This window comes from Shewanella avicenniae (genome assembly GCF_017354945.1).
In the GTDB taxonomy this organism is placed as follows: Bacteria; Pseudomonadota; Gammaproteobacteria; order Enterobacterales; family Shewanellaceae; genus Shewanella; species Shewanella avicenniae.
In genome coordinates, this window is record NZ_CP071503.1 from 1,267,276 (window position 1) to 1,728,648 (window position 461,373).

Annotated in this window: 394 protein-coding genes, 9 tRNA genes, 2 other RNA genes, 5 pseudogenes and 1 other annotated feature (2 of these 411 cut by a window edge); of the genes and pseudogenes, 258 read left to right on the forward strand and 152 right to left on the reverse strand. The window is 47.9% G+C overall.

Annotated features, from left to right (window positions below):
• The 6 genes from lepB to acpS form a co-directional block, all read left to right on the forward strand.
• On the forward strand, window positions 1-120 hold the end of the coding sequence (gene lepB, locus JYB87_RS05600) for a signal peptidase I (RefSeq protein WP_207355909.1). It extends 798 nt beyond the left edge of the window; only the last 120 of its 918 coding nucleotides appear in the window; its start codon lies beyond the left edge, outside the window; its stop codon occupies window positions 118-120.
• Entirely contained in the window at window positions 120-800 is a 681-nt protein-coding gene (gene rnc / locus JYB87_RS05605) for a ribonuclease III (RefSeq protein WP_207355910.1), read from the forward strand. The genes lepB and rnc overlap by 1 nt, the downstream gene beginning before the upstream one ends.
• The gene (gene era / locus JYB87_RS05610; RefSeq protein ID WP_207355911.1) at window positions 797-1,786 is read left to right on the forward strand and encodes a GTPase Era; all 990 of its coding nucleotides are present in this window, start codon (window positions 797-799) and stop codon (window positions 1,784-1,786) included. The genes rnc and era overlap by 4 nt, the downstream gene beginning before the upstream one ends.
• 6 nt (window positions 1,787-1,792) lie before the next feature.
• Window positions 1,793-2,458, forward strand: a complete 666-nt coding sequence (recO, locus tag JYB87_RS05615; RefSeq protein WP_207355912.1) for a DNA repair protein RecO — start codon at window positions 1,793-1,795, stop codon at window positions 2,456-2,458.
• A gap of 67 nt (window positions 2,459-2,525) precedes the next feature.
• The gene (pdxJ, locus tag JYB87_RS05620; protein ID WP_207355913.1) at window positions 2,526-3,263 is read left to right on the forward strand and encodes a pyridoxine 5'-phosphate synthase; all 738 of its coding nucleotides are present in this window, start codon (window positions 2,526-2,528) and stop codon (window positions 3,261-3,263) included.
• A 2-nt stretch (window positions 3,264-3,265) separates the two neighbouring features.
• Window positions 3,266-3,640: a holo-ACP synthase gene (gene acpS / locus JYB87_RS05625; RefSeq protein ID WP_207355914.1), complete on the forward strand. Its 375-nt coding sequence runs from the start codon at window positions 3,266-3,268 to the stop codon at window positions 3,638-3,640.
• A gap of 78 nt (window positions 3,641-3,718) precedes the next feature.
• On the opposite strand, the gene JYB87_RS05630 is transcribed toward acpS, so the two are convergent.
• Both JYB87_RS05630 and JYB87_RS05635 read right to left on the reverse strand, forming a co-directional pair.
• Window positions 3,719-5,008 carry an HlyC/CorC family transporter gene (locus tag JYB87_RS05630; protein ID WP_207355915.1) on the reverse strand — a complete coding sequence of 430 codons (1,290 nt, stop codon included), beginning with the start codon at window positions 5,006-5,008 and terminating at the stop codon, window positions 3,719-3,721.
• A gap of 96 nt (window positions 5,009-5,104) precedes the next feature.
• On the reverse strand, window positions 5,105-5,893 hold the full coding sequence (locus tag JYB87_RS05635; protein WP_207355916.1) for a cytochrome C assembly family protein: 789 nt from the start codon (window positions 5,891-5,893) through the stop codon (window positions 5,105-5,107).
• 254 nt (window positions 5,894-6,147) lie between these two features.
• Here JYB87_RS05635 and ffh point away from each other — a divergent pair, with 254 nt between their 5' ends.
• From ffh to JYB87_RS05685, 10 genes are all read left to right on the forward strand, one after another.
• On the forward strand, window positions 6,148-7,521 hold the full coding sequence (ffh, locus tag JYB87_RS05640; protein WP_207355917.1) for a signal recognition particle protein: 1,374 nt from the start codon (window positions 6,148-6,150) through the stop codon (window positions 7,519-7,521).
• Between the two features lie 188 nt (window positions 7,522-7,709).
• Entirely contained in the window at window positions 7,710-7,961 is a 252-nt protein-coding gene (rpsP, locus tag JYB87_RS05645) for a 30S ribosomal protein S16 (RefSeq protein WP_207355918.1), read from the forward strand.
• A gap of 19 nt (window positions 7,962-7,980) precedes the next feature.
• Window positions 7,981-8,511 carry a ribosome maturation factor RimM gene (gene rimM, locus JYB87_RS05650; RefSeq protein ID WP_207355919.1) on the forward strand — a complete coding sequence of 177 codons (531 nt, stop codon included), beginning with the start codon at window positions 7,981-7,983 and terminating at the stop codon, window positions 8,509-8,511.
• Window positions 8,512-8,527: 16 nt separating this feature from the next.
• Window positions 8,528-9,265 (forward strand): tRNA (guanosine(37)-N1)-methyltransferase TrmD, encoded by a 738-nt coding sequence (trmD, locus tag JYB87_RS05655; protein ID WP_207355920.1) that lies wholly within the window; start codon window positions 8,528-8,530, stop codon window positions 9,263-9,265.
• Between the two features lie 39 nt (window positions 9,266-9,304).
• On the forward strand, window positions 9,305-9,658 hold the full coding sequence (rplS, locus tag JYB87_RS05660; RefSeq protein ID WP_207355921.1) for a 50S ribosomal protein L19: 354 nt from the start codon (window positions 9,305-9,307) through the stop codon (window positions 9,656-9,658).
• 208 nt (window positions 9,659-9,866) lie between these two features.
• Entirely contained in the window at window positions 9,867-10,955 is a 1,089-nt protein-coding gene (locus JYB87_RS05665; protein WP_207355922.1) for a 3-deoxy-7-phosphoheptulonate synthase, read from the forward strand.
• A 14-nt stretch (window positions 10,956-10,969) separates the two neighbouring features.
• Window positions 10,970-12,109 (forward strand): bifunctional chorismate mutase/prephenate dehydrogenase, encoded by a 1,140-nt coding sequence (tyrA, locus tag JYB87_RS05670; RefSeq protein WP_207355923.1) that lies wholly within the window; start codon window positions 10,970-10,972, stop codon window positions 12,107-12,109.
• 181 nt (window positions 12,110-12,290) lie between these two features.
• The gene (gene hcp, locus JYB87_RS05675; RefSeq protein ID WP_207355924.1) at window positions 12,291-13,952 is read left to right on the forward strand and encodes a hydroxylamine reductase; all 1,662 of its coding nucleotides are present in this window, start codon (window positions 12,291-12,293) and stop codon (window positions 13,950-13,952) included.
• Window positions 13,953-14,030: 78 nt separating this feature from the next.
• Window positions 14,031-15,113 (forward strand): hybrid-cluster NAD(P)-dependent oxidoreductase, encoded by a 1,083-nt coding sequence (locus JYB87_RS05680; RefSeq protein ID WP_207355925.1) that lies wholly within the window; start codon window positions 14,031-14,033, stop codon window positions 15,111-15,113.
• Window positions 15,114-15,354: 241 nt separating this feature from the next.
• On the forward strand, window positions 15,355-15,690 hold the full coding sequence (locus JYB87_RS05685) for a hypothetical protein (protein ID WP_207355926.1): 336 nt from the start codon (window positions 15,355-15,357) through the stop codon (window positions 15,688-15,690).
• Window positions 15,691-15,762: 72 nt separating this feature from the next.
• On the opposite strand, the gene pheA is transcribed toward JYB87_RS05685, so the two are convergent.
• Window positions 15,763-17,709, reverse strand: coding sequence for a prephenate dehydratase (gene pheA, locus JYB87_RS05690; RefSeq protein ID WP_207355927.1), 1,947 nt, complete (start codon window positions 17,707-17,709; stop codon window positions 15,763-15,765).
• Between the two features lie 34 nt (window positions 17,710-17,743).
• Window positions 17,744-17,862: a sequence feature (Phe leader region), on the reverse strand.
• Window positions 17,863-17,956: 94 nt separating this feature from the next.
• The gene (hpf, locus tag JYB87_RS05695; protein ID WP_207355928.1) at window positions 17,957-18,295 is read right to left on the reverse strand and encodes a ribosome hibernation-promoting factor, HPF/YfiA family; all 339 of its coding nucleotides are present in this window, start codon (window positions 18,293-18,295) and stop codon (window positions 17,957-17,959) included.
• A gap of 452 nt (window positions 18,296-18,747) precedes the next feature.
• Here hpf (JYB87_RS05695) and trpR point away from each other — a divergent pair, with 452 nt between their 5' ends.
• Window positions 18,748-19,023, forward strand: coding sequence for a trp operon repressor (trpR, locus tag JYB87_RS05700; RefSeq protein ID WP_207355929.1), 276 nt, complete (start codon window positions 18,748-18,750; stop codon window positions 19,021-19,023).
• Between the two features lie 79 nt (window positions 19,024-19,102).
• Here the strand turns inward: trpR and JYB87_RS05705 are convergent, their stop codons facing one another.
• A complete protein-coding gene (locus JYB87_RS05705) occupies window positions 19,103-19,735 on the reverse strand; it encodes an FKBP-type peptidyl-prolyl cis-trans isomerase (protein ID WP_207356606.1) in 633 nt (210 codons plus the stop codon).
• Between the two features lie 505 nt (window positions 19,736-20,240).
• Here JYB87_RS05705 and thrA point away from each other — a divergent pair.
• From thrA to thrC, 3 genes are read left to right on the forward strand one after another with little or no spacing between them, the layout of a single operon-like run.
• Entirely contained in the window at window positions 20,241-22,709 is a 2,469-nt protein-coding gene (thrA, locus tag JYB87_RS05710) for a bifunctional aspartate kinase/homoserine dehydrogenase I (protein WP_207355930.1), read from the forward strand.
• Entirely contained in the window at window positions 22,706-23,656 is a 951-nt protein-coding gene (thrB, locus tag JYB87_RS05715) for a homoserine kinase (protein ID WP_207355931.1), read from the forward strand. Before thrA ends, thrB begins: the two co-directional genes overlap by 4 nt.
• 33 nt (window positions 23,657-23,689) lie before the next feature.
• Complete coding sequence (gene thrC, locus JYB87_RS05720) at window positions 23,690-24,970, forward strand: threonine synthase (RefSeq protein WP_207355932.1); 1,281 nt, start codon at window positions 23,690-23,692, stop codon at window positions 24,968-24,970.
• 68 nt (window positions 24,971-25,038) lie between these two features.
• On the opposite strand, the gene nfo is transcribed toward thrC, so the two are convergent.
• Window positions 25,039-25,890, reverse strand: a complete 852-nt coding sequence (gene nfo / locus JYB87_RS05725; protein ID WP_207355933.1) for a deoxyribonuclease IV — start codon at window positions 25,888-25,890, stop codon at window positions 25,039-25,041.
• 267 nt (window positions 25,891-26,157) lie between these two features.
• Between nfo and JYB87_RS05730 the strand changes: the two genes are divergently transcribed.
• From JYB87_RS05730 to JYB87_RS05760, 7 genes are all read left to right on the forward strand, one after another.
• Entirely contained in the window at window positions 26,158-26,712 is a 555-nt protein-coding gene (locus JYB87_RS05730) for a hemerythrin domain-containing protein (protein WP_207355934.1), read from the forward strand.
• 329 nt (window positions 26,713-27,041) lie between these two features.
• Entirely contained in the window at window positions 27,042-27,593 is a 552-nt protein-coding gene (gene pilV, locus JYB87_RS05735) for a type IV pilus modification protein PilV (RefSeq protein ID WP_228729954.1), read from the forward strand.
• Window positions 27,590-28,564, forward strand: a complete 975-nt coding sequence (locus JYB87_RS05740) for a PilW family protein (protein ID WP_407695832.1) — start codon at window positions 27,590-27,592, stop codon at window positions 28,562-28,564. Before pilV ends, JYB87_RS05740 begins: the two co-directional genes overlap by 4 nt.
• Window position 28,565: 1 nt before the next feature.
• Window positions 28,566-29,045 (forward strand): pilus assembly PilX family protein, encoded by a 480-nt coding sequence (locus JYB87_RS05745; RefSeq protein ID WP_207355937.1) that lies wholly within the window; start codon window positions 28,566-28,568, stop codon window positions 29,043-29,045.
• A 3-nt stretch (window positions 29,046-29,048) separates the two neighbouring features.
• A complete protein-coding gene (locus JYB87_RS05750; protein ID WP_207355938.1) occupies window positions 29,049-32,639 on the forward strand; it encodes a pilus assembly protein in 3,591 nt (1,196 codons plus the stop codon).
• A gap of 1 nt (window position 32,640) precedes the next feature.
• Window positions 32,641-33,036, forward strand: a complete 396-nt coding sequence (locus tag JYB87_RS05755; RefSeq protein ID WP_324032562.1) for a type IV pilin protein — start codon at window positions 32,641-32,643, stop codon at window positions 33,034-33,036.
• Entirely contained in the window at window positions 33,036-33,332 is a 297-nt protein-coding gene (locus JYB87_RS05760; protein WP_207355939.1) for a TapY2 family type IVa secretion system protein, read from the forward strand. Before JYB87_RS05755 ends, JYB87_RS05760 begins: the two co-directional genes overlap by 1 nt.
• A 177-nt stretch (window positions 33,333-33,509) precedes the next feature.
• Here JYB87_RS05760 and JYB87_RS05765 read toward each other — a convergent pair whose 3' ends face one another.
• Both JYB87_RS05765 and JYB87_RS05770 read right to left on the reverse strand, forming a co-directional pair.
• The gene (locus tag JYB87_RS05765; protein WP_207355940.1) at window positions 33,510-35,222 is read right to left on the reverse strand and encodes a GNAT family N-acyltransferase; all 1,713 of its coding nucleotides are present in this window, start codon (window positions 35,220-35,222) and stop codon (window positions 33,510-33,512) included.
• Window positions 35,223-35,404: 182 nt separating this feature from the next.
• A complete protein-coding gene (locus JYB87_RS05770; protein WP_207356608.1) occupies window positions 35,405-36,685 on the reverse strand; it encodes a YjiH family protein in 1,281 nt (426 codons plus the stop codon).
• A gap of 479 nt (window positions 36,686-37,164) precedes the next feature.
• On the opposite strand from JYB87_RS05770, the gene JYB87_RS05775 reads away from it, so the two are divergent.
• Window positions 37,165-37,848 carry a DUF998 domain-containing protein gene (locus JYB87_RS05775; RefSeq protein ID WP_207355941.1) on the forward strand — a complete coding sequence of 228 codons (684 nt, stop codon included), beginning with the start codon at window positions 37,165-37,167 and terminating at the stop codon, window positions 37,846-37,848.
• Between the two features lie 30 nt (window positions 37,849-37,878).
• On the opposite strand, the gene JYB87_RS05780 is transcribed toward JYB87_RS05775, so the two are convergent.
• Window positions 37,879-38,730, reverse strand: a complete 852-nt coding sequence (locus JYB87_RS05780) for a U32 family peptidase (RefSeq protein ID WP_207355942.1) — start codon at window positions 38,728-38,730, stop codon at window positions 37,879-37,881.
• Between the two features lie 13 nt (window positions 38,731-38,743).
• The gene (gene ubiU / locus JYB87_RS05785; protein ID WP_207355943.1) at window positions 38,744-39,745 is read right to left on the reverse strand and encodes a ubiquinone anaerobic biosynthesis protein UbiU; all 1,002 of its coding nucleotides are present in this window, start codon (window positions 39,743-39,745) and stop codon (window positions 38,744-38,746) included.
• Window positions 39,746-39,878: 133 nt separating this feature from the next.
• Between ubiU and ubiT the strand changes: the two genes are divergently transcribed.
• Entirely contained in the window at window positions 39,879-40,406 is a 528-nt protein-coding gene (gene ubiT, locus JYB87_RS05790) for a ubiquinone anaerobic biosynthesis accessory factor UbiT (RefSeq protein ID WP_207355944.1), read from the forward strand.
• Between the two features lie 1,137 nt (window positions 40,407-41,543).
• Window positions 41,544-42,914 carry a magnesium transporter gene (locus tag JYB87_RS05795; protein WP_207355945.1) on the forward strand — a complete coding sequence of 457 codons (1,371 nt, stop codon included), beginning with the start codon at window positions 41,544-41,546 and terminating at the stop codon, window positions 42,912-42,914.
• A gap of 101 nt (window positions 42,915-43,015) precedes the next feature.
• Here JYB87_RS05795 and dxs read toward each other — a convergent pair whose 3' ends face one another.
• The 3 genes from dxs to xseB are packed head-to-tail and all read right to left on the reverse strand — an operon-like array spanning window position 43,016 to window position 46,020.
• Window positions 43,016-44,881 (reverse strand): 1-deoxy-D-xylulose-5-phosphate synthase, encoded by a 1,866-nt coding sequence (gene dxs, locus JYB87_RS05800; RefSeq protein ID WP_207355946.1) that lies wholly within the window; start codon window positions 44,879-44,881, stop codon window positions 43,016-43,018.
• 20 nt (window positions 44,882-44,901) lie between these two features.
• Window positions 44,902-45,780: a (2E,6E)-farnesyl diphosphate synthase gene (gene ispA, locus JYB87_RS05805; protein ID WP_207355947.1), complete on the reverse strand. Its 879-nt coding sequence runs from the start codon at window positions 45,778-45,780 to the stop codon at window positions 44,902-44,904.
• Window positions 45,781-46,020 carry an exodeoxyribonuclease VII small subunit gene (gene xseB, locus JYB87_RS05810; RefSeq protein WP_207355948.1) on the reverse strand — a complete coding sequence of 80 codons (240 nt, stop codon included), beginning with the start codon at window positions 46,018-46,020 and terminating at the stop codon, window positions 45,781-45,783. It abuts the gene before it with no gap.
• Window positions 46,021-46,386: 366 nt separating this feature from the next.
• On the opposite strand from xseB, the gene pomA reads away from it, so the two are divergent.
• The 7 genes from pomA to rlmM all read left to right on the forward strand — a co-directional run bounded on the left by pomA (window position 46,387) and on the right by rlmM (window position 52,951).
• Window positions 46,387-47,154 (forward strand): flagellar motor protein PomA, encoded by a 768-nt coding sequence (gene pomA, locus JYB87_RS05815; protein WP_207355949.1) that lies wholly within the window; start codon window positions 46,387-46,389, stop codon window positions 47,152-47,154.
• A 3-nt stretch (window positions 47,155-47,157) separates the two neighbouring features.
• Window positions 47,158-48,102 (forward strand): flagellar motor protein MotB, encoded by a 945-nt coding sequence (locus JYB87_RS05820; protein WP_207355950.1) that lies wholly within the window; start codon window positions 47,158-47,160, stop codon window positions 48,100-48,102.
• Between the two features lie 183 nt (window positions 48,103-48,285).
• The gene (thiI, locus tag JYB87_RS05825) at window positions 48,286-49,740 is read left to right on the forward strand and encodes a tRNA uracil 4-sulfurtransferase ThiI (protein WP_207355951.1); all 1,455 of its coding nucleotides are present in this window, start codon (window positions 48,286-48,288) and stop codon (window positions 49,738-49,740) included.
• A gap of 175 nt (window positions 49,741-49,915) precedes the next feature.
• Window positions 49,916-50,827 (forward strand): transcriptional regulator GcvA, encoded by a 912-nt coding sequence (locus JYB87_RS05830; protein ID WP_207355952.1) that lies wholly within the window; start codon window positions 49,916-49,918, stop codon window positions 50,825-50,827.
• Window positions 50,808-51,449 carry an alpha/beta fold hydrolase gene (locus tag JYB87_RS05835; RefSeq protein WP_207355953.1) on the forward strand — a complete coding sequence of 214 codons (642 nt, stop codon included), beginning with the start codon at window positions 50,808-50,810 and terminating at the stop codon, window positions 51,447-51,449. The genes JYB87_RS05830 and JYB87_RS05835 overlap by 20 nt, the downstream gene beginning before the upstream one ends.
• Window positions 51,450-51,451: 2 nt before the next feature.
• Window positions 51,452-51,841, forward strand: coding sequence for a DUF423 domain-containing protein (locus tag JYB87_RS05840; protein WP_207355954.1), 390 nt, complete (start codon window positions 51,452-51,454; stop codon window positions 51,839-51,841).
• 42 nt (window positions 51,842-51,883) lie between these two features.
• Complete coding sequence (gene rlmM / locus JYB87_RS05845; RefSeq protein WP_207355955.1) at window positions 51,884-52,951, forward strand: 23S rRNA (cytidine(2498)-2'-O)-methyltransferase RlmM; 1,068 nt, start codon at window positions 51,884-51,886, stop codon at window positions 52,949-52,951.
• A gap of 154 nt (window positions 52,952-53,105) precedes the next feature.
• Here rlmM and JYB87_RS05850 read toward each other — a convergent pair whose 3' ends face one another.
• Both JYB87_RS05850 and JYB87_RS05855 read right to left on the reverse strand, forming a co-directional pair.
• On the reverse strand, window positions 53,106-53,453 hold the full coding sequence (locus JYB87_RS05850) for a hypothetical protein (RefSeq protein WP_207355956.1): 348 nt from the start codon (window positions 53,451-53,453) through the stop codon (window positions 53,106-53,108).
• Window positions 53,454-53,581: 128 nt separating this feature from the next.
• Entirely contained in the window at window positions 53,582-54,589 is a 1,008-nt protein-coding gene (locus JYB87_RS05855) for an isocitrate dehydrogenase (protein WP_207355957.1), read from the reverse strand.
• Between the two features lie 280 nt (window positions 54,590-54,869).
• Between JYB87_RS05855 and JYB87_RS05860 the strand changes: the two genes are divergently transcribed.
• Window positions 54,870-57,671 (forward strand): prolyl oligopeptidase family serine peptidase, encoded by a 2,802-nt coding sequence (locus JYB87_RS05860; protein ID WP_207356609.1) that lies wholly within the window; start codon window positions 54,870-54,872, stop codon window positions 57,669-57,671.
• A 116-nt stretch (window positions 57,672-57,787) separates the two neighbouring features.
• Here JYB87_RS05860 and JYB87_RS05865 read toward each other — a convergent pair whose 3' ends face one another.
• Together JYB87_RS05865 and barA are read right to left on the reverse strand one after the other, a co-directional pair.
• Window positions 57,788-58,393, reverse strand: a complete 606-nt coding sequence (locus JYB87_RS05865; protein ID WP_207355958.1) for a YjaG family protein — start codon at window positions 58,391-58,393, stop codon at window positions 57,788-57,790.
• Window positions 58,394-58,405: 12 nt separating this feature from the next.
• Window positions 58,406-61,171, reverse strand: a complete 2,766-nt coding sequence (gene barA, locus JYB87_RS05870) for a two-component sensor histidine kinase BarA (protein WP_207355959.1) — start codon at window positions 61,169-61,171, stop codon at window positions 58,406-58,408.
• 94 nt (window positions 61,172-61,265) lie between these two features.
• On the opposite strand from barA, the gene rlmD reads away from it, so the two are divergent.
• From rlmD to rpoS, 13 genes are all read left to right on the forward strand, one after another.
• Entirely contained in the window at window positions 61,266-62,618 is a 1,353-nt protein-coding gene (gene rlmD, locus JYB87_RS05875) for a 23S rRNA (uracil(1939)-C(5))-methyltransferase RlmD (protein ID WP_207355960.1), read from the forward strand.
• Between the two features lie 147 nt (window positions 62,619-62,765).
• Window positions 62,766-64,979 carry a GTP diphosphokinase gene (gene relA, locus JYB87_RS05880; RefSeq protein ID WP_207355961.1) on the forward strand — a complete coding sequence of 738 codons (2,214 nt, stop codon included), beginning with the start codon at window positions 62,766-62,768 and terminating at the stop codon, window positions 64,977-64,979.
• Between the two features lie 15 nt (window positions 64,980-64,994).
• Window positions 64,995-65,801, forward strand: a complete 807-nt coding sequence (mazG, locus tag JYB87_RS05885; RefSeq protein ID WP_207355962.1) for a nucleoside triphosphate pyrophosphohydrolase — start codon at window positions 64,995-64,997, stop codon at window positions 65,799-65,801.
• 138 nt (window positions 65,802-65,939) lie between these two features.
• Window positions 65,940-67,577 (forward strand): CTP synthase, encoded by a 1,638-nt coding sequence (locus JYB87_RS05890; RefSeq protein WP_207355963.1) that lies wholly within the window; start codon window positions 65,940-65,942, stop codon window positions 67,575-67,577.
• A gap of 187 nt (window positions 67,578-67,764) precedes the next feature.
• A complete protein-coding gene (gene eno / locus JYB87_RS05895; protein ID WP_207355964.1) occupies window positions 67,765-69,060 on the forward strand; it encodes a phosphopyruvate hydratase in 1,296 nt (431 codons plus the stop codon).
• A gap of 95 nt (window positions 69,061-69,155) precedes the next feature.
• Entirely contained in the window at window positions 69,156-69,455 is a 300-nt protein-coding gene (gene ftsB, locus JYB87_RS05900) for a cell division protein FtsB (protein ID WP_207355965.1), read from the forward strand.
• A 28-nt stretch (window positions 69,456-69,483) separates the two neighbouring features.
• Window positions 69,484-70,206: a 2-C-methyl-D-erythritol 4-phosphate cytidylyltransferase gene (gene ispD, locus JYB87_RS05905; RefSeq protein WP_207355966.1), complete on the forward strand. Its 723-nt coding sequence runs from the start codon at window positions 69,484-69,486 to the stop codon at window positions 70,204-70,206.
• A gap of 14 nt (window positions 70,207-70,220) precedes the next feature.
• A complete protein-coding gene (gene ispF / locus JYB87_RS05910; protein ID WP_207355967.1) occupies window positions 70,221-70,703 on the forward strand; it encodes a 2-C-methyl-D-erythritol 2,4-cyclodiphosphate synthase in 483 nt (160 codons plus the stop codon).
• Window positions 70,704-71,768, forward strand: coding sequence for a tRNA pseudouridine(13) synthase TruD (gene truD, locus JYB87_RS05915; protein WP_228729955.1), 1,065 nt, complete (start codon window positions 70,704-70,706; stop codon window positions 71,766-71,768).
• Between the two features lie 8 nt (window positions 71,769-71,776).
• Window positions 71,777-72,526, forward strand: coding sequence for a 5'/3'-nucleotidase SurE (gene surE, locus JYB87_RS05920; RefSeq protein ID WP_207355968.1), 750 nt, complete (start codon window positions 71,777-71,779; stop codon window positions 72,524-72,526).
• Window positions 72,523-73,161 (forward strand): protein-L-isoaspartate(D-aspartate) O-methyltransferase, encoded by a 639-nt coding sequence (locus JYB87_RS05925; RefSeq protein WP_207355969.1) that lies wholly within the window; start codon window positions 72,523-72,525, stop codon window positions 73,159-73,161. Before surE ends, JYB87_RS05925 begins: the two co-directional genes overlap by 4 nt.
• Before the next feature lie 115 nt (window positions 73,162-73,276).
• Entirely contained in the window at window positions 73,277-74,134 is an 858-nt protein-coding gene (locus JYB87_RS05930) for a peptidoglycan DD-metalloendopeptidase family protein (protein ID WP_228729995.1), read from the forward strand.
• 74 nt (window positions 74,135-74,208) lie between these two features.
• Entirely contained in the window at window positions 74,209-75,159 is a 951-nt protein-coding gene (gene rpoS / locus JYB87_RS05935; protein WP_207355971.1) for an RNA polymerase sigma factor RpoS, read from the forward strand.
• A 65-nt stretch (window positions 75,160-75,224) separates the two neighbouring features.
• Here the strand turns inward: rpoS and mutS are convergent, their stop codons facing one another.
• The gene (gene mutS / locus JYB87_RS05940) at window positions 75,225-77,822 is read right to left on the reverse strand and encodes a DNA mismatch repair protein MutS (RefSeq protein ID WP_207355972.1); all 2,598 of its coding nucleotides are present in this window, start codon (window positions 77,820-77,822) and stop codon (window positions 75,225-75,227) included.
• Window positions 77,823-78,076: 254 nt separating this feature from the next.
• Between mutS and recA the strand changes: the two genes are divergently transcribed.
• The 10 genes from recA to JYB87_RS05990 all read left to right on the forward strand — a co-directional run bounded on the left by recA (window position 78,077) and on the right by JYB87_RS05990 (window position 83,758).
• A complete protein-coding gene (gene recA, locus JYB87_RS05945; protein ID WP_207355973.1) occupies window positions 78,077-79,144 on the forward strand; it encodes a recombinase RecA in 1,068 nt (355 codons plus the stop codon).
• A 26-nt stretch (window positions 79,145-79,170) separates the two neighbouring features.
• On the forward strand, window positions 79,171-79,623 hold the full coding sequence (locus JYB87_RS05950) for a regulatory protein RecX (RefSeq protein ID WP_207355974.1): 453 nt from the start codon (window positions 79,171-79,173) through the stop codon (window positions 79,621-79,623).
• 161 nt (window positions 79,624-79,784) lie between these two features.
• Window positions 79,785-82,406 (forward strand): alanine--tRNA ligase, encoded by a 2,622-nt coding sequence (gene alaS, locus JYB87_RS05955; RefSeq protein ID WP_207355975.1) that lies wholly within the window; start codon window positions 79,785-79,787, stop codon window positions 82,404-82,406.
• Window positions 82,407-82,744: 338 nt separating this feature from the next.
• Complete coding sequence (gene csrA, locus JYB87_RS05960) at window positions 82,745-82,942, forward strand: carbon storage regulator CsrA (protein WP_207355976.1); 198 nt, start codon at window positions 82,745-82,747, stop codon at window positions 82,940-82,942.
• A 210-nt stretch (window positions 82,943-83,152) separates the two neighbouring features.
• Window positions 83,153-83,244, forward strand: a tRNA-Ser gene (locus JYB87_RS05965).
• Between the two features lie 24 nt (window positions 83,245-83,268).
• Window positions 83,269-83,345, forward strand: a tRNA-Arg gene (locus tag JYB87_RS05970).
• A 31-nt stretch (window positions 83,346-83,376) separates the two neighbouring features.
• A tRNA-Arg gene (locus tag JYB87_RS05975) sits at window positions 83,377-83,453 on the forward strand.
• A 25-nt stretch (window positions 83,454-83,478) separates the two neighbouring features.
• Window positions 83,479-83,555 (forward strand) — tRNA-Arg (locus JYB87_RS05980).
• A gap of 29 nt (window positions 83,556-83,584) precedes the next feature.
• Window positions 83,585-83,661: transfer RNA gene (locus JYB87_RS05985), tRNA-Arg, on the forward strand.
• Between the two features lie 5 nt (window positions 83,662-83,666).
• Window positions 83,667-83,758, forward strand: a tRNA-Ser gene (locus tag JYB87_RS05990).
• 106 nt (window positions 83,759-83,864) lie between these two features.
• On the opposite strand, the gene JYB87_RS05995 is transcribed toward JYB87_RS05990, so the two are convergent.
• Complete coding sequence (locus JYB87_RS05995; RefSeq protein WP_207355977.1) at window positions 83,865-84,032, reverse strand: hypothetical protein; 168 nt, start codon at window positions 84,030-84,032, stop codon at window positions 83,865-83,867.
• A 109-nt stretch (window positions 84,033-84,141) separates the two neighbouring features.
• Entirely contained in the window at window positions 84,142-85,401 is a 1,260-nt protein-coding gene (locus JYB87_RS06000) for a dicarboxylate/amino acid:cation symporter (protein WP_207355978.1), read from the reverse strand.
• 424 nt (window positions 85,402-85,825) lie between these two features.
• Here JYB87_RS06000 and JYB87_RS06005 point away from each other — a divergent pair, with 424 nt between their 5' ends.
• From JYB87_RS06005 to JYB87_RS06020, 4 genes are all read left to right on the forward strand, one after another.
• Entirely contained in the window at window positions 85,826-88,696 is a 2,871-nt protein-coding gene (locus tag JYB87_RS06005; protein WP_207355979.1) for a M16 family metallopeptidase, read from the forward strand.
• Window positions 88,697-88,886: 190 nt separating this feature from the next.
• On the forward strand, window positions 88,887-90,476 hold the full coding sequence (gene gshA, locus JYB87_RS06010) for a glutamate--cysteine ligase (RefSeq protein ID WP_207355980.1): 1,590 nt from the start codon (window positions 88,887-88,889) through the stop codon (window positions 90,474-90,476).
• The gene (locus JYB87_RS06015; RefSeq protein WP_228729956.1) at window positions 90,473-90,895 is read left to right on the forward strand and encodes an META domain-containing protein; all 423 of its coding nucleotides are present in this window, start codon (window positions 90,473-90,475) and stop codon (window positions 90,893-90,895) included. The genes gshA and JYB87_RS06015 overlap by 4 nt, the downstream gene beginning before the upstream one ends.
• A 131-nt stretch (window positions 90,896-91,026) precedes the next feature.
• A complete protein-coding gene (locus JYB87_RS06020) occupies window positions 91,027-91,629 on the forward strand; it encodes a transglycosylase SLT domain-containing protein (protein WP_207356612.1) in 603 nt (200 codons plus the stop codon).
• On the opposite strand, the gene JYB87_RS06025 is transcribed toward JYB87_RS06020, so the two are convergent.
• From JYB87_RS06025 to dauA, 4 genes are all read right to left on the reverse strand, one after another.
• Complete coding sequence (locus JYB87_RS06025; protein ID WP_207355981.1) at window positions 91,615-92,808, reverse strand: sensor domain-containing diguanylate cyclase; 1,194 nt, start codon at window positions 92,806-92,808, stop codon at window positions 91,615-91,617. The genes JYB87_RS06020 and JYB87_RS06025 overlap by 15 nt on opposite strands.
• A 46-nt stretch (window positions 92,809-92,854) precedes the next feature.
• Window positions 92,855-93,934, reverse strand: a complete 1,080-nt coding sequence (purK, locus tag JYB87_RS06030) for a 5-(carboxyamino)imidazole ribonucleotide synthase (protein WP_207355982.1) — start codon at window positions 93,932-93,934, stop codon at window positions 92,855-92,857.
• Window positions 93,934-94,425, reverse strand: coding sequence for a 5-(carboxyamino)imidazole ribonucleotide mutase (purE, locus tag JYB87_RS06035; protein WP_207355983.1), 492 nt, complete (start codon window positions 94,423-94,425; stop codon window positions 93,934-93,936). The genes purK and purE overlap by 1 nt, the downstream gene beginning before the upstream one ends.
• Before the next feature lie 261 nt (window positions 94,426-94,686).
• Window positions 94,687-96,435: a C4-dicarboxylic acid transporter DauA gene (dauA, locus tag JYB87_RS06040; protein WP_207356613.1), complete on the reverse strand. Its 1,749-nt coding sequence runs from the start codon at window positions 96,433-96,435 to the stop codon at window positions 94,687-94,689.
• Between the two features lie 248 nt (window positions 96,436-96,683).
• Here dauA and JYB87_RS06045 point away from each other — a divergent pair, with 248 nt between their 5' ends.
• Window positions 96,684-99,944: a S41 family peptidase gene (locus JYB87_RS06045; protein ID WP_207355984.1), complete on the forward strand. Its 3,261-nt coding sequence runs from the start codon at window positions 96,684-96,686 to the stop codon at window positions 99,942-99,944.
• Window positions 99,945-100,029: 85 nt separating this feature from the next.
• On the opposite strand, the gene JYB87_RS06050 is transcribed toward JYB87_RS06045, so the two are convergent.
• Window positions 100,030-100,473 (reverse strand): OsmC family protein, encoded by a 444-nt coding sequence (locus JYB87_RS06050; RefSeq protein WP_207355985.1) that lies wholly within the window; start codon window positions 100,471-100,473, stop codon window positions 100,030-100,032.
• A gap of 238 nt (window positions 100,474-100,711) precedes the next feature.
• On the opposite strand from JYB87_RS06050, the gene JYB87_RS06055 reads away from it, so the two are divergent.
• The 4 genes from JYB87_RS06055 (at window position 100,712) to JYB87_RS06070 (ending at window position 106,310) form a co-directional block, all read left to right on the forward strand.
• Window positions 100,712-102,265 carry a S8 family serine peptidase gene (locus JYB87_RS06055; RefSeq protein ID WP_207355986.1) on the forward strand — a complete coding sequence of 518 codons (1,554 nt, stop codon included), beginning with the start codon at window positions 100,712-100,714 and terminating at the stop codon, window positions 102,263-102,265.
• Between the two features lie 264 nt (window positions 102,266-102,529).
• Window positions 102,530-104,101, forward strand: a complete 1,572-nt coding sequence (locus JYB87_RS06060; RefSeq protein WP_207355987.1) for a methyl-accepting chemotaxis protein — start codon at window positions 102,530-102,532, stop codon at window positions 104,099-104,101.
• A 127-nt stretch (window positions 104,102-104,228) separates the two neighbouring features.
• The gene (gene hpf, locus JYB87_RS06065) at window positions 104,229-104,588 is read left to right on the forward strand and encodes a ribosome hibernation-promoting factor, HPF/YfiA family (RefSeq protein ID WP_207355988.1); all 360 of its coding nucleotides are present in this window, start codon (window positions 104,229-104,231) and stop codon (window positions 104,586-104,588) included.
• Window positions 104,589-104,729: 141 nt separating this feature from the next.
• Window positions 104,730-106,310, forward strand: a complete 1,581-nt coding sequence (locus JYB87_RS06070) for a methyl-accepting chemotaxis protein (RefSeq protein WP_228729957.1) — start codon at window positions 104,730-104,732, stop codon at window positions 106,308-106,310.
• A 19-nt stretch (window positions 106,311-106,329) separates the two neighbouring features.
• On the opposite strand, the gene JYB87_RS06075 is transcribed toward JYB87_RS06070, so the two are convergent.
• The 3 genes from JYB87_RS06075 to JYB87_RS06085 form a co-directional block, all read right to left on the reverse strand.
• Window positions 106,330-107,193: a substrate-binding periplasmic protein gene (locus tag JYB87_RS06075; RefSeq protein WP_207355989.1), complete on the reverse strand. Its 864-nt coding sequence runs from the start codon at window positions 107,191-107,193 to the stop codon at window positions 106,330-106,332.
• 40 nt (window positions 107,194-107,233) lie between these two features.
• Window positions 107,234-109,618: a Lon protease family protein gene (locus JYB87_RS06080; protein ID WP_207355990.1), complete on the reverse strand. Its 2,385-nt coding sequence runs from the start codon at window positions 109,616-109,618 to the stop codon at window positions 107,234-107,236.
• A gap of 117 nt (window positions 109,619-109,735) precedes the next feature.
• On the reverse strand, window positions 109,736-110,164 hold the full coding sequence (locus JYB87_RS06085) for a winged helix-turn-helix transcriptional regulator (protein WP_207355991.1): 429 nt from the start codon (window positions 110,162-110,164) through the stop codon (window positions 109,736-109,738).
• Between the two features lie 116 nt (window positions 110,165-110,280).
• On the opposite strand from JYB87_RS06085, the gene JYB87_RS06090 reads away from it, so the two are divergent.
• Together JYB87_RS06090 and JYB87_RS06095 are read left to right on the forward strand one after the other, a co-directional pair.
• Window positions 110,281-111,129, forward strand: coding sequence for an SDR family oxidoreductase (locus JYB87_RS06090; protein WP_207355992.1), 849 nt, complete (start codon window positions 110,281-110,283; stop codon window positions 111,127-111,129).
• Between the two features lie 289 nt (window positions 111,130-111,418).
• The gene (locus JYB87_RS06095; protein WP_207355993.1) at window positions 111,419-111,931 is read left to right on the forward strand and encodes a TIGR00645 family protein; all 513 of its coding nucleotides are present in this window, start codon (window positions 111,419-111,421) and stop codon (window positions 111,929-111,931) included.
• 152 nt (window positions 111,932-112,083) lie between these two features.
• Here JYB87_RS06095 and gss read toward each other — a convergent pair whose 3' ends face one another.
• From gss to JYB87_RS06110, 3 genes are all read right to left on the reverse strand, one after another.
• Window positions 112,084-113,961: a bifunctional glutathionylspermidine amidase/synthase gene (gene gss / locus JYB87_RS06100; protein WP_207355994.1), complete on the reverse strand. Its 1,878-nt coding sequence runs from the start codon at window positions 113,959-113,961 to the stop codon at window positions 112,084-112,086.
• A gap of 140 nt (window positions 113,962-114,101) precedes the next feature.
• Window positions 114,102-114,680, reverse strand: coding sequence for a YceI family protein (locus tag JYB87_RS06105; protein WP_228729958.1), 579 nt, complete (start codon window positions 114,678-114,680; stop codon window positions 114,102-114,104).
• A 239-nt stretch (window positions 114,681-114,919) separates the two neighbouring features.
• On the reverse strand, window positions 114,920-116,521 hold the full coding sequence (locus JYB87_RS06110; protein WP_207355995.1) for a sensor domain-containing diguanylate cyclase: 1,602 nt from the start codon (window positions 116,519-116,521) through the stop codon (window positions 114,920-114,922).
• A 489-nt stretch (window positions 116,522-117,010) separates the two neighbouring features.
• Between JYB87_RS06110 and JYB87_RS06115 the strand changes: the two genes are divergently transcribed.
• The 4 genes and pseudogenes from JYB87_RS06115 to JYB87_RS18895 all read left to right on the forward strand — a co-directional run.
• Window positions 117,011-119,983, forward strand: a complete 2,973-nt coding sequence (locus JYB87_RS06115) for a ligand-binding sensor domain-containing diguanylate cyclase (protein WP_207355996.1) — start codon at window positions 117,011-117,013, stop codon at window positions 119,981-119,983.
• A 175-nt stretch (window positions 119,984-120,158) separates the two neighbouring features.
• Window positions 120,159-120,512, forward strand: coding sequence for a cyclophilin-like fold protein (locus JYB87_RS06120; RefSeq protein WP_207355997.1), 354 nt, complete (start codon window positions 120,159-120,161; stop codon window positions 120,510-120,512).
• 231 nt (window positions 120,513-120,743) lie between these two features.
• Window positions 120,744-120,872: pseudogene (locus tag JYB87_RS18890) on the forward strand (sugar O-acetyltransferase); the annotation flags it as partial.
• A 75-nt stretch (window positions 120,873-120,947) separates the two neighbouring features.
• Window positions 120,948-121,097: pseudogene (locus tag JYB87_RS18895) on the forward strand (DapH/DapD/GlmU-related protein); the annotation flags it as partial.
• Window positions 121,098-121,205: 108 nt separating this feature from the next.
• Here JYB87_RS18895 and JYB87_RS06130 read toward each other — a convergent pair.
• The 5 genes from JYB87_RS06130 to JYB87_RS06150 are packed head-to-tail and all read right to left on the reverse strand — an operon-like array spanning window position 121,206 to window position 126,811.
• On the reverse strand, window positions 121,206-122,093 hold the full coding sequence (locus JYB87_RS06130) for an efflux RND transporter periplasmic adaptor subunit (RefSeq protein ID WP_207355998.1): 888 nt from the start codon (window positions 122,091-122,093) through the stop codon (window positions 121,206-121,208).
• Between the two features lie 8 nt (window positions 122,094-122,101).
• The gene (locus tag JYB87_RS06135) at window positions 122,102-122,302 is read right to left on the reverse strand and encodes a DUF1656 domain-containing protein (RefSeq protein WP_207355999.1); all 201 of its coding nucleotides are present in this window, start codon (window positions 122,300-122,302) and stop codon (window positions 122,102-122,104) included.
• On the reverse strand, window positions 122,299-123,846 hold the full coding sequence (locus JYB87_RS06140) for an efflux transporter outer membrane subunit (protein WP_207356000.1): 1,548 nt from the start codon (window positions 123,844-123,846) through the stop codon (window positions 122,299-122,301). Before JYB87_RS06140 ends, JYB87_RS06135 begins: the two co-directional genes overlap by 4 nt.
• A 30-nt stretch (window positions 123,847-123,876) precedes the next feature.
• Window positions 123,877-124,527 carry a TetR/AcrR family transcriptional regulator gene (locus JYB87_RS06145; RefSeq protein ID WP_207356001.1) on the reverse strand — a complete coding sequence of 217 codons (651 nt, stop codon included), beginning with the start codon at window positions 124,525-124,527 and terminating at the stop codon, window positions 123,877-123,879.
• Window positions 124,528-124,546: 19 nt separating this feature from the next.
• The gene (locus JYB87_RS06150; RefSeq protein WP_207356002.1) at window positions 124,547-126,811 is read right to left on the reverse strand and encodes an FUSC family protein; all 2,265 of its coding nucleotides are present in this window, start codon (window positions 126,809-126,811) and stop codon (window positions 124,547-124,549) included.
• 373 nt (window positions 126,812-127,184) lie between these two features.
• Here JYB87_RS06150 and JYB87_RS06155 point away from each other — a divergent pair, with 373 nt between their 5' ends.
• The gene (locus JYB87_RS06155; protein WP_207356003.1) at window positions 127,185-127,628 is read left to right on the forward strand and encodes a MerR family transcriptional regulator; all 444 of its coding nucleotides are present in this window, start codon (window positions 127,185-127,187) and stop codon (window positions 127,626-127,628) included.
• The gene (locus JYB87_RS06160; RefSeq protein WP_207356004.1) at window positions 127,609-129,972 is read left to right on the forward strand and encodes a VIT and vWA domain-containing protein; all 2,364 of its coding nucleotides are present in this window, start codon (window positions 127,609-127,611) and stop codon (window positions 129,970-129,972) included. The genes JYB87_RS06155 and JYB87_RS06160 overlap by 20 nt, the downstream gene beginning before the upstream one ends.
• A gap of 92 nt (window positions 129,973-130,064) precedes the next feature.
• Here JYB87_RS06160 and JYB87_RS06165 read toward each other — a convergent pair whose 3' ends face one another.
• From JYB87_RS06165 to smpB, 4 genes are all read right to left on the reverse strand, one after another.
• Complete coding sequence (locus JYB87_RS06165; RefSeq protein ID WP_207356005.1) at window positions 130,065-133,088, reverse strand: DEAD/DEAH box helicase family protein; 3,024 nt, start codon at window positions 133,086-133,088, stop codon at window positions 130,065-130,067.
• Window positions 133,085-133,675, reverse strand: coding sequence for a class I SAM-dependent methyltransferase (locus tag JYB87_RS06170; protein ID WP_207356006.1), 591 nt, complete (start codon window positions 133,673-133,675; stop codon window positions 133,085-133,087). The genes JYB87_RS06165 and JYB87_RS06170 overlap by 4 nt, the downstream gene beginning before the upstream one ends.
• A gap of 371 nt (window positions 133,676-134,046) precedes the next feature.
• Window positions 134,047-134,401, reverse strand: a transfer-messenger RNA (tmRNA) gene (gene ssrA, locus JYB87_RS06175).
• 104 nt (window positions 134,402-134,505) lie between these two features.
• Window positions 134,506-134,988: an SsrA-binding protein SmpB gene (gene smpB, locus JYB87_RS06180; protein ID WP_207356007.1), complete on the reverse strand. Its 483-nt coding sequence runs from the start codon at window positions 134,986-134,988 to the stop codon at window positions 134,506-134,508.
• Window positions 134,989-135,182: 194 nt separating this feature from the next.
• Here smpB and JYB87_RS06185 point away from each other — a divergent pair, with 194 nt between their 5' ends.
• Together JYB87_RS06185 and JYB87_RS06190 are read left to right on the forward strand one after the other, a co-directional pair.
• Window positions 135,183-135,617: an SRPBCC family protein gene (locus JYB87_RS06185; RefSeq protein ID WP_207356008.1), complete on the forward strand. Its 435-nt coding sequence runs from the start codon at window positions 135,183-135,185 to the stop codon at window positions 135,615-135,617.
• 7 nt (window positions 135,618-135,624) lie between these two features.
• Complete coding sequence (locus tag JYB87_RS06190) at window positions 135,625-135,942, forward strand: RnfH family protein (RefSeq protein ID WP_207356617.1); 318 nt, start codon at window positions 135,625-135,627, stop codon at window positions 135,940-135,942.
• 76 nt (window positions 135,943-136,018) lie between these two features.
• Here JYB87_RS06190 and JYB87_RS06195 read toward each other — a convergent pair whose 3' ends face one another.
• A complete protein-coding gene (locus JYB87_RS06195; RefSeq protein WP_207356009.1) occupies window positions 136,019-136,492 on the reverse strand; it encodes an outer membrane protein assembly factor BamE in 474 nt (157 codons plus the stop codon).
• Window positions 136,493-136,962: 470 nt separating this feature from the next.
• Here JYB87_RS06195 and JYB87_RS06200 point away from each other — a divergent pair, with 470 nt between their 5' ends.
• From JYB87_RS06200 to JYB87_RS06215, 4 genes are all read left to right on the forward strand, one after another.
• Window positions 136,963-138,738: a monovalent cation:proton antiporter-2 (CPA2) family protein gene (locus JYB87_RS06200; protein ID WP_207356010.1), complete on the forward strand. Its 1,776-nt coding sequence runs from the start codon at window positions 136,963-136,965 to the stop codon at window positions 138,736-138,738.
• 812 nt (window positions 138,739-139,550) lie between these two features.
• The gene (aceB, locus tag JYB87_RS06205; RefSeq protein WP_207356011.1) at window positions 139,551-141,176 is read left to right on the forward strand and encodes a malate synthase A; all 1,626 of its coding nucleotides are present in this window, start codon (window positions 139,551-139,553) and stop codon (window positions 141,174-141,176) included.
• A 75-nt stretch (window positions 141,177-141,251) separates the two neighbouring features.
• Window positions 141,252-142,574 carry an isocitrate lyase gene (aceA, locus tag JYB87_RS06210; protein ID WP_207356012.1) on the forward strand — a complete coding sequence of 441 codons (1,323 nt, stop codon included), beginning with the start codon at window positions 141,252-141,254 and terminating at the stop codon, window positions 142,572-142,574.
• A gap of 224 nt (window positions 142,575-142,798) precedes the next feature.
• On the forward strand, window positions 142,799-144,190 hold the full coding sequence (locus JYB87_RS06215; protein ID WP_228729959.1) for an HDOD domain-containing protein: 1,392 nt from the start codon (window positions 142,799-142,801) through the stop codon (window positions 144,188-144,190).
• On the opposite strand, the gene JYB87_RS06220 is transcribed toward JYB87_RS06215, so the two are convergent.
• The 3 genes from JYB87_RS06220 to JYB87_RS06230 all read right to left on the reverse strand — a co-directional run bounded on the left by JYB87_RS06220 (window position 144,170) and on the right by JYB87_RS06230 (window position 145,952).
• Complete coding sequence (locus tag JYB87_RS06220; RefSeq protein ID WP_207356013.1) at window positions 144,170-144,685, reverse strand: nuclear transport factor 2 family protein; 516 nt, start codon at window positions 144,683-144,685, stop codon at window positions 144,170-144,172. The two genes, JYB87_RS06215 and JYB87_RS06220, sit on opposite strands and share 21 nt — an antisense overlap.
• Window positions 144,686-144,874: 189 nt before the next feature.
• Window positions 144,875-145,249: a hypothetical protein gene (locus tag JYB87_RS06225; RefSeq protein WP_207356014.1), complete on the reverse strand. Its 375-nt coding sequence runs from the start codon at window positions 145,247-145,249 to the stop codon at window positions 144,875-144,877.
• Window positions 145,209-145,952 carry an AAA family ATPase gene (locus JYB87_RS06230; RefSeq protein WP_207356015.1) on the reverse strand — a complete coding sequence of 248 codons (744 nt, stop codon included), beginning with the start codon at window positions 145,950-145,952 and terminating at the stop codon, window positions 145,209-145,211. The genes JYB87_RS06225 and JYB87_RS06230 overlap by 41 nt, the downstream gene beginning before the upstream one ends.
• Window positions 145,953-146,422: 470 nt before the next feature.
• On the opposite strand from JYB87_RS06230, the gene JYB87_RS06235 reads away from it, so the two are divergent.
• The 6 genes from JYB87_RS06235 (at window position 146,423) to JYB87_RS06260 (ending at window position 152,143) form a co-directional block, all read left to right on the forward strand.
• Window positions 146,423-146,647, forward strand: a complete 225-nt coding sequence (locus JYB87_RS06235) for a DUF3820 family protein (protein ID WP_207356016.1) — start codon at window positions 146,423-146,425, stop codon at window positions 146,645-146,647.
• 72 nt (window positions 146,648-146,719) lie between these two features.
• Window positions 146,720-147,019 carry an NrfJ gene (locus tag JYB87_RS06240; protein WP_207356017.1) on the forward strand — a complete coding sequence of 100 codons (300 nt, stop codon included), beginning with the start codon at window positions 146,720-146,722 and terminating at the stop codon, window positions 147,017-147,019.
• Window positions 147,020-147,623: 604 nt separating this feature from the next.
• Entirely contained in the window at window positions 147,624-148,325 is a 702-nt protein-coding gene (locus tag JYB87_RS06245; RefSeq protein ID WP_207356018.1) for a gluconate 2-dehydrogenase subunit 3 family protein, read from the forward strand.
• A 3-nt stretch (window positions 148,326-148,328) separates the two neighbouring features.
• Window positions 148,329-150,101, forward strand: coding sequence for a GMC family oxidoreductase (locus tag JYB87_RS06250; protein WP_207356019.1), 1,773 nt, complete (start codon window positions 148,329-148,331; stop codon window positions 150,099-150,101).
• Between the two features lie 9 nt (window positions 150,102-150,110).
• Complete coding sequence (locus JYB87_RS06255; RefSeq protein ID WP_207356020.1) at window positions 150,111-151,406, forward strand: c-type cytochrome; 1,296 nt, start codon at window positions 150,111-150,113, stop codon at window positions 151,404-151,406.
• A 233-nt stretch (window positions 151,407-151,639) separates the two neighbouring features.
• Window positions 151,640-152,143 (forward strand): GNAT family N-acetyltransferase, encoded by a 504-nt coding sequence (locus JYB87_RS06260; protein ID WP_207356021.1) that lies wholly within the window; start codon window positions 151,640-151,642, stop codon window positions 152,141-152,143.
• Here JYB87_RS06260 and JYB87_RS06265 read toward each other — a convergent pair.
• Both JYB87_RS06265 and JYB87_RS06270 read right to left on the reverse strand, forming a co-directional pair.
• A complete protein-coding gene (locus tag JYB87_RS06265) occupies window positions 152,140-152,829 on the reverse strand; it encodes a pirin family protein (protein WP_207356022.1) in 690 nt (229 codons plus the stop codon). The two genes, JYB87_RS06260 and JYB87_RS06265, sit on opposite strands and share 4 nt — an antisense overlap.
• A gap of 11 nt (window positions 152,830-152,840) precedes the next feature.
• On the reverse strand, window positions 152,841-153,281 hold the full coding sequence (locus tag JYB87_RS06270) for a DoxX family protein (protein ID WP_207356023.1): 441 nt from the start codon (window positions 153,279-153,281) through the stop codon (window positions 152,841-152,843).
• Between the two features lie 146 nt (window positions 153,282-153,427).
• On the opposite strand from JYB87_RS06270, the gene JYB87_RS06275 reads away from it, so the two are divergent.
• From JYB87_RS06275 to JYB87_RS06305, 7 genes are all read left to right on the forward strand, one after another.
• The gene (locus JYB87_RS06275; RefSeq protein WP_207356024.1) at window positions 153,428-154,324 is read left to right on the forward strand and encodes a LysR family transcriptional regulator; all 897 of its coding nucleotides are present in this window, start codon (window positions 153,428-153,430) and stop codon (window positions 154,322-154,324) included.
• Window positions 154,325-154,574: 250 nt separating this feature from the next.
• The gene (locus JYB87_RS06280; protein WP_228729960.1) at window positions 154,575-154,865 is read left to right on the forward strand and encodes a DUF3144 domain-containing protein; all 291 of its coding nucleotides are present in this window, start codon (window positions 154,575-154,577) and stop codon (window positions 154,863-154,865) included.
• Between the two features lie 94 nt (window positions 154,866-154,959).
• Entirely contained in the window at window positions 154,960-155,310 is a 351-nt protein-coding gene (locus tag JYB87_RS06285; RefSeq protein WP_207356026.1) for a hypothetical protein, read from the forward strand.
• A gap of 93 nt (window positions 155,311-155,403) precedes the next feature.
• Window positions 155,404-155,790: a hypothetical protein gene (locus JYB87_RS06290; protein WP_207356027.1), complete on the forward strand. Its 387-nt coding sequence runs from the start codon at window positions 155,404-155,406 to the stop codon at window positions 155,788-155,790.
• A 124-nt stretch (window positions 155,791-155,914) separates the two neighbouring features.
• On the forward strand, window positions 155,915-156,424 hold the full coding sequence (locus JYB87_RS06295; RefSeq protein ID WP_207353714.1) for a DMP19 family protein: 510 nt from the start codon (window positions 155,915-155,917) through the stop codon (window positions 156,422-156,424).
• Between the two features lie 139 nt (window positions 156,425-156,563).
• Complete coding sequence (locus JYB87_RS06300) at window positions 156,564-157,178, forward strand: DUF3885 domain-containing protein (protein ID WP_207356028.1); 615 nt, start codon at window positions 156,564-156,566, stop codon at window positions 157,176-157,178.
• Between the two features lie 583 nt (window positions 157,179-157,761).
• On the forward strand, window positions 157,762-158,238 hold the full coding sequence (locus tag JYB87_RS06305) for a DUF695 domain-containing protein (RefSeq protein WP_207356029.1): 477 nt from the start codon (window positions 157,762-157,764) through the stop codon (window positions 158,236-158,238).
• A 203-nt stretch (window positions 158,239-158,441) separates the two neighbouring features.
• On the opposite strand, the gene JYB87_RS06310 is transcribed toward JYB87_RS06305, so the two are convergent.
• Window positions 158,442-160,169, reverse strand: a complete 1,728-nt coding sequence (locus JYB87_RS06310) for a bifunctional metallophosphatase/5'-nucleotidase (protein WP_207356030.1) — start codon at window positions 160,167-160,169, stop codon at window positions 158,442-158,444.
• Between the two features lie 102 nt (window positions 160,170-160,271).
• Window positions 160,272-161,345, reverse strand: coding sequence for a CNNM domain-containing protein (locus JYB87_RS06315; RefSeq protein WP_207356031.1), 1,074 nt, complete (start codon window positions 161,343-161,345; stop codon window positions 160,272-160,274).
• A 212-nt stretch (window positions 161,346-161,557) separates the two neighbouring features.
• On the opposite strand from JYB87_RS06315, the gene JYB87_RS06320 reads away from it, so the two are divergent.
• From JYB87_RS06320 to der, 8 genes are all read left to right on the forward strand, one after another.
• Window positions 161,558-162,679 carry a bifunctional tRNA (adenosine(37)-C2)-methyltransferase TrmG/ribosomal RNA large subunit methyltransferase RlmN gene (locus tag JYB87_RS06320; RefSeq protein ID WP_207356032.1) on the forward strand — a complete coding sequence of 374 codons (1,122 nt, stop codon included), beginning with the start codon at window positions 161,558-161,560 and terminating at the stop codon, window positions 162,677-162,679.
• 31 nt (window positions 162,680-162,710) lie between these two features.
• Complete coding sequence (gene pilW / locus JYB87_RS06325) at window positions 162,711-163,496, forward strand: type IV pilus biogenesis/stability protein PilW (RefSeq protein WP_207356033.1); 786 nt, start codon at window positions 162,711-162,713, stop codon at window positions 163,494-163,496.
• Complete coding sequence (locus JYB87_RS06330; protein ID WP_207356034.1) at window positions 163,496-164,554, forward strand: RodZ domain-containing protein; 1,059 nt, start codon at window positions 163,496-163,498, stop codon at window positions 164,552-164,554. The genes pilW and JYB87_RS06330 overlap by 1 nt, the downstream gene beginning before the upstream one ends.
• Window positions 164,555-164,609: 55 nt before the next feature.
• The gene (gene ispG, locus JYB87_RS06335; RefSeq protein WP_207356035.1) at window positions 164,610-165,722 is read left to right on the forward strand and encodes a flavodoxin-dependent (E)-4-hydroxy-3-methylbut-2-enyl-diphosphate synthase; all 1,113 of its coding nucleotides are present in this window, start codon (window positions 164,610-164,612) and stop codon (window positions 165,720-165,722) included.
• 115 nt (window positions 165,723-165,837) lie between these two features.
• Complete coding sequence (hisS, locus tag JYB87_RS06340; protein ID WP_207356036.1) at window positions 165,838-167,118, forward strand: histidine--tRNA ligase; 1,281 nt, start codon at window positions 165,838-165,840, stop codon at window positions 167,116-167,118.
• An 18-nt stretch (window positions 167,119-167,136) separates the two neighbouring features.
• On the forward strand, window positions 167,137-167,757 hold the full coding sequence (locus tag JYB87_RS06345) for a YfgM family protein (protein WP_207356037.1): 621 nt from the start codon (window positions 167,137-167,139) through the stop codon (window positions 167,755-167,757).
• A 10-nt stretch (window positions 167,758-167,767) separates the two neighbouring features.
• Window positions 167,768-168,952, forward strand: coding sequence for an outer membrane protein assembly factor BamB (bamB, locus tag JYB87_RS06350; protein WP_207356038.1), 1,185 nt, complete (start codon window positions 167,768-167,770; stop codon window positions 168,950-168,952).
• A gap of 79 nt (window positions 168,953-169,031) precedes the next feature.
• Window positions 169,032-170,498: a ribosome biogenesis GTPase Der gene (der, locus tag JYB87_RS06355; RefSeq protein WP_207356039.1), complete on the forward strand. Its 1,467-nt coding sequence runs from the start codon at window positions 169,032-169,034 to the stop codon at window positions 170,496-170,498.
• An 86-nt stretch (window positions 170,499-170,584) separates the two neighbouring features.
• Here der and xseA read toward each other — a convergent pair whose 3' ends face one another.
• Complete coding sequence (gene xseA / locus JYB87_RS06360; RefSeq protein ID WP_207356040.1) at window positions 170,585-171,925, reverse strand: exodeoxyribonuclease VII large subunit; 1,341 nt, start codon at window positions 171,923-171,925, stop codon at window positions 170,585-170,587.
• A gap of 130 nt (window positions 171,926-172,055) precedes the next feature.
• Here xseA and guaB point away from each other — a divergent pair, with 130 nt between their 5' ends.
• The 5 genes from guaB (at window position 172,056) to JYB87_RS06385 (ending at window position 176,920) form a co-directional block, all read left to right on the forward strand.
• The gene (guaB, locus tag JYB87_RS06365; protein ID WP_207356041.1) at window positions 172,056-173,522 is read left to right on the forward strand and encodes an IMP dehydrogenase; all 1,467 of its coding nucleotides are present in this window, start codon (window positions 172,056-172,058) and stop codon (window positions 173,520-173,522) included.
• A gap of 92 nt (window positions 173,523-173,614) precedes the next feature.
• Window positions 173,615-175,192, forward strand: coding sequence for a glutamine-hydrolyzing GMP synthase (gene guaA, locus JYB87_RS06370; RefSeq protein ID WP_207356042.1), 1,578 nt, complete (start codon window positions 173,615-173,617; stop codon window positions 175,190-175,192).
• Between the two features lie 256 nt (window positions 175,193-175,448).
• Window positions 175,449-176,015: a DUF1415 domain-containing protein gene (locus JYB87_RS06375; RefSeq protein ID WP_207356043.1), complete on the forward strand. Its 567-nt coding sequence runs from the start codon at window positions 175,449-175,451 to the stop codon at window positions 176,013-176,015.
• A gap of 151 nt (window positions 176,016-176,166) precedes the next feature.
• Complete coding sequence (gene tadA, locus JYB87_RS06380; protein WP_207356044.1) at window positions 176,167-176,727, forward strand: tRNA adenosine(34) deaminase TadA; 561 nt, start codon at window positions 176,167-176,169, stop codon at window positions 176,725-176,727.
• Window positions 176,711-176,920 (forward strand): hypothetical protein, encoded by a 210-nt coding sequence (locus JYB87_RS06385; RefSeq protein WP_207356045.1) that lies wholly within the window; start codon window positions 176,711-176,713, stop codon window positions 176,918-176,920. The genes tadA and JYB87_RS06385 overlap by 17 nt, the downstream gene beginning before the upstream one ends.
• Window position 176,921: 1 nt before the next feature.
• Here the strand turns inward: JYB87_RS06385 and mltF are convergent, their stop codons facing one another.
• Entirely contained in the window at window positions 176,922-178,361 is a 1,440-nt protein-coding gene (mltF, locus tag JYB87_RS06390; protein ID WP_207356046.1) for a membrane-bound lytic murein transglycosylase MltF, read from the reverse strand.
• Between the two features lie 289 nt (window positions 178,362-178,650).
• Between mltF and purL the strand changes: the two genes are divergently transcribed.
• From purL to ompW, 6 genes are all read left to right on the forward strand, one after another.
• Window positions 178,651-182,532: a phosphoribosylformylglycinamidine synthase gene (purL, locus tag JYB87_RS06395; protein WP_207356619.1), complete on the forward strand. Its 3,882-nt coding sequence runs from the start codon at window positions 178,651-178,653 to the stop codon at window positions 182,530-182,532.
• 1,137 nt (window positions 182,533-183,669) lie between these two features.
• The gene (locus JYB87_RS06400) at window positions 183,670-185,241 is read left to right on the forward strand and encodes a cytochrome ubiquinol oxidase subunit I (protein WP_207356047.1); all 1,572 of its coding nucleotides are present in this window, start codon (window positions 183,670-183,672) and stop codon (window positions 185,239-185,241) included.
• Window positions 185,242-185,257: 16 nt separating this feature from the next.
• A complete protein-coding gene (cydB, locus tag JYB87_RS06405) occupies window positions 185,258-186,415 on the forward strand; it encodes a cytochrome d ubiquinol oxidase subunit II (RefSeq protein WP_207356048.1) in 1,158 nt (385 codons plus the stop codon).
• A 13-nt stretch (window positions 186,416-186,428) separates the two neighbouring features.
• Window positions 186,429-186,539, forward strand: a complete 111-nt coding sequence (gene cydX / locus JYB87_RS06410; protein ID WP_207356049.1) for a cytochrome bd-I oxidase subunit CydX — start codon at window positions 186,429-186,431, stop codon at window positions 186,537-186,539.
• Window positions 186,540-186,696: 157 nt separating this feature from the next.
• A complete protein-coding gene (locus JYB87_RS06415) occupies window positions 186,697-187,293 on the forward strand; it encodes a nucleotidyltransferase family protein (protein WP_207356050.1) in 597 nt (198 codons plus the stop codon).
• 318 nt (window positions 187,294-187,611) lie between these two features.
• Window positions 187,612-188,283 (forward strand): outer membrane protein OmpW, encoded by a 672-nt coding sequence (gene ompW / locus JYB87_RS06420; RefSeq protein WP_207356051.1) that lies wholly within the window; start codon window positions 187,612-187,614, stop codon window positions 188,281-188,283.
• Between the two features lie 48 nt (window positions 188,284-188,331).
• Here ompW and JYB87_RS06425 read toward each other — a convergent pair whose 3' ends face one another.
• Window positions 188,332-189,072 carry an SDR family NAD(P)-dependent oxidoreductase gene (locus JYB87_RS06425; RefSeq protein WP_207356052.1) on the reverse strand — a complete coding sequence of 247 codons (741 nt, stop codon included), beginning with the start codon at window positions 189,070-189,072 and terminating at the stop codon, window positions 188,332-188,334.
• Between the two features lie 218 nt (window positions 189,073-189,290).
• Here JYB87_RS06425 and metA point away from each other — a divergent pair, with 218 nt between their 5' ends.
• Entirely contained in the window at window positions 189,291-190,232 is a 942-nt protein-coding gene (metA, locus tag JYB87_RS06430; RefSeq protein WP_207356053.1) for a homoserine O-acetyltransferase MetA, read from the forward strand.
• A 127-nt stretch (window positions 190,233-190,359) separates the two neighbouring features.
• Here metA and suhB read toward each other — a convergent pair whose 3' ends face one another.
• The gene (gene suhB, locus JYB87_RS06435) at window positions 190,360-191,163 is read right to left on the reverse strand and encodes an inositol-1-monophosphatase (RefSeq protein WP_207356054.1); all 804 of its coding nucleotides are present in this window, start codon (window positions 191,161-191,163) and stop codon (window positions 190,360-190,362) included.
• A 152-nt stretch (window positions 191,164-191,315) separates the two neighbouring features.
• Between suhB and trmJ the strand changes: the two genes are divergently transcribed.
• The 9 genes from trmJ (at window position 191,316) to fdx (ending at window position 198,430) form a co-directional block, all read left to right on the forward strand.
• Window positions 191,316-192,056 (forward strand): tRNA (cytosine(32)/uridine(32)-2'-O)-methyltransferase TrmJ, encoded by a 741-nt coding sequence (gene trmJ, locus JYB87_RS06440; protein WP_207356055.1) that lies wholly within the window; start codon window positions 191,316-191,318, stop codon window positions 192,054-192,056.
• 12 nt (window positions 192,057-192,068) lie between these two features.
• Window positions 192,069-192,890, forward strand: a complete 822-nt coding sequence (gene cysE, locus JYB87_RS06445) for a serine O-acetyltransferase (protein WP_207356056.1) — start codon at window positions 192,069-192,071, stop codon at window positions 192,888-192,890.
• Between the two features lie 192 nt (window positions 192,891-193,082).
• Window positions 193,083-193,547 (forward strand): Fe-S cluster assembly transcriptional regulator IscR, encoded by a 465-nt coding sequence (gene iscR / locus JYB87_RS06450; RefSeq protein WP_207356057.1) that lies wholly within the window; start codon window positions 193,083-193,085, stop codon window positions 193,545-193,547.
• Window positions 193,548-193,620: 73 nt separating this feature from the next.
• A complete protein-coding gene (locus tag JYB87_RS06455) occupies window positions 193,621-194,835 on the forward strand; it encodes an IscS subfamily cysteine desulfurase (protein WP_207356058.1) in 1,215 nt (404 codons plus the stop codon).
• A 34-nt stretch (window positions 194,836-194,869) separates the two neighbouring features.
• Entirely contained in the window at window positions 194,870-195,250 is a 381-nt protein-coding gene (gene iscU, locus JYB87_RS06460; protein ID WP_207356059.1) for a Fe-S cluster assembly scaffold IscU, read from the forward strand.
• 18 nt (window positions 195,251-195,268) lie between these two features.
• A complete protein-coding gene (iscA, locus tag JYB87_RS06465) occupies window positions 195,269-195,592 on the forward strand; it encodes an iron-sulfur cluster assembly protein IscA (protein ID WP_207356060.1) in 324 nt (107 codons plus the stop codon).
• Between the two features lie 27 nt (window positions 195,593-195,619).
• Window positions 195,620-196,141 carry a co-chaperone HscB gene (gene hscB / locus JYB87_RS06470; protein ID WP_207356061.1) on the forward strand — a complete coding sequence of 174 codons (522 nt, stop codon included), beginning with the start codon at window positions 195,620-195,622 and terminating at the stop codon, window positions 196,139-196,141.
• An 84-nt stretch (window positions 196,142-196,225) separates the two neighbouring features.
• Window positions 196,226-198,085: a Fe-S protein assembly chaperone HscA gene (gene hscA, locus JYB87_RS06475; RefSeq protein WP_207356062.1), complete on the forward strand. Its 1,860-nt coding sequence runs from the start codon at window positions 196,226-196,228 to the stop codon at window positions 198,083-198,085.
• A gap of 9 nt (window positions 198,086-198,094) precedes the next feature.
• A complete protein-coding gene (gene fdx, locus JYB87_RS06480; protein WP_207356063.1) occupies window positions 198,095-198,430 on the forward strand; it encodes an ISC system 2Fe-2S type ferredoxin in 336 nt (111 codons plus the stop codon).
• A gap of 412 nt (window positions 198,431-198,842) precedes the next feature.
• On the opposite strand, the gene JYB87_RS06485 is transcribed toward fdx, so the two are convergent.
• The 3 genes from JYB87_RS06485 to JYB87_RS06495 form a co-directional block, all read right to left on the reverse strand.
• The gene (locus tag JYB87_RS06485; RefSeq protein WP_207356064.1) at window positions 198,843-200,279 is read right to left on the reverse strand and encodes a carbon starvation CstA family protein; all 1,437 of its coding nucleotides are present in this window, start codon (window positions 200,277-200,279) and stop codon (window positions 198,843-198,845) included.
• Between the two features lie 327 nt (window positions 200,280-200,606).
• The gene (gene btsR, locus JYB87_RS06490; RefSeq protein WP_207356065.1) at window positions 200,607-201,317 is read right to left on the reverse strand and encodes a two-component system response regulator BtsR; all 711 of its coding nucleotides are present in this window, start codon (window positions 201,315-201,317) and stop codon (window positions 200,607-200,609) included.
• A gap of 1 nt (window position 201,318) precedes the next feature.
• Window positions 201,319-202,989 carry a sensor histidine kinase gene (locus tag JYB87_RS06495; RefSeq protein ID WP_207356620.1) on the reverse strand — a complete coding sequence of 557 codons (1,671 nt, stop codon included), beginning with the start codon at window positions 202,987-202,989 and terminating at the stop codon, window positions 201,319-201,321.
• Window positions 202,990-203,130: 141 nt separating this feature from the next.
• On the opposite strand from JYB87_RS06495, the gene JYB87_RS06500 reads away from it, so the two are divergent.
• The gene (locus JYB87_RS06500) at window positions 203,131-203,373 is read left to right on the forward strand and encodes a YecH family metal-binding protein (RefSeq protein WP_207356066.1); all 243 of its coding nucleotides are present in this window, start codon (window positions 203,131-203,133) and stop codon (window positions 203,371-203,373) included.
• A 9-nt stretch (window positions 203,374-203,382) separates the two neighbouring features.
• Here the strand turns inward: JYB87_RS06500 and JYB87_RS06505 are convergent, their stop codons facing one another.
• From JYB87_RS06505 to JYB87_RS06520, 4 genes are all read right to left on the reverse strand, one after another.
• The gene (locus JYB87_RS06505; RefSeq protein ID WP_207356067.1) at window positions 203,383-203,748 is read right to left on the reverse strand and encodes a replication protein RepA; all 366 of its coding nucleotides are present in this window, start codon (window positions 203,746-203,748) and stop codon (window positions 203,383-203,385) included.
• Entirely contained in the window at window positions 203,735-204,403 is a 669-nt protein-coding gene (locus JYB87_RS06510) for an AAA family ATPase (protein WP_207356068.1), read from the reverse strand. The genes JYB87_RS06505 and JYB87_RS06510 overlap by 14 nt, the downstream gene beginning before the upstream one ends.
• An 84-nt stretch (window positions 204,404-204,487) precedes the next feature.
• Complete coding sequence (locus tag JYB87_RS06515) at window positions 204,488-204,787, reverse strand: PilZ domain-containing protein (RefSeq protein WP_207356069.1); 300 nt, start codon at window positions 204,785-204,787, stop codon at window positions 204,488-204,490.
• Window positions 204,788-204,911: 124 nt separating this feature from the next.
• Window positions 204,912-205,316 carry a phosphate-starvation-inducible protein PsiE gene (locus JYB87_RS06520; RefSeq protein ID WP_207356070.1) on the reverse strand — a complete coding sequence of 135 codons (405 nt, stop codon included), beginning with the start codon at window positions 205,314-205,316 and terminating at the stop codon, window positions 204,912-204,914.
• A 287-nt stretch (window positions 205,317-205,603) separates the two neighbouring features.
• Between JYB87_RS06520 and JYB87_RS06525 the strand changes: the two genes are divergently transcribed.
• The 3 genes from JYB87_RS06525 (at window position 205,604) to JYB87_RS06535 (ending at window position 208,830) form a co-directional block, all read left to right on the forward strand.
• Window positions 205,604-207,316 carry a phospho-sugar mutase gene (locus tag JYB87_RS06525; RefSeq protein ID WP_207356071.1) on the forward strand — a complete coding sequence of 571 codons (1,713 nt, stop codon included), beginning with the start codon at window positions 205,604-205,606 and terminating at the stop codon, window positions 207,314-207,316.
• Window positions 207,317-207,518: 202 nt separating this feature from the next.
• Complete coding sequence (locus tag JYB87_RS06530) at window positions 207,519-208,079, forward strand: cyclin-dependent kinase inhibitor 3 family protein (RefSeq protein WP_207356072.1); 561 nt, start codon at window positions 207,519-207,521, stop codon at window positions 208,077-208,079.
• Window positions 208,069-208,830: a hypothetical protein gene (locus JYB87_RS06535; protein WP_207356073.1), complete on the forward strand. Its 762-nt coding sequence runs from the start codon at window positions 208,069-208,071 to the stop codon at window positions 208,828-208,830. Before JYB87_RS06530 ends, JYB87_RS06535 begins: the two co-directional genes overlap by 11 nt.
• A 91-nt stretch (window positions 208,831-208,921) precedes the next feature.
• Here JYB87_RS06535 and JYB87_RS06540 read toward each other — a convergent pair whose 3' ends face one another.
• The 11 genes from JYB87_RS06540 to JYB87_RS06590 all read right to left on the reverse strand — a co-directional run bounded on the left by JYB87_RS06540 (window position 208,922) and on the right by JYB87_RS06590 (window position 226,119).
• A complete protein-coding gene (locus JYB87_RS06540; protein ID WP_207356074.1) occupies window positions 208,922-210,937 on the reverse strand; it encodes a S9 family peptidase in 2,016 nt (671 codons plus the stop codon).
• 215 nt (window positions 210,938-211,152) lie between these two features.
• Window positions 211,153-212,805, reverse strand: coding sequence for a pyridoxal-dependent aspartate 1-decarboxylase PanP (gene panP / locus JYB87_RS06545; RefSeq protein WP_207356075.1), 1,653 nt, complete (start codon window positions 212,803-212,805; stop codon window positions 211,153-211,155).
• Window positions 212,806-212,981: 176 nt separating this feature from the next.
• Window positions 212,982-214,136 carry a glycerate kinase gene (locus JYB87_RS06550; protein WP_207356076.1) on the reverse strand — a complete coding sequence of 385 codons (1,155 nt, stop codon included), beginning with the start codon at window positions 214,134-214,136 and terminating at the stop codon, window positions 212,982-212,984.
• Window positions 214,137-214,185: 49 nt separating this feature from the next.
• Window positions 214,186-215,544 carry a GntP family permease gene (locus JYB87_RS06555; protein WP_207356077.1) on the reverse strand — a complete coding sequence of 453 codons (1,359 nt, stop codon included), beginning with the start codon at window positions 215,542-215,544 and terminating at the stop codon, window positions 214,186-214,188.
• A 173-nt stretch (window positions 215,545-215,717) separates the two neighbouring features.
• Window positions 215,718-216,863 carry a sugar diacid recognition domain-containing protein gene (locus JYB87_RS06560; protein WP_207356078.1) on the reverse strand — a complete coding sequence of 382 codons (1,146 nt, stop codon included), beginning with the start codon at window positions 216,861-216,863 and terminating at the stop codon, window positions 215,718-215,720.
• Between the two features lie 19 nt (window positions 216,864-216,882).
• Window positions 216,883-217,479 (reverse strand): uracil-DNA glycosylase family protein, encoded by a 597-nt coding sequence (locus JYB87_RS06565; protein ID WP_207356079.1) that lies wholly within the window; start codon window positions 217,477-217,479, stop codon window positions 216,883-216,885.
• A 13-nt stretch (window positions 217,480-217,492) separates the two neighbouring features.
• Window positions 217,493-218,110: a hypothetical protein gene (locus tag JYB87_RS06570; protein WP_207356080.1), complete on the reverse strand. Its 618-nt coding sequence runs from the start codon at window positions 218,108-218,110 to the stop codon at window positions 217,493-217,495.
• Between the two features lie 418 nt (window positions 218,111-218,528).
• Window positions 218,529-220,604, reverse strand: coding sequence for an MtrB/PioB family decaheme-associated outer membrane protein (locus tag JYB87_RS06575; RefSeq protein ID WP_207356081.1), 2,076 nt, complete (start codon window positions 220,602-220,604; stop codon window positions 218,529-218,531).
• 12 nt (window positions 220,605-220,616) lie between these two features.
• Window positions 220,617-221,603 carry a DmsE family decaheme c-type cytochrome gene (locus tag JYB87_RS06580; protein ID WP_207356082.1) on the reverse strand — a complete coding sequence of 329 codons (987 nt, stop codon included), beginning with the start codon at window positions 221,601-221,603 and terminating at the stop codon, window positions 220,617-220,619.
• Between the two features lie 67 nt (window positions 221,604-221,670).
• Complete coding sequence (locus tag JYB87_RS06585) at window positions 221,671-223,662, reverse strand: OmcA/MtrC family decaheme c-type cytochrome (RefSeq protein WP_207356083.1); 1,992 nt, start codon at window positions 223,660-223,662, stop codon at window positions 221,671-221,673.
• A gap of 276 nt (window positions 223,663-223,938) precedes the next feature.
• Entirely contained in the window at window positions 223,939-226,119 is a 2,181-nt protein-coding gene (locus JYB87_RS06590) for an OmcA/MtrC family decaheme c-type cytochrome (protein ID WP_207356084.1), read from the reverse strand.
• 559 nt (window positions 226,120-226,678) lie between these two features.
• Between JYB87_RS06590 and JYB87_RS06595 the strand changes: the two genes are divergently transcribed.
• The 4 genes from JYB87_RS06595 (at window position 226,679) to miaE (ending at window position 231,940) form a co-directional block, all read left to right on the forward strand.
• Window positions 226,679-226,918 (forward strand): FeoA family protein, encoded by a 240-nt coding sequence (locus JYB87_RS06595; protein ID WP_207356085.1) that lies wholly within the window; start codon window positions 226,679-226,681, stop codon window positions 226,916-226,918.
• On the forward strand, window positions 226,911-229,208 hold the full coding sequence (gene feoB / locus JYB87_RS06600; protein WP_207356086.1) for a Fe(2+) transporter permease subunit FeoB: 2,298 nt from the start codon (window positions 226,911-226,913) through the stop codon (window positions 229,206-229,208). The genes JYB87_RS06595 and feoB overlap by 8 nt, the downstream gene beginning before the upstream one ends.
• Window positions 229,209-229,368: 160 nt before the next feature.
• Window positions 229,369-231,039: a glutamine--tRNA ligase gene (gene glnS, locus JYB87_RS06605; protein WP_207356087.1), complete on the forward strand. Its 1,671-nt coding sequence runs from the start codon at window positions 229,369-229,371 to the stop codon at window positions 231,037-231,039.
• A 127-nt stretch (window positions 231,040-231,166) separates the two neighbouring features.
• A complete protein-coding gene (miaE, locus tag JYB87_RS06610; protein WP_207356088.1) occupies window positions 231,167-231,940 on the forward strand; it encodes a tRNA isopentenyl-2-thiomethyl-A-37 hydroxylase MiaE in 774 nt (257 codons plus the stop codon).
• A gap of 36 nt (window positions 231,941-231,976) precedes the next feature.
• Here the strand turns inward: miaE and JYB87_RS06615 are convergent, their stop codons facing one another.
• Window positions 231,977-232,690, reverse strand: coding sequence for a UDP-2,3-diacylglucosamine diphosphatase (locus JYB87_RS06615; protein WP_207356089.1), 714 nt, complete (start codon window positions 232,688-232,690; stop codon window positions 231,977-231,979).
• 6 nt (window positions 232,691-232,696) lie between these two features.
• The gene (locus tag JYB87_RS06620) at window positions 232,697-233,191 is read right to left on the reverse strand and encodes a peptidylprolyl isomerase (RefSeq protein ID WP_207356090.1); all 495 of its coding nucleotides are present in this window, start codon (window positions 233,189-233,191) and stop codon (window positions 232,697-232,699) included.
• Window positions 233,192-233,335: 144 nt separating this feature from the next.
• Here JYB87_RS06620 and cysS point away from each other — a divergent pair, with 144 nt between their 5' ends.
• Entirely contained in the window at window positions 233,336-234,715 is a 1,380-nt protein-coding gene (cysS, locus tag JYB87_RS06625) for a cysteine--tRNA ligase (protein ID WP_207356091.1), read from the forward strand.
• An 81-nt stretch (window positions 234,716-234,796) separates the two neighbouring features.
• On the opposite strand, the gene folD is transcribed toward cysS, so the two are convergent.
• The gene (gene folD, locus JYB87_RS06630; RefSeq protein WP_207356092.1) at window positions 234,797-235,651 is read right to left on the reverse strand and encodes a bifunctional methylenetetrahydrofolate dehydrogenase/methenyltetrahydrofolate cyclohydrolase FolD; all 855 of its coding nucleotides are present in this window, start codon (window positions 235,649-235,651) and stop codon (window positions 234,797-234,799) included.
• A gap of 296 nt (window positions 235,652-235,947) precedes the next feature.
• Here folD and JYB87_RS06635 point away from each other — a divergent pair.
• The 9 genes from JYB87_RS06635 (at window position 235,948) to JYB87_RS06675 (ending at window position 244,924) form a co-directional block, all read left to right on the forward strand.
• A tRNA-Pro gene (locus tag JYB87_RS06635) sits at window positions 235,948-236,024 on the forward strand.
• A 67-nt stretch (window positions 236,025-236,091) separates the two neighbouring features.
• A tRNA-Arg gene (locus JYB87_RS06640) sits at window positions 236,092-236,168 on the forward strand.
• A 7-nt stretch (window positions 236,169-236,175) separates the two neighbouring features.
• A tRNA-His gene (locus JYB87_RS06645) sits at window positions 236,176-236,251 on the forward strand.
• A 249-nt stretch (window positions 236,252-236,500) separates the two neighbouring features.
• The gene (gene tig, locus JYB87_RS06650) at window positions 236,501-237,811 is read left to right on the forward strand and encodes a trigger factor (protein ID WP_207356093.1); all 1,311 of its coding nucleotides are present in this window, start codon (window positions 236,501-236,503) and stop codon (window positions 237,809-237,811) included.
• A 90-nt stretch (window positions 237,812-237,901) separates the two neighbouring features.
• Window positions 237,902-238,510, forward strand: coding sequence for an ATP-dependent Clp endopeptidase proteolytic subunit ClpP (gene clpP, locus JYB87_RS06655; protein WP_207356094.1), 609 nt, complete (start codon window positions 237,902-237,904; stop codon window positions 238,508-238,510).
• Window positions 238,511-238,604: 94 nt separating this feature from the next.
• On the forward strand, window positions 238,605-239,882 hold the full coding sequence (gene clpX / locus JYB87_RS06660; protein ID WP_207356095.1) for an ATP-dependent protease ATP-binding subunit ClpX: 1,278 nt from the start codon (window positions 238,605-238,607) through the stop codon (window positions 239,880-239,882).
• Window positions 239,883-240,013: 131 nt separating this feature from the next.
• Window positions 240,014-242,371, forward strand: a complete 2,358-nt coding sequence (gene lon / locus JYB87_RS06665; protein WP_207356096.1) for an endopeptidase La — start codon at window positions 240,014-240,016, stop codon at window positions 242,369-242,371.
• A gap of 259 nt (window positions 242,372-242,630) precedes the next feature.
• Window positions 242,631-242,903, forward strand: a complete 273-nt coding sequence (gene hupB / locus JYB87_RS06670; RefSeq protein ID WP_207356097.1) for a nucleoid-associated protein HU-beta — start codon at window positions 242,631-242,633, stop codon at window positions 242,901-242,903.
• A gap of 158 nt (window positions 242,904-243,061) precedes the next feature.
• The gene (locus JYB87_RS06675; protein ID WP_207356098.1) at window positions 243,062-244,924 is read left to right on the forward strand and encodes a SurA N-terminal domain-containing protein; all 1,863 of its coding nucleotides are present in this window, start codon (window positions 243,062-243,064) and stop codon (window positions 244,922-244,924) included.
• A 55-nt stretch (window positions 244,925-244,979) separates the two neighbouring features.
• On the opposite strand, the gene ung is transcribed toward JYB87_RS06675, so the two are convergent.
• The 9 genes from ung to pspF form a co-directional block, all read right to left on the reverse strand.
• Window positions 244,980-245,654, reverse strand: coding sequence for a uracil-DNA glycosylase (ung, locus tag JYB87_RS06680; RefSeq protein WP_207356099.1), 675 nt, complete (start codon window positions 245,652-245,654; stop codon window positions 244,980-244,982).
• Between the two features lie 45 nt (window positions 245,655-245,699).
• The gene (locus JYB87_RS06685) at window positions 245,700-245,912 is read right to left on the reverse strand and encodes a TOBE domain-containing protein (protein ID WP_207356100.1); all 213 of its coding nucleotides are present in this window, start codon (window positions 245,910-245,912) and stop codon (window positions 245,700-245,702) included.
• 108 nt (window positions 245,913-246,020) lie between these two features.
• A complete protein-coding gene (fabV, locus tag JYB87_RS06690) occupies window positions 246,021-247,223 on the reverse strand; it encodes an enoyl-ACP reductase FabV (RefSeq protein WP_207356101.1) in 1,203 nt (400 codons plus the stop codon).
• An 89-nt stretch (window positions 247,224-247,312) separates the two neighbouring features.
• On the reverse strand, window positions 247,313-248,101 hold the full coding sequence (locus JYB87_RS06695; RefSeq protein WP_207356621.1) for an ATP-binding cassette domain-containing protein: 789 nt from the start codon (window positions 248,099-248,101) through the stop codon (window positions 247,313-247,315).
• The gene (locus JYB87_RS06700) at window positions 248,082-249,089 is read right to left on the reverse strand and encodes an oligopeptide/dipeptide ABC transporter ATP-binding protein (RefSeq protein ID WP_207356102.1); all 1,008 of its coding nucleotides are present in this window, start codon (window positions 249,087-249,089) and stop codon (window positions 248,082-248,084) included. The genes JYB87_RS06695 and JYB87_RS06700 overlap by 20 nt, the downstream gene beginning before the upstream one ends.
• A 2-nt stretch (window positions 249,090-249,091) precedes the next feature.
• On the reverse strand, window positions 249,092-249,982 hold the full coding sequence (locus JYB87_RS06705) for an ABC transporter permease subunit (RefSeq protein WP_207356103.1): 891 nt from the start codon (window positions 249,980-249,982) through the stop codon (window positions 249,092-249,094).
• Window positions 249,969-251,000 (reverse strand): ABC transporter permease, encoded by a 1,032-nt coding sequence (locus JYB87_RS06710; protein WP_207356104.1) that lies wholly within the window; start codon window positions 250,998-251,000, stop codon window positions 249,969-249,971. Before JYB87_RS06710 ends, JYB87_RS06705 begins: the two co-directional genes overlap by 14 nt.
• Complete coding sequence (sapA, locus tag JYB87_RS06715) at window positions 251,000-252,580, reverse strand: ABC transporter substrate-binding protein SapA (RefSeq protein ID WP_228729961.1); 1,581 nt, start codon at window positions 252,578-252,580, stop codon at window positions 251,000-251,002. The genes JYB87_RS06710 and sapA overlap by 1 nt, the downstream gene beginning before the upstream one ends.
• Before the next feature lie 194 nt (window positions 252,581-252,774).
• Entirely contained in the window at window positions 252,775-253,857 is a 1,083-nt protein-coding gene (gene pspF / locus JYB87_RS06720) for a phage shock protein operon transcriptional activator (protein ID WP_207356106.1), read from the reverse strand.
• A gap of 177 nt (window positions 253,858-254,034) precedes the next feature.
• On the opposite strand from pspF, the gene pspA reads away from it, so the two are divergent.
• The 7 genes from pspA (at window position 254,035) to ffs (ending at window position 258,555) form a co-directional block, all read left to right on the forward strand.
• Window positions 254,035-254,715, forward strand: a complete 681-nt coding sequence (pspA, locus tag JYB87_RS06725) for a phage shock protein PspA (RefSeq protein WP_207356107.1) — start codon at window positions 254,035-254,037, stop codon at window positions 254,713-254,715.
• A gap of 20 nt (window positions 254,716-254,735) precedes the next feature.
• Window positions 254,736-254,972: an envelope stress response membrane protein PspB gene (gene pspB, locus JYB87_RS06730; protein WP_207356108.1), complete on the forward strand. Its 237-nt coding sequence runs from the start codon at window positions 254,736-254,738 to the stop codon at window positions 254,970-254,972.
• Complete coding sequence (gene pspC, locus JYB87_RS06735) at window positions 254,962-255,345, forward strand: envelope stress response membrane protein PspC (protein WP_207356109.1); 384 nt, start codon at window positions 254,962-254,964, stop codon at window positions 255,343-255,345. The genes pspB and pspC overlap by 11 nt, the downstream gene beginning before the upstream one ends.
• A gap of 40 nt (window positions 255,346-255,385) precedes the next feature.
• Window positions 255,386-256,819, forward strand: a complete 1,434-nt coding sequence (locus JYB87_RS06740; RefSeq protein WP_207356110.1) for a YcjX family GTP-binding protein — start codon at window positions 255,386-255,388, stop codon at window positions 256,817-256,819.
• Complete coding sequence (locus tag JYB87_RS06745) at window positions 256,816-257,868, forward strand: TIGR01620 family protein (protein ID WP_207356111.1); 1,053 nt, start codon at window positions 256,816-256,818, stop codon at window positions 257,866-257,868. Before JYB87_RS06740 ends, JYB87_RS06745 begins: the two co-directional genes overlap by 4 nt.
• 103 nt (window positions 257,869-257,971) lie before the next feature.
• Window positions 257,972-258,295, forward strand: a complete 324-nt coding sequence (locus tag JYB87_RS06750) for a ComEA family DNA-binding protein (RefSeq protein WP_228729962.1) — start codon at window positions 257,972-257,974, stop codon at window positions 258,293-258,295.
• Between the two features lie 163 nt (window positions 258,296-258,458).
• An RNA gene (ffs, locus tag JYB87_RS06755) (signal recognition particle sRNA small type) lies at window positions 258,459-258,555 on the forward strand.
• A gap of 30 nt (window positions 258,556-258,585) precedes the next feature.
• Here ffs and JYB87_RS06760 read toward each other — a convergent pair.
• Genes JYB87_RS06760 through dinG form a run of 6 tightly spaced genes read right to left on the reverse strand, consistent with a single transcriptional unit; the run spans window position 258,586 to window position 263,996 of the window.
• Window positions 258,586-258,858: a late competence development ComFB family protein gene (locus JYB87_RS06760; RefSeq protein ID WP_207356113.1), complete on the reverse strand. Its 273-nt coding sequence runs from the start codon at window positions 258,856-258,858 to the stop codon at window positions 258,586-258,588.
• 14 nt (window positions 258,859-258,872) lie between these two features.
• Complete coding sequence (locus JYB87_RS06765; RefSeq protein ID WP_228729963.1) at window positions 258,873-259,781, reverse strand: histone deacetylase family protein; 909 nt, start codon at window positions 259,779-259,781, stop codon at window positions 258,873-258,875.
• 3 nt (window positions 259,782-259,784) lie between these two features.
• Entirely contained in the window at window positions 259,785-260,471 is a 687-nt protein-coding gene (locus JYB87_RS06770; protein ID WP_207356114.1) for a DUF2057 domain-containing protein, read from the reverse strand.
• Window positions 260,472-260,487: 16 nt separating this feature from the next.
• A complete protein-coding gene (locus tag JYB87_RS06775) occupies window positions 260,488-261,144 on the reverse strand; it encodes a primosomal replication protein (RefSeq protein WP_207356115.1) in 657 nt (218 codons plus the stop codon).
• Window positions 261,141-261,911, reverse strand: a complete 771-nt coding sequence (locus JYB87_RS06780) for a sulfite exporter TauE/SafE family protein (protein ID WP_207356116.1) — start codon at window positions 261,909-261,911, stop codon at window positions 261,141-261,143. The genes JYB87_RS06775 and JYB87_RS06780 overlap by 4 nt, the downstream gene beginning before the upstream one ends.
• Window positions 261,912-261,923: 12 nt before the next feature.
• Window positions 261,924-263,996 (reverse strand): ATP-dependent DNA helicase DinG, encoded by a 2,073-nt coding sequence (gene dinG / locus JYB87_RS06785; protein WP_207356117.1) that lies wholly within the window; start codon window positions 263,994-263,996, stop codon window positions 261,924-261,926.
• Between the two features lie 87 nt (window positions 263,997-264,083).
• Here dinG and JYB87_RS06790 point away from each other — a divergent pair, with 87 nt between their 5' ends.
• From JYB87_RS06790 to JYB87_RS06825, 8 genes are all read left to right on the forward strand, one after another.
• A complete protein-coding gene (locus tag JYB87_RS06790) occupies window positions 264,084-266,462 on the forward strand; it encodes a DNA polymerase II (protein ID WP_207356118.1) in 2,379 nt (792 codons plus the stop codon).
• A 436-nt stretch (window positions 266,463-266,898) separates the two neighbouring features.
• Window positions 266,899-269,742 carry a TonB-dependent receptor domain-containing protein gene (locus tag JYB87_RS06795; RefSeq protein ID WP_207356119.1) on the forward strand — a complete coding sequence of 948 codons (2,844 nt, stop codon included), beginning with the start codon at window positions 266,899-266,901 and terminating at the stop codon, window positions 269,740-269,742.
• A gap of 422 nt (window positions 269,743-270,164) precedes the next feature.
• Window positions 270,165-270,947, forward strand: coding sequence for a DUF3450 domain-containing protein (locus JYB87_RS06800; protein ID WP_207356120.1), 783 nt, complete (start codon window positions 270,165-270,167; stop codon window positions 270,945-270,947).
• Window positions 270,947-272,302 (forward strand): MotA/TolQ/ExbB proton channel family protein, encoded by a 1,356-nt coding sequence (locus tag JYB87_RS06805; RefSeq protein ID WP_207356121.1) that lies wholly within the window; start codon window positions 270,947-270,949, stop codon window positions 272,300-272,302. The genes JYB87_RS06800 and JYB87_RS06805 overlap by 1 nt, the downstream gene beginning before the upstream one ends.
• Window positions 272,302-272,829 (forward strand): MotA/TolQ/ExbB proton channel family protein, encoded by a 528-nt coding sequence (locus JYB87_RS06810; protein WP_207356122.1) that lies wholly within the window; start codon window positions 272,302-272,304, stop codon window positions 272,827-272,829. The genes JYB87_RS06805 and JYB87_RS06810 overlap by 1 nt, the downstream gene beginning before the upstream one ends.
• Window positions 272,830-272,842: 13 nt before the next feature.
• A complete protein-coding gene (locus tag JYB87_RS06815) occupies window positions 272,843-273,247 on the forward strand; it encodes an ExbD/TolR family protein (protein ID WP_207356123.1) in 405 nt (134 codons plus the stop codon).
• A gap of 2 nt (window positions 273,248-273,249) precedes the next feature.
• Window positions 273,250-273,864, forward strand: a complete 615-nt coding sequence (locus JYB87_RS06820) for an energy transducer TonB (RefSeq protein ID WP_207356124.1) — start codon at window positions 273,250-273,252, stop codon at window positions 273,862-273,864.
• Window positions 273,865-273,874: 10 nt separating this feature from the next.
• Window positions 273,875-275,110, forward strand: coding sequence for a tetratricopeptide repeat protein (locus tag JYB87_RS06825; RefSeq protein WP_207356125.1), 1,236 nt, complete (start codon window positions 273,875-273,877; stop codon window positions 275,108-275,110).
• 119 nt (window positions 275,111-275,229) lie between these two features.
• Here the strand turns inward: JYB87_RS06825 and JYB87_RS06830 are convergent, their stop codons facing one another.
• Window positions 275,230-275,766, reverse strand: coding sequence for a GGDEF domain-containing protein (locus tag JYB87_RS06830; RefSeq protein WP_207356126.1), 537 nt, complete (start codon window positions 275,764-275,766; stop codon window positions 275,230-275,232).
• Between the two features lie 80 nt (window positions 275,767-275,846).
• Here JYB87_RS06830 and JYB87_RS06835 point away from each other — a divergent pair, with 80 nt between their 5' ends.
• From JYB87_RS06835 to JYB87_RS06890, 12 genes and pseudogenes are all read left to right on the forward strand, one after another.
• Entirely contained in the window at window positions 275,847-277,649 is a 1,803-nt protein-coding gene (locus JYB87_RS06835) for a DUF885 domain-containing protein (protein WP_207356127.1), read from the forward strand.
• Window positions 277,650-277,738: 89 nt separating this feature from the next.
• Entirely contained in the window at window positions 277,739-278,290 is a 552-nt protein-coding gene (locus tag JYB87_RS06840; protein ID WP_207356128.1) for a GNAT family N-acetyltransferase, read from the forward strand.
• 18 nt (window positions 278,291-278,308) lie between these two features.
• A pseudogene (locus tag JYB87_RS06845) lies at window positions 278,309-278,524 on the forward strand (RNA-binding S4 domain-containing protein); the annotation flags it as partial.
• A 60-nt stretch (window positions 278,525-278,584) separates the two neighbouring features.
• Entirely contained in the window at window positions 278,585-278,971 is a 387-nt protein-coding gene (locus JYB87_RS06850) for a ribonuclease E inhibitor RraB (RefSeq protein WP_207356623.1), read from the forward strand.
• Window positions 278,972-279,299: 328 nt separating this feature from the next.
• Complete coding sequence (locus JYB87_RS06855) at window positions 279,300-280,487, forward strand: thiolase family protein (RefSeq protein ID WP_207356129.1); 1,188 nt, start codon at window positions 279,300-279,302, stop codon at window positions 280,485-280,487.
• Between the two features lie 13 nt (window positions 280,488-280,500).
• On the forward strand, window positions 280,501-281,994 hold the full coding sequence (locus JYB87_RS06860) for a CoA-acylating methylmalonate-semialdehyde dehydrogenase (protein ID WP_207356130.1): 1,494 nt from the start codon (window positions 280,501-280,503) through the stop codon (window positions 281,992-281,994).
• Window positions 281,995-282,018: 24 nt separating this feature from the next.
• Window positions 282,019-283,179, forward strand: a complete 1,161-nt coding sequence (locus tag JYB87_RS06865) for an acyl-CoA dehydrogenase family protein (protein WP_207356131.1) — start codon at window positions 282,019-282,021, stop codon at window positions 283,177-283,179.
• A gap of 17 nt (window positions 283,180-283,196) precedes the next feature.
• Window positions 283,197-283,970: an enoyl-CoA hydratase gene (locus JYB87_RS06870; protein WP_207356132.1), complete on the forward strand. Its 774-nt coding sequence runs from the start codon at window positions 283,197-283,199 to the stop codon at window positions 283,968-283,970.
• 94 nt (window positions 283,971-284,064) lie between these two features.
• Complete coding sequence (locus JYB87_RS06875; RefSeq protein ID WP_207356133.1) at window positions 284,065-285,174, forward strand: enoyl-CoA hydratase/isomerase family protein; 1,110 nt, start codon at window positions 284,065-284,067, stop codon at window positions 285,172-285,174.
• 41 nt (window positions 285,175-285,215) lie between these two features.
• Window positions 285,216-286,118, forward strand: coding sequence for a 3-hydroxyisobutyrate dehydrogenase (gene mmsB / locus JYB87_RS06880; protein WP_207356134.1), 903 nt, complete (start codon window positions 285,216-285,218; stop codon window positions 286,116-286,118).
• Between the two features lie 11 nt (window positions 286,119-286,129).
• Complete coding sequence (locus tag JYB87_RS06885; RefSeq protein WP_207356135.1) at window positions 286,130-286,885, forward strand: SDR family oxidoreductase; 756 nt, start codon at window positions 286,130-286,132, stop codon at window positions 286,883-286,885.
• A gap of 449 nt (window positions 286,886-287,334) precedes the next feature.
• Window positions 287,335-289,374: a S9 family peptidase gene (locus tag JYB87_RS06890; RefSeq protein WP_207356136.1), complete on the forward strand. Its 2,040-nt coding sequence runs from the start codon at window positions 287,335-287,337 to the stop codon at window positions 289,372-289,374.
• On the opposite strand, the gene cueR is transcribed toward JYB87_RS06890, so the two are convergent.
• Window positions 289,371-289,772, reverse strand: a complete 402-nt coding sequence (gene cueR / locus JYB87_RS06895; RefSeq protein ID WP_207356137.1) for a Cu(I)-responsive transcriptional regulator — start codon at window positions 289,770-289,772, stop codon at window positions 289,371-289,373. The two genes, JYB87_RS06890 and cueR, sit on opposite strands and share 4 nt — an antisense overlap.
• 146 nt (window positions 289,773-289,918) lie before the next feature.
• On the opposite strand from cueR, the gene JYB87_RS06900 reads away from it, so the two are divergent.
• The 3 genes from JYB87_RS06900 to JYB87_RS06910 all read left to right on the forward strand — a co-directional run bounded on the left by JYB87_RS06900 (window position 289,919) and on the right by JYB87_RS06910 (window position 296,575).
• Window positions 289,919-292,639 (forward strand): heavy metal translocating P-type ATPase, encoded by a 2,721-nt coding sequence (locus JYB87_RS06900; protein WP_207356138.1) that lies wholly within the window; start codon window positions 289,919-289,921, stop codon window positions 292,637-292,639.
• A gap of 248 nt (window positions 292,640-292,887) precedes the next feature.
• Complete coding sequence (locus tag JYB87_RS06905) at window positions 292,888-294,480, forward strand: ABC-F family ATPase (RefSeq protein ID WP_207356139.1); 1,593 nt, start codon at window positions 292,888-292,890, stop codon at window positions 294,478-294,480.
• A gap of 280 nt (window positions 294,481-294,760) precedes the next feature.
• Window positions 294,761-296,575: a sensor domain-containing diguanylate cyclase gene (locus JYB87_RS06910; protein WP_207356140.1), complete on the forward strand. Its 1,815-nt coding sequence runs from the start codon at window positions 294,761-294,763 to the stop codon at window positions 296,573-296,575.
• A 47-nt stretch (window positions 296,576-296,622) separates the two neighbouring features.
• On the opposite strand, the gene JYB87_RS06915 is transcribed toward JYB87_RS06910, so the two are convergent.
• The 5 genes from JYB87_RS06915 to JYB87_RS06935 form a co-directional block, all read right to left on the reverse strand.
• Window positions 296,623-297,630 (reverse strand): ArsA family ATPase, encoded by a 1,008-nt coding sequence (locus JYB87_RS06915; RefSeq protein WP_207356141.1) that lies wholly within the window; start codon window positions 297,628-297,630, stop codon window positions 296,623-296,625.
• A gap of 19 nt (window positions 297,631-297,649) precedes the next feature.
• Complete coding sequence (locus JYB87_RS06920; RefSeq protein ID WP_207356142.1) at window positions 297,650-297,922, reverse strand: cory-CC-star protein; 273 nt, start codon at window positions 297,920-297,922, stop codon at window positions 297,650-297,652.
• A gap of 6 nt (window positions 297,923-297,928) precedes the next feature.
• Window positions 297,929-299,608: a carbon starvation CstA family protein gene (locus JYB87_RS06925; protein ID WP_207356143.1), complete on the reverse strand. Its 1,680-nt coding sequence runs from the start codon at window positions 299,606-299,608 to the stop codon at window positions 297,929-297,931.
• A gap of 283 nt (window positions 299,609-299,891) precedes the next feature.
• Entirely contained in the window at window positions 299,892-300,707 is an 816-nt protein-coding gene (locus tag JYB87_RS06930; RefSeq protein WP_207356144.1) for a DUF2797 domain-containing protein, read from the reverse strand.
• An 89-nt stretch (window positions 300,708-300,796) separates the two neighbouring features.
• The gene (locus JYB87_RS06935; RefSeq protein WP_207356145.1) at window positions 300,797-301,300 is read right to left on the reverse strand and encodes a glycine cleavage system protein R; all 504 of its coding nucleotides are present in this window, start codon (window positions 301,298-301,300) and stop codon (window positions 300,797-300,799) included.
• A gap of 184 nt (window positions 301,301-301,484) precedes the next feature.
• On the opposite strand from JYB87_RS06935, the gene JYB87_RS06940 reads away from it, so the two are divergent.
• The 8 genes from JYB87_RS06940 to JYB87_RS06975 all read left to right on the forward strand — a co-directional run bounded on the left by JYB87_RS06940 (window position 301,485) and on the right by JYB87_RS06975 (window position 312,344).
• Complete coding sequence (locus tag JYB87_RS06940) at window positions 301,485-303,740, forward strand: ABC transporter permease subunit (protein ID WP_207356146.1); 2,256 nt, start codon at window positions 301,485-301,487, stop codon at window positions 303,738-303,740.
• A gap of 52 nt (window positions 303,741-303,792) precedes the next feature.
• Window positions 303,793-305,445, forward strand: a complete 1,653-nt coding sequence (pstA, locus tag JYB87_RS06945) for a phosphate ABC transporter permease PstA (protein ID WP_207356147.1) — start codon at window positions 303,793-303,795, stop codon at window positions 305,443-305,445.
• A gap of 36 nt (window positions 305,446-305,481) precedes the next feature.
• Complete coding sequence (pstB, locus tag JYB87_RS06950) at window positions 305,482-306,300, forward strand: phosphate ABC transporter ATP-binding protein PstB (protein WP_207356148.1); 819 nt, start codon at window positions 305,482-305,484, stop codon at window positions 306,298-306,300.
• A 31-nt stretch (window positions 306,301-306,331) separates the two neighbouring features.
• Entirely contained in the window at window positions 306,332-307,033 is a 702-nt protein-coding gene (gene phoU, locus JYB87_RS06955) for a phosphate signaling complex protein PhoU (RefSeq protein ID WP_207356149.1), read from the forward strand.
• A gap of 145 nt (window positions 307,034-307,178) precedes the next feature.
• Window positions 307,179-307,775, forward strand: a complete 597-nt coding sequence (locus JYB87_RS06960; protein ID WP_207356150.1) for a DUF502 domain-containing protein — start codon at window positions 307,179-307,181, stop codon at window positions 307,773-307,775.
• 447 nt (window positions 307,776-308,222) lie between these two features.
• Entirely contained in the window at window positions 308,223-310,193 is a 1,971-nt protein-coding gene (locus JYB87_RS06965; RefSeq protein WP_207356151.1) for a BCCT family transporter, read from the forward strand.
• Window positions 310,194-310,220: 27 nt separating this feature from the next.
• On the forward strand, window positions 310,221-310,574 hold the full coding sequence (locus JYB87_RS06970; protein WP_207356152.1) for a YajD family HNH nuclease: 354 nt from the start codon (window positions 310,221-310,223) through the stop codon (window positions 310,572-310,574).
• Between the two features lie 225 nt (window positions 310,575-310,799).
• Window positions 310,800-312,344, forward strand: coding sequence for a peptide MFS transporter (locus JYB87_RS06975; RefSeq protein ID WP_207356153.1), 1,545 nt, complete (start codon window positions 310,800-310,802; stop codon window positions 312,342-312,344).
• 227 nt (window positions 312,345-312,571) lie between these two features.
• On the opposite strand, the gene ycaO is transcribed toward JYB87_RS06975, so the two are convergent.
• Window positions 312,572-314,335 (reverse strand): 30S ribosomal protein S12 methylthiotransferase accessory factor YcaO, encoded by a 1,764-nt coding sequence (gene ycaO / locus JYB87_RS06980; protein WP_207356154.1) that lies wholly within the window; start codon window positions 314,333-314,335, stop codon window positions 312,572-312,574.
• 204 nt (window positions 314,336-314,539) lie between these two features.
• Here ycaO and sohB point away from each other — a divergent pair, with 204 nt between their 5' ends.
• Complete coding sequence (gene sohB, locus JYB87_RS06985; protein ID WP_207356155.1) at window positions 314,540-315,562, forward strand: protease SohB; 1,023 nt, start codon at window positions 314,540-314,542, stop codon at window positions 315,560-315,562.
• A gap of 69 nt (window positions 315,563-315,631) precedes the next feature.
• On the opposite strand, the gene JYB87_RS06990 is transcribed toward sohB, so the two are convergent.
• Together JYB87_RS06990 and JYB87_RS06995 are read right to left on the reverse strand one after the other, a co-directional pair.
• Window positions 315,632-316,690 (reverse strand): DUF3083 family protein, encoded by a 1,059-nt coding sequence (locus JYB87_RS06990; RefSeq protein WP_207356156.1) that lies wholly within the window; start codon window positions 316,688-316,690, stop codon window positions 315,632-315,634.
• Between the two features lie 429 nt (window positions 316,691-317,119).
• Window positions 317,120-317,701 (reverse strand): arylesterase, encoded by a 582-nt coding sequence (locus JYB87_RS06995; RefSeq protein ID WP_207356157.1) that lies wholly within the window; start codon window positions 317,699-317,701, stop codon window positions 317,120-317,122.
• Between the two features lie 49 nt (window positions 317,702-317,750).
• On the opposite strand from JYB87_RS06995, the gene JYB87_RS07000 reads away from it, so the two are divergent.
• On the forward strand, window positions 317,751-318,470 hold the full coding sequence (locus JYB87_RS07000) for an ABC transporter ATP-binding protein (RefSeq protein ID WP_228729965.1): 720 nt from the start codon (window positions 317,751-317,753) through the stop codon (window positions 318,468-318,470).
• Window positions 318,470-320,926, forward strand: coding sequence for an ABC transporter permease (locus tag JYB87_RS07005; RefSeq protein ID WP_207356159.1), 2,457 nt, complete (start codon window positions 318,470-318,472; stop codon window positions 320,924-320,926). The genes JYB87_RS07000 and JYB87_RS07005 overlap by 1 nt, the downstream gene beginning before the upstream one ends.
• Window positions 320,927-321,185: 259 nt before the next feature.
• Here JYB87_RS07005 and JYB87_RS07010 read toward each other — a convergent pair whose 3' ends face one another.
• The 3 genes from JYB87_RS07010 to JYB87_RS07020 all read right to left on the reverse strand — a co-directional run bounded on the left by JYB87_RS07010 (window position 321,186) and on the right by JYB87_RS07020 (window position 329,056).
• Window positions 321,186-321,632, reverse strand: coding sequence for a hypothetical protein (locus tag JYB87_RS07010; protein WP_207356160.1), 447 nt, complete (start codon window positions 321,630-321,632; stop codon window positions 321,186-321,188).
• A 118-nt stretch (window positions 321,633-321,750) separates the two neighbouring features.
• Window positions 321,751-326,145 (reverse strand): EAL domain-containing protein, encoded by a 4,395-nt coding sequence (locus JYB87_RS07015; RefSeq protein ID WP_207356161.1) that lies wholly within the window; start codon window positions 326,143-326,145, stop codon window positions 321,751-321,753.
• Between the two features lie 121 nt (window positions 326,146-326,266).
• The gene (locus tag JYB87_RS07020; protein WP_207356162.1) at window positions 326,267-329,056 is read right to left on the reverse strand and encodes an insulinase family protein; all 2,790 of its coding nucleotides are present in this window, start codon (window positions 329,054-329,056) and stop codon (window positions 326,267-326,269) included.
• A 170-nt stretch (window positions 329,057-329,226) separates the two neighbouring features.
• Here JYB87_RS07020 and sixA point away from each other — a divergent pair, with 170 nt between their 5' ends.
• Window positions 329,227-329,697 (forward strand): phosphohistidine phosphatase SixA, encoded by a 471-nt coding sequence (sixA, locus tag JYB87_RS07025; RefSeq protein WP_207356163.1) that lies wholly within the window; start codon window positions 329,227-329,229, stop codon window positions 329,695-329,697.
• Window positions 329,698-329,833: 136 nt separating this feature from the next.
• Here the strand turns inward: sixA and smrB are convergent, their stop codons facing one another.
• On the reverse strand, window positions 329,834-330,364 hold the full coding sequence (gene smrB, locus JYB87_RS07030; protein ID WP_207356164.1) for an endonuclease SmrB: 531 nt from the start codon (window positions 330,362-330,364) through the stop codon (window positions 329,834-329,836).
• Between the two features lie 81 nt (window positions 330,365-330,445).
• Between smrB and prmB the strand changes: the two genes are divergently transcribed.
• Genes prmB through JYB87_RS07055 form a run of 5 tightly spaced genes read left to right on the forward strand, consistent with a single transcriptional unit; the run spans window position 330,446 to window position 335,158 of the window.
• Window positions 330,446-331,390: a 50S ribosomal protein L3 N(5)-glutamine methyltransferase gene (prmB, locus tag JYB87_RS07035; protein WP_207356165.1), complete on the forward strand. Its 945-nt coding sequence runs from the start codon at window positions 330,446-330,448 to the stop codon at window positions 331,388-331,390.
• 50 nt (window positions 331,391-331,440) lie between these two features.
• Window positions 331,441-332,535 carry a chorismate synthase gene (gene aroC / locus JYB87_RS07040; protein WP_207356166.1) on the forward strand — a complete coding sequence of 365 codons (1,095 nt, stop codon included), beginning with the start codon at window positions 331,441-331,443 and terminating at the stop codon, window positions 332,533-332,535.
• Window positions 332,536-332,546: 11 nt separating this feature from the next.
• A complete protein-coding gene (locus JYB87_RS07045; RefSeq protein ID WP_207356624.1) occupies window positions 332,547-333,731 on the forward strand; it encodes an MFS transporter in 1,185 nt (394 codons plus the stop codon).
• Window positions 333,732-333,745: 14 nt separating this feature from the next.
• Window positions 333,746-334,885: an ATP-NAD kinase family protein gene (locus JYB87_RS07050; protein WP_207356625.1), complete on the forward strand. Its 1,140-nt coding sequence runs from the start codon at window positions 333,746-333,748 to the stop codon at window positions 334,883-334,885.
• 3 nt (window positions 334,886-334,888) lie between these two features.
• Window positions 334,889-335,158 (forward strand): YfcL family protein, encoded by a 270-nt coding sequence (locus JYB87_RS07055; protein ID WP_207356167.1) that lies wholly within the window; start codon window positions 334,889-334,891, stop codon window positions 335,156-335,158.
• Window positions 335,159-335,256: 98 nt separating this feature from the next.
• On the opposite strand, the gene mnmC is transcribed toward JYB87_RS07055, so the two are convergent.
• Window positions 335,257-337,167 carry an FAD-dependent 5-carboxymethylaminomethyl-2-thiouridine(34) oxidoreductase MnmC gene (gene mnmC, locus JYB87_RS07060; RefSeq protein ID WP_207356168.1) on the reverse strand — a complete coding sequence of 637 codons (1,911 nt, stop codon included), beginning with the start codon at window positions 337,165-337,167 and terminating at the stop codon, window positions 335,257-335,259.
• 163 nt (window positions 337,168-337,330) lie between these two features.
• Between mnmC and fabB the strand changes: the two genes are divergently transcribed.
• From fabB to purF, 9 genes are all read left to right on the forward strand, one after another.
• Window positions 337,331-338,545 carry a beta-ketoacyl-ACP synthase I gene (gene fabB, locus JYB87_RS07065; RefSeq protein WP_207356169.1) on the forward strand — a complete coding sequence of 405 codons (1,215 nt, stop codon included), beginning with the start codon at window positions 337,331-337,333 and terminating at the stop codon, window positions 338,543-338,545.
• 170 nt (window positions 338,546-338,715) lie between these two features.
• Window positions 338,716-339,843, forward strand: a complete 1,128-nt coding sequence (locus JYB87_RS07070; RefSeq protein ID WP_207356170.1) for a 4-phosphoerythronate dehydrogenase — start codon at window positions 338,716-338,718, stop codon at window positions 339,841-339,843.
• On the forward strand, window positions 339,844-340,860 hold the full coding sequence (locus JYB87_RS07075) for an aspartate-semialdehyde dehydrogenase (RefSeq protein ID WP_207356171.1): 1,017 nt from the start codon (window positions 339,844-339,846) through the stop codon (window positions 340,858-340,860). It abuts the gene before it with no gap.
• A 174-nt stretch (window positions 340,861-341,034) separates the two neighbouring features.
• Window positions 341,035-343,992, forward strand: coding sequence for a FimV/HubP family polar landmark protein (locus JYB87_RS07080; RefSeq protein ID WP_207356172.1), 2,958 nt, complete (start codon window positions 341,035-341,037; stop codon window positions 343,990-343,992).
• Window positions 343,993-344,128: 136 nt separating this feature from the next.
• Complete coding sequence (gene truA / locus JYB87_RS07085) at window positions 344,129-344,911, forward strand: tRNA pseudouridine(38-40) synthase TruA (RefSeq protein WP_207356173.1); 783 nt, start codon at window positions 344,129-344,131, stop codon at window positions 344,909-344,911.
• A 36-nt stretch (window positions 344,912-344,947) separates the two neighbouring features.
• Window positions 344,948-346,231, forward strand: coding sequence for a bifunctional tetrahydrofolate synthase/dihydrofolate synthase (folC, locus tag JYB87_RS07090; protein ID WP_207356174.1), 1,284 nt, complete (start codon window positions 344,948-344,950; stop codon window positions 346,229-346,231).
• A gap of 5 nt (window positions 346,232-346,236) precedes the next feature.
• A complete protein-coding gene (locus tag JYB87_RS07095) occupies window positions 346,237-346,869 on the forward strand; it encodes an SPOR domain-containing protein (protein ID WP_207356175.1) in 633 nt (210 codons plus the stop codon).
• A 106-nt stretch (window positions 346,870-346,975) separates the two neighbouring features.
• Window positions 346,976-347,464, forward strand: a complete 489-nt coding sequence (locus JYB87_RS07100) for a CvpA family protein (RefSeq protein WP_207356176.1) — start codon at window positions 346,976-346,978, stop codon at window positions 347,462-347,464.
• A gap of 39 nt (window positions 347,465-347,503) precedes the next feature.
• Complete coding sequence (gene purF / locus JYB87_RS07105) at window positions 347,504-349,018, forward strand: amidophosphoribosyltransferase (RefSeq protein ID WP_207356177.1); 1,515 nt, start codon at window positions 347,504-347,506, stop codon at window positions 349,016-349,018.
• A gap of 116 nt (window positions 349,019-349,134) precedes the next feature.
• Here the strand turns inward: purF and JYB87_RS07110 are convergent, their stop codons facing one another.
• Window positions 349,135-350,739 (reverse strand): putative bifunctional diguanylate cyclase/phosphodiesterase, encoded by a 1,605-nt coding sequence (locus JYB87_RS07110; protein ID WP_207356178.1) that lies wholly within the window; start codon window positions 350,737-350,739, stop codon window positions 349,135-349,137.
• Window positions 350,740-351,151: 412 nt separating this feature from the next.
• Between JYB87_RS07110 and JYB87_RS07115 the strand changes: the two genes are divergently transcribed.
• From JYB87_RS07115 to JYB87_RS07135, 5 genes are read left to right on the forward strand one after another with little or no spacing between them, the layout of a single operon-like run.
• A complete protein-coding gene (locus JYB87_RS07115) occupies window positions 351,152-351,940 on the forward strand; it encodes a DUF4198 domain-containing protein (RefSeq protein ID WP_228729966.1) in 789 nt (262 codons plus the stop codon).
• An 8-nt stretch (window positions 351,941-351,948) separates the two neighbouring features.
• The gene (cbiM, locus tag JYB87_RS07120) at window positions 351,949-352,638 is read left to right on the forward strand and encodes a cobalt transporter CbiM (RefSeq protein WP_207356179.1); all 690 of its coding nucleotides are present in this window, start codon (window positions 351,949-351,951) and stop codon (window positions 352,636-352,638) included.
• Window positions 352,622-353,356, forward strand: a complete 735-nt coding sequence (locus tag JYB87_RS07125) for a hypothetical protein (protein WP_207356180.1) — start codon at window positions 352,622-352,624, stop codon at window positions 353,354-353,356. Before cbiM ends, JYB87_RS07125 begins: the two co-directional genes overlap by 17 nt.
• Window positions 353,356-354,117 carry a cobalt ECF transporter T component CbiQ gene (gene cbiQ, locus JYB87_RS07130; RefSeq protein WP_207356181.1) on the forward strand — a complete coding sequence of 254 codons (762 nt, stop codon included), beginning with the start codon at window positions 353,356-353,358 and terminating at the stop codon, window positions 354,115-354,117. The genes JYB87_RS07125 and cbiQ overlap by 1 nt, the downstream gene beginning before the upstream one ends.
• Window positions 354,118-354,121: 4 nt before the next feature.
• Window positions 354,122-354,877: an energy-coupling factor ABC transporter ATP-binding protein gene (locus JYB87_RS07135; protein ID WP_228729967.1), complete on the forward strand. Its 756-nt coding sequence runs from the start codon at window positions 354,122-354,124 to the stop codon at window positions 354,875-354,877.
• 101 nt (window positions 354,878-354,978) lie between these two features.
• Here the strand turns inward: JYB87_RS07135 and aguA are convergent, their stop codons facing one another.
• Window positions 354,979-356,070, reverse strand: a complete 1,092-nt coding sequence (gene aguA / locus JYB87_RS07140) for an agmatine deiminase (protein WP_207356182.1) — start codon at window positions 356,068-356,070, stop codon at window positions 354,979-354,981.
• Between the two features lie 12 nt (window positions 356,071-356,082).
• Window positions 356,083-356,967 (reverse strand): N-carbamoylputrescine amidase, encoded by an 885-nt coding sequence (aguB, locus tag JYB87_RS07145; protein ID WP_207356183.1) that lies wholly within the window; start codon window positions 356,965-356,967, stop codon window positions 356,083-356,085.
• Between the two features lie 124 nt (window positions 356,968-357,091).
• Here aguB and JYB87_RS07150 point away from each other — a divergent pair, with 124 nt between their 5' ends.
• The 3 genes from JYB87_RS07150 to JYB87_RS07160 are packed head-to-tail and all read left to right on the forward strand — an operon-like array spanning window position 357,092 to window position 358,860.
• A complete protein-coding gene (locus JYB87_RS07150; RefSeq protein WP_207356184.1) occupies window positions 357,092-358,000 on the forward strand; it encodes a LysR family transcriptional regulator in 909 nt (302 codons plus the stop codon).
• Between the two features lie 32 nt (window positions 358,001-358,032).
• Window positions 358,033-358,527 carry a GNAT family N-acetyltransferase gene (locus JYB87_RS07155; protein ID WP_207356185.1) on the forward strand — a complete coding sequence of 165 codons (495 nt, stop codon included), beginning with the start codon at window positions 358,033-358,035 and terminating at the stop codon, window positions 358,525-358,527.
• A gap of 15 nt (window positions 358,528-358,542) precedes the next feature.
• A complete protein-coding gene (locus JYB87_RS07160) occupies window positions 358,543-358,860 on the forward strand; it encodes a hypothetical protein (protein ID WP_207356186.1) in 318 nt (105 codons plus the stop codon).
• A gap of 179 nt (window positions 358,861-359,039) precedes the next feature.
• On the opposite strand, the gene JYB87_RS07165 is transcribed toward JYB87_RS07160, so the two are convergent.
• From JYB87_RS07165 to JYB87_RS07180, 4 genes are read right to left on the reverse strand one after another with little or no spacing between them, the layout of a single operon-like run.
• A complete protein-coding gene (locus JYB87_RS07165) occupies window positions 359,040-359,360 on the reverse strand; it encodes a YdbL family protein (protein ID WP_207356187.1) in 321 nt (106 codons plus the stop codon).
• A 38-nt stretch (window positions 359,361-359,398) separates the two neighbouring features.
• On the reverse strand, window positions 359,399-359,590 hold the full coding sequence (locus JYB87_RS07170; RefSeq protein ID WP_207356188.1) for a YnbE family lipoprotein: 192 nt from the start codon (window positions 359,588-359,590) through the stop codon (window positions 359,399-359,401).
• A gap of 13 nt (window positions 359,591-359,603) precedes the next feature.
• The gene (locus tag JYB87_RS07175; protein WP_207356189.1) at window positions 359,604-362,633 is read right to left on the reverse strand and encodes an intermembrane phospholipid transport protein YdbH family protein; all 3,030 of its coding nucleotides are present in this window, start codon (window positions 362,631-362,633) and stop codon (window positions 359,604-359,606) included.
• Between the two features lie 27 nt (window positions 362,634-362,660).
• Entirely contained in the window at window positions 362,661-363,512 is an 852-nt protein-coding gene (locus JYB87_RS07180; protein ID WP_207356190.1) for a D-hexose-6-phosphate mutarotase, read from the reverse strand.
• A gap of 143 nt (window positions 363,513-363,655) precedes the next feature.
• Between JYB87_RS07180 and JYB87_RS07185 the strand changes: the two genes are divergently transcribed.
• The 4 genes from JYB87_RS07185 to JYB87_RS07200 all read left to right on the forward strand — a co-directional run bounded on the left by JYB87_RS07185 (window position 363,656) and on the right by JYB87_RS07200 (window position 367,049).
• A complete protein-coding gene (locus tag JYB87_RS07185; protein ID WP_228729968.1) occupies window positions 363,656-364,078 on the forward strand; it encodes an HIT family protein in 423 nt (140 codons plus the stop codon).
• Between the two features lie 122 nt (window positions 364,079-364,200).
• Window positions 364,201-364,452, forward strand: coding sequence for a hypothetical protein (locus JYB87_RS07190; protein WP_207356191.1), 252 nt, complete (start codon window positions 364,201-364,203; stop codon window positions 364,450-364,452).
• Window positions 364,453-364,769: 317 nt separating this feature from the next.
• Complete coding sequence (locus JYB87_RS07195) at window positions 364,770-365,906, forward strand: hypothetical protein (protein WP_207356192.1); 1,137 nt, start codon at window positions 364,770-364,772, stop codon at window positions 365,904-365,906.
• Between the two features lie 138 nt (window positions 365,907-366,044).
• Window positions 366,045-367,049, forward strand: coding sequence for a hypothetical protein (locus JYB87_RS07200; RefSeq protein WP_207356193.1), 1,005 nt, complete (start codon window positions 366,045-366,047; stop codon window positions 367,047-367,049).
• Window positions 367,050-367,247: 198 nt separating this feature from the next.
• Here JYB87_RS07200 and JYB87_RS07205 read toward each other — a convergent pair whose 3' ends face one another.
• Complete coding sequence (locus tag JYB87_RS07205; protein ID WP_207356194.1) at window positions 367,248-369,281, reverse strand: bifunctional 2',3'-cyclic-nucleotide 2'-phosphodiesterase/3'-nucleotidase; 2,034 nt, start codon at window positions 369,279-369,281, stop codon at window positions 367,248-367,250.
• A 486-nt stretch (window positions 369,282-369,767) separates the two neighbouring features.
• Between JYB87_RS07205 and JYB87_RS07210 the strand changes: the two genes are divergently transcribed.
• From JYB87_RS07210 to JYB87_RS07225, 4 genes are all read left to right on the forward strand, one after another.
• A complete protein-coding gene (locus JYB87_RS07210; RefSeq protein WP_207356195.1) occupies window positions 369,768-371,918 on the forward strand; it encodes a M3 family metallopeptidase in 2,151 nt (716 codons plus the stop codon).
• Between the two features lie 588 nt (window positions 371,919-372,506).
• Window positions 372,507-373,397 carry a HamA C-terminal domain-containing protein gene (locus JYB87_RS07215; protein ID WP_207356196.1) on the forward strand — a complete coding sequence of 297 codons (891 nt, stop codon included), beginning with the start codon at window positions 372,507-372,509 and terminating at the stop codon, window positions 373,395-373,397.
• Window positions 373,394-375,937: a DEAD/DEAH box helicase gene (locus JYB87_RS07220; protein WP_207356197.1), complete on the forward strand. Its 2,544-nt coding sequence runs from the start codon at window positions 373,394-373,396 to the stop codon at window positions 375,935-375,937. The genes JYB87_RS07215 and JYB87_RS07220 overlap by 4 nt, the downstream gene beginning before the upstream one ends.
• A 643-nt stretch (window positions 375,938-376,580) precedes the next feature.
• A complete protein-coding gene (locus JYB87_RS07225; protein ID WP_207356198.1) occupies window positions 376,581-378,182 on the forward strand; it encodes a hypothetical protein in 1,602 nt (533 codons plus the stop codon).
• A 185-nt stretch (window positions 378,183-378,367) separates the two neighbouring features.
• Here the strand turns inward: JYB87_RS07225 and JYB87_RS07230 are convergent, their stop codons facing one another.
• Genes JYB87_RS07230 through JYB87_RS07240 form a run of 3 tightly spaced genes read right to left on the reverse strand, consistent with a single transcriptional unit; the run spans window position 378,368 to window position 382,686 of the window.
• Complete coding sequence (locus JYB87_RS07230; protein ID WP_207356199.1) at window positions 378,368-379,858, reverse strand: aldehyde dehydrogenase family protein; 1,491 nt, start codon at window positions 379,856-379,858, stop codon at window positions 378,368-378,370.
• A gap of 27 nt (window positions 379,859-379,885) precedes the next feature.
• Window positions 379,886-381,574 carry a GMC family oxidoreductase gene (locus tag JYB87_RS07235; protein WP_207356200.1) on the reverse strand — a complete coding sequence of 563 codons (1,689 nt, stop codon included), beginning with the start codon at window positions 381,572-381,574 and terminating at the stop codon, window positions 379,886-379,888.
• Between the two features lie 14 nt (window positions 381,575-381,588).
• Window positions 381,589-382,686 carry an ISAs1 family transposase gene (locus JYB87_RS07240; protein ID WP_207355058.1) on the reverse strand — a complete coding sequence of 366 codons (1,098 nt, stop codon included), beginning with the start codon at window positions 382,684-382,686 and terminating at the stop codon, window positions 381,589-381,591.
• A gap of 396 nt (window positions 382,687-383,082) precedes the next feature.
• On the opposite strand from JYB87_RS07240, the gene JYB87_RS07245 reads away from it, so the two are divergent.
• The 4 genes from JYB87_RS07245 to JYB87_RS07260 all read left to right on the forward strand — a co-directional run bounded on the left by JYB87_RS07245 (window position 383,083) and on the right by JYB87_RS07260 (window position 386,820).
• On the forward strand, window positions 383,083-383,310 hold the full coding sequence (locus JYB87_RS07245) for a hypothetical protein (protein ID WP_207356201.1): 228 nt from the start codon (window positions 383,083-383,085) through the stop codon (window positions 383,308-383,310).
• 565 nt (window positions 383,311-383,875) lie between these two features.
• Complete coding sequence (locus tag JYB87_RS07250) at window positions 383,876-384,223, forward strand: hypothetical protein (protein WP_207356202.1); 348 nt, start codon at window positions 383,876-383,878, stop codon at window positions 384,221-384,223.
• Between the two features lie 172 nt (window positions 384,224-384,395).
• The gene (locus JYB87_RS07255) at window positions 384,396-385,397 is read left to right on the forward strand and encodes a family 43 glycosylhydrolase (protein WP_207356203.1); all 1,002 of its coding nucleotides are present in this window, start codon (window positions 384,396-384,398) and stop codon (window positions 385,395-385,397) included.
• A gap of 187 nt (window positions 385,398-385,584) precedes the next feature.
• Complete coding sequence (locus tag JYB87_RS07260; RefSeq protein WP_207356204.1) at window positions 385,585-386,820, forward strand: HIT family protein; 1,236 nt, start codon at window positions 385,585-385,587, stop codon at window positions 386,818-386,820.
• 98 nt (window positions 386,821-386,918) lie between these two features.
• On the opposite strand, the gene JYB87_RS07265 is transcribed toward JYB87_RS07260, so the two are convergent.
• Entirely contained in the window at window positions 386,919-389,075 is a 2,157-nt protein-coding gene (locus JYB87_RS07265; protein ID WP_207356205.1) for a M3 family metallopeptidase, read from the reverse strand.
• A gap of 186 nt (window positions 389,076-389,261) precedes the next feature.
• On the opposite strand from JYB87_RS07265, the gene JYB87_RS07270 reads away from it, so the two are divergent.
• Window positions 389,262-390,827, forward strand: a complete 1,566-nt coding sequence (locus JYB87_RS07270; protein WP_207356206.1) for a dipeptidase — start codon at window positions 389,262-389,264, stop codon at window positions 390,825-390,827.
• Between the two features lie 241 nt (window positions 390,828-391,068).
• A complete protein-coding gene (locus tag JYB87_RS07275; RefSeq protein WP_207356207.1) occupies window positions 391,069-392,724 on the forward strand; it encodes a dipeptidyl-peptidase 3 family protein in 1,656 nt (551 codons plus the stop codon).
• Between the two features lie 146 nt (window positions 392,725-392,870).
• On the opposite strand, the gene JYB87_RS07280 is transcribed toward JYB87_RS07275, so the two are convergent.
• From JYB87_RS07280 to JYB87_RS07295, 4 genes are all read right to left on the reverse strand, one after another.
• Window positions 392,871-393,188 (reverse strand): hypothetical protein, encoded by a 318-nt coding sequence (locus JYB87_RS07280; protein WP_207356208.1) that lies wholly within the window; start codon window positions 393,186-393,188, stop codon window positions 392,871-392,873.
• Window positions 393,185-393,652, reverse strand: coding sequence for an EVE domain-containing protein (locus JYB87_RS07285; protein ID WP_207356209.1), 468 nt, complete (start codon window positions 393,650-393,652; stop codon window positions 393,185-393,187). The genes JYB87_RS07280 and JYB87_RS07285 overlap by 4 nt, the downstream gene beginning before the upstream one ends.
• Window positions 393,653-393,955: 303 nt before the next feature.
• Window positions 393,956-394,291 (reverse strand): hypothetical protein, encoded by a 336-nt coding sequence (locus tag JYB87_RS07290; RefSeq protein WP_207356210.1) that lies wholly within the window; start codon window positions 394,289-394,291, stop codon window positions 393,956-393,958.
• Between the two features lie 443 nt (window positions 394,292-394,734).
• Window positions 394,735-395,151 carry a YccF domain-containing protein gene (locus JYB87_RS07295; protein WP_207356211.1) on the reverse strand — a complete coding sequence of 139 codons (417 nt, stop codon included), beginning with the start codon at window positions 395,149-395,151 and terminating at the stop codon, window positions 394,735-394,737.
• Window positions 395,152-395,357: 206 nt separating this feature from the next.
• On the opposite strand from JYB87_RS07295, the gene JYB87_RS07300 reads away from it, so the two are divergent.
• Window positions 395,358-396,272, forward strand: coding sequence for a pyridoxal-phosphate dependent enzyme (locus JYB87_RS07300; RefSeq protein WP_207356212.1), 915 nt, complete (start codon window positions 395,358-395,360; stop codon window positions 396,270-396,272).
• Between the two features lie 3 nt (window positions 396,273-396,275).
• Here JYB87_RS07300 and JYB87_RS07305 read toward each other — a convergent pair whose 3' ends face one another.
• The 5 genes from JYB87_RS07305 to JYB87_RS07325 form a co-directional block, all read right to left on the reverse strand.
• Complete coding sequence (locus tag JYB87_RS07305; RefSeq protein WP_207356213.1) at window positions 396,276-396,545, reverse strand: hypothetical protein; 270 nt, start codon at window positions 396,543-396,545, stop codon at window positions 396,276-396,278.
• A 299-nt stretch (window positions 396,546-396,844) separates the two neighbouring features.
• Window positions 396,845-397,018 carry a hypothetical protein gene (locus tag JYB87_RS07310; protein WP_207356214.1) on the reverse strand — a complete coding sequence of 58 codons (174 nt, stop codon included), beginning with the start codon at window positions 397,016-397,018 and terminating at the stop codon, window positions 396,845-396,847.
• A gap of 266 nt (window positions 397,019-397,284) precedes the next feature.
• The gene (locus JYB87_RS07315) at window positions 397,285-397,950 is read right to left on the reverse strand and encodes a ChrR family anti-sigma-E factor (protein ID WP_207356215.1); all 666 of its coding nucleotides are present in this window, start codon (window positions 397,948-397,950) and stop codon (window positions 397,285-397,287) included.
• Window positions 397,943-398,530 (reverse strand): sigma-70 family RNA polymerase sigma factor, encoded by a 588-nt coding sequence (locus JYB87_RS07320; protein WP_324032641.1) that lies wholly within the window; start codon window positions 398,528-398,530, stop codon window positions 397,943-397,945. The genes JYB87_RS07315 and JYB87_RS07320 overlap by 8 nt, the downstream gene beginning before the upstream one ends.
• A gap of 178 nt (window positions 398,531-398,708) precedes the next feature.
• Complete coding sequence (locus tag JYB87_RS07325) at window positions 398,709-399,266, reverse strand: LON peptidase substrate-binding domain-containing protein (RefSeq protein WP_207356217.1); 558 nt, start codon at window positions 399,264-399,266, stop codon at window positions 398,709-398,711.
• A gap of 137 nt (window positions 399,267-399,403) precedes the next feature.
• On the opposite strand from JYB87_RS07325, the gene JYB87_RS07330 reads away from it, so the two are divergent.
• Window positions 399,404-400,018, forward strand: coding sequence for a class I SAM-dependent methyltransferase (locus tag JYB87_RS07330; RefSeq protein ID WP_207356218.1), 615 nt, complete (start codon window positions 399,404-399,406; stop codon window positions 400,016-400,018).
• A gap of 18 nt (window positions 400,019-400,036) precedes the next feature.
• Here the strand turns inward: JYB87_RS07330 and JYB87_RS07335 are convergent, their stop codons facing one another.
• Window positions 400,037-400,579 carry a lipocalin family protein gene (locus tag JYB87_RS07335; protein ID WP_207356219.1) on the reverse strand — a complete coding sequence of 181 codons (543 nt, stop codon included), beginning with the start codon at window positions 400,577-400,579 and terminating at the stop codon, window positions 400,037-400,039.
• Window positions 400,580-400,772: 193 nt separating this feature from the next.
• On the opposite strand from JYB87_RS07335, the gene JYB87_RS07340 reads away from it, so the two are divergent.
• On the forward strand, window positions 400,773-401,714 hold the full coding sequence (locus tag JYB87_RS07340) for a chemotaxis protein CheV (RefSeq protein ID WP_207356220.1): 942 nt from the start codon (window positions 400,773-400,775) through the stop codon (window positions 401,712-401,714).
• On the opposite strand, the gene JYB87_RS07345 is transcribed toward JYB87_RS07340, so the two are convergent.
• Both JYB87_RS07345 and JYB87_RS07350 read right to left on the reverse strand, forming a co-directional pair.
• Window positions 401,694-402,326 carry a hypothetical protein gene (locus JYB87_RS07345; RefSeq protein ID WP_207356221.1) on the reverse strand — a complete coding sequence of 211 codons (633 nt, stop codon included), beginning with the start codon at window positions 402,324-402,326 and terminating at the stop codon, window positions 401,694-401,696. The genes JYB87_RS07340 and JYB87_RS07345 overlap by 21 nt on opposite strands.
• A gap of 15 nt (window positions 402,327-402,341) precedes the next feature.
• Entirely contained in the window at window positions 402,342-402,701 is a 360-nt protein-coding gene (locus JYB87_RS07350) for a DUF2750 domain-containing protein (protein ID WP_207356222.1), read from the reverse strand.
• 195 nt (window positions 402,702-402,896) lie between these two features.
• On the opposite strand from JYB87_RS07350, the gene JYB87_RS07355 reads away from it, so the two are divergent.
• The 4 genes from JYB87_RS07355 to JYB87_RS07370 all read left to right on the forward strand — a co-directional run bounded on the left by JYB87_RS07355 (window position 402,897) and on the right by JYB87_RS07370 (window position 406,228).
• A complete protein-coding gene (locus JYB87_RS07355) occupies window positions 402,897-404,114 on the forward strand; it encodes a lytic murein transglycosylase (RefSeq protein ID WP_407695833.1) in 1,218 nt (405 codons plus the stop codon).
• 320 nt (window positions 404,115-404,434) lie between these two features.
• Window positions 404,435-405,307 (forward strand): WYL domain-containing protein, encoded by an 873-nt coding sequence (locus JYB87_RS07360; protein ID WP_207356224.1) that lies wholly within the window; start codon window positions 404,435-404,437, stop codon window positions 405,305-405,307.
• Window positions 405,308-405,381: 74 nt separating this feature from the next.
• A complete protein-coding gene (locus JYB87_RS07365; protein WP_207356225.1) occupies window positions 405,382-405,864 on the forward strand; it encodes an FKBP-type peptidyl-prolyl cis-trans isomerase in 483 nt (160 codons plus the stop codon).
• A gap of 130 nt (window positions 405,865-405,994) precedes the next feature.
• Entirely contained in the window at window positions 405,995-406,228 is a 234-nt protein-coding gene (locus tag JYB87_RS07370; protein ID WP_207356226.1) for a DUF3389 family protein, read from the forward strand.
• A 6-nt stretch (window positions 406,229-406,234) separates the two neighbouring features.
• Here JYB87_RS07370 and JYB87_RS07375 read toward each other — a convergent pair whose 3' ends face one another.
• Window positions 406,235-407,242, reverse strand: coding sequence for a glutathione S-transferase family protein (locus JYB87_RS07375; protein WP_207356227.1), 1,008 nt, complete (start codon window positions 407,240-407,242; stop codon window positions 406,235-406,237).
• Between the two features lie 131 nt (window positions 407,243-407,373).
• The gene (locus tag JYB87_RS07380) at window positions 407,374-407,772 is read right to left on the reverse strand and encodes a GFA family protein (RefSeq protein ID WP_207356228.1); all 399 of its coding nucleotides are present in this window, start codon (window positions 407,770-407,772) and stop codon (window positions 407,374-407,376) included.
• Between the two features lie 250 nt (window positions 407,773-408,022).
• On the opposite strand from JYB87_RS07380, the pseudogene JYB87_RS18700 reads away from it, so the two are divergent.
• A pseudogene (locus JYB87_RS18700) lies at window positions 408,023-408,270 on the forward strand (group II intron reverse transcriptase/maturase); the annotation flags it as partial.
• 409 nt (window positions 408,271-408,679) lie between these two features.
• On the opposite strand, the gene JYB87_RS07385 reads toward JYB87_RS18700, so the two are convergent.
• The 4 genes from JYB87_RS07385 to JYB87_RS07400 form a co-directional block, all read right to left on the reverse strand.
• The gene (locus JYB87_RS07385; protein ID WP_207356229.1) at window positions 408,680-408,958 is read right to left on the reverse strand and encodes a hypothetical protein; all 279 of its coding nucleotides are present in this window, start codon (window positions 408,956-408,958) and stop codon (window positions 408,680-408,682) included.
• Window positions 408,959-409,502: 544 nt separating this feature from the next.
• Window positions 409,503-409,916, reverse strand: coding sequence for a hypothetical protein (locus tag JYB87_RS07390; RefSeq protein ID WP_207356230.1), 414 nt, complete (start codon window positions 409,914-409,916; stop codon window positions 409,503-409,505).
• 563 nt (window positions 409,917-410,479) lie between these two features.
• A complete protein-coding gene (locus JYB87_RS07395) occupies window positions 410,480-410,863 on the reverse strand; it encodes a hypothetical protein (RefSeq protein ID WP_207356231.1) in 384 nt (127 codons plus the stop codon).
• An 85-nt stretch (window positions 410,864-410,948) separates the two neighbouring features.
• Window positions 410,949-411,425: a hypothetical protein gene (locus tag JYB87_RS07400; protein ID WP_207356232.1), complete on the reverse strand. Its 477-nt coding sequence runs from the start codon at window positions 411,423-411,425 to the stop codon at window positions 410,949-410,951.
• A gap of 626 nt (window positions 411,426-412,051) precedes the next feature.
• Between JYB87_RS07400 and ltrA the strand changes: the two genes are divergently transcribed.
• A complete protein-coding gene (gene ltrA, locus JYB87_RS07405; protein ID WP_207353715.1) occupies window positions 412,052-413,401 on the forward strand; it encodes a group II intron reverse transcriptase/maturase in 1,350 nt (449 codons plus the stop codon).
• Between the two features lie 670 nt (window positions 413,402-414,071).
• Here ltrA and JYB87_RS07410 read toward each other — a convergent pair.
• Entirely contained in the window at window positions 414,072-414,320 is a 249-nt protein-coding gene (locus tag JYB87_RS07410) for a hypothetical protein (RefSeq protein WP_207356233.1), read from the reverse strand.
• A gap of 237 nt (window positions 414,321-414,557) precedes the next feature.
• Here JYB87_RS07410 and JYB87_RS18705 point away from each other — a divergent pair.
• A pseudogene (locus JYB87_RS18705) lies at window positions 414,558-415,541 on the forward strand (integron integrase).
• 48 nt (window positions 415,542-415,589) lie between these two features.
• On the opposite strand, the gene JYB87_RS07425 reads toward JYB87_RS18705, so the two are convergent.
• Both JYB87_RS07425 and JYB87_RS07430 read right to left on the reverse strand, forming a co-directional pair.
• The gene (locus JYB87_RS07425; RefSeq protein ID WP_207356236.1) at window positions 415,590-415,859 is read right to left on the reverse strand and encodes a YihD family protein; all 270 of its coding nucleotides are present in this window, start codon (window positions 415,857-415,859) and stop codon (window positions 415,590-415,592) included.
• A gap of 203 nt (window positions 415,860-416,062) precedes the next feature.
• A complete protein-coding gene (locus JYB87_RS07430) occupies window positions 416,063-417,244 on the reverse strand; it encodes a cystathionine beta-lyase (RefSeq protein ID WP_207356237.1) in 1,182 nt (393 codons plus the stop codon).
• A gap of 389 nt (window positions 417,245-417,633) precedes the next feature.
• Here JYB87_RS07430 and JYB87_RS07435 point away from each other — a divergent pair, with 389 nt between their 5' ends.
• Entirely contained in the window at window positions 417,634-418,563 is a 930-nt protein-coding gene (locus JYB87_RS07435; protein WP_207356238.1) for a ZIP family metal transporter, read from the forward strand.
• Between the two features lie 98 nt (window positions 418,564-418,661).
• On the opposite strand, the gene pdsS is transcribed toward JYB87_RS07435, so the two are convergent.
• Both pdsS and pdsR read right to left on the reverse strand, forming a co-directional pair.
• Window positions 418,662-420,818, reverse strand: a complete 2,157-nt coding sequence (gene pdsS, locus JYB87_RS07440; protein ID WP_207356629.1) for a proteobacterial dedicated sortase system histidine kinase — start codon at window positions 420,816-420,818, stop codon at window positions 418,662-418,664.
• Between the two features lie 8 nt (window positions 420,819-420,826).
• Window positions 420,827-421,522: a proteobacterial dedicated sortase system response regulator gene (gene pdsR / locus JYB87_RS07445; protein ID WP_207356239.1), complete on the reverse strand. Its 696-nt coding sequence runs from the start codon at window positions 421,520-421,522 to the stop codon at window positions 420,827-420,829.
• A gap of 216 nt (window positions 421,523-421,738) precedes the next feature.
• On the opposite strand from pdsR, the gene pdsO reads away from it, so the two are divergent.
• From pdsO to JYB87_RS07465, 4 genes are all read left to right on the forward strand, one after another.
• Window positions 421,739-422,482, forward strand: coding sequence for a sortase-associated OmpA-like protein PdsO (gene pdsO / locus JYB87_RS07450; protein ID WP_207356240.1), 744 nt, complete (start codon window positions 421,739-421,741; stop codon window positions 422,480-422,482).
• A 35-nt stretch (window positions 422,483-422,517) separates the two neighbouring features.
• Entirely contained in the window at window positions 422,518-424,791 is a 2,274-nt protein-coding gene (locus JYB87_RS07455; RefSeq protein WP_207356241.1) for a marine proteobacterial sortase target protein, read from the forward strand.
• Entirely contained in the window at window positions 424,788-425,384 is a 597-nt protein-coding gene (locus tag JYB87_RS07460; protein WP_207356242.1) for a class GN sortase, read from the forward strand. Before JYB87_RS07455 ends, JYB87_RS07460 begins: the two co-directional genes overlap by 4 nt.
• A gap of 133 nt (window positions 425,385-425,517) precedes the next feature.
• Entirely contained in the window at window positions 425,518-426,711 is a 1,194-nt protein-coding gene (locus tag JYB87_RS07465; protein WP_207356243.1) for a 1-acyl-sn-glycerol-3-phosphate acyltransferase, read from the forward strand.
• On the opposite strand, the gene JYB87_RS07470 is transcribed toward JYB87_RS07465, so the two are convergent.
• Complete coding sequence (locus JYB87_RS07470) at window positions 426,708-427,733, reverse strand: diguanylate cyclase (RefSeq protein ID WP_207356244.1); 1,026 nt, start codon at window positions 427,731-427,733, stop codon at window positions 426,708-426,710. The genes JYB87_RS07465 and JYB87_RS07470 overlap by 4 nt on opposite strands.
• A gap of 189 nt (window positions 427,734-427,922) precedes the next feature.
• Here JYB87_RS07470 and JYB87_RS07475 point away from each other — a divergent pair, with 189 nt between their 5' ends.
• Window positions 427,923-429,476, forward strand: coding sequence for a M28 family metallopeptidase (locus tag JYB87_RS07475; RefSeq protein WP_228730000.1), 1,554 nt, complete (start codon window positions 427,923-427,925; stop codon window positions 429,474-429,476).
• A 96-nt stretch (window positions 429,477-429,572) separates the two neighbouring features.
• On the opposite strand, the gene JYB87_RS07480 is transcribed toward JYB87_RS07475, so the two are convergent.
• Window positions 429,573-430,022, reverse strand: coding sequence for a DUF413 domain-containing protein (locus JYB87_RS07480; protein ID WP_207356246.1), 450 nt, complete (start codon window positions 430,020-430,022; stop codon window positions 429,573-429,575).
• A gap of 112 nt (window positions 430,023-430,134) precedes the next feature.
• On the opposite strand from JYB87_RS07480, the gene hdfR reads away from it, so the two are divergent.
• On the forward strand, window positions 430,135-430,980 hold the full coding sequence (gene hdfR / locus JYB87_RS07485) for an HTH-type transcriptional regulator HdfR (RefSeq protein ID WP_207356247.1): 846 nt from the start codon (window positions 430,135-430,137) through the stop codon (window positions 430,978-430,980).
• Between the two features lie 74 nt (window positions 430,981-431,054).
• Here hdfR and JYB87_RS07490 read toward each other — a convergent pair whose 3' ends face one another.
• Entirely contained in the window at window positions 431,055-431,432 is a 378-nt protein-coding gene (locus tag JYB87_RS07490) for a diacylglycerol kinase (protein WP_207356248.1), read from the reverse strand.
• A gap of 170 nt (window positions 431,433-431,602) precedes the next feature.
• On the opposite strand from JYB87_RS07490, the gene JYB87_RS07495 reads away from it, so the two are divergent.
• Window positions 431,603-432,481, forward strand: coding sequence for a DNA ligase (locus JYB87_RS07495; RefSeq protein WP_207356249.1), 879 nt, complete (start codon window positions 431,603-431,605; stop codon window positions 432,479-432,481).
• 21 nt (window positions 432,482-432,502) lie between these two features.
• Window positions 432,503-433,015, forward strand: a complete 513-nt coding sequence (locus JYB87_RS07500; RefSeq protein ID WP_407695834.1) for a low molecular weight protein-tyrosine-phosphatase — start codon at window positions 432,503-432,505, stop codon at window positions 433,013-433,015.
• Window positions 433,016-433,075: 60 nt separating this feature from the next.
• Here JYB87_RS07500 and ylqF read toward each other — a convergent pair whose 3' ends face one another.
• The 4 genes from ylqF to JYB87_RS07520 form a co-directional block, all read right to left on the reverse strand.
• Window positions 433,076-434,017, reverse strand: coding sequence for a ribosome biogenesis GTPase YlqF (ylqF, locus tag JYB87_RS07505; protein ID WP_207356250.1), 942 nt, complete (start codon window positions 434,015-434,017; stop codon window positions 433,076-433,078).
• A 126-nt stretch (window positions 434,018-434,143) separates the two neighbouring features.
• Window positions 434,144-435,313 carry a MalY/PatB family protein gene (locus JYB87_RS07510; RefSeq protein WP_207356251.1) on the reverse strand — a complete coding sequence of 390 codons (1,170 nt, stop codon included), beginning with the start codon at window positions 435,311-435,313 and terminating at the stop codon, window positions 434,144-434,146.
• A gap of 14 nt (window positions 435,314-435,327) precedes the next feature.
• Entirely contained in the window at window positions 435,328-436,764 is a 1,437-nt protein-coding gene (gene nhaC, locus JYB87_RS07515; RefSeq protein ID WP_207356252.1) for a Na+/H+ antiporter NhaC, read from the reverse strand.
• A gap of 232 nt (window positions 436,765-436,996) precedes the next feature.
• Entirely contained in the window at window positions 436,997-437,836 is an 840-nt protein-coding gene (locus JYB87_RS07520) for an isopenicillin N synthase family dioxygenase (RefSeq protein ID WP_207356253.1), read from the reverse strand.
• Window positions 437,837-438,053: 217 nt separating this feature from the next.
• On the opposite strand from JYB87_RS07520, the gene JYB87_RS07525 reads away from it, so the two are divergent.
• On the forward strand, window positions 438,054-438,992 hold the full coding sequence (locus JYB87_RS07525; RefSeq protein WP_207356631.1) for a bifunctional methionine sulfoxide reductase B/A protein: 939 nt from the start codon (window positions 438,054-438,056) through the stop codon (window positions 438,990-438,992).
• A gap of 88 nt (window positions 438,993-439,080) precedes the next feature.
• Here the strand turns inward: JYB87_RS07525 and JYB87_RS07530 are convergent, their stop codons facing one another.
• Window positions 439,081-440,634, reverse strand: coding sequence for a SulP family inorganic anion transporter (locus JYB87_RS07530; protein WP_207356254.1), 1,554 nt, complete (start codon window positions 440,632-440,634; stop codon window positions 439,081-439,083).
• Between the two features lie 137 nt (window positions 440,635-440,771).
• Window positions 440,772-444,164 (reverse strand): ribonuclease E, encoded by a 3,393-nt coding sequence (gene rne, locus JYB87_RS07535; protein WP_207356255.1) that lies wholly within the window; start codon window positions 444,162-444,164, stop codon window positions 440,772-440,774.
• A gap of 585 nt (window positions 444,165-444,749) precedes the next feature.
• Here rne and rluC point away from each other — a divergent pair.
• Both rluC and JYB87_RS07545 read left to right on the forward strand, forming a co-directional pair.
• Window positions 444,750-445,712 carry a 23S rRNA pseudouridine(955/2504/2580) synthase RluC gene (gene rluC / locus JYB87_RS07540; RefSeq protein WP_207356256.1) on the forward strand — a complete coding sequence of 321 codons (963 nt, stop codon included), beginning with the start codon at window positions 444,750-444,752 and terminating at the stop codon, window positions 445,710-445,712.
• A 9-nt stretch (window positions 445,713-445,721) separates the two neighbouring features.
• Window positions 445,722-446,387, forward strand: coding sequence for an HAD family hydrolase (locus tag JYB87_RS07545; RefSeq protein ID WP_228729969.1), 666 nt, complete (start codon window positions 445,722-445,724; stop codon window positions 446,385-446,387).
• A gap of 75 nt (window positions 446,388-446,462) precedes the next feature.
• Here JYB87_RS07545 and JYB87_RS07550 read toward each other — a convergent pair whose 3' ends face one another.
• Entirely contained in the window at window positions 446,463-447,095 is a 633-nt protein-coding gene (locus tag JYB87_RS07550; protein WP_207356257.1) for a Maf family protein, read from the reverse strand.
• A gap of 269 nt (window positions 447,096-447,364) precedes the next feature.
• Here JYB87_RS07550 and yceD point away from each other — a divergent pair, with 269 nt between their 5' ends.
• From yceD to JYB87_RS07605, 11 genes are all read left to right on the forward strand, one after another.
• Window positions 447,365-447,889 (forward strand): 23S rRNA accumulation protein YceD, encoded by a 525-nt coding sequence (gene yceD, locus JYB87_RS07555; protein WP_207356258.1) that lies wholly within the window; start codon window positions 447,365-447,367, stop codon window positions 447,887-447,889.
• Between the two features lie 16 nt (window positions 447,890-447,905).
• On the forward strand, window positions 447,906-448,076 hold the full coding sequence (rpmF, locus tag JYB87_RS07560; protein WP_207356259.1) for a 50S ribosomal protein L32: 171 nt from the start codon (window positions 447,906-447,908) through the stop codon (window positions 448,074-448,076).
• Window positions 448,077-448,091: 15 nt separating this feature from the next.
• A complete protein-coding gene (gene plsX, locus JYB87_RS07565) occupies window positions 448,092-449,120 on the forward strand; it encodes a phosphate acyltransferase PlsX (RefSeq protein WP_207356260.1) in 1,029 nt (342 codons plus the stop codon).
• 9 nt (window positions 449,121-449,129) lie between these two features.
• Window positions 449,130-450,086 (forward strand): beta-ketoacyl-ACP synthase III, encoded by a 957-nt coding sequence (locus JYB87_RS07570; protein ID WP_207356261.1) that lies wholly within the window; start codon window positions 449,130-449,132, stop codon window positions 450,084-450,086.
• Window positions 450,087-450,118: 32 nt separating this feature from the next.
• Entirely contained in the window at window positions 450,119-451,045 is a 927-nt protein-coding gene (gene fabD / locus JYB87_RS07575; protein ID WP_207356262.1) for an ACP S-malonyltransferase, read from the forward strand.
• Window positions 451,046-451,056: 11 nt separating this feature from the next.
• Complete coding sequence (fabG, locus tag JYB87_RS07580) at window positions 451,057-451,803, forward strand: 3-oxoacyl-ACP reductase FabG (protein ID WP_207356263.1); 747 nt, start codon at window positions 451,057-451,059, stop codon at window positions 451,801-451,803.
• A 164-nt stretch (window positions 451,804-451,967) separates the two neighbouring features.
• On the forward strand, window positions 451,968-452,201 hold the full coding sequence (acpP, locus tag JYB87_RS07585; protein ID WP_037440015.1) for an acyl carrier protein: 234 nt from the start codon (window positions 451,968-451,970) through the stop codon (window positions 452,199-452,201).
• A gap of 156 nt (window positions 452,202-452,357) precedes the next feature.
• On the forward strand, window positions 452,358-453,596 hold the full coding sequence (fabF, locus tag JYB87_RS07590; protein ID WP_207356264.1) for a beta-ketoacyl-ACP synthase II: 1,239 nt from the start codon (window positions 452,358-452,360) through the stop codon (window positions 453,594-453,596).
• A 152-nt stretch (window positions 453,597-453,748) separates the two neighbouring features.
• Complete coding sequence (locus tag JYB87_RS07595; RefSeq protein WP_207356265.1) at window positions 453,749-454,345, forward strand: HutD/Ves family protein; 597 nt, start codon at window positions 453,749-453,751, stop codon at window positions 454,343-454,345.
• Between the two features lie 215 nt (window positions 454,346-454,560).
• On the forward strand, window positions 454,561-455,040 hold the full coding sequence (locus tag JYB87_RS07600) for an acyl-CoA thioesterase (RefSeq protein ID WP_207356266.1): 480 nt from the start codon (window positions 454,561-454,563) through the stop codon (window positions 455,038-455,040).
• 79 nt (window positions 455,041-455,119) lie between these two features.
• Entirely contained in the window at window positions 455,120-455,998 is an 879-nt protein-coding gene (locus JYB87_RS07605) for an NAD(P)-dependent oxidoreductase (protein WP_207356267.1), read from the forward strand.
• Window positions 455,999-456,053: 55 nt separating this feature from the next.
• Here the strand turns inward: JYB87_RS07605 and cdd are convergent, their stop codons facing one another.
• Window positions 456,054-456,947 (reverse strand): cytidine deaminase, encoded by an 894-nt coding sequence (gene cdd, locus JYB87_RS07610; RefSeq protein ID WP_207356268.1) that lies wholly within the window; start codon window positions 456,945-456,947, stop codon window positions 456,054-456,056.
• A gap of 39 nt (window positions 456,948-456,986) precedes the next feature.
• Window positions 456,987-458,420 carry an exodeoxyribonuclease I gene (gene sbcB / locus JYB87_RS07615; RefSeq protein WP_228729970.1) on the reverse strand — a complete coding sequence of 478 codons (1,434 nt, stop codon included), beginning with the start codon at window positions 458,418-458,420 and terminating at the stop codon, window positions 456,987-456,989.
• 160 nt (window positions 458,421-458,580) lie between these two features.
• On the opposite strand from sbcB, the gene JYB87_RS07620 reads away from it, so the two are divergent.
• From JYB87_RS07620 to JYB87_RS07630, 3 genes are all read left to right on the forward strand, one after another.
• Window positions 458,581-459,387, forward strand: a complete 807-nt coding sequence (locus JYB87_RS07620; RefSeq protein ID WP_207356269.1) for a hypothetical protein — start codon at window positions 458,581-458,583, stop codon at window positions 459,385-459,387.
• A 14-nt stretch (window positions 459,388-459,401) separates the two neighbouring features.
• Window positions 459,402-460,205 carry a 23S rRNA (guanine(745)-N(1))-methyltransferase gene (gene rlmA / locus JYB87_RS07625; protein ID WP_207356270.1) on the forward strand — a complete coding sequence of 268 codons (804 nt, stop codon included), beginning with the start codon at window positions 459,402-459,404 and terminating at the stop codon, window positions 460,203-460,205.
• 241 nt (window positions 460,206-460,446) lie between these two features.
• Complete coding sequence (locus JYB87_RS07630; protein WP_207356271.1) at window positions 460,447-460,656, forward strand: cold-shock protein; 210 nt, start codon at window positions 460,447-460,449, stop codon at window positions 460,654-460,656.
• Window positions 460,657-460,758: 102 nt separating this feature from the next.
• Here the strand turns inward: JYB87_RS07630 and JYB87_RS07635 are convergent, their stop codons facing one another.
• Both JYB87_RS07635 and JYB87_RS07640 read right to left on the reverse strand, forming a co-directional pair.
• Window positions 460,759-461,190 carry a hypothetical protein gene (locus tag JYB87_RS07635; protein ID WP_207356272.1) on the reverse strand — a complete coding sequence of 144 codons (432 nt, stop codon included), beginning with the start codon at window positions 461,188-461,190 and terminating at the stop codon, window positions 460,759-460,761.
• 99 nt (window positions 461,191-461,289) lie between these two features.
• Window positions 461,290-461,373: the 3' end of a VOC family protein gene (locus JYB87_RS07640; protein ID WP_207356273.1), read on the reverse strand. 315 nt of this gene lie beyond the right edge of the window; only the last 84 of its 399 coding nucleotides appear in the window; the start codon falls outside the window, past its right edge; it ends in the stop codon at window positions 461,290-461,292.

Below are 461,373 nucleotides of genomic sequence, written 5' to 3' on the forward strand. Positions count from 1 at the left end.
CTCGTGGGTAAAGCTGTGTGTATCTGGATCAGTTTTGAGTTTAATCGTAAACCGGATGATGTTCTGCCGCATTGGGTTCCAAGTGGCGTGAGATTCAACCGTATAGGTGGTTTGGAGTAATGGAGCCGATTAAAAATATCGGTCGTTTGTGCCGTACGTTAGGTTATAGCTTTAAAGACGAGTCGTTGCTGTTACAAGCGTTGACGCATCGTAGTGCTGCGAATAATCACAATGAGCGCCTAGAGTTTCTGGGTGACTCAATTTTATCTATCATCATCTCAGATGCGCTGTATCACCAATTTCCAAAAGCCACTGAAGGTGATTTAAGCCGTATGCGCGCCAGCCTTGTGCGCGGTGATACGCTGGCCAAAATCGCTAAAGAGTTCAAGTTGGGTGATTACCTGACGCTGGGCCCTGGTGAACTTAAGAGTGGTGGTTTTCGCCGTGAGTCAATTTTGGCCGATGCGGTGGAAGCTATTATCGGTGCCATCTATCTTGATAGTGAGTTAGAAACGGTGCGTGGCTTACTGCTTGGTTGGTATCAGCAGCGGTTAGAAGAAATTAAGCCGGGCGTTAACCAAAAAGATGCTAAAACCCAGCTGCAAGAGTTTTTGCAGGGTGACAAAAAGCCACTTCCTGAATATGAAGTAGTATTGGTAGAAGGCGAAGCCCACAATCAACGTTTTAAGGTTGAGTGTCGAGTGCAAGATCTGAGTGATGTGGTAATTGGCGAGGGCAGTTCTCGCCGAAAAGCGGAACAACAAGCAGCAGCGCAAGCGCTGGAGTTACTGAAGAAATGAGCAAAACCCCACAAATGCCAGAAAATGAACCGTCGTTAGACGATTTGCTGGCCAAGCTGAACCAGAACGATGAAAGCCCACAATACGATGTCACATACTGCGGTATGGTGGCGATTGTTGGCCGTCCAAACGTGGGTAAATCGACCTTATTAAACCGCTTGCTCGGGCAAAAAGTCAGTATCACCTCACGCAAACCACAAACTACCCGTCACCGCATTATGGGCATTCATACTGACGGTGATTCACAAATTGTGTTTATCGATACACCCGGTCTACACATGGAAGAAAAGCGCGCGATTAACCGCTTAATGAACCGCGCTGCGGCGAGTTCGATTGCCGATGTTGCTATGGTGATTTTTGTGGTTGATGGTCTGGCATGGACTGCTGATGACGAAATGGTGCTGAATAAGCTGCGTCGTGGTGCGAGTGAGCGTAAGACGGTACTGGCGGTGAACAAAGTTGACTTTATTAAAGACAAAGAAGCGCTATTCCCACATCTGGAAGCGTTGCAGCAGAAGTTTGCTTTTGATGAAATATTGCCGATATCAGCAAAAACTGGCACTAACGTGGCTAAGTTGCTGCAATTGGCCAAAGAATGTTTGCCAGAAAGTGTTCATTTCTTCCCAGAAGATTACATCACAGATCGTTCACAACGCTTTATGGCGTCGGAGATTGTGCGTGAAAAGCTGATGCGTTTCTTAGGCGATGAATTGCCTTATGATGCCACCGTTGAAATCGAACAGTTCAAGATGATGGAAAACGGTGTGTATCAAATCAACGCGTTGATTTTAGTTGAGCGCGATGGCCAAAAGCGGATGGTGATTGGTAAAAAGGGCGAGCGTATTCGTACCATTGCCACCGAAGCCCGCATGGACATGGAAAAGCTGTTCGACAACAAAGTATTTCTCGAAGTCTGGGTTAAAGTGAAATCTGGCTGGGCTGACGACGAACGTGCGCTGCGCAGCTTGGGTTATGGTGAAGACTAACCCCTGATGCAACGCGGCTATCTGCTTCATTCCAGCGCTTATCGTGAAAACAGCCAACTGGTGCGGCTGTTGGTCGATAATCTTGGCAGAGTTGATGCCGTAGTGAGGGTAGGATCAGGCAAACGTTCGTTAAAGAGCGTCTTGCAGCCGTTCCAACCCTTACTGTTTGAGTTGTCAGGCCACAGCGATTTGCGCAATATGCAACAGGTTGAAAGTGCGTCCCCGGCAGTTCCGCTGTCCGGGGACGCTTTATATGCGGGCATGTATCTTAACGAGTTATTGATGCGTACCTTAAGTGTCCATCAAAGTGGCGAAAATCTATTTCTGCCCTATCATCGTACACTGCTGCAGTTAGCGCATGAATTTGCCGAACCAACCTTGCGCTATTTTGAAGTGACGCTGATGCAAGATCTGGGGTGTATGCCATCGTTAAACCATGATGCAAGTGGCGAACTCATCGCAACAGACACCCAATATCGCTATCTTATAGAATCGGGATTTATCCGCGGCGAAGGTCGCTACAGCGGCGCCATGCTGGCACGGCTTGCCACAGAATCCTTACGGGATGATGACCTAGTAGGCGCCAAGCACTTAACCCGAACCTTGTTGGCCCCCTTGCTAGGTGAAAAACCGTTAGTCAGCAGACAACTTTTTGCAGGTAGAAAGCGTTAAACTACAAGAATTTCTGATACCGCAAAGGCGTGTATCAGCTGAATACCACTACGAGGATAACAATAAGATGGGCAGGATTTTACTCGGGGTAAATATCGATCATATTGCAACACTGCGACAAGCACGGGGCACTAATTACCCAGATCCCGTTCATGCCGCGGCTGTGGCTGAACATGCAGGCGCAGAAGGCATTACCCTGCATCTGCGTGAAGACCGTCGTCATATCACCGACCGTGATGTGTATGTGATGGCCAAGACCTTAAAAACACGCATGAATCTGGAAATGGCGGTCACGGAGGAGATGCTTGACATCGCCTGTGAAGTTAAACCTGTCTATTGCTGTTTAGTGCCCGAAAAACGTGAAGAGCTCACCACTGAAGGTGGCCTTGATGTCGCCGGGCAACTCGACAAAATGACCGCCGCAGTTAAACGTCTGTCTGACGTTGGGATCAAAGTGTCGCTGTTTATCGATGCGGATAAAACCCAAATCGATGCAGCGGTAAAAGTTGGGGCACCAGTGATTGAAATCCATACCGGTCATTATGCTGATGCAACCACCGATGAAGTGGCTGCAAAAGAGTTGGCGCGGATCACTGAAATGGCGGCTTACGCACATCAGCAAGGCCTGGTGGTTAACGCCGGACACGGTTTGCATTATCACAACGTTAAACCGATAGCGGCTATTCCTGAGTTACACGAGCTAAATATTGGGCATGCGATTATCGCCCGTGCAGCGATTGATGGCTTAGCCAAAGCGGTTGCAGATATGAAGCAGTTGATGCTTGAAGGCCGTCGAGGCGAATAACAGTGGCGATTTTGGGGCTAGGTACCGATATCGTTGAGCTTGCACGCTTTGAAAATATGAGTGAGGCCGGATTGCAGCGGTTAGCCAAGCGGGTACTCACGCCAACTGAACTCACAGTGTTTGAACAGCATGCTCGCCCTGCGCGTTATCTGGCGAAGCGTTTTGCCGTCAAAGAGGCGGCATCCAAAGCGCTAGGAACGGGGATCGGTAACGGCATTTCGTTTCAGCATTTTGAGTCAAGTAATAACAGCTTAGGTGCGCCTCAATTGGTATTTTGTGGGGAAGCAAAACAGCGTTTACCACTGCACGCTAACGTGTGGGTCTCTATCAGCGATGAAAAACATTATGCGGTTGCCACCGTAATAATTGACGGCTGATTTTTAGCACGCGCTGAGAATGAAAAAGGCTTGCATTGCGCAAGCCTTTACTATTTTTAAGCCAACAAAGAGTGCAAGCTATCGCTGAGTTGGATCGTAAAACTCCGGCATCACCCGTACGTTTTTGACCATATTATCTGACACTTCAATAATCTCAATTGGGTAGCCAGCTAAGCGTAAACAGGTATTAGCCGACGGAATATCTTCTAGGTACTCCAAAATTAAACCATTGAGGGTTTTGGGACCATCGGTTGGGAAATCCCAGCCCATCTCTTTATTCAAATCACGAATGTTAATTGTGGCGTCAATGACTAACGTACCATCAGTTTGTGGGGTAATGTCGTCGCTTGGCGCATCAATCATCGATGTAGTGAAGTCACCGACAATCTCTTCCAGAATATCTTCCAAGGTGACCAAACCTTGAATGTCACCGTATTCGTCAACCACCAGACCTAAATGCTCTTTATTTTTCTGGAAATTGGCTAACTGCACGTTAAGCGGAGTGCCTTCAGGAATGAAGTAAAGCTCTTTTACTGCACGCAGCAGAGAGGATTTGGTGAATTGCTCTTTTGCTTGTAAGCGCAGCGCATCGCGCATATGCACGAAACCCACTGCATCATCAATGGTATCGCGGTAGAGCAATACACGCGTGTATGGACTGTTGATAATCTGCTTGTTGATGCTTTTGAAGTCATCGTTGACGTTAATCGCATACAACTCGTTGCGTGGCACCATGATGTCTTCTACCGCCACTTTACCTAAGTCGAGAATTGACAGCAGCATCTCTTGGTGGCGACGCGGGATTAGCGCACCGGCTTCATGCACCACAGTGCGTAATTCCTCTTGGCTCAGCGCATCACTGGTTTTAATCGACTTAATCCCAAATAAACGCAGCATCGCTGAGGTAATCCAGTTCATCATTTTGACGACTGGCAACATGGTGATCAGTAACCATTTCAGCGGCAAACTAGCAGGGAACGCTATTGGCTCTGGGTGTAACGCCGCGAGGGTTTTCGGGGTGACTTCGGCGAAAATCAGAATGACAAACGTTAGCACCAAACCTGAAATCGTCAGCGCCGCTTGTTCGCCAACCACACCATTGAGTAAGCGGGCGCCGATAATTGCCGCTAACTGTGCTGCGAAAATGTTGACGAGGTTGTTGCCGATCAGAATGAGCCCGATGAGACGGTCTGGACGATCAAGTAACTGCTGCGCACGTTTAGCTCCGCTATGGCCATCTCCAGCAAGATGCCGCAAACGGTAGCGGTTCAACGTCATCATTGCGGTTTCAGAACCGGAAAAATACGCAGATATAACTAGTAGCAACGCTAGGATGATGAGCAGCGCGCTGGTCGATATGTCGTCCAAAAAGGGGGCTCCGTGGAATTTAGTAGGCTTAGTAATTACCGAGATTATAAGGTTATGTCAAGGCAGTCATATGACTGCCTTGCATGCAGTGAGCAATTAACTCAGGATGAGTTCTTTAACGATACGCGCACCGAAGTAGGAAAGTGACAGCAGGAATGCACCACTGATGGTGTAAATAACCGCAGTTCTGATGCGGACACCTTTGGTGTATTGTTGCCATAGCATAGTGATGTAAACCAACCACGCCATCGATGACAACACGGCTTTATGACCTTGCGGACCTTTAAACAAACCATCCATAAAGATGAAGCCAGTGGCTAACGATAAACTCAGCAAAATCATGCCGATAATCACCAGATGATAGAGCTGACGTTCTACCGTCATCAGCGGCGGCATCACCGGAGATACCTTAAGTTGCTTAGACTTTAAGCGGTTTTGAATAAACCACAGTTGCACCGCATATAGAGCTGCAATCACTAAGGTGCTGTAGGCCATCAATGCCATCACTACATGCACCAACACTTCTGGGTTTTCCCCAAAATGGCGAATGTATTGCGGTGGTACTAACCACAATAGCGCGACCGAAATAATCGCACAGGCGAAAACAACCGGCACCAAAATAATGGCTTTAACATGCTGCAGTACGATGGTGAAGGTGAGGGCAATAATCCAGCACACTAACGAAATCATATTAGTGAGACTTAAATTCTGACCATCTGCAGTAAATACCACGTTGTATAACGCAAGCGCATGACATACGACACCCACAGCGGCGAGCATCGCCACAGCTTTGCGATTGGGTCCATTGGGATGAAACAGTCGGCTTGTCACCAAAATCAGTGCTATGCCGTAGAAGACCATAGCAACGGCGGAAAATATGACCATCAGACGTTAACCTATCCTTATTGTCAGTAAAACTGTAGCGGGCATAGAAAATTGCGGTGATTAGAATAACATGAGGTAACGGTATATGGGCAGTGATGCAGACAACAAAATCGCTTGTCGATGAACGAATTAATGGTAAAAAACCTTAAATATTTGCCGCAAGACGAATCCAGCCTTTGTGAGAGTGGCATATTACTCTCGCCTCTATATAATAGCCCCCAGTACGAATTCTGAATCAATGTGAAGCACGTAGTATGTTTGAAAATCTCTCCGACCGCTTATCGCGCACGCTGAAAAATATCAGTGGTCGCGGCCGTCTTACTGAAGACAACGTCAAAGAAACTCTGCGAGAAGTGCGCATGGCGCTGCTCGAGGCCGATGTCGCACTACCCGTTGTGAGAGAGTTTGTTAACAGCGTCAAAGAGCGCGCTGTTGGCCAGGAAGTCACCAAGAGCCTGACGCCAGGACAAGTCTTTATCAAAATCGTCCAAAGTGAGCTTGAAAAAGCGATGGGCGAGGCCAACGAAGCGTTAAATCTCGCTGCCCAACCGCCAGCCGTGTTGATGATGGCCGGTTTGCAAGGTGCGGGTAAAACCACCAGTGTTGCCAAACTGTCGAAATTTCTGCGTACGCGCCAGAAAAAATCAGTACTGGTCGTAAGTGCTGACGTCTATCGTCCTGCCGCGATCAAACAGTTGGAAACCTTGGCGCAAGAAGTGGAAGTCGAATTCTTCCCATCTGATGTGAGCCAAAAGCCAGTGGATATCGCCACTGCTGCTATCGCCCATGCAAAGCGCAAATTTATTGATGTGGTGATTGTTGATACCGCAGGTCGCTTACATGTTGATGAAGCGATGATGGACGAGATCAAAGCACTGCATGCTGCGGTTAAGCCAGTCGAAACCCTGTTTGTGGTTGACGCCATGACAGGTCAAGACGCCGCTAACACTGCGAAAGCGTTTAACGATGCGTTGCCGCTAACCGGCGTTATTCTGACCAAAGTCGACGGTGATGCGCGCGGTGGTGCTGCGTTGTCCATTCGCCATATCACTGGTAAACCTATCAAGTTCTTGGGTGTGGGTGAAAAGACCGACGCATTGGAGCCTTTCCACCCGGACCGTATCGCTTCGCGAATTCTTGGCATGGGTGACGTGCTGTCGCTGATTGAACAAGTTGAGCGCGGGGTTGACCAGGAGAAAGCACTTAAGCTGGCGTCTAAAGTGAAATCCGGCGGTAGCTTCGATTTAGAAGATTTTCGCGATCAGCTGCAGCAGATGAAAAACATGGGCGGCATGATGAGCATGATCGAGAAGATGCCCGGTGTTGGTAAATTGCCGCCAGATGCGATGGCACAATTACAAGGTGGCAAGATGACTGGCCAATTAGAGGCTATCATTAACTCAATGACACCTGCTGAACGTCGTCAGCCTGATATGATCAAAGGCTCGCGCAAACGCCGTATTGCCGCAGGTTCTGGCACCCAGATCCAAGACGTAAATCGTCTGTTGAAGCAGTTTACCCAGATGCAAAAGATGATGAAGAAAATGTCATCTAAAGGCGGGATCAGTAAGATGATGCGTGGTTTAGGTAGCATGATGCCACCGGGAATGAAATTCCCCGGTCGCTAATCCGCACCCACACAGCCCGCAACGCGGGCTGTTGCTTATTTAAAATACATTGAATTTCCTAGGCTATCGGGTTGCATTCAGCAGAAACTTAGGTAAAATTCTCCGGCTTTCTATCTGGGACTCTTTGCGAACACGGAGTTCCAGTTTTTATTTTGCTAGTAAGCAAATCAATTGAGGAACTAGAACGCATGGTTACCATTCGTTTATCTCGTGGCGGCTCTAAAAAGCGCCCATTTTACAACATCGTTGTTGCTGACAGCCGTAACGCTCGTAACGGTCGTTTCATCGAACGTGTAGGTTTCTTCAACCCACAAGCTCGTGGTCAAGAAGAAGCTCTGCGTGTTGATCTGGATCGTGTACAACACTGGATCGCTACTGGCGCATCTACCAGTGACCGCGTTGCGTCACTGATCAAAGAAGCTAGCAAAGCTGCTGCTTAATTGGTCAAAGGTATAGACGATGAGCAGTAACCCCGAACCAGTCGTACTGGGCAAAATTGGCGCTCCTTATGGTGTCAAAGGCTGGGTGAAAATCACCTCCTATACCGAATCTGTTGAAGGTATTTTTGACTATTCTCCTTGGTTGTTAAACCGTCAGGGAGCATGGACTGAAGTTAAACTACTTAAGTGGCGTTGGCACGGTCAGGCAGTTGTTGCCTTACTCGATGGTGTTGAAAGCCGCGAACAAGCTCAGGTACTGACTCATTGCGAGATAGGTATCGAAGCAGAGCAAATGAAATCGCTGCCAGAAGATGAATTCTATTGGCGTGATTTGATTGGCTGTGAAGTAGTCAATCTGAAGGGTTATAACATGGGCGTTGTGGATCAGGTGCTAGAAACTGGATCGAATGACGTACTACAAGTTAAAGCCAACCCCAGAGATAGCTTCGGCAAAGCGGAACGTTTGATTCCCTTTGTTACTGACCAGTTCATCAAATCGGTGGATGTGTCGGCTAAACAGATATTAGTGGATTGGGATCCGGACTTCTAAGTCGAGGAAACAGCTTATGTGGTTAGGGGTGATTACCCTGTTTCCCGAGATGTTTCGAGCAATTTCAGACTTTGGGGTAACGGGTCGGGCCGTGAAAAATGGCCTGTTGGAATTGAATACCTGGAATCCTCGTGATTTCACCCATGATCGGCATAGCACAGTGGATGATCGCCCATACGGTGGTGGCCCTGGCATGTTGATGATGGTTCAGCCACTTCGTGATGCGATTCATGCAGCGAAAGCTGCCGCAGGCAAGGGGGCAAAAGTGATTTATTTGTCACCTCAGGGACGCAAGCTCACTCAGCAAGGCGTCGCTGAACTGGCAACAAATTCGAAGTTGATTATGGTGTGTGGTCGATACGAGGGTATTGATGAACGCATCATACAGACTGAGATTGACGAAGAGTGGTCGATTGGTGATTACGTCCTATCGGGCGGTGAATTGCCAGCGATGACGCTGATTGATGCGGTATCAAGGTTAGTCCCTGGCGTGCTAGGAAAACAAGCCTCAGCTGAGCAGGATTCCTTCTCAGACGGTTTACTTGATTGTCCGCACTATACTCGTCCTGAATCACTTGATGGTATTGACGTGCCAGCAGTGTTACTTAGCGGTAACCACAAAGACATTGAACACTGGCGTATGCAACAGAGTTTGATAAGAACCCTGCAGCGACGACCAGAATTATTTGAAAATCTAGCTCTGACTGACGAACAAAAGACGTTATTGGCGCGGTTCGTTGTGCAAATGGACTAAGCGCAGTCAAGCTCAGTTATTTCTAGTATGGAGAAATTCATGAACAACATCATCAAAATGCTCAACGACGAGCAAATGAAACAAGATGTACCTGCATTCGGCGCTGGTGACACCGTTGTAGTGCAAGTACGTGTTAAAGAAGGCGATAAAGAGCGTCTGCAGGCTTTTGAAGGCATCGTAATCGCAAAACGTAACCGTGGTCTGCACTCTGCATTCACCGTTCGTAAGATCTCTAACGGCGAAGGTGTAGAGCGTGTATTCCAGACTCATAGTCCTCTGGTTTCTAGCATCGAAGTTAAACGTCGTGGTCGCGTACGTCGTGCTAAGCTGTACTACCTGCGTGATCTGTCAGGTAAAGCTGCACGTATCCGTGAAAAACTGGCTACTAAGTAAGCCAATACCCAATAGACGCAGTGTTCGCACAGGGCCCGCCATTATGGCGGGCTTTTGTTTTTCTTATCGAATAAATTCCGCTTGACCTCACCTCACTATCAGTGCAAACTCATTGTCAATGTAATGGTGTAGCAGTACATCGTTACACTCCGCAAGCGAACATAACAAACACTTCAAATTTAATTGGTGGCGATGATTGGGGCCTATTATGCAAACAAGTCATTTAGAAAATATCCGTATTCACGCAGAAAAGGTGCTAGTTACTCCTGAAGCGCTCAAACAACAATTGCCGTTATCTGAGCGAGGCCACCAGTTTATTCTCAACGCGCGTAATACGATTTCTGACATTGTGCATAAGCGTGACAATCGGTTACTGGTGATTACCGGCCCCTGCTCAATTCACGACATCGCATCAGCAAAAGAATACGCTTTAAAACTGAAGAAGCTGCATGATGAACTGCAAGATCAGTTTTACATCGTGATGCGAGTTTACTTTGAAAAACCAAGAACGACAGTGGGCTGGAAAGGCTTGATTAATGACCCCGATATGGATGAGTCATTCGATTTAGAGAAAGGCTTACGCATGGCGCGTGAACTGATGCTGTTCTTGGCGGAAATCGAGTTGCCTGTTGCCACCGAAGCGCTTGATCCTATCAGTCCACAGTACATTGCCGAGTTGATCAGTTGGTCAGCCATCGGTGCGCGCACCACCGAATCACAAACCCATCGTGAAATGGCGTCTGGTTTGTCTATGCCGGTAGGTTTTAAAAATGGTACTGATGGCAGTATCGATGTGGCGATTAACGCGCTTAAGTCAGCCGCCAGTGAGCATAGATTCATGGGCATTAACGAAGCCGGGCAGGTGGCGTTGTTGCAAACTCGCGGCAACCCAGATGGCCATGTCATCCTCCGTGGTGGCAGTAAGCCTAACTATGATAGAGAAAGTGTCGCTCAGAGTGCCGCATTGCTGCACAAGGCTGGACTCACTGCCCGTTTGGTCATTGACTGCAGTCACGGTAACTCCAGCAAGGACCATCGTCGTCAACCGTTAGTGTGTGATGATGTCTTTGAGCAGATTATTTTAGGCAACACTTCAATAATTGGCATAATGTTGGAAAGTCATCTCTATGAAGGTAGTCAAAGTGTGAATGCGCCTGTTAGCGAATTGCGTTATGGGGTATCGGTAACTGACGCTTGTATTGATTGGCCAACCACAGAACAACTGCTGTGTGATGGTGCCAGAAAATTAGCCGACGTCATCCCTCAACGCTTTGAAAAAAATAACAAAATAGAATGAAGAAGGAACAGCTGATGACGGAAAAGACCACAGAAGAGCTGGAACAGCTACGTGATCTTATTGATGGTGTAGACCAACAATTATTGCACTTATTGCGTAAACGTTTGGACTTGGTTGCCCAAGTAGGTGCGGTCAAACATGGTGCAGGCTTGCCCATTTATGCACCAGAACGAGAAGCCGCCATGCTAGCAAAGCGTCGCGAAGAGGCCGAAGCTATCGGTATTCAACCTCAGTTAATTGAAGACGTGTTACGCCGTTTAATGCGTGAATCGTATTTGAACGAAAAAGATGTTGGCTTTAAACAAGTGCGTGAAGATCTCGGTAAAGTGGTCATTGTCGGTGGTAATGGTCAACTCGGGCGCTTATTTGGTCAGATGCTTAATCTGTCGGGCTACCAAGTTGTGTCACTTGATAAAGATGACTGGCATCAATCTGAAACCTTGTTCGCTGACGCTGGATTAGTACTGGTCACCGTTCCGATTGGTGTGACTTGTGATGTGATCCGGGAAAAACTCAGTAATTTACCGGCAGATTGTATCCTAGCGGATCTCACTTCCATCAAGTCAGCACCATTAGATGCAATGATGACCGTGCATTCTGGCCCCGTGGTTGGCTTGCACCCAATGTTTGGCCCAGATGTCGGCAGTTTTGCGAAACAAGTTGTAGTGGTTTGCCATGGCCGTGGTGAAGGGAAATATCAGTGGCTGTTAGAGCAGATCAAAATTTGGGGCGCCCGCATTGTTGAGGCAGAAGCCGAACGTCATGACAAGGCAATGCAGCTGGTGCAGGCAATGCGCCATTTCTGTACCTTTGTTTACGGGCTAAACCTTTGCCGTGAAGGGGTCGATATGGAAAACTTGCTGCTGTTCAGCTCGCCCATTTATCGTCTCGAGCTGGCAATGGTTGGGCGGCTGTTTGCCCAGAATCCAGAGTTATATGCCGATATCATCTTTGCTCAACGTGATAGTTTTAACGTGATTTCTGACTACTTGGCGAATTTTACTGACGCATTAAAAGTGATTGAAAATCAAGACAGAGACACATTTATTAAGCAATTTAATGAAGTATCTCAATGGTTTGGTGAATTAGCACCGCAGTTCCGCAACGAAAGCCGTTCGATGCTGCAATCAGTGAACGATTTGAAATCCCATTGATACTGTCACCACAAATGTCGAGAGGAGCCAAAAGGCTCCTTTTTTATACCTCTTTAGAAATAAATGCAGTATTAAAGATTGATCCAACTCTCGTTACACTACTTTCACTGTTTCTAAAGCTGAGGATGAGATTACACTGTCTTTAAACATGTAAATTAAAAGCATGATTAAGGAGATTGCTGTGTATTGTATTCAGTGTGAGCAAACCATTAGAACCCCGGCTGGTGCAGGCTGTAGTTATGCCCAAGGTATGTGCGGCAAATTAGCATCTACTTCAGATTTACAAGACTTACTAATCTACGTGCTGCAAGGGGTTTCCTCTTATGCAGCCGAGTTGCGCAAGTTTGGCATTATCGACACAGAGGTCGATACCTTTGTGCCCAAAGCGTTTTTCGCGACGCTAACCAACGTTAACTTTGATGACGAGCGTATTATTGATTACGCGCGTCAGGCGTCAGCTATGCGTGATACTTTACAAGCACAATATCAAGCCGTCTGTGCTGAACGCGGCGTTGTAGCGGTCGAATTCCCTGCGGCTGCGACGCTGGTACTCGCCACATCAAAACCTGAATTACTCCAACAAGCTACCCAAGCTGCGCCAAATCGTGGTGAAAACCTTAATGAAGATATTCTTGGTTTACGCTTGTTGTGTCTTTATGGCCTTAAAGGCGCCGCCGCGTACATGGAACATGCGCGAGTGCTGGATCAAGTAAGCGCGGATGTCGCTGGTCGTTTCCATGAAATCATGGGCTTTTTGGCCACTGACAGTAATGATGCCGACAAGTTGTTTGCAACTGCGATGGAGATTGGCCAGCTGAACTACCAAGTGATGGCGATGCTGGATACGGGCGAGACTGATGCGTTTGGTCATCCAGAGCCGACGCAAGTTAATACTAAGCCAGTTGCGGGCAAAGCCATCTTAGTGTCGGGTCACGACATGAAGGACTTGGAACTTATTCTGCAACAAACTGCTGGCAAGGGGATCAATGTCTACACCCACGGTGAAATGTTGCCAGCGCTTGCTTACCCAAGATTCAAACAGTATCCACATCTCGTCGGCAACTACGGCAGTGCTTGGCAAAACCAACAAAAAGAGTTTGCCAATTTCCCTGGCGCGGTAGTGATGACATCGAACTGCATCATAGATCCTAATGTTGGCAAGTATAGCGAGCGTATCTTTACTCGTAGCATTGTGGGTTGGCCGGGCGTGACCCACATTGAAGGTGACGACTTCAGCGCTGTAGTTGCAAAAGCATTGGCGTTAGATGGCTTCAAGTATGATGAAATCCCACACATGATCACCATTGGTTTTGCCCGCAATGCCTTAATGAATGCGGCGCCAGCAGTGGTGGAAAATGTCAAAAATGGCAGTATCCGTCACTTTTTCTTGGTTGGTGGTTGTGATGGTGATAAGAATGAGCGCAGCTATTTTACTGACTTTGCCAAAGCGGCACCGCAAGATAGCGTGATCCTCACCTTAGGTTGCGGCAAGTACAAATTCAATAAGTTGGAGTTTGGCGATATTAACGGCATTCCGCGGTTATTGGATATTGGTCAGTGCAACGATGCCTATTCGGCGATTCAACTGGCACTGGCGCTGTCAGAAGTCTTTGAATGTGAAGTTAATGAGCTGCCGCTGAGTCTTGTGTTGTCGTGGTTTGAACAAAAAGCCATTGTGATCCTGCTGACCTTGTTATCACTCGGAGTGAAAAACATTCGCACTGGACCTACGCCGCCAGCGTTCTTGACGCCTAATTTACTCAAGGTGTTAGAAGATAAATTCGGCTTGCGCAATGTTAGCAGTGTTGAAGCTGATCTCAGCACCATTCTCGGTGCCGCTTAAGTTACCGACGGCCACTGCTTATTGTTGAACAATGGGTAGTGGCGTTCTTCGACGTTGTGAAGAAGAGGTATTTCATTAATGACATCCAACCCTGATTCTGTCTCTGTCACTGAACATCTGCACGCCCCAACCTGGCAACAAGGTGAGTTGCGGTTGATTTGCGAAGCGCGTTGGCAAGAAACGCATGATGTGGTGAGCTTTCGATTTAGGGCTCCTGAGCCACTAAAGTTTATCTTTAAGCCCGGACAATTCGTGACGTTTCATCTCGAGATTGCTGATGAGATGTTTCATCGTTCGTACACAATTTCGTCGTCGCCTTCGCGACCACACTCGTTGATGGTGACGATTAAACGAGTGGCGGGTGGCCGTGTATCTAACTACCTTATCGACCACCTGAAGCCTGGCCATAGTATTCGAGCGTCAGGGCCCTTCGGTGCGTTTAATATTGGCGATTTGCCCGCTGAACGTTATCTGTTGCTCAGTGCGGGTTGTGGCGTGACGCCCATGTATTCAATGAGCCGTTTCCTCACTGATACCTTGGGTGCCAACGCGGATATCGCGTTTATTCACAGTGCCAGTAGCGTGAATGATGTTATCTTTGCCGATAGCCTCAACGCGATGGCGCAGCGTTATGCTGGTCTAAAGCTTAATTATTTGATTCAACACGTTAGCGATCGGTCTTCATTAGCGGACAATATGCAATCGCGTCGTTTTGATGCTGAATTACTGACCGAGCTGGTACCTGATTATCAGCAACGCACCGTTTTTGTTTGTGGTCCGCAGCGTTTTATGGATGCTGCGCGTGAGGTGTTTGCATTCAGTGGTTTTGACATGTCGCATTATCACAGCGAGGATTTTGCTCAGGCGATTCAAACGACACTGCCGTCTAGCAATGGTAGTTACCAGTTAACGGCGGCATCCGAGAGCACTACGCTATCAGCCGATAAAACGTTATTGGACGGTTTAGTTGCGTTAAAACTGCCAATCATTGCAGCCTGTCGCTCTGGAGTGTGTGGTTCGTGTAAATGCAAAGTTGTTCAGGGCGAAGTTGCGTCTAGCAGCACTCAAACACTGACAGAAGACGAGATAGCCGAGGGCATGGTGCTCGCGTGTTCTAGTTATGCCCAGTCAGATGTTCACATAGCGTTGGCGCCATTTTAGACGCTCGTGGTGATATTCTTACCCGCGAGTTTTATCACTCAATCTGTGTGGTTTGCGATGGTGTGAACCACCGTTTTCATCAAATTTGACCCCAATATCGATATTTGAACTGGGTCACATTTCAAGAACGCTGAAAATGCGCTTTTATTGCAGTTTTATTATTGCAGAACGGTAATTCTCCACGTATGTTTAAGTTATGCCGTAGGTTCTGTTACGTCCTGAAGTTAACTGGAGAATGAATATGACCGGAACTCCTTCCCATGCCATTCATGCCGAAGACCGCTCCATTGGACATTTTCTCTATGCGTTGATGTGCGCATTTCCGCTATTTCTTTTACCTGTGGTGCTGAGCTTAGCCATCAACCTTAATCAAAAGCAATTTACAGCCGTATCCTTGATGGGAAGACATCTTCGTTGGCAGCGCCACAGCATTTTAGGGCTGCTGGCATTATGCGCATTGGGTTACTGGAGTAACATTGGTTGGCTGAGTCTGACTTTTTTCGCGCTCGGTGTTATCTGGTTCAGTTATCGGGTGTTTAAAGGCTGGTTGAGCTTAGCAGACGGTATTGAAGTGTAGCCATGCTTCTTTTTCTAAAACAAAGCCCCATAAATTCATGGGGCTTTGTTGTTTCTGGTCTATGAAATCTACTTAGCTTCTTAACTGATAAAGCTCTGGCAATAGGGTTTGACTGGTTTCAATATCATCCAGTGCATCGAGTACCACACCGCTTGCACACAGCTTGCTGGCAGCAATTGCTAAGGCTTCACGATTTGCTCCAGAATAACTCAGGTTAACAATGACTGGCAGATGACTTTGCTGGCGAATATTCACTAGCGAGGTCAGGTCAACGGCGAGCGCTTCAGGGTGATTGAAATTACGCACACCAGATTCACACAAAATCAGCTGTTGGTTCCCCGCTTGCAAGAATATCTCAGCACTAGCAAGCCACTCGCTTTCGCTGGCCATGGTGTTGCGTTCCAGCAGCACCGGCAGGCTAGATGAACCCAATGTGGTCAGCAATGACTTATTGAACATCTGTTTGCCCGGGATCAGTAATGCGCTGGCATACTCTTGCAGTACCGCAAGCTCTTGTGATTGTTCAATGGCGATAATGGCTTCCAAACCCGCTTGTGATAGCTGCTGGCATAGTTTAGTCAGTTTGCTGTCATCGACTACATTGCTGTCATTGTTAGTGACTATAACGCCTTGAAAACCTGCCTCTTTTAATGCCATAGCATGAGCGCTAAAGCTGTCGTTGAACCATTCAATCGGCATTTGTGCAAACGAAGCAAAGTTATTTTCCCCCACCAGCGTTTGGCCAATACGTACTTCAGTGATGGTTGACTTAAACCGGCGTGAATGGCGGGCGTCAGCTTTCGGGGCGGTTTGTTGTTTTGCGCGCTTAGAACTATCAGGTTCAATCAGCAGTTGGCCTGGTTCGAGCCGTGTAGGTTGCACTGTTTCACTGGCATAACATCCCAGTACCTTAATAAAACGCGCAATCCGTTCTAGCTCTTTTAAAGCGCGTTGCATATTGGTGGAGGCTATGTTGGCATCGACATCAAGATAAAACATCTCTTCCCATGGCGTGCCAGCAATTGGACGAGATTCAAGTTTGCTCATATTGATGTTATGCGCCTTAAGCACTAACAAGGTGTCGACCAGTGCCCCTGGCTTTTGTCCTGTCGCCATAATCAGGGTGGTTTTGGCCGGCACTTGTTCAGGAACATCGATCGCTTTTCTGGCGACAACGATAAAGCGAGTACGATTGACCTTTTGATTGGCTAAGCCTTCTTCCAGCGAATCTAGCCCATAGAGCGCACCACCTTCGGCACTACCAATCGCTGCAACAGTATGATCACCATGTTGGACTTGCTCCATGGCTTCGGCACTTGATGAACAGTATTGCAGTTTGTAGTGGCCATTTTGGGCTAGATACCGGCTACATTGGCTGATCGGTTGTGGATGGGCGTAGAGCGTTTTAATGTCTTCTAATTTGCTATCAGGCTTCGCCAATAAACAATGGCCAACATCGATAGTTGTTTCACCTACGATGGCTAAGTTAGTGTGTTGCAGCAAATCAAACACTTCATTAATTGAGCCTGACGACGTATTTTCGATGGGTAAAAAGCCAAAGTCGGCATGGCCAGACTCTACCGCATTGGCGATTTCATCAAAGCTGGCACAACCGATATCTTGCATTTCAATTTGGCGGCGTTGGCAGTAACGCGTTGCCGCCAAGAATGAGTATGAGCCGCGTGCGCCGAGATAAGCCACTGACGTACGATGTTTTCGATTCTCTGGGTTTGCTTGACCTTGCAGATAGGCTTGTTGGTTGAGAACCGAGTCTTCGATAATGGTGTGGTAAAGGCTTAGCACATAATGCGCGTCTAGGCCTTGGTCACGCCCTTGCTGCACTAATCTTGCAAGCAGTTCTTTTTCGCGCGTAGTGTCGCGAATAGGGCGAATATCCGACTCTTTGCTCCGCGCAACTTCAATACTCAACATACGACGCTTAGACAGTAACGTGAGCAGTTCATTGTCCAAACTGGTGATGAGCTCTCTGAGCTGATTGAGTTGCGGTGCTTTTTTCATGCCTACCTCTTTGTACTACGAATACTGTTCTATATACGAAAAAGCCTCCCAGTTGGGAGGCTTGGTAATTTTCACTTTCGTTTTTACACGTTACCGCCGCCCCTAGGTGTGAGGTGTAAAAAAGAAAGTAAAAAACGAGAAATTTATGTAGTTCATGGTGGTTAAAACTAAAGTGAAGCGATATAGGTGTCAATCAAATTTTATTTAAATAGCCAAAGGGCGCATTAAAATGCGCCCTGATTTCGCCTTAAGCAGCGTATTCCTCTTCTGAATACGCAGGTTCTTCAACAAAATTTATCACAGTGCGTTTTGTTGACTTATGGGTAACTCGGTTGAGTTGCTTTTCCAGCTTTTGCCCTAGTGCGTTAATCGCGGTATACAAGTTTTGATGTTTTGCTTGAGCAAAGAGTTGCCCATTCGTGAGTTTGATTGAAGACTCAATTTTAAACATTGGGCCATCGGTAATGATAATGATGTGGGGATTAATAAGATCTACATCGTGGCGATTAAGCTTCTCCAAACGGCTTTCAATACGGTTGCGGATTGCATCGGTAACATTGAATTCTTTGCTGGTGATTTTAAGCATATTGTTCAACCCTCTTTCGTTTCCACAGTTCCAGACTACCAATTATGCTGAGTATATTTGTGAAGTAAATCACCTTTATTGGGTTCTTAAGAACGATTAGTTCAAAATTTTGAGCTGTTAAACACCTTTTGTTTAAGTATGGTAAAAGTGCTTGCCAGCAGCGAAATAACCCGCCATATTTGAGTGGATAAATCGCTATGAACCCCTCAGAACTTCGCAATTCCTCCTTCATTTTCTTCGCTCGTTTCTTATTCAAGTATTAGCTAACTCGCGGCATTTTGCCGTAACCAAAACATCATTTGCTCAACATTTAAACGCTTATGTGCCATGGCGGCATGACTGCGGTCATAAGCGGATGGGGAGAACTGTTGCCTGTCAAAAATAACAACTTCATATCCATAAAAAAACAGGTAAACTGTCGTCGTGTACTGTTACGTGAATACGGTGTTGTTATGCGTCCAGATTGGCAGCAAGTGCTCAATAAAATTATTGCGATGGAAAGTGAGGAAAACTTAATTTGTTTATTTGAGTTGTTACTTACTGAAGATGAACGTCAAGCCGTGGCTGGAAGGCTCAGAGTGTTTCAGTTGTTGTTGGATGGCGAACTGAGCCAACGTCAAATTGCCGCTGACTATGAAGTCAGTATTGCGACAATTACCCGCTGTTCCAATTACTTGAAGAACATGTCGCCAGAACTGCGTCAGCGCATCAATCAACTATTAAAGTAACGGGCGACGACCACACCAACGATTACCAGAAATAAAAAAGAGCCTATCGAGGCTCTTTTTTATCAGGTTTGCGAAAAGGTTAGCCGTGGCAACCACAGCCGCCGTTACCGTCACAACCTTCTTTCTTTTCACCATGACCATGGCCGCCGCAGCAACCTTCATCACCGTGATCATGTCCGTGACCACCACAGCAACCTTCGTCACCATGATCGTGGCCGCCACAACATCCGCCTTCATGGCTGTGACCATGAGCGTGAATATGACCGTGTGCCAGCTCTTCAGCTGTGGCTTCACGCACGTCCATCACTTCAACACTGAATACCAGTGACTGGCCCGCTAATGGGTGGTTACCATCAACCACTACCGTGTTATCACGCACTTCAGTGACTTGCACTGGACGCTGGCCCATTTCGGTTTCTGCAATAAAGCGCATGCCTGGCACGATATCTTGAATATCGCCAAACGCTTCTAACGGCACTTCTTGACGCAGACCATCGTGGTAAGGACCATATGCTTGTTCACAGTCGATGGTGACGTCTAATTTTTCGCCAGAGGTTTTGCCTTCCAGCGCATTTTCTAAACCAGGAATTAGGTTGCCCATGCCATGCAGGTAAACCATAGGGTCAGCATCGAATGAACTTTCAATTAATTTGCCTTGGGTGTCGGTCAAACGGTAATGAATGGTGACCGCGCTGTTTTGGGTGATTTGCATATCGCCTCCCGTTGAAGATATCGCGGCATCATAACGCGCTTTTTTGAGACTGGCGACAGCCGTTGTGTACATCTGCAAACTACTGCACAGTGTTTATGCGGATTTGTTAAAAAACAGCAGCTAATTGGGGCGGTGATTGTCGAAGTTAACAAAAATGCGCAATTTAGACATAATTGAATAATATTGACTACCGATTGCCACATTTTCACATTAGTCGGTTTTTTCTTATTAAATCCCTTGAAAAACTCCTTGACAACTAACCCTAAAAAAAGCAATTCTTGTTGCCAGCAAAAATGCACACATACTGTTAACAAATTCAGGATTGTATAGGTTTTTATCGATGATGATGTCAGCCGTGGTTATTACCAACATTATTACCACCACAACCATTACAGGTGTGGGGGCGGGCTGATATACCCTGAGTTTAGTGAATAAAGTAAAGCCCGCCTTCCAGTAGAAGCGGGCTTTTTTGTTTTTGGGGCGGCGGTAACGTAGGAGAGAAACGATGAAGGTGATGAAGTTTGGTGGTACATCGTTAGCTAATTGGCAACGATTTGAAATGGCCGCCGACATTGTAGCTGAGTCTGCAAAGGAAGAGAGCATCGCAGTGGTATTGTCTGCGCCAGCTACAGTGACCAATGGCCTTCTGGCAATGGTGGAATGCGCGCTCGAAAAGGGTGATGTTGCCGCAGCGCTTGCTAACGTGGAAGCGGTTTTCTTCAAGCTTTATGGAGACGCGTTTGCACAGATGCAAGACGAAGCCGCACAAGCCGCGCTTGAGAGTAAGTTGGCATCGCAAGTCAAAGAATGGAAATCCAAGCTTGACGGTATCGTGCTGTTAGGTGAATGCCCAGAGACAGTGCGTGCTGAAGTTGTCGTTGCTGGTGAACGTTTATCTTCAGCGCTGATGATCAAGGTGATGGAGTTTAAAGGGCTGACGTCTGGCCTGTTAGATCCGCGTTCTCTGTTTTTGGCGCATGGCACGCCAGCGGAATCCGTCGTTGATATCAATGTCAGTAAACCACGTTTCTCGTTATTGAATTTAGATGATAAGCGTGTATGGGTGATGCCTGGTTTTACTGCGGCAAATGCCGAAGGCAAAGTGGTCACTTTGGGGCGTAATGGCTCCGATTATTCTGCCGCCGTTTTAGCTGCTTGTTTGGATGCAAGCAGTTGCGAAATCTGGACTGATGTGGACGGTGTATATAACACCGATCCTCGGATTGTGAGCGATGCTAAGCTGTTGTCGCAACTGAGTTATCAAGAAGCGATGGAACTGTCCTATTTTGGCGCTAAGGTATTGCATCCCAAAACGATTGCGCCTATCGCTCAGTTCCAAATCCCTTGCTACATCAAAAACAGTTTTAATCCGCAAGCACCCGGCACTTTGGTATCAAGCAGCCCAGATCAAACCGGACTGCAAGTTAAGGCGATTTCAAACCTTGATAACCAAACCATGGTGGATGTCTCTGGCCCAGGCATGAAGGGTATGGTGGGGATGGCTTCGCGGATTTTAGGCGCTATCGCGCGTACTGGTGTTTCTGTCACGCTTATTACTCAGAGTTCAAGTGAATACAGCATCAGTTTCTGTGTGCCATCTGCCGATGCCGCTAAAGCAAAGTGGGCGATGGAGCAAGAGTTTGAATTAGAACTCAAAAGCGAGCTACTTGAGCCGATCGTTATGCGTCATCAACTGTCGATCATCTCGTTGATCGGTGATGGCATGCGCACCTATAAAGGTGCAGCGGCTAAGTTTTTCCAAGCGTTGGCACAGGCTAGCGTCAATATCATCGCAATCGCACAGGGATCGTCTGAGCGTTCTATCTCCGCGGTGATTGAGCAGCGTAAAATCAATAATGCGATCGCGGCCTGCCATCAGGGCTTCTTCGATGTGCAGCAATATCTGGACTTGTTCCTTGTAGGCTCTGGCAATATCGGTGCTGGGTTACTCGAACAGATCGCCAAGCAAACCGAGTTTCTTAAAAAGCAGAACATTACCATCCGTGTTTGTGGCATTGCCAATTCCAACACCATGTTGCTTGATGCGGGCGGTATCGATTTAGCCAATTGGCGTGATGCGTTGGCGGCATGTGACAAGGCGTTTGATTTAGATGCGCTGTTGGCTTGGGGGCGTGAACAGCAGTTGCTCAATCCTGTGTTGGTGGATTGTACCTCATCTGAAAAGGTGGCTGCTGCGTACCCAGACATTATGAATGCCGGCTTCCATGTGGTTACTCCAAATAAAAAGGCCAATACCAGTGATTTGGCGTTTTACCGTAAATTACGTAAGACCGCACTATCGCAGCGCCGACAATTCCTTTATGAAACCAACGTTGGTGCCGGTTTGCCGGTCATCGATAACCTGAAAAAGCTAATGTATGCTGGCGACAAATTGAAGTCATTTAAAGGGATTTTATCGGGTTCGCTGTCCTACATTTTTGGAATGTTGGACGAGGGGATGAGTCTCTCTGAAGCTACAGCGATTGCGCGTGACAAATGTTTTACTGAACCCGATCCGCGTGATGATTTAAGCGGAATGGATGTTGCGCGTAAGGTGTTAATTGTGGCGCGTGAAGCTGGTATGCCTTTGGAGTTGAGTGACATCCATGTTGAGCCTGTATTGCCAGCGGATTTTGATAGCAGTGGCAATGTGAACGATTTTATGGCGCGTCTTGCCGAGGCTGATAGCTGGATGGCGGATAAAGTGAAGCAGGCAAAAGCCGAGGGTAAAACGCTACGTTATGTCGGTGAGATCTCTGATGAAGGCTGCAGCGTTGGCATTCGTGCAGTGGGTGAAGATGACCCATTGTTTAAAGTAAAAGATGGTGAAAACGCCCTAGCGTTTTACAGCCAATATTATCAACCAATTCCATTTGTTCTGCGCGGCTATGGTGCGGGCACCGCTGTTACCGCAGCGGGTGTTTTCGCTGACTTACTGCGTACGTTGAATTGGACTAGAGAGGTAGATCTATGAGTTCCGGTGCGTTGACTGTTTACGCGCCCGCCTCAATGGGGAACGTAGGCGTAGGCTTTGATTTGTTAGGGGCTGCACTTGCACCAGTTGACGGGAGTTTGCTGGGCGACACAGTCACGATTGAAGCGCTAGATGCTGGCGTGGTGTTCGAACAAATGGGTGAGTGGGCACATAAGCTGCCTGCTGACCCAAAAGAGAATATCGTTTACCAATGTGCTGAATTTTTTATGGAAAAATTCGCCATAAACAGCGGTGTTAAACTCAGTCTCAGCAAAAACTTACCAGTGGGTTCAGGTCTCGGCTCTAGCGCCAGCTCGGTAGTTGCAGCATTATTTGCCTTAAATGAGCAATTTGACCGACCTTGTGAGCCGCAGCCGTTGCTGGCACTTATGGGCGAGTTTGAAGGGCGGATCAGTGGCTCAATTCATTATGACAACGTCGCACCGTGTTATCTTGGCGGGATGCAGTTGATGTTAGATCTGCCTGGGCGTATTTGTGAAAGCATTCCCGCGTTTGATGAATGGTATTGGGTAGTCGCTTACCCTGGCATTTCACTGTCAACGGCGAAAATGCGTGCATTGATGCCAGCACAATATGACAAGTCGGTAGCGATTGAGTTTGGTAAGAACTTGAGTGCGTTTGTCCACGCCAGTTATAAGCACGACGCGCCACTTGCGTTAGCTGTGCTCAAAGATGTCCTCGCTGAGCCATATCGTGCCGCCGCTATCCCGGGATTTAACGATGCCAAGCAGGCACTCGCTGATCTGGGGATGCTCACCACAGGGATTTCAGGCAGCGGCCCAACACTGTTCAGTGTGACGGATGATTTAGCGACTGCAACTGCGGCCAATCAATGGCTTCAACAGCATTATTTAACGGAAGCTGGTGGCTTCTCACATATTTGCCGACTGGACGCTCAAGGTACCCGCGTCTTGGCTGTTGATTGATGTATTACAACTTTTTAAAGGCAATGAAGCATTATGGAACTGTATAACTTAAAACATCCTGCCCAACGGGTTAACTTTACTGAAGCAGTAAAACTCGGTTTAGGCATGGACCGTGGCTTGTTCTTTCCTACTAAAATTCCGCGGTTAGATAATGTCGAAGCATTACTCGCCTTGCCATTTGTTGACCGCTGTAAAGTGATTCTCGGCGCATGGTTAGCCGATGAATTAGGTCAACCATTGGTCGATGAACTGGTGGAAAAGGCATTTAACTTTGCCCTGCCTTTGGTGCAAGTGGACGACCGCCGCAGCTGCTTGGAGTTGTTTCACGGTCCAACGTTAGCCTTTAAAGATTTTGGTGCACGTTTTATGGCGCAATGCCTCAATGCACTCGGTGGCGATGACAAAATTACGATTTTGACCGCAACATCGGGTGACACTGGCGCCGCCGTGGCGGATGCATTTTTTGGCTTAGATAAAGTGCAAGTGATGGTGCTTTATCCAAAAGGTAAGATCAGTGAGCTGCAGGAAAAAATGTTCACTACGCTCGGTGATAACATCCATACCGTCGCTGTCCAGTCTGACTTTGATGATTGCCAAACGCTGGTGAAACAAGCGTTTGAAGATCCAGAGGTGCGCGATGGCTTGCATTTGAACTCGGCTAACTCCATCAATATCAGTCGATTGCTTGCACAAGTGTGTTATTACTTTGAAGCGGTAACCCGTTATCGTCAGCAATATCAAGACGATCCAGTAATTTGCGTGCCAAGTGGTAACTTCGGCAACCTAACAGCCGGCTTGTTCGCCAAGGCGATGGGACTGCCGGTTAAGCGCTTTGTCGCTGCCACTAACAGTAACGACACAGTGCCACGTTACTTGAGTTTTGGCGATTGGGCACCACGCCACACGGTTGCCACCATGTCGAATGCGATGGATGTTGCTGAACCATCAAACTGGCCGCGTGTTGAAGCCATTTTTGCTGAAATGAAATGGCCATTAACCGATTTAACTGGTGTTGCCCTGTCTGAATCACAAACCCAACAATCGATGAGTTCGCTGCTCGGGTTGGGCTATCAGTCTGAGCCACACGCGGCGATTGCCGCCGAAGCCTTGAACTTGACGATGAAGGATGATGAGCGCGGTATCTTCCTCGCTACAGCGCATCCTGCCAAGTTTAAAGATGTGGTTGATCGTGAGCTTGGCACGGATTTGCCTTTGCCTCAGGCATTGGCAGATGTAGCAGATAAAGCGATATTATCTGCCGAGTTACCTGCCGATTTTGCCGCATTAAAAGCACATATGCTGGCAACGCTTTGATCGTGTGATGAGTGAATAGTAAAAAGGACTCGGTTGAGTCCTTTTTCATCTGTTCCATGTTTGTGATCTTAACGACTATGACTTTGTAACCAGCGGATCTCATCAGGCCAAATCTCCGGCCTAACGGTTTCAAGAATCAATGGGATGTGCGTGGTTGCAGGGTGCTGCATAATAAATTCAAACGCCGTTTTGCCGATGCTGCCAAAACCCAGCGAATCATGTCGGTCAACACGACTGCCAAATGCGCTTTTGCAATCATTCAGATGCATGCCTTTTAAGAATTGATAACCAACGACTGTATCGAAGAGGTTAAAGCTAGCCTCGCAAGCGTCAGTGGTGCGAATGTCGTAGCCTGCGGCAAACATATGGCAGGTATCAAGGCAGATCCCAACGCGGGCTTTATCTTCTACGTGCTCAATAATCTGTGCTAACTGCTCAAATTGATGGCCTAAATTCGAGCCCTGTCCTGCGGTATTTTCAATAACGGCCGTAACACCTTGCGTTTGGTCGAGCGCAACGTTAATCGAATCAGCGATATTACGTAGACACAATGCCTCAGGAATCTTACGTAAATGGCTGCCGGGATGGAAATTGAGCAAGGTCAGGCCAAGTTGCTCACAGCGCTGCATCTCGTCTACAAATGCCTCACGCGATTTTGCCAATAATTCAGGCTCTGGGTGACCTAAATTAATTAAGTAACTGTCGTGAGGCAAAATTTGTGCAGGGCTGAAGCCATACGCGACACAATTTTGTTTAAAAGTATCGATCTCTTTGGCGGTTAGCGGTGATGCCATCCACCGGCGTTGATTTTTGGTGAAAAGTGCAAAAGCGGTGGCACCGATATTGGCTGCGTTGATGGGGGCATTAGCCACACCTCCCTGCGCACTGACATGGGCGCCAACCCAACGAGATAACGTCATATAGTTTGTGAAATCAGTGAACTAGTGTTTAGGCTATCATTGTCATCGTAACTCAAGCAATCTGCGAGGGTGGCATCATCGACAATTGGCGCTATAGTTAGCTAGATTGAATTAACCTCGAAAAATCTGCTCAATAACGGCGGACGGGTATAAATTTCCTTGATCATCATCATGTATTTATCTTTATTCAATCGCTAACATTGAGCGAAGTCTGCGTGCGTTAACTAAAATTTAACCAGTTAACGGCCCCTTACAATGGAGAGCCCTATGCTGCAAAGGTTGCAAAACGATCATAAGCACATTGCTGTACTGCTCAATCTGCTTAAAGGAAAGTATCAAAAGCTTGCTGATGGGGAGACTGTGAATTTTGCCCTCGTTCGTGACGTTGTCGAATACATGCAAGGCTACACTGAGCATAGCCATCATCCGTTAGAAGATATTGTGTACGAATACTATCTCGAAAGGTTTGCGCGACAAGATTCAGCACAGCGACTCAGTACTGAGCACCAGAAGTTAGTCGATTCCTCTTCAGCGTTGGCTGCGACATTGAATTTGATCTTGAATGATATTGTGGTTGCAAAAGACAAACTGGTCGAAGAGCTTAAAGACTACGTCACCATGCAGGAAGAGCATTTGCGATTTGAAGAGCAAAACGTTTTTCCATTGCTAGAAAAAACCATGACCGCTGAAGATTGGCAAAATGTCTCGGCCATGTGCAGTGAGCGTTTAGTTGATGACCCATTATTCACCGCAGGTGACGACCTCGTTTTTGAGGAATTGCGTCAATATATTCAGACCGTCGACCCTGCATCGCTCAATTAATCTAAATTTTTCTAAAAAAAGACCGGAGAAATCCGGTTTTTTTATTGTTGCGATATAGCTAAATCATCTTTACAAAGTTACTCAAAATGTGATTGAAAAGTATTCAAGATGTTGAATTTAAATAAACAACTGATGAGAACAAGCTAAACGTTTGTCTTCGCCTCTGAATTGATATGGCAAAACAGCATAAATGATATGGGTTTTGCTATACGTTTGTTACTAGCCAATCTGCGGATGTTTATCTATTATACAACTTATACCTTATGGTAACTGGCAGAAATTTAACAACATTTTCTGTCGAGGTTTTGGCAGTCGCCGGAGATTTGACATTGTCTAAAGTAAAGAGAGCAGGATTCTCTCTCATCGAGGTCATGGTAGCGCTGGTTATCTTAGTGATCGGCCTGATCGGTATTTTCAATTTACACATCGTCGCTAAGCGCTCGAGCTTCGAGTCGTTTCAGCAAACCACAGCCGCGTTTCTGGCCAATGACATTCTTCATAGAATGAAACTCAACAAGACCGAGCTTGCTAACTATGCTGGAACTTACGGTCCTCTTGCTTCTGGTGACACCGAGCCAACTGTTTGCGATGTGTCTGGAGCAAGTTGTTCATCTGCAGATATGAGAATTTGGGATATCTATCAGTGGCGCTGGCTTTTCTCTGGTGATGCAGAACTTACATCCTCTAGTACATCTGTGGGCGGGTTAGATTCCACTTCGGCCTGTATTACTGTAGGAACTGACAGGAACGTTACCATCGCAATCGCATGGAAAGGTATTCAAGAAACTGCTGGAACCTCCATTAACGACTCTACATGTGGTACGAGTTTGGGTAAAAAGCGACGTTTGTTTGTACTTACATCAGTAATAGAGCAGGGATGAGCATGAAGTTAATCGGCAAAAATGGCTTTTCTCTTGTCGAACTGATGGTCGCGATGGTTATCAGTTTGTTTTTGACGTTGGGCGTCTTTGCAATGTTCAGTATGTCCGCGACCAATGTAACGACTACAGGACAGTACAATCAATTACAGGAAAATGGACGTCTAGCTTTAGCTATTATTTCTCAAGATATTGAACAACTTGGTTTTTTTGGTGATGTAACAGGAACCGATTTTATCATTGATTCCAACACAACTATTGTTGGAGCCATTTCGGACGATTGTGTAGGTGCCGGTCAAAATAATGCAACATTGCCAAATACAGAGTCAGCTCATTTTCGACGAGTTTGGGGCTATGAGGCCGGCGTAAGTGGTTCCATAACTTGCGGAAGTACAGCGCTAGATGCAATAGATGGTACAGACGTTATACAAATAAAACGACTTGTCGGTCCTGCAGGTGTATCTGCTGGATATAACGTTGCAACGAATTCGAGTCAGATTTGGTTTTATGGGGCTAGTGCGAATGTTCCATCGGATGCTAATTTACTGCTAACTAATAGTCGAGTTTGGGGATATCAGCACCATATTTACTATCTGCAAACTTTAAATGAGATCCCTGTTTTATCGCGAAAAGCTTTGTCTTCGTCAGGAATGAACATCGAAGACCAACTGGTCGAAGGTATAGAAAATATGCGGATTTTGTATGGTTATGATGAGGACGGGGATGATGCCGCTGAAAGTTTTCTTCCTGTTGCCAACGTAACTAATATGATGTGGGACAATCAATCGTTTCAACGAATCGTAGCCGTTAAAATTTTTCTACTTGTCCGCACGATTGAACAAGACCCGAGCTACACAAACGATATTACATATCAATTGGGTGATAAAACGGTTGGGCCATTTGATGACCATTTTCGCCGCAAAGTGTTAGCAACAACAGTAATGTTGGAAAACCCCGTTTTAATTAGGAATTGATATGAAAAATAAAAAACGACAATCAGGTGTAGTGTTATTTTTTGCATTGATTCTTTTAGTCATTATGACTTTCATTGGCGTTGCATTAGCAATGAACGCAGGTCAGTCACTCCGAATGGCTGGAGCTGGTTCCGAAAGAATTGAGGCGAAGGCTATTGCCGATGGTCGAATGATGTTTGTTATAAACAAGAATTCAGGTGCAGCGTTTGCAAATCTTTCGTCGGAATCTACCGCATCTGATGAAACGCCACAGTTGACTATGCCAACGCTTCCCTCTGAAGAGGATTCATTAACAGTCTCTCCTATGCCCAGCGACGCCGTAAGAGACGTAGGGTGCCAACGTACAAGTAACGCGATGTCGACCAATCTTGTAAGTTGCAAGAGGATTGAAATTAGAAGTCGTGCGGCTTATGGCAAAAATGATTTGGGCATTATTGAAGTTGCCACAGGTGTTGAACAGCAAGTGCTAACAGGTAACTAGACTATGAATACAGTAAAATTGTTAACAGTTTCCATATCTGCAATTGCCACGCTGTTAGTGTCGGCTGCGACTTCTTTCGCTGATGATACTGAACTCTATGTGATTGATTCTACAGTTAGAGTCGGAAAGCGTCCGCAAATATTATTCATCTTTGATAACTCAGGCAGTATGTCGACTGAAGATGAAAACGCGATCAGTACCTATTGTTCAGCGGAGGAAAAAGCAGCTGAAGTTTGTAATTATCCTGAAGGATTTGAAACGTATTTAAATAGTTACTCAGGGTATATTAATGAAAAGGGGATCTATTGGAATGCGGGTGGAATCGATAATACAAGCCTAGCACCCACGCCAGATGATCCAAATGATGCTCGTCGTTTTTATTTAAATAATAATAACTGTAATACAGCTAAAAAAACGTTGGAGGAAAAAGGCCGTTACACTGGTTACTTTAGAGAGTTTAATAAAAATCGATGGGAGCCATTAGCAAATAATAATGGTTTTAACGATAATGATATTGTTGATTGTTTTGAAGATATCATAAATAAAGACCCAAAAAATCCTGGCAGTGATAGGCAGGGGAAAACAGCTACCCCATTTGCTGATGGTTATCCAGTAAACACAGCAAAAATGTATACAACTGGTGCTTCAGACACCGATGCAAAATTCAGTTTAGACAACACCGAATTTGGTAAGGAACCGCCCGTAACGCTTTACACTGCGCATTACTTAGTTTGGTATAAGTGGGTGACTACGACAGAAGCAGGTCAGTCAAGTGGTGGCACAGGTACGCGTTTGGATGTCGCGAAAGCCGCATTAACTTCAGCATTAGATACGCTGGCAATACCGATCGATGCCGCGTTAGCTGTTTTCAATCTCAATTATCCAGCAGAAAATGACGCAGACGGTGGTCGAATTATTTATGACATGCATGAAATGACGTCGACCAATAAGACAGCTTTAACCTCTTTAATAAATGGAATGCCTGCTCAGACTAACACGCCATTATGTGAGACTTTGTATGAAGCTTATAAGTATTTTAGCGGCGGGTCAGTAGAGTTTGGCAACGATGATGTAAATCCGAGTGGTACAGGCAATGGACATGTCGAAGGTTATGTAGCGAACAGTCCTCCAAATGTTTTTGGTGATGGACCTTATATTTCTCCATTTAAAACCTGTGAAGATACAGCTTATATTATTTATATCACGGATGGTGCTCCAACCTTAGATAAAGCTGCTGATGGGCAAATTTCAGAACTCATTTCTGGTGCTAAAGTTGATGCCGATTATTCGCCAGTGACCTTTATCAATGATGACGAGGTAGAAGAAGAAAGCTATATGCCGGCTCTTGCTGCATATATGTTCAATAATGACGTTGTAGTCGGGCCTACGGATTCAGAAGGAAATGACAATAAGCAGAATGTAAGGCTTTACACGATTGGATTTTCTGATGGTGCCGATAGGGCTGCAAAAATTCTTAATGAAGCTGCGTTACGCGGTGGAAACGAAACAGTTGACACTAATGGCATCTCCACGGGTTATTACAGGGCACATACGGGTTTAGATCTGGTTGATGCGATAGATAATACGTTGAAGTCAATTTTGAGTGTTGATTTGTCATTTACATCTCCAAGTATTGCAAGTAATAATTTTGACAAAACACAAACCTATAACTCTGCGTATTTTGCCATGTTTTTGCCAGGCAGTGGGCCTCGTTGGAGCGGTAACCTTAAAAAACTCAAAGTTAATTCTAAGGGTGAGTTGGTTGGCCCTGACGGAGAATTAGGAGTAGTTGACTCCGATGGTAACATTGCCACCACAACCTGTACCTTTTGGAACTCCTGTCCTCAAAACAATACAGATGGTAATAAGGTCAAATCTGGTGGTGTGCTACCTGCGCTTCGTGATGCACTTACCGACCGAGTCATCTTCACCAATAGTGGTGACTCACTAATTCCACTAAGTGATGTTTCCGACTCCGACTTAGCAGTGGCATTGGGAGGGGGGATAGATAGTACCGGTGTCACACCTTATAGGAACTGGATTTATGGTGTGGATGTTGATGATGAAGATCGTGACGGTAATATTTCAGACGCACGTGAAGATATTATGGGCGATCCGCTTCATTCCAAACCGTTAGCCATCAATTTCGGCCCATCGACAACGAACTTAGATGTTCGAATTATTCTTGGCACCAACCAAGGGTTGGTACATATGTTTAAAGATTCTGATTCGGGTAGTAAGGACTTTTCCGTAGGATCTGTTTCAGAATCTTGGGCTTTTATTCCATCAGAACTTGTAAGTAACGTACCTACGTTAAGGACTGATGACTCAACCGGTCAACATAGTGTTTACGGTATGGATTTATCTCCAATTTCATATGTTGAGACTTCTACGTCAGGTGCAGTAACTAAGGCTTGGGTATATTTAGGAATGCGTCGAGGTGGGTCATCTTATTACGCACTAGATATTTCAAGCCCTGATGCTCCAAAATTTGGATGGACGATTACTCCTTCTACCACGGGATATGAAGACCTTGGGCAAACTTGGTCGGAACCTGTGGTGACTAAAATTCCTGGTTATGAAGGTACAGTGCTGATTTTCGGCGGAGGCTATCCTTCTGCAACTGCAAACGGTCAAGCAATTTACATCGCCGATGCTTTTACTGGCAACTTAGTAAGGTCTTTCACTACTTCTGGATTGGATAGTGTTCCGAATCGAGTAGCAATCTTGGATAGTAATAACGATGGGATAACTGATCGCGTTTATGCTTCTGATATTTCAGGAAACATATGGCGTATGGACTTAGCCGGAACGGATAATACAAAGTGGACAATATTTAAGTTTGCTTCTGTTGGCGGTACTGATGCTAATGCCAGAATGTTCTTTGCTGAACCAACGGTGGCTCAGACACAGTTTTCTAATATAAGTTCAGAGACAGTAGATGGCGTTACCACTAATAGTTATCAAACCATTCCTTATGATGCTGTGACAATAGGAACTGGCAACAGAACGCATCCTCTCGATGTCACAACAAATGATATGTTCTATGTTTTTCAAGACAGAAATGTTGTTAGTAAAAATTTCGACGGCACAGTAAATTCTATTCCGTCTGCTCTAACAATCGATAATCTGTACAACGTAAGTTCAGCTGCACCTAGTAGTGAAAATGAGTATATTTTGTTTGGTGAAAAACGAGGCTGGTACTTTGATTATTCGGTTGCTGGTGAGAAGACGCTATCAGCCTCCCTCATTTTTAATGGACAAGTTCATTTTACCTCGTTTATTCCTCCAGTGAATGCAACACCAGATTACGACGCTGGTGTATGTGGCTATTCTGCAGGAGAGGGGCGACTCTATGTATTTGATCTTCATCGAGGCACGAGGAGCTATAGTCAAATTTACTATGAACTTGGACAACGTGTTCCTGATACTCCCCAGATTGTTATCCCTGAACCTGATGAGGGAGAGGAAGCTCAAGCTTATCTGATCGGTGTTGGAAAGGGCGAGAGAGAAAATGGTCAATATACAGGGACTATTAGCCTCGGTGGCGGTTTGACAACGAACCGTATCTATTACCACGTGAATGAGAACTAAGATGACTAGGATGGTAAAAAAGGCGAGTGGTTTTACGCTGATTGAAGTGATGATCGTGGTGGTGATTATTGGGATTTTGGCGTCAATCGCTTATCCGTCATACATCGATTTTGTTACGCGTAGTAACCGCGCAGAGGCTCATGCGGCATTGATGAAAGTGGCGAATTTGCAGGAACAATATTATCTCGACAATCGTAAATATACCTCTTCTATGAGTGATATAGGTGTGCCAGTATCTACTGCTAGTAACTATTATGAAATTTCTACCACTGTGGCCAGTGGAGGTTTTACTACTTTTGCTAAAGTTGTTTCTAGTAGCGTTCAGAAGCGTGATACTCAATGCCAAGAAATGTCGATAAATGATAAGGGTGAGAAAAAACCTTCGGAGTGCTGGTAATGAAATTATTGCTAACTCTAGCTATTTTAATGAGCTGTGCTGTATCGCAATCAGCATTTGCGGCAGCCAAAGTGAGCTATAAATGCTATTTGGAAACGACGAAAGGTCACGAAGTGGCATTTTACCGTTGGAGTGATGAGAACATCGTCTCGAAAGTTGCCGGGTTGTCTGCGTCAAAGCGTAAAGATAACAAAGGCAAAACCTACTATGTGAAGCAAGCGGTTGAGTGCGTGCCTCAGAGTGAAGAGTTTAGCTCAAAAGCTGCGCAGAAATTGGATAAAAAGACGCTGAGATAAGCGGTTAAGGTAAAGAAGGTGAAAGCCGTGGAGATATTAACATCACCACGGCTTTAGTATTTTTACAGCGCTTAAAAATTTGTTCCGACACAATTGGGCCAGTTATTTAAGATGTCATCTAAGTGCGGTTAGCCGTTTTGCACCGACATCATCACACGTTGGCTGCTACTCAAAATGTTAGCCATTGCCTTCGAGATAGCGTTTACGCTTTTTCGGCTTCAACTTTTCAATATCCACCAAGACCACGCCATCAATACAATCACCAAAATCGGCATCAATACCAAAATCTAAGAAGCTGACGCCATTGTTTTGGCATAGCTCTGCATATTGCTTATAGAGTGTTGGAACGGCTGCGCCCATGGTGGCAAGTGTCTGTTTAAGCACCTTAAAAGCGTGTTCATAATCCAACCCACTATAGAGCGCATTAAGCTCCTCCCTGCGGTTGGCACTGATTTCATAAGGGTGAAATGAGTTGGCTAAAACGCTATCGGCAGGGAAATGTTTTTGATAGAAATGGACGAGCATCTCTTTAGCTAACGCAGGGAGTTGATTGCTGATGGTTACCGGACCAAATAGATAGCGATACTCCGGATTTTTTGCCAAGAAGGCGCCAATTCCGACCCAAAGATAGTCGAGGCTGCGTTTGCCCCAATATTTAGGTTGAACAAAGCTTCTGCCGAGTTCTAATCCTTGTTCAAAATAGCGCTCAAACTCCTGACTATATTGAAACAAGGATTCGCTATATAAGGTTTGGCTTTGTTGATGCAAAAGCTTGGCGCTCGCGAAGCGGTAGGCGCCAACAATCTCTAATTCATCTCGATCCCATAACACTAAGTGCCAGTAATGTGGGTCATATTGGTCGGTATCTCGGCGTTTGCCCGTACCTTCACCAACAGCGCGAAACGATATTTCACGTAGCCGTCCGATCTCGCGCATAATGGGGCTGGCGTCGTGGTGGCGGTATAGATAAATCTGTTTCTCATCTGGGGTTTCGCCCAGCAATTCGCATTCTGAGAGCGCGCGTTGTAATGCTTGGCGGTCTTCCGGATGCGCAATGGCGCTTTGGGTTTTGAAAATGCCAGGCCGGTTTTTACCGATCCGATAAAGATGGTTTTTCAGCAGGTTTACTTTGGTTTTAATCGTGAAATCATTGCCCGAAATTGCATCTGCAGGGATCAATCCACCGATGCGAACAGGGAAGGTGCGATTACTTTGTTTAAACATCTCCTTGACCAACATCAGCGTCGCCAAAGGCTTATAGATCATTGATGCGCCGTAGAAGGCGGCTGAGTTTTTTGCGTTGACGTACATAGGCAATAAGGGCGCATTACAACTGGTGGCGATTCTAAGAAAGCCTGAATGCCAGCGGGTATCTCTAACGCCATTTGGCCGTAAACGTGATACTTCACCGGCGGGGAAAATCAGCACTGCACCGTCATTGTGTAAGTGCTGATGAATCTTCTCTAGCTGCTGTTTTGGCGTACCACCCGTCATATTTCTCACTGGTAGTAGCAGGCTATGCAGCGGTGGCAGATGCATCAACAATTCATTTGCCACCACTTTTAAGTCGGCACGGACTTCACTAATTAGTTTGATGAGCACTAAGGCATCGAGCGAGCCGATAGGGTGGTTGGCAAAAATCACTACTCGGCCAGATGGGGGCAAATTTTCTAATTCAACGTCTGGCACAGTGTAAGAGATATTAAAGCACTGCAGTACTTGCTCGACAAAATCGACGCCCTGCAGATGGCTAAATTGAGTAGCAATTTCATTGCATTGTTGCTCGTTGAGCATATATCGCAGCATCGCCTTTGTGGGCTTTGCCAACCAAGGTTTGTTATTGATCGTGGGAAGGTTATCTGCGACGACTTTTTCGACAGTGAATATCATGCTCGGCCTTATAGATAGATAAGTGCATGCCGAGCTGGCTGCGCAGCTTACGGCAGTATTGAGCACACTTTAAGCATGATGTTTGACTGAGATATGAAGCCTGAATGGCAAAATTATGACAACGAGTAAGCGCAATGCCCGACCTTTTTAGTGACGTCGGGCATTCATGTGTAGAAGAGGGCTTAGAAAAATAGATGTGCCATGCCTGCAATTACAGGCAAGGTTACCAAGGTCCGCAATAAGAAAATAACAAATAGCTCCCCAACGTTGACCGGAATTTTACTGCCAATCAGCAGTGCGCCCACTTCACTCATGTAGATCAGTTGGGTGACTGAAAGCGCCGCGATCACAAATTTTGTGATGTCAGCGTGGATGGCATTGCTGGCCAGAATCGACGGGATAAACATGTCGGCGAAGCCCACTACAATCGTTTTTGAGGCTTCTGCAGCTTCTGGCAGTTGCAACAATTCGAGTAATGGTTGAAACGGCATGCCAAGATAGTCAAAAACGGGGGTGTGCTCTGCAATTATCAGAGCTGTTGTACCAATCGCCATCACCACCGGAATAATACCAAAAATCATATCGATAACGTTTTTACTTCCTTCAGTAATAATCTGTTTTACGCTACTGACTTTGCTGGCTTTTTCCATGGCGAGATGAAAGCCCCAAGATAACACGTGATGATGATCAGGTACGGTTTCGTCGTTTTCATGGCGTGGCGTGCCGTTGATGTATTCATCCTTTTTCCAGCGCAATGGCGGCAAGCGTGGCACGACGATAGCAGCAACTAAGCCTGCCAAACAGACGGTGAGGTAGAAGGGCACAAACTTGGCTTCTAGGCCGACTTGGGCAATCACCACCAAGCTAAAGGTAATGGATACCGCTGAGAAGGTTGTGCCAATAATTGCGGCTTCTCGTTGAGTGTAAAATTTGTCTTCATATTGTTTACTGGTCAGCAAAATCCCCACGCTGCCGTCTCCTAACCAAGATGCAACACAGTCAATTGCACTGCGACCGGGAAGATTAAATACGGGACGCATTATTGTGGTGAGTAACGTGCCAAACAATTCCAGCAAACCGAAGTTCAGCAGTAACGGCAGTAATAAACCTGCAAAGAAAAATACACAGAATAGCACCGGCAGTAAGTCGCCAAATACCAAACCACCTGTAGCAGCTGAGGTAACGGCGTCTGGGCCAAATCCAAAGTAGGTCATGGCAATAAACACTGCACCCAACAGTCGTACCAGGAGCCAGAATGGATTGACATTGAGCAGGTTATTAAGAAAACCGTTGGTTCTTACAAATTTGGGCTTTAACAGAACTACGGCAAGTGACATCAGCGCCATCGCCAATACAATAACGGTCAGTACGGTACCAATCGCATCGCCAATGGCGGCTTGAAGGGCTTTGGCAAGAATGGCGACTGGAATGGTCACTGCATCTTGGTAGCTGATTGGTGTCATAAACAGAAAAACACCAATGAGTGATGGCACGATAAAGGTTAAAAGCTGCTTGAGCGTATGTTTTTTTATTGTTGTCACTTTTATGTTCCGTTTTAAGCTGGGCGATAAGCAAATTGGGGGGCTTATTGCTGGGATCCGTATCAGCGGAAACTTCCAAGGTTACCTTGTCACTAAAAACTTGTAAATTTGGGATGTCAATTTCGTGCGCTCGCAAGATTAATCAGCCGTCTTGAATTTTTATTCTATCCGTTGGCCGGTTAGATGCTTGCAAACTGCGGTGTTTTAGTGGTGCTGTTAAAGTAACGAATTGATTTGTAAACGCGCATTTTGCGATACAGTGAGCGCAAAGCTAATTATCCCTACTAACATTTGTATGGTAGTTTTATTGTGATGAGCCCAGTTGGCGGTCTCGCGATTGAAGTGACGGGCACGCTATCTACCTTCAACCTAGTACGTGGCGACTGAGAAAAACGTCAACTATGGAAAAACAGCTACGATTTGTCCGATTGGCCGTCATCTTCGGCGGGCTTGGTATTTTGGGGATTAGTATAGGCGTGCTGGTCGCGCTTGTGGGCGCATCGTCTGTTTTAGCCGAGCACATAACACCGTTTAATTTCACTTTAAGCGAACTGGGCAATTACGGTCACTCGCCGTTTGCTGTTGTATTGAATGGCGGTTTGTTTTTCGGCGGTTTATCTTTAGTGTTGTTTTGCCTCTATTCGATGCCATTCTCTAAATCGATTTCCGGTGCGCTATGTTATTTGGCCATGGCGTTAGCCTGTTTTACCTTGGCCGGGATAGGGCTATTTCCAATCAATGTTTATCACTTGCATACCGCCATGTTGAAGTGGTTTTTTATGTTTGGCTCGATGAGCGCCTTGTGTTATCTGATTAACTTAGCCTTGGGCTATCAAAGCATTTTTCGTACCTGGTCATGGCTACCAGCGGGTTTTGCCTTGTTGGGGCAAGCTTCATTTCTTGTGTTACCACTCTTTAAAATGGGGCTTACCGAAGGTAATCGGCCGTTTTATCAGGAGATGGTGCTGGAGGGAAGCAGACCCGAGTTTTGGTGGCCTGCTTGTATCGAGTGGTTTAGCTTTGCAGTCTTTCTAGTGTGGATTATTAGTCTAATTATCGACAAATTTTTGTATTTAAAACGCTAAGTTGACACTTAATTAGCACACTGCAATGCATTACACCAATGTCATGCCGGCAGCTTCATGCCAGTAGCCGTTGCAGCGATTTGTGGCATCAAGCAGAGTGTGCGGCTCACCGTTAATCAATGCAGTTGCCATCGCGATATGCTCAACGCTAAATGGCGAGATGCGAAACCAGTCAATGCCCATATTTGCCATCGTCGGTATATCCTTACGCAAATCACAGCAGGCTGCGGATTGCGTCTGAATACCATTGATCCGCAATAGGTCTTGGTGTTCCATGGTTTGGCTTAGCAATCCTTTAGGATAGCGTTGGCAAATGGTGTCGCAATCATCCTTTTTCAATTGATGATGACGGGCAGTAAAGCAACGGGCGGAATGTGCCAGCGGCAGGTAACCATAACCGAATACCTCGATTTCAAACGATGGTTTGCTGGCGATTATCGGCTCCAGCCATTTGCGCGACAGATCCACTGGCATTACAAAACGCTGCATACCCCAATCTGCCATTTTTTGCAGTGAGGTGAGGTTGTAGTTGTTTATGCCGGGGCCACAAACAAAAGGAAGCTTGAGTTCTACAGCAAGCGCCACCATGCCCATATCGTTGACTTCTAGGGTAAAAGTGCCGTTTTCTAGCTGTTTTTTGCACTCTTTAATTTCAGCATCTGATTGCACTAACGCGAGTGTTGATAGCACAACCGATTTGCCAGCTTGTTGCAGCTTTTGGGCGATGGCGAGGTAATCTTGCCAGCGTAATAGACGCCTTTTACTACATACGGTTTCGCCAAGATAAACCAACGGAATCGGGCTTGCTGCTACCGCATCGTAGAAGCTTTCTACCGCACTTTTTTCCCAGCAATACTGCAAAGGACCTAATGAAAAATTCATCCTCTATTTGCTCCTATTGCCAACTTCTATCATAGGCGCCCAATGTCGTCACTTGGCCTTCAGATACTTTGCGCAATGCTTCATGCCAATGGGCTTCGGTGAAGAATTGCTCAGGCGCTGCCAAATATCGGTCAACCGCTTGGCGCCATACCTTAGTTACTTGACTAACATAGGCCGGACTGCGTTGACGTCCTTCAATTTTCAGTGAATTGACACCAGCGCGAGCCAGTTCTGGCAGGAGTTCAAGCGTGCTTAGACTCGTTGGCGATTCCAGCATAAATTCCGGTTGTTCACCGTGCTCAGCAATATATCGGCCTTTACAAATGACAGGGTATCCGATGGTTTCATGCTCTGCTGTACTGTCAACTAACACGTTGTTAAGCCGTGTTTGATGGTCACCTTGGCACTCTTGCCAGCGTACATATTTTGCCGGTGAGCAAGAGCCGCCGCGATTAGGCGACTCGCCAGTGACGTAAGAAGATAATTGACAACGTCCCTCGGCCATAATGCATAAGCTGCCAAAGGCAAACACTTCCAGCTCCACGTCAGTTTGGCGCGAAATATCTTTGATTTGTTGTAATGAAAGTACTCGGGGCAATACCGCTCGGCGAATATTAAATTGCTGCTGATAGAAATTTAATGCGGTAGCGTTACTGACACTCGCTTGCACTGACAAGTGTAATGGCACCTGTGGATGGTGAGTCGTCGCATAATCAAGCAGCGACAGGTCCGCCATAATCAGTGCATCAGCGCCGTAATCTGCAGCGGCGTCAATGGCATCATGCCAACGTTGTTCCACCCCAGTTTGTGCAAAAGTATTGATGGCGAGATACATCTTTTTGCCTGAGCGGCGTAACAGTTTCGCCGCATCTTTCAGCGTATCTGGGGTGAAGTTTAAGCCCGCAAATGAGCGCGCATTGGTATTGTCTTTTACGCCCAAATAAACAGCATCAGCTCCCGCATTGATGGCTGCTTTGAGCGAAGCCATGTTGCCGGCGGGACACAAGAGTTCCATTAGCGATTCTCTTCCATTTTATGAGTTGGCAGATCTTAACGAGGATTGTTATTCATAGAATTGATTTGAAACAGGTTTCTCCACATAAACAAAGGTTAGACTGACATGTTTTGATGACTTTTAAGGGCTAGTAATGCAGGGATTGTTTGTAAGTAAGATGGCCGCGTCGCTGTTAAAAAATGCGCCACAAGTAGCGGCTAAACCTTTGGCTGTCATTCCATTTACGATTAAGCAGTTAGCGTTAACGCAGCTAACACAAACACTGCTAAAAGAAGCGCTAGAGCAACGCTGTCTCGATTTTATGCAAGGCAAATGGGTTGCGATTGAGATAACCGATGTACAGTTGAAGTTTGAGCTCAGTTACCAAAACGGGCGTCTTATCGTGCGGCCACCGCAATGCCCAGATGTAACATTCAGTGCTCGCAGTGATGAATTGCTTCTGATTGCAGCGGGAAAGGAAGATCCCGATTCATTGTTCTTTAGACGCCAACTGTGGATCGAGGGTGATACCGAACTCGGGCTACAGGTGAAGAATTTGCTATCGTCATTAGACCCTGAAAAGCTGTCACCGATTATTCGTTTTGGATTGGGCTATTCTGCACAATTATTGTTATGGCTTCAGCAACAAGCGGCCACTACTCCTTCACTCTCTACACCATAAAGTTGATGGCACTTTGCCAAAAAAAGAGCGACCCAATGGGTCGCTTAAAAATTTGTATGGTCGCGCTAGAAACCATAAAAAGAGGGAGATAATGATGAACGAGAAACTGTTCATATAATCTGACTTTCTCTTTTCCGAAAAGTTCTCAGTTAAACTTCATTTTTTTTAAAATTTTAATTAAATGGGGATTTTGACGATCCTGGTATTTTCAACCAATTGAATTTAAATATCTTTTCCCTCTTTGCTCGAAAATAGGCAAAAAAAATGGCAGTCAATGACTGCCACGAAAGGAAATTTTGAAGATTCTGTGCGCTAGTCCAGCATCTTCAAGGGAGGGGATGATGAAACATAAATTCGCTTCATAGTGTATGACTGGCTTTACTTTAAAAAGTTCATCGAGAGTGAAATTTTTTTGAAATTTAATTAAAAAAAATGGCAATCAATCGATTGCCATAAACTAAGTAGAGTTGATATTGGCAGTGCGCTAGAACTGGCAATATCATAAGGGAGATGATGAAACAGGTTTAAACAGTCTCAGTAATTAGGACTGACCGTTAGCGGTATTGGTTCCCGGCAATTTAAAATATTTTCCAAAATCAAAAAATTTGCGGCTGACCAATAAGAAAGGCAACCAAAATTGGTTGCCTTTAGGGGAATTTTTTAGGAGTCAAACTCGTCGCCTTTAACCGCTTAGCATTACTCGCTTGCTCACCCTATCTGACTGACTGCTGCACAATTAGTTCCGCAGAAAGCAAATTTTGGGATTAAAAAAAGGCAGCTTATAGGAAGCTGCCTCTCGATCCACTTAGGGATCAATGGGGCCGCGCTAGAAGCCCCTCTAGGGAGAATGATGAACAAAAAAATTCCGTTCACTATGTTGGATGTGTAAATGAGGATGGAGTTCCAACTGAACGTAAAAATTTTCAGATTATTTCAATCTTCAACGCTAACCTTATGAAGCACTGATGCTTTTTTAATAAATCAATTAATGTTCTTCCGTCATTTCGCGGCATTTCATGCTATGGTTCATCATCATCTAACGGCTGAACGTCAACTTTTGTGGTGTGAGCGCGAACCTTGCACTAAGCAACGTCATTCATCTGTTTAGCCAAGTCGAAATAAATTTGGGAGATAACTGTGGCCCAAGAAGTTGAATCCAATAATGACGCATTAACACAGGATGTGGGGCAGGTCATTCAGAGTGTGACTATTGCTGACCGCGAGTCACAAGCCGAAATCTTTGAAGAAGTGCTAGAAGAGTTCGATTCGGGGACTGTGGCACTGCTGCTGGAGTCTTTGCCACTCGAACAACGTTATCAGCGCTGGTTACAAGTTGAAGAGGATGTACGCATCGATGTGCTGAGCGAGATGCGTGCTGATCCGCGTTTTAGCATTCTGAAGCAGCTCCCCGATGAACAGCTTGATGAAATTCTGGCGGGCTTGACGCCAGAAGCTATGGTCGATTGGAGTGACTCCTTACCGGATCGTTATATCGACCGTGCCTTGCAAAAAATGGGTGACCGGCAGCGGCAACGGTTTGAGTTATTTGACCAGTATTCTGAGAACCAAATTGGCCGTTATATTGAGCACCAGCTGTTAGCACTTGATACCTCGGCAAGTGTCGCTCAAGCGCAGCGCTTTTTCCGCCGTACCGATTTGGATTGCTGCACCAGTCTGTTTTTAGTCGATGAACAAGATCACTTTGTGGCAACGGTGACGCGGTATCAAGTGTTTCGCGCTGATGAAACCGCCGTGCTGAGTGATGTTGCCGAAGATGATGCGCGAGTCTTGCGTGCTGATATGTCGTTGCTGGAAGCGGCAGAGGCGATTGAACACAGTGATCTCACTGAGCTACCTGTGGTGGACGCCGAGGGTTTATTGATCGGGCGTTTGACCTTGCGTACTGCTACCGCGTTGGTGCGCGAGCACTATGAGGCGCAGATGATGGCGCATGCGGGGATGGATGAAACCGCTGACTTGTTTGCTCCTGTATTTGCTGGCGCTAAGCGGCGTGGTTTGTGGTTAGGGATAAATTTGCTTACCGCATTTTTAGCCTCCGCCACCATCGGGCTATTTGAAAACGTGCTCGATAAAGTGGTGGCGTTAGCCGTGTTGATGCCCATCGTGGCGTCAATGGGCGGTATCGCTGGCTCGCAGACACTGACCTTGATGATCCGCGGCATGGCGATGGGGCAAATCTCCATCGGTAACCTATTTGCACTGTTTCGTAACGAGTTAGCTATCGGCGCGATTAACGGCGTGGCATGGTCAATCGTGATTGGGGCAATTGCTGGGTGGTGGTTCTCCGATGCGGTGATGGGCATTACCATCGGCATTGCGATTTTGGTCAATCTATTGATGGCGGCCATGGCTGGCGTGTTTATCCCGATGATATTGCAGAAACTCAAGCAGGATGCCGCGTTATCAGGCTCGGTGATTTTAACCACGGTGACTGATGTAGTGGGCTTTTTTGCCTTTTTGGGGATTGCCAGTCTGTTCTATCTTTAGCGGCTGATTTGTCGCTGGTTCAATGCGTGAAAGCAAAAAGCTCTGCCGCGGCAGAGCTTTTTAAATCATGAACAACACCAGTAAAATCGAGGCTTAACGTCTTAGCTCACAAAGTCGCTGATCTGTTTCAAAATGCCTTTGCCGTCTAATCCTAACTCTTCGATGATTTCGACCGGGCTGCCGTGCTTGATAAACTCGTCAGGCAAGCCAATCTGCAGTACTGGTTTGCAGATTTTTTGCTTAGCTAAGTATTCCAAAACACCACTACCTGCACCGCCGACAATCACGTTTTCTTCCACTGTGACTAATACATCATGGCTGCTCGCTAATTGATGCAACAACTCTTCATCTAACGGTTTCACAAAACGCATATCGGCAACCGTCGCATCTAAGGTATCAGCGGCTTCAAGCGCTGCGGCAAGCGTAGTACCGAAGTTAATGATTGCGATCTTGCTACCTTGACGTTTGAGCTGGCCTTTACCGATAGGGAAACAACTCATCTCTTCAACTTGTTTCGCCCCGGTGGCGCTGCCGCGAGGATAACGCACTGCAACAGGCCCATCCTGATAGCAATAGCCGGTATAGAGCATTTGGCGACATTCGTTTTCATCGGATGGTGCCATGATGATCATGTTCGGTACGCAACGCAGGAAGCTTAAATCAAACGCTCCTTGGTGCGTTGGGCCATCAGCGCCCACAATGCCGCCACGGTCGATGGCAAACAACACGGGTAAGCGTTGCAACGCAACGTCATGAATCACTTGATCGTACGCACGTTGCAGGAAGGTCGAGTAAATCGCCACGACCGGCTTATAGCCTTCGGTGGCAAAGCCTGCGCCCAGCGTTACTGCATGTTGCTCAGCGATTGCCGCATCAAAATACTGCTCTGGGAAACGCTGTGAGAACTCCACCATGCCTGAGCCTTCACGCATTGCGGGAGTAATGCCGAGCACTTTTTCATCTTGGCTGGCAATATCACACAGCCACTTACCGAACACTTCTGAGAAGGTAGGTAAGCCAGGTTTAGTGTCCGGCTTGCGGAACTGACTTGGGTCAAACTTAGGCACCGCATGCCAGCTGATCGGATCTTTTTCTGCGGGCTCATAACCTTTGCCTTTCTTGGTCATGATATGCAGCAGTTGTGGTCCTTGCAGCCCGCGCATGTTTTTCAGTGTTTCGACCATAGCATCAACATCATGACCATCGATGGGGCCAATGTAGTTAAAGCCGAGTTCTTCAAACAGCGTGCCTGGCACCATCATGCCTTTCAGGTGTTCTTCAGTGCGGCGCGCCATCTCTTTGATGACAGGCATGCCTTGCAGCACTTTTTTACCGCCTTCACGAATCGTGGTGTAAAAACGGCCGGACATCAGTTGCGCAAGATGTTTATTGAGTGCACCAACGTTTTCAGAGATGGACATCTCGTTGTCGTTTAGCACGATCAACATATCTTTATCCAAATCGCCCGCGTGATTCAGCGCTTCAAACACCATACCGCCGGTCATGGCGCCATCGCCAATCACAGCCACCACTTTACGACCAGCTTGCTCTTTATCTGCGGCAACAGCCATGGCTAGTGCAGCAGAAATCGAGGTGCCAGAGTGGCCAACGCTAAAGGTGTCGTAAGGGCTTTCTTCGCGCCAAGGGAAAGGATGCAACCCGTCTTTTTGGCGAATGGTATGCATTTGATCGCGACGGCCAGTCAAAATCTTGTGCGGATAGGCTTGATGGCCTACGTCCCACACCAGACGATCAAACGGCGTGTTAAACACGTAATGAAGTGCAACGGTTAATTCAACCGTGCCTAAACCTGAAGCGAAATGCCCACTAGAACGGCCGACAGACTGCAGCAAAAAAGCACGCAGTTCGTCGGCTAATTGTGGCAAAACGGCCTGTGGTAACTCGCGGAGTTCTTCCGGGGTATTGGCTTGCGCCAATACTGGAAACTGAGTGGTATCCAGACTCATAAATTTATTCATTATGTTATTTATACTCGCCGCTCAATGATATAGCGGGCGAATTCAGCAATTATTTGGTTATTGTAGGGCAAATCATCCAAGGCTGATAGTGCATCTTGCAGCAGTTGCTGCGCAGTTGATTTGGCGCCATCCAGTCCTAACAGCCGCGGATAGGTGCTTTTATTTGATTTAGTATCAGAGCCTTGCGGTTTGCCTAACTCTTCAGTCGAGCTGGTAACGTCAAGAATGTCGTCTTGGACTTGAAACGCCAATCCAATCGCATCGGCGTAATCGCCTAGGCGCTGCTGGGTGTGGCTGTCGCCACTGGCGGCAATCACCGCGAGTTCTACAGCGCAGTGAATAAGCGCCCCTGTTTTGAGACGATGCAATTGGGTTAATTGGGCTAAATCAATCTGTTTGTCGGTCGCCGCCATATCTAACGCTTGGCCGCCACACATGCCGTGATAGCCCGAGGCTTTCGCCAGTGCTTTCACCATCGCCAGTTGTTGGGTTGCAGTAAAATGATCATCGCTGCTCAGGATTTCAAAGGCCATCGACTGCAACGCATCACCTGCAAGAATGGCTGTTGCCTCATCAAATGCGATATGGACCGTTGGTTGACCACGGCGCAATTCATCATCGTCCATCGCCGGCAAATCATCATGAATGAGCGAATAGGCATGAATGCATTCAATGGCACAGGCACAACTGTCTAGCTTATCTTCGGCAACGCCTAGCATCTCTCCCACGGCATACACCAGAAATGGTCGTACACGTTTACCTCCCAACAATACGCCATGGCTCATCGCGGCTTTTAATGCGGGGTCGGTAACTGGCAGGTTATCTAACACTGATGTGAGATGTTTATTAACACGTTGCTGATAGTGGGCTATGACGTCGGATAACAATTACTGTTCCTCGGATTCAAACGGTGACAATGGAGCTTGAGTATCATTGCTAAGCAGGATGGCGACCTTTTGTTGTGCTTGATCCAGCTTGTCTTGGCTGGCACGCACCAGATGAACACCTCGTTCAAACTGCTTTAATGCATCATCTAATGACACTTCGCCTTGCTCCAATTCGGTGACAATCTGTTCCAGCTCACCGAGTGACTGCTCAAAACTGAGATTTTCCGGTTTTTTAGCCACGTCAAAATCCTGTAATTCAATCTGGGGCAAGAGTATACCAGCCATCAAGGGCAGACTGCGACCATCCTTTTTAACGGTGGTGAAAGCGTGCTCGCAAAAAGTGCTCAAACGTTATATCAGCAGTCACTAAGGGTCAATCTGACGCCTCGTTAATTTGGACTGCCGCACGCTTTAGCTGACAAATTTATTTTGAATATTCTAAATTCACTCTAAACTTGCCTAAGGTCTGACCGATAAAACGATATAGAACCCGTTTAAATTGAGTAAGTTGGTTATATACTTAAACGCATTCAGATAACTGCTCAATGCGAACGGCGACAGCGGGTAACATCTCATCACTTTGACGAAGGCTATTGAGGAGCAACAGTGGATTTAGCAACGGTAATTGGGCTTGTTGGGTCATTTGGCTTCGTTGTCGGAGCGATGGTGACTTCTGGTGGTTTGGGGATCTTTATCGACGTGCCATCAGTACTCATTGTGGTGGCCGGTAGTATGTTTGTGGTGATGATGAAGTTTAACCTCAAGCAATTTCTTGGTGCGGTTAAAATTGCCATTAAAGCGTTTATGTTCAAGTTGGATAAGCCAGAAGAGTTGATTGAACAATCGGTGACGATGGCTGACGCCGCGCGTAAAGGCGGTTTTCTCGCGTTGGAAGAAGCGCAAATCTCTAACTCCTTCATGCAGAAAGCGGTTGATATGCTGGTGGATGGACACGACGGAAGTGTGGTGCGTGAAGCGCTAGAAAAAGATATCGCATTGACCGAAGAGCGCCATAAATCCGGTATTAGTATTTTTAAAGCAATGGGGGATGTTGCGCCAGCGATGGGAATGATCGGTACCTTGGTGGGCTTGGTGGCGATGTTGTCTAACATGGATGACCCTAAATCGATTGGGCCTTCTATGGCGGTAGCGCTGTTAACCACACTTTATGGCGCAATGATAGCCAACATGCTTGCGCTGCCCATTGCGGATAAATTGGCGTTGCGGATGGGCGAAGAGATGTTGAACCGTAATTTGATTATGGACGCCGTACTTGCCATTCAGGATGGTCAAAACCCGCGTGTTATCGAGGGCTTTCTCAAGAATTATCTTGCGGAAGGGCAGCGCAAGGTTGATACCACCGGCGGGGAGTAGCCCATGGCTAAGGCTAAGTGTGAATGTCCACCTCCCGGCGCACCTATGTGGTTGGCAACCTTTGCTGACCTCATGTCACTGCTGATGTGCTTCTTCGTACTGTTATTGGCATTCTCCGAAATGGATGTGCTCAAATTCAAACAGATTGCAGGTTCGATGAAGTACGCCTTTGGTGTGCAAAATAAAGTAGAAGTCAAAGATATTCCAAAAGGGACTTCGGTGATTGCGCTGGAGTTCCGCCCTGGGCGTCCTGATCCCACCCCCATTGAAATCATCAACCAACAAACGAATGATATGACTCAGCCTACCTTGGAATACCAAGCGGGTGAGGATGACAGTGCTGGCGGTACTCAAAAGCAGCGGGGTGATCAGCGTGGTGGTGAAGCTCAAGCCACAGCGCAAGAGCAAGCTGAGGCACGCAAGAATCAAGAAAGCGAAGCCAAGCAACAAGAAATCAACGAGCAAGCGAAGAAAATGGCGCAACAACTCAACAAAGAGATTGTGGATGGCGCCATTGAAATTGAATCTTTAGGGCAACAGATCATTATTCGAATTCGTGAGAAAGGCGCTTTTGCATCTGGTTCTGGTTTTCTCCAGCCACAATTTCGGCCGGTGATTCGGGCCATTGGGGATTTGCTTAAAGATGTCCCCGGGGTGGTGACGGTGTCTGGTAACACCGATGGCGCTAACATCAGTAATGAACTCTATCGGTCAAATTGGGATTTGTCGGCGCAACGAGCAGTTGCGGTAGCGCATGAACTTATTGCGGTAAAAGGCTTTGATCAAAACCGTATGAAAGTGGTGGGAATGGCCTCGACCGCCCCTTTGGTGCCAAACGATACGCCGGAACATAGAGCACAAAACCGCCGAGTAGAAATTGCTATTGAGCAAGGCAAAGCGATGGAGTCAAACGATGAAATTCAAGTGACGCCAGCGACTAATCCTTAATCTTTGTTGCGATAAATGCCGACACTGCTTGATAAGTGGCTGTCGGCATTTTTAGTTTCCAGTCATTGTTTACTTACACAGCCAGCGTCAGCGTTTAAATAGCACGCTTTTATTGGGCGCACTGCAGAGCTTTTGCTATACTGCGCCGATTGCCGATTTATAAGCTGTTGTTCCGGACGTTTCATGAAGTTTATCGTTAAGCTGTACCCCGAAATTATGATGAAGAGCAAGCCGGTGAGAATGCGTTTCACCAAGATGCTCGAATCCAATATCCGTAATGTTCTCAAGAAAGTAGATGAAGAAGCCGCTGTGTTACGCCAGTGGGATCGCATCATGGTGCATGTCCCCACAGGTAAACCTGAATTGGTGGATGTGTTTGCTGAGCGTCTCGCCTGTATTCCGGGCATCTCGACGATTAGTCAGGTTAACGAGTACAGCTTTGAAACGGTACACGACATCTACGAGCATGCATTGAAAGCGTTTGGTGCATCGTTAGCGGGCAAAACTTTCTGTGTTCGGGTTAAGCGTACCGGTCAACACGAGTTCAACTCGATTGATGTGGAAAAGTATGTCGGTGGTGGTTTAAACCAACATACTGATGCTGCTGGTGTTAAGTTGAAGAACCCTGACACCACAGTGAATCTCGAAATCAACAAAGATAAGCTTTACTTGGTTGAGCGAAAAATCCCAGGCTTAGGTGGGTTCCCGATCGCGACGCAAGAAGATGTATTGTCGCTGATTTCCGGTGGCTTTGACTCAGGCGTATCCAGTTTCCAATTTATCAAAAAGGGCGCTCGCACTCACTATTGCTTCTTTAATCTTGGTGGTGCGCAGCACGAGATTGGGGTGAAGCAAGTGGCTCATCATTTGTGGAAGCGCTACGGCGAATCCCACAAGGTGAAGTTTGTTACTGTGCCATTTGAGCCTGTGGTGGCTGAGATCTTAGAACGTATCGACAACGGCATGATGGGCGTGATCCTCAAGCGAATGATGATGCGCGCTGCGACTCGCGTTGCTGAACGTATGGGCATTCAAGCTTTGGTCACTGGTGAAAGTTTGGGACAAGTGTCCAGCCAAACCTTAACCAACCTCAATGTGATTGATCGTTGTACCGACTTGCTGATCTTGCGTCCGCTGATCACCATGGACAAGCAAGACATTATCAACGAAAGCCGCATTATCGGTACTGAAGATTTTGCCAAATCCATGCCGGAGTATTGTGGGGTGATTTCGCAACGCCCAACCGTAAAAGCGGTGTTAGCAAAGATTGAAGAACAAGAAACTAAGTTCTCTGAAGATTTGTTAGACCGAGTGATGGCTGCGGCAGAAGTAATTGATATTCGTGAGATTGCTGAGACTATGGATACGAAAGTAGCGGAAACTGAAACCGTCAGTACAGTTGCTGAACAGCAGATCGTCATCGACATTCGTTCGCCTGAAGAGGAAGAGCGTAAACCGTTGGCTGTCAGTGGCGTTGAAGTAAAACACATTCCGTTCTTCAAACTCGCCACCGCGTTTGCCGATTTAGATAAGAGCAAAACCTATCTGCTCTATTGCGAACGTGGCGTGATGAGTAAACTGCAAGCGCTGTACCTGCTCGAGCAGGGACATAGCAACGTGAAAGTCTTTCGCCCTTAAGCATCATTTCATTGAGAAGCCGCATCTTAGTATGCGGCTTTTTTATTGCGGCTTGCTGCAATCCTCAGCATCTCAAGGCTTTTTAAGTTCAACAGCTCTAAAACGCTGGCATCTAATGATAATTAAATGTCAAAATATGGATTAGAAAATCTAATAACAATAATCAAGGAAAGTTATGAGCAAGCGACTTCCGCCTCTTAATGCCGTTAAGGCATTCGAAGCTGCAGCCAGACACTTAAGTTTCACCCGCGCCGCTGAAGAGTTGTTTGTTACTCAGGCGGCGGTGAGTCACCAGATAAAAGCGCTGGAAGACTTTTTAGGCTTGAAACTCTTTCGCCGCCGCAATCGCTCGCTACTACTCACGGAAGAAGGGCAGAGCTATTTTCTCGAAATCAAAGACATTTTCACCCAGCTCGCTGATGCGACCGATCGCCTGCTTGCGCGCAGTGCCGTGGGTTCGCTCACGGTCAGCATGTCGCCAAGTTTTGCGATTCAGTGGTTGGTGCCGCGCCTTGCCAAATTTAGCGAGAAGAACCCCGATATTGACGTGCGCATCAAAGCGGTGGATGGTGAGTCAGGCTCGCTGACCGATGACGTGGATGTTGCAATCTATTACGGTTTGGGTATTTGGCCAGGGTTGCGTGCCGATAAGCTGCGCAATGAAGTGCTTATTCCTGTGTGTTCACCGATGTTGCTCAAAGGTTCTAAGCCGTTAGCACAGCCGTCTGATCTTAAATTCCATACATTACTGCATGATATGAGCCGCCAAGATTGGCAAGCATGGTTCCGTCAGTGTGGTGTTACCGATGTCAACGTCAATCAAGGGCCAATCTTCAGCCATTCATCGTTGGTGCTGCAAGCCGCGGCGCATGGGCAAGGGGTGGCGTTGGGCTACAGCGTATTGGCGAAACCCGATATTCAAGCGGGTCGACTCGTGTGTCCATTTCAAGAAGTGCTGGTCAGCAAAGACGCCTACTATCTGGTTTGCCAACAAAAACATGCAGAACTAGGCAAAATCGTCGCCTTCCGCGAGTGGATGTTGGAGATGTTTGCCGAGGAATCGCGTAGTGAATTGCTCCCCGGATAATTGGATTTATCAAGCGGCAGACAATGCCGATACGCTGCTAATTTTTGCTCATGGCGCCGGGGCTGATATGCGCAGCGAGTTTATGCAGACCATGGCGGATCTACTGGTTAACGCTGGTTTTGCCGTATTGCGGTTTAACTTTCCGTACATGCAGCTCAGTGCGCTAGATGGTAAACGCCGCCCGCCTGATCGCGCGCCAAAGTTACTGGCCAGTTGGCATGGCACGCTTGACGCCGCTTTAGCACAACACGCGTTCGATAAGTTTTACCTCGTGGGTAAGTCGATGGGCAGTCGTATGGCCACCATGTTGGCCGCTGAACCTTTACCTAATGTGGTAAAAGGCGTCATTTGTTTGGGCTATCCGTTTCTGCCTAAGGGTAAAGCAGCCCCAAGGTTGGAAGCTATCAATCAATGCTTGCTGCCACTGCTGATTGTGCAAGGGGAACGCGACAGTTTCGGCACTCAAGCACAATTAGATGAATGGCCATTACCCGCTGCGGTTGAGACCGTGTTTTTAGCTGACGGCAATCATAGTTTTGAACCCCGCAAAAGTTCTGGGGTCACATTGATGCAAAACTACCAGCAAGCAGTCAGTTCTATTCTTGCTTTTACTCGGAGTTAATAATGAAAAAAGGGTTGTTTATGTTTGCCGCCATTAGCGGCTTTTTTGCGGTGGCATTGGGTGCATTTGGTGCTCACGGATTAAAAAATGTGGCACCACCGCATCTGATTGAAATTTTTAAACTCGGGGTGGAATACCAGTTTTATCATACCTTCGCCTTGATTGCGGTTGCCTTTGCTGGCCATTGGATTCATTCCCGGTTACTGGATTGGGCGGCTGGGTTGTTTATTGCGGGCATCGCGCTGTTTTCTGGCTCACTGTATTTATACGCGCTGATGGGCGTCAAAATGCTGGGCATTATCACTCCTTTTGGTGGCGTTTGCTTCTTGATTGCGTGGATGTTGTTAGCGGCTGCGGTTTATCGTCATCGTATGGATGAATCTGGGCTTTGATTTGCTATACTTGCCGCCGTTTTGGGCTTGACGAAAAAATTCATGAATAACCTGTTTCTATTTTGCCGTGCTGGCTATGAGAAAGACTGTGCCGCAGAGATCCAAGATGCGGCCAATCTGTTTGGGGTGGCTGGCTATGTCAAAGCGGCGAAAGATGCTTATGTTCAGTTTCAATGCTTCACCGCTGAAGATGCCGATAAGCTAGGCAAAGAGCTATCGCTAGAGCGTTTGATTTTCGCGCGACAGATGTTTGTAAGTAGTGACTTACTGACAGATTTACCGGCAGAAGACCGTATCACCCCTATCGTTGAGGCACTGCAAGCAGCACCGAAAGCGGGAGAACTGAGGGTTGAAACGCCTGATACCAACGAAGCGAAAGAGTTGCTGACCTTCTGCCGCAAGTTTACCGTGCCTCTGCGTCAAGCGCTAAAAAACAACGGCTTGTTGCATGCGAAGGAAAATAGCTATCGGCCGATTATTCATGTCTGCTTTCTTGGCTCAGATAAAGCATTCGTGGGTTATTCCTACAGTTTTAACAGCTCACCTTATTTTATGGGCATCCCTCGGCTTAAGTTTCCATCTGCCGCGCCAAGCCGTTCAACACTCAAGTTGGATGAAGCCTTTATTCACTTCATTCCTGAGGATGAAGCGGAACAGCGTTTATCCGGTGGCTTGCAGGCGGTGGATTTAGGGGCGTGTCCTGGCGGTTGGACTTATCAGCTTGTACGGCGTGGCATGTTTGTCTCGGCTATCGACAATGGCCCAATGCAAGATGAACTGATGAAATCAGGGCAGGTGACCCATTTCCGCGAAGATGGATTCCGTTACGAGCCAAAGCGTAAGAATGTTTATTGGCTGGTGTGCGATATGGTTGAGAAGCCATCGCGGGTGGCGGAGTTAATGGAACAATGGGCGATTAAAGGCTGGTTCAAAGAAGCGATCTTTAACTTAAAGTTGCCGATGAAAAGCCGTTACAAAGAGGTAAGTACCATTCTTGGCCGGATGGATACCATACTCAAAGAAAACGATATTCACCACTTTAGCTTGCGTTGTAAGCATCTGTACCACGACCGTGATGAGGTCACAGTGCACCTGAGTTTGGTTAAGTAACCACTGCGCGGCGAGTTAGATAAATGAAAAGAATGGCTTCGGCCATTCTTTTTGCTTTGAACGGTTTTATTTTGTACAGCGTGGCGGCAGCAGCGGCGGCCTACGCCGACTCAGTGTGGCGAACTTTATCAACTGACGACCTCGGTGAGGTAAGTTAGCGACCACTTCGGCCAAGATAACCTGCAGGTTTAGGGATATCTAAGCGTTCGACCACCGCATTGGGTAAGTTGAACTCCTGCACAATCCATTCAAGGTTTTCATACTGAAAACCTAGATATTCCCGTGTCATCATCAATGCCATCGCCGCCTCTGTGAGCTGCGTAATATGCTGCGCTTCCATTAAGCGTACAAAGCCTTGTTGCCGATCATCATTAAACTGTGCAAGTAACTTTTGTAGCGTGCGTCCAGCGCGCCCAAGCGCAGAACATTGCTCTTTGGCTACTTCATACTCAATCAGTTTATGTTTGCCGATGTGGATCTGGCTGACTGGATTACTGCTCATAGGATTTTTGGAATAACGGCTTTGCTATTTATCCTGCAATGGTCGAACGATAATTGCAATGCAATGAAAAAGGATGGCGAGCAGCCATCCTTTTATCTCACTGATGTATGTATCAGACAATAGTCTGCTTACAGACGATCAAGTACCGCTTGAGTGAAGTCTGTGGTGCCGTGAGTACCGCCCAAATCGGCGGTAGTGCGGTCACCTTCAGCAATCACAGCCGATACCGCTTGACGAACTTGAGCCGCTTTATCTTGCATGCCCAAGTATTCCAACATCTGTACCGAAGCCAAAATTACTGACGTTGGGTTGGCGAGGTTTTTACCCGCAATATCTGGCGCGCTGCCATGTACTGCTTCGAAAATTGCGGCATCTTTACCAATATTGGCACCGGGCGCCATGCCCAAACCACCCACCAAACCCGCACACAGATCTGACAGAATGTCACCAAACAGGTTGGTGGTCACAATCACGTCGAAGTTTTCTGGATTCATTACCAGCTTCATACAGGTCGCATCAACGATCATCTCTTCGGTTTTGATATCGGGATAGCGCAAGCTAACTTCGCGAGCTGTTTTCAAAAACAGACCTGAAGTTGACTTCATGATGTTAGCTTTATGAACGATAGTGACTTTTTTACGGCCTTCTTTGCGTGCTAATTCGTAAGCAAATGTGGTGATCTGCTCTGCACCTTGTTTAGTGATAACGCTGGTCGCTTCTGCTGTATTGCCGTCTTCAGAAACTTTTTGGCCGATACCTGAATACATCCCTTCGGTGTTTTCACGGATGGTGATGATATCAATGTTCTCGTAGCGCGCTTGTGTACCTTTGAAAGATAACACTGGGCGCACGTTAGCGTATAAACCGAATTTTTTACGCAGTGACACGTTGATTGAAGTAAAGCCTTCACCGACAGGGGTAGTCAGTGGACCTTTAAGGGTGATTTTATTCTTTTCAATCAGATCCAGCGTACGTTGCGGCAGCAATTCACCGTGTTTTTCTAACGCAGCTAAACCTGCATCAGCAAATTCATATTCAAAGTCACAGCCAGCTTTATCTAAAATTTTCAGGGCAGCATCAATAATGCTCGGACCGATCCCATCGCCAGGGATTACGGTAATCGTTCTTTTGGACATGGAGATTCCTTCCACGGTTGAACATTTAAGCAGGAGTCGCAAGGTGTGGGGGCACAGATTGCGAGTCGGATTATGTGATTTAGATCTCTTTTATTTTAAACACTTTTAAACACTTTTCACAGGAATTAGCAGGCAAATAACTGGCTTTTTATGTAGTCTAAAAGTCGAATAACCGCGCCGTTTGTGGCCATTTTATAAATTTCAGCATGGATTTTAGACATTGAAGGCCAAAATTATAGGAACAGGTCCGTCGCTATTAAGGACATCATTGCTGGCAGTGATGCTGGCATTGCCAAGCTATAGCAATGCCGCCGAGACCAAAGCAAATCTCACTCTGCAAGATATTATGCGCTTTGAGCAAATCACCGAGCAGACGCTCTCGCCCAATGGTCAGGTCTTGGCGTACGCCGTTAAGCCCGATCGCGGTGATAGTCGTGGCGTAGTGAAGCTAGTCGGGCGCAGCACAAGTTATGATGTCGCTGGCGGCAGTAAACCGGCGCTCTCCAATGATGGTGCTTATGCGGCATTTTTGGTAAAGCCATCGTTACTCGATACAGAAAAGGCATCAAAAGCTGAACGAAAGAAGCTTAAAGATAATCTCACCTTGGTGAATAACCAAACCGGAGAGCAGCAACACTTTGAGCGGGTGAAATCCTTTGCCTTCAGTGAGAATGGTCAATACCTGTTGGTGTGGCATGATGCTGATGAGCCCAAAAAAGAGGATAAAGCCGCGGGTAAGACTGCTGAAGCGGAATCCAACAGTGCCGAGAAAGCAGCAGCGAAACCCAAAACCGATAAAGCAGATTTAGGTAGCTCGCTTGAGGTGGTTAATCTTGCCAATAAGCAACAGCAGCGCTTTAGCGATATTACCGAATGGCAGTGGTCCTATGACAGCCGTTATCTGGCCTTGGCACAAAACAACACGGATGCGGAACTGCACAAGCTGCTACTCATTCGCCTCGATAGCTTCAACCAAGCAGAGCTAGTGAACTCAACTACACAGCAGATTGGCGCGTTAGCATTGAGCCGAGATAGTCACTATCTCGCTTATACGGCGGGAGATGCTGCCAGTAAAATAGATGAGCGGCTGTATCAATTGTCACTCTACGACATGCAAGCCGGTAAGTTTCAACGGATTCAGGACGGCGAAGCAGACAAAAACGGTTGGCGGCTGAATCGCTACGCCAGTTTGTCGTTCTCAGCGGATGGCGAGCGTTTGTTCTTCGGTCGCGTACCTGAGTTGAGCGCACAATTTACCCTGCCCAAAGTCAAGCAAGCCGCAGATCTATACGATGAAACGCTGATCACCGAGCAGCGTGGCTTAAATATTTGGCACGGTGATGATCAGCTGATTAAACCCAATGAAATCAATCATTATAAGACAGAAGTTAAACGTACTTATCTGGCGGTATTACATCTGAAGTCGGGCAGTGTGGTGCAACTGGCAGATAAGCAAGTGCCAGACGTCAACATCAGTCATCAGCGCCGATTCCTACTTGCCAGTTCAGATGTGCCTTATCAAAAGATGATTACTTGGGCGGGGTTTTATCGCGACTGGTATTTGGTGGATCTCAATACTGGCCATAGACAACCGATTATTGTGCAGCAGTCAGATGCCAATAAGCCGACCTTGTCACCTAATGGCGGCTATGTTGCTTATTATCAGCAGGGCAATATCTACCTTTACGATGTTGCCAAGCAACATAAAATTCAGCTCAATGCCGAGATTAAAACGCCATTTGCTGATGAAGATCATGACTATCCGTCGCCACCGCCAGGTTATGGCTTTGGTCCTTGGCTAGCCGATGATGACGCAGTGCTGGTGTATGACAAATATGACATTTGGCAGTTTGATACGCGCACGCATCAAGGCTTTATGTTGACCGCCGGAGAAGGGCGTAAACAGGGTGTGAGCTTCCGTGTCGAAGCCTTGGCGCAACCCGATAATGCCTTTGAGTCAACCATTGCGGATAAGCAATCTCTGTTGTTGCAAGGCTACAGTGAGCGCACTAAAGCCGACGGCTTTTATAACGCTAAAGTCGGCACGGCAGGCGTTAAGCCTTTGTTGAATAAAGAGGTGAAGCTGACGGTGTTGGCGCGTGCCAGTAACAGCGAGCAAATCCTCTTTAGCCAGCAGCGCTATGACCTGTTTCCGGATCTCTTCACCGCAAAGGTAAATCAGCCACAGCAGGCGCTACAGCAAACCGATTTGGATAAGCAGCGGCGCGCACTGCCTTGGGGGAAAGCAGAGTTGGTGCATTGGCTCGACGGTGATGGCCGTAACATGGATGGTGTCGTCATTAAGCCGGCTAATTATAAGCCAGGTAAAAAGTATCCAGTGATGGTGTATTACTATCGTTTTATGAGCCAGCGACTGCATGCGTTTCCTGACATGAAGATCAATCATCGCCCTAACTTTGCTTGGTATGCGGCCGATGATTATGTGATTTTCCTGCCAGACATCCGCTTTGAAGTGGGCTATCCCGGCATCAGTTCCGTGAAAGCCTTGACCAGTGCGGTGCAATCGTTAATTGCCAGTGGCATCGCTGAACCGAATGCAATTGGATTACAAGGCCATTCATGGAGTGGCTATCAAACCGCATTTGCTGTCACCCAAACAAATCTGTTTAAGGCCGCAGTCGCGGGAGCGCCAGTGAGCAACATGACCAGTGCGTTCAGTGGTATTCGGTTAGGGTCTGGGTTGGCACGTCAATTCCAGTATGAAACGGGGCAAAGCCGCATTGGTGAAAGTCTGCTGGCAGCACCGCAAAAATATATTGAGAACTCGCCAGTCTTTTACGTTGACCGCGTGCAAACGCCGCTACTGATCATGTTCGGTGATCGTGATGATGCGGTACCGTATGAACAGGGGATTGAACTTTATTTGGCGATGCGCAGAGCGGGGAAAGATGTGATCATGCTGCAATATGAAGATGAGCCGCATCACCTTAAGAAATACCCCAACAAGCTCGATTACACTATCCGTATGAAGCAGTATTTTGACCATTATTTGAAGGGCAAACCGGCTGCGACGTGGATGACTCAAGGCGAAGCTTATCGTGAACCTGCCAAAGCGGATTAATCGCTAAGGGAGGGGTGTTCAATACTTGAAACTAAAAAGCCGAAGCAATTGCTTCGGCTTTGTGTTTTCAATGGATTAAGTACGTTTCGGCAGTGATCATTGCCGCGTTAAATCCACTATTCAGGCAGTACGCTAATGCCGATATTGGATACGCCATCCATCACAATCTCTTTGCGCAGCGCTTTGACAAAGTCAGCGTCTAATTCGGGATTATCTTCAACAATCTCCAGCAGTGACATCTGCAATTCACGCTCCTGTTGCATCACCGGATGAGCAAAAATCGCATCTTCCAGCGCATCTTCGTTGGCAAACTCTTCATCCAATAGCTCCTCTACATAATTGGCCACGGTTGAAGATGAGAGTTTAGAGATGTTGGTGATGTCGTCTTCGATTTTGCTTTGCAGCGCGCCTAAAAATGACGACAACGCCACGACCGCATCTAACGCTGGATAAACGCCGTACATGTCAAAGTCGCTTGGCTCAGGGGTATTTTCTTCCAGCTTCGCCAACTGCGCTTCAATATTGAGTTTCAGTTTAGGGTCGTAGAGTGACTGCCACAATAATTGCAGCAAGGTGTCGAGCACGGCAGCATTGCCAAACTCGCTCACCTCAGCAAATAGCTGATAGTTGGGTAGCATGCGTTGGCATAACGCGATCGCAAATAACTTTTTTTGTTGAAAATTAAGCGTTTTAAGGCGTTTAAAAAAACCGACTTTAGTCATGAAACGTTCCGTCTAGTGGGCGGCGAGGATTTGCTTGGCGGCTGATTCTACCTTAGTTAGCTCATCAAGCAACTCGAGAACTTCGGGTTCGACATCTGCGATACTTTGTTGCTGTTTCAATGCCGTTTCAACGGTTTGACACAGCTTCTGCAACACAGGGACGCCCGAATAACAACAAGCACCATGCAGTTTGTGCACTGATTTTAGCATGCTTTGCTCATCAAATTGCTGCAGTGCTTGCTGGATTGTGTCGCTGACGTTTGGGATGGAGTCATGCAGTAACTGCAGCATTTCAAAGGCGAGCGACTCATTATTATTGGCCTGCACCAAACACATGCCCCAGTTGATGCTGGCGGTTTGCAGCTCCATCATCGGCAGCGCACTGCTGGTGGTCGGGTTCCAACGATTGATCACCCCTTTGAGGGCGATTTCGTCGATCGGTTTGGCCAGGTAGCCATCCATGCCACTGTTGAGGATATGTTCGCGTTCTTCCTGAATAGTATGCGCCGTTACCGCAATAATCGGCGTCGTGGCATTTAGTGCACTCTGGCGTATTTGCGCAGTCGCACTGATGCCATCAATACCGGGCATCTGAATATCCATAAAAATTAGGTCAAAGCTTTGCGCGAGGCACAGCTCAATCGCTTCTTCACCGTTATTGGCGGTGGTGACCTGAGTAACAATTTCACCCAACAAGGTATGAATTAGCTTCAAGTTGGCAAAATTGTCATCTACCGCGAGTACCGACATCGCAATCGGCGATGTCGCCAGTTTTTCATTGGTGACAGGGAGCGGTTGTTCTACCGGTTTTTCCAACAGATATTTTGCCATTAACGATTCGCTGATCGGTGTGGGCATCACGAGATCAACGGCTGGACGAATCGTGGTATTCAGCACCTGTTGGTTATGGCAATCGTACAGCGCAAATAGCACATCAGTGTTTCCCCGTGCTTGCTCCAGTACTTTTTTGATGTGCGATGGCGTGTCAAAGCCATGGCAGCTAATCAACATATAATCGTAGTGTTGCTGCGTTAATGCGGTTTGCAGCTGTTTCAGCGTTGTAGTGGGATACAGCACCATTTTCCAGCGCTGTAGCCTTTTGATCAGCACGCTGCGTGACAGCACGCGCGGCTCATACAGCAATACGGTTTTTTGTTTGAGCAATTCCACCGGTTGCCGTTCTTCCATATGGAATTGGCTTAACGACAGGGTGAGGGTAAACCAAAAAGTTGAGCCTTTACCGGTGCGGGAGGTAAAGCCAATCTGACCGCCCATTTGGTCGACTAAACGTTTGGTAATGACGAGGCCAAGCCCTGTACCGCCGAAACGGCGCGAAATACTCGAATCCGCTTGGCCAAACGCTTGGAACAGCATGTCTTGCTGAGACTCATCAATCCCAACACCTGTGTCTTCCACTTCGCAGTGCAGCTCTACTTCCTCGTCACGCAGTTGGTTGACCGCCATTCTCAACATGACGCTGCCTTGGTCGGTAAATTTAATCGCGTTGCCGATCAGGTTGGTGAGAATTTGGGTGATGCGCTGGCTGTCACCGTTGATGTTGTCCGGTACTTCTGGGGCAATATCGACTACGAGCTCTAACTGTTTGTCTTGTGCCGCGGGCGAGAGAATTTTTAACGTGTCGTCGATGGTTTCGCGCAGGGAAAACGGCATGTTTTCAAAGGTCATGCGCCCGGCTTCTAGCTTAGAAAAATCCAAAATGTCGTTGATGATGTTGAGTAAGTTGCTGGCGCTTTTCTCAATCGTTTGAATGTAGTCTTTTTGGTTGCTTTGCAGCGAAGTTTTCATCAATTGCCGCGCAAAACCAATGACGCCATTAAGCGGCGTGCGTAGCTCGTGCGACATATTGGCCAAGAATTCCGATTTAATCCGGCTGGCTTCCAAGGCCCGCTTTTTGGCGATGTCCAACTCAACGTTTTGAATTTCAATCTGCTCAAGGGTTTCGCGCAGATCTGAAGTGGCTTGGTCGATGTTTTGCTGCATCTCATCGTGATATTCAGACAGCGAGCCCGCCATCGCATTGATGCCGCGTTTAAGAATATCCAGTTCACCAATCAGGTTTTCGTTAAGTCGCGTATCAAGTTTACCTTCACGAATTTTTGCCACCGCGCGCACCATGTCGGTAATCGGTTGGGTGACGTTTTTGACCAACCGGAAGGTGAACAGCAAGTTTAACTGCACCCCAATTAACACAATAATCACCGCTGCCATTGCTGCTCGATGTTGTTCTAGCAGGGCCTTTTCTTTATTTAGCAGCAGCGCGGCATAGCCGATAGGCTTGCCTGTTTGTGGCCCCGAGGCATCGTCTTCTAATGCCAGCAAATTGGCCACGGTATAGATGGGCGTTCGCACAATCAGGCTATCACCCACGGGTTCAAATTCGGTCTGCACTAAGTTGACGATTTCGCCGCTAAAGCGCATCAACTCAAAGTCTTTGTGATAGTGCGAGGTCACGAATAGCCGATTTTCAGCGTCAAAAATGGCGATAGATTTAATCAGGGTAGATTTGTTCAGTTGCGCTGCGGCCAATAAACGTTTGGCGGCTTCGCGGTTATTGCTGGCGAGATCGCTTGCACTGGCGATAGCTAATGGCTCGATAATGTTGCTGCCTTGATCCTGCAACGTATCTTCAAGCTCATAAAAGCGATTTATGGTAAAGTAGCTTCCTAATAACACCCCAACCAAAATTGTCGGCGCCAGCGCCAGCATTAACACCCAGGCGCGCAGACTGTATTTGGTCATATTGCTATTGGTTGTCATGGATATGTTGGGGTCCAAGATTGAAAACTCTCTGCGCATAGACTGCCAGAATAGTTAGGTTAATTGCCAGTAATTTGTCAACATAGAGGCCTGAATGGCGCAGTTTTTTAAAGAAAAACCAACGAGATCGGTAGCGAAGTCACAAAAACTCAGTCTCTCAATTCAATCGCTTGATCACCTCGCACAAGGGGTCGCGCAACATCAGGGCAAAGTCGTGTTTGTTGATGGCGCGTTACCGGGTGAAAACGTTCAGACGCAGTTGACCGAAAACAAAAAGCAATTTGCCAAAGCCAAGTTGCTACGCATCGATACCCCAAGTGAACAGCGTATTGCGCCAGCTTGCCCGCATTATCAACGCTGCGGCGGCTGTAATTTGCAGCACCTAGATCACCAGCAGCAAGCCGCCCATAAACGCCAAGCATTAAAAGCCCTGTTCAGTAAATTGGCGCAGTTGACGCCCGCACAACAGGAGGCGTTGCCTGAGATTGATGAAATCCTTTCTGCGCCGTGGGGCTATCGCCGTAAAGCGCGCCTCAGCAGTTGGTATGACCGTCAGCAAAAGCAATTTACCTTAGGTTTTCGTGGTCGCGAGAGTCATAAGGTGGTTGGCATCGATGCCTGTCCGGTGTTGGCGCCTGAATTAAGTGGGTTGATTAAGCCCGTGGCGGCATGTCTGGCACGCTTGCAAAGCGTTGCTACCATTGGCCATGTTGAACTTATTGCTACTGCGCAACTGCCGATGGTGGTGATTCGGGTAACGCAGAGTTTGTCAGCAAAAGATGAGGCCAAATTAATCGAACTCGCTGAACGGCAAAACTGCGCCATGGTGTTAGAACATGCTGATGAGCAGTGGCAATACCTTCGAGGTGAGCGACCGAGTTATCAACTGCAAACTACCGCTGCACCACTGTCGCTGCGTTTTAATCCGGGCAATTTCATTCAAGTCAATGCTGGTGTGAATCAGCACATGGTGGCGCGCGCGGTTGAATGGCTGGCCGTGTCACCAACCGACAAGGTGTTAGACCTCTTTTGTGGCATGGGCAATTTCAGTTTGGCTATTGCCGCAGGCGGTGCAGAAGTGACGGGCGTTGAAGGGGTGGCAAACCTTGTCGAATTGGCTAAAGCTAATGCTGACGCTGCAGGTTTGGCAAATGCGACATTTTATTGCAGTGATCTCAATGGCGATTTAACTCGTGAACCATGGTTTGGCAAAATCGACAAGTTGCTGCTTGACCCTTCGCGCGCGGGCGCATTTGAAGCCTTGGCCCATCTTGGGAAACTATCGCCTGAGCGGGTAGTCTATGTATCGTGTAATCCGGTGAGTTTAGCGCGCGATAGTCAGCAGCTGTTTAAGCTGGGGTATCAACTCACACAACTCACGGCATTAGATATGTTCCCGCAAACGCATCACATTGAGGCGATGGCATTATTTGTGCGACATAAATAGCTGTGAGTACAGACCAAAGGCGCTGTTATTATGGCCAATACATAAAAATGTCATTAGAAACTCCGCTGAGGGTTTGACATCCTCAGCGCAATACAGAAGATAGAGTCTTCTGTGCCAATTCAACTGGCTCATTTAAGGGATGAAAAAATGGTATCTGTTCGAGAAACACACTTTCAGGACGCTGACTTTAATTTGGATGAGTGGGTTTGCCGCCACATGCCCCAAAAGGAAGATGCGCAGAAACTGAAGGCGTTATTTCAGCAGATGGATTCGCTTCCCTTAGGTAAGTGCGGGCTTACTCAGCCCGAGTTGCAGGCAAAAGCGCGCGAGATGATTGAGATTTTGTCACCGCTGAATATGGATCTCGACACCATGTTAGCCGCGTTGATCTTCGTCTATCTTGATGCTGGCGTGATTAAAGAGTCCACCATCGAGGAAGATTACGGCAAATCATTAGCAACTTTGGTTCACAGCGCTAAAACCATGGAAGCCATCGGCTCGCTCAAGCTTAACTACGAAAGCCGTGAAGAAGCCGAGCCGCAAATCGACAAAATCCGTAAGATGCTGCTCGCCATGGTGGAAGACGTTCGTGCGGTGGTGATTAAGCTGGCAGAACGGGTTTTTTTGCTGCGTGCCGTTAAAAACGCGGATGAAGAAACCCGTGTATTACTGGCGCGAGAGATTTCTGATGTCTACGCGCCGCTGGCTAACCGCTTAGGTATCGGTCAATTGAAATGGGAGTTAGAAGATATCGCGTTTCGTTATCTTCACCCAGAAACCTACAAAGAGATTGCCCATCAGCTCGATGGCAAACGCTTAGATCGCGAAAGCTATATTGAAAACTTTGTCAGTCAACTACAACAGCGGTTAGATGAAGAGCATATCCGGGCCAAAGTCTATGGGCGTCCGAAGCATATCTATTCTATCTGGCGCAAAATGCGTGGCAAACAGCTGAAGTTTGACGAGTTGTTTGACGTGCGTGCGGTGCGTATCGTGACAGAGCGTTTGCAAGATTGCTACGGCGCGTTAGGTGTGGTGCACACCATGTGGCACCACATTCCGCGTGAGTTTGATGACTATATTGCCAACCCTAAACCTAACGGTTATCAATCGATTCATACTATTGTTGTTGGTCCACAAGGCAAGACGGTCGAGATCCAGATCCGTACCCAACAGATGCACGAAGATGCTGAGCTCGGGGTTGCGGCGCACTGGAAATATAAAGAAGGTCATGCCGGCGGCAAACAAAGCGGTTACGAAGAGAAAATCAACTGGCTGCGTAAGATTCTGCAATGGCAGGAAGATGTGGCCGAAAGTGGCAACTTGGTGGAAGAGATCCGCAGCCAAGTATTTGAAGACCGCGTTTACGTATTTACCCCAAGTGGTGAAGTAGTGGATTTGCCTATGGGCTCCACCGTGCTCGATTTTGCCTACTATATTCACTCACAAGTGGGGCACCGCTGTATCGGCGCCAAAGTCGATGGCCGTATCGTGCCGTTTACTTATCAGGTGCAAACCGGTGAACGCATTGAAATCATCACCTCTAAAACGCCAAACCCTAAACGCGATTGGCTTAACCCTAACATGGGGTATATCAAAACTTCGCGTGCACGCAGCAAAATTCTGCATTGGCTGAAGCAGCAAGATCGCGATAAGAACTTGGCAGCAGGACGTGAGATGCTCGATGCCGAGTTATCTCGCATTGGCTTGAATTTGAAAGAAGCCACTATTGCAGTTGATAAGTTCAACATGGGGTCAATGGATGATTTGCTGGTCGCGATTGGCGGCGGCGATGTGCGTCTCAACCAAGTGGTCAATTTTGTGCAGAACAAGTTGCGCCATGATGAGCCGACGGAAGCAGACGCAATTGACGAGTTGGTGAAGAAGGGCAACCAAAAGCCTAGCAGCAATAATAAAGACCGTATTGAAGTGAACGGTGTGGGCAACTTGATGAGCCATCTGGCGCGCTGTTGCCAGCCAGTACCGGGCGATGAAATCTTTGGTTTTATCACCAAAGGCCGTGGTATTTCGGTACATCGTGCCGACTGTGAACAAGTCAAAGAGTTGATGCGTGCTCACCCAGAACGCGCCGTTGATGTGGTGTGGGGCGAAAACTATTCTGGCGGGTATAAAGTACGGCTGCGGGTGTTGGCAAATGATCGCACCGGTCTGCTGCGCGACTTGACCTCAGTGTTGGCGGCTGAAAAATCTAACGTGTTAGCGATGAATACCTCGTCCGATGTGAAGAATCAAACTGCAACTATCGAGCTTGAAATGGAGATGTACAACGTCGAAGGTTTATCGCGTGTCATCGCTAAATTGACCCAAGTTGACGGTGTGGTTGAAGCGCGGCGTTTATAAATTAAGAAATTAGCAATGACAGTTCAGCAATACCAACTCGATGACCTGCTGCGGATTATGACTCAGTTGCGTCATCCTGAGCTTGGCTGCCCGTGGGATAAGCAGCAAACCTTCGCCTCCATTGTGCCTTTTACGCTTGAAGAGGCGTATGAGGTCGCTGATGCCATTGCCAACGAAGATTGGCAAGAGTTGCCTTCAGAGTTAGGGGATTTATTGTTCCAAGTGGTGTTTTATGCAGAATTGGGGCGCGAACAGCAGCGCTTTGATTTTAATGATGTTGTACACCGAATCTGCCACAAACTTATCACTCGTCATCCGCATGTGTTTGGTGAGTTAGCCGACGCCAATCTCTCTGAGCAGCAACTGAAAGACAATTGGGAACAGCAAAAGGCGCAAGAGCGCAATGCCCGAACTCAAACCTCCATTCTGGCGGATATTCCTAAAGCGCTACCATCGCTCGCTCGCGCGGTAAAAATTCAAAAGCGTGTCGCGCGAGTCGGTTTTGATTGGGATGAGTTAGCGCCGGTGGTTGCCAAAGTGCATGAAGAGATTGATGAAGTGCTGGCAGAGGTGCAGCCGCAACAACCCGCATCGGCGGCATTGAAAGAAGAAGTTGGCGATTTGCTGTTTGCCGTCGCTAATTTAGCAAGACACCTCGGCGTGAACCCTGAAGAGGCATTACACGTCGCAAATCGCAAATTTGAGCGACGTTTTCGTGGCGTTGAGCAAAAAGTGGCGCAATCGGGTAAACCCTTTAGCGATCACACTTTGCAGAGTTTGGATCAATTTTGGAATGAAGTAAAAACGACAGAAGTTAAATAGTTAACTAAAAACTCATCAGATCTGTCCTATTTTATGCCGTTTGCGGTTTGGTAAATTGCATCGGCTTTGTTATACTGTCGCCCCGTCCTGGCGCTCATTTCCAGCGCTGAAATCTCACTCGTTTTTCTCAGGCTCAGCATGACAACTAGGTATATTTTCGTAACAGGTGGTGTTGTTTCATCACTTGGTAAAGGTATTGCAGCAGCGTCTTTGGCTGCCATTCTCGAAGCTCGTGGTATCAATGTGACTATCATGAAGCTGGATCCGTACATCAACGTTGATCCAGGCACTATGAGCCCAATTCAACATGGTGAAGTGTTTGTTACCGAGGACGGCGCAGAAACAGACCTTGACCTTGGCCACTATGAGCGTTTTATTCGCACTAAGATGGGGCGTCGCAACAACTTCACTACTGGTCGTATTTACGAAGAAGTACTGCGTAAAGAACGTCGTGGTGATTATCTGGGGGCGACCATTCAGGTGATTCCGCACATCACTAACGCCATCAAAGAGAAAGTCCTTGAAGGCGGCGAAGGCCATGATGTGGCAATCGTTGAAATCGGCGGTACTGTCGGTGATATCGAATCGCTGCCATTCTTGGAATCTATTCGTCAGTTGGCGGTGGAACTGGGGCGCGATCGCAGCCTGTTCATGCACCTGACGTTGGTGCCATTTATTGGCCCTGCGCAAGAAGTTAAAACTAAGCCGACTCAACACTCGGTGAAAGAACTGCGCTCAATCGGTATTGCGCCTGACGTACTGATCTGCCGTGGTGACCGCGCGATCCCTGCGACTGAACGTGCAAAAATTTCGCTGTTCTGTAACGTAGAAGAAAAAGCAGTTATCTCTCTGCGCGACGTGGATTCTATCTACAAAATCCCTGCGTTGTTGCGTTCACAAGGCTTGGATGAACTGATCGTGAAACGTTTCGGTATCGAATGCGGTGACGCGGATCTGTCTGAGTGGGAAAACGTTATTTACCAAGAAGCTAACCCAAATGGCGAAGTCACCATTGGTATGGTTGGTAAATACACTGAGCTGCCAGATGCCTATAAATCAGTGAACGAAGCACTGAAGCACGCGGGTATCAAAACGCGCACTTCGGTACACATCAAGTATATCGATTCTCAAACCGTTGAAGCGAAAGGCGTTGAAGTATTGGAAGGCGTTGATGGCATTCTGGTACCAGGCGGCTTTGGTGAGCGCGGTGTCGAAGGCAAAATCATGGCGGCGCAGTATGCCCGTGAAAACAATCTGCCTTACTTCGGTATCTGTTTAGGTATGCAAGTCGCACTGATCGAATTTGCCCGTCATGTTGCTGGCCTTGAAGGCGCGCACTCAACTGAATTCAAACAAGACACGCCACATCCTGTGGTTGGCTTGATCACTGAATGGATCGACGAAGATGGTCAAGTTGAGAAGCGTACAGCGAAATCAGATTTGGGCGGCACTATGCGTCTTGGTGCGCAGCTGTGTCATCTGAAAGCGGGCACTAAAGCAGCTACCGCTTACGGCAGTGAAAGCTGCATCGAACGTCACCGTCACCGTTATGAAGTGAACAACACTTATGTTGAACGCCTCGAAAAAGCAGGTTTAGTGTTCAGCGGTTTGTCATCTGATCGCAAGCTGGTGGAAATGATTGAACTGCCAAACCACCCTTGGTTTGTTGCGGGTCAGTTCCATCCGGAGTTCACTTCGACTCCGCGCGATGGTCACCCACTGTTTGAAGGTTTTGTGAGCGCAGCTAACAGTTACCAAAAACAGAAATTAGGTTAAGATAACGAAAGCCGGACTGCGAAGCAGCTCCGGCTTTTTTATCAAAAAAGATGTAATTCCGCCTAGGAAAGATATTATCATATAATAACACTTGAAGGTGAGTTAGGCGGAAATGCCAATACCCATGTAATCGCGGTATATGGGTATGGGTTTTTCTTTCAAACTTTAATCTCATATCGAGGATATTATGGCTAAGATTATCAACATCATCGGTCGCGAAATCATGGATTCGCGTGGTAACCCAACTGTAGAAGCCGAAGTTCATCTGGAAGGTGGCATCGTTGGTATGGCTGCTGCACCATCTGGTGCATCTACTGGTAGCCGTGAAGCACTGGAACTGCGTGATGGCGATAAAGCTCGTTACATGGGTAAAGGTGTTCTGACCGCTGTTGCAAACGTTAATGGTCCAATCCGTGATGCATTGTTGGGTAAAGATGCCACGGCTCAAGCTGAACTTGACGCCATCATGATTGACTTAGATGGTACTGAAAACAAAGACAAGTTGGGTGCTAACGCTATCCTAGCAGTGTCTTTAGCTGCTGCTAAAGCGGCTGCTACCGCGAAAGGTATGCCACTGTATCAACACATCGCTGAGCTGAATGGCACTCCTGGCCAATACAGCATGCCAGTGCCTATGATGAACATTCTGAACGGTGGTGAGCACGCTGATAACAACGTCGACATCCAAGAGTTCATGGTGCAGCCAGTTGGCGCGAAAACTTTCCGCGAAGCACTGCGCATGGGCGCTGAAATCTTCCACAACCTGAAAAAAGTGCTGCAAAGCAAAGGCTTGAACACTGCAGTAGGTGATGAAGGTGGTTTCGCACCTAACCTGTCTTCGAACGCAGAAGCGTTGGCGGTGATTAAAGAAGCTGTAGAAGCTGCAGGTTACACTTTGGGTACTGATGTGACCTTGGCGTTGGATTGTGCAGCATCTGAATTCTACAAAGATGGCCAATATGACCTGTCTGGTGAAGGTAAGAAATTCGATTCAAACGGTTTCTCTGACTTCTTGGCCTCTCTGACTGAACAATATCCAATTGTCTCGATTGAAGATGGTTTGGATGAATCAGATTGGGACGGCTGGGCTTACCTGACCAAGATCCTTGGCGACAAAATCCAATTGGTGGGCGATGACCTATTCGTAACCAACACCAAAATTTTGGCGCGCGGTATCGAAAAAGGTATCGGTAACTCTATCCTGATCAAGTTCAACCAAATTGGTTCTCTAACTGAAACGTTGGCCGCTATTCGTATGGCGAAAGAAGCAGGTTACACAGCAGTTATATCTCACCGTAGTGGCGAAACTGAAGATGCAACCATTGCGGATCTGGCAGTCGGTACTGCAGCCGGCCAAATCAAGACCGGTTCACTGTGCCGTTCTGACCGCGTAGCAAAATATAACCAACTGCTGCGTATTGAAGAAGCATTAGCAGAAAAAGCACCTTATGGCGGTCTGGCTGCCATCAAAGGCCAAGCGTAATTTTCGCTGATTTTTAGTAAAAGGCTGCCAACGGGCAGCCTTTTTTGTTGTAATATTCGCTGGCCGCTAACACTGTACCGGTGAGATTTATCATCATGAAACGTTTGCTACTTCTCGGGATTGCCTTACTTGCCTTGCTACAGCACCGCTTATGGATGGGTGATAACAGTTTGACGGAATATTTTCAGCTTGAACGCCAGATTGCCGCACAAACCAGTAGTAACGCCGAGTTAGCGCAACGTAACAATGCGTTAAAGGCGGAAATTGCCGATTTACGCAGTGGCACAGAAGCGATTGAAGAGCGTGCCCGTAACGAGCTGGGCCTAATAAAAAAGGGTGAAACCTTTTATCGTGTTGTGGGCGGTGAACAACGCTCGATGACCAACACCAACTAAACATACTAGAGACAAGTTTCTCATCATCATGAGTCATTCATCTTCTGATTCACCTTCATTGGCGAAGGTTATTGCGGTAGTGCCTGCCGCAGGTATTGGCAGTCGTATGCAAGCCGAACGCCCCAAACAATATCTGCCCTTGGCCGATAGCTGTATTTTGGCCGTCACGCTCGATGTGCTGTTATCTCATCCTGCGATCAGCGAAGTTGTCGTAGCACTTAATCCCGACGACACCTATTTTAGTGCGTTGCCGCAAGCTAAGCATCCCAAGCTGCGTCAAGTCATCGGCGGCGCAGAGCGCGTTGACTCAGTCATTGCCGCGCTACAACTGATAGATACACCAGCGAGTTGGGCATTAGTGCATGATGCTGCACGTCCGTGTTTGACCCATACCGATATCGACAAGTTATTAAGCAGCAGAAGCCAATTTCCTCATGGTGCCATTTTGGCGGCCCCGGTGCGTGATACCATGAAACGTGCCGGCAACAATGGTTGTATTGCTACTACTGTACCGCGTGAAGCCTTATGGCATGCGTTGACCCCACAGCTTTTTCCGACAGCAGAATTGCTGCTAGCGCTTGAACAAGCCGTGCAGGCGGGGGTGAATGTGACCGATGAAGCATCAGCGATGGAATGGAAAGGCGTTTCACCTGGCTTGGTATCGGGGCGGGTAGATAACATTAAGGTGACCCATCCTGATGATTTGCCGTTAGCTGCACTTTATCTCGAATATCACCGTCATCATCACTAGATTTGGAGTTAACCATGGCAATAAGAATTGGCCACGGCTTTGATGTGCATAAATTTGGCGGTGATAAGCCGCTGATGCTCGGAGGTGTTGTTGTACCTTATGAGTGCGGTTTAATCGCCCATTCTGATGGTGACGTGGTATTACACGCTATTTCAGACGCCATCTTAGGCGCGATGGCGCTGGGTGATATTGGCCGTCATTTCCCAGATACTGACGCACAGTTTGCTGGCGCAGATAGCCGAGTCTTATTGCGTCATTGTTTAAGCCTCGCGCATGCCAAAGGCTTTGTTGTGGGGAATCTTGACGTCACAGTGATTGCCCAAGCACCGAAAATGGCACCGCACATCGAGGCAATTCGCGCCGTGTTAGTGCAAGATTTACAGGTAGACATTGATGCAATCAACGTCAAAGCTACTACTACCGAAAAACTCGGCTTTACAGGCCGCAAAGAAGGTATTGCCGTGGAAGCGGTGGTATTGATGGAAGGAATTCGCTAAGTGAACATTGTTGAATCACTCACTTTTTTACATGGTACGCCAAGCGCAACGGCCAACATTCGCAGCGAAAACGCTGATTTTATCGTTCAGGAAATTCTGCCGTTCACTATGACGGGCGAGGGTGAACATCACCTGCTGTATATTCAAAAAAATGGCCTGAATACGGTTGAAGTGGCAGAGCGTCTGTCTAAATTTGCCAAAGTACACCCACGCGATGTTAGCTATGCCGGACAAAAGGACAAGAATGCGATCACTGAACAGTGGTTCTGCGTACGTATTCCCGGTAAGGATACGCCCGAGTGGCAAAGCCTTAATGGCGAATTGCTGACGGTGTTAGAGGCCACTCGTCACAGCAAAAAATTACGCGTAGGTGCGTTGTCGGGTAACCGTTTTAAGCTAACGCTGCGCAATATTAGCGGTATGCAGGCTTTACTGGAGCGTTTGGAGCTCGTCAAAAAAATTGGCGTGCCTAACTACTTTGGTGAGCAACGTTTTGGTCACGAGGGCGCCAATATTCAAAAAGCGCGTGACATGTTCGCAGGTAAAAAAGTCAAAAACAGCAATCAAAAGTCAATGTACCTGTCGGCGGCTCGCTCACTGCTGTTTAACCAAGTGGTTGCCGACCGTTTGGCCAAGCATCAGTTAGCACCTCTGGCGGGTGACTGTGTGATGTTGTCCGGTTCCCGTAGTTTTTTTACCGTTGAGCAATGGGATACTGAATTACTAGAACGTCTTCAGCAAGCCGATATTCAACTTTCAGCGCCACTTTGGGGCGAAGGCGAGTTGGTTGCGGTAGCGGATGCCGCCGAGTTTGAGCTGGCAGCGTTAGCGGAATTTGAAATCGAGCGCGTAGGCTTAACCAAATTCGATTTGAAGCAAGAGCGTCGCCCATTGTTACTCCAACCGGAAGCCTTTAATTGGCAGCAAATTGATGAGCAAACATTAGTGTTGGACTTTATTCTGCCTGCAGGCGCATTTGCGACCTCGGTATTGCGTGAATTAGCACAATATCAGGATATGGCTGAAGTTCGCCGCCAAGCATGGCTAGCCAGCAAAGAAACATAGGAACAAGATTGATGAATATTCTGATCAGTAATGATGATGGTGTTAACGCCCTCGGTATAAAAGTGCTGACTGAAGCATTGAGCCGTATCGGTGACACGCTAACCGTCGCACCTGATCGCAATTGTTCTGGTGCGAGTAACTCGTTAACCTTGACTAATCCTTTAAGGATTAATAAGTTAGAGAACGGCTATATTTCAGTAAATGGCACGCCCACCGATTGTGTGCATCTCGCTATTCGCCAGTTGTGTAAGCAAGAGCCTGATATTGTGGTGTCAGGTATTAATGCTGGTGCAAATCTCGGCGATGATACCTTGTACTCAGGTACGGTTGCGGCAGCGATGGAAGGACGCTTTCTCGGCCTTCCCGCGATTGCCGTGTCATTAGTTGGGCGAGAGTTAGTGCACTATGGCACCGCTGCGGCTTATGCGGTGAAAGTGATTGAAGGCTTACTGCGTCATCCACTGGATGCTGATCAAATATTGAATATCAATGTGCCCGATTTGCCACTGGATCAAATTAAGGGCGTGAAGGTGACCCGCTTGGGCACGCGCCATAAAGCGGAAGACATGATAAAAACACAGGATCCTCACGGACGAGATATCTACTGGCTTGGTCCTGTCGGGCAAGAACTGGATGTTGGCGAGGATACAGATTTTTATACCGTAGCAGCAGGTTATGTGTCGATTACTCCGTTGACTGTTGATTTGACGGCGTACAAGCAGTTATCAAAGCTTAAGGAATGGATTGATATCTTATGAGTCGAATGGCGTCCGCTTCTGCGGCAATGCAACTGGCACAACGTTTGGCGCAATCGGGGATTACAGATCCTGAAGTGCTGCGGGTGATAGCGCAGACGCCGCGAGAGTTATTTCTTGATGGCGCGTTGACGCATAAAGCGTATGAAAATACCGCGTTGCCGATTGGTTCTGGGCAAACGATCTCTCAACCTTACATTGTGGCCAGAATGACCGAACTTGTGTTGGCACATCAACCAACGTCAGTATTGGAGATTGGTACTGGCTCAGGGTATCAAGCCGCGATATTAGCGCAATTAATTCCGCAGCTTTGTACCGTCGAGCGGATTAAAAGCTTGCAGATCCAAGCCCGCCTACGCTTAAAGCGACTTGATTTACATAATGTCTCATTCAAATATGGCGACGGTTGGAAAGGCTGGGCTAATAGAGCACCATTTGACGCCATCATCGTTACCGCGGCGGCCAGTGAAATTCCAAGCGCTCTGCTGCAACAATTAGCAGATTCAGGCGTGTTAATTATTCCGGTGGGTGAAGATAATCAACAACTACTTAAGGTGCAGCGACGTGGCGATCAATATTCCTCGACCGTTATAGAGTCAGTGAAATTTGTACCGCTAATAAATGGTGATTTGGCTTAATAGGCAATGAATGGGGAACGGAGTGCTCATAAATTCAGAAAGAGTAATATTGCCTTATTATATTATTAGTGGCCGTTTAGTTGCGGCGCTAATATTGCTGTTTTTTTTATTTTTGATGAGTGGCTGTAGTTTTCAAGCGGAAAAGTCTGCGCCTGTTTATTCTATTCATCAAAACCATTCTCCACGTTTCGAGAAAGGTTCCATTGATACTCACGCTTACAAAGTCAAAAAAGGTGACACGCTATATTCCATTGCTTGGGGGGCTGATAAAGATTACCGCGCGCTGGCAAAATTAAATAATCTCGATCGTGACTTCACCATATATCCAGGGCAAATTTTACAATTAGTGGCCAAAAAGCCTAAAACACGTCAAAGCAGCCTGAAATCGAGTAAAAACTCAGTTAATACGACTAAAGAAAATGACGACAAAACTGTTAAAAAACAGAGTGATAATGACGAATCGTCCATTAGTCGAATCGCACCTTCCAAAGCTCAAAAAAAGCTTGATTCCGGTCACAATAATTCGTACGCTGTAACGACTGGTAAACAAGTTGTTAACCCAGTTATCCACAATAACAGCGAAACCAATTTGCCTAGCAAAGTTAATCGCTGGATGTGGCCAGCCAACGGACGGCTAGTTGGAAATTTTTCCAATAGTGAACAAGGAAGTAAAGGGATCAAAATCGCTGGTAATCGTGGTGACATGATAAAAGCCGCAGCTGATGGTCGCGTTGTATATGCAGGTAGTGCTCTGCGAGGATACGGGAACCTCGTCATTATCAAGCATAGCGATGATTACTTAAGTGCTTATGCTCACGCCGACAAAATTTTGGTCCAAGAAAAACAGCAAGTGTCCGCGGGGCAAACAGTGGCCCTAATGGGAAGCTCAGGCACAAACCAAGTGATGCTACATTTTGAAATAAGATATCTTGGTAAGTCTGTTAACCCAATAACTTATTTACCCAAACGTTGATTGTTTGGTGCCGTTTTGGCATTGGAGGATGTAAAAAATGTAGGTTGTCTTTTTCGTTTGTGGGAGAGCACATCATGAGCCGCAATAATACCAATGCTTCTTATAAAGAATTCCAAGATTTTTCATCCAACGAATTCGAGGCTATGCAAAATGATAGCCTGGCAGAGATCGTTCAGGATGATCTTCAGAAAAACCTCGATGCAACTCAGCTATACCTCAGTGAAATAGGTTTTTCACCATTACTCACAGCAGAAGAGGAAGTTTATTTTTCTCGCAAAGCGCTTAAAGGATGTGAAAAATCCCGCAATCGCATGATAGAAAGTAACCTTCGTTTAGTGGTCAAAATTTCTCGCCGTTACAATAACCGTGGCTTAGCGTTGCTAGATTTGATTGAAGAAGGCAACTTAGGATTGATCCGCGCGGTTGAAAAGTTTGACCCTGAACGTGGCTTCCGTTTCTCGACTTACGCAACGTGGTGGATCCGTCAAACCATCGAACGCGCCATCATGAATCAAACACGTACCATTCGTTTGCCAATTCATGTGGTTAAAGAATTAAACGTATACTTGCGTACTGCCCGCGAATTGGCGCAAAAGCTTGATCATGAACCCACAGCCGAAGAGATTGCAGCAAAGTTAGATCTGCCAAGCGCTGACGTGAGTCGCATGCTGAAGTTGAATGAAAAAATTACCTCGGTGGATACCCCTATCGGTGGTGACAATGATAAAGCGTTGCTCGATGTGTTGGCTGACGACGACTTCAATACACCTGACTCGCAAGTGCAAGACGAGGACATCTCAAAGTCAGTGGTTAAGTGGCTTAACGAGTTAAACTCTAAGCAGCGTGAAGTGTTGGCGCGTCGCTTTGGTTTGTTGGGGTATGAACCCGCAACACTTGAAGATGTTGGTGCTGAAATCGGCTTGACACGCGAACGCGTGCGTCAAATTCAAGTCGAAGCCCTGAAGCGTTTACGCGATATGCTGTCTTCACAAGGTCTGTCTGTCGAAGCCTTGTTCCGTATGTAACTATGCATTGCATATAGTAAAAAGCGCACTGTTTAGTGCGCTTTTCTGTTTTTAGCTCTCGCCATTTATCGCCCGGAACCCACAAGTGAACTTAGTTGATAGATCAACTCAAGCGCAGCCTTAGGTGTTAGCTCATTTGGATCTATTCGTCGTAATAACTGCTCAACTTCTGATGGTGGAGTATCGAGCGCTAATGAGGTTTGTATCGGAGTCACTTGAAGACTCACATCTTTTCCATCATCACGACTTTCAAGTTGCTGTAATTTCTCTTTTGCGGCACGAATAACCTGTTGTGGTACACCCGCTAATGCTGCGACTTGGAGCCCGTAACTTTTGCTCGCGGCGCCTTCTTGCACCGCATGCATAAACACAATGGTGTCATCATGCTCTATGGCATCTAGATGAACATTGGTAACTTGTGGCAATAGTTCAGCAAGTTGTGTGAGCTCAAAATAGTGGGTCGCAAATAAGGTTAATGCTCCAATCTTTTGCGCTAGATATTCGGCGGCCGACCAAGCAAGTGATAAACCATCATAGGTAGATGTGCCGCGACCAATTTCATCCATTAGCACTAAACTGTTTTCTGTAGCGTTATGCAGAATATTGGCGGTTTCGGTCATCTCCACCATAAAGGTTGAGCGGCCGGAGGCTAAATCATCTGACGCACCAATCCGAGTAAAAATGCGATCAACTGGGCCGACTACGGCGGACTCAGCTGGAACATAACTACCGATATACGCCATGAGGGTGATCAGTGCAATCTGGCGCATATAGGTGGATTTACCGCCCATATTGGGGCCGGTGACAATCAACATCCGTCGCTCAGCAGTAAGCAATACCGGATTGGCAATAAAAGGGGATTGGCTAACCGTTTCTACCACAGGATGGCGACCTTCACTGATCTCTATGCCTGCAGTTTTTACAAGTGTTGGACAATGGTAGTTTAGGCTCTCGGCACGCTCAGCAAAGTTGCTGAGTACATCGAGTTCTGCTGCCGCAAGCGCAAATTGTTGTAGTTCTGCCAACTTAGGCATTAATAGGTCAAATAATTCATCCCACAGCTGTTTTTCTAGCGCTAACGCTTTGCCTTGGCTCGACAGCACTTTTTCTTCGTATTCCTTTAGCTCTGGGATGATATAGCGTTCAGTGTTTTTCAGGGTTTGGCGACGCTGATAACTTAAAGGTACTAGCACAGATTGGCCGCGAGATACTTCAATAAAGTAGCCGTGTACCTTGTTAAAGCCGACCTTTAAAGTGGCAATGCCAGTACGTTCTTTTTCACGGATTTCAAGCTGTTGCAGATAGTCGGTTGCACCTTGACTTAGGCTACGCCATTCATCTAGCTCAGCGTGATACCCTTCGCGAATAACCCCACCATCACGGATAAGTACGGGTGGATTATCAACAATGGCACTTTGTAACAGCGCTAATTCAGCAGGAAATTCATTTAACGCTCGGTAAAGCTGCTGCAAATGCTCAGTTTGGCAGGTTGCAAGATATTGGCGTATATCCGGTAACACCTCTAATGCATCCCGCAGACGCGCAAGGTCACGCGGTCGTGCATTTCTAATCGCTAGCCGCGCAATTATGCGTTCAACATCACCGATAGACTTGAGCAGTTGGTGCAACGGTTCATGGGTAACTTGGTTGAGTACTTCAGTTACCGCTTGGTGGCGCAAACTCACATGAGTCTGATCGCGCAGCGGCTGGTGAATCCAACGTTGCAGCATACGACTGCCCATCGCTGTCGCTGTACGGTCAAGCACTGAAGCGAGGGTGTTCTCTAATCCACCTGACAGATTAACGGTTAGCTCAAGATTGCGCCGGGTAGCAGCATCAAGTACCACAGTGTCACTCGGGCTAAATTGCATGAGGCTATTGATATGTGGCAGGGCGGTGCGCTGCGTGTCTTTAACATATTGAATCAAACAGCCAGCAGCTTGCAGTGATAGCCTTGCTGATTCAACCCCAAACCCACGCAGATCTTTGGTTCCAAATTGCTCCAGCAACATTTTCGTCGCCGTATCAAAGTCGAACTCCCACTCTGGACGTCGACGAGCGCCTTTGACATCGGCGATGAGATACTTGTGGGTAAAGTCTTCGCTGTAGAGCAGTTCAGCTGGACGTGTGCGCTGTAATTCAGCTTCAACGGCTTCTAATGATGGCAATTCAGCGATGACAAACCGGCCGGAGGCAACATCAAGTGTGGCAAATCCAAACCCCTTTTTACCTTCGTAGATTGCCGCTAATAGATTATCGCGTCGCTCTTGAAGTAAGGCTTCGTCGGTGAGTGTTCCCGGCGTTACTATGCGCACCACTTTGCGTTCAACAGGGCCTTTAGCAAGTGCGGGATCGCCAATCTGTTCGCAGATAGCAACAGATTCGCCTTGTTGCACTAGTTTTGCCAGATAGTTATCTACCGCATGGTAGGGAATACCTGCCATCGGAATAGGATCACCACCACTTTTGCCGCGAGCAGTGAGCGAAATTCCTAGTAACTCAGATGCGCGCTTGGCATCGCTATAAAACAGCTCATAGAAGTCGCCCATACGATAAAACAGCAACATATCGTTGTGTTCGGCTTTCATCTGCAAATACTGCCGCATCATCGGCGTATGCTTTTCCAAATCCTCTAAATCCGGCGTTTGGCTATGGCTGTTCATATCGTCCTTTCGAGTATTGATCGCGTGGGGCTAATCACAAGGTAGCCTGCAATATTAACAGGTCTGACGAAGGCATGAATCGCCATAGAAAAGTTTTTTGCAGCGAAATATCAGGCACTTTGTTTAACTGGAGAAGAAATAATCCGATCCAGTACTTGATACTGTATGATTGTACAGTATACTAACCGCAATTAAGTTCATCGCCAGCGGGAGTCGGTCGTACTCCATCAAGGTTCGAGCACAGAGGGACAGATATGAAGATCGATGCAAATAAAGAGAAAGCGTTAAATGCCGTATTAGGCCAGATTGAAAAGCAATTTGGTAAAGGTTCCATCATGAAACTCGGTGAAGACCGTAGTATGGATGTGGCCACTATCTCAACTGGTTCGCTTTCACTTGACGTTGCTTTGGGTGCAGGTGGTTTACCTCTGGGGCGTATCGTTGAAATTTATGGCCCAGAATCTTCGGGTAAAACCACGTTGACCTTGGAAGTCATTGCCGCCGCTCAACGTGAAGGTAAAGTCTGTGCCTTTATCGATGCTGAGCACGCTTTGGACCCAATCTACGCACGTAAGTTGGGTGTAGATATCGACAACTTGCTGTGCTCTCAACCAGATACTGGTGAGCAAGCGTTGGAGATCTGTGATGCGCTTACCCGTAGTGGTGCTGTAGACGTTATCATTGTTGACTCAGTCGCCGCGCTCACGCCAAAAGCTGAAATTGAAGGTGAAATCGGTGACTCTCATATGGGCTTAGCAGCGCGTATGATGAGCCAAGCAATGCGTAAGCTCGCCGGTAACTTGAAGCAATCAAATACTTTGCTGATTTTCATTAACCAAATCCGGATGAAGATTGGGGTGATGTTTGGTAACCCAGAAACCACAACGGGTGGTAACGCGCTAAAGTTCTATGCGTCAGTTCGTTTAGACATCCGTCGCACCGGCTCGATTAAAGAGGGTGATGAGGTTGTTGGTAACGAAACCCGAGTAAAAGTGGTTAAGAACAAAGTTGCAGCACCGTTTAAGCAAGCTGAATTCCAAATCCTTTACGGTAAAGGCATTAACCGCGTGGGTGAGTTGGTGGATTTAGGCGTTGCTCATAAACTGATTGAAAAAGCGGGTGCTTGGTACAGCTATAAAGGCGATAAGATTGGCCAAGGCCGTGCTAATGCCGGTAAGTTCCTGCAAGAAAATCCTGAAATTGCAAAAGAAATTGATGTGACATTACGTGAGTTGTTGCTTCATAAAGGTGGCATGCCAGCAAGCGATGACAGTGATAGCAACGATGGCAATGTTGATCTCGAAACTGGAGAGGTCTTCTGAGCGAACCGTCAGTAAAATCTGTCGTAGTGAGCCTATTGGCTCGCTGCGACAAGAGTTGTGCAACGCTACGACAGCAATTGCTTGAAAAGGATTTCGCTGATCACGAAGTTGATGACGCGATTCAATGGGCGCAAGCCTTAGGCTACCTAGATGATAAACGTCTAGCTGAAGCCATCTTGCGTTCTCAGTTAAACCGACTACATGGGCCTGCCAAGATTGAACAAGCAATGCAGCTCAAAGGCATTAGTAAGTCGCTTGCGAGCGAAGTGCTTACCGCTCACGAAATAGACTGGTTTGAGTTGGCGCTTCAGCGAGCAACGAAGAAATTCCCATCTTTAGATTTTTCCGCACTAGATTTCCAACAATCTCAAAAGCAAAAGGCGAAAGTGATTCGACACTTACTGGGCCAAGGCTTTAATTATGAACAGGCTGGCTACGCGCTTGAAGCAACGCTATCAGCTAACAAACCCGCACTGTGAATTGAGCTTACATTATTGCGGTTGCAGTTCTGTGTTGACACCTTATTCTGATTGGTATTCTGCCGCTGCCCGCTTATAATGCGGGGCAATCTACATTTGTTGCTGAAACTCTCAGGTTTCAGCCTTTTATTTTTAGTGCCAACGCAATTCAGGACGATTTCATGTACAAAACCACCGCCGCCGTTAGAAGCGCCTTCCTGGAGTATTTCAGCAAGCATGGTCATCAAGTTGTTGATAGTAGCTCGCTCGTACCGGGGAATGACCCAACCTTGTTGTTCACCAATGCGGGGATGAACCAGTTTAAAGATGTATTCCTTGGTATGGACAAACGCAGTTACAACCGTGCGACGACTGCACAGCGTTGTGTTCGTGCTGGTGGTAAGCATAACGATTTGGATAATGTGGGTTACACGGCACGTCACCATACGTTCTTTGAAATGTTAGGTAACTTCAGTTTCGGTGATTATTTTAAAGAAGATGCCATCAAATTCGCTTGGGGCTTTTTAACCGAAGTACTGCAACTGCCAAAAGAAAAACTGTGCGTGACTGTGTATCAGAACGATGACGAAGCGTTTGATATTTGGAATAAGCAGATTGGTATTCCAGCAGAAGACATCATCCGTATTGGCGACAATAAAGGTGCACCTTATGCGTCAGATAACTTCTGGCAGATGGGTGACACAGGTCCTTGCGGTCCATGTACTGAGATTTTCTATGATCACGGCGCACATATCTGGGGTGGCCGTCCAGGCACCCCAGAAGAAGACGGTGACCGTTTTATCGAAATTTGGAACATCGTATTTATGCAGTTCAACCGTCAAGCTGACGGTGAAATGTTACCTCTGCCAAAACCATCCGTGGATACAGGCATGGGGATTGAACGCATTTCGGCAATTATGCAGGGCGTTCACTCAAACTATGAAATCGATGTATTCAAAACCTTGATTGCAAAAGCTGCTGAAATCATCGGCGTAACTGATTTAGAAGCGAAATCTCTGCGTGTGATTGCTGACCATATCCGTTCTTGTGCATTCTTAGTGGCTGATGGCGTGATGCCGTCGAACGAAGGCCGTGGTTATGTGCTGCGTCGTATTATTCGTCGCGCTGTGCGCCATGGTTACAAGTTGGGTGCAACCGAAACCTTCTTCTACAAATTAGTGCCGTCATTGATTGAAGTGATGGGCGATGCAGCCAAAGAACTAAACGCACTCCAAACTGTTGTCGAAAAGGCGTTGAAAGCCGAGGAAGAGCAGTTTGCTCGCACACTGGAACGTGGTTTGGGCATTCTTGATAGTGCGCTTGCCGAACTAGATGGCAAGGTGCTCGATGGTGAAACAGCGTTCAAACTTTATGACACTTACGGTTTTCCTGTCGACCTGACCGCTGACGTATGCCGCGAGCGTGATATTACTGTCGATGAAGCCGGCTTTGATGTGGCAATGGAAGCACAGCGTAAACGCGCGCAAGCAGCTGGCCAATTTGGTGCTGACTATAACGCTGGCTTAAAAACTGACGCTGATTCAGAATTCTGTGGTTATCAAGCGACTACCGCTGAAGGTAAAGTCGTAGCGATTTTTGTTGATGGCGCCGAAGTAGAAGGTTTGCTGCCTGATCAGGAAGCGGTTGTCGTGTTGGATAAAACCCCATTCTATGCAGAATCAGGCGGCCAAGTGGGTGACAAAGGCGAACTAACAGCCGGTGACAGCCTGTTTGAAGTCGTGGATACCCAAAAATTCGCCGCTGCGATTGGCCATAAAGGTACCTTAAAATCAGGTAGCTTAAAGGTTGGTCAAACCGTAGCCGCCGTAGTGAATAAAAAGCTACGTCACCGCACCGAACTTAACCACTCAGTGACGCACTTATTGCATGCCGCACTCCGTCAGGTGCTGGGGACCCATGTTGCTCAGAAAGGCTCATTGGTGCAGCCAGAACGTTTGCGTTTTGACTTCTCGCACTTTGAAGCGGTTAAGCCTGAAGAACTGAAACAAGTTGAAGACTTGGTAAACACCCAGATCCGTCGTAACCATCAACTGCAAGTGGCAGAGATGGATATTGAACAAGCCAAAGAACAAGGTGCGATGGCACTGTTTGGTGAAAAATATGACACCACAGTACGCGTTGTTACCATGGGTGACTTCTCTATCGAGCTGTGTGGCGGTACTCACGTCACCCGCACAGGTGATATCGGTGTGTTCAAGATCGTATCAGAAGGCGGTATTGCTGCGGGTATTCGTCGTATTGAAGCAGTCACTGGCGCTGCGGCTATGGCATACATAGCCGAACAACAGCAAGAACTGCATGACGCAGCGGCGTTGTTGAAGAGTGACGCCCACACCGTTGTTGCTAAACTGAAAGCACAATTGGAGCACAGCAAGCTGTTGGAAAAAGAGATTGCTCAGCTGAAATCTAAGTTAGCTGCGGCCGCAAGTGCAGACTTAGTGTCTGAAGCGCAAGATATTAGTGGTGTGAAGGTGCTGATCAAGCAACTTGACGGCGTTGATGCTGGCGCGCTGCGTGGTTTGCAAGATGAAATCAAGCAGAAGTTAGGCTCTGGCATTGTGGTGCTGGGCATTGCTGCTGATGACAAGGTTAACTTGATTGCTGGTGTGACCAAAGACCTCGTGGGTAAAGTGAAAGCCGGTGAGTTGGTTGCGATGGTTGCTGCGCAGGTGGGCGGTAAAGGCGGTGGTCGTCCCGATATGGCACAGGCTGGTGGCTCTGAACCTGAAAACCTCCCTGCGGCATTAGCATCTGTCACTGAGTGGTTAGCTGCTAAGTTATAATCTGTTGAATAATCTTTAAAAGGTCGGCTAAATGCCGACCTTTTTGTTTTGTGATGTGGCTAACGCAAGAAGTGCCTAACATGTATTAATAATTCATGAAGTGGTGTTTGGGGAATGTTAGCTTTTGTGTTAGCGTGGTATTAACAACGAAAAATTGTTCTAACGTGCTTTTTGGGTGGTTTCGCGTTAGAGAATTTTATCGTTTTACTATAAAAAAGTCTAAAAACTGGGGATTTAGTACTCACGACTATTAATTTGTACTAAGCTCACTTTATAATAATTGCGGTTACAGAGAATTACGCCGTATACAGAATATGGAAACATAGAGGAGCAATCTAATGCTGATTTTGACTCGTCGGGTTGGCGAAACACTGATGATTGGTGACGAAGTCACAGTGACAGTGTTGGGAGTAAAAGGAAACCAGGTACGTATTGGGGTTAACGCGCCAAAAGAAGTGTCTGTACACCGCGAAGAAATTTATCAGCGCATTCAGTCTGAGAAAGGTGGTTCCTCTTCAGATGAAGGCAACTACTAATAATAGTGCTGAAGTGCAGAATTGATTCATGATTTAAAGCGCCAGTCCATTCGACTGGCGCTTTAATTTTTGCTGATATTTCAAGCAAATTGTGCACTAATGCAACCACTTGAAAGGCATGTGATTAAAAACAGGGCAAACTGTTTTACCTTTCCTAAAAAGCGTTTGACTTATTTTCTTCAAACAGTAATATGTGCGCCAAGAAACGACGGAGAGGTGGCCGAGTGGCCGAAGGCGCTCCCCTGCTAAGGGAGTATGGGCTTTATCTCCCATCGAGGGTTCGAATCCCTCCTTCTCCGCCATTTTCTTAGTGTTTTATATACGACGCGCATGTAGCTCAGCTGGATAGAGTACCTGGCTACGAACCAGGCGGTCGGAGGTTCGACTCCTTCCATGCGCGCCATATAAAAGAACACTATAATTTGAACAGTTACGCGCATGTAGCTCAGCTGGATAGAGTACCTGGCTACGAACCAGGCGGTCGGAGGTTCGACTCCTTCCATGCGCGCCACTTTCAAATAGTAAAATACAGTAATGCGCATGTAGCTCAGCTGGATAGAGTACCTGGCTACGAACCAGGCGGTCGGAGGTTCGACTCCTTCCATGCGCGCCACTGTATTTTATATAATTTTCTGATGATATGCGCATGTAGCTCAGCTGGATAGAGTACCTGGCTACGAACCAGGCGGTCGGAGGTTCGACTCCTTCCATGCGCGCCATTAGCGGAGAGGTGGCCGAGTGGCCGAAGGCGCTCCCCTGCTAAGGGAGTATGGGCTTTATCTCCCATCGAGGGTTCGAATCCCTCCTTCTCCGCCATTTCTTTAGTGTTAAAATTCCCATTAAATTTTCAGTATTACCCTCATATCCAACAAACCTGTCAACATCAAACACAAGTTATCACTAACGTTTGTGTTGTTGTGCGTTATTGCGTGAGCCACAGGGCAATTGCAAGCAGGAGTATCAATAAGCTGCTAATGCCAATAATCCAGATAAACCCTTGTTTGCCTTTTGCTAACGGTATGCCGTAAAACCGCAGAAATGCAATCCACAGCAAACAGAGAATGATGGGAACAAATAGCAAACGGCCCATGAAGCGTCCTTGTAAGTAGTTGCGTTAGCTTGAGTATAAGGTTGCTGTGCAGTGAATACAAAAAGGGCCGCTTTCGCGACCCTTCGTTATCAATCGATTAGCTGACTAGCTAGCTGGCGTTGGCATGTGCTGGCGCATCAGTCGTGTCTGCATAGAATTGCGTTTCATCGAATTCACCTTCAGACTTACCAACAACCACCGACGTCATCATATCGCCAGTGATATTGGTGCAGGTGCGCGCCATATCAATCACGCGGTCAATTGCTGCAATAAAGCCGATACCTTCCAGTGGTAAACCTACCGCACTCAAGGTGACTGTTAACATCACCATTGCGCTGCCAGGTACGCCAGCCGTACCCACAGAGGCAACGGTCGCAGTAACTAAAATCATGATGTAATCGCTAAGTTCTAGTGGAATGCCATAGATTTGCGCAATAAAGATAGAGGCAACGGCCGGATAGATACCACCACAGCCGTCCATATTCATGGTTGCGCCTAACGGCAACACAAATGCAGAGTATCGTTCAGATACGCCCATGTTTAATGAACAACGAGTAGTGACCGGCAGCGTGCCGTAGCTCGATGAGGTCGTAAACGCCACAATTTGTGCTGGAAGCGCTTTGCGGAAAAACTGCATCAGCGGCAAGCGTGCGACAAACTTAATCATGCCGCCATAAACCAGCAGAATGTGCAGTGCAACACCAATATAGATTGCGACGATAAACCAAGCCAGATGTTCAAGGGTGGCGATACCATATTCACCAATCACACTTGCCATCAAACCAAACACACCAATTGGCGTGAGTTTCAGCACCAGACGCGTCAATTGGAACATCACTTCAGCGCCAGAGTTGATCACGTTTTTGAGTGGCGTGCCTTTTTCGCCGGACATATTAATAGCAATACCAATCAGCGCCGCAAAAACAATGATTTGTAATACCGCACCGTTTGCCAGAGAAGCGAATGGGTTTTGCGGGATCATATTCAACAACACTTGGGCAAAACCGGGAATATCGCGATCGCGTACAGTGGTGGTGGCTAACTGCATGTTGCCACCCATATCGATAGCAGAGCCCACCGCTAGGCCAATGAACGAGGCCAGTAGCCCAGTCAACATAAACATACCGATGGTTTTAAAACTGAGGCGTTTCAGATTGACGCCATCACCCGACATAGCGGTAACACTGGTGACAATGGCACAGAACACCAAAGGTGCAACCAGCATTTTAATTGCGTAGATAAAGAGATCACCGAGCGGAGCGACCAAGGTCGCTTTTTCACCAAAAATCACGCCAACTAAGACGCCAAGTAAAAAGCCGGCAACCACTTTTTGCCAAAAGGGGAGCTTACTAATAGTCTGCCAAATCATGATGTTTCCTAAGCAGCAATCCTGCTTTTATCGTTATCGTTATCACCCAAATCGCTGGGTTAAGTGAAGCTAGGGGGACGATTTTAATCCCGACTAATTTAATCGGATAAATCGTTTTCTTATAGCTTATTGCATATTAGAGATCGTCTTAACGTTTTTAAAGGGCAAATTAATCTCGGTAATGGGCAAATTTAACACACTTGTGCGGTATCTATTGCAGCAACGCCCAGCAAGATGGCGCTGAGCAAGGATGGGTGTCAGTAAGCAGATACGACATCTTAGTCGTTTGGGTATTGGGTCTTTTGGTAAACGTCGTGAGGATGATTAACAACTTTTAACAAGATAGTGGCATATTTCAGGGCAAATTTTCTGATACTCTCGAAAGTTAATTTAATCAGTTGTCTTTCGAGTTAAGGAGTAACCCATGAAAAAATGGTTATTGGCGGCAGCAATTGCCTCGGCATTAGCAGGATGTTCCGCCGACACCCAAGTGGTGGCCAGCCAAAATGCAGCTGTTGCCTCTGCGACATTACCTGCGGGTATTAAGTTGCTAGAATCCTATGCCCCAAAATCGGGTGAAATCGGCATTCCGTTCAACAAATATCAGCTGGCGAATGGCCTAACTGTGGTGTTGCACCAGGATCATTCAGATCCGCTGGTGCATGTGGATGTGACTTACCATGTTGGCTCTGACCGCGAGCGTTACGGCCGCACAGGCTTTGCCCACCTGTTTGAGCACATGATGTTCCAAGGTTCTGCACACGTCGCCGATGAACAACATATCAAAACAGTGACTGCCGCCGGTGGCAGCATGAACGGCACCACCAATACTGATCGCACCAACTATTTTGAATCGGTTCCAAGCAACCAACTGGAAAAAATGCTGTGGCTTGAGTCGGATCGTATGGGCTTCTTGCTGCCTGCGTTGACCGATGAAAAGTTTGAAGTACAACGCGCGACGGTGAAGAACGAGCGCGGTCAGCGAGTAGATAATCAACCCTATGGCAGAATGGGCGAAGTGTTCAACCAAGCCTTTTATCCGCCAGGACATCCGTATTCATGGCCTGTCATTGGTTGGCCAGAAGATTTAGACCGCGCTACCAGTCAAGATGTACGCGACTTCTTTAGCCGCTGGTACGGTCCTAACAATGCCACGTTAACTATTGGTGGCGATTTAGATGAAGCCCAAACACTGGCGTGGGTAAACAAATACTTTGGTGAAATCCCGCGTGGCCCAGAAGTTAAGCCTTTAGCCAAACCTTTGGTAACGCTCGACAGTACACGTTACGTCTCGTTTGAAGATAATGTGCACCTGCCATTGGTGCGTATCGGCTTCCCAACTGTTTATATGCGCCATGCCGATGAAGCGCCGCTCGATGTGTTGGCATCCATTCTCGGTGGTAGCAAAAACTCCATCCTGTATAAGAACCTCGTCAAAGACGGTTATGCAGTGCAAGCCAGTGCCAGCCATGGCTGTTCCGAGTTAGCTTGCCAGATGAGTATTTTTGCACTGACCAATCCAGCCAAAGGTGCGGCGTTAGCACCTATTGAAAAGATCATTCGTGATTCAATCAACGAGTTTGAAACTCGTGGTGTGACTGATGAAGACATTGAAAAGGTCAAAACCGAGATCCGCGCGCAAACCATTTTCGGTTTGCAAAGTGTGCGCGGCAAAGTCACCAGTTTGGCGAGTAATGAAACCTTTACCGGTGAGCCTAATCAGGTGGAGTTTGACCTGAAACGCTATGGCGCGGTTACCAAAGCCGACGTGATGCGCGTTTACAACCAGTACATCAAGGGCAAGCCAAGTGTGGTGTTGAGTGTTGTGCCTAAAGGTGGCAACGCCTTGATTGCTGCCGCTGATAACTTCAAACCCACCAATCCTGCCGTGGCTAAACAAGCGGTAGAAGGTTTAGATGGACATCAGTCTCTGGTAGCAAAAAGCAGTTTTGACCGCAATATCGAACCGGCAGCAGGCGCGCCAGTCTCGTTGCATATGCCAAGCTTGTGGAATGATAAACTGGCCAATAATGTTGAGGTGATGGGGACGCAAAGTACTGAAACTCCAACCACCAATATAGTGCTTTATTTCGATGGTGGTCATAAGCTGGAATCGTTAGCACAGGCCGGACTTGCCAATTTAACAGCGCAAGTGATGAACGAATCGACCCAACTGCATAGCACTGAAGAATTAGCGCAGAAACTTGACCTATTGGGTGCCAGCATCAGCTTTGATGCGAATGCTTTCCAAAGTTCAATTCGCGTGACCGCGCTGACCGAAAATCTGGATGCCACGATTGCGATTCTTAAAGAAAAGTTGCTACAACCCGGTTTCGTTGCTGCTGACTTTGAGCGTAACAAGCAGCAATTGCTGCAGATGTTACAACATCAAAGTACTTCTCCAAGCGCGATGGCATCGGAAGGCTTCGACAAGATGCTGTATGGCGACAAGATGTATCTTGGCGTAAGTGACAGTGGCACATTGGCAACCGTGCCGAGCTTAAGCCTGGCGGACGCTAAAGCTTTCTACGAGCAGCAATACACCGCAGGTAACGCAAAAATTGTAGCGGTATCAGATTTGCCAAAAGCCGAATTGATGCAAAAACTTGCTCCGATTGCCGCGTTAACCGGTTCGCGTGCTGACGTGCCAGAGCAACAGCCGCAAACCATGGTTGCTAAAAACACCGTTTATCTGATCGATAAACCGGGCGCCGCACAATCTGTTATTCGTGTTGGCAAGTTATCGCTACCGTTTGATGCCGAAGGCGAATATTTCAAAGCCACTCTGATGAACTATCCGCTGGGCATGGCATTTAATAGCCGTATTAATCTGAACTTACGTGAAGATAAAGGGTATACCTATGGTGCTCGCTCGATGTTTGTCGGTGGTAAAGAAACCGGCTATTTCTATGCCGGCGCTGATGTACGTGCCGATGTGACCGATAAGGCGTTAGCTGAAGTGATGAAAGAGATCACTCACTATCACGAACAAGGGATGACGGCGGAAGAGTTGAAATTTACCCAAGATTCCATCAGCCAAAGTAAGGCGATGGACTATGAAACGCCGTTTGAGAAAGCGCGGTTTATTCGCATGATCCAGCGTCATGATCTACCAGCAGACTACATCGAGCAGCAGAATAAAATTCTTGCGAATATCGATGTTGCCCAGCTAAATCAACTCGCTAAGAAGTGGTTAGATCCGCAATCTATGGGGATTTTGGTGGTGGGTGATAAGGCCAGTGTTAAGCCAACTCTGGAAGCCCTTGGTTATAAAGTGGTCGACATGAGCTTGTAATAGCTAGAATCGTCCCCATAATGGGGTAAAGGACCCATAGGATCTGATGTGACAAAGGTGACAGTGATTTACTGTCACCTTGTTGTTTTCACTCACTGATAAAACTGCTTGACTTAATTGAATAGTTGACAAAAATACTCAGACTTAAGTTCAGGTAGCGACAGTCAGTCCTACAATCGAGATCAATAATTTGAAGTCATTTGATGAGACTCTGGCAATCTTCGCTGATGAGGAAAGCCGTAAAGCGTTGCGAACCATGCAGCGAGGGATTGAAAGAGAGGCATTACGGATTAATGCTGACAATGAGTTGGCGTTAACACCTCATCCTGCCAGTTTAGGCGCAGCGTTAACCCATTCTCGCATCACTACTGATTACAGCGAATCCTTGATGGAGTTCATTACACCGGTTTATACCGATGTTGATCAGATGCTAAAAGGCCTCACTGAAACCCATGCTTATGCGGTGCAGCACCTCAACGGTGAAAAGCTGTGGCCAGTGAGCATGCCATGTTATGTGGGCGATGAAAAACAGATCCCAATTTCTTACTATGGCACCTCGAACAGTGGCATCTTAAAGCGCTTATACCGTAAAGGGTTAACCTATCGCTACGGCGCGCTCATGCAGATCATTGCCGGGGTACATTTTAACTTTTCTGTGTCCGATGCATTGTGGCAAACCCTTTATCAACATAGCGATAAGCAACTGAGCTTAGGCGATTTCATCTCTGATCGTTATTTCGATTTGATCCGCAACTATCGCCGTTTAGTGTGGGTTTTGCCTTATCTATTTGGTGCATCACCTGCGATATGCCGGTCATTTATCAAAGATCAGCAAACCGAGTTGGATTTCCTCACTCATAGTAGCGGCACGCTTTATCGGCCCTATTCCACCTCGCTGCGCATGAGCGACTTGGGTTACACCAATAAAGAGCAAGAAAAGCTGTCGATTAGCTACAACTCGCTGCAAGAATACCTGCAAGGCATTAAAGCGGCGATTAAGATGCCATCGAAAAAATTTGCCGATATTGGCGTTAATGTTGATGGCGAATATCGTCAGCTCAATGCGAACATTTTGCAGATTGAAAATGAATTTTACGCGCCAATTCGTGCCAAACGAGTGACCAAACGCGGTGAAAAACCGTCAGAAGCCTTGTGCCGTGCTGGTGTGCAATATATCGAAGTGCGCGCGTTGGACGTCAACCCATTTAGCCCCATCGGGATTGATGCGTCACAAGTACGTTTCTTAGATTTGTTCTTGCTGTATTGCCTGATGCAACCTTCCGCCAAAGTTGACGCTGCCGGTGAAAAAGAGATCGCCGCTAACCTTAAAGCTGTGGTGCTCGAAGGACGTAAACTCGGGTTAATCTTGAGCCGTAATGGCGAAGCGATTTCGCTGCAGCAATGGATGCGTGAATTGTTTGCTGATTTGGGGCGCATTGCCGCTGTGATTGATGGTGATGATAGGGTTTACGCTGACACCTTAGCACATTGGTCTGAAGCGGTCGAAAACCCTGAAATGACCCTCTCAGGCCGTATTTGGCAGTCGTTGGCGCAGACTGGGCTTGATCATGGTGCTTGGGTACGTCAATTGGCCGAACAGTATCATCGTCAACTGGTGGATTATCCAATTCCACAAGCAGCGCTGGCATCCCTCGATGCTGAGGCAGCCGCTTCCATCGAACAACAGCATCAGCTGGAAGCCAGTGATAAGCTCGATTTTGAGCAGTTCCTTGCCGAGTACTTCCGCGCCAATACTCAAGTAGATGAGCCGGTACATTGAAATCATCACTGTTTATAGCGTTAACTGCGTTATTGCTGACATCCTGTGCTTCGGCACCGGATGACGGCAGTGGCTGCGGTGTAGTCAGTACCTATTTGCCGTCAGATCCTGCGAATCACTATTTTCCTCTTGTGGTGACTGACCTCGATGGCAAGCCGGTGATCTCTAAACCCAATTATCCACTTGCCATCGGCCAGCATACTTTCAGGGTGTCTGAGCTGATTGATGATGAAACGCTGCAAGTTCGCTTGGCCGCACGGGTGCCTAAAGAAATCACCGTTATGGTTGAGGCAGATACACGCTATCAACTGATGGCGCAGTTTAACGTCGACAAACAGTATCGCGGTAATGATCAAAGCTATTGGCAACCGATGATCCGCTCGCAGGAGTATCACGAATGCCAACTCCCTCAAGAATAGCGTAGTTAAAGGGTTGAAATTCTAACGATTATCGTGCTCAATTGGATAAATTTATTCCCCGGCTGCGGTATTCTGGTTTGGTTAAATTTCGTTTTGCTGCGCAACATTCATTGGCTTATTGGCTGAAAACTATGCTGATAGGCGCACTCACCACAGTCACCTTAGCAGGGTGCGCGACGTCGCCTCCCGAAAATCCCGATAATATCTGCGAAATTTTTCGTGAAAACCGCGATTGGTATGATGCGGCGCTCGATGCGCAAGATAAGTGGGGCGTGCCAGTGCATGTGCCGTTGGCGATGATGTATCAAGAAAGCTCATTTAAACACGATGCCGCACCACCGATGGAATATGTTCTAGGTTTTATTCCAATAGGCCGCGCCAGTGATGCCTATGGTTATGCTCAAGCCAAAACCATGACCTGGGATGACTATGTGCGTGAGACCGGCAATGGCTGGGCCAGTCGCAGTGACTTTGATGATGCCATGGATTTTATGGGCTGGTTTATCTGGAAAACCAATAAGCTGAATGGTGTGTCTAAGTGGGATGCGAAGAATCAATATCTGAATTACCACGAAGGTTGGGGCGGTTATAAACGCGGCACTTATTGGAAAAAACAGTGGCTGGTGAAAGTGGCAAAAAAAGTCGATGCCCGTTCACGTAAATATGCCACGCAATACAAAAGCTGCAAAAAGGAGCTCGATTCTTCTTGGTTTTGGCGCTTATTTTTTGGCTAAATGCTGTTGCCGTGACACGATAGCTTGTTCAGCAATATCAAAGGCTTCTGCCAAATTTCCCAAGTAGATAGCGCTGCCCACGGTAAAGCGTAAACCGGGAATTCGGCGGCTTAATTCAAAGCTGACGTCGGATAGCCAAGCATTGATCTGGGTTGAGTCGCCATAGGTTAACACCGCAAATTTATCACCCCGTAAGCGGCTTAGCAGGGCTTTCGCTGGCCAGCATTCTTTTAAGGTGCGCCCGAGCTGCCGCAGTGCTTCATCGCCAGCTTCAAGCCCGTGCTGCTTGTTAATCTCTTTGAGGTTATCCAAATCAATCAGAATTAACTCACTTTGCACGCCCGAGCGTAACGGCCACTGAATCGCCTGCTCTTCAAAGTAGCTGCGGTTGGCCAGCCCCGTTAAGTTATCGTAGTTGCGTAGCTGATCAATCAACTGGGCGTGTTGATAGAGCGCCAACGCATTTGCTGCTGCGTTGGTCAAAATCGTCGCGATAGACACATCGTAATCACTGAAACTACCGGGCTGCTCGCTATCGAGGTTCAATAGCGCATACAGTTTGCCATCGACATGGATGGGGCAGGACAGGGTCGCGCGAATGCGATTGTCGGCAATGTGTTCTGCACCGTGCGCATCCGCAGCAATACCACCGTCGGTGTCGTTGAGCAAAATGGCGCGATCACATCGGCCGCCAGTCATCTTATATTGAAACGTTTGATGCAACTGCATATTGAGCTGTTGCAGCCGTTTGACATCCAAGCCTACCGCCGCTTCAAACTGCAGTCGTTTGCTGTACTCATCGACTTTGATCACTGAGCCAAATTCGGCGGCTGGGATCAAATTCATCGCTTTGGATAACAGCGCGCTGAGAAAATCATGCTCGCTGCCGCAGTACTGATGCAGTTGCATCAATTCCATGGTGGCATCGTTGATTTGGGTAAGTTGGTGTACTTTATCGCGCTGGTGGCTGAGCACACTAAAATAGAGAAAAAAGCCTAAGCTGTAGGCCAGATAGTAGATGATGCCAACGCCGCAAAGCAGCAGCCAAGGATATTGTCCCGGGCCGCTGAACATCCAGCACAGCAAACCAAACAGTAGCATGGGCACCAGCAACAACAGCAGATGTTGGCTGGTGGAGACTCTTACATCGTCAAGTTCGCTACTGTGGTTAAAGTCCAATGAACAACTCCTTTAGCTGCACAGGCTTAGCGGCCCTGCGACATCATCATGCTTGATAGTGCGCCAATATCCAAGCCAGCGGTGCTTGATACTGACTTGGCATCCATTGCTGCAGCTGGGCGATACTGTCGGCCAGTACCTCTTTATCAATCACAGATAAATTGAGGTGGCCGACTTTGCGACCAGGGCGTACTTCCTTGTTATACCAATAAAGTTCAGCATTCGGCAGCGATAGCCAGCGGTCATCTTTGTTGATACCGATCAAGTTAACCATCACACATTGGAAGTTCACTTGTGGCGTCATCACTGCCAAGTCGCACAAGGCACGCAGATGCAGTTGGAACTGGTCGATATGACAACCCGCTTGGGTCCAGTGTCCTGAGTTGTGTACTCGAGGAGCAAGTTCGTTCACCAGCAGGTGTTTGCCCACGCGGAAGCATTCCATCGCCATTACGCCGACATAGTTGAGGCCATTCATGATGGTGGACAACATAGCTTCGGCTTCGGCTTGTAATTTTTGCAGTCGTGGCAGTGGCGAAATTGATGCCATCAAAATGCCATCTTGATGCAAATTGAGGGTCAATGGATAAAACACACAGCGACCATCATGGGTGCGAGCACCTACCAGCGATACTTCTTCATCAAAGTTAATGGCTTGTTCGGCAATCGCTTCATTGCGCCAGTCATCGGGTACTTGTGTCGCCTCAGCTTGTTTTAGCCAAAACTGACCGCGTCCGTCATAACCACCGGTGCGGCGTTTGAGCAAGACGCGTTCGCCATATTTGGCGTAGAGTTGCTCAGCAGCGCTGCTATCGCTTACCAATTCCCACGGCGCAGTAGCAACATTTAGCTCATCCAACAGGCTCTTTTGAGTAAAGCGGTCGGCTAAACGGCCAAACACGGGACCATTGATAAACTGAGGGTGTTCAGACAGTTGTAAGCTCAATGCGGATTCAGGCCACTGCTCACGTTCGGCGGTGACAATATGATCTGGCTGCATTGGCAGCTTTTCTTCGGTTGGTGCCATGATGTCGATGGGACGGACATCTAACGCCAGCGGCTGACCGGCATGTGCCAGCATTGCGCCTAATTGGCCGTTACCGAGTACCCAAACTGTGTTTGACATCATGCCTCCCGAGGATCTGGATTATCCAGCACTGAACGTGTTTGTGCTTCGCGGAATGCTTCTAAACGCTCCGCCAATTGAGCATCGTTAGTCGCCAGAATTTGGCTGGCCAGTAACCCTGCATTAAATGCGCCGGCAGTGCCAATTGCCAAGGTGCCCACGGCAATACCTTTTGGCATCTGCACGATAGACAACAAGCTATCCATCCCATTGAGTGCTTTGCTTTGCACCGGCACGCCCAACACAGGCAGACGCGTTTTTGAAGCTAACATGCCAGGTAGATGCGCTGCACCGCCTGCGCCACCAATAATAACTTTGAAGCCTTTATCCGCTGCGGTTGCCGCAAACTCAATCAGCTTATCGGGAGTACGGTGAGCACTTACCACTTCAACATGGTATGGCACCTTCAAGATGTCCATGATCTCAGCGGCGGCTTCCATTGTCGGCCAATCGCTCTTTGATCCCATAACGACAGCAACGAGGGCTTGCATGATCACTCCTTAACACGGGTATTTTTTAAAATGTAGGGTCATTATTTGGCTTTGAGCGGTATTTTAAATACCACTCAAAAAATTTGCGCGGATCATAACATGAACCCTAGCGATGTGCTGCCTTTTAGCTGCGCGGACAGTTGCGTGAATGCAAACGCTGTGTTTTTTGCGGTTGGTTAATCGGTACTCGAACGCGGAATGGCCGTTGCCGCTGCGCCCATGAGTATGACTCACTCGCGCAGCGCTCAACTGTCAAATTATTTAGGCTTTTTCGTCACAGGGTAACAGCTCATTTAACAACTCTTTGAGCGACGGATAAAACTTCAGCACCCCTTCAATCGGTTGCACGCCTGCCTTGGCTAAGGTGCGGATCGGTTGAAACTGCAACTCGGCAATATACAGCTGCGTGGCGTTTTGTTGGCAGCGTTGTACCAGTTTATTGAGGGCATTAAGGCCGCCAGCATCCAAGATGGACACGCCATCGAAATCTAGCACAATCACTTTTTTATCTTGGGTGAGCGTGGCGATATCGGCAAATACCTGTTCAGCGGCAGCAAAAAATAGCGGGCCGTTGATTTTCAACACCGCCCAGTCTGCTGGGAGGTCGCACGCTACATAACGTCGATTATTGCTGATGTCGTATAGCCGCGTCATGTCCGCAATCTCTTTCACAAACAACAGCGCCGCCAACATGATGCCGAAAGAGATTGCCACCACCATATCAAACACCACTGTCAGCAATAGGCAACTGGCAAAAACCCAGATATCACTGCGCGGCGCTTTCTTAATCAGTTCGACCGCTTTGGGCGCCTCACTCATGTTCCACGCTACCACCATCAACAGGGCGGCCATGGCAGGCATGGGCAGATAGGACAATATCCCCGCCAGTGCCACCAGTGCCAGCAATACCACCCCTGAGTGCACCATGGCCGAAATCGGACTTTGTGCGCCGGAGCGGACGTTGGCCGCGCTGCGGGCAATCGCTGCGGTTGCGGTAATGCCACCAAACAAGGGCGCAACAATGTTGCCAATGCCTTGGCCGAGTAGTTCACTGTTAGCGCTGTGGCGGCTGTTGGTCATGCCATCTAACACTACTGCGCAGAGCAGCGATTCAATCGCACCTAACATAGCAATAGCGAACGCAGATGGCGCCAAGGTTTGCAGCGTTTGCCAACTTAATCCAAGCGCTGCGCCATCAGCGCCGACGCGCAACCAAGGCCATTCAAACTCGGGTAACACAGCGGGAATGCCCGCGCCCATGCTGCCATCGGGCAACAGATAGTGAAAACGGCTGCCGATGGTTTCAACTGGGTGGCCAGCATTGGCCAACAAAAGCGCTAACAGCGTGCCAACGACAATGGCGGGTAAATGCGCTGGCACTGGCAATTTTAATTTTGGCCATAACAGCATAGTGGCGAGCGTAGCCGCAGCAACTGTGGTGCTCGGCAGATCAAAATTCGGCAGTTGCTGCATGAGTACAATCAGCTTTTCGATAAAATGCTCCGGCATTTTGTCGACGCTGAGACCAAAGAAATCTTTCACCTGCAGCACTGCGATCACAATACCGATACCGCCGGTAAACCCTAAGGTAACCGACTGCGGAATGTATTGAATTAAGCGTCCTAAACGCAGCAGCGCCATAATGATAAGAATCACGCCGGACATCAGCGTGGCCATCAACAATCCCGCCAGCCCATATTGCTGCGCAATCGGAAATAGCAACACCACAAACGCCGCGGTGGGGCCTGAGATAGAAAAGCGCGAGCCACCACAAAGCGCGATAACGAAGCCGCCGATAATCGAGGTGTACAGTCCATATTGCGGCGCAACGCCACTGGCGATTGCTAACGCCATCGCTAATGGAATGGCGATGATGCCTACGGTAATCCCGGCGATGATGTCATTCAGTAACTGACGCCCTTGGTAGCCTTGGCGACACAACACGTCGCGCAGGGCGTAGCCAAGCCTTAACGAAAATAACTGCTGCCGAAATCCTGAACTGTTGGGCACCTTGGGCTCCTGATAGCTGTTCGAGCGGGCGCATATTTTAAGACTGCGCACCACTGTGTCGTTGTGACCTAACTCGCGAAATGCTGCTTGCTGTGATGCAGATAGTGTCAGCGAGGCGGTATAGCCGTTAGCGACAGACACATTTGCTAAAACTTCTTCAGCGGCGGTGTTACTGAATCTTAGTGCTGACTTTGTTAGTTTGTTGGTTTAAACAGAAAAATAATCATGCTCAAACAGGATAACCTCTCATGAAACTTCGTCATTCTGTCGCCTGTTGCTTGCTCGCGTTAGGATTGGGCTGCACCAGCAGCGCGGTTACTGCGGCTCAAGGCTACTATCGTGCTCCAGATCTGCATGGCAATACTTTGGTATTTACCGCCGAAGGTGATCTGTGGACTCAGCAACTTGGTGCCGCCCATGCGGCACGCTTGACCAGCCTGCCTGCGGAAGAGGTGAGTGGCAAAATTTCACCTGATGGTAAAACCCTCGCATTTGTCGCCAACTATGATGGCGTTGATGAGGTGTACACTATTGCCGTTAGCGGTGGCAGCGCCAAGCGCGTGACTTTTGAAAATAGCCGCGTGCGGGTACAAGGATGGACTGCAACTGGCGACATCCTTTATGCCACGGATAGCGCCAACGGCCCAGCAAACTACTGGGTGTTAAAAACGGTCAATCCTAGCTCGTTAGTCACGCAAGATATTCCGTTAGCGGATGCGGTGCAGGGCGTAGTGGATGCGGCTGGTGAGTATGTCTACTTTGTTCGCTTTGGCTTGCAAGTCACCGGTGATAACGCGCGGGTATATCGTGGCGGCGCCAAAGGCGAGTTGTGGCGTTACAAGCTGGGAAGCAAACAGGAAGCTGAACATTTAAGCGCGGCTCACGATGGGTCGATTCGCTCGCCAATGTTATGGCAAAACCGGCTGTATTTCGTGTCCGATCAATCTGGTAATGCCAATATTTGGTCAATGAGCTTAGACGGTAAAGATGCCAAGCAACTGACGAATTACCAAAATTTTGAGGTGCGTAGCCCGTCGTTAAACGATGGCCGCATTGTGTTCCAATTGGGTGCTGATATTCATCTGCTGGATCTTGCCAGCGGTAAAGATGTGGTGGAGTCCATTGATCTGCAATCAGATTTTCCTGAGCGTCATGAACGTTGGATCACCAACCCGCTGCAATACGCACAAGATTTCAATCTATCGCCAAGTGGCGACAAGGTAGTGTTGACTGCTCGCAGCCATGTGGCAATTGCCGGCACCGATAGCACCCGCCTAGTAGAACTGCCTTCAGATGGCAGCTTCCGTATTCGCAATGCGGTGATGTCCAAAGATGGCAAGCATGTCTATGCCATCTCCGATAAGTCGGGTGAGCAAGAGATCTGGCAATATGCCGCCGATGGTAGCGACAAGGCGAAACAGTTGACCCATGACGGCAAAAATATGCGCATGAGCCTAGTGTTATCGCCGGATGGCCGTTATCTGGTCAGCGATGATTACCAAGGGGATTTATGGCTGCTGGATTTGAAAAATGGCAAAAGCCGCAAGATAGCTACCGATGATCAAGGACTCGCGCCGTATCAAGATATTGTGTGGTCGCCTGACAGCCGCTATCTGGCGTTGACCAAGAGTGAACTCGGCTCTCCTCGACCACAAATCATGTTGTTAGCGCTGGAAGACGGCAAATCAGCACTGCTGACGTCCACCAAATATGAGTCGTTCTCGCCTGCCTTTAGCACCGATGGTAAGTGGCTGTATTTTCTCTCAAACCGTCATTTTAACAGTACCCCAAGTTCGCCTTGGGGCGATCGTAACCTTGGTGCAGGTTTTGATAAGCGCACTGAAATCTACGCGGTAGCGTTGGAAAAATCGGCGCAATTCCCATTCGCTCAACCTAATGAGCTGGTGGATTACAAACCGAAAGGCAAGAAAAAGGATGACGATGAAGAACCGGCGTTAGTGGTTGATTGGCAGGGCTTGTCACAGCGTTTGTGGCAAGTGCCTGTTGCAGCGGATAACTATCAACGGCTGCAGATCAGCGAGAAAGGCTTGTACCTCGCGTCGAGCACAGATCATAGCGTGAAGTTTATTAAGTACGATCACGACAAAGCCAAAGTGGATACCTTTGCTAAAGACGTACGCAGCTATCAGCTTTCCACTGATGGCGACAAAATCTTCCTCTTTAAAGGGACGCAAGCGGGACAGATGCTGATTGTGGATGCGGCTGAGAAACTGCCATCTGAGCTAGAGGATGCCAAAGTTCGTTTTGACGGATGGCAGTTGGCACTGCAGCCACAGCAAGAGTGGAAGCAGATGTTTGAAGATGCGTGGCTTATGCATCGTGAGTCTTTCTTTGATAAGAAGATGCGCGGTGTAGATTGGGCTGCTACCAAACAAAAATATGCGCCTTTGCTGGCGCGGGTGACGGATCGCCATGAGCTGGCAGATATCTTCACTCAGATGATGGGCGAACTTGATGCATTGCATTCACAAGTGCGCGGTGGTGATTTTGCCCAAGATGCGGCGAAACCCACTCCGGCAGCGTTGGGGGCGAACTTAAGCCAAACTGCAAATGGCGTGGTTATCAGCCATATCTATCGCAATGATCCTGAACTGCCTAACCGCGCCTCCCCACTTGATGCACCGGGCGTCGATGCGCAAGAAGGCGATATCATTAGCGCGATTAACGGGCGCAGTATCAGCAGCATTGCCGATGTGAGTACCTTGCTGCGGAATCAAGCCAACAAACAAGTATTGTTACAGCTTAAACGCAAAGGCGACACACTGAAAACCGTGGTCGAGCCGGTGTCGTTGGCACAGGATGGCCAGCTGCGTTACCTCGATTGGGTGAACAACAATGCCAACAAAGTGACCAAAGCCAGTGAGGGTAAAATCGGTTACTTGCATCTATATGCAATGGGCGCGAGCGACATTGCCAATTTCGCCCGTGAGTTTTACGCCAATTTCGAGAAAGATGGCTTAATCATCGACGTTCGCCGTAACCGCGGTGGCAACATTGATAGCTGGGTGATTGAAAAGCTGCTGCGCAAAGCGTGGATGTTCTGGCAGCCGACACACGGCACGCCTTATCCGAACATGCAGCAAGCATTCCGCGGCCAACTAGTGGTGTTAACTGACCAACTGACTTACTCCGATGGCGAAACCTTCTCTGCTGGGATTAAAGCTTTAGGTGTTGCGCCGCTGATTGGTAAGCAAACAGCAGGTGCTGGCGTGTGGTTGTCGGGCCGAAACCGTTTGACCGACGGTGGCATGTCACGGGTGGCAGAATATCCGCAATACGCCATTGATGGCCGCTGGGTGGTGGAAGGCCGTGGGATCAGTCCCGATATCGAGGTCGATAACCTGCCACTTGCTACCTTTGAAGGGAAAGATGCTCAGCTAAATCGTGCCATTGATTACCTGCAGCAACAATTGAAGCAGCAACCGGTTGCACCACTCAAAGCCTTGCCAATGCCGGCAAGCGGTGAAGCACAAGATATCCGCAACTAAGCGGCTATGCTTGCACAAAAAAACGCCAACACAGAAATGTGTTGGCGTTTTTTTTAACGAAATTAACCGACTAGACTGGTGTAAATTAACTCTCGATGATGACTTCAGTATCAGCCGCCAACGAGTTGGCGATGAAGCAGTTGGCGTGAGCTTTCTCGTGAATTTTCTCAATCAGTTCAGCATCCACCTCGGCGCCTTCTTCAAACACCACTTTAGGTCTGAGCTTAATATGAGTAATCGCAATCTTGCCTGATTCTTTCTTGCCGATCTCCGCTATCGGGTTATCTTGATAGCTGGCAACTGGCAATCGCTTCAAATGGGCGATGGTTAAAAAAGTCAACATATGGCAAGAGGAGATGGCGGCCAAGAGGCTCTCTTCTGGATTAACTAACGTCGAGTTTCCTTTGTACTCCGGTGCTGCTGACGCACCGACTTGCTGTCCGCTGCCAAATTGGATCTGATGGTCGCGGTTAAATTCCCCTTCTGGGGCGGGGGAAGTTTGCCACGATACGGTGACATGAAAACTCATAGTATTGCTCCGATTTTAGGACATGCTACTAGGGGGACTATAGATCAATTCCTGCCGAATGAGTGCATTGTTTTAACTTACTTTTTTAAAGCAAATGTTTTGGCGCCTCAAATCGCAATGAAATTTTGCCTCGTCAACACGCCATTTCGAGTTTGCTTTTACATTAGTTGCTGCTTAACTTTTAAGTGTAAATATGCTGTAAAAAGGTCACTCGGTGAACCTTTAAGGAGTATTGGCGATGAGACATGCTCTACTGCCTGTTGCGGCGATAACACTGTTGTTTAGCGGTGCGTTAGTCGCAGCTGAAGGTGAACGTTACATAGTAAAATTCAAACAAGGTAAAGGGCCGGCGGTTAAGGCTATGTTAGCTGCCAATGGCGCTAAACTCGAGCTTGATCTGGCGCTGCATGATGCCGCAGCCTTTACCCTTCCTGCACAAGCCCTTCACGGTTTGCAGCACAACCCCAATATCGATTATGTCGAACCCGACGTAAAACGTTATCCGTTAATGCAAACTACGCCTTATGGCATTGCGATGGTACAGGCTGATCAAGTGAGTGATGCAAACACCGGCAATATGACGGTATGCATTATCGATTCAGGCTATCAAATTTCCCATGATGATCTTGTTGGCAACAGCGTCTCAGGGGTTAATGATCCCGGCACCGGAAATTGGTATGACGACCAAAACCACCATGGTACTCATGTGGCGGGTACCATTGCGGCGTACAACAACAATGTTGGTGTGGTTGGCGTAAACCCCAATGGCAATCTCAATTTGTTCATTGTGAAGGTGTTCAATGCTGACGGCTGGGGCTATTCCTCGAGTCTGATTTCAGCCTTGGATAACTGCCGAAACGCAGGGGCAAATGTGGTCAATATGAGTTTGGGCGGCAGTTTTAAAAGTCGCACCGAAGAACGCGCTTTTGCCAATGCAGATAGCGCTGGCGTGCTAAGTATTGCGGCGGCGGGTAATGACGGTAATAGCCGCAGCTCTTATCCTGCATCATACGCGGCGGTGGTGTCGGTCGCTGCCGTGGACAGTAACAAGCAGCGCGCCAGTTTTTCGCAATACAACAGTCAAGTCGAGTTAGCCGCTCCTGGCGTGTTGGTGCAATCTTCTGTGCCGATGGGTACGGGGGACGTCGCCAATTTTGTCGTGAACAATCAATCTTTTGAAGCTATTCCGCTCGCTGGCGCACCGGCGTTGACCGCCGCGGGTGATTTGGTCAATTGTGGCACTGGTGAAAGCCTGTGTAATGCGGCTGGCAAGTTGTGTTTGATTGCCCGCGGCAATATTGCGTTCTCTGACAAGGTGCTTGCATGCCAAGACAGCGGTGGGGTTGGCGCCATTATCTATAACAATGTGGCGGGTAACTTTGCCGGCACCTTGGGAGGCGTGGCAACGGTAATCCCATCGGTGAGTGTTTCTGACACTGACGGCGCCACATTGCTGGCATCGCTGCCCACTGCGGCAACATTGGCAGTGAGCTTGGGTAACTATGCGTTCTTTGATGGTACTTCGATGGCGACGCCACATGTAGCGGGGGTCGCGGCACTAGTGTGGAGTCATTTTCCGCAATGCAGTAATAGTCAAATCCGCTCAGCCTTACAGGCAACGGCTGAGGATCTTGGCAGTGCGGGGCGAGATGTGGAAACCGGTTATGGTTTGGTTCAAGCGAAAGTGGCTTTCGACTATCTCACCCGTCATGGTTGTGATGGTGTAACTAACGGCGGCGGTGGCGGAAATACCGGTGGCGATACGAGCTGCCGAGGTAAAAAGTGTCAGTAGCAACTGGTGGTATCACTCACAAACAACAAGCCACACTTTTAAGGGAGTGTGGCTTGTTCTACAAGACGCCTTTTCTGGCTTAAATTTAAGCGCCTTGCATCATTAATCGGCAAAATCTGATCAAGCTTGCAGAGTGGCAATCTGTTGCTTGCTGTGACAGGCGCATCGTCGTAGCGTGAAAATATGCGGTAATTCATCAACAGCTAACATTACTGCCTTATGCTGTACTTGAAATGTTACCAAGCAATAGGAGATTCACCGTCGATGCGCAACAACCAGCCCGTAACTCAGCGAGAGCACCAACTTTCAAATAGCGATATTCTTCTTTCGACCACTGACCTCAAAGGTAATATTAAGTACGTTAATAAAGCATTTATTGATGTAAGTGGTTTTTCCAAAGCTGAGCTCAGCCAACAGCCGCATAATGTGGTGCGCCATCCCGACATGCCCTCGGCCGCATTTAACACTCTATGGAGTAATCTCACCAAAGGTAAACCTTGGATGGGGATTGTGAAAAACCGCTGCAAAAACGGCGACCATTACTGGGTTAACGCTTATGCCGCGCCAGTGATGGAAAACGGTAAATTACATGAATTTCAGTCGGTACGGCATGCTGCGACTCGTGAACAAGTCGCAGCGGCCACCCGTATTTATCAGCAGATTAACGACGGTAAAACGCCGAAAGAACTACGTAAGCCCTTGTTCGGCTTTGGCCGTGGTTTGCAGTTGTTCGGCGCGCTGATGTTGCTGGTGGCATTTGGTGTGTCATTTATCTCACCGTGGTGGGCATTATTACCGCTGATCAGTTGGTTGCTGGTGAGTCAACGCTGGTTGGCACCATTGTGGAACTTAGCCGCCAGCGCCAAAGCGATTGTCGATGACCCGTTGGCACGTGCTGTTTATAGTGGCCGTCAAGACGAAGTTGGACAGGTCAGTTTGGCGTTAAGCTATTTGTCGGCTGAAACCGGTGGGGTGATTGGCCGCATGGCCGACTCGGCCACTGCGATCAGTGATGAAAGTGCTAATCTCCTTGATACGTTAAAAGCCAATGCGGCGCGTGCTGATAATCAAAGCCAGCAAACCACGCAGGCCGGTGCGGCCATGTCAGAAATGACGGCGAGCTTTAACGAAGTCAGCCATAACCTCAAGTTGTCAGCCGAGGAGATGAAATCCAGCATTGCCGCTACGGCGATGGGCGATGAAAGCCTCAATAAAGTCGTTGATGCCATTGGTGCATTAAATAGTCGTATTGGTGAGTTCGCTACAGTGGTTGATGCAATTCAATATGACAGTAAAGCGATTACCGAAGTGTTGGGCGTGATCCAAGCTATTGCCGACCAAACTAACCTGTTGGCGCTCAACGCCGCAATTGAAGCTGCGCGCGCGGGTGAGGCAGGTCGCGGTTTTGCCGTGGTTGCCGATGAAGTACGTCATCTGTCGAGTCGTACCAGTGAGTCAACAACGCGTATCGAGCAGATTATTCGTAAATTCCAGCAAACCACACAACATGCCAGCGAAAAAATGCAAGCTGGTGAGTCTGATGCAAAACGTTCGATGGCGCTTGCCGATGAAGCGAGCCAAGCCTTCGAGGCGCTGCGTCACTCCATTCAACGACTGGATGAGATGACTGTGGCCAATGCAACAGCCGTACATCAACAAGCCTTGGTGGCGGAAGAGATCAATCGTGCCATTGTCACCATCAGTGATTTAGCGACAGACAGTGCAACACATACTCACGCAGCGGAACAACGCAGCGATAAAGTCAGTCGTTTGTCGGTTAAAAGTCAGCGATTATCAGAGCAATTTTGGTTACAAAGCGTCTGCCGTGAGCAGTAATTTGCTGAATTTTTCTCCATTCATCACACAAAATGAGTCCGTATTGCATTTAATCCGCTACGGGCTCTTGTGTTTTGCTTAAAAAGTCCCAAGCTCTATACATGAGACAACAAAAAAGGGAAAGCCTATGAAAATTCAGATTTCAGGTCATCACGTTGAAGTTACCGATTCAGTCCGCACTCACGTAGAAGAAAAGCTTGCCAAGATCGTTAAACATTTTCCCGGACTCATTGGATTTGATGTAATCATCGCTAAAGAACATGGAGAGTATCAAGCTGACTTGCGCACCAATTATGAAGGTGTTGCGGTTGCCGCTTCAGGCAATGACCCTGTCATGTATCCCGCTATCGCCAATGCTGTGAAGAAACTCGACGCAGCGCTTAAACATCGTAAAGGCCAACTCAAAGCGGATCTACACGAAAAGCCTGTTTGCACCACACCGCCGATTGCTCATGAAATCATTCAGGAAATGGATTTATCTAAATAATTTCCAGTAAGTAAGCATCACAAAGGAACCTAACGGTTCCTTTGTTGTTTTATAAACGTATTTTTCTCCTTACACGGCAAAGTAGCTATTCATGACTTATTCTTTAGCTCTATATGAAATATTTTGCTGTTGGGAGCACACATGGGTGGAAAGGAACGTAAGTGGCAGTGGAGCTTCGCGAGTTTACTTTGTGGCAGCGCCCTAATGCAGGGCATAACGTTTCTCTTTGCCGCACAACAGTTGTCGGATTACCTGTGGGGCGGCTTATTATTTTTGCCCTCGCTCATCTTGGTTTGGCGCTTGATGGCACAACCCGCAGGCTATATTGACGACAACACAACCCCCGCATTGGACAACTATGCCCAGCTTAATTCAGCGCGTAAAATCGCCAAAGATGCCAGCGGAATCGCGATTGGTGGCGCAGAAGTCTCGCATTTCGTTGACGAATTAAAAAAGACCATCAAATTTAGCGGCGATACTGCACAAAGTATTAACCGATCCGCCTCTGCATTATCAGATTCAACCATTGCTCTGAGTGAACACGCGCAAGCAGTGGTTGAACAAGCCCAGCAATCTAAACAGTTGTCGATAGAAGGACGGGAATTCGCCGTCAGTGGTTTTAACGCCATTCATACACTGAGCGCCGATGTCACAAGTGCGGCCGGGCATGTCACCGAACTGAAATCCAAAGCGGATGCGATCGAAAAAATCACCGATGTGATCGACAATCTGGCCGCGCAAACTAATCTGTTGGCGTTGAACGCCGCAATTGAGGCAGCACGCGCAGGCGATGCCGGTCGTGGCTTTGCGGTGGTGGCTGATGAGGTGCGATCTTTAGCCGCCAAGACTGCTGAATCGACCCAGCATATCGCCAGTATGTTGGCTGATATTCGGCAACAAACCGACAGTACCTCTACATTGATGAATCGGGTGGTATCACGTACCGCCGAAACGGTTGATGCAATGTCTGCGCTGGAACAACGCTTTGATACCATTGCCGTAGGCGTTGAAAGCTCGGCGGATGCCTTGGGGCAAATTGACGCGTCGTTACGCGATTATCGCGATACCACGGCGCATATCTCGGATGCCATAGGGCAAATCAGCGACCTATTACAAGATACCGAACGCCGTTCAGACGTTATTTCCAAGCAAGCGTTTGAGTTTTCGCAAAAAACAGAAGGGATTTTTACCGCGCTCTCGGTATGGAAAACCGATACCTTTGATCAGCAAGTGTTCCATGAAGCCGCAGCTGCTGCTGATGCATGTGGCAAGCTCTTGGCCCAAGGATTGGCCTCGGGCGAGTTTAGTGAACAGCAACTGTTTAACCCCAACTATCAACGGATTGGCACTACGGAGCCCGCGAAATACTCGACCGGATTCGACCGCTTTACCGATCAGCAATTTCCCGCAATTCAAGAACCGATTCTGAGCCGTTTGCCTGCGGTGATTTATGCCGGTGCTGTCGATCGTAAGGGCTATTTCCCCACCCACAACAAGCGTTTTAGTCAGCCGTTGAGCGGCAATCAGCAGCAAGACATTGTTAACAATCGCACCAAGCGTCTGTTTAATGACCCGACGGGCATTCGTTGCGGACAACACACGGAAGCCATGCTACTGCAAACCTATAAGCGTGATACTGGTGAGGTGATGCATGATCTGTCGGTGCCTATCTACGTCAACGGCAAACATTGGGGCGGCTTTAGAATCGGCTTTAAAGCCTGAGGGATAGCTGAACGCAGACTTAGCGATTGAGGCTGGCAACCAGCATTGACCAAGTCGGTGGCACAGATGGCGCATAACGTTGCTGGGTTAAATGCAAGGTTGAGCGCAGCACTGCTGAAGCGTTACGGCTTTGCAACTTAGCGCCGTGTTTCGCAAAAATTTGTGCATATTCGCCGTTAACTTTGATCTGCTCTAGACCATCGTTAAAAGCATCAAGCAGTTCAGCAGCTGCAGGATTACAGCGGCCTGTCACCACAAACAACTCACGTTCATTGAGTGGCTCACCGGTGAAATTAAAACTACGTCCCATATTCAGCTCAAAAATCGTTGAAGATGCCACAATTTCATCTTCAACGATCAAGTCTAATCTGCCTGCCTGCAGCATTTTGAGGTTCGATTCTAAATTGGAGTTGGGGTGAAGGCTGTAACCATGGTCGGCGTGAAACACATCCTGATAGTCATAGCCCCGAATGGTACCGATCCGCTTTCCTTTTAGACTGGCTTCATCAGTGTATTCAAAGCTATCACCGTTACGTTTAATCAGTCTCAGGCGGTTTTTTAAAAAAGGATGAGAGTAGTACACGTGCTGTTCGCGGGCGCTGACATACCAAGCCAGTACCAAGTCGTTTTGGCATTGAGTGACATCGTGAAATGCGCGCGACCAAGGTTTGATTTGCAGTGTGACTTGTTTTTGATGATGCCCCAATGCTGCGCGGATAATTTCTAACGCCATACCACCGCTAGGGCTGTCATCAACATAGGGAAACCAGATGTCGTTATTAAATGTCACCGTCTCAGATGGAGCATCGCTCGCCTGAACAGAACCGGATAATACTAGCGTTATCGTCAGTATTAAGGTGATGATATGGCGACGATTGTTCATACTCCTCCGAGACAGCACTCAACAGACGGGGATACTTTATTTATAACTTAGCTTTGGCTTTTTCGCGCAATTTTTCGATATTTTGTTGCGCAATCCCAATCAGTGAATCGGTCTGGAAACGACCATAACGATTGGCTTTTGATACTTCAGTATCGGTTAAAATAGCCATAGCTTCTGTTACATGCTCCACAGTCCAGATATGAAAACGTCCTTTGTTGACCGCTTCAACAATTTCTTTTTTTAGCATCAGGTTATGTGCGTTACGTTTCGGAATAATCACCCCTTGCGAATTCTTACGGCCTTTAATCACACACACATCGAAGAAACCTTCGATTTTTTCATTCACGCCACCAATGGGTTGCGCCTCACCGAATTGGTTCATAGAGCCAGTAATCGCAATATCTTGCCGCAATGGCACATTACTTATGGCTGACAATATCGCGCAGCATTCCGCCATTGAGGCGCTATCGCCGTCTACGCCAGAATAGGATTGCTCGAAGGTAAGCGAGGTCGTGAGTGGCACCGCCGCATCTTTGCCAAGTAAGCCATTGATGTAAGCGCTTAAAATCCACACCCCTTTGCTATGAATGCGACCGCCTAAGCGTACTTTGTGTTCGATGTCGAGCACTTCGCCGCGACCAAACGCTGTGGTGGCGGTGATGCGGTTTGGCATGCCAAATTGATGATCAGTCGTTGCTAACACCGACAAGGCGTTGATTTGCCCCACCGCTTTACCTTGTACCTCAATCAGATTGGTGCCTTGTACAAAACCCAACATCATTTGATCGCGTAAGCGGCTAACCCGTTGCTCCTGCTGTTGCAGCGCTTGCTCTACATGGGTCGCACGAATGCGACGGGCATTGGCCGATTTAGCGCAAAAATGGGTTTCACGTAGCAGATTGGCAATGTCAGCAGAGTGTAGTGATAACATGGTTTGGTCATCGGCTTGGCGACTGCTGTACTCAATAATCCGTGCCAGCGCAGAACGGTCGCACTGCAGCAGTTGGTTATCGTGCACAATTGAGGTAATAAAACGCACATAAAAGGCTTCGGCGTTTTCATCACGTGGCATCACATCTTCAAAATCAGCAGTGACGCGGAATAGTTCACTAAAATCTGGGTCGTACTGTTGCAGTAATTGATAGGTTTCATAATCGCCGAACAGCACAATTTTGACATCTAACGAGACGGGTTCAGGTGCCAATGACACAGTGCCAGACAGGGTCACTTCCCGCTCGAGCGAGTTAAGATCTAAGCTGCGGGAACGTAATGCCCGTTTCAGCCCATCCCACACATAGGGGCGCTCTAACACTTTGATGGCGTCCATCAACAGCACACCGCCGTTGGCGCGGTGTAAACTGCCTGGGCGGATCAAGGAAAAATCGGTAAACACCGTACCGCGATAAGTGGCGCTTTCAACATAGCCGAATAAGCCGTGATAGGTTGGGTTTTCCTCAACCACCACCGGAAAGCGTTCTGACTCTTGATTGACCAGCAGGTTAATCTGGTAACGCCGTGGCATTTTTTTCTCTAGCGACGCGTAGGCCAGCCCCAGTTGATCCTCACTTTGCTCCAAGAAGATATCGAGGTTATTGAGCATATCTTTCTGCATCGCTGACAGAAAATTGCGCACATCGCTGATTTGGCGATAGTCATCTTTCAAAGGCTTGAAAAAATGGGTCAGTACTTCACGGGCAACTTGCTCATCGTGATGTTGCTGCTTGTTGCTGAATTCTTCTTCCCATTCAGTGAGTTGACGCACAATGCCACGTAAACGGATTTCAAGATGACGAATATTGTCGTCAAACCGTTCCCGCTCAGCCTCTGAGAGCGCGTCATAACTTTCGTCGCTATGGGGTTCATCCCCATTCAGGGCGATGAGTTGATAGTCACCATCAGGGCTGACCACCAAACGGATATGCATCTCGCGTGCTTCTTCAGCAAGCTCGGAAAGGGTGGCTTCTTGACGTTGCGATAGTTGTGCTTTCAGCTTATCGGCGCGGCGGTAATAGACTTCATTGTCAAACGCCAGCGGTAGCGCTTTGACCAAGCGCAGCACCATTTTTTCGACTTCTTTTTTAAATTGGGCACCGCTGCCCGCTGGCAGTTTGAGCACTTGTGGGGTGCGCGGCTCATCAAAATTAGCCACATAGCACCAGTCAAATAACGGCTGATCTTTGAATTCATGACGCTTGAGATAGCGCAGCATCATGGTGCGCTTACCTAAGCCGTTTTTGCCTACAGCGTAGATGTTATAGCCCTTGTCGCGGATCGACATGGCAAACTCTACTGCCTTTTGCGCCCGCTCTTGGCCAATAATTTCATCCAGTGGTTCTAGTTCTTTGGTGGATTCTACCGTGGTGGGCAGTTGTTGCAGCTCGGCCTTGCGATAGAGTTGGCTGGCATCAAGCTCAGTGATGGCCATGTAAGCGTCCTTGTACGAATACGGTGAAGTTCAAAGACAATAAATGGCCACGCGCAGCAAATCAAACCCTGTTTTCATGGCAAACAAAGATTTGTGCGATACCTCAGCTGAAATCGGTTATGACTGCCAGTGCTGCAAATTAGAGGTTTGCTGGGCTTGATACTGCTCTTGTGCTTGCATAATTTGCAGGAAGTTTTCTTCAATCCAATCGGCAAGCCCAACCACTTGAGCGGCAATCTTGTGGCCTAAGTCGGTCAACGAGTATTCCACATGCGGCGGCACCACCGGATATACAGTGCGTTTAACAAAGCCATCGCTTTCCAACAGCTGTAGGGTTTGCGCCAGCATCTTTTCGCTCACGCCGAGAATTTTACGCTTGAGGGCGCTAAAACGGTGCTGCTCGCCGTCCATTAACGCGAGTAACACTAACACGCCCCAACGGCTAGTAACGTGCTTTAACACGTCACGCGATGGGCACTTATCTGAGAACAGGTTGCCTCGCTGCATCAATGCAGCCAGCCCTTCTGAAGTTAAGGAATTACTCATTTTATACTTACCTTTTCGTATGTACTTACTAAAAGTTTGTTATGGGCATAGTATATATCTCAACGGCGTTTTACCACTAAAACGCACAATCAAATATGTAAATTTAGGAGAAGATTATGATTGCTGTAGCTGGTGCATCAGGCCAATTAGGCCACTTGGTTGTTGACGCGTTGTTGAACCTTGTTCCTGCTAATCAAATTGTGGCCGCAGTCCGTACCGTGGCTAAAGCTGATGATTTAAAAGCAAAAGGTGTTGAAGTGCGTCATGCGGATTACACTCAACCAGACACCTTGAAAGCAGCCTTTGCGGGTGTTGATAAACTGCTGTTGATTTCATCTGACCAAGTTGGTCAACGATTTCCACAACATAAAGCGGTGATTGATGCGGCTAAAGCAGCTGGCGTACAACTGCTGGCTTACACCAGTATTTTGCGTGCCGATAGCTCACCATTGGTATTGGCCGAAGAACACATCGCCACTGAAAACTATATTGCCGAAAGTGGCATTCCTGCGGTGTTGCTGCGTAATGGTTGGTACAGTGAAAACTACACCATGGGCGTTGCCAGTGCGGTAGAACACGGCGCAGTATTTGGTTGTGCAGGGGATGCGCGTTTAGCCACTGCTACTCGTCAAGATTATGCTGAAGCGGCTGCCAAAGTGCTGACTCTCGACAATCAAGCTGGCAAAGTTTACGAATTAGCAGGTGATGAAGCCTTTACTCTGACACAATTTGCCCAAGCCATTGCAGATGCCAGTGGTAAAGCGGTCGAATACCGTAATTTGAGCGAAGCTGACTATGTCGGCTTACTGGAACAAGTTGGTGTGCCTGGCCCATTTGCAGCGGTACTCGGTAACTCTGAAACTGGTGCGGCGAAAGGTGGCTTGTTCGATGATGGTCATCAACTATCAGCCCTGATTGGCCGTACAACAACCCCAATCGCTGACAGTATTAAAGCTGTGCTGTAATGAGTACCGAAACCACATGATGAACTGGCTGAGTCACGACATCGCTAGACTAAGTTAACAGTGGGTTTATTGCGTGGAACATCAAGGCGAGCATCAAAGCTCGCCTTTTTGCTTTGTGGGGCGGTTGATTGCAACTTAACATCATAAAAATGCCAAGTTTCAAGCGTAAAATCATAGAGATTGGCGCAGTTATCAACCACAATTTTAGTGGGATGACTTGCTGATAACAGTATGATCAGAGATGATGCTTCACTGTTAACTCAAACTTGTGATTGAAGGTGTTGTGAATATGTCGAAACTGGAAACCGCACTCGAACAACTGCTATTTCGCGCCCGTTGGTTGTTGGCGCCATTTTTCGTTGGCTTGATGATTGCGGTAATCGCGCTACTGATTAAGTTTTGTAAAGAGCTGTATTTCCTCATGTCAGGGGTGATTACCGGCTCATTAGCAAACCCCATCATCAGTATTCTAACGCTGGTGGATAGCGCGTTATTGGCCAGTCTGTTGCTGATTATTGCCTTCAGTGGTTATGAAAACTTTGTCTCAAAAATGGCGATTGGCGATCATGAAGACCGCCCCGGCTGGATGGGCAAGGTCAGTTTTTCCGATCTTAAACTGAAATTGATTGGTGCAATTGTGGCGATTTCCGCGGTTGAGTTGCTCAAATCCTTTGTGGAGTCTGACACCATGACCAACGCCGAACTCGGTTGGAAAGTGGGTATTCACTTAACCTTTGTGGTGTCAGGCGTGTTGTTTGCACTGACCGATGCCATTGCCGATCGTGGTGGCAAGCATCATTAGCATTTGCGTTGACCGCTAAAAGACAAAAGTCCTGCAAATTGCAGGACTTTTTCGTATGAATTGATGCGGAACTTGCCTTAGATAACCCATATCAGCTAACTCACATCAGCGATGACAGTGTTGAGCGTTATCGAATGTTTTAGCGGCCAATATTACAAGGCGTCATCGGTCACAATCCGCAGCGGTAACAGGTCGCTATCGGTGGTAATAATCAGCGACTCATCAACCCGCACACAACTGCCGCCGTAACTGCCGCCAAGGGCAAAGGTACACACCTGCACACGATATTTGTCGATTTCAGGCAAGCGCCAAAGCTCCTGATAGATACAATCTTGTTCACCAAATCGACCATCAGTTTCACCCAGCACACTGTCGTGCTTGTCCACCAGACTGACGTTGTCACCGCAGCGTCCGGCAATTGGTTTGCGCACATAGCCGTGGGCGATGAGCTCATCGGTCAGTTCAAAACTGGCATTTAGCAGGTAACGATGGTTCGGGAACAATTGCCACAACACAGGGGTAATGGCTTTGTTGCTGGGGATCAGTGTCCACAGCGGCTCATACACTTGCACCTCTGGGCGCAACAATACGTCAATCAGTCGTACCGCTTGCTCAGGATGACCAGTGCGGATCGGCGGCGCATTGAGGTCATCTTCACACTCATGGCGAATTTGATCTAACGCGGTTTCCCATGCCCAGGTCTTCCAAACGCAGCTGATCACATCTCCCTGTGCATCCACGATTTCGCCACTGTCGTTCCACGCCAAAGAATCAAAGCCGCGAATAATCCGGCTGTCGATGCCGGCCTTGGTCATCGCTTTTTGCATAAACTGGGCGTGGTAATCTTCCTCTTTGTCTTTATCTTGCAGAATGTGGACTAAGCCAGTTACGCCGCTGTGACGCCACGCTTCGGTCATTGATGCCAATAAGTCTGCGCCAGCATCTTCGCCATCTTCACAGCCGATAGCTCGCCCCCACAGCCCTTGAATTAACCCCGCTTCGGTATGGCACGAGGCGGAATCCGCGTTGTACTCATACACTTTGAGGCCTTTGGCGGTCATGCAGAAATCAAAGCGGCCACTGATCATCTGATGGCGACGGCTTTGCCAAGAGCGTTTTAACCGGGGCCACAACACTTTAGGGATATTAAAATGTTCCAGCAGCGAATCATCGCGCAGCACTTGCTCTGTGGCGTGCAAGTACATCAGGTGCAGCTCGTTGGTGGCGCGGATTAACTCCCGCTCAGCGGTGGCAGACATTCTGAAATAGCGGCATTGTTCGGCTGGATTGCTGGTAAGAAAATGGCCATTCATGGCGCGCACAAACGCCGCTTGCAACGGATCTTGTTCATTCAACCAGCTTGTTTGGCTGATAGGGTGGGGCATCAGCCGCGAATTGATATCAAACAGCGCTGGATTAACCCAATGTGCGGGTTCTGCATTGGTGGCATCGTCGGTTTGGATCATCCAGCCCAAAATACGGGTATCGGGATACCCTTCAATAATGCGATACCCTTGTTCGGCGGTACGTTCCAATTGCAGCTCGCGGCACCATTGCTGGCCAAGCGGCAGTTTGCAATGTTCCACATTTTGTTCTGCAATGCGCACTTTATCGCTCAGCACTTCGGTAATCACCGCCACATGGCCAGTGACTTCAAATTCGCCGCCTTCCGCCCAAATCAATAACGCGCCTGCTTCAGGTGCGCGTTTGCCGCCGTTGGCGAAAGCATTCAATGGTAACAGGGCATCATCTTCCACATGGCGCAGATGACGAATGGCAAAAATGTCATAAGCCATTGGCACATCGGTGAACACTAAGCCGCGATTGAGATACAGCCAGCGACGAGCAAATTCGACACATTGCCATTTGTAGCCCATGTATTCATTGCCGATGTAACTGCGGTAATCACTAGGCTTGTCGACTTGGTGCTGCTTAATGGAATCGTAATCACTTGAATAGATAGCGACACCGCCAGGGGCGTAACCGAGAAGAGTGCCAAAAGGCTCAGGTGGAAACTGTAATTTATGCAAAGCCACGCTCCATGTTTGTTGGCTTAGGTTGGCGGCAGCATAACGCTGTCTGAGGTGTAACTGAAGTAGCTGTGGCAACAATTTCTGCAAAAGAAAACGCCCGCATGGGGCGGGCGTTTTTGGCTGGGGGAACTCAGCGCTTATTCAGTTGCTTCAGTAGTGATGCGGATAGTCACTTCATCGCTAACGTATGGTACGTATTTAGCCATGTCGAACTCAGAACGTTTGATAGTAGTCACTGCATCGAAGCCGATTGCAGGTACTTTTTTCATTGGGTGTTCACCTTGACCGTTCAGGGTCACTTTCAATGTGGCTTCTTTAGTGATGCCTTTGATGGTCATTTTGCCGACGACGTCGTAAGTTTTTTCACCAGTTTTAGTCACTTTTTCGCTCACGAAAGTGGCTTCTGGATGCGCTTTCACATCGAAGAAATCTTTTTCCATGAATTCGTCAGTCAGTGCTTGTACGTGAGTGTTCACAGTTTTGGTTGGAATAGTCACAGTCACTGATGATTTTTCTGGTGCTTTTTCGTCAAATACCAGTTTGCCGGTCACGTCGCTGAAATCAGCAGTAGGGTTTGAGAAACCGAAGTGGTTCCATGATGCTACGACGCTAGTGTGAGTTGGGTCGATGTTGTAAGTCGCTGCCATCGCAACAGTGCTGATGCTAGACACGCCAACCAGAGCCAAACTCAATGCCATATTTTTCCAAGATTTCATAGTAAAGCCTCGCTTATCCTTGTGGCCTTGTGTGCGTTGACGGGCCAATAAAAGTGATTTGGGTGACGACGGTGCCCGAGAGTAGGCGCAATGAACACCGCCGTCGTTTCATGCACTATATTAATTTCGATTATGTTTTACACAAACGCTAAATATCGGAGATTTCTTTCTAATTTGTAGAACTAAAAGGCAGGGTTGCACATTAAATGCGCGAAAAACAAAGGGCGGATCACTGGCGATTAGGCATTATCAGCACAGACATAGCGGTTTCTACCTAAAGATTTGGCTCGATAGAGCGCGGCATCCGCTCGTTCAAATAGCTGCTGGGAGTCAATAGCATGATCTGCTGGCTTAGTCGCAACCCCAATTGAGATGGTAATAAATTCACTGGCATTCTTGCCGCCGTGGGCAATTTTTAACTGTTCTATGCCGCGACAAAGGTTATCGGCTACATGCGCGGCATTGGCTTTGTCGGTATTTTCTAGCACCACCACAAACTCTTCACCACCAAAGCGGCACACAAGGTCGGTCGCGCCGTGCGTCAATTGCTTCAATGCATGGGCGACCTGCCGCAGAATCCGATCGCCCTCGGCATGACCAAAGGTATCGTTAAACGATTTGAAGAAGTCGATATCGATCACTAGCAGCGATAATGGCAATTGGCGATTTGCCTCATGGGAGGACAACACCGCCAAATGCTGATCAAGGTAACGGCGATTGGCCAGGCTGGTGAGCTGATCGGTATTACTTAATGCGGCCAGCTGTTCATTTTGTTGTTGTAATATCTGCTTGTTGCTTTCCACCACACACAGCAGTTGATCGATAAGTTCGCCTAAGCGGTGCAACTCACTACTGCCACTGAGTCCAGTGCGTTGTGAATAGTCACTACTGAGTGACACATAGCTCACCGTTTTCAGCATTTTAAGTACTGGTTGAATCATGCTTTTGTGAATGAAGAAATAAAATAGGCCGAGGACAATGATGGCCATCACCAAGCCAGCCAGTATGGATGAATCAAAAATTGCGCGGTCATACAGGCGTGGACTTTGCGGAATAGAGAAGGCGATGAGAGGCTTATGTTGCAAGTCTTTTACGCCGATAAATAAACGCCCTTGATAAACTTGCGCATCAACGTCATTGCTGCCCCACTCACTGGAAAGATGAGGGAAAATAGCATCCAAGTCAGCGCCTTGATGTTGTTGCACCAGTTGTTGGCCATTGGGTGACAGCAACTCAACAAATTTATCATCAATAAATTGCCAAACCAGCATAGTGCCCGCGCTGGGGCCATGTTCATTTGATGGCGCGATGCTCTGGCTGGTAACGACAGCTGCTTTCCCATGAACTTCTATAAATTGCACCTTGCTGATCGGCAACTGTTGGTTATCTTGCACTTCCTTTGTTGTAATTAATAATGGCGAATAGATGGCCGGATCAGTGAACTCAGGAGTGACAATAAATTCAAATTCGCGGTTGGCGCTCATGCCAACAATGAGTTGGCCCTGCGCATCGTAGAAATAGATACCGTTAAGATTTTGATGGGCGAAAGTTTGCTTAATAAAGTAGTTTTGTTGAAACCAGTCGATATTTTTCTCGCGAGCGTTACTGTAATTTTCGTCCCACACACCGTTGTCATAAGTGAAATTTTTATTGAGATTCAGCTGCTGCGATATTTGGTTCTTCACCCGTTTGACGTCGAGTTGATCATTGTAGTGGGCTAAATGATCAAGCTGTGGCAGTGTCCAGTTAAATCGAATAATGGTTTGTGCAGCCAAAATACTCACAAAAGCTGCAGCAACTGCGAGTAATAACCGAGAGCGTAATTTAGATTTAACTGACATCCGTACTCCCTTGTAATAGTGGCTATCTTCTCAAGCTCATAGAGTTAGCAGTAAGTATAGAAGCTGATTATTTATCTGAGGCTTAATCAGTGCGGCGAATCTGCCACTTATCGCGCGAGTCGATGGAAGTCGACAAAAATAATTAAGGATGTGACCTTGTTCTTATTTTGATGCTAATTGCCATGACTGATTTTTCAGCATAAATTTTACTCAAAACCATAGACTAAGGTCATGCGCATTGTTGATGTTTACGACTTTGAGTTAATTAGATTTTTGTGTAATGTTGCACTATAAGATACAGCATTGGACGTCGGCATTTATTGAGTAAAAAATAATGAATCCCCGCTCAATTATGTTCGACAAATGATAACGATTAAGAACAATGCTAAGCCTGAGTTGGATGCATTTGTTGCCGCGTAACGCTAGTCAATAAGTTGAGTGCGCGGCGTTGTGGATCATGATTTTGACAGCACAAAGGACGCAAACGGATTGAACCTTCATAGACTTGTTACCTTGCTATTCGCCGTTACGGCGCTAAGTTACAGTCTTGCTGCCAGCGCTGATGCGGGTGCTAGGATTTATGCTATTCAGCCAATTAATCGTTATTTCCAAGAAAGTTGGACCACCCGCGATGGTTTGCCACACAACACGGTAAATAGCCTTGCACAAACACCCGAAGGTTATATCTGGCTAACGACTTGGGAAGGCGTTGCTCGCTTTAATGGCAGTGAATTTAAAGTCTTTGGTCGAGATCGCACTACTGGGTTGCCCGATGCGGGTATGCGCAGTACCCATGTGGATAAAACTGGCCGTTTGATTCTAGGGGGATCACGCGGTGGGTTAACCTCAGTAACTCATCATGTTTGGCAGCCGTTGCAGGCCGTGGGCGGTCTGGTAAACGATATTGTTGCCGAAGATGATGGCAGTTTTTGGGTAGCAACCGAGGGCGATGGTCTTTATCGCGAGTATAGCGATGGCCGTCGTGAGCAATGGACGGTCGATAACGGTATGCCCAGTAATTCGGTCTACACCTTAGCAAAAGACGCCAAAGGTGAACTGTGGATTGGTACTTCTAAGGGCGCGGTGGTTTTCGATAAACAGCAATTTCACCTCAATAAGGCTATTCCCGCCGTGCCGGTATTTGATGTGTTGCCCATTGCCAATGGCTACTTGGTGGCAACGGAATTTGGCTTGCTACAGTGCGATACTGCGTTATGTCAGCAATATGTGCCCAAACTTGCTAACATTGCGGTGTCGGAACTGATGTTCGATCACCAAGGCAGTTTGTGGATTGGCACTATTGAACGTGGCGTTTATCGCTTTAGTGAGCCATTTGGCTTAGAACATCTCGAAACCGACCGCGAAATGCCGCGCAATCGGGTGCTTAGTCTGCTACAAGATAAAGAGAAAAGCATTTGGATTGGTACTAATGGCGGCTTGTTGCGGCTGCGTGACGTGCCATTTTCGACGGTGACAGAATCCCAAGGGCTGGCGGGCAACTATGTCCGTTCGGTGTTAGCCGATCAAGACGATCACAGCATGTGGATTGGCAGCTCCAATGGCCTGAGCCGTTATGACATCACCACTGATAAAGTGGTGGAGTCGCTCATTCCTAAACAATCGGTATTAAGCCTAGCGCAGCAGACCGATGGCACTCTCTACATCGGCACCTATACCTCCGGCGTGTTTGTCTACAAAAATGGCAAAGTAACGTTATTGCTTGACCGCCAACATGGGCTGATCTCCAACGAAGTACGGGCAATATCGCTGAGTAAAGATGGCAGTTTATGGGTGGGAACCTCGCAAGGCTTGAGCATTCTTAAAGACGGAAAATTGCAAAATATCACCACCGCGGACGGACTGCCAGGTAACTTTATTGTGGCGATGGCGCAAGTCGATGACCAAGTGTGGATTGGCACCGGCACCGGCATCACCAAGTGGGCGCACGGTAAGTTCAACGATATTGCCATTAATCACTTTGATAACGCTGAATATGCCTTTGGCTTTTATCATCAATCAGAAAAGCAGCTGCTGTGGGGCGCTACTGACCGCGGCCTGATGCGGCATAATTTGGCGACCGGTGAAACGCAGGTCATTGGCCGAAAAGATGGATTGCCATTTGATAAGTACTTTCAAGTATATATCGATGACAAACACGATATGTGGATGAGCAGTAACCGCGGCATTTTGCGCTTTAGCGAGGCTGATGCTAACGCGGTATTTGATGGCAAATTAAAGCGCTTGCCGATAGTGCTTTACGGCGAAAGCGATGGTTTGATCAGTGCCCAAGCCAACGGCGGTTCATCGCCGACCATTGCTAAATCAACCGATGGCAGTTTGTGGATGTCTACTGCCCGTGGTGTCGCCCGAGTCGACCCTAATCGCTTGTATCTCTTTAGCCAATACACGCCGAACGTTGAGATTGAAAACGTTGCCCTTGACGGTGAGGCGCAACTCTTGAGCCACGCCATTACCATTGCTCCCGAAGTACAACGCATCGAGGTGCGCTACGCTGGGTTAAGTTACATCATGCCGTCACGTATTTTGTACCGCACGCGCTTGCAGGGATTTGATCAAGTCTGGCGTGAGAACGGTAATCAGCACCAAATCGAATTTACCAACTTGGCACCGGGCAAATATCAGCTCGAAATTCAAGCGCAAAATCCGGGGGGCGAGTGGAGTACCCCCGCCACATTGCAAATCATCAAACAGCCATTTTGGTGGCAAACTACTTGGGTAAGTTATCTGGCCTTGCTGGGGTTGTTGCTGTTAATCGGTGCTATCGTGCTGTGGCGTACTCATAGCTTAAGACGTAGCCGCGCCAAACTGCTGCATTTGGTGGAATTAAAAACCGAAGAGTTGCGCAGACATACGACACACCTTGCTGAACTTAACAATGAAAAATCAGAATTGTTAGAAATGCTGCGTCATCAAGCGCTCGCCCTTGAGAAGCAAGCGATGCAAGATGAGCTCACTGGGCTGCCTAATCGGCGCTCATTTGATGAAACTTTCGCGCGGGAGTTTAGCCGTGCCAAACGTAGTGGTCAGCCACTGGCGTTGGCTTTTTTGGATATCGACCACTTTAAGCGCATCAACGATACCCTTAGCCACGAGGCGGGCGACACGGCGTTAGAGTTGTTAGCGGAGCAGTTAAAAGCGCACTGCCGCGAATTTGATGTCTGTGCGCGTTGGGGCGGGGAAGAGTTTGTGATGTTACTGCCCGCAACCACCTTAGAGCAGGCGCGCCGAGTAAGTGAACGCTTACGTTATGGCGTGGCCGCCATGGATTGCAACGATATTGCGCCGCAACTGTCGATTACCGTGAGTATTGGGGTGGCTTGTTCCGATGCGGCCGAAACCAGCGCTGAGCTGCTTAACCAAGCAGATAAAGCCTTGTATCGCGCCAAACAATCGGGCCGTAACCGCGTGGAACTCGCTGATCCTCATGCCGATCTCGGATAAACTTTTTGCGCTCATCTTGTTCGCTGCGTTACACTCGCTGACTCATCTTTAAACCATGGAGTGGTGACGCATGCTAAGCATTGAAGGGCGGTACCGCCGCTATCTAGCTGCCGCCTTTATCTGTTATTTACTGCCGTTTGTTACCGCTGCCGCGACTCCCGCAAGGACAATTCCCATGTTAGTTATTCAAGTGGGTGAGCATACACTTACCGCTACATTCGCCGACAACTCATCGGCCACCGCCCTAAAACAACGTTTGGCTCAAGGCCCCGTCAGCATCGATATGCGTGATTATGGCGCTATGGAAAAGGTCGGTGATTTAGGTTTTAGCCTGCCGCGTAATGATGAGCAGATCGATACCGAAGCAGGTGACGTGATTCTGTATCTTGGCAAAGCCTTCGTGATTTATTACGACCACAACAGCTGGAGTTTGACCCGCTTGGCGCGGGTGAATAATGTCTCAGCCAAAGAGTTGAAGCAGATCTTGTCAGGCGCAAAGGTGTCGGTGACCTTGTCATTAGCGGAATAATCTTCGACTAGTCAGGAAAGTAAAACCTATATGGATACAGCAACATATTTAGCTTACATGCGTAGTGGTGGTCGCGTTGAAGGCGGCTCTGAGCTGCACCAAAAAATGTATGAGTTGTCGCAACGGGCGTTAAAAATTACTGCTGAATTGAACAATCGTTATCACACTGCCGAAGAGGTAAGGGCGCTATTTGCCCAACTTATTAATCAGCCAGTTGATGAGTCGTTTGCTATGTTCCCGCCGTTTTATTCCGATTGCGGCCAAAACATCACCGTCGGCAAAGGCGTATTTATTAACAGTGGTTGCAGCTTTCAAGACCAAGGCGGCATTGATATTGGCGATGGTGCGCTGATTGGCCATAACGTGGTGTTGGCCACGCTGAACCATGATCTTGACCCACGTAAACGCGGCTCGACCATTCCTGCGACCATCACCATTGGCAACAATGTCTGGATTGGCTCTAATGCGACAGTGCTTGCCGGTGTGACCATTGGTGATGGTGCTGTAGTGGCTGCGGGCGCAGTGGTGACCAAAGATGTTGCGCCTAATACCATCGTCGGCGGTGTACCCGCCAAGTATATTAAAACCATTGAGCTGGAAGACTAGCGCGCTGTTTACTGAAAATCACCATTAAAAAAGGCCAGTAGCACTTATGCTCACTGGCCTTTTTCATATTTCATCCGTAAATAGTGGCTAGAAAATATCCCACCACTCGCGTTGATGTTCGGTATTCAACACCACAGTGCAGGTTGTGCCCATCGCTAAAATTTGGTTTTGTGGCAGTTCATCTAGGCTGATGTGTACCGGAATGCGGCGCGCCAAGCGTACCCAGTCGAAAGTGGGGCGCACATTGGCAATTAGCTCTTGCGAGTCTGGGTTATCGCTGTCGTAAATGCCGCGGGCAATACTGCTCACATGGCCATGCATCTTCTCGCCGCTCATCAGTGTGATTTCGGCGCTTTCTCCCTCTTTCACCAACGGCAGTTTGGTTTCTTCAAAGTAGCCATACACCCAGAACGAGTCCTTATCGATCAGCGCCATCGCTGCTTGGCCGACCTGAATATAATCGCCTTTATGTAGATTAAGGTTGGTAATGTAACCATCGGCGGTGGCGCGAATCTTGGTGCGTTGCAGGTCAAGTTTAGCTGCTTCTAACTCGTTTAAAGCGCGTTGATATTCCGCTTCGGCAACCTTGGCAGCGCTGTCTGCTTGACTGCGGTTTTCACGCGAGACCACCAAATCATTGGCGCCACGACGCCGTGCGGCTTCCTCTTTACGCAGATCCACATCGGTTTTACGCGCTATCACATTGTTCACCGCCCGTTGCATCGCCAGTTGGTAGCGCGCAGGGTCAACCTCAAACAACACTTCGCCTTTTTTCACTAGCTGGTTGTCGTGCACCAGTACCTTTTCGACTAATCCCGCCACATCGGGGGCGATATTAATCACGTTGGCACGCACGCGCGCATCGCGAGTCCAAGGGTCATTCATATAGTGCAGCCAAAGTGCGCGAACAAAGGCCAACGCTACAACAACAATCAGCATGGTAAATAAGATGCTGTACAACTTCTTCAATGTCATTTTTAGCCTCAAAGATAAACGGTTAGCGACAGAGCGCTGCTAATCGCGATATAGATTGCAATGCGAAATAGGGTAGGGTGCCAGATGTGGCGATAGGCTCCGGTCACCATCAAAATATGGTTCAGCGCTAATGTGAGGAAATAACCCAGCGCGAACATGGCAGTAACGGTGGGGAAGTAAAAACTATGAAAGGCGAGTTCGCGCATCATTTTAGCTCCTCCGTGATTTGTGCGGCAGCAACGCCGTTGCTTGCGGACGCAAGGTGTACGCGTGTCGGCAGCAGTTGCAGCTCCGTGGGTGCGCTAAATTTAATGCCGCCACCAAGCGCGATAGCCAAATCCGCTTCAACTGTCAGCAAGCGAGCATGCACATTGGCTCTTACCAGCTCTTGCTCTAATAAGCGTGTTTGCGCATCTAACACATGCAAATAGTCGCGAAATCCTTGTTTAAAGGCGGTTTCAGCAGTTTTAAATACTTGATTGGCGCGCGCTACTGCTTCGTCGGCTAATAGCGCCTGATCTTGGGCGGAACGTTGCTGGATCAGTACATCGGACACTTCGCGCAGGGCTTGTTGCAGGGTGGCGTTGTAGTTGTGCACCACCTCGTCGTAACTGGCGCTGGCGATTCCGAGTTGTGCTCGGCGGGCACCGCCATCGAAAATCGGCAATGAAATCGCCGGACCAACAGAATAGCTGCGGTTCTGGGCACTGAAAATTTGGCTCAGGCTACCGACCGTCATCACTTGGCTAAAACCAGCCATCAGGTTGATGTCGGGGTAGAAGTCTGCTTTTGCCAGATCAATGCTGCGCGCCTGCGCCACAATGCGCCAGCGGCTGGCGTTAATGTCAGGGCGGTTGCCAATCAGCGACAGCGGCAAGTTGGTAGGTAAATCGAGGTTGCTTGCTAAGGTCAGCGTTGGACGCTGAATATTGGTGCTTTGCTGCAACGGCAAGCCAACCAAGGTCACCAACTGGTTTTTGTTTAATGCGATGCGCTCATCAATCCCACGGATCACGCTTTTTATCACCGGCAGCTGGGCTTCTGCTTGTTGCAGGTCGTAGCGTGAACCTAAACCATAATCGAACTGGGCTTGGGTGAGGTTGATAATCTCTTGCTGCTGCTTGAGGCGTTTACGTTGCACATCGAGTTGGTCATAGGCCAAGGCCAGCTGAATATAACTGCGGACGATATTGGCGGTAAGCTGTAACTGCGCGGCTTGGGCGCTGATATCGCTCATCGCCAGTTGTGCGAGCGCGCGTTGGTCGCGGTCATCTTGGCGCTGAAACAGATCGATATCGTAGTCAAAGGCTAAGCCCGCAGTGTTATTCCAGGTGGTATCGCCATTAAGCCCAGCGCCATAGTGGGTATCTTGCGGCCAATGTTCCACGCCTAGACTGCCGCGTGCATTCAGCTTGGGTTGGTCAATCGCGCTGACCGCGCCAAGTTGCGCTTGGGCAATGTGAATACGATCTACCGCTTGTTGCAGTGTGGGACTGAGCTGAGTCATTTGGGCAATAAGCGAATCGAGCTGCGGATCAGTAAACGCGCGCCACCATTGTTCGCTGACCGGTGGGGTTGGCGCTGATGCAGTTTTATCCGCAACGTTGCTCATTGCAGGAATGCTGGCCATTTGCGCGTGTGGCGCAATGCCATCGGAAGACGCGCAACTGCACAACAGTGGCAGCACTAGGCCGGCAAGATAACCGCCGTAGCGCTTACGCGGTTGCTGGGCGCCTAAAAGATAACGACTCATATGCTCCTCTAAGCAATTAAAAATACTAAATTATTGGGTAATGGGTTGGCGTAAATATATGTTGCTAACCTCGGCAACAATCCGTTGCTGCAGCGGTTGGCTGTGCGCACTTGGGCTGACTTCTGGCACCGTGAGTGGAAACACGATAGCGGCCACTAACATGCGCAAAAACAGCGATGGATCGTGATAATCAATTACTCCGGCTGCTTTGGCTTTGGCTACTACGGCCAGCATCGGCTGCTGCATCGGCTTAATCACTTGCTGCTGAATCACTTTGGTACGTTCAGCATTCATGGTGGCTTCTTGCAACATAAAGGCTGATAAATCAGGATGTTCAATGGTAAATCGAGTATGAAACTCAATAAATTGATACATCGCTTGGTAGGGCTGGCTATCGGCCAACTGATTAATGGCTTCAAAGGTGGCGCGATGCTTTTGTTCAAACTCGTCAGCGACGGTGTCGAGCACCGCTTGCCACAACTTGGCTTTGTTGCCAAATAAACGGGCACAAAGTGCCACATCAACATCGGCACCACTGGCAATCGTACGCAAACTGGCTGCTTCGTATCCATGCTGGGCAAAGGCTTTAATTGCCGAGCTTAGCAGTGCCTCGCGGCCGGAAATTTCATTACTGTGGCGACGGCCACGACGACGCGGCGCAGTAGAAGGAGTGTCGGTCATAGTCTGCTCTTTATTCATTCTAGGTGTTAACGGTTGGCGCGATTGCTGGCGCGGGGGCAGCCGTCAACTCGGGGATAAATGCCTTATTGTAGGCTTTAAATGGGCCAACCTGATCCAGTAATGCCGCATGAATAAAGTGTAAATAGCTCATCATTTGCCGCTTAGGTGATTCATCGAACAGTTGAGTCTCAGGTTCTAGCTGGCATTTGGTGACCGCAATCACCCGCTCGGTCAGCCTCAGCGCATGGCGATAATGACGCTCGTTCGGGGTTTGATAGAGCAACTCCAAGGCACTTTTCATGGTCACTAATGACTTACGCCAGCGCCGCTCCGCAATTGTCAGTGGCGTACTATCTTGATTGAGTTGGGCCAGCAGTTGCCGGATCTCTACCGTAGCGTGACTCACCGACGCCACACTGGAATACCAGTTGAGTAGGCGGCCTTGCACTACTGATTGCCCCATGGTGAGACCATAAGTGTGATGCAGTAAGTCACGGCAGCGGCTGTCAATTTTGGCACTTAAATCGCGTAAATTGTCTTTGCTTGCCAAGGGCACTAACATGCGCAAATCATGGATCAGCGCTTTAGATAACCAGCGGCCTGACGGCGGGAACAGTAGCGACGACATCACCGCTGCGATAATCATGCCGAGGTAACCTGAGAGCGCCATATTCACAAAGGTTGCCGGGTCGAATTCTGCGGGGTTTGCGGGTGAGGCGACAAAGCTAAAGTTAATCATCGCGCCCATGCCCATACCCGCATATTTGGGGGTTAATGTCAGCCAAGTGCCGAGAACAAAAATGGGCGCCATGCAGGCCATCATCAGCGGAAAACCGTCGACTTTAGGCAGTAACCAGAAGGTGATGATAAAGCCGATGATGTAACCCAGTCCCGCACCTTGTGCCATGCCAACCATCATTTTATGTGGCGCCGGTGATGTGGCGGTCAGCATCAAACCGATTATTGCGGTTTGAAAAAACATGGTGCCGCCTTGCCAACCACTGAGATACCACATGCCGTAAATGGCAAAAATCACAATGGCAGCGCGCAGGCCGCAAGAGAGCGCATACAGCGAGTTAACCGACGACTGCCACGACCATTTGGGGGCAGGCTCATCTTGCTGCGCTGGCGTTTGTTGTTGGCTAAGCGCGGCATATTCCTCAAGATAAATCCGTAAGCGGTCAGTAAAGCGGAACAGCAGCTCCACGTTGGTTTCGTACAATTCAAATAGCCGTTGCTGATTGGCGGCAGACAATGCCAGATAATCAGGCGCTGCCAATAGTTGCGCGCGTTGTTCGCGAATCGACAGTTTGGCCGACATACAGATCAAGTCCATCCGCCGTTGATAACTGGCCGCACGCGGGCTGTTGATGTCATCAGCGACTAGCTCTTCAAGCAAATCAATCAGCGGTTGGTTAATACGGTTCACTGCATGGGTGATCAGTTGGTACTTCGCTGGTTGGGCATCAATAGCAAAAAACAACCGCGACAGTGCATGTAACCGCGTACCCAGCGCCATAAAGTTGTGGGTGAGGCGGATCAACTGGTTGCGCATGACATGCATATGCGGATCTTCAATACAGGCGGCTTGGCGCACAGCCTCGGTCATCACTGCTTGCGAGGCAAATCTGAGTCGGGCAATTTGGTAAGCTTCTGGTGAAATCTGATGTTTAAACAGCGCCAGCGAGTGTTCGCAAAAGCTACTGAGGCGTTTAGATAACAGTGACTTATAGGCGGATTCCGTGGTATCAGGAAACACCAATGCGGTAATAATCCCACCACATAAAATCCCTAACATCACCGACAAACCACGGCCAATCGACACTGGTACTGCAATGTTTGGGTCCATCGCCGCGGGAATGCCAATCATCCCCACCGTATAACCCGCCAACAAGAAACCATAACTGCGCATATCGCGATAACGCACCGCGCCGGCGATACAGAACATACACCAGAGCACCGTGCCCAGTACAAACATCACCGGATGCTGGTGGAACAGCGCCACGAGCAACAAGCTGATGGCCAGGCCAAACACAGTACCAATAATCCGCGCCACACTTTTAGTCAGCACTTGGCCGGTTTGCGGCTGCATCACGATCAGCGCTGTGAGTGCCGCCGAACGGGTGCTCGGCAACTGCAAAAACATCGCCAACCAGTAGGAAATGGTAATTGCCAGTAGCACTTTCGCGACATAAATCCAGCTAACGCCTTGGTTAGTCAACCAGGCTTTAATGGCTTGCTTGTGTGGCTGTGCTGTTAAGTAACTTTCTGAAAACGCTGACATATGCTTTTAAATAAAATCAAAGATCCCTGCTCGCAGCTCACAGTGAGTGCAAGTAAGTAGAAAAATAATGTAGTGAAAATCGAGCAAAGAAACGTTGGCGAGTGCGCTGTGGCGAGGACGCAACAACTATAAATCAACGGATGATGATTTAACGTTTTTTTGAGATAAAGATCAAGTTAATTTTCTAATTAATTTTTGCGAGATGTTTGGCGAACTGAGACTAACTCACCGGAAGTATTAAAGATTTATGCCGCGCCAGCGTTTGTTTGCAACCGTGAGCGATCGTTTTATCGATCTAAATTTATCTATACAGTTGATCAATACATTTATGGTGTATAGATTTACTGTATTCAAGGTGATCGAAGAGTATCCAATGCAAACCAAATACAGCATCAATGAACTCGCCACATTAGTGGATATATCGGTGAGAACCCTGCGCTTCTATCTGCAAAAAGGGCTGATTTCAGCGCCGCATGGCAATGGTCGCGGTGCGTGGTATGACGCCGACCACCTTGAACAACTCATTAAAATCAAACGCTGGCAAACTGCTGGCTTGTCACTTGAACGTATTCAAGCCCTATTGGCGCAAAGCAACGCGCCTGAGCTGCCAGTCTTGCAACCCAAACCCGGCGATATTCAAGTGGTAAGTCATCTGCACCTCGCCAACGGCTTAACCTTAATGATCGACCCCAGCGCCGCCAATCTCAGCAGTGAACAGTTACGCACCTTGGCGCAAGCGTTGATAAACACCTACCAACAAGTAACGCATCAAGATGCGCAGCAAGGAGTAAAACAGGATGACATTCGGGATGAATAGTGTGCTGGGCCAAGCGCCGTTGGGGTTTAACGGTGACATAGTGCTGCGCCATACCGCGGTTGCCGCGCAGCTCAATGGTGCGATCAATGAGGTGCAACTCACCCATGAGTTTATTAATCAAGAGGATGACTGGATTGAGGCGGTGTACACCTTTGCCTTGCCACTGGATGCGGTGATCCTTGGCTTAACCCTAACTTTGGCCGAGCAAGTGCTGGTGGCCAATATTGTGGCAAAATCGGAAGGTGAGCAAACCTACGAAGATGCCATTACGGACGGCGACAGCGCGGTATTACTGACCCAGATTGACGATGGCTTGTATAGCCTTAACGTGGGTAACTTGCAGCCGCAAGATAAGGTCAGCATCTGCATTCAATACGCTCAAGTGTTGCGCTGGCAAGATCACGGCCTGCGGTTTTACTTTCCTTGCACCATCGGCGAACGCTACGGTGATGCATCTGCTGCGGGGCTTGAACCACAGCAACAGATTGAACACGCGTTGGATAACGGCGCCCGTATGAGCTTTAGTTTCCGCGTTCAAGGCGCGTTGGCTGATGCCCGCGTTGCTTGTCCGTCCCATTCGCTCACTCAGCAAATGTTGGACAACTGCTTGGAACTCAGCGCCGAGCAGTTAATCCCCGATCGCGACATCATCATCAATCTTGCTGCACCGCGCAGTTTTGCTGGCGAACTCTTGGTGGAGCAAAGCGAGTTTGGTACGCAATATTGCGCCAATCTGCTGTTGCCTGAGTTTGACCAACCCGCAAGCCGAGCGCCGCAATGCTTTCAGTTTGTGATCGATTGTTCTGGCTCAATGTTGGGCGATTCGATGCAGCAAGTGCGCAAAGCTTTGCGGGCGATCAAAACCCTGTTGCTGCCTGATGACTATTTCAATCTAGTGCTGTTTGGCTCAGATGCCGAAGCGCTGTTTGCTCAGCCAGTAAAAGCCGAAGCTGCTGCACTGAGGCATTTAGCCGACCAAATTGAGCAGATCGATGCCATTATGGGCGGCACCCACATGTTGACAGCCTTTGAAAAGGCGCTGCAAACAGGCGTGCATCCTGAGCTTAGCACCCAAATATTGCTGATCACTGACGGCGAAATCTGGGAAAGCAGCGAGCTACTGAAGTTGGCTAACCGCGCCCAAATGCGAGTATTTAGTATTGGTGTTGGCTCAGCGGTGAATGAGGCGTTATTGACTCGGTTATCGCGCGACACGGGCGCCGAAGCGGTGTTTGTCTCGCCCAATGAATCGATGGCCGATGCGATAGTGAGCCAATTTAGACGCAGCCGTTTTGCAGTGCTGGACCGTATTGCGGTGTCATGGCCGACCCCCGCGATTGAGCTACCTGTTCCCAATGTCTGTTTTAGTGGTGATGGCTATCAACGCTATGCTCACATGCTCCAAAAGACAAAAGCCCGAAAGGAAAATGCCTCTGAGCCCCGTGCCATCGAGCCGAGCGCATTACCCGCTACTGTCGCAGTCACATTGCACAAGCAACAGCAGCAACTGAATGTGGATATTCCGGTACGTCACTTTAGCGGGATTGCCAATGCAACGCTGGCCAGATTAGCGGCAAAACAGCGACTGCCGTTTATCACGGTTGCTGAGTTCGCCACGGCTGAAGCCGTTAAATACGCGCTGCTATCCGAGCACACCAGTTGTGTGTTGGTGGCTGAGCGCGAATCTAAATCGACTGAACTGCCACAACTGCGCAGCGTGAAACATACACGCCCCGTGGGCGAAATGGGCTTTGGTTCTGCTGCAAGTCCGGTTCATCATGACGTGTGCTACTCATCTGCGCCACTGATGAGTGACCGCCAATTCGCCCCAATGGACGTAGCTTACAGCGGTGGATCGGGTGGTGCGCCAAGAGATATCGTTAGGCCGCTGGAACAGCTTAATTACATGGATATTCCAGCCTTTTTACGGAAGTCAGACACCGATATAGCAGGCGATAACGAGATAGACCCGATAACTGAGTTTGAGGATGACGATTCACCGTTTTATCTCACTGATGCCGAACCCGATGAATGGCTCAGCCGTTTACTTGAAGCGGTCGACGCCGATTGCTTGCAACTCAATTATCTTGCGCTGGAACGACTCGGAATAGATTTGGATGATTTGCTGGCGTTGGACTTTTATCCCGATGTGGATGAACCCAATATGGTCTATCAGGTGCTGTGTTTATTTATCGAGATCACCAACGCGGGGCGCCAAGCACGGCCACTGCGCCATTGGCTCAAACAGCAACTGCAGCAACACCCCGAATTGGCTACCATCGACGCCGATGATAAATCGGTGCTTGAGCGCGAACTACGGCGTTACTTTGCCGCAATGGCATAAGCGCAATGGCATAAGCATTAACGGCTAAAAAACAACAGCGCGCCGACGAAAGTCAGGCGCGCTGTTTGTATGTGCCACGTTGGTTGGCTGAATTACTCCGTTAGCACTGCTTTCAACCGCGCCAAGGTGCGCATGGAGTCGGTCGCTAACATCGGCTCATAATCAGGATTATTGGCGCGCAACCAGTATTGCCCTTGCTTATCTTTTTCGACTACACGTAGCAAATATTGGTTATCACCAGTTTCATCTTGGATCTCTATCACTAAGGTTTTGCCTGTAATAGAGCCGGCACTAGCCGGTGATACAGCTTCCAACAGCAAGAGGTCTCCATCGCTAATTGGCTGTTTGCCGCCGTTCATCGAGTTACCTGATGCACGGGCTAAAAAGTGCTTTTTGGGATCAACTTGGTGCCTTGTCACTGGACGCCATTCACAGTCATCGTCGCGGCCTGTTTTAAAGTGGCCACAAGCGATTTTGAGATTCGGATAGAACGGCAGTTCAGTGGCATCTGTGGCGTATTCGGCAGCAAGCGGTTCTGCTGCTAAAGGTGTTGCAGATCTTATAGGCGTGACGGTGGCACTCTGAGTTTCGTCAATCTTCAACGGAGCAGATTTTGTCTCTTCCGTTTCATCCACTTTGTCGCTCACGTTGAGAGGTTGAATAGCTTTAACATTGCAGTAGCGCGCCAGTTGATAATCAACTAGCTCTTTAGTCATCTGCGTTAATGGCTCAACATCCTGCTCATTAACTGCAAAATTAGCGGCAAAGTGTTGCTCTTTTTCAATAAACCATTGCACACCGGTTTTCTTGTCGGCTTGCATAGAGAAATGGATTGGGTTCTTTCGCCAGTAGCTTTGCCACTTGTTGCCGTTGGTATCATTGATAGCTGCCATCGCTTCTTTGCTGGCAAAATCGGTTTGTTTGAGGTGAGGGTAGCCGTCAATAATTAGCCGACTTTGTTGGCAGAGTTGCGCAATCGTGGGCGGCGTGCGAAAGCCATCAAGCTCGACAAAGGCTTCAAGCAGAATGGCCTTAAATGATTTGTTCATGCTGGTAGTTTGCACTGCATGCAGCAGAAAATCGCGGTATTGATTAACCTGCCCCGTTAATTGCGGATCATCGCTCATGCGTGCCACTAACTCCCACCAACTGCCGTGTTGTTTGTTGACCTTACCGAGCCGGTCATCAATGTTAGCAATATAAAACTCGGTGGCACTGGGGCGATGCCCAAGTTGTGCCGCCAATGCTTGGTAATCTTCAACTGCGGTGGTGCGCAGTTGCTTGGTGAGCTTGTGCCAGAAATCTACGGTTTCGGGATCAATATTGATACGGCAACCGGCGCCTAGTTCCGGTGCTGGGCGGTCGATAGCGCCACTACTCATAGTGGCTGTCGATAACTTCAGTACTGCACTTTTGTTGAAAAAGCTGTTGTGGTTGCCAATAAAATCGATCACCACTAGCTGCGATTTGTTGCTGTGGCGCCGTAGTCCTCGCCCTAATTGTTGCAGAAACACAATGTTGGACTCGGTGGGCCGCAACATCATCACTGTGTCAATCGAGGGTAAATCTGTGCCTTCATTGAACAGGTCGATGGAAAACACCACATTCACTTGGCCGTTATCCAGCATGGTCAAGGCTTCGTTGCGGCGTACCGCTGAACCACTGTATACCGCAATGGCGCGTAAGCCAGAATCCGCAAACTGTTGATTAAAATAGTTAGCCATGAAATCGGCATGCGCTTTTGACATGCAAAACGCCAGTGTGCGGCTTTGTTGGCGCTGTTGCCAATGCTGGAAAATATGCTGGGCGCGCTTATGGGTGGCGAATTGATATTCCAACGCCGCGGGGTCAAATTTGCCATTGCGCCACGGAATACTTTGATAATCGACACTGCTGTCCCAAATACCGTAGTAATGAAACGGCACCAGAATCTTTGTATCAATGCCATGCACCAGATTGCGCTCAAACACCAAGTTGTTGTGGCACAACGCGAGAATATTGGCTTGATCAGTCCGCTCCGGCGTAGCGGTCAAACCCAGCAAAAAGTCTGGCGTAAAATAGTTGAGCACATTTTGGTAGGTGGTTGCGCTGGCGTGGTGGAATTCATCGATCACCACATAATCAAAGGCATCTCTAGCAAAATGCGTCAGATGACTTTTACGACCAAGGGTTTGAACCGAGGCAAACAGAAAATTGCGGTCACGATCTTTTTGTTTACCATGATAGAACCCCGATGATTTTTTCGGGTGTACTTTGGCAAATGTATTGAGTGCTTGGCTCAAAATCTCTTCACGATGCGCGATAAACAGCACGCGTTTGGCATTCATCTGTTTGGCATCAAACGCGGCCAAAAAGGTTTTCCCCATGCCAGTGCCCATCACCACCAAACCCCGCAAAAATCCGGCTTTTCGGCTGATGTTCAGCGCTTGCAACGCTTCAATTTGTGCTGCGTTTGGCAGATATGAAAGCTGGGCTTCACCCGCGAGGCTGTTGATAACGGGATTGAGTTCCACCGACTGACGGCGATTAATGTAATCGCTAATCCATGCATCAGTGAGTGGTTTGGCATTGGGGTGATTAAATATGGCCTTGAACTGCTGGCGGATATGCTGAAATTCTTGCTGTGTTTTACTGTCGCTGTTCGCTTGGCAGTCAAGCCGCAGTGACCATTCATGAGCTGTGGTTAACGCTGGTCTACTGATGTTGTTCGAGCCGATAAATGCAGTACCTTCGAGCAGTTGCTGCTGGTGGCTGCGCGCGAAAATATAAGACTTCATATGGAAGCCTTGCTGGCCACACTCAAACACCCTGACGTTGATGTCATCATCATCGCTATTAAGGGCGCAGAGCTCTCTTAACGCTGTCGGTTCGGTAATACCTAAGTAATCTGAGGTAAGCAGCCGTAATTGCAGTGGTTCATCAGTAGCGGCTTTTCGCTCGATTGCTTCAACCAGCGCGGGCATTAATAGTTCAAGCCCTGACTGCCTGATGAAAGACACTGCAATTTCAATCTCATCGGCATGATTGATGGCATGCAGCAGTTGTTGCAGTAGCTGGTCATCATTGCCTACCGTCAGCAGATGATGATCGAGCGTGAGCAGGGAGGAGCGGCTCATCGTTCGGTTCGCTTAATCAAGATGGCATTCAACCACTGTTCATTCTCGCGGCCAGGGCGTAAATCACTGGTGAGCCACAGCTCTTTAACTGATAACGCTGTTGGCGCCAAATGTTTCGCAATGAGCGCTTCATTAAGGTTGGTAAAGCGGCGTCCATCGCGCTCGACTACATCAACCCCATATTTAAACGAACAGTACAAAATACCGTCGGGTTTTAACCACTGCGCGATGTGCATAAATGTGGCAGTTAACTCATCGGTGGGAACGTGCAGTAATGAGGCGCAAGCCCAAACCGCATCTTGCGTGGCAGTGGGTAATTGAAATTCGAGGAAACTGCTATGCCAAATCTTATGTCCGCTACTTTCGCTTGCCAGCATTACCATAGCTTCGGATGCGTCAAAGGCACTGACATCATGACCGCGACTTAAGAAGTACCGCGTATCTCGCCCTGAACCGCACCCCGCATCAACTACTTTGGCATGCGCTGGCAGATATGGCTCAAAGCGTTGATACAAGGGCGCCATATCGACCGCAATTGTGCCGTCAAAAAACGCCTGCGCATTTTGGTTGTAATAGTTGTTATTCATTTGAAACTTCACACATTAACCTTGACCTAACCATACCGCAAAATGGCCTGTTACCAATAGATAACTGATCAACCAATCGGTGTCGCCGCATCACAATCTTGGCAAATCAAGGTGTAAGACTCGCCGCGTTTACTGACCTTAGTGTTCTTGGATTGGCATTGTGGGTCTAAAAGTTTAATTTTTTGCCGATAGACGGTTAACTGTAAATCGAGTCAAATCAATTTGGTAAAGTAGATTAAGAGCCATCGAGATGGCCGGAGAGGTTAATTGGTTATAATTTACTCCAGTAACACAAGCTATCGCACATGGAATAACGACGCCAGTTAAAGAAAAAGGACTGAAACCGTAATAGAATCAGTCATTTAGGAAAGTGGTGGAGGCGGCGGGACTTGAACCCGCGTCCGAAAAACCTACGCTCAAGGCGCTACATGCTTAGTCTCTCTTTTATTTAACCGGTTGAACTCCGAAAGACAGGATTCCAAACGGTGAGTCCGGTACTGTTTCGCGGTTCACCCCCGAACAAGGTTCCCTCGCTAGCACGATGTAGGGTGACCATCTGATCCACTGCCCATGTGCGAGACGTGTGGTAGATGGCTAGCGGCATTAAGCGGCTAGAGCGTAGTTATCGTCGTTTGCAACTATAACTTTGCGGCTTTTTACGAGGCCAACCGCCCCTCGGCATGCTCCCGGAGTTTCGCGAATCCCGTCGAATCCAGAATCGCCCCCGAAATTGTTCCCAATTGTAACCTGTTATATGGGTTTAGACCATTTTTTCAAGTGAAGGTTACAACTGTTTGCTCGTTATCCGTGCAATTACGGCCAACGCGCTGTTATTTTTTCATCGCGCGGGCTTTTTCAATGGCCCATTCGCGTTCTTTAATATCTTCGCGTTTGTCGTGCGCTTTCTTACCTTTACCGAGGCCGATTTCCACTTTCACCCATGCACCTTTACGCCAGTACATAGAAATAGCAACCAGAGCGTAACCTTGACGTTCGACAAGTCCTGCCAAACGGTCGAGTTCTCGACGATTGAGCAAGAGCTTACGTGGTCGGGTTGGATCGCATACGACATGCGTCGAGGCGGTATGAAGCGGCACAATGTTACAGTTGTACATGTAGGCTTCGCCGTTCTTGATCTGGACGAAAGTATCCGACAGGTTAACTTTACCTGCGCGAATTGACTTCACTTCCCAACCCATAAGCGAAAGGCCAGCTTCGATTTTTTCATCGAACCGGTATTCAAAGGTGGCACGTTTGTTCCGCGCGATAGCCGCGGGTGTAGTGCCTTTTTTGTTTGCGTTCTTCTTAGCCATAGGCCCGCTATTATACGCAGCGGTAAACATTTTGGAATTGGGGCTGCTAAGTTTTTGTTGTTAACGCGATTAGTGGCAGTTTAGGTGCTGGCTTTTTGTGCATATTGGTCTGATCTGGTGGGGTAAAGGTGCGTTTTTCTGTTCGCATGTTACAATCCCGCTTTCAAAATTTTCAGCATAGGTAGTTGGACGGAATGCCGCATATTTCCCGTAATATTCTGGTGCGTTATAGCGCTCAGCAGATGTACGATTTGGTTAATGATGTTGAGTCGTACAAAGAGTTTTTACCGGGATGTGTGGGCGGCAAAGTGCTGGAGTTTGATGGCCGCACTATGGTGGCGTCGGTGGATATTGCCAAAGCGGGGATCAGTAAGACATTTACTACCCGTAACCAAGTTGTTGATGGTAAAAGCATTGAGCTGAAGCTGGAGAATGGTCCGTTCCGTCATTTGAATGGTAGTTGGAAATTTACTGAGTTAACTGAAGACGCCTGTAAAGTTGAGTTTGAGTTGGATTTTGAATTTGCCAACGGCTTAGTGGGCATGGCGTTTGGTCGGGTGTTTAAAGAGTTAGTTAACTCAATGGTGTCGGCATTTACTGCGCGTGCCAAGGAGGTTTACGGTGGCTGATGAGCAGATGTTTCCGGTGGATGTGATTTACGCGAAACCGAATCAACAAAAAGTGATTACGGTGACGGTCACCCAAGGCACAACGTTCAAAGAGGCGGTTGAACATAGTGGTATGGTGGCGTTTTTTCCTGAGATTGACCTGGATGATCTTAAACTTGGTTCGTTTAGCAATCAGGTAAAGCCAACGGACGAAGTTAAGCCGGGGCAGCGGATTGAGATTTATCGGCCATTGATTGCCGATCCGAAAGAGGTGCGTCGCCGTCGTGCGGAGAAAGCCAAAGATGAAGGGCGTATCAATAAGACGACCGGAGCCAAGATCTCCTAACGGGATAAATAGATTGCATTAAAAAAGCGCCTAGATGGCGCTTTTTTTGTCAGCATGTTTTGACGCACTCATTCGATTAATTTTCTTCAATCAACGGTTTTGCATCTGCTCGACTTTCTGGGATCAGCGGTGCGGCGTCGTTACTGTTGGCTTTGCTCTTGGCTGGTGCGAGTAGGGCACTTTGATCGAGCGGAGTGTTGAATTCTGCGCTCAGTTCATAGTCACCGGTGACGGATGTCAGCTTGTCGCCGTTAAAGTGGGCAATTAGCTCTTTATGAATTACCGAGGCATCACGGCCACTTTTGAAGTGGTAAACATAGTACCAAATGTTGTCGGAAAAGCTGTCGCGCAAAACTGGGCGGCCGAGAATAAATTCCACTTGCTCTTTGGTCATGTCGATGCGCAGTTTCTCAACCTGCTGCGTTTCCATGTAGTTGCCTTGTGGAATATCTGGCTTATACACCAACCAGTCCATCACGCTACATGCACTTAACGATAAACTGAGCGCCACTGCACCCAACAAGGTAAGACTTTGCTTTTTAATCAACATTGACAGCACTACTTCCAGAAAAATTGTCGGCCATGATAACCAAGCCCCTTGATGGTGACAAGGACAATAGGCTTGGTGCTGAGAGCTATGACAAACAGAATATTAACAAGTTCGATCTCAGGCCAAAATTTTGTGCGGTTTGTTTAGTTTATCTGCGCGAGTTGCTGGATTAGCTGAGTAACTAGCGCCGTAGCTAGGGCTAATCATTTTCATCTACAAGCGCCCACGATTCGCAGTGATTAATCGCTGAGTTTCACAATGTGCTAGTGCGCGAAAAAAGTTGGCGGATTTTTCAAACTGGCCGTTTAATCTGCTTTTGCTCAAGCATATACTAATAGTCCCTACTGTCTTCGGACGCGTATTACCGTGTCGGTTGTCCAAAATTCACATCTTTTACCTACATCCACGCTAGGCTGGTGGCGTTTTTGCGTCTGTGTGTTGGTCGATAGTTTTTTTCACGAGGAACCCTGATGGATCAGGATGGCTTATTTGTCTCCGTTTTACTGTTTTTATTAGCAGCGGTCGTGATTGTACCCTTGGGTAAGCGGGTCGGGATTGGCCCTATTTTGGCTTATCTGGCCGCCGGCGTTTTGCTGGGGCCGGGCGGTATTGCGATTGTGTCAGAGCCGAGTGCCGTACTGCATTTTGCAGAGTTTGGCGTGGTGCTCATGCTGTTTATCATGGGGCTGCAGTTGAGCCCAGGCAAACTATGGGAACTGCGCAGCGCCATTTTGGGGCTGGGAAGCGCGCAGGTGCTGGTGTCGTGGCTGGCGATTACCTTGCTTGCAATGCAGTTTGAGGTGGCATTGGCGCCAGCGGTAGTGATTGGTGCCGCGCTAAGTTTGTCGTCTACGGCATTCTCGGTGCAGTTGATGACCGAACAAAGATTATTGGCAACTCCCGTAGGGCGGGATGCATTTGGGGTGTTGTTGATGCAAGACCTCGCCGTGATCCCAATGTTGCTGCTGACAACCTATCTAGCCCCTGATATGGCGGATGAATCAAAGCAAGCGGTGCCTTGGTATTTGACCTTGGTGGCGCTGGCGGGTTTTGTAGTGGTAGGGCGCTATGTGTTGCCTAAGGTGCTGTATCTGGTGGCCTCAAGCGGGGTGCGTGAAGTCGTTACGGCGTTGTCGCTGCTTTTGGTAATGGGCAGTGCGTCATTAATGGCATGGCTGGGGCTTTCTGCCGGTATGGGGGCATTTTTGGCGGGAGTGATGTTGGCCAACTCCAGTTATCGTCATCAATTGGAAACCGATATCGAGCCTTTTAAAGGGTTATTGCTCGGACTGTTTTTTATGGCCGTCGGCATGACCATGGATTTGAGTTTAATTCTTACCGAGCCATTGTTGTTACTGGGGGCTCTGGTTGCCATGCTGGCAATCAAAGCGCTGGTGTTGTTGCTGGTGGGCAAATTCCGCAAACACAGTTGGCGGGCGGCGATGACCCTCGGGATTGTTTTGGCTGAAGGCGGGGAGTTTGCCTTCGTGTTATTGTCGCAGGCGCAGCTTTCGGGCTTGATGACCAAAACGCTGTCTCAAGCGCTGGTGTTGGTGATTGGGCTATCCATGGTGCTAACGCCGTTTTTACTCAAGTTGCTACGCAGTGATAAGCGTAAAACCGATGATTTTGCTCGCCCTGCCGATGCAATAGCGCCGGTATCTGACTGCGAAGTGGTGATTGCTGGCTTTGGCCGTATGGGGCAAATCACCGGGCGGATTTTGGCGTCGTCAGGGATCCCGTTTGTGGCACTAGATAAAGATGCTGAACACGTCGATGTGGTACGCCAATTCGGCGGTGAGGTCTATTTTGGGGATGCGAAGCGGTTAGATATGTTGCTGTCGGCCGGATTAGATAAGGCGCGGTTGATTTTGATCGCGGTGGATTCTGTGGAAGATTCGCTGCAAATTGTTGGGCAAGTGCAGGCGCATTTTCCTAAAGTCACTATTATTGCGCGGGCGCGTGATCGTAACCATGCCTATCGCTTAATGGCCCTCGGTGTGACTGAAATCTTCCGTGAAACGCTAGGCTCAGCATTAGACGCCAGCGAATGGGTACTGCATGAGCTGGGGATGTCGCGTTTACAAGCGGCAGAGCGGGTCAGGATTTTTGCAGAGCACGATCAAGCTCAAGTGAAAGCCAGTGTACAGCACCGTGATGACTTAAAAGCCTTGATCCGTATTTCCAACCAAGGGCGTTTAGAACTCGCCAGTTTAATGCAACAAGACCGCGACAAGGGGCTTTAAAACGAAGGTGATGGCGACAGGCTAACGCTGCTGTTGCTGTCATCGAATGCGTTAATCAAATGCGAGTATCAAGCGATAACCGTTATGTGTTTGGCGCAGGGTTTCAAGCGAATTTGCAACCGTGCGCTACAACGCAACAGCTTTGCCTCACACATTTCGACCTGCCGAATACGCAGTAACCGCCTCAAGCTGCCACAAGTGATCAACGCTGCTGGAGCTGCCTTTTGTGCTTGATAAGCGCTGATTTCCAATAAAAAAACGCAAAAATGAAATTTTTTTGTGATTGACCAAAATAATTTCCGATTTTGTGCGTCTTTTATCACATTTCTATTTGTCAAATTTTACAAGCTATTAACAAGTTGACGTGTAGGTAAACTCAAAAATCGGCAATAGTTAAGTTTCTTTTGTAAAATTTTACAGAAATACTCTGTTTTTACTGTGTTAGCAGGTTTACCTTCACGTAATGTTGGCGAATTTTTGTCATATATGCGGCCGTAACTTTGTCTTCTGTGTGTAATAAAATAATTACATCATAATTTTAGTGACGTAATTTAATTACCTGATTGTGAATTGGTCAATTCATCTGACAACTTTACATTGGATTGTTTGTAAAATTTCACAATAAAATAAAGTTAATATAATTCAGTGTATTATAGTTTAAAAACGTTTTGGTCATACCAATTTGTTAGCAACCAAATCGCATTTTTGGGTGATTTTTGTACGGTTGCGCTGGTTAAAAAATGTCGGTAGGTTTCTCGTCGTAAAGGCACATTTGAGGATGTGCTAACTAAAGCGAGTGAGGAGCCACCACCATGCAACAGACAGCAAAGCAAACCAGTGACGAACAGCAAATGGGTCACTTACAGATTGTCGGCGATTTTGTTGAAGGTCAGCAGCGAGTGCTAACAGAGGGCGCACTTGGGTTCCTACAATCCTTGTGTGATGAGTTTGCCGCTGAAGTGCCAACGATGTTAGAGCAGCGTCGTATGCGCCAACGTCAAATTGATGCAGGCCAACTCCCAGACTTTTTAGCTGACACTGCGGAAATCCGTCAGGGCGATTGGAAGATCCGTGGTATTCCTGCCGATCTGCAAGACCGTCGCGTAGAAATCACTGGTCCAGTCGATCGTAAAATGGTCATCAATGCCCTAAACGCTGGCGTAAAAGTGTTTATGGCTGACTTTGAAGATTCATTGGCACCAAGTTGGACGAAGCTAGTTGAAGGCCATGTGAATCTGCAAGACGCGGTACGCGGCGAGATTGCCTACACCGCGCCAGAATCTGGTAAGCATTATAAGCTCAACGACAACCCTGCCGTATTAGTGGCGCGGGTGCGTGGCTTGCATCTTCCTGAAAACCATGTGCTGCATCATGGGAAGCCGATCCCCGGCTGTCTGTTCGACTTTGCGCTGTACTTCTATCACAACTACCGTCAGCTGTTAGCAAAAGGCAGCGGTCCTTACTTCTACGTGCCGAAATTGGAAAGCCATATTGAAGCGCGTTGGTGGGCAAAAGTATTCGCCTTTGCGGAAGAACGCTTCTGCCTGCAGCCAGGCACCATCAAGTGCACTTGTTTGATTGAAACGCTGCCTGCTGTGTTCGTGATGGATGAAATCCTCTACGAATTGCGCTCTAACATTGTGGCGCTGAACTGTGGCCGTTGGGATTACATCTTCAGCTACATCAAAACCTTACGTAATCACCCAGACCGCGTCTTGCCTGATCGTCAGCAGGTAACCATGGAGAAGCCTTTTCTCAGTGCTTATTCACGTTTGTTGATTAAGACCTGTCACAAGCGTGGCGCATTAGCGATGGGCGGCATGGCGGCCTTTATTCCTGCCAAAGACCCAGAAGCAAACGCCAAAGTGTTGCAAAAAGTGACTGGCGATAAAGAGCTTGAAGCACGGAACGGCCACGACGGCACGTGGATTGCGCATCCTGGTTTGGCACAAACTGCGCTGGGTGTATTCGATGGCTTTATTGGCTGCGGGCCAAACCAGCTGCATATCACCCGCGATGTTGATGCGCCAATTTTGGCAAGTGAGCTGCTGGCACCTTGCGAAGGTGAACGTACCGAAGAGGGCATGCGCCTCAATATCCGCATCGCGCTGCAATACATTGAAGCTTGGATTTCTGGTAATGGCTGCGTCCCTATCTATGGATTGATGGAAGACGCCGCGACAGCAGAGATCAGTCGTACCTCTATCTGGCAGTGGATCCGCCATGAGAAGAGTTTGACCAACGGCAAGTTGGTCACCAAAGCCTTGTTCAGACAGATGCTCACCGAGGAGCTATCAAATGTGAAGGACGAAGTAGGCACAGAGCGTTTCAGTAGTGGGCAATTTATCCGTGCTGCATCTTTGTTGGAAGAGATCACCACCTCAGATGAATTGGTCGACTTTTTAACGTTGCCGGGCTACCGCCTGCTCACAGAGTAACAGTGAAATTCTAAAAAAACGGTGGCGCTTTTGGGGGCGATACCACCAACCATTTTGCACCGAGGAGAGTAAATCATGAGCGATATCAATCAAATGACCCGTGAACAGCAGATCAACGCACTGAAGCAAGATTGGGCTGAAAATCCACGTTGGAAAGGCGTTGTCCGTCCGTATACCGCCGAAGAAGTGGTTAGCCTGCGGGGCTCTATGACACCAGAGAACACGCTGGCCACCATGGGCGCGAACAAATTGTGGAACTTAGTGAATGGCGGCGCGAAAAAGGGTTATGTGAATTCGCTTGGGGCATTGACCGGTGGTCAAGCGGTGCAGCAAGCCAAAGCCGGTATTGAAGCCATTTATCTGTCAGGCTGGCAGGTGGCGGCTGATGCTAACTTAGCTGGAACTATGTACCCAGACCAATCGCTCTACCCAGCGAACTCAGTACCTGCGGTTGTTAGCCGTATCAACAACTCATTCCGCCGTGCAGACCAAATCCAGTGGAGTAACGGTAAGTCACGTGATGATGAAGGAGCTACTGACTACTTCCTGCCGATCATTGCTGATGCAGAAGCTGGCTTCGGCGGCGTATTGAACGCATTTGAATTGATGAAAGGCATGATTGATGCGGGTGCGGCTGGGGTTCACTTTGAAGACCAACTGGCGTCAGTGAAGAAGTGTGGCCACATGGGCGGTAAGGTGTTGGTGCCGACTCAAGAAGCGGTGCAAAAGCTGGTGGCTGCACGTTTGGCGGCTGACGTTGCCGGTGTACCTACTTTGGTGATTGCGCGTACTGATGCCAACGCAGCTGATTTGCTGACCTCAGATTGCGATCCATACGACCGTGATTTTGTGACTGGCGAGCGCACCTCTGAAGGCTTCTATCGCGTAAACGCGGGCTTAGAACAAGCGATTTCTCGTGGCTTGGCGTACTGCCCATATGCCGACTTGGTCTGGTGTGAAACAGCTAAACCTGACCTAGAAGAAGCACGCCGCTTCGCCGAAGCGATTCATGCCAAGTTCCCAGGTAAGTTGCTGGCGTACAACTGCTCGCCATCATTCAACTGGAAGAAGAATTTGGATGACGCGACTATCGCACGCTTCCAACAAGCGCTGTCAGATATGGGCTACAAGTACCAGTTCATCACCTTAGCTGGCATTCATAACATGTGGTACAACATGTTCGACTTGGCACATGCGTATGCGCAAGGTGAAGGCATGAAGCACTATGTTGAGAAAGTACAGCAACCTGAATTTGCTGCCGCTGAACGAGGCTACACCTTCGTGGCACACCAACAAGAAGTGGGTACTGGCTACTTCGATAAGGTAACTACTGTGATTCAAGGTGGTACTTCATCCGTTACCGCGCTGACCGGCTCAACCGAAGAAGAGCAGTTCTAATCGAGTTTTTAAAACAAACGGCACCTTGTGTGCCGTTTTTTTATGCATACCATTGTTAAATTTGAGCAAAATCATGCGCGTTCAGAAAGTTTTGTTAATATATTGTTTATAGCGTCAAAAAACTTTCCTCCTTTGCTCACTATGGGATATCTGCGTTGAAGCTCGAACCATCAAAAAACAGTATGGGTGTTGATTTCTGGACGAAAAAAATTAGTGAGCAGGAAATGCCCGCCTTATGTTCTATGGTCCGCTCATTAGAACAGCTTGCCAAAGATGATGTGTCATCAATGGCGGCGCTTGGGCGCAGCATTATGTACGACAACGCCTTAACCTCTAGGGTGTTGCGGGTGGCCAACAGCGCCATCTACAACAAAGGCATCAGCCAAGTGACCACAGTGAGCCGCGCGGCGGTGGTGCTCGGCTTTGATGTCATTCGTAATGTCTGTATCACCGCTAAATTGCTGACCAGCTTGCTGGATAACAAAAACCTCAGTGAAAACGTCTATCACCGCTTAATTCGGTTGATGGCTCAATCGTTCCAAGCGGCGATGTTTACCAAAATGATGCTGGCGGATCACGATGAAGAGTTTCAAGAGGAAGCCTTTATCGCGGCGTTGCTATATCACTTGGGGGAAAGCGCGTTTTGGAGTACAGGTGGCCCAATCGCCAATGAACTGGATAAAGAACTCATCACAGTTGATGACAGTGTGCAGCGGTTAAATCTGGTGCGGCAGCACATTGGCACCTCGTTTAGCCAACTGACCCAAGGGTTAGCGCGTAGCTGGGGCTTGGGTGAATTATTAATGAAATCGCTCACCAGCCCGAATGATCGTACTCCTGAAGTTCGCAGTATCTATCTGGGCAATAAGTTAGCGGAGGCGTTTGCCAACGCCAGTAAAGATCCGCAGCAACTGCAAAAGCGCATTCAGCAGGCGGCAGAAATGCTTAAACTGCCGAATGCTGAATTCCAGAAGATGATGCTGGAAACCATCGATGCCACCTCGCGTTTAGCCGTGGACTATGGTGCGAAAGAGTTGGTAGCGTTTTTACCCGATACCCAGTCAGCGCTGGCCACGCTTGAGCAGCAAGAACAATGGCAACCGCGCCAACCCAATATGACCATTCAATTGGAAAAACTGCGTGAATTAACCAATCTCACCATGAGTAAACCCGATTTCAACCAAGTGGTGACGGTAGCACTTAGCGGCATGCTAGAGGGCGTAGGGCTTGATCGCGCGGCGGTGATGTTGATGTCACCCAATCGCAAAATGCTGCAACCTCGGGTGGTGATGGGCGATGGTGGAGACACCTTAAAAGCGGAATTGATTCTGCAGATTGATCCGCACTTCCATGAATTAAAAGCCTGTTTAGAGCACGGCACCCCATTTTGGATGGGTCATCAGCATGGCGGTCAAAAGCTGCCAGCCAGCATCGATAAAGTGCTACCCGATAATGGCTGGATGTTTGCACCGCTCAGAGTGGAAAATAAAGTCATCGGCGTGTTTTACGCCGATAGAGCCACCTCTGGTCGCGATATTACCCAAGCCGAGTTCGACAGCTTCCACCACTTTGTGCAACTCACGAATGTGTGTTTCTCACTGGCTTACCGCAGTTGAGGCTTTCTGCTGTTTTCTAAAGAATTTAATCTGCTCGGTGATCCGCAGCGCCACTTTATTGGGGATGGGAAAACTCAAGTGATATTGCAGGATTTTCCAGCCGTCCGCGGTACGAATTAAGGTGCCGGTGCCGCGGCTAATGCCGTACTTGTCGTGATCTAAAATCTCATCAAATACCACCACATCGCCCACTTGGGTGAGCGTCTGGTTCACGCGGGTATAACGCCAGCCTTGGGTCGCGCGCGCATACTGTTCAAACTCCTGCATATGCCAATGTTCGGTCATATCGGTGCCAACAAAGCTGGCTTCGGCGGCAAATAGGCCAAAGTAACTATCCCAATCGGCAGTTGCCGCACTCTGATGCAGTTTCACCAACACCGCGTCGGCGGCAGGATCAACCTCATTCCCAGTTTCAGCCGCAAATAACGGCATGGCGCTGAGCAGCAGGAGTAACACTGCGATGATTGACAATGGTAAAGCATAAAAGCGAGACATGGCGGTAACCCTAAACAAGCAAGACTGCTATTAGTGTCGTCCAAAAATCATTAAATGGGTATTAAGTTGTTAAAAAATTGAAGGAATTAGCATAAAAAAGCTGACAGCAAAATACGGGAATTGATTTAACTGTCAGCAAACTGGGAGGCATATCTACTACAAGGTCCGAACGGAAGAACAACACTAAAATTAATCAATCATAAATTGCCGATACAGTAAGCGCCGTTGTTGCGGGTTTAAGTGTTCGTAATAGCTCACTAAAAAACGCAGCATTCTTGAACGTGAAATATCGGCTTCTTCGGCTAAGGCTTTCAACTTTGTCACAGTGCTGGCACCCAGAGTAAAGGTACCGCGCTTTAACGGATGCTGTGCTGGCAGTGCTTGCAGTTGCTGCTCAACCCGGTGAAACGTTACAACGTTATCGGGAGCAGTAGCTTGCTTTTGCTGCCCCATCGCGTAATAGATGGCATCTTCGATAAAAGCGTCAACGGAGGGGGCGGGGATCTCCTCCGAATACGTACGCTCACATCGCGTAGCGTTTTTCTTCAGATCGGCGAGACCCATAATTTGCTCCCATACTCATAGGTTTAGTTTCTTGGAACATCTGCTGAATCGCTTTTGCATTGGCGAGTTGCAGCATTTCACAAGCGATACCACGGATTTCACTGGCAGCTTTACCTGTCGGTTCAATTTCCATCACGCTGCGGCCAGATTCTTCGCTATCGTCGTAGATGTTGCGGCTGAAGGTGACAGATTCGAGCACGTTGATATCGTAGGTGCGGCATACTTCTTTGGCTTCTTCAATGCGCGTGGCTTGGCTTGGCAAGTTGGGGCATTGGGTGATCACAAATGAAGCACGCATTTTCGGGTTAATCATCATACATGTGGCCACCACGTCATCCATGTGGCTGACGGTTTTCAGGTCACGGCGTTTTGGTCGCAGTGGCATCAATGCATAGGAGGCGACAGACATCGTTGCGCGTAGTGCCAAGTTATCTTGACCGCCGCAGTCAACAATCACTGCATCGTAATGTTTTTCAAGACTTAACAAATCATTGCGGATTTTGCCGTACAACTGCACACAGTTAATGGCAGGGAGTTCTGGATGTTGGTTGCGTGCTTGAATCCAGTCAGAGGTAGTTCGTTGCGGGTCGCAATCGACCATCATGACTGATGCTTTGCACTCTTTCGCCAAATAAACAGCGATATTTTGGGCTAGACAGCTTTTGCCGCTACCACCTTTTTCACCACCGACCAAAATAATCATGGCTATTCTCCCTGACGCTGAAATGACTGTGAAGGCAAGGGACGCAGACAGCCCATTTCAGTGTGATTCATAGTTGTTTAACACAGATGTTACTTGCTGTGGCTAATTAATCAAGATGTTGTTTTTATTGGTTTTTAATCTATTTTTCACGACAAAAAATTGGCATTTTTACTCATGGCGGCAAAATACTGACACTGCGGTTTGTTTGCTGTCATTTGCAGTTATCTTATTAAAATAACTGGAAAAATATTATTTGACGCTGACGTTTTATTGATGTTTTAGCAGCATGATGTAATCAAGTTGTGGCGATCTTGGTTAACGCCATTTTAAATATTCCTAAAAGAACTATAAAAATCATATTAATACCTAAAAAATATAAAAAATGACTGTTCATAGCCGCGCTTTATGGCATTAATAACCCTGCAATTCGCGGGTAATACCGCACCATTCTCAGGCGGTGGTCGAACAACGTGGAATTTGAACAACAGGCACTATTGGATGCCATCAATCAAAAAATGCCCTTTGGCAAATATGCGGGACGCTGCTTATTGGAACTTCCTGAGCCATATCTTGTCTGGTTTCATAAGCAAGGATTCCCGCAAGGTAAGCTTGGGGAACAACTTGCACTGATTTACGAAGTAAAATTAAATGGCCTAGAGTCGATGTTACGGCCTCTGCTCAAAGCCAAACTGTGACGCGTATTAGTGAAATACGAAGTATCACGTGGTTAAATATTCTGTCTTTATTAACTAAGGGATTCGATAGCAATGGCTAAACTTGCAAAACTACTAGCTGCAGCAGCATTAATGGTGGGTATGTCTTCAGCTTGGGCGCAGGGTAAAGTACACGAAGCTGTAGTACTGGATACTATGGATAGCGGTGGTTATACCTATGTACAAGTCAAAGAAGGCGACACTGTTTTTTGGGCAGCTGGTCCTCAAGTCACTCTTGCCAAAGGCGATAAAGTGCAGTTAGCGGAACAGATGTGGATGAGCAAATTCACCAGCAAAACATTAAATCGCACTTTCGATAAAATCATGTTTGTTGGCGAAATCGCTAAGAAATAAGATTTTTACGCCACTGTCGATAGCGTTTTCTGCGCTTTCGACAGTGTCTTCATTCTAGCCTGCCATTCTCATCACTTTTCTATTTCGTGCCTTAATAATACAGCTTATGCTGGGTGTCTCCTTTATCTTAAATATCAAAATTAAGGTTGAGTTAAGCTTTGTTATCATCTTAAAAAAGTGGTTTTTGTAAGTTTCTTAACGCCAAATCCCAATAAAATCTAGTCATTCCATTTGGGCAAAAAGCCTATGACGATATTTCATTATGTTAATCTTGTCACAGTTTTTCTGCGGGTGAATAATAGCGTCGCTCTGGTAAACTGTACTGGACTGTACAATTTAAAAACGCTATTTCATCGATAAATTTGGATTATCGGTATCGCGAATCAATTTTTTGTCGTCCACAAACCCTCCTGATAACAGACGTGTTCTTCGGATCAGTTTCTCAGCGTAATCAAACACGCGCGTTTACAACAACACTGGAATAACAACCTTCCATGAAGTGTTTTAGCACACTTATGCTGATAGCTAACCAAAGATTCAACAATGACTTAGCGAAGGTTGTGAGTTCTGGACAAGCATGTCGTTACACAATATGGAGATAAGTATGGATTCGCGTCCTGATGATTCCCGACGCCGCTTTATGAAAGGGGCGATGTGGGTGATTTCGGCTAGCACGCTGGGTACTGGCGTGATGATGGCGCCAACAGCGAATGCAGCGCCAAGTTTAACTGAATACAAACCGGTATTTTTTACCCCTGATGAATGGGCGTTTGTGCTGGCAGCATGTGAACGTTTAATCCCTGCCGATGAAACTGGCCCAAGTGCGCTAGACGCCAATGTGCCGATTTTTATAGACCGACAAATGTTAGGCGATTTTGGCCAAGCCTCAGACTGGTACATGAAAGGCCCGTTTATGGAAGGCCCAGCTGAACTTGGTTTTCAGTCACCACTGACTCCAGCGCAAACCTACCAAAAAGGTATCGCGGCGACCAATACCTACTGTCGCCAGACGTTCAGTAAATCGTTTGCTGAGTTAAGCCCTGAGCAGCAAGATCAACTGCTGACCCAACTGCAACACAATGAGCTGAAATTCGATGGCGTGAGCGCCAAACAGTTTTTTGATTTCCTGCTGCAAAACACCAAGGAAGGTTACTTTGCTGACCCAATTCACGGCGGTAACAAAAACATGGAACCGTGGAAGATGATTGGCTTCCCAGGCGCCCGTGCCTCCTATTTGGAATGGGCGGAGCTGCATAACGTGAAATACCCAATGGGCCCAGTAAGTTTGAATGGAGATAGGGGATAAATCATGGCGAGACAAGAGAAACCAGTAGACGTAGTACTCGTCGGCCTTGGTTGGACCAACTCCATCATGGGCATGGAACTGGCACAAGAAGGGCTCAATGTACTGGCATTAGAACGTGGTGAAGATCGCGATACTGTGCCCGATTTTGCCTATCCGAAAATGGCAGATGAACTGACTTACGGCGTGCGCTATAAATTGATGGCCAAGCCTGCGAAAAGCACCATCACAGTGCGCCACAGTTTAACTGAAACTGCATTGCCGTATCGTCATTTGGGTTCATTTTTGCCGGGCGATGGCGTGGGCGGTGCGGGTACGCACTGGAATGGTCACACCTGGCGACCAATGCCAGAAGAGCTGCGTTTACGCAGTTACGTCGAAGAAACCTTTGGTAAAGACATTATTCCCGCAGACATGACCATTCAAGATTTTGGTGTGTCCTATGATGAACTGGAACCGCACTTTGACTTTTTCGACAAAGTGATGGGGGTTTCAGGAAAAGCGGGTAACGTAAATGGCGAGATCCACGAAGGGGGCAACCCTTTTGAAGGTCGCCGTAGCAGCGAATATCCATTACCACCGCTGAAACGCACTTTCAACGATGAGCTGTTTACCAATGTGGCTAAAGAGCATGGTTTGCATCCATTCCCGCTGCCATCTTCAAATGCGTCAGAAGCCTACACCAACCCTTACGGTATGCAGTTAGGCCCATGTAACTTTTGTGGTTTCTGCGAACGTTATGGCTGCTTAAACTTTTCTAAAGCATCGCCGCAAACCTGTATTTTGGGTGCGCTGAAACAGCACAAAAACTTCTCCTATCGTGCCAACAGTGAAGTGCTGAAGGTCGAACTGGCAGATGATAAGAAAACCGCCAAAGGTGTGACTTACATTGATAAAAATGGCGAAGAGGTGTTTCAACCGGCCAAGATTGTGATTGTGGGTACCTTTGCCTACAACAACGTGCGCCTGTTGCTACTATCCGGCATCGGCCAACCTTACGACCCAGTGACTAACACAGGTACCGTGGGCCGCAACTACGCGTATCAAATGATGGGCGGCGCGACCTTGTTCTTTAAAGATAAATTCTTTAACCCCTTTATTGGCGCTGGCAGTAACGCTACCACAGTGGATGACTACGCCATCAACCAAATTGACTTCGCCAAAGAGGGCTTTATTGGCGGTTCCTATCTGTTGGCGGCACAAACCAACGGTCAGCCTATCCGCAGTATGCCGTTGCCTGCCGGCACGCCTAGCTGGGGTGCGGGTTGGAAAAAAGCCACCAAAGATTACTACGGCCACTCCATGAGCATCAGTTCTCACGGCTCAAACATGTCTTATCGTGACTGCTATCTGAGTCTTGATCCTAATTACACTGACGATCATGGTCTGCCGCTGCTGCGTTTGACCTTCGACTGGAAAGATAACGATATTCGCATGACCCAGTTTATGAAGGGCAAAGTTGAAGCCTTGGCTAAAGGGTTAAATCCTGATCACCTGAATATCTCATTCAAAGACTTTGGCGCGAAATACGATGTGCGGCCATATCAAACAACCCACAACGTGGGTGGTGCGATCATGGGCACTAATCCTAAAACCAGCGTGCTCAACCGTTATCAGCAAAGTTGGGATGTTCACAACGTGTTTGTGTTGGGCTCAAGCTCGTTCCCACAAAACCTACAGTACAACCCAACCATGCTCGTTGGGGGATTAGCGTATTGGACTGCCAAAGCAATCCGCGAACAATACCTGAAACAACCCGGTCCGTTGGTACAGGCATAAGGAGGTGTTATGAATACTCGATTATCTCTGCTGCTACCGGCAATGTTGGTTGCAGCGGCTACTGCTCAAGCTGCGGATCAAACGCTGATCGCCAAAGGCGAGTACTTGTCCCGCGCCGGTGACTGTATCGCCTGTCACACGGTAAAAGGCGGTGAACCTTTTGCGGGTGGCCTGCCAATTGAAAGTCCATTTGGCACTATTTATTCCACCAACATCACCCCAAGCAAAACCGCGGGGATTGGCAATTACACCCTCGAGCAGTTTGATGATGCGGTGCGACACGGTGAACGTGCCGATGGGGGCAATTTGTACCCAGCAATGCCTTATCCAGACTACTCAGTGCTGAGCGATGATGACGTGAAAGCCATGTATGCCTACTTTATGGAAGGGGTTAAACCTGTTGATAAAAAGGCGCCGGAAACCGATTTGAGCTTCCCATTCAATCAGCGTTGGGGTATTGGCATGTGGGACTTGGTCTTTGGCCATGACGCTGCCTTTGAACCTCATTCGCAAAACCCATTTGTGAACCGTGGCGCATACTTAGTGCAAGGTTTAGGGCACTGCGGCAGTTGCCACAGCCCGCGTGGGGTAGCGTTCCAAGAGAAAGGTTACGATGAAACCGACGCTAACTTTTTGAGTGGCGGCAAAATTGGCATTTGGGAAGCCCCAAGCCTACGCGGTGGTAGTGGCGCAGGGCCATTAGTGAGTTGGGATAAAGCAGAAATTGTCGATTATCTTGCCAATGGCCGCAACGATCGTACTGCGGTAGGCGGTGAAATGACCTCAGTGATTGAGCACAGCTTAAGTTATCTGACTCAGGCAGACTTAGAAGCAATCGCCGATTATCTGAAATCACTCCCAGGTGCAGGCAAAGAAGTGCTGCTCTCGGCTGAAGCGACTGAGAAAACGGCAGCGCAGTTGAACAGTGCCAAAGTGCCCGTTGATTCAGGTGCTCGGGTGTATTTGGATAACTGTGGTGCGTGCCACTTTACCCGTGGTCAAGGCGCGTCGCGTGTGTTCCCGCAATTGGACGGTAACGCACTGGTCAATGCAGAAGATCCAAGTGGTTTAATCCATGTGATTTTGGCTGGCGCACGCTTGCCATCGACCAAAGGTGCGCCAGAAGAGCTGGCGATGCCAGCCTTTGGTTGGCGCTTGAATGATGAAGATGTGGCGAAATTAGCTACCTTCGTTCGTCAAGCGTGGAATAACCATGCGGCAGCGGTAACCGCTAAACAAGTGGCTGCGGTGCGTGAAACCATCCCAGCAACTGAGTTGAACGCTACTAAACCGACGCTTAACTAATGTTGGCTTAACTAATGTTGGGTTAATGAGCGCTTGGCTGAGATAGCTGATGCGGCGCCAGTGCCTATGATGGTAACAACCTCAAGGCAGTTGATGCCCAAAAGCCGCTAAATGTGTTAACTAAAGCAGTGCCTTACATTCAAGTTGGCACTGCTTTTTTTTGATTAAATTTTTGCTTGATTTCAGCCAGCGTTATTCAGAATATGGCTGCGGATTGATTGTGAGTTCTGTTGATGCCACTCAGTTATATTCATTACTCGGAAAAATTACATCGCCAATACATAGCGCAGATCGCCGCAATTTATCATCAAGCGGTACATGCGCAGTCTGGTGGATTTTATTCTCAACGTCAGTGTGATGCGTGGTCGCGTGCACCGCGTTCAAGCCACTTTTGGCGCCTGCAGTTACGCCATTCGCAGGCGTGGCTGGCACTGGATGGCAGTGCGCAGTGCGTTGGCTTTATTCAAGTGGAAAGTGGTTTTAAAGACCGTGGTTATGTGAGTTGCTTGTATGTGTTGCCACGTTATCAACGCCGCGGCATTGCAGCTGCATTGATTGAGCAAGCGAAGCAATGGGCGCGCGAGCAGCAATGGCCAAGTTTGACCACTGATGCGTCGCTGCAATCGCACACAGTATTTTCAAGGTGTGGCTTTGGCTTGCGCCATAAAAGTTACCAAGAAAAATGCGGGGTGCAATTTCTGGGGATGAAAATGATCTGCCCGTTAGCAAAGGGCTAGGGCAGATCAAACCATAAGGCTTCAACGTCAGATATCGCGCTAAATTGCACTTGGCTTTGGCCTGTCACGGCGGCGCCATCACCTGCGCTGAGGCGAGTTCCATCCAGTTGTAACTCACCGCGGATCAGTTGCAGATAATAACTGCGTTGTGCATCGATGGGTTGCGACTGCTGCGCATCGGCAGCTAACACCACGCGCGACACCACCGCATCTTGCTTGATCTGCAAGGTATCATTGCGGCCATCTGGGGTGATCACTTCCGTCAACCAGCTCGTTTGGTTGAATTTCTTCTGTTGATAGCTCGGTGTGGTACCGCGTTGGTTAGGCTCAATCCAGATCTGCAAGAACTTCAATGCATCATGGCTTGAGGCATTAAACTCGCTGTGCTGAATGCCGCTACCAGCTGACATCAACTGAAACTCGCCAGCCGGCAAGCGCATCTCGTGCCCATAGCTATCTTTATGGTGAATCTCACCTTGCGTGACAAAACTGATAATTTCCATATCGCGATGGCCGTGAGTATCAAACCCAGCACTTGGCGCAACGGTATCATCATTAATCACCCGCAGTGCCGATACTCCCATAAACTCTGGGTCGTAATAACGCCCAAAGGAAAAAGTATGGCGGCTGTAAAGCCAACCGAAGTTGGCTGTACCGCGAGCGTTGGCTGCTCGAACTGTAATCATGAACTAACTCCTTAAATTTTGCGTGCTAACCAGCTATCAACTGACACTTTACCTGCGCCTGATAGCAACAGTGACGCAGCAACTACCGCAAGCGACAACGCATATTCGTAGCCATTGTTTGCCATAAACAAACCGTTATGGATATGCACAGTGGCGATGGCAACCAACATGGTAAAGGTGACGACCGCGGCTGCAGGGCGTACCAGTAACCCTAATATCAGCAATAAACCACCGAAAAACTCACCAGAGCCCGCAAGAAACGCCATTAACTCACCGGGAGCAAGGCCAATTGATTCTAGCCATTGACCAGTGCCAGCTAAGCCGTAACCACCGAACCAACCAAACAATTTTTGGCTACCGTGCGCCATTAAAATCAATCCTACTGGAACACGTAACATCAAAGTAGCGAAACCTGCATTGCTAGATACTAAGCTGTTGATTAACTTTTTCATGATATTTCCTCAATGATTTTGATAATGCTGAATTTGCTTGGGATGCTTTATCCCGTTCGTTGAGAGCAAGTTTATGCTTGACCTTGCTGCTTGAAAATCGGAACATTTTCAATATAAAGTTCAAAATATTTGAATAAGAGGATTTGATGTCATCAATTCTGAGTTTGGATGCGCTTAAGGTATTGGATGCTATCGATAAAAAGGGCAGCTTTGCGGCGGCAGCAGAGTCCTTATATCGAGTACCTTCCGCATTAACCTACACAGTACAGAAACTTGAGCAGGACCTCGGCAGCAAACTATTTGAACGTCATGGCACCCGCTCAATCTTGACCGATGCTGGGCAACTGGTATTGGCCGAAGGGCGTGAGATTCTAGCCGCCGCCAGTCGCTTAGAAAACGCAGTACGCCAATTAGAAACCGGCTGGGAAACCAGTATTTCACTGGCGCTTGATACCGTATTAGCTGACGCGCCTCTGCTGGACGCCATCGCAAAATTCACCGAACTGGGCAAACAAGTCACTATCAACGTGAGTAAAGAAGCGCTCGGTGGCGGTTGGGATGCGCTGTATTCCAAGCGCGCCGACATTGCCATTGGCGTTTCTGGTGAACTGCCGCGCGGACAATATGAACTGGCCAAATTAGGTGAAGTGCAGTTTGTGTTTGCCATCGCACCGCAGCATCCACTTAACCAGCTCGACGGCGTGATCCCGATGGCTGCACTGCAGCAATATCCTGCTGTGGTGGTGGCTGATAGTTCGCAGGCATTGTCACAACGCTCCAGTGGTTTGTTTGCCAGTCGGCAGGTGATTCGAGTGTCGTCAATGCCCGATAAAATTGCCATGCAACAGCGCGGCATCGGCGTTGGCTTTTTGCCCAAACACCTGATCAAGACTGAACTGAAAACGGGCAACTTGATTGCGCGAGAGGTCGAGCAACCACGGGACTCGTTACCGCTTTACATGGCGTGGCGCAAAGGCGAGCAGGGCAAAGCGCTCAGTTGGTTTGTTGAACGGTTAACAGATGCGGATTGGGGCTTGGGTTGATAGCGGTTATTGGTATAGCTAAACGGGTTACGTTATCCCGCATAGGAACCATGTCGCTTTTTGCTCAGATGTTGAAAAATATGTCGCTTTTCACGCAGTGTTGGCCGTTGCGGTCGAAAAAATTTTTAATTGCTATCAGTAAGATAAATGCATAGATTGATGAATAATTAATCATGAAAAACGACATGATGCAGTGTGAAATTACGACATCATGTCGTCTAATATACTGTTATGCACTCAAGGAGCTTTCGTGCAAGAAGTAGATGATGAATTTTACAATCGGGCAGATGCACATATTCATTTATCCAATGACCAAATAAGCGAGAAAATTGGTAAGGGAAAAGTTAGTGCATCTAATATGTATGCTACTGCTCGTTTCAATGCTTGGGTTAGCGCATGTGGTTGGCATTCAGGTAAAGAAATGGCAGCAGCTAAAGAAGAAACTCTAGAATATTTTGTTTCCGAGTATAGGAAAATGCTCGAAGAAAACCTTGACGATTATATTCATAATTTTGAATCCTATATGGAGATAGGCAAGTAATGCATAACAAGGCCAAGCACAGTCGCCCAATGCAAAAAGCCGCATTGGGCTGGACCTCGCTATCGCTCGGCCCGTGTTGGCGGCGTTATGTGTAATGAATAAAACTGAAGCCATTGAGAAAATAGAAATGTCTATTGCTGAAGGAGTACAATTGATTACTCCCAAAGGCATGACATACGAAGCGCACCTTAAAAGCATTACTGATACGTTGTTTGCTCATGTAATTGAGCCAATTGAAGCAACAATAGTAGGTGCGTCCTTTCCAGAATATGACCTTAAAAAATATAAAGTCTCAAAGGTTTGGGCTATTGCGCACATGGGAAATAACTGGCTTTTGACACTAGAGAATGAAAATGAGTTCGCACTAGGTTTTGGTGAGTCCGCAGATAATATTCTCATGCATGGCTTTTCATCATCAGATGCAATTGGAGAATGGTGTGCTTAGACTCACACATAACAAGGCCAGCCAGCATCGCTCCCAGCGGTCGCTGGACCTCGTTGCACTCGGCCGCTGCTGGCGGCGTTATGTGTAAATCAAATGACAAGATTTGAGTTCAAACCAAACAAAAAGAAAAGCGGCCGAAACCAATATGTTGGGTCGTGGGAAGAGAGTGCCTGTAAAGAAATTGATTTACCCTTTACAAAGGAGTCAATGGTCACAGTTCTTACTTGGGCGATCGAAGAAGGTTCGCCATACACACACCAAGAAATAGCACACTGGTGTGATAGGTTTCATTTGTCATGTGAAGAACACGACAATGACATAGCCCCCGCAATTATCGATGTTGCAGCTGACGTAGATGCCCAGTGGGACATGTACTTGTCAAACACATATAATCTTGAGCAGCTTCAGAGTTTAAAATACTCTGAAATTAGGTTGCCAGTTGAATGGTTCAAAGAATGGCTCAGCGACGTAAACACATAACAAGCAAAGGCAGCATCGCCCTTCGGGCTGGACGCGCTAACGCGCGCCGCTGCTTTGGGCGTTAGCCGAGGTTGAAAAAGTGCGTTACTTCTTCGTCGTATTTATGATTTTTAGTGTGAATGTGATGGCATCAGAGACTGTTGAATATCAAATTGACGCCACATTCATTGATGACAATGATTCATGGGCAATCATCGAGCCACTTTGGTGGACAGTAAGCATTTACGATGGCGAGAAAAAATACGAGCAAGATCTATCTAAATACAGCAAGAGCCAGAGATTAGTTTTTGCGTGTCATTGGTATATGTCTGAAGTTAACAATGGTGGGCACGATCAATTTTACTATAACAGCACCGGCATAGTATGGCGTGACGCAATTGAATGTTTCGATGCCATTGGAGCAACAGAGATATCAGAAATAATCAAAAGTTCAGCGACCAGGCTCGGTGGCTCCCCTAGCTTAGACAGAAATGAGAGGAATGAGGTTCTAGAAAAAATAGAGCCCAAATTTGATGATCTAGATGACCGGTTTTATAAGCTAGAAAGTCAAATAGATATCGAGAAGTTGATAAAGGTATTTATTTCAAAAAGAAAAAGCGATTTTGTTTTCAACGGCAAGGTTTTAAAGCCATGAAAGCGGCTAACAATCACAAGCAAGGGACCAAACTACGCTCCGCCAATTTGCGGTTCGCTTTGCTCACTTTACCGCAAATTGGCTCCGCTACGTTTGGCCCCTGTTGTGGGCGTTATATTCACTAAATCAGCAGGACGCTATGAACTCATATCTTGATGAACACTTCCCAAATTTAAAAATCGAAAAACCACTGTTTTACAATTGGCCCATTGGGTTGAGGTTTGAGATTGGCCCCGATGAAATTGAATTATGCGAAGAATATTTTGAAACGGCTCACAAGCGCGCCGTAACGATATTTGAATTTGTTTTCAGCCAAGGTGATGAAATAGAAATTATTTATCAACAATACTCTGATGGACGAAAAAAAATAAGAAAAGGCAATTTCATATACAAGCAAATTTCCTTGAAACAAAAAGAACAAGTGCATTGTTCAGACATTAGAGATATTTATGAGCTTGAGTACAAATGTGAATGCTGGAAGAGATTAAATATTTTCAACCTTAAAATAGAAGATATTGACTATAAAAATATCTTACTCTCATTAGTCAATACAGACTTTGGAAGCAGGAAACCCTCCATGAGGGGGGAGTGCTACTTTATTAATCGCACTAAAAGCGTCATTTTGAACTTGTATGATGACAGAGGTATGGATGTAATAAGTGCGACAAAGGAAAGTTTATTGCCACTCTATAAATATAAAAATGAATGGCTACTAGATTATGATCGCGAGAAAATGAATTCGGTATTCTCGTGAATATAACAAGGCCATTATGGCAATTGGACGCAAAACGCTTGGCTTGCGCTCCTTCGTCGCTAAGTTTAGCCAAGCATTTGTGCGCCCCATATGGCGGCGTTATAAGCCATAGGAAAGATCGGTGTCCAAATCGTTAATAGGCAGACTCGACGTACTCAGCGTTTTTATCGCGTGGTCTCTTTTGATCGCATTCTTTCTAGCGCTGGGTTACGGTAAATTTTTCGCTCCACCGGAGGCTAGTGCGGGTCATTTGGTATACATCTTCGGTGCTTTTCTTGGCGCTTTAGTAGTACATATTGTGTTGGCATTGTTTAATCGTTGCCCTCACTGCAATAAGTGTTTAACCGTTCAAGGGTTTAAACCTCCACATCCAGCATCAAGCGGTGATTGGACAAAAGTGGTTTGGCATTGGTTCTCAGGCTCTATAGTCTGTATTCATTGTGGGCAACGGGTAAATACAAATGGCTTATAACAAGTTGCTTAATTTCGTTCCGGCCACAAACAGCGTGGCCTCCATTGGACTGCCTACGCTTCGCTGCGGCAGCCAATTTGCAAAGCGTTATGTTTCTCGTTGAATTCGACTATGTTTGGTAAATGGAAGAAAGTGGAAGAGCAAGAGGTTAAAATCGAACTTCCTGAAGAATCTTATGCATTACTGAAATGGAAAGAGAACGATCTTCCCTGCATCGCAATGCTTAACTCTGCGTTAAAGAAATTTACTCACAAGGAAATATTTGCCTGGCATTTGACGGTTACGATTGAATTCGAAGAACTAATAGATAATGGAATGCCTTCTATCGAAGAGCGAGAAATAGTCGACCCGTTTGGTGATAAGTTAGAGAACGAAATAAAAGCAGGCGGCAATGCTCTTTTTTTAATTCGAGAGACTTGGAATGGCACAAGATGCCTAGTTTGGCGTGTCTATGATCCTGGTATAGCCAACCAACATCTAGAATATTTGGCAAACAATTTTCAATACCCCAGACAATTCAACTGGCATATGTCGCATGACCCTGAGTGGGGGAAAGCTAAGTGGTATTTTGAACAATTAGAAACATAACAAACCACTGTAGTCGCCCGCGAGCGGGCTGGGACAAATACACGTAGGCTCAGTCGCTTCGCTCCAATTTTAGCCTACGTGTATTTGCCCCTAAGTGGGGCGTTACCAGATTCTTCATCGTCACAGCCAAGACGTAAAAAGCCGCTTTTCAAGATAACAAAGCGGCTTTTCACTATTTATCACTACTTGATTCCAGCGACCAACTAGCTATTGCGATGGCTGATGTAATTCACCGTGGGCATGGCAGGTTCCAGCAGAATATCATCATGGCTTAGCATGCGAATAAAGGCGCCGGGTAGGGTGACGTGCTCAAGCGATTGTTGCCACTCGGCGTTTAGCAGCGCGTCGTAACCCTCTTTGCCACTGGTGGTGTAGCTGGTGGACACGCCGACATAATATTCTTCGGTAACGATTTCATACCAGCAGCCATCATCTTTCAGCAGTTCTAATTTGACGATACGTTCGCCCATTGGCTGACGGCCATCATAGAAGTAACGCAAACGGTGGGTGTACGGGAAACTGCCTGCGCCTGTGCCCATCACACTGTTGTTGGTGGCTTCGTTAATGGCGGATTCCAATACTTGTTTGAGATGAACGCCCTGAATTTCATAGCACACTAAAGGCAAATCAAACGGTAGCAACCGCCCCATAATATCGCCAAGGGTAACTTGCCCTTGCTCTAATGATTGGCGCACGCCACCGGCGTTGTGTAGCGCAAAATGCAAGCTGGGCAACTGCTCTCTGGCGGCCAGAAACATACTTTGGCTGACCAGTGGCGCTATCTCGCTGCCATGCGGTAAACGCTGGCTAGGTAACCGCGTATGCGCCAAGGTGCGCGGCACCATCGCTAATACCTGCTGCTCCATTGAACTGACGGCGGGACGAAATTCGTGGTCGATAATCGCTTTAAGCTGTTCATCTTGCTCATCCCATAGAATCCCAGGATGTTGATGCAGCAGTTCAGTGGCGTCGCGATAATCTTGCTCAGTAGCAGCGGTATCGCCACTCAGCAAAAAGTGGCGATCGAGCATTAAACAGCTGCTGCCGCTTAATTGGGTTACTTTGCCCAAGGCATCAAATTCAAGTTCGGCAATCCCCAGCGCTTCGGCATGTTTGCCTGCTTGCAACACCGGCACGCCATTCACGGTTTCACCATACGGTACGCACGGCAAGCCAAACTCGGTAAAGTCGCCCATCAGGGTGTGGGTATGTCCGCCAACAATCACACTGATGCCGTCAACTTCCGCTGCAAGATGTTTATCCATCTCATAGCCCAGATGACTTAGCACAATGATGTGGTGGACGCCTTGTTGCTTGAGATGCTTGATAGTGTTTGCCACCGTCTCAAACGCGGGTAAAAATTCAGTATCTGCATCGGGGCGGGCAACGCGCTTCATCTGATCCAGCGTTACGCCAATAATCGCCAGTTGGGTATTGTAGAACGGCTTGAGCAGGTATTGGCCAATCCCTTGGGCATTATCGAACTTAAGTAGGTTTGGCAGCGGCGCTAATGCGCCAACTTTATCAGCGGCTTCAGCCGATAAATCCATATTGGCGGCCATCACCGGAAACGACACCTTGGCGATAAAATTTGCCAAGGTGGCATTGCCATCATCGATATCGTGATTGCCAATGACCATAGCGTCAGGGCTGAGGTAGTCCAACACGCGAGCGTTGGCTTGCCCTTTAAATTGGCTGTAAAACAGGGTGCCATGAAAACTATCGCCACCATGCAAAAACAACATTTCCTGTTGCTGCTGTGCTGCTTGCTCACGTAATTGCTGTACTTGCGCTGCAATACGTGGGTAGCCACCACTATGGCTGGCCAAACTAAATTGAGTTTGGTTTAGCTGAATTTTTAGTCGGACTAAGCTGGCATCAAAATGGGAATGAGTGTCGTTGATGTGGGCAAGTGTTAATCGATAATTCATGGAGTTCCTCTTAACTGAGCCAACGATTGTACACCTGCCGCTGCGCAGGACAAGGGAAGCATTGACGGCGTTTACTGCGACTTCCCTTGTGTTGCTGTTGTGTTATTTAACTGAGGACTCGCTGTCGTCGTTATCTTCAGACAGACGAATGCCTTTATCTTTCATACGTCGTTTCCAAAGATTACGCGCTAATTTTTGCATATCGGTTGCAGGGTCGTTGACATCAACAATCTCTAACCCCAGCAGTGATTCAATAATATCTTCTAAGGTAACCAGCCCAAGACCGGTGCCATATTCGTCGGCCACCATGGCAATTTGGGTGTTGCGTTTGATCATCAATTCAAACAGCGGCAGCAACTTGGCGGTTTCAGGCACCACCAACAGGCTCTGTTTCAGCTCGCCGATAGGGCAATCCGGTTGTTTATGCGCTTCAAGCAACAGATCGGTGCGGGTGACATAGCCAATGACATTATCGGGTTCATCTTGATACACCGGTATACGAGTGAAAGGGCGATTGCGATGTTTTTCAGCAAATTCGGCGACGGTCAGTTGAACAGGTAACGAAAACATGACGATGCGCGGCGTCATAATGCTATGCGCAGAAATATCGCGGGCTTTCATCATCTGGGTGAGAATTTTACTTTCCTGCGGGTTGAGCTCGCCCGACTCGAGCCCGATGGCGGCCATGGCACTGATTTCTTGGCGCACATACTGACCCACTTCACCTTTACCGAGCAACCGAGTGACCTTGTTTGACATCCAAATCAGCGGCCGAGTGATACGCTCCATCCACAGCAAAATAAGCGATACCGATGGTGCCAGCGAACGCCAATAGTTAGCGCCGATGGTTTTTGGAATAATTTCGGAAAAAAACAAAATTAAGAAGGTCAATACCGCAGAAAATACTCCGAGCAGCTCATCGCCGAACACTTTGGCGGCTTGTGCGCCCGCGACTGCCGCGCCCACTGTGTGCGAAATGGTATTGATGGTTAATATCGCCACCAAGGGGGATTCTACATTGTCTTTTTGCTTGGCTAAGCGCTCGGCAACGTTAAAGTTATTTTGGCGTAACGTGGCGATATAGCTTGGGGTTACCGACAGCAATACCGCTTCAAATACACTGCATAAAAACGAAAAACTCAGGGCTAACAGAACGATGACGATTAGGGTAATCATAGGTGTGTAAACTAGGGTGATGAATCATGCCGACATTGACTGAACTGCAGGGTATCATAACCGAAATGAGCCTAAGCTTAATTTTACTGGCGGGTTAGCGGCAGATTAACCCTGATAAACCCCAGTAACTTGCTAGGATATAACTGGCACTACGGCCTAGCGATCTGTATAATTCGCCGCCCTGTTGCGGGTTTTGGTGTTGAGGAACAGTCATGAGCGACAAAAAGATCAATTTGCTGGATTTAGACAGAAAAGCACTGCGTGAGCTCTTTGCCCAATGGGGTGAAAAGCCATTTCGTGCCGACCAGCTGATGAAGTGGATTTATCACTTCGGTGTTGATGATTTTGAGCAGATGACCAACATCAACAAAAAACTGCGCGAGAAGTTGGCCGCCAACTGTGAGATTGTTGCGCCAGAAATTTCGCAATATCAAAAGTCTACCGACGGCACCATTAAGTTTGCGATTAACGTAGGCGATGGCCAAGAAGTGGAAACCGTTTATATTCCAGAAGAAGACCGCGCGACCTTGTGTGTTTCATCGCAAGTGGGCTGTGCGCTGGAATGTACTTTCTGTTCTACTGCGCAACAAGGGTTCAACCGTAACCTGAAAGTGTCAGAGATCATCGGTCAAATCTGGCGAGTAGCGCAATTTTTGGGCTTCCAAAAGGATACTGGCGAACGTCCTATTACCAACGTGGTAATGATGGGCATGGGTGAGCCACTGCTGAATTTGAGCAACGTGATCCCCGCGATTGAAATCATGCTTGATGATTTTGCGTTTGCCTTGTCAAAACGCCGCGTCACCTTGTCTACCTCGGGTGTTGTGCCAGCGTTAGATAAATTGGGTGAATCGCTTGATATCGCGCTGGCGGTCAGTATTCACGCACCAAATGATGCGCTGCGCAACGAGCTGGTACCGATCAACAAAAAATACCCACTGCAAGAGTTTCTGGCGGCGATCCGTCGTTACATTGGCAAGACCAACGCCAACCGTGGCCGAGTCACATTAGAGTATGTGATGCTCGATCACATCAACGACAGCACCGACCAAGCGCATGAATTAGCGCAGTTGATGAAAGACACTCCATGCAAAGTGAATCTGATCCCGTTTAACCCATATCCGGGCTCACCTTATGGTCGTTCTTCTAATTCTCGCATTGACCGCTTCTCTAAAGTGCTGATGGATTACGGCTTCACTGTGGTCGTGCGTAAGACCCGCGGTGATGACATCGATGCCGCCTGTGGTCAGCTTGCGGGTGACATTCGCGACCGTACAAAACGCCTCGCAAAAAAACAAATGCAACAGAATCAAATTTCGGTCACAATGAGCTAACTTATTGTTACTCAAATTAATAGGTTTACCGATGAAGCATGGATTGCCCGGTATACTTTTGCTGCTGGTGGCATCATCCCAATTAGCGGGCTGTGTCACCGAGCGCACTTATGCCGGTACAGATACCCCTGTTACCGAACGCAAATTTGACCGAACTGCCGCTGCGGTAGAACGCAGCCAGCTGGGGCTTGCTTACCTTAAAAAAGGCGATAGCCAAGCCGCTAAAAGCAATCTTGACCGCGCCATGGAATACGCTCCTGATCTAGAGCAAGTCAACCTGTCTATGGCCTACTACTACGAAAGCGTAGGTGAACTGCAAAAAGCGGAAGACACCTACGACCGCGCAATTGCCACCCGTGACGCCACCGGCGATGCCGCCAATAACTTTGGTGTTTTCCTCTGCAAAGAAGGTAAGTACGAGAAATCGGAAACCATGTTTCTGCGTGCAATTGGCAACAGCAAATACACCCGCACCGCTTCAAGTTATGAAAACTTGGGTGTTTGTATGCGCAAAGCGGGAAATGTGGAAAAGGCGCGCAAATATTTTGGCATGGCACTCAGATATGAACCGCGTAGACGTGTATCTTTGTTAGAAATGGCCGAACTCGAACAAAGTGTAGGTAACTACCGAGAAGCCAAGGCCGTGTTGCAGCGCTACGACAAGGTGGCTACCATGTCACCGGAGAGCTTGGCGCTCGCGGTAAAAATAGAGATGGGACTAGGCAATACTGATGCAGCAAAACGCAACGGCGTGTTGTTGTTGGCCAAGTTTCCGCAATCACCCCAAGCAAAAGCATATCGGACACAGATGCACTGATGACTGAATCTAATAACAATATTGACAAGGAAGAACTTAAGTCTGAAGAGATCCAAGAGCAAATGGAACTGCTCGGCGCGGTGCTCAAAGCAGCTCGCGAAGCTAAAAAATTTACCGTGGCCGAAGTGGCTACTCGGTTGCATCTGCGCGTTGCAGTTGTGGAAGAGATTGAGCAGGACGATTTTAGCAATATCTCATCGGCAACTTATGTGCGTGGTTACGTGCGTAATTATGCGCGCCTTGTTGAGGCCGATACGGCTATTGTCGAGCAGTGTCTCGCTCAGCAAGTACCTAATATCACGCCGCCCTCCATGCACAGCTTCTCACGCAAAACTAGCATTAAGAAACGTGAAACCCGCTGGATGTGGTTAACCTATCTTATCGTCATTATTTCGATTGCGTTGGCAGTGGCCTATTGGTTACAAAAACCAGACCCTGTTGAAGACAATATCTCCGCGCCAAGCATTGAAGAGTTGCAAACGCCGGTAGAACAAAAAAACATCGAGCCACAAAGCAATCCACAAAGCAGTGCGATTGAAAGCAGTGCGACCGAAAGCAGCGCTATCGATGCGCAGTCAGCGACTGACATGCTTGCTGCTGACCAGACCGATACTGCGACTCAAGACACTGTGACTGAAACTGAAACTGTCGCGGTGCCAAGGGAGCTTGCCGCGCCAGCAACGGCGGTTGAGCAACCACTTGTTGCACAAGCACCCGTAGAATCCCAAGCACCAATTGAATCCCAAGCTGTAACCGTGCCTGAAGTACAAAGCACCTCCAGCAATGAACCAACTGCAGCAAGTGGTGCGAGTGCTAATGCAGCCATAGAGCTGTCTTTAGCGGGAGACTGCTGGTTGCAGATCATCGATGGCAAAGGGCAGGTATTGGCAGACGGTTTAAAAAATGCAGGTCGCCAGATCCAGGTGGCCGGTACTCCTCCAATCAAAGTCGTGCTTGGAGCACCAGAATCCGTCAAAATGACGTATAATGGCGCCCAAGTTAGCCTTGATAAATATCCGGCCGGACGAGTCGCGCGGCTGACGCTGCCACAGGCCTGATATTTGAACTCCATTCTTTGCCGGTAAAAGCCGGACACGAGTAAGAGCAATTACGATGTACAGTGAATCTCCTATTAAACGTCGCCCGTCAACTCGTATCTACGTTGGCAATGTGCCTATTGGCGATGGCGCGCCTATCGCCGTGCAGTCAATGACCAACACTCGCACCACAGATGTGGAAGCCACCCTGAAACAGATCCACGCGCTTGAGCGTGTTGGCGCTGATATTGTACGAGTGTCTGTACCGACGATGGACGCTGCTGAAGCGTTCAAATTGATTAAACAGCAAACCCATATTCCATTGGTTGCCGATATCCATTTTGACTATCGCATCGCGTTGAAGGTGGCCGAATACGGTGCTGATTGCTTGCGCATTAACCCAGGTAACATCGGCAACGAAGAGCGTATTCGCCAAGTGGTCGATTCTGCCCGTGACCATAACATTCCAATCCGTATCGGTGTGAATGGCGGTAGTCTTGAAAAAGACCTGATGGACAAATACAAAGAGCCAACGCCTGAAGCCTTGGTTGAATCGGCGATGCGCCATGTGGACATTCTCGACCGCCTAAACTTTGACCAGTTCAAAGTATCGGTAAAAGCTTCTGATGTGTTTTTGGCGGTTGAGTCCTACCGTTTGTTGGCAAAACAGATCAAACAACCGTTGCACTTAGGTATCACCGAAGCCGGTGGTCAGCGCGCGGGTGCGGTGAAGTCTGCCGTGGGGCTGGGAATGCTACTGGCTGAGGGCATTGGCGACACCATTCGTATCTCATTGGCCGCCGATCCGGTTGAAGAGATTAAAGTCGGTTTTGATATTCTCAAATCGCTGCGTATTCGTTCACGTGGTATCAATTTTATCGCTTGTCCATCTTGCTCACGCCAAGAGTTTGATGTGATTGGCACCGTCAACGCGCTTGAGCAACGTTTGGAAGATATCGTCACGCCAATAGATGTGTCGATTATCGGTTGCGTGGTGAACGGACCAGGTGAAGCGTTAGTATCAAATCTCGGTTTGACTGGCGGTCATAACAAGAGTGGTCTGTATGAAGATGGCGTGCGCCAAAAAGAACGCCTCGACAACGACAACCTGATTGATGCCCTAGAAGCCAAGATCCGCGCGAAAGCCGCGACCTTGTCTCAACGTATCGACGTGCAACAAGACAACTAACAGCAAATAATGCTGAATGTGAAGTGCCTAGCGTTCGGCGGTTTGAGTTTAACGGCGAACCGCCTATAATGCTGGCATTTTTGATTTTCCGGCGCGGAATAAAACGAGTTTAACAGTGGCAAAACAGATCCAAGCGATTCGCGGCATGAATGACATTCTGCCGACCCAAAGCCCCGTATGGCAGAAAGTTGAAGCGGTATTGCGCGCTTCAGTTGCCTCCTTCGGATACAGCGAAATCCGTACTCCTATCGTAGAAAGTACTGACCTGTTCAAACGCTCTATCGGTGAAGTGACCGATATCGTTGAAAAAGAGATGTACACCTTTGCTGATCGCAATGGCGACAGCCTTACCTTGCGTCCAGAAGGTACTGCTTCTACCGTGCGTGCCGGTAACGAACACGGCTTGCTGTACAACCAAGAACAGCGCCTGTGGTATATCGGGCCAATGTTCCGCCATGAACGTCCACAAAAAGGCCGTTATCGTCAATTCCACCAATTTGGGGTGGAAGTGTACGGTATTGCCTCTGCGGAAATTGATGCCGAAGTATTGATGCTGTCTGCTTCTTTATGGCAAAAACTGGGCTTGACCGAGCATGTCACGCTAGAACTGAACACCTTAGGGGATAACCACGAGCGTGCAGCATACCGTGATGCGCTGGTGGCTTTCCTTGAACAGCACAAAGATAAACTCGACGAAGATAGCCAACGTCGCATGTACAGCAATCCGCTGCGTGTATTGGATAGCAAAGACCCACAAGTACAAGCCTTGTTGGGTGATGCGCCAGTGCTGGCTGACTATCTCGAAGAAGACTCAAAAGCACATTTTGCGCGTCTGTGTGAACTACTTGAAGCTGTTGGCATCGAATACAAGGTTAATCCGCGTTTGGTCCGTGGTCTGGACTACTACAACCGTACTGTTTTTGAGTGGGTTACCGACAGTTTAGGGGCTCAAGGTACTGTTTTGGCCGGTGGTCGCTATGACGGATTGGTCGGTCAGTTGGGTGGCAAAGATACCCCTGCCGTGGGTTTTGCCATGGGCTTAGAACGTATCGTGTTGTTGCTTGAAACACTCGAATTGAACGCTGACGTAGCGCCTGCAGTAGACGCCTACGTTACCGCAATGGGCGACCAATGTGTGCCTGCTGCGATGAAGATTGCACAAGAATTGCGTCAAGCGCTGCCGACTTTGCGAGTGATGACTCACTGTGGCGGTGGCAACTTTAAAAAGCAGATGAAACGTGCTGATAAAAGCGGTGCCGCTTATGCACTGATTATCGGTGAAAATGAACTGGAAGCCGATCAAGTGGTCGTAAAAGCACTACGTGATGATAGCGAACAGCAAACTGTTGAACGCGCCGCGTTAGCCGCTTATCTGACACAACATATTAAAAAATAATTTTTAGAGGAAGTGCGCGTGGAAATTTACAGCACAGAAGAACAACAAGTTGAAGCGATCAAAAAGTTTTGGCAAGACTACGGCACGTCAGTCCTAGCCGGTGCAGTGATTGGTTTAGGTGCCCTCTACAGCTGGAACTGGTACTCAGAGCATCAAGTCAAACAAACTGAAGCTGCATCTCAAGCCTTTGGTGATGTGATTGCTGCAACGCAAGACGACAAAGCGCTGGCTGCCGCCGTGGCTCAGTATGACCAAGCACATTCTCAACAAGGTTACTCAGCATTGCTGCAATTGGTAGTGGCCAAATCAGCAGTAGAAGCGGGTGACTTAGCCAAGGCCGAAGCCGCACTGAAAACCGTGCTGACTGCTAAACCAGGCGAAGCGATTGAAACGATTGCGGCAATGCGTTTAGCACGCGTACAAGCTGAACAAGGCCAAATCGATACTGCGTTGACCACTCTGGATGGCGTGAACAGCGAAGCATTTGCCGCTGAAAAAGCAGAATTGAAAGGTGATTTTTTGGTACGCAAAGGCGATTTGGCTAATGCGAAAACCGCATATCAAGATGCCGTTGCAAAAGGCGGAGTGGTGAACAGCCCTGCGTTGCAAGTGAAACTCGACAATTTGACTCAGGCTTAAGGAATCGCCAATGAAGTTATGGTGTAAGACACTGATCGCCTGTAGTTTAGCTGTTGGCGTATTGAGCGGATGTGCTTCTAACGACGAAGAGATTGTAGTGAATGAGCTGCCAGATATTCAGCAGACCATTGACCCACAAGTTGTTTGGAGTGATTCAGTCGGTGATGGCGTAGGCGACTATTTTTCCCGCCTGCATCCCGAAGTACGTTACGGCAAAGTATTTGTAGCGTCTCGTGACGGCACCGTTACCGCATTTGATCAACAAACTGGCGCTGAAGTCTGGTCAGTGGATTTTGATGATCTGTTTGGTGATAGCGATCTGAAAGAAACCCAAGGCGCACGTATCGCTGGTGGTGTTTACGCTGCCCAAAACAAAGTTTTTGTTGGCGATGAAAGTGGTCTGTTTGTGGCATTGAATGCTGCAGATGGCGCACTGGTGTGGAAGACCAAAGCCAGTGGCGAAGTGCTGTCAACCCCTGTCGCCGCTGAAGATATGATTGTTGTTAACAGCGGTAAGGGCGTGTTGGATGCATTTGATATCGACACTGGCGAGAAAAAGTGGAGTTATGAATCCACTATGCCAAGCCTGACCCTGCGTGGTACCGGTTCACCCGCTTATGCTGAGGGTGGGGTATTTGTGGGCACCGCTGATGGCAAAGTGGCGGTAGTGATCAAATCGAACGGTCAAGTCGCTTGGGAAGCGCCAATTTACACCCCAAAAGGTGGCAATGAATTTGCCCGTATGGCAGATGTTGATATGACGCCGCTGCTTTTGGGTGAGAATATTTACGCAGTCAGTTACAATGGCAACCTCGCAAGCATCGAGATGCGTACTGGCCGCGTGGTCTGGTCGCGTAAATACTCAAGCTATCATGAGTTAGCGCAAGCAGGTTTGCAGTTGTATCTGGTGGATGACCATAGCCGCGTTTACGCCGTTGACCGCCGCAATGGTCAAGAAGTGTGGAGCAACACCCAACTACTGAACCGTGAGCTCACTGCGCCTGCAGCCTATCGCGGTTACTTGGTGGCGGGTGATTTAGAAGGTTATCTGCACTTCTTCGATCGCGAAACTGGCAACCTTGTTGGCCGTATCTCGGTTGATGGCTCAGGCTTATACAGCCAGCCAATTGTGGTTGATGATAAAATTTATGTGCAAGGACGTTCCGGCAAGATTGCCGTAATTACTCTCCCGTAAGGAGCACCTTGCTCGATTACGAAGCCTTCGGGAGTTATTCCGAAGGCTTTTTGTTGTTTTAAAGATTAAGAGGAAATCCATGATTCCTGTCGTTGCCCTGGTAGGGCGCCCAAACGTCGGTAAATCGACTCTGTTTAACCGCCTCACCCGTACGCGGGATGCGTTGGTGGCCGATTTTCCAGGACTGACCAGGGACCGTAAATATGGCCGTGCTTTCTTATCTGGGCACGAGTTCATCGTAGTGGATACCGGTGGTATTGATGGTACCGAAGAAGGTATCGAAACCAAGATGGCCGAGCAGTCGCTGGCAGCGATTGAAGAAGCGGATGTGGTGTTGTTTATCACCGATGCGCGCGCCGGATTAACTGCAGCCGATCAAGCGATTGCTCAACACTTGCGTTCACGTGAAAAAGTGACCTTTGTGGTCGCAAACAAAGTCGACGGCATTGATGGTGACTCAGCCTCAGCAGAATTCTGGGGCTTAGGGCTTGGCGAAGTCTATCAAATGGCTGCCGCGCATGGCCGTGGGGTTACCCAACTGATTGAACAGGCGTTAGCGCCGTACGCTGAAGAGGTGAATGCTGAAGAGGGCGAGGACGCGGAAGAGGTGGTTGATGAACGCCTTTATACCGAAGAAGAAGCCGAATCTGAGCAGGAACGTCTGCGTGCACTGCCAATCAAATTTGCCATCATTGGTAAGCCAAACGTTGGTAAGTCAACGCTAACCAACCGTATTCTCGGCGAAGAGCGCGTGGTCGTATATGACCAACCGGGCACCACCCGTGACTCAATCTATATTCCGATGGAACGCGATGAGCAAGAATACGTCATCATCGACACCGCCGGTGTGCGTCGTCGCGCCAAAGTACACGACACAGTTGAGAAATTCTCGGTCGTAAAAACGCTGAAGGCGGTAGAAGATGCCAACGTTGTGTTGCTGGTCATCGATGCGCGCGAAGGCATTGCCGAGCAAGACCTTGGCTTGCTCGGGTTTGCGTTGAACGCTGGTCGTGCGCTGGTGATTGCGGTGAATAAGTGGGACGGTATCGATACCGACGTTAAAGATCGAGTTAAAACCGAACTTGACCGTCGCTTGGGCTTTATCGATTTTGCTCGGATTCACTTTATCTCCGCGCTGCACGGCACGGGTGTTGGCCACTTGTTTGAGTCAATCAACGAAGCTTATGAGAGTGCAACCCGTCGCGTCAGTACCTCTAAGCTGACCAAGATCATGCAAATGGCGCAGGATGATCACCAGCCACCATTGATCAATGGCCGTCGTGTGAAGCTCAAATACGCCCATATCGGCGGTTATAACCCGCCTGTGATTGTGGTTCATGGTAATCAAGTTTCGCGTCTGCCTGACTCGTACAAGCGTTATATGACCAACTACTACCGCAAGTCGCTGAATGTGGTGGGTTCGCCGATTCAAATGCGTTTCCAAGAAGGTGATAACCCGTTTGAAGGCAAGGTAGAAAAGTTGACCCTGAGCCAAGCAAGACAACGCCAACGTATGTTAGGTGCGATTAAGAATCGTAAGTCTTGAGCTTGACGGTTCCTCGATGAAGCAATCACGAAAAAACGCTGGCAATCGCCAGCGTTTTTCAATTTATGCGTCCAATTCTGGCCTGGTTACGGCTCGATTTTAGTAATCTCAGAGTAGACCACACCTTGCTTGAGCAGCGTCTTCATCTCATCGCCTAGTTGCACAGTGGCCGCTGAGGTAATCACCCGATCATCGCGGCCTTTACTGATGCTGTAGCCGCGGCTCAAGGTGGCTAACGGACTGACACTTTGTAATGAATGGGCGGCGCGTTTCATGCGGTTATCCGCGTGTGCCAGCTTCGCTTGGATCAACTGCTGCAATTTATGTTGCAGGTGATTCAGTTGTTGTTGGCTGTAGTTGAGCTGATGTTTTGGATGTTGGGCACTTAAACACCCGTCAAGCCGTTGCAGTTTATTATTGTGGCGGTTAAGCAACTGTTGCATGGCATTGGTTAGCCGTAATTGTTGTTCGTCAAAGCGTTGCGTCAGTAATTGCAACTGCCGTTGTGGATCTTGCCTTTGCAGGCGGAACTCGAGATTTTTGAGCTGTTGCTGGCTGTTAAGGCGATAATGCGCCCAACTCTGTTGCAAGCGCAGCAGCAGTTGTTTTAATCGTAGCTGTTTGTCTTGCCGATCACCCGATAGCAGTTCGGCGCCAGCAGACGGCGTGGGGGCGCGTACATCCGCCGCATAGTCGCTAATCGAGGTATCCACTTCATGGCCTACCGCTGACACAATTGGCAAGTGGCTGGCAAATATCTCCCGTGCAACCGTTTCACTGTTAAAACACCATAGATCCTCTAAGCTGCCGCCACCGCGGGTGAGTAGTAACACATCCACCTCGTTGCGCGCATTAGCAAGTCGAATCGCATTGGCGATTTGGCCGATGGCCGCATCACCTTGCACCTGTGTTGGGTAGATCACCACTTCAAGTGACGGATCGCGGCGATTAAGCACGTGCAGCACATCGCGAACGGCTGCACCAGTCGGCGAGGTGATAACCCCAATGCGGCGCACATGCTGCGGCAGCGCTTGTTTGTGCTCCATGCTAAACAAGCCTTCGGCGGCCAGTTTCATTTTTAGCGCTTCAAACTGCTGTGCCAGTAAACCATCGCCAGCGGGCTGCATTGAATCGATAATCAGCTGATAATCACCGCGCGGTTCATAGACACTCAAATTCGCGCGGACTAACACCTGTTGGCCATTGGCTGGGCGAAAGCGGACTTGCTGATTTTTGCCACGAAACATGGCGCAACGTACTTGGGAGTAGTTGTCTTTAAGGGTCAAATACCAATGACCCGAGCTGGCCATAATCAAATTTGAAATCTCACCAGAGAGCCAAATACGCCCCAGTTGAGACTCCAATAGATGGCGCACTTCACCATTTAAACGGGAAACCGTGTAGATTTGTTGTTCGTTGGCAGCCATAAAGTGTGTGCTAGTGCATAAAAAATTTTAGCTATTGTCCATTTACGGCACCTCGCTTGCAAGGTATAATGCCGCCGCAATATTTCACCTCTATTTTGTTTTGTATCCTTACCCAAGGGGAGATGTTGCAATGCTACGTTTGATTAAAGAAGCGCTAACCTTTGATGATGTATTACTGGTTCCAGCGCACTCCACTGTACTCCCCAATACTGCTAACCTGAAAACTCGTCTGACCAACACGATCGAGTTGAATATCCCATTGGTTTCTGCCGCTATGGACACGGTAACAGAAGCCAGACTGGCCATTGCGATGGCACAGGAAGGCGGCGTTGGTTTCATCCACAAAAACATGAGCATCGAAGCTCAAGCTGCAGAAGTTCGCAAAGTAAAAATTTACGAAGCGGGTGTTGTGCAGCAGCCTGTCACTGTTACCCCTGAAACCACGCTAACTGAACTGAAAGTCCTGAGCGAAAAATGCGGCTTTGCAGGTTTCCCTGTGGTGAACTCTGCCAATGAATTGGTGGGTATCATTACTGGCCGTGACGTACGTTTTGTTACCGACTGGAGCAAAACTGTAGAAGCGGTTATGACCCCAAAAGAACGTCTGGTGACTGTGAAAGAAGGCACTAAACTCGACGAAGTGCAAAAACTGATGCACGCTAACCGTATCGAGAAAGTGTTGGTTGTGGATGACAACTTCAAACTGAAAGGTTTGATCACCGTTAAAGACTTCCAAAAAGCAGAACGTAAGCCAAACGCTTGTAAAGATGAGTTAGGTCGTCTGCGTGTTGGTGCCGCAGTGGGTGCTGGTGCTGGTAACGAAGACCGTATCGACGCACTGGTTAAAGCGGGCGTTGACGTACTGTTGATCGACTCTTCACACGGCCACTCAGAAGGCGTACTGCAACGTATTCGTGACGCACGCGCTAAATACCCAGATCTGCAAATCGTGGGCGGTAACGTCGCCACTGCAGAAGGTGCTTTGGCACTGGTTGAAGCGGGTGTGAACGCTGTTAAAGTAGGTATCGGCCCTGGTTCAATCTGTACCACTCGAATCGTGACTGGTGTGGGCGTTCCGCAAATTACTGCGGTTGCTGATGCGGTTGAAGCGGTTAAACACTTGAACATCCCAGTTATCGCTGACGGCGGTATCCGTTATTCAGGTGACTTGGCAAAAGCATTAGCAGCTGGTGCATCATGCATCATGGCGGGTTCTATGTTTGCCGGTACTGATGAAGCCCCAGGTGAAGTTGAACTGTACCAAGGTCGTGCTTACAAATCTTACCGTGGCATGGGCTCACTGGGCGCAATGGCAAAAGGTTCTTCTGACCGTTACTTCCAATCTGACAACGCTGCTGACAAGCTGGTGCCAGAAGGTATCGAAGGTCGCGTACCTTACAAAGGTAAAATCAAAGAGCTTATCCACCAACACATGGGTGGCCTGCGTTCATGCATGGGCTTGACCGGTTGTGCAACCATCAAAGAACTGAATGAAAAAGCGCAGTTCGTAAAAGTGACTGCAGCTGGTATGGGCGAATCACACGTACACGATGTGACCATCACCAAAGAAGCGCCGAACTATAATAACCGTGGTTAATCACCCTAATTAACCTCGTTTACGCTATCTGAAGATGTAAAGCCGTGGTCATTTTGGCCGCGGCTTCACTTAAATCGAAATAAAGGTTTTCAATGAGCAATATTCATGAGCACAAAATACTGATCCTTGATTTTGGCTCTCAGTATACCCAGTTGATCGCCCGTCGAATCCGTGAAATCGGCGTTTATTGTGAACTGTGGGCATGGGACGTTAGTGAAGCGCAAATCCGCGAATTTGCCCCTAACGGTATTATCCTTGCCGGTGGTCCAGAAAGTGTGACTGCGGAAAACTCGCCGCGTGCACCAGAGTATGTGTTTAACGCTGGGGTGCCAGTGTTAGGTATCTGCTATGGCATGCAAACCATGAGCGAACAGCTCGGTGGTAAAGTAATCCAAGGTGTTGGTGAAGGTGAATTTGGTTACGCTCAAGTGGAAGTGTTGGCCGAATCTGCACTGTTCGCTGGTATCGAAGATTCTATCAACGCTGCTGGCAACGCCCTGTTAGACGTGTGGATGAGCCACGGTGACAAAGTGTCGGCCATTCCAGAAGGCTTCCAAACAGTAGCGAAAACAGAAACTTGTCCATTCGCCATCATGTCGAATGAAGCCAAGAAATTCTATGGTGTGCAGTTCCACCCTGAAGTGACTCATACTCGCCAAGGTCAACGCATTCTTGAGCGTTTCGCACTGAATGTCTGTGGTTGCGATAACAAATGGCAACCAGCGTCAATCATCGAAGACGCCGTCGCGCGCATCAAAGCGCAAGTGGGCGATGATGAAGTGATCCTCGGTTTGTCAGGTGGTGTGGATTCATCAGTAACCGCCATGCTGTTGCATCGTGCCATTGGCAGCAAGTTGACCTGTGTATTCGTTGACAACGGTCTGTTGCGCTTAAACGAAGCCGATCAAGTACTGGACATGTTCGGTGACCACTTTGGCCTGAATATCGTTCACGTTGACGCTGAAAACCGTTTCTTGGACGCGCTGAAAGGCGAAAACGACCCAGAAGCAAAACGTAAAATCATTGGCCGTGTATTCGTTGAAATTTTTGATGAAGAAGCGACTAAGTGCGTTAACGCAAAATGGTTGGCACAGGGCACCATCTACCCAGACGTTATCGAATCAGCGGGCAGCGCTACTGGCAAAGCCCATGTGATCAAATCACACCACAACGTGGGCGGTTTGCCAGACGATATGGAACTGGGCTTAGTTGAGCCATTGCGTGAACTGTTCAAAGACGAAGTGCGTCGTATCGGTCTAGAACTCGGCCTGCCTTATGACATGCTGTATCGTCATCCATTCCCAGGTCCAGGTTTGGGCGTACGGGTGCTGGGCGAAGTGAAGAAAGAGTACTGTGACTTGCTGCGTCGAGCCGATGCCATCTTTATTGAAGAACTGCGTAAAGCAGAACTGTACGATAAAGTCAGCCAAGCTTTTACCGTATTCTTGCCAGTACGTTCTGTGGGCGTAATGGGTGATGGTCGTAAGTACGATTGGGTTGTTTCGCTGCGTGCAGTTGAAACCATCGACTTTATGACTGCACATTGGGCGCACCTGCCATATGATTTCTTGGGTCGCGTATCCAACCGTATCATCAACGAAATCAACGGTATTTCGCGCGTGGTTTACGATATTTCTGGCAAGCCGCCAGCAACGATTGAGTGGGAATAATCCCGCGTTAATCACTTAGCGTTTTACTCTTTAAAAGCCCGCATCGCGGGCTTTTTTGCTTTTGTCTCATTTGAAATCGGATCACTATGAGCCTGATTACAGCAGTTGCATAAGGTTCTGAAGGGCGTAATGGCTGCTGATTGGCGCATATGTTTACTGAACAACGCGAGTTACTTTTTGAATCCCTATGGTGATTTTCGTCATCTATTCAATTGCTGTGCTATGCTCCGGCCATTGATAGCAATAGATGATATTTATGAGCAATCCGATTGATTTTGATGCGATTGAGACCGAAGTAAACACTTGGCTTGATCAAGTGGTGATTGGGCTGAATTTGTGCCCATTTGCCGCTAAACCACAGCGCAATAAGCAAATCCAAATTCATGTCAGTGAAGCCACAACTGAAGAAGAACTGCTGAGTGAACTGTTCCAATGTTTTACTGAATTGGATAACAACAGCGCCGCGGAGCTCGAAACCACTTTGGTGGTGGTGCCAGGCATGTTGCAAGACTTCTTTGATTACAACCAATTCATTGATTGGATTGAGGCACTGCTGCGCCAAGAAAATTGGGACGGTACTTATCAAGTGGCGACGTTCCATCCGGATTACTGCTTTGCTAATACAGAGTTGGATGATCCAGCGAACTTAACCAATCGCTCGCCCTATCCGATTTATCATCTGATCCGCGAAGCCAGTATGAGTAAGGTACTGCAGCACTATCCGAATCCAGAAGCGATTCCTGATATCAATATTGCTCGAGTATCTGCCTTGAGCCCCGCAGAGCGCCAAGCGCTGTTTCCGTATCTGTTTAAAGCCAAATAATGGTTACTTGCCAGAACAGGCCATAAAGCCAGAAAAAGGTAGGTTACTGATAATGCCAAGCGGGAAGCTGTTTAGCTGTTAGCTTGCGCTAACCTACCAATCATTAGCCTATCTCGTTATACTTCCGCCAAAATTCCCTATCTAAAGCACAATGACAGATACCGCGAATCTAAGCCCACAGAACGCCATCGACGAACAGTGGATGCGCCATGCACTCAAACTGGCAGAGCAAGCTGAAGCTGCTGGCGAAGTGCCGGTTGGGGCGGTATTAGTTAAAGATAACCAGATTATTGCGGAAGGTTGGAATCTGCCGATTACCGATCATGATCCTACAGCCCATGCGGAAATCCGCTGCTTACAGCAAGCGGGCAGGGCACTGCAAAACTATCGTTTGTTGGAGACGACCTTATATGTCACCTTAGAACCCTGCGCAATGTGCGCTGGCGCTATGGTGCATAGTCGTATTGGCCGATTGGTGTTTGGTGCCTTTGATGCAAAAACGGGTGCGGCGGGTAGCGTGATTGACTTACTGCAACTCCCGCAATTTAATCATCGGGTGGCCGTGACTTCTGGGGTGTTAGCTGATGAGTGTGCCGTACAACTGAGTAACTTTTTTAAACGCCGTCGTGATGAACAAAAAGCGTTGAAACAACAGCGTCAAGCGGAGTCCCTAGTGGCGACTACGATTCCCCAAAATGAAGGAAAAAGTTAAACAGACGGTGGTGGGCGTGCTGACGTTTACGATGGGCTTTTTTGACGACGCGACGGCGGGCGGCGTTGCGGTTGATAATGCGTCGCTTAATCATGGCGATATCTTCAGTTCATCAGCAAATAAGTGGCCTTACGTTAACATCTTATTAGCATTCAAACTAGTCTGTGGCGGCGATAATCTTTTCGTCCAATAGTCTATTCTGGTATTCCCGCATTGGCGCCTAAATCTTCGGCTTCCACCTCATTTTCGCTTTCGCTCGGTAGCTCGTCACTATCAGCTAATTGCTGTTGCGCGCTGTGGTTGTCAATCCAAACCAAGGTGTCGTAATAGCGGCGAATATTTTCTACGTAGCGCACCGCTTCACTGCCGCGAGCATAGCCGTAGCGGGTGGTCAGATAGTGTTTGCGCTGTTGTAGCAACGGCAGCACTTGTTTGACATCTTTCCATGCGCTGGGATTTTTACCTAAGCGTTCAGTTAACACCCGCGCATCTTCTACATGGCCATAGCCAATATTGTAGGTAGCCAGTGCAAACCACATCCGTTCTTCCGGCGGGATTGATTCAGGCAAGGATTGTAAAATACTGCTGAGGTATTGGGCACCACCACGAATACTTTGCTCTGGGTCTAACCTGTCAGTCACGCCTAGCTGTTCAGCGGTGGGGATGGTCAACATCATCATACCGCGTACACCAGTGGGTGAGCGGGCGCGCGGGTTCCAGTGTGATTCTTGATATGCCGCTGCAGCAAGCTTGCGCCAGTCGAGTTCGCCAGCATATTGCTCGAACCAATGACGATAATCGGGTAAGCGGCTATCTACAGCACGAATAAAGGCACGCGTGTCGACATAGTCAAAGCGCTTCACATGGCCAAAGTATTTTTCAACCAGATGATCAAGCGTGCCATCGCGCTTTTCTTCATGCCAAAAGTGCAGCAATTTACTCATCAGCCGGTCACTGTGGTATTGGCGCATCAGCCATACAATGGGCTGATCTTCCACCAAGGTGGGGCCAACCCTTAGTTCAGGCATAAAACGCCGATTGATTTCCAACGTGGATGAATCGGCTATGGTGTAGTCCAGCTCGCCCTGATCAATCATGGCGAGCACTTCTTCACTGTCTTTGTCGTTCAGTTCTTGCCATGAAATTGCCGGATTTTGTTGCTGTAGTTGTTTTAAGCTATCGACAAAGGCTGAGCCGCTGACTACCGCGATGCGGCCATCAATACTTTCTGGCGTAGTGGGGGCTCGCGTGCCTTCGCGGTAAACAATCACTTGATTGACGTAATACAGTGGCGGACTGAGGCGAAATGCGCTGCGGCGATCTGCGGTATCCGAAAGCCCAGCAGCAATAACATCAACATCACCGTGATTGAGGGCGTCATACAACTCTTGAATACTGCCGTAAGGGGTAATTTTAAGGGGCTTTTCGAGAAAATCGGCAAATCTCTCGGCTAATTCATAGTCGAAACCGCTGTTACCTCGGCTAGAGTTTATATAGATTTGAGCACCATAGAGAGTGCCAACCCGCAACTCTGCAGAGTCACTGCTGCTGGGGTCAACGGAGATCTCTTCGTTGAGCTTTTGGCAGCCAGCGAGCAGCAATAATGCGGCAAATGCAAAGGTCAGCTTGGTCATATAGAAAACACAAATCTCTCAGGTACTAATCAATCGAATTTATGTTTGGTACGATTGATATTTAGTTAAAGTCGTTTTTAATCAATAGGCTATAAAAATAACTTGGCTAACAAAATTTCATCAGCAACTGGTTGTTTACCATGATGAACGCACTGTTCCTTGAGCTGTATAGTTTATAGCACAGTAAAGCCTCGTTTCGGTAATTCGTCAGGTGATTTAGCCGGACGATTTCCCTATAATAGCGCCACTTCTGACCCCGTAAATATTTCAAAAAAGGTGATTTAACGTGATGGAGATCATCCGTGGAGCCCCGGCACTTTCTGCTTTCAGGGTACAAAAACTATTGCAAGCGTGTGCTGCTGCCGAACTTCCTGTCAGTGACATTTACGCTGAGTATATCCACCTTGCCGATTTAACGGCGCAACTGGATGACGATGCAAAATCTAAATTGGCCAAGATGTTGACCTACGGCCCAAGCATCGAATCTCATGAACCTCAAGGGCAGTTGCTTTTTGTTACTCCACGCCCAGGCACTATCTCTCCTTGGTCGTCAAAAGCGACCGATATTGCCCATAACTGTGGTCTGAACCAAATCAAACGTATTGAACGTGGTATTGCTTATTATATCACCGCGTCTGACCTGACCGATGCGCAGTTCGCCCAAGTTAAAGCACTGCTGCATGACCGCATGATGGAAATCGTGCTGGGCAGCTTTGAAGCTGCCGATGTGTTGTTTGCTCGCACTGAGCCAGCGCCATTTGTGAGTGTGAATATTCTTGGTGAAGGCCGTCGTGCGTTAGAAATTGCTAACCGCAATATGGGCTTGGCGCTGGCCGATGACGAAATCGATTATCTGGTTGAAAACTTTGTCAAATTGGGTCGTAACCCGAACGACATCGAGCTAATGATGTTTGCTCAAGCAAACTCGGAGCACTGCCGTCATAAAATCTTCAACGCCGATTGGACTATCGACGGTGAAGTGCAGCCTAAATCGCTGTTCAAAATGATTAAAAACACCTTCGAGAAAACGCCTGATAACGTATTGTCAGCATATAAAGATAACGCTGCAGTGATGACAGGTTGTGAAGCGGGCCGTTTCTTTGCTGATACCGATGGTGTTTACCGTTACCACACTGAGCCAGTTCACATTCTGATGAAAGTGGAAACTCACAACCACCCAACCGCGATCAGCCCATTCCCAGGCGCTGCTACTGGTTCGGGCGGTGAAATCCGTGACGAAGGCGCTACTGGCCGCGGTTCTAAACCAAAAGCGGGTTTGACTGGTTTCAGCGTATCTAACTTGAAAATCCCTGGGTTTGAACAACCTTGGGAAGGCTGCTACGGCAAGCCAGAGCGTATCGCTTCAGCGTTTGACATCATGATTGATGGCCCACTCGGCGGCGCGGCGTTCAACAACGAATTTGGTCGTCCTGCGCTGGTGGGTTACTTCCGTACTTACGAGCAAGAAGTTTGCAGCCACAATGGCGTTGAAGTCCGTGGTTATCACAAGCCCATCATGTTGGCCGGTGGTTTAGGCAACATCCGCGAAGATCACGTGCAAAAAGGTGAAATTTCCCTCGGCGCGAAACTGATTGTGCTCGGTGGCCCAGCGATGAACATCGGTTTGGGTGGCGGTGCGGCTTCTTCTATGGCATCAGGCCAATCAAGCGAAGATCTCGACTTTGCTTCAGTACAACGTGAAAACCCAGAGATGGAACGTCGTTGTCAGGAAGTGATCGACCGCTGCTGGCAGATGGGCGATGCCAACCCAATCCAATTTATTCACGACGTGGGCGCGGGCGGTTTGTCAAACGCCTTCCCTGAGCTGGTGAGCGATGCTGGCCGTGGTGGTAAATTTGAATTGCGTAACGTGCCATCAGATGAACCAGGCATGAGCCCGCTTGAAATCTGGTGTAACGAATCACAAGAACGTTATGTACTGTCTGTTGCTGCCGAAAACCTCGACACCTTTAAAGCGATTTGTGAGCGTGAACGTGCGCCATTCGCAGTAGTGGGTGAAGCAACTGCAGAAGAACACCTGAGCCTGTCAGATGAACACTTCGATAACAAACCTATCGATTTGCCGTTAGAAGTGTTGCTCGGTAAAGCACCGAAAATGAGCCGTGAAGCCACCACCCAAAAAGTGACCGGCGTAGCGCTTGAAGAAGACAAGATTGATATCGCAGAAGCGGTCAAGCGTGTACTGACGTTGCCAACTGTTGCGGATAAAACCTTCTTGATCACCATCGGTGACCGTACCGTGACCGGTTTGGTTAACCGTGACCAAATGGTTGGCCCTTGGCAGGTACCTGTGGCTGACTGCGCTGTGACTGCAGCAACCTTTGACACCTATGCCGGTGAAGCAATGTCGATGGGTGAACGCACCCCGCTGGCACTGCTGGACTTTGGTGCATCTGCCCGTATGGCGGTGGCCGAATCTATCATGAACATCGCCGGTGCTGACATTGGCGATCTGAAACGCATCAAACTGTCCGCCAACTGGATGTCCGCGGCAAATCACCCTGGTGAAGATGCGGGTCTCTATGAAGCGGTAAAAGCCATTGGTGAAGAGCTGTGCCCAGCGTTGGATTTGACTATCCCTGTGGGTAAAGACTCAATGTCAATGAAGACCGCATGGCAAGACAACGGCACTGATAAAGCCGTGACTGCGCCGCTGTCACTGGTTATCACCGCCTTTGGTGCCGTGCGCGATGTGCGTAACACCGTAACCCCTGAGCTGCGCACTGATAAAGGTGACACGGTATTGTTGCTGGCTGATGTGGCCAACGGTGAAACCCGTTTGGGCGGTTCATGCTTAGCGCAAGTATTTGAAGCGCTGGGCGATAAAGCACCTGATCTGAACGCAGCCGCGGCACTGAAAGGTTTCTTCAATGTGACCCAACAGCTGGTGGCTGAACGCAAACTGATCGCTTACCACGACCGTTCTGATGGCGGTTTGTTTACTACGCTGACCGAAATGGCCTTTGCCGGTAACACTGGTTTGAAAGTGCAACTGGCTGAGCTGGCAGGTTCTGATTTAGCTCGTCTGTTCAACGAAGAGCTGGGTGCAGTACTGCAAGTGTCTAAAGCGGATGCGGCAGCGATTATCGCGGCGTATCAAGCGGCGGGCGTTGCTTGTCATACCGTGGCTGAGCTGAGCAATGATGACCAAATCACCATTCTTGATGGTGAGCGTCAAGTGTATGCAGCCAGCCGCGTGGCACTTCGTCAACTGTGGTCAGAAACCACCTATCGCATGCAAGCACTGCGTGATAACCCAGAGTGCGCTAAAGAAGAGTTCGACATTAAACTGGATGCCAAAGACCCAGGTTTGACCGTGAAACTGAGCTTTGACCCAGCGGAAGATGTAGCTGCACCTTATATTGCTAAAGGCGCTGCGCCGAAAATGGCGATTCTGCGTGAGCAGGGCGTTAACTCTCAGGTTGAAATGGCTGCTGCGTTTGACCGCGCTGGGTTTGAGACTGTTGACGTGCATATGTCAGACATCCTCTCTGGTCGTCTGTCACTGGAAGAGTTTCACGGTTTAGTGGCGTGCGGTGGCTTCTCCTACGGTGACGTACTCGGCGCCGGTGAAGGTTGGGCGAAATCGATTCTGTTCAATGCTCATGCTCGCGAGCAGTTCAGCCGCTTCTTTGAACGTGCTGATAGCTTCGCGCTTGGCGTGTGTAATGGTTGTCAGATGTTGTCAAACTTGAAAGAAATTATTCCAGGTACTGAACACTGGCCGCATTTCGTGCGTAACCGTTCTGAGCGCTTTGAAGCGCGCTTCAGCTTGGTAGAAATCCAACAAAGTCCATCACTGTTCTTTAACGGTATGGCCGGTTCTCGTATGCCTATCGCAGTAAGTCACGGTGAAGGCCGTGCTGAGTTTGCATCAGTTGCGGCACAACAAGCGGCAGAGCAAACTGGCACTGTGGCATTGCGTTATGTGACCGGTAACGGTGATATCGCGACGCAATACCCACAAAACCCGAACGGTTCACCGAACGGTTTGGCGGGTATTAGTTCGGCTGATGGTCGAGTGACAATTATGATGCCGCACCCAGAACGTGTTTTCCGCACAGTAGCCAACTCTTGGCACCCAGATGCATGGGGTGAAGATAGTCCTTGGATGCGCATGTTCCGTAATGCGCGTGTTAACCTTGGCTAATATTTAGCGCTTATCTTTGATGAGTTCAAAAAGGCAGGTGACTAAGTCACCTGCCTTTTTTTATGCGGTTATTTTTCAATTTCAATATATTTTTTAATGAGTTATAGCGAGTTTTGCCATACAGTCGCGATTTGATGCGATAAATCTCCGAAGCCAGCGTTTTAGTTCGTCTGTATCTGCTTTGATACGGCAAGGCGCAGAGCAGCGAACACTGCCGAAAATCACCAATCTGTTAGCTATGACTTAACTACAATCGAGTTAAGTTGAACCTAGTAAATTAGTACTGGGTTAACTAGTGTGTGGATTTAACTTATTGAAAAATAGTTATTAAATTTATTTATTCATGGTGAACGAGCTTGGTGTTTCCCCATATATTAAAGGGAATTGAAAATCGCAACTATTCACACATGATTTTACCGCAGCAAAAAGCACGCTATTTTGTGAGCTTAGGCTTGATTTTGTGGCGCCTTATTCTGCATAAGAAAAATTTAATAAAATGTATTTATGATTAGTTGGCGGAATTATAGGTTTTTAGTGTTTTCAGTTTGTCTTGTTGTAATTAATGTTATTTAAATCAATTTATTAAGTTTTAATTTTCACTTGGCACTTGGTTGAGTTAACCGATTTTTTCCGCATATAAATATACATTTATAGTGTGTTTAGTACTTAATCTGTCTTAATGGTCATTTATATATGTTTTCTCTCATTTTTACCGTCTCTCTAACATGAGTAAAATAAAAAGTCAATATGACTTTATTTTGACTGTGTCTTTGTCCGCAAAACCCATTAAAACTCGCGGCTTTGATTGATTTGAGTCAAACGCGAGTGGTATAAAATTATGGCTATATTCAGCCTTATTTAATGTTTAACTGAATGAAAAATAAAGAAAAGTTTGTTTTTTGTTCCTAATTAAATGTGACCTGTGACGCAAAAGGGTTTCTGATTGTGATTTATCACAATGTTTGTTGGGTAGATTGTATTTTTCGACTTTGGTCGAAGGTATTCGATGCCTAAGAATCATTTTAGAAAGTTTAGCGGCGCTCACGGGCCAAACTGATAAAAACAAAATGTCAAACTAACGCTATCCAGCTCACCGTTAGGACGCTGTTAGACGGTACACCATGTAAGGAGTCACAAATGATAGTTGGAGAGGTTGTTGAGCTTTCACGCTTTCAATTCGCGTTGACAGCCATGTATCACTTCTTGTTTGTACCTCTGACCTTGGGTATGACTTTTATGCTTGCCATCATGGAATCGCTGTACGTGATGACCAACAAGCAGATCTATAAAGACATGACCAAGTTCTGGGGTAAATTGTTCGGTATTAACTTTGCCTTGGGCGTTGCTACCGGTTTGACCATGGAGTTCGAGTTCGGAACTAACTGGTCTTACTATTCGCACTATGTAGGCGATATCTTCGGTGCGCCGCTGGCGATCGAAGGTTTGATGGCCTTCTTCTTGGAATCTACCTTCGTTGGTATGTTCTTCTTTGGTTGGGACCGTTTCTCTAAGCGTCAACACTTGGCTGTGACTTGGTTGACCGCATTAGGTACTAACCTGTCTGCATTGTGGATTCTGGTAGCAAACGGCTGGATGCAAAACCCAGTGGGCTCTGTGTTCAACTACGAAACCATGCGCATGGAAATGACCAGCTTTGCCGAGTTGGTACTGAACCCTGTGGCTCAGGTTAAGTTTGTACACACCGTGGCTTCTGGTTATGTAACCGGTGCAATGTTTGTACTGTCTATCTCTGCTTACTACATCCTGAAAAAACGTGACCTGCCATTCGCACGTCGTTCTTTCGCTGTAGCAGCAAGCTTCGGTATGGCGTCAATCCTGTCTGTTATCGTACTGGGTGACGAATCAGGCTACCGCATGGGTGAAGTACAGCGAGTTAAATTGGCGGCTGTAGAAGCGGAATGGCACACTGAGCCAGCGCCTGCTTCATTCACTGCATTTGGTTATCCAAACCAAGAAGAGATGGAAACTAACTTCGCTATCAAGATCCCTTATGCAATGGGTATCATCGCGACTCGTTCTATCGACGAGCAAGTGACCGGTATTCATGACTTGGTGAAAGAGCACGAAGCACGTATCCGTAACGGTATGACGGCTTATGCGCTGCTTGAACAACTGCGTATGGCGAAGAAAGCTGGTCAACAACCAGATGCTGCACTAGTTGCTGCGTTTGAAGAGAAGAAAGTTGACTTAGGTTATGGCCTGTTGCTGAAGCCATACACCGACAAAGTAGTTGATGCGACTGAAGAGATGATCAAATCAGCTGCGAAAGACTCTATCCCTGCGGTTGCGCCACTGTTCTATACCTTCCGTGTGATGGTTGCTCTCGGTGTAGTGATGTTGCTGGTATTTGCTGCAGCCTTCTGGCAAAGCACTCGCCACCAAATCGCTGAAAAAACGTGGGTACTCAAAGCTGCACTGTTCAGCTTGCCACTGCCTTGGATTGCGATTGAATGTGGCTGGTTTGTGGCTGAATACGGCCGTCAACCATGGACTGTGTCTGAAATGCTGCCAACCTTTATGTCTGCTTCTAGTCTGACTGTGGGCGATCTGTGGTTCAGTATCATTCTGGCTACGCTGATCTACACAGTGCTGTTGGTTATCGAGCTGTTCTTGATGTTCAAGTTTGCCCGTAAAGGTCCTAGCTCACTGAAGACCGGCCGCTATCACTTTGAACAACTAGACGCCTGAGCAGAGGGATTAGACCATGTTTGATTACGAAATTTTACGATTTGTCTGGTGGGCACTGCTCGGCGTACTGCTGATCGGCTTCGCTGTGACAGATGGCTTTGATATGGGCGTGGGTGCCTTGCTGCCAATCGTGGGCAAGGATGACACTGAGCGTCGTGTGATGATTAACTCTGTTGCACCGCACTGGGATGGTAACCAAGTTTGGTTGATCACTGCCGGTGGTGCACTGTTTGCTGCATTCCCAACTGTCTATGCTGTATCTTTCTCTGGCTTCTATGTGGCTATGATTCTGGTATTAGCATGTTTGTGGCTGCGTCCAGTGGGCTTCGATTACCGTTCAAAAATCGAAGCACCAAAATGGCGTAAAACTTGGGATTGGTGTCTGTTTGCCGGTGGTTTTGTTCCGCCATTGGTTATCGGGGTCGCTTTCGGTAACTTGCTGCAAGGTGTACCGTTCCAATTCGACGAATATCTGCGTGCTTACTACGGCGAACCAGGTACTAACTGGCTGCTGAACCTGATCTATCTGCTGAATCCGTTTGGTTTGGTAGCGGGCTTGATCAGTGCTGGTATGTTCATGACTCAAGGTGCTTGTTGGTTGCAAATGAAGACTGATGGCGAAGTGCGTGCTCGCGCTTCAAAAATGGCTCAGCTGCTGTCAATCGTCGTGTTGGTGCTGTTTGTTGTCGCAGGCTTCTGGGTAAGCGGTATGGACGGTTATGTGTTGACCTCAGCGATTGATGGCAACGCAGTGTCTGATCCAACAGTGAAGCAAGTTGCGGTTCAAGCTGGTGCGTGGATGGCTAACTATGAAAAATACCCACTGACTTGGATTTTCCCAATCTTGGGTGTTGCTGCTGCCGCGTTGACATTCCTGACTAGCCGTTTGAATCGTGCTGGCTTTGCATTCTTGTTCAGCTCACTGACCATTGCTGGCGTGATCCTGACCTGTGGTGTAGCAATGTTCCCATTCGTGATGCCGTCATCACTGGTTCCGAACGTGAGTCTGACCATGTGGGATGCCACTGCAAGCCAAATGACACTCACAGTTATGACCTATGTAGCGATTGTATTCGTACCTATCGTACTGGGTTACACGCTGTGGACTTACTTCAAGATGTTTGGACGCGTAACTCGCGAACACATCGAAGCTAACAGCACTTCACTGTACTAAGGAGGAAGACAATATGTGGTATTTCACTTGGATACTGGGTCTGTTGCTGGCATGCGCCTTTGGTATCATCAATGCTCTATGGTTAGAAAACACCGAGAACATGGATCGTAATGCCGAAGAGTAAGCATTAGCGCTTATCCTAAATACAAGGCCACCATTTTTGGTGGCCTTGTTGTTTTTATTGTCATCCCCAAACGTAGTTTCTGGCAGCGGTGATGGTTTTAGTGCACGCTCACTATCAGGTAAAGCGATTTGCTTTCAGCTAATAACGAATATGAACGATGCTTGAGTTACCTATTACTGATGTTGATCATTGGCGGCAGTTTGTAGCGCAGCAGTCTCGGGCGCAGTTACAACAGTTGTTATTTGATTGGCTGCGTCAAGATCAATTGCGTATGGGCGCGTTAAACGCCTTAGCAGCGCTTAACTTACCAAATTGCTATATCGCCGCAGGGTTTGTACGTCACCTGGTATGGGACCGTTTACACGGCTTAGAAATGCCTTTGAACGATGTCGATGTTATTTATTTCGACCCTGATGATTGTTCGCGAGCAGTTGAACGTACTTATGAGCAAAGGTTAGCAGCGCTAATACCGCTGAACTGGTCAGTGAAGAATCAAGCACGTATGCATCTAAAACATGGTCACAGGCCATATCACAGTGTGAGTGATGCAATGTCCTACTGGCCAGAATTAGAAACCGCAATTGCGGTCTCGCTGCATCAAGGGCAATTACAGTTGCTCGATAATTGTTGTCTACATTCACTCATGTCGCTCTACCTTTCTCCCAATCCGCTTGCCAATGCTGAAAGTTTTCAGCTGCGTATTTCAAGCAAAGGCTGGTTAACACATTATCAGTATTTAATGCTGGGCAAATAGCATTTAAATGGTGATTTATTCTGTATTTATTGATGGAGAAATTCGCTAAGTATTTTTAAAAATTAGCCAAAAGTGGAATAGTGAAATTGGTGATAAAAACAGCGTTTTTTACGCATTTATGCTGCTTTTATAACCGCCATTTTAGATGGATCTTAACGTTTTTGTGATCGATTATTCATTGTTGTATGGGGTTTTTGTTGTGCATCTTGTTTATTGATCTGGATCAATGATGTTGCGTAAAGATGCTGGCAGGGTAGCCACGTTTGTTACAGAAAACACCATAATTAATGCGAACACGAGTCGCTACGGAGTGAATCAATGGACAAGAAAATCATTTCAGGAATCATTGCTGCGGTACTTTTTTCTGCTGCTGGAGCGGCAACTGCACATGAAGCAGGTGATATCATCGTACGTGCAGGTGCAGTAGTGGTTGCGCCAAATGAGTCCAGTGCTAACGTTGTTACCCCAGACTTGGGTGATCTGGGTGAGTTTGATGTCAGCAACAATACTCAACTGGGTTTGAATTTTGGTTACATGTTGACCGATAACATTGGTGTGGAACTGCTGGCGGCAACGCCATTCAGCCATGATGTGAAACTTGCAGGGATGAAAATCGCTGAAACTAAACACCTGCCACCAACCTTAGTTGTTCAGTATTACTTCGGTGATGCACAATCAAAAGTGCGCCCATACATCGGTGCTGGTATCAACTACACCAACTTTTTCGATACTAAGTTCACTAACGACTTAGGCGGCAAGCTGTCTAACCTGTCAATGGAAAACTCTTGGGGTCTGGCCGGTCAAGTAGGTCTGGACTATCAAGTGACTGACAAGCTGCTGGTGAACGCATCTATTTGGTACGCTAAAATCGATTCAGACGTGTCATTTGATTACGCTTACGGTGATGCGAATGAAAACACCGCCGCAGTGACCATCGCTACTGATATCGACCCATGGGTCTACATGGTGAGTGTGGGTTACGTATTCTAATATCGCGGGGGCGATAACAAAAAAGGCGCTAATGAGCGCCTTTTTCTTTTAACGTTTTTTCTTCTGCTTCCAGTGACGCGTGTTGTAGATGTACTCCGGCAACAATCTCGTTAACCATGCCACTGTGTACCAACGTTTAGTCACGACCACGCTACGCTTTCTTTTGAGTAGCGCTTTTACCGTTTGGCGGGCAACTTCTTCAACCGGCGATAACCACAGCTGAGAATGCTGCATGGCAGCCTTATCTAATAAACCAAGTTGAATATCGGTGATATCAATCGGCAGTTTCAAGCGCTGCGCATGCATCGACAGCCCTTCGAGATAGTTAATTGCGAATGCTTTCGCAGCATGGAACGCCACACTCGGTCCACCACGAAGACCGGCAATCGATGTAATTGCTGCCAACTGGCCATAACCTTGTTCGCGAAATAGGCGAAAGAAGGTATTGCACACAGCGGCAAAGCCTTTGACGTTAACATCGATAATTTCGTCTTCAAGTTGCCATGGCAGGTCGGGATGATAGGAGTTCAACCCAGTGTTGACCAATACTAACTGTGCACCACCGACCTGCTGCCATACTTGTTGTAACTGATCGATAGTGTGTGCGGCATCGGCAATGTCGAGCGGAAATACTTGGGTAGAATCTGGTAACTGACTGACGAGGTCATCCAACGTCTCAGGCGCAGCAGCCAAGAGGACTAACTTCATCCCCGCCGCTGAAAGTTGTTTGGCAATCTCCTTGCTCAACATTGAACTGGCGCCTACCAGAATTGCAGTTGTTTCAGTCATGGTTTCAACGTGATAGAAAATAAAGTCACATGATAGAAGTATGCTGATAACACCTCAAGAAATAAACATGGATGTATAGACATCCAGAAGTCTTTATGTATGATCTAGACTTAATAGGTTTCGGTGCCTGGGTGAGGATATTCTGCCCCCTGTGACACACTGAAATCTCCATTTTTGTCTTGGCGCGATGGCGCTATTCGATGCTGTAGAGGCGAACGATGCCCGTAAAAGTACCTGATAATTTACCTGCTGCCAGTATTCTTGAATCTGAAAACATCTTCGTGATGTCAGAGACTCGGGCGGCCAATCAGGATATCAGACCGATGAAGGTGCTGATCCTCAATCTGATGCCTAATAAAATCGAGACTGAAACCCAGCTGCTGCGACTGCTCAGTAACACACCATTGCAGATCGATATCGATTTGCTGCGTATTCATGACCGTGAGTCAAAGCATACGCCTATGGATCACTTAAATACCTTCTATCGTGATTTTGAAGATATCAAACACAAAAACTACGACGGGTTGATCATCACTGGTGCGCCGTTGGGGCAGTTAGACTTTGAAGATGTGATTTATTGGGATCATATCAAAGAGGTGATTGATTGGTCGCAGACTCACGTCGTGTCAGTGCTATTCCTGTGTTGGGCTGCGCATGCGGGTTTATTCCACCTTTATGGTTTGAAACGCAAGATCATGGAGCGCAAGTGTTCTGGGGTGTTTGAGCATCAGCGTATCAAAGCACATGTACCACTTTTGCGTGGCTTTGATGATGTGTTCTATGCACCACACTCCCGTTACGCGCAGATGGATGTTGAAGAGTTAAAGGCAGATCCTAACCTCACCGTATTGGCTGAGTCAAAAGAGGCGGGCGCCTATATTGTCATTAGTAATGACAACCGCAACTTGTTTGTCATGGGGCACCCTGAGTATCGCAAAGGCACATTGCGCGATGAGTACTTCCGCGATTTAGAAGCCGGTATCAATCCTGAGGTGCCTGCGAACTACTTCCGTGATGATGACCCGACTAAAGAACCGATTGGTCGCTGGTTCGGTCATGGCAATTTACTGATCAGTAACTGGCTCAACTACTATGTGTACCAGCTGACACCGTATGACTTGAGTGATTTAAGCGCAATAACCCCGTGGGAAAAGGCATAGCCGATAGCGTTTTGATTAAACGCAAATGCCCTCGTCGGTGGATACTATGAGGGTAGTTATCGTATTAAGCGGTGAAAACAAAAACGGCTTCCTCATGAAAGCCGTTTCATTATGCGTGTAACACTTATTAGCGTTTCAGTGATTCGCTCAGTTGTGGGCGGAATTTTTTCACCAACAGTGCAGTAGCTTTTGGACCACCGGCGACGATGTTGCCGCTGATCAGGTAGTTGTGACCACCCGACAATTCAGCCACAGTACCGCCCGCTTCACGCACGAGTAGATCGCCAGCCGCGATATCCCAAGGTTTCAGACCAATTTCGAAGAACGCATCCACACGACCTGCAGCCACGTAAGCCAAATCCAATGCTGCTGAACCCGCGCGACGAATATCGGTACATGAGGCAAATGCTTCAGCAAACAGCTTCATGTAAGTTTCGGTGTGTTGACGTGCTTTAAATGGGAAACCAGTAGCCACTAAGCTTTTGCTCAGGTCATTTGGGTTGTTAGCACGAATACGGAAGTCGTTCAGTTTAGCGCCTTGACCGCGTACAGCTGAGAACAGCTCTTCACGGACTGGGTCGTAAACGATTGCCACTTCAGTTTTGCCTTTAACTTGTAAAGCAATAGAAACGGCGAAGTGAGGTACACCATTAACGAAGTTATTGGTGCCATCCAGCGGATCGACAATCCACAAATAATCATTATTTGAACCACGGCTCTCACCGTTTTCTTCACCCACGATGCTGTGATCTGGGTATGATTTGCGAATTTGCTGAACAATGGCAGCTTCTGCTTCTTTATCAATATTTGATACGAAATCGTTAATACCTTTGGTATCAACTTGTACGCGGTCTAATTCGTTAAAACCACGCATGATAATCTGGCCTGCGGCGCGAGCAGCGCGCACACCAATGGTAAGCATTGGATGCATTGCAATCCCCTGGATGTGAAAGAACGGTCAAAAAAACGCGCGTATTATACATGAGAGGAAAGTTATATCAAATACCGATTTTTGTGTGAGCAATGGTGCGGGTCTGTGATAGGATGCAGCCTCTTATTTTTACATCAATATTAAGTCGTCAAATGCTAAGCAATATTCGGGTTGTGCTAGTGGGAACTACTCACTCAGGCAACATAGGCTCAGTCGCTAGAGCCATGAAAACTATGGGGTTGTCATCTTTATATCTGGCAGAGCCAAAAGTTACGCCAGACGGTCAATCAATTGCATTGGCTGCGGGTGCCTCCGACATCCTGAAGGACGCGGTTACTGTTGATAATATGGCTGAAGCCATCAAAGATTGTTCGTTAGTGATCGCAACTAGTGCGAGAAGTCGTACATTGGAGTGGCCTGTGCTGGAACCTCGTGAGGCGGCAAAAAAATTGGTAGAGCAGAGCGCCAATGGTAACGTGGCCATCGTGTTTGGGCGTGAGCGGAATGGCCTAAGCAATGAAGAGCTGCAGATGTGCCACTACCACCTTGCTATTCCTGCCAATAGTGAATACAGCTCGCTTAATTTGGCGCAAGCGGTGCAGATTGTTTGTTATGAAACACGCATGGCCTATCTCGATACGCAGAACCAACCTGAAGAATCGACCGATGTTGTTGAATATCCTTCAGTTGACGATCAAGAACGTTTCTACGAACATCTACAGCGGACGCTTACTAATACAGGCTTTATTATTAAGAATCACCCCGGCCATATTATGCAAAAACTGCGTCGCTTGTTTAGTAAAGCCAGAATTGAAGCGCCAGAAATGAATATTCTGCGTGGCATTCTTACGTCAGTCGATAAAGCCACACAAAAACAAAAATCAGAAGAGTAGTTCGAGGAACATATGGGTGTGATATCAAGACTCAAAGAGGATATTCAGTCCATCTATCACCGTGACCCAGCGGCGCGTAGCGCGTTGGAGATTTTGCTTAACTACCCCGGCATGCATGCGATTTGGTTACACCGAATTAGCCACAAGCTATGGAAAGCGAAATGGTGTTTCCTCGCTCGCTGTTTATCGACATTTTCCCGTTGGTTGACTGGGGTTGAGATCCATCCCGGCGCGACCATTGGCCGCCGCTTTTTTATCGACCACGGTATGGGCATTGTGATTGGTGAAACCGCCGAAATCGGCGATGACTGCACCCTCTATCATGGCGTGACTCTCGGTGGTACCACATGGCAAGCCGGTAAACGTCACCCGACACTGCAAAATAACGTGGTAATTGGTGCGGGTGCTAAGGTGCTCGGGCCTATCACCATGCACGACGGTGCGCGCGTTGGCTCCAATTCAGTGGTGGTAAAAGATGTACCTGCCAACACCACTGTGGTGGGTATCCCCGGTCGAGTGGTCACGCTCGGCACGCCACAATCAAAAGAGAAAACAGAACGTCGCAGTGCGATGGCAAAGAAATATGGCTTCGATGCCTATGCGGTGTCACCGGATAACCCAGACCCTGTCGCTAATGCGATTGGGCAGATGCTCGACCACATGCATTTGATGGATTCCAAGTTACAAGATTTGTGTGAAGCCATGAATGAGATGGGCGGTCATATCTGCACTGAAAAGCTGCCAGAGATTGATGTGGGTGACTTCTGTGAAGCGGAATTAGCTGCCGCAGAAAAACGTAAACAAGTGATGGATGCATTTGATCCTGAGATCTAGCCATTTATGTAACTAATTGAGGCTATTTCTCGTTGAAACACCGTCGGTAAAAGAGTTAAATACCCAACAAATCTGCAAGGGTATTGTCGCGATAGGCGATAAAATAACCTACTATAATGCAGGGTTTTATACTTGACTAGATTAGTAGGATATGGTCAAATTTAACCATCTTATTATCGCCATGGTGTTTATATGAAGCTGACATCCAAAGGCCGTTACGCGGTGACTGCAATGCTTGATGTTGCAATTCATTCGGCGAACGGGCCAGTACCACTGGCAGACATTTCTGAACGTCAAGGGATCTCTCTGTCCTATTTAGAACAGTTGTTCGCTAAGCTACGTAAAAAAGGCTTAGTTGCCAGCGTCAGAGGTCCAGGTGGTGGATACCGTTTGGGTAAAGATGCGGCTGAGATTTCCGTGGCGATGGTGGTCAACGCAGTTGACGAGTCAGTTGATGCGACACGTTGCCAAGGACAAGCCAACTGCCAAAGTGGTACACGTTGCTTAACTCACTCTCTGTGGGGGGATTTGAGTAAGCAGATTTCTGAATTTTTAAACGGCATCAGTCTTGCCGCATTAATGCAGAAACGCGATGTGCAGTACATCTCGGTTAAACAAGATAAGATGCATCAGGAACAGCAAAGGATCAGCGCCTGAACCTTTGTTGACAATTAATATAAAAGTACGTGGTATGTAGCCTCGGCGGAGACTGCTAAGTACGGAGTGTGTAATGAAACTTCCTATTTATTTGGATTATGCCGCAACAACGCCTGTGGACCCTCGTGTTGCACAGAAAATGGCACAGTACATGACGATGGATGGTATTTTTGGTAATCCAGCGTCCCGTTCTCACCGTTACGGATGGCAGGCTGAAGAAGCCGTAGACATCGCCCGTAATCAGATTGCAGATCTGCTCAACGCTGACCCGCGTGAGATTGTGTTCACCTCAGGTGCTACCGAATCTGACAATTTGGCTATCAAAGGTGTAGCTAACTTTTATCAGAAAAAAGGTAAGCACATCATCACCAGCAAAACCGAGCATAAGGCGGTTCTGGACACTTGCCGTCACCTTGAGCGTGATGGTTATGACGTGACCTATCTTGAGCCTGAAAGTAACGGTTTAATTCCGCTGGAACGAATTGAAAACGCCATGCGCGATGACACCATTTTGGTGAGCATCATGCATGTAAATAACGAAATCGGTGTGATTCAAGATATCGCTGCGATTGGCGAACTGTGCCGTAGCAAAGGCGTGGTATTCCACGTGGATGCGGCGCAAGGTGCGGGTAAAGTTGCGATTGACGTGCAAGCACTGAAAGTTGATTTAATTTCGCTGTCTGGCCACAAAATGTATGGCCCTAAAGGTATTGGTGCACTGTATGTTCGCCGTAAGCCTCGTATCCGCCTCGAAGCGCAAATGCACGGCGGTGGTCATGAGCGCGGTATGCGCAGTGGTACATTACCAACCCACCAAATCGTGGGTATGGGTGAAGCCGCGGCTATCGCAAAATCTGAGATGGAAAGCGACAATGCGCGTATCCATGCGTTGCGTGACAGACTGTGGAACGGTATCAAAGATATCGAAGAAACTTATGTAAACGGTGATATGGAACACCGCGTGAGCGGCAGTTTGAACGTAAGTTTCGCTTACGTTGAAGGTGAATCATTGATGATGGCGCTGAAAGATTTGGCGGTATCTTCAGGTTCAGCTTGTACTTCTGCCAGCTTAGAACCGAGCTATGTGCTGCGTGCACTGGGTCTGAACGATGAAATGGCGCACAGCTCAATCCGCTTCACTGTCGGTCGTTTCACGACTGAAGAAGAGATTGATTACGCGATTGCCACCATCAAAGAGTCAATCGGTAAGCTAAGGGAGATGTCTCCATTGTGGGAGATGTTCAAGGATGGTGTTGACCTGAACCAAGTGCAGTGGGCTGCCCACTAATTTCCCGCAGACGAATTAAATTTGGAGCAATATCATGGCGTACAGTGAAAAAGTGATTGACCATTACGAGAATCCTCGCAACGTTGGCTCGTTTGACAAAGATGATCCGTCAGTAGTGACTGGTATGGTCGGCGCCCCAGCATGTGGTGACGTAATGAAGCTGCAATTGAAAATCAATGCTGATGGCATTATTGAAGATGCACGTTTTAAAACTTACGGTTGCGGCAGCGCGATTGCCTCTAGCTCACTGGTAACTGAGTGGGTTAAAGGTAAGAGTGTTGAAGAAGCGGCAACCATCAAGAACACCGACATCGCGGAAGAGTTAGCGTTACCGCCAGTGAAAATTCACTGCTCAATTTTGGCAGAAGATGCCATTAAAGCCGCACTGGAAGAGTACAAGACCAAGAAAGCCTAACCAAAATCGGGAGTTAATATGTCGATTTCGATGACACCTGCAGCCGCAGACCGCGTCAAATCTTTTCTGGACAATCGCGGAAAAGGGATCGGTTTACGCTTAGGGTTAAAGACTTCCGGTTGTAGTGGTATGGCCTATATCCTCGAGTTCGTTGATGAACTGAACGAAGATGACGAGGTGTTTGACATCAATGGCGTCAACATCATTATTGACGCCAAGAGTTTAATTTACCTCGACGGGATTGAACTAGATTTCGTCAAAGAAGGCCTGAATGAAGGTTTTCAGTTCAATAATCCTAATGCTAAGGGTGAGTGTGGTTGCGGTGAAAGCTTCACTGTCTAACCTGCTCACTGTGCAATAGAGCGCTGTATGAACTACTTCGAGTTGTTTGATTTACCAGCGGCATTTGAGGTTGATGTCGCTGATCTTTCTGCCCGCTATCGTGAGCTGCAAAAAGCGGCTCATCCAGATAGATTCGCTAACGCCAGTGAACAGCAAAAGCTACTGGCGGTCTCCCGCACTGCACAGATTAATGATGGCTTTCAAACCCTGAAAGATCCTATTCGCCGAGCTGAGCATCTGCTGGAGATGAAAGGGGTGGCGTTACAAAATGAAACCCAAACGGTGAAAGACACCAGTTTTTTGATGCAGCAGATGGAATGGCGCGAAGCATTAGAAGATATTAGTCGTAGCGGTGATGAACACGAAGCTGACAAGCTTGAACGTTCGTTCAAACAATATCGCGCCGCCATCACTAACGCTCTGCAAGATTTATTAGCAAAGGATGATGCAGCCGCTACACAAAGCGCGGCAGATCACGTCCGGAAGCTAAAGTTTATGGCAAAATTGCAGGATGAACTGGTTAGAATTCAGGACGCGATGTACGACTAAGCGTCTTGAGTAAGCATCACTTACCTCAGTTAACAATTTGGCTCACAAAGGTTGAGCCAAATTTTTAATGAAGAATGGATAATTATGGCACTTTTGCAAATTGCTGAACCTGGCCAAATGGCAGCTCCTCACCAGCATCGACTTGCGGCTGGTATTGACTTAGGCACAACCAATTCTCTGGTCGCGTCTGTTCGTAGTGGTAAGGCTGAGACCTTAGCCGATCTGGCAGGGCATCACTCATTGCCTTCAGTGGTGCATTTCGCTAAAGACACAATCACAGTAGGCAGTGAAGCGCTGGCACATTCGGCGATTGATCCGCAAAATACCATTGTGTCAGTAAAGCGTTTTATGGGGCGCTCACTGGCCGATGTGCAACAAGGCGCGCAGCGTTTTCCTTATCAATTTGAATCCAGTGAGAATGGCTTGCCGGTCTTTGTCACTGAAGCTGGGAAACTCAATCCAATTCAGGTCTCTGCGGAGATCTTACGTCCACTCGTGGCGCGCGCTGAAGAGACCCTCGGTGGTTCACTTGAAGGTGTGGTAATTACCGTTCCAGCTTATTTTGATGACGCGCAACGTCAAGGCACCAAAGATGCTGCCAATCTGTTGGGTGTGAAAGTACTGCGTTTGTTAAATGAACCAACTGCCGCAGCGATCGCATACGGCTTAGATTCCGGGCAAGAAGGCGTTATTGCGGTTTATGACCTTGGCGGTGGTACTTTTGATATCTCCATTCTACGGTTAAATCGTGGTGTATTTGAGGTTCTTGCTACTGGCGGTGATTCGCAGCTCGGTGGTGATGATTTCGACCACCTGTTGGCTGAAGATTTACGCACACGTTTGGGGCTTAGCGAACTTGGTGCTCAGCAAGAACGTCAGTTGCTGATGGAGGCACGTCGAGTGAAAGAAGCGCTGTCGGACAACGCTACCGCGACCACAAGCTTCAATTTTGATGGCAATGCAGTTAGTTGCGATACCAGTCTTGAGCAATTTAACGAGCTCATCAGCAAACTGGTGAAGAAGACGATTCAAAGCTGCCGTAAAGCGCTGCGTGATGCCAGTGTTGAAACCGATGACGTCTTAGAAGTGGTGATGGTGGGTGGCTCTACGCGAGTGCCGCTGGTGCGTGAATTGGTTGGTGAATTCTTTGGTAGAACACCACTGACCAGCATCGATCCAGATCGCGTGGTGGCCATCGGTGCTGCTATTCAAGCGGATATTCTGGTGGGCAACAAGCCAGATTCAGAGTTGCTGTTGCTGGATGTAATCCCATTGTCGTTAGGGATTGAAACCATGGGTGGCTTAGTGGAAAAGGTGATTCCACGTAACACCACCATTCCGGTTGCGCGCGCACAAGAATTTACTACCTTCAAAGACGGTCAAACGGCGATGGCGTTCCATGTGGTGCAAGGTGAGCGTGAGTTGGTGGCTGATTGCCGTTCGCTCGCACGTTTCACTCTGCGCGGAATTCCCGCGTTGGCCGCCGGTGCTGCACATATTCGTGTCACTTTCCAAGTGGATGCTGACGGTTTGCTGAGCGTGACCGCCATGGAAAAATCCACAGGAGTGCAATCTAGCATTCAGGTTAAACCATCGTTTGGTCTGTCTGATACTGAAATTGCCGGCATGATCAGAGACTCTATGACCTATGCTAAAGAAGATATTCAGTTGCGTATGCTGACCGAGCAGAAAGTCGAGGCTGCGCGTGTGCTCGAATCACTTAACGCCGCTTTAGCAAACGATGGCGCTTTGTTAGACGCTGATGAACGCACTGTGGTTGACGACGCGATGCAAATTCTCGCTCAAGCTGCTGAAGGTGATGATGCCGATGCAATCAAGCTTGCTATCGAAAAAGTAGACGCAGCGACACAAACCTTTGCCGCTAAGCGCATGGACAATTCAATTAGAGCCGCACTGAAAGGTCAGTCGGTAGATAAGATATAGGGTGCAATAATGCCACAAATCGTATTTTTACCTCATGCCGAACTGTGCCCAGATGGAGCGGTTGTTGAAGCAGAAAAAGGCGAATCTATTTTGAATGTTGCCCTGCGCAACGGGATTGAAATTGAGCACGCCTGTGAGAAATCATGCGCTTGTACTACCTGTCACGTAATCGTACGCGAAGGGTTTGATAACCTTGAACCGAGCGATGATTTAGAAGATGACATGCTTGATAAAGCATGGGGCTTAGAACCGGAAAGCCGCTTGTCGTGCCAAGCGAAAGTGGAAGATGAAGACCTTGTTGTCGAGATCCCTAAGTACACCATCAACATGGTAAGCGAAGGATAAAAATTGAAGGCCAGCGGAAGCTGGCCTTTTTGTTGCCAGTCGAAATCGACAACATTGAGATTGGTTGTTCGTCTGAATATCGCCACTTGCCTCAGTCTCATCCTCTAAAGCCACCCACATGGGTTAACTACCCAGGTTATTGCTTCCATGCCGCGTAAATAATCACACCATCGTATTGGCGACGGATATCCCAATGTATTCGGAGACATCCCATTGTATTGGGCGAAGAGTACGTGTGATGTTTGGTAGCTATAAGCAGAGATTGCACGAGTGTGAAATCCTAGATGCCGCAGCAAAACCCTGTTTGAGATAAACGTGATGAGAATAAAAAATCCCCACCAATTCAGCTTAGTGGGGATTTATCAAGAAGTGTCACTTAGACATGACACTTACTTGCGGTAAGTGATTAACCTTACGCTTCTTCGGCGCTAATGGCAGCGTCTTTGCCTTTGCTGATGTAGAACACCAAACCGGTAACTACTGCGGTGATTACGATGCCGGCAACAGTTGACAACGTCATTGGTAAACCTGCACCCAAGGTTTGTGAATTCAGCAGGAAGCTAAATACCACTGTGGTCATAAACATGGCTGGGATGGTGCAAATCCAGTGCAGCTTGTTAGCTCGCATCAGGTAAGCTGAAGCGGTCCACAGCATCATTACTGCGGTCGCTTGGTTAGCTACACCGAAGTAGCGCCAGATGATACCGAAGTCTACTTGAGTCAGAACACCACCAATAATGAACAGTGGGATAGCAAGCAGCAGACGTTTGCTCATTTGAGTTTGCTTCATGTCGAAGTATTCAGCCAAAATCAGACGAGCAGAGCGGAATGCTGTGTCACCAGAGGTAATCGGCAGAACGATTACACCCAACACAGCCAAAAAGCCACCTACAGTACCCAACAAGCCTGTTGATGCGCTGTACACTACGTTGGCAGGGTTGCCACCCATACCTTCGTTTAAGCCTTCTACACCACCGAAGAACGACAGGGCAATCGCACACCAAATCAACGCAATGATACCTTCGCCGATCATCGCACCGTAGAACACAAAGCGACCATTTGCTTCGTTTTCAACACAGCGAGCCATTAACGGTGATTGGGTAGCGTGGAAGCCAGAGATAGCACCACAAGCGATGGTGATAAACAGGGCTGGCCACAGTGGCGCGTCTTTCGGGTTCAAGTTTTGGAAGAAATCAGCTGGACCAAAACCAGACAGTAGCGTGTGCTCATCAGAGGCCACAATTGCGATGGTCAAACCTACAGACATGAACAGCAGCAGTGCACCAAAGAATGGGTACAGACGGCCAATGATTTTGTCTACTGGCACGATAGTCGCAATCAGGTAGTACACAAAGATGATACCAACAAACATGGTGACGCTCAGGCCCGTCAGTTTACCCAACAGACCCGCAGGGGCAGAGATAAACACTACGCCTACCAACAGCAGCAATACCAGGGCAAAGATGTTCATAAAGTTCTTTGCGTTCTTACCTAAGTATTTACCGGCAAGATTAGGTACTGATTGGCCACCATTACGCACTGACAACATACCAGAGAAGTAATCGTGTACGGCACCAGCGAAGATACAGCCAATCACAATCCACAGCATGGCGGCTGGGCCATAAAGGGCACCCAAGATAGGACCAAAGATTGGACCTACGCCAGCGATGTTCAGTAATTGGATTAAGTAGACTTTAGATTGGGACATCGGCACGTAGTCGACGCCATCGTTTTGAGCATAAGCAGGCGTTTGGCGAGCTTTATTGATGCCAAACACTTTTTCAACAAATGTACCGTAAATAAAGTAGCCACCAATTAGCAGCCCTACGCAGAGTAAAAACCACAGCATGATTATTTTCCCCCAGTTAACGTTGCCAATCATCTTAGCCCTTTCTTTATTCACGCCAAGTTGAGTTTAAGTAAGCGGTAATATTCGCTTAGCGAGCGGTTATAGGCAGTGATGAGCGGTTCTTGCTTTCGGTAAGTGGTCGCTAGCCAGTCTAGGCGGTTGACAGCGCATGTCAGCGGTCATCAACGATAAGTTAAGCGGTCGAAAGGGATAACTGAGCGGTTCGGGGGCTGAATCGGTGCTTCCATGCACCTGCCTGGGTTTATCTGTTCGGGCGGGTTAACGGCGACTCGGCGCTAACAGTCACATTCGGCGAAAGGCGTGTTATTAATTAAAACCAAAGGCTTGCTTCAGGGGTTTAAGAAAGCGGCGTGAAACTGGCACTTTTGCACCACTGTGAGTGGTGACTTCTGCACCGGTTTCCAACACTTCAATTTCTGCGATGGCAGACGGGGAAACCAGATATTGCCGATGGCAGCGGAGCAGTGGGGTCTTTTCTTCCAGCACTTTTAGGGTGAGTTCGGTATGCACCTGCTCTTTGGTGGTGGCAATATGGACACCGGAAAGATCACTGAAGGCAAACTCAACATCCTTTACTGCGATAATTTTAAGTTTATTGCCGCAATAGCAGGGCAGATGCAGCAAGTGCAATGGCATCACAGGTGTGAGCACTTGCGGGGTTAAGTCTCGGCGAACTTTCTCTAGTGTTTGCTGCAATCGCTTTTCATCAACTGGTTTCAGCAAATAATCAAATGCATGATTATCAAAAGCTTTTACCGCAAATTCATCATAAGCGGTAACAAACACAATCCGTGGCATCTGTTCAGGGGCGAGCATGGCAATCAGTTCCATGCCAGTAATCCGCGGCATCTGAATATCGAGAAACACCAAATCAGGTTTCTCTCGATTAATCATCTGAATCGCTTCAACCGCGTTGCTGCATTGGCCAATTATGTCGATGTCGGCTTCTTCCACCAACAACTCGGCCAACGCCTCGCGGGCATACAATTCATCATCAACGAGTAAACAACGTATCATGTTAACTGTTCCGGTAAGGTAGGTTGATCGCCACACGGGTATAAACATCTGGCTCACAACTAACGGTAACGCCGTAATGCGGCCCATAGAGATTTTGAATTCGCTTATGAACAAGGTTCATCCCTAAACCGTCGGATTCCGTTTTTTCTTGATATAACCCGGCATTGTCCTCAACCGTGAGAATGAGTTCATCTTGCTTTAATGCCGCTGTAACGCTGATTTTACCCGGTTCAATCAAATGCGAGGTGCCATGTTTCACCGCATTTTCGATGATGGGTTGCAGGGTAAACGCTGGCATTTGCACCGCCAGTAAGCCACTATCAATCTCAATATCGACTTGCAATTTATCGATAAAGCGGGCTTTCTCAATCGCTAGATAGGAGTCGATATGCTCCAGCTCGTCACCAAGGGTGACAAGGCCGGTGGTGCGCTTGAGATTAATCCGCAGGAACTGACTTAACTGCTGCAGCAGTTGCCGAGCATTATCAGGATCGCGTCGCACAATCGCGCTGATGGTATTCAAGGCATTAAACAAAAAGTGTGGATTAACTTGTGCCTGCAGCAGTTTTAATTCGGCTTGGGTCAACATGGTTTGTTGCTGTTCAAAGCGACCATATAGGATCTGGTTGGAGAGCAGCCGCGCAATCCCTTCGCCAAGGGTGCGGTTTATATTCAAAAACAACTTATTTTTCGGCTCATACAGCTTAATGGTGCCAATTACTTCATTATCCGCTCGTAGCGGGATCACTAAGCTTGACCCTAACTTGCACTGCTTGGAGATAGAGCAAGCGTAGGGCGTTTCTACGCCATCAGCGAACATCACTCGGTTTTGGTGGATTGCATCCATGGTGATTTTTGATGAAATTGGCGTGCCTGGCAGATGGTGATCGGCACCGATACCGATAAACGCCAGTAATTTCTCTCGGTCGGTAATGGCTACAGCACCCACAGCGGTCTCTTCAATCACAATTTTGGCAACCTGGGTGCTGGTATGTTCATTAAAGCCTTTAGCTAATGTCCCCACACTGCGTTCAGCGATTTTCAGTGCTTTAGTTGAAAAGCTGGAGGAAAGTTTATCGAACATCGTTTTTTGATCGCGAATAATGCTCATAAACAATGCGGCACCGATGGAGTTCACCAGTAGCATCGGCGGCGCAATCTGCCGCACCAGCGCTAATGCATCTTCAAATGGCTGCGCGACCATCAAAATGATACACATCTGCATCATTTCGGCATAAAACGCGACCAAACCGACCAAAAACGGATGATAAACCAACTCACTGCGGCCTTGTTTTTTGAGCCAGTAGCTAATCATGCCGGCACTGAGCCCTTCAAAGGTGGTTGAGATAGCACAAGATAGATCAGTAAAACCGCCCAAGGTATAGCGATGAATGCCACCGGTTAATCCCACTAAAAACCCTGTTGTTGGCCCACCCAATAAACCCCCGAGCACCGCGCCCATCGCTCGAGTATTGGCAATGGCACCATGAGTTTGTTCACCAAAATAGGTGGCCATAATGCAGAAACCGGAGAACACCAGATAGATATAGATTTTATGGGGCAGGCGAGTTGAGGCTTCGGCGAACAGCTTAAACATTGGGGTTTTGCTGACGAGATACACCAATACCATATAGAGGCACATCTGTTGTGTGAGGGCGAGGATCAGCGGCATCTTCAATTCACCTAGGCCAATAGGCCGCACATCAGGATAACAATAGGCGCTATATTGCCAGAAATCTTGCGTTAAATCAGAGTATGACACAGAAAAAATCGATATAAATCAGTAACTGCTTATTTTGAATGGGGTGAACTAATGAGTGAATCTATCCACGGTCATGAAGTACTTGAGATGTTATTGGCACAACCGCAAGGGGTGACGAAGGGAGAGTTAAAAGCCCAAATGTTGCAAAAGTTTGGTACTGAGGCGCGTTATCACACCTGCAGTGCCGCCGATATGGATGCCGATGCTTTAATCGAATTTTTGGCTGCGCGCGGTAAGTTTGTGGATGCTCCGGCAGGGTTTACCACCGAAGCAGAAAAGATTTGTAACCACTAACGAGTAGGATTAGCCCTGCTCGTTAGCTTGCTCGCAAAGTGCTAACAGCCCAGCCTGCTCGTCATCAGAAAGTTGGCTAAAGTTAGCAATGAAGATCCGTAACAGTTTTGATTTCGCCATGCCGGTTTGTTGTGACAGTTCATCCAATTGAGAGATGCTTTGTTCTGTCAGGGTAAACGTTGCATGGCGAAACTGTTTAACCGGCTTTTCCGCAGTTTTGGCTTGGGTGGTGCTTTGAGCACTGCTGTTGTCACTAACCTCAAGCTTACTTGGTTTGCCGGCGGCGTAATTGGTTGCGTCATCGATAAAATCTTCAATCGAGACTTTGCTAGGCTTTTTCTTTACGAGATTACGTTTTAAATCAGTTAAGCTCATAAGAATTTTCCGGCGGAATCGCAAACAGTTCATCCGCGATGGCACGGATCTCTTCGGCCGCTTTACCCGTTGGCTCGATTTCGATCACTGATGAGCCTTTCTCTTCGCTGTCATCATAAATGTTGCGACTAAACGTTACCGAGTTCAGGACTCGTAAGCCGAAGGATTCAACCACTTCTTTAGCTTCTAAAATACGTTTAGCTTGAGTTGGCAGGGCTGGGCACTGTGTCAGCACTACGGTGGCAACCATTTTCGGGTTCACCATCTTACAGGTGCTAAGCATATCTTCCATGTGCGGCAGGGTTTTTAAATCGCGTCGTTTAGGGCGTAGTGGAATGACAACATAAGTGGCAACAGACATCGCCGCACGCATGGCTAAGTTATCTTGACCACCACAGTCAACAATCACGTAGTCAAAGCGTTCATCGAGACTCAACAAATCGTTGCGGATTTTGCCATAGAGTTGGATGCAGTTAATGCTGGGAAGCGATTCATCGGTATTGCGCGCTTGGATCCAGTCGGAGGTCGTACGCTGCGGATCACAATCTACCATCAACACGTTGGCATTAAACTTTTGAGTAATGTGTACCGCAATATTTTGCGCTAAGCAGCTCTTGCCACTTCCGCCTTTCTCCCCGCCAACGAGCAGTATCATATAAAATCTCCCCGAGCATTAACTAGTTAGTCTTCCTGAACATTAAGTCAAGTATAGAACAGAATGAGATTTAGCTGGCAGCGTCTAGTAGAGCTGCATGGCGATACGGAAAAATTCGCCTTCCGGTATGCAGCGACACACTTGGCCACGTACCGTATTTTGTGCGTCAGTGCCTGGATTAAAGGTCACTTCAATGAGTTCGCCAACCTTGAAGGCTGAACTATATTCGAGCAAGATGCCTCGGCGTGACAAATCAACGCAGATCCCTTCGGCTGTTTGGAATTGACCACTGGCATCCTGCCAGCCCAATCGCACTGCTTCAGACTCAAGATCTACCCGCAAGGATTTACGGCGTTCGCTGAAAGAATCGACCTCATCACTCATATCTCGTCCCTTTTATAGATGTGCATAATTACTCGCCACGTTAACACAGCATAGAACGCTTGAGTAGAGCATGCAAAATGCTGATATCTAAAAATATGCCCAACAATTTGTTGGGCATAGATGTTTACTTATCGTATTCCTGATGAGGTGGGTAAGGCATTTTCAATTGCCCCCAACGAATCACGATCACGGTGAAGGCCAACACCAGTGTTGAGATCGATACGGCCAACACTCGCCAGTCTTCCATTGCCTTCATATCCAGTATCAAATAACGCGCTAACGCAACAATCGCGATATATAGCGGCATACGCACGGGCAATTTACCTGACTCGGCATAGTTTGCCACCATGGCCAAGACTTCTAGATAGATAAACAGCAACAGTAGATCGGCAAGTTCAACCACGCCGGCTTGAATGATATGCACACCTTCTTGCCCAATCGCGACAATAGTGGCGATGGCAATCAGCAGCAGTACGACATGCTCAACCGCCTTGAGTGATTTAGCACCGTACTTTCGATAGATTTCCATAGCAACTCCTACAATAATTTTGTGTTCATTATCAATGATTCAGCATAAAGCTTCAGTGAAATTTGCGTGACTACAATCACATAAACTGTACGGATTAACTGAAGGGGGCATGATGAGTAATCGGGCAAATGCCAATAGCCTACGTAATCTGCACAAAAACTCGGCGCAAATTGGTGATCGGCAATGCCTTTAGCGGCTAAATCAGCGCCATCAACGCACGTTTTACTTGAGACAACGGACTAAGCTGCATACCCTAATGGCCTTAATGAAGTTTTTAAGGGTTTTCTATGGATAGCCAATTAGCGCTGCAATTAAAACACTGGTTAGCGCTTGATCCGGAACAGGCCACCAAAGTGGAACTGGCCAAATTAATTAATGCTGGCGATGAACAAGAGTTGCGCCGCCGCTTTGACGGGCGACTAGCCTTTGGTACCGCAGGATTACGCGGTGTGGTCGGCGCTGGGCCAACCCGAATGAACCTTTTGGTGATCCGTCAAACCGCCGCTGGCTTGGGACACTATTTGCTAAGCCAGATTGCGGATGCCGCTGAGCGTGGGGTCGTGGTGGGCTATGATGGTCGGCCAGACTCAAAGCGTTTTGCCCATACCACGGCTGAAGTGCTGTGTTCGTTAGGCATTAAAGTTCACTTGACTGATCAAGTGTCTCCAACGCCGCTGGTGGCCTTTGGCGTAACCCATCTTAATGCCGCCGCAGGGGTGGTGGTGACAGCGAGCCATAATCCGCCCGAATATAATGGCTTTAAAGTGTATTGGAGCAACGGCGCCCAGATTATTGCGCCGCACGATGCAGGAATTGCCGCCTGTATTGAGCAAGCTGCGACAACGGAAGTGCGCATTTTGCCGTTGGAAAGGGCGCTGCAGCAACAGTTGTTACATTGGCTTGATGACAGCTTTTTTGGCGCCTATCAAACTGCGGTATCTGCCTCGGCGTTATTGCAATCCGCAGCCGATACGGACGCAGTAGTGATCGCTTACACCGCCATGCATGGTGTGGGTGCCAAAATGGCAAAACGCTTGCTTGCCCAAGCGGGATTTAAGCAGGTGTACTCAGTCGCTGCACAAGAACAGCCTGATGGCAGTTTCCCCACCGTTAAATTCCCCAATCCAGAAGAACCGGGCGCCATGGACTTGGTGATCGATGAAGCGCGCAAGCATGATGCCTTGATTGCCTGCGCTAACGACCCAGATGCCGACCGGTTGGCGGTCGCGGTCAAGCGGGGCAGTGACTACCAACAATTGACCGGCGATCAAGTAGGATTATTGCTCGGCCATTATCTGCTACATAAAGCACCTGCAGAGCAACGCTTGGTGGGCACTACGATTGTGTCGTCATCCATGTTAGCGGCTATTGCGGCATCTGCAGGGGGGAAATGTTTTACCACGCTCACAGGCTTTAAATGGCTTACCAATGTTGCCATGCAACAAGCCACTGCCAGCCAGCAATTTCTGTTTGCCTACGAAGAAGCGCTTGGTTACACCATCGACACCATCGTACGTGACAAGGATGGCCTGACGGCATTGCTGGCGTTTGCCCAGTTGATGGCAGAGCTCATCGCTGAAGATAAGACCTTGTGGCAACATTTGGACGAGATCTATCGCCAACATGGTATGTACTTGAATAAACAGGTGAGTATCGCTTTATCGGAACAAACCATGGACATTGGCACGCAGCTGCGTAATCAACCCCCAAGTGTGATTGGTGGTGTGGCGGTGGTGGCGATAGAAGATGTTAAACGCGGGGTGCGAATTGACGCTGACGGTGAGCAAGCGCTAACTCTGCCCAAAAGTGATGTGTTGATCTATCACCTGCAAGATCATTCTCGCGTAGTGGTGCGTCCGTCAGGCACAGAACCTAAGCTCAAGTGCTATTACCAAGTGGTGCAACCTATGGGGCTCGACACCTACGCCGTGGCCGAAGTCAAAGGTACTGAAAGACTTACCAAGTTGATTAGCCGCCATCAACAGTCATTGCTCGGCTAATTTTCTCAATCAAATTTTATCGACAGTGTCAAAGCAGAGCCAAGGCTCTGCTTTTCTATTCGGCCATTTCAGAATGCGACAATTTGGCGCAATATTGCTCAACGTCAAAGCTTTAACAGCGCAAAATTCTTAAGCTGAGTGCTCAAGTTATCGGCTTAGAGCTGATTTTGAGCGTTAAGCTGAGCGCTTAAATGGAGTGACTATGGCATTACTACGGACCAGTGAAACCCACCCATTGCAGATTGCTGCGGTACAACATTCGGCTGATTCGGGACGAATCGGCATCACCTTTTGCCCCGGCAAGTATGATCCTTGGGCGGCGACAGGTGGTTGGCGACGTGACCTGCAGTTAGATGTCGCCGCGATCAAAGCTTGGGGAGCAACAGCGGTACTTACGCTGGTTGAGCAACATGAACTGGTCAGCTTAAAGGTGCCAACCTTGGGCGAGGTGGTACAACAACAGGGCATGGCATGGCTGCATCTGCCCATCGCCGACTACTCAGTGCCGGGCGCAGCGTTTGAAATTGCATGGGCGACAGCAGGGAAGCAACTTAGGCAGCAATTACGCCAGCAGCAAGATATCGTGGTGCACTGTAAGGGTGGGCTTGGCCGTGCGGGCATGATCGCCGCACGGTTGCTGATTGAGTTGGGAACTCCGGTGGAAGACGCTATCCAGCAGGTGCGGCAACAGCGCAAAGGCGCTATTGAAACAGCGGCACAATTGGCATTAGTGCGCAGTTGGTCAGTTATTGATGATGAATGATGTAGACCAGAATACTGGCGCGCCTAACAAGGCGGGGATGGCTAACACAGTACAAACGCCTGAAAAAGTACAAACGCTTGAGAAAGTGGATAGTTCCAACTGGCAGCGGGTTGCCGCGGCGATAGGCAGTAATCCTGCAGGGGTTTACCAAGATGCTAAACATCAGCGTTATTACGTCAAAACGCTAGAGTCGCCTGCTTTGGCGAACAACGAGTGGCTCACTGCACAGCTCTACCAATTTGTGGGTGTCCCTACCTTTGAATATCTCCCTGCACTAAATCCTTGCCAGATCATTACCCGTTGGCGGCCTTTATCCAAAAAGTCGATTGCGCATTTTGATGAAAATGAACGTGCCCAAGCTCGCCGTTGGTTTGCTGTGCATGCGTGGACAGCCAATTGGGATGCGGTGGGGCTGCATGGTGATAATCAGGGGGTGGCTAATCGCCAAGTGCTGAGTTTAGATCTCGGCGGGGCACTAGCCTATCGCGCCAATGGTGATCCCAAGGGCAGTGCTTTTTCAGTAGAAGTAGGCGAAATACATTCACTGCGAGATAAGCAACTTAATCCAGCCGCTGAGCGCTTGTTTGGCGAAATGACGCGAGCGCAACTGATTGAGGCAATTCGCTTAGTCACCGATCTCGCCGATAGTGAAATTTTTGCGCTTTTGCAGCAACATCAGGCGAGTCACAAGTTGATTGATAAGCTGCTTAGTCGCAAAGCGGATATGCTGCAGCAACTGCATCATCTCTAAATGGCTTGGCACAAAAAAGCCGCGTTAAGCAAAATGGCAAAACGCGGCTTCATTATATTCAAATTTGTTACTGAGTCAGTTACGGGGTTAGTTACTGCTTTTTATCCGCTTTATGTTTATCAAACCACGCCAAAATGTAGACCACTTTACGCATCAAATTAGATGGTCGAGCCGTGATATGGTGACCGGAGCCTGCAATCCGAACCATGGCGGTATCAACTTTTTGCAGTTTCAGTGCTTGGTAGAATTGCTCAGTTTCTGAAATCGGCGTGCGGTAATCTTGCTCGCCAGTCAGCAACATAGTCGGCGTGGTCACATTGCCTACTCGTGACAGCGGTGAACGCTTCCAGTAACCCATTGGGTCTTCCCACGGCATATTGCCAAACCAGTACTCGGTAAAGTAAGGGCTGAAATCAGCCGTTAATACAAAACTCGCCCAGTTGATCACCGGTTTTGCGACTACGGCCGCGCGGAAGCGGTCTGTAGTGCCAACAATCCACGCGGTTAGCACGCCGCCACCTGAGCCGCCAGTCACGAATAGGTTATCTTTGTCGATGTAGCCTTGGGCAATCGTGTCATCAACCGCTGACATCAAGTCATCATAGTCTTGGCTTGGGTAGTTATGATGGATTTTATTGGCAAATTCAGCGCCATAGCTGGTGGAACCGCGAGGGTTGAGATACACCACCACGTAGCCCGCGTTAGCATACAGTTGCATCTCAGCGGCGAAGCGGGCGCCGTAGTTGGCAAATGGGCCACCGTGAATCTCGAGTAACAATGGATATTGTTTTTTCGGGTCGAAATCAGGCGGCAGAACCCGCCATGCTTGAATGGGTAACCCATCCGCGCTGGATTTGACCCAAAACTCTTCCACTTTGCCCATGGATTTAAACGCGAACAGATCACTATTTAAATCGGTCAAGCGTTTAGGTTTTGAACCTTTGCTGACAATGGCAATGTCTGCAGGATGACTGGTGTTGCTCTGGGTATATGCCAGTGAGCCATTGGCGACCGAAAAGCTGCCGCTGGCATAAGGCCGACCAATATCTTCGCCGCCGACATCCGCGGTGATATCTGTCAGTTTGCCGGCTAGATTGGTATAGGCCAGTTTGGTATGGCCTTGGTCGTCATAGCTGAGATAAAGCCCATCACTGCCGTCATCCCATTCGATATCATTGATACTGCGATCTAACTTGGCGCTGATCAGCTTGGCGTTGGAGCCATCTTTATGCATCAGGTACAAGCCAATATTTTGGTAGCCGAGCTTTTTATCATCAAAGCCTAAATAGGCGATGTATTTCCCATCGGGAGACACTTTCGGGTTGTTGTCGGGGCCGATGCGATCGGTCAATGCTGTGGTTTTGCCCTCCAGCGTGACCCGATATAACTCGCTATTGGATGATTGATATTCCCAATCATCATGTTCATTGGCGCTGTAAACGATAGATTTGCTGTCGGCATCCCAACTGTAAGCACCGCCATGGCTGTAGGCACTGTGCGTGAGTTGATGAGGGACGCCACCTTCAGCCGACATGATAAACAGCTGGCGAATATCGCTGTTGAGATAGCCTGCACCGTCTGCACGGTAGAACATTTTATCGATGACCTTGGCATCTGCTTCCCATTCGGCGCCTTTAGGTTTTGCGGGCATCTTGGCGAAGCTGTCGGTGGCCGCGGTGACTGGCAGGGTAAATGCAATCCACTTCCCATCTGGTGAAAAACTCACGTTGGTGGGATAGCTGGTCAAATTGGTCAGGCGCGCTGTTTGGCCGTTGTCCATCCAACGTAGATACAGCTGATTACTGCCATCTTGGTCACTGACGTAGAGCAGTTGCTTGCCATCGGGAGACCAAACGGGCGACGAGGTGTTTTGTGGGCCAGAGGTGATCGGGCGATGTTGTTCGCCTTTGCTGTCAACCAGCCATAAATTGCCGTAGCTATGGTCAGTTTTGATGTCCATTGCGGTACGCACATACACCACTTGATTGCCGTTTGGCGAAATTTGCGGGTTGCTGGCGTATTCAAGATCAAACACGTCAATCGGTTGGAACGGATCTGCTAATGCTGGAACCGCAACTGCGGCGGCCAATAACCAGAGGGTTTTCATGAGGCTTTCCTTGTTCAAGCTGAGTGCGATAGTCCAATAATGGCGCCATCACTTTGTTCTTATTGATGTGGGCTTAGCATACTCAGGATGCGCAGAAAAAGGGCGTCAGAAAAGTAACAGATTTGTAAATGAATATGTGACTGAAGCAGTTGTGAGCTAGTCATAGCTGACAGGTTAGCGCAGTGCATGACGTGCGTAACCTGTCACGGCGGGTGTTAGATTGGTTGGCAGAGTTTATCGAGCTGGTTGAGCAAGTGTGACTTAGTTTCAGCAATGGTCACTTGTTCATTCAGCACATCTTTGAGGATCTGCTCTGAGGTGAGCGGGTTGGCCAACACCACTCGCAGTACGGTCACACTTTGACGTTGATACACCGCAGGTTGCAGGCGTGTACGCGATACAAACGATTTACCCTGTTCCCGTTGCGATTTCTGAATGGTTTGGGTCAGTTCATCCAACAGTTTGTTGATCTTTTCCACTCGCGGCCATTGCTGTTGCTCTACCGCTTCAGCCAAGGCTCTGCGTACTTTAAGCGGCACATAACGATAGGTCAGCAGACACAGTTCGGGTTCGCTGATCAGTTCAAAATCTGGGTGTTGCTTGATTAAACTGGCGAAATAACGTGCCTTTCCCAGCGAGTTATCGATAAGGATTTCATAACCCTCACGGCCGATAATCTGCAAACAGGCATGCACCAGCATTGCCATCCCTGGGCGCGAACCTTCGAGGGTTTGACTGCCTAAGTCTTTTGAGCCGCGGCGTAAAATGTATTCAGCGTGATGGACGATAGAGCGCGCAAGTTCGGGGTCTTTAAAAATCACCATGCCCGCGCCCATCGGTACATACATCTGTTTATGTGCATCAATAGTGACCGAATCTGCACGCTCAATGCCCGCCAGCAGATGACGGTACTTGCGAGACATCAAGCTGGCGCCACCCCAAGCGGCATCCACGTGAAAATGACACTGCAGTTCAGCGGCGAGATCGGCCAACTCATTGAGTGGATCGACATTACCTGTCTCAGTGGTGCCCGCAACGCCGATAATGGCCATCACTCGTACATTGCGCTCGGCGAGCTGTGCGGCTGCTTGGCGCATGGCCGTCACATCCACCCGATTATTGGCGTCGGTAGCAATGGGAATAATGTTCTTTCTACCAATGCCGAGCAGATCGGCGGTTTTGCCCAGTGAATAGTGACCACGCTCTGAGACTAAAATTGCCAGATCATCCCAACCATAATGGCGTAATCCAGCAAATAAGCCGTCTTGGGTGACACCGCTAAACTCACCATCAGGTTTTAACAGGCGGTTGCGGGCAATCCAAAGAGCGGAAATATTCGCCACTGTGCCGCCGGAGCAAAATGCCCCCAGTGAGTGGTCAGCACTGTGCATCCAGCGTTGATAGAAGCTCGGTTGTTCGGCAAAAATCAGATGATGCATCATGCCCAGTACTTGCCGCTCGAGCGGCGTAAAGGCTTTTGATGTTTCGATTTTGACCAAGTTTTGGTTGAGTCCGACCATCATTTTCGACAGTGGCAACACGAAATAGGGCAGTGCAGAGGTCATGTGCCCAATAAAGCTCGGTGCCGCCGTGTGCACTGAGTGAGCAATCAAGGTCTGCATCATCTCTTCGGTATAGTCAGAAACAAACTTAGGCGAATCAGGGATTTCAAAGGCGCGAAAATCTTTTTCGATCTCATGCAACGGCTTTTCTAACGCCACAATATTTTGGCTTAGAAAGCCTTCTAAGTCCTCTGATAGCGCTTGTTCTATCTTACTCAGCGTCGACTCCGGCGCTTCCGGCACCGTAAAAATACGCCACAAACTTTCTTCTGAAGCGGTTGCTTTGCGTGATTTGCTGGCAGACATGGATCGAACAGTTCTCGTTGCTAACGCCTGAGTAAGGCCTAAGAATGGGGGGACACTTTACTGCAAGCCATTTACCCATACAAGCGTGGCAATAGCAAGCGGCTTACTGAACGCTGAAAAAATAAGGGCTGGAAACGCCAGCCCTTATTGAACATTAGACGAATGTCTAAACGATATTACTGACGTTTGCCTAAACACCACACCGCGGCAATGTTACTGGCGGCGCGATATAGATTCGGCTTAGCATTTGCCAGTGCGAGCGACAGATCTGAGGCAGCCGGAATGATATCAAAGATGGCCGTCATCCCTTGTGCCAACATTTGCTCGGCACCGTCGCCTAAACAGCCGGCGATGCCAATCACTGGTACCTGTTGCTGTTTGGCCACTCGCAGCACCCCCATCGGGGTTTTACCAAACACGGTTTGACCATCGATGCGGCCTTCGCCAGTGATGACCAAGTCTGCCCCCGAGATTTTTTCTGCCAGCCCAACCGCTTGCATCACAATATCGACGCCAGGACGTAGCTTACCGTTGAGGAACGTCATCACGCCAAAGCCCATGCCACCTGCTGCGCCTGCACCGGCCGTCAGCCGTGCATCGCGATAGCCTTGGCTCAAGGCAATATCGGCAAAGTGAGCCAAAGCAGCATCCAATTGCGTCACCATGGCTGCCGTTGCGCCTTTTTGTGGGCCAAAGATGGCTGAGGCGCCACGCTCGCCACAAAGTGGATTGTCAACGTCGCAAGCAACATCAAACTGGCATTGACTAAGTGCGGGATGCGCGTTGCTGGCATCAATCTGCTGCAACTTGGCTAACGCAGCGCCCCCGACTGGGAGTGCATTGCCTTCGTCATCGAGCAAACGCAAACCCAACGCTTGGATCATACCGGCACCACCATCGTTGGTGGCACTGCCACCAAGCCCTAAGATGATCTGCCGAATACCGCGATCCAATGCATCGCAAATCAATTCACCTGTACCATAAGTAGAGCTGATCAACGGATTGCGGCTTGAGGCTGGCACGTAATGCAACCCCGACGCCGCCGCCATCTCAATCACTGCGGTGTTATCACCAAAGGGCGAATCAGCGCCTAAAATGCCGTAATGAGCATTGACGGGCGTGCCCATAGGCCCGGTCACGGATTTATGAATGATATGACCGCCTGTCGCATCCACCATTGATTGTACCGTGCCTTCGCCACCATCAGCGACCGGCACTTTGACAAATTCAGCATCAGGCAGATGCTGGGCAAATGCGGCAGCAATCTGCTCCGCCACTTCTAGCGCCGTCAAACTTTCCTTAAATGAATCCGGTGCGATTACTATTTTCATGCAAGAGTCCTGTTACAACATGAAGCCGCACGCAGCGGCTTCAAAGGCATTAAAGCAAAATCAAACTGAGGAACCAGACAAACACGATCGTTACAATCCCTTGAATCGCCGTTGCCATGGTTTGCGCACGATACGCTTGTGCAACACTCATGCGGCTAAACTGAGTGACCACCCAGAAGAAGCTGTCGTTCGCATGCGACACTGTCATTGCCCCCGCCCCGATTGCCATCACGGTGAGTACGTGACCCATTTCTGAACCTAAACCGATATCCCCCAGCATAGGTGCAACCATTGCGGAGGTGGTCACCAGCGCTACAGTAGATGAACCTTGGGCCGATTTAAGCGCGGCAGCCACGATGAACGGCATAAAAATGCCGATCCCCAATGCAGACAAGGTTGCGCCCAGATATTGGCCAATCGGGGTTGCTTTGATCACGGCACCAAAAGCACCGCCAGCACCGGTGATCAGCAAAATAGGAGCTGCGGCTAACAAGCCATCAGAAATGCGATTGCTAAACTCTTTGAGACGGTTTTCAGGCTTCAGCAGTAGCAGTGACAGCGCTAAACCCACCACCAACGCATTAAGCGGTTGACCGAGGAAATTCAACACACTGTAGAAACCATCAACCCCAAATGGTTTGGCGGGGAAGTTTGCAATCGAACCTAAGCAGATCAGCAGGATAGGTACAAAAATAGGTGCAAATGAGGCGGTTGCACTGGGCAACTTGCCATAACTTGCCTTCATTTTGTCGAACGCTTCGGCTTGCTGCACCAACTCTTCAGCGCCTTCGCCGTTTGGTTCATCCTGCATAAAGCGATTTGCCCACAGCAGACCTGCCAGTGCCGCTACCGCCGACACCAGTAAGCCCACAGCAATCACGAGCCCCAGGCTCGACTCTAAGCCAAGGTTACCTGCTGCAGCAATGGGCCCAGGGGTTGGTGGCACGAAGGTGTGAGTTGCATAAAGACCAGTCGCCAACGCCACACTCATGGCAACACTGGAAACCTTCATGCGATTGGCCATCGATTGTTTCAAACTGTTAAGAATGACAAAGCCGGAATCACAGAACACCGGAATTGACACTATGTAGCCGATAATCGACATGGTTAAGGTCGGAAAACGTTTACCAATCAATTTGATAACCGTATCCGCCATGGTGATTGCTGCGCCGCTTTTTTCGAGAATAGTACCGATGATCGTCCCCAATACGATCACTAAACCGATATATCCCAAAATGCCACCAAACCCCGTACTGATGGTTTTAGCGATATCTTTGGCGGGTAAGCCAAAGGCGAATGCACCGATAAACGATGCCAGCAACAGCGTTAAAAATGGATGTAACTTTAGTTTTGATGTGGCAATCACGATGAAGATGATTACCCCTAGTAGAATCAATACCAGGCTCATGTGTGTCCCCTAAATTTTTTGTTATTGGGTGTGTTTTATTGGCGTTTTGTTACGTTGATGTAGCAATCAATCAACGTAGCCATTATGAGCGAGGCAAATCGTGTTTAGCTTTATAAAACATAACCGAAATTAGCGCTTTTATACGCTGATTTTTGTATGTATGCACAAATGCATTAGTTGTCCAAACGACTGAGCATATCGCCAAGATACAGCTGTAGCAGGCCATCTAAGGATGCGATATCAATGCCGCTAATTTCGGCAATTTTTTCCAAGCGGTAGCGTAAGGTATTGCGGTGAATATAAAGCGCATCGGCACAGTGTTGTTGGTCGCCAAAGTGTTGCAAGTACACCCGAAGCGTTTTGACCAAAACACCACGACGATCCTGCTGTTGCAGCTTCATAAAGGGCATTGCCAGTTCTTGACCGCGCCAATCATGGCTTAGGCCTGAGAGTAATACTGACAGCGCATGTTGTTGATAAAGGTATTTGGTTTGCTCAGGCTCGGCTTGTTTGCCGAGCTTCAAGGTTTCACATGCGGTTTGATAGGAGCGCTGCAAGCCGCCTGCACCAGCAAAATAATGGCCTAAGGCGATTTTAAGTCGACCTTTGGTATCGGCGGGTAAGCGCACCAATAGCTTTTCAATTCGTTGATCTTCTAACTGTGGATCCCAACGTTTGCCATCGAGGAATGCAGGTTTAAGGATGACCAGTTGGTCCATGGCGGTCATGGCGACCAAATTATTACGCTGCGGATACTCGAGTAGCATCTGAATATCTTTCAGCGTGGTCTGTGCATTGGGGGCTCTGCTGAGTTCAATAACTGCCGCCACTCGCGGTAAGGTCAAATCAATATCCAATTGTTTTGCCCAAGCCAACATGCTGTCCGGCAGCTCGCCATCCTGTCTAAGCAATTGCACAATAAACTCTTCGCGCTGGCGTTTATGCCATTGTTCAAGCTCCATGGAATTGGCTTGCTCGACCATCATTTCCGCGGTCATTTTTAGCAGTTCGCCGTAATGGCCGAGTGCTGATGGTTCGCCCGTGATGCCGACGACTCCGATAATTTGGCCGTGGTAATGCAGCGGCAAATTGACCCCGGCTTTGACGCCTTGCAAACTCTGTAGGCTGCCACTGTCTATATTTACTGCGCGATTTTGGCTGATTGCTAACAGAGCACCTTCATGCACCGTGTTAATGCGGCTTTTATCGCCCGAGCCAAGAATAATGCCCTGACTATTCATCACATTGATATTGTGCTTAATAATCCGCATGGTGCGGTCGACAATTTGTTGTGCAATGGTGGCATCAAGAAAATACATGTTTGGCTCCGGTCATCACTTAGCTAGCTTGCAGTATTTCAGCAATACGTTGTTGTAATCGCGGTAATTGTTCGGCTTCAAATTGGGGATGCTGCGCTAACCAACGATTATTGCGTGGGCTAGGGTGCGGCAACACCATCATCTTAGGCCACAATGTCGGCCATTGTGCGGTGAGTGTTGCAATGGGGGCTTTTGCAAGCGGGTGGCCAGCAAGGTGCCATTCAATAGCGTAACGCCCTAACAGCAAGCAGAGTTGAATATTGGCCAAGCTGTCGAGTAGCGGTTTGCGCCATGTGGCAGCACACTCAGGGCGTGGCGCAGCGTCCCCACCATTAGCTTTGCCGGGATAGCAAACCCCCATTGGAATGATGGCGAATAACGATGGATTATAAAAGGTATTGTGGTCGACATTGAGCCAACGACGTAATCTATCGCCGCTGGCATCGTCAAATGGTCTACCACGCTGGTGGGTCACAGCCCCAGGGGCTTGACCTGCAATTAGGATCCGCGCTTCGCTGTTGGCTTGTAGGATGGGTTTTGCGCCCAAGGGTAAGTGTGGCTCACACAGGTGGCAATTGGCGATTTCGCTGGTGATGGCTAAACAGGCATTTGCCATGAGTTGCCTCGTATTAGCTTTGGGATAGCTGCTGCCATAACGTCAAACAGTGGTATCCAGACCAAAGTAGTGCGGCGATAAACAACACCCCCGCGCCGAATTTGACCAATGGATGCGGTGATGTTTTTTGTACGCTGGCTGTCAGTGCTGTCAGTGCTGTCAGTGCTGTCGCTGCAGCAAACAGCGCCACAGGCCACCAGAGTAGTGAAATCGCGCCATAGATTACCCCACTCAACAACAAAACGACTTGGGCGTACTTGCTAGCGGCTTTGGCAGATTGCTTAAGCCAAAATGGCAGAATTGCCAGCGCTACGCCAATCACAATGGCCCCCAGATAAAACGTCAAATAAGCCACAGACTGGTAGTCCGTCATTGCCACGATTACACCAAGCAAACTAACACATACACCAATGACCACTTGGGTATCGACGATACGTCGATGTTGATACTGGCCATTAAAATAAAACAGCGCTTGCAGTGGTAAATTGCATAGGGTAAAGCCACCTAAGACGAGGGTGATGTAGATTGCAGGCAACATGCCCACACGTTGAGCATCAATATTGTGAGTAAAGGATATGAATGCGGCTGCAATGGCAACAAAGATGGTAACGATTAACAGATTGGATTTCATGAGTATTGAGAAATAAAGCTGAGATGAAATTACCTTGGCTTAATCGCCAGCTCCATGCAAGCAGATTAGCGAGAAAATGTGGCTTGCGTTAATTCGCAGCAAAAAAATGGGCGGATCCCTCCGCCGAAGTATCACAAGGTAATGGAATAGGGTGCTTGCTCAGAATTGATTAACAAATCATCAATCTAATTATTGTGGTTAATCAAATCATATCGGTAATAGCTGAAATTGGACTATTACAAAATTAACAAAATTGCAACGTTGAAGTGAGTGTATGGGCTTAAGACAAGGAACACAAGCAAAATATAGAAACTTTTTAATTCAGAGAGATAAAGGTGATCTAGTGCATATTTTAGGCAAAACAAAACCCGCGCTAGGCGGGTTTTATCAGTAAAAACGATGCAAGTCAGCGCATTGATTACAGTTTGTAATTAACGCTTAGCATGATCAGGTGTGCCGTGTAGTCATGGTCGGTATTGCCTAGACTAACGACGTTCCAGATGCTGTTAATATCGAGATCATTGCTGGCGTCGTTATCTTCATATTTTTGCATACGATAATCGAGGCGAACCGCAACTTTCTCGGTGGCTTGGTAATTAGCATACAGATCCAGCGCTGTTTGTTTAGCGTAATAAGCGCCGTAGTCACCACTCAATGCTTGGCGCACTTGGGTGGTTGAATCAGAATCTGAGTAGGTGTAATCAACCCCTAAACGCAGTTTCTTTTCCAGCAGGTTATCGTAGTACGCACCAAAGCCCACCACATCAAAGGTATCTTCAACATGGCTGTACCAGTCTGGAGTGGCCATTGCGCTGCTGCCATTCAATTCTGACTTAATCAACTGATGGTTGTAGAACAGGTTGAAGTTCAGATCTTTGGTAGCTTGATAGTTCACGTTCGCATCAAAACTAGCATCACGAGATTCGGTTAGCCCGATGTCGGTCTTGTCGTAATCATCGTAGGCATAACGACCGCCCACATCGATAGTGACTTTATCGTTAGGGGTATGCGAGATATGCATTTCCACCATACTGCGGTTACGATTCGCCATGTAGAACTTACGCAGCAGTGCATTTGATTCTGACGAGGTGTAACGCGATGCTTGATAGTTTGAACCATCACGCTCGCCATAGCTGCCTTTTACCCACATATTCCAATGGGCAAAATTGTTCAGCGTGAAACGAGCCCACAGGGTGTTTTCATCTGTGGTTTCACGGTCTTCATAGCTGCGTTCTTCACGTTCAAAGTCATAGCCCGCGTTTAACTTGATGCCAGAAGCAATGCGGTAATCCGCATCCAATTTGGCTTTCTGAGTTGTGCTGTCAAACGGGGTGTTATAGGCGGCTTGACCTGTCACATTGCTGATGCTGATTTGAGTCCACTGTTCAACATCGGTTTTGTTGTCACGGTCGTAATAGTCATAACTCGCCACGACTTTGACGGGGCCAAAATGTTTAGCGGCTTTAATGTCTGCACCAAGAATATCCACCTGTGCATCGATCGATTCCGCCGGTAGGTTGTAGCTGTAACCTGTTGTTAATAGGTCATCATCTTGCGTCATGCGACCAACCAACACGCGGCCAGACACTGAGGCTCCGGCATTGGTGTAAACACCGCTGAGTGACACAGTGTGCGCTTGGTTATCAGGATCTTCAGCCAGATAAGCAGCCGTTTGACCTGCGGTCACACCAAATGGGTTGTCGTAACCTAGGCTATCGTTGTTATTGCTGAAACGTGAGCCGCTGTAACTCAGTGCGCTAAACCAATGATCGCCACTCAGTTTTACACCCGCTTCAAGAATGTCAGTTGTGTAATCAACATCTTGTGGCAACATTGTTGCTTGGTTGAAAATCACACCTGTGGTTTTTTTTGTGCCGGTTTTGTCTTCACGTAGATAGTTCATATAGGTGGTGAACAGGCTATCTGACGTGTATTCAGCACCAATTGAATAACGCTTGCGCTGCAATGAAAGGTCAACGGGATAGGTTGTGACACCGGTTAAATCGGCGTTGTTACCCGCGTTGATCCAATCACTGGCTAAGCTCAAATATTCACCGTCACGCTCAAACGGGGTTCGACCAGCATCGCTTCCATAGGTTGCAATTTGACGCAGGCCAGCGGTGACGTTGTATTTACCTGGTTTTCTCGCGCTAATAGAAGCACTACCACTATCCATGCCTAAATCGCGGGCATTAACCGTCAAACGATAGCCACTTTCACCAATGTGAGTGACTTCGGCACTGACTTTGCTGGCAATTTCATTTTCAGTGTCGAGCGCATTGGCTGAGTGGAGGTCATCACCATCATCGGCGTATCCAATACCAAAAGTCACACTGCCTTCGGTACCTGCTTCAACTTTACAGGCACTGCATTTCCAGTTGTTAAATTTGATGCTATCGGTCTTGGCGTTGGCCAAATTGAAACCGTCGGCAGCCATCGCCATGCTTGCATTTGCCAGCAGCGCGATAGTAATCACATTAAGTTTGAATTTCATCTCGCTGTCTCCTTAGCGCTGCAGCAGCTTGCCTGATGGATGATTAGAACCGTGAACCTGACTATGACAGTTCATACAGCTCTGGCCACCAGTAAAGGCTGAACCATTGACCATGCCACCGACACTGGTGTTACCCAAATAAGCTGCACCGGTATGGCCTTCGCCAGCGTGACATTGTTGACACAGTTGTGGCGCGCGGATTTTCAGCATGGCATCGTTTGTGGTGCCATGTGGGTTGTGGCAGTTGGCGCAATTATCTGTTACTGGCGCGTGTTCCCACAATTTTGGACCACGTTTTTCAGCGTGACAGCTGTAGCAGGTTTCATTGATGGTTGGCTTTACCAAATCAGCGTCTGCATTGGTGCCATGTGGATTATGGCAATCAGTACAGGTCATTTGGTTCCATTTCAGCGGATGTGAAGAACGTTTATTCATGTCTGCTTTTTGCTTGGTATGGCAGCTCGTACACACTTCAGTTTCAGTTTCTTTTGACAGAATTGGGTCATTTGCAGCGTGAATGGAGTGACAAGACGCACAAGCTAGATCAGCACCCGCGTGGTGGCTGCTTTCCCAGTTCATGCGCTTATCATCTTGGTGACAGCTCATACACACGGAATTTTGCTTTTCAGCAGGTAGCGTTGAATCTTTACCAAAGGTGATCATCGGCTCATTAGCGCCTTTGTGTTTACCTTGTGGGCCGTGGCAAGCTTCACATTGCAAACCCGCCATTGGGCTTTTACTGGAGGTAATTGCACCGTGAACGCCTTGGAAAATAGCCATCACTTTTTCATTACGCTTATGGCACATCAAACAGGTATCTGCACCTTTAGGTGAGTAGTTACCTTCTTCAAACTTTTTGTCGAGCGCTGCTTCTACTTCAGCAGGCTTCATTTTTTCGTCCCATTTCGCCGCGTGTGCGATTTGCGACAGGCTCAGTGACATCACTGCGGTGAGCACCACAGTGTTCAGTACAGAGCGTAATTTTTGTTTTGTTTTCATCATTGGCATCCTTGATTTGTCCAAACTGGAAAGCAGGCAGGGCATTACACCCTGCCGTTCGGGCAAATTACATATTCACTTGGGTATGATCTGCAGCAGTTGGTTTATGACAGTAGAAACAGGTTTCTGACTGTGCTGCTTGGTTAGCAGCGTTGTAGTCACCATTAACTACTGCACCATAACTTTCCAAGGTTTGTTGGCTGTGCAGTCCTTCAGACCCTAATGTGTGGCAAGAAGTACATACTGCGGTCACCGGTGTGGTATAAGCACCCGCTGAAGTCGCCAACGCACCTTTCTTGTCAAATGCATCAAGATTGAATGAACTGTGGCATTGGGTACATTCGGTGATGACGCCCACTTCGTTGTGAACAACGTGCAGTTTCATTTCAAACGCGCCACGCATTGCGCCGCCAGAGTAAGTGCCGTCTGGCGTATGACAAGCCACACAGCCATCTAAGCCAACCACGTTATTACGTGCCAATTGCTCGCTCATCACAAAACCAGCGTGATAGCCCTTGTGCAGTGAGAAGGTGTCACCGTGACATTGTTGACACGCACCGTAATTCACTGAATCGGTATGGCGGTGTGATGGTGCTGCACCTGATTTAGTGCCGAACGCAAGCGCCGCTTTCATGCTGGTGGTTGCAGAATCGGCCGCGCAGTTAACCACTTGATCTGCCGCGGAGCACATTTCTAAACCAACGAAGGTAAAGGCTGTATCAGTATCACCTGCGCCAAATGGCAACGCTGGGGTAACAAAGCTCAGAGTGTTACCGTCAATGGTGATGCCGTCTTGCAGTACGTTGTTGGAGACAAAGTCTTGCGAAAGGTGAGCCGCACCTGTACCTGGACTAGGTAAGTAACCCATTACTGGGAAGTTAGGTCCCACGTTAGTGATGGTTTCAAGACGCTTAATTTTTGGCAATTCAGCGGCCAAATCCAGCACATTTCCTTCACCGTCCAGCAGATTAATGCTGATAGTGGCAGTGTTGTCGTCATGGCCGGTCACGCTGACTTGCATACCGCGAGTATCAATCACCGCACGCTTATGGGTGATAGCTTCACTGTGAACTTCTTCCGTCCACTCTGCAGTGTGACAAGCTACGCAGCTTGAGTTGTCTTGTTGTACGGTATGGCCAACGCCAGTGGCGAAGTCGATATCGTTATGGCAGCTACCACAGGCTTGAGCCGTTGGTACTTGCGCCCAGTTGTTCCAATCAGGTGTTGCGTCACCGGCATTGGTGTGGCAACTGTTACAAGATTTCAGCGCATCACTTTCAAATGCGGGTTCGATTTCGCCAGCATCGGTGGTGTTGAAATGCACATCGTGAATCAACATGCTGAATTGCTTGCCTTCACTTACACGACCTAGTGTGTGGCAGCTAGCGCAGAAGTTTACATCGTTATAGCCACCGTGGTGTTGCGCAGTACTGACATCACCGTGACAGTTGTTACAGCTTTCTGTCGCAACAATTTTGCGTGAGTAGCTTGGAGTGTTGCCATCAGTGGTGAAGTCGACTAACGCGTTTGTGTTAGGTACTGCAGTGCCATCCGGCAGTGGCGAACTGTACAGACGCAGCATAAAGCGTTGTGCCAGTTCAGGATTGAACGTGGCGCGGGTTGCTGCAGTGTCGGTCAGTTTAGTGGCAAACGTATAGGTGTAAACCCCGTTTTTCTTATCTTCAAAGGTGCCTGGGCAGCTACCGCTTACGGTACAGGTTTCATCAACCAGATACTGCCATGCTGAAGCATCGCCGACACCTAAAGCACCTTTCGGCGCCAATTGCAGCGCGTAAAAACGAATTTGTTGCAGACCTACAATGGCTTCGTCGTCTTGGTTCGTTACCAAGAAGCGGACGCTGGCGACACCATCGGTGATGGATTCTTCATAGAAGGTGACATTCATACTGTCGATCGTCATCGCGGGGGCGCCGCCTGGGTTGCCTGCGTTGCCGTCGGCGCCATCAGTACCATCACTGCCGCCGCAACCGGCTAACGCAAGTGACAGAGCGCTGGTAGCGAACCATCTTGCATATTTTGATTTTAGTGCGTTCATCATTTTTCCCTGCAATATTGTGCACTTAGTTGATAGCGAAAAGCGAAAGTCGAACTTATTGTTAAGATGCGCTATCAACTTATGCTGGAAAACAAGCCTCTTAAAACTTGCAGTTCTCAGTCGTTATTCCTTACCGATGGCATGGCGTAACTTGAGTACTGTTTTAAAAGGCCATCCCTCATTTGCGTTGCCGTAAATTAGGGACTTTCATTTATTCCCGCTGTTAAGCTGAAGGCGCTGGAAACATCAAACTGTTCCCGGCGCCTCAACTAACGTCCATTAGTTACCGTGTACTTCAAGCAGTTGCGAAACGCTGTGACAGGTTTTGCACGTTTCTGCTGCACGTTGTTTAACATCATCAATGCTAGCGCCATCGATGATGCCACCATTGGTTTCAATGTGGCTGCGAGCTGCTTCTGTCAGGTATGGTTGGTGGCAAGATAAACAGGCACCAGCATCTGAAGAAACCCAGATATCATGGCCGTCAGTCAAATCACCAAAGCGCCATACGCGGTCAGTCGCGCGGCCCAATTGAATACCGTCGTTAGTGTGACAAGTCATACAGTCTGCTTTGACCACAGTGCCTGATTGCATACCGTAGTAGTTCAGCTCGTGACCTTCGCGATGGTGCGCTTTAAAGGCGAAGCTGGTTGGTTTGCGGCCACCTGGATAGCTACTGTCGTTGCTCAGAGTTTTATCTGGTGTATGGCAAGTACCACAGTTCACATCGTTGGTGTAGTGATGAATCACTTCGCCGTGACAGCCTTGGCATTTGGCGCCATCGATGATGTTGCGACGTTCAGCAACGCTTGCGGTCAAATCGGGTGCTGATTCACCCCACACAAACTGATATGGGCTTTGTTGGATATAAATCGCACGGGTCGTGTCGTCACAGGCTGTTAGCGCGATATCGGTAACCCCATAACCGCCATTATTGAAACAGGCTTGCAGGGTTGACCAGATTTCGAAGGTCTTACCTTGAGCATCCGCTGGCAGGGTGAAGCTAGAGCCAGTCAATGTATATGTACGAGTCGCTTCGTCATAGGTGCCAGCACTCAGCGCGATACGGCGTTGGCTGTAAGATGCATCTGCATAAGCTGGGAAGTCTTTATCGACATCCCATGCTACAACCATACGGCTTGATTGGCTGACCATGCTTTGCTCAACTGGATTGCCGTCTTTGTCCAACACTTGAACGTTGAAGCTAATGTGGCCGTCTTCGGTCGCTGCAATATTTGAAACCGCTACGCTTAATGCTTGTGCTTCAGCATAGGCTTTCAATACATCACCGTGACGCTTAACTGCGCTACCTGTGCCGCTATAAGGTGCATCAGCGTTGTGGCAAGACATACAGTCGGTGCTGCTGTGGTGTGAAGATGGCTTTTCTGAGTGACAAGCGATACAGGCAGTATTGCTTTTCTCTGCTGTAAACAAGGCCGCATCTGCTGGCGCACTGTTGCCTTCAACGTGACACACGGAACAGTCCGCTGCTGGATTCCGCGGGAAAGCAACATTGGCGTAGTCATGTACGCTGCCGCCATAGCCGACAATTTTGTAGGGTTCAGCCACTTGATTGCCGTCAGCATCATAAGTGTGGCGTTCTTCACCGCGATGAATAGCGTGGATCATGTAAGTGAAGTCGATGCTATTACCTGATTCTGGATCACCAGAAGTTGAGGTATGGCAAACCACACAGTTTTCGATATCCAGACGACGACCGCCATGCAGTTTTAAACTGTCTGGCTGGTGACAGGTGTAACAGGCGTCGATAGATACTACATCGCGTGTTTGAATACCGGCAGTTTGGCCGCTGGATGGCTGCCAGTCGTAGTGTGCGTTAACCACTAATGAACTTGTTGCACGCAGTTCAATCGACACACGTTGCGTGTCGTTGGCATCATATGCCACGGCAACGGGAGCAGTAACATTGGCAATATTTTGTTGGAAGGTGTAGCTGTATTGGCCGTTACCTTGATCAACTAAACAGGTCGCACATGCTGATGCGGCTTCAACGTTAGCTTGGAACATGGTGTGCGGGTTTAATCCTGCAACATCGGCTGGCGGGTTGCTTGGTGCGCGCTCGCTATTGATATATGACAACCATTGATAGCCATGGTCGAAGCCATTTGCTGAATCATCAGTTGCTGCATCTTCAACATGGGTCAGTTGCGCAATACCAAAGCGGATGTCATTGGCATTGGTTAGGCCTGTCACCGCAACACCGTTGGCGTTTGCGAGTGAGAATTTAACCGTTACGGTACCTTCGCTAACCGTTGCCTCAGAAACTGTGGCCTTGAGGGTGGTTGCCTGATCAAGACTAATGGTCGTTAATCCTGGTTCACCACTGATACCATCTTGACCATCCTCGCCATCGCTTCCGCAACCAGCAAGGGTGAGAGTCAGTATTCCGGCTCCCAACAACGCTTTGCTAGCGATATTGAACTTAAACCGTTTCATCATAGTTTTCCCTGCAAAATTTTGTATTCATCACTGGTAGAAGAGTGTCGATAGACATGACCAGTGTGTGGAATTTAGTTATCCAAATATTAGGCTATCCAATAGCTCACTTTTAATCAGTCAATTTAGCTACTTTATGTGATTAAGATCTGACTATTAAAAAAGAGATAAGTAACTTATTGACCTAAGCTAGCTTTTGCAAAGTTGTTTTTTGAACAGTGAGATAGTCAAATTTCACTGTGCTCAAGGGTTAAATGGGTTGGTTGACTCAAGCAAACAATGACGCGCTTTTGCTGCATAAAAGCAGCCTTTTTTGCGCTAAAATATCACGCCGATTGTTAGCCTTTCAGACCAGTCGTTAATCGAATTTTGAACCCAACACACAAACTTGAGATATTTTAGGTTTTATTTAGCAAGCGCTGTTTATTCCCGTTGATTTTTGTCCCATAATACAGAACACAATTGAAAACTATTCTCGTTTACACTGTTTCACCGTTTACTTCCTCGGCAGTTCTCAACGCGATTTTGTAGCAGGCGGGTGACAATAGAGATGGTAGGTAGCATGAAGTTAAATGAATTGAAGCCAGGCGATCGCGCCATTATCTGTGATGTTGGCCAATTAGATCTTCCCTCATCTGTTAAGCGCAAATTGCTGTCACTCGGAATCACACCCAATACTCGATTTTCGCTTATTCGCAGAGCGCCGTTAGGCAGTGGCCTAGAGCTTGATATTCGTGGCAGTAAACTGTGTGTGCGCCAAGAGTTAGCCAAAATCATCGATGTGGAGAGGACGAATGACTAAGCAGTTTCATTGCGTCACCGTAGGTAATCCTAACGCTGGTAAATCAACCTTATTTAATGCGCTGACCGGCTCAAATCAGCAAGTGGGTAACTGGGCAGGGGTTACGGTTGAAAAGAAAACCGGCCTGTTCACCATAAATGATACCGATGTTTATCTCACCGACTTACCCGGCATTTATGACATCCTGCCTGCGGGTAAAGATTGTGATTGCTCGCTTGATGAGCAAATTGCCCAGCAATATCTCGCCAACCAACACACCGACGGCATCATCAACATGGTGGATGCTACCAATATTGAACGTCACCTGTTTTTGACCGTTCAGTTGCGTGAGTTGGGCATCCCGATGGTGGTAGTGCTCAATAAAATTGATGCGGCGGCGAAACGCGGGGTACGAATCGATACAGAAGCGATGGCTGACGCGCTAGGTTGCCCTGTTATTGCGGTGACTTCTCGCGACAGTCAAGACGTTGAGAAAGTTAAAGCCTTAGTGGTGCGTTTTCTGGAAGGCAGTGTGTCAGGTGACCCATTACTGTTGGATTACGGTCCAGAGGTTGAGCGCAGTATTGAGCAACTGATCTCGAACCAACATGCGGCAAATCGTGGACGCGCATTAGCGATGCTGGCCAATGGCATTGGCTGCGTCAGCTGTGAGCGCGGCGTACATGATCAGTACGTTGATCAATGTGCCCAAGCGTTGTCAATCAAAGGCCAAGATATTGAACTTGTTGCAGCTACCACACGCTTTAACTTTGTGGAGCAAGTGTTTGCTCAAGCAGTACAGCAAGACGAATTACCAACATTCAGTGACCGACTAGACCAAGTGGTACTGCATCCGATTTTAGGGGTGCCGATTTTCCTGGGTGTCATGTACCTGATGTTTATGTTTGCCATTAACGTTGGCAGCGCCTTTATCGACTTCTTTGATATTGCTGCCGGCGCTTTGTTTGTTGACCACTTAGGTGCTTGGCTTGCAAACATCGGCTCACCCGACTGGCTAGTTACCTTAGTAGCGGGTGGTATGGGGCAAGGTATCCAAACCGTCTGTACCTTCATTCCGGTGATCATGGCGCTGTTTTTAGCCTTATCTGTGTTGGAAGGTTCAGGTTACATGGCGCGCGCCGCGTTTGTGGTCGATGGCCTGATGCGTCGTATTGGCTTGCCGGGTAAAGCCTTTGTGCCGATGATTGTGGGCTTTGGCTGTTCGGTGCCGGCGATTATGGCAACTCGAACCTTGGGCAGTCAGCGCGAACGGATTGTGACCGGCATGATGGCGCCATTTATGTCTTGTGGTGCCCGCTTACCTGTGTATGCGCTGTTCGCAGCGGCATTTTTCCCTAACTCAGGCCAAAACCTAGTATTTATGTTGTATCTGCTGGGAATTGTGGCGGCGATTGGCACCGGCTTTATGCTGCGTAAGACCATTTTGCCGGGCAATAGCAGTGCGGTTGTGATGGAATTGCCCACTTACGAATTGCCTAAATGGCGTGCCGTTGCCTCGCGTACCGGTAAACGTACTAAGAGCTTTATTCTCGGCGCCGGTAAAACCATTGTGATTGTGGTGACCTTGCTGAACTTTATTAACGCGATTGGTACTGATGGCTCATTTGGCCATGAAGATAGTCAAGAATCACTGTTGAGTGTTGGCAGTCAAAAAGTGACGCCGCTATTTGCGCCAATGGGCATTCAGCAGGAAAACTGGCCAGCAACCGTGGGGATTATTACCGGTTTGTTTGCCAAGGAAGCGGTAGTTGGCACGTTGAACAGCCTATATAGCACGCCAGCTGCAGCAGATGCAGAGTTAACGCCTTTGTCTGACAGCCTAACTGAAGCTTTACAGACGATTCCGCAAAACTTACTGGGTATTGCACCGGATGATCCTTTGTCATTGTCAGTAGGGCATGTGGAAGATTTGAACATCGCAGCTGAAGAGCAGGGCGTTAGCGAATCAACCTTTAGCGCGTTGCAACAGGGTTTCCCAAGTCAGCTGTCAGCGTTCTGTTACCTGCTGTTTATTTTGCTGTATACACCATGTGTTGCTGCCATGGGCGCGCTGGTAAACGAGTTTGGCTCGCGCTGGGCGTCATTCGCTGCAAGTTGGACATTTGCACTGGCCTACGGCTCTAGTACTGTGGTTTACCAAGCGGCGACATTTAGCCAACATCCAGTGACGTCATCCTGTTGGATCGGTGGCTTCGGCATCGCATTAGCTGTCTTTTATCAATGGCTAAAGCGTAAAGGCAAACAGTCACAAGAGATCATTCCCGGCATTAAAGTGATTACCGGTCAATAAACGTTACGTTATGCACGAAAAGCAGCCGATAGGGCTGCTTTTCTTTTCCTGAGCCGTTGACGGCTTACGCACCAATTCTTATCCTACAAGGATTAACAGCGGGCATGATGATCGTCATGCCCGTTTTATCAAGCTTGCACGGTTCGCAAAGAGGAAATACATGAGTCAGGTGGACACTGAAGTTCGTCCGAGTAACTTCATTCGCAATATCATTGATGAGGATTTGGCTAGCGGTAAGCACACCAGCGTGCACACCCGTTTTCCGCCAGAGCCAAACGGCTACCTCCATATCGGTCACGCAAAGTCAATTTGCTTGAATTTCGGTATTGCTCGTGACTACCAGGGACAGTGTAACTTACGCTTTGACGATACCAACCCTGAAAAAGAAAACATTGATTACGTCAACTCGATTAAAGAAGACGTTCAGTGGCTCGGCTTCAAATGGAGTGGTGATGTTCACTACTCGTCAGACTATTTTGACAAGCTGTACGGTTATGCCATTGAGTTGATCAACAAGGGCTTAGCCTATGTGTGTTTTCTTAACGGCGAACAAACCCGCGAATATCGTGGCACGCTAAAAGCACCGGGCAAAAACAGCCCATACCGCGACACTAGTGTTGCAGAAAACTTGGCATTGTTTGAAAAAATGCGTGCCGGTGAGTTCAAAGAAGGCGAGTGTTCACTGCGCGCTAAAATCGACATGGCGTCGCCATTCATGTGTATGCGAGACCCAGTGATCTATCGCATCAAGTTTGCCCATCACCACCAAACCGGTGACAAGTGGTGCATCTATCCGATGTACGACTTTACCCACTGTATTTCGGATGCGCTGGAAGATATTACTCACAGTATTTGTACGCTGGAATTCCAAGATAACCGCCGCCTGTATGACTGGGTGTTGGATCATCTGGATGATTTCAACAAACCCAATCGTACCCGTCAGTATGAGTTTTCACGCCTGAATCTTGAATACACACTGATGTCCAAGCGCAAGCTGAATGACTTAGTGGTGCGTAAGTTAGTGAGTGGTTGGGATGACCCACGTATGCCAACCATTGCTGGCCTGCGTCGTCGTGGTTACACCCCATCAGCAATGCGTGAATTTTGTGACCGCATTGGTGTGACCAAACAGGACAATCTTATCGAAATCGGGATGTTGGAAGCCTGTATTCGTGATGAATTGAACGATAATGCGCCACGCGCAATGGCGGTGATTAAACCGCTGAAACTGATTATCGAAAACTACCCAGAAGGTCAATTAGAGCAGTTGACTGCACCGGCACATCCAAACAAAGAAGAGCTAGGTGAACGCGTATTGCCATTTGGCCGTGAAATTTATATCGACCAAGCGGATTTCCGTGAAGAAGCCAACAAGCAATACAAGCGCTTAGTGCTCGGTAAAGAGGTGCGCTTACGTAACGCATATGTGATCAAAGCTGAGCGCTGTGATAAAGACGCTGAAGGTAATGTTACCGCGGTTTATTGCAGCTACGATCCAGAAACCTTGGGCAAAAACCCAAGTGATGGTCGTAAAGTTAAAGGGGTTATTCACTGGGTTGAACAAACTCAAGCCAAGCCGGCGGAATTCCGCTTGTACGATCGCTTGTTTATCGATGCAAACCCAGCTGCCGCTGAAACGGTAGATGAAGTCCTCAATCCAGACTCTTTGGTGGTTGAGCATGGTTTTGTTGAGCCAGGTTTGGTGAGCGCTGAGTCAAGCCAAGCCTATCAGTTTGAGCGTGAAGGTTACTTCTGTGCCGATTGCAAAGATTCAACGCCAGAAGCGCTAGTGTTTAACCGCACTGTGGCACTGCGTGATTCGTTTGCTTAAGCTACAACAGTTCAAATCAAAGGCGCCATTCGGCGCCTTTGTTGTTTCTGCGCTAAATCGACACTAGGCAGTGCAGGGCTCGATTGTTAGAATTTGCGCCAGATTTTTCCGTGATATCTAATTCTTTATGTACCAACAACTGTTAGCGCCCGTGCGCGCATTTCTTGGCTGCGAAACGCCAGATAGCTGGATTGCCGAAGCCATCAAGCCTGAGCGTTTATCCTTGCTACTGATTGATCACTGCAATTGCGAGCTCAAGGCCGCACAAACGGCGATGTTTCTGATCCGTAAATATGCTGTTGATGCCGATAGTGGCCAGTTACTGCTCGAGTGGGCCAAACCTTATGAGGAATTCGTTTATCATCGCGACCGCGATGTTACAGCCTTTATGGCACGCGATAGTCGTAAGAACGAATTAGCCGCGCAGCTTGTTGCAAAGAAAGAGTTTGCTCATGGCGACGATCTCATTGCCAAAATGGTCCGCCTTATCAAAGAGGAGTTTCACCATTTTGAGCAGGTACTGGAGTTGATGCTGGCGCGGCAGATCCCTTATTCAAATCTGCATGCAGGGCGTTATGCCAAAGGTTTGATGCGTCACGTTACCACGCACGAACCTGACACCTTGATTGATAAGTTGATTATTGGCGCCTTAATTGAAGCCCGTTCCTGCGAGCGCTTTGCTAAGTTAGCGCCACATTTAGATGATGAACTGGGGCGGTTTTATGTGTCGTTGCTGCGCTCAGAAGCGCGCCATTATCAAGATTACTTGGTGCTTGCCGAAGCGATAGCTGGGAATGATATTAGCGAGCGAGTGGCGTTTTTAGTGGATCGAGAAGCGGCTTTGATTCAAGCGCCAGATAGTGAATTCCGCTTTCACAGTGGTGTGCCGTTATCGGCGTAAGTGCTTGCTTACTGCGAGCAGCCCGAACCATGCTTGTTAGTTAGAAAAAGGTAGCGTTTGTAATTCGAGACCAGCGGGCGTGAGTTTTAATACGCTGCCTTGTTCATACCAATCACCGACCACTGCGCGAGTTTGCTTCTCGGCTAAATGATGAATCGCAGGGCGATGTGTGTGGCCGTGGATCATCAAATCGGCCCGCTGTTGCAGCATTAATTCCAGCACTGCGGCAGGGGCAACATCCATAATCTCATAGCTTTTAATCTGGTTTTGTTGCTTGCTATCTGCGCGCAGTTTGGCCGCTATCTTTAATCGTTTAGTTTTCGTGAGGCATTTAAAGCCCAAGCGGACGAGCGGGTTGTTACGAAAACGGCGGAATTTCTGATAGTCATGGTCGAGGGTACACAGGCTGTCGCCATGCAGAATCACGCAGCGCTGCTGATAAATTTCGGTGGTAAACACTTCAGGAAGAAGCGTCATGCCAGCCTGTTTGGCATAGCGTTTACCAAGCAGAAAGTCGCGATTGCCGTGGGTGAAGTAGATGGGAATTTGTTGGCTGATTCGCCGTAACTTCTCTGCGATAGCCAGTGCAAACGGCTCGGCAAGATCATCGCCAACCCACACTTCAAATAGATCGCCCAAAATATAGAGTGCGTCTACCTGTGCAAGATTATCGAGAAACTGGCTGAAGGCGAGGGTAATATCGGGACGATCTGCACTTAAATGCAGATCGCCGATGAACAAAGTTTGCATGCAGACTTATTCGCTGATGCTCACTTTCTCAATCACTACTGCTTCCAATGGTACATCTTGATGCATACCACGGTTGCCAGTCGCAACGTCTTTGATCTTGTTGACTACGTCCATGCCTTCAACCACTTCACCGAACACGCAGTAACCCCAACCTTGAATTGACTCGCTTTTGAAGTCCAAGAAGGTGTTGTTGTTCACGTTGATGAAGAATTGCGCAGTTGCTGAATGCGGGTCTTGAGTACGTGCCATCGCAATCGCACCCACTTTGTTGCTCAGACCGTTGTTTGCTTCGTTCTTAACCGGTGTGTTGGTTGGCTTTTGTTGCATATCTTTAGTAAAGCCGCCACCTTGGATCATGAAACCATCAATCACACGGTGGAAAATAGTACCGTTGTAGAAGCCCTCTTCGGCGTATTGCAAAAAGTTTGCTGCAGTTTCTGGTGCTTTTTCAGTGTCTAACGCCAGCTTGATGTCGCCGTGGTTGGTGTGCAAAGTGATCATAAGTAGTACCTTTGAGCTAAATTCGTGGGCGGATTCTAACTTATCCGTTAATGGGGCGAAAGGGCAGTATTCAAGAGCTAGGTGCGATGCTAAACTCTTCAGCCAGTTTCAAGCCATGTTTATAAGAGTACAAGAGAAAATTCGATGTTGAAGATCTACAACAGTCTGAGCCGCCAAAAAGAGGAATTTACACCGATAGTACCGGGAAAAGTGGGGATGTACGTCTGTGGCGTCACCATATATGACTTGTGTCATATCGGGCATGGCAGGACCTTTGTGTCGTTCGACATGATTGTACGCTATCTGCGTTACGCAGGTTACGACGTTAACTTTTTGCGTAATATCACCGACGTTGATGACAAAATCATCAAGCGTGCCAATGAAAATGGCGAAAGCTGTGAAGCATTAACGGAACGCCTAATCGGCGAAATGCATGCCGACTTTGACGCATTAAATATGCAGCGTCCGGATTTTGAACCTCGTGCGACTCTGCACATTGGTGAAATCATCGAGATGGTTGAGCAACTGATTGAACGTGGTCACGCCTATGTTGCCGATGATGGCGATGTGCTGTTCAGTGTTGAGTCGTTCAAAGAGTATGGCCGTCTGTCAGGGCAAGACTTAGAGCAGTTGCAAGCCGGTGCTCGTGTCGAAGTTGACCAAGCTAAACGTAATCCGATGGATTTTGTGCTGTGGAAAATGTCCAAACCGGGTGAGCCTACATGGGATTCACCTTGGGGCGCAGGTCGTCCTGGCTGGCACATCGAATGTTCTGCGATGAACAGCAAACACTTAGGTGCCCATTTTGATATTCATGGCGGCGGTTCTGATCTGATGTTCCCACACCATGAAAACGAAATCGCTCAATCCTGTTGTGCCCATGACACCAAGTATGTGAACTACTGGATGCACACCGGTATGGTGATGGTCGACAAGGAGAAGATGTCTAAGTCGCTGGGTAACTTCTTCACGATTCGTGACGTGTTGGCGCATTATGATGCCGAAACGGTGCGTTACTTCTTACTGTCGGGGCACTATCGTAGCCAACTGAACTACTCAGAAGACAACCTCAAACAAGCGCGCGCGTCTTTAGAGCGGATGTACACAGCGCTGAAAGATCTCGATTTGAGCGTTGCTCCGGCAGAAGCTAGTGAATACATTGAGCGCTTTAAGACCGCGATGGACGATGATTTCAACACGCCTGAAGCCTTTTCGGTACTGTTTGATATGGTGCGTGAAATCAACCGCTTGAAAGGTTCTGATATTGCAGCGGCATCTGCATTAGCGGTCTCCATGAAACAACTGGCTGATGTACTCGGCATTTTATCTTCAACGCCAGAAGCCTTCTTTCAAGGTGAAAGTAATGACGATGAAGTGGCAGAAATCGAAGCCTTGATTGTTGAGCGTAACCGCGCTCGCGCCGAAAAAGATTGGCCTGCCGCGGATAAAGCCCGAGATCGTTTGAACGAACTCGGCATTGTGCTGGAAGATGGTGCCAACGGTACCACGTGGCGTAAGAAGTAAGCTTTCTAGCGAGTCAAGCCTATTGTGCACATGAAAAAGCCGACGTTAAGTCGGCTTTTTGCTATGTCGTGCGAGTCGCAACTAATCGTGATATTGCTCAGCAGCAAACAGGGTGTTTTCTAATAGGCTGGCAATGGTCATCGGTCCCACACCACCCGGAACTGGCGTAATAAAGCTGGCGCGTTCGGCAGCCGCGGCAAACTCAACGTCACCCACCAGACGGCCATCGGCCAAACGGTTGATGCCTACGTCAATCACTACTGCACCCGGTTTAATCCACTCACCAGGAATGAAGCCCGGTTTACCTACTGCAACCACAACAAGATCTGCTTGTGAGACTTTTTGCTGCAAACCTTGAGTAAATCGGTGGCACGTGGTGGTGGTGCAACCTGCCAATAACAACTCCAACGTCATTGGGCGGCCGACGATATTGGAAGCGCCCACAACCACAGCATCTAGACCGTGTGTTTTAACACCCGTCGACTTGATCAGGGTCATAATGCCCATCGGCGTGCATGAGCGTAGTACCGGAATACGTTGTGCTAAACGGCCAACGTTATATGGATGAAAACCATCGACGTCTTTATCAGGTTGTATACGCTCAATCACTTTGGCGTCGTCGATATGTTCAGGCAGTGGCAGCTGCACCAAAATGCCATCAATACTGCCATCTTGGTTAAGTGAGTCTATAAGATTAAGTAGTTCTTCTTCGCTGGTTTCACTCGGTAAATCGTAAGAACGCGACAAAAAGCCCACTTCTTCACAGGCTTTACGTTTGCTTCCAACATACACTTGAGAAGCTGGGTCACTTCCTACCAGAATGACGGCAAGACCTGGAATGCGTTGGCCCGCCGCTTGGCGTTGTGCCACTTTTTGTTTTAATTCTTGCCGAATGGATTGCGCTATCGCTTTGCCATCAATTAGTTGGGCAGTCATGGGTGTAGGGTTTCCTTTGTTATGGCGCGATGTTCTATAAAGCGGCGATATTTTAGCAGCCGAGGGGCACAGTGTCATGATGAAAGGTGCGCCAGAACACAGAATTTCCCGTTTGCCGCGCTAAATTTCGGCAGCTAATTAGCTTGCTCAAAAAAATCGTTGACGCAGTGAAACTGAATCGCTAACATGCGCTCCGTTCTTGAGCAGTAGACGGTTTTGACCACCAAATCAAATACCAAACTGATAGTTAGCATAGACAAGTTGTTGAGTGTTAACCCCATCCTCAAGCACATATTCGGTGATTAGCGCAGCCCGGTAGCGCATCTGGTTTGGGACCAGAGGGTCAAAGGTTCGAATCCTTTATCACCGACCAAATTCAAGGGCAGTGTGCTATAACATTGTCAGTACCGATCAGGATGCAACATGATGTTGCCGCCCATGCGCCCGTAGCTCAGTTGGATAGAGCATCCGCCTTCTAAGCGGATGGTCGCAGGTTCGAATCCTGCCGGGCGTACCAAATTATGGTGATTGTAGCTCAGTTGGTAGAGCCCTGGATTGTGATTCCAGTTGTCGTGGGTTCGAGCCCCATCAGTCACCCCATTATTCAAAATCAAAAAAAGCGACCTAGAGTCGCTTTTTTTGTCTCTTTAATCGGCCATTGTGGCTCGACTCATCGAAAGTGCATGGCTATAATGCTGCGTCTTGATAAACATCAACATTTGTAAGACGAATGCCCAAAGCAACTCTTAGAGGCGTTATCGTTAACATTATCGTCAAGAAACGAATACCTGAATAGTTGATTCAATGTCGACTATAAAAAGGAAGTTAGACACATTTCGAGGTAAAAGAATGCAAGTTTCTGTTGAAACAACACAAGGCCTGGAGCGTCGCCTGACCATCTCCGTACCTGCTGAACAGATTGAAAAACTGGTAAAAGAAAATCTGCAACGCGAAGCTAAGCGCGCTCGTATCCCTGGATTCCGTCCAGGTAAAGTGCCAGCAAGCGTTATCGAGAAGCGTTATGGCAAGGCCATTCGTCAAGACATTACCGGTGAAGTGATGCAGCGTAGTTTCATTGACGCTATCATCGCCGAAAAACTTAATCCAGCGGGTGCTCCAACACTGACGCCAGGTGCGACCGAAGGTGAACAGTTCGAATTCACTGCAACTTTCGAAGTGTATCCAGAAGTTGCCGTAACTGGCATCGACGCCATCGAAATCGAAAAGCCAGTTGCTGAAGTTAAAGATGCTGACGTAGACAACATGATCGAAACTTTGCGTAAGCAACATGCAACATTTGCTGCTGTTGAGCGTGAAGCTGCTGAAGGCGACAAAGCGATCATCAACTTTGTTGGTAGCATCGACGGTGAAGAGTTCGAAGGCGGTAAAGCTGAAGATTTCGAACTGCAACTCGGTAGCGGCCGCATGATCCCTGGCTTTGAAGAAGGCGTTATCGGCCACAAAGCAGGCGAAGAATTCGATATCGATGTAACTTTCCCAGAAGAATACCACGCTGAAAACCTGAAAGGTAAAGCGGCTAAATTTGCGATCACTCTGAAAGAAGTGAAAGGTGCAGAGCTACCAGAAGTGAATGATGAATTCGCAACTCGTTTCGGTGTTCTGGAAGGTGGTGTTGATGCGCTGAAAGCTGAAATCCGTAAGAATATGGAACGCGAACTTGAGCAAGCGCTGAAAGCAAACGTTAAAGAACAAGTACTGAACGGTTTGTTGGCTGCAAATGAAGTTGAATTGCCAAAAGCACTGATCGCTGGTGAAGTAGACGTTCTGCGTCGTCAAGCACTGCAACGTTTCGGTGGTCAATTCAATCCTCAGCAAATGCCTGAACTGCCAGCTGAGCTGTTCACTGAACAAGCTGAGCGCCGCGTTAAAATCGGTCTGCTGTTGGGCGAAGTTATCAAAGGTAGCGAGCTGAAAGCTGACGAAGAACGCGTACAAGCGTTGATCGCATCTATGGCTTCTGCTTATGAAGATCCAAAAGAAGTGGTTGAATACTACAACAGCAACAACGAGCTGATGCAAAACATGCGCAACTTAGCGCTGGAAGAGCAAGCCGTTGAAGAAGTTCTGAAAGCTGCAAAAGTGACTGACAAAGAAGTTGCATTTGAAGATTTTATGAACAAGGCTGCAGGTCGCGCATAAGCCAGACTTGACTTGATTGGTCAATCGCCATTTATAATGGCTCGTATGAGGTCCCTCATGCGGGCCATTTTTATTTAGGGAAACATAAGAATGCATACACCTCAGTCAGTTATGAATGCTCTGGTGCCAATGGTGGTTGAACAAACTTCTAAAGGCGAACGCTCCTACGACATTTACTCTCGTCTGTTAAAAGAGCGCGTGATTTTCATGGTAGGTCAAGTCGAAGAGCACATGGCAAACCTGATTGTGGCGCAGCTGCTTTTCTTAGAATCGGAAAGCCCAGACAAAGATATTTCTCTGTATATCAACTCTCCAGGTGGCTCGGTCACAGCGGGCATGGCGATCTACGACACCATGCAGTTTATCAAGCCAGACGTGAGCACCGTATGTATTGGTCAAGCGGCCAGTATGGGCGCATTCCTGTTGGCGGGTGGCGCTAAAGGTAAACGTCATTGCTTGCCTAACGCGCGCGTAATGATTCATCAACCGTTGGGCGGTTTCCAAGGTCAAGCCTCTGATATCGCTATCCATGCACAAGAGATTTTGGGCATTAAAAATAAACTGAACGGTTTATTGGCTGAACATACCGGTCAACCTATTGAAGTGGTTGAGCGCGATACCGACCGTGATAACTTCATGAGTGCGACCCAAGCACTTGAATACGGTTTAGTTGATTCCGTTATTTCGAAACGGGATTAACCAGATTTTCTGGCTGAAATATGCCACTATCTGAGCTAAGCTCAGTAGGATGTGTTAAGCAGCGCTTAGAGCGTGCTGCAAATGAGGAACAGTAATGGCTGACAACAAACACGGTGATAACGGTAAACTGCTGTACTGCTCTTTCTGCGGAAAGAGCCAGCATGAAGTTCGTAAGTTGATTGCCGGTCCGTCCGTTTATGTTTGTGACGAATGTGTAGAGTTATGCAACGACATCATTCGTGAAGAGATTAAAGACATCTCGCCAAAACGCGATCAAGAAAAATTGCCTACGCCGCATGAATTGCGTGCGCATCTTGATGACTATGTTATCGGTCAAGAGCAGGCGAAAAAGGTGTTATCGGTTGCTGTCTACAACCATTACAAACGTTTGAAATATCCTGCGCCAAAAGATGGTGTGGAACTCGGCAAAAGTAACATTTTGCTGATCGGTCCAACCGGTAGCGGCAAAACGCTGCTGGCAGAAACCTTAGCGCGTTTTCTTGATGTGCCGTTTACCATGGCTGACGCAACCACGCTGACCGAAGCTGGCTATGTGGGCGAGGATGTTGAAAACATCATTCAGAAATTGCTGCAGAAATGCGATTACGACGTAGAAAAAGCGCAGCGCGGTATTGTTTACATCGATGAAATTGACAAAATCAGTCGCAAATCTGATAACCCATCGATCACTCGTGACGTGTCGGGTGAAGGGGTACAGCAAGCGCTGCTGAAATTGATCGAAGGCACGGTAGCAGCTGTGCCGCCTCAAGGTGGCCGTAAGCATCCACAACAAGAGTTTTTGCAGGTTGATACCTCCAAGATTCTGTTTATCTGTGGCGGTGCTTTCGCCGGGCTTGAGAAAGTTATTGAGCAGCGAGCCCATGTAGGTAGTGGTATTGGCTTCGGCGCGACCGTAAAAGGCGATGCAGATAAGAAAAGTATCTCTGATACCTTGCTGCAAGTAGAACCGGAAGATTTGGTCAAATTTGGTTTGATCCCTGAATTCATCGGTCGTTTGCCGGTAGTGGCTACCTTAGGCGAATTGGACGAAGAAGCATTGGTGCAAATTTTATCTCAACCTAAGAACGCGATTACCAAGCAATATGGTGCCTTGTTCGAAATGGAAAAGGTTGAGTTAGAGTTCCGCGAAGATGCTTTGACAGCGATTGCCAAAAAGGCGATGGTACGTAAAACCGGTGCACGTGGATTGCGTTCCATTGTTGAAGCGATTTTGCTTAACACCATGTACGACCTACCGTCATATGAGAACGTCAGTAAAGTCGTTGTTGACGAATCTGTGGTGAAGGGTGAATCAGATCCAATCCTGATTTATGCCCGTGGTGATTCACAGGCCGCATCGGGTGAACATTAATTGTTCAGTTAGGTAGTGGATTGAAAAATAAGGAGCCTCAATCGGCTCCTTTTTTTATTTATGGCATTGAAAGCATGGATCACGCCCCAATATACTCAAGGTAATACTATTAACTGGAACGGAATCAAGCTATGACCATAGAATCAGAAGCGCGTATCGAATTGCCCGTGCTGCCATTACGAGATGTGGTGGTTTACCCCCATATGGTAATTCCGTTATTCGTCGGTAGAGAAAAGTCCATTCGCTGTTTAGAAACGGCTATGGAGCAGGATAAACAGATTATTCTGGTGGCTCAGCGTGATGCTGACTTAGACGATCCTACTGCTGACGATATCTTCGATGTCGGTACTGTTGCCTCCATTTTGCAACTGCTGAAGTTGCCAGATGGTACGGTAAAAGTCTTAGTTGAAGGCGGTAAGCGCGCTAAGATCGATAAATACACCAAAGAAGATGAATACTTTGTTGCTACTGCGCAATATCTCGAATCGCAACCAATGGACGATCGAGAAGAAGAAGTGTTGGTGCGCAGTGCCATTGGCCAGTTTGAAGGCTATATCAAACTTAACAAGAAAATTCCGCCCGAAGTACTGACCTCGTTAAGCGGCATCGAAGAAGCGGATCGTTTGGCAGATACCATGGCGGCGCACATGCCGCTCAAACTGCAAGATAAGCAATCTGTGCTTGAAATGGTCAATGTGGCCGAACGCTTAGAATACCTGATGGCAATGATGGAAGCGGAAATCGACTTGCTGCAAGTTGAAAAGCGCATCCGTTCTCGTGTCAAAAAGCAGATGGAAAAAAGCCAGCGTGAGTACTATTTGAATGAGCAAATGAAAGCCATTCAAAAAGAACTCGGCGACTTGGATGAAGGCCATGACGAATTCGAAGTCATGAGCCGTAAGATTGAAGAAGCAGGTATGCCTGCTGATGCTAAAGATAAAGCCTCTGCCGAACTTAACAAACTGCGTATGATGTCGCCTATGTCTGCGGAAGCTACCGTAGTGCGCAGTTATGTAGATTGGATGACCTCGGTACCGTGGAAACAACGTTCTAAAATCAAACGTGATTTGTCAAAAGCTGAAGCGGTGCTAGATACCGACCACTATGGTCTGGAAAAGGTAAAAGAACGTATTCTGGAATACTTGGCTGTGCAAAGCCGAGTTAAACAGCTTAAAGGCCCAATTTTGTGTCTGGTAGGTCCACCGGGGGTTGGTAAAACTTCGTTAGGGCAATCTATTGCCAAAGCGACAGGGCGTAAATATGTGCGTGTTGCGTTAGGTGGCGTACGTGATGAAGCGGAAATTCGTGGTCACCGCCGTACCTATATTGGCTCTATGCCGGGCAAAATCATTCAAAAAATGGCCAAGATCGGGGTTAAAAACCCACTGTTCCTGCTGGATGAAATTGACAAAATGAGTTCGGATATGCGTGGTGACCCAGCATCAGCGCTGCTTGAGGTGCTAGATCCGGAGCAAAACGCAACCTTTAACGACCATTACCTCGAAGTGGATTATGACTTGTCTGATGTAATGTTCGTGGCAACGTCGAATTCAATGAACATCCCAGGGCCATTGCTTGACCGTATGGAAGTGATTCGTCTGTCGGGTTATACCGAAGATGAAAAGCTGAATATTGCTAAAGCGCATCTATTGCCGAAGCAGATTGAACGTAATGGTCTGAAAGCCAGCGAAATTACCGTTGATGACAGTGCCATTATCGGGGTGATTCGTTATTACACCCGTGAAGCGGGTGTGCGTTCACTTGAGCGCGAATTGTCGAAAATCTGCCGTAAAGTGGTGAAACAAATCCTTCTGGATAAAGACTGCAAGCATGTGGTGGTCAACCAAGAAAACTTGAAGTCATTCCTTGGGGTGCAGCGTTTTGACTACGGTAAAGCCGAATCACATAACCAAATTGGTCAAGTCACAGGGTTAGCATGGACGGAAGTCGGCGGTGACCTGCTGACCATTGAAGCCACCTCGGTGCCCGGTAAAGGTAAGTTGACTTACACAGGCTCATTGGGCGACGTCATGCAGGAATCGATTCAAGCAGCGTTGACCGTGGTACGCGCGCGCTCTGAGCAGCTTGGTATCAATGGTGACTTCTACGAGAAACGTGACATCCACGTGCACGTACCTGAAGGCGCAACGCCAAAAGATGGTCCATCAGCTGGTGCTGCCATGTGTACTGCGTTGGTGTCTAGCCTTACAGGTAACCCAGTACGCGCCGATGTGGCCATGACCGGTGAAATTACCCTACGTGGTGAAGTATTGCCGATCGGTGGTTTGAAAGAAAAACTGCTGGCAGCCCATCGCGGTGGCATTAAATTGGTGCTCATTCCAAAAGAAAACGAACGTGACTTGGAGGAAATTCCAGCAAACGTTGTGGCAGATTTGGAAATTAAACCAGTACGTTGGATCGATGAAGTGTTGAAATTGGCGTTAGAAAAGCCAGTTGAAGGCTTCGAAGTTGTTAAAAATTTGGGCTAACGCAAGAAATTGCAGCAATCACAGCAAAAAACTGCAAAAAAGGGCTTAACAAAGGCTGGAGCTGTGATAGCCTAAGTTCCGTGGAGAGCCAGTTGCCTCAATCCCTTGAGCTGACTGGCTTTGAGCTGTATCCAATTACATAATCCTAGTTTCCAACTGGGCTTGAACTTTAAAATCAAGCTTGTTATAAAAAGCCTCCGCAGACCGCTCGAGAGAAGGACTTGGTTGCGGCGCATAAAATTACATTCAAGGGGATGACATGAATAAATCTGAACTAATCGAGAAAATCGCATCTGGTGCTGACATTTCTAAAGCCGCTGCAGGCCGCGCACTGGATTCTTTCATCGCTGCTGTGACTGAAGGTTTGAAGGACGGCGATAAGATTTCTCTTGTTGGTTTTGGTACTTTTGAAGTTCGTGAACGTGCAGAGCGCACTGGTCGCAACCCACAAACTGGTGACGAAATCAAAATTGCAGCAGCTAAAATCCCTGCGTTTAAAGCAGGTAAAGCGCTGAAGGATGCTGTTAACTAATTGACCGCTTGAACCGTAAAGCAACCTGCTTTACCGGGTGAACAGCCCATCAAGTGAACAATTCAGCAGTGTTTTAAAACTGCAGTAAATCAAGCAATAGGCGCATCCTTTAAGCGATGCGTCTTTTTTTTAATTAACATCGCATAGCGAGACCTCTGATGTTAGATAAGATGCGTGACGGAGCGCAGAGTGCAGTCGCCAAAGTGATTTTGGTACTGGTCATTCTGTCTTTTGCATTTGCTGGGGTGAGCAGCTATTTGGGCCGTTCGACTCAGGTGCCAGCAGCTACCGTCAATGGTGAAGAGATTTCTAAAGCTGAATTAGAACAAGCATATCAAAGCGAGAAGAACCGCTTACAACAGCAGTTGGGTGATATGTTTGACACCTTGTCAGCAAATGACGCCTATTTAAACAATGTGAAGCAAGGTGTACTGCAACGTTTAGTCGCACAACGCCTCGTAGACCAAGCCGCAAAAGAGCTTGGTTTGCGCGTTTCTGACGAACAAATCAAAGACGCGATTCGTAATGAAGCGGCTTTCCAAACTGCGGGCAGCTTCGATAACGATCGTTACCTCGCAATTTTGCGTCAGATGGGCTACACCACCAGCAGCTTCCGTGAAGTGATGCGTGCTGACATGACACGTAATCAATTGATTACAGCACTGGTGTCTACCGATTTTGCCTTGAAGGGTGAAAGTGATGCACTGGCCAAGCTGCAAGCACAAACCCGTGATATTCGGTACACCACTGTTGCATCTGCGCCGTTCCTCGCTGATGTAAGTGTTACTGATGACGAAGTCACCAAATACTACGAAGACAACAAGCTGCAATTCCAACATCCAGAAATGGTGAGTTTGGATTATGTAGAGTTAAGTGCAGCAACTTTGGCGCAGTCTTTTGATGTCAGCGATGCTGATGCAAAAGCTTACTATGACGAGCATCTGGCCGACTATCAAACCAATGAAAAGCGCGAAGTTGCGCATATCTTGTTTGATGCGTCAGCGGGTGATGACGCCGCTAAAGCGAAAGCTGAAGCTGTGTTGCAACAGCTGAAAGGCGGTGCTGACTTTGCAGCGTTAGCGAAGACTGAATCACAAGATACCTTGAGTGGCCAAAAGGGCGGTGAATTGGGCTGGTACGAAGCCGGTGTGATGGATCCTGCCTTTGACACTGCTATGTTCGCGTTGAACAAAGGCGAAATCTCCGATGTGGTGAAAACGCCATATGGTTATCACATCATTAAATTGCTGGATGTTCAACCGAGTGCCGCAGCACCGTTTGACACTGTAAAAGCCCAGATTTTGCAAAAGCTGAAGATGGACCAAGCGGTCAACGAGTTTTACAGCTTACAGCAAAAGTTGGCCGATACCAGTTATGAAGTGCCAGACACGTTAGACGAAGCGGCCAAAGCTGTTGGCGCAACGGTGAAGTCTACTGAGCTGTTTAGCCAAGTAAATGCGCCAGCGCCATTTAACGCGCCAGAGGTGTTAAAAGCGGCATTTTCTACAGACGTATTGTCAGGCATGAACAGTAACGTACTGGAAATTGCTGACAACGATGTTATGGTCATTCGTGTTAAACAACATCAAGATGCGGGTCTGAAAGCGTTTGATGAAGTGAAACAAGATATCGTGACATTATTGAAGCAACAGAAAGCCAAAGCGCTTGCTCAAGCGAAAGCCGACGAGACGCTTGAGGCCGTTAAAGCAGCAAACTCTAGCGTTGAGTTGCAAAGCCAGACTAACCTCGCTCGCAATGCTGCAAATGTTGATGCTGCCGTTGTAGCGCAAGCGTTTAAGATGGCGCCAGTGGCGGAAGGTGTGAGCGCACAAGTTGTAGAGACTTCTACTGGCTATGCAGTGGTTGTGCTTGATAAAGTCAGCACACCAGCGGTTGCACCAACTGAATTGAGTACGGCTATTCAGCAAAACTTAATTAGTCAAAATAGCGAATTAGCTTATCGCGCCTTGATTGAATTGCTGAAGTCTAAAGCTGAAGTGACTTATCCAGTTGAAGGCTAATAAGATCTTCTAAAGTAAAAGCCGGCGAACTCGCCGGTTTTTTTATGCGCGTAAGTTATCTAGGTAACTGCCAATCGATCATCGCTTTGCCATGATGCTGTAGGTACTGATTGGCGAGGTTGAAATGGTTACACCCAAAGAAGCCTTTATTGGCGGAAAACGGTGACGGATGGGCGGCACGCAGCACTAAGTGCTTGTGACGATTAACCTTGGCGCCTTTCTCGGCGGCATGGCGCCCCCACAGCATGAATACTATGCCTTGATGATGCAGATTAATCACTTCAATTACTTTATCGGTAAAACGTTGCCAACCTAGCTCCGTGTGTGATTGCGCTTTGCCCGCTTCAACGGTCAACACAGTGTTAAGTAACAGCACACCTTGTTTCGCCCAGTCACTTAAATCGCCATGGTTTGGCAGTTGAAAGTCAGGAATCGTGTGCTGGAGCTCCAAAAAGATATTTTGCAGCGAAGGTGGCGGTGAAACACCCGCAGGGACTGAGAAGCTGAGTCCGTGCGCCTGATTTGCCCCGTGATAGGGATCTTGGCCAATAATCACTACTTTTAACTGGGCAAACGGTGTGAGTTTAAAGGCGTTAAAGGTATCGGCTTGCGCTGGGTAGATGCGCTTACCTTCTAATCTTAGCTGGTTAATCGTATGAAGAATTTGCAGGAAGTAGGGCTGATTACGCTCATCATGGAGCAAACTGTGCCAAGTGAGTTCTGTAGACATGAAAAAGTAGTGCACTATTAACCTAGAACACTACTTTAATGCTGATTAGTCGTCGATGCCAATCATTACGTTACTTGCTTTGATCAAAGCGTATGCATCTGCACCCACTTTCAGACCAAGCTTTTCAGTAGATCCTTTGGTTACGACAGCAGTAAGCTCAACACCTGGTGCGAGTTCAATCACTACTTCGTTGTTCACAGCACCAACTTCGATAGACTTGATAGTACCGCTTAAACAATTTCTTGCGCTGACTCTCATTTGAACTCCTCTTAGGATGATTAGAACATCAACATTGAATATAGATGCTGATGTCAAATGGTTTAAAAAAACGCCGCTTAAAAACGGCGTTTTTTACTAGGAGATGGATTACAACTCGATAACGTCAAATTCGACCACAGGATTTACATCTTGCTCATAGTCGATACCCTCAATACCAAAGCCAAATAGCTTAATAAACTCAGCTTTGTATTCACGATAATCGGTCAATTCGCTCAGGTTTTCGGTCGTGATTTGTGGCCACAACTGCTGGCAATGTTGCTGAATGTCTTCACGCAGCTCCCAATCATCCAAACGCAGACGGTTGTCAGCGTCAGTTTCTGCTGCGCTACCATCGGCTTTATACAAGCGTTGGCTAAACATGCGGTAGATTTGCTCCATACAACCTTCGTGCAGGCCTTCTTCGCGCATTTTCTTGAATACCATCGCAATGTACAGCGGCATCACAGGAATTGCTGAACTCGCTTGGGTTACCACGCTTTTCAGCACTGCAACATTGGCGCTACCACCGGTTGCTGCAAGCTGGTTGTTGAGGGCATGTGCTGCGCGGTCTAGGTCCATTTTGGCTTTACCCAAGGCACCATGCCAGTAGATTGGCCAGGTCAATTCAGTCCCTATGTAACTGTAGGCAACAGTTTTGCAGCCTTTAGCCAATACGCCAGCATCAGCCAATGCGTTGATCCACAGTTCCCAATCTTGACCACCCATAACGGTGACTGTATCGGCAATTTCTTGCTCGGTAGCCGGTTCAACAGAGGCTTCAATAATGGTGTCTTTATTGGTATCAACCGCAGTTGAAGTATAGGTTTCACCAATTGGCTTAAGTGATGAGCGAATTACTTCGCCAGTGTCTGGCAGTTTGCGTACAGGTGATGCTAATGAGTAAACCACCATGTCGATTTCGCCAAGGTCTTGCTTGATCAGCTCGATCACTTTGGCTTTGGCTTCGTGGCTAAAGGCATCGCAGTTAATGCTTTTTGAATACAGGCTTGCTTGTTTGGCAAATTTGTCGAACGCAGCAGAGTTGTACCAACCGGCAGTACCTGGCTTGGCTTCGGTGCCTGGCTTCTCAAAAAACACACCAATCGTGGCGGCATCTGAACCAAAGGCGGCGGCAATTCTTGAGGACAACCCATAACCACTTGAAGCACCTACAACTAATACTTTTTTAGGGCCGTTAGCGATTTTCCCTTGAGATTTAGTGTAATTAATCTGCTCTAACACGTTAGCTTCGCAGCCAACAGGATGTGTGGTTGTACAGATAAAACCACGAATTTTGGGTTTAATAATCATCGTCTACTTTATGTTCCAGAAAAATTGTCACTAGGATAAGTAATTCCGTTGTAATTGGTACTACTATCCAAGTGGTTGGAGCAGTTTACTTACGCCTTTTGGCGGGTTAACTGCAGTTGTTCTTGCAGTAAGCGTTGTGTGTATTCGTGTTGTGGATTGAGAAAAAGTTCCTCGGTTGGCGCAAACTCCACCATCTCACCTTTATTCAATACCATCACTTTGTCACTGATATAACGTACTACGTTGAGGTTATGGCTGACGAAAATATAGGACAAGCCCAACTCTTTCTGCAAACTTAATAACAGATTGAGGATCTGCGCTCTAACCGAGAGGTCAAGTGCCGATAACGCTTCGTCAGCAATAATAATCTTTGGGTTAAGCATCAGTGCGCGTGCGACTGCGACCCGTTGTTTTTGTCCCTCAGAAATCATGTGCGGATAAAATTCGCCATGTTCTGCTAACAAGCCCACTTTACGCAGGGTCTCAACGACTTGCTCTTCGCGCTCCTTGGCGCTTAAGTCCGTGTTGAAGCGTAAGGGCTCTTGCAATAAATCACCGATGGTCAATCTAGGATTCAGCGAGGTAGTTGGATCTTGGAAAATCATGCGGATTAAGCGACAGCGTTGCTTAAGGTTCTTGCTGTCCCATGATTGTCCTTGGTAATAGATCTCGCCGCCTGAGCGCATTTCTGCACCTACTAAAATGCGGGCGAGGGTACTTTTACCTGAACCTGCTTCACCGACCACGGCCAAGGTTTCCCCTGGCATCAGATCGAATGACACCGGGTGTAATGCTTCATTGTATTGCGCTTTAAACCCTTTATATCCGGCAAAATAGCGCTTTTTCAGGTCGATAACTCTAAGTAAGGGGATCGTCATCATCAACCTCGTCTTGATAAGGAAAGTGGCAGGCGTAATAACGGTCTTTGTAATGCGTTAACGTTGGTTGTTTAACGCACTGCCTTCTTGCTTCAGGGCAACGTGGTCCTAGCCGACAACCGATGGGCAGGTGTCGCAACGCGGGAACTGAGCCTGGCAAGGTAGGCATCAACTGTTTGTGTAACACGTCGGTGCTGTAATCCGGCATGTTGTCCAGCAAGGCTTTGGTGTACGGGTGATTTGGCTGACTCATCAACTCGGCGGTTGGGCCTGATTCCATCACTTGACCACAATAGAGCACTGTCATGCGATTACACCAGTTGGATAAGGTGTCCAATTCATGACTGATCAGCAATACCGTGACGTTTTGCAACTGGTTCAATTGGGTCAGCAAACGATAGATTTGCGCTTGGGTACTCGGCTCCATTGAGGCGGTCGGTTCGTCCGCAATCAATAGCCTAGGTTGGCGGGCCAATGCCATGGCAATCATCACCTTTTGGCATTCGCCTTCTGACAACTCCCACGAGTAGCTATAGAACACTTTGCGTGGGTTTTTGATGCCCACTTTATGGAGCCATTTTTGTGCCAGTAATTTCTTTTCGCGGCTGTGTTTCCAGAATGACCATTTGCTAGTGCGGGGAACCGCTTCCAACAGTTGATGGCCTACGGTGTAGGAAGGATTGAAGCTGCCGGATGGGTCTTGGAAAATCATTGAAATTTCAGTGCCCATGAGACTGCGCCGCTCTTCCCGCGACATATCCATCAGGTTTTTACCGTCCCACATCAGTCGGTCAGCGGTAATTTTCCAACTGGGATCGTGAATGCCGAGGATGGCGCGCGCCATCAAACTGCGGCCAGAGCCGGATTCGCCAATAAGCCCATGCATTTCACCAGCGTTAATGGTCAAGCTCACGCGTTCAAGCGCTTTTGCAGGCCCCTGCGGCGTGTCTAATTCGATCGTGAGATTACGAACATCGAGTAATGGCATAGTTAGTTTCTCGTCGGTGCTAACGCTGCGCGCAGTCCATCACCCACTAGGTTGACAGCTAACACACTGAGCAGGATTGTCACACCGGGAATTGTCACCGTCCAAGGCGATGTTAAAAAGTTATCCAAACCTTGCATGACCATTGCTCCCCATTCTGGCATCGGCGCTTGCGCACCTAAATTGAGGAAGCCGAGGGCTGCGATATCAAGGATTGCCGCCGACATGGCCAGCGTGGTTTGAATAATCACCGTTTCCCACACGTTTGGCATGATGACATACCAGAAAATCTGTAATGGATTGGCACCGTCTAAACTGGCTGCTTTTACGTACTCTTTTTGTAATTCATCATGCACGGTTTGGTGGATTGAACGGACAAATTGCGGCGTGAGCGAGATACCGACCGCCCAAAACACGTTTTCCAGCCCCGGGCCAGTCACTGCAACCACTAATATAGCCATTAACAGCGACGGGATAGATAACAAAGCATCCAATAAATGCCCTAAAATGCTTGATTTGAGGCCGCGCATCATCCCGGAAATCGAGCCGATAATGACTCCGACCGTTAGCGCCGTGATGACCACAAAAAAAGCCACACCGAAAGTGTATTGTGTTCCATGCAGTAAGCGACTAAAGATATCTCGGCCTAAGTCATCCGTTCCTAAAAAGTGGCTTACATCGCCTTGATTACTCCAAGATGGCGGCATCAACAGTGCCGATTGGTCTTGATATTCAGCCGTGTACGGCGCAATAACATCACCAAAAATGGCCAATACAATCAATAATGCCACGGCCCAAAGCCCAGCCAATGCTTGTGGCCTCGCGGCAAACAAGCGCCAAACCCGTTTGCTATGAGATGGGATCTCATCATCAAGGTAGAGTTTAGTTCGTCCCATACATATCCTTTCTACTCAATGGATTAGCGGCGGTATGGAGCACTTCAATAAAAATGCTAAAGAAGATGATGACTAAGGCTACAGCGAAGATTCCCGCTTGAATGACGGTGTAATCGCGTTGGTAGATCCCTGATACTAACCACGCGCCTACCCCTGGCCACGAAAAAATTACTTCAACCACAATGGCGTAACTGGCAAAGGGGCCGAGCATTAAGCCTAAGTGTTTCAGTAGCGGCACTAAGGCATTGGGTAGCGCATGTTTGATAACGATGCTGGCATTGGATAAACCACGTGCTTCTGCGGCGCGAATATAGGTCTGGCTCATTACGCTGATCATTGCAGAACGGGTAATTCGTACGACCACGGTAAAGGGAAGAACAGCAAGTGTGCAGGCAGGTAACACAATATGCATCAGGGTATCGACAAACGCTGACCAGCGATAAGGGCCATCATAAAGTAGTGTGTCGAACAGCATAAAACCGGTCACTTTAGGAATTTGGTACAGCAGATTGATTTGCCCAGAAATCGGCAGCCAGCCTAATTCAACCCCAAACCACAGCGACAGTAACAAACCTAACCAAAATACCGGAATGGAATAGCCGGTAAGTGTGGCGCCCATGATCATTTTTTGCAGAAATTTCTTACGGCTAAGCGCTGAAATTACCCCTAATGGCACGCCCGCCACCAATGCCAGCAGTCCTGACACAAAGGCTAATTCAAATGAGGCGGGCAGTACGCCAAGTAATTCACCGCTCACTGCGCGTTGAGAGGTCGTTGAAATACCAAAATTGCCACTAAGTCGCTCACCGGTATAGGCCAAAAATTGCTGCACAATATTGTGGCGCAGGGCAAAGTCACGCTCTACTTGCTGCAGTTGTGCATTGGATGGCTGCGCAATACCACTCAGGGTGTAGTGCAAATCTGCAGGAAACAGGTGGGTGGCGGCAAAGAGAATGGCAATCAGCACCAATGAGGTCGCCACGAATAGATTTAAGCGCCTGAGTAGGTAACGGCCCATTAGTGCTGGCCTCCGGTGCTGTTGATTTGTTGAGCGTCTCCGAATGAGATACCGCCAAACGGCATCAAGGTCACCACAGGTGCGTCTTTTCGTTTCAACACCATACGTTGTGCGTATGCCAGCGGAATCAAAGGGACCTGCTGGCTAATCATCTTTTCAGCTTCAACATAGAGTGCCTTGCGCGCTGTGGTATCTGTCAGCTGTTTAGCATGTGTAATCAAATCATCAAAACTGCGATCACACCATTGCGCCCAATTATTATGAGAAGCAATCGAACCGCAGCTTAGCAGAGGGGTAAAGAAGTTATCTGGGTCGCTGTTATCGGCGCTCCAACCGATAATCACTGAATCATAGTCGCTACTGCCTAAGCGTTGGGTAAAGACACTCCAGTCGTAGCTGATAATATTCACCTTTACCCCAATGGCGCTTAGATCTGCTTGCAGCAGTTCGGCGGTTTTTTGCGGATTAGGGTTATAGCTCCGCGCGACAGGCATCGCCCAAATATCAAGCTTTAGCTGCTTAACACCAGCACTGGCAAGAAGTTGTTTCGCTTTTTCAGGATCGTAACTGATTTCATCAATATCGTTAGGGTATGCCCAAGAAGCCGGAGGCAAAATACCTGAGGCCATGACGGCCGTGTCGTGATAAACAGCGTTAAGCAGACTGCGTTTGTCGATGGCGTGTGCTAGAGCTTGACGGACGCGAATATCATCAAAAGGTGGTTTTTTAGTATTTAATGCCCAATAAGCGACGTTCATTCCAGGACGACTATCTACTTCAAGCGCGTCATGGGTGCGCGCCACTGGCAACTCACCGGCCTTGGGCAGCGCCGAAATACTGCAATCTCCTACGATCAACTTGGATAAACGCACGGTACTACGCGGGGTTATATCAAACACAAGCTGCTCGATCTTTGGTTTTTGCCCCCAGTAGTGAGGATTACGCAGATAGCGGATATATTCATTTTTGACGTATTCCACAAGGCGATAAGGTCCAGTGCCAACAGCCTGAATATCAAGTAGTTTAGGCTTACCTTGCTGCTGCAACTGTTCCGCATATTGCTGCGACAGAATCACCGCAAAATCGGTAGCAAGATTGGAAAGAAACGAGGCATCAGGGTAATTCAATTCAAACCTGACGCTGTAGTCATCTACTTTGGTAATCGCTTTGATCAGCTTAGAAAAGCCAATACTTTCAAAGTAAGGAAAACCGCGTAACGCGGTCTTGTGAAATGGATTTTCATTATTCACAATGCGGTCAAAAGAAAACACCACATCATCGGCATTCATGTTTCGAGTTGGCTTAAAAAACGGTGTGGTATGAAACGCCACATCCTGTCTAAGTGAAAACTCATAACGCAAACCATCTTCGCTGACCTGCCAGTTAGTTGCTAATGCTGGCAAAAACGTATTGCTAATCGGGTCATCGTCAACAAGGCGGTTATAAATCTGATGTGAGGTAGCATCGATTGTGGTCCCGGACGTCACCACTTGCGGATTAAAGCTCTCAGGATTGCCTTCTGAACAATAGACAAGCCCATCTGGTACTTGTTTTTGGTCGCAACCGCTTAGACAGAGCAAAATAAAAACCAAGGCAAAAGCGCGGCGAACAGCGATCGTCGTGTGAGAGGTTATGTTATTTTGCAGCTCAAACACGCCTGCGTCGGACAATATTCCGAAAGGTGAGTGCAACTTGGACAATCCCATGTAACTTGTTAAAAGTGCAAAAGCGTATCGGCCATTCTAACAGTCTAGATAAGGCCTCGGCAATTCCCTCAATTTTTGTCCAGCAAATTGTATTTCTTTAAGATTCCGCGCAATTGGTGATAACTCAACCCAAGCAGCTCAGCAGTTTTCTTCTGATTAAACTGACTTTCCGCCAACGCGGTTTGAATTAGATGCACTTCATATGATTCAGTTTCCTGTTTGAAGTCCAACGGAAACTGCGGTACTTGCTGATGCGCACCCGATGAAACGCTGCCGAGTTCCACACTGTTTTCAACGGTTGCGGGGACGCCAGCATGGGGTTCGGTGGCCACTTGCCGTTCTTTTGTTTTCACTCGTGAACGCGGCCGAAATGGCGAATCGAAGGGATCAAGAATGATATTTTCGATTTGTTCGGGTTCGTCGCCATGGCGATAGACACTGCGTTCTACCGCATTTTTAAGTTCGCGAATGTTGCCGGGCCAACGGTGTTCTAGCAGAATTTCTTGCGCGGTACGGCTAAAGCCAGTAAATAGCTCCATCTTCAGTTGGCGCGCCATACTCACGGCAAAATACTCTGCGAGCGGTAAAATATCTTCACGACGGTATCTTAAGGGGGGCAGGGTAATCACATCAAACGCGAGACGGTCGAGCAAATCTGCCCGAAACTCACCCGCATCAGCCAGTGACGGTAGATCTTCGTTGGCCGCACAAATCAAGCGCACGTCTGCATGCAAGGTTTTACTGCCACCAACCCGTTCATATTCACCATACTCGATGACCCGCAGTAATTTTTCTTGAATCAGTCCTGAGGTGTTGGCTAATTCATCAAGAAATAACGTGCCACCATCGGCGCGCTCAAATCGGCCTTCGTGACGATTGCGTGCGCCGGTAAACGCACCTGACTCATGGCCAAACAGCTCGCTTTCTAACAAGCTTTCGCTCAGTGAGGCACAGTTCAGTTTGATAAAACTTTGATCCCAACGCTGGGATAGAAAATGCAAACGTTCAGCGATAAGCTCTTTACCTGTGCCACGTTCACCAATAATCAGTACCGGTTTAGACAGCGGTGCGACTTGAGAAACGTGCTCGAGCACCTCTAAAAACGCGTTAGATTGCCCAATGAGGTTTTCCTGTTGGTTAGTCTTAGTCACGATTTCTGTTGGTCTTTATCGCTAATAAGTGGTGAAATCCATAATATGTGGCTGTAAACAATAAATAAAGAAAAAGTTATTTTTTGTGTAACTTATTGAATGTGATAACAAATAAAAAGTTGGCACAGTATCTGTATTATCGTTGATGCGTTCTACAGAAATTTTGAGGACAGGATTATGGGAATTTTTACACGTTTTGCCGACATCATTAACTCCAACATCAGTGCTTTGCTCGACAAGGCAGAAGATCCAGAAAAAATGGTGCGCCTGATTATTCAGGAAATGGAAGACACCTTGGTGGAAGTTCGTTCAACCTCTGCCAAAGTGTTAGCAGAAAAGAAAGATCTGCTCCGTCGGATTGGTAAGCTGGAAGAGCAAGTGGCTGACTGGCAGGCCAAAGCGGAATTAGCTTTGACCAAAGACCGCGAAGATCTTGCCAAAGCGGCGTTGATTGAAAAGCAGAAAATTTCTGCAACTGTCGACACGCTGACAAAAGAGCTGGATGTGGTTGATGAACATATTGCTCGCCTAAAAGATGAAGTGGTGCAACTGCAAGAAAAATTGGCAGATGCCCGCGCTCGTCAAAAGAGCATCATCATGCGCAAGCAGACAGCGACTTCTCGGTTAGAAGTGAAGAAGCAGTTGGACTCAAGCAAAATTGACACTGCGATGATGAAGTTTGAGCAATATGAGCGTCGCATCGAAAACATAGAAGCTGAAGTCGAAGCCTATGAGTTAGGCAGCAAGAAAAACAAATTGGATGATGAGTTTGCTGCGTTAAAAGCGGACGACGCTGTAAGTGACGAACTGGCGGCCTTGAAAGCAAAAATCAAAGGCACAGACAGCGCTGCTAACTAATTGACGTCGGGGAGGGAAGTATGGACTTTGAAATCTTAATGGTGCCGATCATTCTATTTATGGTGATTGTCGCGCCGATCTGGTTAGTCTTGCACTATCGCAGTAAGCGTCAGGTAAGTCAGGGGTTAACCGAAGAAGAGTTCAGTCTGCTCAATGAGCTAGTCGATAAAGCAGATAAAATGACTCAGCGAATTAGCACCCTCGAGTCAATCTTAGATGCTGAGTCGCCAGAGTGGAGACAACGCCATGAACGATAAACGTACACTGTATCGCAATCGCCGTGCTGGCAAGGTCGCTGGGGTATGTGCTGGGATTGCAGAATACTTTAATCTTGAAACCTGGTTAGTACGGGTTGCCGTTGTATCGATATTCTTGCTGGGCGGTTCTGGTGTGGTGTTCGTGGCGTATATCGCGTTGTGGATGATTCTGGACGAGAAGCCGCTCAATGCGACAAACGACACATCGGACTTAGCAGTCAAGAAAAAAGTATGGCAAGCGGGGGAACCTGCAAAACAAGCGCTACAGGATGTGAGTGCAAAGTTTCATACGCTAGAAAGCAGACTTAGAGCCATTGAAACCTATGTCACCTCAGATCAATATGAGCTAAAACGGCAAATCAATAATCTCTAATCCCAAGGGCAGCTCTGCTGCCCCTTTTTTCTGGAGAGTTATGGCAGACTTTAAGCAACGTTGGCATCAACTCGAACAAAAGGCCAAGGATATTGGCTACAGGACAACCGATCGCCACCTTCGCTTGGCGGTCACGGGGTTATCCGGCGCTGGTAAAACCGCATTTATCACCTCTTTGGTAGAAAAGTTATTAACCGCAGCAACCCAACCCCCCTATGGTGGTTTGCCACTATTTTCGGTGTGCATGGAACAGCGCTTTTATGGCGCGCAGCGAGCAAGACAGCCCGATCTGAATATTGCCAGTTTTGGCTACGATGCCGCGATGCAAGCTTTACGTGCGGAACTGCCCACTTGGCCAAAATCGACCACCAATATTAGTGAACTCAGACTGGCGATTGAGTACCAGCCGAAAGCCGGATTGCTGGCAACGCTCACCGATAAAGCTACCTTGCACCTTGATATTGTGGACTACCCCGGTGAATGGCTGCTGGATTTGCCGATGTTGCGCCAAAGCTTTTATGAGTGGAGTGAGCAACTACTTGCGCCTGACAGCCCTTTAAGCCACACCTCAGCTTACGCAAGTTTTATTGCCAACTTGAAAACATTAGATGCCAAGGTTGAGCCAGCCGACGAAACGCTCGCTGCGGTCGCGGATAGTTATCGATTGGTTTTAGAAGAGTTAGTCCATCAACAGGGTTTTTATCTGGCGCAACCTGGCAGAATGCTGTTGCCTGGAGATCTGCAAGGGACACCTTTGTTGGCGTTTTTCCCGTTGCCACGAGGATTTTGGCTGGATCATCAAGGACAAACCGTGGCATCGCCCTTGGTGAGCAGTTTAGAGAAGCGTTATCGAGCATATGTTAAGCAAGTGGTAAAGCCATTCTATCAACGTTATTTTGAAGACTTTGATCGGCAATTGGTGCTGGTGGATGTGTTAGGCGCGTTAAACCGTGGGCGCGCCCAGTTTGAAGATATGGCCAATGCGCTTAACGCTTTGAATCAGAGTTTCCGTTTTGGCAAAGGGGGCTTTTGGCAGCGGTTGTTTTCTCCCAAAATTGATCGTTTGGTATTTGCTGTCAGTAAAGTCGATCAAATTACCCGTGAACAGCAAGGCAATGCGTTATCGCTACTCAAGCACCTCTTACAACCGGGGTGGCAACACGCTGATGAAAGTGGTTGCCAAGTAGAAGCCATGGCCGTGAGTGCGATTAAAACGACGCGATACGGCGTGGTAAAAGATCGCGTTTTGGGTGAAGTCTCTGTGGTCAGCGGTACCGAACTTTCTGACGATAGGCCAACGCTGACCTTATTTCCCGGTGAGGTGCCCACTCAGTTGCCGGATGATCAATTTTGGCAGCAGCAAGGGTTTCAGTTCGTTAACTTCGCACCACCGCTCATGCCTGTGGATCAGCCGTTTGATCATATTCGATTAGATCACCTATTGGAATTCTTACTAGGAGATAAGCTGTCGTGAGTCAGAGCAGATCTCAACAATCCCCTAACGCAACCGACGCGCCAAAACTGCAACAGCGTAAAGTTTTTGAACAGGCAGATATTATTGAATGGCAGGAGTTAGCACAGCCAAACTCTGCGTTTACTGAACAAGTGGAACAGTTGCCGCAACAAGCATTAAAGCCAAGGCGCTTGTCTGGGTTAACTCGGCTTGCGTTAATTGCGTTGGCCGTTGGTATTGTGACTCAGCTGTTACTGACTTTAGTCAATGCCTGGCAACAAAGCCCTTGGTTATTTGGGCTTTATAGTGTTATTACCACGATCTTAGTCTGCTGGATGCTGGCGTTAGTTGCGAAAGAATGGCGTTATCTGCGGCAGCTGAAGCGAAATGATGACGGGCAACTGGTTGCTGAGCGGTTACGAGACAGTGTGCAGATGGGCGAGTCTGCTAAGTTTATTGAGCGCATTTTAGTCAGACTTCCACATCATGCGTCGACAAGCATTCATGCGCTTAAACAAAGTCTGAACCCTGACCAAAACGATGCGGAACAGCTGCGTTTGTTCGAAACTATCGTCCTTAGCGAACGAGATGCTGCTGCGCGGGCAATCGTGCGTAAGTATGCGTTGCAATCATCGCTGATTTTGGCGGTAAGTCCGTTTGCATTGCTGGATATGGCGCTGGTGCTATGGCGCAACCAAGCGATGATCAATGAAATTGCGGCCTGTTATGGTATTGAACTTGGCTATTGGAGCCGAATTCGGTTAATCCGCGGTATCTTCTGGAACATTGTGTACGCCGGAACGACCGAGTTAATGACGGATTTTGGCAGTCAAATGTTATCAATGGAGATGACTGGCAAACTGTCGACACGTTTGGCTCAAGGCTTAGGTGGTGGACTACTGACAGCAAGGCTGGGGTTACAAGCGATGCGCTTGTGTCGGCCGATGAAATTCACGCTTAAAAATGCGCCCAGTTTGACCAAGTTACATATGGAACTGTTGTCTGAGCTCAGAAGCCGCATGGGCAGTGCAAAAACACCAGAGCAAGAGAAAACAACAATTCACGATTAAGCGTTTGGTAATTTATTAAGTGCTTGTCTACACTTTTTGAGCGGGTCAGGGATAACGGAGTGCCGACCCGCACATAGACATGGAATTTAATGGAGAAACCACGATGAAAATTGCCAAATTAGGATTGTTTGCTGCTGCGTTAGTGTTTACCCCTGTTTCGTACTCTTTATTGGCGAATGAAGCGCCAACTCCAGCAGCGGAAGTTGCACCCGCCGCGTCAGCCCCCCAAGAACTGCAGACCATAAGCATTAACACAGCGTCGGTCGCTGAGTTACAGCTGATTAAGGGAGTGGGTAAAGCCAAAGCGGAAGCGATAATTGAATATCGAGAGACTCACGGTAAGTTTGAATCGATTGAGCAGTTGGCTAATGTGAAAGGCATAGGCAAAAAGCTCATTGAGAAAAACGCGGCAATTTTATCGCTTTAGAGCTGTTGCCGTTTAGGATAAAAGTCCGCCTCGGCGGACTTTTTGTTTATGTTGTGCACAGTTGACGATGGAATAACACTTTAACCTTGATCCGCCAAGCGGCTTAATAGATAATCCACGCCGTTGTTAGAGGTTGGCGCCTTTAGCAAATTCAATGGTGACCCCAGGGTCCCCCCGCAATGATAGCTTGTGAACCCGGCCAGGCCCGGAAGGGAGCAACCGTAGCAAGTGACTCATGTGCCGGGGTGTGGCTCTGGGGGAACCTCCAATCTCGAGAAGTTCCCATCAGTTTAATCATCTTGGTTTGCAGTTAAGCGACTTTTTAAGAATGCTCGTGCTTTTTCGAGTGCTTCGTAAATTTCATTGCGCACGGCTTGTTGTTCATTCAGATCAAAATAAAAATAGGTATCAACTAAGTGGTGTACGTAACGTACCGGTAGTTGGTTTAGCGTGACACATGCTAAGTCTGCCACATAATCTTCCGGAAGTTCGTCAAGCAATCCCTCTTCAGACATGATTTCTACTAACATCACTTCGTAGTAATTACGGATATCCAGCTGCATTCCCTATTCTCCTGTTAACAGAACAACTCTGTTGCCGCGATATACAATTGGCTGTGTCTATTTACCAAGTGTAGCGTGTCGCGGCAATATCCGCCGCCAGCAACGCAAACAATTGGAATCTCTGCACGTTTTGCTATACCAAGCACTAATTGTTCGCGTTGTAATAGTCCGTGATCAGAAAGATTAATTAGCCCTAATTCGTCGCCTTGATGCACATCAACGCCAGCATCAAACATGAGTAAATCTGGCTGATAAGTATTCAGTAATAACGGCAATATGTCTGCGATAAGCTTAAGATATTCTGCATCAGCTGTACCTTTTGCAAAGGTTAAATCGTGATGAGAATGGGCTTTTCTCGCAGGGAAATTTTTGTCGCAATGCAACGAGCAACTGATGATGTCCTCTCGCTCAGCGGTGAGGGTTGCCGTACCATCGCCTTGGTGAACATCGCAATCAAAAATGAGGATCTTACGGGCGCTATTGTTGAGGATGAGTTGCCGAGCTGCAATCACTAAATCGTTGAAGATACAGAAACCACTGCCAAAGTCGGCGTGTGCATGATGGTAACCGCCACTGATTTGAATGGCGATGCCATGCTGTAACGCTAATTCTGCGCCAAGGAGTGTGCCCGCAACAGAGTGTAATGTCCTTTCAACCAAGGCGTTAGACCATGGAAAGCCAATGCGTTTTAGGCGTTTTTCATCCAGCGTGCCGTTAATAAAACCATCAACATATGCCGCGTTATGGACTTGCTTGATGAGGTCAATATCGATGGCGTTCGGTATGTGCAAAGCACAATGCTTACCAAATTGACTCTGTTGCAGCCAATCAAACAGCATGCGGTATTTTTGTATCGGAAAGCGATGCTGAGGCGGTAACGCCAGCTGTGAATAGCTGGCGTGATAGATAACCGGAATTGTCACAACTTATAGTTGTTTAATCGCCCAACTCATAAACTCTTTGCGGGTTTTTTCATCCGCTTGTTGCCACCAATATTGCAGCATTTGTTCGGCTTGAGTGGGTTGTGTTGTTGCTGAAGGCTGTGCAGTAGTAGCAACAGGTGCTGCTGTCATGGCTTCAACAGCGGTAGGTTGAGCGGCGAGCGGTTGTGGAATAGGTTTCCCCGCAGTAACTGCTGCCGCAACTGTGTCCACATCTGGACCTTTTGAGCCGCCGTTAAACAGTTTGCCAATAAATGAACTTTCTTGGATATCGGTTTGTTGGACCGAGTAATCCACTGCCGCGCCGTTTTGTTGGCTAATCACAATTTTAGGTGACTTAGCGAATGCCGGTGAGTCGATGATTTTTTGTGCAGGCGCTAATTCATAATTAGCCGATTCATCAACATTAATGGTAATGATAAATGGTGATGATTTGACAAAGTTAGGGCTTTCAGAAAGTGGGTCGTCATAGACATCGTTATAGCGGATAGCCAGCTTGTGTGTGCCACCGCTTAAGGTGATTTCCGCTTTGTGAGTGAAGTGGTTAGTTTCAATCTGAGTGCCGTCCAACGCGAGGTATTCAAATGACATAGGAATTTTAAAATTCGCGGCGAATGCTGAGGATGAACAAATCAGCGCAAACAGGGCTGAAACGGTCATTAAAGGTTTCATCGTTGCTCCTTAACAATTAGGAATGTTTATTTGGACGCTCGAATAATTGAATACGATCTTCAATATAATTAATTGCTTGTCTGCATTTCCCCAAACGCTTATGCATGGCAAGCAGGTCATTCTGAATAGCAATTTTTTCAGTAATGTGACAGATGTCAAGCTGAGCTTGCAATTGCTCAATCTTAAATTGGATTTTCTTCTCCCAGTTAAGATGCTTGTTTAGCTCCTCGTAGAGCTGGTGGCTATTGCGCATCACCCCTGCGGCAATCCACTCAAAACCTGACTCCTGATGGCGCTGCTGTAGTTTACGCTCATATACCACTTTCTTACTGTTTTTATTTTGCTGTTGCGCTTTTAAATCGATTGCGGTGGTGGCAATTGCCCGTTTCAATGCGACAAAGCGGTCGGCGATGCGTTCACAACTAGCTTGTAACACTAACGGTGATATGCCAGCCGCTAACTGCCTTTCAAGCTGTTGGATACTGGACTCTAACTGGATTATACAAGGATGCAATTTGCCGCCACTTTGATGAAACAGTGTTTGCTCAAAACGTTCCAAATGTTCTAACAGCCGCAAATCTTTCGCAGACTGAGCGTTATCGTGTTGCAGAACCTCTTGTTCTAACTGCTTCAACTGCTGCCTAAGTTTTTGAAGGAGTTGCGCTGTATTCATACCCAAGCGTTCCAACTAAGGTGAATGGCAATTGCGATAACGATAGTGATAAACAGCGGCCTGATAAAGGGTAGGCCAAAGCGAATCGCGGAGTGGGCGCCAATGTAAGAGCCCAACATCATTGATGCGCCAAGCAACAAGCCTACGCTAATATCAACTTTGCCGTGATAAAAGAAAATGGCCAGTGCCACTAAATTACTGACAAAGGTCATTGCCCGCGATAACGCACAGCTTTGTAAAAAAGACAGTTTATAAAAGACGCGGCTGGTGACAATCCACATTGAGCCTATCCCTGGGCCTGCAAAACCATCGTAGCCACCGAGTAACAGTCCTTGCGCAATCTGCCGTTTTTTGCGGGGTTGATATTTGGGGGGATGAAATTCGCCGTGGAGTACTTTTTTGAATATTAAACTGTAAATCGCCACTAAAATCACAATGATGGGCAGGATTTTTTCGAGCAAATCACCATCCACCAGATACACCAGCATACTGCCAAAAATCGCGCCCACTGCAGTGGCAATAAAGCAGGTTTTCCATAACCGTGGATCAAGCAGATGCTTTTTGTAGTAGGTATACGCTGCGGTCGAGGAACTCATGGAAGAGGCGAGCTTGTTGGTGCCCAATGATAGATGTGCTGGCATGCCCACGCTCAATAATGCGGGGATCGACAACAGACCACCCCCGCCGACTATGGCATCAATAAAACCAGCGAACACGCCTGCGCCGATGAGAAGGAACCAATTAATTGTTGAAGAAAGAATTTCCACTCAAGGCCTATTTTATTCAATCACACGGCGGAAAGGCGGCAGCGCATCAAGCAGTGATTTACCGTAACGTTTGCTCACTAATCGCCGATCAAGGATGGTAATTCGGCCATAATCTTCTTCTTTACGCAAGAGGCGACCACAACTCTGGATCAGCTTTCTTGAGGCATCCGGAATGGTCAATTGCAAAAATGGGTTGCCACCTTTGAGCTTGATGTATTCGGAATGTGCTTGTTCAACCGGTGACGTTGGCACCGCAAATGGCAGCTTAGTGACGATCAAATTGGTCAGGTATTCGCCTGGTAAATCAAGCCCTTCTGAAAAACTGCCAGTGCCAAAGATAATACTAGGTTGGCCTGCATCACAACGTGCCTTGTGGGCTTCAAGCAATGTTTGCCGCGGTGATGAGCCTTGCAGTAATGGCGTTACTGGCAGTTTCCCTTCCAATAATTGCGCGACTTTCTCCATCTGCCAATAAGACGCGAATAGCACCAGCGTGGCGGTTTCACCGTCAACAAGTTGTCTTATTTGCTTTGCCAGTTCATCGGTATACGCGTCTTCAGCGGGTTCCGTGGCCATCTTCGGCAAATACAGGGTGGCGTTATTTTCAAAATCAAATGGAGACTGTAAGGCGAGGTAGCGACTGCCATCACGCGGTGATAAACCAACCTGATAGGCAAAGTGGTCAAAACTATTAAGGGCTCTCAATGTGGCACTGCATAGCACCACACCACCGGCTTTTTCCCACAACAGGTGCTCCAGCATAAAGCCAACTTCAATCGGCGATGCACTGCATAAATAATCTTGCTGTTTGCCGTTAATCCGTTCAAACCAGCGAGCGGTAGGCGCACCTTTCGGATTATCCTCCTTCGCCATCATCTTCCACAGCTTTTGCATGTTCTCGAGCCGTTGCAGCATAAAGCCACACTCAGATACCAGTGCGTCAGCTTGATGTTTTGGCAGTTCGCCATCTTTAATGCTTTCAGATAACAGCATCTGCATTTTATTGAACTGCTTTAAAGCCTCATTAGCTGCGGTGGCTAAGTTGCCCGAAAGAATCGCCAATGCATCAGGCAGTTTGCCATTCACAAAACGCCAGCGGCCTTCTTCATTGGCAAAAAATTTCGGTTGGCTATCGCAAAAATGTGCCACTTTTTGCAATAGTGAAGATAACTCTTCTGTACGGTCTAGCATCGCTTGTGCAGGAGCAATGATGTAGTTACTTTTTATTTGGGTCTGCAGCTTGGCAGTGGTCTTCTGCAGCTTATCGAGCCAATCGCCCGCGCCGCGCAAGGTGCCCTGTGCACTTGAAAAATCTCTGGCGACAATCGGGAGATGATGGGCTTCATCGATGACATAAAATAAATCTTCTGGCGCAGGCAAAATTACGCCGCCACCCAGTTCTAGATCGGCCAACAACAAACTGTGGTTGGCAATCAGGACATCCCATTCATCCATATCTTCCCGTGCTTTATGGAATGGGCATTGGCTATGTCCAGCTAGCTGCTTGTGGCAGGAGTGTTTATCTGATGCAATTTGTTGCCACAGATGATCAGCAATCGGGAGTTTCAGTGAGTCTAATTCACCATTCCAACGCCCTTGACGATAATCGTTGAGCATTTGCTGAAACTGTTGCACTTGGCTTTGATCGGGTTTGGTCTGCCACATGGCCAACTGATCGCCACTGTTATCACCCAGCATCATCTCTAGTTTGGCGATACAGGCATAGCGTTGACGACCTTTCACTAAGCCAAATTTAAAATCGATACCACTATGTTGAAGAAAAAAGGGCAGGTCTTTATGTAAAAGTTGCTCTTGCAGCGCGACGGTTGCGGTCGAAATACACACTTTTTTATTGCTGGCCATGGCAAGTGGAATCGTGCCGAGAATGTAGGCCAACGACTTACCAATACCCGTGCCTGCCTCTATGACGATAATTTTTCGATGTTTATCGTATTCACCTGCCAGAGTCTTGGAAATCTCCGCCACCATGTAGTTTTGTTCTCGACGTGAACGAAAATTAGGGAGCGCGGTGGCAATCTGCTTGTAGATTTCGCGAATTTGCGTTTTGACGTGAGCTGCAAGCATTCAGTGCTTTCCTTTAAAAATTCCTGTATATATTAACAGTAATTACGCTGACTGATAACCGATAATTCGGACTATTGGAACGATAACTTGACTGTAGAATACCAAACGATAAGCGGACGCATACTGACGCGACATTGGCACCAGCAAAATAAGCGTAACGTATTGCAGTATTATCTGAATACCGCACGTGGCCCAGTATTGGTTGAAGTTGCCGATGCTAACCAGCCGTTTTTTGTGAGTGAACATCACGCCGCGCAGCTGCTGGCGGGGCATCATGGCGTAAATTATCGAAATGTTCCGCTTAAAAGCTTTGATGGCACGCCTGTCGCAGCGGTCTATTCACCTAGTCCTGCAACAACTCGAGCATTACTGGCCAGTGCGAGAGACAAAAATATCGCAGTTCATGAAGCCGAAATCAAACCGCAACAACGCTTTTTAATTGAGCGATTTATCGCGTTTGACGCGGAATTTTATGGTTACTTCACGTCGGATAATGGCACTCCGCTTCCCACCTTTGTTGCAACCCGAGCAAGAGCAACAACCCTAGCCGATATTGCGCTCAAAATGGTATCGCTCGATTTGGAGTGTGCAGCCGATGGCCAGCTTTACTCTGCAGCCGCGTATGGCGCGACAACCGATAACCGCGAGGCTGTACAACGGGTGTTTATGGTGGGTGAGCCCCAGCCGACAACGCAAGATATTGTGTGGTGCCAAGACGAACCGGAGTTGTTGACAGCGTTGATGGCTTGGTTTCAACACTGGGACCCAGACGTCATTATTGGTTGGTCGGTGATAGGCTTTGATTTGGCCTTGTTGACGAGAAGATGCAACGCTTTAGGCATTGCCGCACGCTTTGGACGTGCGGCGTCAAGTCTTGACTGGCTCATCGATGGCACCTATCGACCCGAAACGTTAGTGCTCCCCGGAAGGGTTGTCCTCGATGGGATTGATTGGCTCAAGGCCGCATTTTATCAATTCGATAGCTTTTCGTTGGATTTTGTCGCTAATGCTTTGTTGGGGGAGGGGAAAACGATAGTTTCCCATGCGCAGCAAAAGGTGGCTGAAATTAACCGTTTATTTGCTGATGATAAACTGTCGTTAGCGCATTACAACCTCACCGATTGCCGCTTAGTGTGGGATATTTTTGAAAAAACGGATTTGTTAGCTTTTGCCATGGCGCGGGCGCAACTAACTGGTTTGGAATTTGGCCGGGTAGGCGCATCGATCGCGGCATTTAATAATCTCTATCTACCGCATCTTCACCGTGCTGGGTTTGTTGCGCCGTCGTCCCCCGTGAGTGATGGAATAGAAAGCCCCGGTGGTTATGTCATGGACTCCATTCCGGGATTATACAAGGATATTTTGGTACTCGATTTTAAGAGCCTATACCCGTCAATTATTCGCACTTTTTTAGTCGATCCACTTGGACTTGTCACGGGGTTAACTGCAACCAATGAAGACTCAGTCGAAGGTTTTCTAGGCGCGAAATTTCATCGTAAAGGCCATATTTTGCCTGAGCTTGTTGGCAAATTGGCTAACGCGAGAGAAGAGGCGAAACAGCAGAAAAACGGAGCATTGTCGCAAGCGATTAAAATCATCATGAATTCGCTATATGGGGTATTAGGCTCCAAAGGTTGTGTATTTCACGATGCAAGGCTCGCCAGTTCCATCACCATGCGAGGCCATCAAATCATGCAGCAAACCAAACAATGGATTGAAGCAAAAGGGTTTACGGTGATTTACGGTGATACTGACTCGACGTTCATTTGGTTAGGTGAAGACCACAACATCTACGATATTCCGGCATTCGGCCGTCAGCTTGCCGCGGAAATAAATCAGTTGTGGCAGCAATTCATCCAAGAGCAGTACCAATTGCCTTCGTTTCTTGAACTGGAATTCGATAACCATTTTAGCCAGTTTCTAATGCCCACGTTACGCGGCTCTGATGAAGGTTCCAAAAAGCGCTACGTGGGAATGAAGCAAGGTGAAGACGGCCAAGATCAACTGATTTTCAAGGGAATGGAGCAAGTTCGGAGCGACTGGAGCCCGCTAGCGAAGCGTGTGCAATATGAACTCTATCGTCGGTTATTTAATCACGAAGATGTCAGCGTTTATCTACAACAGCAGATACAAGCCATCCAGCAAGGAAAGTTCGACAACGAATTAGTCTTCACCAAACGGTTGAGACGAGATATTGCAGGCTACCAGTCTAAATCGATTCCTCACGTAAAGGCTGCCCAGCGTCTCGTTGAACTCACACATGACCCCAGGAAAAGCCGCAAGGGCACACAGATCCGCTATGTGATGACCAACACCGGCGCCATGCCGATCGAAGCGCCAAATCTTAGCCCTGATTACCATTACTACATCGATAAACAGTTGCGGCCTATCGCCGAGCCAGTGCTGAACGTACTGGGGATAGAGTTTGATGAACTAATCAGTGATCAGCTTGCATTGAAGATTTGAATGCGGGGTTTAGGCAGATATTTCATCTGGTGCAGCTCAAATAATCGGTCAAATAGGAGTGTTTTAATTAAGCAATTAATGATGTGCAGACAATAGTTACAAACGTTAACATTTGGGTTGTTCGATAAATATGCAATTAAAAATTTTGAACTGACTCATGTATTTAAATATTGTTTCACAAGTACCGACCTTTTATAAGTGTTTTCTCAGTTTTTATTCATTTATTTTGCTATTTAATCAATATTTATCTAATTTGGTGATTGATAGTTTATTTTGTCTGCGTGTTATCGATAGGTGCTTGTTGTTGATAAAATGTTTCTATTGTGGTCTTATTCTCCTTAAATTTCACAGCCAGAGTTCATTTGTTACAAAAGTTGTTGGAATTCAAAGCGCACACTCAACGATGCGCAAAATTATAAGTCAAGGGAGAATTAGCATGATAGTTAAAAAAAATGCACTGGCTAATGCTGTAAGTTTAGCGATAGTTGGTGGTGTTTTTGCCGCATCATTTTCGACGGTTGTAAGAGCAGAAGAAGCTGATACTGCGAAAGTTGAACGTATTGAAGTTACCGGTTCGCGTATTAAGCGTACTGACGTCGAAACTTCCAGCCCTGTGATGGTGATGGACGCGACCCAAATCAAACAGTCAGGTTATGATCGCGTTGAAGATATTCTGAACCAATTACCTCAAATTGAAGCCGCAGAAAACTCATTCTTGGCAAACGGCGCAACAGGTACTGCGACACTCGACTTACGTGGCTTGGGTTCAAACCGTACGTTGGTGTTGATCAATGGTCGTCGTATGCAAGCGGGTAGTATTTATTCCCAATCTGCTGACGTAAACCAAATCCCTGCATCATTGATTAAGCGCGTTGAAGTGCTGACTGGTGGTGCCGCAGCGGTATATGGTGCTGACGCTGTAGCCGGTGTTGTTAACTTCGTTATGAATGACGATTTCGAAGGTTTTCAATTAAATGCTGGTGCATCAGGTTATCAACATAACAATGACAATAAGTATATCCAAGGATTGATGGATAATCGTGGTTATGATTATCCAGAAGGTTCTAGTGGTGTAGATGGTAAGGCTTATTCAATCGACCTTACTATGGGTGGCAATTTTGCTGAAGACAAAGGTCATGCGACTGTGTACGCCGTGTGGCGTCGTAACGATGAACTGAAACAAGGTACTCGTGACTACTCTTCATGTGCCTTGAACTCAGGCGGTACAGCTTGTGGTGGTTCGTCTACTGCACCTATCCCTTACTTTGATATTTTCCCTGTTGTAGACGGTGAAGTCGATTTTACTCAGGAATACTGGGGACACTTAGATCCTAATGGCCCAGGGTTTGTTGAAGATGATGGCTATCGTTACAACTATGCGCCTGTAAACCATTTCATGCGTCCTAACGAGCGTTTTTCTGCTGGTGCATTCGTTAACTACGAAGTGAATGATTATTTCCGTCCTTACATGGAAGTTTCATTCATGCACAACCGCACCGCGGGTCAAATTGCTGAGTCAGGTACTTTCTTCAACAACGAGCTGTTAATGGATTACAACAATCCATTGATGAATGATGCTCAAAAAGCACAATTACAAGAATACTTCGGTCAAACTCCTGATGACCAATTCGTAATGTACATTGGTAAGCGTAACGTAGAAGGTGGTCCTCGTTCTGATAACTTGGAACACACTTCTTATCGTATTCTGACCGGTGTTGAAGGTGATCTGAACGATTCTTGGAGCTATGACATTAGCTACAACTATTCGGCAACAACGTCTAGCTCTATCTACATCAACGACCTGTTGGCCACTCAGATTCCTGATCGTGTAGGTGCTGTGGGTACTGAGTGCGTTGAAGAAGATGGTTGTTTGTACTACAACGTATTTGAAGTTGGTGGTGTTACGGCTGAACAAGCTGACCAACTGACTGGTGTTGGTACTCTGAACGGTATTGTTAAGCAAGCTATCTACAACGGTTTTGTGTCAGGTGAGTTTGATTTCGGTTTACCAACCACAACCAATACAATCGGTGCAGTGTTCGGTTTGGAACGTCGTGAATTAGACTACGAAAGAACTGCTGACACCATCTATTCTGAAGGTCTGTTGCTGGGACAAGGTGGTCCAACTGAAAACTTGTCAGGTGAAATTAACGTAAACGAAGTATTTGCGGAATTCGCTGTACCTGTTCTTGATACCTTGAACGTTAACTTAGCAGGTCGTCTGTCAGACTTCTCAACCACCGGAACCGATTTCACGTACTCGGTAGGTGCTGATTACACAGTTGCTGATGCATATAAATTCCGTGCGAGCTATGCAAAAGCTGTACGTGCACCTAATGTGAGTGAATTGTTCTCAAGCAACGGTTTAGGACTGTGGGATGGTGATGACCCATGTGGTGGCGCAGCAGGCGAAATTCTGAGTGCAGAACAATGTGCTCGTACCGGTGTGTCCGCAAGTCAATACGGTAACATCACTGACTCTCCAGCTAACCAATACAATGAGATGTCTGGTGGTAACACAGAGCTGGAGCCAGAAGAAGCAAAAACTTACACAGTAGGTGTCGTTGCCAACCCATTCGATACCTTCCACGTGTCTGTTGACTATTTCCGCATCGAAATGGAAAAAGTTATTGATACTATCGGTGCTTCAACAATTCTGGAAAACTGTGCGTTAACTGGCGATGCGACTTTCTGTGATAACGTTGTTCGTAGCCCATCTGGTAGCCTGTGGTTAGGCCAAGAAGGTTATGTTAATAATGCATTAGCTAACATCGGTGGTCGTACTTGGGAAGGTGTCGACATCAACAGTGGTTATAAATACGACATCTTCAATGGTACCTTGGCACTTTCTTTGAACGGCTTCTACAGCATGAAGAAAGAAATTGAACCAATCTTAGGTGACAGTGAACTGGCATATGACTGCTCTGGTAAAATCAGCTCAGCATGCTTTGCATCTCCTAAGTGGCGTCATACTTTAAATGCAGAGTATATTGCAGAAGATTACAGCGTAGCGTTGAAATGGCGCTACTACGGCAAGGTTGATTATGAAGGTAGTGTAGACGTACTGACTGCGGATGGTATTTCTTCATATAGCTTCTTTGACTTGTCCGGTAACTATGCTGTGAACGACTACCTGACTGTAACTGCTGGTGTTAACAACATTTTCGATAAAGAACCTCCAATGGTTGGTGGTACATTATCTACAAACGCTAACACCGTAGCTGGTTTCTATGACTCACTAGGTCGTTTCATGTTTATGAGTGTTGGTCTGAAGTTCTAATTTAGATTAGGCAACGGAACACTTAACTAGAATAAGTAGTTAATCGGAAAGGCCACTCGAGAGAGTGGCCTTTTTATTTATTGAATTATAAGGCTATTTATGATGGAAGATGCTTTGCGGTTACTTTGTTGGCACCGTTTTAAAGAGTAAATTCTGAAGTGGATAAGAGTAAAACTTTCACTTTTAGAAATTTACCTCTTTATGAGTCATTTTCGGCTCGTTTTTCCCCTGATTCCGTGTTGACACAACTCGGGCTTTTATGAAATGATTCAGGCGGGTCTATGCCTCTAGTAGGTATAGAAAAGGGAAGAAAAATCTAACAATCACAACAGAAAGATGTACTTAGAAATGTAAGTCAATCTTGTAAGTTGACTACATTGGCTAAGTTGAATTGTTTATTCACTTCAAATTGGTTGGGAACTATGTCCAAGGTAAGCAATAGAACAAAAATCGCTTCTGCGCTTGTTGGCGCGCTGGCACTTGCCAGTAGCAACTTCGTTGTTGCTGAGCCATTGACTGATGCTCAAGCAGCAGCACGTCAATTGCACGGTGATGCAGCACAGTCTCAAGCGAAAATCGATAAATATTTCGATCAAGCACAAGACATGTTGTTTGAATACTCATCTGTAGCAGATCAAAGAGAATCTTTGAAAGGCTATAATGACTATTTGGCAACGTTGGTCGCAGACCAAGAAAAAACCATGAAAGGCATCCAAGATGACATCAATGGCGTAGATCGTCTGCGTCAAGGTGTTGTGCCATTGATGTTCAAAATGGTTGAAAACCTCGAAAAATTCGTAGCGTTAGATCTTCCTTTCCGTGCTGAAGACCGTAAAGCTCGCGTAGAAAACCTGAAAAACGTACTGAACACTGCTGAAGTTACTTTGGCAGAAAAGTTCCGTTTGATTCTGGATGCATACGCAATCGAGCGTGACTACGGTAACTTCGTTGACGTTGAAACTGGTAAGCTGAACCTCGATGGTAAAGAAGTACTGGTTGACTACTTCCGCTTAGGCCGCGTGTCTCTATATGCACAAAGCTTGGATCAGAAGAAAGCCTGGATGTTTAACCCAGAAACCAAAGCTTGGGATTCTCTGGACGATAGCTATCTGCGTGACATCACCAAAGGCATTCGCATTGCTCGTAAACAAGGGGCAATGGATCTGTTCGCATTACCTGTTCCAGCTGCGGAGGCTGCACAATAATGAAGAAGTTAATCACCTCAGCATTGATCGCTGCTAGTTTCACTTTGACTGCTGGAATCGCTCACGCGGAAACAGCACCAAAGACCATTGATCAGTTACTTCAACAGATCAAAGTAGAACGCGCAAACCAAGGTAAAGTTAACTCTAAACGCGAAGCTGAATTCCAAGCTGAACGTGGTGATAAAGCTGCGTTGCTGAAGAAAGAGAAAGATGCTCTTGCTGCAGAAACTAAGCGCGGTAAAGACTTGAACCAAGCGTTTATCGATAACGAACACAAGATCGCTCAGTTAGAAGCTGATCTGAAAACCGCTCAAGGTGACTTGGGTGAAATGTTCGGTGTGGTTAAAGGTGAAGCTGGTGATTTCGCTGGCAAACTGATCAACTCAAACGTAAGCGCGCAATTCCCAGGCCGTGACAAATTCATCACTGAACTGGGTGCTCGTAAGCAACTGCCAAAAATTGAAGAATTGGAACAATTCTGGGAAGAAGAACTGTTCGAAATCACTCAAGGCGGTAAAGTTGTTAAATTCAACGCTTCTGTGACTGATATCGACGGTAACGTTGAATCAACTACAGTGACTCGTATCGGTGCGTTCAACTTGATCGCAGACGGTAAGTACGTTGTATGGAAGCCAGACTTGGGTATCATCCAAGAACTGTCTCAACAACCAGACAGCCACATCGTGAGCGCAGCTGGTGAATTTGAAAAAGCAACTTCAGGTACTACAGCGGTTTATATCGACCCAGCTCGTGGTACTTTGCTGAACATCTTCACTCAGAAAGCAAGCATGATGGAGCGTATCGAAGCGGGTGGTATCATCGGTTATATCATCATCGCTCTGTTGATCTTCGGTCTGTTGATTGCTGTTGAGCGTCTGCTGAGTCTGACTCTGGTTGGCATGAAAGTTAAATCTCAAGCTAAAAACGTTGAGAATCCAGGCAACAACCCACTGGGTCGTATCCTGAAAGTTTACACTGCTAACAAAGACGTTGACGTTGACACTCTGGAACTGAAACTGGACGAAGCGATTCTGAAAGAAACTCCAGCGCTGGAAGCTCGTATTTCAATCATCAAAGTATTGGCTGCAATTGCTCCTATGATGGGTCTGCTTGGTACCGTAACCGGTATGATCGCAACCTTCCAAAGTATCCAGTTGTTCGGTACTGGTGATCCAAAATTGATGGCGGGTGGTATCTCTATGGCACTGGTAACGACCGTTCAAGGTCTGGTTGCTGCGTTGCCGCTGATGCTGGTTCACGCCGTTGTTGTTGCTCGTAGTAAGTCAGTTGTTCAAATTCTTGAAGAACAAAGTGCTGGTATTATTGCGGAACACGCTGAGAAGAGGGCTGACTAATGATGCTATACCTGATGGACATTTGGGATGCCGTCAGGGGCTTCATGGCCACCGGGGGCGACGTCCTCTGGTTGGTAGCAGTGGTGCTGTTCCTCATGTGGGTGATGATGCTGGAACGCTATTGGTACGTGACTTGGATTGTACCAAAAGCGCATAAAGCTATCGTTGCTACATGGATGGCAAGAGAAGAAAGACACTCTTGGTACGCTCAGCGCATCCGTGAAGCTTGGGTTTCCCGAGCGAAGCAAGATATGAATGCACGTATGCTGATTATCAAAACTTTAGTAGCTATCTGTCCGATGATCGGTCTGCTAGGTACGGTAACAGGGATGATTTCAGTGTTCGATGTGATGGCAACTCAGGGTACTAGTAATGCCCGTTTGATGGCTGCTGGTATTTCATTAGCAACGATGCCAACTTTGGCTGGTATGGTTGCGGCGCTTTCAGGTGTGTTCTTTAGCACACGTCTGGATTCGAAAATGAAAATCCGCTTAGAACGCCTGAAAGATAAATTGCCTCAGCATTAAAGAGAGATTGAACATGGCACGTAAAAAGCATTCAAATGTAGATGAAGAAGCACAGGTAGATATGACTCCGATGTTGGACATCGTGTTCATCATGCTGATCTTCTTCATCGTGACTACATCGTTTGTGAAGCCATCTGGCCTTGACTACAACAAGCCAAAAGCTTCTCAAGCAACTTCAAAACCATCGGCAAACATCTTTATTGGCGTGAGCAAAACTGGCGTCATTATGATGGAAAACCGTCAGGTTGATATTGAACGTGTTTCAGCAAACGTTGAACGTATGTTGGCTGAAGCACCGGAAGCTGCAGTATTGATCCAGGCTGACAAAGAAGCTCAACACGGCTTAGTTGTGAAAGTGATGGACCAAGTTAAGTCAGCTGGTGTGGATAAAATTTCGGTATCGGCGGGGAAAGACTAATTATGTTAAGAGCACTAGTATCTATCATTATTGGTGCTGCTGTGACATTTGGTCTGTTTTGGTTTATGGCAACATTGGTTGGTGGCGGCGCACAACGCGCCGACACCGGTGCCGATACGCCGACTATCGAGATCACAATGGATAGGCAGGACAGTAAGGCCCAAGAGAAACCTAGGGATCCTCCTAAGCCGCCTCCACCACCACAAGAGCCTCCTCAGTTAGAAGAGACTCCGCCTGACAGCAGTAGCAACATGGACATGAGCATGAACTTCTCCATGGGTTCTGTTGCTGCAGGTGGTCCTAGCACTGGGTTTAAACTGGGCAATATGATGACTCGCGATGGTGACGCAACACCAATCGTGCGTATCGAACCTCAGTACCCTATGGCTGCGGCTCGTGACGGTAAGGAAGGTTGGGTTCAACTGAGCTTTACAATTAACGAAATTGGTGGTGTTGATGACGTTCAAGTTATTAACGCAGAACCAAAGCGTATTTTCGACCGCGAAGCGATTCGTGCGCTGCGTAAATGGAAATACAAGCCAAAAGTTGTCGACGGTAAGGCTGTTAAACAACCTGGTTTGACCGTTCAACTCGACTTTAAACTGAACAAAGGTTAAGGGGAAAAGCATGCGTAAGGTTTCGATCCTTGCAGCTACTATGCTGCTAGCCTTTACCGGTAGTGCGTTAGCAGCTGACAAGTGTCCAATCGATGCTCGTCAATCGAAAGCAGTTGGCGAAAGCACTGGTCGTAAGGTTCAAAAGTCGTTTGAAGCGTATCAAGCCGGCAACATTGATGAAGCGATTAGTGTTTTGCTAGAAGCTTCTCCAAAAGGCGATTTTGACGTCGCTTATGTTGCACGTATGTTGGGTAACTTCTACGCAGAAAAAGGCCAGATGGACAAGTCCATCAAATACCTGAAGACGGCTGTTGATGCTGACGTCCTCGGTGGTGTTGACCACGCTTCTACTCTTCGTCTGTATGCAGACTTGTTGCTGCAAGAGAAAAAGTACAAAGAAGCGATCAGCTACTACCGTAAATGGATGGATTTCAGCTGTAAAACTGACGCTACCGTTTACCGTCGTATCGCTATTGCTTACACCGAGTTGAAGCAATGGGAAGATGCGTTAAAAACGGTTAACGAAGGTATTAAACTTTCAGATAAGCCAGATAAAGGCTTGTACCAACTGAAATTCCAAGCTTTGTTCAGTATGAAAAAGTACAAGGAAGCTGTTGGTGTTCTGGAAGTAATGGTGCCGCTGTTCCCAGAAGACAAGCGTCTTTGGGTTCAGTTAGCTCAGCTTTATCTGTTGATTGAAGACTATGACAAAGCGCTTGATACCTATGAAATTGCATATCAAGGTGAGTTTTTAGAATCTGCTGACAACTTTGTGCGTTTGTCACAGTTGTTAGGTTCTAAAGGTAATCCACACCGTGGTGCGGTTTTATTAGAAAAGAACATTAAAGCGGGTGTAGTGCCGAAAGATGAAAAGAACTTTTCTATTTTGGCCGGGCTTTATCATCAAGCAAAAGATCTGACTCAAGCGGCAGCGGCTTATGGCCAAGCTGCGGAATTAGCAAAAAGTGGTGGTGGTAAGCTGTATTTGAAACAAGGACGTTTACTGTCTTTGGATCAAAAATACTCAGCTGCGGTTGGTGTTCTTGAGAAAGCTCTAGAGGCTGGAATCGATAACCCAGGCGAAGCCCAGTTTGAATTGGCGTTGGCTTATTTGAACTTGAAAAACTACAAGTCTGCTTATAAGTACGCTCAGTTAGCATCTAACGATAGTAAGACTGCTAAAACAGCGAAAAGCTATATGTCCTATATTAAGGACAAAGCTAAGCTGCACAATGTCTCTATCTAAGCGTTAGTCTCGAAAAAGCCCCTGTAAAAGGGGCTTTTTTTATGCCTTTTTTACGCCATTAAGTGATCTAACACTTTGATACTCAGCTCTGCTTGTAAAACATCCTTTTCAGTTGATTGTTAATGGAGCTTGTCTTTAGTTAAGGTATCAATTACACAATTTTTGTGGTTGTCTGTATTAATGTGGATCTCTGGATGGTGAAGTAGTTCATCCACTGTCATAAACAGCCGCTCAGGTTTCAATTCTTTATCTGGCACGCAAACACAGGCCACTATTGTGCTTTCAATACCTACCCCATGTGCATTTCGGTAATCGGCGGAAAAATGGCTTAGCTGCTCATTAATGCGGTGAATCACCCGCTCAGTACCGCTTTCATCGGTATTGAAAAGTCCAACCGCAAATATGTGCTGATTCATGCGAGCCAGCATGTCAGTCGCGCGTAACAAACTCTGTTGTATTTTAGATGTATAAAACTCTAACAAATGCGGTTCTATATTGTTTTCATGCAATAAGGGGTGAATATACAATAGCGATAACGTTTGCTTGTCGCGTAGATGCCTAAACCATTCGCGATGAAATACTTCCATAAAATAGGTTTGGTTATAAACACCGGTTTCCGGATCCCTGAAACCGGAGTTATTGAATGAATAAATCATACCGGTTACCTCGTTTCTAATGCCCATGCTTTATACAGTGTAGGTGTTGAATATGTCCGCGTCGAAGGAGAACAAGATCAATGAAATTCGGTTTAGTCGCTATCACAGTGTTAGCAACCTTAGGAATGACGGCTTGTAGCCAGCCGTTAACTAGCGACAATCAAGCTGCTCCTGTGGTGATTCAATCCGCAGAGCAACAATATCTTCAACTTGCGGACCAGTATTTTAAAGCGCAACTCCAGCTTGAGCCGATATATGCCACGTTTGCAGGGGTAAGTGATTACAATAATGACTTTGGCGGTGATCTCACCGATCAGTATTATCAGGCGACTCATGAATTAAATCGCCGTTATCTTAGCCTCGCAAAGCAAATTGATCGCGCGTTGTTACCGCCAGATCTTCAGCTCAGCTACGATATGTTTATCTACAATCTGGATACTGCGCTGGCGTCTGAACAGTTCCCGAGCAAGTATCTGCCAATGACACAGTTTTATAGTTCTGTAATTACTATGGTGCAGCTAGGCAGTGCTGAGAGTGCGCAACCCTTTGCGACTGTTCAAGACTATAAAAACTGGCATCAGCGGGTTAACGGTTTTGTTAAGTGGACTCATTTAGCGCAGCAACGGATGAACGAAGGGATAGCCGCCGGTGTTGTACTGCCAAAAGTCTTGGTTGAGCGCATCATTCCGCAGTTGCGTGCGCAACTGGTCGATACGCCTCAAGACAGTATTTTCTATAACCCCGTAAAAACTCTGCCTGATAGTTTTACTGCGGCACAAAAGTCGGCGTTAACGGCTGAATACAGCAGCATGATTGCCGATGAATTGGTTCCAGCATTACGCGATCTTGCGGACTACTTCGAACACACCTATTTGCCAAAAACTCGCACTACTGCTGGCTATTGGGATTTGCCTAACGGTGCTAACTGGTATCAAACCCTAGCAAACTATCACACCACGACCACCATGCCAGTGGAAGAGATCCATCAAATTGGTTTACAAGAAGTGGCTCGCATCAAAGCTGAAATGGATAAAGTGCGTCAGCAAGTGGGTTTCAAAGGTGATTTGAAAGCTTTTTTTGCATCACTCTCAACTGAACCTCAGTACTTTTACGACACACCAGAAGGCTTAATTCGTGGATATGATGCGGTAAAAGCGCGCATTAATGCAGTATTGCCAAAATATTTTAATGTGATGCCAAAAGCGGATTATGTGGTTAAACCCGTAGAAGCATTTCGCGAACAGTCAGCTGCTGGCGCATCATACGAGAGCCCCGCCGTTGATGGCAGCCGTCCCGGCGTGTTTTATATCAATACCTATAATCTGCACGCGCAGCCTAAATGGGGCATGACTACACTGTCGCTGCACGAAGCATCGCCAGGCCACCATTTCCAAATTTCGATTAAGCAGGAGTTGGAAAACGTGCCTCAATTCCAACGTTTTGGCAGTTATACGGCTTTCGAAGAAGGTTGGGCCTTGTACGCGGAATATCTTGGGATCGAAATGGGCATATTTAGCGATCCATATCAGTACTTCGGCAAGCTGTCGGACGAGATGTTGCGCGCCATGCGCCTAGTGGTTGATACCGGCATGCACGCTAAACATTGGACCCGCGAGCAAGCTATTCAATACATGAAAGACAATTCGCCAATGGCCGAAAGCGATATCATTGCTGAAGTCGAGCGTTACATGGCTATACCTGGCCAAGCACTTTCGTATAAAGTGGGGCAGCTGAAAATTTTGGCACTGCGTCATAAAGCAGAGCAGGCTTTGGGTGCTAAGTTCGATTTAAAAGCATTTCATGACCAAGTATTGACCACTGGGTCACTGCCACTTGCCGTAATGGAAACTAAGATTGACCATTGGATTGCTACTCAGCAGTAAGTTTTATTACGCCGTCGTTTGACGGCGTTTTTGTCTGTCACTTTGGTTGCTTGCAAAATAGCTGCTCAACTTGGATTTAACCTTCTTCTATGGCTAACATCAGAATCAACACCGAGAGACTCATTCTGCGCAGCATGTGCAAGACCGACTGGCCACTCTTTTTCCGCTTAAATGCAGATGCAGAGATTAATCGCTACATTCGCGATGTTGAACCTGAAGCTATGCTTCGTGAAAAATTTTTAGCCCGTTGTGCGGGCGAGGATTTTTATCTTGATGATTGGTTGTCATTCACGATTGAACTCAATGGCGAGCCTATTGGTTTAATGGGCTTGAGTTGTCTCGATGAAGAGCTGGAACAAGCGGAAGTCGGCTATTTGCTGGCGCCTGAATATCAGCGCTATGGCTATGTCACCGAAGCGTTGAACGCATTGGTTGTTTGGTCGCAACAGGCTTTCCAGCTTCATAAGTTGATCGGCCGCTGCGTGGTAGGGAATTTGGCTTCTGCACGCGTGTTAGAAAAATGCGGCTTTCAACTCGAAGGTAAGCTGCGACACAACCATAAAATTGCCGGTTGTTGGTGTGATGAACTTTATTACGGACGTTTGCTTGATGATGGCTCATCGCCGCTGGGGTTGCTATAATCTGCGCAATTTTTCTAGATGGATACCACAGTGGCAACTCACACTGAATTTTACCTACGTGCTGATGAAGAATTTATCGAACTGTATAAAATTCTCAAAGCTGAAGGGCTTACCCAAGATGGCGCTCAAGCCAAAATCGCTATCGCAGATGGGCAAGTACAAGTGAATGGCGAGATCGAAACTCGCAAACGTAAAAAGATCTACGCCGGTGACAAAATCGTGTTTGCTGGCACCTTTATTCAAGTGTTAGCAACCGGCACCGAGCCAGCGGCGGTTGTTGCTGAGGAGCAGATGATGCAATTCCCTGATGATGATAACGGCCAGATGCTGCAAGCAATGGTCGATGCCGGTATGGACTTAACGCAATCACTGGATATCGATTTCTTCTTGGTGTTCGATGACCGTCGTGATGCAGAGTCAGCACTGGAAGATCTGACCGCAAATGATGAATCAGCCGTATTAGAACTGCAATTCAATGAAGAAGTGGAAAAGTGGGAAATCATTGCCAGCTACAACATGCTGCCAGAGTATGACGCCATTCTTGCCAAAGAAACGCAACTGAACAGTTTTGCTGCCGAGTTTGATGGTATGACCGATGGCTGGGGCGTGATGCAGCATCAAGACGGTGATGACTTTGCCGGTGATGACGATCATGAATGTGATGAGCACTGCCATCACTAATGATACCTGCGTGATCGTGCGTTAGTTATCAAGCGTTAGCAAGCTTACATTTGTTCACAAAATACCCTCACATTGTTTAACAGCCGGTGAGGGTATTTTTTTGTCTAGTTTTTTCGCTACGTTTTCGCTACATAGTTACTACTATTCCCATCAATACAGTCAGTTACGTTCCTATCTCAGTTGTTAATCAAAGTTTACCTTTTGGGCAACTTTGTCTTGTTTGAACTATATTAGACCAAAGGTTAGTTGCCTTACGTTAGCGTAAACGTAATTCTGTGTGCGTTTATTCGTGATGTCTTGTATGCAACAGGACGAACAGGAGCGTCAAATGAAACAACAGTTGGCTGACGATATCGTTATTGTCGCGGCTCGTCGTACGGCGATGGGCGGATTTTTAGGAACGCTTGCCTCAGTTCCTGCCCCAGCGCTAGCCGCTGCCACAATTAAAGCCATGCTCGACGATACCAAGTTGGCACCTGAGTCGATTGATGAGGTGTTACTCGGTTGCGTGCTACAAGCGGGCATTGGTCAAGCCCCTGCGCGGCAGGCCGCATTAGCAGCGGGATTACCTGTATCTGTCGGTGCCAGCACCATCAATAAAGTTTGTGGTTCAGGGCTAAAAACTGTGATGCAAGCCTACGACATGATTAAAGCGGGCAGTGCTGGTATTGTGATTGCTGGCGGAATGGAAAGCATGAGCCGCGCGCCTTACATCATGGATAAAGCCCGCACAGGGCAACGTATGGGGCATGGCAAACTGTACGATCATATGTTTGCCGATGGCCTTGAAGACGCCTATACCGGTGATTCTATGGGGAGTTTTGCGCAACAAACCGCTAATGAATTCGGTATTAGTCGTGAAGCAATGGATGCTTGGGCAATTCAATCACTGAATCGTGCTAACCGCGCTATTGCGGAGGGTGAATTTCAGCAAGAGATCGTTGATGTCGTGATTGCTGGGCGTCAAGGTGAGGCGATCGTTAACACCGATGAGCAGCCGGGGCGCGCGAAGCCAGAAAAAATCCCCGCCCTTAAACCGGCGTTTGCCAGCGACGGCACCATTACAGCGGCGAACTCCAGCTCAATTTCCGATGGCGCTGCCAGCGTATTGCTGATGAAGCGTAGCCAAGCCGAACAGTTGCAACTCCCGATCTTGGCCACCATTCGTGCGACTGCATCGCACGCGCAGCAACCAGCGTTGTTTACCACAGCGCCCATCGGCGCATTAAACAAATTGTTCAAGCAACTCGGCTGGACGGCAAGCGATGTCGACCTCTACGAAATTAATGAAGCCTTTGCCATGGTCACTATGCTGGCGGTTGACCAACTGGCGCTCGATGCTGAGCGCGTCAACGTCAATGGTGGCGCCTGCGCATTAGGGCATCCTATCGGTGCATCGGGAACCCGGCTGTTAGTGACTTTGATTCATGCATTACGTCATCGTGGTTTATCACGTGGTATTGCCACCCTTTGCATTGGCGGTGGTGAAGCGGTAGCCGTCGCTGTCGAAGTGTAATCGGAGGCGCGATATGACAGTTCAGGTCCATCATTTTATTAACGGCGAGTTTGTGGCAGGTGAAGGGAAGACGCAAATTCCTGTTACGAATCCGGCAGATAACAGTGTGATTGCAACGCTCAATGTTGCCAATGATGCCGAAATTAGCCAAGCGATAATCAGCGCACAAGCGGCGTTTTGCCATTGGCGCACCGTGCCGGTTTCTGAGAGGGCACGGTTGATGTTGCGTTATCAGCATCTGCTCAAACAGCATCACGATGAGTTAGCGACTATTTTGGCGCAGGAAACCGGAAAAACCTTTGAAGATGCGCGCGGTGATGTGTGGCGCGGCATCGAGGTCGTCGAACATGCCGCCAATATTGCCTCATTGATGATGGGGGAAACCGTTGAGAATGTGGCGAGTGGCATCGACAGTTACAGCATAGTGCAGCCACTCGGGGTATGTTTTGGGATTACCCCGTTTAATTTCCCGGCGATGATCCCCTTGTGGATGTTCCCGATCGCCATCGCCTGCGGTAATAGCTTTATTCTGAAACCGTCAGAACAAGACCCAATCACCCCAACGCGTTTAGCTGAACTGTTTGCTGAAGCCGGAGCGCCGAGCGGCATTTTGCAAGTGCTTCATGGTGATAAATCCGTAGTTGAGCGGCTGATCAATGACCCGCAAGTTAAAACAGTCTCGTTTGTTGGTTCTGTGGCGGTGGGGCAGCAGGTTTATCGCCAGGCAACAGAGCAACTAAAGCGCGCGCAAGTGTTCGCGGGTGCTAAGAATCACTGCGTCATCATGCCCGATGCCAACAAGACACAAGTGATCAATCAACTGGTGGGCGCGGCTGTTGGTGCTGCCGGACAACGCTGTATGGCGATATCGGTCGCGGTGTTTGTCGGCCAAAGTTATTCATGGGTGGAGGAACTTCGCGCTGCTTTGAGCAAGGTGACCCCGGGGCTGTGGAATGACTCCAATGCCGCCTTTGGTCCGTTAATTAGTCCAGCGGCAAAGGTGCGCGTACTCAGGCTGATTGAGTCCGGTAAAGCAGAAGGGGCAACTTGTCTGCTTGATGGCTCAGCGGCTGTGGTGACTGGCTATGAACAGGGCAATTGGGTTGGGCCGACGTTATTTACGGATGTCACGACCGAAATGAGCCTCTATCGCGAGGAGATATTTGGTCCTGTGCTCTGCTGTCTTCATGTTGACACGCTTGATGAGGCGATTGCGTTAGTTAACGCCAACCCTTACGGCAATGGTACGTCCATTTTTACTGCCAGCGGTGCTGCCGCACACCAATATCAGCAACAAGTTGAGGTCGGGCAGGTGGGCATTAATGTGCCGATTCCAGTGCCATTACCATTTTTCTCATTTACAGGCTGGAAGGGCAGTTTTTATGGTGATCAACACGCCTATGGCAAACAAGCGGTGCGGTTCTATACCGAAACCAAAACCGTTACTAGTCGCTGGTTTGCCGATGATGTCGTGAGCTCACCGAATATGACAATCTCCCTGAAGTAATGGCTAACACTGAGAGGTGAGCTGATGGATTTTCGTTTAACCGAAGAACAGCGCCAATTTGTTGAATTAGCAGAGCAATTTGCCGCAGAAAAATTGGCGCCGAATGCGGCCAAGTGGGACGCCGAACACTATTTCCCGAAAGAGGTGATTCAACAGGCGGGTGAGTTGGGCTTTTGTGCCTTGTATTCGCCTGAAGATGCTGGTGGCTTGGGCTTATCGCGTTTAGACAGCGCATTGATTTTTGAGGCATTAGCCAAGGGCTGTACCACAACCACTGCGATGATCACCATTCATAACATGGCCACTTGGATGATCACCACATGGGGCACCGCCCCTATTAAAGCGCAGTGGGCACCGGGGCTAACGAGCGGGGAACAACTAGCGTCCTATTGCCTGACTGAGCCCAACGCCGGTAGCGATGCGGCGGCGCTCACCACCAGCGCTCAACAAGATGGTGATCACTATATTCTCAATGGCGCCAAGGTATTTATATCAGGTGCTGGCGCAACCGATGTATTAGTGGTGATGGCGCGGACTGGCGATGCGGGGCCAAAGGGCATTTCGGCGTTTGTGGTAGCGGCCAATGCCGCAGGCGTTAGTTATGGTAAGGCGGAAGAGAAGATGGGGTGGAATGCACAGCCCACCCGCGAAGTCACTTTTGATAACGTGCGCATTAGCAAAGACGCGTTGCTGGGCGATGAGGGCGACGGTTTTTGTATGGCGATGAAAGGCCTTGATGGCGGGCGAATTAATATTGCCGCCTGCTCATTGGGCACAGCGCAAGCTGCCATTGAACACTCGATGGAATATATGGCGGAAAGACAACAGTTTGGTAAACCGCTGAGTGCCTTTCAAGCCTTGCAATTCAAGTTGGCGGATATGGTGACTGAGCTAACCGCCGCGCGCCAATTAGTCTATTTCGCCGCAGCACAGCTTGACCAACAACATCCTCAAGCAACCACCTATTGTGCGATGGCAAAGCGCTTTGCCACAGATGTTGGCTTTCAGGTTTGTGACAGCGCCTTACAGCTGCATGGTGGCTATGGTTACATTCGAGAATATCCGCTGGAGCGCTATTTTCGAGACTCTCGGGTGCATCAAATTTTAGAAGGCACCAATGAAATTATGCGGGTGATTATCGCCCGTAAACTGTTGGATAGCGGTATCTCAGCATTGGCGCGCTAAGCGTTAGGAGTCGGTTTATGTCAGGGTTACGTCATCAAATTGAGGGGCATTGCGCGGTTATCACTATTGATAATCCACCGGCAAATACCTGGACTTCGGAGTCACTGAATCAGTTAACCGAATTACTGCATCAGCTGGAGCAAGACCACACGATTTACAGTCTGATCATTACCGGCGCGGGGGAGAAGTTTTTTTCAGCCGGCGCTGAACTTCGCTTGTTTGCTGATGGCAATAAAACCAAAGCGGCCAGCATGGCGTTGGCCTTCGGTGAAGCCTTTGAAACCTTAAGTGCGTTTCGTGGGGTGACAATTGCCGCAATCAACGGATATGCCATGGGCGGCGGGCTGGAAGTAGCGCTGGCTTGCGATATTCGAATCGCTGAGCAACAAGCGCAATTGGCGCTCCCCGAAGCCTCAGTCGGCCTATTACCTTGTGCCGGAGGCACGCAAAACTTGACTGCTTTGGTGGGCGAAGGTTGGGCCAAACGGATGATCTTGTGCGGCGAACGCTTGACCGCAGCCTTTGCATTAGCCATCGGTTTAGTTGAGCAGGTCACTGACGCCGGGCAAGCGCTTACTGAAGCGCGAAAGTTAGCGAAGCAAGTTGAACGTCAAAGCCCGAGCAGTGTGCGCGCCTGCAAGCAGCTAATTCAAGCGGGACGCAGCATGCCACGCAATAAAGCGCTGCCACGAGAGCGAGAACTATTTATTGAGCTGTTTGATGGGGCAGACCAACAAGAAGGGGTTAACGCGTTTTTAGAAAAGCGTTCACCGCAGTGGCAAAACGACTAGTTGATATAAAAACTAAGCGTTATGCAGTCGTTAGTTTTAATAAAAATATAATCAAAAACAGCAAGATAGATAGTATTAAACCTAGGAGTTTTGCTTGGAATCAATAATTTTTTCGACCCTTGCCAGTAGCAAGGGCAAACAGATCGGCATCGCCACCTTGAACGCTGAAAAGTCACTCAATGCCCTCAGTGTGACGATGGTGGATGCGCTAACAAAGCAGCTAACCCTCTGGCAGCAAGACCCGCAGATTGCGGCGGTGTTGCTTGATGCGGTAGGGGATAAAGCATTTTGTGCCGGCGGCGATGTGCGCGCGCTTTATCATGCTCGGCAGCAGAACCCGCAGCATTTTGTTGCCCAAGTCAGCGATTTTTTTGAGGCTGAGTACCGCCTCGATTATCAACTGCATACCTTCGGTAAACCTGTGTTGGTGTGGGGTGATGGGATTGTGATGGGCGGCGGCATAGGCTTACTGATGGGCGCTAGCCACCGCATTGTCACTGAGCGTTCTCGGTTAGCGATGCCCGAGGTCACCATCGGCTTATATCCCGATGTGGGAGGCACTTATTTTCTCAGCCGTATGCAAGGCAAGCTGGGGTTATTTTTGGGGCTTACCGCCTATAACTTAACTGCGGCGGATGCGCGTTACGTCGGCATGGCCAATCACTTTTTGGCTTCGTCGGAAAAACAGCGGCTGTTGCACGCATTAACGGCGGTGGCATGGGGTGAAAATCACAGCCTTAACAAACAAAAATTGCACGATGTTTTGGATGACCTCGAAATCAGCTCGACTGAGCATGTGGGTAAAAGTCGCCTTAAAGCCAATCAAGGATTGATCGACAAACTGATGGACGGGCGGATCGGCGAGATTGTTAGCCGAATGCAGCAATTAGCCAGCAGTGAAACTTGGCTGGAACGGGCCAAGGCTACCATGTTGGCCGGAAGTCCACAAAGTTGGTTGCTGGCGGACGCGCAGTGTCAGTTGGGGCGCGAGATGAGCTTAGCTGAATGTTTTCGGTTTGAACTGGGGCTAAGTATAAACTGTTGTGTGCTTGGCGATTTTTGTGAAGGAGTACGGGCATTGCTGGTGGATAAAGATCGTCAGCCACAATGGGCCTATGGCGCACAGACTTTTCCACCCGATTCACAGTTACAAGCTTTGTTAACGTCACCGTTTAGCGGCGACCATCCTTTGGCAGATTTATAGCCGCATCCTATCGGCATATGTGCGGATAATGAGGTAACACGATGACAACCGTAGCATTTATTGGTTTGGGGAACATGGGCGCACCGATGGCGGCAAATCTGTTAAAACAGGGATTTACCGTGCGAGTGTTTGATTTGAATCCATCGTTGGTCAGCACCTTAGCTGACCAAGGTGCTTTCGCCTGCCCCAGTGCTTGTGGTGCAGCCGCTGGCGCTGATGTGGTGATCAGTATGCTGCCTGAAGGGCGTCACTCGCGCGCACTTTATCTCGGTGGTGGTGATGCCCAAGGACTGCTCGCTACCGTTGCCAAAGATACACTGCTGATTGATTGTTCTACTATCGATGTCGAGTCGGCAAAATCGATAGCCGTCGCGGCCGCAGCAAAAGGGCTCGACTTTGTGGATGCGCCGGTTTCTGGTGGCACAGCGGGCGCAGCGGCGGGCACTCTGACCTTTATTTGCGGCGGAGAAGTCGACGCCGTGATGCGCGCTAAGCCAATATTACAGGCAATGGGGCGCAATATTTTTCATGCAGGCGCGGCGGGTTGCGGTCAAATTGCCAAAATTTGCAATAACATGCTATTGGGCGTGTTGATGGCAGGCACTTGCGAAGCCTTGAGTTTAGGGATGGATAACGGTTTGGATCCGCAGGTGCTGTCGGATATTATGAAGGCCAGCAGCGGTGGTAATTGGACCTTAGAAAAATATAACCCTTGCCCAGGTGTGATGCCCGGTGTGCCCGCCTCAAAAGGCTATCAAGGCGGCTTTATGGTGGATTTGATGGTCAAAGACTTAGGCTTGGCGGGGCAAACAGCCTTAACAAGCCATTCAGCTACGCCAATGGGCAGCCTTGCGCGTAACCTATTTTTACACCATGCAAGGCAGGGGTTTGGCGACAAAGATTTTTCTAGCTTGTTTTCCCAATTCCGCTCCAAGTCAGAATAAAAGGATATTCAATGGAAATTAAAGGCAAAGTAGTTGCCATCACTGGTGGTGCCGGTGGTTTAGGTTTTGCTATGGCGCAAATGCTTGCTAACCGTGGGGCACGTTTAGCGTTGATCGATGTTGACCAAGAGAAATTAGAGCACGCTTGTGCCTTGTTAGGTGAAGTCGATGTCCAAGGCTATGCGGTTGATATCACCGATGAAGAGGATGTGATTGCTACCTTTCGTTTTATTTTGGAAGACTTTGGTCAACTGAATGTCTTGGTAAACAACGCCGGTATTTTATTTGATGGCATGTTAGTGAAAGCCAAAGACGGCAAAGTGACTGACCGTATGTCATTTGAGCAGTTCCAAGCGGTGATTAACGTCAATCTGACCGGCAGTTTCCTCTGTGGTCGAGAAGCCGCCGCAGCGATGATCGAGTCGTCTCAGCCGGGGGTGATCATCAATATTTCCAGTATCGCCCGTGCCGGTAACATTGGCCAAAGCAACTATGCCGCGTCTAAAGCGGGTGTCGCCGCAATGGCGATTGGCTGGGCAAAAGAGTTAGCTCGTTATCAAATTCGTTCATTGGCAATTGCTCCCGGGGTGATAGCGACCGATATGACCGCCGCGATGAAGCCAGAAGCGCTCGAACGGTTAGAAAAAGCGGTGCCGGTTGGTCGATTGGGCGAAGCGGAAGAAATTGCCAATACCGTCTGTTTTGCTATCGAAAATAGCTACATCAATGGTCGCGTGATTGAAATTGACGGCGGCCTGTCGCTGTAACCTAATTGAAGCCATTTAGCGCACTCACTTTGATGATGGCACCTAAAACGTCTGCACTCAGTTGCAGACGTTTTTTATGCGCTAAGCCATTTGAAAATGGACAAAAGTTGACAACTCACACGGCGCATTGAACAATCCTTGCGACTGTAGTTCCAAGTGGTAGGTGGTTGTTGGGTGGCTCATTGGCTGATCAGCGGGTGTAAAAAGTGTTTGTTATGGGTTGGATATGCTGGCGTTGTGGTCAATTATTCAGGCTTTTTGTATCTGCTATTTAGCGGAAGCTCCACCATACCCTTTCATTGGTTTTTTCTGATATCACCTTGGTTGTGCATCTATTTTGGTTTACCCCATCAGCAACAGCAAAATGTCATTCGCTGGTTTCTGAGAAAATTCAAATAACGATATTGCAGTAAACCTGCTTTGTTAATGGCAGAACTTGAGGGCAAAACATGAACAGCATCGGTGCTGTGGCGCGGTTTATCGGGCTTTCGTTAATGGCGTTTTTATTCGGTTGCTCAAAAGCGCCCGAATCTGCGCCTGTTGTGGCGCCACAACCTCAACCATCGTTTACTCCCTATGGCAGTTGGTCATCACCTATTACAGCGAGTGCGGTCTACAGCGCCTTTTCTGCCATCGGAGAGCTGCAAAGTAGCGGCGATATGCTGTATTTCGTTGAGTCAGATCCCGCAGCACAAGGGCAGTCAGGTATTAAACGACTGGATAGCAATGATAACGTTATTCAAGTGGTTGATGCTCAATTTGGCGTGGGCAGCCGCGTTCACGAATACGGCGGTGCGCCATTCCTCGCCATTGGCAACAGCATTTTTGCCACCAAAATGGCTGACCAACGTTTGTATCGTATTGCGCCTAATCAACCGCCAGTGCCGTTAACCCCTGAGGGCACTCGCCAAGCCGACTGTGTGTTTTTCACCAAAGGCTCGCGGATTTTATGTGTACGCGAAGATCATCGAGTGGATGGCGAAGCAACGGCAAGCTTAGTTGCGGTGAATCTTAATCAGCCGGGCGAGGGCGAGGTTTACCTCTCAGGGCAAGACTTTTTCAGCTCACCCACCATCAACCCTAGTAACACCCAAGCTGCATGGTTAACCTGGGAACATCCCAATATGCCGTGGGATAACACCCAACTATGGCGTGGTGAACTCGATAAAAAAGGCGCCATCATTCAGCCGCAGCAAGTGAAATTGCCGACCAATGGCGCCATTATGCAGCCGCAATATAGCCCTGATGGCACGCTCTATTTTATTGCGGATTTTGACAACTGGTGGAATCTCTATCGCATCAATGCCATGGGGAACATTGAGCAGGTTACTCAGCTCACCGGTGAGATTGGTGGCCCCGCGTGGGGATTAGGTCGAAATGATTACGCCTTTGAAAGCAATCAGCATGTGATTGTCGGTTTACAGCAACAGGGACATCTGGATTTACTTCGAGTGGATCTTGATTCAGGCGTCAGTGAGACTCTAGCGACTGATTTTGCTTCGGTGAAGCAGTTAATAAGCCATCAGGGGCAGGTCTATTTTGTCGGTGCTAAAGAAACCCCAGAGCGCGGTATTTATCGCGTTACTGGCCGTGGCACCGAATTAGTCTATGCACCTGAAATCGCAGCCGTCGAACCCAGTTATATCGCCAAGCCGGTCAGTATGAGTTTTACCACTGCGGATGGCAGTACTGCTTATGGCTTGTATTACCCGCCAACCAATCCGAATTTTGTGGCAGATACTGGCAGTTTACCGCCGTTAATTATGATGTTGCACGGTGGGCCAACCGCCGCGGCCAGTGCGGCCTACAGTGGCGATATTCAATTTTGGACCAGTCGCGGATTTGCTGTGTTTAATCTGAATTATCGCGGCAGCACAGGTTATGGTCGTGAATTTCGCCGCAGCCTTTACGGCAACTGGGGTGTTGCTGATGTCGAAGATGCCATCTATGCCGCTAAATATCTGGTGCAGCAAAAACTCGCTGATCCTGAAAAACTGGCGATTCGTGGTGGTAGCGCGGGTGGCTTTAGCGTGTTAGCGGCATTGGCGTTCCACGACACCTTTAAAGCGGGCACCAGTTATTATGGTGTCAGTGATATCGAGGTGTTAGCCAAAGAAACCCATAAGTTTGAGTCACGCTACCTCGATCAACTGATTGGTCCCTATCCGCAAATGCAGCAAACCTATCGTGATCGCTCGCCCTTGTATCATCTTGACGGTTTAAATGAACCTTTGCTGCTGTTTCAAGGATTGGAGGATAAAGTCGTCCCGCCCAATCAATCTGAGATGATCTATCGTGGCCTCGTTGATAAGGGTGTGCCGACAGCCTATGTGGCATTCGCGGGGGAAGGGCATGGCTTCAAACAGCCACAGCACAATATTTTGGCGCTGGAAACCGAACTTGCTTTTTATGGGCGCGTATTTGGCTTCACTCCTGCAGGAGAACTGCCGTCAGTCCCGTTGCAAAATGCTCAAGTGCTGGCGCGTTAATCGGCCTTACAACATTTGCTCGACAGCCCCTCAATGATGGGGCAATCGGGCGTGTCGCCGCCGTGACATTGATTGACCAATTCGCTTAATTCATGATGCAGTGCCTGTAGGCGCTGCATTCTCTGTTCAAGCACCAAAAGATGTTCACTTGCCAGCTTTTTCACATCACTGGCGCATCGTGCAGGATCATGCTTGAGTTGCAGCAAGCTGCGGCACTCTTCAATGCTAAATCCCAATTCACGACAATGCTGCACAAAGTTAAGTGCGGTCAGCTGTTGCTCGCTATATTCTCGATAACCATTGGCACCGCGATGACCTTTGACAAGGCCAATGTCGTGATAGTAACGAATACTTTTGACTGACAGCCCGGTTTTTGCGGCCACATCCCCAATTTTCATTCGACCTCCGACATATGTGCGTCACACTATCGATAGCTGTGGTTGACTCTCCTGTTACTGGAGACTTTACCCTGAGTACATTAGCTATGACAATCGGTTTAACTGGGTGTGCAGCTGTCGCCCATGAAGCGTGAAGAAGGTTTGAGATGACATCGTATCAATTTCATATCAGTAATATGCACTGTAAAGGATGTGCTCGCAAAATTACCGCACTGTTTGACGCTGAACCTCATGTTACGGTGACTACCGATGTGGCGAGCAAATTGCTGAGATTATCTTTGGCTGACGGTGCAAGTTTAACCGAGCAAGAGGTTAGCGAGCGGTTGGCGCAAGCCAATTATCAAGCTGAGCCAGCTGTGGCGTCCTGGCATAGATTCTCTGTGCCTGATATGCACTGCGGTCATTGTGAAAAATCGATTCGCGCCGCATTGCTTGATGCGGAACAGGTGCAAGTCGACTTGGAAAGTCGTCAAGTGGCAGTGTTGACATTGCTCAGTGCAGAAGCGGTGCGACAACAGATTAATGACGCCGGCTTTACTGCTGAACCGATTGCTGTTGAACAGCACCGTGCTGACTTTGAGCAAGTCAAGCAAGCGGCCGAAGCTCTCGTTTCGCAAACGCCAAATGGACAGCTTGAATCTGCCTCCAGTGCGCAAAAATTACGGCTGTTTGTGCCAGAGATGAGCTGTGCCAGTTGTGTGGCGAAAATTGAAAAGGCCTTTGAGGCAGCAGGCGTAGCCGCGCGGGTGAACTTGGCCGATAAGCAAGTCTCGATGGAAAACGACATTGCCGTTGCTCAGGCGCAGCAGATCCTGCAAACCGCGGGTTATCGCGGTGAGCTGATTGAAAATGCTGCCGATGCGATAGCCGATAAAGCGGCGCATGATGCGAAGGAATATCGCACCCGGTTAATTCAAGCCGCAGCGACGCTGGGTGTTGGCGTGCCGATGATGCTATGGGGTTGGTTTGGCGGTCAGATGAGCGTAGATAGTGATGCAGCTCGGCTTGGCTGGGGCTTGGCCGCTATCTTGTGTCTCATTCTTCTGCTGGATTGCGGTGGCCATTTCTTTGCGGGAGCTTGGCGAGCGTTGAAAGTCAAAAGTGCCAACATGGATAGCTTAATCGCCGTTGGCACCGGCACGGCTTGGCTGTATTCGGCACTCGTCGTTGCTGGGCCACAGTGGTTCCCGGCGGGAACCCGCCATGTGTATTTTGAAGCCAGTTTGATGATCCTTGGTCTTATCAATCTTGGCCATGCTCTGGAGCTACGCGCTCGCGGAAAAACCAGCTCAGCGGTGCAACAGCTCATCGGCCTACAAGCCAATAGTGCTTACTTAGTCACCGAACAAGGCGACAAAGAGGTTGCTATCGACAGCATTAAGATTGGCGATGTATTGCGTTTGCGTGCGGGTGACAAAGTGGCGTTAGATGGTGAAGTCATCAGCGGTCAGTCATTAATTAACGAAGCGATGCTCACTGGTGAGCCGATGCCAGTCACTAAAACAGCAGGGGATAGCGTCAGCGCAGGCACACTTAATGGCGATGGCAGTTTGACCTATCGTGTGACGCGAGCACAGCAAGACACGCGCTTAGCGCAAATTATTGCCTTGGTACAAGAGGCGCAAACTTCAAAAATGCCTATTGGCCGACTCACCGACAAAATCGCGGGCGTATTTGTGCTGGTGGTGATGTTGCTGGCGCTGCTTGCGGCGCTGATTTGGTATTTTGTTGGGCCGCAACCGGCGTTGTCTCATGCGCTCGTGGTACTGACCAGCGTGCTCATCATTGCTTGCCCTTGTGCACTCGGTTTAGCCACTCCGATGTCGATTATGGTGGCGGTAGGCCGCGCGGCGCAGATGGGCGTGCTAATTAAAAACGGAGAAGCACTGCAAACGGCGTCGAAAGTCAGTTGTGTGGTATTAGATAAGACCGGCACTGTGACTGAAGGTAAACCGCAAGTGGTGGCAATCCATTGCGTTAACGCTGCCGATGAAAACACTGTGTTGCAGGCGGTTGCCAGTCTTGAACAGCAATCGTCCCATCCATTAGCGCAATCTCTGTTGCAAGCGGCACAGCAGCGGCAACTGTCTGTCACCGAGGTTAGCCAATTTGAATATCGTCAAGGGCAGGGGGTCGTTGGCCGCCTTGATAACGGGATTTGGCTCATCGGCAACGACAAACTGCTGCAGGCCCATGATGTAGTGCTTGATGAAGCTGTCATCTCGTTACGCAACCAAGCAACGGCATTAGCGCAAACGCCGGTATTGGTGGCGCATAATGGCGTATTCTCGGCATTAATCTGCATTAGCGATCCGATCCGCAAAGATGCCAAAGCGGCGCTCAGCTTGCTGAAGCAACAAGGCAAACGTTTGGTATTACTCTCAGGAGATAACGAGCAAACGGCCAATGCCGTTGCCCAGCAGATAGGTATTGACCATGTGATCGCCGGCGTGCTGCCCGATGAAAAACAAGCATGGGTGCACAAGTTACAGCAAGCCGGCGAGGTGGTGGCCATGGTCGGCGATGGCATTAACGATGCACCTGCATTGGCCGCAGCGGATGTTGGCGTAGCGTTGGGCACAGGCACAGACGTTGCTATTGAAAGCGCGGATATGACCCTTCTTACCCCTAAATTGGAAAATTTAGCCCTGGGTTTTGCACTATCAAAAGCAACGCTTCGTAACATCAAACAAAACCTGTTTGGTGCATTCATCTATAACAGCATTGGCATTCCGGTCGCCGCTGGTGTGCTGTTTCCGGTGTTTGGTATTTTGTTAAGCCCAGTTATTGCGGGCGCGGCGATGGCGCTGTCATCTTTAACGGTCGTTTCTAACGCAAATCGACTACGTTTTAAAAAGTTAGCTTAGCGATAACGCAGTAAAATGAATAAAACCCGGTGTTTGCTGGGTTTTATTATTTAGAGCGCTAAATTTTACCGCTAGGCAGGTGTTTGCGCGGTAAAAATGGCCTAAAAAGCTACACGTTTGTCGCTCGCGAATTGGCCGCTGTAGTTGATAATTCATATAGGGCTGCTATAGTGGCGCGTTTTATACGAAGTTGGCCTGTCAAACCTCGTAATACGCACACTTTGCAGTAAAAACTGGGAATACCGAACGTGATCACAACCGCTAACATCACCATGCAGTTTGGCGCTAAGCCACTGTTTGAAAATATCTCCGTCAAATTTGGTGACGGTAACCGCTACGGCCTTATCGGGGCAAACGGCAGCGGTAAATCCACCTTTATGAAGATTTTGTCCGGTGAGTTGGAACCGTCTTCTGGTAACGTATCTGTGGATGCGAATGAGCGTCTGGGTAAGTTGAATCAGGATCAATTCGCTTACGAAGAGTTCAGCGTGATTGACACTGTGATCATGGGCCACAAAGAACTGTGGAAAGTGAAACAAGAGCGCGACCGCATTTACTCATTGCCCGAGATGTCTGAAGAAGATGGTATCAAAGTGGCGGAGTTGGAAATGGAATTCGCCGAGATGGACGGTTACACCGCTGAATCTCGCGCGGGTGAACTGCTGTTGGGTGTCGGTATTGCGTTGGAACAACACTTTGGCCCAATGAGTGAAGTCGCACCCGGCTGGAAACTGCGGGTGTTGTTGGCGCAAGCACTGTTTTCTAATCCTGATATTCTGTTGCTCGACGAACCTACCAACAACTTGGACATCGACACTATTCGCTGGCTACAAGAAACCTTGAACCAACGTAACAGCACCATGATCATCATTTCGCACGACCGTTACTTCCTCAACTCTGTGTGTACGCACATGGCGGACTTGGACTACGGTGAACTGCGTGTGTACCCAGGCAACTACGATGAATACATGACTGCCGCGTCACAAGCGCGTGAGCGTTTAGTGGCTGAAAACGCCAAGAAGAAAGCGCAAATTGCTGAACTACAAACCTTCGTAGCACGCTTCTCGGCGAACGCCTCTAAAGCGAAGCAGGCAACGTCTCGTGCGCGTCAGATTGATAAAATCAAACTGGACGAAATCAAAGCGTCTAGCCGCGTGAACCCTTATATTCGTTTCGACCAAGACAAAAAGTTGTTCCGTAACGCGTTGAATGTGGAAGCGTTGTGCAACGGTTACGATGAGCCATTGTTTGCTGACTTTAACCTGATTGCCGAAGTGGGTGAACGTATTGCGATCTTGGGTGAAAACGGTGCCGGTAAAACCACGTTGGTACGTACCTTAATCCATGATCTACCACAGAAATCAGGCACCATTCAATGGTCTGAAAACAGCTCTATCGGTTACTACGCGCAGGATCATGCCGACGACTTCGAAAACGATCTCAACCTGTTTGACTGGATGAGCCAATGGCGTCGTGAAGGCGATGATGACCAAGCCGTTCGTGCGGTACTTGGGCGTATGCTGTTCGGCGCTGACGATATCAAAAAGTCTGTCAAAGTGCTGTCAGGTGGTGAGCAAGGTCGGATGATTTTCGGTAAGTTAATGCTGCAAAAGCCAAACATCTTAGTGATGGACGAACCGACCAACCACTTGGATATGGAATCGATTGAAGCATTGAACAACGCCTTAGAAATGTATGAAGGCACCTTGTTCTTCGTGTCACACGACCGTGCGTTCGTATCGTCACTAGCGAACCGTATTTTGGAAATCGCTCACGGCAAGGTTAACGACTTCAAGGGAACCTATGATGAGTTCCTCGCCAGCAAAGGTATTGAAGGCTAAGCTGTTGGGCTGATGAATTGAAAATCCTCGCTGCGGCGGGGATTTTTTTTGCTTTTTCAGCCAAAACGCGGGCTATCCCACTCGGATTTAAGGGCTCAGGGGCGCGCTGCTTCGCAGAATCCAGAACACGCACATTTAAGCTACAAAACTGAACCGTGATTGCATCTAGTCGGCATAGTGTTTATTCTTCTAGCCGCATTTTTTGAGTAGCAATGGATGCTAAAGCACACTCAAAGCCATCACCTAACACCCGATTTTCCGTCATAGGTAACGCTTTAACATGTTATTTGCGCGCAGCTATCCTTTGCGTTTGATGATTATTCTGCCGTTTTCGTTTCTGTTTTTTGTAGCTGCGGCGGTATTTTGCTTAGTGTCCTACCAAAATAGCGAAACATTAGCGCGTTCCATGGGACACAGCGTGGCGCAAGAGCTAGGAAAGCGTATTGAACAGTATGTCGAAAGCCTGACCGAAGTGATGCCGGCGATCACAGACATCAATGCTAAAGCTTTGCTCAATGGCAATCTCTCTCAGACAGATTTGCAACAAAATACCCCGTGGTTGCTCAGTCAGTTGCAGCAACATCCGCAGTTAAGCTTTGTGAGCATTGCCATGATGGATGGGCGCTTTGTGGCCGCCTCTCGTCCACCGAATCAGCCTGATCATATTCAGTTGGCCAGCAATATCGAAAGTGCTGATCACCATCTTATCGGCTATGCTCCGAGCGCAGATCAGCATTTCGGTGAGCAGCAAAGCCATATTCCGGGACCGTACGATCCAAGCAAACGGCCGTTTGTGCAGTGTGCCATCGCGGCTCCGCAACAAGCCTGTTGGGGCGATATTTACCATTATTTGGACAGCGATAATTTTGGTATCAGTCTATCGCGAGCGGTTGTCGATGATGCAGGGAAGATTATTGCAGTAGTTGCTGCAGATATCGCGTTGAATCGTTTAAATAACTTTATGGCGCAGCTTGATATTGGCTTTAATGGCTTAGCCTTGTTGGTGGAACAGCATAACGGCAAATTAATTGCGTCGTCGAACACGGCGCTGATCCCGGTCAATACCCCAAATAGAGATCGCTACCAGATAGCCAATCATCCTTCAGCATTGCTGCAGCAGTTACCTACGTTTTCGGCCAATGCTGCATTGCCACATAGTATTCAACTCAATAACACCCAATATCTGTTAGAAGCTATTCAGATAGATTTGGGCCTTGGGCTCAGTTGGCAGCTGGTGGTGTTGTTGCCTGTTGAGAAAATTGCTGAACCCATTATTCAGCAGGTGCGTGATACCGTGTTGGTGACCGCACTTATTTTGCTGCTGTTAATCTTTATTGGTGCGGCACTGGCGCGGAAAATCGCTGGCCCAATTGAAAATATTGCCGCGGCAGCCAGTCAAAACACTTTAAATCAGTTAGCTACAGCAAATACTGAAAAGGCATCCTATACCGAAGTTGATGACCTTAAAGACAGCCTCGCCATGTTGGCAAAAGCACAGTTGAACTCGATTCATATGCTGGAGCAGAAGGTGCAACATCGTACCTTGGCGCTGCAGCAAGCGAATGAACGCCTGACCCGTTTGTCGGAGCAAGATCCGCTGACCGGAATTGCCAATCGACGGGTATTTAGTGAACGGCTGAAATCCGCATGGCAACAGGCGCTAGAGCAGCAACAGCCGCTAAGCGTGATTTTGTGCGACATCGATTATTTTAAGTCTTATAACGATCATTTTGGTCATCAGGCCGGCGATGAAGCGTTACGTACCGTTGCCAAACATCTGGAATCTCATCTGCCGGGCAGTGATGGTTTAGTTGCGCGTTATGGCGGTGAAGAGTTTATCCTGCTGTTGCCAAACACCTCGGCAGCGGCCGCGGGGCAATTGGCAGAAACGCTGCGGCAAACTTTGTGTGAGCAGGCGTTGCATCGTGAAGATGTGGCGCAGGGAATGATTACGCTGAGCTTTGGTTATAGCTGTATTTGTCCAACAGCGCACGATGAAATGCGGTTACTCATCAAACACGCCGATGAGCAGCTCTATCAGGCCAAAGCAAATGGACGAAATCAGGTGCAACCAGCACTAACGGTAACGGATTAATCGGCGCTGGCTGCCATCGCTGCAATGTGCGGGCTAAATGTCACTGTTTAAATGCCACTGTTCGCCAATCTGTCTGCCATGGCGCTTAAACCGGTAATACCTTCAATATCCGTCGGTTGGAGCTGCAATTTGAATAGCGACAACTTTTTAAAGCGTTGATCGATTTCGGCGAGATGTTTCTGCTCTTGTACGCGGCGCTGCGCCAGAAATTCGCCATCGGCATCGTCAGGCAAAATACGATTTACCACTAATCCCGCTAATGGCAGATGTTCCTGCAACAAGGCGTCTACCGCTCTGCTGGTTTCGAGTATCGGTAACTTTTCCGGAGTCAGTACAAACAGCATCGCCGTTTGACTCTTATCCAACAATATTTCGCGAGTGCGTTGCAGTAGGCGTTGTCTGGTTAACAGGGTTTCTGCAATCGCTTTGTTGCGAGGGTCCATGCCGGCAGTGGCATGCTGAGTGGGATCATCAAAGGGATTGGTGACATCACGGCCGGATTTAGGGGTGAGATGCTCCATCACCGCGCCTAGTTTTTCCGACTTTTCATTGGCTCTGAGTAGCCCTTGGGTCCAAGCCGCCATGGCTTCAGGCAGGCTCAGTAACCTTAGCGTGTGGCCAGTCGGCGCTGTGTCAAAAATCACTAAATCATATTCTTGTTGTGCCAACTGAATCGTTTTGGCAATGCGTTCAAGTAACGCGGCTTCTTGCGCACCCGGTGATTGGCGGGTTAGGCGCATCTGACGTTCAATTTCGCTGAACATCTCCGGCCGAGTAAAGCGTTTTAATTGACTGGTGACTTGGGCTAAATGCTGTTCAACTTCGTCGTCAGGGTCGATCTCTAACGCATCAAGGTTAGGTGCCATACGGGTGATGTGATTCCCAATATGACGCGCAAAGGCATCGCTCAGGCTATGGGCGGGATCGGTTGAAACCAATAACACTTTTTTGCCACGGTTTGCGGCTAATAAGGCAAGAGAACTTGATACCGTTGTTTTACCAACACCACCTTTACCCCCAACCCAAATCACTTTTTTATTGGTCAACACATCCATGACTAAGCTTTACCTTCAATTAACAGCATTTGAATTGATCGAGCGGAGAGTGCGGCATTCCCATACGTTTATGCCAATCATGGAACTTCTCTAACATGATGGGCTGCAACTCCAACGTGTAGTAACTTGCTGGGTTGGGCACGCCCATCATTTCCGAGAAAATCAGCAACATGAAAAGATCATCCTGTTCTCGACGAGCTCTCGCTACCGCTGCGCGAAAGGGCGCATTGTAGGCTTCTTCAGCCATTTGGCTGACATCGCGGATCAGACGACGGATCTTTTCAAGTTGCATGTTTTTTTACTCCGCAGCGTTGGCTGCTTTACGCTCTTTAATAGTACGGGTCAGCGTGGCAACACACTCTAAGGTGATGACAATCGCTGCAATAAGTACCACTAAGTCTAACGTAAACAGGAACCAATCTTCTTTGGCATAGAAGCCCTTCAGCTGAATAACCAAACCCGCAATGGTCATCACCAGCAGGAATGCCAATGGTGCTAAGGTATAGATCATTGGGCGGCCCAATTTCACCAACATCACAGTGATCACCAACAGGGTTAAGCCACCTAAAAGTTGGTTAGTGGTACCGAACAGTGGCCAAATCAACAGACCACCTGAACCATCACCACCGGCACCGAACGCCAGCAACAAACAGCTACCAACCGCCAGCAGGGTTGCAACAGAGCCTTTGTTCATCCAAGGCATGTTATAAATGCTACCCCATTCTTGGAAGATATAGCGTTGCAAACGCAAGCCAGTGTCCATTGTGGTACCCGCAAACAGTACTACCATTACGGTTAACAGAGTTTGCGCCATGGTTTCATCAAGTCCGAGACCTGATTCAAGAATGTTCGCACCGCCGCGGATAAAGGCACCTACGCCACCTTGACCAAAGGCGTGGTAAACACTTTGCCAGTCAGCCAGTGTTGCAAAGCCAGCAGTTGTTGCAATGATTGCGGCCAACGCCAGAGAACCTTCACCAATCGCGCCAAAGTAGCCCACAAAACGCAGATCAGGTTCTTTGTCCAATTGCTTAGAGGTAGTACCTGATGCCACCAAACCGTGGAAGCCCGAAATTGCACCACAAGCAATGGTCACAAACAGTAAAGGTACGATTGAAGGGGTTCCAGCTGGAACATCAGTGTTAAAGGCTGGCGCTACTACATCCGGGCCAGAGATAATCACCGCGCCATATAATAGGCCTAAGCCGATAAACAGCTGAATACCGTTGATGTAATCACGTGGTTGCAGCAGCATCCACACTGGCAACAGAGAGGCGATAGCGGCATAGACGAACAGCAGAATGATCCATGTTTCATTATCGGTCAGCATACCGATGGTTTCTGGTAATGAAATTGGCATCATAGGACCGATATAGATCATGCCGTACAGCGCAATAACCCCAACAATGGTCACGACGAGCAGGTTGATGAGCTTACGGTAAATCAACTGACCCACAATCAAGGCTACTGCGATGGCGCCCCACACCGGAATGGTTGCGCTTGGGAAGTTAATCAGCTGCTTCGCGATGACCACAGCAAATACCGCGTTCACCATCAGCAACACCAAGAAAATTACAATCATGAAGATTGAGCGGGCACGACCACCAATCACATCACCCGTCACGGCACCGATAGATTTGGCTTTATTGCGGTTACTGGCCCAAATGGCCCCCGCATCATGCACACCGGCAAAAAAAATCGTGCCGAGTGTTACCCACAAGAAGGCTGGTACCCAACCCCAAATAACGGCAATCGCTGGCCCGATAATCGGTGCTGCGCCCGCTACAGAAGTAAAGTGGTGCCCCCAAAGTACATATTTGTTGGTTGGTACATAATCAACGCCATCACTCATTGCATGAGCGGGAGTGACGAAATTAGGATCAACTTTAAATATCTTTTCGCAAATAAATTTGGAATACACGAAATAGCCTAAAGCCATTGCCCCCAAACCCATCAGCATGAGAAAAATCGCGTTCATCGGTAGTTCCCTCTGAGTGTTGTTTTTTGGTTATCACACACGATGTTAACGAATACTACTTATTGGCTAGAATCCGACCAAGGTCTAACAAGCGATTTTTCACTAAGATATTGATCTGAATAATAGAGTTTTAATTTATTAGGTAAAGCTAAATGTTAAATATAAGTTACAGATTGAGTTGGGAGTAGACGGGGAGATAGTAGGGGTAATTGGTACTTTATTACGGTACTAAAGCACGGATATCGCCGCCACTATGGCGAAAAGTGGCGGAAAATCAGGGCGTCTACTGGCTTACGCTGACTTCATAGCTAGTAAACTTACGAATATTAATCACCCCTGTATCAAACATCAGGTATTGGCCCTTGATGCCTAATAGTGTGCCGCTGACGTCGGCGGCCTTATCAAAGTTGTGTGATTTTATTTTTGTTGGAAATTCGGAAACTGGATATTGAATGCTAGTTATTTGAGCAGTAAGCGGTTCAATGGCAAATTTGGCATTGCTATCGAGCTCGTTAATCCGCTGCTGGATTTGTGGTAACAGCGTATTGGCGAGCGAAGCAAGATCTAAGGCTTCATTGTCGCCTTTAAGCATCGCTTGCCAATTGGTTTTATCGGCAATTAGCTCTGCCAGCGTGACTTCAATCAGGCCTGAAAGATAACGTGAGTTTACCTTAAACAATGGCATCCCTTGCGTCGCACCTTGATCTAACCAACGGGTTGGCAGTTGCGTGTGGCGCGTAATTCCAACTTTAAGGCCTGAGGTGTTGGCCAGATAAACATAATGAGGCACAAAACAGTGGCTCAGCCCCCACTCAGGTTCGCGACAGGAGCCTTGCTCGAAATGGCAGGTTTCGGGTTTCATCACGCACATGTCACAACTGGCCAATTTCTGCATGCAAACAAAGCAATGGCCTTGGGCATAACTTTTCTTGGTGCGTTTGCCGCAGTTACAACAAAAGATATTGCCTGTGTGTGTCAACGTGAGCGTCTTGCCAATTAACGGATTAAGGGCGAGCGTTTGTTGCCCTACACGAAGTTGGTACTGCGCGATGCCGTCATCACCTAGGCTAACCGCCATCTTATTGAGCGTTCCAATCATGATGTTCCCAATGTTTATGGTTGAAGCCGCGCAGTTTATCAGGCTTTAAATTGTGTGGTGATGGAAAAAAGCGATTAACTCTGCACAGCTTAGCGACTGCGTAATTTATCGATTACCACATCGTCACCAATGGCATACAGGGCTTCAGTCAGTTGTTCTTCCTGAATTGTATCGGTCAATTTCAGGCCGATAGTGGCGCGAAACAGCGCAATCCCAGTGTGGCTGGCACTTTCAAATTTACTGCTGAACTGCTCAATGTTAATGCCTAGGCTACTGGCTTTATTGGAAATTTCGCGTACCAAGCCTGGGCGATCGTACGCCACTAAGCTCAGTGTGAGGCGCTTGCCCGGTTTGCTCACAATGCCCGCAGCTGCGCTCGTCAGGGTCATGCCTTCAATTGATTCGAGGGCTTCAATCAAATCGTCCCAGTGCTGCTCTTCCACATCGAGTAAGACAATGGCTGCAAAAATGCCATCAATATGGCGCAGTTCCGAGTCAAGCCAGTTACCGCCATGATGATTGACGGCGTTCGCAATTTGCTCCACTAACCCTTGTCTATCGGGAACCTGTAATGTTATGAGATATCGACTCATTTGTTGCAAACTCCTGTATGCTCAAAGCGTTAGACGCTGTAACATTATTGTCATTTTCGCGTCATATAATTCTGCCCACTCATATTTTGCTACATGAGTGCAATTTTGTTGGCGACCATTGTTACCACAGGCTGGCGACGAACAACAGTGGCAACGTTCACGAGTTTTATAATTGAGGTTTTCAATGGAACGTCAGGTGTCTAAGCCTGCCCCTTTAAAGCATGACATTTTACAAGCCAAGCGGGCTAACCGTCGGGCGGTTAAAGATAAACTGACGCAGCTGGGTGTCTCCTTTGGTGGCATCATGGTGTTTGTTGCCTTGCTGTTGATCTTCTTTTATTTACTTTATGTCATTAAACCGATTTTTGCCTCGGCATCAATAACGCCGCAAGCAAGTATTAGTCTGCCTAACACCTCAAGCAATGTGCTGATGGTGGGCAGTGACGAGCTGCATCAACAGTTATATCGCGTGACTGATGACGGTGGCGTCGATTTTGTTGATGTGGCCAAACAACAGGTGACTCATCAGACGCTTGCCATACCTGCCGGCGTTGCTATTGTGAGCCAAGCGCGCTCGATGCCGAGCCAGCAACTATTTGCTTTCGGGCTCGATAATGGCCAAATGCTGCTTGGCAATGTCAATTTCAATGTGAGTTACCCCAATAATCAGCGATTGATTACCCCAAATATTCGCTATCCATTGGGTGTGCCATTGCTGACGATTGCTGACGATAAGCAGCCGTTAAAGCAGTTGGCCTTTGCCTACAGTCAGAAAAAACTCAGCTTTATCTATCTTGATAACAGTCAGCATTGGCAGCTACTGCGCATGGACGGTGAGGAAAATCTACTCACCGAAGAGATTGATTGGCAATCTGAAAAATCGGTGTTGCCGGATGCGCCAATTCATGTAGCGCAGCAGAAAATCACCCCAGATCACCAACAAGCAATTTTGCTGACGACCAATAAAGCTTTCATTTACGATATTCGTAACCCGAACAGCGTCAGCTTGTTACAGGTGCTAAACCTTGAGCGCGCTCGCGCTAAGGTGACCGATTTTGAGTTACTTGCTGGGGCGAGTTCATTGCTTATCAGCTATTCCGATGGCGTAGTCGCGCAATATTTTCAGGTAAATCAAGATGGTGGCCGCAGCTATCAATTTGTGCGTGAGTTTGCTGAACTCGGTAATATTCAGCAGTTGGCCAGCGAATTTTATCGCCGTAGTTTTGCTACTGTGGCGCAAGATGGCACCTTAAAACTGCTGTATACCACCAGTGAACGTGAATTACTCGCCGAGAAATTGCCATTGCAACATTCCCGTGCGTTGGCATTTAGCCCGCGCGCTGATGCGTTAATTGCTGAAACTGCAGATAGTCTGCAATTGTTTAGCGTCAGTAATGCGCATCCAGAAGTGTCGTGGAGCGCGATTTGGCAACAAGTTTGGTATGAAGGCTATCCTGAGCCGCAATATGTGTGGCAATCAACCTCTGGCTCCGATGATTTTGAAGCCAAGCTTAGTCTGACGCCGTTGGCATTTGGTACCTTAAAGGCGGCCTTTTACGCCATGTTGTTTGCCACGCCGATTGCGTTAGCTGGGGCAATCTATACCGCCTACTTTATGTCACCTCAAGTGCGTTCGGTGGTGAAACCTACCATTGAAATTATGGAAGCCTTGCCAACCGTGATATTGGGTTTCCTCGCCGGCTTATGGTTAGCGCCGCTGGTGGAGTCGCATCTGCCCGGCTTGTTATTGCTGCTAATTCTCGAACCTATCGCCATATTGCTGGTGGCCTTTGGCTGGGCAAAGTCTCCGGCCGTTATTAAGCAGTGGTTGCCTGAAACCTATCAAGAATTAATGTTAATTCCGGTCGTATGTTTTGTGGCATGGCTGAGTTTTAGCTTGAGTCCGCTGGTGGAATTGTGGCTATTTCATGGTGACAGCCGTCTGTTTATCACCAACACCTTGGGCTTGAGCTTTGATCAACGTAATGCGTTGGTTGTGGGCATCGCCATGGGCTTTGCGGTGATCCCAACCATTTTCTCGATTGCCGAAGACGCCATTTTCTCGGTGCCACGCCACCTTTCTAATGGCAGCTTGGCCTTGGGGGCAACCCCGTGGCAAACACTGACGCGCGTGGTACTGCTTACCGCCAGTCCGGGGATTTTCTCCGCCGTCATGATGGGGCTTGGCCGCGCAGTGGGTGAAACCATGATTGTGCTGATGGCCACAGGTAACACTGCCATTATGGATTGGAGTATTTTTCAAGGGATGCGCACGCTCGCGGCCAATATCGCGGTCGAAATGCCGGAATCTGCGATTGGCAGTTCCCATTATCGGGTATTGTTCTTAGCGGCTTTCGTATTGTTTTTATTTACTTTTGTGTTTAATACCATCGCAGAAGTGGTGCGGCAGCGCCTGCGCGAACGTTACAGTTCGCTGTAAGCAACTAGGCAGAAATGGTTAAGCAAATGTTCGAATTTAGGAAGCAAGATTAATGGGCAGATGGTTTAAATCTGGATCGCCTTGGATCTGGATGACAGGCTCCGCCGTCAGTGTCAGCTTAATTGCGGTGCTGGGATTACTGTTGCTCATTGCCTGGCGCGGGTTGAGTTATTTCTGGCCTGCCACCATTTACCAATGGCAAATGCAAGGTGATGACGGTACTCGTTTTACACTCATTGGCGAAATCCATGATCGCGAGCAGGTGCCTCTTGAGCGTTTAAAAGCTGCTGGGTACCAGTTCGCGGCGGATACGCCGGAGTTTGTTGAACGCCAATTGATAAAAACCGGTAACCGAGAATTTGTCAGCCTGGATTTTCGTTGGATTCTCGCAACCGACATCATCAGCCGTTCTGTGCCGGAAGATGTTGTGGTATTTGAGCGCAGCCGCAACGGCAATTTTTACGGTACGCCAGTAAAAGTGCTGGAAAACGGTACAGAGATCGCCAGTGGCGATGTCGCAGAGGCGCTGCAACAACATATTGCTCGCGCTGTTGCGCTTAACGAACAAGCCGTCGAACTGCAAAAGCGTGATATCGGCGCAATCAACCACCAGATGGAACGCTTGCGGCTAACATCGCGTAAATATGAGTTAAAGGGTGAGTTGACCGAAGCACGTAAAGCCGAAATCGCGGCTGAGCAGCAAACATTGCAACAAGCCTATCAAGTACTAGAAAACAAACTGTTTGCCTTGCGCGCCGATGCAGCAAGGGATGCGGTGGTGGTGCGTGATATGCGTGGCCAAGAGGTCACCTTAACGCTCGATACTGTGTTGGAAGCAACTTACGTCAATCGCTTAAGCGTGCCACAAAAATTAGCCAGTTGGTTTAGTCGGGTGGGGCATTTCGTCAGTGATGAGCCGCGCGAAGCCAACACCGAAGGCGGTGTTTTTCCAGCGATCTTCGGTACGGTATTTATGGTGTTGCTGATGTCCGTTATCGTGACGCCTTTTGGGGTGATAGCGGCGGTATATCTACACGAATATGCGCACAAAGGCTGGTTGACGCGGGTGGTGCGGATTGCAGTGATTAACCTTGCAGGGGTGCCATCGATTGTTTACGGCGTGTTTGGTCTGGGCTTTTTTGTGTACATGCTTGGTGGCTCCATTGACCGACTGTTTTTCCCAGAGGCTTTGCCGTCACCAACCTTTGGTTCGCCCGGGATGTTGTGGTCAGCGCTGACATTAGCGATTTTGACCTTGCCGGTGGTGATTGTATCGACCGAAGAAGGCTTGAGCCGTATTCCGGCCTCAGTCAGACAAGGCAGTTTGGCCTTGGGCGCAACCAAAGCCGAAACCCTGTATCGCATTGTATTGCCTATGGCCAGCCCAGCAATTATGACTGGCTTGATTTTGGCCGTGGCCCGCGCTGCGGGTGAAGTGGCACCCTTGATGTTGGTGGGTGTGGTAAAACTGGCGCCCAATTTGCCGCTGGATCTAAACTTTCCTTATGTGCATTTGGAAAGAAAATTCATGCATTTAGGATTTCATATTTACGATGTGGGCTTTCAAAGCCCTAACGTAGAAGCTGCACGGCCGTTGGTTTATGCCACCTCATTTTTACTGGTTACAGTGATAGTGAGCTTGAACCTGACCGCCATTAGTGTGCGTAACCATTTACGCGAAAAATATCGCTCGTTAGAAAACTGATTGGCGTGAGCCAACTGGATAGGACTAGAACCGCTTATGATCTCATTTGATTCCGCATTGACCCAGAATGGCAAAGTGGATCTACGCAACCTTGCGCCGGAACAAACGGCGTTAGAGATCAACGGCCTGAATTTGCACTACGGTGACAAACAGGCGTTGTTTGATGTGTCGATGAAAATTCCACGCAAACAGGTTACTGCATTTATCGGCCCGAGTGGTTGTGGTAAATCGACGCTGCTGCGTTGTATTAACCGCATGAATGACCTCGTTGACGACTGCAAAATCTCCGGTGAAGTTCTGTTGAACGGGCATAACATTTACGACAAAAAAGTCGACGTGGCGAAACTGCGTCGCAATGTCGGCATGGTTTTTCAGCGGCCAAATCCGTTCCCAAAATCTATCTATGAGAACGTTGTCTATGGGCTGCGGTTGCAAGGGATTAACAATCGTCGTGAACTTGATGAGGCGTGTGAGCGCTCATTGCGTGGTGCGGCGATTTGGGATGAAGTGAAGGATCGTCTGCACGATAACGCCTTTGGTTTGTCGGGTGGTCAGCAACAGCGTTTGGTGATTGCCCGTGCGATTGCGATTGAGCCTGAAGTGTTGCTGTTGGATGAACCTACCTCAGCACTGGACCCTATCTCTACCTTGACCATTGAAGAGCTGATCACTGAGCTGAAATCACGCTATACCGTGGTGATTGTTACCCACAACATGCAACAGGCGGCGCGGGTATCGGATCAAACAGCCTTTATGTATCTCGGTGAGCTAATTGAGTACGGCGATACCAATACGATTTTCACTACCCCGAAACAAGCAAAAACCGAAGACTATATTACTGGCCGCTACGGTTAACTAGTGATGGCAATGGCAGAGGAATAACCCTATGGATAACAAACAACTTACTCGTCATATCTCCGGCCAGTTTAATGCTGAGCTGGAAGCCATTCGCAACAAAGTATTGGCTATGGGCGGATTGGTGGAGCAGCAACTGGAGCAGGCGCTTGATGCGCTGGGTACCTTAGACGTTGAATTAGCGCAAAAGGTGATTGAGGGCGATCATCGCGTTAATGGCATGGAGGTGGACATCGATGAAGAGTGCACTCGCATCATCGCCAAACGTCAGCCTGCTGCGAGCGACCTAAGACTGGTGATTGCGATTTCTAAAACGATTGCGGACCTTGAACGCATCGGAGACGCTTGTGTCCGTATCGCCAAAGCTGCGATGGAAAAACGCAGCAATAATCAGCAGCCGTTATTGGTGAGCATTGAAAGTATGGGGCGCCACGCCACGCGGTTACTGCATTCGACCTTGGATGCCTTAGCCCGTATGGATGTGGAATCCGCGATTGAACTGCACAAAGAAGATGCCAAACTCGATAAAGAGTATGAAGGCATTATTCGCCAGCTAATGACTTATATGATGGAAGATCCGCGGTCAATTCCAGGCATTTTAGATGTGTTGTGGGCTGCGCGCGCGGTAGAACGCGTTGGTGACCGTTGTAAGAACATCTGTGAATATGTCATCTATTACGTAAAAGGGCGCGATGTGCGTCATGTCTCTTATGAAGAGATGGAAAAAGACTGATGTTCAGCAGCAATCGCTGAGTCCATTAACGCCGCGAAATGACGCGGCGTTGTTATTTGCGCTGCCATAAAAGCGTGATCCTAATGAGTAATACTGGTGCTAAGATATCTGGCTGCGATTTCTCGCATACTATTTTGAGGTTTTCATGAAGCGTACGCTTATCCGCGGGTTACTGAACGTATTGCCGATGGCGCTTAGCCTGTGGTTATTTTGGAGTCTGTTTGAGTCCCTAGATGAGCTGGGTAACTTGATTTTGTCGGTGATTGACCGCCAAAGCGCATTTACCGGTGCTGGCTTTTTGCTGGTGGTGATCTTGGTGTTTATGGCGGGCTTATTGTTCTCGGTTAGCCCTGTTGTGTGGTTGTGGAACTGGATCGAGCGGCAGTTAATGCGCTTTCCGCTGTTTAAATCTGTCTACGGCAGTATTCGCGATATCGCTTCCTTGATGAATCGTGATCCGAGTAAACCAAAAAATCAGCAAACGGTATTAGTGAAACAAGCCAATGGCGGTTATGTGGTAGGGTTTATTATGACTGACACTGCGCCACAACCCTTGCTTGATGCATTACCCGAAGGTGAATGGGTGCCAGTACTGTTTCAACTTTCTTATCAAATGGCGGGGATTACCAGTTTGGTCAAACGAGAAGATTTGATCATGGTGGATTGGTCGTTTGAAGAGGCGATGCGATTTAACCTTACTGCCGGGATTTCTAAGCCTGCGCCAGAGCAAACGCCTCGCTAAGCCAATGACCTAAAGCGAGCTTTGGTCAAACGCTTATCACTCAACCAAAGCTGAGCCTGGCGTCAAAAATTTATACATGTTTTTAACTGGTTAGTTGATGCTCAGACAGCCGCATTTTTGACCAATATTGGTTTTTTGTGGTTTAACTCCCCCAATTGGCTCTAAAACCTGTATAATCGCCAAGTATTATTTTAAAAAAGCGTGCAATACCAATCGAGAGTCAACACATTTGTCCTTGGCTCTCAATCGCCAACCTTTTCCACGTTGGCAGGTTTTCTTATCACTAGAACGTCTTGTTCTACCTCAAGAAAGCCGAAATATCGCGGTTGCACATAAAACAATTAACCCAAAAGGCAGAAAGTTGGTCGCTTCGCTTTCAAGCTAACATTCGCTAAATCAGGCGTGTTTGACTCGAAATAGGCGATCTTTCAACTAATGGGAGTATTCATGTCTTTAAAAACCAGTATTAATGGACCGGTATTTTATCCTTCGGTCGTTTGTTTGATTGCGTTAGTGTTGATTGGGGTTATTTGGCCTGATTCGGCGCAATTGCTGTTCGACGGCGTACAACATTGGCTGCAACTGAAAGCCGGTTGGCTTTACATTCTTGGGGTTGCCGGTTTTCTTATCTTCATCGTCTTTATTATGGTCAGTCGCTACGGCGACATTAAGCTCGGCCCCGATCATTCTGAGCCTGATTACAGCTATGGAACCTGGATTGCCATGTTGTTCTCCGCGGGAATGGGCATCGGTTTAATGTTTTTTGGTATCGGCGAGCCTGTGATGCATTTTTTGGCGCCGCCAGATGCTGATCCGCAAAGTTTAAAAGCGGCTAAGGATGCGCTTAAAATCACCTTCTTCCACTGGGGGCTGCATGCTTGGGCGATTTATGCCGTGGTGGCTCTTAGCTTGGCCTATTTTAGCTATCGCCATAAATTACCCTTGTTGCCGCGCAGTGCGCTGTATCCTTTGATTGGTGAACGTATTTATGGCCCAATCGGACATACCGTCGATACCTTAGCGGTGATTGGTACCGTGCTTGGGGTTGCTACGTCGCTCGGCTTTGGGGTGGCGCAGGTTAACTCTGGGCTGCATTACTTGATTGGCGACAGTCTGCCCATCGCGCCTGTGGTGCAAGTGATTTTGATTACCTTGATCACTGGGCTGGCGACCATTTCGGTGGTTACCGGTGTAGATAAAGGGATCAAAGTTCTTAGCGAGCTGAATATGGGGCTGGCATTTGTGCTGATGATTTTTGTGCTGTTAGTTGGCCCAACAGTGACTTTGCTGCAGCATTTTGTGCAAAACACCGGTGCGTACCTGAGTGACATTGTCAACAAGACCTTTAATTTGTACGCCTATCAGCAAAAGAATGACTGGCTAGGCGGTTGGACACTGTTCTATTGGGGCTGGTGGATCTCTTGGTCGCCATTCGTCGGTACGTTTATCGCGCGAGTCTCTCGTGGTCGTACGATTCGTCAATTCCTCGTTGGGGTGATGTTTGTGCCGACCGGTTTCACCTTTTTGTGGATGACCATTTTCGGGAATTCTGCAATCGATGCCATCGTTAACCAAGGCGCGCAATATCTGGCAGATGCTGTGTCATCGGATGTCTCTGTCGCGCTGTTTACCTTCTTTGAACATCTGCCGTTTTCTGGTCTTCTGTCTATTCTTGGCGTGTGTTTGGTGGTGACCTTCTTCGTAACATCCTCAGATTCGGGCTCATTGGTGGTAGATAATTTGACCTCGGGTGGTGATGAAAATGCCCCGGTTTGGCAGCGAGTGTTTTGGGCGTTGGCAGAAGGGGTGGTTGCTTCGGCGTTATTGTTAGCAGGTGGACTAAAAGCGCTGCAAACGGCCTCGATTGCCAGTGCGATGCCATTCCTAATCGTTATGATCTTGATGTGTGTCGGTTTATTTAAGGCACTGAAAGATGACCGTTTAAAGTTGATGAGCGTGCGATTACATAACTCAACCGTGCAATACGCCAAAACTAGTGTGGCCTGGCAGGAGCATTTGGATGTGTTGATTTCCCACCCAACCTACAATGAAGCCCGAGCGTACCTTGATAAGATTGCCGAATCGGCACTGACCGTGGTAGAAAAGGAGTTCAATCGTCGCGGGATCTCGGCGGAATTGCAGTACGACAATGACAATGATCGTATTCGCTTGATCTTGGATGGGACTGAGCAGCAAACTTTTGTTTACGCGTTAAGGGTAAGAAGTTATACCCTGCCGGGGTTGTCTGACGATAACGATAAAAACTATTATCGCGTCGAAGTATTTCTTGAGCATGGCGGGCAGTACTATGACGTCATGGGGTATACCGAAGAGCAACTACAGGCAGACGTGGTGACTCAGTACGAGAAATATCGTCACTATCTGCATCTTTCGATCGCAGAGTATGTGAACCAGTAATCTATTTCCATTAGGACCGACTTTTACATGACAACAGGTAAGTTAGATCAGGTGTTGGCGCAAGCCAGAGAATACAAAGCATCGCGCGAGCAGGGATACCGTGAACGTGCACTGAAAATGTATCCTTGGGTGTGTGGCCGTTGTGCGCGTGAGTTTAGCCATAAAAATTTGAGCGAACTGACCGTTCATCACCGCGATCATAACCATGACAACAACCCCAATGATGGTTCAAACTGGGAATTGTTGTGTCTCTATTGTCATGACAATGAGCATTCACGCTTTGAAGAGTTAGTCCAGTATGGCGATACCCGCGATGGGGCACAGGCAGCTGCCACATACAGCCCTTTTGCGGGATTAAAGGATATGCTGGCGAAAAAATAATTAAATTACATTTAAGTAATTGATAATTAATTAAACATAATTTTTCTGTCAGCATTTTTCCTGCCACGTATCACAGCTTTGACTTAGGTTTAAGTTGTTTTGGCTGAAAAGTGGACAGAGTATTTGTAACAAAGTCTATTTTGCGGAGGCTAGTCATTGGCTTGACTTGTCTTAGCCAATATACTTTGCACTTTAAGTATTACAACAACTATGGAAGCAAGTGATATGACTCTTGGTTCAGCTAACGTGAGCAAGACGCATTCGTTTATGACGGTGTCGCTCATCGAATTGTGGGAACGTTTTGGTTACTACGGGATGCAAGCGCTAATCGTGTACTTTATGGTACAGCGTTTAGGGTTTGATGATGAACGTGCTAACTTGGTATGGAGTGCTTGTGCTGCGTTGATCTACGTATCACCAGCCATTGGCGGTTGGGTTGGTGACAAGATCCTCGGCACCAAACGCACTATGTTGTTAGGTGCGGGCATTCTGTCAGTGGGTTATGCCCTGATGACAGTACCAACTGAAAACACTTGGTTCTTGTTCTCTGCGCTTGGCGTAATCGTTGTGGGTAACGGTTTATTCAAACCTAATGCCGGTAACCTGGTTCGTAAAATCTACGAAGGTGACGATTCTAAGATCGACAGCGCATTTACCATCTACTACATGGCGGTTAACGTTGGTTCAACCATCTCTATGTTGTTGACCCCATGGATCAAAGACTACGTAAACGAAGCTTATGCGGGTACTCACTACGGTTGGCACGCGGCATTTGCTGTTTGCTGTGTGGGCTTGTTAGTCGGTTTGGCAAACTATTCATTGATGGCCAAAACCCTGACAATGTACGGTTCAGAACCTGATAACCACCCAGTAGATAAAAAGAAACTTGCTACAGTACTTATTCTGGCACTGGCTTCAGTTGCATTGTCTGCTGTTATTCTTGAATACCAAACACTGGCGCGTATCTTCGTGTATATTGCGGGTATCGCCGTATTGGCTATCTTTGTTCACTTGATCCGTAACAGTGAGCCAAGCGAACGTGCAGGCCTGATTGCCGCTTTGGTATTGACCATTCAGACAGTATTCTTCTTTGTGTTCTATCAACAAATGTCAACGTCACTGGCGCTGTTTGCATTGCGTAACGTGGACTGGGAATTCCAAATGTTTGGTGTGCATTTATGGACTTGGTCTCCTGCACAGTTCCAAGCATTGAACCCAATCTGGATTATGCTGTTGAGCCCATTGTTGGCATGGCTGTACGCTACTGCGGGGCGTAATAACAAAGACTTGTCGATTGCGGGTAAATTCGCACTGGGCTTCGCGGTTGTTGCTTTGGGCTTCTTCATCTACGGTGTTGCAGGTCAATTCGCAGTTAACGGTAAGACTTCATCTTGGATCATGATCTGGGGTTATGGTGCTTACTCATTAGGTGAGTTGCTGGTGTCTGGTCTGGGTCTTGCGATGATCGCTCGCTACGTACCTGCACGCATGGGCGGCTTTATGATGGGGGCTTACTTCGTGGCATCAGGTATTTCTCAATACTTGGGTGGCGTGGTAGCAAACTTCGCCAGCGTACCGAAAGATTTAACCGACCCAGTACAAACACTGGAAATCTATACCAGCCTGTTCAACAAGTTAGGTATTGCCGCGGTAGTGTGTACCGGTATCGCACTTGCAGTATTGCCATTAATGCGCCGTTTGACTGAGACTCACCACTCTCACAGCACCTCTGCTGCCGAGTCGCTGGCTGACGTAAAAGCTGAGCAATAAGCACTAGACTGGTAACAGTCGTACCTAAAAAGCTTAGTTAACCCGTTAAAAATACCCTCAACATCGTTTGATGTGAGGGTATTTTTTTGTGCCCGATTCGGCTGTATTTAGTCGAATCTGCTTCAACAGGAAGCTAGCCTGTCTTGTTGATTGTCGGAATAGGGCATAAAAAAACCTGTCTCGCTTTCGTTGATGCGCGAGACAGGTTGGCGTTTCAGCGTTAGCGCTTATTTATGCCACTCTGTAAAGGCGGCTTTGGCGCGTTGCAGTTTGTCATAGGCTTGCAGCAACGATTGGTGCTTAGCAAAGCCGAGAATACCGTTAGTCAATTGCAGGTCATAGCCATAGGCCTGTTGTTGAACGTGCGCTAATGCTGCATCTAAATGCGCTTTGGTAAACATACGTTCAAACTTCGGCAGATATTGCTCAAGCTCTAAGCCTTGCTCTTGCGACTGCAGAATAGCGAGCACTGCGTGGTAGAAACGCAAGCGAGGCTGGCGATCTGCCGTGATGCCATAGGCGTTAAAATCAACGGTCCATTGAGCCCAATCTAAAGCATCTTCTAGTTCACCCAAGCACAGGGCTAACAAACAACGCAGTTCACCAATACGCAGCGTTGCCCAAGGGCTGTTGTTGTCAACGGCAATACCTAACAGCTGATCCAGCGGTTGGAATTCATCCACATTCAGTGCGTCGATTTCAGCCAAAATGGTCTCGGCCAGATCGCCATTGCTAGTGTCGCTCAGCCATTGTTCGAGTAAACGGCGTAATGCGGTGCCGCGATTGTTGTTCGCAAAATGCAGGTCATCAGCAGGATAGATTTCTGAATAGCCAGGCACTAATACACGGCAGGCATATGTTTCGAGGTGTTCATAGTCTGCGATGTAAACATCTGCGCCTAATTCACTGAATTTGCTCAACAGCAGGTTAAATTCTTCTTGGGTTGAACCGGCAAAATCCCAATCTGCAAACGGGTAGTCGCTATCTTGCTTAAACAGATCCCATGAGACCAGACCTGATGAATCAATAAAGTGAGTTTCGATATTGGTGTGATCGCCCACTTCATCATTGTTGAATGATGGCGATGGGAAAATATCCAGATCTTTAAGACCACGGCCTTGCAGCAATTCAGTCACGGTACGTTCTAGTGCCACGCCAAAACGCGGGTGTGCGCCGAATGATGCAAAACAGCCTCCGTTGATTGGGTTAAACAGCGTCACACAAATGACCGGATACTCACCACCTAATGAGGCATCAAAACAGGTGATGGGGAAACCTTCATCTTCCAATTTTGCAATCGCTTCAACCACATGAGGGTAGCGCGCCAAAACTTCAGTTGGGATTTCTGGCAGCGAAATACACTCAGTAATGATGCGATTTTTGACGTAGCGCTCAAAACATTCCGACAGAGCTTGGGTACGGGCTTCAGTCTTGGTGTTACCCGCTGACATGCCGTTACTCACGTACAAATTGCCGACAATGTTCATTGGAATATAGATTTGTTGACCGTCAGATTGACGCTCAAAGGGCAGGGCACAGACGCCACGCGCTTCGTTGCTAGATTGAATGTCTACCAGCTGCGCCATCTCTACATCTTGCTCGGGATCGTAATGTTCTTTGAGGTAGTCATCCATCAATCCCGCTGGCCAGCTATCGGTGATTGGGAACCATTTTTCATTGGGATAATGGACGAATTCGCCATTGGAAATCTGCTCACCCATGTAGAAGTCGGCAAAGAAATAGTTACAGGCCAGACGTTCAAAATATTCGCCCAAGGCACTGGCTAACGCGGCATCTTTGCTGGCGCCCTTACCATTGGTAAAACACGCAGGACATTGGCGGTCGCGAATATGCACAGACCACACGTTTGGGACTGGGTTCAGCCACGATGCTTCTTCGATATCAAAGCCTAACTTGGCTAAACGTTGCTGCATAGTGTTGATGGAGACTTCGAGGGCTTCATCTTTGCCCGGAATAAATGTGCGGCTCATGAGGTTCCAAATTGTTAACTAGATCAAATTTCGCGGCATGTTAACACATTTGCTGCGGCTGATTCTCTACCGTTTTGCACTGAGTTATATCCGTTTACCATTTATCGCTGACGACACAGATAAATCGCTTTTTTATCTGCGGTAACAGTTGCTAGAATGGCCGACTATTGAACGTATGTCGCCTTAAGTAACAGGATAAAAACATTGGAATTTTTATACGAATACGGGCTGTTTCTTGCCAAAGCGGCCACTGTCGTTGTGGCGATTGCCGTGATTGTGGCCATTGTGGTCAGTGCCTCGGTTAAGCCTAAGTCAGACAAAGGCGAATTACGCCTTACCGATCTGAGTGACGAACTGGCTGGATTAAAACATGACTTGCATGCAGAGCTGTTAGATAAAAAGGCTTTCAAACAATATGAAAAGCAGCTAAAAGCTGAACAAAAAGCCAAAGAAAAGGCGAAGGATGCAGATACCAGCGCGCCATCTCGCGTGTTTGTGATGGACTTTAAAGGTGGCATAGAAGCGGCTGAAGTCGCTTCGCTGAGGAGAGAGATCAGTGCCGTTTTAGCCGTGGCAACGGATAAAGATGAAGTGGTGGTTAATGTTGAAAGTGGCGGCGGCATGGTCCATGGCTATGGCTTAGCCGCAAGCCAGTTAGAGCGTTTTCGCGCTGCCAATATTCCGCTGACCATTTGTGTGGACAAGGTTGCCGCAAGTGGCGGTTACATGATGGCCTGTGTGGCCAATCAAATTGTGGCTGCGCCGTTCGCGATTATTGGCTCTATTGGTGTGGTGGCGCAATTGCCCAACTTTAATCGATTGCTGCGTAAGCATGATATTGATTATGAACAACATACTGCGGGTCAGTTTAAGCGCACGATCACCATGTTTGGTGAAAATACCGAAGAAGGCCGTGAAAAATTCCGCGAAGAGTTGGAAGAGACTCATCAGTTGTTTAAAGGTTTTGTCGGTCGCTATCGTCCATCGTTGGTGTTAGATAAAGTGGCCACCGGCGAGCATTGGTATGGGCAGCAAGCACTGGATTTAGGCCTAATCGATAAGGTGGGTACCAGTGATGATCTGCTGATGACTCTGGCGAATGATCGCCAAGTGTACAAAGTGCAGTATCAGATTAAGAAAAAGCTCACTGATAAACTGGGTCATGCGGCGTCAGTATTGGTGAATGCCTGTATCGACAGCTTGGTGTTGCGCAATCGCTCCGTGTAGGGTGATGGTTAGATAAGCAATAGGCCAGCAGTTGCTGGCCTATCTTTTTAACAACTATGTACTCAAAGATTAGATTAAGTAACTGATATGTTGATAGAAACCAACCGTCAATTCTTGAGTTTTAGGATCTAAGCCAATCGCTTTGGCAAAATCTCTCAGCGCAGCTTCAACTTGATTCATGTAGCGACCATAACCCGGTTCAGCATAGTCTTGTTGGGTGGCCACCAAAATGAAATCCACTGCTTCAACATGGCGTTTGCCACCATCCCAATAGCGTTGATATTCCACTTCATTATCTTGCGGATTGAAGCCCACATGTTGGGTTTCCGCTGTTTGGCCGCGTTGGTCAAATTTACTGTTACGCACTAACGGAGTCAGACCGTTAGCAATCATGGCAGAATGCTTCAAATGGCGTTGATTAATCGCACTAAGAAACTGATCTTCCAAGTAATGGTACAAGGCTTGTTCGTTTTGGCCTTCTGTCAAAATCTGCTGCTTCAATTTACGCGACAGTGGTAGCGTAACCTTGACGTGTGCAGTAGAGGTGTAATTGGTTGGCAATTCACAACCACGAGACTTATAGCGCATGTAGATGTTACGCAGTTTATAGCCATAGGTTTCAGTATTGCGTTTTGCGGCGGCAAACAGGTCGTATGACATCTGTTGGTGGTCACGGATTTTGAACGGTTGTGATTGGGCTGGCAGCTGAGTGATCAGCTTATCCATCACCATTCGCACGTTGTTGTGAAACGCGGCCGCGTTAGCGCGAATATCATTGCCGGTCGCCAAAAACAGGAAGCGTAATTTACGGGCGCGATAGTCTGCCTGATAGAACAGGTTCTGAGCTTCGTGATATTCAGGGTTATAGAAAAACAGAATTTGCTCAGCGGTTTGCAAGCAATAGGCTTCGGTGTGATAGCGCACGATGGGCAGCTTATCATTGGCAATCAGATGTACATTAAACAGTTGGTGCACATCCGCCAGTTTAAAAAATTGTTCGGCAATTTGCAGATAGCATTGTTCGGCATCAGCATAGTGTTGCAGTAATTCGTCTGACAGTTTTAATTCGGCGCTGATATATTGGTTAGTACGTGTAGTCAGGGGCACATACAGTTTTGCTTGGGACATACTCTCTCCTGAGAATAGTGGTGAAACTTTGCGCATATTTTAGTCCTGTCGGCTATTCTGATATAGAGTGCAAATCACCTTTTTCGCCCGATATTTTTTTATGCAAAACCCCGTTTTTACTCAATTTTTCTCATATTGCAGCGAAGTTGAAATCCGACTAAATACCGTTTGTGAATAGCTATGCGTGAGCAAATGAATTTTCAGGCATTCGCCGCACTGATTTTTAGTTTTATTTAATGAAAACGCGTTAGCCTGAACGGGTATTGCAGCAAGCATCGCTGACGTTTTTAGGCATAGCGCGGCAAAACTTCAGCCATTGGTTAGCTGATTAATTATTTCTATAGCGAAATTTTGCTGATGAGCAGCCTGTGGATACAAAAATTTGAACCGTACAGACTGCCGCTTCGTAAGCAAGAACGTGTTGCAGCGTTAAGATTTAGCAGGCTTAACCGCCGTTAATGCTTGCGCGATATACGGCAGCATAAATTCAGTGATTTTCGGTTGTGCCTGCGTATTAGGATGAATGCCGTCGCGTTGCATCAATTCAGGATAGGGTGCGATAACTGTCATAAAGAATGGAATGAGAGTGACGCTAGAATCTTTGGCAAGTTGTTGGTAAACGGCACTGAATGCTTTTTCGTAGCGTGGGCCATAGTTTGGGGGCACCATGACTTCTGACAGCATCACCTTGGCACCTGCTTGCTTAGCTAACGCTATCATTTTTGTAAGATTGTTTTGCAGCTGTTGCGGCGGAAAGCCCCTTAATCCATCATTTCCACCTAGCTCAATCAAGACAACATCCGGCGTTGCAGAAGCGAGCAACGCGGGCAAGCGGCGTAGGCCTCCAGCGGATGTTTCACCACTGACAGACGCATTTATCAGGGTATGTTGTGGCAATGCTTTGCGTAGTCCCTCAACCCAGCCGTCTTTTTCATTTACGCCATAACTAGCGCCAAGGCTGTCGCCGACGATTAGCATGGTTGCCGCATGTGTTGGTAACGCCAACATCATTAACCACAGTGGTAGTAGCGCCACAGGACGACATAAAAAGGAAGCGAACTTGAACAACAATGCCATAAAAGTTTCCCAGTTGGTGAAAACAGTAACGACTCAAGAAGGTGAGCTAACTATCCTGAAAGGCATCAATATGGAAGTCAAGTCTGGAGAAAGTGTCGCGATTTTAGGACCTTCTGGCTCAGGTAAGTCGACCTTGCTTGGCTTGCTTGCTGCGCTAGATTCACCAACGACTGGCGAAATTAGCCTCGACGGTGTCTCTCTGGTGGGGTTAAACGAAGAGCAAAAGGCGGCGCTGCGAAAACAAAAGATCAGTTTTATTTTTCAATCATTCATGTTGGTGGATACCTTAACAGCATTAGAAAACGTCATGCTGCCAGCTGAGTTATCTGGCATTAAGAATGCGCGAGAAAAAGCTACCCAGATGCTGAAGCGTGTCGGGTTGGAGCATCGCTTAGGGCATCTGCCTAAACAACTTTCTGGTGGCGAACAGCAACGGGTGGCGATTGCCCGTGCCTTTATCTGCGAACCCAAAGTGCTATTTGCAGATGAACCGACCGGAAATCTTGATAAACACAATGCTGACCGTGTGGCGGATATGCTGTTTGCGATGAACCGAGAAAGCGCTACTACGCTGGTGTTAGTGACGCACGACTTAAATTTAGCGAAGCGTTGTCAACGTCAGCTTGAAATGCAAGATGGTCAACTTTTTGAAGTGACTGCAAAACAGAAAGCTGAAGTCGCAGCGGAGCAGGAGGCGAGCTAATGGAATGGCAATTAGCTTGGCGGCTGTTTAACCGCGAACTTAAACAGGGGCAATTAGTGCTGATTATTCTGGCACTGATGCTGGCGGTGTTGTCCGTTACTGGCCTGGCGAGAGTCAGCGAGCGCTTACAGGTGGCAATTAATGGCCAGGCGTCAAAATTTATCGCCGCCGATCGCATTATCAATTCACCACAACCCATCGATGAAACCATTCTAAGCGAAAGCCAAAAATTGGGGCTGAAGCTGTCGCGCAGCTTGCAGTTCAATTCGATGGTATATGCTGGTGACGCATTTCAACTGGTCACCGTCCGCGCGGTTGATGATAACTATCCTTTAAAAGGTAAGGTGGAGCTCGCAGCGTCCCAGCCAGATCAGAAATTAGGTAAACAGCAGCTGTGGTACGAGACTCGTTTGGCTGGATTACTGAATCAACCCGCAGCGGTGGAAATCGGCAATATTCAAATGAACATGGCGGCAGAGATTTTGAGACTGCCAGATGGTGGTTTTAACCTGTTTGCCTCGTCGCCGGTGGTGTTGATGCGTCTTGATGATGTTGATGCTACTGGTGTGGTACAGCCAGGCAGTCGAGTGACCTATCTGTATCAATTCGCGGGGGATGCAAGTGCTCTCGCTGAGTTTGAAGCGTATGTCAAACCCAAATTAAGTACTTCACAACGATGGGTTGATGTGCAATCGGGCGACTCGCCCGTGGCATCTGCAGTAAAGCGGGCAGAGCGCTTTTTGTTGTTGGCGAGCTTACTCGGAATCGCTTTGGCGTGTGCGGCCATTGGCATTGCGGCGCAACGCTATTGTCAACGCCATTACGACGTGGTGGCGATGCTCAAAACCTTTGGGGCATCTGCAAAGCAGATCCGCGGTTTATTTGGATTACACCTGTTATTGGTGACCTGTGTTGGAGTGATACTTGGGCTTATTGGTGGCTTTTTATTGGATATGGCAATTACGCCAGTGTTGCCACCAGAAATTGCCGCCTATGATGGGCCGATTTGGCGCCCGATATTGCTCGGTATCGCGACCGGATTTATCAGCGCACTGATGTTCTCTGCCTTTCCGCTATTAAAACTGCTCTCTATTCCGCCGTTGCGAGTATTACAGCGACAGCTTGAGGCATCAACCATTGCTAATTGGTTACATACGGTATTGAGCTTGCTGGCGATGGCTTTACTTGGGTGGATCTATTCTCGCTCGTTAACACTCACCCTGACTGTGGTGGGCAGTGTAGTGTTATTAGGGCTACTGCTCGCGCTAATGGGGTATTTATTGGTGAGCGCAGGGCGCACTGTTGGTATGAAAACTTCCAGTCCAGTAGCGTTGGCGTTGGCTGGGCTACGCCGCCGCGCACGGCAAAATTCAGTGCAATTGGTGGGGTTCTCTAGCGCTTTAGTATTGTTACTGACGATATTAGCGCTGAGGCAAGATTTGTTAAACGAGTGGCAGCAGCAGCTGCCTGAAAATGCCCCGAACTACTTCCTCATTAATATTGCACCTGAAGAAGTACAACCGCTGACTGATTTTGTTAAATCGCATCAGGTGGATATGACCGATATTTATCCCGTGATTAGAGGTCGATTAAGCGCTATCAATGGCGAGGAGCTCATCACGCCAGAGCAGCGGCAACAGGGCGAACGTGGGCGTTTGGGCATTTCCCGAGAGTTAAACCTAACATGGCGTGAAACCTTACCGGAGAATAATCAAATTCTCTCAGGCCACTTTAATCAGCAAGCCAATGAAGTGTCGATAGAATCGGGCGTAGCGGAGCGCTTAGGTGTTGGCCTAGGCGATAAATTGACGTTCACGATTGATAATCAACAGGTTGAGGTTTTGATCGCCAGTATTCGGGCGGTGCAGTGGGAAACGTTGCAGCCCAATTTCTTTATGATTTTTACTAAGGAAGCGCTCGCGCCATTTATGTACACCTCTATGGCCAGCTTTCATCTAGATTCGAGCCAGAAAGAGGTGGTTTTGGCACTGATTAAGCAATTTCCTACGGTTTCGATTATTGATGTCGGCGCGATGATTTCACAGCTACGTGGCATTATTTCGCAGGTTTCTATGGCGCTGACGCTTGTGCTCGTTATGGTGATCTTAGCTAGTTCATTAGTCATGATTGCGCAAACAGAAGCGGGAATGGCAACGCGGCAAAAAGAGTTAGCCGTTTTGCGTACCTTTGGCGCCTCCGGTGGCTTGTTGCGATGGGCAACCACATTGGAGTTTGCCATTTTAGGCGCCGTTTCCGGGGTACTTGCCGTTACGGTCACTGAGTTTGCATTGTGGATTTTGAAAACCCAAGTATTTGAGCTGCAGGTTACTGCACATTATCTCTGGTGGTGGTTAGCGCCTTTAAGCGGCGCGGCGTTAGTGGCTATTTTGGGATTATGCCGTTGTGCTGGTTTATTGCGAAAATCTTGTGGCGAATTACTTAAGTTAGAAATTTGACAGCAGGCAACTTTTAGCCTAGCGGCAGTTGCCGTGAGGATATTATCTGCCGTAATTCTGACGTTAAATAGATAAAGCAAAAGGGAGCGTAAGCTCCCTTTTTGACATTCGTAATCGGATGGTTAATCCAATTAGTTCCACCAACCTTTAGCATTAACAACCTCAAGTTTGACCAAACCTTTTGGTAATTTCGCTTTTTTGCGTTGTGGTTTAGCAATCCCCAGCGCTTTTTTGATTGAATTCAGCATAGTGATTCTCCTTAAGCAACTTGAGTTGGTTTGATTTTGACATTCGGAATCAGCGAGACATTAGTCGGTTTGATTTTAACGTTTGGAATCAGTGCTACTTCAGTCGGTTTGATTTTAACGTTTGGAATCAGTGCTACTTCAGTTGGTTTGATTTTAACGTTTGGAATCAGTGCTACTTCAGTCGGCTTGATTTTAACGTTAGGAATCAGTGCTACTTCAGTCGGCTTTATTTTAACGTTAGGAATCAATGCCACTTCAGTCGGTTTGATTTTAACGTTAGGAATTAGCGCCACTTCAGTCGGCTTGATTTTGACGTTAGGAATCAAACTAGTTTCGGTTGGCTTGATTTTGACATTTGGAATCAGACTAGCTCCTGCATTCTGAAGCTCACTAGCGATCACAGAAGATGAACTCAAGCACGCGATGGTTAAAGCTGATAATACAAATCCTTTAATCATATCTCTATCTCTCTTATTTATAATTGCTAAGCTTCCAAGCCGGAGAGGCTCGATATAAAATCAGAGTAGATAAAGCATCTAGTGTGCCAATTTTAAACGTCGTAAAATTGACTACTTGTTAATTGGTTCCATTTTCCAAATTGTTTGAATTCATATCTCGTTCCAAATAAGCGGTAAACTCTTCCCTTGAAATCGCCTTGCTGTATATAAATCCTTGAATTTCTTCACATTTAAGTGCTTTTAAAATATTGAGCTGGGCCGATTGTTCGACACCTTCGCCCACGACTGACAAGCCCATGTTGTGGGCGATCGTAATAATTGAATCTACCATTTTGAGATCGCGATCAGATTTATCGATATCGTCTACAAATGCCTTGTCAATTTTTAAGGTATGAATGGGAAAGCGTTTTAAATAAGAAAGCGACGAATAACCGGTGCCGAAATCATCCAGCGCCAAACTTATGCCGAGCTTGGCTAATTGATGCATCACCTTGATTGCTTTTTCCGGCTGTTTAATGACGGTGCCTTCAGTAATTTCTAATTCTAAATTCGCTGCAGGTAATTTAGTTAATTGCAGTATCTCTTCGATGCGAGCTTGCAGATCTGGCAGTGCAAATTGACGTGACGATAAGTTGACCGCTACACGTCCATTAAATATGCCCTGCTGACGCCAATCCTGTGCAGCGAAACATGCCTTTTTCAATACCACGTCACCAATTTCAACAATTAGACCGGTTTCCTCAGCTAGAGGAATGAATTCTCCTGGGGATATCAGTCCATGTTTAGGGTGATTTAACCTGACCAGCGCTTCCATTCCTGCCAACTTGTTGGTGGCTAAGCTAATCTTAGGTTGAAAATAAACTTCAAAATAATCATCTCGAAGCGCTTCACGAATTAAGCTTTCCACTTCAAGCTGACGTAATGCATTACGGTTGAGAGATTCAGAATAGAACTGGTAGCGGTTACCCCCTGCTGACTTAGCGTGGTACATCGCGATGTCCGCCTTACGAAGCAATGCTTGTTCGTTCTGCTCGTCTTCGGGGTACAGTACAATACCAATACTCACGCCTACGACCAGTATCTCATCAGCGAGCGCAAACGGGTCACGAAACGCTTCAATGATATCATTGGCAATGATCGCACTAGAGCCGATATCGGGGTTATTATCAATTAAAATAGCGAACTCATCGCCGCCAAGACGATAAAGGTTGGTTGACTTTGGCAGTGCCGTTTTCAAGCGAATGGCGACTTTTTTGAGTAGTTCATCACCCACTTGGTGCCCAAGCGAATCGTTAATTTTTTTGAAGTTATCTAAATCCATCATCATCAAGGTGTGATGGCTGTCTTTTTTGACCAAGTTTTCGAGGGTAACTTGCAAGTTTGATCGGTTAGGTAATCCAGTCAACAAGTCATTGTTAGTCAGGCGGCGCAATTCCGCTTCTTGCTTCTTACGATGGGAAATATCGGAAAATACTCCAACATAGTGGGTAAGGGTGCCTTGTTCGTCGTAAATGGCATCCACTGTCAGTTCCATCAGAAATTCGCTACCGTCACCTCTAATCGCTTCGATGTCAGAACTCCAACGTCCTTGTTGTTTCAACACCAGCATCAACTGCTTGTTATAATCAGCAGAGTACTTGCTAAAGTGCAGCGGACTGCCCAGCATTTGCTCTTGTGAATATTTGGTAATGATGCAGGCCGCATCGTTGACTTCAACAAAGTGGAACTCGGTGTCAAGAATGAATACACCTTCGGAGATATTTTCAATCGCACGTTCAAATAAGCGCAACTGCTCTTCAGCGGTTTTAAAACTGTTGATATTTTTTATTGTGCCGGTCATACGTAGCGGTTGATCTTTGTCATCGCGCTCAACTATTTTGGCGCGGTCAAGAATCCACAACCAATCATCATTTTTACTGCGAACTCGATAGGTGGCTTCAAAGTGTTCGGTTTCTCCTCGAAAGTGTCTATCTAACGTATCTTTGACGCGCTGTTGGTCTTGAGGATGAATATTACTTTCTTCGCCGTTCTTGCCTGAACGTTGTCCATCCATAGGGAATTCAAGGGCACCCCAAATATTGGAACGGTAAATTTTGCCGGTTTCAATATCCCAGTCCCACATCTCGTCGCCACTGCCCCACAACGATAACTTAAGACGTTCTTCACTTTGAGCAATTTGTCGTTGAATTGACCTTCTTCTTAAATAAGCTTTAATTAAAAAAACTAAAATTAAAAAGGTCATTATAGAATAGCAAATTTTTGCAGTTGTAGTTAACCACCAAGGGGGGGAAATAATTATTTTAAGTCGTTTTTCTTTAGAGTTCTCAGATGTTATCGGATTTATAGCATTGACAATAAAATAATACTCACCATGGGCAATGTTTGTGTAGGTTGCAAGTTGTGCATCAGTTGAAACTAGCCAATTGCTATCGAAACCATCGAGCTTGTATCTATATTTTATATTTTTGTAACCGCTATCTGGACTGCTGAAATAAATTGAAAAAGGGTAGTCGGAGTACTTTAGTTTTAGCTCGTCTTCTGTGTTTATTGATTCGCTTAGAATTTCACTACCTACGGCAACTTGTTTGTTGAACAAATAGAGGTTTTCTAGATTTGTTTTTATATTTTCTGATGGTTCTAAATTTTTTATAAATTTTTCAAGATTTAATAAATTCAAACCTGATGTCCCTGCGAAAATTAAGTTTCCTCTATCATCGGAAATTATCCCTTGAGTATTATATTCTGGTTGCGCTCCGTTTTTAGAGGACAAGATATAATTTTTTTTCTTTACCTTATCATAAATTATTACACTTCTCACTGATGTTGAAATAACATAATTATCAATGCTCATTATAGAGAATATTGGGTTTCCACTATAATATACATCATTAAGGTTTCGCCTTTCTAGATCGTATGTTTCTATTCCTGACAAAGTTCCTATAAATATATTGTTGCTACTTTTATCAATAGCTACAGATACCGAGAATTTATCTGAAATTCGATATTTTTCATGTTCATCTATTAAAAATGTCCCACCTTGAGTGGCAGCAATTAGATGTTCATTGCTTTCAATGATATCAAATATTGGATTTCCTAAATCTACATCATAGGTTTGTATTGTTTTATTTTTTATTAAATCGTATTTAATGACGAGCCCATCTACCGTACCTATATATAAATAATTAGTGTCTTCTGATTTTGTTAATATATTAACACCGGAGGATAATATTTTGTTTTTACCTCCATTGCTTCTGTTTATTATATATAGACCTGAAATGTTTCCTACAAAAAAATGAAAATCATTAAATTCTATCGCTTTTGTTCCTATTATTTCTGTTTGGATTTTTTGTGATTTTCTAAAGTCTAAGCTATAGAGTTTAAGGTTGTCGCTTTCGTCGGCATATAAGACTTTATCTTTGAATTTTTTGACAGACCAAATGTTATCGCTTTTTGTGCTTTCTATTGTTGAAATAATATTATTGGTATTTCTAGATATAATGAAACCATTATTACTGGTGGAGAAAATTAAGCTTTTTGATGTTTTGGTTATTGAAAATATTTTATTGTTATTTATATCAATCTTACCAATTTTAATTCTACCAGTTTCGCCGATAGAATATATCTCGCCTCTTGTGTTTATCGCATAGCAAATTTTGTTTTTTATAGTTATTGATAAGTAGCTGTCATTACTGAAATCTTGGATTTTCGTTGTAGATATCTTCAGTAATTTGCTTTCCGTTAATGCTATGAATGATTCATCGTTAAAATTTTCTATTTGGAGTATGTTGCTTTTTATTAATTGTTCATTTTTATAAAGGTTGCCACCAAATGTTAAATAATATACATTGTTATTAAGTTCTATCGATTTTTTAAGGTTGTTTAGTGTACTTTGGTTTTTTGTAGTGTTTTGGGTTAGTCCTATAATTGCATTAGGTGTTGTTATTGTAATTTTGTTTTCATATTCAGAGATGTCATTTATTGGCTCATAAATTTTATAATTTTCGAAAGATTCAGTATTTTTGTTATATTTGAACAGTCCTTGTGGAGTAGCTACTAACAATGCTTTTATGGAGTTTGAATATAAAACAGAGCTAATAAGGGATGATCCAAGTCCCGTACCGTCATTTGCATAAAATTGTTTAAACTCTTTTCCATCGAACCGGTTTAGACCATTGAGTGTTCCGATCCAGATATAGCCGTCATCATCTTCAGCAACAGCTGTTACAGTACTCTGAGATAGCCCTTCCGATACTCCATAAGAGTCAACGTTTAACAGTACTGGTGGTGAAAACTCTAGCTCTCCATCTTGTTGTACGACATCAGTGGAAACAGCGTTACCATTAGCTACAGGAGAGGTGTCATCGGAAGCTTGTGCGGAGTAGGCTGCTAAAGAAAAAGAAAGCTGAACAAGAAGAAGTAACCCAAGAATTTTTATCGGCATAAATTTAGTCTTTGTATAGTCGATGCCAAGTAGTTGAATGCCCACTTTTTCAGAAAGTAACCAATTTGTCAAAATGAAACGGCTAAGTAACATACGATTGAGTTCAGTTTGTTAATTTCTTCTGTCTTCCGTCAAATTTTTAGCCTACTGACATTTAACCGTCGTCCCTGACGCGTTGGATTTGGGTACTTCGTCAAAACTCAAAGTTGTCACTCTGGTGTTTAAACGCTTTTAAATCATCAATTAGCGTGCCAGAGTTTAATGTGCCCGTTTGCTTATGTTGTTCGCCGGTGCTGAACAGTACCAGTCGGTCCGCAGTTTTGGTGCGCATTTTTTGCATCATAAACTTAATCAGATCGGCCCGAGTCAGTTGTTCGATTTGAGCGACTACAGTTTCACGTTGATTAAATTGATAATCTTTATTGCCGATGCTCACCCAATAGCGTTGGCTGCGGGTTTTCATATTGGCGTCTTGTTCCATGACTTGGTTGATTAAGCCTTGTTTGGTGGCTTCCCATTGGCCATTGGTAATCTGCATGACGGCGTAATTAAAGTCGGCAATAAACTGGTCGATGATTTCGAGTAGTTTTAGCGGCCCTGCGACAGGGGATTGTACGTAAAAGATGATGCCCGGATGTCGGTTTAACGGCAGATAACCAGTTCCGAGCATATAACCTAGCTGTTTTTCTGTGCGAAGTTCGTGGAAGAATGGTGACGACATGGTGTGATTCAACAAACTGAAAATCGCCATCTGCTCGGGGCTGGTTTGTTCCGATTGATAGTAGACGATAATCGCGCTGTCTTGATGCGCCACATTCAACTCTCGCAGCAAGGTACCTTTGTTGGTGAGATTGACTAGTTCGCGTCCTGACTCTGCCGTTGGCTTAGATATTAATGAAAGGATGTGGCGCAGCTTTTTGGAAAGTTGTTTAGCTTCATTGCTTAGCCAGTCGCCGTAGACCAATCCCTCAAGGTAAATTTCACTAAAGAATTCAGCTACATGTTGATTGAGCTCTTCCAGTGTGCAGTCTTCCAATAGTTCAGCCATTTTGTGCAATTCATAGTTACGCTGCTGTAGCGTCACCGTTAGACTGTTAAACAACTGAGAGATAGGTTTTGACTGTTGGTGGTTATACCAACTGCGAAGTAACTGTAGTTTGATATTGTGAAACCGCTGTTCAGATAGCGTGAAGCCAGTAACATTATCAATCAGCACATCGAGCAGTTTTTCCTGCTGGCCGGTGTAGCCCGCCAAATGCAGGGTAATACCACCCTGATGGGGGTAGATGTTGTAGCTCAGTCCAGCCACTTCTGCTGGATAGGTAAATTCGGCTAAATGATCCAACAGCATTTCGACATAAAGGCGTGTGAGTGCTGCATGGCGTGCGGTTTTACTGGCTGATTCAGAATCAAATGAGAGATAGATGTGGCCTTTAGGCACATTAAATTCATCATCTTTTTTGTGCCAAATACGAAATCCTGCACCTTCCGAAATGATCACCGGCGTCGCGCTGACATTATCCTCTTGCCGAGCATTGCTATCGTCAACAATAAATGGGTTAGGTAAGGGCAGATCCATCCCTTCAGGAAGTGTTGGCGCTTGCCATTCTGCTAACGTAGAGGCAGGGATGTCTGAGACTGAGTACGGCGTGTGATACCAATCTGCATGAAGGTCGGTTGGAAATTCAGTCGATACCAACTGCAGTCGCATATTATCTGGCGACATTAAATCGAGCATTTGCTGGGTGAGCGGCTCATCAAATCCCTGCATGACATAATCGCCCCACACCGCATCTTGCGGCGTAAAGTGATGCAGATTCATGCTCAAATGGCTGGCGAGATCCATTGGTTTTGTTTGTTCTTGATAGCGAAACGCCAGTTTAAGTAGATTGGCGCGTTCATCGTAACGCCAAGCTTGCATGCCATGGGTGGCGATAAGCTTGATAAAGGCAAAACAAGCAGACACCACAGAATGATAGTTTTGTAGGCCTTTTTCCGTCAGTTGAATAGTGATGTTGTACTCTTTGAAATTGTAGCCTTGAATACCTCCACCAGCTGACAGACTGACTGCATACCCTTGATTTTTTAACCAAGACAGCAAACTGCCTTCTGCCTCGTTGCCGATAATATGGCTGATAAAGGTCAACGGCTTTTGTTGGTATTGGGTGTGGATACTTGGGATACCAAAGCTAAGTGTTAGCCGTTTTTGTTCTTTCAGCGGCACGATAGTGATCAGTTTTCCGAGCTGTTGTTTGGTAAACAGTGGTGTATCGGGGTAAGGCTTTTGCAACTGCTTATTTTGTACCGGGGCAAAGTTATCTTGGGCAAATGCCGCCAGTTCATCCAACGAGTAAGGCCCCACCAAACTCAATGCCATCAAATTGGCACTGTAATGCTGTTGATAAAATTGCAGTAGTTCAGTCCGTAATTGCGCAGGTTCACCGGCTAAGGTGTCTAGATTTCCCACCGAAAATTTTGAAAAGGGGTGTGCGGGATTGACCGTTTCTTTTAACACCTGATAAATCCGCCGAATATCGTCTTTTTGCTTGAGGCGAAATTCAGATTCAATTGCGTGGCGTTCTCGATCAACCAACTCTTGGTTAAACAGCGGTGCGATAAAAAATTGACTAAAGCGGTCGACAGCTTCTTCAAATACTTCTGCATTGATTGCAAAGAAGAAATTGGTGTGTTCTGTGCCTGTCCACGCGTTGTTGTTGCCACCATGCTGGTTAATGAACTCTAAAAAGCTACCCGCGTCAGGGTACTTTTCCGTACCAAGAAACAACATATGCTCTAAAAAGTGCGCCATCCCAGGCCGAGAGACTGGATCATCAAAATGACCCACGTTAACAGCAACCGAAGCTGCCGCCTGTGTTGCATCCATGTCACTGACTAACAGTGTTTTTATGCCATTAGACAAGGTGATGAAGCGATATTCGCGCGTGTCATTAGGGCTGATGATGATGTCGCTTGAAGGCGCCAAAAGTGCATTCTCGTAGTCGGTTAATTCCTATATATTGGAGCCGAATCAGCCGTTTGGCAAATTTCGTCAACTTTCTGCGACAGCGGACAACAAAGGGGAGTTGTTCCAAAAAGAGAAAAGGCTACAATAGTCAGTCATAATAAAAATAGATCATCATGAGTGAGTGATGTATGCAGTTATTTCTGATGCGGCACGGGGAAGCGGAACACCATGCGCGAAGCGACAGGGAACGGTCGTTGACTGAGTCGGGAACATACAATTCCGGCATGATGAGCGAATGGTTAAAAAACAGCGTGTCTGAGTTTGACCTCGTGTTGGTCAGCCCCTATTTGCGTGCGATGCAAACCTGGACGGAAGTCTCAGCACATTTCCCACAACCTCATAAGGTAAAGGTGCTTGATGAATTAGTGCCTGCGGCCGATCCTGAAATGGCGTCACGACTTGTGATGGCGTACGCCGAGCAGTTTAAAGCGCAAAATGTGTTGGTGGTATCGCACATGCCGTTGCTTGGCTATATGGTCAGTGAATTTGTGCCGGGCATGGAGCCGCCTCTATTTGCTACTTCCGCCGTGGCTTTGGTGGATCTTATGGGCAAACATGCTTCCTTGATGTGGCAGCAATCGCCACACAGCATCAGTTAAGCTACGACTGATACGCGTAAATCCTGAGTTAATCGGCTCAGAAGCCCCCAAAAAACAGCATCGCAAGGTGCTTTTGCTTTATTGGACGTTTATCTTGCTTATCGCCAGCACTAAGTTCAAGCATTGACACTGCTTTTTAGCGTCGATGTTCCTGTTCAGCCACCTCTACCAGTACCAGCAGAGCCGCATCTCCCCCCCATTCTTTAGTCGCTTTGTGAAACGCTTTCACGTCAGGATGTTGTGCCAACCAAATGGGTAATTGCTGTTTGAGGATGCCGGTGCCGTGCCCATGCATTATGCAGCAACACGGACTATTTTGCCGAATGCACGCCTGAATTAACGCGGCGATTTCCCGTTTGGCTTCAGCTTGGCGCATGCCGTGAAGATCAAGCAGATATTCAGGCACATAGTCACCACGGCGTAAGCGTTTGACTTCCATTGGGTCAATATCATCACGGTTCCAGCGCATCGGTGCGTCACTGGGTAGCAACGGCTGATAAATGTCTGAAAACACCACTTCCGCCTGCTGGCGCGTGCTGTTTTCAACAACGTCGCGGCGAGATTTTACAGGCGGCCGAAAATGCAGCGTGTCTTGCGCTAACGGCTTGACTCCCTGCAATAATTTTTCAAATTCGGCACTGCCGTTATCGTCAAATTCTTTGTTCATGGCGGCATTTTATTGAATTCTATTCATTCTGAACAGAGTTCAGTTACAATGGGTCGGATATAAACGTGCCGGAGTGGTATTTTGGACAAGATTTTTGTTGATGAAGCGGTCACAGAGCTGCGGACGATTGCTGATATGTTGCGTTGGGCTGTAAGCCGTTTTAACGATGCGGGTATATATTACGGTCATGGTACCGACAACGCTTGGGATGAAGCGATTTCACTCGTCTTTCACTCGTTACACCTGCCTGAAGAGATTGGCCCTCAAGTGCTGCATGCTAATTTGACTAGCAGCGAGAAACATAAAATTGTTGAGTTGATTATTCGCCGCGTTCGCGAGCGGATCCCTGTGCCATATCTTACCCATCGCGCTAATTTTGCCGGCCTTGAATTTTATGTGGATGAGCGGGTGCTTGTGCCGCGTTCACCGATTGCTGAAATGATTGAAAATCGTTTTAGTCCATGGCTTTATAACAAGCGCGTTAATCGCGTATTGGATTTATGTACCGGTAGCGGCTGTATCGCAATCGCCTGTGCTTATACTTTTGAAGATGCAGAAGTCGATGCACTGGATATCAGCGAAGACGCGCTTGAAGTGGCTCAAATCAACATTGAAACACTGGGCGTGATGGATCGTGTGTATCCCATGCAGTCAGATCTATTCTCAGCATTGCCAAAAGGGCCGCAATACGATCTTATCGTGTCCAACCCTCCTTATGTGGACGCGGAAGATATTGCGGATATGCCAGAGGAATATCACCACGAACCTGAATTGGGTTTGGCATCAGGCTATGACGGCCTTGATTTGACCAAAAAGATTTTGGCGAATGCGGCAGATTACTTAACTGAAAGCGGCATGTTGGTTGTCGAAGTGGGTAATTCTATGGTGCATTTGATGGAGCAATTTCCAGAAGTGCCATTTACTTGGGTGTCGTTTGAACGCGGTGGTGATGGCGTATTTGTGCTGACACGTGATCAACTGGTTGAACATCAATCCTTGTTTGCGCAATATCGTAGTGACGATTAAGTAAGAGAAATCAATAACAACACAATAAAATAAAGGGGTGGGAATACTCGATGTCGGGAAACAGCATAGGTCAGAATTTTGTGGTAACTACCTTTGGAGAAAGCCATGGTGTGGCATTAGGTTGCATCATTGACGGATGTCCTCCAGGACTCGAATTGACCGAAGCTGATATGCAGCATGATTTGGATCGCCGTCGTCCCGGCACTTCACGTCATACCACTGCAAGACGTGAGCCTGACGAAGTACAGATCCTCTCGGGTGTGTTCGAGGGGAAAACCACAGGTACTTCTATAGGGCTGCTGATCCACAATACCGATCAGCGCAGCCAAGATTATTCCAACATCAAAGATCAATTCCGCCCCGGTCATGCCGATTATACCTACCAGCAAAAGTATGGTTTGCGCGATTATCGTGGCGGTGGCCGTTCTTCGGCACGTGAAACTGCAATGCGCGTTGCCGCGGGTGCGGTGGCCAAAAAATATCTCAAGCAACAGTTTGGGATTGAAATCCACGGTTACCTGTCGCAGTTAGGCCCTATCTGTGCTGAGACAATTGATTTTGCGCAGATTGAGAAAAATGACTTTTTCTTTCCTGATGCGAGCAAAGTTGAAGCGTTAGATAGCTACATGCGCGATTTGCGTAAAGAGCACGACTCAGTTGGCGCTAAAGTGTCTGTGGTCGCCACCAACGTACCGGTCGGTTTGGGCGAGCCTGTATTTGATCGACTTGATGCGGATATCGCGCACGCCTTGATGGGGATTAACGCTGTCAAAGGTGTTGAAATTGGCGATGGCTTTGCGGTTGTCACCCAAAAAGGCTCTGAGCACCGCGATTTAATGTCGCCTGCTGGCTTTGCATCCAACCATGCGGGCGGTGTGCTGGGCGGTATTTCATCTGGGCAACCGATTGTGGCGCATATGGCGTTAAAGCCGACCTCAAGTATCAGTATTCCCGGCGAAAGTATGACGGTACAAGGTGAATCCACTGAAGTGGTGACCAAAGGACGTCATGACCCATGTGTCGGTATTCGTGCGGTGCCGATTGCGGAGGCGATGTTAGCGATAGTATTGATGGACCATCTGCTACGCCATCGCGCACAAAATATTGACGTTAAAAGTCCAACCCCTGTTTTAGGAATGCGTTAGTCACACCCATGATGTCGAGTTCATTTGCTGCCGGAGGGCCACTGCGTTGGCTCTCCGGCTGTTATTTTTTCTACTTCGCGATTTTAGGCGCGTTAATTCCGTACCTTGGGTTGTTCTTTGAACATCGAGGTTACAACGCCGCTGAAATTGGCTTTCTGATGGCCATTTTTATGGGCACGCGCATCATTGCCCCCAATCTATGGGCAATGGTTGCTGACCGTAATGGTTTGCGGGCGGAACTGGTTAAGTTAGGCAGTTTCACCGCAGCTATCGGCTATCTAAGTTTCTTCTATGACGGCGGCTTTTGGTATTTGGTCGCAAGTTTGACCTTTTACACCTTCTTTTGGAACGCAATTCTGGCACAAGTTGAGGTGTTAACCCTCGACACCTTGGGCGCTAATGCTCATCGCTATGGTGCTATTCGCAGTTACGGCAGTGTGGGTTACATCATTTGGGTGGTCATCACCGGTTGGTTGGTTAGCCAGTGGGGCGCCGAAATGGTGCTGTGGGTCGGGCTGGCGCTGTTTTCAGGGTTGTTTGTCTGCTCGATGCCGTTACCCTCCAGTCGTCAAACCAACCAAGATGCCAGTGCCGCGGTTAAATCCCCATTAAAGTTTAATCGTGCGATTGTGCTGTTTTTGCTCTCGGCCTTGCTGTTACAAGCCGGCGTTGGACCTTTCTATGGTTTTTTCGTGCTCTATTTGAAGAAAGTCGGCTATAGCGAAACCATGGCTGGGGTGTTTGTAGCGATGGGCGCAGTGGCTGAAATCTTTATGTTTATGCTTGTGCCGCGTTTACTCAAGCAATTTAATCTTAAACTGCTGTTGATGTTCAGTATGGCGATGACGGCGATTCGCTGGTGTTTGGTTGCGACCATGCCTGACTATTTACCGGCCTTGATTTCCAGCCAGATTTTACATGCATTTACTTTTGGCTTAGTGCATGCGGCATCAATTCAGTTTGTGCATCGGAATTTCAGTAAGGAGCATGCCAGTAAAGGCCAAGCACTCTACGCCAGTATGAGTTTTGGCTTAGGCGGAGCGCTAGGCAATTGGATCAGCGGCCATATTTGGGGCGATGGTTCAGGCGCCGCGTATGTTTGGCTGTTTTCGGCACTGTGTTCGATTGCCGCAATGGTTGCGGTGTATTTTATCCCAACTCGCGCATGTATGGTTGAGACTGCTAACGGCAGCTAGTTCGGAGAGAGATGATGAACTCTGAAACCCAAAAATTTCGCTTAGGATTGATTATTAATCCGTTCGCCGGTTTAGGTGGCAGCGTGGCGTTAAAAGGCAGTGATGGCGTTGCCGCAGAAGCGTTGGCGCGCGGTGCTGAACCTAAAGCGCCATCGCGTGCCAGTCAAGCGTTACAAGCTTTGCAGCATTATGCCGATAAATTGGTGGTTTACACCGCCGCCGGTGAATTGGGCGAGCGGGTGGCCGTAGAACTTGGGTTCGACACGCGGGTGCTTTATGCCGCCGATACTGAGTTTTCTACTGCGGAGGATACACAAGCAGCAGTACGCGCATTTGCGGAACAAACACTCGACTTATTGGTGTTTGTCGGGGGCGACGGTACTGCGCGCGATGTTTTTAGTGTCGTCGCTGAAACACAGCCGGTGCTGGGTGTTCCTGCCGGGGTGAAAATCCATTCGGGTGTGTACGCCATCACCCCGCACGCTGCCGGCAAAGTGCTTGATATGCTGCTTAAAGGCGAATTGGTTCGCCTAATGCAGGCGGATGTAATGGATATCGACGAAGCGGCTTTTCGCGGCGGTACAGTCAAGGCGCGCCGTTTTGGTGAGATGCTGGTGCCGGCAGAGCCACGATATATTCAGGCTGTGAAAATGGGCGGCCGCGAGGTCGATGAATTGGTATTAGCCGATATTGCCGCTGATGTTATCGATACCATGGAAGATGAGCTGTATATCATCGGCTCTGGTTCTACGGTTGCCGCCATCATGGACGAGCTGGGGCTTGCCAATACCTTGCTCGGCGTTGACTTAGTTGAAGACCGGAAACTGATTGGCCGGGATTTAACCTCCAGTGAGTTGCTCGAGGCGACCAGCGGCAAACCTGCTAAATTGGTCATTACCTTGATTGGCGGCCAAGGGCATATTCTTGGGCGCGGTAACCAGCAGCTGTCGCCCGCGCTGATCCGCCAATTGGGCAAAGACAATATCATTATTGTGGCAACAAAAACTAAGTTGAAAGCACTTGAAGGTCGGCCATTAATCGTGGATAGTGGCGACCCTGAATTGGATGCCGAAATGAGCGGCTACTATCGTATTGTGACCGGATACCGAGATTATGTGATGTATCGGGTTGCCAATCCGGATTTAGCGGAGTGACACATGTTGGAACAGTATGATCTGCAATTAGAGCAGTGGATTGGCGAAATCGTGGCGAAGGGCGATGATGACGCTTTATTTGCAAGTGGCTATCTTCAAGGCCATTTCGCCGTGGTGTTGGCAGAATTGGAAGCCGAAGACGACCATAGCGCTGCCGCATTAGCGGAAAAAATGCAGCAATGTTTAAAGTTGGCCGCCAAAGAGTTAGAAGACCACGATTACCGTTTAGTTGCTGATGCGTGGCAAGAGTTGCAACAACGTCTTAGTGCCTAAGCGAGTTGTGGTTTATTGACTTAAAAACCCTGCAATGCAGGGTTTTCGTTTTTTGGCGCGTTAAATTCATTACTGTGAAGCAGTGAACGAACTAACGGTCAAAGACTAATGGCACGGCCTTTGAGCAGTTTGCGCAGCCACATACGGTTCGGACTCAATGCTTGTTGCACTTCAAGACTCACTGGCATAGGTTGCTGCGTTAGTTCACAGGCCAACATCTCCGCTGCCAATGGGCCACTGCAGATGCCGCGAGAGCCAAGTCCAGCCAGCAGATAAAGCCCGGTCAAAACCGGCGCAGGTTGTGCTTCCCACTCAGCGATGCTTTCCGGCGTGGGGCCGAGACTGTCGGCTTTGGCAAAAATGGCGGTTACGTCAGGCGCCGCCCCGACCATAGGTAAATGATCGCGAGTTACCATCCTGATGCCCACGCGCGCACGTTCCCCCTTGTCAATCTGTTCAACCCAATCATGCGCTTGATAGCTGAGTTTGAGTTTGTCGAGGTTATCTTGCTGCTCGTTGGCGCGAATATCGCAGTTTCGATCGCCTTTCACATAGGTCGCGCCAAGGCAATGCTGCTGTTGCCACGCTGGCGTCAGGTAGCCTTTGGCGCATATCACAGTGCTAAGTTGCGATAGCGTGGGATTAGTGTCAATTTCTGAAACTTGGCCGCGAAATGGCGAAATCGGTAACGCCTGCAATTGTGGCAGTTCGGTCACGCCCGCACCGTTGGCTAACACCAGTCGCTTAAACGGGCCGAATTGATACTCGCCACTGGTTAACATCCACCCCGCTGGTGTCGATTCAATCTTATCGATATGGCATTTAGTGGTGAGGCGGCAAAAGCCTAATGCCTGCGCCTGCAGCAGCGCAAGTTGGCTCAGTTGTTTAGGGCATACCCAACCACCATTGGGGTAATAGATAGCTTCTTCATGAATGGGTAACCCGGCAATCGCACTTGCGTCGGCGGAAGATTTCCACTGCAGTACCGCGTTTGACCAGCTTTGCCCATTCGCAATTTTTGCCAGTCGTTGGCGACTACGGTCATCAAAGCCGGTTTGCAACACACCACAAAACGCATGTGCAAGCTCAGGCTGGCTGCGGGCGAGGGCGGCTATGCGCTGGCGACTATATTCGAATGCCTGCACGAAAAAGCGGTTTTGCACTGAGTCTTCTGGCGTTAGTAGCGGATAAAGCGCACCTTGGCGATTACCAGATGCCGCAACCCCAGGTTCGGCATCAGCACAAAATACCTGACTGGCAACGCCTTTTTCTGCTAACGATAGCGCAAGTTGGCTACCGGCAACGCCAGCACCGATGATGGCAACGGGGTCATTGGCTAAAGTCGACGGAACCACAAACACCGGAAACGGCATCCTCGTCTGCAGCGCCTTGTTTGCTAAGGCTGATTTTTCTTGCTGCACGATTTCGCTGTCATTCGGTGCTGAAGCACACGTCATCAAAGGTATTTCACTACCAGAGCCCGCATTACTTTTGTTTAGTTGAAATCCCGCTGTCACGATTTGCTGTTGTAATGCGGCACTGACGTTTGCTGCCAGCTTTACCGTGGCAGCGGTTATACTGAGTAAGGCCATTTGCCAAATGGTGGCGGTTGCGAAGGTGTTGCAATCGGTGTGGGATAAATCCCAATGCCCAATTGAGGCAAACGGGATCAGTCGCTGTTTGAGGTGTTCGCTGCTGAGCTGCGGGTAGATATCAATACACAGTTGTTTATGAATAAAGCGCTGCCCAGTGATAAGGGCATCGGCACTCATCTGTGAGATGGCAAGTTTCAGCTCGTCGGTGCTTGGATCGCTGGCTAATTGCGCAAGCTGCTGCAGTAGCTGTTGCTGCAAGGCTGATGGCGCCGTATCGTTTGCCGATAAAAACAGCAGACGATAGCCGTGAATACTTGCTGTTTCGGCGCTAATCTCATCAAATAGCGTTTTTATCGCGGTGATACCGCAATAGGCAATAGTGGCAGAAAATCGCGGGTGTTCAGTTGTTTGCACAGTAACTACCGAGGTTTTATCAGGCTAAATGTGACATTGCTGTCGTAAATGGGCATCATTTTAGCCGGAGTTATGGAAAGCTGACCACTTGTGGGAAGCAAAACAGCTAACATTGCGTCAGCAAATTTGAATGTACACAATTGTACGGAATGGATAGTAAAACATGAAAAGAGTCGTGATCACCGGAATTGGCGTCGTTTCAAGTATCGGTAATAACAAACAAGAAGTGACTGAATCGTTGCGTGAAGGCCGTAGCGGCATCACCCATTCAGCCCAGTTTGAAGAGATGCAACTTCGCAGTCATGTCTGGGGAAACGTTAAGCTCGATCCATCTGAACTGATTGATCGTAAAGCATTGCGCTTTATGGGTGACGCTGCTGCGTACGCTTACATCGCGATGCAAGAAGCGATTGCCGACGCTAACCTGACTGAAGAGCAATATTCAAACCCACGTGTAGGTTTGATTGCAGGTTCAGGCGGCGCGTCTTCAGCTAACCAAGTACAAGCAGCAGATACGCTGCGTACCAAAGGTGTTAAACGTGTTGGCCCTTACATTGTGCCGCGCATCATGTCGAGCACTGCAAGTGCGTGTTTGGCAACACCATTCAAAATCAAGGGTATGAACTACTCTATCAGCTCAGCTTGTGCAACCAGCGCTCACTGTATCGGTCATGCGGTTGAACTCATTCAAATGGGTAAACAGGACATGGTATTTGCTGGTGGTGCAGAAGAGATTAACTGGACGCTGACCATGGGCTTTGATGCGATGGGCGCACTGTCATTCAAATATAATGACACGCCAGAAAAAGCTTCACGTACCTATGATGCAGCCCGTGACGGCTTTGTTATCTCTGGTGGCGGCGGTATCGTTGTGGTTGAAGAGCTGGAACACGCGTTGGCTCGTGGCGCAAAAATCTACGCTGAAGTGGTAGGTTACGGCGCGTCATCTGACGGCTACGACATGGTAGCGCCAAGCGGTGAAGGTGCTGCTCGTTGTATGCAAATGGCAATGCAAGATGTTGATACGCCAATCGACTACATCAACACTCACGGTACTTCTACGCCAGTGGGTGACGTACGTGAATTGGAAGCGATCAAAGAAGTTTTCGGTGATAAGATCCCACCAATCGCATCAACTAAATCAATGACCGGCCACGCACTGGGTGCCGCAGGCGTTCACGAAGCTATCTACAGCTTGATCATGTTGGAAAATGGTTTTATTGCGCCATCAATCAACATCGACAACTTAGATGAAGCTGCCGTTGGTTTACCAATTGTGACTGAATACCGTGAAACAGCATTGACCACTGTAATGAGCAACAGCTTTGGTTTCGGTGGCACTAACGCGACTTTGGTAATGCGTAAATACCAAGACTAATCAGTGATTACGGCTGAGATGAAAAGAGGAAGCTACGGTTTCCTTTTTTATTGGCGATTTTTTAGTTGAACAACCGTTTAAAAACGATTTGGCGGCCGATGCTGACTAGGACAAGCGGCGACTATCTTGCTAGAATTTAGGCCCTCTTTTGCAATTCCCAAAGACGCCTCATGAAACTGGTGGTTGATGAAAACATGCCGTTTGTACGCGAACTATTCGCGGACTTCGGTGAAATCGTAGCGCTCAATGGTCGTCACCTCTCGGCAGCGCAAGTCAGTGATGCCGATGTGTTGTTGGTGCGTTCAGTGACCCAAGTGAACCAATCGCTGTTGGCCAATAACACCCAACTCAAATTTGTTGGTAGCGCCACCATTGGTACTGATCATATCGATCACGCCTATCTTGGCTCGCGCGGAATTCCGTTCGCCAGCGCTCCCGGTTGCAATGCTACCTCTGTGGGCGAATATGTGTTTAATGCCTTACTGGAACTCGCCGACAAATACCATGCTGATTTACGGCAAAAGACCGTGGGTATTATCGGCGCGGGTAACACCGGCTCAGCCGTGGCAAAATGCCTGACGGCATGGGGCGTTAAGGTGTTGCTGTGTGATCCGCTATTAGCACAAACCGAAGACCCGCGCGAATTTGTCACGCTTGAGCAATTGCTGGCTGAAGCCGATGCCATTAGCTTACATGTGCCTATCAGTCATCAAGGTGAACATGCTACTTATCATCTGCTGGATGCTGACAAGCTGGCGCTGATGAAACCAGACTGTTGGTTGGTCAATGCCAGCCGTGGTGATGTGGTCGACAACCATGCGCTGTTAGCCAAGTTGCGGGCGCAGCCGTTCCCGGTGGCGCTTGACGTGTGGGAAGGTGAGCCAAAACCGCTGGCTGAGTTGGTACCGCTGGTGGATATTGCGACGCCGCACATCGCCGGATACAGCCTTGAAGGGAAGGCGCTTGGCACCTACATGCTGTATCAAACCTTGTGTGAGTTGCTGCAGGTATCGCCCACCAAATCATTGACTGAGTTATTGCCGGTGAACTGGTATCAAACACTCACGCTCAACCAAACGCCAGACCAAGCGGAGTTATTGCGCTTGTGTCGTTTTATCTATGATTTGCGCGACGATGACCGTCAATTCAGGAAAATTCACCAAATTCCTGACGGATTTGACAATATGAGAAAAAATCATCGCCATCGGCGAGAATTCAGCGCATTAGCACTGGTAAATGCTGATGGTTCTGAGGTAGATTGTCTCTCCAAACTTGGATTTTCAGGAGTCACTCGCTAAATGTCGCAGGAATATAATGTTGTAGTGTTGGGCGCTACCGGCGCCGTTGGTCAAACCATGATCGAGATCCTCGAGCAGCGCAACTTTCCGGTAGCTAAATTGTTCCCACTCGCCAGTAGCCGTAGTGCTGGTAACACGGTAACGTTCCACGGTAAACAGGTTGAAGTACTGGACGTGGAAACCTTCGACTGGACGCAAGCGCAAATTGGTTTCTTCTCTGCTGGTGGTGACGTGTCCGCAAAATGGGCACCCATTGCGGGCGATGCCGGTTGTGTGGTGATTGATAACACTTCACACTTCCGTTACGACGCTGACATTCCATTGGTGGTACCTGAAGTTAACCCGCATGCCATTGCTGACTTCCGTAACCGCAATATCATTGCCAACCCGAACTGCTCAACCATCCAAATGCTGGTGGCGTTGAAGCCGATTTATGACAACTTTGGTATCAGCCGTATCAACGTAGCCACTTATCAGTCAGTTTCAGGGACGGGTAAAAAGGCGATTGAAGAATTAGCCGGTCAAACTGCAAAATTGCTGCAAGGTTTGCCGTCAGAACCAAAAGTTTATCCAAAGCAAATCGCGTTTAACGTGTTGCCACATATCGATAAATTTATGGATAACGGCTACACCAAAGAAGAGATGAAAATGGTCTGGGAAACCCAGAAAATTTTCGGCGACAACTCAATTTTGGTTAACCCAACAGCAGCCCGTGTACCAGTGTTCTACGGTCACTCTGAAGCGGTACACATCGAGACTCAACAACCGGTTGATGCCGAGTCAGTCAAAGCCTTACTGCGTGATGCTCCTGGTGTTGTGTTGTTTGAAGATGATAGCGATTATCCAACGGCGGCAACAAATGCAGCGGGTGAAGACCCAGTATTTGTTGGTCGTATCCGTAAAGATATCTCTCACGAATGTGGTATCAACCTGTGGGTTGTCTCTGACAATATTCGCAAAGGTGCTGCATTAAACAGCGTTCAAATTGGTGAGTTGTTAATCCGCGATTATTTTTAAACTCATTGATTTAATTCTAAATGTGATGAAAGCCTGCCACGCGCAGGCTTTTTTTGTTTTACAATTGTGAACAGTAGCAGGGCAGTGATTTCTGGTTTATAGTAAACCCAATAAATACAAATGCCTAAAGCCTAGCGTTCATGGGCAAATGTCAGCTTAGAAAGGGAATAGTTGATGAACTTTCGCACTTCTTACTTGGTGGGCCTTTCGGCTATTTGTTTGGCACTTAGCGCTTATTTATCTGTGCCTTCAGCCCACAGCGAAGTTTTAAAAGTTACCGGTCCAAATGGAGAAAGCCGCCAGCAGGTAAGGCAATATGGACCAACGTCAGTCAATGACACCTTCTGGAGTATCGCGCAGAAAGTCCGTCCAGATGATACCGTCTCCATCTATCAGGTTATGGCGGCAATTTTTGAAGCTAACCCACAAGCCTTTACCAGCGATAATTACAACAGTTTAGAACGGGGCATGATCCTGCTGATCCCGTCAAAAGAGGTGATGGCGGCTATTCCGCTAAACCTTGCCCGAGCACGCGCCGAGCAGGATGATAAAAGTTGGAATCGCAAGGCAGCGGCACCTAATCCACAGCCTGCAGCGGCAAAGCCCGTTGCCGCCACAAAACCTGCACCAGTCGCTAAGCCGGTCGAACCCGCGGTAGATAAAGTCGCCAATCAAAAAATGGCTGAGTTACAGCAAGAAAACGATGCCTTAAAAGCTGAGGTTGCTGGACTTAATACTCGTCTGAGTGAATCTGAAACTCAGCGCCAACTCTTAGATACGCAAAATAAAGCGCTTGAAGAACGTCTATCTCTTTTCGAAGAACAGTTAACCGCCACTAAGTTACAACTTGCACAGCTACAGCAGGAACTCGCCGCTCAAACTGAGGCAGTAAAGTCTACTACACCTGCTGAGCCAGCACCGACCGAGCCTGTAGCCACGCCTGAGGCCGAGACGCAGACGGTTGAAATGCCCGATGACACTTGGCGCAGTATAGACAATAACCCGCTGCTGCTGACTGCAATGATCGGTTTACCTGCATTATTACTTGGCTTGGGTGGCTGGTTGTTTATGCGCCGTAAGCGTGCCGCCGCCATTGCCGCAACAGCTGCTCCATTAGCGGCATCGGCTACCGCTGCAGCGGCCATGGATGAAGTGGATTTTGTGGTTGATGATGACATCAAGCTCGAAGACGCTGAAGTGATCCACGACTCATTAGATGATCTGTTTGATGTCGACAATATTGAGCTCCAGCCTGAACAAGAGCTTGAATCTGATGCAAGTCAGATGGACATCGCCCATGAGATGTTTATCGATGATGGCGATGATGAGAATGCCGTACATTTGGATGATGAAGAAGGTCAGTCGCTTGATGCGCTGTGGGCAGAAGCCATCGGTGAACAAAGCGGTGAAGCATCAGGTTCTGCTAAAGCTGATGATGATTTTGAGTCCTTATTGGACGGATTGGATGACGAGCCATCGTTAAGTGAGTCGCTGCCGGATGATGTTGCCGCCGCTTTTGAGCATGATTTCGGTGGCGCTGACGATGACGTGGTGCGGTTGGATGACGACGAAGCACCAGCAGATGAATTCAACGGGCTCGATGCGGATGAGCTACTGGCTGCGCTCGAAGATAACACTGACGCGGATGATTTTGATGCCGATGCGTTATTGGCCGAATTAGAAGCAGATACCGAAAGTGCAACGACAACCGCTGATAGCGAAGATTTTGACCCTGATGCATTGCTCGCCGAGCTCGAAGCCGATTTACCGAGTGCGCAGACCGACATTGATGATTTTGATTTGGCTGATGAGATTGCGGCTGAATTGGAACAAGATGATGACGTAGAAGAGTTAGATCCAGATAAGCTGTTGGCCGAACTCGCTGCTGAACCACAGCCAGAAGACTTAAGCGATGAAATCGCCGCCGCTCTGGATGAAGAAAGCGCGCTGGTGAGCACTGCCGATGAACTCGATCCAGATGCGTTACTTGCCGAACTTGAAGCTGAGCCAATAGCAGAAGATCTCAGTGATGAAATTGCTGCTGAGTTAGCTGATGTAGACAACAGTGCCGATGAGTTAGATGCGGATTCACTGTTGGCGGAATTAGATGGTGCGTCGGCCAGCGCGGATGATCTGACGGATGAAATCGCTGCTGAACTTTCGCTTGAAGATGACGTCAGTGACTTTGATGAGCTTGATACTGATGCCTTGTTAGCTGAGCTTGAAAGCAGCGCTGCAGTGGATAGCGCTAATACAGCAACGGATGAGATTGAACTCGAAGATGAGCTTACCGTTGAGTTAACCGATGATGAGACGCTGGACAGTGTTGATGAGCTCGATGCTGATGCCTTATTGGCGCAGTTGGAACAGACCGCTGCAGAGCCTGATACCGCAACTGACGACGACACTGATGATTTTGATTTTTCTTTGGAAGATGAATTTGATCATCCCGCCGAAGATGAAAACTTAGATGATCTGTTAGCTGAGCTATCACAAGCGGAAGAGCGTAAGTCGGCGCGCGCCAAAGACTCAGGATTCTTTAACGATCTTAAAGGCCCAAAGAGTGCTGGGTTAGATGCCGATGAATTGCTGGAGAGCTTAGATGAGTCAGCGGGGTTATCGCTCAGTGATGATGACCTGTTAAAGCAGTTCTCTGCTGAGCAGCCACTGGTAGAAGAGGAAGAAAGTTTTGAATTGTCGCTGGTGGATGATGAACCAGACGATGTACCACGGCTGACAGTGGATGAAGCCCTTGCGGCACTGGACTCTGAAGAATTGTCTAAGCGACCAGTGAAGCCGGTGTCTGAAAGTGATCTGGCAAATTTCCAGAAAGAGAACGGCTTTATTGATATCGACCGTTTACTCAATGACGCTGATGAGTCAGATGATGATGGCGATCTTTATAAATCACTGGACGTCGATGTAGGCGATATCGATTCGCTAATGAGTGGCGCCGATATGGTGGATGTGGACGACGAGGAAAACTCAGTCAATGCCAAATTGGATCTGGCGCGGGCGTATATCGAAATTGAAGACAGCGACAGTGCTAAAGCGCTATTGCAGGAAGTTCAAGCTGACGGTAATGCGCGTCAGCAAGAGGAAGCTGCGAATCTACTGAAAGAGATTGGTTAACCGCTTGGATTGAAAAAACGGCACTTTTAAGTGCCGTTTTTTTATGCCCAAAATTGAGTGAATGCCGTGATTAACTGCGGCCTCTGCGCCATGGCTGTGGTAGAATCCGCCACCATTAGTAATGATGGGGGCAAGCATGCGGATTGCGTTAGGCGTCGAGTATGACGGCAATGGTTTTTACGGTTGGCAGCGACAATCAGAAGTAGAATCGGTGCAAGGGCACTTAGAACGAGTGTTATCAAAAATTGCCGATGAACCGATTGAGGTACAGTGTGCTGGCCGTACTGATGCAGGTGTTCACGCCACCGGCCAAGTGGTGCACTTCGACACGCAAGCGGAACGAAATATCGGTGCTTGGACGCTGGGCGTAAATGCCAATCTGCCTGATAACGTCGCGGTACGTTGGGCGAAAGTGGTTGACGATAGTTTCCACGCGCGTTTCTCTGCCACCGCACGCCGTTATCGCTACATCATTTATAACCATAACTATCGCCCCGGTATTTTGCGCCATGGCGTCAGCCATTATCACGGTGAACTAGATGAGCAACGGATGCACCGCGCCGCACAGCATCTGTTAGGTGAGAATGACTTTACCAGTTTTCGTGCGGTGCAATGTCAGTCTCGCACCCCATTTCGTAACGTGCATCGTGTTGATGTCAGTCGTCGTGGTAATTTTGTAATTGTCGATATCTCGGCCAACGCATTTTTACATCATATGGTGCGCAATATTGTCGGTTCGTTATTAGAAGTGGGTTATGGCAACCAAGAAGAGCAATGGATTGCCGATGTGCTCGCACTGAAAGACCGTACTAAAGCCGCAGCCACCGCCAAACCTCATGGTCTTTATTTAGTTGACGTGACGTATCCTGAGCAGTTTGCTTTGCCCAAGCCGCCATTAGGCCCGTTGTTCCTAGAATAAGCGGTTAGATACAAGACGTTGTCGCAAGGATTATTCATGACTCAAGATGTTTCAACGCTGCAGGCGCCAGCTGCCAACGCCGATATTGCCCAATGGCTCGATTATCAATTAGCGCTGCATGCGCGTGAAATCGATTTGGGCTTAGCACGCGTTACACAGGTTGCGCAGCAACTTGGGGTAATTAGCTTAACCAGTAAAGTGATTACCGTCGGTGGCACCAATGGCAAAGGCACCACCTGCCGTATGTTAGAAGAGATCCTGCTGGCCGCGGGCTACTCGGTGGGTGTCTACAGCTCCCCGCATCTTATTCGCTATAACGAGCGTATTCGCATCAATCGCCAAGACGTGGATGATGCCGCCATAGTGGCGGCATTTGAGCAGATTGAACAGGCGCGCGGGGCCACATCGCTGACGTTCTTTGAATTTGGTACCTTGGCGGCGTTGGTATTGTTTAAACAACAGCAACCGGATGTGGTGATCCTCGAAGTTGGGCTTGGTGGTCGGTTAGATGCCACCAATATTGTCGATTCCGATATCAGTGCAGTGACTTCGATTGACCTTGATCATCAGGCATTTTTAGGCAACACCCGCGAGCAAGTCGGCTATGAAAAAGCTGGGATTTTTCGCTTCGGTTGCCCGGCCATTGTTGGCGAACCTAACATGCCCGCCACTGTGAACGAAGTGGCTCATGCCAAAGGCGCATTTATTAAAGCGGTTGGACTCTCTTTCAACTACCAACAGCTTGGCGATGGCTGGCAGTTTGATGGTGAGCATTGGCACTTTTCCCAACTGCCGCTGCCACAACTGCCATTGCCAAATGCGGCGACCACGCTGGCGATTTTGGAACAGTTACTGCCCGATTTACCGTTGACGGCGATTCAGACCGGCTTAGCAAAAGCGACCCTAACAGGCCGCATGGAGCATTTTTCTGAGCAGCCGTTGGTGATATTAGATGTAGCGCATAATCCACACGCTGCGCGTTATTTGGCGCAACAACTGGCAGCGTTGCTGCAAGGCCGCCAATGCTATGCAATTTGCGGTATGCTCAAGGATAAAGATATACAGGGCGTGTTGAGTGTTATGGCGCCCTTAGTGCAGCAATGGTCGCTGGTCACTATTGATACTGAGCGCGGTGCTACCGCTCAAGAGTTGTACCAAGCGTTACCTGCCGAGCAAAATGTCAGCTTATTTGATGATTTTTCTGCGGCTTGGCGTGCACTTACCCCCAAACTTAGCCAAGAAGATGTGGTAATCGTGTTTGGCTCCTTTTACACTGTGTCTGGTTTTAAGGAAGTTGTGCAAACTATCGGAAAGGAATAGAGATTTTGGCAACACAGTTTCACAATCGGTTGGTTGGCACCATCGTCATTGCGGCGCTGGGGGTGATTTTTTTACCTGATATTTTAGATGGTAAAAAGACGCTTAAGCCTGAGCAATTTGCGGAGATCCCGTTGCGCCCTGAGGTTGCAGAGGTTAACCAAGACACGCAAGTGTTTCAGGTGTTGGATACCCCGCAATCGATAGAACCACAATCAACTGACGATGAAGCCTACAGCCAAACCGGCGCGGCTGATGCTCAGCCCGTAACTGAGGTCGCCAGTGCCAATCCGCCATCGCACACTGAACCCGCTACCGTAGAACAACCAAGTGCTAAACCGAGCGCTTCGAGTGCGAAAGTCGAACCCGTTAAGCCTGCTGCGGCTAACGCTCAAGTGGCTTGGACCATGCAGTTGGGCGCCTTTAGTAGTGTTACCAACGTCAAAGGTCTAGTCGCTAAACTGCAAAAAGCCGGCTTTGCCGCGTACACGCTGCCGAACAAGCCGGTTGAAGGTAAGTTGACTCGCGTTTTTGTCGGTCCAGAGGTTTCGCTCGACAAGCTCAGAAGCCAACAACAAAAAGTAGAGTCACTGACCTCACTAAAAGGTAAAGTGATTCGCTTCGACCCATTAGAACATTGAGTCAATGTCGTTTTTCAGAACAATTATTTCTGATTGTGGGGGTGAGAATGCACTCGCTCTCTGGTAGAATCGCGCCGTTCTCAATCATTGCTGGACACTTCTACCCATGGCTTGGATAGATTACGCCATCATTATCATTATCGGACTATCAACGCTGGTCAGTTTGATCCGCGGCTTCGCCAAAGAAGCGATGTCATTGGTTGTCTGGTTTGCTGCCTTTTTTGTTGCGAGTCAGTTTTATCAAGAACTTGCGGTCTATATCACCCAGCTGAACGATGAAATGCTGCGAAACGGTGTGGCGATTGCCATTCTGTTTGTGGCGACATTGATTGTGGGGGCGATCGTCAATTATCTGGTAGGGCAGTTGGTGCTCAAAACCGGCTTGTCAGGCACTGACCGCATGTTAGGTCTGGTGTTTGGTGCCATTCGTGGCGCCTTGATTGTCAGCGCATTGTTATTCTTTTTGGATGCTTTTACTGGCGCCCCCAAAACTGATTGGTGGCAGGCATCGCAATTAGTGCCAGAATTTGGAGTGGTTATTCAGTGGTTCTTTGACTATCTGGAAAGCACCTCTAGCTTTGTACCCAAAATATAAAAAGATTATTCGAACATCTTAATACGAGGAAACTTACCCATGTGTGGTATCGTCGGAATAGTTGGCCGCTCAACGGTTAATCAAACCATTTATGATGCATTAACTGTGTTGCAGCATCGTGGCCAGGATGCGGCGGGTATTGTGACCGTAGATAACCGAGCCTTTCGTTTGCGTAAGGCAAATGGCTTGGTAAAAGATGTGTTTGAGCCTAAACACATGCAGCGTCTTCAAGGTAATGCCGGTATCGGCCATTGCCGTTATCCTACTGCTGGTAGCTCCAGTGCATCTGAAGCTCAACCTTTCTATGTCAACTCACCTTTTGGTATCTCGTTAGCGCACAACGGTAACTTGACCAACACAGTGCAGTTAGCTGAAGGCTTGCAGCAAAAACGTCGTCACGTGAACACCACCTCAGATTCTGAAGTGCTGCTTAACTTGCTGGCAGACGAAATTGATAAGACAGATAGCGCTCAGCTGTCTGCCGATGAAGTGTTTGATGCCGTAGCGCGTCTGCACGAACAAACCCGTGGTGCTTATGCCGTTGTAGCTATGATTGTGGGTAATGGTTTGCTGGCGTTTCGCGATCCATTCGGTATCCGCCCACTTATTCTGGGTAAGCATGAAACCGCCAACGGCACTGAATATATGGTGGCCTCTGAAAGCGTAGCGCTAGATGCGGTCGGTTTTGAAGTGATGCGTGACGTTGCCCCAGGTGAAGCGATTTATATCACCCTTGATGGTGAACTTTACACCCGTCAATGCGCCCAATCGCCAATGTACAGCCCATGTATTTTTGAATTTGTTTATTTTGCGCGTCCTGACTCAACGATCGACAAGGTGTCGGTATACGCCAGTCGCGTAAACATGGGTACCAAGCTGGGTGAGAAGATCAAGAAAGAATGGTATGACCATGATATCGACGTGGTGATCCCAATTCCTGAAACCTCAGTTGACGTGGCATTGGAAATTGCCCGCACCATGGATCTGCCGTATCGCCAAGGTTTTGTGAAAAACCGTTATATCGGCCGTACCTTTATCATGCCGGGTCAACAGCAACGTCGTAAGTCAGTGCGTCGTAAACTGAACGCGATTAATGCTGAGTTTAAAGACAAAAACGTACTGCTGGTGGATGACTCCATCGTGCGTGGTACCACGTCAGAACAGATCATCGAAATGGCACGTGAAGCCGGTGCGAAGAAAGTGTATTTCGCTTCAGCAGCGCCTGAAATTCGCTTCCCGAACGTTTACGGTATCGACATGCCAACCTCTAATGAATTGATCGCCTATGGCCGTGATTCAGACGAGATTGCTAAGTTGATTGGTGCTGACGGTATCATCTTCCAAAATCTAGACGATTTGGTGGATGCGGTACGTATGGAAAACCCAGATATTAAACGCTTTGAAACCTCAGTGTTTGATGGCCACTACATCACCAAAGATGTGGATCAATCCTATCTGGATCACCTGACTCAGCTGCGTAACGACGATGCAAAAGCAAATCGTAACCGCGATATCGGCACTAACTTAGAGATGCACAACGAAGGGCATCCATAAGCTAAGCTGATTCTATGCATTAAATATCAAGGCCTCGCAATTGCGAGGCCTTATTGTTTAGCGCGAATAGTTAGTGAGCTCTTACCGCTGTAGACGCCAAATATCGTAGTGGCGGCTTAGCCAACCATCATTACAGTATCATTTTGGGCTTGTTGTTGGCTGAGCTGGCCTAATTTAGCAAGCGGCAGGGCTTCAGTATAAAACCAGCCTTGATGCAACTCGGCGCCAAGTCGGCGCAGTTCAGCGGCATCGGCGCTGTTTTCCACGCCCTCAGCTACTACGCTGCAGTTAAGCTCGGTGGCCAGTTCGATGATATGACACACAATCGCGCGGCTGACATCATTGATCAGGAAGTTATTCACAAACGAGCGGTCGATTTTGATTTGCGATATCGGCAACTCACGTAATAGCACCAAAGACGAGAAGCCCGTACCAAAGTCATCCACGCTAAACTCAAAGCCCATTTGATTCAGTTTCGACATCACCACTTTGGCTTTTTGCAAATCATCGACCACGTCAGTTTCGGTGATTTCAAAAATGATGTCGCTGGCGTGTAGTCGGCCTTGTTGCAGCATTGCGCCAAGTTGTTGTACGAGGTTGTCGTTTTGCAGGTCTTTCGCGGAGAGGTTGATATGGATGCAGTGGCTAAAGCCCATCTGTCGTAATGCTGGCAGATCATCCGCAACACGATTCAGTACCCAGTAGGTAATGGCATTGATCAGTGGGCTACGTGAAGCAAATGGAATAAACTCTTCCGGCAACAGCACCTTGCCAGAGGCTTGTGGCCAGCGTAACAGCGCTTCGACACAACAAGTGGTATTGCTGACACTGTCCACAATAGGTTGATAGTAAAGTTCAAACTGATTCTGCCGCACCGCGTCTGAAAGCTGCTGTGACAAACGCAATTTGCGCTCAGCCTCTGCACCAATCACTTGATCATATAAGGTGTAGTTGCCTTGGCGTTGCTTACAGTCATACATGGCAATGTCGGCTTTTTTGATTAAGTCAAACAGCTCGTTACTGTGGTCGGGATAGCAGGCAATGCCGATGCTGGCCGAGCTTTTCATCGAGTGGCTGTGAACCACGAATGGCGGTAGCATCTTCGCATGTATGCTATCAACCAAGGTTAATAATACTTCGAGGCTTCGTTCGCGGTAGACAATGGCAAACTCATCGCCACCGATACGAAACAGCATCGCTTTTTCGGGAATCACCTCATTGAGGCGTTCGGCCACCAAACGTAAAAATTGGTCGCCATAGTAATGGCCGAGGCTATCGTTGATCTGTTTGAAGTTGTTCAAGTCGAGAAAAAATAGGGTGAACGGCTTACTCACTCCGCTAAGCACACTCAGATGTTCAAACATGCTTTTACGATTATTGAGCCCAGTCAGCTCGTCGGTTAACGAGTTATGGCGCTCTTCCATCGCAATCGACTCAATTTTAAGAATGGTTTTAAGCGCTTGCGGAATAATAGTGGCAACAAACACCGCCCCGAAAAAGAGGATGGTCGCCAATAACCCCATGGTGAAATTCACCGGATGATAAAACAAGCGCAATAGGAATAGGCTATAGCCAACACAGAAGAATAGGATCAGCACCACCAGCCATTTCCAGCCGGTGGCATGGTCATTTTGGCAAATGCGACAGGCAGGTCTGATGCTGCTGAGTAGCAACAATAAACCTAATCCAACTGCCAAATATGCAATCCAATCTACTGCCATTGAGTAGTCCTTTACTCCTGAAATTTGAAATTTACTAGATGCTAATGTGTGATGCTATTCACATTGCTAAGGCAAATAATTGGCCGATATTAACAATGGTTCGCCCTTGCTAACAGTGAGAAGGGTCACATTGTGAAAGGCTCGTCGAGCGGGGTCACTGTTAAGCGTGAATCACGATTGTCATTTTGAAAATCGTGATTAAAGATTTTCAAAATGACAATCCATTGTTGTAGTCAGTCTGACTCAATCTTTTTGCTTATGCCGTATCAGTATGTGAGCCAGTTAGCATTCTTACCGTCGTTACTTGCTTGCTGGCGCACACAACAGTGATTTAGCAGCGCTGGAATGGTATTGTTATTACGATTATTAATTTCGTAATAACTCGCCTTGATTACGCGTGACTAGGATTTTCATGTTGTCGATTGCTGACCTTAAACGCACACGGATGCTGTGCTGCGTACTGTTAAGTTTGTGCTGCTCAACGGCAGTCCATGCGCATTTTCTTGAATTGATCCCCACGACTGACATTGTCGCTTCGCCCGCGCAAGCAAAGCTCGGTTTTACCCTGCAATTTACCCATCCTATGGCGCAAGGGCCTGTGATGCCATTAGCTTTGCCCAGCCAGTTTGCAGTTGTTGGCCCAATGGGAAAACAAGATTTACTCCCGAGTCTTGTTTCGAAGAATAGTGATAAAGCGCAGTACTTTAATGCCGAGTATCAGATCAAACGCCCCGGCGATTATCTGTTTTATGTGCAACCGCAACCTTACTGGGAACCGGCTGAAGCCAAGATGATTGTGCATTACACCAAGGTGGTGGTCGATGCCTATGGCATGGAAGCTGGCTGGGATACCGAACTCGGTTTGCCGACCGAAATTGTGCCATTAACCCGACCATTTGGTTTGTGGACCGGCAATCTGTTTCAAGGGGTAGTGAAGCAAGCGGGCAAGCCTGTGCCATTTGCTGAGGTAGAGGTGGAATGGCGCAATGATGGCAGCATTACGCCGCCCTCAGATCCTTACATTACTCAAGTGCTACATGCTGATGCTAATGGCACTTTCAGCTACGTGATGCCGAAAGCGGGCTGGTGGGGATTTGCCGCGTTAACTGAGGCAGACAGCACCATGACCAACCCAGAGGGCAAGCAGGTGCCCGTGGAGCAGGGCGGTCTTATCTGGGTGTTTGCCCGCGATATGAAGTAGGAGCAAAGATGGCGCATATTCCTGAAGGTGTGGTTTCAGCGCCAGTGCTAATTGGCGCTGGCGTGGTGGCTGTCGCGGCACTCTGTTACGCGGTGCGTAAATTGGATTACGCCAAAATCCCTCATGCCGCGGTGTTAGCCGCCTGCTTTTTTGTGGCCTCGTTAATTGCTGTACCGGCAGGACCTAGCAGTGTGCATCTGCTGCTCAACGGCTTGATGGGCTTATTACTGGGTTGGACTGCGGTGCCAGCCATTATGGTTGCCTTGGCGTTGCAAGCGGTGTTTTTCGGTTTTGGTGGTCCGTTAGTGCTCGGTGTGAATGCGCTCAATATTGCGCTGCCGGCGTTAATCGTGGCTGGGCTATTCAGTGGATTGCTATCAAAAGCGATTATACAGCGACAAACTCGGCGTATTTATCTGCTCGGTGGGTTAGCGGGGTTAATCGGTGTGGTGGGCACCGGCGCAATGGTCTGTTTCACTTTGATTGTCAGCTACAATGCCTATCGTACCGCCGCCAATATTATCGCGCTGACATATCTGCCATTGGCGATTGTTGAAGCGTTAGTCACCGCCACCATCGTTGGTTTTATTGCCAAAGTTGCACCAGAGATGCTGACAAAGGTCGTGTATAACGCCGCTACGGCAGAAAATAGTGAATTGAGCGCTGCGAAGGAGCCGCAAAATGCTGAGGTCTTGTAAGCCTATGTGGCACATTATCGGCCTTGCACTGTTGTTGGAGTGTGGCTCAGCCTCGGCGCACCTGCTTAAAGTGTTTGCTTGGATGGAAGGTGAGCAAGTGGCGGGCAAGGCCTATTTTGCTGGTGGTGTTTCTGCCAGTGGCGCATTTATAGTGATTTACGATGCCAACCAGCAGCAGTTGGCAAAAGTTGCACCAGACGCCGCAGGAAACTTTCGTGTTGACGTGCCGTATAGTGCTGGTTACCGCGTAGAAGCCAACACCGGCGACGGTCATGTGGCGACCTGGGAAATTCCCGCCGCAGAGGTGACCGCGCCAGCCACTGCGGCCACATCGTCCAACTCGACTAAACCGAAAAAAATCCTCAGTGCTAACGGTGTCGTCACCGAATTGCCTGCCGTTGCTTCCCAAGTCTCTAATTCCCAATTATATGCGTCCAACGCAGCTGCCCCCAAGCTTACGCAAACCGTTAAGCCGACCGCAGAAGCTCAAGCGACCTCAGTAAGTGCGAGCATCAGCACAGATGTCACGCCAGTTGTAGTATCGCAACAAGCGTTACAACAGTTGATTGAAACTGCCGTCGCCAAAGAAGTTGGGCCGCTACGGATGGAACTGCAACAAACTGCATCTCGCGCCAAGCTGTCAGACATTATCGGTGGCCTTGGGTTTATTTTTGGCATCGCAGGATTTGCGATGTGGTGGCGCAGTAAAAAATCCTGATGCTGGCCACTCAACTTCAAGCTAAACACCAACAAAGCCTGCTGATGCGGTGTGACCCGCGGGTCAATATGCTCGCCGCGGGCGTGTTCACTTTATTCGCCCTATTGCTGCAGCAAGTGTTGCCTCTGCTGCTGATGCTGGTGCTTGGCGGCTTGTTGAATTTGGTCAGCGGCACCCAGTGGCGCTCCATGCTCACGCGGTTATTGGCCTTTGAAACCTTTATGTTGCTGCTGGTACTGATGCTGCCGTTTTCGGTTGCTGGTGATACTTGGTTCAGTGTTGCCGGTGTTGATGCATCGATTCAAGGCGCGACTCAGGCGCTGGCCATTTGGCTACGTGGCAACGCAGTCGTGTTGGCCTTGTTGGCGTTATTGGCGATTCGAGAACCGATCAATTTGGGCTATGGTGCGGCGGCACTGGGGTTTCCGGTCAAATTGATCCACCTGTTTATGATGACAGTGCGCTACATCCAAGTGCTGGGCGAAGAGTTCCAGCGCTTGCGTAATGCGATGAAGGCGCGAGCCTTTACGCCTGCCAGTAATTGGCACACTTGGCGCAGCTACGGTTGGCTGATGGGGATGTTGCTGGTGCGCAGCATGGAGCGGGCGCAGCGGATTGTTGATGCCATGCGCTGCCGCGGTTTTGATGGCAGCCTGTATTTGCGCTCGCAACTGCGTTGGCAGCGTAGCGATAGTCTGCTGCTACTGGGGTTGAGCCTAATATCGTTATTGCCGCTGTTGTGGCAACTGTTTGGAGAATAGCCGCGTGACTGGCACGATGAAAATTACCCATCCGTTGCTTTCGGTCACCGATTTAGCGGTGAATTACGCCCAGCGCAGCGTATTCAATGGCGTGAGCTTTGATCTGTATCCCAAAGAGCGGCTGGCACTGGTCGGGGCAAATGGCGCGGGTAAATCGACGCTATTACGTACCTTGATTGGCCTAAACCAGCAGTTTAGCGGCCAAATCGTTGGCTTGGGTCAGCGATGCCGTCAAGAAGCAGAGTTTCAGCAGTTGCGTAAAAAAGTGGGCTTTTTGTTTCAGGATTCGGATGACCAACTGTTCTGCCCAACGGTGATTGAAGATGTGGCGTTTGGGCCACTTAATCTTGGGCTGAGTGCCGAGCAAGCGCAGCAAAAAGCGTTAGCCGTGTTAGCATCGCTGGGGATGGCCGAGTTTGCTGAGCGGATTACCTATCGCTTGTCGGGCGGCGAAAAGCGCATGATTGCTTTGGCCACTGTATTAGCGATGGAGCCCGAAGTGTTGTTATTGGATGAGCCGACCAACGGATTAGATGAAGCGGCGCAGCAGCGGTTATTGCGCCATCTTGATAGCTTGCCGCAGGCGATGATTATCGTGTCGCATGATCGCAGTGTGTTAGAGCGCTTGGCAACCCGTGCGGTGTTGCTGGAAGCCGGGCAACTGACCAAAGCGGTAATGCATCGCCATCCCCATGAACATCTGCATGTTCACGCCGAAGCGCGCATTATTGGCAGCGCTCATGAGCAAGAGCATCAATAGCGATTCGACAAATACCGCATTCAGGATGGGACTGGGTAAACAAAAAGCCGATGACGAGGATAGCGCCTAATGTCATCGGCTTTTTTAATGTAGGGTAGTATTTACGCAGCAGGAATTTGCTGGGTAATGCAGTGAATATTGCCGCCACCGAGCAGGATTTCGCGCGCAGCTACGCCCACAATCTCATGCTCAGGGAAGATAGCTTGCAGTTTTTCAGCGGCAATGCCGTCAGTTGCCTCATCCAATAACGGGTACACGATACGGTTATTGGTAATGAGGAAGTTCACATAGGAACCGGCCAAACGTTCACTCGCGGTGCGTGGTACACCGGTGCCAGCACTCACACCTGCGGCTTCTTCTGCGGTGCAGAATAACGGTCCAGGTTGTGGTAGCAGATGCACTTTCAGCTGGCGGCCTTTAGCATCGGTGGTGTTCTGCAATACATCCAACGCGGCTTTCGAGCGCGCATATTGCGGATCGGACTCATCATCAGTCCAATGCAGAATCACTTCACCGGGGCGCGCAAAACAGCACATGTTGTCAACGTGGCCATCGGTTTCATCCATAAACACGCCTTCCGGCAACCAGATGATTTTTTCCACGTTCAAGTATTGCTTCAAATACTCTTCAATCTGCTCGCGAGTCAGCTCTGGGTTGCGGTTGCAGTTCAGCAAACACTCTTCAGTCGTTAAGCAGGTGCCTTCACCATCGACGTGGATTGAGCCACCTTCAAGGATGAGTGGTGCCACATAACGCTTCCAGCCGTGATGTTTGAGAATGCTGTTGGCGACCAATTCATCTTTGTCCCATGGGAAGTACAAGCCACCTTGTAAACCGCCCCAAGCGTTAAAGCCCCAGTCGATACCGCGACATTCACCTTCACCATTAATCACCATGGTTGGGCCGCTATCCCGAGTCCAGCAGTCGTTGCTTTCCATCGGTACCAGCGTCACTTCAGCCGGCATAACGGTTTTGGCCAGCGTCATCTGTCCCGCCGGTACTGCCATAAATACTGGGGTTGCGCCAGCAATCGCCTTTGCCACGTCGGCAAAGGTTTTTTGCGCGATAGTGGCATTTTCGCGCCAGTTATCAGGGCGGTAGGGCCAAATCATCCATACCGCTTGTTGTGGCGCCCACTCTGCAGGCATATAGAAGCCGTTAGTACGCGGCAAACTATGTAGCGTATTAGCCATGAACTGTGCCTCTTACCAGCTGGTTTCGCCGTCAGATGTCAAAATTGCTTCGTACATCGCTGGGCGACGGTCACGGAACAAGCCCCAAGAGATGCGTTGCTTGTCGATTTCAGCCAAATCAAATTCATGCACCAGTACGCACTCGCTGGTTTTGTCCGCTTGCGCTACCAATGCGCCAGTTTGGTCGGCAATGAAAGAAGAACCGTAGAAGGTCATTTCCAAACCTTCGATGAATTTACTCTTCTCAGTCCCGATACGGTTAGACGCAATCACTGGTACCAAGTTGGCGGCCGCATGACCTTGTTGAACGCGGGTCCAATGTGGTTGTGAGTCAATATCTGGGTATGCTGGCTCTGAGCCAATTGCGGTTGGGAAAAAGATCAACTCAGCGCCCAACAGTGCTAGGCTACGTGCAGTTTCTGGGAACCATTGATCCCAGCAAATGCCCACACCCACTTTGGCGTAACGGGTTTGCCACACCATAAAGCCAGTGTCGCCAGGCGTGAAGAATTGCTTTTCTTGATAGGCAGGGCCGTTAGGAATATGGGTTTTACGATAAACGTCCAGCATGGTGCCGTCGGCATCAATCATCACCAATGAGTTGTAGTGAGCATTGCCACGACGTTCAAAGAATGAAATCGGCAGCACCACTTCCAGCTCAGCCGCAACTGTTTGGAAATGCTTGATCAGTTTGCTGTCTTCGATGGTTTGCGCCAGTGCAAAGTGTTCTGGGCTTTGATCGATGCAAAAATACGGTGCTTCAAACAGCTCTTGGATCAAAATGATTTGTGCGCCTTTGGCAGCGGCTTCACGCACCAATTTTTCGGCGTTTTTGATGTTCGCTTCGGTATCCCAAGAACAAGCCATTTGGGTCGCAGCGACGGTAACTTTTGCCATGAACTCATCTCCAGTGTTGATGGACGGTAGGGGCAGTTGCCCAAGCATAGTTGAAGTGTAGGGACTTGCCTAAAATCCATCAAATGAATAATATTTATCTCACTATTTATATGGTGAATAATGAATGAAATTACACCAACTCGACCTCAATTTACTGTTGGCATTTGACGCCTTGATGATCGAGCGTAATGTCACCCGTGCTGCGGCGCGGATTTATCTTAGCCAACCGGCCATGAGCCATGCCCTGAATCGACTGCGGCAAGCGTTCAATGATCCCTTGTTAGTGCGCACGCCGCAGGGCATGTTACCGACCGAGCGCGCCTTGTCGCTGCATCAAGGAGTACAACAAGCGCTTAAGCTGTTAGAACAACAACTTGATGCGCCAGAACAGTTTGATCCTGCCAGTTCAAATCGGCGCTTTGTGATCAGTACTACCGACTATGTGGAATGCGTGCTGATCCCGCCGCTGATCGCCAAGCTCAATCAGCTGGCGCCCGGAGTACATATTGAAATTGAGATCCTGCGCGAAACCATCCCAGAGGTGGAATTAGCCAATGGTGACATTGATCTGGTGTTGGGCTTTGATGAATATATGCAAGTACCCGCTTATTTGGCGCGGGAAACTTGGCTGAGTGAACCCTTGGCGGCATTGGTGCGGCGTGAGCATCCGAGTATCACCGAGCAGATCAGTTTGCAGCAGTTGGTTGAAACGCCCCATGTGTTTCACTCGCCACTTGGCACTCACGATTCCATCATTGACCGATATCTGAAAAGCCAAGGGCTGACGCGGCAGATTTCGGTGAACAGTCAGAGTTATATGTCGGCGGCGGCTATTGTCAGTCAAACCGATCACTTGCTGGTATTGCCAGCACGGGTGGCTAAGATGCTCTGTGTCAGCGGCCAATTGCGGCAGGTGGCTTTGCCCAATGATATGCCCAATTATCAGCTCAACTGCGTTTGGCATCCGGTGCATCAAGGCTTAGCACCGTTAAATTGGTTAAAAGGATTGATGCGAGGCTTAGTTCATCAGTAAGCTGGCAAAATAACGAGCAATAAGGAGCAAGCGTGAACAAGGTTGAGATCAATATCGTCAAAGTGAATTACCGCCATCCCAAACAAGGCGCCGATCTGCTGAGCTTAATGCAACATTACGCCCAAGATCCCATGGGCGGTGGACGCCCATTAAGTGATAAAGTGATTGTGCAGCTGCTGCCCACCTTGGCGTCGACGCCGACAGCACTCAGCTTGCTGGCTTATCAAGGTGAGCGTGCCGTTGGTTTAGCGAATTGCTTTCTCGCATTCTCGACCTTTAATTGTGCGCCGATCCTCAATATTCATGATCTGGTGGTGCATAACAGCATGCGCCGCCAAGGGGTGGGGCAGCAACTATTGGCTGTGGCAGAACAACACGCCAAAGCGCTTGATTGTTGCAAGCTGACCTTAGAAGTGTTGTCCGGCAATACCTCTGCGCGAGATGCGTATATCAAAGCGGGATTTGCGCCGTATCAATTGCGTGCCGATAGCGGTACCGCAGAGTTTTGGCAAAAACCGTTGGGCTAAATTAAGGATGATGTTGTGAAGAAATGTTCGATGGCTGCGCTATTGCTATTAAGCGCCTGTAGCCACAGTACTACCACGCCGGTGGCATCTGATAAATGTGATTTTGCGACGGATTATCAAGTGGCGTTTACACGGTTGGATGAAACGCTGCAGCAGATTGCTCATGGTAGCGGTTGTTTTATTGAAGCGGATCTTAAGCAAGTTGGGGCACTTACGCCTAATCCTGTAACCGGGCATATGTCTGCGGTGCAGGCGGTTAAGATGGCTGTTGCAGGTACCGGGCTCACTGCGCAACACAGCAAACTCAACACCATTCAAGTGACTCAGCCGTAACCTGCCGAAATTTAGGCAAAAAAAAACCTCCACATACGCGAGGAGGCTAAATAAAAGCACTTCAGAGCCTCAAATTCTACCGATTTCCTGTTAAATGGCTCATGAATTAACGCCATGCTTTCATGCCGTCAAAGCATAGAAAGCGTGGCGCTATTAAGTTATGGAATGGCTCTTGGCAGTTATTTTTTTACCCAGCTTCCGCTACTGTCTTGTACCATATGGCCTTTTTCCGCTTTAGCAATGATCTTTTTGGCCGCTAACTTGGCCACGTCATCGGCGCTGATGCCGTTTTTCTGGGCAATCTGCTGGTATGCTGCCGTGCGCTTGGCATTCACGTCGTTCACTAACGCGGTGACATCTGCAGTGCTTTTTAACGCCGCGAGGTAGCCGTTAGTCTGCTCGCCAACCAGCCCTTGATCTTTGGCACTTTGTAAATCCAGTGCAAAGGCGGCAAAACTTAATGCCAATGTGGCGAATAAGGTGATCAAACGAAATTTCATAGTGGATTCCTTACAAATTAATCTGAGTCAAAATTGCCTTAGAACAGCGCGGTATCGGTGAGCAGATCGTCCAAGGCTTTGTCCACCTTGATGCGGATTTCATGCTCAATTTTGACGTTGAGGTTGATCACTATGGGTTTATCGGGTGGCTCAATTTTCACCGTTGGGGTACATGCGCTAACGAGATAACCCGCTAACAGCAAACCGAGCACTTTAGGTAATGTTTTCATGCTAGCTTCCTTTTTACTGCATCGATGCTTCCAGCCCCGTCTGCAATTTTTCACCAATGGTGAGACTTTGCAGTAGCTGCAGCAAATTTTCCTCATGAGAATAGTTTAAGTGTACTGGCCGTTCTATGCCTTGACCATGGCCTTTAATACTGAGTTGAATATGGGCATCACCGCTATCGGCCATATCGAGTTGCCCTAAAATCTCCTCATATTGCAACTGCTGTAGAAAATCGAGCACATAGTCGAGATAGGCTTGATTAGCGCGCATTTGAGCAATGGCCGGCGTGTTGTGCACCTCAATCACCCCCGGATAACGCGCGGCCAAATGGCCACCAGTGATAGCGACTTTGCGATCGGCAATGGTCAAGGGTAGCACGCCATCAAACACGCCAGTGGCACTAATGCTTTGCTGTGGATGCTGTTGTAGCAGTTGCTCGATATCCATGCCGCGTACCAGCAAGTAACCTGACGATTGTCCGTTTAAATCGAAGTTAAAATCAGGAATCGTCATCGTCCCATTAAGCGCTTGGGCGGATGCATCAAGCTGCAACACCGCGGCGGAAAATCCCGGTAATAGCCAGGAATCACGGATCTCTGCTGGGGCCGAAGGGGTGAAATCGCCACTGCCGTTGATGTCAATCTGACTCAGGGCAATGCCGGGGTTAAAACTGTCGGCGTGTAGGCTCACCTGCTGGCAGCCAATTTGACTGGTATCCACATTCGCTGGGGTGACTGAAAGTTGATAGCGGCAAGCAGCCTGTAGGGATAAACCGCTAAACGGCATCTGCTGATAATGGCCATTAGCATCGCTTAGTTTAGGCTGCATGGTGACATCTAGTGTCAACTGCTGAGCGCGTTGTTGCAGTGCCACCTTGGCGCTTAAGCTACTGATGCCATTCAACTGCCAATCCGGTTGCCATTGCATATTCTTAGCTGCGATCTGCTGCAATGTGGCCAACGGTGTTTGTAGTTGCCAATCGGCGTTGATTTGATAACCGTCAGCGGAGGGGCTGAAGTGGTGTTGGCTGTGGAGCGTGACATCATCCACTTGCCATTGTTCAACGCTGTGCAGCTGGCCGTGCTGCCAATCAAGTTGCTGCAGCAGTTGCAGGGTGCGTAAGTTGATTAAACTTTGTTGCTGCATCCCCAAACGGGTTTGTTTGCGCTGTGCCAGATGCGGTTGGCTGGCGCTGACACTGAATTGACCCTTGGCGGTTTGTTGCTGCAACTGGGGCCATAGCGGTTGGCGAGTATCTAGGGAGATGTTCTGCAATGCGGGCAACCCTACATCCAGCTGGTTCACACTCAGTTGATAGGGCGGCAACTCACCGGTTATTTGGCGTAATTGGTTGTCGGTGGCAGGCAAGCTAACGCTGAGCTTGCCATTTTGCCAAAGCACAGTGGCTTGCTGGCGCTGACTGGCGTTAAAGTTGTTTGCCGACAGTTGCTTATCACCAACTTTCGCTGTCAGTTGCGCTAACGTCACTTGTGCAGCTGGTGACAATGTTAGGCTTGCCTGCTGGTTATCACCAGTCCATTTCACTTCACCCGCCAATGCGATATTGGCCGCGCGGGAGGATGCTGACCAGTTAGCGTCATCAACACGAATCCCTTGTGGTAACGCCAGCAGCAATTGCCAATCACTGCTGAATGCCAGTGCCGCTTGTGTCGTCAGTGCTTCAGCTGAAAACGGAGCAGCGAGCGCCAGTTCGGTGTTTGTCAGTTTTAACTGCAGTTGCTGCTGGTTAAACCAATCAAACACGCGGGGCGATAGTTTGAGGGCGGGGATAGTTGCTCGCAGCTCCCCAGCGTCAAAAGTGTTGAGCGTGAGCCCTTGGTTGAGGTCAACGGTTAAGCCCAGCTCAGCATCGCTTTCGCTTACCGATGCATCATTGATATGGACTTGCTGCTGCAAGCGTTTGAGGGTGTTGCTCAGTTGGCGCTGAGTATCATCGCTGACTGCCAACAATTGGCTCCACGCTTGGCGTTGCTGCGATGTTAGCAATAGCGCGAGTTGCAGCGGTGCGAGGGTTAGCCTGCTTTGGTTATCGGTTGCCTGATATCGCATTGCCAGTGCTTGCGTAGGGCAGTTATCCACCACCTGAGCCGCTGTAGAATTGCCAGTTAACAGTAATGACGAATTTTCGGCATCTGGGAATCTTACCACCGGATCTCGCCAACAAACTGCCGCATCCAGCGCGCCATTTTTGATAGTCAGTTGCAGCTTGGCGCTCAGTTCTCCGCCAGCTTGCATCGATGCCAGTGGCCAATTCGATGCCAACCAAGGGTAGGCCGCGACTAACGGCTGCAGCCCGGCATCATTAAGCTGTTGTTGCAGTTGATACAAGGTGTTGAACGATAACTTCGTTTCTAACTGCCAGATAGCGTTCGCCAAATCGGCAGTCGGTAATTCGCCATCAAGCCTGAGTAGCGGCGGACTGTCGACGTGATTGCTGGAAAGCTCGGTATGAAACTCACCATCTTTTGCCAACTGCAAGCGGCTAAGTTGCAGCGCAAATCCGCTGTTTGCATTTTGATCTGCAGCATTGGCATCAGGCAGCAGTTTGATTTGGGTGACACCGAAGTCGAGCTCGGGGATATCGCCCACCAAAGGTAGCCATAACGGCTCAGTGCTGTCGGAGGGCAGCAATTGCGTCACAGGCACGCTAACTGTTGCCGATTGGTAGCGAATGGCAGCCATTGCTTGACTGAGCTGTTGGTAACGCTGCGCGCTCGGCAGTTGATACCAATCCCACAGTTGGGTAAGCGTTAATGGCTGCTTCAGTGACAAAGATACCTGCTCAAAACTCAGCTGGTTACCGGCATAACTAAAGGTAAGCGCGGGAAATTCAAGCGTGCGGTTATTGGCAATACGCCACTGCAGTTGGCTAAATTGCAGTTGATAGGGCGCGAGGTACTGGTTCAATTGTGGCACCAGCCAAGCGGGTTGCTGCCAAAGATAGCCGAGTAAGGCACATAGCAAGGCCAGCACTATGAGAATGCTGGCGCTGAACCACACTAACGTCCGTTTTAACCGGCGCAATCCTCGCTCCAATCAGCTGGGTGGTGCTTAGTCTACCCAGCGAATGCGGGTGCTAAGGGTATGGGATTCACCTGGGGCTAAGGTGACGGCATCTTCCAACACGTTGGCCGCTTCTAAACAGGCCATCTGCAGATAATCGTCGTCGTTAAAGCGCGATAGGCGTTGCGATTTTTCAATCCACGGATTCCACAACACTGCCGATTGGCTGTTTTCTCGGCTCACTTCAATGGTGCCGTTAACCGTTTGCAGCTGTTGCACTGGGCTTAACGCGGTATAAACCCGATCGGTTTCGCGTGTGAACTCAACGCTGTCGCCTTGTTGTATAAACGGCCCTTCACCAAACTCAATATACTTTGAACCCGCAAACCCGCTGGCCTGCAGTTGGTGAATATCACCAATAGGAAAATAGCTATGCAGCGCTTGGGTGAGGGTGAATGGCGTATCACCGAGATTTTGGTTAATGAGCTTGACCGTAAGGGTATCGCTTAACACCACTTCTAACATCACGCTGCTGTTGTGTGGCCAGTATTGCCGCTCAAATTGCGCGGCGGGCAGGCTGAATCTGAGCGTCACCACTTCATTTTCAACGTCGGTGCCGACCCAATCCCACATCTTGTTACGGGCAAAACCATGGGCGGGCCAATCCGCGTTTGCATGGTTACCAAACCACGGCCAACAGACGGGAATACCACCACGAATACCACCTGTACCCGGTTTATATTCGTCAGCGCTAGATACCCATAGCAACGGCGCTTTGCCTGTCGGGGCAAAATATTCTACTTGCGCCCCCTGCAAAAAGATCCGCGCTTCACACAGTGCCGAGTTAATTTGCAGATATTCCAACCCATTGGTATGCATCAGTTGGCGAATGCTAGCCATGATATCGTCCTCTCATCATTGGCATGATCAATGTGCCATAGCTTAACTGGTTTTACGTTACGATTTAAGTTGTTATCAGCAAACCTGTTCAACTTGGCCAATTTCTGCAACACTGCCGCAACCTTGTTAAAGAGAACTGCATCATGGATTTGAATTACGACGTTAACAACATCTTTGCTCGCATCCTTCGCGGCGAACTGCCCGCTATCAAAGTGTATGAAGACGAGTTTACTTTGGCGTTTATGGACATCATGCCGCAAATGCCCGGCCACTTGCTGGTGTTGCCCAAAGCGGAAGCGGTGACCTTGTATCAGCTGCCCGATGATTATGCGGTTGCGGTGTTAAGTACAATTAAAAAAGTGGGTAAAGCATTAGAACAAGCGATGGGCGTTGACGGCAGCAGTGTGTTTCAACATAACGGCAGTTACGCTGGGCAAACAGTGCCGCATCTGCATTTTCATCTGGTGCCAGGGCCACTAAAAGCGTTAAAAGCGCACGCCAGTGATATGGCACCAGCAGAAGATCTACAAGCGATTGCCGCGCGGATTCGGCAACACCTCGGCTAATGGCAAGCGCCTAAGTTTGAAAAATGCGATCTAGCACCTTTTGTAACTAAGGATGGCTCTCGCTTTTGGCGGCCACTTTCTACAATGGCTGCATTAGCAATGACGAGATTAAGAGGGCGACCATGACAGCCAAATTTACCTTAGAGCAATCACTTCGCGAGCATACCACCGCAGAACGTATCATCTGGTGTGCCGCTAACGAGCATTGTGATTATGTGGTGATGAAGGATGATGAAGAAGTGCACTTCACCCATTTTTCTGAGCCAGGTCGCCTGAAGTTGCTGCGTGCCGCCGCGCCGATTAACTCTGCCGAAGAGTTACAAGCCTTTGCCGAGCACGACTACGAGACCCGCGTTCTTCCGTTATACTCCTAACCTTTGTGACGCTTTGTATAAAGCGTTCAATTTTTGCTTTGCTTTAACCCATGGTCTATCTAGTGATAGTTACAATGTTAAGTGTAAGCTGGTTGGAATACATTGAATTTATTTGAGATTACTGTTGGCTATTTTGACGCTGATAATTAGCACTATTCCATTCTCTTACCATAGATATAAGAGTAATAGCTCTAATTTTTCTTAGTCATAAATGTTCTGAGATTGGTGTTATCGGAGAACTAAACTTCTCTCGGGTAGTAAAATGGATTGCGTATTGAGAGCAATTCATACACCTGGTAACACAAGGAAGAACAGTTATGAAAACATCAATTCTGGTTGGTCTATTAAGCTCTCTTATAGCTGCCAGTGCATGGGCAGTAGCTCCTGGAGAAAAAGCCAACGGTAGTACAACTATTTCGATATCAGACGCTCTCATGGGTACAAGTACGTGCCTAACATCAAGACCCCCTTATCAATCAAACTCAGCAAGCGCCACGTCGCAGGGAGCTTTCGCTGATGCGATATCTGCTGCTAATTCCTACATGATGATGTCTTATGCTGGAGACGTGTACGTTGATCTAACTCGTCATGGAAAAAATGGAGCTGTTCAACAAGTTGCGTTAAATGCAGGAATGGGGTCAGGAACTATATTCGCTCAAGTTGTAAATGCTCAAACTAGTGTGTCCGCAGATAGCGAAGCTATCGCAAAAGAACAGATAGAGGTTAATGCAGATGCAATTGCTGGAGCGCTGAAGTCCTGGTTCTTGGGTATTAATCGGGGTATCAAGATCGGATCTTTAGATTATACCGTCATGGCGGGTGCTCATGCATCATTAGGTTCTGATGCAATCGCTAATGCCGCAGCTAAAAGTTCAGCTGAAGCAGAAGCAGAAGCTGAGGCAACGGGTGAAAGTCGTTCGTCATCAAGTGCTGACGGAAATATCAATTCATCAAATAGTTCGTCGTTTTATATTCAAGGAGTAAATATTGAGCAGTTTAATGCGCATATGAACGCTGCTAGTGGAACAATTTTAAATGTACAGACTACCGCGTTGGCGCAAACGTATGCTAACGCTTTGGCTACATCGTTAGTTTATTCATTAGCTCGAGCATCTGCGGAAGCGGAATATTTGGGAAAGTTAAGTTTTGAGTATGACTTGCCAATTATAGGTCAAGGACAACTCCCGATTATTTCTGATCCTTATTCTGCCTCTAAAGTTGCTATGGTTATCGCCGGTAATGTTCAAGAGATCTCCTCTTTTGCTGACGCGGCAGCTGCAGCATCAGCTTTTACTTTAACTGGATCTTCAATTGAAATGGAACTGTCAGTTCATTATGAAAATGTTCCAGGTACTGACGATATTCTTGAAATTTATAAGGTTGGGGATCTAACGCTAGATTGTAATCATGTTACAACGAACGCTGATGCTGGCGCGATGACCAACATGGAATAGTGTTTTTGAAAATGTCCACTCTCAACGCTTGTTGTGTTGTTTGGTTTTATTGGGAGTGGATAATTATCGAACGTTGCGAATGTGTTAACACTATACTAATTAGCACTAGGTGGGCGACTCAAATAGCAACATTAACCGATGATGACAAACATGTTCGTCGTGAAAAAATGCTTAATAGTTTTGTTGAGCACCATGCTTCTCATCGGCTGTGCTGCCGACTCCGTTTCTCCATTAAATCCAAGTGAATTTATTCCAGACAAATCCATTGGAATATTCGTGGGTGAAATGGATGAAGAAGCTGTCCATAAAGTGCTGGGCACGCCACATCTTACTAATGCTTACTGGGGATTTGAGTTATTTATTGCGGAAATTGAGCAGACAGATGTTTTATATGCGCTGACGCCATGGCCTGTTCCAATTGCTCATCTTACTGATAAGTTACAACGATATACTCTGGTGACGTACGATTCTCATCATAAAGTGAGTGACATCGCCACAGGTATTTTTCGACGGCCTGCATCTTGGCGAAAAGTATCCCCCATCCAGCACAATTTTATGGCATTACATCTTCGCGCTGCGGAGTTAATGTTCTTTGTTGATCCCGAGGGAGAGCGGCAAGTAAATCTTCTTGCGACACCTCATCGACGTGATTCATATTTTAGCGCGGCTTCAGAGGGACGTTCTTGCTTGGTTGTGTTTGGATGTGGAAATGACGGCTGTGCGGATCAAGTTTCTGTGGATGCTAAGCCTGTTAGTAGACTTCCGTTACGCCAATCATTGGCCTACTGGTTCCAAGAAGGTGAGCGAGAGCGCTGGCTCGAAGACATTGAACCAACAGATGAAGCCGCCAAAAAGCCTTGGGTTGAATCATTAATAGCTATTCAACTAACTGATGGTGAACACCACTTTTATTTTTCTTCCAAATATCTTGGAGGACAGGGTGCTTTATCATTGAACTGCGCACAAGGTGAAATGATTTTCGTCACCATCCATGCGTCAAGTAACGAAAGCTTTTGGCGTCCAGAGTTAATTGATTGGCGTTTCGATATAACTAATACACTCCCTGAGCACTTCATGCGCAGGCCATTAGTGATGATGGATGATGGTAAATGGTATGTTTCTTTAAGTGTGGACAGCCAGTAGGTTAAGTTAAATCGACACGATATGTGTTTTTATCCATTCAATCACAGCGTACTTTGACTCTTTCATCAATTATTGTGTGGTTTAATACGAGGAGCCGGAATCACGAATAATTGATGATTACGCCAGAAAAATGCCCTAGGTCAGCGTTTTACGCCAAGCTAGGGCATTTTTGTTTGAGCATGTGGCTTTGTTGCCGATTTACTTACCGCTTATATCGATTCGATACTCCGCAAAACCGTTGTCATTGACGCTTAATTTTGTCATCGGCCGACGATGATTTTTCTCAATAAACGCCGCGGCTTTGTCACTGTCTTGGGTTGAAAAACGAATATCTAACGCCACGGCGCTGTTAATGTCGGCAAAATCCCAGTTGTTATCCGCTTGCGGGTTAACCTCACTCGAAAAGCCGCCTTTGCTATTCGGGTTCGACATCATGCTGATGTAATCCACCAAAGCTTTTCGGTTGGTATCTGGCAATTCCATCACTACATGATCTGCGCCAGTGCCCGCAAATTTACCGCCAAAAGCACGATAGTTATTGGTGGCGACCACAAAGGTCATTTTTTCGAGCGATTTACCGGTAATTAATGCGCCATCACCACTTTGATAACTGAGCTCAGTGATCCGCGAGGCCGTTGGATTAACGACGTTGCAGTCGCTATCGAACTTGCTCGGTTGAGTGACATCAATGCGATAGCTCACGCCATCAATCACATCAAAGTTATAGGTAGGATGGCTGAAGTTAATCAGTGGCTGCGGTGCGCTGCTGTTTGGGTCAATCTGATTGAATTGATTGGCCGAACATTCAAGCCAGTCTTTCAGCTCAGCGCCCGTCACCTTCACCGCCACCAAGGTATTGGGGTAGAGGTACAAATCCGCCGCGTTTTTAAAACTCAGTGGCCCACTGCTGACTTCAATATATTGACTGGCGTCGTTGGCGGAGGCTTGACGAGCACCGGCTTTAAACGGCGCTGCAGCAGACAGCACAGGCAAATCACGCAGTTCAGGTGGCAGCATCTGCGCCACTTTTACATGCTGCGCATCAGCCACAATCTGCACTGAAGGATCATCCTGTACCTGCGCTAAAAAGCTGTACATATCGGCATTGGCGCGACCAATCGGGCGCGACATATAAGCGATGGTGCCTTGATGTTCTTGGGCTACTGCTTGATGGATATGTTCATCAGCTGCCACCAATGGCTGACGCGACTTTGCATCAAAAATTGGTACCGCTTGCGCGCGGGCATCGGTCACTTGCCACTGGCCATCGTTGAGGCTCAAGGTCAAATCCACTTGACCCATATTATCGCCCCAACGTCCCGGCATCACTGCAGCTACGCCGTTCATTAAACCCTTTTCAACGTCGGTATTGGGCAGACCTTGATAACGGTCTGAAGGAAAGATTGAGTGGCTATGGCCAAACATAATCGCGTTGATGCCCGCCACGCGGGTGAGGGCATACACTGCATTTTCAGCAGCTGGGTCGCCAGGGTTCTCACTTGAACCAATGCCCGAGTGCGGAATGGCGATAATGATGTCGGCACCTTTGGCTTTCATCTCTGGCACCAGTTTTTCAGCCGTTGCCAGAATGCTGTCAGCACGGACTTTGCCGCTCAGATTTTGCGAATCCCACAACATAATTTGCGGCGGTACGAAACCGATGTAGCCGATATTCAAGGTATGTTGCTGGCCTTGAGTATCCGTCACTTGGGTCGGTTTAATTAAGTACGGCGTAAACAGATGCTCGCCACGCTTTTTGCCGCCCCAACAATCATCGGCATCGCAATACACGTTCGCGTTGATATAAGGGAACTTTGCCCCCGCCAGCGATTGCTGCAGAAACTCAAGGCCATAGTTAAACTCGTGGTTGCCAATGTTACCCACCGCATAATCGAGGGTGTTCATTGCCTTGTAAGCAGGGTGAATTTCACCTTGGCTAATGCCGTGATGTGCCACATAGTCGCCCATTGGGCTACCTTGCAGCAGGTCGCCGTTATCCACTAATACGCTATTGGTTGCGGTTGCTCGCGCAGCCTTGATCAAGCTTGCGGTGCGCGCCAAGCCAATGGTTGGGTCTTCTTTATCGGCGTAATAGTTGTAATCCATGATATTGGTGTGCAGATCGGAGGTTTCTAAAATCCGCAACTGCACTTCAGCAGCGTCTGCAGCGTTGATGGTGGCGCCAACGAAACTGGCGAGCAATGTCATGGCAAAAAAGCGGTTACGGGCCATAAAGCACCTTAATAACGGTTATTCAAAATCCAATAGCCGCATAGTTTGCCGTGTGAAAGTTCATCTGTGAAATTAATTTGCTAAATCTACGCCGATTTAACGCTTAAAAAATGTAACAGATTGAGCGACTTTGGCGCTGAGATAGCCGGTTTAAGCGGCAATTATCACGTGGTCATTGGCCAATAATCGATGTTGGTTTTTGATGCGCCGCAGGCGGTTTACAGCGCAATGCCCAATAAATTCTTATCATCGTAAAAATTCAAGTTTATGAAATAAATCGATTTTTGTCACAAATTGGCAAAGCTGCGCGCTGAATCGGCTAATTCAAGCGCAAATGCAGAAATTCTTACAACTCTGTCATTGTTTCAGCGGGGCAAAAATTGCTATGGTTGCTGCGGATTAAAATAGGATTACCGCCACCGCTGACCTCACTACTCAGCAAAAAAATAACGAAGCGGTAACCGCTATGACACAACTGGAGTCAAGATGCGTAAAACTTTAATAGCGACTGCGATCGGTGCAACGCTGGTTTTAAGTGCTTGTGGTGAATCAAAAACCCCAAGCGCTGAAACTAAAGCACCAGAAACTCAAACCAAAGCGGCTGCGCCTGCCACTGCTGAAAACGTACTGCTGAGCAAAAGCCCACTGGACTATGAAGCACCTCAGTACAACAAAATCCACGTTAGCGATTTCCTGCCAGCTTTTGATGCCGGTTTGAAACAGCACAACGAACAGATCCAAACCATCATCAACAACAGCGAAGCGCCTAGCTTTGACAACACCATTGTGGCGATGGAAAAGAATGGCCAAATTCTGGATCGCACCGTCCGTGCCTTCTTCCAATATTCAGGTTTGTTGTCTAACGACGAAATCCAGAAGCTGGAAGCGGAAATCATGCCACGTCTGACCGAACATTCAGACAACATCTACATGGATCCTAAGCTGTTTGCGCGCGTTCAAGCGATTTACGACAACAAAGATCAACTGACGGATGTTGTTGACCAACGTTTGGTTGAAAACTACTACAACAACTTTGTCCGCGCCGGTGCGAAATTGTCTGAAGCAGACCAAGCCAAACTGCGTGAACTGAATGGTGAGCTGTCTAAGCTGTCTACTGAGTTTGGTCAGAACATTCTTAAGTCATTTAAAGAAGACACCATTCTGGTGACTGACAAAGCGCAATTGGCTGGCCTGAACGACGATGAAATCGGCGCACTGGCTGATGCTGCGAAAAAAGCAGGTAAAGAAGGCTATTTGATCACTTTGGTGAACACCACTCGTCAACCTTTGCTGATGAGCTTGGATAACCGCGAACTGCGCCAAAAAATCTGGGAAACCTCAGCTAACCGCGCTAAAGACCTGAACGGTCCAATCGTTATCAAAGAAGCTGAACTGCGTGCCGACAAAGCCAAACTCTTGGGTTATGCCACTTGGGCTGACTACAAACTGGCTGACCAAATGGCCGGTAGCCCACAAGCAGTATTTGGCATTTTGGATGACCTCGCACCAAAAGCTGTTGAAAAAGCCAAAGTAGAAGCGGCTGATATTCAAGCAGAAATCAAAGCCGCGGGTGGTGATTTCGAACTCCAACCTTGGGATTGGAACTACTACGCTGAGAAAGTGCGTAAAGCCAAGTACGACTTAGATGAAAGCCAAACCAAGCCTTACTTTGAGCTGGATACCGTAGTAAACGACGGCTTATTCTTCGCCATGAACAAGCTGTACGGCATCAGCTTTAAACCACGTACCGACTTGCCAGTATGGGAAGAAAACGTCAAAGCGTGGGAAGTGTTGGATGCTGACGGTAGCACCATAGGTCTGTTCTATCTCGATCCATATGCCCGTACCGGCAAAAACGGTGGTGCATGGATGGATGAGATCGTGACTCAGAACTTCCTCAAAGGTCAAAAACCAGTGGTTTACAACGCGCTGAACATTCCAAAACCAGCAGCGGGTCAACCAACACTGCTGACATTTGATGAAGTGTCGACCATGTTCCACGAATTTGGTCATGGCATTCACGGTCTGTTCTCTCAAGTGAAATACCCAAGCCTTGCTGGTACTTCTACTGCACGTGACTTTGTGGAATTCCCATCACAAGCGAACGAAGATTGGGCCATCGACCCAGCAGTATTGGCAAACTACGCCAAGCATTACAAAACTGGTGAACCTATCCCTGCGGAACTGCTGAAGAAAATCCGCGCCGCAGCAAGCTTTAACCAAGGTTACAACACGGTTGAATACTTAGGTGCTGCACTACTGGATATGGAATGGCACTCAATCAAGCCAGGCACTGAAATCAAAGACGCCCAAGCCTTTGAAGCCGAAGCATTGGCAAAACACGGTTTGGACTATGCGCCAATCATGCCGCGTTACCGTTCAACTTACTTCAGCCACGCGTTCTCAGGCGGTTATAACGCAGGTTACTACGCGTACCTGTGGACTGAAGTGTTCGCCGCTGACTCATTTGCCCACATGACGGAAATGGGCGGCCTGAAACGTGAAAACGGCGACAAGTACCGTGCGACGGTATTGTCACAAGGTAACAGCCACGATTTGATGCAAGATTACATTAACTTCCGTGGTCATAAGCCAACCGTTGATGCACTGTTGAAACGTCGCGGCTTGGTTAACTAATTCGCGTTAGTTCATTACGCTTTTTATGAAAAACACTCGCTTTGGGCGAGTGTTTTTTTATGTCTGAAATACCTGTGGGATTGGTATTTCAGACTGGGTTCGTTGGTGTTGCTGGTGGATTTGTTTTTGCCTATTGGCAAGGGCGTAGCTGGTTTGACGCGGTGCGCTAAATCACCTGCGGTGGGCAATGCACAGACAATTCAGTGACACGCTGTGAACCCATCCGTGGGCGCTCGGCCTCGGCATCCATGCCTCGGACGGTCACTGACTTGTCTGTGCTGAGTAATCTCGGCGTTATCCTGCAGGTTACTGGTTGTTTGTGACGAAATGAAATGAAGAATGCCAGCCATGTTTCCTCATGTCGTTTTTCTGCGTCTGTACCGTAAAAGAGTCGTTTTTCGTTTTGGGCTCTAGTACAAAATTTTCTGATTTTACTATTGTGTTCAGAGAGATATGCGCTTAGATTAAATCGTATTTTGTATAAAAAAACGACATCGCTCGACGTGAAATTACGACATCATGTCGTCTAATATAATGTTACATGCTTCCAACTTTAAATCCTCAGTTCTAATTAAATAAGTTTTGAATATGGATGAAGAAAAAATTAAAAGCCTATTGACCAATGTTGATTCCTTAATAAATCACACTTGTCATTTCTCGTTTGATTTAACCAAGCCAGAGGGCAAAACCCATAAAGGTGTGTGCGTAAACTATACAGATTTGCAAGAAAGAAGAAGTGATTTTCTACGGGAGTTGAAGAATACGGTATGTAGTTGGGTTTATGGTAAGGATAAGTATAATAATCTTTTTCGAAAAGAATTAGAGAAAAGAGGCTATGACTACCAAAATGCTTCATCTCATATAGATAGTTTGGCAAGAGACAAGTTCAGAAAGGGAATCCCACAAGGTCAATTTGGTGAATTATTGCTATTCAATTTTCTGCAATATTTTTTCAAAGCTCCTGCCTTATTGAGAAAGATGCCCTTGACTACTAGTAGAGGACACGAGCGTTTCGGTGCCGACGCAATTCACTACAGAAAAAGTGATACAGAAAACATTATTTATATTGGAGAATCCAAAGCATATAAATCCAATTATAAATTCAAGCAAGCTTTTACCGAATCTCTCAGCAGCATAATTGGCACTTATAACTCTTTACAAGAAGAGTTGTTGTTATATACATATGATGATTTTATTGATCCACAGCTACAAAATGTTGCCGAGAAACTTAAAGATGGCGAGTTAGAAGATGTAAGATATGAACTTGTCTGTCTAATATCATATAATGAATTAAAAAGCCCTCTTGCTGAATGTGAAAAAGAAATAAAGAAAAATTTAGAAGGCATAATTCTAGAAAAATTTTCATCATTAGATTCTGATGTAACAAAATATATAGATAGACCATTAATCCAAAGGATTCACTACATAGTATTTCCTTTTTGGGATTTTGATGGGATGTTGGAAGGTTTTGACTCATGACTAATATATCCCGCTCGCAAAGAGAAATTGTGAACAATCTTTTAAAGATTGAACATAAAAATTACGCAGCTACGCTAGGATTGATCGATACTCCTACAATTCATCTTGAGAGAAAGGAGTTGGCAGAGGCTATATCGGTTGTTGACAGGCTGTCGAGAAACGATCAAGAGTTTGCAAAGCGTGTAGCAATATTGACAATTGCTTTATCATGGGAATACTCAAACAAAGATTACAAAGACTCATTGCGAGAAATATTTATCACAGCATTGACTCGGATGGGTATAGCTCCATCAACAGTATTAGTTGATGAGAACTACAAAAATGAAGGTATCTACAGCCCATTTAGTAGCTATATCAACAAACTCTCAGTTATTGCAAATCAATTAAAGTATGAAGTTAATATTAATGACAAAGCTTACCTACTAACAGATTTTCAAAAGAGTGTTTGGGATTCTATCGACACCAACAAAATTGTTTGTATATCAGCTCCAACATCAGCTGGTAAATCATTCTCAATATACTTAAAAATAATTCAAAAGCTGACGCAGGAATATAAAAAAATAGTATATGTTGTTCCTACAATAAGTCTTGTGAATCAGGTGACTACAGATCTTTCATGCTTGGTCAAAGAATTTAATCTTAATGACACTGAAATATTTACACACATTCAAGAAGTACAGCCAGAAAAGTATATCTATGTATTAACACAGGAGAGAGCTATTTCAGGATTCAGTGAAGAAGCTCACTTCGAGAATTTAGATATGTTAGTTGTAGATGAAATTCAAAATATTGAACGTGTTGCAAATGACGGTGATCAGAGGTCGAAAATATTATATGACTTTCTAAAAGAGATAAAACATCAGACCAATACGAAGAGGATTATTCTAAGTGGCCCTAGGCTAAAAAATATAGGAAACCTCGGGTTTGATATATTTAATGAAGTCTCATATGAAGCAGAAACAAAAGTACCACCAGTAGTCAATATTACTTATTCAGTGTCAAAATTCAACGGGAAGTTTTATTTCAATCAATACAGTGATATTGCCGAAGAGCCAAATTCTATTGTCATTCAGTACAATGAAAAAATTAAAGGATTAGGAGGTACACAATACAATGATAACTTCCATAGCTATTTAGACTTTATACTCGGGCGCATAAGTAATAAAAGTAATTTAATATTTTCACCAACAGCTAACCAAGCACGAAAGACAGCCATTTATCTGTCCAATAATGCACATGCTAAAAATAGAGAAAAAGTTGAGTCGCTTGCTGAATATATTGCAGAGTTCGTTCATAAAGACTATGACTTGGTTAGACTAGTACGGCAAGGCGTCGCTTATCATACAGCTAAACTCCCACTTCATATTCGATCTGCTATAGAAGACTCATTTTCAAATGGCATCATAAATAACATTGTTTGTACGACAACACTGATGCAGGGTGTTAATTTCCCGGCTTCAAACATAATTGTAAGAAATCCATATCTATTTACTAAGAGGATGAAAAACAGAGAGAATGTTAAACTATCAAACTATGAATTTTCAAACTTACGGGGTCGAGCTGGAAGGCTTCTAAAAGAATTTATTGGTAGAACAATCGTACTTGATGAATCTTCATTTGAAATAGAGCAAGAGAACGAAACTCTTTTTGAACACACCGAAAAAGAGCTGAGTACAGGCTATGGTGAGTACTACGAGAAATTTAAAGAAAATATAGATAATTCAATTGGAAATGATTCTTTTGTAGAAGATGGAAAAGAGAAGCATCTCATCACCTATATTAGACAAACGATATATAGGCATAGAGAAAATAGCTATTCACGCCTGCAAGAAGTAGGCATTAATATAAGTAAAGAACAAATACAAAAAAATATAGAGACTCTAGATGCTTTGAATGTCCCTTCTGGGGTTGTGTATAATAACAGGTATTGGGATCCATATGATCTTGATATCATATATAACGAGCTCAGAAGTAACAAAATTTGTAAGTTGCCCGCCAATATATGGGATAGTGGTACCCTTGATTCTCTAAAAAGCGCAACTATAACATTTTCACAAATCATGCCTTATTACTTTAATAAGTTCATTTCAAATCCAACTAAAGATAGTGAACAGTTAGATAAATATATCTGGAGTATCTGTAAGTATGCTACAGACTGGGGGAGGGAAAATCTTCTTCGAGATATATTAATGGAGCGTAACTTTTCTAATGATGCTAGTGATCAAATAGATAAAGCAGTGCAAACTATCTCATCAAAAGTGTGTTTTGGTTTGCCTATGTTACTCAAACCATTATCGGATATGTCTGAAGATGAAAACTCCATACTTAGTATTATTGAAAATGGAGCTTACAGTAAGATCACCAAATACCTTATTGCAAAAGGAATTCCGCGAGACACTGCTATTTACATTAAACAAACTGCTTTGGTAGATATTGATCAAGAAGATCCTGATTATCGTCAAATACAGAAAAGAATATCAGATTTAAGAGGTCATATCTCACCTTGGATATTCAGTCAAATCGAAAGTGCAGGCACGTAACAAATAAATTCAGGTGACGCCTACGGCGCACCTGATTTAGGCGTTAACCTCGAATGAAGTCTCGGTTAGATTAATGCTTGAAAAATCAATTAGGGGGATTATCAGTGAAACGAGAAATTTGTTTATTAGTCGTGTTTTAAAGAATTTTAGACAACTCTGTACTCACAGGATTGCACCTAAATTGCCAGCACATACGGGGCAGTGGCCGTCGCTAGTAAGGCGAATATCGCGTAGCGATGTGCTCATGAGCGCGAGCCAAGGATGGCGAGCTGGCCAATTACATGGATGTAATTGGCTGGCGTCGAGCTTATAGTGACATACTTGCAGCGTGCCACTGAACTGTATGTGCATTGGCCACCGCAGGTGATTGACCACATAAATATGACATCCAGCAAATAGGCAACATAGAATTGCAATGCAACAGGCATCACCGTAATCGATGAACGATTGCAAAGCCCTCCGCCAACGGCAAGAGGGCTTTTTGCATTAGGTTGAATGACATCGGGACCACTGTCCCTCGCTAGAGCTGCTACCGACTAAGCCAGCTTAGTGAACTTTCATCTGACTGTTATAAATGTTTAAAGTGACTGAAATTTTTAACGACTAGGATATCCGCGGTCTTCTTAACACTGTATGGATAGCTATGAAATTAAAAACAGTTGTATCGCTGGTATCTCTGGCGGTTGTTGGTTCGTTGTTAGCTGGTTGTAATTCCGATGATAAGCAGACTGAGGTTGAAGTGCAGACTTCCTCAGGTCGTTGGCTGACAGGTGATATTCACGTTCATACTGCAATTTCTCAAGATGCGCGCTCACCACTGACGGATGTGCTGGATAAGGCGTTTAACGCCTTTGATTTGGACTATGTCAGTATCTCCAACCATATGCGCGACAACAGCCAAGACAATGATGATAACGATGTCGGTGGTTTGCTGTATCACAAGGCGCTGACGCAATATGAACTGCCAGCCGTTGCGGCGCTGCGTGCTGAGCAGTATTCAGATAAGTTGATTTTCTCAAGCTTTGAGTGGGACATGCCAACCCACGAACACTACGGCATCGGCATTGTTTGGGATGACGCCAACCAAGCGCAGGGCGTAGCAGCGGTAAAAGAGTTTGAGTATCGTTTTAGCAACAAAAATGATGTGTCTGAGTTTGATGCTGCCGATGTTAGTCGCTGGGAAGCCGCGGGTGTGACGCGTCAAAATCAAACCCATGAAGACGGCTTGGCAGCACTTGCTTGGCTGGAGCAAAACTACCCAAGCTCAAGCTTTGGTATGCTGAATCACCCGCGTCGTTACGGCAGCAGCTACACCATTGAAGATATTCGCGACTTAAACAACGCCGCGCCTAATGTGTTTTTCTTGATTGAAGGCATGGTCGGTAACCAATTTAATGGTCATCGAGGCGACTATGCCGGTAGCAGTTTTGATGGTGTGTATGGCGGGGTAGACCCTGCGGTTGCCCAAGTTGGCGGCTGGTGGGATGCTCTGCTAGGCGAGGGGCGTAAGATTTGGAACGTGGCCAACTCAGATCATCACTTCAAAACCCGCGACAGCTTCGCCAGTGGCTATTATCCGGGCGAATACGCCAAAACCTTCACTTGGGTTGATGATGTCACCGATGCTGCAATGCCGATCTCTGCCCAAACGCTGCTGGACGCAATGCACACCGGCAACATGTGGGGCACTTATGGTGATTTGATTGACGCGCTTGATTTTAAAGCCGCAAGCAGCAACAACAGTGCAGCGACTATGGGGCAAACCCTTGCGGCCAAAGCGGGTGACGAAGTGACTATCACCATCCGTTTCAAATCGCCAGACACCAACAATCGCGAAGCTGTGGTCAATAATGAAATCTACGACGCGATGAATCCGGGTGTAAACCATGTGGATTTGATTGTGGGCGACGTGGGCAGTAAAGCCTTGCCGGGTTCAAGCGAATATAGCAGCGAAACCAATCCGTCTGCGCACGTAGTGCGTTCATTCACTGCGGATGATTGGACGGTAGACAGCGAAGGTTATGCGAGCATGAGCTACACCTTTACTGCGGCGAAACATCAGTATTTCCGCCTGCGCGGTACCAACTTGGCTTATAACGTGACAGGCTTAACCGCTAACGGCGAGCCGCAACGTTCTGCGATTGTAGATGGTGAAGATCCACAGTACTTTGAACTGTTAAACGAGCGCAACTATGGCGATTTGTGGTTCTACTCAAACCCGCTGTATGTTGAAGTGCAACCTTAAGCGCTGAGTAAAAAGCTCTGAGTAAAAAGCTCTGAGTAAAAAGCATTCGATACAATCTGTGTGAATTACTCAGGGAATGAGTAGATTACACGCGAGTTTATCCGCTGGTTTCGATATAGAAAAAGCGCTTTGGGCTTACGTCCAAAGCGCTTTTGTTTGGCTTAACGCAATTTAAGCTAGTGTGATTAGTATCGAATCATCACAGATTTCAGTTCAGTGTAGTCTTCGATAAAGGCTGAACCGTATTCACGGCCGATACCTGAACCTTTGGCACCACCGAATGGGACACCTGGGTCAACGATGGTGTGCATGTTCACCCACACAGTACCGGCTTCTACTTGGGGCACTAAGCGCAGTGCTTTGGACAAATCATGGGTCCAAATCGAAGCGGTCAGCCCGTAAGGCGAGTCGTTCATTTCGCGGATCAGTTCTTCTTCGGTGTCGTAGGTGGCAAGGGTTGCCACTGGGCCGAACACTTCTTCACGCCATGAGGTGCTTTGCAGCGATTTTGGACGGATCACCGTTGGTTTAACGAAGAAGCCAGGGCGATCATAGGTGCTGCCACCTACCACAAAACGGTCACCTTCTTTGCTGGCGGTTTCAAACGCTTCAATCACTTTGTTGTATTGATCTTGGGTGGCAACAGGGCCGAATTGGGCGTTTTCATCCATAGGGTCACCCGCTTCAATGCCTTCTAAGCGTTCACGAATGGCGGCTTCTACCGCATCCACTTGGCTTGAGTGCACTAAGAAACGTTCGGCAGAGGCACAGATCTGGCCGGTGTGCATAAAGCCCGCTTCAAACATGCCGTTGACGATCTCTTCCACGCTCATATCGGGTAGGAAGCCTGCGGCATTTTTACCGCCAAGTTCCAGCGTGACGTGTTTCAAGTTAGCTTTCATGGCGGCATCGGCAATGATGTGGCCAGTGCGAACTGAACCCGTCAGTGACACTTTAGCAATACGGTTATCAGGAATGATCTGGTCGCCTAATTTTCCGGGGCCGTTAATCACGTTCAATACTCCGTCTGGTAATCCCGCTTCTTTACCCAGTTCAGCCACGCGCAGCAGCGAGAACGGGGTAGGTGAGGCAGATTTCAGCAACGCGGTGTTACCGGTGGCTAAGGCTGCTCCCAGTTTCCAGATGGGGATCATTACTGGGAAGTTCCATGGAATAATACCGAATACCACGCCCAAAGGTTCGCGCAGGGTCATGGCGGTGTATTTTTCGCCATTAGCAGATGGCACCGATGGTGTCAGGGTTTGGCCAGCAATTTTGGTTGCCCAACCGGCGTAATAACGCAGGAATTGGGCTGCCCAACCCACTTCAATCATCCGTGACAATGACAGCAATTTACCGGATTGCAGGGTTTCCAACTGGGCGATCTCTTCGCCGTGCTGTTCAATCAGGTCTGCAAAACGCAGCAAAATGCGTTCTTTTTGCGCTGGGGTGGTTTCAGCCCATTCGCCTTTAAAGGCGGCATGCGCTGAGGCAATTGCTTGTTCCACTTCTTCAGGGGTTGCGCGGGCAACTGTGCCCACTAACTCGCCGTTTGCTGGGTTGTGGATCTGTTCGCGGTCAGTGCTTGAGCCGGGTACAGCTTTACCATTGATAAAGTGCCCTTGCTGACGCGCTAGGAAGGCTTTGACTTCAGGAAGTAGTGCTACGTTAGCCATAATAAAATGTCCTTATCGTCTAAAAATTTATTTCACTGCCAATTCAGCTTCTGCTTCGCGTACTTTGGCGGCAGGTTTGGCTGGTTTAGCGGAAAGGGTTTGACTGCCGAGTGGATCTTTAATGCCACAAATCAAATCACTGGCTTTTTCAGCAATCGCAATAGTTGGCGCGTTGGTGTTGCCGCTTGGAATGTGTGGCATCACTGAACTGTCGGCAACACGTAAGCCTTTAATGCCGTGAACGCGCAGCTCTGGGTCAACCACGGAAGTGGCTGGGTCTTGACCGATACGACAAGTGCCGACTGGGTGATACACGGTACGAGATACACGGCGGACATATTCTTCGATGGCGGCATCGTCATCAGCGGAACAAGTTGGGTTGAACACTTCCACTACGTGTTCTTTCAAGGCGGGTTGTTCAAAGAATTTCAGTGCCAGTTTGGTGGCGCGGATTTGGCCTTGAACGTCTTCCTCTTTTTCCAAATATGCGGCACGAATACGCGGTAAATCTTCTGGATTGGCGGAACGGATTTCCACTTCACCACGAGATTTTGGTTGTAGGTGACCGGTTTTAATGGTGATCCCGTGGGTACGACCTTTTTGGTTCAAATCTGGGTCATCCCAAGTATCAAGGATTGGCAGGAAGTGGAACTGCACATCGGGTTTGCCTGAGCCAGTGCTATCGATAAAGGCGAACGCTTCCAAAATAGGCGAGGTCAACACACCTGAGCGGCTAAATACCCATTCGATACCGTGTCCAAGCGCTTTCAAGCCTTTGTCTTCACCATACAGCGAGATAGGTTCTTTGATGGTGGCGTTAACTGACATGTGTAAGTGGTCGTGGAAGTTTTTGCCGACCGGCAGTTCCAGTTTTTGTTTTACGCCAGCACGTTTCAGTACATCTGCTGGGCCTACACCTGACAGTTGCAGCACTTTAGCTGAACCGATTGCACCGGCAGCCACAATCACTTCTTGGTTGGCGGTGGCGGTAACTTCTTTACCGTGCACTTTGTAGGTGACACCGGTAGCGCGGCCATTTTCGATTTCAACCCGAGACACTAAAGCGTTCAGTTCCAGCGTCAGGTTTTTATCATTACGTACTTGCTTTAAATAGGTACGGGCAGTTGAAGCACGTTCGCCGTTGTGGGTGGTAGTTTGATAGAAACCAACACCTTCCATGCGAGCGCCGTTGTGGTCGACAATGTATTCGTAACCGGCTTGTTGCCCTGCGCGAACGAAGGCATCACTCATTGGGTGACGATAGCGGTTTTCTGACACGAACAATTGGCCTTTGTTGCCGTGGTATTCGTTGGCCATCGCTTCGTTGTTTTCGGCTTTTTTGAAGTAGTGCAGCATGGTGTCGCCGTTCCAACCTGTCGCGCCGAAGTCTTTTTCCCATGCATCGTAGTCAGAACGTTGACCACGCACATACACCATGCCGTTGATGGATGAACCACCGCCTAAAACGCGGCCTTGCAGCACATCCATTGGACGGTTTAGCGTGTAAGGTTCTGGCTCAGCAACATATGGCCATGATTTTTTAGGGATCACTAGCGCCATACCGCCTGGGGCTTTAATGAAGAGGTTATTGTCGTTACCGCCAGCTTCCAGCAGCAGTACGGTACCTTTTTTACGGGTCAGCAAGTTATAAGCGATAACACATCCGGCAGAGCCGGCGCCGACGATGATGTAGTCATAAGCACAGGGCCGGAGCATACTTTGATTAGTTGCTAACCAAAGAACACTTTTTTACGGTAATCATCGCTCCACCCAGCTTGTTTTAGTTTGTTTCGCTGGCTCGGTGAGCCGCAATCACACTGCCGCAGCATATTCATTACGAAACGTCTGAACAGTGCAATGTTTTCGACTGCACCTTCTAGTGCTATCCGCGACTCATCTTCTTTAAATACAACATCTAGCACGTAATGTTGACTGTTCTCAATCCGCCAGTGCTGACGAATGTAGTGCCCAAGCAGTTTGTGGCGTGGGGACAGCGAACTCACATAGTAACTGGTATCTATCGTTGTGTTCCGCCCCTCTGTACGATGTCGCTCTACAGCAATGATACTCCTGATGGTTGGCCACTTTTGTGCAAGCTCCTCTGGCAATTTCGCCTTGAGCTGAAACACATATCGTTCTTCCTTGCGGCCATGAGCCTCTTGTCTAACTTCGGTGACAACTTGCTCTTTTTTAGCATCAAAAACAGTCTGAAATTGAGACTGAACAGCGTTCCAAAGCTTGGGCTGGTTCTTCTTGACTTGAACCACAACATGCGCCTTTTTCTCACTGATTTTTTCCAACGTTTCACGCTGACAATGCAAGGCATCTAGGGTAATCACTGCACCATTAAGATTTAGGACATCGAGCATCTGACGAACGACACTGATTTCACCCTTCTTGTTTTCTGTTGGCTGCTGGCTAAGGACCAGTCCGTTTTCAGTATCGTAGGCAGTGACCAGTTGCAACGCAGTCTTTGAATCATTGCGGTAAGCGCCTCTGAGCACTTTGCCATCGAAGGCAATGATGGGCTTGCCAGTATGTGTCCGCTGCTCATTTACCCAATTCAACAGCGCTTCAAGCAGCGACTCCACAACCACAGTGCGCAAGATACGAGCGATGGTGTGCCGCCGAGGAATGCCATGATTAAATGGGCGAAATTTTTGTAGCCAGGGAAGTTTACTATCACCATAGGTTTCAATGTCTTGCCAGCCTTCAGCACCCGACATAATAGCGCTTAAGACAAGGAACATGACGTCCACAAGGTTATGCCTTTGGTTGATGTCAGAGCGTGTTTCTTCAACAACCGTCAAGTGTTCAAGTAAGTTCATCAGGGCTACTACTTGCGAAATGGGCAGCTATTAGATCACAGCATGGTGCCACACTCAACACTAGCTACAAAAGTACGATCCCGCCCTGGTCATAAGCATTGTTAGTCATAGCGTCATTCCTTTGATATGCGCGAACGCGCAACTAATTAAGGTGTTTTGCCGATATCCATCGGTGTGCTGATATTTACCGTAATCAATAACCTGATTTATTCGTCTTTGTTCGGCGTGATAAAAGGAGGTTGTTTTCGGAGTTTGAATATTGGCATGTATTCCGATGTAATTATCTTATGCCTAAAAAGTGTGATCTGAAACACCTTTTTAAAGTGGTATTTAATTAGCGATTCTTTGCTGGTTTTTATCGATAATTTTATTCGCTAATATTGATGGATAATATCGATGCAAATTTTCGATTTTTTGCAAGTTGCACCATTTTTAACGGGGATAAAGCAGATATTTGTTAAAGTTGGTAACAAGTGTGTTAACGGTTGGAATAATTTTCTATTCAATTCAGCATATTTAATGCCAGCAAATAAAAATAATTTGAGAGAAAAACAGATTAGAGCAATCTGTTTATTAGATAAGCTGTTTAATGCGCTAAAATTGCATCAGTGTTTGCTTTTGTAATCTTGATGATTTTATAAAAATAGTTGCAATACAGTTGGTTAGTGTATTTTTTGTGTTTGTTTGGCATAGTGAGTGGTCAATGCTGCTTTATGAGTACCATTGAGGTGGATGCCGATAGAAGGTGATGAATCAAACAGTGAAACTTAAAAAGTCAGCTATTCGCCATTGAGTTTCAATAATCACGCTTTCGTATGCGCACCATAAGAAATCTCTAATAGTTGCAAAATTTAGTTGAATGATGGATAGGGCGGTTTCGCGTTTTTTGAGGGAGTAGTGATAGGTTTAATCTATTAATGAGCCTATGCTTTTTAATGTTAGATACGTGGTATTTGTTAATATTTATTGAGAATGATTAATCGTAGTTACCGTTTTATATTTAATTTCAATTTGTGAGATTTTAAATTTTAAAATATGAGATTAATTAGGGGGAGTGAGTATTTCTTTATGCGCTCACAGGGGATTTATTTTAATCCATAGTTTCTTGTTTATCTCGTTGCGCCAATTTACTCGAGTTCAGGTGGTTAAACGTGCAAATTACCCAAGTAGCAGCTAAGGACTTCGCTAAATGAAAGCACTCATCATCTTCACGTTATTTGGCTATTTAGTTGGCGCGAGTTTCATGGTGTCCGCCAGCGAAGGACGCCTTTTGTGCCAAGATCGTAAAACTGTTATCGAACCTGATATGCAGTTGCCTGAGGCAACGTTCAATAAGGATAATGCTGCCAAGGCGAAAATTGTGCTGGAATCGCTTGATCATCAAAGCTCAGATTTGGAAACCAGTTTTGCTATTGAGAATAGCCAAAAAATCCTCAAGGGTTTTGCATTGCGGCAACAAGCATTGGATTCATCAAGTGAATCAGCACGTAAGGCGTTCTGCGATTTTTGGATAGCAGAAGCCTTCTATCATGATTAAGTTAAGCATCCTCTGCCTTGCGTCTTTGACAGGTGTGTAATCTTAAAGCTGTACATTCACAGATGTTGAACTGTGCAGCGCCTCACGCAGATGAACAGCATTCAGCACTTTGAGAGAACCTCCAAAAGTAATACAATTATAAAATAATACTAATCAGTAGACAGGTTGAAGAATGACGATTGCAACAAACAGCCCGTTAGTCGAGCAGCGTGCCGACCCTTTTGTGTATAAGCACAGTGATGGTTACTACTACTTTACTGGGTCAGTACCGACTTACGACCGTATCGAACTTAGACGTTCAAAAACCTTAGCCGGTTTGAAAGACGCTGAAACCTTTGACGTATGGTTTAAGCACGATGCTGGCCCAATGAGCCGCCACGTGTGGGCGCCGGAAATCCATTATCTGGATGGCAAGTGGTATATCTACTTTGCCGCAAGCCAAGAAGATGACATCTGGGCACTGCGTCCGTATGTATTGGAATGCCAAGGCCAAGATCCATTAAACGATGAATGGGTTGAGCTGGGCATGATGCAAGCAGCCGATGGTGACAATAAATCCTTTATCGATTTCTCGCTGGATGCCACCATTTTTGAAAACCAAGGTAAGCGCTATTTCTGCTGGGCAGAAAAAACCGGTGGTCAGTTTGCCGCATCGAACCTGTATCTGGCAGAGATGGAATCGCCCATCAAACTGAAAACCGTACAGTTTATGTTGACCACGCCTGATTATGATTGGGAACGCGTGGACTTTTGGGTGAATGAAGGCCCGGCAGTGCTGAAGCATGATGGCAAAATCTTTATCACCTTCTCTGCCAGCGCCACCGGTGCCTGTTACTGCATGGGTTATATGGAAGCAGATGAAAATTCAGATCTGCTCGACCGTAACTCATGGCAGAAAACACGTCAGCCAGTACTTGGCACTGACTATGATAAGAAGATTTATGGCCCAGGCCATAACAGCTTCACTGTGGCAGAAGATGATGTGACGCCAATCTGTGTCTATCACGCCCGTGATTACGAAGCAGCGGTCGGCGACCCAGCAGTAGTCCCAAAAACTGATACGCGTCCGTTGGAAGAGATCAAAAAAGACCCGCTGTACGATCCAAACCGCCATGCGCGGGTATTGGAAGTGAAGTTTGATGCTGACGGCAAACCCGTATTCGAACTCTACTAATTAGCGCTGTTAAGTCTTGCCAAAGCCGACCCCATCATGGTCGGCTTTGTTTTTATTACAGATCTTCTAACTGTGTTTCTTCATCTGTGATTGCTGGAGTAGCTTTGCAAAGCCGCTCCCTTGAGGCAAACTCATAAATGCTGTTATCGGCCTATACTTCAAAGGACTGTGGTGAGGAAAACATTAGATGACTCAGGCGTTTTCATTAGATTTAGCCCGCAAAATGGCGGTTGGCGAAGACATTACTCAACTGCAATTTGATCAGTTATTGCAGCACATCAGCAATGATCCCTTGTTGAAACAGTTTGCCCCAGATGGCATCTGCCAAATTGACCCGCGTAACGGCAATCTGGTGGTGTACAACTCCTCTCGCGCCAAGCGGCCACAAACCCATACTCAAGCAACACACACTATTGAGGCGGCTAAACCTTGTCCTATCTGTGAGGGTGCTAGCGCTGATATTCTTGATATTGCCGAGCAGAGTGAGGGCTTCACCTTTATCAGTAAAAACCTTTATCCGATTTTTCACCCCATTGAGTATGTGCCGCAGGAGCTGCCGGATTATTTTCAGCATCAAGACCCATATCATCTGGGGCGTGCGTCTTACGGTTTTCACCTGCTGCAGTGGACATCCTCAATCCATGATCGCGATTGGTACAATATTCCGTTGAACGATGCCACTATCTGTTTGCAGCGGTTGGCGGCGGTGGAATCGACTCTGCTGCATCAACCGACCGACTTTATGGCGCAGTCGGGCAAGCAGGTGGAAGATCGCCAAGTCAGCGGTTATGTCTCCATCATTAAAAATTATGGTGCCAGTGCCGGCGCATCCTTGGTGCATGGCCACCAACAAATCGCCTACAGCAATATTTTGCCGCAGCACTTTTTTAATAATCTTTGTTTCCGTAAGCGCCATGAGCGCGCCTTTAGCCAATATATGATTGAGGAAAACCCGGCAGAGTTATTGGTGAAAGACTACGGCGCAGTGCAGCTGATGGTGCCGTATTTTATGAAACGGCCGCTTGATATGTTGCTGATTTTTAAAGAGAGCCATAAGCGCTATCTGCATCAACTTACTACCTATGAGTTAACCCAACTGGCGCAAGGCATACAGCAAGCGATTCGAGCGATTGTCGGGCTGATGACCCAAATGGGGATGACGCCTGCCTACAACATGATCATCAATAACGGCCCTGGCTGCGGCTTGTACGTGGAGTTTTTAACCAAAACACAGATGATGGGCGGCTATGAGCAGATTGGTTTGTATGTGTGCCAGGCCAATCCTTACCATAACGCTAATTCAATACGGCAATGGATTGCTGCGGAAGATAATGTGGAAAACCGTGCTGAAGAGGGTGCAGACGCAGGTGCAGAAGACGGTGCGGAAGATTGTGTGGAAACCGATACTCAAGCTCGCAATTGATTAATCTTATCGGTTGATACAACAAAAAAGCGCTGACATCTTGATTCGAGTATCAGCGCTTTTGTGTTTAGGCGATTATTACCTGTAAAGATTAGGGCTTACAGCAAGCCACGGCTTTTTAGCAGCGGTTTGATATCCGCATCTTTACCACGGAAGTCACGATACATCTGCATTGGGTCGCGGCTACCCCCTTGGGACAGTAGCTTGTAGCGGAAGGCGTCAGCGGTTTCTTGGTCAAAAATCCCTTTCTCTTTGAATGCTTCAAAGGCGTCAGCACCAAGAATATCGGCCCAAATGTAGGAGTAGTAACCGGCAGCATAGCCACTTGAGAATATATGGCCGAAGTAGGTGCTGCGGTAGCGGGGTGGGATCTCTTCAATCAAGCCCATCTTTTCCAGCGAGGCTTGTTCAAAGGCTGCCGCATCACGCAGTTTACTGTCGGTCAGGCTGTGCCAGTCCAAATCCAACTTAGTCGCCGCTAAATATTCAACGGTATTAAAGCCTTGGTTAAATTTACCTGCTGCCAATGCTTTTTCAATCAGGGCTTGTGGAATGACTTCGCCAGTTTCGATGTGGTGAGCAAAGTGCGCCAACACTTCAGGTTCGGTCATCCAGTTTTCATTCACTTGCGATGGAAACTCCACATAGTCGCGTGGCACATCAGTTCCTGCTTGTGAGGTGAAAGCAACGTTAGATAACAGATGATGTAGCGCGTGGCCAAATTCATGGAACACAGTGCTGGCTTCATCAAAGGTCAGCAAGGTCGGCTTGCCATCGATAGGCGCGGCGAGGTTGAGCACGTTGACCACAATCGGTGGAATACGTTTGCCATTTTGCATCTGCTGTTTGCGATAAGGGCTTGCCCATGCACCACTGCGTTTATTGTCACGCACATAGTAGTCGCCCATAAAGATCCCAAGCACGCTGCCGTCTTTGTCTTTTACTTCAAAAGTACGTACATCTGGGTGATATTTGGGCAAATCATTACGCTCAACAAAGGTCAAACCATACAGGCGGTTAGCCGTATAAAAGATGCCTTTGAGGGTATTGTCGAGCGAGAAATAAGGCTTGGTTTGTTGCTCGTCAAAGTCATATTTTTCGGCACGCACTTTATTGGCGTAGTAGTGCCAATCCCATGCGGCAAGTTTGAACGGCTTGTCGCTGGCATCTATTAGCGCTTGCATCTGCGCTCGTTCATCTTTGGCTTTTGCCAAGGCTGCAGGCCACAGCTTGTCGAGCAGAGCGTAAACGTTTTCAGGTTTTTGCGCTGTGCGTTCTTCCATCACAAAATCAGCGTGGCTGCGATAGCCAAGCAGTTGCGCTTTTTCGACTCTCAACGCGGCGATTTTAGCGAGGTTCTGCTTGTTATCGTGCGCATCATTGTGGTCGGCTTGGCTGGTGTAGGCATCGTACATCTGTTTACGCAGTTCGCGATTGTCGGCGTAGGTCATAAACGGGATGTAAGAGGGCTTTTGAATGGTGAACACCCATTTGCCATCTAAGCCTTTTTTAGTGGCGGTAGTGGCCGCTGCAGCAACAATATCGGCAGGCAAACCGGCCAAGTCTGCTTGATTGTCGACCACTAACTTAAAGGCGTTGGTGTCGGCCAGAATATTTTCACGAAAACTCAGGCTCAGTTGGCTAAGTTCAGTGTTAATTTCGCGCAGCTTAGCTTTGTCTTGCGCATTGAGGTTAGCGCCACCGCGACTAAAGCTCAGGTAAGTGTCTTTTAGCAGTCGTTGCTGTGCTTCATTCAATTTGAGCTGTTCACGTTGGTCATAGACTGCTTTCACCCGTTGGAACAGCTTGTCATTCAGATAGATATCATCACTTGCCGCTGACATCATCGGCGCAAGGGTTTTTGATAACGCTTGAATTGCAGGATTCGGATTGGCTGAACGCTGGCCGTAAAACACACTTGATACTTTACTCAGCAATGGCGCAGCGTTTTCCATCGCTAAAATCGTGTTGAAAAACGATGCAGGTGCGGGGTTTTCAATGATTGCATTGATATTGAGTCGACGCTCTTCCAAGGCGCGCTCAAATGCTGGCAGATAATCACTATCTTTAATCCGTGCAAAATCGGGGATCTCTTGATACGTCCCCCACGGATGGAAAAATGGATTAACTCGCACTAATCCTTGGCTTTCCATCGCTACGGTGGGTGACGGTTGCTGCGTGGTGCTGGCGTATATTTGGCTGCTGCCAAGTGCCATTAAAATGCTGGCGGCGAATAGGGTATAGCTAAATTTCATTCCATCCTCGTTATCGTTTTTCTGCGTTGATGCGCTATGGCTACCATAGATAACATGCGAGCCGACCATTTGCCGAATCTTGCCGCGGCTAAGTTGTAACAAGGTTTTTACTTTGCATTTTGTTGCTAAGGCTTATGGCAAGATAGGCGCAATTGTTCATTCGCCCAATCGTCAAATGAGTTTGTTATGGTTAAACAACTGCTACTTTCTACCCTTATCGCAACCAGCCTTAGCGCCACCTTGTTGCCCATTACGGCGTCGGCAAACACCACAAAATTGCAAGTCACGCCACTCGCACAGCGCACTGCAGACTACAGCGTGGCGCACTATGCCGAGGCGATGGAGCAAACGCTGGCACAACTGGTCAGCTTTAATACGGTGCGGGTAGATGGGCTGACGCCGGACAATAATCCTCAATTTGTTGGCTTTAAAGCGGCGGTTAAAGCCAAGGCTGAAGCATTGGGGTTCGATTATGCCGATCATGGTTATGTGCTGTTGGTGGGCTTTGGCGAAGACAAGGGCGGCGGCGCCCATAAGCTGGGCATTATTACCCACGGTGATGTGCAACCCGCCGATCCCAGCTTATGGCAGCAAAGCCCTTATTTGATGGATACCACCTCAGAGCCAGGCAAGCTAATTGGTCGCGGCACCGAAGATGATAAAGGCCCAATTGCAACGGCTTTGTATGCGATGAAAAGCATCAAAGACCAAGGCTTGCCACTCGCACGCCGTATCGAATTGATGATTTATATGGGCGAAGAGTCAGACTGGGAGCCGCTAAAAGCGTTTTTGAAAACCTATCAGCCGGGCGATATCAACGTTACCATTGACGCGGAATATCCAGTGGTCACGGCAGAAAAAGGCTGGAGTCAAATCAGCGCCACGATTCCCGCTATTCCTGCGCGTCCAGATGATGTAGCGCCGAACCGCTTAGTGCAATTCAGTGGCGGTTCTTTTGCCAGTCAAATTCCGCAGCAGGCCAGCGCGGTGATTGCTGAGCCGTCTGCTGCACTTATCGCTGCATTAAAAGCGGCCGCGGCAACGCAAGCGCAGCAAAGTAACATGCACTATCAATTTACCGTGGCCGATGGTCAGTTGTTGATTGCTGCCGATGGTAAATCGGCACACTCATCAACACCGGAAGATGGCATCAATGCGGTGAGTTATCTTGCGGATTTGTTATCGCAACAGCCGTGGCCAAAAACGCAAGCATCGATGACCTTAGCCTTTATCAATGAATTGGTCGGCACCGGTTTATACGCTGAAAAGTTTGGCGATATTGCTTATCAAGATGATTTTATGGGGCCAATGTCTCTGGCGGTTACCGTAGTAAAACAGCAAGCAGAAGGCACTAAGATTACCCTCAACCTGCGCCGTCCGGTTGGCAAAACGTCTGAAATGCTGACGGCGCAAACAGCTGCTGCATTAACTGCGTGGCAAAGCCAGCATCAACTGAGTTTGCTGGATAGCAGTAGCTATTGGGGTGAGCCGATGGTGATGCGTGACGCACCGCATCTGCAAACCTTGCTGAATGTCTTTTCGCACTTTACCGGGATTGAAAACGCAAAGCCGGTGGCAATTGGCGGCTCAACCAACAGTAAGTTGTTCCCCAATGCCCTCAGTTTCGGCCCCGCTATGCCGGGCGTGGAATATACCGGCCACAGTGAGCATGAATTTATCACCCGCGAACAGTTACAGCTTAATTTGAAAATGTACACCGCTGCGATGGTGGAACTGGCGGTTAAGCAATAGCCGCAAGCTTGGTTGCTGCGGGGCAATGCGGCCATTAACAGCGGTGAGTGAGCAATCATTCGCCGCTTTTTTGTGGTTTGGCCGTTCATCGAGCTAATTGCTGGACAGTGGCGCGTGGCTTAACAATAATGGGCGCACTCGATGCACGGCTTGTGACATTGAAGCAATTCAACACGATTAGAAGACCACATAACATTAGTGTGGCCTGCATATTTTTATGCAGCAGAAAGGACGTTGTTCAATGAAAAAATCACTTATCTCTGTTGCGCTCGCGGGGCTTTTAGCGCTGCCAGCCACGTTGGCATTGGCCGAATCTCAGCCTGAAAATTACAACCTACAACAGCAACGCGACAAGATTGTGCCGGTGCAGATGTCGGTAAACAGCGCATTTTTGAACGCAGAAGAGAAGCAAGTGGTCAACAAGCTGATCCAAGCGGCGCAGCTGATGAGCGAAATCTATCTACGCCAAGTGAATGAACATAACCCACAAATTCGCGCCGAGATTGCTGTATCTAACGCGCCGAATAAAGCGTTGCTGCTGAATATGTTTGATGAACATTTTGGCCCTTGGGATAGCTTGGCGGCAGGTTATCCTTTCTTTGGTGAACAACACAATGCGGCGGGTGCAGGCTTCTATCCGCAAGACATTTCCAAACAAGAATTCAACGACTGGATTGCCAAGCATCCGCAAGACAAAGCGGCATTTACTAGCCTTTATACTGTGATCCGTCGTGACGGCAACAAGCTGGTGGCCATTCCTTATTCAAAGTATTACGCCAAATGGTTAGAACCTGCGGCCAAACTGTTGGAAGACGCGGCACTGATCACCAGCAACCCAAGTCTGAAGAAATTCTTGGTGTTGCGGGCGCAAGCATTTCGCACTGACGAATATTTTGCGTCAGAAATCGCGTGGATGGATCTGAAAGATACGCCGATCGAAGTGGCCATTGGCCCTTACGAAAACTACACCGACGGCCTGTTTGGCTACAAAACTGCCTTTGAAGCCTTTGTAACCATTAAAGATCCTGCGGCATCAGCCAAGCTCGATCGCTTTAAAAAGTATCTGCGCGATATGGAAGCGAACTTGCCGGTGGCTGAGAGCTACAAAAACTTTAAACGTGGCTTTGAATCACCAATCGCGGTCGCAGATCAAATCCAAGGCGGCGGTGATAACGTGCCCGGCGTGCAAACCATCGCATTTAACTTGCCTAATGATGAGCAAGTGCGAGAAGCTAAAGGCGCGAAGAAAGTACTGCTAAACAACGTGATGGCGGCAAAATTTGAACGCATCATGAAGCCAATGGCAGCGCATATTCTGATCCCAGAACAAGCCAAGTTGCTGGATCAACAGTATTTTGGTTATGAAACCCTGTTCCATGAATTATCACATTCACTCGGCCCAGGCTCTATCGTGAAAAACGGTAAGCCTACGACCGTGGCCGCTGAACTGCAGGAGCTTTATTCGGGCATTGAAGAGGGTAAAGCCGATGTGATGGGTGCCCACAACATTCTGTTTTTGATGCAAAAAGGCGAGTTGCCAATGGCTGAGAAAAACAATCTGTTAGCAACCTACGCGGCAGGGCTATTCCGTTCAATGCGCTTTGGTGTGCACGAAGCTCATGGGATTGGTGCGGCGTTCCAGTACAGCTACTTCTTAGATAAAGGTGCGCTGGTGCATCAAAATGATGGCTTGTATCACATCGATTTTGCCAAGTTAGAGCAGGCGATTACCGACTTAGTACATGATGTGGTTGTGCTGCAAGGTGATGGCAACTACACCGCAGCAAAAGCGTTTTTAACTCAATATGGCCATATAGACGATGGTGTGCGTGCAGTTAACGCCAGCTTGAGCGATGTTCCGGTAGATATTCAGCCTATCTATCCAAATAAAATCTAAGCGCAGTTCGGGGCAACTGACAGATTTCGTTAGTCTAAACTTGCGTTATTCAGTTACAAAAAAGCAGCGATGCCGATGATTGCACGCTGCTTTTTTAATTTTTGTTGCTGATGAAGTTTGTTATCGAATCTTGTCGAAAGCGCTTACTAACGCGCGAGAATATCGATAATTTCCCGCGTTTTTTGATTCAATTTAAACAGCGTACCTTCGATATTTACTGTGATTAGCCCTTTATCATCCAGTGGCACGACAATGCGGCCTCGGTCGTACAGATCACGCTCAATAATGTCACCGCGATGATATTGCTTTTGCCAACCGGGCGGTAATGGTTTGCCCTTAGCCGCTTTTTTCTGCAGTCCGGGTGGCAGTTCACCATGATCATTTTTGGCGAATGACACGCTAGGTAACATCAATGTCGTTGCTACGCTAATTGCCGCGAGGATGTGTGAAATTCTTGTCGTCATCCATTAACTCCTAATTTATTGATTATATTCCATTCTTCAGCAGTCACTGGTTGTAAGCTGAGGCGGCTACCTTTTTGTATAAGGTACATCTGTGCCAGTGGCGGATGTTGCTTCATAAAACTCAGCGTCACCGGTTGGTAAAAGGTACTCTGCCATTGAATATCGACGGAGAACCAACGCGGTTGCGCTTCGGTGGATTTAGCGTCGAAATAGGGCGATTGCGGATCGGTTGCCGATGGATCTGGGTAGGCTGTTTTGGTTACCACTGCAGTACCTACAATCGCAGGTTGCTTGCAACTGGAATGATAAAACAATACCAAATCGCCCACTTGCAGTTCATCACGCAAGAAATTCCGTGCTTGGTAATTGCGGATCCCGAACCAGCAAGTGCCTTGCTCGCCCGCGAGTTGCAGATCACTGATTGAATAATCGTCCGGTTCAGATTTGAAAAGCCAATAACGCACGTGATGCCCTATCTAATGATGATTCTTGAAAAAGCTTACGGATTTTCAGCGTGGAAGGCCAATAAATGCGCCTAAGTGGCGCTGTAAGCATATTTTTGATAACAAATAATCAACAAATGAGCGGACTAGTATCACGCCATTTTTGTAATTATATTACAAATTGTGGTGTAATAATTTTTCTAAACATTGGGGAAAGTTCGCAACAACGAGGAACTGTGTGTTGAGTGATGAATTTTGTTTTATCAGATTGAATTACAAAATAAAAAAGGCTCCATAGGAGCCTTTTTCAATCAAGCGATTTGCTTAGCGACCACAGGTGTCGTTGGCAACGTTTACTTTCGCTACCAGATAGCCCGCTTGGTTGAAGTAGTTGTAAGTTACGCCTTTAGCCAGCGCTTCAGGTGCCAAGTTAGCACATGCGCTTGCGGTGGTGCTTTCAGTTAACTCTTTCTCTTTAACTTCAGTGGTGATGTAGTATTCAACACCTTTTGGCGTATACTGAGCACGAGTTAAAACACCTGTATCCAGCGTCATTGGCAGTTGCAGTGACTCAACACCACTTTGCAGTGAGTCTGCCATAGTGGCTGCTGAACCTAATGAGGCTAGGAGAGCTAAAGCTGCTACAGTTGATTTTTTCATGGTTTCTTCCCTCTGTAATGTTTTAATTTTTAATTCTGTTCGCGAACTGTTGTTTATTTGTCGCTTCTGAAACTTTATTACATATTATCCCTGTTTTTTGGTGATGTGGTATGACCAGTTGTTATATTAGACCTTTTTCTAGTATCAAATCTGTAAGTTTATGAAATTCAATTGATTAAATTTTATACTTCGTTCGATTGCTGTGTGATTTGTTTCGCGTTTTAGTCGGTAAAGCGGCGTTTAGTCACTCAACCTGGGTTTGGAATTAAATTACAAGTTGGCATTGAGGTTAGATTTGATGCTGTGATGGCAGCCGTTAGCGCTGATGTGAAAGTGTTGAGCAGTCTCTTAGCATCGCGTCTGGGTAATCGCGCGCCATTAATAAAAAGAGCCTCATCGAAACGATAGGCTCTTTTTATCTACTGCCGCGTCATTAGCGGCGGTTAAGCGCGTGCTTCACCATTGACGATAGTTTTACCGATTGGGGTGAGCGTCAGTAATGCCAGCTTCAGGTGTTGGATACCAAATGGGATGCCGATAATGCTAATAAAGCAACCAAAGGCATGCACCAGGTGGCCGATGGCTAACCAAATCCCAAACAGTAAGAACCAGATGATATTGCCGATCATCCCCAGGGCGCCAGTGCCGATATCTTCACGTCCATAGAATTGATCGCGGCTGACGTGATCTTGGCCGAAGGGCCAAAACGCGAGTTCGCCAATGACAAAGCAGGCGCGCCCGAACGGAATGCCGATGATGCTAATGAAGCAGATAATGCCGGCCAACCACCAGGCGAGCCCCATCACGAACCCACCCAACAAAAACCATGCGATGTTAAAAATAAGTCGAAGTAGAGACATCGTATTTCCTTAATTGTTATTGCTTATTATCGACTTTGCGATATCTGTGCCAAATGTTGAGTTCGTTATAACACATTGTTTTTAAATGTATATCGCTTTCTGGCTGATTAATTTCAGGAGCAGCAGTAGTGCTTTTCACTAAATTATGATGGTTTCGCTAATTGGCGCTGGTTAGAATTTGCCAAGGTTAATGTGTGAGTTCACCCATGAAGTTAGCAAATTCACCCGTTGAACAGATTCATGTGGCGGGGCATGACGTCTTTATCAAACGTGATGATTTATTACACCCACAGTTTTCGGGCAATAAGGCGCGCAAGTTTCTCTACTTTTATGAGCAAGACTTCCCCACAGTAAAAAAAGTGCTCGGTTATGGCTCAGCGCAAGCGAACTCGCTCTATTCCATGGCGGCCTTGTGTCAGCTCAAAGGCTGGCAGCTAGAATTTTATGTCGATCATCTGCCGCAGCTGCTGTTGGCGAATCCCTCTGGCAACTACGCTGCCGCATTAGCGCTAGGGGCTAAGGTGTTGCCTGCGCCCGTGAGCGGTGGCGAGCAAATCGCTAGTTACCTGCAGCAATTGGCCGCCAATGACCCTGAATGCCTTTTTATAGAAGAGGGCGGCCGCATGGCCGAAGCTGAATATGGCGTGGCAAAGCTCGCCGAAGAGATTGCGGATTGGTACCAAGCTGAGCAACTGAGCCAACTCGCACTATTTCTGCCGTCAGGAACAGGCACAACCGCCTTATTTCTCGCGAAATATTTCAAACAGCATGAATTGGCTATCGAGGTGTTTACCTGCCCCGTGGTGGGCGATGCAGCCTATTTGCAACAGCAGTTTGACCAGCTTTGCGCTAATCGGCAGTGGCATCCGACCATAGTCGCCCCCGCCAAAAAATATCATTTCGGTAAGTGTTACCGCGATTTTTTAACCCTATGGCGCCTGCTCAATCAAACAGGAGTGACTTTTGAGTTACTCTACGATCCGTTGGGGTGGATGACATTGCTGCAAACTGCGCCTACGCTTGCCATGCCCTTGATGTATCTGCATCAAGGAGGGCTACTTGGCAATAGCAGCATGTTGCCACGCTATCAGCGCAAATATCCGCAGTTGTTTAGCGATTAAGCGTTAGGCGGGAATAAAGCCGTTCTTGCTAAATACCTTATGGGTTCGTTTCGCAATTTTGGCTAAACGATTCAGATCCGCGAGCGTCGGTATCAAGCTAGAATCTGCATATTTCCAATAGCTCAGCTCGCTATCGAGCATCTCCAGCATTTTTTTCGGACAGCCAACACACTTCCCACCACAGAGGTTGGCTTCGCTGATCTGCAACGGAATTTGCCGCTCAATTTCCGCGATAAGCAACTGCATTGCTTGTTGAACGTTAGGCTTGGTCAAGATGATAACTGGTTACGCGATATCTGAACTCGATGACGAGCACTATAGAGCAGATGTCGCTAATGCGAAACTATCATCTCTTTGTGAGAGGGACGGATATTATCAACGTTAAATTGGTGGATTATTGATGTTGGATTGGATGTGGGCTGGATTACCTATTTGGTCAGGCGAGCCCCTCTAGGGGATGTCGACCTGGACCAAACTAGGATGCAAGATTGGCGCTGAAATCGTCAATTTGCTGTAGGGATTCGGTACGAGAGTAAGAGGTTAGTGAGATGTACCGATAAGACGATGTAGTGTTACTTGCTTGCGCTGACCAGCCACTTCATAAAATTCAGAGCTTCAGTACGTTGAGAGAAAGTTTGTAACTTTTTGCCTTTTTTGTCAGTAAAGGCGATTGAGTTTTTATTGATTGAGATTGAATCTACAGGGAAGTTCACTGTAATTTCATGTCCGTCTACTTTGTATGACATAGGCCACACTCCTTTTTGTTGTTCTAGCGTCTACACGACGCACTTGATTTAACTATAAGATATCCTTAGTTTTTCATGCTAAAGAAATTAATGTGAATCAGAAGCTAACATAACCGATTTCACTAAGCAAGCATAATTTGTGGGTAAGCTGTGTAAAAGCTGTACGCAAAACTAGGTTTATCGAAGCATAGATAACCATAGCTTTATGACAATGATATTAAAGGTTTTTGGCGTAATTGCTTCAGTAACCTCTAAGGTAAAATCTGTCAGTACAGCAGTTGGCCAAATGGATTCAGTAGCTTGCCTAACCCTTTAGTAAAGTGCAGCGGTGCATCTACCAAGGTGAAACATAAACAGCCTTGCTCGCTAAAAGGCGCATGCTCATGATTGGCATCACGCTCGATAAAATCGCCTTTCACAAAGTGGCCTGTTTCATCGCTAAACTCGCCATCGAGTAACAAGGTCAGCTCATAACCTTTATGGGTGTGTTGCGGCACACCACCGCCAGCGTCGATGTGAAGTAAACTGGCGCGACCAGCGGTATCTTCCAGTTGGTAACGCATGCGGCTAATCTTGCCTACCGAAGTCCATGATGCATCGGTCAACGGTTGCAACGCGGTGGGTAATGGATAGGTATTGCCCTTTACGCAGATAAAATGGGGTTTACTGCTTACCGTTTCAACCTCATCAAGCTCAGTAATTTGCTGACAGATGTCAGCAAATGCCAATTCACTGCCAATATCTAACTCAACAGTTGTGATGCTGTCATCGTCCAACAGCGTGCTGGCGAGTTCAGCTTCAGCCTGAATCAGTGCTTGTTGGCAGCTAGAGCACATAGAGCAATGCACAGATACGGCAATCGCCAAGCCAACAGGTAATTCACCTGCCGCATGATGTTTAATCAATTCTGGGCGGGGGTGATGGTTAATCATCGTATTGCTCCATACAGCTGCGCAGCTTTTCTAATCCGAGACGTAATCTTGATTTCACAGTTCCCACCGGTACTTTGAGTTCTTCCGCCAGTTGCTGATGGGTTAACTCGCGTAGATAAATGCCTTGCACTACCTGACGTTGTTTAGGGGGCAGTTTTTCCAAATGACTGAGTAACAGGCTCTGTTGTTCGCGGGTCACCGCGTGATCTGCTTCTGCAGGCGCGACATCAACCAATGGCCAAATGTTGTCGCCTAAACAGTCTTCACGGTTGTGTTGCACCTTGCGCAGCATGTCAAAACATTGGTTGCGCATCACGGTAAAAATCCAGGTGATGGCGTTACCTTTTTCTGCATCAAACAGATGGGCTTTGGTCCATACCAAGGTCATGGTTTCTTGCAGCAGATCTTTAGCCAGCCCTTGAGATCCAAGCCGCTGCTGGCCAAAACTCATGATTTTGCCGGCGACATGGTGAAAAATCTGCTGGAATGCCGCCTTGTCGCGTTCCGCAGCCACCTGCAACAACAGCGTGTTAAGCCATTGATGAGGAGTTTGATTTTCACTCGATGTGCGCTGATTCATGGCATTACTAAGTTGAACTGTCATCCGCTTATCTTAGTCCTTTTACCATTGGTTACGCGAGTTCTGTCCATGTCCACTGTTGCTCTGTAGCGCCAAGACATTGTGACTTAGCAATACATTAAGCTAATGCTGTTACTTTTATTCACTGAGGCCAATACGAAAGCCGCTGCCAAAAGGATCACTCGATGAGTTGTTGCAGCAGGTCAAGCGTCATCTGATGATCTGCCTGCATCATTAATTGGTGTTTTGCCGCCAAGTCAATCGGCAGAATTTCTAACCAGCGTTGACAGACCCAAGTGATATCTTTATAGAAATCATCGCTGTATTTGGCCTTCGGTTGATGTTGCTCGAGTATCGTCTGAAGCTGACGTGCAATATGTTGCTCTTCCTCGGAGAGCGGCGATGCTGGCCAAGCGGTTTGCAGGGTAATCTCACCACGTTTTAGGCCATCTTCCTCAACAACGAAGCGGTCTAATTGAAATCTGTCTGTGCCTTCGATGGTGATCCCCAAAAGGCCATCGGGCAACTGTTCAAAGTCGATAATGCGCGCCAAACAGCCACTGCCCGGAATAATTTGTTGCTCGTGTTGATACAAACACAAACCAAATCCGTATAGATTGTTGCTGGCCTCGCTGACAAGCCGTTTGTAGCGTTGTTCAAAGATACGTAATTCAGTGCGTCCGCCCGGCATCAAGCAAATGGGCAATGGAAACAGCGGGATGGATGTAAGCTTCATATGCACACTCAGTAAACCTTGTGGCAATGATTACGTACTAAGCCATCGTTGAGATCACTGCCGTTTAGGCTGTGACACATCAAGGTCATGCAAGTAAGATAGATTATTAGAAAGTTCTCACGGTGTTAGGAGTTACGATGAAACTGAATCGCTTCGAACGTATGGTGGTTAAACACCCTGTGCGCCATTGGTTGCAGCGCACAGTAGAGCAACCACTGCTATTAAAACTGTTTGATAACAATATTCCTGCCATCGATAAGGCATTAGAGATTGGTTGCGGCTTTGGTCAAGGGATACAACTGTTGCGTAGCGGCTTTGGCGCGGCGTCAGTCGTAGCGGTTGATTTAGACGAAGAGATGCTGGCATTTAGCGCTGCACGTTATCCAGATTCACCGTGGTTAACGCTGATGCAAGCAGATGCAACTCGGCTGCCGTTTGATGATCAACAGTTTGATTTAGTCTGCGATTTTGCGGTGTTTCACCACGTGCCAGATTGGCAAACTGCCGTGGACGAGGTGTTTCGAGTGCTGAAACCGGGCGGCGCTTTTGTCATCGAAGAGCTGTATCGTGCCGCGATTTGTAACCCAATCAGTAAGCGACTGTTTGAGCATCCGCAAACCAATCGCTTTAATCACAGTGAAATGCATCAATGCCTAAAATTGGCGGGATTTTCCATTCGTAAGGCGCATCACTTGCCGGGGCTTGCCGGTCTTACCTTAGCGATAAAACCGGCCAATAGTGTTATTGATTAAGCTCTATTAGCACTACTTCTATTTCGGGGATTGATCGACCCAAATAATCCCATTTGGGTCGACACCAAGCGCTACGGCTTTGGCCACGAGCTGCTGCTTAATCTCATCACTGATTTGCGGTGTCCGCGCCAATATCCACATGTAATCGCTGTTTGGCCCCATCACCAAACTCACTTGATAAGGTTCATCTTGTTGTGGCGGATTAGGGATAATCTCGTGGATTTGGTAAGCGCCATAAAACGGCCAAAAAAAGGTCACGCGCAAACGGCCAGTGTTGTCTCCATCGGTAAAATAAGCTGTGCCATTGGCCGATTCCCATTTGTCTGATGCGGTGTCAAAACCTCGATTAATGACCTTAATGCTGTCGTCCTCACGGCTGTACTCGGCAGTAACATGGGTCATACCGCGTTCAAAAGAGTGGTCTAAGCGCGCGATTTCATACCATTTTCCTAAATATTGTGGCGGCGAAAAGGGCGATACTACCGCCACTTTTTTATCAAGACTGGTGCAGCCAGTAAGTACGCTCAACATCAATATCAACAGTATGCTGAATTTTTTCATTTTTATTCCCTTTAAAATCTGCATTTTTGTTACGACAAACAGCGATACGAATCAGCGAAAAAAACTGATCAATCGTAATAAATTCGGTCAGTTAGTAATAAATTTGCATTCCCTCAATATGTAAACAAAGCTTTCACACTATAATGGTATCTAATTAGTCCCTCCAAAGTAGTAAAAAAGGCTCTGACACGTTATGGCAAATTTATTGGAATCAGTTGATTTACGTACGCAATTAGTGGGCGAAAACCGTCTAGAGCTACTGCTGTTTCGTATTAACTCGACTCAACTCTATGCCATCAACGTTTTTAAGGTAAAAGAGGTGGTGAAAGTGCCTCATTTATCTGCCATGCCTGGGCGCCATCCCTGTATTTGTGGGGTTGCCAATATTCGTGGCACCTCAATTCCGGTGATTAATTTGCGTGGCGCAATTGGCTTCAGCCCAATGCAAGCAGATGAGCATAGCAACCTGATCATCACCGAGTATAACCGTTCAGTGCAGGGCTTTTTGGTGGGCAAAGTCGAGCATATCGTTAACATGACCTGGCAAGATATTCTGCCGCCGCCTAAAAATGCTGGCCGTAACCATTATTTGACCGCAATTACCCGCCTAGAAGTGCAAGGGCAAACTACCTTGGTATCCATTATCGACGTGGAAAAAGTTCTGGCAGAAATTATCGATTATGACATTGAGCTTTCTGATGATGTGCTTGACCAAAAGCTGGTGAAAGAGATGCCAGGCCGAAAGGTGTTGATCGCTGATGACTCACCCACCGCGCGCCGCCAAGTGAAAGATACATTGGGGCAACTTGGCATTGAAGTGATTGAAACCACCGATGGTGCCGAGGCGTTAGCGAAGCTCAAAGCCGTGGCTGACAGTGGTAGAAAAGTCACTGACGAATATTTGATGTTGATTACTGACGCCGAAATGCCGTCAATGGATGGCTATCGTCTAACCTACGAAATCCGTAACGATGCGCGCATGTCCGACCTATTTATCACCCTGAACACATCGCTCAGTGGCAGCTTTAACCATGCAATGGTGGAGAAGGTGGGCTGCGATAAATTTATCTCGAAATTCCAACCCGATCTGCTGGTTGAAGCGGTGCAAGAGCGTTTACGTCAAATCGTCGATTAACTCTTGGATAACGGCGCGTTTTACCTTGTCAGATGACACGATATGGATTCTGGCAAGGCGAACCGCATGACCAAATCGCACTTTGCCCACCACGGCAACTAGCCCACTCAAAAAATCTTTATCTAACGCCAAATTGCGACAATAGTGCTCAATCGCTGCAAATACTGAGTTGTATTGCACGCCATCAAATTCAAAGCGGGTATCGTTGATGGTGACGTCCAGTGTTACGCCGTCTACGCTCAGTTGCCAACCGGCAAAGTTGATGCGGTCACGGGCAACCTCATACATAAACCAAGCGCTTTGTTGGAAACTCTGCAACGTCCGACAAGTAAAATCGGCTTCCTCTAACTCCTCTTTGGTCCAATTCAGGCCAATGGCGAGGTGCTTAGCATAGCGTTTCATCAAGGCATCTTTTACTGCAACGCGGCATTCAGCGTAGGAGGTCAGTAGCTGCTTTTTGGCGAGCTGTAAGCATTCTTTACAGCAGGGGATAGTGATGGTGCGGTAGTTCGCATGGCGATAGGGATAGTCCAGTAGCTGATTGCAGGGTTCGCCACAAAACCAACAGATATGGCGAAACTCAAACGGAATATCAATCAGCGCACCGGACATTAGAATTGCGCGAAATTACTCAGCTTCTACGTCAGCTAAGGTTTTGGCAAATTCGATTGGCTCGAGTTCTTCGCAGTTTTCTTCACCTTGCCAATCGATACCGATGGTCACGCCATCTTCGTTCAGATCTTCTACCCAGTATTCAAGGAACTCGTCGATGCTGATTGGGCTTGGCGTAAACTCTTGCCATTCGCCGTTACACTGGGCTTGGGCCATCTCTTGGGTTGACCACAGTGGCATCACATCAGTGTCTTCATACATGGTGGAGTCACACACAACCCAGCCATCACCAGACTCATCTTGCAACGCCCATAATGTTTGCGTTTCTTCAATGTTTTTCAAGAAGCCGCTCAGCGCAGCAGATTGTTCACTCATGGTTTAGATTCCTTAATAGCTAATTGCGGTCATTATACGTTAAGCGGCCAGCTGACCAAGAAATAGTTGGTGAGAATTTCCATCTGCTCAAAAAAACACTGTTTGTTGAGCGAAAATCGAATTTGCGCTTAAAAAAATGCTGCTCAATGTTAGGATGAAGCCAAGATGACACTGAACTATGACAGGAGGCTGTCGGTGTTAAAAAAGATTTCTTGGGTAGTGGCCTTGTTGGCCAGTCCAGTATTGGCTGCATCAGGTGCAACTGACGTTGAACATGAGATCCAGCGAGTACAAAGCGATTTTCCGCAGTGTTTGCGCACGTTTGCTGAGCAAGCCAAAGCGCAAGGGGTGAATGACCAAACCCTGAAAACCCATCTGCAAAATTTGCAGGTAGTTACTCGGGTGATTGAGCTCGATCGTCGTCAGCCTGAATTTACCTCAACCTTTGCTGGCTACTTTGATCAACGGATCACCGACTGGCGGGTGAATAAAGGCCGCGAACTATTGGCACAACACCGTACCTTGTTAAATCAGCTCACCAAGCAATACGGCATCCCCGCACAATATCTATTGGCATTTTGGGGCATGGAAACCAACTACGGCGGCTATAAAGGCAAAATGCCGGTATTGGACTCTTTGGCTACCTTAGCCTGCGATCATCGCCGCAGTGAGTTTTTCACCAAAGAATTGATCACCGCACTGCAACTGAGCCAAAAATATGGATTCTCTGCCGAGCAGATGCAAGGTTCGTGGGCGGGAGCCATGGGCCACACCCAATTTATGCCGAGTGCCTATGCCAGTTATGCAGTTGATGCTGATGGCGATGGCAAAGCTGATCTGTGGAATAGTACCGAAGATGCATTAGCCTCTGCGGCAAACTTTCTGCAGCATCTAGGCTGGCAGCGTAATCTGCGTTGGGGCAGGGAAGTGAAACTGCCCAAAGGGTTTGATTTCAATCTGATTGGCGAGTCCAAACCTTTGGCTGACTGGCAACAGCTGGGCTTAACTGAAGCCAATGGTAAAACCTTACCGGTAGCGGATGTCAGTGCGACCTTGGTCTTGCCAGCAGGCCACCAAGGCCCCGCATTTATTGGGTATGACAACTTTGAAGTGATCAAACGTTGGAACCGTTCTGATTTCTACGCTATCAGTGTGGGGCATTTGGCGGATCGCATCATCGGTGCAGGTAAGTTGGCGGTTGCGCCACCACAGCAACAACGCCGCAGTCGTGATGAGATTAAACTGCTTCAGCAGAAACTCAATGAACTCGGGTTTGATGCTGGCAAACCGGACGGCATTTTGGGCAGCAACTCGCGCAAAAGCTTACGCGCATTTCAAGCGAGTAAAGGCCTCATTCCAGATGGCTTCCCGGATGACGCGACCTTCAATGCACTCGGCATTTTGGGTTCTTGATAATCAAAATGATTGAGGGAAGGTAAGAATACGCCTCCATCGGCTCTGGATTTGTAAGCAATTGTGGTTGTTAGGCATTATCAGCGGATATTCCCGCTAATGAAAACGAATCAGCTTACAAATCCCCGCTGGGCTTGGTATACAGTGTCATCTGCGGCGTTGCAGTTTTTGCGAAGGAATCATCATTCGCGGCAAACCGCGCCTTGCATCTAAAACTGTTTACCTGTGCAGAGCACGCATGGCACGTATTCCCACCTTCCCTAGTTAGCGGGCTTTGGGGTAAAGTTGCTTTATTGTTAACACCTTAGGAAAGCCCGTTAATGTCTCGTCTGGATGAAATCAATCACGCTCAGAAACAACGCCTCGCTTTTATCGACTTCTGCCTGCAGTATTTTGGGCAGATTAGCCGCCAAGATCTGATCACGAAATTTGCCACTGGCCTTGCTGCCGCCACTCGCGATCTCGCTTTGTACCGTGAACTGGCACCAGACAACCTGAAGCTGGTGCATCCGACACGCCACTATCAACGTCAACCGCAGTTTAAAGCGCTATTTGAGCATGACCCGCAGGCAATTTTGACTGGGCTTGCCCGTGGCTTTGGTGATGGTTTATCGCAGCCGTTGGTGCCAAGTCGTGTTTGTATTGATGCGCAGCAGTTGATTCATCCCAAACCCGATGTCATTGCCGCGGTGATGCGCGCCATTCAGCAAGGCGTGGCGTTGCAGGTGAGTTATGTGTCGACCTCATCTGGCGAAAGCGTGCGTGAAATTGTGCCCCATAGCTTGATTAACAACGGCCAACGTTGGCACGTGCGCGCCTACGACCGTACCCATAAACTGTTTACCGATTTTGTGGTCACGCGGATTAAACAAGTGCGTAACGAACTCGCCACGGTGGCGGTGCATGAGCAACCCGCGGCTGATAGCGCGTGGTTAACGCCGTTAGAGTTGGTGTTAATTCCCCATCCGAGCTTACGCCATCCTGAAGCAATTGCACTTGATTATGGCATGCAGCAGGGTGAGTTGAAGCTGCATTCAAACGCAGCGCTGGCGGCTTATTTGCTGCGCAGTTGGAGCGTGGATTGCTCGGCTGAGCATAAAATTAGCTCCGGCGTATGCCAATTAGCGCTGAAAAATACTGAGATACTGACCAAGCTGGAACACTTGTCGATTGTGCCCGGCGCAAATAGCTAATTAAATTGGCAGCGTTCAGCGGCTTTTGTTAAGCTGCGGCCACTTTAACGAATCGCGGTGTTTGAGGAAGCGTCATGACAATCGCAAAAGATAAAATTGTGCAATTAAATTACACCCTGCGTGATGAGCAAGGTGAAGTGCTAGAAAGCAACGAAGGTCAAACCCCAATCGCCTATCTGCATGGCCACAACAATATGATGGTCGGCATTGAAAAAGCGCTGGAAGGCAAGGCCGAAGGTGATAGCTTTACTGTGACTCTGCCTGCGGCAGAAACCTATGGCGAACGTTCGGCAGATGCTGAGCAACGTGTTTCTGTTAAACATCTGCAAGGCGCTAAAGTCTGGAAGCCAGGCATGATGGCGGTGGTGAATACTGATCAAGGCCAACGCCAAGTGACAGTATTGAAAGTGGGTAAATTTATGGCCACTGTTGATACCAACCATCCACTCGCAGGGCGTGAGTTGACGTTCGATCTCACCGTTGCCGGTGTGCGTGATGCCACAGCAGAAGAGTTATCACATGGTCACGCTCATGGCGATGGTGGTCATCACCATTAAGCCGTGTTGACTAAGCCATATTGAGCTTTAGTCAATCGTTGCGTTTAAAGCCCGTCAATACGGGCTTTTTTGATGATTTTGTTGATATCTTTGTTGCTAACCGCTTAAGCAATAACGATGGAATAGCTGCATGCTGATGACATTAGCTCACGCCAAATTAATCTTGTCGCCAATGGAATTACAAGTGCGCCTGCAACCGGCGGGCACAGTGCTGACGGTATTGGCCGAAGACTTACGCTTAATTGCATCAGCCAATTTGCTGGTGGCCAATGTGGGGGCGGTGAGTTGGCAGATGCCACTTGAAAACGCTGAGCAACTGCAGCAGATTGCCGACTTCTATGGCATTGCTGCAGAAACTCGCTGATAACGCTTAGCCAAGCAGCGCGCGATGGTGCGGCGCAGTAAAATCCAATGCCGGCCCCTTCGGCACAATTCGGGTGGGGTTAATGCTGTCGTGGCTGTAGTAATAATGCTGCTTGATGTGCTCAATATTCACGGTGTCTGCAATGCCCCGCTGTTGATACAGATCGCGTACATAAGCCGATAACGCGGGGTAATCCGCAATGCGGCGCAGGTTAGTTTTAAAGTGGCCAACATACACGGCATCAAACCGGATTAAGGTAGTAAATAGGCGCCAATCGGCCTCTGTGAGCTGGCCTTTCACCAGATAGCGCTGTTGGCTTAAATGCTGCTCTAATTTGTCCAGCGTAGTAAAAATATCATCAAACGCTTGCTCATAGGCATCGCTATGGGTGGCAAAGCCCGCACGATAAACACCATTATTGATGTTGGGGTAAATCAGTGTGTTCCACTCATCAATCTCGGCGCGCAGCGCTGCTGGATAGTAGTCAGTGCTGTTACCAGTCAGTTGGTTAAACGCCGAATTAAACATGCGAATAATATCGGCAGATTCATTGCTCACAATGGTATTTTGCTGAGTGTCCCACAACACTGGCACTGTAACGCGACCGCTGTAATCAGCGTCAGCTTCAAGATAGAGCTGGTATAAAAAATCTTTATCAAACAGTGGATCAGCTTGCGCTCCGGCAATATGGTGGGCATTGGCAGATTGGCCTTGTCCGGCAAATTCCCAGCCGTTTTCGAGCATATGCGGCTCAACGACCGTTACTGGGATCAACTGTTGTAAGCCTTTTAACTCGCGAAAGATGAGCGTGCGATGAGCCCAAGGGCAGGCTAACGAAACATAGAGATGATAACGGTCCGCTTCCGCTTTAAAGCCAGCTTTACCCGTTGGGCCAGCGCTGCCATCAGCGGTCACCCAGTTTCTGAATTGGGCATTTTCTCTAACAAACTTGCCATCGGTTTTCTCGGTGTCATACCACTGATCAACCCATTTGCCTGATTGTAGTAATCCCATAACGTCACCTCATTATTTCTGCATGGCGCTCAGTGTATAAACGATTTATGCAAACAAAAAGGCGCAAATTTGGGTGGTTAAATCCTACTTTTTAGAACATAGCTGCTGGGTAGGCGAGGGAATGGCCATGATTATTCATAATCTTTGTGTTGTGGCAGGTTATCAGTGATCTCAAACCACGGCGCTTTACTGCCAACAAACACATGGCGTTCTGCGCTGATTTTGGGGTCGCTATCGAGCGTTCCTAACGGAAAGCCAAACACCGCAGGATTAGCATCAAATTTGGTATAGATGCTAGAACCACATGTGCGACAAAATCCTTTGTGCTCACCGGGCGAAGATTCGTAAAAAGTTAAAAGTGCCTCGCCTTTGACTGTGAGCCAATCGGCTGATTGTACTGTGGCACGGGTGCGAAATGCCGCGGCATGCAGTTTACGGCACATTGAGCAGTGACAGTTCAAAACATCTGTCAGTGGGCCGTTAATCTCGTATTGAATCCCGCCGCAAAGGCAACTTCCAGTGTGCTTCATTTGGCATCTCCTGAGTTAAGAGATTCCAAATTACTACATTAGCAAGGCGTTGAATATTGGCTGAGGGTCTTATGTTGATTTGATAACCAGTTGAATGCTGACGAGTTCGTTTGCCAATGTGTGAGGTCTTCACCGCTTGGATTTAGTTTTTCGCCCGGTTTTGCAATCTCAATTGCAATCGATAGGGCAGTTGATAGTGCGTGCACCTATTAATTCATGTTACATGCAGTTCAAATTCAATTGGAGCCATTGTCGAATACGAATGTGCTATTGGCGTCAGTGGAGAAAACCACGGACTAAGGTGCAGAATCTACTTAAACGAGGTGTCAGGATCCAAGCCACCGTTGCTTGTGGGATCACAAGTAAAGCCCTTGGCGTAGCTCGAAAACTCCAGGCATACAGCAAGCGCTGAGTAACGAATATCTGATGAACGCAGGATTGTATTCACTAAGAGAGGGATGGATTTCTGTTCATTATCCTAGCCAAATAACAGGTTAGGTGTTCTAGATGAACCGCCCTGTGCGGAGCCGCATGCAGGGTGGTGTGGGGGTTGGAGGCTAGGTACCTCCGGCTACCCGATTAAATGACTGGTACATATCTAAGCCAGACCAGTAAACCTATAAACAAGTTTAAGATACCTAAAACACGGATATAATTGAGATGCACCGCATCTTCCAGATTCAAAACTTCACCCGATAATAGCTTCGAGCAAAAATTTACCATCCAGACAATTAGCTTGCGAGCTAGCTTTGGGAAAAGTAGAAGAAACAATCCCCCAACAACCAAATTAATTAGCATAGTAAGCATGATTCACTCAAAGTCATATAACGCCGCCAGCACGCGCGGCTTTGTAGTGAAGGCAAAGCCGCAACGGAAAAGCCGTCGTTGTGCCTAGCCTTGTTAAGTTTTATTCACCATTTCCGTCGGGATATTCAGACAGAAATAGCTCCATACCTAAATACGACATGATGCGCATTGATTCGACACTAAGTACCGCGCCACCACCACAAGCATCAGGACGAATATCGAATCCAATATCTGCGACATAATTCGCAGGTTTTAATTGATCACAATTTCTCTTTAGCCAAACGCTAAGCTCTTCGATTTGGGACGGTAATTGCCAATCTTCATCACAGATCCAATCAACTCTCTCGGAAGTGTCGCTATTGTAAATGTTGATTGGCAATTGATGCTCCGAGAAACTTAACGTCGCTATAAAAGGCGAGCAACTAGTTGCGAGTCCAGCGCTGAAAGCGCGATTTTTAATGGCCTTGTTAGTGTTTTAGCACGAACCATAAAAAAGACCCACCCAAAAAGATTGGAGAAAAGACGCGATTGAATCTGGTGCCGTTGGATAAAACGTTGATGCCGATGCCCTTACCGAAAGGAACAAAATCAAAGAAACAACAGGAATAAGGCTTCTCTGCCACTTACCTTTGAACACTTGAATTGGCTTAAACATACACAAAGCCACTAGCACAATGATTAATGAATAAATTAACTGACTGTGCCAAATATAACCACCACAAGAAAACAGTCCCAAGAACGTTGCGCCCAACATTATTATAAGAGCAAGAAAAATGATAAAAATTATTGGCACTCTACTCTCCATAAAGAACACTAACGCCGCGTTAAGCCGCCGGGGCACGACGGTGCTGGGTCGAAGCCGCGCGCGGGTACCGCGGTCGGCTTGAACGCATAGTTAGGCGGCGCGAACACGTGAAATTGAGTCATTTCTGACGCTCCGCAGTTTCACCAATCTCCTTGTGGAGCCTCTTGACCAAGTCAGCGGGCTGAGTTGGCGAAAACTGTCCTTTGGCGCAAAGAGCCTCCGCGCTTCCTCCGATCCACTGTTCATATCTTTCCGTCTTGAGCGTCGCGAACTGTGTCCAGTCCGGATTTCCTGGAGTCTCGACAGAAGAGAACTCACCGCACAGAAGGTAGACCGGCTCTCCCTCATTGTCCCTAAGGTATCCAAGGCGAATGTTTCGAAAGCCGGTGGGCTTCGCGCGTTGTTTGACAAAGTCTGCAGCTGCGCTCTTCAGAAGAAATCCAGTTGTTTCATCAACAGTCGAAGCGTGTGCTGCAACTGACACGGACAGTAGCAAGCCAACAATCGCCCCGACGAAGTTCAGAGTCCTCATCACCAATTCCTCAAGTTAAGCGGCAACGCTGTGCGTTGGGTCTAACCACTGCATTTCAACGAAGCCTAACACCCCGCTTAGGGGCAATAATACGTGGGCTAAAATTGGAGCGAAGCGACTGAGCCCACGTGTTATTGTCCCAGGGAGCTTGCGACAGACTACAGCGGCTTGTTATGTGCGTACATATTTCATCCACTGTTATTTCTTATTACTTTGCCTAAAAACCTAAACGTTGTTCCAAAGATATTTACTATTGAAAAAGCTAGGAACAACGCTAAAAACGTTCGCAATCCATAAAGCAAAGAAGTTATAAGACTCGGGGCTTCATTTATAAAATTAACTGCGAGAGTGTTACCCAAGACAAAGAAACAAGCCGATAATAGAATAGCTAAAACAAAAGCGAACTTGAACATAGCAATTTGCCATTGAAAAAACTTTGTTTTGAAGAAATCCATTATGGTTACAACCTACTTCGTAGCACATAACGCCGTCAGCACAGGCCGGAGCACGCAGTGCGGAGGTCCAGCCCCGAAGGGGCGATTGTGCCTGGCCTTGTTAAATTTTTACTCGCTAGGTCTCGTGACATTGAACCCGTAACCTTGCTTTGTTAGTAATGTGTTACCGTACTCTTGAAATTCGGATGCTAGTTTTTTAGTAAGGTTGCAGCCGTGAACTTGAACCTCTAGCCATGGTGCCGCACCAAATACAGAGGAATGATGATTTTCGACCAAGTCTTTTGCTAACAATACCATTTCTTCTTCAGACGAATCTGGCGATACGACGTAGTGAGATATAGTTAGTTCCTCTGGGGTATCAAGCTGCCAAAGGGCTTCAACAACTACTTTGTTTTTATCAGTTGCAGCAACCCAAATATGCATTTTTTGAGCAAGCTCTCTTATCACTTGCTCATCTTCGTGAACGATTATTGCTACTTGATTGATGCTCATACGAATTTAACGCTCGCAGCACAGGCCGAAACCCTCGCAGCGGTTGAGGTCCAGGCCACGCAGTGGCCGTTTGTGACTACGCTTGTTAGGGGCTTGCAACATATTTATGCATACACTTTGTGAGACTTTCAGAAACATTTCCATCATCCCAGCATGAAAAAAAATCACTTTGGTTTATCTCGTTGAATGGTCTTATCGGCTGGCCTTTAGCTTCAGCCTCACACGCTGTTTCAAAGTAAACTCGATATATAACTGCCCTGGTTAAGAAATTCATGGGCACATCAGTTTCATCAATAATTTTTAGTACTTTTACTTTAGTATCTTGATTTAAAGAATCATATCGGTCATCTGTAGTGTTCGCTACGACCAAGATATCTTGTTTCGCCGAAACTGGTTCATCATTTTGGGGTTTTTTCGATCGCTTTTTCAGTGCATGTAGGTACGCAAATTCGCCCTCTAGCTCGCATCGCTTCAGCAGTGAGCCTTCTAAGTCATTAACTGGATTAGTTTTACAACTAACTAAGCCAACTAAAAAAACAAGGATACTTAAATGTAACTTCAACGTGCGCATCCTTATGCCCCTAACGCTTTGCTAATTGGCTGCCGCAGCGAAGCGTAGGCAGTCCAGTGGAGGCCACGCTGTTTGTGGCCGGAACGAAATTAAGCAACTTGTGTACGCCCAGCATGGGCATGAACTAATGAGGTGAAAGTCCTCTGTAGGAAGGTCACCGTTCGATAACATGCTGTTATTAAACGTTAACTACTAGCGAATGGCAAGGGCTTACCCGTGAGGGGCGGTCTGAAGGAAGCCGCTAGCAAATTTGCGAGCTGATGAACAAGAACATCATATGAGGCGTAGGCTGAAGGTGAGTTGGCACAAGACGACGAAACCACGTGATCTAACGGCCACCGTAAATGATGCAGCAGTGCAAAGAAAGTTCATGTCCTTATCTGGGGAGATCTGCTTAGCATGCGATCGGTCATTAACCAGTAAGGCTCTGGTCTACAAGTGTCTTGGCTTTTCAATTTCATCGACTGGAAAGAGCGAATTAGATGAAAACCGATAGCGCATGACGGGGCAACTCGGCATGTGATTAAGCAGAAGTCAGCAGACGGCATAGTAGCCCAACGCCTATCGTAATGGATGGGATATGGTGAAGGCCTGAACATTTAGAAGAAGGAGGAGTCTTGCCAAACTTGTCGATACCCACTACGTCGACAGACGATTACTATCAACAGCGTATTAGCCAGCAACCAGCCTTCAGCAGCAATCTATTTCAGCAACTACTCGAACCTGAGAATCTACACCGAGCTTGGCGACAAGTGAAAGCCAATAATGGCGCGGCGGGCATTGATGGCATGACCATCGAATCCTTCCCGCGCTGGATGCAACAAGGCGGCTGGCAACAGTGTAAATCTCAGCTTGAGCGAGGAGAATATCAACCCTCAGCGGTCAGGCGTGTAGAGATCGATAAATCCGATGGCGGTAAACGCAAATTGGGGATCCCTACCGTGATTGATCGTGTGATACAACAAGCAATCGCTCAAATACTCACGCCGTTGTTTGACCCTCACTTTTCAGTGAATAGCTTCGGCTTTAGGCCGAACAGAAACGCCCAACAGGCGGTACTACAAGTCAGGGATATCATCAAACAGAAACGCAAATTTGCCGTTGATGTTGATCTGTCCAAGTTCTTTGACCGCGTCAACCACGATCTGTTGATGACTCAGTTAAGGAGTAAGGTGCAGGATAAGCGTCTGCTGGCGCTTATTGGCAAATACCTACGAGCGGGCGTCATGGTCAACGACCAATTTGAAGCAAGCTTCGAAGGTGTACCTCAGGGCGGCCCACTCTCACCATTACTATCAAATATCATGCTGGATAGTTTGGATAAAGAACTGGAAAGTCGAGGACATCACTTCGCCCGCTACGCTGATGACTTTATCATCTTGGTGAAGTCTCAACGGGCGGGAGAACGTGTTCTCAAGAGTATTACTCATTATCTTGGTACGAAGCTAAAACTGATCGTTAACGAGCATAAAAGCCAAGTGGTTAAGGTAGGCCAAAGCAAATTCCTTGGTTTCACCTTTAACCGAGGAAAGATCCAATGGCATGCCAACACGTTGCATGTTTTCAAACAAAAGATACGACGACTGACGAACCGCAATTGGGGAGTCAGTATGAGCTATCAACTGTTTAAACTGCGGCAATATATGCAAGGTTGGATCAATTACTTTGGCATAGCCAACGCTTATCAAGGGTGCGTCGATTTAGACCACTGGATCCGTCGCCGAGTGCGTATGTGCTTCTGGCGTCAGTGGCGAAAACCACGGACTAAGGTGCAAAACCTACTGAAACGAGGTGTCAGGATCCAAGCAGCCGTTGCTTGTGGGCTCACAAGTAAAGGCCCTTGGCGTAGCTCGAAAACGCCAGGCATACAGCAAGCGCTGAGTAACGAATATCTGACGAACGCAGGATTGTATTCACTAAGAGATGGATGGATTTCTGTTCATTATCCTAGCCAAATAACAGGTTAGGTGTTCTAGATGAACCGCCCTGTGCGGAGCCGCATGCAGGGTGGTGTGGGGGCTGGAGGCTAGATACCTCCGGCTACCCGATTATAAGCCATTTGTATTTACCCGTTGCCCACAATGAATACAGACTATAGAGCCTGAGAACCAATGCCAAACCACTTTTGTCCAATCACCGCTTGATGCTGGATGTGGAGGTTTAAACCCTTGAACGGTTAAACACTTATTGCAGTGAGGGCAACGATTAAACAATGCCAACACAATATGTACTACTAAAGCGCCAAGAAAAGCACCGAAGATGTATACCAAATGACCCGCACTAGCCTCCGGTGGAGCGAAAAACTTACCGTAACCCAGCGCTAGAAAGAATGCGATCAAAAGAGACCACGCGATAAAAACGCTGAGTACGTCGAGTCTGGCTATTAACGATTTGGACACCGATCTTTCCTATGGCTTATAACGTGAAGTTCAGCCGCAGTTTGTAAGTAGCGCATTTGCGATAAAATTCGCGCAGCGATTCGCTAAATGCGCTACTTACAAACTGTCGAGTGGAGGCGAAGCCGTAACGGTGCTGCAACGCCTTGTTAAAAACTGCTTTTTCTGTGAGATGCTGAGTGGTAAAAAACTAACCATTTTAACTGCTAAGCCTCCCGCAAAAAAATAAAAAATTGACCGATTAAACACGCAATAAGTCAGATTCAAGTATTAATAGCGTGTTGGGGATTTCATTGTGGCAATAGAGGCCTTTCGATGTCACTAAAACTTCAAACTCTATTAGCGCACGCCCATAAATAGTTTCAGGTTCTATGACTGTTGCATGCTCGCCAACTAAGAGCCAATAGTTTTCTTCGGGCTCGCAGTCTTCCGGCGGCGATGCTTCACCATTAAATGTTATCAGTTTTACTCTGTCGCCAGCTTTTAGCACTATTTCTTTCCTTTTTAACATTATATTAGACGACATGATGTCGTAATTTCACACGGCATCATGTCGTTTTTTATGGTTAATTGTTCATCACTTTATGGTTTTATCTTACTGATAGCAATCAAAATTTGAGGTTTACGTGTAAGTGGTCATTGCGTGAAAAACGACATTTTTATCGAAAGATGAGCAAAAAGCGACACTGCATCTATACTGTATAAAACAACAGTATTCGAGGTGCTTATGGCTTCACCATTTTTACAAGCTTTTGCAGAGCATATGCGTGTGCGGCGTTACGCCAAACGTACGATTCAAACCTATCAATATTGGGTGGCAAATTACATTCGTTTCCATGGTCGGCAGCATCCACAACATCTGCATAATGCTGAGGTGGAACAGTTTCTTTCCTATTTAGCAAATCATCGGCAGATGGCCGTGAAATCACAGGCTACAGCGATGAATGCCTTGGTCTATTTGTATCGCGATTTTTTATTGCGGCCGCTGTCACTCGAGCTAAATTTTGTTAAAAGTTATCATCAGTCGAAATTACCGGTGGTACTCACCAGTAATGAAGTGGCTACCTTGTTGAATCGCGTACCTAAACAGCATTTATTGTGCGTATCTCTATTGTATGGAAGCGGTTTGCGTTTGATGGAAGCGCTGCGACTACGAGTAAAAGATATTGATCTCGATTATTGTTGTATCCGGGTGTGAAATGGCAAAGGGGGCAAACACCGAACGGTGACGATGCCAAAGAATGTGATGCCATTATTGCAGACACAGATCCAAAAAGTGCGTGACTACTTGGCTGAGGATCAACAAAACCCTGAGTGGTGTGGTGTTTGGATGCCCGATAGGTTACAACAAAAGTATCAACAGCAGAGTCGAACGCTGACTTGGCAGTATCTGTTCCCTTCGGCGGTGTTGAGTACTGACCCAGATGCAGGGGTGATACGCCGACATCATATTCAAGAAAAGCAGATCCAACGTGTGGTAAGGTTGACGGCAAAAGCGGTTGGCATAGAAAAGCATGTCACGCCGCATACATTACGACATTCATTTGCGACCCATTTGTTAGAAAGTGGGGCTGACATTCGTACAGTGCAGGAGCAATTAGGCCACAGCGATGTAAGAACAACACAAATCTATACCCACGTGATCAATCGCGGTGCCCAAGGGGTTCAAAGCCCACTTGACCGGTTGATGCCACAAGCGTCAACACAATAACAGCCAAGGTAGCAGGCATTACATAGCGCGTACCGCTATCTATTGGCATTACTCATCCAGCATGCCGCGCGCGCGCAGAATCTCTGTCTTAAAATCTGCCACATAGTCTTTTTGAATCCCGGGGATCGGTTGGCTGGTTTCGATATCACGCATTTTGAGCTGGTAGATCAGCACATCATCGGATAGCTCACTCAATTCACCTTTAAAACCTGCTTCGTCGGCTAATTTTTGCAGAAACTGCACCAGATTGAGATTTGGTTCCTTTTGCCAAGCGGGGTTGAGCATGTCGAGTAATTCATTAATACGATGGCAGTTCATGGTGCGTCTCCTTGTCACGGTTAGATTTGAGAGTATCAGTACCACAAATTGCTGCAATGGGTTTTATGGGGTTTGTGTGCGGTTATCGCAGATTTGCCGGTGTGACGATGAAAGGTTGGGCTGAGCTTAATTGCGTGGCAAGTGCGTAATGGGCGAATTTGACCCATTACGCACGACAGCTTTAACGGCTAAAGGGCAAAATGTTAGTTAGCCAATGCCGCATGGTAACGGACGAAGGCGGCATCTAAATCAGCTATCAGATCTTCGATGTCTTCTAGGCCGATATGAACGCGGAACATAGGTTTGCTGCTATCCCATTGTGTGGCGGTGCGAATGTTTTCAATGCCAAATTCGGCCAAAATCAAGCTTTCGTAGCCACCCCATGAGAAGCCCATTTTGAAGTGTTCCATGCCTTCAACAAAGGCTTGCATTGCCTTTTTGTTGCCGCCTTGTTTGAGCACAAACGAGAACAGACCGTTACTGCCTTGATAGTCACGTTTAAAAAATTCGTGGCCAGGGCAAGAAGGAAAAGCCGGGTGACGAATATGGTCAACATCATCACGCGCATCTAGCCAATGGGCGATTTCGAGCGCGTTTTTCTCTTGTTGCGCCATCCGTACGCCGAGGGTACGCAAACCACGCAGCGCTAAGTAGGCATCGTCGGCTGACACGCATTGGCCCAGTAGGTAACTGTTTTCACGGAGTTGATCCCAATATTGCGCCGAGGCAGTGGACGTTCCCATCATCACATCTGAGTGACCCACAATATATTTGGTCGCTGCTTGAATGGAGATATCGACTCCCAATTCAAACGGACGGCAGTTAATCGGTGACGACCAAGTATTATCCAGCATAGTGATCAGCCCATGTTCGTGGGCAATGCGGCACAAGGTGGGCACATCTTGCACTTCCATGGTGATTGAGCCGGGCGACTCAAGGAACAGTACTTTGGTGTTGGGCTGAATTAGCCCGACAATATCGGCGCCAATCATGGGGTCGTAATAGCTGGTTTCGATGCCAAAGCCTTTGAGAACTTTGTCGCAGAGATCGCGGGTCGGTTCGTACACGCTATCGACCATCAACAGATGATCGCCGCTTTTCAAAAACGACAATAGCGTACCGCTGATGGCGGCAGCACCGGATGGATAGAGCGCAGTACCCGCACCGCCTTCTAATTCGGCAACGGCAGCTTGCAAAGCAAAATGGGTATCGGTGCCACGGCGACCGTAAAAGAGTTCGCCTTTGCCTCTGCCTGCTGCGGCTTTACTCATATGTTCAAGACTGTCAAAAATCACCGTAGATGCGCGTACTACCGGCGGATTAACAACACCTTTACTCCATTTTTTATCGCGTCCGAGTGAGACGATCTTTGTGGCTTTTTTCATGTAGGACTCTAACTGCGTAGTGCTAATGATGTTTTGTCAGCAATAGGGGCAAAACATGACGAAATCATTTAAGGATTGGCATCTTAACACCTTATTTGGCGGTTTGTCGGCCAATAATGGCAAAATTCATTAATGAAAAATGTTCAACTTGGTTAGTGCTGTTTGCTTTCAGCAAGGAGAAGCTGTGGCGTAAATGCACCGACCGTTTGCGTTAATCGATTGAATCCATATGACACTGATTTGTGGGAGCGCTAGAGTGATGTTAATGCGCCGGTTCGGTAAGTGCTGTAACGACTAAAACGTGCCGCAACTTCGGCGTCCGGTATCAAGAAAAAATCAAACATTACCCCGCAGCGCCAACTGTGGCACGGGTTTAGATGAGGAATGCTATGCAACTTGATGTCAGCCAAAATAATCCATGGTGGTCAGTGTTACGCGGCCATGCGCGTGCGCATCCGTTGATGGCCAGCGGTTTACTCGCGTCATTGTTGTTCATCGGCATCATGCTGTTGCAGAGTGTGATATTGCTGGAGTCGCCAGCACAACAGCAATACGTGCAATATGCGCTGTTAGGTGGTTTGGCTTGTTTTATCGGCACCAGTGTCGGCGCTATTCCTGCGTTGCTGCTGAAATCGATACCGCAAAAGCTGGAAGATTCAATGCTCGGATTTGCTGCCGGCATGATGTTGGCAGCCAGTGCGTTCTCGCTGTTATTGCCGGGCATTGAAGCGGGCACCGACATCACTCACAGCAAAGTGCTGGGTGGCGCGCTGGTGATTTTTGGCATGGCGATTGGTGTGGCGCTGATGATGGGCTTAGATCATTTTACGCCTCACGAACACATGCAAACTGGCCCGTGTGGCCCCGGCAATGAGCGCTGCGGCCGGGCGTGGTTATTTGTGTTTGCTATCGCGCTGCACAATCTGCCTGAAGGCATGGCGGTAGGGGTTGGCTTTGCGCAGGGGGATGTCTCTATTGGTTTGCCGTTGAGTACTGCCATTGCTTTGCAAGATATTCCCGAAGGGTTAGCCGTCGCATTAACCTTGCGTGCCGTTGGGTTTTCGCCGCTGTTTTCGGTGTTGGTCGCGGTGGGTACTGGTTTGTTAGAGCCATTGGGGGCATTGTTGGGCGTAGGCTTAGCGGGCGGGTTTATGTTGGCTTATCCGATTGGACTTGGTTTGGCCGGTGGCGCGATGTTGTTTGTGGTTTCCCATGAGGTGATCCCCGAAACCCACCGCAATGGCCACCAGATGTTGGCGACGCAAGGCTTGATGGTGGGCTTTGCATTGATGATGCTGCTTGATACCTTGCTGGGGTAGGCGAATCGCTTTATCTACTGTTGCGGCGTTCAAACATGGCGACTGGCAAGAGACAAAACAGGCGCTTATTAAGCGCCTGTTTGCTGTTGAACTGCGGCCTAACTCCCTTGCAGCGGCAGGGTGACGGTAAACACTACGCCTGTGCCATCGGCGAGGTTGGCGGCGCGAATACTGCCGCCATGAAATGCGGCAATCAGCCTTACAATATACAACCCTAAACCAAGATGCGGCTTTTGCTGTGCCGCTTGGCTTCGCACAGACACCATCGACTCAAAAATCTCTTCTGCCATATTCTCAGGCAGCAATGGGCCAAGGTTTTCGACGGTCAAAATGGCATGTTTGGCTTGTTGCAGCAGTTTGACCTGCACTATGCTGCCCGGCGTGTGAAACTCAATCGCATTGCTGATCAACTTATCCATCAACTGGGCAATATACTCCGGCACGCCCAACATCATCATGGGCTCGCTCGGCGCGGTAAAAGCAAATTGCTCACGCGGATAGGTCATCTGATAACCAGCGATGCAGCCGCTAATCACTTTTGACAGCGGGAATTGATCTGCCTCGGCATTAGACAGCGATTCCTCTAAGCGGGTGGCTTCACTCATGTTCGACAGGATCAGTGACAAGCGTTTTACCCCTTCCTGCGCTCGGTCAACATATTTCATTGCCTCGGTGTCGATGGGTTGCAAACTGAGGTGTTCCAGCGAGCTACGAACCACTGCTACGGGGGTGCGCAGTTCATGAGAGAGCCGCGACGACATATTTTCCAAATAGTGGGTGTATTGGCTTAGACGCCCAACCACATTGGCAAAGCTACGTGATAAGTCGCCAATTTCATCGCGCACCGGCGAGGGCACAATGGCGTTGCGTATGCGGCCTTGGCTGTCGATGGATTGCTCCGCCTGATCTCTCAGTTTTCGTACTCGACTGGAGATGCTGGAGGCGAAGAAAAACAGACTGAGCGTGCCGATACTCATCACAATCAAAATGACGTTGAACAGCTTTTCTAAGGCGCGATTTCTCAGGGTGCGAATGCCGTGGGTGGTTTCCTCGGCAATCACCGCGCCCATGACGGTGTCATCAATCCAAATCGGGCTGGCAGCGGCCAATACTACCGCTTTTTTATCTTGAGTTAATCGCCAAGTGGAGGCCAATTCGCCCGCGAGTGCCTGTTGAATATGGCTACCTTGTAACTCGGTGGAGTCTTTTAAAGTATCGACAAAATCATCCGGCGGACGGGTCAATATCTTGTAGTAAATTGGGTTGAGGTATTTTTGTTGAAACTCGGTCCAAAAGGTTTGCGGTTCGTTTTCGGCTTCAGCCCACACGCCACCACCGTCGTGCAAATTGCCCGATTTTGCTAATACTCGGCCATGAATATCCACCACCCAGATGCGTGAACTGTTGTGTCCCATCCCTTTGATAATGCTTTCAATTTCAGGCGAAGGTACTAACACAGTACCGAGATTGTCGGCGCTGTCGGTGGCGGAGGTGCCAACAATGGCTTCAACTTTGCGGCTTCTGGCGTCATTAACATCGTGAATCGCAAAACCAAGTTTTGAACCCACCATTTCTAGTGGCATCCGCAGCTCAATGTTGTAGCCCGTTTCAGTTTTTCGCCACTGACCTTGAATACGGTTTTCCGGGCGGACAGGGGTATCAAGGCTCGGATCTTCGGGGAGCTCAAACGCGCTTAACCAGCCATCCTGCAGATTGGCAATCACGTAGCGGCGAAAAAGTCCATCAGGCGCGAGGGTGGCGATGGCCAGCATGTCGTTACGATCGACGGCGAGGCTGTTGCGGCCACGGTAAACCAGCTGGGCATCGCTAACCTCAAAAAAGCCGTAGAGGTAACCGCCATACTTGCCCACCATGTGGCGAAAATGCAGTTTGGAGTCGCTATTTTCGGCGAGGAACAGCCGATTATCGCTGCCATAGTCCATCGCTTTGTGGCTGTATTCATCCCAATCAGACAGCTTGCCATCGAGTTGAATCGGGCCATTGAGCGGGTAAGCATACAGATCGCGGCCTTTTTCAACCTGCTTCAGAAAGCTGGCTTGTTTATCAAACAGTTTTGGCCGTTCATGTAAGGCGGTGGCCACCGCTTGGGTAGTGCCTTCTAAGGTTTGTTCTTGGCCATAGCGCAGGTATTTTTCCATCTCCCACACATATTTATAGCCAAGCCAAGGTAAGCCCAGCAGAAATAGCGACAGCACCAGGGTTTTGGTACGCAGCCCAATCGGCGGATGATACATAGCCATGATTACCCGTGACTATCCCAACGATAGCCCATGCCATAGACGGTATCGATGCAATCAAAATTGGCATCGACCGCGATAAATTTCTTACGAATGCGTTTGATATGCGAGGTGATGGTGCTGTCATCAACGTAGATTTTTGCTTCTTGCATCAAGTCGCCACGACTGCGCACATGGCCGGGATGTTTGGCCATGGCATGAACCATCCAAAATTCGGTGACGGTAAGTTCGATGGCATGTTGGTTCCAGCTCACTTGCATGCGGTTGGCATCAATAGAGAGTGGTCCGCGTTCCATCAATTGCTCATGGCTTTGCTCTGCATTGGCGGCTAATTCGCTGCGGCGAAACAGCGCGGCTAAGCGTGCCAACAGATGAGGAAAACTAACATCTTTGCTGAGGTAGTCATCGGCGCCAAGTCGCAGACCACAAACAGTGTCAAAGTCGCTATCGCGCGCAGTTAAAAAGATAATTGGCAGGGTATTCGACATCGCCCGCAATGCTTGGCACAGGGTAAAACCGCCATCAATTTCATCTTCGAGACCAATATCGATAATGGCCAAATCAGGCAGACGCGTGGTGAAGGCTTGCATCGCTTGTTGGCGATTGGCGTAGGCTTGCACGCTGTAACCTTGGTTTTGCAGGACGTCTTTGTAGTTTTCGCGAATGGCCGCTTCATCTTCAACGATAGCGATACGTTTCATTGCTGCGTTTTATCCCTCATCAGTAATTAAGGCCGACTATACAACAATTTGGCGCTGAAAAAAGGGCGTAACTGCGATTGCCATTTTGTTGCCACAATTGATCGGCGAAGTGCCACTTTTGCTCCCCGCTGTTGCCATTTGAGCCCTGTTTAATGACTCCATCGAAACAACGCAGCTACTGCGGAACGTGAACATTAAACAACAAGGAATCTCACTATGAAAAAGCACATCATCGCCACCGTTATCGCTTCAACTTTGGTTTTTACTGCAACTGTGCCAGCCATGGCAGCAGAACATGCGCCCCACGCTGAAAAGCAGACGGCGATTGGTTTAGGCAGTGGTATGGCTGCCGGTGCGCTAGTTGGTGGTCCGGTTGGCGCAATCATTGGCGGTTTTGCTGGCGCACTTATGGGCAAGTCAGTTGCCGATGACGACTACATTCAAACCCAAGCCGACACAGTGGCTGAGCAGCAAGCGCAGATTGTGGCACTGAACCAACGTCAGCAATCATTAGAAACTCTGCAAGCCCAATACGCCGACGCTCAGCGGCAACTGAAATCGATTCAAACGGCGCGCGCCGCCAAATTGGAAGAGCTGACCATAGGCATGGATGTGCAATTTCGCACTGGCACTTATGAGATTGAACCGCATTTTGCCAAGCAGTTAGACGACATTGCCTTTGCCATGACTATGGCGCCTGAGTTGAGCTTAGATTTGGCCGGTTATGCCGATCGCCGTGGCGATTCCGATAAAAACTTGGCGTTATCTGAAGCGCGTGTCGCCGCAGTGAAAGCCTATCTGGTACAGCGTGGTATTGCGAGTGACCGGTTAAATACCCAAGCATTTGGTGATACCGCCCCGTTGATGGCTGAGCAGTCTGTTGAGTCCAACTTCTTTGATCGTCGCGTGTCGTTACGTTTGCAAAGCCCTGATGCTGCCATGGCCGCTAACAGCAACTAATGCCAGCGTGGAGATGCTTAGCTATGGATAACCCAATGCATACGGAACACACCCACGGCCAGCGCGACCACGCGCTGGCGGAGGTCGGCCAAACGAAACGCTTATTTCAGCCGATTTGGCGCAAAAAAGAGGAGGGTGTGGCTACTGAGTGGCAAGATCAAGCGTGGTTCATCAACAGTGTGCTCAGTGCCGGATTGCTGCTGTTAGCGCTAACACTGCTGAATTTGATGAACTCGGTCAGTGCACTGGCGCAGGCGTCATTCACGCTGCAACCAAACCCGGATTGGCCGGGCAGTGGCACGCTGCAACTGTTCAGCGTCAATGGCGAAGTCACTGCGCCAAAACTTACCACGCAAGTGGCTATGAACATCACAGGTTGGACTAATCGGGTCAGTGTGACTCAGCGTTATACCAATGTCAGTCAAGATTGGTTGCATGGCCGTTATCTGTTCCCGTTACCTGAAAACGCTGCAGTAGATTCGTTGCGAATGAAAATCGGTGAGCGACTAATTGAAGGGCAAATCCATCCAAAACAGCAAGCAAGAGAGATCTATGAACAAGCCAAACAAGCGGGTAAACAGGCATCGCTGCTAAGTCAGCAGCGGCCAAATCTGTTTACCTCAGAAGTGGCAAATCTTGCGCCGGGCGAAACCATTGAAGTGACTTTTAGCTATCAGCAGCAGGTGGATTATCGCGACGGGGCGTTATCGGTGCGCTTCCCGATGACCTACACCCCGCGTTATCTGCCAAACGCTGACACTGCACAAGGGCAAGCGGCATTAGCTGAGATCTCCAGCCCGATGCTGGTACCTGCCTCAGCTTCCAATAGCGAGGACAGCACAGAGGCCGCGAGCGTGAGTATTAATGTGAGTCTCGATGCCGGTATGGCGTTGGCCAGCGCCGGTTCATCGAGCCACCAAATGACCTTATTTAGCTCAAACGGCACCCGCGAGCAACTGCGATTGGAAACCCCTGCGGTGGCCGACAGGGATTTTATCTTTGATTGGCAACCGGCAAATGGCGCCGCTCCGCAAGCGGTGTTGTTTAGTCAGCAGGGGCAAACACATGCAAGCCAAAATCCGTTTGCGGCAATGGCGAGCGAGCCCTCGACAACAGTTTCAGCGCCTTCAACCGCACAGCAAGACTACAGCCTACTGATGTTGATGCCGCCGCAAGCGAAACCGCGCCATGAAGTGCGCCGTGAGTTGGTGCTGGTGGTGGATAAATCAGGTTCGATGAGTGGTGCGTCGATGCAGCAAGCGAAAGACGCGGTGCGATTCGCACTCACCAGTTTGCAGCCGCAAGATACCTTCAACGTACTGGCGTTTAGTAGTGATGTGTCGGCACTCTCACGCCAAAGCTTGCCTGCCACCGCCGCCAATATCGGTCGTGCGCAACAGTTTGTGCTGAATTTAGACGCCGATGGCGGCACTAATATCGCGGCAGCGCTGGAGCTCGCGTTACCAGCTGTGCAAGAGAATCAGTCAGATGTACTGCGGCAGGTGATTTTTATGACCGACGGCGCCGTGGGCAATGAGCAGGAGTTGTTTGATTTTATCGCTGCCCGGCTTGGCGACAGCCGCTTATTCACCGTTGGCATTGGCAGTGCGCCTAACGCTTACTTTATGAAACGTGCAGCCGCCGTTGGGCGAGGGACTTTTACTTATATTGGCAACACCCAGGAAGTGGCCAGCAAAACCGTGGCATTGTTGAATAAGATTGCCGCACCGGTGGTGACTGATGTGCAGATCCACAATGAAGATGGCACTGTGCCTGATTACTGGCCAGCGCGAATCCCCGATTTATATCTGGGTGAGCCTGTGGTGGTGAGTCTCAAACAAGCGGCAGGACGCCATCAAGCGCTGACGATTTCGGGCAATGTGGATGGCCAATTTTGGCAACAACAACTCAGCTTGACCCCAAGACAGCAAGATAGCGGCCTAGATCTGTTATGGGCACGGGCACAAATCGGTGCTTTGGAACTCAGTCAAGACGGCAGCAACCGTGAGCGCATTAAGCAGCAAGTGACCGCGTTGGCGCTTAAATATCATTTGGTCAGTACTTACACCAGCTTGGTGGCGGTGGATGTTACGCCGGTCAATCCCGATGCTGAGCAGAGTTTAACTGCGGATATCGCCAGCCGCATGCCGGCGGGGTGGGTTAAGCCGATGGGCGTGATGCCGCAGACCGGTACGAACAGCCGATTATGGCTGCTGATGGGGTGTGTGCTCGCACTGCTGGCATGGGGGCTGATGTGGCTGAGTCGGCGCTCACGTGGCGCGCTTAATCAGAGCGTGAGTTCGATATGAATCAAGCACGGATTTTACAGCTGGCAGCGCTAACACTGATGATGTTAGCGGCTACCGCATTGGCAAAAGGAGGCTATATGCAAGCCAAGGCGATGTTTGCTCAATATTTGATTGAGGAAGCCTGGGACAAAACCCTCAAAGATGGTGCGCCACATAAACCTTGGTTTTGGGCGGATACGCATCCCATCGCTAAGCTATGGATTGGCGATAATGAGCCTTTGTACGTACTTGCAGGTGCCAGTGGGCGCAATTTAGCCTTTGGTCCGGCGCAGCTGTTATCCAGCGCGCCAGCGGGCGAGGCCGGAAATACCGTCATTGCCGGGCATCGCGACACCCATTTCGCCATTCTGGCGTACGCCAAGAAAGGCCAGCTTATTCAGCTACAAGCGATGGATGGCGCGCTGTACGACTACCGAATTCGCTCCACCATGATTGTGCATCAGTCGCAAACCCAATGGCTGCAAGATCAAGGCGAGCCTATGCTGACCTTACTGACGTGCTACCCATTTAATAGCTTAACCGCAGGGGCGGAAATGCGCTTTTTGGTACAAGCAGAAGCATTAAAAATGACACTGTTGCAACATTCTGCGTAACATAAGCGCCCGTGCCTTCACAGCTTTACTCGTCCGCGTTGTGCGATAAATGGGAGCAATGGTAATATTGCCCCCATTTTTATGCACCTGATAAATCGGTTGCTGCTACTGGCGGCAACCTATAACGGACAGAATGAATAACACCGATTTTGACGATATTCGTCCCTATTTTGACACTGAAGTAAACGACGTTTTAGCGCGTGTTTTAGCCACACCCGACTTTATTCGCGCCATGGCGCATCTGCGTTTTCCTAAGCTTGCGCGTATTGCGCCTTGGTTTGCTTATCCATTGGTGAGCTGGGGCTTAAAAAAGCGCGCCGCGAAACTCAATACGGTGCACGATGTGCAACTGTTGGTGTTGCAATATCTTGAGCAGATGAAAGCGCGCACTGTGTCTGAAATGACCGTTTCAGGCATTGAAAATCTACCGAAAGATAAGGCCTGCCTGTTTATCAGTAACCATCGTGATATCGTGCTTGACCCAGCATTAGTGAACTATGCGCTGCATGAAAACGGGCAACGCACTATTCGCATTGCGGTGGGTGATAACTTGATGACCGAAAAATACGTCGAAGACCTGATCCGCGTGAACAAGAGCTTTGTGGTGAAGCGTTCTGCTAAAAGCCCTCGAGAAAAACTCAAAGCGTCGAAGCAGTTGTCCGCCTTTATCTATCAATCGCTGACAACAGATAACGAGCATATTTGGATTGCACAACGTGAAGGCCGCGCTAAAAATGGCGATGATCGAACCAACCCTGCGGTGATCTCTATGTTGGGGCTTAATCGACCTAAAACCGAGCCGTTTGCCGACTATGTGAAATCACTCAATATCGTGCCAGTCGCGATCTCCTATGAATGGGACCCTTGCGATGTGGCGAAAGCGAAAGAGTTACATTGCCTTGCGGAATCAGGCTGTTACGCGAAACAAGATAGCGAAGATCTCGACAGTATTGTGGCAGGTTTTACCGGCCAAAAAGGCCATATTCATTTGGCATTTGGCCAACCGTTGCAAGCAGAATATGACTCTGCCGAAGCGGTGGCGGCGGCCATTAACGAGCAGATTTGGCAGCTGTATCTGGTGCAACCAAGCAACTTGATTGCCTATAAGCAGTTGCAGGATGCCACAGTAAAAGCGGCTACCGCAGCTGAGCAGCAAGCTTCACAATTGTTGGCAGCGCGGATGCAGGGGCTAAATGCCAAAGAGCAACAGCTGTTGTTGCAGATGTATGCTCAGCCGATTGTGAATCAACGCCATGAAGCGGTTGTAGACACTTGCACCGAAGACACGTTACAAGCATCTGCTGCTGAGCCAGAATTAGTGCTTTAACCGCTAATTGGCATTACTCGATTTCGACCTAAGCGTTTAGCCTCGTACAGCTGTGTATCAGCGCGTTCAACCAACTGTTCGAGGCTATCTTTGGGTTGCCACTCGGCCACGCCAAACGAGGCACTAATGTTGCCAATGGTGGCGTTTCTGCGGCGATCTTTCACTGATACTTTCTCAACACTGCGTCGCAGTGATTCCGCTTGATGACGCGCTAACTGCATCTTGCTGCTTGGCAAAATAATCGCAAACTCTTCTCCGCCAAAGCGATAGATCTTCATGCCGTCGCGGCAACCCTCTTTCAGACGATTGGCCACGGCTTTAAGCACTTGGTCACCCAACATATGACCATAGGTGTCGTTGATACGCTTAAAGTGGTCGATGTCGACCATCACAATACAGATGCCTTGCGGCATATCATTAATCAACGCGGTAAAATCTAAGTCAAAGGCGCGGCGGTTATAACAACCGGTCAGGGCATCAAACATCGAATCTTTTTCAGCTTCAACCAACTTTTGCTGCAGGTTGGTGATCTCCTGTTGCGCTTTGCCTAATTGCTGCTGAAAGAATTCGGTGCGACTGAGAATTTCGTCGGAGTCTTTCACTAGTAAGCGCACCATATCCATAATTTGGTCGAGGCTGGTGGCCTCCTGCTCAAGCTGATTCAACTTGCCGAAGTTTTTGTCGAGTTGTGCGCGAAATTCAGTTGTTCCTTCGCTGGTATCGCGAATCGATTGCGACAACTCGGTGGCCATTGCTTCCATACTTTGGCGCAGTTCGCGGTTATTAAGCTCTTGCTTACTGCCAATATGTTCGCGAAATAGCTGCTCTGCGGCTGACGGCGGGCAGGTTTGGTATTGGGTGACGATGGCATCCAACTGACCATTGAGCTGGGTGTTTTGCTCGCTAACATAGGTGTACCATAGCGCATAGTTGGTTGGCGTGGTCGGAATTTGGTATTTAAGCATCAGCGGCAGTGCTTTTTTCAGATATTGAGCGGCCTGTTGCAGTATAGAAAGCGCCATAAAAAGTCCTGAACTCTAGGTTGGTTGTGTTAGCAGCATCACAGCAGAACATTAGATTACAATTTTTATTTTAGCTGTCGTGTGAAGCAATTGCTGTCGAATGCTTGGCTGTTACAATGAATTGCTTTTTATAACAATATGAAGGAAAAGTCAGTGAAGTATTGTTCATTATTAGGTGTTGCGGGCCTAATGTTGGCGCCAATGTTATCTGCGGCACCATATCAATTTAACGAGTCAGCCTATCGTCAAGATGTGAAGACCCTTGCCAGCGACCAATTTGAAGGTCGTGCGCCTCTGTCAAAAGGTGAATTACTCACCGTGACTTATCTCGAAAAAACGATGAAAGAGATTGGTTTGGCACCTGCGTTTGGCAAAAGCTATCTGCAAAAAGTGCCAATGGCGAAAATTACCCCAACCAATCCAGACATGCAGCTGAGAATCGGCGATATGACCTTTAAGCTGGCGGATGATTTTATTGCCCGTACCGAGCAAATCACTAAGCAAGTGGATGTGAAAGACAGCGAAGTGGTGTTTGTGGGTTATGGCATCAACGCGCCGGAATATGGTTGGAATGACTACGCGGGTATTGATGTCAAAGGTAAAACGGTCATCGTATTGGTGAACGACCCAGGCTTTGCCACACAAGATCCAAACGTCTTCAAAGGTAATGCCATGACCTACTATGGTCGTTGGACTTACAAGTATGAAGAAGCCGCGCGTCAAGGCGCCAAAGCGGTGTTTATCGTACATGAAACTGCACCTGCAGCTTACGGCTGGAACGTGGTTCGTGCTGGTGGCACCAGCACTCGCTACACCTTGGTGGATAAAAACGACAATATGTCAAAAGTGGGCATCATGGGCTGGATCCAGCACGATGTTGCACAAAAAGTTTTCGCTAAAGCCGGTATCGATTTTGACCAAATCAAGCACACTGCTGAAAAGCCAGGCTTTAAAGCGATGCCGCTGCATATGACTGCCAACTTAACCCTGAAAAACCACATTGAACGTGCCGAGTCACACAACGTGGCAGGGCTGCTGCGTGGCACTAAATATCCAGATGAATGGATTGTGATGCAAGCGCACTGGGATCATCTCGGCAAAGAGATGGTTGACGGCAAAGAGGTGATTTACAACGGCGCGGTGGATAACGCTTCTGGCGTCGCTGGCGTGTTGGATTTGGCGCGTAACTTTAAGGCGTTAGCCGGTGAAGATGCGCCGGAACGTTCAGTGCTGTTTGCCAGCTTTACCGCGGAAGAAACAGGCCTGATTGGTGCGCAATATTTTGCTGAAAATCCCCCTGTACCGACCAAGCAAATTGTGTCCTTGCTGAACATTGATGGCATGAATATGGGGCAGGGTGTTGATTACATCTTGCGTTACGGCGATGGCGTTTCTGAACTTGAAAAGTACATGGCCGATGCGGCGAAGAAACAAGGGCGTCATGTAAACCCTGACCCTCGTCCACAAAATGGATTGATGTTCCGCTCTGATCACTTTGCCTTGGCCAAAGAAGGGGTTCCAGGCTTGCTGTTTATGAGCCTCGGCGATACCGACCCTGATTATATTCCGCATAAATATCATCAGGGTGCAGACGATTACGAAGCGGGTTGGAAGCTCGAAGGCGTCCATCAGGATCTCGATTTGATCAGCGATGTTATCTACAAGCTGTCACATAACCGTGACTGGCCGAAATGGCTGGAAGAATCAGACTTCAAAAAACGCCGCGCCCAAGATGGCCGTTAATCTCTAAGTTTACTTATTGATTAACAACAAAAAAGGAGACTCTGCTGTCATTAGCTAGGTCTCCTTTTTAATGGGCATTATTGGTTACCCTGCCCACTATTCCTCTTCAACGATTTCATCTGGCTCATCAACTGCTTCGGCCAAGGCGATATCATCCTCAGCCAATTCAACTGATTCCGCTACCGCACGGCTTTTCAGCAGGGTAGTGCCAACAACCGCATAAAAAGGTTTTCCCATCGCTAATTTGACGTACTTTTGCCACAGCTTTTCAATCATGGTGGCTGCCGCTACGCGACCATTGGCGGCATCAACAAAGTGTTGTTCCTCTTCATTGATGGCGGTACGACTACCTTTCGCCAGTGCTTGCATGGCAACACCGTGGGCTTCTAACAGCTCGGCTTCTTTGTTGGTAAAGTCACCTGAGCGCTTAAAGCCATGTGGAAAATTAACGTCATCATAAAAACGACGGTCAGATGAAAAACTAGTCGCAGTTTCTGCATTCACCAAAACTGCTTGAGCTAATGAAGTAGAAGTTGTGCTTAACATAGTCTCGACCCTTGCAAAAATTACCTTAACCGATGATTTGCAAGCAGAGTATTGGCTAGTATGATGCGTAAATAAATCAAAAAAATTTTGCCCGCACGTTGAAATAATTTTTATGGATACGGATCTACTCAAGACCTTTTTAGAAGTTTCTCATACTCGGCATTTCGGTAAGGCAGCAGATAATCTGTTTCTGACCCGCAGTGCTGTTTCGTTTCGCGTTAAGCAGTTAGAGACCATTTTAGGGGTCGAACTGTTTGAGCGGCAGCGCAATAATATTCAACCTACGCCCGCAGGCGAACGCATGTTAGTCCATGCTGAAGCGGTGTTGATGGCTTGGGAGCGCGCTAAGCAAGATGTGTCGCTAAGCCAACATCAATCGGTGCAGTTGGCGATTGGTGCTGCACCTAACTTGTGGGATGCCTTCCTGCAAGAGTTTCTGCAAAAGCTGCATCGCGGCATGGCTGGCATCTCGTTACGGACGGAAGTGCTAACGCAATCGGTGATGACGCGGCAGTTAATGGAGCGCACGCTCGATATTGCCATCTCGTTCGATCCTCCCAAGTTGGAAGAGTTTGAACTGCTGCAAATTGGCGAAGTGGTGCTGACCTTGGTGAGTAGCGAACCGGCTGCCGCTATCGAAGATATCAAATCACGCCAATATATTAAGGTCGATTGGGGCACGGCGTTTAATATTCAGCATGCGCGAGATTTTGCCTTGTTGCCGCTACCTATTCTGCATACCGGCTCAGCGCGAATTGCGCTCGATTTTCTGCTCAACAATGGCGGAGCGGCATTTTTGCCGCGTAACATGGTATTGGCCGATGTTGAACGCGGCACGTTGCACTGGGTAGATAACGCGCCCTCAATCAGCCGCAATGTGTATGTGTCGTATCTCGCCAATAACGAGCGTTTGAGCGAAATAGAACGCGCCGTCGATTTTTTACGACGTGGCGCGTAGCGCATCGCCGATTCGCGTTTTCTCACCCATTCGATCTTGCGTTATTGCTGTGGCGCTTAAGTGCTTAAATGAGCTTAGGCGCCCACAATCAGCGGCCACAGTACAGTGCCCCAGGTAATCGCGCACAGTAATAAACTGATAAATACTGCCGCTGAGGCAATATCTTTGGCGCGGCCACTTAGGGGATGAATCTCATCGCCCACGCGATCCACCACTGCTTCCACTGCGGAGTTAAGCAGTTCGACAATCAATACGATAAAGACTGTCAGAATCATCAATAAGCGCTCGACGGTGGTGACTGGCACCAACAGCGCAATCGGCAACATGCAGATGGCGAGAACGGCTTCTTGGCGAAATGCGGCTTCGTGTTGCCAGGCTGATTTAAGCCCTTTCATGGAAAATCCAGTGGCGCGGAATACTCTTTTCAGACCGTGATTATTGGCAGGTTTCATGATGAGCTTTGGGGTCCCTGTTAACTAAGCAAAATGGCAGACTGCGCAGAAAAACCGCGTCAGTATAGCACCTTAGCGCTATCTGCAAATGGCTTTAGTCTGCAACTCTAAACAAAGCGCATATTTCAACTACACTTGCTTAACAAACTATTAAGGCAAGGAGGCCTGTTATGTCTTTGTTCGCAGCATGCGTTCGTCTGGTGATTTTTCCCTCACTGTTATTGTCCTTCGCGGTGGCTCAGGCAGCATCGCCCTCACTCCATCAATTGCCTAATCCAGAGCTCGCGTCAGTGTGGCAAGCGCAAGCATCACCCGCAGATTACTTGGTCAGCGAAAAGCTCGATGGTGTGCGTGCCCGTTGGGATGGGCAGCGGCTCTACAGTCGTTCGGGTATGGTCATTAATGCACCGAGTTGGTTTATCGCGGGCTTTCCCAATGAACCGCTAGAAGGTGAACTTTGGGCTGGTTACGGCAGTTTTGAGCAGGTGTCGCTGGCGGCTAGAGGCGGCACTGACGCTGAGCGTTGGCGTTCGATTCAGTATTGGCTATTTGATGCGCCCGCTGCGCTAGGCGATTTTGAGCAGCGTTATCAGCATTTCCAAGCATTTGATGGCATTACGCCTTATCTAAAAGTGATTCCACAACAGCGTGGCACCGATATTAAATCATTACAGCAGCAGTTAGATGATATTGTCAGTCGTGGTGGTGAAGGATTGATATTACATTATCGCAAAGCGCCCATCGTCGCTGGCCGCAGCCCCTATGTGTTTAAGTTCAAACCTGTGGATGATGCAGAGGCGAAGGTGCTGGCGGTGTTGCCAGGTAAAGGCAAATACAACGGCATGATGGGCGCGCTATTAGTGGAGATGGCCAACGGTGTTCGCTTTAAAATTGGCAGTGGGTTTAGCGACCAACAGCGGCAATATCCGCCAGCTATTGGCAGTTGGATCACCTTTGAACACAATGGCTTTACCGCCAGCGGCAAGCCTAGGTTTGCGCGCTTTGTTCGCGTAAGATTGGACTATCAACTCAGCCACGATGCGCCATAGTGATAAGGGAGTAAATTCGCGTTGCAACAGTCATCCATTGATTGGTCACAGATCAATAGCCTACTTTTTGTTTGCCTTGGCAATATCTGCCGTTCCCCTACAGCAGAAGCTGTCGCGAGAGCCAAAGCACGCGAGATGGGACTGAACTTAACCATAGATTCGGCTGGCACTACGGGCCACCATCAAGGTGAAGGCCCAGATCGACGTTCACGCGCAGCGGGGGAACGCCGAGGAATCGACTTTTCTGGTATCAGTTCACGTAAGGTTCTCGATGAAGATTTTGCTAAATTTGACCTCATTTTAGCCGCGGATAGCCAAAATCTTGCCGATTTACGGGCGCGTTGCCCCGCTGAATACCAACACAAGTTGGTGATGATAATGGCGTTTGCCAACAGCAAGGTGCGCGAAGTGCCCGATCCGTATTACGGCGGCAAAGATGGGTTTGAGAAGGTGTTGGATCTGCTCGATGATGCGATGACAGGTTTATTAGGCCAGATAGCATTGGCTCGACCCAACAGCAGCGTTAAATCGTAGCTCGTTGAGTAAACCAAAGGGAGCCGCGGCTCCCTTATTGATAGGCTAATGTAATGACGCTCAGCCTTGATGGCGTTTACCAGAGTGTTTCAGTTTCAGCTCTTCTTTTTTACGCGCTTTTTCAGCGGCTTTTTCGGCGAGCATTTGGTCGACGGCTATTTTCTCGGCTACTGCCATTTCAGGGGTTTCGAGCGACAGTTGGCCAATTTTTCCTGAGCGGTAGTCATGCAATACGGCTTCTGAGGCTTTGTGCAGATCTACATAACCGCCTGAACGCAGCGCTCCGCGGCGACGGCCAATCTCTTCCAGCAATTCGATATCGGTTTGTGGCAATTCTTTCAGATTAAAGCGCTCTAGCATCGCCTCAGGATACGCTTTGAGGAAATATTCGCAGGCAAATAGCGCCACTTCGTCGTACTCCATGGCAGTATCTTTAATAGCGCCAGTCACCGCTAGACGGTAGCTGCTGGCTTCGTTATCTACCTTGGGCCATAAAATACCGGGCGTGTCTGACAACACAATGCCGTTATTGAGGTTGATGCGTTGTTGGGTTTTAGTAACTGCTGGTTCGTTACCGGTTTTGGCTATCACTCGTCCGGCCAACAGGTTGATAATGGTGGATTTGCCCACGTTAGGAATGCCCATAATCATGGTGCGAATATTTTTCACACTGCCTTCTTCGATGGGCACCAACTTGCGGATCAACTCAGGCAGTTTTTTCACCATGCCCGGTTGTAAGGTGGTAATGGCTTGTGCTTTAACACCTTGTTCTTGTTCTAGATATTCAATCCAACGGGCGGTAATTTCAGGGTCGGCCAGATCAGATTTATTCAGCAGTTTGACACAGGGGCGGTCGCCACGCAGTTGTGCCACCATCGGGTTTTCGCTGCTGTAGGGAATGCGTGCGTCTAACACCTCAATGACGAGATCGATTTGCGGCATCACTTTTTCGATCTCTTTGCGGGCTTTGTGCATGTGCCCTGGATACCATTGAATCGCCATTGTTTTTTCCTGCTGAGTTTAAAAAGGCGCGTATTGTACTATCACTGCCACTAAAAATCACGGCCAGTAAAAATCACCGTGAGTAGCCACCGTGCGCAATCTCGCCTTATGTGCCCCAAGCGTAGGTTAACAGGGGGTGAGTGCAGTTTTTAGTCGCTGTAACGCCTGCAATAAGGTGGCGCGTGGACAGCCTAAGTTTAGCCGAATAAATCCGCTGCCAGCGATGCCAAATCCACGCCCCATACTGAACACTAATCCAGCCTTGAGCAGTTGCTGCTGCAGTGCATCGTCGCTTAGCTGCAACGCGCGGCAATCTAGCCACGCGAGATAACCGGCTTGTGGCGGGGTAAATGCCAGCATCGGTAACTCGGTATTAATAAACTCAGCAAGTAAATTGATGTTGTGTTGCAGGTACTGTTTCAGCTCACTAAGCCAAGGCGCACCGGTTAAGTAGGCGGTGGTTGCCGCGCAAAGCGACAAACTGTTGAAGACATCGAGTCCATGCGCATCGAGTCGCTCACTAAACGCTGCTCTCAAGGGGGGATTCATTATGATGAAGTTGGCAATCCGTAATGAAGATAGGCCGAAGGTTTTACTGCTGGCGCTTGCGACAATCAGCTGTTGCTGCAATTCACTCGGTAATGCCAGTGCTGAATGAAACGCTTTCCCCGGCATTGTTAAGTCGCACCAAATCTCATCACTTAGCAGCCATACCTGATACTGCTGGCACAATTGCGCGACAGCGAGGAGCTCCTCAGCGGTCCAGACGCGTCCTGTGGGATTATGCGGGTTGCAGAAAATCAGCGCCTTAGCGCCTTGCTGAAAGCAATGTTCAAGATGGTCGAGATCAAGCGAATATTGGCCAGCGTGTTGCCGTAGTGGATTTTCAATCACCACACGTTGGTTGAGGGTAATAATTTTATTGAACGAACCATACCCCGGCGATTGAATAACGATACCATCCCCCGGTTGGGTCAGTTGTTGGAGTGCCAATGCCAACCCCGGCAATACACCATGTACAGAGCAAATCCATGCGCGTTCGAGCGTAATTTGGTATTGGCTTTGATACCAGTCTAGCACCGCTTGATAATATCGGTCATCGCGCTCGGCATAGCCAAATACACCATGGGCAACGCGCTGCTGCAGCGCTTCAATGACTGCCGCGGGCGCTTGAAAGTCATAATCAGAGACCCACATAGGCAGTAAATCATCACCTTCAAGCGCGAGCTTTTCTGCCATAAAGTCCCACTTCAATGAGCCACTATTACGGCGGTCAATATGCTTATCAAATATCATTGGGCACCTATAGTTCATTCGGCTGCTGGGATGACAGGGCGATCAATCTTGGCAATCGCGATACCGCTAAAGCCGTAAAACAGGGCGAAGATAACTCCGCTGTAGCACTGAATGGCCCAAGGCAGGTAGTCCAAGGTAGCCACGCCAAGTGTGCTCGACATATACACGCCTGCGGCGGTCCACGGTACGAGTGGTTCAATCACAGTGCCAGCATCTTCGAGGGTTCTGGAAAGATTTTTCGTATCTAGCCCACGTTTGCGATAGGTGTCTTGCAACAGCTCACCCGGAATGAGCAGCGCGAGTTTGCCATCGCTGGTACTCAGTACGACGGAGATGGTGGCAATCACAGTTGCGAGAATAAGTTGCCCCGTTGTACGGATCAGATGAATAAGCCGCGCTAACACCAAGGTCAGCGCGCCAGTAAGGCTTAAAATTCCGGCGAAGGAGAACGCGCAAAACACTAATAAGATGGTCGGCATCATCGACATTAATCCGCCTCGATTAAGCAGCGTGATAATGTCGGCGTTGATTGGCAGCAGTGGTTGGGCGTGATGGGGAAACATCCCCACATTAAAACCGTCAACAAATGCCTGCAGTGCCTGTTGAATGCTAAATCCTTGCAGCACTGTGCCTAACACTAAGCCCACCAGTGAGGCGAGTAGCATCAAGGGCAACACCGGCTTTTGCCGCAACGCACCGTAGAGAATGATCAGCGGTGGCAATAGTAACAGCAGGTTGAACTGATAAAGCTGCGCCAGCCCATCAATAATCCCCACCACTTTTTGTGGCTCAGCGACTGTGGTGACCGTTTCGCTGTGACCCGCAAACCAAAACACCACTGCGGCGATCATAAATCCCGGCATCGTGGTGTACAGCATGTGCTGAATATGGGCGTAAAGGGTGGTGCCTGCGACAATGGGAGCAAAGTTGGTTGAATCCGATAACGGCGAAAGTTTATCGCCAAAATAGGCGCCGGAAATGACTGCTCCCGCCGCCGCGGCCAAGGGCACATCAAGCCCCGCGGCAACGCCCATTAAGGCAATGCCTACTGTGCCTGCCGAACCCCAAGAGGTGCCCGTGCAAACAGACACTAACGAGGTGACTAAGAAGGCTGCGATTAAAATATAGTGAGGGCTAATTAGCTTTAGCCCCCAGTACACCATGTAAGGAATAGTGCCACTGATCATCCAACTGGCAATCAGGCCGCCGACACAGATCAGAATGAAGATCACCGGCATCGCCTTTGCCAATTTAGCCACAATTGCGGCGACGATCTCGTCCCAGCAATAGCCTAGTTTATAGGCAATCGCGGCAGTAAATGCCGCAGAAAGCAGTAATAAGGCTTCAATGCGTAGCCCCATAAAGCCATAACCGACAACCAACAGGCTAAACATGATGAGTAATGGCAATAACGCCAATGCAAATGATGGCAGGGGCTTGGGATGCGTCACTGTTATTATCCTTATGATGACGTAAGCAAATGTTGGCAGGGTAAAGTTAATTATGGTTATTGATGATTTTTGTTATTTTTATCATGCAACTCTCAATATTACCACCGGATGGCGATGTAATCGTTATTAGAGTTGTCTGATTAGTTAGAAATGTTTAACCAAGCGTGTTACCAAAAAACGGCTGCCATCAGCAGATGTTGAGCGCAACCGATGGCATTGCAACATACTGCAATCAAATCACCCCAAGCTCGCGTAACCGTTCCATCAGGTAGCTATCGGCGGTGTAGCGTTCAGACAACACCACATCCGGGCGCGGATGTAAAAACAGCGGCAGTGAGATCCGCGATTTGCTCATGTCAGCACCCGCAGGATTGATCACTCGGTGCGTGGTGGACGGAAAATAGCCATTTGAAGCTTCTTGCAGCATGTCACCGATATTGATGATCAGGTTGCCAAAATCGCTTGGCACATCAATCCACTCACCGTCACGGCTTTTGACTTGCAACCCTGGCTCATTGGCCGCCGGCAGCACAGTCAGCAGGTTAATATCTTCATGTGCTGCTGCGCGAATCGCGCCTGGGGTTTCGTGACCGGTTAATGGTGGGTAATGCAGAATTCTGAGCAGTGTTTTTTGGCTATCGGCAATCATTTGCGACAGCGGTTCGCGATAATGTTTGGCCACATCTTCCGGCGAATATTGCTCAACCCAATCCAACAGCTGCGCGGCCAGTTGGTTCGCCAGTTGGTAGTACTTAAGGATATTGTCCTTAAGAGGCGCGGGGATCTGCCCCCAAGGATAAACGTGAAAATACTCTTTGATATCTTTGATGTGATGCCCTTTGGCAGTCTCCGACACGCTGGCAGGAAAGAAGCCATCCTGTGTGCTCGGGTTAAACCGATACTGGTGTTTTTCTTCAGATAGGAAAAATGCCTGCCAATCTTGATAAATCTGTTCGACTAGCGGTTGCGCAATTGGATGATGGCTCAGCACACCAAAGCCAGTATTACGCAGAGATTCAACAAAACGCTGTGGTGCATCAGCTGCGCGATAATCGATGGTTTCAAGTTTCATGGTTATTCTCTTCTAAAATAGGCATGAGTGTGATGTTGCGACATCATCTTATCTTACTGTTGTACAAGGTTTAGTCGCTGAATTGCGGCTGTGCAACTCTATCTTGATGAACAGGGCTAAGCAACGTAAAGTGATCTATATCACGTCGAGCGTCGTTATCCAGTAGAGTGGCGACCATCGATCGTTTTGAATTTTTGCAGGAGTGGCTATGAAACCGGTGCAACCACTGGATGAGTTTGAGCAGTACGTGATTGAGCAGAAAGGGACTGAACGACCATTTAGCGGCAAGTATTATCATCACAATGCCGCAGGTCGTTATCTATGTCGTAAATGCGCAGCGCCGTTATATCTGTCTGAGCATAAATTTATGGCGCACTGCGGTTGGCCGGCCTTTGATGACGAAATTCCCGGTGCGGTTACCCGAGTCCCTGACGCTGACGGCCGACGGGTTGAGATTGTTTGTAGCCAATGTGGTGGTCACTTAGGCCATGTGTTTGAAGGCGAGCAACTGACAGCGAAAAATCTCCGCCACTGCGTTAATTCTGTGTCGATGACCTTTGAGCCTCTCACCAACGAAGGTGCGTTGACTGACGCTGATGGGACTGCTGTTGGTGGCACTGCCGTTGCTGGAATCGCCACCGTTGGTGGCGGCTGCTTTTGGTGTACCGAAGCGGTGTTTAAAGATATCGACGGTGTGCTTGAGGTGTTGCCTGGCTACGCGGGTGGCAGTGCAGAATCGGCCAACTATCGTGAGGTGTGCAGCGGTGATACTGGGCATGCTGAAGTGGTGCAAATCAAATTTATTGACTCAATCATCAGCTACCAAGAGATCCTGACCATTTTCTTTGCCAGTCATGATCCTACAACGCTTAACCGCCAAGGTAATGATGTTGGCACCCAGTATCGGTCAGTGATATTTGCCCACAGTGCCGAGCAAGCGGATATTGCCAATCAGCTGATTGAGCAACTCAAGGCTGACCAAGTGTATGATGCGCCGATTGTGACTGAAGTGACGGCATATGAAACCTTTTTTCGCGCTGAAGAGGAACACTTAGATTACTTTGCGCGTCATCCACAGCAGCCTTACTGCGCGGTGGTGATCAATCCAAAAGTGGCCAAAATCCGCCAGCGTTTCAGTAGTTATTTAAAGCCATAAATTTGTACTAGGTTCACTTTAAAGAGCAAACAGAAAGGGAAGCAATATTAGCTTCCCTTTGTTTTATGCGAGACCAACGTTAGCTTGCTTAGGCAAGTTTGTCATCGGCGACACGATAGGTCGGATCGGTGACCAAATCCACTTCCACTAAGTCACCGGCTTTGCTGAGCAGCTTTTTACAATCTTCAGACAGATGCTGCAGATGCAGTTTTTTGCCCAGTTTCACGTAGCGCTCGGCTAAGGTGTCAATCGCTTCTAGTGCGGAGTGATCACACACTCGCGAACGACCAAAATCGATAATCACTTCATCGCTATCTTGGTCTGCATCAAACAACTCTAAGAATGATGAGGTTGACCCAAAGAACAACGGACCGCGCAGTTGATAGAATGTCTTGCCATTTGCATCGCTACGCTTGGCTTCAATATGTTTGGCGTGTTCCCATGCAAATACCAGCGCCGACACAATAACGCCAGTGAACACGGCAATTGCCAAATCGGTAAACACGGTAACTATCGTCACCAGAATGATCACAAAGGCATCGTGCTTAGGCACCTTACGCATCATCTTAAAGCTGGCCCATTCAAAGGTGCCCAGTACCACCATCATCATCACGCCGACCAGCGCTGCCAGCGGGATCATCTCGATAAAGCTGGCAGCAAACAGGATAAAGCACAGCAGCGCAACTGCGGCGGTGATACCCGACATACGCCCACGACCACCTGAGTTGATGTTGATCATCGACTGACCAATCATGGCGCAACCACCCATAGCACCAAAGAAGCCACTGACCACGTTGCCAGTTCCTTGGCCTAAACATTCTCGGTTACCTTGACCACGGGTTTGAGTCATTTCATCGACGACGGTTAGTGTGAGCAGTGATTCGATAAGGCCGACGGCCGCTAAAATGACAGAGTAGGGCAGTACCACATAAAGCGTATCCCAGGTGAGCGGTACTTCAGGAATCGCAAAACTTGGCAGTGTACCGGCGATGGTCGCATTGGCATCACCACTCATGTTACGGACAAAGTCCACCACGGTGCGGGTATCAAGATCTAAGCCAACCACTAAGCCCGTGACCACCAGAATGGCGACCAGCGAAGACGGAATCGCTGTGGTTAACTTAGGCAAGAAATGGATGATGGCCATTGTGAGTAGCATCAGCCCCAGCATTAATTGGATTTCGCTGCTACCCAACCAGTGCATCTCACCATCAGTGCCTTTGGTTTTAAATTGCGCCAATTGCGCTAAGAAAATCACAATCGCCAAACCGTTCACAAAGCCCACCATCACCGGCGTTGGCACAATGCGAATGAACTTACCGAGTTTAAGAATGCCCGCCAATAACTGGATAACCCCAGCAAGCACGACTGCAGCTAACAGATAGTTGAGCCCATGACTGTCAACCAGACTCACCATTACCACCGCCGTTGCGCCAGTTGCGCCAGAGATCATGCCTGGGCGTCCACCTAAAACTGCGGTCACAAAACACATGATAAAGGCGGCGTATAAACCAACCATAGGTGCCAGATGAGCAACAAAGGCAAACGCGACTGCTTCAGGCACTAAGGCGAGGGCTACGGTCAACCCAGATAGCACATCGGCGCGTAAACTGGTGTTCTTATGGCGATTTAACTCAAACATGCGGTGATTATCTTCCTAGCAGGGGAAACAAAGTCGCGCATACTAGCAGATTAAGGATTGTTTAAAAAGTGTGATGGGCGCCCAAAGAAAAAGCCATGCCCAAAGGCATGGCTTTTCAAACAGCGGCTTAGCTCGATTTATTCAGGCTTTGCCATCGCTGATGACGCGCTGTTCGCATTGTGTGCTTTTGGCGCTACGGTTTGACCGTTAGTCGCGTATTGATGGCCTTGTGGCACATCAACGTGGTCACGCTGCTCAACTTCTGGTTTGGTCATCTGCGCGCCAACCATTGATTGATAACGGCTTGCACGCGGCACTTTCACCGCTGCAGGAGTTGCTTCGTTAGCATCGGCAACTTGACCATCAGCGGTTGCAGCTTCAGTGGTCGTTGCTGCAGGTTTAGCGGCTACTGCAACTGCTGCAGGCTTCGCCATAGGGGCTGATGCAGCACTTTGCTTCGGCTCGCTTTTAGCCGGTTCAACTAATACCTCGGTGGCAGTGGCTGCTTCAGCTGTTGCTGGCGCTACAGGAGCAGGTGCTACAGGCGCGACCGGCGCTGCTGTCACTTCGACAGTTGCAGCCGGAGCTTCCGCTACCACGGCTTCAACCGCTGGAGCAACTTGAGCTTCAGCTGCAGCTTCAACCACTGCTGGCTCAGCGGCAATCGATTCAGCAACTACTTTAACGTCTTCTACCGCTGCTGGCGCTGACACTGGAGCACTTGCTGCTTCCTCTGCTACGTCAGTCGCTGGCGCAACCGCTACTGTAGAGGCGGCTGGGGCAACATTCACTTCAGCAGCAACTGGCGTGGCCGCTGGTTCTGTTACCGGAGTGGCAACAGGTTCAGCTGCTTCAGCAGTGACTACCGGCGTTGTAACCGTGTCTACTGGCGTAATTTCTACCTCAGTTGCAGGAGCACTGGTCGCTGCGGCAACGGCTGTTGCTGCTTCAGTAGTCACTTCAACGGCGCTAACGGCAACATCAGTTTCAGTAACCGGCGCCGCATTTGCTGCAACTTCAGCACTGGCTTCTTCATTGCTGTTGTCTTCAGATTCACGGCGACGACGTTGACCCGCTGCACGCAGATGGCGTGGGCTGCGGCGGCTACGGCGACCTTCACGTTTTTCACGGCCGTTTTCATCGGTGCTCGCATCAGAGGCTTCAACTTCAACCGCTTCTTCTGCGTTAGCCAACAGTTCCAATTGCTCAGCTTGTAGCGCTGTGGCTTCAGTTACGATTGGCGTTGGTGCTGCATCCTCGCTTATCGCTTCGACATTGCTGACGTCAACTGCATTGTCTTCAGCTTTGTCTTGGCGTTTGTCTTCATTACGGCGACTACGACGTGGCTTATCTTGTTTTGCTGGCGCAGTTTCTTGAGCTGCGACGACAGGCTCAGCTTGCACAGGCGCCTGAGCGGTTTGCTCTACTGGGCTACCGTCTTGCTCAATGCGAACCTTACGGCGCATATCGCGACGTTGACGACGTTCACGTACAACCTCTTGCTTTGGTTGTTGCGCTTCATCGTTAATGGTTTCATCTACGACGTCTTCAGCTTTGGCTTTACGCTCATTGCGGTTAGGCTTGGCGTTATCCGCTTTCTGATTGCGTCTTCTGCTGTTAGTTGGCTTGTCAGCTTTAGCGGTTTCAGTTGTCGTCTCTTGCTTGTCAACTTCAGCGGTTTGTTTGCTGTTGTTGCGAGGGTTCTTACGACGGCGGTCATTGCGCTCATTATTGCGGGTGCGATTACCGTTACGGTTGTTAGTCGGTTTGCTATCAGCCTTAGGTTGTGCTTCTTCTGCTGCACTGCCAGAGAACAATGAAGACAGCGCTTTAAACAAACGGGCTAATAAGCCAGGTTGTTGTGGCGCGGCAGCTTCAACTTTTGCCTTGGCAGGCGCAGCTTTAGCCGCTGGCGCAGCCGCTTCAATATCTGTTTTTGCCGGTGTAGCAAAACCGCTTAACGCAGGGGTTGGCGATGCCGCACGTTCAAGCTTACGCGGTTCATACAGCTTAGACTCTGGCTTCTCTGTACGTTGGTAGCTGGCTTCGTCGATTTCATCGTCGGTGCGATGACGTACTACACGGTAATCTGGTGTGGTCATGTGCGCATCTGGAATGATGTACACTTCAACGTCGTGACGTTCTTCGGTGATACGAATCGCTTTACGTTTTTCGTTCAGCAGGAAGGCGGCGACGTCAACTGGCACAATGGCTTCAATTTGCGCGGTGTTTTCTTTGATGGCTTCTTCTTCCATCAAACGCAGAATCGACAAGGCTAATGATTCAGTGCCACGAATAGTGCCTTGGCCATGACAGCGAGGGCAGATGTGCGCAGCAGATTCTTCTAGCGATGGACGCAGACGTTGGCGTGACATTTCCATCAAACCAAAGCGCGAAATACGGCCGATTTGTACGCGAGCACGGTCATGACGTACCGCATCACGCAGACGGTTTTCTACTTCACGTTGGTGACGCACTGGGGTCATATCGATGAAGTCGATTACCACCAAACCACCAAGGTCACGCAAGCGCAATTGGCGGGCGATTTCATCGGCGGCTTCTAAGTTGGTGTTAAGCGCTGTTTCTTCAATATCGCCGCCTTTGGTTGCGCGGGCGGAGTTGATATCGATTGAGGTCAATGCTTCAGTTGGGTCGATAACGATTGAGCCACCAGAGGGCAAGCGCACTTCGCGTTGGAAGGCGGATTCAATCTGAGATTCAATCTGATAATGGGTGAACAATGGCACTTCCGCTTTGTAGAACTTTACCCGTTCAACAAAGTCTGGACGCACCAAGGCAACGTGCTGTTTGGCATCTTCGTAAATACGTGGATGGTCAATCAGGATCTCGCCCACGTCGCGACGTAAGTAGTCACGAATTGCGCGTACAATGACGTTACTTTCTTGATGGATTAAGAATGGCGCAACCTTGCTGCTGGCCGCTTCTTGAATGGCATTCCAATGATGCAACAGTACTTTTAAGTCCCATTGCAGTTCGGCAGAGGCTTTACCCACGCCGGCGGTACGCACGATCAAGCCCATGCCATTTGGCACTTCGAGCTCTTCCATCGCTTCTTTTAGTTCAGTGCGCTCATCGCCTTCGATACGGCGAGAAATACCGCCTGCACGAGGGTTGTTTGGCATCAATACCAGATAAGAGCCTGCCAAACTGATAAAGGTAGTCAGCGCTGCACCTTTGTTGCCACGCTCTTCTTTATCAATTTGCACGATAACTTCTTGGCCTTCTTTCACTACGTCCTTGATGTTAGGACGACCTTGGAAAGAATAACCTTGTGGGAAGTATTCGCGGGCGATCTCTTTTAAAGGCAGAAAACCATGGCGTTCAACACCATAGTCAACAAAAGCAGCTTCTAAGGAAGGTTCTACGCGAGTGATTTTACCTTTGTAGATATTCGCTTTTTTCTGTTCGTGACCTGGACTTTCAATATCCAGATCGTAAAGCTGTTGCCCATCGACTAGGGCAACGCGCAACTCTTCAGATTGAGTTGCATTGATAAGCATCCGTTTCATGATGACGACATTCTTCTTTGATGGTCATCAAACGTCATTTGCGCTGCATTACGGGCCTTGGGAGTGATTTTCCTAAACCTCACGGTTTGAGTCCCAGGCATCAGGAGCCCATTGCTGTTAGACGCAATCGCTGCGTGTGGCTTCCTATTTATGGCTTATTTTTCAATGATTACAAAAACAAGGAATTCGTTGTAAAACGTCAACCAACCCCATAAATTCGTTTAATTGTTCCAGTAATGCCAAAGGCGTCAAGTGTCGTTCAATAACTGGTTAACATTAATATATTCGTTTCAGTGCTGGGTAATGAGAGGCAAGTGTAATAAAGATTAGTTGTTTTCTAGGTTTGACTGTTAACACCGATAATATGACATTTGTGTACAACAACAGCCTGCATATCAATGATATGCGACCTTAATTTTTAAACTTTACTTCTGTTCCCCAATTCGCATAACGCAACCATGTGCTGTAAAAATGGCCAGCGGTAATTGCGTTAGCTGCTGAAATATAGCCGAATTAAAAAATTAGGGCAATGAAATCGCATCACTTCATGTACAATAAGGCGCTTTACTTTTCTTAGTGAAAAAGATGACCAATAACGAATCCCAGTTTCAGCAGGTGCAACTGCTGACCATCGATGAAGACAATCTCGGCCAACGTATTGATAACTTCCTGTTAGCGAAGTTAAAAGGCGTGCCTAAAAGCATGATCTATCGCATCGTGCGTAAAGGTGAGGTACGGGTAAATAAAAAGCGCATTAAACCAGAATATAAACTGCAAGAGGGTGATGTGGTACGCGTGCCACCTATTCGGGTGAGCGAGGCCGATCCCCGCACGGCGCCATCGCCTAAATTGCAGCGCGTTGCCCAACTTGAAGATCGCATTCTGTTTGAAGACAAACATATCATTGTGATGAATAAGCCTGCGGGTATTGCGGTGCACGGTGGCAGTGGCGTTGATTATGGTTTGATTGAAGGTTTACGTTCACTCAGACCACAACAGAAGTTTCTTGAGTTGGTGCACCGCCTAGATAAGGAAACTTCCGGCGTACTGTTAGTGGCTAAAAAGCGCAGTGCGTTACGTCATCTGCATGACCAATTGCGTAATAAGCAGATGCAGAAAGATTATCTGGCTTTGGTTCGTGGCGCATGGCAAGCCCATGATCGCGTAGTTAAAGCACCACTGCTGAAGATCACCTTGCCCCACGGCGAACGCATTGTGCGAGTGAATGCTGAAGGTAAGCCGTCAGAGACACGTTTTAAGATTTTACAGCGTTACGAGCAGGCAACCTTGATTCAAGCGAGTCCAGTGACCGGTCGTACTCATCAAATTAGGGTGCATTGCCAATTTGCCGGTCATCCCATTGCCTGTGATGAGAAATACAGTGAGCAGGCATTTGATGATGCGATGCGTGCACTTGGACTGAACCGGTTGTTTTTGCATGCCGCGCAATTACGTTTCACCCATCCAGAGTCTGAACAAGTACTTGAGGTGCAAGCACCGCTGGATGATGAGCTGCAACAGTTACTCGATAAACTGAAAAAATGTTAGGAGACGGTTTTGACGTACGCCTCAACGAAGCAAAGTGATTATCAGTTGGTAGTGTTTGATTGGGATGGCACTATCATGGACTCTATCGGACGTATTTTAGAATGTCTGCGCGATATGTGTCACGACCTCGACCTCGAGGTTCCTAGCGAGCAAGCCTGCCGCGATATTATCGGTCTATCATTGCCTGCGGCCGTTAATCAGCTATTTCCGCGGATCAGTGCCACCAGTCAAGAAGCGTTGCAGTTGCGCTATCGCCACCACTTTTTGCGCCGTGCAGATGAACCACTTAAGTTGTTTGATGGGATAGAACATCTGATTACTGAGTTGCAGCAGCGAGGCATTGAACTCGCCGTAGCTACCGGGAAATCGCGCGCAGGACTTGATCGCATGCTGGAGCAAACAGGTTTAGGGCAGTATTTCAGCCACACGCGTACCGCTGATGATGCTCAGTCAAAACCACACCCTGATATGTTGCAACAGTTGCTCAGCGTGACTGGCGCCGCAGCAAATAAAAGTATGATGGTGGGCGATTCTCAGCTCGATCTAAAAATGGCCAACAGTGCTGGCATGTCAGCCGTGGGTGTTGCTTATGGCGCGCATGGTGAACAAAAGCTACAGGAATGCAATCCCAAAGCAGTGATTTACCAACCGCTGGATTTATTGCACTGGTTATAGGCGGTCATTCAGTGCCATTGGTTTCACATATCTCGGGAGCGTTAACCGATTAATGCTCCCTTTTGTTTACGTGGCTTAAACTGCGGCAACGCAGTCACGCGATAACACATCCACTCCTTGGCGCGCCAACATCTCAATTAAACTAATTAACGGTAGCCCGACTAAGCTGTTGGGATCTTTGCCTTCTAATCGTTCAAACAACGCAATTCCTAAACCTTCGCATTTAAAACTCCCGGCGCAATATAAAGGTTGTTCTGTTGCCACGTAATAGCGCACTTGGGCTTCAGTCAACGGCTTAAAATGCACAGTGAATGGCTCAACCAAACTTTCAACGTGCCCGGTGAAATTGTTATAGAGCGCGAGCCCAGTATAAAAGGTGATGCGCTTGCCTGACGCTGCCATCAATTGCGCGATGGCTTTTTCTTCTGTGAGCGGCTTTCCGACAATCTGCCCATCAATTACCGCAACTTGATCTGAGCCGATAATCAGGCTGTTGCTGTTATCGCTGGCACCTGCTTTGGCTTTGGCAATAGCAAGGCGTTCGACCAGCGCGGTGGCAGATTCATTCGGCAACGGCGTTTCATCCACTTCGGGCGCGCTGCAACTAAACGGCAGGGCAAGTTTTTCAAGCAAGGTTTTGCGAAAACTCGACGTCGACGCGAGCACTAAACGGGGCGCATTAACGCTAGATGATGCTGAGATAGACATGGAATGATTACCTTAAATTTTTTCGGTTGAAATTGTTGCCAGAGTCGCCACAAATTGCAAACTGAATAAAATGGCACCCGATCAGCATTAATTGCGCTGTTTTTGCGCGGATCACGCTTGTATGGTGATATTCGCTTGAGTAGAATTGTCGTCCGTCAATTTCGGCCCTTTTAAAGTCGCGAAACTGCGAATTCATTGATATTTGTGAATGGATACGCGAGATTTTCTTTGACTCAAAGGGCGTCAAACTATAAGATGCGCGCCTGCTTATGCAAACAGTAAAGATACCGGTTTCAATTGATCCTCTCCGCGCTGCCACGAGCCGCCTGACTTATCAGGGTACGGTTCCAGGTAACACGCTGAAAAGATTGGCTGATTTATGCGCCGGCGACTGTACCGATGTAGCAGTGTCACTAGAATGTGGTGTCGATTTACAGGGGATAGTCTACCTGAAAGGGAAGGCTGTGACGGAGCTCACTCTGTTATGTCAACGTTGCATGACACTTTTTGCTTCAGAGGCGGCAGTTGAATTTTGCTTTAGTCCTTGTCGGACACAGGCAGAAATCGATGAGCTCCCGGATGCGTACGATCCTATTGAGTGCGATGAGATTGGCGAGATTCGTCTACATCGAATGATAGAAGATGAATTGATGCTGGCCGTACCTTTAGTGCCAACCCATGACGTTGCAGAATGTCATTTTGGTTCTAAAGACATGGCCGTAGGCGAGATCGAAGAAGCTCAGCAAGAGCGTCCGAATCCGTTTGCAGTGTTAGAAAAACTGAAGAGCAAGTAATCCAGGAGACAGATCAATGGCTGTTCAACAGAATAAAAAATCACGTTCAAAGCGCGGAATGCGTCGTTCTCATGATGCTCTGAGCACCGCTCAGCTGTCTGTAGACGCTACCAGCGGCGAAGTTCATCGTCGTCACTGTGTGACTGCTGACGGTTACTACCGTGGCAAAAAGGTAATCAACAAGTAATTTGTTGATTGTCTTATGACAAGTCTGACGCTTGCGTTGGATGTGATGGGTGGCGATCATGGCCCCCACGTTACAGTGCCTGCTGCAATGCAGGCACTTCGATTATATCCACATCTACATCTCATTCTGGTTGGCGATGAAAACCAGATAACACCTCATCTCTCTGAATGCGGTGACTCTTTCCGTAGCCGAATCACAATCAAACATACTGACGAATGTGTTGCCATGGACGAACGTCCAGCGGTGGCTTTGCGCTGCAAAAAGCAAAGTTCGATGCGACTTGCGCTTGAAGGTGTGCGTGACGGTGAGGCTGATGCGTGTGTCAGTGCCGGTAATACAGGCGCTTTGATGGCCATGGCCAAAGTGGTGTTAAAAACGCTCCCCGGGGTTGAACGTCCTGCGTTAGTGACTTGTCTTCCAACCGTTAACCATAAACCTTTATACCTACTGGATCTTGGCGCCAACGTCAGTTGCGATGCCGATATTCTGTTTCAGTTTGCGGTGATGGGGTCGGTGTTATGTGAAGTGGTGACTAAGCAAACGAATCCGAAAGTTGCGTTATTAAACGTCGGCAGTGAAGAGTGCAAGGGTAACGAACAAGTTCAACACGCAGCACAATTGCTGCAACATACACCTCAAATCAATTACCAGGGGTATATTGAAGGTAATGAAATCTATACCGGTAAAGTAGACGTCATCGTCTGTGATGGTTTTATCGGCAACATTACACTCAAAACCTCAGAAGGTATCGCTCGGCTATTGGTTCATCAGTTGAAAGAAGGCTTAAAACAGGGTTTCTTTGTCAGATTATTGGCGAAATTATTAGCGCCTAGCATTGCGCGAGTACTGCGACAAATGAACCCCGACCACTATAATGGTGCAAGTCTGATAGGATTGCGCGGAATAGTTGTCAAGAGCCATGGGAATGCGGATCAAGCCGCTTACTTACAGGCAATCAGCCTGGCTGTGACCGAAGTTACGCGTCGTCTTCCAGACCAAATTAAAACCCGTCTGGAATCGATACTTTTAGACATCAACAGCTGATTTCTCTTTATGCACACAAAAATTCTTGGTACTGGCAGTTATTTGCCGGCGCAGGTGCGTAGCAATCAAGATCTGGAACAGATGGTAGAAACCAATGACCAGTGGATTGTTGAACGTACAGGCATTTCAGAGCGCCGGATTGCCGATGGTAATGAAACCGTCGCTACAATGGGCTACAACGCCGCGGTCAATGCGATTGCAATGGCAGGTATTGACCCATTAGAACTCGATTTAATTGTTTGTGGCACAACCAGTGCTGCAAATGCTTTTCCTGCTGCCGCCTGCGAAATTCAGGCGATGTTAGGCGTACCTAATATTCCGGCATTTGACGTTTCAGCGGCGTGCTCTGGTTTCGTCTATGCACTGGCCGTGGCGGATCAGTTTGTTAAAGCTGGCGGCGCGAAGAAAGTGCTCGTCATCGGGGCTGACGTGTTATCGCGTATGTGTGACCCAGTTGATCGTTCAACCATCATTTTATTTGGTGATGGTGCGGGTGCTGCTGTGGTTGGCGCGAGTGATGAACCCGGCATTATCTCTACTCATCTTCACGCAGATGGCCGTCATGGCGATCTGCTTAAATGCGCAACGCCAGCGCGTCACGCGGGTGAGTCTGTTGAACACTTCATGAGTATGAAGGGGAACGATGTATTCAAGGTGGCGGTAACTCAGTTGTCACACCTAGTGACAGAAACCCTTGAAGACAACAATATCGATAGAGCTGAACTCGATTGGTTGGTACCTCATCAAGCTAATTTACGTATCATTGCAGCCACTGCACGCAAGCTCAACATGAGCATGGATAAAGTGGTCGTGACTGTACATAAGCACGGCAACACTTCAGCGGCTTCAGTGCCGATTGCGCTAGATGAAGCGGTACGTGACGGGCGAATTCAACGCGGCCAGCTATTATTGTTGGAAGCCTTTGGTGCTGGTTTTGCTTGGGGCAGCGCCTTAGTAAGATTCTAAAGAATTTCATTTTAATCATTAAGGTTGAACATATGACCACTACTGCATTCGTGTTTCCGGGGCAGGGCTCACAAGCCGTTGGCATGTTGGCTGATTTGCCGGAACAATATTCTGTTGTGACTGACACCTTCGCTGAAGCCAGCGAAGCCTTGGGTTATGACCTATGGCAATTGGTGCAAAACGGTCCTGCTGAAGAATTAAATCAAACCGATAAAACTCAGCCGGCATTGTTGACCGCCAGTGTCGCCCTTTGGCGTGTATATCAAGCAAGTGGCAAAGCATTACCTACTGTGATGGCTGGCCATAGCTTGGGCGAGTATTCAGCATTAGTATGTGCTGGCGTAATTGATTTTAAAGATGCGGTCAAATTGGTCGAACTGCGTGGTCAGTTGATGCAAGCTGCCGTGCCTGCCGGTACTGGCGCAATGTTCGCTATCATCGGTTTAGACAACGACACCATCGCCAACGTTTGTGAAGAACAAGCGCAAGGTGCGGTGGTTAGCCCAGTAAACTACAACAGCCCTGGTCAAGTGGTTATTGCCGGTGAAAAGGCCGCCGTTGAGCGCGCTGCAGCAGCCTGCAAAGAAGCGGGTGCTAAAATGGCGGTAGCTTTGCCGGTGAGCGTGCCTTCACACTGCGCGCTAATGAAGCCTGCTGCCGAAAAATTAGCAGAAGCGTTGGCAAACATTAGCTTTAACGCACCGAGCATTCGCGTAATCAACAACGTCGATGTTGCATCACCGACTGCTGCGGAAGAGATTAAAGACGCGTTAGTGCGTCAATTGTATAGCCCTGTGCGCTGGACTGAAACAGTAGAACTGATGGCATCGGAAGGTGTGTCAGAATTGCTTGAATTTGGTCCAGGAAAAGTATTATCTGGGCTTGCAAAACGTATCAGCAAAGCGCTGAGCGCTAAAGCAATCAATGATCAAGCATCATTGGCTGCCATCACTGAATAACAGGAGTTTACATGAGTTTTGCCATCGATTTGACGGGTAAAGTTGCCTTAGTTACTGGTGCCAGCCGTGGTATCGGTAAATCAATCGCAACCACTTTGGCCGCCGCCGGCGCAACTGTGTTTGGTACAGCCACCAGTGAAAAAGGCGCTGAAGCTATCTCTGCCTACTTAGGTGAGAGTGGTGCTGGGTTAGTGCTGAACGTCACAGATCCTGAATCTATCGAAAATTTGTTTAAGTCGATCAAGGAAAAAGCTGGCGATATTGATATTCTAGTGAACAACGCTGGTATCACTCGCGATAACCTGTTGATGCGCATGAAAGACGAAGAGTGGCAAGATATTATCGACACTAACTTGACGTCTCTTTTCCGCTTATCAAAACCTGTATTGCGTGCGATGATGAAGAAGCGTCATGGCCGTATTATCAGTATTGGTTCTGTCGTAGGTACTATGGGCAATGCCGGTCAAGTAAACTACGCAGCAGCTAAAGCAGGTTTGATTGGTTTTACTAAATCACTTGCTCGTGAAGTAGCGTCACGCCAAATTACTGTGAATGCTATCGCACCAGGCTTTATCCAAACTGATATGACTGATGAGCTGACAGAAGATCAGCAAAAAGCAATTATGTCGCAAGTGCCAATGGAACGCTTGGGTCAGGCACAAGAGATCGCTAGTGCAGTACTGTTTTTAGCATCTGATTCTGCTGCTTACATCACAGGGGAAACCTTGCATGTAAACGGTGGCATGTATATGGTTTAATAACTGATTGACGCTAAAAATAGTCAGGATTTTTGTTTAATCCCAAGCCATTGGAGTCTAAAATCGTGGTTAGACCACGAAAACTGGACTTGCAATGTTGGTCGAATCTAATAAACTACTCGCAATCTTACGCAAGTGCGTAATTTGAATAGGAAAGAAAACTAATGAGCAACATCGAAGAACGTGTAAAGAAAATCATCGTTGAGCAGCTGGGCGTTAAAGAAGAAGACGTTAAAGCATCTGCTTCTTTCGTAGACGACCTGGGTGCAGATTCTCTGGACACCGTTGAGTTGGTTATGGCTCTGGAAGAAGAGTTTGACACCGAAATTCCTGATGAAGAAGCTGAAAAGATCACTACTGTTCAAGCAGCGATCGATTACGTTTCAAAAAATCAGTAATACTGAATTCTAGAAAACAGGCGGCAGATTTGCCGCCTGTTTTTGTTTGCACCACTATGTTTATAGTGTTTCCCCCGTCATCAGCTTTATCAGCGATTCTCTGTTTGAATTCTCAAGCTGTTGTCGCAGGTTTCCTCTACTAAATAGGTGACTAACGTGACTAAACGTCGAGTAGTGATCACTGGCTTAGGCCTAGTAACTCCAGTCGGTAACGATGTTGATAGCACTTGGAAGGCATTGCTGGCCGGCCAAAGCGGCATCGCGCCTATCACCAAATTTGATGCTAGCGAATTTACCACCCGTTTTAGCGGCTCCGTAAAAGACTTCGATGTTGAACAGTATCTGAGCAAAAAAGATGCTCGTAAAATGGATCTGTTCATCCAGTATGGTATGGCTGCCAGTATTCAAGCTGTAAAAGACTCAGGCTTGGATATGGAAAAAGAAGATCCATCACGCGTAGGTACAGCTATCGGCGCGGGTATGGGCGGTATGTGGCTCATCGAACAAAACCACAGCGCTTTGCTCAATGGCGGCCCGCGTAAAATCAGTCCTTTCTTTGTGCCGAGTACCATTATCAACATGATTGCAGGTCACCTGTCGATTATGTACGGCATGACTGGCCCTAACTTCGCGGTCACCACAGCTTGTACTACCGGTGTGCATAACATTGGTTTTGCTGCCCGTACTATCGCGTATGGCGATGCCGATGTGATGGTGGCAGGCGGTGCAGAAGATGTTACTTGCCCATTGGGTGTGGGCGGCTTTGGTGCGGCTAAAGCGCTGTCTACTCGCAATGACGAGCCAACTAAAGCCAGCCGTCCGTGGGACAAAGACCGTGATGGGTTTGTTATCGGTGATGGCGCGGGTGTGATGGTCGTTGAAGAATACGAACACGCCAAAGCTCGTGGCGCTAAAATCTATGCTGAGTTGGTCGGTTTCGGCATGAGTGGCGATGCATTCCACATGACTTCACCGCCAGCCGATGGCAAAGGTGCAGCCGCAGCCATGGCCAACGCTTTGCGTGACGGTGGGTTGAATGCTGAACAAGTGGGTTATATCAACGCTCATGGTACTTCTACACCAGCAGGTGATAAAGCCGAAGCTGCAGCTGTGAAGTCTATCTTCGGCGCGGCCGCTCATAAAGTGATGGTAAGTTCGACCAAGTCGATGACTGGCCACTTACTTGGCGCAGCCGGTGCGGTAGAAACAATCTTCACTGCACTGGCGTTGCAAAACCAAGAAGTTCCGCCAACAATCAACTTGGATAATCCAGACGAAGGTTGCGATTTGGACTTTGTGCCGCACACCGCACGCCAAGTGAACATGGAATATGCGCTGTGTAACTCCTTTGGCTTTGGTGGCACCAACGGCTCATTGCTGTTGAAAAAGGTATAATGACCACAGCTAACGCTGATTAAATGAATCGAATAGCGAGCCTTGGGCTCGCTATTTTTTTGCCGCTAATCCACGAAAGCCAGATTGAATGTGATATTGTCTAGACATATAAGAATCACATCGTTTTCAACGAGTTTAGTGGAAGTTATCTGATGCGAATGACCTACTTGCCGCGTAGTGGCTATCAACGAGTACCTTGGAAAAATGGCTTAGGTGTTACCGAAGAGATTGCCAAACAGCTTGATCCAGCAACGCAGCAGTTTATTTGGCGTTTGTCGATTGCGACTGTTGCTGAAGATGGCCCTTTTTCACTGTTCACCGGGTATCAGCGCATCATTTCTGTGCTTGCAGGCAAAGGAATGGTGCTAACAGTCAATGGGCTAGTTTCTGAGGCGATTACCGAATTTCATCCCTTCACATTCGATGGAGCTGCGAACACTGAATGTCGTTTAGTTGATGGCGGGATTTTTGATTTCAATGTTATTTACGATCCTCAGCTAGTTTCTGCCACACTGATTTGGCAAACCATTGCCCCAGAAAAAACGCTTGAACTGGCGGCAAACCATACCCATTTTATATTGGTGGGCAAAGGTGATGTTAAGCTGCAAACAGCGTTGACTAATCAGGCATTGTCAACGTGGGATGCGGTAAAAATCGATGCTGAACAGCAGTCATTGGTGCTTCAATTGAGTACCCATTCTAGCGCCATAGTCGCAGTGGTGAGTTTGGCGATGAAGGTGGCTGAGTAGCTAATGCTATTGGGTGCGGGCAATCGCTGCCATCAGTGGTAGTGAGTCACATGACGCCAAATACAGCTCAATGCTGATTTAAATTTTCTATCGCACATATCACTTTGTATCGATTGGTTAAAATTAGCTTAATCATTTCCTTGAGGGATGTTTTCGAATACACTCAAGGCTAAAGTGCAGTGTTATCAGCCTGCGCAGTTGATGAGAGGATACAAATGGCCGGTACGGAAAGAGAAATTACGCTTCGATTTCTAGCAGAACCTGCGGACGTGAACTTTGGCGGTAAGGTTCACGGTGGCGCAGTGATGAAGTGGATCGACTTGGCAGCCTACGCCTGTGCTGCAGGTTGGAGTGGTAAATATTGTATTACTGCTTATGCCGGTGGCATTCGATTTGTTAAGCCGATTTTAGTCGGCAACATTGTCGAAGTGAACGCTAAAGTTATCTACACTGGCAAAACCTCTATGCACATTGGCATTGATGTTAAGGCGTGTGATCCTAAATTCTGTGAGCGCCAATTAACCACTCATTGTATCGTGATTATGGTGGCCGTGGATGAAAATGGCGCACCAACCGAGGTACCTGAGTGGGTGCCGACCACTGAGCGTGATATTCAACTGCGCGATTCGGCACTTAAGCTGATGGAAATGCGCAAAAAAATCGGCGCTGAGATGGAAGCTCACGTTCATCTCTAACTCAGACAGTTACTTGAATCGAGGCGTTTGTTGCAGACAAATGCCTCTTTTGTTTTTACTCAATTCGTAAGGACTTTTGATGGCTAAGGTTGCATTTTTAGGACTAGGTGTCATGGGCTTCCCGATGGCGGGTCACCTATTGAAGCATGGGCACGAAGTGACGGTTTATAACCGTACGACAGCAAAGGCAGAAGCGTGGGCAGCAAAATTTGGTGGAAAATTTTGCGCAACGCCAGCCGAAGCCGCAAAAGGCCAAGACGTCGTTTTTTGCTGCGTGGGTAATGATGACGATTTACGTCAAGTGGTTATCGGCGAACAAGGTGCGGTTCATGGTATGGCGGCAGGTACAGTGTTCGTTGACCACACCACGGCATCAGCTGATGTTGCCCGAGAGTTAGCTGAAGCATTAGCCGCCAAGCAGATTGCATTTATCGATGCACCTGTGTCTGGCGGTCAAGCGGGCGCGGAAAATGGCGTATTAACTGTGATGGCCGGTGGGGACGCTGAGGTGTTTGCCAAGGTTAAGCCAATTATTGATGCTTATGCGAAAAGCGCCGTGTTAATGGGTGATAGCGGTGCTGGGCAATTGACCAAAATGGTGAATCAGATCTGTATCGCGGGGATCGTGCAAGGTTTGGCTGAGGCGTTAAGTTTTGCTCAAAATGCCGGCCTGGACGGCGAAAAGGTGGTGCAAGTCATCAGTAAAGGTGCGGCACAAAGCTGGCAGATGGAAAACCGTTACAAAACTATGCTGCAAGACAGCTACGATTTTGGTTTCGCAGTGGATTGGATGCGCAAAGATTTAGGCATCGCATTAAACGAAGCGCGCCGCAATGGCTCAACCTTACCTCTGACATCATTGGTCGATCAGTTTTATGCAGAAGTGCAAGCGATGGGTGGCAACCGTTGGGATACATCGAGTTTGATGGCGCGTCAGAAAAAGTGCCAACAAAAATAACGGGTTGATTAACGGAAAAAACGCAGACTCATCTGCGTTTTTTGTTTTTTGAAGACTAAATCGCCTCAGCCACAATATGCTCGAGTGGCACGGCCGAAATTGCTTGTAAGGCATCGCTGCTCACGTCGATGAGTGACAATGCACCAGCCGAAGACTCTAACAACACTGCTCGTTTAATTTCATCAAAGCCATGGTTGTGGCGAACCAAATTGGCAAGCGCCATCTGCATCGGCATCATGGAAGGATTAAATGCCGCATTTTCGGCATAGCGGCCTGAGTAGGTTTGGCCATCGTATAACTCTAAAACCACAGCACTGTGGTTAGCGCTATAAGGTGCGTAACTTAAGCTAGCATGATCCAAGGCCTCGATAATCAAGGGATCACTTTGATCGTCGCAATATAGCGTGTGCTGCTGCTTCTGCATCAGCGGTGCCGCAACACCTAGATCGGCAGGTCCAAAGGCATTTGGCAGATATTCAGCGAGGGTTTTTACTGCTGTATTAGGTAAATGGATATTCACCTGAGCACCACCCTCGATCTCATTGATAAACTGACGGCAGTGACCACAAGGTGTGGCGTTAATCCAAATATCTTTGATCCCAGTTTCACCGTTAAGCCAAGCATGGCTAATCGCATGTTGTTCAGCGTGTACCGAATGACAGAGCGCGCGTCCTTGCAGTTCTAGGTTAGCGCCCATGTAGAGGTCCCCCCGATTGCCCTCAGCGATTGCCCCCACATGAAACTGGCTAATAGGCGCTAATGACAACTGCTTGGCGATCTGCAGCAAATGAAACATGAGTTCAGACTTGCTTAAGCCTGAGGCCGCCATAAGCTGTGCGACCTGCTGCGGATCAAAATGACCCGAGAAATGGCGATTTAACATAGGAACCAACTCGGCCGCTAAGTCGGCCGGGAGTTGGCTTATCTGCTTGATAAATCTGTCTTGCATCTTTGTTTATCCGAGCGGAATTGGGTAAGCATGATGCGACTAAAGCGATTGGAGGTAAAGTACCAAGGCTTTCAAAAGCTTCTGTTTGCCCTCATTTTCAGCAGTTTCTTCCAGCAGGTTTTCGAGATGCAACACATAGTCAGGGTCATTTAATCTATGTTGACAGAATTCATGCCAGCGTCGATTTTCACTATCGCTGAGAGTGGCAGGGTAGTTGCGCGCGCGATAGCGAAACAGCATCTCAGGCAGACGCACATCGTCAAATGAAAGTTCGAGCGCTGCTAAATTTTGTGGCGCGGTGTTACGAATCATCTCCATTTTTGCTTTATCTGCAGGCGAGAAAAATCCCCCTGAGTAAAGCATAAGGTCTGGATCAGCAATCTCTTTGAAGCTTTCGCTTTCAAACAGCGCATTGAGCTTTTGACGCACATAGGCGGCATTTTTTAACTTTTTGAATTGGGTGCGCGCAAAATCTTTATCAAACCCCAATGCGGCTGCGCGTTCATCGCTAAATGTTTTCGCCGGTGCGATAAACGGACATTTATTCAAGTGAATCAGCTTAATGCCAACAGGCAATTCATCATCGGCGAGATCGGCTCGGGCGGTGTACATCCGCTCTCGCAGTTGTTCGACATCCAGATCGAGTAGCGGTTGGACATCCATGGCTAAATTCACGCAGATAATGGCGTTTTTGTTGGTCGGATGATACGCCAGCGGCGCAACCAGACTGATGCAACCTTGGCTTGCGGGCAATTTAGAGCTGACATGCACCAGCGGCGTCATATTCAGTACATCGATGAATTCTGCCGCTTTCTGCTTTTTACGCAGTGAAAAATAATAGTCAAACAGGCGCGGCTGTTGCTGTTTAATCAGGCGCGCTAACGAAATAGTGGCATAGACGTCTGACATCGCATCGTGGGCTTTTTCATGGCCGAGGCCATTGGCTGCGGTGAGATGCTCCAACTTAAAACTCGGTGCGCCGTCTTCACGCGTTGGCCAATTAATCCCGTCAGGCCGTAACGCATAACAAGCTCGGACTAAATCGATAATGTCCCAGCGAGAGTTGCCTTGCTGCCATTCTCGCGCATAAGGATCGATAAAGTTGCGATAAAAGCCATAGCGGGTGACTTCATCATCGAAACGCAGCGAATTGTACCCAGCTACACAAGTATTGGGTTGGCTGAAAATGTGTTGGATACGCCCCATGAATTCAGTCTCAGGTAACCCTTTACTGTTGGCTAATTGCGGCGTGATACCCGTGACGAAGATGGCCTCTGGTGCAGGCAGGTAATCCGGTGCGATGCGGCAGTAAAATGTCTCAGGCTCGCCCACAATATTTAAGTCAAGATCGGTACGGATACCCGCAAACTGTGCTGGGCGATCTTGGGCGGGGTTTGCCCCGAAAGTTTCGTAGTCGTGCCAAAATATGGTCGCTGTGTTGGGCGCTTGCGTCATAATCACAGGGGAAGTCATCAGAATTTGGCTCATCTTAACATTTTTGGCGGATGCTGGCGTAGAAATGGTGAATTTAAATTTGTTAATAGATTCAGTTAGTAAGTTATGATCCAACGCAAGGTGATTCATAGATGATTGTGGTGCTATGTACAATATTATGTATTGTTAATGGAATAGCATGTTCAGTTATTGTCTTACCAAGACTCAGCCAGTCGATATCCCATCACCTTGCAGAATTACGTTTAAAGCTAAACCTCATATCAGTCGGTTACTTTTACTTGAATCGCTGAACCAACCTTTATGTGAGTTGATTGTGGTCAGCGCCGTGTCGCCGCATCAGCAGCTAAGGCTGAGAGTTCAGTCTGTGTTTGAGCTAAACATCCAACCCCTGACAATGAGCATCATAGGTGATGTGAGTCGAACCGATGGCCAAGGGCTTCGTATTTATCATGCACTTAATCGGCGCAAAATCTCGGCACTTGCAGCGCTAGAACAAGGTGTCTGCGTTGATGTGATTCCTACTTCCGCCTTGCAGTTTCGCTTGCAGACGGCCAACTTTGAGTTAGTTAATTTGGAAGATGACCAACATCTCGCGCTAGAACCAGCAGAGGTCATAATGGCGAAGACTGTACTTGCGCGGACATTAGATTATACTGCCGACCCTCAATTGATGGCCTGCGAACTCAATGAATTGGTGCAATCTGAGCAAAATTTGCATCATTTAGTCGCTCGGTTGGGTTTAGGGCAGGCCGCAGAGCCTTTGAATTCCGTACTAAGGTTGCAACGGCAGTTAGAGAGCAAACGTACTTGGTTATTTCGGCAATACTGTCATCAATTAGAGCGGCCTAATTGGGCCAGCAGTGCGAATGGTGAATCTGGTACTGAGCTGGTGCGCCGGCTGGCGTTATACGAGATGTTAGCGTCAGACGAACTTAAATCAGTAGACAATATGATGGCCGAAGACGATATCGCCGCGTCAGGCTAATAAAAAGGTTTTTCATGCAGTTTCTATGTCCTATCTGTCAGCAGTTATTGAATGCACATAACAGCAGTTGGCAATGCGCCAATCGACATCACTTTGATGTAGCGAAAGAGGGCTACATCAATCTGTTACCTGTTAATAAAAAGCACAGTAAAGACCCGGGTGACAGTAAAGAGATGATGGCCGCGCGGCGGTTATTTTTGGAAAGCGGACATTACCAGCCGTTAATTGAACGGATAATCGCGTTGGTACAGCAATTTGATTTAAAACCAACGGCTACGCTGGATATTGGTTGCGGAGAAGGCTACTACAGTTCAAGGCTTTTCAAACAAGTTCAGGGTGACTTTGTCGGTATCGACATTTCCCGCTCAGCGGTGCGTTATGCGGCGAAACGTTATGCGGAGATTCAATTTGCCGTAGCAAGCGCGTTTGATTTGCCGCTCGCTGACGATGAATTTGACCTCATTCTGCGTATCTTTGCCCCAGGGAGTGACCAACAGATTGCGCGGGTGTGCAAAGAGAATGGCATCTTTATCAATGTAAGTGCTGGGCCGAAGCATCATTTTGCGGTGAAAAAGCTGATTTACGATGAGCCCAGATTGCATCCAGAGCGCGACACTCAACTCGTTGGATTCAACAAAATCCATCAAGAGCGGTTGCAATGGAACATGACACTGCCTGCAGGCGAAATTTGTGCCGCATTTTTGCAAATGACACCTTATGCGTGGAAGTTTTCTGAACAGCAAAAAAACGAGTTAAAACAAGCGGGATTAATTTGCGAAATAGATTTTAACATCGAGATTTTTAAAAAAAGTCGTTAAATAAACACAAAGTCGAATTGCAATAAATTATTCGGATTAAATTCCCCTCAAAATAGCGCTGATAGAGTGAAGTTTGTTGACTTATTTTTGGAATGATTTATAGTCAGGTCAGCTTGAAAGTTGGGCTTATTTTTATGTATTCAATTCGACTGGGTCGTCCTGTAAACATAAGTAATACCGGCATTTTCAGCTCCACCGCCGCAAAGGCTTTACGTATTGTTTTATTTACAGGATATAGACTATGTCTCAAGTAACTGGTGTTGTTAAGTGGTTTAACTCTGACAAAGGTTTTGGTTTCATCGCTCAAGAAGCGGGTCCAGACGTTTTCGTTCACTTCCGTGCTATCGTTGCTGATGGTTTCAAAACTTTGGACGAAGGTCAAAAAGTTAGCTTCACTGTGACTCAAGGCCAGAAAGGTCCTCAAGCTGAAAACGTTCAAATTATCGGCTAATAGGCAAAATTTCTGAAAACGCGGAGCAAATGCTCCGCGTTTTTTATTGTCTTTTTAAAATAGAACGTTATTGGCAAATTAATTTTAAATTAATTAGTTGCGTTAGTTATTGGGAAAATTTTTCCTGTCTTCTGCGGTTGCCCCTTCATGGCATTCGCCTCTAATTTCGGCACGGTCTCTTAGAACCACGCGCGACAACTCAAAATATTGATCATGACAGTAAGCTGACTTTTTTAACGCTTGCTCAAGCAGGGTAATCAACTGTGCTTCCAACGGATTTTCGGCGTCTTTAGTCATGCGTTGACGACGATCTATTGCTTTGGGCTCACTTGAGTGTTGGTTGGGCGACATCGCTTTACCCATGGCGGCTGGCCGCAACACGGTATAGCGAAAAAGCTTAGTGCCATCCGCTAAAATTTGTGTAGCAAAATCTTGCTCGATAGGACCAAGGTCAATCGGATCTGGTTGGCTTGAACAACTGCTGAGAGCAATTACAGCGGCAACAAGCGCCGTCAGTTTAATGCGGTTTGGCACGGTATGAGTTCACTTTGCTATGATTGCGGCTTGGACCATGTAGTCTAAGCCATTAATGGTAATGCTCTAGTTGTACCTGATTATCCGCAAGCTGACTAGTTAGCTGTCATCTGCCATTGCAACAGTCGAGTAGGAAATGGCCGCAATGACCGCGCCAGTAGGATCTTTTATCCAACAAAAACG

Excerpts from the sequence above, each read along its gene's own strand:
- fabG (WP_207356263.1), top strand. The coding sequence starts at position 451,057 with ATGAGTTTTGCCATCGATTTGACGGGTAAAGTTGCCTTAGTTACTGGT.
- JYB87_RS07050 (WP_207356625.1), top strand. The coding sequence starts at position 333,746 with ATGAACTCTGAAACCCAAAAATTTCGCTTAGGATTGATTATTAATCCG.
- JYB87_RS06260 (WP_207356021.1), top strand. The coding sequence starts at position 151,640 with ATGCCACTCAGTTATATTCATTACTCGGAAAAATTACATCGCCAATAC.
- JYB87_RS06530 (WP_207356072.1), top strand. The coding sequence starts at position 207,519 with ATGGCATTACTACGGACCAGTGAAACCCACCCATTGCAGATTGCTGCG.
- rne (WP_207356255.1), bottom strand. The coding sequence starts at position 444,164 with ATGAAACGGATGCTTATCAATGCAACTCAATCTGAAGAGTTGCGCGTT.
- smrB (WP_207356164.1), bottom strand. The coding sequence starts at position 330,364 with ATGAACAAAGAATTTGACGATAACGGCAGTGCCGAATTTGAAAAATTA.
- JYB87_RS06975 (WP_207356153.1), top strand. The coding sequence starts at position 310,800 with ATGACTCTTGGTTCAGCTAACGTGAGCAAGACGCATTCGTTTATGACG.
- JYB87_RS06830 (WP_207356126.1), bottom strand. The coding sequence starts at position 275,766 with ATGATTTATTCATTCAATAACTCCGGTTTCAGGGATCCGGAAACCGGT.
- barA (WP_207355959.1), bottom strand. The coding sequence starts at position 61,171 with ATGACAACCAATAGCAATATGACCAAATACAGTCTGCGCGCCTGGGTG.
- folC (WP_207356174.1), top strand. The coding sequence starts at position 344,948 with ATGACTCAAGATGTTTCAACGCTGCAGGCGCCAGCTGCCAACGCCGAT.
- pspA (WP_207356107.1), top strand. The coding sequence starts at position 254,035 with ATGGGAATTTTTACACGTTTTGCCGACATCATTAACTCCAACATCAGT.
- JYB87_RS07165 (WP_207356187.1), bottom strand. The coding sequence starts at position 359,360 with ATGAAATTTCGTTTGATCACCTTATTCGCCACATTGGCATTAAGTTTT.
- JYB87_RS06290 (WP_207356027.1), top strand. The coding sequence starts at position 155,404 with ATGACAAGATTTGAGTTCAAACCAAACAAAAAGAAAAGCGGCCGAAAC.
- JYB87_RS06425 (WP_207356052.1), bottom strand. The coding sequence starts at position 189,072 with ATGACTGAAACAACTGCAATTCTGGTAGGCGCCAGTTCAATGTTGAGC.
- JYB87_RS06935 (WP_207356145.1), bottom strand. The coding sequence starts at position 301,300 with ATGAGTCGATATCTCATAACATTACAGGTTCCCGATAGACAAGGGTTA.
- ylqF (WP_207356250.1), bottom strand. The coding sequence starts at position 434,017 with ATGGCGATTCAATGGTATCCAGGGCACATGCACAAAGCCCGCAAAGAG.
- JYB87_RS06800 (WP_207356120.1), top strand. The coding sequence starts at position 270,165 with ATGTCCAAGGTAAGCAATAGAACAAAAATCGCTTCTGCGCTTGTTGGC.
- JYB87_RS06150 (WP_207356002.1), bottom strand. The coding sequence starts at position 126,811 with ATGTCAGCGTTTTCAGAAAGTTACTTAACAGCACAGCCACACAAGCAA.
- JYB87_RS07045 (WP_207356624.1), top strand. The coding sequence starts at position 332,547 with ATGTCGAGTTCATTTGCTGCCGGAGGGCCACTGCGTTGGCTCTCCGGC.
- JYB87_RS06485 (WP_207356064.1), bottom strand. The coding sequence starts at position 200,279 with ATGCTGTGGTTTTTACTCTGCGTAGGGCTGCTAATTGGTGGCTACTTT.
- ubiU (WP_207355943.1), bottom strand. The coding sequence starts at position 39,745 with ATGGAACTCTTGTGTCCCGCCGGCAACATGGCTTCGCTCAAAGCAGCC.
- purF (WP_207356177.1), top strand. The coding sequence starts at position 347,504 with ATGTGTGGTATCGTCGGAATAGTTGGCCGCTCAACGGTTAATCAAACC.
- yceD (WP_207356258.1), top strand. The coding sequence starts at position 447,365 with ATGCAAACAGTAAAGATACCGGTTTCAATTGATCCTCTCCGCGCTGCC.
- JYB87_RS07280 (WP_207356208.1), bottom strand. The coding sequence starts at position 393,188 with ATGACGACAAGAATTTCACACATCCTCGCGGCAATTAGCGTAGCAACG.
- xseA (WP_207356040.1), bottom strand. The coding sequence starts at position 171,925 with ATGGCTGCCAACGAACAACAAATCTACACGGTTTCCCGTTTAAATGGT.
- JYB87_RS07075 (WP_207356171.1), top strand. The coding sequence starts at position 339,844 with ATGTCGCAGGAATATAATGTTGTAGTGTTGGGCGCTACCGGCGCCGTT.
- JYB87_RS06000 (WP_207355978.1), bottom strand. The coding sequence starts at position 85,401 with ATGATTTGGCAGACTATTAGTAAGCTCCCCTTTTGGCAAAAAGTGGTT.
- hpf (WP_207355988.1), top strand. The coding sequence starts at position 104,229 with ATGAAAATTCAGATTTCAGGTCATCACGTTGAAGTTACCGATTCAGTC.
- JYB87_RS05775 (WP_207355941.1), top strand. The coding sequence starts at position 37,165 with ATGGAAAAACAGCTACGATTTGTCCGATTGGCCGTCATCTTCGGCGGG.
- recA (WP_207355973.1), top strand. The coding sequence starts at position 78,077 with ATGAAGATCGATGCAAATAAAGAGAAAGCGTTAAATGCCGTATTAGGC.
- JYB87_RS05665 (WP_207355922.1), top strand. The coding sequence starts at position 9,867 with ATGCAAACAAGTCATTTAGAAAATATCCGTATTCACGCAGAAAAGGTG.
- JYB87_RS06250 (WP_207356019.1), top strand. The coding sequence starts at position 148,329 with ATGGCGAGACAAGAGAAACCAGTAGACGTAGTACTCGTCGGCCTTGGT.
- JYB87_RS07235 (WP_207356200.1), bottom strand. The coding sequence starts at position 381,574 with ATGCTCCGGCCCTGTGCTTATGACTACATCATCGTCGGCGCCGGCTCT.
- JYB87_RS06740 (WP_207356110.1), top strand. The coding sequence starts at position 255,386 with ATGGCAGACTTTAAGCAACGTTGGCATCAACTCGAACAAAAGGCCAAG.
- JYB87_RS06820 (WP_207356124.1), top strand. The coding sequence starts at position 273,250 with ATGTTAAGAGCACTAGTATCTATCATTATTGGTGCTGCTGTGACATTT.
- JYB87_RS06705 (WP_207356103.1), bottom strand. The coding sequence starts at position 249,982 with ATGGGACGAACTAAACTCTACCTTGATGATGAGATCCCATCTCATAGC.
- JYB87_RS06850 (WP_207356623.1), top strand. The coding sequence starts at position 278,585 with ATGCAATTCCCTGATGATGATAACGGCCAGATGCTGCAAGCAATGGTC.
- JYB87_RS07620 (WP_207356269.1), top strand. The coding sequence starts at position 458,581 with ATGTTCAGTTATTGTCTTACCAAGACTCAGCCAGTCGATATCCCATCA.
- trmJ (WP_207356055.1), top strand. The coding sequence starts at position 191,316 with ATGCTAAGCAATATTCGGGTTGTGCTAGTGGGAACTACTCACTCAGGC.
- JYB87_RS07530 (WP_207356254.1), bottom strand. The coding sequence starts at position 440,634 with ATGTTTGAGTTAAATCGCCATAAGAACACCAGTTTACGCGCCGATGTG.
- JYB87_RS06580 (WP_207356082.1), bottom strand. The coding sequence starts at position 221,603 with ATGAAAACAAAACAAAAATTACGCTCTGTACTGAACACTGTGGTGCTC.
- JYB87_RS07315 (WP_207356215.1), bottom strand. The coding sequence starts at position 397,950 with ATGATTAACCATCACCCCCGCCCAGAATTGATTAAACATCATGCGGCA.
- JYB87_RS06675 (WP_207356098.1), top strand. The coding sequence starts at position 243,062 with ATGTTAGATAAGATGCGTGACGGAGCGCAGAGTGCAGTCGCCAAAGTG.
- pdsR (WP_207356239.1), bottom strand. The coding sequence starts at position 421,522 with ATGAAACGTATCGCTATCGTTGAAGATGAAGCGGCCATTCGCGAAAAC.
- JYB87_RS07510 (WP_207356251.1), bottom strand. The coding sequence starts at position 435,313 with ATGATATTTGATAAGCATATTGACCGCCGTAATAGTGGCTCATTGAAG.
- JYB87_RS06145 (WP_207356001.1), bottom strand. The coding sequence starts at position 124,527 with ATGACCGACACTCCTTCTACTGCGCCGCGTCGTCGTGGCCGTCGCCAC.
- JYB87_RS07335 (WP_207356219.1), bottom strand. The coding sequence starts at position 400,579 with ATGAAAAAATTCAGCATACTGTTGATATTGATGTTGAGCGTACTTACT.
- relA (WP_207355961.1), top strand. The coding sequence starts at position 62,766 with ATGGTATCTGTTCGAGAAACACACTTTCAGGACGCTGACTTTAATTTG.
- JYB87_RS06920 (WP_207356142.1), bottom strand. The coding sequence starts at position 297,922 with ATGCAACTTGAAAAGATCCGTCGTCTGATCCGCGATGTCAGCCAAATG.
- JYB87_RS07330 (WP_207356218.1), top strand. The coding sequence starts at position 399,404 with ATGAAACTGAATCGCTTCGAACGTATGGTGGTTAAACACCCTGTGCGC.
- acpP (WP_037440015.1), top strand. The coding sequence starts at position 451,968 with ATGAGCAACATCGAAGAACGTGTAAAGAAAATCATCGTTGAGCAGCTG.
- JYB87_RS07395 (WP_207356231.1), bottom strand. The coding sequence starts at position 410,863 with ATGAGCATCAATCAAGTAGCAATAATCGTTCACGAAGATGAGCAAGTG.
- JYB87_RS07345 (WP_207356221.1), bottom strand. The coding sequence starts at position 402,326 with ATGTCCGGTGCGCTGATTGATATTCCGTTTGAGTTTCGCCATATCTGT.
- JYB87_RS07150 (WP_207356184.1), top strand. The coding sequence starts at position 357,092 with ATGAAATTACACCAACTCGACCTCAATTTACTGTTGGCATTTGACGCC.
- JYB87_RS06165 (WP_207356005.1), bottom strand. The coding sequence starts at position 133,088 with ATGAGCCGCTCCTCCCTGCTCACGCTCGATCATCATCTGCTGACGGTA.
- truA (WP_207356173.1), top strand. The coding sequence starts at position 344,129 with ATGCGGATTGCGTTAGGCGTCGAGTATGACGGCAATGGTTTTTACGGT.
- JYB87_RS06695 (WP_207356621.1), bottom strand. The coding sequence starts at position 248,101 with ATGACGATCCCCTTACTTAGAGTTATCGACCTGAAAAAGCGCTATTTT.
- mltF (WP_207356046.1), bottom strand. The coding sequence starts at position 178,361 with ATGACCAAGCTGACCTTTGCATTTGCCGCATTATTGCTGCTCGCTGGC.
- pspC (WP_207356109.1), top strand. The coding sequence starts at position 254,962 with ATGAACGATAAACGTACACTGTATCGCAATCGCCGTGCTGGCAAGGTC.
- JYB87_RS06045 (WP_207355984.1), top strand. The coding sequence starts at position 96,684 with ATGAAACTTCGTCATTCTGTCGCCTGTTGCTTGCTCGCGTTAGGATTG.
- pspB (WP_207356108.1), top strand. The coding sequence starts at position 254,736 with ATGGACTTTGAAATCTTAATGGTGCCGATCATTCTATTTATGGTGATT.
- cysS (WP_207356091.1), top strand. The coding sequence starts at position 233,336 with ATGTTGAAGATCTACAACAGTCTGAGCCGCCAAAAAGAGGAATTTACA.
- JYB87_RS07255 (WP_207356203.1), top strand. The coding sequence starts at position 384,396 with ATGACGATTGCAACAAACAGCCCGTTAGTCGAGCAGCGTGCCGACCCT.
- der (WP_207356039.1), top strand. The coding sequence starts at position 169,032 with ATGATTCCTGTCGTTGCCCTGGTAGGGCGCCCAAACGTCGGTAAATCG.
- JYB87_RS06965 (WP_207356151.1), top strand. The coding sequence starts at position 308,223 with ATGTCTTTAAAAACCAGTATTAATGGACCGGTATTTTATCCTTCGGTC.
- JYB87_RS06555 (WP_207356077.1), bottom strand. The coding sequence starts at position 215,544 with ATGAGCCTGGTATTGATTCTACTAGGGGTAATCATCTTCATCGTGATT.
- JYB87_RS06570 (WP_207356080.1), bottom strand. The coding sequence starts at position 218,110 with ATGAAATCCAATCTGTTAATCGTTACCATCTTTGTTGCCATTGCAGCC.
- trmD (WP_207355920.1), top strand. The coding sequence starts at position 8,528 with ATGTGGTTAGGGGTGATTACCCTGTTTCCCGAGATGTTTCGAGCAATT.
- sbcB (WP_228729970.1), bottom strand. The coding sequence starts at position 458,420 with ATGACTTCCCCTGTGATTATGACGCAAGCGCCCAACACAGCGACCATA.
- JYB87_RS07465 (WP_207356243.1), top strand. The coding sequence starts at position 425,518 with ATGAATAACACCGATTTTGACGATATTCGTCCCTATTTTGACACTGAA.
- eno (WP_207355964.1), top strand. The coding sequence starts at position 67,765 with ATGGCTAAGATTATCAACATCATCGGTCGCGAAATCATGGATTCGCGT.
- JYB87_RS06385 (WP_207356045.1), top strand. The coding sequence starts at position 176,711 with ATGAAGGAAAAAGTTAAACAGACGGTGGTGGGCGTGCTGACGTTTACG.
- JYB87_RS06925 (WP_207356143.1), bottom strand. The coding sequence starts at position 299,608 with ATGAACGCGATTTTTCTCATGCTGATGGGTTTGGGGGCAATGGCTTTA.
- JYB87_RS06185 (WP_207356008.1), top strand. The coding sequence starts at position 135,183 with ATGCCGCATATTTCCCGTAATATTCTGGTGCGTTATAGCGCTCAGCAG.
- JYB87_RS07225 (WP_207356198.1), top strand. The coding sequence starts at position 376,581 with ATGAAATTAAAAACAGTTGTATCGCTGGTATCTCTGGCGGTTGTTGGT.
- metA (WP_207356053.1), top strand. The coding sequence starts at position 189,291 with ATGCCCGTAAAAGTACCTGATAATTTACCTGCTGCCAGTATTCTTGAA.
- JYB87_RS06560 (WP_207356078.1), bottom strand. The coding sequence starts at position 216,863 with ATGTATTTTCTTGATGCCACCATTGCACAACAAATTGTCGACCGCACC.
- JYB87_RS07360 (WP_207356224.1), top strand. The coding sequence starts at position 404,435 with ATGTCTCGTCTGGATGAAATCAATCACGCTCAGAAACAACGCCTCGCT.
- ispF (WP_207355967.1), top strand. The coding sequence starts at position 70,221 with ATGGCAATAAGAATTGGCCACGGCTTTGATGTGCATAAATTTGGCGGT.
- JYB87_RS06585 (WP_207356083.1), bottom strand. The coding sequence starts at position 223,662 with ATGATGAACGCACTAAAATCAAAATATGCAAGATGGTTCGCTACCAGC.
- cbiM (WP_207356179.1), top strand. The coding sequence starts at position 351,949 with ATGGCGCATATTCCTGAAGGTGTGGTTTCAGCGCCAGTGCTAATTGGC.
- JYB87_RS07125 (WP_207356180.1), top strand. The coding sequence starts at position 352,622 with ATGCTGAGGTCTTGTAAGCCTATGTGGCACATTATCGGCCTTGCACTG.
- ftsB (WP_207355965.1), top strand. The coding sequence starts at position 69,156 with ATGAAACGTTTGCTACTTCTCGGGATTGCCTTACTTGCCTTGCTACAG.
- JYB87_RS07220 (WP_207356197.1), top strand. The coding sequence starts at position 373,394 with ATGACTAATATATCCCGCTCGCAAAGAGAAATTGTGAACAATCTTTTA.
- lon (WP_207356096.1), top strand. The coding sequence starts at position 240,014 with ATGACCATAGAATCAGAAGCGCGTATCGAATTGCCCGTGCTGCCATTA.
- ycaO (WP_207356154.1), bottom strand. The coding sequence starts at position 314,335 with ATGAGCCGCACATTTATTCCGGGCAAAGATGAAGCCCTCGAAGTCTCC.
- JYB87_RS07425 (WP_207356236.1), bottom strand. The coding sequence starts at position 415,859 with ATGAACTGCCATCGTATTAATGAATTACTCGACATGCTCAACCCCGCT.
- JYB87_RS07460 (WP_207356242.1), top strand. The coding sequence starts at position 424,788 with ATGAATCAAGCACGGATTTTACAGCTGGCAGCGCTAACACTGATGATG.
- mazG (WP_207355962.1), top strand. The coding sequence starts at position 64,995 with ATGACAGTTCAGCAATACCAACTCGATGACCTGCTGCGGATTATGACT.
- pstA (WP_207356147.1), top strand. The coding sequence starts at position 303,793 with ATGGGCAGATGGTTTAAATCTGGATCGCCTTGGATCTGGATGACAGGC.
- alaS (WP_207355975.1), top strand. The coding sequence starts at position 79,785 with ATGTACAAAACCACCGCCGCCGTTAGAAGCGCCTTCCTGGAGTATTTC.
- JYB87_RS07200 (WP_207356193.1), top strand. The coding sequence starts at position 366,045 with ATGATGACAAACATGTTCGTCGTGAAAAAATGCTTAATAGTTTTGTTG.
- guaB (WP_207356041.1), top strand. The coding sequence starts at position 172,056 with ATGCTACGTTTGATTAAAGAAGCGCTAACCTTTGATGATGTATTACTG.
- JYB87_RS05750 (WP_207355938.1), top strand. The coding sequence starts at position 29,049 with ATGAATACAGTAAAATTGTTAACAGTTTCCATATCTGCAATTGCCACG.
- JYB87_RS06835 (WP_207356127.1), top strand. The coding sequence starts at position 275,847 with ATGAAATTCGGTTTAGTCGCTATCACAGTGTTAGCAACCTTAGGAATG.
- JYB87_RS06455 (WP_207356058.1), top strand. The coding sequence starts at position 193,621 with ATGAAACTTCCTATTTATTTGGATTATGCCGCAACAACGCCTGTGGAC.
- JYB87_RS06020 (WP_207356612.1), top strand. The coding sequence starts at position 91,027 with ATGCTGATAGGCGCACTCACCACAGTCACCTTAGCAGGGTGCGCGACG.
- cbiQ (WP_207356181.1), top strand. The coding sequence starts at position 353,356 with ATGCTGGCCACTCAACTTCAAGCTAAACACCAACAAAGCCTGCTGATG.
- JYB87_RS06840 (WP_207356128.1), top strand. The coding sequence starts at position 277,739 with ATGGCTAACATCAGAATCAACACCGAGAGACTCATTCTGCGCAGCATG.
- JYB87_RS07195 (WP_207356192.1), top strand. The coding sequence starts at position 364,770 with ATGAAAACATCAATTCTGGTTGGTCTATTAAGCTCTCTTATAGCTGCC.
- JYB87_RS07210 (WP_207356195.1), top strand. The coding sequence starts at position 369,768 with ATGCGTAAAACTTTAATAGCGACTGCGATCGGTGCAACGCTGGTTTTA.
- plsX (WP_207356260.1), top strand. The coding sequence starts at position 448,092 with ATGACAAGTCTGACGCTTGCGTTGGATGTGATGGGTGGCGATCATGGC.
- JYB87_RS07275 (WP_207356207.1), top strand. The coding sequence starts at position 391,069 with ATGAAAAAATCACTTATCTCTGTTGCGCTCGCGGGGCTTTTAGCGCTG.
- JYB87_RS07600 (WP_207356266.1), top strand. The coding sequence starts at position 454,561 with ATGGCCGGTACGGAAAGAGAAATTACGCTTCGATTTCTAGCAGAACCT.
- dinG (WP_207356117.1), bottom strand. The coding sequence starts at position 263,996 with ATGCTTGCAGCTCACGTCAAAACGCAAATTCGCGAAATCTACAAGCAG.
- JYB87_RS06890 (WP_207356136.1), top strand. The coding sequence starts at position 287,335 with ATGAACAGCATCGGTGCTGTGGCGCGGTTTATCGGGCTTTCGTTAATG.
- JYB87_RS06305 (WP_207356029.1), top strand. The coding sequence starts at position 157,762 with ATGTTTGGTAAATGGAAGAAAGTGGAAGAGCAAGAGGTTAAAATCGAA.
- JYB87_RS06160 (WP_207356004.1), top strand. The coding sequence starts at position 127,609 with ATGACATTCGGGATGAATAGTGTGCTGGGCCAAGCGCCGTTGGGGTTT.
- JYB87_RS07100 (WP_207356176.1), top strand. The coding sequence starts at position 346,976 with ATGGCTTGGATAGATTACGCCATCATTATCATTATCGGACTATCAACG.
- JYB87_RS07185 (WP_228729968.1), top strand. The coding sequence starts at position 363,656 with ATGGATTTGAATTACGACGTTAACAACATCTTTGCTCGCATCCTTCGC.
- fabD (WP_207356262.1), top strand. The coding sequence starts at position 450,119 with ATGACCACTACTGCATTCGTGTTTCCGGGGCAGGGCTCACAAGCCGTT.
- phoU (WP_207356149.1), top strand. The coding sequence starts at position 306,332 with ATGGATAACAAACAACTTACTCGTCATATCTCCGGCCAGTTTAATGCT.
- JYB87_RS07350 (WP_207356222.1), bottom strand. The coding sequence starts at position 402,701 with ATGAGTGAACAATCTGCTGCGCTGAGCGGCTTCTTGAAAAACATTGAA.
- ffh (WP_207355917.1), top strand. The coding sequence starts at position 6,148 with ATGTTTGAAAATCTCTCCGACCGCTTATCGCGCACGCTGAAAAATATC.
- JYB87_RS07340 (WP_207356220.1), top strand. The coding sequence starts at position 400,773 with ATGGCAAATTTATTGGAATCAGTTGATTTACGTACGCAATTAGTGGGC.
- purE (WP_207355983.1), bottom strand. The coding sequence starts at position 94,425 with ATGCAAGCCCTCGTTGCTGTCGTTATGGGATCAAAGAGCGATTGGCCG.
- ispG (WP_207356035.1), top strand. The coding sequence starts at position 164,610 with ATGTACAGTGAATCTCCTATTAAACGTCGCCCGTCAACTCGTATCTAC.
- sixA (WP_207356163.1), top strand. The coding sequence starts at position 329,227 with ATGCAGTTATTTCTGATGCGGCACGGGGAAGCGGAACACCATGCGCGA.
- JYB87_RS06225 (WP_207356014.1), bottom strand. The coding sequence starts at position 145,249 with ATGGGTCTCGCCGATCTGAAGAAAAACGCTACGCGATGTGAGCGTACG.
- JYB87_RS05995 (WP_207355977.1), bottom strand. The coding sequence starts at position 84,032 with ATGGGCCGTTTGCTATTTGTTCCCATCATTCTCTGTTTGCTGTGGATT.
- JYB87_RS07080 (WP_207356172.1), top strand. The coding sequence starts at position 341,035 with ATGAACTTTCGCACTTCTTACTTGGTGGGCCTTTCGGCTATTTGTTTG.
- JYB87_RS07290 (WP_207356210.1), bottom strand. The coding sequence starts at position 394,291 with ATGAAAAAATCAACTGTAGCAGCTTTAGCTCTCCTAGCCTCATTAGGT.
- JYB87_RS06140 (WP_207356000.1), bottom strand. The coding sequence starts at position 123,846 with ATGAGTCGTTATCTTTTAGGCGCCCAGCAACCGCGTAAGCGCTACGGC.
- JYB87_RS06910 (WP_207356140.1), top strand. The coding sequence starts at position 294,761 with ATGTTATTTGCGCGCAGCTATCCTTTGCGTTTGATGATTATTCTGCCG.
- JYB87_RS05865 (WP_207355958.1), bottom strand. The coding sequence starts at position 58,393 with ATGACTAAAGTCGGTTTTTTTAAACGCCTTAAAACGCTTAATTTTCAA.
- suhB (WP_207356054.1), bottom strand. The coding sequence starts at position 191,163 with ATGCATCCAATGCTTACCATTGGTGTGCGCGCTGCTCGCGCCGCAGGC.
- JYB87_RS07430 (WP_207356237.1), bottom strand. The coding sequence starts at position 417,244 with ATGAAAAAAGCCACAAAGATCGTCTCACTCGGACGCGATAAAAAATGG.
- JYB87_RS07240 (WP_207355058.1), bottom strand. The coding sequence starts at position 382,686 with ATGAACTTACTTGAACACTTGACGGTTGTTGAAGAAACACGCTCTGAC.
- JYB87_RS05705 (WP_207356606.1), bottom strand. The coding sequence starts at position 19,735 with ATGCAAATCACCCAAAACAGCGCGGTCACCATTCATTACCGTTTGACC.
- bamB (WP_207356038.1), top strand. The coding sequence starts at position 167,768 with ATGAAGTTATGGTGTAAGACACTGATCGCCTGTAGTTTAGCTGTTGGC.
- JYB87_RS06940 (WP_207356146.1), top strand. The coding sequence starts at position 301,485 with ATGGAACGTCAGGTGTCTAAGCCTGCCCCTTTAAAGCATGACATTTTA.
- JYB87_RS07480 (WP_207356246.1), bottom strand. The coding sequence starts at position 430,022 with ATGTTAAGCACAACTTCTACTTCATTAGCTCAAGCAGTTTTGGTGAAT.
- JYB87_RS06710 (WP_207356104.1), bottom strand. The coding sequence starts at position 251,000 with ATGGGCCGTTACCTACTCAGGCGCTTAAATCTATTCGTGGCGACCTCA.
- JYB87_RS07215 (WP_207356196.1), top strand. The coding sequence starts at position 372,507 with ATGGATGAAGAAAAAATTAAAAGCCTATTGACCAATGTTGATTCCTTA.
- JYB87_RS07265 (WP_207356205.1), bottom strand. The coding sequence starts at position 389,075 with ATGAAATTTAGCTATACCCTATTCGCCGCCAGCATTTTAATGGCACTT.
- JYB87_RS07570 (WP_207356261.1), top strand. The coding sequence starts at position 449,130 with ATGCACACAAAAATTCTTGGTACTGGCAGTTATTTGCCGGCGCAGGTG.
- JYB87_RS06825 (WP_207356125.1), top strand. The coding sequence starts at position 273,875 with ATGCGTAAGGTTTCGATCCTTGCAGCTACTATGCTGCTAGCCTTTACC.
- JYB87_RS06135 (WP_207355999.1), bottom strand. The coding sequence starts at position 122,302 with ATGATGCGCGAACTCGCCTTTCATAGTTTTTACTTCCCCACCGTTACT.
- hpf (WP_207355928.1), bottom strand. The coding sequence starts at position 18,295 with ATGCTTAAAATCACCAGCAAAGAATTCAATGTTACCGATGCAATCCGC.
- JYB87_RS06760 (WP_207356113.1), bottom strand. The coding sequence starts at position 258,858 with ATGCAGCTGGATATCCGTAATTACTACGAAGTGATGTTAGTAGAAATC.
- JYB87_RS06170 (WP_207356006.1), bottom strand. The coding sequence starts at position 133,675 with ATGAATAACAACTATTACAACCAAAATGCGCAGGCGTTTTTTGACGGC.
- fdx (WP_207356063.1), top strand. The coding sequence starts at position 198,095 with ATGCCACAAATCGTATTTTTACCTCATGCCGAACTGTGCCCAGATGGA.
- JYB87_RS06415 (WP_207356050.1), top strand. The coding sequence starts at position 186,697 with ATGCTTGAGTTACCTATTACTGATGTTGATCATTGGCGGCAGTTTGTA.
- JYB87_RS06105 (WP_228729958.1), bottom strand. The coding sequence starts at position 114,680 with ATGAAATCTTGGAAAAATATGGCATTGAGTTTGGCTCTGGTTGGCGTG.
- JYB87_RS06575 (WP_207356081.1), bottom strand. The coding sequence starts at position 220,604 with ATGAAATTCAAACTTAATGTGATTACTATCGCGCTGCTGGCAAATGCA.
- mutS (WP_207355972.1), bottom strand. The coding sequence starts at position 77,822 with ATGAACAGCCATAGCCAAACGCCGGATTTAGAGGATTTGGAAAAGCAT.
- hupB (WP_207356097.1), top strand. The coding sequence starts at position 242,631 with ATGAATAAATCTGAACTAATCGAGAAAATCGCATCTGGTGCTGACATT.
- aceA (WP_207356012.1), top strand. The coding sequence starts at position 141,252 with ATGAGCGATATCAATCAAATGACCCGTGAACAGCAGATCAACGCACTG.
- JYB87_RS07595 (WP_207356265.1), top strand. The coding sequence starts at position 453,749 with ATGCGAATGACCTACTTGCCGCGTAGTGGCTATCAACGAGTACCTTGG.
- JYB87_RS06775 (WP_207356115.1), bottom strand. The coding sequence starts at position 261,144 with ATGAATACAGCGCAACTCCTTCAAAAACTTAGGCAGCAGTTGAAGCAG.
- JYB87_RS06970 (WP_207356152.1), top strand. The coding sequence starts at position 310,221 with ATGACAACAGGTAAGTTAGATCAGGTGTTGGCGCAAGCCAGAGAATAC.
- JYB87_RS05730 (WP_207355934.1), top strand. The coding sequence starts at position 26,158 with ATGCTGCAAAGGTTGCAAAACGATCATAAGCACATTGCTGTACTGCTC.
- JYB87_RS07110 (WP_207356178.1), bottom strand. The coding sequence starts at position 350,739 with ATGGCAGTAGATTGGATTGCATATTTGGCAGTTGGATTAGGTTTATTG.
- JYB87_RS07325 (WP_207356217.1), bottom strand. The coding sequence starts at position 399,266 with ATGAAGCTTACATCCATCCCGCTGTTTCCATTGCCCATTTGCTTGATG.
- iscU (WP_207356059.1), top strand. The coding sequence starts at position 194,870 with ATGGCGTACAGTGAAAAAGTGATTGACCATTACGAGAATCCTCGCAAC.
- JYB87_RS06620 (WP_207356090.1), bottom strand. The coding sequence starts at position 233,191 with ATGATCACTTTGCACACCAACCACGGCGACATCAAGCTGGCGTTAGAC.
- JYB87_RS06810 (WP_207356122.1), top strand. The coding sequence starts at position 272,302 with ATGATGCTATACCTGATGGACATTTGGGATGCCGTCAGGGGCTTCATG.
- JYB87_RS06595 (WP_207356085.1), top strand. The coding sequence starts at position 226,679 with ATGAAGTTAAATGAATTGAAGCCAGGCGATCGCGCCATTATCTGTGAT.
- JYB87_RS06215 (WP_228729959.1), top strand. The coding sequence starts at position 142,799 with ATGCCCGCCTTATGTTCTATGGTCCGCTCATTAGAACAGCTTGCCAAA.
- smpB (WP_207356007.1), bottom strand. The coding sequence starts at position 134,988 with ATGGCTAAGAAGAACGCAAACAAAAAAGGCACTACACCCGCGGCTATC.
- JYB87_RS05860 (WP_207356609.1), top strand. The coding sequence starts at position 54,870 with ATGCTGGCATTGCCAAGCTATAGCAATGCCGCCGAGACCAAAGCAAAT.
- JYB87_RS06885 (WP_207356135.1), top strand. The coding sequence starts at position 286,130 with ATGGAAATTAAAGGCAAAGTAGTTGCCATCACTGGTGGTGCCGGTGGT.
- JYB87_RS05930 (WP_228729995.1), top strand. The coding sequence starts at position 73,277 with ATGAGTGGCTGTAGTTTTCAAGCGGAAAAGTCTGCGCCTGTTTATTCT.
- cydX (WP_207356049.1), top strand. The coding sequence starts at position 186,429 with ATGTGGTATTTCACTTGGATACTGGGTCTGTTGCTGGCATGCGCCTTT.
- JYB87_RS06550 (WP_207356076.1), bottom strand. The coding sequence starts at position 214,136 with ATGAAAATAGTAATCGCACCGGATTCATTTAAGGAAAGTTTGACGGCG.
- JYB87_RS06090 (WP_207355992.1), top strand. The coding sequence starts at position 110,281 with ATGATTGCTGTAGCTGGTGCATCAGGCCAATTAGGCCACTTGGTTGTT.
- JYB87_RS06535 (WP_207356073.1), top strand. The coding sequence starts at position 208,069 with ATGATGAATGATGTAGACCAGAATACTGGCGCGCCTAACAAGGCGGGG.
- JYB87_RS05745 (WP_207355937.1), top strand. The coding sequence starts at position 28,566 with ATGAAAAATAAAAAACGACAATCAGGTGTAGTGTTATTTTTTGCATTG.
- JYB87_RS07455 (WP_207356241.1), top strand. The coding sequence starts at position 422,518 with ATGCATACGGAACACACCCACGGCCAGCGCGACCACGCGCTGGCGGAG.
- folD (WP_207356092.1), bottom strand. The coding sequence starts at position 235,651 with ATGACTGCCCAACTAATTGATGGCAAAGCGATAGCGCAATCCATTCGG.
- JYB87_RS05890 (WP_207355963.1), top strand. The coding sequence starts at position 65,940 with ATGACAACTAGGTATATTTTCGTAACAGGTGGTGTTGTTTCATCACTT.
- JYB87_RS07270 (WP_207356206.1), top strand. The coding sequence starts at position 389,262 with ATGGTTAAACAACTGCTACTTTCTACCCTTATCGCAACCAGCCTTAGC.
- JYB87_RS05740 (WP_407695832.1), top strand. The coding sequence starts at position 27,590 with ATGAGCATGAAGTTAATCGGCAAAAATGGCTTTTCTCTTGTCGAACTG.
- nfo (WP_207355933.1), bottom strand. The coding sequence starts at position 25,890 with ATGACGTTATCTCGTTGGGTTGGCGCCCATGTCAGTGCGCAGGGAGGT.
- JYB87_RS05635 (WP_207355916.1), bottom strand. The coding sequence starts at position 5,893 with ATGGTCATATTTTCCGCCGTTGCTATGGTCTTCTACGGCATAGCACTG.
- JYB87_RS07630 (WP_207356271.1), top strand. The coding sequence starts at position 460,447 with ATGTCTCAAGTAACTGGTGTTGTTAAGTGGTTTAACTCTGACAAAGGT.
- rpmF (WP_207356259.1), top strand. The coding sequence starts at position 447,906 with ATGGCTGTTCAACAGAATAAAAAATCACGTTCAAAGCGCGGAATGCGT.
- trpR (WP_207355929.1), top strand. The coding sequence starts at position 18,748 with ATGCGTCCAGATTGGCAGCAAGTGCTCAATAAAATTATTGCGATGGAA.
- era (WP_207355911.1), top strand. The coding sequence starts at position 797 with ATGAGCAAAACCCCACAAATGCCAGAAAATGAACCGTCGTTAGACGAT.
- ung (WP_207356099.1), bottom strand. The coding sequence starts at position 245,654 with ATGTCTACAGAACTCACTTGGCACAGTTTGCTCCATGATGAGCGTAAT.
- JYB87_RS06315 (WP_207356031.1), bottom strand. The coding sequence starts at position 161,345 with ATGATTACCCTAATCGTCATCGTTCTGTTAGCCCTGAGTTTTTCGTTT.
- cysE (WP_207356056.1), top strand. The coding sequence starts at position 192,069 with ATGGGTGTGATATCAAGACTCAAAGAGGATATTCAGTCCATCTATCAC.
- ubiT (WP_207355944.1), top strand. The coding sequence starts at position 39,879 with ATGCAGGGATTGTTTGTAAGTAAGATGGCCGCGTCGCTGTTAAAAAAT.
- JYB87_RS06525 (WP_207356071.1), top strand. The coding sequence starts at position 205,604 with ATGGATAGCCAATTAGCGCTGCAATTAAAACACTGGTTAGCGCTTGAT.
- JYB87_RS06295 (WP_207353714.1), top strand. The coding sequence starts at position 155,915 with ATGGCATCAGAGACTGTTGAATATCAAATTGACGCCACATTCATTGAT.
- pstB (WP_207356148.1), top strand. The coding sequence starts at position 305,482 with ATGATCTCATTTGATTCCGCATTGACCCAGAATGGCAAAGTGGATCTA.
- rnc (WP_207355910.1), top strand. The coding sequence starts at position 120 with ATGGAGCCGATTAAAAATATCGGTCGTTTGTGCCGTACGTTAGGTTAT.
- JYB87_RS06130 (WP_207355998.1), bottom strand. The coding sequence starts at position 122,093 with ATGACATTGAAGAAGTTGTACAGCATCTTATTTACCATGCTGATTGTT.
- JYB87_RS06770 (WP_207356114.1), bottom strand. The coding sequence starts at position 260,471 with ATGAAACCTTTAATGACCGTTTCAGCCCTGTTTGCGCTGATTTGTTCA.
- JYB87_RS07495 (WP_207356249.1), top strand. The coding sequence starts at position 431,603 with ATGTCTTTGTTCGCAGCATGCGTTCGTCTGGTGATTTTTCCCTCACTG.
- JYB87_RS06190 (WP_207356617.1), top strand. The coding sequence starts at position 135,625 with ATGTTTCCGGTGGATGTGATTTACGCGAAACCGAATCAACAAAAAGTG.
- dxs (WP_207355946.1), bottom strand. The coding sequence starts at position 44,881 with ATGAGTCTGGATACCACTCAGTTTCCAGTATTGGCGCAAGCCAATACC.
- aguA (WP_207356182.1), bottom strand. The coding sequence starts at position 356,070 with ATGGCTAATACGCTACATAGTTTGCCGCGTACTAACGGCTTCTATATG.
- JYB87_RS07205 (WP_207356194.1), bottom strand. The coding sequence starts at position 369,281 with ATGGCCCGTAACCGCTTTTTTGCCATGACATTGCTCGCCAGTTTCGTT.
- JYB87_RS07055 (WP_207356167.1), top strand. The coding sequence starts at position 334,889 with ATGTTGGAACAGTATGATCTGCAATTAGAGCAGTGGATTGGCGAAATC.
- cueR (WP_207356137.1), bottom strand. The coding sequence starts at position 289,772 with ATGAAAATTGGGGATGTGGCCGCAAAAACCGGGCTGTCAGTCAAAAGT.
- JYB87_RS07375 (WP_207356227.1), bottom strand. The coding sequence starts at position 407,242 with ATGGGATTACTACAATCAGGCAAATGGGTTGATCAGTGGTATGACACC.
- JYB87_RS05755 (WP_324032562.1), top strand. The coding sequence starts at position 32,641 with ATGACTAGGATGGTAAAAAAGGCGAGTGGTTTTACGCTGATTGAAGTG.
- JYB87_RS06300 (WP_207356028.1), top strand. The coding sequence starts at position 156,564 with ATGAACTCATATCTTGATGAACACTTCCCAAATTTAAAAATCGAAAAA.
- JYB87_RS07475 (WP_228730000.1), top strand. The coding sequence starts at position 427,923 with ATGTTGGCGCCAATGTTATCTGCGGCACCATATCAATTTAACGAGTCA.
- JYB87_RS07070 (WP_207356170.1), top strand. The coding sequence starts at position 338,716 with ATGAAACTGGTGGTTGATGAAAACATGCCGTTTGTACGCGAACTATTC.
- JYB87_RS07490 (WP_207356248.1), bottom strand. The coding sequence starts at position 431,432 with ATGAAACCTGCCAATAATCACGGTCTGAAAAGAGTATTCCGCGCCACT.
- JYB87_RS06285 (WP_207356026.1), top strand. The coding sequence starts at position 154,960 with ATGAATAAAACTGAAGCCATTGAGAAAATAGAAATGTCTATTGCTGAA.
- JYB87_RS06865 (WP_207356131.1), top strand. The coding sequence starts at position 282,019 with ATGGATTTTCGTTTAACCGAAGAACAGCGCCAATTTGTTGAATTAGCA.
- JYB87_RS06520 (WP_207356070.1), bottom strand. The coding sequence starts at position 205,316 with ATGGAAATCTATCGAAAGTACGGTGCTAAATCACTCAAGGCGGTTGAG.
- ompW (WP_207356051.1), top strand. The coding sequence starts at position 187,612 with ATGGACAAGAAAATCATTTCAGGAATCATTGCTGCGGTACTTTTTTCT.
- mmsB (WP_207356134.1), top strand. The coding sequence starts at position 285,216 with ATGACAACCGTAGCATTTATTGGTTTGGGGAACATGGGCGCACCGATG.
- JYB87_RS06060 (WP_207355987.1), top strand. The coding sequence starts at position 102,530 with ATGCGCAACAACCAGCCCGTAACTCAGCGAGAGCACCAACTTTCAAAT.
- JYB87_RS07370 (WP_207356226.1), top strand. The coding sequence starts at position 405,995 with ATGCTGATGACATTAGCTCACGCCAAATTAATCTTGTCGCCAATGGAA.
- JYB87_RS06195 (WP_207356009.1), bottom strand. The coding sequence starts at position 136,492 with ATGTTGATTAAAAAGCAAAGTCTTACCTTGTTGGGTGCAGTGGCGCTC.
- cdd (WP_207356268.1), bottom strand. The coding sequence starts at position 456,947 with ATGCAAGACAGATTTATCAAGCAGATAAGCCAACTCCCGGCCGACTTA.
- aroC (WP_207356166.1), top strand. The coding sequence starts at position 331,441 with ATGTCGGGAAACAGCATAGGTCAGAATTTTGTGGTAACTACCTTTGGA.
- JYB87_RS06900 (WP_207356138.1), top strand. The coding sequence starts at position 289,919 with ATGACATCGTATCAATTTCATATCAGTAATATGCACTGTAAAGGATGT.
- miaE (WP_207356088.1), top strand. The coding sequence starts at position 231,167 with ATGTACCAACAACTGTTAGCGCCCGTGCGCGCATTTCTTGGCTGCGAA.
- JYB87_RS06505 (WP_207356067.1), bottom strand. The coding sequence starts at position 203,748 with ATGAGCTTAACTGATTTAAAACGTAATCTCGTAAAGAAAAAGCCTAGC.
- csrA (WP_207355976.1), top strand. The coding sequence starts at position 82,745 with ATGCTGATTTTGACTCGTCGGGTTGGCGAAACACTGATGATTGGTGAC.
- rlmD (WP_207355960.1), top strand. The coding sequence starts at position 61,266 with ATGGCGCAGTTTTTTAAAGAAAAACCAACGAGATCGGTAGCGAAGTCA.
- JYB87_RS06255 (WP_207356020.1), top strand. The coding sequence starts at position 150,111 with ATGAATACTCGATTATCTCTGCTGCTACCGGCAATGTTGGTTGCAGCG.
- JYB87_RS07230 (WP_207356199.1), bottom strand. The coding sequence starts at position 379,858 with ATGGCTAACGTAGCACTACTTCCTGAAGTCAAAGCCTTCCTAGCGCGT.
- JYB87_RS06995 (WP_207356157.1), bottom strand. The coding sequence starts at position 317,701 with ATGATGTTGGCGTTACCAACACATGCGGCAACCATGCTAATCGTCGGC.
- JYB87_RS07365 (WP_207356225.1), top strand. The coding sequence starts at position 405,382 with ATGACAATCGCAAAAGATAAAATTGTGCAATTAAATTACACCCTGCGT.
- JYB87_RS07245 (WP_207356201.1), top strand. The coding sequence starts at position 383,083 with ATGCAAATTTTCGATTTTTTGCAAGTTGCACCATTTTTAACGGGGATA.
- JYB87_RS06795 (WP_207356119.1), top strand. The coding sequence starts at position 266,899 with ATGATAGTTAAAAAAAATGCACTGGCTAATGCTGTAAGTTTAGCGATA.
- JYB87_RS07550 (WP_207356257.1), bottom strand. The coding sequence starts at position 447,095 with ATGTCTATCTCAGCATCATCTAGCGTTAATGCGCCCCGTTTAGTGCTC.
- pdxJ (WP_207355913.1), top strand. The coding sequence starts at position 2,526 with ATGGGCAGGATTTTACTCGGGGTAAATATCGATCATATTGCAACACTG.
- hscB (WP_207356061.1), top strand. The coding sequence starts at position 195,620 with ATGAACTACTTCGAGTTGTTTGATTTACCAGCGGCATTTGAGGTTGAT.
- JYB87_RS05685 (WP_207355926.1), top strand. The coding sequence starts at position 15,355 with ATGACCGGAACTCCTTCCCATGCCATTCATGCCGAAGACCGCTCCATT.
- JYB87_RS06615 (WP_207356089.1), bottom strand. The coding sequence starts at position 232,690 with ATGCAAACTTTGTTCATCGGCGATCTGCATTTAAGTGCAGATCGTCCC.
- JYB87_RS07260 (WP_207356204.1), top strand. The coding sequence starts at position 385,585 with ATGACTCAGGCGTTTTCATTAGATTTAGCCCGCAAAATGGCGGTTGGC.
- JYB87_RS06815 (WP_207356123.1), top strand. The coding sequence starts at position 272,843 with ATGGCACGTAAAAAGCATTCAAATGTAGATGAAGAAGCACAGGTAGAT.
- JYB87_RS07470 (WP_207356244.1), bottom strand. The coding sequence starts at position 427,733 with ATGGCGCTTTCTATACTGCAACAGGCCGCTCAATATCTGAAAAAAGCA.
- fabV (WP_207356101.1), bottom strand. The coding sequence starts at position 247,223 with ATGATTATTAAACCCAAAATTCGTGGTTTTATCTGTACAACCACACAT.
- JYB87_RS05765 (WP_207355940.1), bottom strand. The coding sequence starts at position 35,222 with ATGATATTCACTGTCGAAAAAGTCGTCGCAGATAACCTTCCCACGATC.
- thrC (WP_207355932.1), top strand. The coding sequence starts at position 23,690 with ATGGAACTGTATAACTTAAAACATCCTGCCCAACGGGTTAACTTTACT.
- glnS (WP_207356087.1), top strand. The coding sequence starts at position 229,369 with ATGAGTCAGGTGGACACTGAAGTTCGTCCGAGTAACTTCATTCGCAAT.
- JYB87_RS06055 (WP_207355986.1), top strand. The coding sequence starts at position 100,712 with ATGAGACATGCTCTACTGCCTGTTGCGGCGATAACACTGTTGTTTAGC.
- JYB87_RS07380 (WP_207356228.1), bottom strand. The coding sequence starts at position 407,772 with ATGAAGCACACTGGAAGTTGCCTTTGCGGCGGGATTCAATACGAGATT.
- rimM (WP_207355919.1), top strand. The coding sequence starts at position 7,981 with ATGAGCAGTAACCCCGAACCAGTCGTACTGGGCAAAATTGGCGCTCCT.
- JYB87_RS06750 (WP_228729962.1), top strand. The coding sequence starts at position 257,972 with ATGAAAATTGCCAAATTAGGATTGTTTGCTGCTGCGTTAGTGTTTACC.
- JYB87_RS06855 (WP_207356129.1), top strand. The coding sequence starts at position 279,300 with ATGAAACAACAGTTGGCTGACGATATCGTTATTGTCGCGGCTCGTCGT.
- JYB87_RS05830 (WP_207355952.1), top strand. The coding sequence starts at position 49,916 with ATGAGCAAGCGACTTCCGCCTCTTAATGCCGTTAAGGCATTCGAAGCT.
- tig (WP_207356093.1), top strand. The coding sequence starts at position 236,501 with ATGCAAGTTTCTGTTGAAACAACACAAGGCCTGGAGCGTCGCCTGACC.
- JYB87_RS06805 (WP_207356121.1), top strand. The coding sequence starts at position 270,947 with ATGAAGAAGTTAATCACCTCAGCATTGATCGCTGCTAGTTTCACTTTG.
- JYB87_RS06200 (WP_207356010.1), top strand. The coding sequence starts at position 136,963 with ATGGATCAGGATGGCTTATTTGTCTCCGTTTTACTGTTTTTATTAGCA.
- JYB87_RS06870 (WP_207356132.1), top strand. The coding sequence starts at position 283,197 with ATGTCAGGGTTACGTCATCAAATTGAGGGGCATTGCGCGGTTATCACT.
- JYB87_RS06245 (WP_207356018.1), top strand. The coding sequence starts at position 147,624 with ATGGATTCGCGTCCTGATGATTCCCGACGCCGCTTTATGAAAGGGGCG.
- JYB87_RS05820 (WP_207355950.1), top strand. The coding sequence starts at position 47,158 with ATGGCTAAGGCTAAGTGTGAATGTCCACCTCCCGGCGCACCTATGTGG.
- JYB87_RS05680 (WP_207355925.1), top strand. The coding sequence starts at position 14,031 with ATGACATCCAACCCTGATTCTGTCTCTGTCACTGAACATCTGCACGCC.
- JYB87_RS06095 (WP_207355993.1), top strand. The coding sequence starts at position 111,419 with ATGTCGAAACTGGAAACCGCACTCGAACAACTGCTATTTCGCGCCCGT.
- JYB87_RS05855 (WP_207355957.1), bottom strand. The coding sequence starts at position 54,589 with ATGTCCAAAAGAACGATTACCGTAATCCCTGGCGATGGGATCGGTCCG.
- JYB87_RS06230 (WP_207356015.1), bottom strand. The coding sequence starts at position 145,952 with ATGATTATTTTGGTCGGTGGTGAAAAAGGTGGTAGCGGCAAAAGCTGT.
- btsR (WP_207356065.1), bottom strand. The coding sequence starts at position 201,317 with ATGATACGTTGTTTACTCGTTGATGATGAATTGTATGCCCGCGAGGCG.
- JYB87_RS07010 (WP_207356160.1), bottom strand. The coding sequence starts at position 321,632 with ATGATTAAAGGATTTGTATTATCAGCTTTAACCATCGCGTGCTTGAGT.
- JYB87_RS07250 (WP_207356202.1), top strand. The coding sequence starts at position 383,876 with ATGAAAGCACTCATCATCTTCACGTTATTTGGCTATTTAGTTGGCGCG.
- thiI (WP_207355951.1), top strand. The coding sequence starts at position 48,286 with ATGAAGTTTATCGTTAAGCTGTACCCCGAAATTATGATGAAGAGCAAG.
- JYB87_RS07435 (WP_207356238.1), top strand. The coding sequence starts at position 417,634 with ATGCAACTTGATGTCAGCCAAAATAATCCATGGTGGTCAGTGTTACGC.
- JYB87_RS06120 (WP_207355997.1), top strand. The coding sequence starts at position 120,159 with ATGTTAGTTATTCAAGTGGGTGAGCATACACTTACCGCTACATTCGCC.
- JYB87_RS06085 (WP_207355991.1), bottom strand. The coding sequence starts at position 110,164 with ATGAGTAATTCCTTAACTTCAGAAGGGCTGGCTGCATTGATGCAGCGA.
- hdfR (WP_207356247.1), top strand. The coding sequence starts at position 430,135 with ATGGATACGGATCTACTCAAGACCTTTTTAGAAGTTTCTCATACTCGG.
- JYB87_RS06915 (WP_207356141.1), bottom strand. The coding sequence starts at position 297,630 with ATGGATGTGTTGACCAATAAAAAAGTGATTTGGGTTGGGGGTAAAGGT.
- recO (WP_207355912.1), top strand. The coding sequence starts at position 1,793 with ATGCAACGCGGCTATCTGCTTCATTCCAGCGCTTATCGTGAAAACAGC.
- JYB87_RS06400 (WP_207356047.1), top strand. The coding sequence starts at position 183,670 with ATGATAGTTGGAGAGGTTGTTGAGCTTTCACGCTTTCAATTCGCGTTG.
- JYB87_RS06050 (WP_207355985.1), bottom strand. The coding sequence starts at position 100,473 with ATGAGTTTTCATGTCACCGTATCGTGGCAAACTTCCCCCGCCCCAGAA.
- pilW (WP_207356033.1), top strand. The coding sequence starts at position 162,711 with ATGAAGCATGGATTGCCCGGTATACTTTTGCTGCTGGTGGCATCATCC.
- rpoS (WP_207355971.1), top strand. The coding sequence starts at position 74,209 with ATGAGCCGCAATAATACCAATGCTTCTTATAAAGAATTCCAAGATTTT.
- JYB87_RS06495 (WP_207356620.1), bottom strand. The coding sequence starts at position 202,989 with ATGCCGCTGATCCTCGCCCTCACACAACAGATGTGCCTCTATATGGTA.
- aceB (WP_207356011.1), top strand. The coding sequence starts at position 139,551 with ATGCAACAGACAGCAAAGCAAACCAGTGACGAACAGCAAATGGGTCAC.
- fabB (WP_207356169.1), top strand. The coding sequence starts at position 337,331 with ATGAAAAGAGTCGTGATCACCGGAATTGGCGTCGTTTCAAGTATCGGT.
- thrA (WP_207355930.1), top strand. The coding sequence starts at position 20,241 with ATGAAGGTGATGAAGTTTGGTGGTACATCGTTAGCTAATTGGCAACGA.
- JYB87_RS06005 (WP_207355979.1), top strand. The coding sequence starts at position 85,826 with ATGAAAAAATGGTTATTGGCGGCAGCAATTGCCTCGGCATTAGCAGGA.
- JYB87_RS06155 (WP_207356003.1), top strand. The coding sequence starts at position 127,185 with ATGCAAACCAAATACAGCATCAATGAACTCGCCACATTAGTGGATATA.
- rlmM (WP_207355955.1), top strand. The coding sequence starts at position 51,884 with ATGAATAACCTGTTTCTATTTTGCCGTGCTGGCTATGAGAAAGACTGT.
- JYB87_RS06320 (WP_207356032.1), top strand. The coding sequence starts at position 161,558 with ATGAGCGACAAAAAGATCAATTTGCTGGATTTAGACAGAAAAGCACTG.
- JYB87_RS06540 (WP_207356074.1), bottom strand. The coding sequence starts at position 210,937 with ATGAAAACCCTCTGGTTATTGGCCGCCGCAGTTGCGGTTCCAGCATTA.
- JYB87_RS05850 (WP_207355956.1), bottom strand. The coding sequence starts at position 53,453 with ATGAGCAGTAATCCAGTCAGCCAGATCCACATCGGCAAACATAAACTG.
- JYB87_RS05780 (WP_207355942.1), bottom strand. The coding sequence starts at position 38,730 with ATGAATTTTTCATTAGGTCCTTTGCAGTATTGCTGGGAAAAAAGTGCG.
- JYB87_RS06330 (WP_207356034.1), top strand. The coding sequence starts at position 163,496 with ATGACTGAATCTAATAACAATATTGACAAGGAAGAACTTAAGTCTGAA.
- JYB87_RS06685 (WP_207356100.1), bottom strand. The coding sequence starts at position 245,912 with ATGAGAGTCAGCGCAAGAAATTGTTTAAGCGGTACTATCAAGTCTATC.
- thrB (WP_207355931.1), top strand. The coding sequence starts at position 22,706 with ATGAGTTCCGGTGCGTTGACTGTTTACGCGCCCGCCTCAATGGGGAAC.
- pheA (WP_207355927.1), bottom strand. The coding sequence starts at position 17,709 with ATGAAAAAAGCACCGCAACTCAATCAGCTCAGAGAGCTCATCACCAGT.
- pdsS (WP_207356629.1), bottom strand. The coding sequence starts at position 420,818 with ATGTATCATCCGCCGATTGGGCTGCGTACCAAAACCCTGGTGCTGTCG.
- JYB87_RS07115 (WP_228729966.1), top strand. The coding sequence starts at position 351,152 with ATGTTGTCGATTGCTGACCTTAAACGCACACGGATGCTGTGCTGCGTA.
- JYB87_RS06110 (WP_207355995.1), bottom strand. The coding sequence starts at position 116,521 with ATGTCAGTTAAATCTAAATTACGCTCTCGGTTATTACTCGCAGTTGCT.
- ispD (WP_207355966.1), top strand. The coding sequence starts at position 69,484 with ATGAGTCATTCATCTTCTGATTCACCTTCATTGGCGAAGGTTATTGCG.
- JYB87_RS07520 (WP_207356253.1), bottom strand. The coding sequence starts at position 437,836 with ATGAAACTTGAAACCATCGATTATCGCGCAGCTGATGCACCACAGCGT.
- JYB87_RS07605 (WP_207356267.1), top strand. The coding sequence starts at position 455,120 with ATGGCTAAGGTTGCATTTTTAGGACTAGGTGTCATGGGCTTCCCGATG.
- purL (WP_207356619.1), top strand. The coding sequence starts at position 178,651 with ATGGAGATCATCCGTGGAGCCCCGGCACTTTCTGCTTTCAGGGTACAA.
- JYB87_RS06510 (WP_207356068.1), bottom strand. The coding sequence starts at position 204,403 with ATGATACTGCTCGTTGGCGGGGAGAAAGGCGGAAGTGGCAAGAGCTGC.
- JYB87_RS06270 (WP_207356023.1), bottom strand. The coding sequence starts at position 153,281 with ATGAAAAAGTTAATCAACAGCTTAGTATCTAGCAATGCAGGTTTCGCT.
- JYB87_RS06930 (WP_207356144.1), bottom strand. The coding sequence starts at position 300,707 with ATGATTGGAACGCTCAATAAGATGGCGGTTAGCCTAGGTGATGACGGC.
- JYB87_RS06960 (WP_207356150.1), top strand. The coding sequence starts at position 307,179 with ATGAAGCGTACGCTTATCCGCGGGTTACTGAACGTATTGCCGATGGCG.
- JYB87_RS07295 (WP_207356211.1), bottom strand. The coding sequence starts at position 395,151 with ATGTCTCTACTTCGACTTATTTTTAACATCGCATGGTTTTTGTTGGGT.
- cydB (WP_207356048.1), top strand. The coding sequence starts at position 185,258 with ATGTTTGATTACGAAATTTTACGATTTGTCTGGTGGGCACTGCTCGGC.
- clpX (WP_207356095.1), top strand. The coding sequence starts at position 238,605 with ATGGCTGACAACAAACACGGTGATAACGGTAAACTGCTGTACTGCTCT.
- JYB87_RS06220 (WP_207356013.1), bottom strand. The coding sequence starts at position 144,685 with ATGTCTCGCTTTTATGCTTTACCATTGTCAATCATCGCAGTGTTACTC.
- JYB87_RS06500 (WP_207356066.1), top strand. The coding sequence starts at position 203,131 with ATGAGTGAATCTATCCACGGTCATGAAGTACTTGAGATGTTATTGGCA.
- hscA (WP_207356062.1), top strand. The coding sequence starts at position 196,226 with ATGGCACTTTTGCAAATTGCTGAACCTGGCCAAATGGCAGCTCCTCAC.
- aguB (WP_207356183.1), bottom strand. The coding sequence starts at position 356,967 with ATGGCAAAAGTTACCGTCGCTGCGACCCAAATGGCTTGTTCTTGGGAT.
- JYB87_RS07320 (WP_324032641.1), bottom strand. The coding sequence starts at position 398,530 with ATGAATCAGCGCACATCGAGTGAAAATCAAACTCCTCATCAATGGCTT.
- JYB87_RS05840 (WP_207355954.1), top strand. The coding sequence starts at position 51,452 with ATGAAAAAAGGGTTGTTTATGTTTGCCGCCATTAGCGGCTTTTTTGCG.
- tyrA (WP_207355923.1), top strand. The coding sequence starts at position 10,970 with ATGACGGAAAAGACCACAGAAGAGCTGGAACAGCTACGTGATCTTATT.
- rpsP (WP_207355918.1), top strand. The coding sequence starts at position 7,710 with ATGGTTACCATTCGTTTATCTCGTGGCGGCTCTAAAAAGCGCCCATTT.
- JYB87_RS05760 (WP_207355939.1), top strand. The coding sequence starts at position 33,036 with ATGAAATTATTGCTAACTCTAGCTATTTTAATGAGCTGTGCTGTATCG.
- tadA (WP_207356044.1), top strand. The coding sequence starts at position 176,167 with ATGACAGATACCGCGAATCTAAGCCCACAGAACGCCATCGACGAACAG.
- panP (WP_207356075.1), bottom strand. The coding sequence starts at position 212,805 with ATGTCTGCCAGCAAATCACGCAAAGCAACCGCTTCAGAAGAAAGTTTG.
- JYB87_RS05925 (WP_207355969.1), top strand. The coding sequence starts at position 72,523 with ATGAGTCGAATGGCGTCCGCTTCTGCGGCAATGCAACTGGCACAACGT.
- JYB87_RS06565 (WP_207356079.1), bottom strand. The coding sequence starts at position 217,479 with ATGGCAAATGCCTGTTTAGCCATCACCAGCGAAATCGCCAATTGCCAC.
- pdsO (WP_207356240.1), top strand. The coding sequence starts at position 421,739 with ATGAAAAAGCACATCATCGCCACCGTTATCGCTTCAACTTTGGTTTTT.
- JYB87_RS06240 (WP_207356017.1), top strand. The coding sequence starts at position 146,720 with ATGGCTAAACTTGCAAAACTACTAGCTGCAGCAGCATTAATGGTGGGT.
- JYB87_RS06700 (WP_207356102.1), bottom strand. The coding sequence starts at position 249,089 with ATGCCATTACTCGATGTTCGTAATCTCACGATCGAATTAGACACGCCG.
- guaA (WP_207356042.1), top strand. The coding sequence starts at position 173,615 with ATGAGCAATATTCATGAGCACAAAATACTGATCCTTGATTTTGGCTCT.
- JYB87_RS07190 (WP_207356191.1), top strand. The coding sequence starts at position 364,201 with ATGACAGCCAAATTTACCTTAGAGCAATCACTTCGCGAGCATACCACC.
- JYB87_RS06275 (WP_207356024.1), top strand. The coding sequence starts at position 153,428 with ATGTCATCAATTCTGAGTTTGGATGCGCTTAAGGTATTGGATGCTATC.
- JYB87_RS07180 (WP_207356190.1), bottom strand. The coding sequence starts at position 363,512 with ATGGCTAGCATTCGCCAACTGATGCATACCAATGGGTTGGAATATCTG.
- JYB87_RS06070 (WP_228729957.1), top strand. The coding sequence starts at position 104,730 with ATGGGTGGAAAGGAACGTAAGTGGCAGTGGAGCTTCGCGAGTTTACTT.
- feoB (WP_207356086.1), top strand. The coding sequence starts at position 226,911 with ATGACTAAGCAGTTTCATTGCGTCACCGTAGGTAATCCTAACGCTGGT.
- purK (WP_207355982.1), bottom strand. The coding sequence starts at position 93,934 with ATGTCAAACACAGTTTGGGTACTCGGTAACGGCCAATTAGGCGCAATG.
- clpP (WP_207356094.1), top strand. The coding sequence starts at position 237,902 with ATGCATACACCTCAGTCAGTTATGAATGCTCTGGTGCCAATGGTGGTT.
- iscA (WP_207356060.1), top strand. The coding sequence starts at position 195,269 with ATGTCGATTTCGATGACACCTGCAGCCGCAGACCGCGTCAAATCTTTT.
- JYB87_RS07300 (WP_207356212.1), top strand. The coding sequence starts at position 395,358 with ATGAAGTTAGCAAATTCACCCGTTGAACAGATTCATGTGGCGGGGCAT.
- JYB87_RS05770 (WP_207356608.1), bottom strand. The coding sequence starts at position 36,685 with ATGACACCAATCAGCTACCAAGATGCAGTGACCATTCCAGTCGCCATT.
- JYB87_RS06375 (WP_207356043.1), top strand. The coding sequence starts at position 175,449 with ATGAGCAATCCGATTGATTTTGATGCGATTGAGACCGAAGTAAACACT.
- JYB87_RS06590 (WP_207356084.1), bottom strand. The coding sequence starts at position 226,119 with ATGATGAAACGGTTTAAGTTCAATATCGCTAGCAAAGCGTTGTTGGGA.
- iscR (WP_207356057.1), top strand. The coding sequence starts at position 193,083 with ATGAAGCTGACATCCAAAGGCCGTTACGCGGTGACTGCAATGCTTGAT.
- JYB87_RS06075 (WP_207355989.1), bottom strand. The coding sequence starts at position 107,193 with ATGAACAATCGTCGCCATATCATCACCTTAATACTGACGATAACGCTA.
- rplS (WP_207355921.1), top strand. The coding sequence starts at position 9,305 with ATGAACAACATCATCAAAATGCTCAACGACGAGCAAATGAAACAAGAT.
- JYB87_RS06265 (WP_207356022.1), bottom strand. The coding sequence starts at position 152,829 with ATGATTACAGTTCGAGCAGCCAACGCTCGCGGTACAGCCAACTTCGGT.
- JYB87_RS06860 (WP_207356130.1), top strand. The coding sequence starts at position 280,501 with ATGACAGTTCAGGTCCATCATTTTATTAACGGCGAGTTTGTGGCAGGT.
- JYB87_RS06310 (WP_207356030.1), bottom strand. The coding sequence starts at position 160,169 with ATGAATTATCGATTAACACTTGCCCACATCAACGACACTCATTCCCAT.
- JYB87_RS06080 (WP_207355990.1), bottom strand. The coding sequence starts at position 109,618 with ATGGCCATCACTGAGCTTGATGCCAGCCAACTCTATCGCAAGGCCGAG.
- rluC (WP_207356256.1), top strand. The coding sequence starts at position 444,750 with ATGACCAATAACGAATCCCAGTTTCAGCAGGTGCAACTGCTGACCATC.
- JYB87_RS07310 (WP_207356214.1), bottom strand. The coding sequence starts at position 397,018 with ATGTCATACAAAGTAGACGGACATGAAATTACAGTGAACTTCCCTGTA.
- JYB87_RS06990 (WP_207356156.1), bottom strand. The coding sequence starts at position 316,690 with ATGTCCCAAGCAAAACTGTATGTGCCCCTGACTACACGTACTAACCAA.
- JYB87_RS07170 (WP_207356188.1), bottom strand. The coding sequence starts at position 359,590 with ATGAAAACATTACCTAAAGTGCTCGGTTTGCTGTTAGCGGGTTATCTC.
- JYB87_RS06515 (WP_207356069.1), bottom strand. The coding sequence starts at position 204,787 with ATGAGTGATGAGGTCGATTCTTTCAGCGAACGCCGTAAATCCTTGCGG.
- rlmA (WP_207356270.1), top strand. The coding sequence starts at position 459,402 with ATGCAGTTTCTATGTCCTATCTGTCAGCAGTTATTGAATGCACATAAC.
- JYB87_RS07390 (WP_207356230.1), bottom strand. The coding sequence starts at position 409,916 with ATGAGGACTCTGAACTTCGTCGGGGCGATTGTTGGCTTGCTACTGTCC.
- JYB87_RS07005 (WP_207356159.1), top strand. The coding sequence starts at position 318,470 with ATGGAATGGCAATTAGCTTGGCGGCTGTTTAACCGCGAACTTAAACAG.